General features: G+C 67.2%; 436 protein-coding genes, 8 tRNA genes and 1 pseudogene (2 of these 445 cut by a window edge). 216 read left to right on the forward strand and 229 right to left on the reverse strand.

The window, feature by feature from the left end; all coding sequences use genetic code 11:
- Positions 1-35 carry the 3' portion of a PadR family transcriptional regulator gene (locus NO360_RS11230; protein WP_256307899.1) on the forward strand. 325 nt of this gene lie to the left of the window's left edge, so only the last 35 of its 360 coding nucleotides appear in the window; its start codon lies beyond the left edge, outside the window; the stop codon is at positions 33-35.
- A 15-nt stretch (positions 36-50) separates the two neighbouring features.
- Here NO360_RS11230 and NO360_RS11235 read toward each other — a convergent pair whose 3' ends face one another.
- Together NO360_RS11235 and rnhA are read right to left on the reverse strand one after the other, a co-directional pair.
- Positions 51-719 (reverse strand): DUF7108 family protein, encoded by a 669-nt coding sequence (locus tag NO360_RS11235; protein WP_256307900.1) that lies wholly within the window; start codon positions 717-719, stop codon positions 51-53.
- The gene (gene rnhA, locus NO360_RS11240; RefSeq protein ID WP_256307901.1) at positions 712-1308 is read right to left on the reverse strand and encodes a ribonuclease HI; all 597 of its coding nucleotides are present in this window, start codon (positions 1306-1308) and stop codon (positions 712-714) included. The genes NO360_RS11235 and rnhA overlap by 8 nt, the downstream gene beginning before the upstream one ends.
- 409 nt (positions 1309-1717) lie before the next feature.
- Here rnhA and NO360_RS11245 point away from each other — a divergent pair, with 409 nt between their 5' ends.
- The gene (locus NO360_RS11245; RefSeq protein ID WP_103991584.1) at positions 1718-2701 is read left to right on the forward strand and encodes a transcription initiation factor IIB; all 984 of its coding nucleotides are present in this window, start codon (positions 1718-1720) and stop codon (positions 2699-2701) included.
- Positions 2702-2733: 32 nt separating this feature from the next.
- On the opposite strand, the gene NO360_RS11250 is transcribed toward NO360_RS11245, so the two are convergent.
- Complete coding sequence (locus tag NO360_RS11250) at positions 2734-4017, reverse strand: MFS transporter (RefSeq protein ID WP_256307902.1); 1284 nt, start codon at positions 4015-4017, stop codon at positions 2734-2736.
- Positions 4018-4474: 457 nt separating this feature from the next.
- On the opposite strand from NO360_RS11250, the gene NO360_RS11255 reads away from it, so the two are divergent.
- The 3 genes from NO360_RS11255 to NO360_RS11265 all read left to right on the forward strand — a co-directional run bounded on the left by NO360_RS11255 (position 4475) and on the right by NO360_RS11265 (position 7097).
- Positions 4475-5209 (forward strand): helix-turn-helix domain-containing protein, encoded by a 735-nt coding sequence (locus NO360_RS11255; protein ID WP_256307903.1) that lies wholly within the window; start codon positions 4475-4477, stop codon positions 5207-5209.
- Between the two features lie 97 nt (positions 5210-5306).
- The gene (gene nreA / locus NO360_RS11260; protein WP_256307904.1) at positions 5307-6575 is read left to right on the forward strand and encodes a DNA repair protein NreA; all 1269 of its coding nucleotides are present in this window, start codon (positions 5307-5309) and stop codon (positions 6573-6575) included.
- A 123-nt stretch (positions 6576-6698) separates the two neighbouring features.
- Positions 6699-7097 (forward strand): TRAM domain-containing protein, encoded by a 399-nt coding sequence (locus tag NO360_RS11265; protein ID WP_256307905.1) that lies wholly within the window; start codon positions 6699-6701, stop codon positions 7095-7097.
- Between the two features lie 15 nt (positions 7098-7112).
- Here the strand turns inward: NO360_RS11265 and NO360_RS11270 are convergent, their stop codons facing one another.
- Positions 7113-8846, reverse strand: coding sequence for a radical SAM protein (locus NO360_RS11270; protein WP_256307906.1), 1734 nt, complete (start codon positions 8844-8846; stop codon positions 7113-7115).
- A gap of 137 nt (positions 8847-8983) precedes the next feature.
- Here NO360_RS11270 and NO360_RS11275 point away from each other — a divergent pair, with 137 nt between their 5' ends.
- Together NO360_RS11275 and NO360_RS11280 are read left to right on the forward strand one after the other, a co-directional pair.
- Positions 8984-9610 (forward strand): GNAT family N-acetyltransferase, encoded by a 627-nt coding sequence (locus tag NO360_RS11275; protein WP_256307907.1) that lies wholly within the window; start codon positions 8984-8986, stop codon positions 9608-9610.
- A gap of 103 nt (positions 9611-9713) precedes the next feature.
- Positions 9714-10901, forward strand: a complete 1188-nt coding sequence (locus tag NO360_RS11280) for a 3-dehydroquinate synthase II (RefSeq protein ID WP_256307908.1) — start codon at positions 9714-9716, stop codon at positions 10899-10901.
- A 181-nt stretch (positions 10902-11082) separates the two neighbouring features.
- On the opposite strand, the gene NO360_RS11285 is transcribed toward NO360_RS11280, so the two are convergent.
- Both NO360_RS11285 and NO360_RS11290 read right to left on the reverse strand, forming a co-directional pair.
- Positions 11083-11511, reverse strand: a complete 429-nt coding sequence (locus tag NO360_RS11285) for a zinc ribbon domain-containing protein (RefSeq protein ID WP_256307909.1) — start codon at positions 11509-11511, stop codon at positions 11083-11085.
- A 92-nt stretch (positions 11512-11603) separates the two neighbouring features.
- Positions 11604-12653: a transcription initiation factor IIB gene (locus NO360_RS11290; protein WP_256307910.1), complete on the reverse strand. Its 1050-nt coding sequence runs from the start codon at positions 12651-12653 to the stop codon at positions 11604-11606.
- Positions 12654-12950: 297 nt separating this feature from the next.
- On the opposite strand from NO360_RS11290, the gene NO360_RS11295 reads away from it, so the two are divergent.
- Both NO360_RS11295 and NO360_RS11300 read left to right on the forward strand, forming a co-directional pair.
- A complete protein-coding gene (locus NO360_RS11295) occupies positions 12951-13778 on the forward strand; it encodes a helical backbone metal receptor (protein WP_256307911.1) in 828 nt (275 codons plus the stop codon).
- Positions 13779-14042: 264 nt separating this feature from the next.
- Entirely contained in the window at positions 14043-14570 is a 528-nt protein-coding gene (locus NO360_RS11300) for a DUF84 family protein (protein WP_256307912.1), read from the forward strand.
- A 41-nt stretch (positions 14571-14611) separates the two neighbouring features.
- Here the strand turns inward: NO360_RS11300 and NO360_RS11305 are convergent, their stop codons facing one another.
- The gene (locus NO360_RS11305; RefSeq protein WP_256307913.1) at positions 14612-16540 is read right to left on the reverse strand and encodes a flippase-like domain-containing protein; all 1929 of its coding nucleotides are present in this window, start codon (positions 16538-16540) and stop codon (positions 14612-14614) included.
- 203 nt (positions 16541-16743) lie between these two features.
- On the opposite strand from NO360_RS11305, the gene NO360_RS11310 reads away from it, so the two are divergent.
- A complete protein-coding gene (locus NO360_RS11310) occupies positions 16744-16989 on the forward strand; it encodes a DUF7123 family protein (protein WP_256307914.1) in 246 nt (81 codons plus the stop codon).
- Positions 16990-17063: 74 nt separating this feature from the next.
- Positions 17064-17579: a hypothetical protein gene (locus tag NO360_RS11315; RefSeq protein WP_256307915.1), complete on the forward strand. Its 516-nt coding sequence runs from the start codon at positions 17064-17066 to the stop codon at positions 17577-17579.
- A gap of 39 nt (positions 17580-17618) precedes the next feature.
- Here the strand turns inward: NO360_RS11315 and NO360_RS11320 are convergent, their stop codons facing one another.
- The 11 genes from NO360_RS11320 to ppsA form a co-directional block, all read right to left on the reverse strand.
- Positions 17619-18239: a winged helix-turn-helix transcriptional regulator gene (locus NO360_RS11320; protein ID WP_256307916.1), complete on the reverse strand. Its 621-nt coding sequence runs from the start codon at positions 18237-18239 to the stop codon at positions 17619-17621.
- A gap of 120 nt (positions 18240-18359) precedes the next feature.
- Entirely contained in the window at positions 18360-19619 is a 1260-nt protein-coding gene (locus NO360_RS11325; protein WP_256307917.1) for an SPFH domain-containing protein, read from the reverse strand.
- A gap of 71 nt (positions 19620-19690) precedes the next feature.
- Positions 19691-20863 (reverse strand): outer membrane protein assembly factor BamB family protein, encoded by a 1173-nt coding sequence (locus NO360_RS11330; RefSeq protein WP_256307918.1) that lies wholly within the window; start codon positions 20861-20863, stop codon positions 19691-19693.
- 75 nt (positions 20864-20938) lie between these two features.
- Positions 20939-21595 (reverse strand): NfeD family protein, encoded by a 657-nt coding sequence (locus NO360_RS11335; protein WP_256307919.1) that lies wholly within the window; start codon positions 21593-21595, stop codon positions 20939-20941.
- A 34-nt stretch (positions 21596-21629) separates the two neighbouring features.
- Positions 21630-23354: a histidine kinase N-terminal 7TM domain-containing protein gene (locus NO360_RS11340; protein WP_256307920.1), complete on the reverse strand. Its 1725-nt coding sequence runs from the start codon at positions 23352-23354 to the stop codon at positions 21630-21632.
- Positions 23355-23508: 154 nt separating this feature from the next.
- Positions 23509-24681 (reverse strand): restriction endonuclease, encoded by a 1173-nt coding sequence (locus NO360_RS11345; protein ID WP_256307921.1) that lies wholly within the window; start codon positions 24679-24681, stop codon positions 23509-23511.
- Positions 24682-24990: 309 nt separating this feature from the next.
- Positions 24991-25299 (reverse strand): DUF7312 domain-containing protein, encoded by a 309-nt coding sequence (locus tag NO360_RS11350; RefSeq protein WP_256307922.1) that lies wholly within the window; start codon positions 25297-25299, stop codon positions 24991-24993.
- 50 nt (positions 25300-25349) lie between these two features.
- Complete coding sequence (gene pyk, locus NO360_RS11355) at positions 25350-27116, reverse strand: pyruvate kinase (RefSeq protein ID WP_256307923.1); 1767 nt, start codon at positions 27114-27116, stop codon at positions 25350-25352.
- A 111-nt stretch (positions 27117-27227) separates the two neighbouring features.
- Positions 27228-29312 carry a methionine--tRNA ligase gene (metG, locus tag NO360_RS11360; protein ID WP_256307924.1) on the reverse strand — a complete coding sequence of 695 codons (2085 nt, stop codon included), beginning with the start codon at positions 29310-29312 and terminating at the stop codon, positions 27228-27230.
- A 120-nt stretch (positions 29313-29432) separates the two neighbouring features.
- On the reverse strand, positions 29433-30536 hold the full coding sequence (gene mfnA / locus NO360_RS11365) for a tyrosine decarboxylase MfnA (RefSeq protein ID WP_256307925.1): 1104 nt from the start codon (positions 30534-30536) through the stop codon (positions 29433-29435).
- 126 nt (positions 30537-30662) lie between these two features.
- On the reverse strand, positions 30663-32954 hold the full coding sequence (gene ppsA, locus NO360_RS11370) for a phosphoenolpyruvate synthase (protein WP_256307926.1): 2292 nt from the start codon (positions 32952-32954) through the stop codon (positions 30663-30665).
- A 139-nt stretch (positions 32955-33093) separates the two neighbouring features.
- Here ppsA and NO360_RS11375 point away from each other — a divergent pair, with 139 nt between their 5' ends.
- Both NO360_RS11375 and NO360_RS11380 read left to right on the forward strand, forming a co-directional pair.
- Positions 33094-33699: a J domain-containing protein gene (locus NO360_RS11375; RefSeq protein ID WP_256307927.1), complete on the forward strand. Its 606-nt coding sequence runs from the start codon at positions 33094-33096 to the stop codon at positions 33697-33699.
- Positions 33700-34016: 317 nt separating this feature from the next.
- Positions 34017-34712, forward strand: a complete 696-nt coding sequence (locus NO360_RS11380) for a metallophosphoesterase (protein WP_256307928.1) — start codon at positions 34017-34019, stop codon at positions 34710-34712.
- A gap of 19 nt (positions 34713-34731) precedes the next feature.
- Here NO360_RS11380 and NO360_RS11385 read toward each other — a convergent pair whose 3' ends face one another.
- Positions 34732-36009: an NAD(P)/FAD-dependent oxidoreductase gene (locus tag NO360_RS11385; protein ID WP_256307929.1), complete on the reverse strand. Its 1278-nt coding sequence runs from the start codon at positions 36007-36009 to the stop codon at positions 34732-34734.
- Between the two features lie 108 nt (positions 36010-36117).
- Here NO360_RS11385 and NO360_RS11390 point away from each other — a divergent pair, with 108 nt between their 5' ends.
- The 9 genes from NO360_RS11390 to NO360_RS11430 all read left to right on the forward strand — a co-directional run bounded on the left by NO360_RS11390 (position 36118) and on the right by NO360_RS11430 (position 43235).
- Positions 36118-37290, forward strand: a complete 1173-nt coding sequence (locus NO360_RS11390; RefSeq protein WP_256307930.1) for a threonine synthase — start codon at positions 36118-36120, stop codon at positions 37288-37290.
- A gap of 104 nt (positions 37291-37394) precedes the next feature.
- The gene (locus NO360_RS11395; RefSeq protein WP_256307931.1) at positions 37395-38099 is read left to right on the forward strand and encodes a metal-dependent transcriptional regulator; all 705 of its coding nucleotides are present in this window, start codon (positions 37395-37397) and stop codon (positions 38097-38099) included.
- Positions 38096-38806 carry a TMEM165/GDT1 family protein gene (locus tag NO360_RS11400; RefSeq protein WP_256307932.1) on the forward strand — a complete coding sequence of 237 codons (711 nt, stop codon included), beginning with the start codon at positions 38096-38098 and terminating at the stop codon, positions 38804-38806. The genes NO360_RS11395 and NO360_RS11400 overlap by 4 nt, the downstream gene beginning before the upstream one ends.
- 56 nt (positions 38807-38862) lie before the next feature.
- Complete coding sequence (locus NO360_RS11405; RefSeq protein ID WP_256307933.1) at positions 38863-39558, forward strand: LysE family translocator; 696 nt, start codon at positions 38863-38865, stop codon at positions 39556-39558.
- Positions 39559-39691: 133 nt separating this feature from the next.
- A complete protein-coding gene (locus NO360_RS11410; protein ID WP_256307934.1) occupies positions 39692-39913 on the forward strand; it encodes a hypothetical protein in 222 nt (73 codons plus the stop codon).
- On the forward strand, positions 39906-40283 hold the full coding sequence (locus NO360_RS11415) for a hypothetical protein (protein ID WP_256307935.1): 378 nt from the start codon (positions 39906-39908) through the stop codon (positions 40281-40283). The genes NO360_RS11410 and NO360_RS11415 overlap by 8 nt, the downstream gene beginning before the upstream one ends.
- A gap of 56 nt (positions 40284-40339) precedes the next feature.
- A complete protein-coding gene (locus NO360_RS11420; protein WP_256307936.1) occupies positions 40340-41386 on the forward strand; it encodes an NAD(P)-dependent glycerol-1-phosphate dehydrogenase in 1047 nt (348 codons plus the stop codon).
- Between the two features lie 103 nt (positions 41387-41489).
- On the forward strand, positions 41490-42110 hold the full coding sequence (locus NO360_RS11425; protein ID WP_256307937.1) for a DUF420 domain-containing protein: 621 nt from the start codon (positions 41490-41492) through the stop codon (positions 42108-42110).
- A 66-nt stretch (positions 42111-42176) separates the two neighbouring features.
- The gene (locus NO360_RS11430; RefSeq protein WP_256307938.1) at positions 42177-43235 is read left to right on the forward strand and encodes a glycosyltransferase; all 1059 of its coding nucleotides are present in this window, start codon (positions 42177-42179) and stop codon (positions 43233-43235) included.
- 47 nt (positions 43236-43282) lie between these two features.
- On the opposite strand, the gene NO360_RS11435 is transcribed toward NO360_RS11430, so the two are convergent.
- Both NO360_RS11435 and NO360_RS11440 read right to left on the reverse strand, forming a co-directional pair.
- Positions 43283-43834, reverse strand: coding sequence for a plastocyanin/azurin family copper-binding protein (locus tag NO360_RS11435; protein WP_256307939.1), 552 nt, complete (start codon positions 43832-43834; stop codon positions 43283-43285).
- Between the two features lie 86 nt (positions 43835-43920).
- A complete protein-coding gene (locus NO360_RS11440; protein ID WP_256307940.1) occupies positions 43921-44391 on the reverse strand; it encodes a pyridoxamine 5'-phosphate oxidase family protein in 471 nt (156 codons plus the stop codon).
- 119 nt (positions 44392-44510) lie between these two features.
- Between NO360_RS11440 and NO360_RS11445 the strand changes: the two genes are divergently transcribed.
- Together NO360_RS11445 and NO360_RS11450 are read left to right on the forward strand one after the other, a co-directional pair.
- Positions 44511-44768, forward strand: coding sequence for an MTH865 family protein (locus NO360_RS11445; RefSeq protein ID WP_256307941.1), 258 nt, complete (start codon positions 44511-44513; stop codon positions 44766-44768).
- Between the two features lie 131 nt (positions 44769-44899).
- Complete coding sequence (locus NO360_RS11450) at positions 44900-46741, forward strand: 2-oxo acid dehydrogenase subunit E2 (protein WP_345780194.1); 1842 nt, start codon at positions 44900-44902, stop codon at positions 46739-46741.
- A gap of 66 nt (positions 46742-46807) precedes the next feature.
- Here the strand turns inward: NO360_RS11450 and NO360_RS11460 are convergent, their stop codons facing one another.
- The 3 genes from NO360_RS11460 to NO360_RS11470 are packed head-to-tail and all read right to left on the reverse strand — an operon-like array spanning position 46808 to position 49851.
- Positions 46808-47803: an NAD(+)/NADH kinase gene (locus NO360_RS11460; protein WP_256307942.1), complete on the reverse strand. Its 996-nt coding sequence runs from the start codon at positions 47801-47803 to the stop codon at positions 46808-46810.
- Between the two features lie 3 nt (positions 47804-47806).
- The gene (locus NO360_RS11465; RefSeq protein ID WP_256307943.1) at positions 47807-48814 is read right to left on the reverse strand and encodes an alpha-ketoacid dehydrogenase subunit beta; all 1008 of its coding nucleotides are present in this window, start codon (positions 48812-48814) and stop codon (positions 47807-47809) included.
- 2 nt (positions 48815-48816) lie between these two features.
- On the reverse strand, positions 48817-49851 hold the full coding sequence (locus NO360_RS11470) for a thiamine pyrophosphate-dependent dehydrogenase E1 component subunit alpha (protein WP_256307944.1): 1035 nt from the start codon (positions 49849-49851) through the stop codon (positions 48817-48819).
- A 126-nt stretch (positions 49852-49977) separates the two neighbouring features.
- Between NO360_RS11470 and NO360_RS11475 the strand changes: the two genes are divergently transcribed.
- The 6 genes from NO360_RS11475 (at position 49978) to NO360_RS18970 (ending at position 57358) form a co-directional block, all read left to right on the forward strand.
- Complete coding sequence (locus tag NO360_RS11475) at positions 49978-51792, forward strand: S9 family peptidase (protein WP_256307945.1); 1815 nt, start codon at positions 49978-49980, stop codon at positions 51790-51792.
- 192 nt (positions 51793-51984) lie between these two features.
- Positions 51985-53511: a GAF domain-containing protein gene (locus tag NO360_RS11480; protein ID WP_256307946.1), complete on the forward strand. Its 1527-nt coding sequence runs from the start codon at positions 51985-51987 to the stop codon at positions 53509-53511.
- Positions 53512-53684: 173 nt separating this feature from the next.
- The gene (locus NO360_RS11485; protein WP_256307947.1) at positions 53685-54116 is read left to right on the forward strand and encodes a cobalamin B12-binding domain-containing protein; all 432 of its coding nucleotides are present in this window, start codon (positions 53685-53687) and stop codon (positions 54114-54116) included.
- Positions 54116-55471 carry a methylmalonyl Co-A mutase-associated GTPase MeaB gene (meaB, locus tag NO360_RS11490; RefSeq protein ID WP_256307948.1) on the forward strand — a complete coding sequence of 452 codons (1356 nt, stop codon included), beginning with the start codon at positions 54116-54118 and terminating at the stop codon, positions 55469-55471. Before NO360_RS11485 ends, meaB begins: the two co-directional genes overlap by 1 nt.
- A 47-nt stretch (positions 55472-55518) precedes the next feature.
- On the forward strand, positions 55519-56442 hold the full coding sequence (locus tag NO360_RS11495) for an alpha/beta fold hydrolase (protein WP_256307949.1): 924 nt from the start codon (positions 55519-55521) through the stop codon (positions 56440-56442).
- Between the two features lie 169 nt (positions 56443-56611).
- On the forward strand, positions 56612-57358 hold the full coding sequence (locus tag NO360_RS18970) for an NAD(+)/NADH kinase (RefSeq protein ID WP_256307950.1): 747 nt from the start codon (positions 56612-56614) through the stop codon (positions 57356-57358).
- A gap of 55 nt (positions 57359-57413) precedes the next feature.
- Here NO360_RS18970 and NO360_RS11505 read toward each other — a convergent pair whose 3' ends face one another.
- The 8 genes from NO360_RS11505 to NO360_RS11540 all read right to left on the reverse strand — a co-directional run bounded on the left by NO360_RS11505 (position 57414) and on the right by NO360_RS11540 (position 62527).
- Entirely contained in the window at positions 57414-57860 is a 447-nt protein-coding gene (locus NO360_RS11505) for a DUF7313 family protein (protein WP_256307951.1), read from the reverse strand.
- Positions 57861-57984: 124 nt separating this feature from the next.
- The gene (locus tag NO360_RS11510) at positions 57985-58260 is read right to left on the reverse strand and encodes a DUF7314 family protein (RefSeq protein WP_256307952.1); all 276 of its coding nucleotides are present in this window, start codon (positions 58258-58260) and stop codon (positions 57985-57987) included.
- A complete protein-coding gene (locus NO360_RS11515) occupies positions 58253-58618 on the reverse strand; it encodes a DUF7315 family membrane protein (RefSeq protein ID WP_256307953.1) in 366 nt (121 codons plus the stop codon). Before NO360_RS11515 ends, NO360_RS11510 begins: the two co-directional genes overlap by 8 nt.
- Positions 58619-58758: 140 nt before the next feature.
- Positions 58759-59523, reverse strand: coding sequence for a cytochrome b family protein (locus NO360_RS11520; protein ID WP_256307954.1), 765 nt, complete (start codon positions 59521-59523; stop codon positions 58759-58761).
- 4 nt (positions 59524-59527) lie between these two features.
- On the reverse strand, positions 59528-60334 hold the full coding sequence (locus NO360_RS11525; RefSeq protein WP_256307955.1) for a cytochrome b: 807 nt from the start codon (positions 60332-60334) through the stop codon (positions 59528-59530).
- Positions 60335-60336: 2 nt separating this feature from the next.
- On the reverse strand, positions 60337-60723 hold the full coding sequence (locus tag NO360_RS11530) for a DUF7318 family protein (protein ID WP_256307956.1): 387 nt from the start codon (positions 60721-60723) through the stop codon (positions 60337-60339).
- 2 nt (positions 60724-60725) lie between these two features.
- Entirely contained in the window at positions 60726-61397 is a 672-nt protein-coding gene (locus NO360_RS11535; RefSeq protein WP_256307957.1) for a plastocyanin/azurin family copper-binding protein, read from the reverse strand.
- Positions 61398-61456: 59 nt separating this feature from the next.
- On the reverse strand, positions 61457-62527 hold the full coding sequence (locus tag NO360_RS11540) for a DUF7319 domain-containing protein (RefSeq protein ID WP_256307958.1): 1071 nt from the start codon (positions 62525-62527) through the stop codon (positions 61457-61459).
- Positions 62528-62650: 123 nt separating this feature from the next.
- Here NO360_RS11540 and NO360_RS11545 point away from each other — a divergent pair, with 123 nt between their 5' ends.
- From NO360_RS11545 to NO360_RS11560, 4 genes are all read left to right on the forward strand, one after another.
- Positions 62651-63133 (forward strand): DUF7321 family protein, encoded by a 483-nt coding sequence (locus tag NO360_RS11545; protein WP_256307959.1) that lies wholly within the window; start codon positions 62651-62653, stop codon positions 63131-63133.
- A 108-nt stretch (positions 63134-63241) separates the two neighbouring features.
- On the forward strand, positions 63242-64819 hold the full coding sequence (locus NO360_RS11550) for a globin-coupled sensor protein (RefSeq protein ID WP_256307960.1): 1578 nt from the start codon (positions 63242-63244) through the stop codon (positions 64817-64819).
- 154 nt (positions 64820-64973) lie between these two features.
- The gene (locus NO360_RS11555) at positions 64974-67211 is read left to right on the forward strand and encodes a PAS domain S-box protein (protein WP_256307961.1); all 2238 of its coding nucleotides are present in this window, start codon (positions 64974-64976) and stop codon (positions 67209-67211) included.
- Positions 67208-67537 (forward strand): HalOD1 output domain-containing protein, encoded by a 330-nt coding sequence (locus NO360_RS11560; protein ID WP_256307962.1) that lies wholly within the window; start codon positions 67208-67210, stop codon positions 67535-67537. Before NO360_RS11555 ends, NO360_RS11560 begins: the two co-directional genes overlap by 4 nt.
- A 56-nt stretch (positions 67538-67593) precedes the next feature.
- Here NO360_RS11560 and nth read toward each other — a convergent pair whose 3' ends face one another.
- The 5 genes from nth to NO360_RS11585 form a co-directional block, all read right to left on the reverse strand.
- On the reverse strand, positions 67594-68280 hold the full coding sequence (gene nth, locus NO360_RS11565) for an endonuclease III (protein WP_256307963.1): 687 nt from the start codon (positions 68278-68280) through the stop codon (positions 67594-67596).
- A gap of 102 nt (positions 68281-68382) precedes the next feature.
- Positions 68383-71115, reverse strand: a complete 2733-nt coding sequence (rad50, locus tag NO360_RS11570; RefSeq protein ID WP_256307964.1) for a DNA double-strand break repair ATPase Rad50 — start codon at positions 71113-71115, stop codon at positions 68383-68385.
- Positions 71116-72525 carry a DNA double-strand break repair protein Mre11 gene (gene mre11, locus NO360_RS11575; RefSeq protein ID WP_256307965.1) on the reverse strand — a complete coding sequence of 470 codons (1410 nt, stop codon included), beginning with the start codon at positions 72523-72525 and terminating at the stop codon, positions 71116-71118. It abuts the gene before it with no gap.
- A gap of 25 nt (positions 72526-72550) precedes the next feature.
- The gene (locus NO360_RS11580; RefSeq protein WP_256307966.1) at positions 72551-73087 is read right to left on the reverse strand and encodes a DUF7966 family protein; all 537 of its coding nucleotides are present in this window, start codon (positions 73085-73087) and stop codon (positions 72551-72553) included.
- Between the two features lie 64 nt (positions 73088-73151).
- A complete protein-coding gene (locus NO360_RS11585) occupies positions 73152-73415 on the reverse strand; it encodes a helix-turn-helix domain-containing protein (protein WP_256307967.1) in 264 nt (87 codons plus the stop codon).
- A 180-nt stretch (positions 73416-73595) separates the two neighbouring features.
- Here NO360_RS11585 and pan1 point away from each other — a divergent pair, with 180 nt between their 5' ends.
- On the forward strand, positions 73596-74813 hold the full coding sequence (gene pan1, locus NO360_RS11590; protein WP_256307968.1) for a proteasome-activating nucleotidase Pan1: 1218 nt from the start codon (positions 73596-73598) through the stop codon (positions 74811-74813).
- Positions 74814-74859: 46 nt separating this feature from the next.
- Here the strand turns inward: pan1 and NO360_RS11595 are convergent, their stop codons facing one another.
- The 3 genes from NO360_RS11595 to NO360_RS11605 all read right to left on the reverse strand — a co-directional run bounded on the left by NO360_RS11595 (position 74860) and on the right by NO360_RS11605 (position 76094).
- Complete coding sequence (locus NO360_RS11595; protein WP_256307969.1) at positions 74860-75303, reverse strand: DUF7346 family protein; 444 nt, start codon at positions 75301-75303, stop codon at positions 74860-74862.
- An 89-nt stretch (positions 75304-75392) separates the two neighbouring features.
- Positions 75393-75770 carry a DUF7322 domain-containing protein gene (locus NO360_RS11600; protein WP_256307970.1) on the reverse strand — a complete coding sequence of 126 codons (378 nt, stop codon included), beginning with the start codon at positions 75768-75770 and terminating at the stop codon, positions 75393-75395.
- A gap of 135 nt (positions 75771-75905) precedes the next feature.
- Positions 75906-76094: a DUF7331 family protein gene (locus tag NO360_RS11605; RefSeq protein ID WP_256308546.1), complete on the reverse strand. Its 189-nt coding sequence runs from the start codon at positions 76092-76094 to the stop codon at positions 75906-75908.
- 147 nt (positions 76095-76241) lie between these two features.
- Between NO360_RS11605 and NO360_RS11610 the strand changes: the two genes are divergently transcribed.
- The 4 genes from NO360_RS11610 (at position 76242) to sufD (ending at position 85209) form a co-directional block, all read left to right on the forward strand.
- Positions 76242-81431 carry a DNA polymerase domain-containing protein gene (locus NO360_RS11610; protein WP_256307971.1) on the forward strand — a complete coding sequence of 1730 codons (5190 nt, stop codon included), beginning with the start codon at positions 76242-76244 and terminating at the stop codon, positions 81429-81431.
- 158 nt (positions 81432-81589) lie between these two features.
- Complete coding sequence (locus tag NO360_RS11615) at positions 81590-82504, forward strand: ABC transporter ATP-binding protein (protein WP_256307972.1); 915 nt, start codon at positions 81590-81592, stop codon at positions 82502-82504.
- 58 nt (positions 82505-82562) lie between these two features.
- Positions 82563-83993, forward strand: coding sequence for a Fe-S cluster assembly protein SufB (sufB, locus tag NO360_RS11620; RefSeq protein ID WP_256307973.1), 1431 nt, complete (start codon positions 82563-82565; stop codon positions 83991-83993).
- Between the two features lies 1 nt (position 83994).
- The gene (gene sufD / locus NO360_RS11625; RefSeq protein ID WP_256307974.1) at positions 83995-85209 is read left to right on the forward strand and encodes a Fe-S cluster assembly protein SufD; all 1215 of its coding nucleotides are present in this window, start codon (positions 83995-83997) and stop codon (positions 85207-85209) included.
- 55 nt (positions 85210-85264) lie between these two features.
- Here the strand turns inward: sufD and NO360_RS11630 are convergent, their stop codons facing one another.
- From NO360_RS11630 to NO360_RS11665, 8 genes are all read right to left on the reverse strand, one after another.
- Positions 85265-88327, reverse strand: coding sequence for a DUF7286 family protein (locus NO360_RS11630; protein WP_256307975.1), 3063 nt, complete (start codon positions 88325-88327; stop codon positions 85265-85267).
- Entirely contained in the window at positions 88327-89247 is a 921-nt protein-coding gene (locus NO360_RS11635; protein ID WP_256308526.1) for a DUF7284 family protein, read from the reverse strand. The genes NO360_RS11630 and NO360_RS11635 overlap by 1 nt, the downstream gene beginning before the upstream one ends.
- Positions 89244-89744, reverse strand: a complete 501-nt coding sequence (locus NO360_RS11640; RefSeq protein ID WP_256307976.1) for a DUF7285 family protein — start codon at positions 89742-89744, stop codon at positions 89244-89246. Before NO360_RS11640 ends, NO360_RS11635 begins: the two co-directional genes overlap by 4 nt.
- Positions 89722-90201 (reverse strand): DUF7283 family protein, encoded by a 480-nt coding sequence (locus NO360_RS11645; protein ID WP_256307977.1) that lies wholly within the window; start codon positions 90199-90201, stop codon positions 89722-89724. Before NO360_RS11645 ends, NO360_RS11640 begins: the two co-directional genes overlap by 23 nt.
- 70 nt (positions 90202-90271) lie before the next feature.
- Positions 90272-92029, reverse strand: coding sequence for a type II secretion system protein (locus tag NO360_RS11650; RefSeq protein ID WP_256307978.1), 1758 nt, complete (start codon positions 92027-92029; stop codon positions 90272-90274).
- Positions 92029-94170, reverse strand: coding sequence for a type II/IV secretion system ATPase subunit (locus tag NO360_RS11655; protein WP_256307979.1), 2142 nt, complete (start codon positions 94168-94170; stop codon positions 92029-92031). The genes NO360_RS11650 and NO360_RS11655 overlap by 1 nt, the downstream gene beginning before the upstream one ends.
- 92 nt (positions 94171-94262) lie before the next feature.
- Positions 94263-94724 (reverse strand): DUF7311 family protein, encoded by a 462-nt coding sequence (locus NO360_RS11660; RefSeq protein ID WP_256307980.1) that lies wholly within the window; start codon positions 94722-94724, stop codon positions 94263-94265.
- Positions 94721-95203: a DUF7310 family coiled-coil domain-containing protein gene (locus tag NO360_RS11665; protein WP_256307981.1), complete on the reverse strand. Its 483-nt coding sequence runs from the start codon at positions 95201-95203 to the stop codon at positions 94721-94723. Before NO360_RS11665 ends, NO360_RS11660 begins: the two co-directional genes overlap by 4 nt.
- A gap of 75 nt (positions 95204-95278) precedes the next feature.
- Between NO360_RS11665 and NO360_RS11670 the strand changes: the two genes are divergently transcribed.
- On the forward strand, positions 95279-96367 hold the full coding sequence (locus NO360_RS11670; RefSeq protein ID WP_256307982.1) for a tubulin/FtsZ family protein: 1089 nt from the start codon (positions 95279-95281) through the stop codon (positions 96365-96367).
- A gap of 64 nt (positions 96368-96431) precedes the next feature.
- Here NO360_RS11670 and NO360_RS11675 read toward each other — a convergent pair whose 3' ends face one another.
- Positions 96432-97778 (reverse strand): alkaline phosphatase family protein, encoded by a 1347-nt coding sequence (locus NO360_RS11675; protein WP_256307983.1) that lies wholly within the window; start codon positions 97776-97778, stop codon positions 96432-96434.
- Between the two features lie 144 nt (positions 97779-97922).
- Between NO360_RS11675 and NO360_RS11680 the strand changes: the two genes are divergently transcribed.
- Genes NO360_RS11680 through NO360_RS11690 form a run of 3 tightly spaced genes read left to right on the forward strand, consistent with a single transcriptional unit; the run spans position 97923 to position 100643 of the window.
- Positions 97923-98375, forward strand: coding sequence for a DUF5788 family protein (locus NO360_RS11680; protein WP_256307984.1), 453 nt, complete (start codon positions 97923-97925; stop codon positions 98373-98375).
- Positions 98372-100126, forward strand: a complete 1755-nt coding sequence (gene polX / locus NO360_RS11685; RefSeq protein WP_256307985.1) for a DNA polymerase/3'-5' exonuclease PolX — start codon at positions 98372-98374, stop codon at positions 100124-100126. The genes NO360_RS11680 and polX overlap by 4 nt, the downstream gene beginning before the upstream one ends.
- A gap of 31 nt (positions 100127-100157) precedes the next feature.
- Positions 100158-100643: a Mut7-C RNAse domain-containing protein gene (locus tag NO360_RS11690; RefSeq protein ID WP_256307986.1), complete on the forward strand. Its 486-nt coding sequence runs from the start codon at positions 100158-100160 to the stop codon at positions 100641-100643.
- A 23-nt stretch (positions 100644-100666) separates the two neighbouring features.
- Here NO360_RS11690 and NO360_RS11695 read toward each other — a convergent pair whose 3' ends face one another.
- Positions 100667-101617, reverse strand: coding sequence for a cell division protein CdpA domain-containing protein (locus NO360_RS11695; protein ID WP_256307987.1), 951 nt, complete (start codon positions 101615-101617; stop codon positions 100667-100669).
- A gap of 322 nt (positions 101618-101939) precedes the next feature.
- Between NO360_RS11695 and NO360_RS11700 the strand changes: the two genes are divergently transcribed.
- The 5 genes from NO360_RS11700 (at position 101940) to NO360_RS11720 (ending at position 105046) form a co-directional block, all read left to right on the forward strand.
- The gene (locus NO360_RS11700) at positions 101940-102221 is read left to right on the forward strand and encodes a DUF5789 family protein (protein ID WP_256307988.1); all 282 of its coding nucleotides are present in this window, start codon (positions 101940-101942) and stop codon (positions 102219-102221) included.
- A 15-nt stretch (positions 102222-102236) separates the two neighbouring features.
- Positions 102237-102926, forward strand: a complete 690-nt coding sequence (locus NO360_RS11705) for a CPBP family glutamic-type intramembrane protease (protein ID WP_256307989.1) — start codon at positions 102237-102239, stop codon at positions 102924-102926.
- Positions 102927-103023: 97 nt separating this feature from the next.
- Positions 103024-103473 carry a DUF302 domain-containing protein gene (locus NO360_RS11710; protein ID WP_256307990.1) on the forward strand — a complete coding sequence of 150 codons (450 nt, stop codon included), beginning with the start codon at positions 103024-103026 and terminating at the stop codon, positions 103471-103473.
- 436 nt (positions 103474-103909) lie between these two features.
- Positions 103910-104743 carry an MBL fold metallo-hydrolase gene (locus NO360_RS11715; protein ID WP_256307991.1) on the forward strand — a complete coding sequence of 278 codons (834 nt, stop codon included), beginning with the start codon at positions 103910-103912 and terminating at the stop codon, positions 104741-104743.
- A gap of 93 nt (positions 104744-104836) precedes the next feature.
- Positions 104837-105046, forward strand: a complete 210-nt coding sequence (locus NO360_RS11720; RefSeq protein WP_256307992.1) for a hypothetical protein — start codon at positions 104837-104839, stop codon at positions 105044-105046.
- A 359-nt stretch (positions 105047-105405) separates the two neighbouring features.
- On the opposite strand, the gene NO360_RS11725 is transcribed toward NO360_RS11720, so the two are convergent.
- Together NO360_RS11725 and tatA are read right to left on the reverse strand one after the other, a co-directional pair.
- Positions 105406-105479 (reverse strand) — tRNA-Arg (locus NO360_RS11725).
- 72 nt (positions 105480-105551) lie between these two features.
- The gene (tatA, locus tag NO360_RS11730; RefSeq protein WP_256307993.1) at positions 105552-105815 is read right to left on the reverse strand and encodes a twin-arginine translocase TatA/TatE family subunit; all 264 of its coding nucleotides are present in this window, start codon (positions 105813-105815) and stop codon (positions 105552-105554) included.
- 153 nt (positions 105816-105968) lie between these two features.
- Here tatA and NO360_RS11735 point away from each other — a divergent pair, with 153 nt between their 5' ends.
- Positions 105969-106445: a redoxin domain-containing protein gene (locus NO360_RS11735; protein WP_256307994.1), complete on the forward strand. Its 477-nt coding sequence runs from the start codon at positions 105969-105971 to the stop codon at positions 106443-106445.
- Positions 106446-106557: 112 nt separating this feature from the next.
- Entirely contained in the window at positions 106558-107370 is an 813-nt protein-coding gene (locus tag NO360_RS11740; RefSeq protein ID WP_256307995.1) for an HD domain-containing protein, read from the forward strand.
- A gap of 27 nt (positions 107371-107397) precedes the next feature.
- On the opposite strand, the gene NO360_RS11745 is transcribed toward NO360_RS11740, so the two are convergent.
- The 3 genes from NO360_RS11745 to NO360_RS11755 all read right to left on the reverse strand — a co-directional run bounded on the left by NO360_RS11745 (position 107398) and on the right by NO360_RS11755 (position 108918).
- Positions 107398-108312 (reverse strand): mechanosensitive ion channel family protein, encoded by a 915-nt coding sequence (locus NO360_RS11745; protein WP_256307996.1) that lies wholly within the window; start codon positions 108310-108312, stop codon positions 107398-107400.
- Positions 108309-108557 (reverse strand): YhbY family RNA-binding protein, encoded by a 249-nt coding sequence (locus NO360_RS11750; RefSeq protein ID WP_256307997.1) that lies wholly within the window; start codon positions 108555-108557, stop codon positions 108309-108311. Before NO360_RS11750 ends, NO360_RS11745 begins: the two co-directional genes overlap by 4 nt.
- A 76-nt stretch (positions 108558-108633) precedes the next feature.
- Positions 108634-108918, reverse strand: a complete 285-nt coding sequence (locus tag NO360_RS11755; protein WP_256307998.1) for a ribonuclease P protein component 4 — start codon at positions 108916-108918, stop codon at positions 108634-108636.
- Positions 108919-109041: 123 nt separating this feature from the next.
- Between NO360_RS11755 and NO360_RS11760 the strand changes: the two genes are divergently transcribed.
- The 3 genes from NO360_RS11760 to NO360_RS11770 all read left to right on the forward strand — a co-directional run bounded on the left by NO360_RS11760 (position 109042) and on the right by NO360_RS11770 (position 112281).
- Positions 109042-109887, forward strand: a complete 846-nt coding sequence (locus NO360_RS11760; RefSeq protein ID WP_256307999.1) for a universal stress protein — start codon at positions 109042-109044, stop codon at positions 109885-109887.
- A 134-nt stretch (positions 109888-110021) separates the two neighbouring features.
- Positions 110022-111113, forward strand: a complete 1092-nt coding sequence (locus NO360_RS11765; RefSeq protein ID WP_256308000.1) for a glycosyltransferase family 4 protein — start codon at positions 110022-110024, stop codon at positions 111111-111113.
- A gap of 49 nt (positions 111114-111162) precedes the next feature.
- On the forward strand, positions 111163-112281 hold the full coding sequence (locus NO360_RS11770; protein WP_256308001.1) for a glycosyltransferase: 1119 nt from the start codon (positions 111163-111165) through the stop codon (positions 112279-112281).
- A 62-nt stretch (positions 112282-112343) separates the two neighbouring features.
- Here the strand turns inward: NO360_RS11770 and NO360_RS11775 are convergent, their stop codons facing one another.
- The 7 genes from NO360_RS11775 to cyaB form a co-directional block, all read right to left on the reverse strand.
- Positions 112344-112802, reverse strand: a complete 459-nt coding sequence (locus NO360_RS11775) for a hypothetical protein (RefSeq protein ID WP_256308002.1) — start codon at positions 112800-112802, stop codon at positions 112344-112346.
- Positions 112803-112915: 113 nt separating this feature from the next.
- Positions 112916-113233, reverse strand: a complete 318-nt coding sequence (locus NO360_RS11780) for a PRC-barrel domain-containing protein (RefSeq protein ID WP_256308003.1) — start codon at positions 113231-113233, stop codon at positions 112916-112918.
- Positions 113234-113392: 159 nt separating this feature from the next.
- A complete protein-coding gene (locus tag NO360_RS11785) occupies positions 113393-113851 on the reverse strand; it encodes a DUF5804 family protein (protein ID WP_256308004.1) in 459 nt (152 codons plus the stop codon).
- A gap of 263 nt (positions 113852-114114) precedes the next feature.
- Positions 114115-114384 (reverse strand): hypothetical protein, encoded by a 270-nt coding sequence (locus NO360_RS11790; protein WP_256308005.1) that lies wholly within the window; start codon positions 114382-114384, stop codon positions 114115-114117.
- A gap of 210 nt (positions 114385-114594) precedes the next feature.
- Entirely contained in the window at positions 114595-115743 is a 1149-nt protein-coding gene (locus NO360_RS11795) for a tRNA sulfurtransferase (protein ID WP_256308527.1), read from the reverse strand.
- A 142-nt stretch (positions 115744-115885) separates the two neighbouring features.
- Positions 115886-117091, reverse strand: a complete 1206-nt coding sequence (locus NO360_RS11800) for a methionine adenosyltransferase (protein ID WP_256308006.1) — start codon at positions 117089-117091, stop codon at positions 115886-115888.
- 92 nt (positions 117092-117183) lie between these two features.
- Positions 117184-117783, reverse strand: coding sequence for a class IV adenylate cyclase (cyaB, locus tag NO360_RS11805; protein ID WP_256308007.1), 600 nt, complete (start codon positions 117781-117783; stop codon positions 117184-117186).
- A 95-nt stretch (positions 117784-117878) separates the two neighbouring features.
- Here cyaB and NO360_RS11810 point away from each other — a divergent pair, with 95 nt between their 5' ends.
- The 6 genes from NO360_RS11810 (at position 117879) to NO360_RS11835 (ending at position 122900) form a co-directional block, all read left to right on the forward strand.
- Positions 117879-118397: a DUF6789 family protein gene (locus tag NO360_RS11810; protein WP_256308008.1), complete on the forward strand. Its 519-nt coding sequence runs from the start codon at positions 117879-117881 to the stop codon at positions 118395-118397.
- A 65-nt stretch (positions 118398-118462) separates the two neighbouring features.
- Positions 118463-119161, forward strand: a complete 699-nt coding sequence (gene coxB, locus NO360_RS11815; protein WP_256308009.1) for a cytochrome c oxidase subunit II — start codon at positions 118463-118465, stop codon at positions 119159-119161.
- Positions 119158-121836, forward strand: coding sequence for a cbb3-type cytochrome c oxidase subunit I (locus NO360_RS11820; RefSeq protein ID WP_256308010.1), 2679 nt, complete (start codon positions 119158-119160; stop codon positions 121834-121836). The genes coxB and NO360_RS11820 overlap by 4 nt, the downstream gene beginning before the upstream one ends.
- 9 nt (positions 121837-121845) lie before the next feature.
- Positions 121846-122106: a cytochrome C oxidase subunit IV family protein gene (locus tag NO360_RS11825; RefSeq protein WP_256308011.1), complete on the forward strand. Its 261-nt coding sequence runs from the start codon at positions 121846-121848 to the stop codon at positions 122104-122106.
- 64 nt (positions 122107-122170) lie between these two features.
- On the forward strand, positions 122171-122641 hold the full coding sequence (locus NO360_RS11830) for a hypothetical protein (RefSeq protein WP_256308012.1): 471 nt from the start codon (positions 122171-122173) through the stop codon (positions 122639-122641).
- A 55-nt stretch (positions 122642-122696) separates the two neighbouring features.
- Positions 122697-122900, forward strand: a complete 204-nt coding sequence (locus NO360_RS11835) for a hypothetical protein (RefSeq protein WP_256308013.1) — start codon at positions 122697-122699, stop codon at positions 122898-122900.
- A 23-nt stretch (positions 122901-122923) separates the two neighbouring features.
- On the opposite strand, the gene NO360_RS11840 is transcribed toward NO360_RS11835, so the two are convergent.
- Genes NO360_RS11840 through NO360_RS11855 form a run of 4 tightly spaced genes read right to left on the reverse strand, consistent with a single transcriptional unit; the run spans position 122924 to position 125717 of the window.
- Positions 122924-123208 carry a DUF7410 domain-containing protein gene (locus tag NO360_RS11840; protein ID WP_256308014.1) on the reverse strand — a complete coding sequence of 95 codons (285 nt, stop codon included), beginning with the start codon at positions 123206-123208 and terminating at the stop codon, positions 122924-122926.
- A 1-nt stretch (position 123209) separates the two neighbouring features.
- On the reverse strand, positions 123210-124595 hold the full coding sequence (locus NO360_RS11845; RefSeq protein ID WP_256308015.1) for a hypothetical protein: 1386 nt from the start codon (positions 124593-124595) through the stop codon (positions 123210-123212).
- Between the two features lie 6 nt (positions 124596-124601).
- The gene (locus NO360_RS11850) at positions 124602-125273 is read right to left on the reverse strand and encodes a DUF7546 family protein (protein WP_256308016.1); all 672 of its coding nucleotides are present in this window, start codon (positions 125271-125273) and stop codon (positions 124602-124604) included.
- Positions 125274-125276: 3 nt separating this feature from the next.
- Positions 125277-125717 (reverse strand): hypothetical protein, encoded by a 441-nt coding sequence (locus NO360_RS11855; RefSeq protein ID WP_256308017.1) that lies wholly within the window; start codon positions 125715-125717, stop codon positions 125277-125279.
- A gap of 166 nt (positions 125718-125883) precedes the next feature.
- Here NO360_RS11855 and NO360_RS11860 point away from each other — a divergent pair, with 166 nt between their 5' ends.
- Positions 125884-126867, forward strand: coding sequence for an FKBP-type peptidyl-prolyl cis-trans isomerase (locus tag NO360_RS11860; protein ID WP_256308018.1), 984 nt, complete (start codon positions 125884-125886; stop codon positions 126865-126867).
- A 78-nt stretch (positions 126868-126945) separates the two neighbouring features.
- Here NO360_RS11860 and NO360_RS11865 read toward each other — a convergent pair whose 3' ends face one another.
- The 3 genes from NO360_RS11865 to NO360_RS11875 form a co-directional block, all read right to left on the reverse strand.
- A complete protein-coding gene (locus tag NO360_RS11865; RefSeq protein ID WP_256308019.1) occupies positions 126946-127572 on the reverse strand; it encodes a DUF7125 family protein in 627 nt (208 codons plus the stop codon).
- Between the two features lie 25 nt (positions 127573-127597).
- Positions 127598-128440 carry a MinD/ParA family ATP-binding protein gene (locus NO360_RS11870; protein WP_256308020.1) on the reverse strand — a complete coding sequence of 281 codons (843 nt, stop codon included), beginning with the start codon at positions 128438-128440 and terminating at the stop codon, positions 127598-127600.
- A gap of 94 nt (positions 128441-128534) precedes the next feature.
- On the reverse strand, positions 128535-128909 hold the full coding sequence (locus tag NO360_RS11875) for a YlbF/YmcA family competence regulator (RefSeq protein WP_256308021.1): 375 nt from the start codon (positions 128907-128909) through the stop codon (positions 128535-128537).
- A 154-nt stretch (positions 128910-129063) separates the two neighbouring features.
- Here NO360_RS11875 and dph2 point away from each other — a divergent pair, with 154 nt between their 5' ends.
- Positions 129064-130098, forward strand: coding sequence for a diphthamide biosynthesis enzyme Dph2 (gene dph2, locus NO360_RS11880; protein WP_256308022.1), 1035 nt, complete (start codon positions 129064-129066; stop codon positions 130096-130098).
- A gap of 26 nt (positions 130099-130124) precedes the next feature.
- Here dph2 and NO360_RS11885 read toward each other — a convergent pair whose 3' ends face one another.
- The 5 genes from NO360_RS11885 to NO360_RS11905 form a co-directional block, all read right to left on the reverse strand.
- The gene (locus tag NO360_RS11885; RefSeq protein WP_256308023.1) at positions 130125-130577 is read right to left on the reverse strand and encodes a TIGR00725 family protein; all 453 of its coding nucleotides are present in this window, start codon (positions 130575-130577) and stop codon (positions 130125-130127) included.
- A 69-nt stretch (positions 130578-130646) separates the two neighbouring features.
- The gene (locus tag NO360_RS11890; RefSeq protein WP_256308024.1) at positions 130647-131036 is read right to left on the reverse strand and encodes a hypothetical protein; all 390 of its coding nucleotides are present in this window, start codon (positions 131034-131036) and stop codon (positions 130647-130649) included.
- A 74-nt stretch (positions 131037-131110) separates the two neighbouring features.
- The gene (locus tag NO360_RS11895) at positions 131111-131932 is read right to left on the reverse strand and encodes a YkgJ family cysteine cluster protein (RefSeq protein ID WP_256308025.1); all 822 of its coding nucleotides are present in this window, start codon (positions 131930-131932) and stop codon (positions 131111-131113) included.
- 66 nt (positions 131933-131998) lie between these two features.
- Positions 131999-132793, reverse strand: a complete 795-nt coding sequence (locus NO360_RS11900; RefSeq protein ID WP_256308528.1) for an MBL fold metallo-hydrolase — start codon at positions 132791-132793, stop codon at positions 131999-132001.
- A gap of 164 nt (positions 132794-132957) precedes the next feature.
- Positions 132958-133230 carry a MarR family transcriptional regulator gene (locus NO360_RS11905; protein ID WP_256308026.1) on the reverse strand — a complete coding sequence of 91 codons (273 nt, stop codon included), beginning with the start codon at positions 133228-133230 and terminating at the stop codon, positions 132958-132960.
- A 200-nt stretch (positions 133231-133430) separates the two neighbouring features.
- Here NO360_RS11905 and NO360_RS11910 point away from each other — a divergent pair, with 200 nt between their 5' ends.
- The gene (locus NO360_RS11910; protein ID WP_256308027.1) at positions 133431-134150 is read left to right on the forward strand and encodes a class I SAM-dependent methyltransferase; all 720 of its coding nucleotides are present in this window, start codon (positions 133431-133433) and stop codon (positions 134148-134150) included.
- Between the two features lie 71 nt (positions 134151-134221).
- The gene (locus tag NO360_RS11915; protein ID WP_256308028.1) at positions 134222-135124 is read left to right on the forward strand and encodes a glycosyltransferase family 2 protein; all 903 of its coding nucleotides are present in this window, start codon (positions 134222-134224) and stop codon (positions 135122-135124) included.
- A 76-nt stretch (positions 135125-135200) separates the two neighbouring features.
- Here the strand turns inward: NO360_RS11915 and NO360_RS11920 are convergent, their stop codons facing one another.
- Positions 135201-136031: an amidohydrolase family protein gene (locus NO360_RS11920; protein ID WP_256308029.1), complete on the reverse strand. Its 831-nt coding sequence runs from the start codon at positions 136029-136031 to the stop codon at positions 135201-135203.
- A 264-nt stretch (positions 136032-136295) separates the two neighbouring features.
- On the opposite strand from NO360_RS11920, the gene thsA reads away from it, so the two are divergent.
- Positions 136296-137864 (forward strand): thermosome subunit alpha, encoded by a 1569-nt coding sequence (thsA, locus tag NO360_RS11925; protein ID WP_256308030.1) that lies wholly within the window; start codon positions 136296-136298, stop codon positions 137862-137864.
- Between the two features lie 41 nt (positions 137865-137905).
- On the opposite strand, the gene NO360_RS11930 is transcribed toward thsA, so the two are convergent.
- Positions 137906-138715 (reverse strand): SAM hydrolase/SAM-dependent halogenase family protein, encoded by an 810-nt coding sequence (locus NO360_RS11930; RefSeq protein ID WP_256308031.1) that lies wholly within the window; start codon positions 138713-138715, stop codon positions 137906-137908.
- Positions 138716-138724: 9 nt separating this feature from the next.
- Positions 138725-139258: a nicotinamide-nucleotide adenylyltransferase gene (locus NO360_RS11935; protein ID WP_256308032.1), complete on the reverse strand. Its 534-nt coding sequence runs from the start codon at positions 139256-139258 to the stop codon at positions 138725-138727.
- A 165-nt stretch (positions 139259-139423) separates the two neighbouring features.
- Here NO360_RS11935 and lonB point away from each other — a divergent pair, with 165 nt between their 5' ends.
- Positions 139424-141583, forward strand: coding sequence for an ATP-dependent protease LonB (lonB, locus tag NO360_RS11940; RefSeq protein ID WP_256308033.1), 2160 nt, complete (start codon positions 139424-139426; stop codon positions 141581-141583).
- A gap of 123 nt (positions 141584-141706) precedes the next feature.
- Here lonB and NO360_RS18975 read toward each other — a convergent pair whose 3' ends face one another.
- Positions 141707-141835 (reverse strand): hypothetical protein, encoded by a 129-nt coding sequence (locus NO360_RS18975; RefSeq protein WP_345780195.1) that lies wholly within the window; start codon positions 141833-141835, stop codon positions 141707-141709.
- 90 nt (positions 141836-141925) lie between these two features.
- Between NO360_RS18975 and NO360_RS11945 the strand changes: the two genes are divergently transcribed.
- Both NO360_RS11945 and NO360_RS11950 read left to right on the forward strand, forming a co-directional pair.
- On the forward strand, positions 141926-142471 hold the full coding sequence (locus NO360_RS11945; protein ID WP_345780196.1) for a CPBP family intramembrane glutamic endopeptidase: 546 nt from the start codon (positions 141926-141928) through the stop codon (positions 142469-142471).
- A gap of 50 nt (positions 142472-142521) precedes the next feature.
- Entirely contained in the window at positions 142522-142851 is a 330-nt protein-coding gene (locus tag NO360_RS11950) for a hypothetical protein (RefSeq protein WP_256308034.1), read from the forward strand.
- 45 nt (positions 142852-142896) lie between these two features.
- Here NO360_RS11950 and NO360_RS11955 read toward each other — a convergent pair whose 3' ends face one another.
- The 3 genes from NO360_RS11955 to NO360_RS11965 form a co-directional block, all read right to left on the reverse strand.
- Positions 142897-143349, reverse strand: a complete 453-nt coding sequence (locus NO360_RS11955; RefSeq protein ID WP_256308035.1) for an MGMT family protein — start codon at positions 143347-143349, stop codon at positions 142897-142899.
- A 143-nt stretch (positions 143350-143492) separates the two neighbouring features.
- Positions 143493-146354, reverse strand: coding sequence for a PAS domain S-box protein (locus NO360_RS11960; RefSeq protein WP_256308036.1), 2862 nt, complete (start codon positions 146352-146354; stop codon positions 143493-143495).
- A 201-nt stretch (positions 146355-146555) separates the two neighbouring features.
- On the reverse strand, positions 146556-147953 hold the full coding sequence (locus tag NO360_RS11965; RefSeq protein WP_256308037.1) for a response regulator: 1398 nt from the start codon (positions 147951-147953) through the stop codon (positions 146556-146558).
- A gap of 221 nt (positions 147954-148174) precedes the next feature.
- Between NO360_RS11965 and trpC the strand changes: the two genes are divergently transcribed.
- From trpC to NO360_RS11995, 6 genes are all read left to right on the forward strand, one after another.
- On the forward strand, positions 148175-149047 hold the full coding sequence (gene trpC, locus NO360_RS11970) for an indole-3-glycerol phosphate synthase (RefSeq protein ID WP_256308038.1): 873 nt from the start codon (positions 148175-148177) through the stop codon (positions 149045-149047).
- Positions 149044-150291: a tryptophan synthase subunit beta gene (gene trpB, locus NO360_RS11975; protein ID WP_256308039.1), complete on the forward strand. Its 1248-nt coding sequence runs from the start codon at positions 149044-149046 to the stop codon at positions 150289-150291. The genes trpC and trpB overlap by 4 nt, the downstream gene beginning before the upstream one ends.
- Position 150292: 1 nt before the next feature.
- Positions 150293-151150 carry a tryptophan synthase subunit alpha gene (gene trpA, locus NO360_RS11980; protein WP_256308040.1) on the forward strand — a complete coding sequence of 286 codons (858 nt, stop codon included), beginning with the start codon at positions 150293-150295 and terminating at the stop codon, positions 151148-151150.
- Between the two features lie 27 nt (positions 151151-151177).
- Positions 151178-151972 carry a 2-amino-3,7-dideoxy-D-threo-hept-6-ulosonate synthase gene (locus NO360_RS11985; RefSeq protein ID WP_256308041.1) on the forward strand — a complete coding sequence of 265 codons (795 nt, stop codon included), beginning with the start codon at positions 151178-151180 and terminating at the stop codon, positions 151970-151972.
- 100 nt (positions 151973-152072) lie between these two features.
- The gene (locus NO360_RS11990; RefSeq protein ID WP_256308042.1) at positions 152073-152231 is read left to right on the forward strand and encodes a DUF7559 family protein; all 159 of its coding nucleotides are present in this window, start codon (positions 152073-152075) and stop codon (positions 152229-152231) included.
- Positions 152228-152659 carry an Hsp20/alpha crystallin family protein gene (locus tag NO360_RS11995; RefSeq protein ID WP_256308043.1) on the forward strand — a complete coding sequence of 144 codons (432 nt, stop codon included), beginning with the start codon at positions 152228-152230 and terminating at the stop codon, positions 152657-152659. The genes NO360_RS11990 and NO360_RS11995 overlap by 4 nt, the downstream gene beginning before the upstream one ends.
- A gap of 89 nt (positions 152660-152748) precedes the next feature.
- On the opposite strand, the gene NO360_RS12000 is transcribed toward NO360_RS11995, so the two are convergent.
- The 4 genes from NO360_RS12000 to NO360_RS12015 form a co-directional block, all read right to left on the reverse strand.
- Entirely contained in the window at positions 152749-153348 is a 600-nt protein-coding gene (locus tag NO360_RS12000; protein WP_256308044.1) for an NUDIX hydrolase, read from the reverse strand.
- A gap of 84 nt (positions 153349-153432) precedes the next feature.
- A complete protein-coding gene (locus tag NO360_RS12005; RefSeq protein ID WP_256308045.1) occupies positions 153433-153909 on the reverse strand; it encodes a DUF7109 family protein in 477 nt (158 codons plus the stop codon).
- On the reverse strand, positions 153906-155051 hold the full coding sequence (locus NO360_RS12010) for a glycosyltransferase family protein (RefSeq protein WP_256308046.1): 1146 nt from the start codon (positions 155049-155051) through the stop codon (positions 153906-153908). Before NO360_RS12010 ends, NO360_RS12005 begins: the two co-directional genes overlap by 4 nt.
- 311 nt (positions 155052-155362) lie before the next feature.
- Positions 155363-156505 carry an MFS transporter gene (locus NO360_RS12015; RefSeq protein WP_256308530.1) on the reverse strand — a complete coding sequence of 381 codons (1143 nt, stop codon included), beginning with the start codon at positions 156503-156505 and terminating at the stop codon, positions 155363-155365.
- Positions 156506-156637: 132 nt separating this feature from the next.
- Between NO360_RS12015 and NO360_RS12020 the strand changes: the two genes are divergently transcribed.
- Positions 156638-156808 (forward strand): HVO_0758 family zinc finger protein, encoded by a 171-nt coding sequence (locus tag NO360_RS12020; protein WP_256308047.1) that lies wholly within the window; start codon positions 156638-156640, stop codon positions 156806-156808.
- 96 nt (positions 156809-156904) lie between these two features.
- Here NO360_RS12020 and NO360_RS12025 read toward each other — a convergent pair whose 3' ends face one another.
- From NO360_RS12025 to NO360_RS12040, 4 genes are all read right to left on the reverse strand, one after another.
- Positions 156905-157999 (reverse strand): aldo/keto reductase, encoded by a 1095-nt coding sequence (locus tag NO360_RS12025; protein WP_256308048.1) that lies wholly within the window; start codon positions 157997-157999, stop codon positions 156905-156907.
- A 75-nt stretch (positions 158000-158074) separates the two neighbouring features.
- The gene (locus NO360_RS12030; protein ID WP_256308531.1) at positions 158075-159196 is read right to left on the reverse strand and encodes a DHH family phosphoesterase; all 1122 of its coding nucleotides are present in this window, start codon (positions 159194-159196) and stop codon (positions 158075-158077) included.
- 354 nt (positions 159197-159550) lie between these two features.
- Positions 159551-160462: an NAD-dependent epimerase/dehydratase family protein gene (locus NO360_RS12035; RefSeq protein WP_256308049.1), complete on the reverse strand. Its 912-nt coding sequence runs from the start codon at positions 160460-160462 to the stop codon at positions 159551-159553.
- Positions 160462-160893 (reverse strand): DUF5791 family protein, encoded by a 432-nt coding sequence (locus NO360_RS12040; RefSeq protein WP_256308050.1) that lies wholly within the window; start codon positions 160891-160893, stop codon positions 160462-160464. Before NO360_RS12040 ends, NO360_RS12035 begins: the two co-directional genes overlap by 1 nt.
- A gap of 130 nt (positions 160894-161023) precedes the next feature.
- Here NO360_RS12040 and NO360_RS12045 point away from each other — a divergent pair, with 130 nt between their 5' ends.
- From NO360_RS12045 to NO360_RS12090, 10 genes are all read left to right on the forward strand, one after another.
- Entirely contained in the window at positions 161024-161518 is a 495-nt protein-coding gene (locus NO360_RS12045; RefSeq protein ID WP_256308051.1) for a ferritin-like domain-containing protein, read from the forward strand.
- 31 nt (positions 161519-161549) lie between these two features.
- Positions 161550-162002: a metal-dependent transcriptional regulator gene (locus NO360_RS12050; RefSeq protein ID WP_256308052.1), complete on the forward strand. Its 453-nt coding sequence runs from the start codon at positions 161550-161552 to the stop codon at positions 162000-162002.
- Positions 162003-162218: 216 nt separating this feature from the next.
- The gene (locus NO360_RS12055) at positions 162219-162455 is read left to right on the forward strand and encodes a hypothetical protein (protein ID WP_256308053.1); all 237 of its coding nucleotides are present in this window, start codon (positions 162219-162221) and stop codon (positions 162453-162455) included.
- A gap of 75 nt (positions 162456-162530) precedes the next feature.
- Positions 162531-162603: transfer RNA gene (locus NO360_RS12060), tRNA-Gln, on the forward strand.
- A gap of 441 nt (positions 162604-163044) precedes the next feature.
- The gene (locus NO360_RS12065) at positions 163045-163776 is read left to right on the forward strand and encodes an SDR family oxidoreductase (RefSeq protein WP_256308054.1); all 732 of its coding nucleotides are present in this window, start codon (positions 163045-163047) and stop codon (positions 163774-163776) included.
- Positions 163777-165131: 1355 nt separating this feature from the next.
- Positions 165132-167510, forward strand: coding sequence for a DUF7827 domain-containing protein (locus NO360_RS12070; RefSeq protein ID WP_256308055.1), 2379 nt, complete (start codon positions 165132-165134; stop codon positions 167508-167510).
- Positions 167511-167739: 229 nt separating this feature from the next.
- On the forward strand, positions 167740-168438 hold the full coding sequence (locus NO360_RS12075; RefSeq protein ID WP_256308056.1) for an HD domain-containing protein: 699 nt from the start codon (positions 167740-167742) through the stop codon (positions 168436-168438).
- 143 nt (positions 168439-168581) lie between these two features.
- Positions 168582-169016, forward strand: coding sequence for a Yip1 family protein (locus NO360_RS12080; protein WP_256308057.1), 435 nt, complete (start codon positions 168582-168584; stop codon positions 169014-169016).
- 39 nt (positions 169017-169055) lie between these two features.
- Positions 169056-169781: a diphthine--ammonia ligase gene (locus NO360_RS12085; protein ID WP_256308058.1), complete on the forward strand. Its 726-nt coding sequence runs from the start codon at positions 169056-169058 to the stop codon at positions 169779-169781.
- A 125-nt stretch (positions 169782-169906) separates the two neighbouring features.
- A complete protein-coding gene (locus NO360_RS12090; protein ID WP_256308059.1) occupies positions 169907-170302 on the forward strand; it encodes a cupin domain-containing protein in 396 nt (131 codons plus the stop codon).
- 53 nt (positions 170303-170355) lie between these two features.
- Here NO360_RS12090 and NO360_RS12095 read toward each other — a convergent pair whose 3' ends face one another.
- Positions 170356-171315 (reverse strand): nucleotidyltransferase family protein, encoded by a 960-nt coding sequence (locus tag NO360_RS12095; protein ID WP_256308060.1) that lies wholly within the window; start codon positions 171313-171315, stop codon positions 170356-170358.
- A 186-nt stretch (positions 171316-171501) separates the two neighbouring features.
- Here NO360_RS12095 and NO360_RS12100 point away from each other — a divergent pair, with 186 nt between their 5' ends.
- Entirely contained in the window at positions 171502-171804 is a 303-nt protein-coding gene (locus NO360_RS12100; protein ID WP_256308061.1) for a transcriptional regulator, read from the forward strand.
- Between the two features lie 136 nt (positions 171805-171940).
- On the opposite strand, the gene NO360_RS12105 is transcribed toward NO360_RS12100, so the two are convergent.
- The 5 genes from NO360_RS12105 to NO360_RS12125 all read right to left on the reverse strand — a co-directional run bounded on the left by NO360_RS12105 (position 171941) and on the right by NO360_RS12125 (position 177533).
- On the reverse strand, positions 171941-173251 hold the full coding sequence (locus NO360_RS12105; protein ID WP_256308062.1) for an ABC transporter permease: 1311 nt from the start codon (positions 173249-173251) through the stop codon (positions 171941-171943).
- Complete coding sequence (locus NO360_RS12110; protein WP_390281769.1) at positions 173248-174228, reverse strand: ABC transporter permease; 981 nt, start codon at positions 174226-174228, stop codon at positions 173248-173250. Before NO360_RS12110 ends, NO360_RS12105 begins: the two co-directional genes overlap by 4 nt.
- A gap of 45 nt (positions 174229-174273) precedes the next feature.
- The gene (locus NO360_RS12115; RefSeq protein ID WP_256308064.1) at positions 174274-176136 is read right to left on the reverse strand and encodes an ABC transporter substrate-binding protein; all 1863 of its coding nucleotides are present in this window, start codon (positions 176134-176136) and stop codon (positions 174274-174276) included.
- Between the two features lie 156 nt (positions 176137-176292).
- Entirely contained in the window at positions 176293-176859 is a 567-nt protein-coding gene (gene hpt, locus NO360_RS12120) for a hypoxanthine/guanine phosphoribosyltransferase (protein ID WP_256308065.1), read from the reverse strand.
- Between the two features lie 248 nt (positions 176860-177107).
- The gene (locus NO360_RS12125; RefSeq protein WP_256308066.1) at positions 177108-177533 is read right to left on the reverse strand and encodes a type IV pilin domain-containing protein; all 426 of its coding nucleotides are present in this window, start codon (positions 177531-177533) and stop codon (positions 177108-177110) included.
- A gap of 361 nt (positions 177534-177894) precedes the next feature.
- Between NO360_RS12125 and NO360_RS12130 the strand changes: the two genes are divergently transcribed.
- The 11 genes from NO360_RS12130 (at position 177895) to NO360_RS12180 (ending at position 189589) form a co-directional block, all read left to right on the forward strand.
- Positions 177895-179040 carry a monovalent cation/H+ antiporter subunit E gene (locus tag NO360_RS12130; protein WP_256308067.1) on the forward strand — a complete coding sequence of 382 codons (1146 nt, stop codon included), beginning with the start codon at positions 177895-177897 and terminating at the stop codon, positions 179038-179040.
- Entirely contained in the window at positions 179040-179324 is a 285-nt protein-coding gene (locus NO360_RS12135; protein WP_256308068.1) for a cation:proton antiporter, read from the forward strand. The genes NO360_RS12130 and NO360_RS12135 overlap by 1 nt, the downstream gene beginning before the upstream one ends.
- Positions 179325-179660: a monovalent cation/H(+) antiporter subunit G gene (gene mnhG, locus NO360_RS12140; protein ID WP_256308069.1), complete on the forward strand. Its 336-nt coding sequence runs from the start codon at positions 179325-179327 to the stop codon at positions 179658-179660. It begins immediately after the preceding gene.
- A 2-nt stretch (positions 179661-179662) separates the two neighbouring features.
- A complete protein-coding gene (locus tag NO360_RS12145; RefSeq protein ID WP_256308070.1) occupies positions 179663-180199 on the forward strand; it encodes a DUF4040 domain-containing protein in 537 nt (178 codons plus the stop codon).
- Entirely contained in the window at positions 180196-180720 is a 525-nt protein-coding gene (locus tag NO360_RS12150; RefSeq protein ID WP_256308071.1) for an MnhB domain-containing protein, read from the forward strand. Before NO360_RS12145 ends, NO360_RS12150 begins: the two co-directional genes overlap by 4 nt.
- The gene (locus NO360_RS12155; protein WP_256308072.1) at positions 180717-181076 is read left to right on the forward strand and encodes a cation:proton antiporter subunit C; all 360 of its coding nucleotides are present in this window, start codon (positions 180717-180719) and stop codon (positions 181074-181076) included. The genes NO360_RS12150 and NO360_RS12155 overlap by 4 nt, the downstream gene beginning before the upstream one ends.
- Complete coding sequence (locus NO360_RS12160; protein WP_256308074.1) at positions 181069-182598, forward strand: proton-conducting transporter transmembrane domain-containing protein; 1530 nt, start codon at positions 181069-181071, stop codon at positions 182596-182598. The genes NO360_RS12155 and NO360_RS12160 overlap by 8 nt, the downstream gene beginning before the upstream one ends.
- Positions 182595-184601 carry a cation:proton antiporter gene (locus tag NO360_RS12165; RefSeq protein WP_256308075.1) on the forward strand — a complete coding sequence of 669 codons (2007 nt, stop codon included), beginning with the start codon at positions 182595-182597 and terminating at the stop codon, positions 184599-184601. Before NO360_RS12160 ends, NO360_RS12165 begins: the two co-directional genes overlap by 4 nt.
- A gap of 131 nt (positions 184602-184732) precedes the next feature.
- Complete coding sequence (locus tag NO360_RS12170) at positions 184733-186415, forward strand: Na(+)/H(+) antiporter subunit D (RefSeq protein WP_390281766.1); 1683 nt, start codon at positions 184733-184735, stop codon at positions 186413-186415.
- 390 nt (positions 186416-186805) lie between these two features.
- Positions 186806-189019: an amino acid permease gene (locus NO360_RS12175; RefSeq protein WP_256308077.1), complete on the forward strand. Its 2214-nt coding sequence runs from the start codon at positions 186806-186808 to the stop codon at positions 189017-189019.
- Between the two features lie 72 nt (positions 189020-189091).
- Positions 189092-189589, forward strand: a complete 498-nt coding sequence (locus NO360_RS12180; RefSeq protein ID WP_256308078.1) for an Lrp/AsnC family transcriptional regulator — start codon at positions 189092-189094, stop codon at positions 189587-189589.
- A gap of 21 nt (positions 189590-189610) precedes the next feature.
- Here the strand turns inward: NO360_RS12180 and coaBC are convergent, their stop codons facing one another.
- Positions 189611-190810, reverse strand: coding sequence for a bifunctional phosphopantothenoylcysteine decarboxylase/phosphopantothenate--cysteine ligase CoaBC (gene coaBC, locus NO360_RS12185; RefSeq protein ID WP_256308079.1), 1200 nt, complete (start codon positions 190808-190810; stop codon positions 189611-189613).
- A gap of 297 nt (positions 190811-191107) precedes the next feature.
- Between coaBC and NO360_RS12190 the strand changes: the two genes are divergently transcribed.
- On the forward strand, positions 191108-191641 hold the full coding sequence (locus NO360_RS12190; RefSeq protein WP_256308080.1) for an Rrf2 family transcriptional regulator: 534 nt from the start codon (positions 191108-191110) through the stop codon (positions 191639-191641).
- Positions 191642-191704: 63 nt separating this feature from the next.
- Here the strand turns inward: NO360_RS12190 and NO360_RS12195 are convergent, their stop codons facing one another.
- Both NO360_RS12195 and NO360_RS12200 read right to left on the reverse strand, forming a co-directional pair.
- Positions 191705-192496 carry an NAD(P)/FAD-dependent oxidoreductase gene (locus NO360_RS12195; protein ID WP_256308081.1) on the reverse strand — a complete coding sequence of 264 codons (792 nt, stop codon included), beginning with the start codon at positions 192494-192496 and terminating at the stop codon, positions 191705-191707.
- A 79-nt stretch (positions 192497-192575) separates the two neighbouring features.
- Positions 192576-193460: a DUF7551 domain-containing protein gene (locus NO360_RS12200; RefSeq protein ID WP_256308082.1), complete on the reverse strand. Its 885-nt coding sequence runs from the start codon at positions 193458-193460 to the stop codon at positions 192576-192578.
- A gap of 147 nt (positions 193461-193607) precedes the next feature.
- Here NO360_RS12200 and NO360_RS12205 point away from each other — a divergent pair, with 147 nt between their 5' ends.
- The 3 genes from NO360_RS12205 to NO360_RS12215 all read left to right on the forward strand — a co-directional run bounded on the left by NO360_RS12205 (position 193608) and on the right by NO360_RS12215 (position 197190).
- Complete coding sequence (locus NO360_RS12205; protein ID WP_256308083.1) at positions 193608-194141, forward strand: SRPBCC family protein; 534 nt, start codon at positions 193608-193610, stop codon at positions 194139-194141.
- Between the two features lie 107 nt (positions 194142-194248).
- Complete coding sequence (gene trkA / locus NO360_RS12210; RefSeq protein ID WP_256308084.1) at positions 194249-195586, forward strand: Trk system potassium transporter TrkA; 1338 nt, start codon at positions 194249-194251, stop codon at positions 195584-195586.
- Between the two features lie 2 nt (positions 195587-195588).
- A complete protein-coding gene (locus NO360_RS12215) occupies positions 195589-197190 on the forward strand; it encodes a TrkH family potassium uptake protein (protein ID WP_256308085.1) in 1602 nt (533 codons plus the stop codon).
- Positions 197191-197290: 100 nt separating this feature from the next.
- On the opposite strand, the gene gatA is transcribed toward NO360_RS12215, so the two are convergent.
- Positions 197291-198604 (reverse strand): Asp-tRNA(Asn)/Glu-tRNA(Gln) amidotransferase subunit GatA, encoded by a 1314-nt coding sequence (gene gatA, locus NO360_RS12220; RefSeq protein WP_256308086.1) that lies wholly within the window; start codon positions 198602-198604, stop codon positions 197291-197293.
- Positions 198604-198882: an Asp-tRNA(Asn)/Glu-tRNA(Gln) amidotransferase subunit GatC gene (gene gatC / locus NO360_RS12225; RefSeq protein WP_256308087.1), complete on the reverse strand. Its 279-nt coding sequence runs from the start codon at positions 198880-198882 to the stop codon at positions 198604-198606. Before gatC ends, gatA begins: the two co-directional genes overlap by 1 nt.
- 367 nt (positions 198883-199249) lie before the next feature.
- Here gatC and NO360_RS12230 point away from each other — a divergent pair, with 367 nt between their 5' ends.
- Positions 199250-199753, forward strand: a complete 504-nt coding sequence (locus tag NO360_RS12230) for an NUDIX hydrolase (RefSeq protein ID WP_256308088.1) — start codon at positions 199250-199252, stop codon at positions 199751-199753.
- Here NO360_RS12230 and NO360_RS12235 read toward each other — a convergent pair.
- Complete coding sequence (locus tag NO360_RS12235; RefSeq protein WP_256308089.1) at positions 199750-200967, reverse strand: asparagine synthase C-terminal domain-containing protein; 1218 nt, start codon at positions 200965-200967, stop codon at positions 199750-199752. The genes NO360_RS12230 and NO360_RS12235 overlap by 4 nt on opposite strands.
- On the reverse strand, positions 200968-201651 hold the full coding sequence (locus NO360_RS12240; RefSeq protein ID WP_256308090.1) for a CehA/McbA family metallohydrolase: 684 nt from the start codon (positions 201649-201651) through the stop codon (positions 200968-200970).
- A 170-nt stretch (positions 201652-201821) separates the two neighbouring features.
- On the opposite strand from NO360_RS12240, the gene purL reads away from it, so the two are divergent.
- On the forward strand, positions 201822-203951 hold the full coding sequence (gene purL, locus NO360_RS12245) for a phosphoribosylformylglycinamidine synthase subunit PurL (RefSeq protein ID WP_256308091.1): 2130 nt from the start codon (positions 201822-201824) through the stop codon (positions 203949-203951).
- 36 nt (positions 203952-203987) lie between these two features.
- Here purL and NO360_RS12250 read toward each other — a convergent pair whose 3' ends face one another.
- Entirely contained in the window at positions 203988-204158 is a 171-nt protein-coding gene (locus tag NO360_RS12250; protein ID WP_256308092.1) for a DUF7550 family protein, read from the reverse strand.
- Between the two features lie 103 nt (positions 204159-204261).
- Here NO360_RS12250 and NO360_RS12255 point away from each other — a divergent pair, with 103 nt between their 5' ends.
- Complete coding sequence (locus NO360_RS12255) at positions 204262-206079, forward strand: glycoside hydrolase family 13 protein (RefSeq protein WP_256308093.1); 1818 nt, start codon at positions 204262-204264, stop codon at positions 206077-206079.
- A gap of 240 nt (positions 206080-206319) precedes the next feature.
- Positions 206320-207132: an imidazole glycerol phosphate synthase subunit HisF gene (gene hisF, locus NO360_RS12260; RefSeq protein WP_256308094.1), complete on the forward strand. Its 813-nt coding sequence runs from the start codon at positions 206320-206322 to the stop codon at positions 207130-207132.
- A gap of 97 nt (positions 207133-207229) precedes the next feature.
- Here the strand turns inward: hisF and NO360_RS12265 are convergent, their stop codons facing one another.
- Complete coding sequence (locus tag NO360_RS12265) at positions 207230-207514, reverse strand: DNA-directed RNA polymerase subunit L (protein WP_256308095.1); 285 nt, start codon at positions 207512-207514, stop codon at positions 207230-207232.
- A 27-nt stretch (positions 207515-207541) separates the two neighbouring features.
- The gene (locus tag NO360_RS12270) at positions 207542-208597 is read right to left on the reverse strand and encodes an MBL fold metallo-hydrolase (RefSeq protein WP_256308096.1); all 1056 of its coding nucleotides are present in this window, start codon (positions 208595-208597) and stop codon (positions 207542-207544) included.
- A gap of 140 nt (positions 208598-208737) precedes the next feature.
- Between NO360_RS12270 and NO360_RS12275 the strand changes: the two genes are divergently transcribed.
- On the forward strand, positions 208738-209883 hold the full coding sequence (locus NO360_RS12275) for a DnaJ domain-containing protein (RefSeq protein WP_256308097.1): 1146 nt from the start codon (positions 208738-208740) through the stop codon (positions 209881-209883).
- Between the two features lie 390 nt (positions 209884-210273).
- On the opposite strand, the gene NO360_RS12280 is transcribed toward NO360_RS12275, so the two are convergent.
- The gene (locus tag NO360_RS12280; RefSeq protein ID WP_256308098.1) at positions 210274-210903 is read right to left on the reverse strand and encodes a uracil-DNA glycosylase family protein; all 630 of its coding nucleotides are present in this window, start codon (positions 210901-210903) and stop codon (positions 210274-210276) included.
- A gap of 47 nt (positions 210904-210950) precedes the next feature.
- The gene (locus NO360_RS12285) at positions 210951-211427 is read right to left on the reverse strand and encodes a DUF5793 family protein (protein WP_256308099.1); all 477 of its coding nucleotides are present in this window, start codon (positions 211425-211427) and stop codon (positions 210951-210953) included.
- 250 nt (positions 211428-211677) lie between these two features.
- Between NO360_RS12285 and NO360_RS12290 the strand changes: the two genes are divergently transcribed.
- Positions 211678-211953 (forward strand): NAD(P)/FAD-dependent oxidoreductase, encoded by a 276-nt coding sequence (locus tag NO360_RS12290; RefSeq protein WP_256308100.1) that lies wholly within the window; start codon positions 211678-211680, stop codon positions 211951-211953.
- A 335-nt stretch (positions 211954-212288) separates the two neighbouring features.
- On the opposite strand, the gene NO360_RS12295 is transcribed toward NO360_RS12290, so the two are convergent.
- Positions 212289-213197 carry a serine/threonine-protein kinase RIO2 gene (locus NO360_RS12295; protein WP_256308101.1) on the reverse strand — a complete coding sequence of 303 codons (909 nt, stop codon included), beginning with the start codon at positions 213195-213197 and terminating at the stop codon, positions 212289-212291.
- A 133-nt stretch (positions 213198-213330) separates the two neighbouring features.
- Here NO360_RS12295 and NO360_RS12300 point away from each other — a divergent pair, with 133 nt between their 5' ends.
- From NO360_RS12300 to NO360_RS12315, 4 genes are all read left to right on the forward strand, one after another.
- Positions 213331-214158: a lipoate--protein ligase family protein gene (locus NO360_RS12300; RefSeq protein WP_256308102.1), complete on the forward strand. Its 828-nt coding sequence runs from the start codon at positions 213331-213333 to the stop codon at positions 214156-214158.
- Between the two features lie 68 nt (positions 214159-214226).
- Positions 214227-215057 carry a deoxyribonuclease IV gene (locus tag NO360_RS12305; RefSeq protein WP_256308103.1) on the forward strand — a complete coding sequence of 277 codons (831 nt, stop codon included), beginning with the start codon at positions 214227-214229 and terminating at the stop codon, positions 215055-215057.
- Between the two features lie 89 nt (positions 215058-215146).
- The gene (locus tag NO360_RS12310) at positions 215147-216553 is read left to right on the forward strand and encodes an endonuclease/exonuclease/phosphatase family protein (RefSeq protein ID WP_256308104.1); all 1407 of its coding nucleotides are present in this window, start codon (positions 215147-215149) and stop codon (positions 216551-216553) included.
- A 60-nt stretch (positions 216554-216613) separates the two neighbouring features.
- On the forward strand, positions 216614-217417 hold the full coding sequence (locus tag NO360_RS12315; protein WP_256308105.1) for a class I SAM-dependent methyltransferase: 804 nt from the start codon (positions 216614-216616) through the stop codon (positions 217415-217417).
- A 37-nt stretch (positions 217418-217454) separates the two neighbouring features.
- Here NO360_RS12315 and NO360_RS12320 read toward each other — a convergent pair whose 3' ends face one another.
- Positions 217455-218099 (reverse strand): DUF7095 family protein, encoded by a 645-nt coding sequence (locus NO360_RS12320; protein WP_256308106.1) that lies wholly within the window; start codon positions 218097-218099, stop codon positions 217455-217457.
- A gap of 380 nt (positions 218100-218479) precedes the next feature.
- On the opposite strand from NO360_RS12320, the gene ncsA reads away from it, so the two are divergent.
- A complete protein-coding gene (gene ncsA, locus NO360_RS12325; RefSeq protein ID WP_256308107.1) occupies positions 218480-219445 on the forward strand; it encodes a tRNA 2-thiolation protein NcsA in 966 nt (321 codons plus the stop codon).
- A 164-nt stretch (positions 219446-219609) separates the two neighbouring features.
- Here ncsA and ftsZ (NO360_RS12330) read toward each other — a convergent pair whose 3' ends face one another.
- From ftsZ (NO360_RS12330) to NO360_RS12340, 3 genes are all read right to left on the reverse strand, one after another.
- The gene (gene ftsZ, locus NO360_RS12330; protein ID WP_256308108.1) at positions 219610-220809 is read right to left on the reverse strand and encodes a cell division protein FtsZ; all 1200 of its coding nucleotides are present in this window, start codon (positions 220807-220809) and stop codon (positions 219610-219612) included.
- A 3-nt stretch (positions 220810-220812) separates the two neighbouring features.
- Positions 220813-220989, reverse strand: a complete 177-nt coding sequence (locus tag NO360_RS12335) for a ribbon-helix-helix domain-containing protein (RefSeq protein ID WP_256308109.1) — start codon at positions 220987-220989, stop codon at positions 220813-220815.
- Positions 220990-221198: 209 nt separating this feature from the next.
- Positions 221199-221813 (reverse strand): double zinc ribbon domain-containing protein, encoded by a 615-nt coding sequence (locus NO360_RS12340; RefSeq protein WP_256308110.1) that lies wholly within the window; start codon positions 221811-221813, stop codon positions 221199-221201.
- A gap of 148 nt (positions 221814-221961) precedes the next feature.
- On the opposite strand from NO360_RS12340, the gene NO360_RS12345 reads away from it, so the two are divergent.
- From NO360_RS12345 to NO360_RS12375, 7 genes are read left to right on the forward strand one after another with little or no spacing between them, the layout of a single operon-like run.
- Complete coding sequence (locus tag NO360_RS12345; RefSeq protein ID WP_256308111.1) at positions 221962-222612, forward strand: HAD family hydrolase; 651 nt, start codon at positions 221962-221964, stop codon at positions 222610-222612.
- A complete protein-coding gene (locus tag NO360_RS12350) occupies positions 222603-223706 on the forward strand; it encodes a CobD/CbiB family cobalamin biosynthesis protein (protein WP_256308112.1) in 1104 nt (367 codons plus the stop codon). Before NO360_RS12345 ends, NO360_RS12350 begins: the two co-directional genes overlap by 10 nt.
- Positions 223697-224461, forward strand: coding sequence for an adenosylcobinamide-GDP ribazoletransferase (gene cobS / locus NO360_RS12355; RefSeq protein ID WP_256308113.1), 765 nt, complete (start codon positions 223697-223699; stop codon positions 224459-224461). The genes NO360_RS12350 and cobS overlap by 10 nt, the downstream gene beginning before the upstream one ends.
- Complete coding sequence (locus tag NO360_RS12360; protein ID WP_256308114.1) at positions 224461-225081, forward strand: NTP transferase domain-containing protein; 621 nt, start codon at positions 224461-224463, stop codon at positions 225079-225081. The genes cobS and NO360_RS12360 overlap by 1 nt, the downstream gene beginning before the upstream one ends.
- A complete protein-coding gene (locus tag NO360_RS12365; RefSeq protein ID WP_256308115.1) occupies positions 225072-226115 on the forward strand; it encodes a nicotinate-nucleotide--dimethylbenzimidazole phosphoribosyltransferase in 1044 nt (347 codons plus the stop codon). Before NO360_RS12360 ends, NO360_RS12365 begins: the two co-directional genes overlap by 10 nt.
- Entirely contained in the window at positions 226105-227151 is a 1047-nt protein-coding gene (locus NO360_RS12370) for an aminotransferase class I/II-fold pyridoxal phosphate-dependent enzyme (protein ID WP_256308116.1), read from the forward strand. The genes NO360_RS12365 and NO360_RS12370 overlap by 11 nt, the downstream gene beginning before the upstream one ends.
- 38 nt (positions 227152-227189) lie before the next feature.
- Positions 227190-227948, forward strand: coding sequence for an adenosylcobinamide amidohydrolase (locus tag NO360_RS12375; protein WP_256308532.1), 759 nt, complete (start codon positions 227190-227192; stop codon positions 227946-227948).
- Positions 227949-228000: 52 nt separating this feature from the next.
- On the opposite strand, the gene NO360_RS12380 is transcribed toward NO360_RS12375, so the two are convergent.
- Positions 228001-228696 carry a PH domain-containing protein gene (locus NO360_RS12380; RefSeq protein ID WP_256308117.1) on the reverse strand — a complete coding sequence of 232 codons (696 nt, stop codon included), beginning with the start codon at positions 228694-228696 and terminating at the stop codon, positions 228001-228003.
- Positions 228693-229496 carry a hypothetical protein gene (locus NO360_RS12385; RefSeq protein WP_256308118.1) on the reverse strand — a complete coding sequence of 268 codons (804 nt, stop codon included), beginning with the start codon at positions 229494-229496 and terminating at the stop codon, positions 228693-228695. Before NO360_RS12385 ends, NO360_RS12380 begins: the two co-directional genes overlap by 4 nt.
- A gap of 201 nt (positions 229497-229697) precedes the next feature.
- Here NO360_RS12385 and NO360_RS12390 point away from each other — a divergent pair, with 201 nt between their 5' ends.
- The 6 genes from NO360_RS12390 to NO360_RS12415 all read left to right on the forward strand — a co-directional run bounded on the left by NO360_RS12390 (position 229698) and on the right by NO360_RS12415 (position 232616).
- Positions 229698-231029 (forward strand): cobyrinic acid a,c-diamide synthase CobB, encoded by a 1332-nt coding sequence (locus NO360_RS12390; protein ID WP_256308119.1) that lies wholly within the window; start codon positions 229698-229700, stop codon positions 231027-231029.
- 90 nt (positions 231030-231119) lie between these two features.
- Positions 231120-231392 carry an eL43 family ribosomal protein gene (locus NO360_RS12395; protein WP_103991381.1) on the forward strand — a complete coding sequence of 91 codons (273 nt, stop codon included), beginning with the start codon at positions 231120-231122 and terminating at the stop codon, positions 231390-231392.
- Between the two features lie 81 nt (positions 231393-231473).
- Positions 231474-231608 (forward strand): DNA-directed RNA polymerase subunit P, encoded by a 135-nt coding sequence (locus tag NO360_RS12400; protein ID WP_256308120.1) that lies wholly within the window; start codon positions 231474-231476, stop codon positions 231606-231608.
- A 13-nt stretch (positions 231609-231621) separates the two neighbouring features.
- A complete protein-coding gene (locus NO360_RS12405; RefSeq protein ID WP_256308121.1) occupies positions 231622-231912 on the forward strand; it encodes a KEOPS complex subunit Pcc1 in 291 nt (96 codons plus the stop codon).
- A gap of 56 nt (positions 231913-231968) precedes the next feature.
- Complete coding sequence (locus NO360_RS12410; RefSeq protein ID WP_256308122.1) at positions 231969-232361, forward strand: prefoldin subunit beta; 393 nt, start codon at positions 231969-231971, stop codon at positions 232359-232361.
- 6 nt (positions 232362-232367) lie between these two features.
- On the forward strand, positions 232368-232616 hold the full coding sequence (locus NO360_RS12415) for a DUF3194 domain-containing protein (protein ID WP_256308123.1): 249 nt from the start codon (positions 232368-232370) through the stop codon (positions 232614-232616).
- 193 nt (positions 232617-232809) lie between these two features.
- On the opposite strand, the gene NO360_RS12420 is transcribed toward NO360_RS12415, so the two are convergent.
- From NO360_RS12420 to NO360_RS12430, 3 genes are all read right to left on the reverse strand, one after another.
- Positions 232810-234918 (reverse strand): DUF2070 family protein, encoded by a 2109-nt coding sequence (locus tag NO360_RS12420; protein WP_256308124.1) that lies wholly within the window; start codon positions 234916-234918, stop codon positions 232810-232812.
- 45 nt (positions 234919-234963) lie between these two features.
- The gene (locus NO360_RS12425; protein ID WP_256308125.1) at positions 234964-235512 is read right to left on the reverse strand and encodes a GMP synthase subunit A; all 549 of its coding nucleotides are present in this window, start codon (positions 235510-235512) and stop codon (positions 234964-234966) included.
- Positions 235513-235632: 120 nt separating this feature from the next.
- The gene (locus NO360_RS12430; protein WP_256308126.1) at positions 235633-236241 is read right to left on the reverse strand and encodes a DUF7097 family protein; all 609 of its coding nucleotides are present in this window, start codon (positions 236239-236241) and stop codon (positions 235633-235635) included.
- Positions 236242-236385: 144 nt separating this feature from the next.
- Here NO360_RS12430 and NO360_RS12435 point away from each other — a divergent pair, with 144 nt between their 5' ends.
- Together NO360_RS12435 and NO360_RS12440 are read left to right on the forward strand one after the other, a co-directional pair.
- Positions 236386-236733 carry a DUF192 domain-containing protein gene (locus NO360_RS12435; RefSeq protein ID WP_256308127.1) on the forward strand — a complete coding sequence of 116 codons (348 nt, stop codon included), beginning with the start codon at positions 236386-236388 and terminating at the stop codon, positions 236731-236733.
- Positions 236734-236848: 115 nt separating this feature from the next.
- On the forward strand, positions 236849-238420 hold the full coding sequence (locus NO360_RS12440; RefSeq protein ID WP_256308128.1) for a (R)-citramalate synthase: 1572 nt from the start codon (positions 236849-236851) through the stop codon (positions 238418-238420).
- Between the two features lie 42 nt (positions 238421-238462).
- Here the strand turns inward: NO360_RS12440 and NO360_RS12445 are convergent, their stop codons facing one another.
- From NO360_RS12445 to NO360_RS12455, 3 genes are all read right to left on the reverse strand, one after another.
- The gene (locus tag NO360_RS12445) at positions 238463-238657 is read right to left on the reverse strand and encodes a hypothetical protein (protein WP_256308129.1); all 195 of its coding nucleotides are present in this window, start codon (positions 238655-238657) and stop codon (positions 238463-238465) included.
- A 282-nt stretch (positions 238658-238939) separates the two neighbouring features.
- A tRNA-Ser gene (locus tag NO360_RS12450) sits at positions 238940-239024 on the reverse strand.
- A 255-nt stretch (positions 239025-239279) separates the two neighbouring features.
- Complete coding sequence (locus NO360_RS12455; RefSeq protein ID WP_256308130.1) at positions 239280-240977, reverse strand: histidine kinase N-terminal 7TM domain-containing protein; 1698 nt, start codon at positions 240975-240977, stop codon at positions 239280-239282.
- A 210-nt stretch (positions 240978-241187) separates the two neighbouring features.
- On the opposite strand from NO360_RS12455, the gene NO360_RS12460 reads away from it, so the two are divergent.
- Entirely contained in the window at positions 241188-241883 is a 696-nt protein-coding gene (locus NO360_RS12460) for a DUF6989 domain-containing protein (RefSeq protein ID WP_256308131.1), read from the forward strand.
- A gap of 27 nt (positions 241884-241910) precedes the next feature.
- Here the strand turns inward: NO360_RS12460 and NO360_RS12465 are convergent, their stop codons facing one another.
- From NO360_RS12465 to NO360_RS12495, 7 genes are read right to left on the reverse strand one after another with little or no spacing between them, the layout of a single operon-like run.
- Positions 241911-242513, reverse strand: coding sequence for a DUF7261 family protein (locus NO360_RS12465; protein ID WP_256308132.1), 603 nt, complete (start codon positions 242511-242513; stop codon positions 241911-241913).
- Complete coding sequence (locus tag NO360_RS12470) at positions 242510-242980, reverse strand: DUF7262 family protein (protein WP_256308133.1); 471 nt, start codon at positions 242978-242980, stop codon at positions 242510-242512. Before NO360_RS12470 ends, NO360_RS12465 begins: the two co-directional genes overlap by 4 nt.
- Positions 242973-243686, reverse strand: coding sequence for a DUF7263 family protein (locus tag NO360_RS12475; RefSeq protein WP_256308134.1), 714 nt, complete (start codon positions 243684-243686; stop codon positions 242973-242975). The genes NO360_RS12470 and NO360_RS12475 overlap by 8 nt, the downstream gene beginning before the upstream one ends.
- Positions 243683-244165 carry a DUF7266 family protein gene (locus NO360_RS12480; protein ID WP_256308135.1) on the reverse strand — a complete coding sequence of 161 codons (483 nt, stop codon included), beginning with the start codon at positions 244163-244165 and terminating at the stop codon, positions 243683-243685. The genes NO360_RS12475 and NO360_RS12480 overlap by 4 nt, the downstream gene beginning before the upstream one ends.
- The gene (locus NO360_RS12485) at positions 244162-244926 is read right to left on the reverse strand and encodes a DUF7289 family protein (protein WP_256308137.1); all 765 of its coding nucleotides are present in this window, start codon (positions 244924-244926) and stop codon (positions 244162-244164) included. Before NO360_RS12485 ends, NO360_RS12480 begins: the two co-directional genes overlap by 4 nt.
- Entirely contained in the window at positions 244923-246929 is a 2007-nt protein-coding gene (locus NO360_RS12490) for a type II secretion system F family protein (protein WP_256308138.1), read from the reverse strand. The genes NO360_RS12485 and NO360_RS12490 overlap by 4 nt, the downstream gene beginning before the upstream one ends.
- Positions 246926-249316: a type II/IV secretion system ATPase subunit gene (locus tag NO360_RS12495; RefSeq protein ID WP_256308139.1), complete on the reverse strand. Its 2391-nt coding sequence runs from the start codon at positions 249314-249316 to the stop codon at positions 246926-246928. The genes NO360_RS12490 and NO360_RS12495 overlap by 4 nt, the downstream gene beginning before the upstream one ends.
- 188 nt (positions 249317-249504) lie before the next feature.
- Here NO360_RS12495 and NO360_RS12500 point away from each other — a divergent pair, with 188 nt between their 5' ends.
- Complete coding sequence (locus tag NO360_RS12500) at positions 249505-250539, forward strand: hypothetical protein (protein WP_256308140.1); 1035 nt, start codon at positions 249505-249507, stop codon at positions 250537-250539.
- A gap of 9 nt (positions 250540-250548) precedes the next feature.
- Here NO360_RS12500 and NO360_RS12505 read toward each other — a convergent pair whose 3' ends face one another.
- From NO360_RS12505 to NO360_RS12545, 9 genes are all read right to left on the reverse strand, one after another.
- Positions 250549-251286, reverse strand: coding sequence for a DUF8116 family protein (locus NO360_RS12505; protein WP_256308141.1), 738 nt, complete (start codon positions 251284-251286; stop codon positions 250549-250551).
- A gap of 68 nt (positions 251287-251354) precedes the next feature.
- Positions 251355-251909, reverse strand: coding sequence for a DUF8054 family protein (locus NO360_RS12510; protein WP_256308142.1), 555 nt, complete (start codon positions 251907-251909; stop codon positions 251355-251357).
- A gap of 2 nt (positions 251910-251911) precedes the next feature.
- Positions 251912-252685: a nucleotide-binding protein gene (locus NO360_RS12515; protein ID WP_256308143.1), complete on the reverse strand. Its 774-nt coding sequence runs from the start codon at positions 252683-252685 to the stop codon at positions 251912-251914.
- 106 nt (positions 252686-252791) lie between these two features.
- Positions 252792-254417 carry a cobyric acid synthase gene (locus NO360_RS12520; RefSeq protein WP_256308144.1) on the reverse strand — a complete coding sequence of 542 codons (1626 nt, stop codon included), beginning with the start codon at positions 254415-254417 and terminating at the stop codon, positions 252792-252794.
- A 36-nt stretch (positions 254418-254453) separates the two neighbouring features.
- On the reverse strand, positions 254454-255158 hold the full coding sequence (locus tag NO360_RS12525; protein WP_256308145.1) for a cob(I)yrinic acid a,c-diamide adenosyltransferase: 705 nt from the start codon (positions 255156-255158) through the stop codon (positions 254454-254456).
- 297 nt (positions 255159-255455) lie between these two features.
- Positions 255456-256451 carry a glutathione S-transferase family protein gene (locus tag NO360_RS12530; RefSeq protein WP_256308146.1) on the reverse strand — a complete coding sequence of 332 codons (996 nt, stop codon included), beginning with the start codon at positions 256449-256451 and terminating at the stop codon, positions 255456-255458.
- A 135-nt stretch (positions 256452-256586) separates the two neighbouring features.
- Positions 256587-257501 carry a thiamine-phosphate synthase family protein gene (locus tag NO360_RS12535; protein WP_256308147.1) on the reverse strand — a complete coding sequence of 305 codons (915 nt, stop codon included), beginning with the start codon at positions 257499-257501 and terminating at the stop codon, positions 256587-256589.
- A complete protein-coding gene (dcd, locus tag NO360_RS12540) occupies positions 257498-258115 on the reverse strand; it encodes a dCTP deaminase (protein ID WP_256308148.1) in 618 nt (205 codons plus the stop codon). The genes NO360_RS12535 and dcd overlap by 4 nt, the downstream gene beginning before the upstream one ends.
- A 141-nt stretch (positions 258116-258256) precedes the next feature.
- A complete protein-coding gene (locus NO360_RS12545) occupies positions 258257-258733 on the reverse strand; it encodes a DUF3592 domain-containing protein (RefSeq protein WP_256308149.1) in 477 nt (158 codons plus the stop codon).
- A 91-nt stretch (positions 258734-258824) separates the two neighbouring features.
- On the opposite strand from NO360_RS12545, the gene pth2 reads away from it, so the two are divergent.
- From pth2 to NO360_RS12565, 4 genes are all read left to right on the forward strand, one after another.
- A complete protein-coding gene (gene pth2 / locus NO360_RS12550) occupies positions 258825-259163 on the forward strand; it encodes a peptidyl-tRNA hydrolase Pth2 (protein ID WP_256308150.1) in 339 nt (112 codons plus the stop codon).
- A gap of 77 nt (positions 259164-259240) precedes the next feature.
- The gene (locus NO360_RS12555; RefSeq protein ID WP_256308151.1) at positions 259241-260302 is read left to right on the forward strand and encodes a sensor histidine kinase; all 1062 of its coding nucleotides are present in this window, start codon (positions 259241-259243) and stop codon (positions 260300-260302) included.
- 87 nt (positions 260303-260389) lie between these two features.
- Positions 260390-261784 carry a tRNA pseudouridine(13) synthase TruD gene (truD, locus tag NO360_RS12560; protein WP_256308152.1) on the forward strand — a complete coding sequence of 465 codons (1395 nt, stop codon included), beginning with the start codon at positions 260390-260392 and terminating at the stop codon, positions 261782-261784.
- 144 nt (positions 261785-261928) lie between these two features.
- Positions 261929-262654 (forward strand): DUF2103 domain-containing protein, encoded by a 726-nt coding sequence (locus NO360_RS12565; RefSeq protein ID WP_256308153.1) that lies wholly within the window; start codon positions 261929-261931, stop codon positions 262652-262654.
- Positions 262655-262728: 74 nt separating this feature from the next.
- Here the strand turns inward: NO360_RS12565 and NO360_RS12570 are convergent, their stop codons facing one another.
- A complete protein-coding gene (locus NO360_RS12570; protein WP_256308154.1) occupies positions 262729-263490 on the reverse strand; it encodes a 4-phosphopantoate--beta-alanine ligase in 762 nt (253 codons plus the stop codon).
- A gap of 82 nt (positions 263491-263572) precedes the next feature.
- The gene (locus tag NO360_RS12575) at positions 263573-264463 is read right to left on the reverse strand and encodes a pantoate kinase (RefSeq protein ID WP_256308155.1); all 891 of its coding nucleotides are present in this window, start codon (positions 264461-264463) and stop codon (positions 263573-263575) included.
- 113 nt (positions 264464-264576) lie between these two features.
- Here NO360_RS12575 and NO360_RS12580 point away from each other — a divergent pair, with 113 nt between their 5' ends.
- Together NO360_RS12580 and NO360_RS12585 are read left to right on the forward strand one after the other, a co-directional pair.
- The gene (locus NO360_RS12580; protein ID WP_256308156.1) at positions 264577-264879 is read left to right on the forward strand and encodes a UPF0175 family protein; all 303 of its coding nucleotides are present in this window, start codon (positions 264577-264579) and stop codon (positions 264877-264879) included.
- The gene (locus NO360_RS12585; RefSeq protein ID WP_256308157.1) at positions 264880-265407 is read left to right on the forward strand and encodes a PIN domain-containing protein; all 528 of its coding nucleotides are present in this window, start codon (positions 264880-264882) and stop codon (positions 265405-265407) included. It begins immediately after the preceding gene.
- A 184-nt stretch (positions 265408-265591) separates the two neighbouring features.
- Here NO360_RS12585 and aspS read toward each other — a convergent pair whose 3' ends face one another.
- On the reverse strand, positions 265592-266896 hold the full coding sequence (gene aspS, locus NO360_RS12590) for an aspartate--tRNA(Asn) ligase (protein WP_256308158.1): 1305 nt from the start codon (positions 266894-266896) through the stop codon (positions 265592-265594).
- 181 nt (positions 266897-267077) lie between these two features.
- Between aspS and NO360_RS12595 the strand changes: the two genes are divergently transcribed.
- The gene (locus NO360_RS12595; RefSeq protein ID WP_256308159.1) at positions 267078-267983 is read left to right on the forward strand and encodes a hypothetical protein; all 906 of its coding nucleotides are present in this window, start codon (positions 267078-267080) and stop codon (positions 267981-267983) included.
- 246 nt (positions 267984-268229) lie between these two features.
- Here the strand turns inward: NO360_RS12595 and NO360_RS12600 are convergent, their stop codons facing one another.
- The 5 genes from NO360_RS12600 to NO360_RS12620 form a co-directional block, all read right to left on the reverse strand.
- The gene (locus tag NO360_RS12600) at positions 268230-268952 is read right to left on the reverse strand and encodes a phosphoglycerol geranylgeranyltransferase (protein WP_256308160.1); all 723 of its coding nucleotides are present in this window, start codon (positions 268950-268952) and stop codon (positions 268230-268232) included.
- Between the two features lie 81 nt (positions 268953-269033).
- Complete coding sequence (locus tag NO360_RS12605) at positions 269034-269663, reverse strand: helix-turn-helix domain-containing protein (protein WP_256308161.1); 630 nt, start codon at positions 269661-269663, stop codon at positions 269034-269036.
- Positions 269664-269715: 52 nt separating this feature from the next.
- Positions 269716-270792 (reverse strand): glutamate--cysteine ligase, encoded by a 1077-nt coding sequence (locus tag NO360_RS12610; RefSeq protein WP_256308162.1) that lies wholly within the window; start codon positions 270790-270792, stop codon positions 269716-269718.
- A 98-nt stretch (positions 270793-270890) separates the two neighbouring features.
- Complete coding sequence (locus NO360_RS12615; RefSeq protein ID WP_256308163.1) at positions 270891-271550, reverse strand: fibrillarin-like rRNA/tRNA 2'-O-methyltransferase; 660 nt, start codon at positions 271548-271550, stop codon at positions 270891-270893.
- On the reverse strand, positions 271547-272431 hold the full coding sequence (locus tag NO360_RS12620; RefSeq protein WP_256308164.1) for an NOP5/NOP56 family protein: 885 nt from the start codon (positions 272429-272431) through the stop codon (positions 271547-271549). The genes NO360_RS12615 and NO360_RS12620 overlap by 4 nt, the downstream gene beginning before the upstream one ends.
- 455 nt (positions 272432-272886) lie before the next feature.
- Between NO360_RS12620 and NO360_RS12625 the strand changes: the two genes are divergently transcribed.
- Both NO360_RS12625 and NO360_RS12630 read left to right on the forward strand, forming a co-directional pair.
- Positions 272887-275268, forward strand: a complete 2382-nt coding sequence (locus NO360_RS12625) for a PKD domain-containing protein (protein ID WP_256308165.1) — start codon at positions 272887-272889, stop codon at positions 275266-275268.
- A gap of 134 nt (positions 275269-275402) precedes the next feature.
- Positions 275403-275678 (forward strand): hypothetical protein, encoded by a 276-nt coding sequence (locus NO360_RS12630; protein ID WP_256308166.1) that lies wholly within the window; start codon positions 275403-275405, stop codon positions 275676-275678.
- Between the two features lie 180 nt (positions 275679-275858).
- Here NO360_RS12630 and NO360_RS12635 read toward each other — a convergent pair whose 3' ends face one another.
- From NO360_RS12635 to NO360_RS12660, 6 genes are all read right to left on the reverse strand, one after another.
- Positions 275859-277244: an ABC transporter ATP-binding protein gene (locus NO360_RS12635; protein ID WP_256308167.1), complete on the reverse strand. Its 1386-nt coding sequence runs from the start codon at positions 277242-277244 to the stop codon at positions 275859-275861.
- Positions 277237-278313, reverse strand: a complete 1077-nt coding sequence (locus NO360_RS12640) for an ABC transporter ATP-binding protein (RefSeq protein WP_256308168.1) — start codon at positions 278311-278313, stop codon at positions 277237-277239. Before NO360_RS12640 ends, NO360_RS12635 begins: the two co-directional genes overlap by 8 nt.
- Positions 278310-279542, reverse strand: a complete 1233-nt coding sequence (locus NO360_RS12645; protein WP_256308169.1) for an ABC transporter permease — start codon at positions 279540-279542, stop codon at positions 278310-278312. The genes NO360_RS12640 and NO360_RS12645 overlap by 4 nt, the downstream gene beginning before the upstream one ends.
- On the reverse strand, positions 279539-280519 hold the full coding sequence (locus tag NO360_RS12650; RefSeq protein ID WP_256308170.1) for an ABC transporter permease: 981 nt from the start codon (positions 280517-280519) through the stop codon (positions 279539-279541). Before NO360_RS12650 ends, NO360_RS12645 begins: the two co-directional genes overlap by 4 nt.
- A 75-nt stretch (positions 280520-280594) precedes the next feature.
- Positions 280595-282478 (reverse strand): ABC transporter substrate-binding protein, encoded by a 1884-nt coding sequence (locus NO360_RS12655; protein WP_256308171.1) that lies wholly within the window; start codon positions 282476-282478, stop codon positions 280595-280597.
- A gap of 247 nt (positions 282479-282725) precedes the next feature.
- The gene (locus NO360_RS12660; RefSeq protein ID WP_256308172.1) at positions 282726-284684 is read right to left on the reverse strand and encodes a PAS domain-containing protein; all 1959 of its coding nucleotides are present in this window, start codon (positions 284682-284684) and stop codon (positions 282726-282728) included.
- Between the two features lie 211 nt (positions 284685-284895).
- On the opposite strand from NO360_RS12660, the gene NO360_RS12665 reads away from it, so the two are divergent.
- The 6 genes from NO360_RS12665 to NO360_RS12690 all read left to right on the forward strand — a co-directional run bounded on the left by NO360_RS12665 (position 284896) and on the right by NO360_RS12690 (position 288678).
- Positions 284896-285156 (forward strand): hypothetical protein, encoded by a 261-nt coding sequence (locus NO360_RS12665; protein WP_256308173.1) that lies wholly within the window; start codon positions 284896-284898, stop codon positions 285154-285156.
- A gap of 94 nt (positions 285157-285250) precedes the next feature.
- Positions 285251-285901: a DUF6517 family protein gene (locus NO360_RS12670; protein ID WP_256308533.1), complete on the forward strand. Its 651-nt coding sequence runs from the start codon at positions 285251-285253 to the stop codon at positions 285899-285901.
- A 64-nt stretch (positions 285902-285965) separates the two neighbouring features.
- Positions 285966-286130 (forward strand): hypothetical protein, encoded by a 165-nt coding sequence (locus NO360_RS12675; RefSeq protein WP_256308174.1) that lies wholly within the window; start codon positions 285966-285968, stop codon positions 286128-286130.
- 46 nt (positions 286131-286176) lie between these two features.
- Positions 286177-287175 (forward strand): magnesium/cobalt transporter CorA, encoded by a 999-nt coding sequence (corA, locus tag NO360_RS12680; RefSeq protein ID WP_256308175.1) that lies wholly within the window; start codon positions 286177-286179, stop codon positions 287173-287175.
- Positions 287176-287396: 221 nt separating this feature from the next.
- On the forward strand, positions 287397-288392 hold the full coding sequence (locus NO360_RS12685; protein ID WP_256308176.1) for a transcription initiation factor IIB: 996 nt from the start codon (positions 287397-287399) through the stop codon (positions 288390-288392).
- 106 nt (positions 288393-288498) lie between these two features.
- On the forward strand, positions 288499-288678 hold the full coding sequence (locus NO360_RS12690) for a DUF7836 family putative zinc-binding protein (protein ID WP_103991321.1): 180 nt from the start codon (positions 288499-288501) through the stop codon (positions 288676-288678).
- 15 nt (positions 288679-288693) lie between these two features.
- Here the strand turns inward: NO360_RS12690 and NO360_RS12695 are convergent, their stop codons facing one another.
- A complete protein-coding gene (locus tag NO360_RS12695; protein ID WP_256308177.1) occupies positions 288694-289101 on the reverse strand; it encodes a translation initiation factor IF-2 subunit beta in 408 nt (135 codons plus the stop codon).
- A gap of 288 nt (positions 289102-289389) precedes the next feature.
- Here NO360_RS12695 and NO360_RS12700 point away from each other — a divergent pair, with 288 nt between their 5' ends.
- On the forward strand, positions 289390-289626 hold the full coding sequence (locus tag NO360_RS12700) for a UPF0058 family protein (protein ID WP_256308178.1): 237 nt from the start codon (positions 289390-289392) through the stop codon (positions 289624-289626).
- Between the two features lie 117 nt (positions 289627-289743).
- Here NO360_RS12700 and NO360_RS12705 read toward each other — a convergent pair whose 3' ends face one another.
- From NO360_RS12705 to ilvA, 11 genes are all read right to left on the reverse strand, one after another.
- Entirely contained in the window at positions 289744-290127 is a 384-nt protein-coding gene (locus tag NO360_RS12705; protein ID WP_256308179.1) for a group I truncated hemoglobin, read from the reverse strand.
- Positions 290128-290213: 86 nt separating this feature from the next.
- The gene (locus tag NO360_RS12710; RefSeq protein WP_256308180.1) at positions 290214-290675 is read right to left on the reverse strand and encodes a DUF555 domain-containing protein; all 462 of its coding nucleotides are present in this window, start codon (positions 290673-290675) and stop codon (positions 290214-290216) included.
- A gap of 112 nt (positions 290676-290787) precedes the next feature.
- Entirely contained in the window at positions 290788-291759 is a 972-nt protein-coding gene (locus NO360_RS12715; protein WP_256308181.1) for a DNA-3-methyladenine glycosylase family protein, read from the reverse strand.
- Positions 291760-291824: 65 nt separating this feature from the next.
- Positions 291825-292781: a mechanosensitive ion channel family protein gene (locus tag NO360_RS12720; RefSeq protein ID WP_256308182.1), complete on the reverse strand. Its 957-nt coding sequence runs from the start codon at positions 292779-292781 to the stop codon at positions 291825-291827.
- An 87-nt stretch (positions 292782-292868) separates the two neighbouring features.
- A complete protein-coding gene (locus NO360_RS12725; protein ID WP_256308183.1) occupies positions 292869-293372 on the reverse strand; it encodes a DUF7549 family protein in 504 nt (167 codons plus the stop codon).
- Between the two features lie 151 nt (positions 293373-293523).
- A complete protein-coding gene (locus tag NO360_RS12730; protein ID WP_256308184.1) occupies positions 293524-294513 on the reverse strand; it encodes an ornithine cyclodeaminase family protein in 990 nt (329 codons plus the stop codon).
- A 266-nt stretch (positions 294514-294779) separates the two neighbouring features.
- Positions 294780-296432 carry a thermosome subunit beta gene (gene thsB / locus NO360_RS12735; RefSeq protein ID WP_256308534.1) on the reverse strand — a complete coding sequence of 551 codons (1653 nt, stop codon included), beginning with the start codon at positions 296430-296432 and terminating at the stop codon, positions 294780-294782.
- 369 nt (positions 296433-296801) lie between these two features.
- Positions 296802-296975, reverse strand: coding sequence for a hypothetical protein (locus tag NO360_RS12740; RefSeq protein ID WP_256308185.1), 174 nt, complete (start codon positions 296973-296975; stop codon positions 296802-296804).
- Between the two features lie 308 nt (positions 296976-297283).
- Positions 297284-297364 (reverse strand) — tRNA-Ser (locus tag NO360_RS12745).
- A gap of 27 nt (positions 297365-297391) precedes the next feature.
- Positions 297392-297595, reverse strand: a complete 204-nt coding sequence (locus NO360_RS12750; RefSeq protein ID WP_256308186.1) for a DUF7981 family protein — start codon at positions 297593-297595, stop codon at positions 297392-297394.
- 154 nt (positions 297596-297749) lie between these two features.
- On the reverse strand, positions 297750-298961 hold the full coding sequence (gene ilvA / locus NO360_RS12755; protein ID WP_256308187.1) for a threonine ammonia-lyase: 1212 nt from the start codon (positions 298959-298961) through the stop codon (positions 297750-297752).
- A gap of 404 nt (positions 298962-299365) precedes the next feature.
- Between ilvA and NO360_RS12760 the strand changes: the two genes are divergently transcribed.
- Complete coding sequence (locus NO360_RS12760) at positions 299366-300793, forward strand: MATE family efflux transporter (protein ID WP_256308188.1); 1428 nt, start codon at positions 299366-299368, stop codon at positions 300791-300793.
- Between the two features lie 100 nt (positions 300794-300893).
- Here NO360_RS12760 and citZ read toward each other — a convergent pair whose 3' ends face one another.
- The gene (gene citZ / locus NO360_RS12765) at positions 300894-302033 is read right to left on the reverse strand and encodes a citrate synthase (RefSeq protein ID WP_256308189.1); all 1140 of its coding nucleotides are present in this window, start codon (positions 302031-302033) and stop codon (positions 300894-300896) included.
- A gap of 120 nt (positions 302034-302153) precedes the next feature.
- Here citZ and NO360_RS12770 point away from each other — a divergent pair, with 120 nt between their 5' ends.
- A complete protein-coding gene (locus tag NO360_RS12770; RefSeq protein WP_256308190.1) occupies positions 302154-303380 on the forward strand; it encodes a potassium channel family protein in 1227 nt (408 codons plus the stop codon).
- Between the two features lie 72 nt (positions 303381-303452).
- Here the strand turns inward: NO360_RS12770 and NO360_RS12775 are convergent, their stop codons facing one another.
- Positions 303453-303743 (reverse strand): DUF7536 family protein, encoded by a 291-nt coding sequence (locus NO360_RS12775; protein WP_256308191.1) that lies wholly within the window; start codon positions 303741-303743, stop codon positions 303453-303455.
- A 142-nt stretch (positions 303744-303885) separates the two neighbouring features.
- Between NO360_RS12775 and NO360_RS12780 the strand changes: the two genes are divergently transcribed.
- From NO360_RS12780 to NO360_RS12790, 3 genes are all read left to right on the forward strand, one after another.
- Positions 303886-304842 (forward strand): succinylglutamate desuccinylase/aspartoacylase family protein, encoded by a 957-nt coding sequence (locus NO360_RS12780; protein WP_256308192.1) that lies wholly within the window; start codon positions 303886-303888, stop codon positions 304840-304842.
- A 24-nt stretch (positions 304843-304866) separates the two neighbouring features.
- Positions 304867-305973 (forward strand): pyridoxal-phosphate dependent enzyme, encoded by a 1107-nt coding sequence (locus NO360_RS12785; RefSeq protein WP_256308193.1) that lies wholly within the window; start codon positions 304867-304869, stop codon positions 305971-305973.
- Between the two features lie 201 nt (positions 305974-306174).
- On the forward strand, positions 306175-306990 hold the full coding sequence (locus NO360_RS12790) for a hypothetical protein (RefSeq protein WP_345780197.1): 816 nt from the start codon (positions 306175-306177) through the stop codon (positions 306988-306990).
- Between the two features lie 80 nt (positions 306991-307070).
- Here NO360_RS12790 and NO360_RS12795 read toward each other — a convergent pair whose 3' ends face one another.
- The 5 genes from NO360_RS12795 to NO360_RS12815 form a co-directional block, all read right to left on the reverse strand.
- Positions 307071-307871, reverse strand: coding sequence for a protein-L-isoaspartate O-methyltransferase family protein (locus NO360_RS12795; protein ID WP_256308195.1), 801 nt, complete (start codon positions 307869-307871; stop codon positions 307071-307073).
- Positions 307872-307967: 96 nt separating this feature from the next.
- Positions 307968-308606, reverse strand: coding sequence for a protein-L-isoaspartate(D-aspartate) O-methyltransferase (locus NO360_RS12800; RefSeq protein ID WP_256308196.1), 639 nt, complete (start codon positions 308604-308606; stop codon positions 307968-307970).
- 73 nt (positions 308607-308679) lie between these two features.
- A complete protein-coding gene (locus NO360_RS12805; protein WP_256308197.1) occupies positions 308680-308889 on the reverse strand; it encodes a hypothetical protein in 210 nt (69 codons plus the stop codon).
- A gap of 58 nt (positions 308890-308947) precedes the next feature.
- Complete coding sequence (locus NO360_RS12810; protein ID WP_256308198.1) at positions 308948-309607, reverse strand: HVO_0476 family zinc finger protein; 660 nt, start codon at positions 309605-309607, stop codon at positions 308948-308950.
- A gap of 106 nt (positions 309608-309713) precedes the next feature.
- On the reverse strand, positions 309714-310955 hold the full coding sequence (locus NO360_RS12815) for an outer membrane protein assembly factor BamB family protein (RefSeq protein WP_256308199.1): 1242 nt from the start codon (positions 310953-310955) through the stop codon (positions 309714-309716).
- 157 nt (positions 310956-311112) lie between these two features.
- On the opposite strand from NO360_RS12815, the gene NO360_RS12820 reads away from it, so the two are divergent.
- Positions 311113-312345, forward strand: coding sequence for an outer membrane protein assembly factor BamB family protein (locus NO360_RS12820; protein ID WP_256308200.1), 1233 nt, complete (start codon positions 311113-311115; stop codon positions 312343-312345).
- A 102-nt stretch (positions 312346-312447) separates the two neighbouring features.
- Here NO360_RS12820 and NO360_RS12825 read toward each other — a convergent pair whose 3' ends face one another.
- Positions 312448-313407 carry an aminopeptidase gene (locus tag NO360_RS12825; RefSeq protein WP_256308201.1) on the reverse strand — a complete coding sequence of 320 codons (960 nt, stop codon included), beginning with the start codon at positions 313405-313407 and terminating at the stop codon, positions 312448-312450.
- A gap of 203 nt (positions 313408-313610) precedes the next feature.
- On the opposite strand from NO360_RS12825, the gene NO360_RS12830 reads away from it, so the two are divergent.
- Together NO360_RS12830 and NO360_RS12835 are read left to right on the forward strand one after the other, a co-directional pair.
- Positions 313611-314684, forward strand: coding sequence for a type II glyceraldehyde-3-phosphate dehydrogenase (locus tag NO360_RS12830; RefSeq protein ID WP_256308202.1), 1074 nt, complete (start codon positions 313611-313613; stop codon positions 314682-314684).
- A gap of 209 nt (positions 314685-314893) precedes the next feature.
- Positions 314894-315448, forward strand: a complete 555-nt coding sequence (locus NO360_RS12835) for a DUF2391 domain-containing protein (protein WP_390281756.1) — start codon at positions 314894-314896, stop codon at positions 315446-315448.
- A gap of 78 nt (positions 315449-315526) precedes the next feature.
- On the opposite strand, the gene NO360_RS12840 is transcribed toward NO360_RS12835, so the two are convergent.
- From NO360_RS12840 to gap, 3 genes are all read right to left on the reverse strand, one after another.
- Positions 315527-316033: a metallophosphoesterase family protein gene (locus NO360_RS12840; RefSeq protein ID WP_256308204.1), complete on the reverse strand. Its 507-nt coding sequence runs from the start codon at positions 316031-316033 to the stop codon at positions 315527-315529.
- Between the two features lie 77 nt (positions 316034-316110).
- Positions 316111-317343 (reverse strand): phosphoglycerate kinase, encoded by a 1233-nt coding sequence (locus NO360_RS12845; protein WP_256308205.1) that lies wholly within the window; start codon positions 317341-317343, stop codon positions 316111-316113.
- Positions 317344-317496: 153 nt separating this feature from the next.
- Positions 317497-318549 (reverse strand): type I glyceraldehyde-3-phosphate dehydrogenase, encoded by a 1053-nt coding sequence (gene gap, locus NO360_RS12850; RefSeq protein WP_256308206.1) that lies wholly within the window; start codon positions 318547-318549, stop codon positions 317497-317499.
- Between the two features lie 373 nt (positions 318550-318922).
- Between gap and NO360_RS12855 the strand changes: the two genes are divergently transcribed.
- Positions 318923-319285, forward strand: coding sequence for an Hsp20/alpha crystallin family protein (locus NO360_RS12855; protein ID WP_256308207.1), 363 nt, complete (start codon positions 318923-318925; stop codon positions 319283-319285).
- A gap of 294 nt (positions 319286-319579) precedes the next feature.
- Here NO360_RS12855 and NO360_RS12860 read toward each other — a convergent pair whose 3' ends face one another.
- The gene (locus tag NO360_RS12860) at positions 319580-320110 is read right to left on the reverse strand and encodes a 50S ribosomal protein L16 (protein WP_256308208.1); all 531 of its coding nucleotides are present in this window, start codon (positions 320108-320110) and stop codon (positions 319580-319582) included.
- Between the two features lie 290 nt (positions 320111-320400).
- Between NO360_RS12860 and NO360_RS12865 the strand changes: the two genes are divergently transcribed.
- Positions 320401-321000 (forward strand): type 1 glutamine amidotransferase, encoded by a 600-nt coding sequence (locus tag NO360_RS12865; RefSeq protein ID WP_390281754.1) that lies wholly within the window; start codon positions 320401-320403, stop codon positions 320998-321000.
- Positions 321001-321033: 33 nt separating this feature from the next.
- On the opposite strand, the gene nucS is transcribed toward NO360_RS12865, so the two are convergent.
- From nucS to NO360_RS12890, 5 genes are all read right to left on the reverse strand, one after another.
- On the reverse strand, positions 321034-321765 hold the full coding sequence (nucS, locus tag NO360_RS12870) for an endonuclease NucS (RefSeq protein ID WP_256308210.1): 732 nt from the start codon (positions 321763-321765) through the stop codon (positions 321034-321036).
- Positions 321766-321854: 89 nt separating this feature from the next.
- On the reverse strand, positions 321855-322349 hold the full coding sequence (locus NO360_RS12875; RefSeq protein ID WP_256308211.1) for a hypothetical protein: 495 nt from the start codon (positions 322347-322349) through the stop codon (positions 321855-321857).
- Positions 322346-323191, reverse strand: a complete 846-nt coding sequence (locus tag NO360_RS12880) for an aldo/keto reductase (protein ID WP_256308212.1) — start codon at positions 323189-323191, stop codon at positions 322346-322348. The genes NO360_RS12875 and NO360_RS12880 overlap by 4 nt, the downstream gene beginning before the upstream one ends.
- A gap of 235 nt (positions 323192-323426) precedes the next feature.
- Positions 323427-323621, reverse strand: coding sequence for a cold-shock protein (locus NO360_RS12885; RefSeq protein WP_256308213.1), 195 nt, complete (start codon positions 323619-323621; stop codon positions 323427-323429).
- Between the two features lie 90 nt (positions 323622-323711).
- Positions 323712-325574, reverse strand: coding sequence for a formate/nitrite transporter family protein (locus NO360_RS12890; RefSeq protein ID WP_256308214.1), 1863 nt, complete (start codon positions 325572-325574; stop codon positions 323712-323714).
- Positions 325575-325610: 36 nt separating this feature from the next.
- On the opposite strand from NO360_RS12890, the gene NO360_RS12895 reads away from it, so the two are divergent.
- The 6 genes from NO360_RS12895 (at position 325611) to NO360_RS12920 (ending at position 330983) form a co-directional block, all read left to right on the forward strand.
- Positions 325611-325745 (forward strand): hypothetical protein, encoded by a 135-nt coding sequence (locus NO360_RS12895; protein WP_256308215.1) that lies wholly within the window; start codon positions 325611-325613, stop codon positions 325743-325745.
- Positions 325746-326052: 307 nt separating this feature from the next.
- Positions 326053-327279 carry an ABC transporter substrate-binding protein gene (locus NO360_RS12900; RefSeq protein ID WP_256308216.1) on the forward strand — a complete coding sequence of 409 codons (1227 nt, stop codon included), beginning with the start codon at positions 326053-326055 and terminating at the stop codon, positions 327277-327279.
- A 35-nt stretch (positions 327280-327314) separates the two neighbouring features.
- On the forward strand, positions 327315-328379 hold the full coding sequence (locus tag NO360_RS12905) for an ABC transporter ATP-binding protein (protein WP_256308217.1): 1065 nt from the start codon (positions 327315-327317) through the stop codon (positions 328377-328379).
- Between the two features lie 5 nt (positions 328380-328384).
- Positions 328385-329317: an ABC transporter permease gene (locus NO360_RS12910; protein ID WP_256308218.1), complete on the forward strand. Its 933-nt coding sequence runs from the start codon at positions 328385-328387 to the stop codon at positions 329315-329317.
- Between the two features lie 2 nt (positions 329318-329319).
- Positions 329320-330135, forward strand: a complete 816-nt coding sequence (locus NO360_RS12915) for an ABC transporter permease (RefSeq protein WP_256308219.1) — start codon at positions 329320-329322, stop codon at positions 330133-330135.
- An 89-nt stretch (positions 330136-330224) separates the two neighbouring features.
- Entirely contained in the window at positions 330225-330983 is a 759-nt protein-coding gene (locus NO360_RS12920; protein WP_256308220.1) for a helix-turn-helix domain-containing protein, read from the forward strand.
- Here the strand turns inward: NO360_RS12920 and NO360_RS12925 are convergent.
- A complete protein-coding gene (locus NO360_RS12925) occupies positions 330980-332311 on the reverse strand; it encodes a glutamine synthetase family protein (protein WP_256308221.1) in 1332 nt (443 codons plus the stop codon). The two genes, NO360_RS12920 and NO360_RS12925, sit on opposite strands and share 4 nt — an antisense overlap.
- A 210-nt stretch (positions 332312-332521) precedes the next feature.
- Between NO360_RS12925 and NO360_RS12930 the strand changes: the two genes are divergently transcribed.
- From NO360_RS12930 to NO360_RS12945, 4 genes are all read left to right on the forward strand, one after another.
- On the forward strand, positions 332522-333970 hold the full coding sequence (locus tag NO360_RS12930) for an aldehyde dehydrogenase family protein (protein WP_256308222.1): 1449 nt from the start codon (positions 332522-332524) through the stop codon (positions 333968-333970).
- Positions 333967-335439 carry a M81 family metallopeptidase gene (locus NO360_RS12935; protein ID WP_256308223.1) on the forward strand — a complete coding sequence of 491 codons (1473 nt, stop codon included), beginning with the start codon at positions 333967-333969 and terminating at the stop codon, positions 335437-335439. Before NO360_RS12930 ends, NO360_RS12935 begins: the two co-directional genes overlap by 4 nt.
- Positions 335440-335632: 193 nt before the next feature.
- Entirely contained in the window at positions 335633-336826 is a 1194-nt protein-coding gene (locus tag NO360_RS12940) for an iron-containing alcohol dehydrogenase family protein (protein ID WP_256308224.1), read from the forward strand.
- Between the two features lie 111 nt (positions 336827-336937).
- Complete coding sequence (locus NO360_RS12945; protein ID WP_256308225.1) at positions 336938-337639, forward strand: TVP38/TMEM64 family protein; 702 nt, start codon at positions 336938-336940, stop codon at positions 337637-337639.
- 78 nt (positions 337640-337717) lie between these two features.
- Here NO360_RS12945 and NO360_RS12950 read toward each other — a convergent pair whose 3' ends face one another.
- On the reverse strand, positions 337718-337942 hold the full coding sequence (locus NO360_RS12950) for a hypothetical protein (protein ID WP_256308226.1): 225 nt from the start codon (positions 337940-337942) through the stop codon (positions 337718-337720).
- A gap of 337 nt (positions 337943-338279) precedes the next feature.
- Positions 338280-338353 (reverse strand) — tRNA-Phe (locus tag NO360_RS12955).
- A gap of 417 nt (positions 338354-338770) precedes the next feature.
- On the opposite strand from NO360_RS12955, the gene NO360_RS12960 reads away from it, so the two are divergent.
- Positions 338771-339769 carry a tyrosine-type recombinase/integrase gene (locus NO360_RS12960; protein ID WP_256308227.1) on the forward strand — a complete coding sequence of 333 codons (999 nt, stop codon included), beginning with the start codon at positions 338771-338773 and terminating at the stop codon, positions 339767-339769.
- 123 nt (positions 339770-339892) lie between these two features.
- Here NO360_RS12960 and NO360_RS12965 read toward each other — a convergent pair whose 3' ends face one another.
- A complete protein-coding gene (locus tag NO360_RS12965; RefSeq protein ID WP_256308228.1) occupies positions 339893-340648 on the reverse strand; it encodes an IclR family transcriptional regulator in 756 nt (251 codons plus the stop codon).
- A 489-nt stretch (positions 340649-341137) separates the two neighbouring features.
- On the opposite strand from NO360_RS12965, the gene NO360_RS12970 reads away from it, so the two are divergent.
- Both NO360_RS12970 and NO360_RS12975 read left to right on the forward strand, forming a co-directional pair.
- Positions 341138-342763: a BCCT family transporter gene (locus tag NO360_RS12970; protein ID WP_256308229.1), complete on the forward strand. Its 1626-nt coding sequence runs from the start codon at positions 341138-341140 to the stop codon at positions 342761-342763.
- A 132-nt stretch (positions 342764-342895) separates the two neighbouring features.
- Positions 342896-344371 (forward strand): HAL/PAL/TAL family ammonia-lyase, encoded by a 1476-nt coding sequence (locus NO360_RS12975; RefSeq protein WP_256308230.1) that lies wholly within the window; start codon positions 342896-342898, stop codon positions 344369-344371.
- A gap of 203 nt (positions 344372-344574) precedes the next feature.
- Here the strand turns inward: NO360_RS12975 and NO360_RS12980 are convergent, their stop codons facing one another.
- On the reverse strand, positions 344575-345663 hold the full coding sequence (locus NO360_RS12980) for a tyrosine-type recombinase/integrase (RefSeq protein ID WP_256308231.1): 1089 nt from the start codon (positions 345661-345663) through the stop codon (positions 344575-344577).
- 418 nt (positions 345664-346081) lie between these two features.
- Here NO360_RS12980 and NO360_RS12985 point away from each other — a divergent pair, with 418 nt between their 5' ends.
- The 8 genes from NO360_RS12985 to NO360_RS13020 all read left to right on the forward strand — a co-directional run bounded on the left by NO360_RS12985 (position 346082) and on the right by NO360_RS13020 (position 358906).
- The gene (locus NO360_RS12985) at positions 346082-346378 is read left to right on the forward strand and encodes a hypothetical protein (protein ID WP_256308232.1); all 297 of its coding nucleotides are present in this window, start codon (positions 346082-346084) and stop codon (positions 346376-346378) included.
- Positions 346379-346529: 151 nt separating this feature from the next.
- On the forward strand, positions 346530-348929 hold the full coding sequence (locus tag NO360_RS12990; RefSeq protein ID WP_256308233.1) for an McrB family protein: 2400 nt from the start codon (positions 346530-346532) through the stop codon (positions 348927-348929).
- Positions 348926-350203, forward strand: a complete 1278-nt coding sequence (locus NO360_RS12995; protein WP_256308234.1) for an McrC family protein — start codon at positions 348926-348928, stop codon at positions 350201-350203. The genes NO360_RS12990 and NO360_RS12995 overlap by 4 nt, the downstream gene beginning before the upstream one ends.
- A 168-nt stretch (positions 350204-350371) precedes the next feature.
- Positions 350372-354286, forward strand: coding sequence for an Eco57I restriction-modification methylase domain-containing protein (locus tag NO360_RS13000; protein WP_256308235.1), 3915 nt, complete (start codon positions 350372-350374; stop codon positions 354284-354286).
- Positions 354287-354378: 92 nt separating this feature from the next.
- Positions 354379-355722, forward strand: a complete 1344-nt coding sequence (locus tag NO360_RS13005; RefSeq protein ID WP_256308236.1) for a hypothetical protein — start codon at positions 354379-354381, stop codon at positions 355720-355722.
- 91 nt (positions 355723-355813) lie between these two features.
- Positions 355814-356908 carry a hypothetical protein gene (locus tag NO360_RS13010; protein WP_256308237.1) on the forward strand — a complete coding sequence of 365 codons (1095 nt, stop codon included), beginning with the start codon at positions 355814-355816 and terminating at the stop codon, positions 356906-356908.
- Between the two features lies 1 nt (position 356909).
- Complete coding sequence (locus tag NO360_RS13015; protein WP_256308238.1) at positions 356910-357986, forward strand: hypothetical protein; 1077 nt, start codon at positions 356910-356912, stop codon at positions 357984-357986.
- A 260-nt stretch (positions 357987-358246) separates the two neighbouring features.
- On the forward strand, positions 358247-358906 hold the full coding sequence (locus NO360_RS13020) for a hypothetical protein (RefSeq protein ID WP_256308239.1): 660 nt from the start codon (positions 358247-358249) through the stop codon (positions 358904-358906).
- A 365-nt stretch (positions 358907-359271) separates the two neighbouring features.
- Here NO360_RS13020 and NO360_RS13025 read toward each other — a convergent pair.
- Positions 359272-359344, reverse strand: a tRNA-Val gene (locus tag NO360_RS13025).
- 87 nt (positions 359345-359431) lie between these two features.
- Here NO360_RS13025 and NO360_RS13030 point away from each other — a divergent pair.
- The 4 genes from NO360_RS13030 to NO360_RS13045 all read left to right on the forward strand — a co-directional run bounded on the left by NO360_RS13030 (position 359432) and on the right by NO360_RS13045 (position 363010).
- The gene (locus NO360_RS13030) at positions 359432-359956 is read left to right on the forward strand and encodes a DUF192 domain-containing protein (RefSeq protein ID WP_256308240.1); all 525 of its coding nucleotides are present in this window, start codon (positions 359432-359434) and stop codon (positions 359954-359956) included.
- A 102-nt stretch (positions 359957-360058) separates the two neighbouring features.
- Entirely contained in the window at positions 360059-360337 is a 279-nt protein-coding gene (locus NO360_RS13035) for a DUF7538 family protein (protein ID WP_256308241.1), read from the forward strand.
- Between the two features lie 94 nt (positions 360338-360431).
- A complete protein-coding gene (locus NO360_RS13040; RefSeq protein WP_256308242.1) occupies positions 360432-362375 on the forward strand; it encodes an ABC transporter ATP-binding protein in 1944 nt (647 codons plus the stop codon).
- Between the two features lie 143 nt (positions 362376-362518).
- Entirely contained in the window at positions 362519-363010 is a 492-nt protein-coding gene (locus tag NO360_RS13045) for a type IV pilin domain-containing protein (protein WP_256308243.1), read from the forward strand.
- A 39-nt stretch (positions 363011-363049) separates the two neighbouring features.
- On the opposite strand, the gene NO360_RS13050 is transcribed toward NO360_RS13045, so the two are convergent.
- Positions 363050-363856: a shikimate dehydrogenase gene (locus NO360_RS13050; RefSeq protein ID WP_256308244.1), complete on the reverse strand. Its 807-nt coding sequence runs from the start codon at positions 363854-363856 to the stop codon at positions 363050-363052.
- Positions 363857-363998: 142 nt separating this feature from the next.
- Between NO360_RS13050 and NO360_RS13055 the strand changes: the two genes are divergently transcribed.
- The 5 genes from NO360_RS13055 to NO360_RS13075 all read left to right on the forward strand — a co-directional run bounded on the left by NO360_RS13055 (position 363999) and on the right by NO360_RS13075 (position 368930).
- Positions 363999-365321 carry a sodium:calcium antiporter gene (locus tag NO360_RS13055; protein ID WP_256308245.1) on the forward strand — a complete coding sequence of 441 codons (1323 nt, stop codon included), beginning with the start codon at positions 363999-364001 and terminating at the stop codon, positions 365319-365321.
- Positions 365322-365478: 157 nt separating this feature from the next.
- The gene (locus tag NO360_RS13060) at positions 365479-366879 is read left to right on the forward strand and encodes a D-aminoacyl-tRNA deacylase (RefSeq protein WP_256308246.1); all 1401 of its coding nucleotides are present in this window, start codon (positions 365479-365481) and stop codon (positions 366877-366879) included.
- A gap of 117 nt (positions 366880-366996) precedes the next feature.
- Positions 366997-368163, forward strand: a complete 1167-nt coding sequence (gene ftsZ / locus NO360_RS13065) for a cell division protein FtsZ (RefSeq protein WP_256308247.1) — start codon at positions 366997-366999, stop codon at positions 368161-368163.
- A gap of 139 nt (positions 368164-368302) precedes the next feature.
- Complete coding sequence (locus NO360_RS13070; RefSeq protein WP_103992772.1) at positions 368303-368476, forward strand: protein translocase SEC61 complex subunit gamma; 174 nt, start codon at positions 368303-368305, stop codon at positions 368474-368476.
- Between the two features lies 1 nt (position 368477).
- Positions 368478-368930 carry a transcription elongation factor Spt5 gene (locus NO360_RS13075; protein WP_256308535.1) on the forward strand — a complete coding sequence of 151 codons (453 nt, stop codon included), beginning with the start codon at positions 368478-368480 and terminating at the stop codon, positions 368928-368930.
- 248 nt (positions 368931-369178) lie between these two features.
- Here the strand turns inward: NO360_RS13075 and NO360_RS13080 are convergent, their stop codons facing one another.
- Entirely contained in the window at positions 369179-369481 is a 303-nt protein-coding gene (locus NO360_RS13080; RefSeq protein WP_256308248.1) for a DUF7565 family protein, read from the reverse strand.
- A 173-nt stretch (positions 369482-369654) separates the two neighbouring features.
- Between NO360_RS13080 and NO360_RS13085 the strand changes: the two genes are divergently transcribed.
- Positions 369655-370413 (forward strand): PHP-associated domain-containing protein, encoded by a 759-nt coding sequence (locus NO360_RS13085; protein ID WP_256308536.1) that lies wholly within the window; start codon positions 369655-369657, stop codon positions 370411-370413.
- 62 nt (positions 370414-370475) lie between these two features.
- Here NO360_RS13085 and NO360_RS13090 read toward each other — a convergent pair whose 3' ends face one another.
- Both NO360_RS13090 and NO360_RS13095 read right to left on the reverse strand, forming a co-directional pair.
- Positions 370476-371042 carry a metal-dependent hydrolase gene (locus tag NO360_RS13090; protein WP_256308249.1) on the reverse strand — a complete coding sequence of 189 codons (567 nt, stop codon included), beginning with the start codon at positions 371040-371042 and terminating at the stop codon, positions 370476-370478.
- 87 nt (positions 371043-371129) lie between these two features.
- Positions 371130-371642: a CinA family protein gene (locus NO360_RS13095; protein WP_256308250.1), complete on the reverse strand. Its 513-nt coding sequence runs from the start codon at positions 371640-371642 to the stop codon at positions 371130-371132.
- A 168-nt stretch (positions 371643-371810) separates the two neighbouring features.
- On the opposite strand from NO360_RS13095, the gene NO360_RS13100 reads away from it, so the two are divergent.
- A complete protein-coding gene (locus tag NO360_RS13100) occupies positions 371811-372932 on the forward strand; it encodes a pyridoxal phosphate-dependent aminotransferase (RefSeq protein ID WP_256308251.1) in 1122 nt (373 codons plus the stop codon).
- A 68-nt stretch (positions 372933-373000) separates the two neighbouring features.
- Here the strand turns inward: NO360_RS13100 and NO360_RS13105 are convergent, their stop codons facing one another.
- Positions 373001-373558, reverse strand: a complete 558-nt coding sequence (locus NO360_RS13105; protein WP_256308252.1) for an HD domain-containing protein — start codon at positions 373556-373558, stop codon at positions 373001-373003.
- Positions 373559-373640: 82 nt separating this feature from the next.
- On the opposite strand from NO360_RS13105, the gene NO360_RS13110 reads away from it, so the two are divergent.
- Positions 373641-374891, forward strand: coding sequence for an ArsA family ATPase (locus NO360_RS13110; RefSeq protein ID WP_256308253.1), 1251 nt, complete (start codon positions 373641-373643; stop codon positions 374889-374891).
- A 122-nt stretch (positions 374892-375013) separates the two neighbouring features.
- Here the strand turns inward: NO360_RS13110 and NO360_RS13115 are convergent, their stop codons facing one another.
- On the reverse strand, positions 375014-375883 hold the full coding sequence (locus NO360_RS13115) for an SDR family oxidoreductase (RefSeq protein WP_256308254.1): 870 nt from the start codon (positions 375881-375883) through the stop codon (positions 375014-375016).
- A gap of 137 nt (positions 375884-376020) precedes the next feature.
- On the opposite strand from NO360_RS13115, the gene malQ reads away from it, so the two are divergent.
- From malQ to NO360_RS13170, 11 genes are all read left to right on the forward strand, one after another.
- Positions 376021-377592, forward strand: coding sequence for a 4-alpha-glucanotransferase (gene malQ / locus NO360_RS13120; protein WP_256308255.1), 1572 nt, complete (start codon positions 376021-376023; stop codon positions 377590-377592).
- 60 nt (positions 377593-377652) lie between these two features.
- Positions 377653-379659 (forward strand): type II/IV secretion system ATPase subunit, encoded by a 2007-nt coding sequence (locus tag NO360_RS13125; RefSeq protein WP_256308256.1) that lies wholly within the window; start codon positions 377653-377655, stop codon positions 379657-379659.
- Positions 379646-381853, forward strand: coding sequence for a type II secretion system F family protein (locus NO360_RS13130; RefSeq protein ID WP_256308257.1), 2208 nt, complete (start codon positions 379646-379648; stop codon positions 381851-381853). The genes NO360_RS13125 and NO360_RS13130 overlap by 14 nt, the downstream gene beginning before the upstream one ends.
- Before the next feature lie 91 nt (positions 381854-381944).
- Positions 381945-382724 (forward strand): class I SAM-dependent methyltransferase, encoded by a 780-nt coding sequence (locus NO360_RS13135; RefSeq protein WP_256308258.1) that lies wholly within the window; start codon positions 381945-381947, stop codon positions 382722-382724.
- Between the two features lie 98 nt (positions 382725-382822).
- Positions 382823-384187 carry a hypothetical protein gene (locus NO360_RS13140; RefSeq protein ID WP_256308259.1) on the forward strand — a complete coding sequence of 455 codons (1365 nt, stop codon included), beginning with the start codon at positions 382823-382825 and terminating at the stop codon, positions 384185-384187.
- Positions 384188-384281: 94 nt separating this feature from the next.
- Positions 384282-385346, forward strand: coding sequence for an NAD(P)/FAD-dependent oxidoreductase (locus tag NO360_RS13145; protein ID WP_256308260.1), 1065 nt, complete (start codon positions 384282-384284; stop codon positions 385344-385346).
- 173 nt (positions 385347-385519) lie between these two features.
- Positions 385520-385590, forward strand: a tRNA-Gly gene (locus tag NO360_RS13150).
- 482 nt (positions 385591-386072) lie between these two features.
- The gene (gene gltB, locus NO360_RS13155; protein ID WP_256308261.1) at positions 386073-390617 is read left to right on the forward strand and encodes a glutamate synthase large subunit; all 4545 of its coding nucleotides are present in this window, start codon (positions 386073-386075) and stop codon (positions 390615-390617) included.
- A gap of 85 nt (positions 390618-390702) precedes the next feature.
- Positions 390703-391635, forward strand: coding sequence for a metallophosphoesterase family protein (locus tag NO360_RS13160; protein ID WP_256308262.1), 933 nt, complete (start codon positions 390703-390705; stop codon positions 391633-391635).
- A 69-nt stretch (positions 391636-391704) separates the two neighbouring features.
- A complete protein-coding gene (locus tag NO360_RS13165; protein ID WP_256308263.1) occupies positions 391705-392499 on the forward strand; it encodes a DUF7289 family protein in 795 nt (264 codons plus the stop codon).
- A 95-nt stretch (positions 392500-392594) separates the two neighbouring features.
- On the forward strand, positions 392595-392972 hold the full coding sequence (locus NO360_RS13170) for an Ig-like domain-containing protein (protein WP_256308264.1): 378 nt from the start codon (positions 392595-392597) through the stop codon (positions 392970-392972).
- A 43-nt stretch (positions 392973-393015) separates the two neighbouring features.
- Here NO360_RS13170 and NO360_RS13175 read toward each other — a convergent pair whose 3' ends face one another.
- The 8 genes from NO360_RS13175 to NO360_RS13210 all read right to left on the reverse strand — a co-directional run bounded on the left by NO360_RS13175 (position 393016) and on the right by NO360_RS13210 (position 403459).
- Positions 393016-394512 (reverse strand): DUF7289 family protein, encoded by a 1497-nt coding sequence (locus NO360_RS13175; protein ID WP_256308265.1) that lies wholly within the window; start codon positions 394510-394512, stop codon positions 393016-393018.
- Complete coding sequence (locus NO360_RS13180; protein WP_256308266.1) at positions 394509-395102, reverse strand: DUF7266 family protein; 594 nt, start codon at positions 395100-395102, stop codon at positions 394509-394511. Before NO360_RS13180 ends, NO360_RS13175 begins: the two co-directional genes overlap by 4 nt.
- Positions 395099-396160, reverse strand: a complete 1062-nt coding sequence (locus tag NO360_RS13185; RefSeq protein WP_256308267.1) for a DUF7261 family protein — start codon at positions 396158-396160, stop codon at positions 395099-395101. The genes NO360_RS13180 and NO360_RS13185 overlap by 4 nt, the downstream gene beginning before the upstream one ends.
- The gene (locus tag NO360_RS13190; protein ID WP_256308268.1) at positions 396148-396732 is read right to left on the reverse strand and encodes a DUF7288 family protein; all 585 of its coding nucleotides are present in this window, start codon (positions 396730-396732) and stop codon (positions 396148-396150) included. Before NO360_RS13190 ends, NO360_RS13185 begins: the two co-directional genes overlap by 13 nt.
- Complete coding sequence (locus tag NO360_RS13195; protein ID WP_256308269.1) at positions 396732-397331, reverse strand: DUF7287 family protein; 600 nt, start codon at positions 397329-397331, stop codon at positions 396732-396734. Before NO360_RS13195 ends, NO360_RS13190 begins: the two co-directional genes overlap by 1 nt.
- Positions 397328-399379, reverse strand: a complete 2052-nt coding sequence (locus NO360_RS13200) for a type II secretion system F family protein (RefSeq protein ID WP_256308270.1) — start codon at positions 399377-399379, stop codon at positions 397328-397330. Before NO360_RS13200 ends, NO360_RS13195 begins: the two co-directional genes overlap by 4 nt.
- On the reverse strand, positions 399376-403185 hold the full coding sequence (locus NO360_RS13205; protein WP_256308271.1) for an ATPase, T2SS/T4P/T4SS family: 3810 nt from the start codon (positions 403183-403185) through the stop codon (positions 399376-399378). The genes NO360_RS13200 and NO360_RS13205 overlap by 4 nt, the downstream gene beginning before the upstream one ends.
- Before the next feature lie 112 nt (positions 403186-403297).
- A complete protein-coding gene (locus NO360_RS13210) occupies positions 403298-403459 on the reverse strand; it encodes a hypothetical protein (RefSeq protein ID WP_256308272.1) in 162 nt (53 codons plus the stop codon).
- 131 nt (positions 403460-403590) lie between these two features.
- Between NO360_RS13210 and NO360_RS13215 the strand changes: the two genes are divergently transcribed.
- Complete coding sequence (locus tag NO360_RS13215; RefSeq protein ID WP_256308273.1) at positions 403591-405504, forward strand: hypothetical protein; 1914 nt, start codon at positions 403591-403593, stop codon at positions 405502-405504.
- A 129-nt stretch (positions 405505-405633) separates the two neighbouring features.
- A complete protein-coding gene (locus tag NO360_RS13220; protein WP_256308274.1) occupies positions 405634-406584 on the forward strand; it encodes a phosphoribosyltransferase HisG-related protein in 951 nt (316 codons plus the stop codon).
- Between the two features lie 282 nt (positions 406585-406866).
- Here NO360_RS13220 and NO360_RS13225 read toward each other — a convergent pair whose 3' ends face one another.
- On the reverse strand, positions 406867-407487 hold the full coding sequence (locus tag NO360_RS13225; protein WP_256308275.1) for a hypothetical protein: 621 nt from the start codon (positions 407485-407487) through the stop codon (positions 406867-406869).
- Positions 407488-407948: 461 nt separating this feature from the next.
- Here NO360_RS13225 and NO360_RS13230 point away from each other — a divergent pair, with 461 nt between their 5' ends.
- Together NO360_RS13230 and NO360_RS13235 are read left to right on the forward strand one after the other, a co-directional pair.
- On the forward strand, positions 407949-408560 hold the full coding sequence (locus NO360_RS13230) for a DUF7344 domain-containing protein (RefSeq protein WP_256308276.1): 612 nt from the start codon (positions 407949-407951) through the stop codon (positions 408558-408560).
- Complete coding sequence (locus NO360_RS13235) at positions 408560-409129, forward strand: hypothetical protein (protein WP_256308277.1); 570 nt, start codon at positions 408560-408562, stop codon at positions 409127-409129. Before NO360_RS13230 ends, NO360_RS13235 begins: the two co-directional genes overlap by 1 nt.
- Before the next feature lie 51 nt (positions 409130-409180).
- On the opposite strand, the gene NO360_RS13240 is transcribed toward NO360_RS13235, so the two are convergent.
- Both NO360_RS13240 and NO360_RS13245 read right to left on the reverse strand, forming a co-directional pair.
- Positions 409181-410476: an MFS transporter gene (locus tag NO360_RS13240; protein WP_256308278.1), complete on the reverse strand. Its 1296-nt coding sequence runs from the start codon at positions 410474-410476 to the stop codon at positions 409181-409183.
- 124 nt (positions 410477-410600) lie between these two features.
- A complete protein-coding gene (locus NO360_RS13245) occupies positions 410601-413141 on the reverse strand; it encodes a DNA topoisomerase I (RefSeq protein ID WP_256308279.1) in 2541 nt (846 codons plus the stop codon).
- A 257-nt stretch (positions 413142-413398) separates the two neighbouring features.
- On the opposite strand from NO360_RS13245, the gene NO360_RS13250 reads away from it, so the two are divergent.
- Positions 413399-413551 (forward strand): hypothetical protein, encoded by a 153-nt coding sequence (locus NO360_RS13250; RefSeq protein WP_256308280.1) that lies wholly within the window; start codon positions 413399-413401, stop codon positions 413549-413551.
- A 49-nt stretch (positions 413552-413600) separates the two neighbouring features.
- Here the strand turns inward: NO360_RS13250 and NO360_RS13255 are convergent, their stop codons facing one another.
- The 4 genes from NO360_RS13255 to gatB all read right to left on the reverse strand — a co-directional run bounded on the left by NO360_RS13255 (position 413601) and on the right by gatB (position 417346).
- Positions 413601-414344 carry a helical membrane plugin domain-containing protein gene (locus tag NO360_RS13255; RefSeq protein ID WP_256308281.1) on the reverse strand — a complete coding sequence of 248 codons (744 nt, stop codon included), beginning with the start codon at positions 414342-414344 and terminating at the stop codon, positions 413601-413603.
- A gap of 2 nt (positions 414345-414346) precedes the next feature.
- On the reverse strand, positions 414347-415492 hold the full coding sequence (locus NO360_RS13260; RefSeq protein WP_256308282.1) for an NAD(P)/FAD-dependent oxidoreductase: 1146 nt from the start codon (positions 415490-415492) through the stop codon (positions 414347-414349).
- Positions 415489-415731 carry a sulfurtransferase TusA family protein gene (locus NO360_RS13265; RefSeq protein WP_256308283.1) on the reverse strand — a complete coding sequence of 81 codons (243 nt, stop codon included), beginning with the start codon at positions 415729-415731 and terminating at the stop codon, positions 415489-415491. The genes NO360_RS13260 and NO360_RS13265 overlap by 4 nt, the downstream gene beginning before the upstream one ends.
- 124 nt (positions 415732-415855) lie before the next feature.
- Positions 415856-417346, reverse strand: coding sequence for an Asp-tRNA(Asn)/Glu-tRNA(Gln) amidotransferase subunit GatB (gene gatB, locus NO360_RS13270; RefSeq protein ID WP_256308284.1), 1491 nt, complete (start codon positions 417344-417346; stop codon positions 415856-415858).
- Positions 417347-417490: 144 nt separating this feature from the next.
- Here gatB and NO360_RS13275 point away from each other — a divergent pair, with 144 nt between their 5' ends.
- From NO360_RS13275 to NO360_RS13295, 5 genes are all read left to right on the forward strand, one after another.
- Complete coding sequence (locus NO360_RS13275; RefSeq protein WP_256308285.1) at positions 417491-418777, forward strand: MFS transporter; 1287 nt, start codon at positions 417491-417493, stop codon at positions 418775-418777.
- 33 nt (positions 418778-418810) lie between these two features.
- Positions 418811-419734, forward strand: coding sequence for an alpha/beta hydrolase (locus NO360_RS13280; protein WP_256308286.1), 924 nt, complete (start codon positions 418811-418813; stop codon positions 419732-419734).
- Positions 419735-419875: 141 nt separating this feature from the next.
- On the forward strand, positions 419876-420349 hold the full coding sequence (locus NO360_RS13285) for a DUF7518 family protein (protein ID WP_256308287.1): 474 nt from the start codon (positions 419876-419878) through the stop codon (positions 420347-420349).
- A gap of 29 nt (positions 420350-420378) precedes the next feature.
- Entirely contained in the window at positions 420379-423981 is a 3603-nt protein-coding gene (gene smc / locus NO360_RS13290; protein ID WP_256308288.1) for a chromosome segregation protein SMC, read from the forward strand.
- Positions 423974-425038, forward strand: a complete 1065-nt coding sequence (locus NO360_RS13295) for a segregation/condensation protein A (RefSeq protein ID WP_256308289.1) — start codon at positions 423974-423976, stop codon at positions 425036-425038. The genes smc and NO360_RS13295 overlap by 8 nt, the downstream gene beginning before the upstream one ends.
- A gap of 117 nt (positions 425039-425155) precedes the next feature.
- On the opposite strand, the gene NO360_RS13300 is transcribed toward NO360_RS13295, so the two are convergent.
- The 4 genes from NO360_RS13300 to NO360_RS13315 form a co-directional block, all read right to left on the reverse strand.
- Positions 425156-425749, reverse strand: coding sequence for a hypothetical protein (locus tag NO360_RS13300; RefSeq protein WP_256308290.1), 594 nt, complete (start codon positions 425747-425749; stop codon positions 425156-425158).
- A 117-nt stretch (positions 425750-425866) separates the two neighbouring features.
- Entirely contained in the window at positions 425867-426727 is an 861-nt protein-coding gene (gene mtnP / locus NO360_RS13305; protein ID WP_256308291.1) for an S-methyl-5'-thioadenosine phosphorylase, read from the reverse strand.
- A gap of 293 nt (positions 426728-427020) precedes the next feature.
- Complete coding sequence (locus NO360_RS13310; protein WP_256308292.1) at positions 427021-427977, reverse strand: AEC family transporter; 957 nt, start codon at positions 427975-427977, stop codon at positions 427021-427023.
- A gap of 71 nt (positions 427978-428048) precedes the next feature.
- Positions 428049-428762: a phosphoribosyltransferase gene (locus NO360_RS13315; RefSeq protein WP_256308293.1), complete on the reverse strand. Its 714-nt coding sequence runs from the start codon at positions 428760-428762 to the stop codon at positions 428049-428051.
- Positions 428763-429180: 418 nt separating this feature from the next.
- Here NO360_RS13315 and NO360_RS13320 point away from each other — a divergent pair, with 418 nt between their 5' ends.
- Complete coding sequence (locus NO360_RS13320) at positions 429181-430917, forward strand: sensor histidine kinase (RefSeq protein WP_256308294.1); 1737 nt, start codon at positions 429181-429183, stop codon at positions 430915-430917.
- Between the two features lie 136 nt (positions 430918-431053).
- On the forward strand, positions 431054-431953 hold the full coding sequence (locus NO360_RS13325; RefSeq protein WP_256308295.1) for a PhzF family phenazine biosynthesis protein: 900 nt from the start codon (positions 431054-431056) through the stop codon (positions 431951-431953).
- 131 nt (positions 431954-432084) lie between these two features.
- On the opposite strand, the gene NO360_RS13330 is transcribed toward NO360_RS13325, so the two are convergent.
- The 5 genes from NO360_RS13330 to NO360_RS13350 are packed head-to-tail and all read right to left on the reverse strand — an operon-like array spanning position 432085 to position 434361.
- Positions 432085-432843 carry a proteasome assembly chaperone family protein gene (locus NO360_RS13330; protein WP_256308296.1) on the reverse strand — a complete coding sequence of 253 codons (759 nt, stop codon included), beginning with the start codon at positions 432841-432843 and terminating at the stop codon, positions 432085-432087.
- Positions 432844-432847: 4 nt separating this feature from the next.
- Positions 432848-433030 (reverse strand): RNA-protein complex protein Nop10, encoded by a 183-nt coding sequence (locus tag NO360_RS13335; protein ID WP_256308297.1) that lies wholly within the window; start codon positions 433028-433030, stop codon positions 432848-432850.
- Positions 433031-433063: 33 nt separating this feature from the next.
- Complete coding sequence (locus NO360_RS13340) at positions 433064-433867, reverse strand: translation initiation factor IF-2 subunit alpha (RefSeq protein ID WP_256308298.1); 804 nt, start codon at positions 433865-433867, stop codon at positions 433064-433066.
- Positions 433868-433891: 24 nt separating this feature from the next.
- Positions 433892-434077: a 30S ribosomal protein S27e gene (locus NO360_RS13345; protein WP_144902383.1), complete on the reverse strand. Its 186-nt coding sequence runs from the start codon at positions 434075-434077 to the stop codon at positions 433892-433894.
- A gap of 2 nt (positions 434078-434079) precedes the next feature.
- Positions 434080-434361 carry a 50S ribosomal protein L44e gene (locus NO360_RS13350; protein ID WP_103992813.1) on the reverse strand — a complete coding sequence of 94 codons (282 nt, stop codon included), beginning with the start codon at positions 434359-434361 and terminating at the stop codon, positions 434080-434082.
- A 155-nt stretch (positions 434362-434516) separates the two neighbouring features.
- Here NO360_RS13350 and NO360_RS13355 point away from each other — a divergent pair, with 155 nt between their 5' ends.
- Entirely contained in the window at positions 434517-434774 is a 258-nt protein-coding gene (locus tag NO360_RS13355; RefSeq protein ID WP_256308299.1) for an HAH_0734 family protein, read from the forward strand.
- Positions 434775-434829: 55 nt separating this feature from the next.
- Here NO360_RS13355 and NO360_RS13360 read toward each other — a convergent pair whose 3' ends face one another.
- Entirely contained in the window at positions 434830-437316 is a 2487-nt protein-coding gene (locus tag NO360_RS13360; protein WP_256308300.1) for a DUF2298 domain-containing protein, read from the reverse strand.
- Between the two features lie 154 nt (positions 437317-437470).
- Between NO360_RS13360 and NO360_RS13365 the strand changes: the two genes are divergently transcribed.
- The 3 genes from NO360_RS13365 (at position 437471) to NO360_RS13375 (ending at position 438899) form a co-directional block, all read left to right on the forward strand.
- The gene (locus NO360_RS13365; protein ID WP_256308301.1) at positions 437471-438283 is read left to right on the forward strand and encodes a glycosyltransferase; all 813 of its coding nucleotides are present in this window, start codon (positions 437471-437473) and stop codon (positions 438281-438283) included.
- A complete protein-coding gene (locus NO360_RS13370; protein WP_256308302.1) occupies positions 438284-438733 on the forward strand; it encodes a GtrA family protein in 450 nt (149 codons plus the stop codon). It begins immediately after the preceding gene.
- Between the two features lie 91 nt (positions 438734-438824).
- Positions 438825-438899 (forward strand) — tRNA-Met (locus NO360_RS13375).
- Between the two features lie 183 nt (positions 438900-439082).
- Here the strand turns inward: NO360_RS13375 and NO360_RS13380 are convergent.
- The 5 genes from NO360_RS13380 to NO360_RS13400 all read right to left on the reverse strand — a co-directional run bounded on the left by NO360_RS13380 (position 439083) and on the right by NO360_RS13400 (position 442412).
- Positions 439083-439493 (reverse strand): Rieske (2Fe-2S) protein, encoded by a 411-nt coding sequence (locus tag NO360_RS13380; protein WP_256308303.1) that lies wholly within the window; start codon positions 439491-439493, stop codon positions 439083-439085.
- A gap of 84 nt (positions 439494-439577) precedes the next feature.
- Entirely contained in the window at positions 439578-440510 is a 933-nt protein-coding gene (locus NO360_RS13385; protein ID WP_256308304.1) for an aminotransferase class IV, read from the reverse strand.
- Positions 440511-440543: 33 nt separating this feature from the next.
- Positions 440544-441350, reverse strand: coding sequence for a helix-hairpin-helix domain-containing protein (locus NO360_RS13390; RefSeq protein WP_256308305.1), 807 nt, complete (start codon positions 441348-441350; stop codon positions 440544-440546).
- Between the two features lie 168 nt (positions 441351-441518).
- Positions 441519-441983 (reverse strand): DUF5790 family protein, encoded by a 465-nt coding sequence (locus tag NO360_RS13395; RefSeq protein ID WP_256308306.1) that lies wholly within the window; start codon positions 441981-441983, stop codon positions 441519-441521.
- Between the two features lie 84 nt (positions 441984-442067).
- Positions 442068-442412, reverse strand: a complete 345-nt coding sequence (locus tag NO360_RS13400) for a dihydroneopterin aldolase family protein (RefSeq protein ID WP_256308307.1) — start codon at positions 442410-442412, stop codon at positions 442068-442070.
- 117 nt (positions 442413-442529) lie between these two features.
- Here NO360_RS13400 and azf point away from each other — a divergent pair, with 117 nt between their 5' ends.
- A complete protein-coding gene (gene azf, locus NO360_RS13405) occupies positions 442530-443318 on the forward strand; it encodes an NAD-dependent glucose-6-phosphate dehydrogenase Azf (protein ID WP_256308308.1) in 789 nt (262 codons plus the stop codon).
- Positions 443319-443650: 332 nt separating this feature from the next.
- Positions 443651-443773 (forward strand): annotated as a pseudogene (locus NO360_RS13410) (NAD(P)-dependent oxidoreductase); the annotation flags it as partial.
- An 85-nt stretch (positions 443774-443858) separates the two neighbouring features.
- On the opposite strand, the gene NO360_RS13415 reads toward NO360_RS13410, so the two are convergent.
- The 8 genes from NO360_RS13415 to NO360_RS13450 form a co-directional block, all read right to left on the reverse strand.
- Positions 443859-444146, reverse strand: a complete 288-nt coding sequence (locus NO360_RS13415) for a hypothetical protein (protein WP_256308309.1) — start codon at positions 444144-444146, stop codon at positions 443859-443861.
- Between the two features lie 154 nt (positions 444147-444300).
- The gene (locus NO360_RS13420; protein ID WP_256308310.1) at positions 444301-444504 is read right to left on the reverse strand and encodes a DUF8005 family protein; all 204 of its coding nucleotides are present in this window, start codon (positions 444502-444504) and stop codon (positions 444301-444303) included.
- Positions 444504-445691, reverse strand: a complete 1188-nt coding sequence (locus NO360_RS13425; protein WP_256308311.1) for an ABC transporter ATP-binding protein — start codon at positions 445689-445691, stop codon at positions 444504-444506. The genes NO360_RS13420 and NO360_RS13425 overlap by 1 nt, the downstream gene beginning before the upstream one ends.
- 2 nt (positions 445692-445693) lie before the next feature.
- A complete protein-coding gene (locus tag NO360_RS13430) occupies positions 445694-446647 on the reverse strand; it encodes a carbohydrate ABC transporter permease (protein ID WP_256308312.1) in 954 nt (317 codons plus the stop codon).
- Entirely contained in the window at positions 446644-447651 is a 1008-nt protein-coding gene (locus NO360_RS13435; RefSeq protein WP_345780199.1) for a carbohydrate ABC transporter permease, read from the reverse strand. Before NO360_RS13435 ends, NO360_RS13430 begins: the two co-directional genes overlap by 4 nt.
- Positions 447652-447710: 59 nt before the next feature.
- Positions 447711-449219: an extracellular solute-binding protein gene (locus NO360_RS13440; protein WP_256308313.1), complete on the reverse strand. Its 1509-nt coding sequence runs from the start codon at positions 449217-449219 to the stop codon at positions 447711-447713.
- A 284-nt stretch (positions 449220-449503) separates the two neighbouring features.
- Complete coding sequence (locus NO360_RS13445) at positions 449504-450550, reverse strand: TrmB family transcriptional regulator (protein ID WP_256308314.1); 1047 nt, start codon at positions 450548-450550, stop codon at positions 449504-449506.
- 148 nt (positions 450551-450698) lie between these two features.
- Positions 450699-451364, reverse strand: the 3' portion of a protein-coding gene (locus NO360_RS13450; protein WP_256308538.1) for an aldo/keto reductase. It continues 309 nt past the right edge of the window; only the last 666 of its 975 coding nucleotides appear in the window; its start codon lies off the right edge, out of view — the gene reads right to left on this strand; it ends in the stop codon at positions 450699-450701.

Raw genomic sequence — 451364 nt, forward strand, 5'->3', positions numbered from 1 at the left:
CCGAGCTTTCCGACCTCGTCGAAGCGCACCGATAAGTCACCGTCGGCGATTCAGGATCCGGGCACGTCGTCGCCGACGTCGTCCACGAGGTCGACGCTCTCGGCGACGATGGATTCCTGCGCTTCCGACGGCCAGGCGTTTCGCCGGTAGTACTCCGTGAGGAACTCCTCTCTCTCGGCCTCGGTGGCGTCGTCGACGCGCTTCAGGTAGTGGTTACTCATAAAGTCCGCGAAGGCACGGACGTTGGCCGCGTGGTCGGGACCGTGCGCGCTCTCGACGGCGTCGACGATGGCTTGGTTGGCTGCTTCGACGGTCTCCCACTCCGCGCCGTGGTCCGGTCCCGACAGCGACACCTCCACCGCGCGGTCGGTGTCCTCGATCCGCTCGAACTGGACGACGCCGTCCTCGACCCACTCGTCGGGGTGGAGCACCAGCGTGTCGTCCTCGTCGCGCACGCGCGCAATGAAGTCGTGATCGCTGACGAGACCGTCGCGTCGCTCGCGGTACGCCGCGGCGGCCTCCTCGACCGCCGCCTCTCTCGCCAGTCGGGTCAGTCGCTCGGCCTCCCCGACGACCCCTTCGGGTGGAGACGCGGTCGACCGCTCGCCGCCTGTCCCGCGGTCTCCGCCCGTCTCGGCCGGCGGATCGCCGTCTGATCTCTCTGTCTGCTCGGCAGTGCTCTCTCCGCGGTCGTCACGTGGAATCCGTTCGTCAGGCATCGTCGAGCGCCTCGTTCGCTAGTGAGTCGGCGCGGTCGTTTACCGCTCTCGGTACGTGTTCGAGCGACCACCGGTCGAAGGAGTCCAGCAGTTCCAAGGCCCGGACGCGACGCTCGCGCAGTTCCGGGTTGTTGGTGTCGTACTCGCCTTTCACCTGCCGGACGATCAGCTGCGAGTCGCCGCGGACGTCCACTTCGTCGAACCCGTAGTCGCGGGCGGCTTCGAGCGCCCGTTCGAGGGCTTCGTACTCCGCGCGGTTGTTGGTCGTCTCGTCGATTCGATCGCTCCCCTCGGCGACGACGCCGTCGCTCGTCACGAGCACCCACCCGATCGCTGCGGGGCCGGGATTGCCCCGGCTCGCGCCGTCGAAGTAGACGTGTGCGCGTCCGCCCTCTTCCGCCCGGAGCAGCGCTAAGAGGTCCGTCGGGCGGGACCCCTGCACGACCACTTTGTCGTCGTAGGCGACGGCGGTCGCCTCGCCCCGCTCGGCGCGCCATCGCTCGTAGTCGGTGTTCCCCGCCTCGACCGCGACGCCGGCGGCTTCGAGTCGGTCGCGCGCGACGTCGGGGTCGCAGTCGACACTCGGCATACCCGAACAACTGCGGGAGCGCGAAAGAAGGGTTCGATGTCGGAACGGTCCTGACCGGCGTGGACGGACGGCCCTCGTGGCCGAGTTGATGTCGCTGCCGAGCCGGCCTCGAACGTGAAATGGCGGACAGTCGGCACCCGCTCGCGACGAGGGTCTCGTCGGTGCCGCCGGTCCCCCAGCGACGGTCTCAGTTCGTCGTCGTTCCCCGCGTCGGCGGCAACTTTCTCGCCGGTCCCCGCGTCGACGTGCCGAGCAACCGCGATTCGACGCGGGGTCGTTTTCAGATCACACGACGAGTGGCCGCTCGTTCTTATATAAACGCTCGTTCCGCAACGGGAATCGTCTTCGGCCGTATCCCGCCATTCGGCGGAGGGTTTAAATCCGTCGAGACAGCGAATATAAAAATGCGATGACACGGCCCACCCGCCAGCGGGAACAGGACGTCGAGAGGACGCGATGGCAGGGAGAACGCGAGGACGAGGCGGACGAAGCGGAAGACGACATCGATTTCGAGGATATGGACGAGGAAGACCTCGTCCGCACGGGAGACGGCGAACTGATTCACGAACCGACGGGGATCGTCGTCGAGGAGGAGCAGATCGACCCCGGGCCAGAGTGGCGGGCGTTCAACCACTCCGAGCGCCAGGAGAAGTCCCGCGTGGGCGCGCCCACGACGCAGACGATGCACGACAAGGGGCTGACGACGACGATCGACTGGAAGGACAAAGACGCCTACGGGCGCTCGATATCCTCACGGAAGCGCTCGCAGATGCACCGGCTCCGGAAGTGGCAGGAGCGCATTCGAACGAAGGACGCCGGCGAGCGAAACCTTCAGTTCGCGCTCTCCGAAATCGATCGGATGGCGTCGGCGTTGGGCGTTCCTCGGTCCGTCCGAGAGGTCGCTTCCGTCATCTACCGGCGCGCGCTCAACGAGGACCTCATCCGCGGCCGCTCGATCGAGGGCGTCGCGACCTCCGCGCTCTACGCCGCCTGTCGGAAAGAGGGCATTCCCCGGTCGTTGGAGGAGATTTCGGACGTATCCCGGGTCGACCGAAAGGAGATCGGCCGGACGTACCGCTACATCTCGCAGGAACTGGGCCTGGAGATGAAGCCGGTCGACCCGAAGAAGTACGTGCCGCGCTTTTGCTCGGAACTGGAACTCTCGAAGGAGGTCCAATCGAAGGCCAACGAGATCATCGAGACGACCTCGGAGAAGGGGCTTCTCTCCGGGAAGTCCCCGACGGGCTTCGCGGCGGCGGCGATCTACGCGGCATCACTGCTCTGCAACGAGAAGAAGACCCAGCGCGAGGTGGCCGACGTCGCCCAGGTGACCGAAGTCACCATCCGGAATCGATACCAAGAACAGATCGAAGCGATGGGCATCCACAGTTAGGATCCCCGATCCGCGGTCGACGTGGCAGTGATTCAGTCTCCAGAGGCGGACGCCGAATCGACCGCCGGAGCGGGCGGTTCGTGCGTTCCGAACTCGGGATGCGTCTCCTCCATCCACAGCACGACGAGCGCACCCGAGAGGAACATCGAGGCCGCCGTCACGTAGAACGCGGCTTCCAGGCCCACGAACTCCATCGTGAGACCGATCAGAATCGCGCCGACCCCGTACCCCGAGTCACGCCACATCCGGTAGACGCCCATCCCCGCAGACCGCCACGTCGGATGCGCCGCGTCGCCGGGGACGGTCATCAGGTTCGGATACAGCAAGGCCATCCCCAGCCCCGCGACCGCAGCGAGGACGGCCCAAGAGAGGAACGAGTCGACGAACGCCATCGCGAGGACGCCCGCACCGGCGAGGAACATCCCGGCGATGACCGGTGGACGCCGGCCGATGCGGTCTGCGAGGCCGCCGGTTCCGATCTGGGAGAAGTACATCGCGCTGTGGACGCCGACCACGACGCCGACGGCTTCGATTCCGAGCCCCCGACTGGTGAGATACAGCGGAACGGCGATCCAGAAGAGCGTATCCACGAAGTTCTCGATGTGGCCGGCCTGCGCCGCCGCGAACAGGGTCCGGTCGCCGTAGGTCGCCCGCTTGAGCACCTCGTCGAAGGGCAGGTTGGCGTCGCGGTCCTCCTCGTCGCCCTCTGCCTGCGCATACTGCACGGTCTCCCTGATCAGGAACACGGCGATCAGGAGAGCGAGGACGACGACCGCACCGAGGAAGTAAAACGGCTCCGGGCGGAGCCCCGTCTGCCCGGCGACGACGCCCGTGATCCACGCGCCGACGGCAACGCCGCCGTACCCGAACGCCTCGTCGATGCCGACCGCTAAGCCGCGCTGGTCCGGTCCCGCGAGGTCGACTTTGGCGTTGATCGCCATACTCCAGGTCAGCGCCTGATTGACCCCTAAAAGGACGTTCCCAACGGTGATCCACGCCCAACTGGGCGCGAAGATCAGGATGACCGGCAGCGGAAGCGCGGTCACCCAACCGAGCACCAGGACGGGTTTCCGTCCGTACTCCTCGCCCCACTTGCCGGCGTAGAGGTTGAGAAGCGCCTTCACGAACCCGAAGGAGACGACGAACGAGCCGATGACGAACATCGATTCGACGCCCAGTACGTCGCGGCCGAGGACGGGAACGACGGCGCGTTCGGATCCGATGGTCAGTCCGGTCGCGAACACAAGGAGAACGTGCAGCGAGAACTGCCCGAGGTGCTCGCGAATCCCCTGTTTGATGCGCGCCGTGTCGCTCATAGCACACTCTGGCGTTCGCACGCGGTCGACCACGGTGGTCGGCTCCGAGAGCGGTGCCGGCGCGCGGACCTTGCACGGATCGCGCCGTTGGTCTTGCTCGCGGACGGGCCGGGCGATTCGACCGGTTTGGACTGGTTCGACGGCGGAATCAGCGGTTCGTCCGTGCGCCAGGAACGCCGTTCACGGTTCCCGTAGCGCGTCCCGGCGTCCGTTTCGACAACGGAGTCGTCGACCCCGACGTCGACGCGGCCGGCCCCGCCCTGACACTCCCGATCGACGTGCGCCGACTTGCGTCGGACCTCAAGGCCGTGTCCCGTGCGGTTCTCGGCCCGTAACCGAGTAGTGAGTTCCTCCGAGGCGATTTTATTCATCTGTGAAAGCATAGTGCACAGCCTGGCATATGAGTAGTGCCGGACATAGCCGGCAGTGATATGATTCTCGAAGCCGATGTGACGATATGAGCCTCTATCAGGCGTCGTTCCGGGTGAAACACGAGTGCCCGTACCGAGAACTCTCGGAGGCCCACCCCGATCTCACGATCCGGGAGTGGTACCTGAGCGACTGTCAGGTACTCGAGATCACCGCGGAGGGAACACCAACGGACGCTCTCGTCGAACGAATCGACCGGATCGGGACCGTCCTACACGAGTCGATCGGCGAAGACGGGCTCCACGTCGTCACCCAGTCGTGTCTCTGCTCGCTGGAGGACTCGATCCTCCAGCGTTTCGAGTCGTTCAACTGCCTCTACCAGCCGCCCACGGTCCACCGACACGGCTGGGAACACTACACGGTCCTCGCGTTCGACGACGACGACGTGCGGGGGCTCCTGCGGAACCTGGAGGCCGACCGCGACATCGACGTCCTCTCGAAGACCGCGATCGACGAACAGCCGCTGCCGCACAGTATGCTGGCCCCCGTCGACCGACTGTTCGAGGATCTCACGGACCGGCAGTTGGCGGCCCTCCGCCTCGCGCTCGACAGCGGGTACTACGAACAGCCGCGGGGGACGTCGCTCCGAGCGCTCGCGGCCCAGACATCGGTGGCGCGTTCGACGTACGAGGAGCACCTCCGGAAAGCGGAGAACAAACTGCTCACCAACGCCGGGCAGTTCCTGCGGCTGATCGCCGCGACCTCATCGACGGATCCGCTCGTTGGGGAGACGGGACGAACCGGGAAGCAGGGTGCCGACTGAGAGTAAGCGGCCGGTGGTGGTCCGGGGCCGCGGTCGGGGTATCGACGACGAAGCCGACGCCGAAGGTTCATATCCGTCGCCGACCCACTACCACGCGATGAAACTGGACGAGTACGTCGACCTCGAACGCAACGAGCGCGCGGAGCGTCGGCGACTCGCCGAGGAGAAGTCCTACGACATCCTCGATCACCTGGAGACGTTTCAGGACCGCTTCGAGGAGACGCTCCAGGGCGACTCGCTGTACGGCGGCGTCTCGCCGTCGATCTTCGTCGGCACCTCGAACTACCCGCGGGTCTCGACGGGGCTGCTCTCTCCGGTCGGCCACGACGACGACGCCGAGCGCTTTTCGACCTCCGGCGCGTGGTACGACGAGGGCGTCTCGATCGACGACGTCTTCTCGCGGCGGACGTCCCTTCTCAACTCCAACCGTTCGCAGAAGGTGACGAACGTCGCAGACTCCTGGAACGGGTTTCTGGGAACCCAGCGGGAGGTCGCGATCGCCGACCGGCCGGTGACGGTCGAAATCGGTCTCGACGAGCGGCCCGACGTCGACCTCGACGTCGGCGTCGAGGACGTCGCGACCCCGGTCGGCCCTCGCGCCCGCGCCCAGTCGGCGGACCTCGCCGAGAACCCCCACGTCCCGCGCCTCGTCGAGAAGACCCTCGAAGACGACGACTGGAACGCCGAGGGGGCGATCAACTACCTCTACCGGCGCGGCTTCGACGTCTACGACATCAACACGATCCTCTCTGCGGGCGCGCTCGGGCAGACCGAACAGCGCCGACTCGTCCCCACGCGGTGGTCGATCACCGCCGTCGACGACACCGTCGGGCAGTTCCTCAGGGGGAAGATCCGGACGAACCCGGGGATCGACGGCGTCGAGATCCACCGCAACGAGTTTTTGGGCAACGCCTTCTGGGTGATCCTGGCGCCGGGGAAGTGGGAGTACGAACTCGTCGAGATGAAGGCCCCGGGGAGCGTCTGGAACCCGGATCCCGAGGCCGGGATGTACCTCGCCGCCGACAGCGAGGGCCGAGAGGGCCGGACGGGCTACGTCGACGAGACGGCGGGCGCGTACCACGCCGCCCGTCTGGGCGTGCTCGAACACCTGGCGGAGCGCGGCCGGCAGGCGAAGGCGCTCGTCCTGCGTCACGTTTCCGACGACTACTGGGGCCCCGTCGGCGTCTGGCAGGTGCGCGAGACCGTCCGCGACGCCTTCGAGGACGAACGCGGGACCGCGGAGACGTTCGCGGGAGCGGTCCGCGGCGTCACGGAGCACCTCCCGGTGTCGCTTCCGACGCTCCGCCGCAAGTCGACGATGGCCGCCGGCCTCCAGACGACGTTCGGCGACTTCACGCGGCAGTGAGCGGGCCAACCGGATAGGCGAATCCCAAACCGAACGACGGTGGTGGGGGACATACACGCTGACGCCGGATCGGGCGGTACTACTTTAACAGTTCGCTGAGACCTACCACCGGAGGTCTACACGGTGGAAATCTCAGATAAGCTCTTGTGTCTGTTCAACGCGGATGTTCGTGAGGAAGAAGACCGTTACGTCGTCGAAGTGCCGAAGCGAGAGGTCGAGACCGGATCGATCGAACCCGGCGAGGCCTACCGCGTCGCGCTCATCTCTCGTGCGGTCGAGTCCCAGTCGGAATCGACCGAGACAGATCGTCCGTCCTCCGAGCCGCAGCCACCGGTCGAGCCCGGAGAACTTCGCTACGTGGAGATCGAGGACATCGGCAAGCAGGGCGACGGCATCGCCCGCGTCGAGCGGGGATACGTCATTATCGTACCCGGCACAGAGGTCGGCGACCGGGTGAAGATCGAGGTCAGCGAGGTCAAGTCGAACTTCGCGGTCGGCGAAGTGATCGAAGAAGAGGTCTGAGGTCCGGTTCCATCCTTAGTCTGCGCGCGGGTGCTCCTCCGTCGGATACTCGCCGGTAAACGTCGCGAAATCGATTTCTGGGCTCGGCACGGCCGCCGCGGAGTCGTACGGCCGATTGACGACGATGTCACCGGCGGTCCGGTCACCGATTCCCGGAATCGCGGTGAGTTCGTCCATCGACGCCGCGTTGGGATCGAGCGGGTACGGAACCCCGGTGACCGACCGGAACCCGTGGTCGACGACCGCGACGTCGACCGTCGTCCCCAACGGGCGCTCGCCCGGGATGCCCACGAGGAGCGGATACGTGCCGAGCTGTCGACCGAACGTCCGCCCGTCCTGGTGGTATTCGAGGTGGACGTCCGGCAGCACCGTCCCCACCGGCGCCAGCCGTCGGAGCATCGGCCGGTCGATCTCCTCGCGGACCTCGCGTTTGTACTGCTTGAAGCGCTTCTTGTGCGCCTTCGCGATGTTCGCGCCCTCGTCGGCCATCTCCGTCCCCTCGAAGGCCATCACCTGCCGGATGTTGATCCGTCGGACCATCAGCCCGGCGTCGTAGACGCGCTGGAGGAACTGCTTGTTGTGCTCGAACGTCTCCGCGCGCTCGCCCTTCAGCCCGTGTAAGAGGTTGATCCCCGGAAGGAGTTTGGGGAGCCGATTCGCGGCGTCGGGACCGTGCGTCGGCGCGTCGGCGGGATCGTCGCCGGGACGCCAGCCCGCCTCCTCGTTGACGATCTCGATCGCGCGGAAGCACTCGTCGGCGGTGACGTTCAGGTGGTTCTCCTCCTGCACCAGCGGGTCAGCGGATTCGAGACCGAACGCGGCAGTATCGCCCGGGGTGTTGTGCTCGGCGATGATGCGGATTCCCTCTCTGGCCTTCTCGGGCCAGTTCACCACCGTGATCGGGTTCATATTGTCGAGGTGCAGCGTCCTGAGGTCGGGCGCGACCTCCCGGATCCCGCCGTACAGTCGCCGCAGCGCCTCGGGGTTCGGTGCCTCCCCGTCGCCGCCGTACGCGAGGATGTCGGCCTGGCGACCGAGCCGGAGGTGTCGGACGCCGCGGTCGTACAGCGCCTCGACCTCGCCGACGACCGATTCGGGGGTTCGGAACGCCGGATCGCCGTACATCGGCTCCGTGCAGAACGAACAGCGGTAGGCGCAGCCCCGTGAGGTCTCCAGTTCGCAGATGAGGTAGTCGGGGTGGTTCGGGTGCTGTTCGACGACGAACGCCCCCTTCGCGGCCCAGCGGTCCAGTTCCTCGTTGTCGCGGTAGCGGTTCTCGAATCCCTCCAATCCGCTATCGACGAGGTCGTGGGCCGCGGCCTCGACGTCGGCCATCGCGAGGAAATCGTAGTCGAGGTCCTGCCGCTGCATCTCCTGTGCGCCGGCGTTCTCCTCGCCGACGCCGAAGCGGATCGGCCCGCCGATGACGGACACGCCCTCGGCGACCCACGCGAGTTCCCGCACCTCGTCGGGCTCGGCGGGCGTTCCGCCGACGTACTTTCCGGGGACGGTCATCCCGCCGAGGTAGACGAACAGATCGGCGTCGGCGACGTCTGCCCACTTGCTCCGCTCCTCGCGGAGTTCGTCGATCGTGTGATACGTCACGTTCGACTCCGGGACGCCGGCGTCGACGATCGCACCGGCCGTGAACCGCGGGTACGTCGAGATGTACGGCGGCACGCCGAAGTGCGCCGGCTCGTCGACGTAGCCGTCGACGAGCGTCACGGAGAGGTCGGCCGGATCGGTCATAGCCGAACGAAGACGGCCGAGCGGTAAAACGCTCACTCTCTCGGTTCCGGTCGGAGACGGCGCGCGGTTGCCGCAGGCCACCCATCGAACCGACCGAGACCGCAAGAGGCGTTATCGGGCGGGGCCTCCGTCGAAATATGACCGACGATGCCGACTCAGACGTGACACTGCGTCCGGCCCGGCCGGCGGACGCGACCGCCGTCCGCGACATCTACGCGCCGTTCGTCCGCGACACGCCGGCGACGTTCCGCACCGAGGTCCCCTCGGTCGAACACGTCGCCGAGGAGATCCGCGAGAAACGCGCTGACGACGAGTACCCGTGGTACGTCGCGGTCGGCGAGGGACGCGACAGCGACGCGGGTGTCGATAGCGACGATGCCGACGCCGAGGTCGTCGGCTACGCGTACGGCAGTCGACTCCGCGGACGCCGGGCGTATCGCTGGGTCGTCGAGACCTCGGTCTACGTCGACCCCGGCGCGCAGCGCGGCGGCATCGGGACGGCGCTCTACGACCGCCTGCTGGACACGCTCCGCCGACAGGGGTACTGTGGCGCCTACGCGGCCCTGGGAATGCCGAACCCCGAGAGCGAGGCGTTTCACGAGCGACACGGCTTCGAGCGCATCGGGGAGTTTCCGGCTGCGGGCTTCAAACTCGGGGACTGGCACGACGTCGTCTGGTATCACAGGCGACTCCGCGACCCCGACGGCGAGCCCGACGAACCGCGTCCGGTGTCCGACGTCGACGCCGCGTTCGACGGCGGTTGAGCCGCGGCGTCGCGCTCGCCCGTAGGAGGCCGCGCCGGCCGGCGCGGCAATCCTCCGCAGAGTCGCCACGTTCAAGCGCTCCGGCCGAGTTGCACCGACAACGATGACACGAAGCGTCTGGCTCAAGGCCGACGACAGCGTCGGCGACTGGGAGACACGGAAGCGACGGATCACGGCGGGCCTCGAAGCGGGCGTCGACTGGGTGCTCGTCGACGAGGCCGACGTCGCCCGCGTGCGATCGCTCGGCGACGTCTCCGTGGCCGCGTTCAAGACCGACGCCGACAGCAGCCTCATCGACGACGTCGAGGCCGGCGAGGACGACGACGGAGACGCCGGGCGCGCCGACGCCTACATCGTCGGCAAGAACGGCGAGGGCGACGGAACGGTCGACCTGCCCGAGGATCTCTCCGGGTCGGCCGACCTCACCACGCTCCGCCGCGAGGACGAGCGAGCGCAGGGGGCGTACGTCCGGATCCTCTCGAAGGACTACGAGGGGTTCGCCGAGGCGGCGGCCGAGGACGCCGACTACACCATCGTCGTCGGCGAGGACTGGACGATCATCCCACTGGAGAACCTCATCGCGCGGATCGGCGAGGAGACGGACCTGATCGCGGGCGTCACGACCGCCGAGGAAGCAAAGACGGCGTTCGAGACGCTCGAACTCGGGTCCGACGGGGTCCTCATCGACTCCGACGATCCCGACGAGATCAGGAAGACCGTCGAGATCCGCGACGAGGCCGAGCGCGAGACGTTGGACCTCCAGTGGGCGACCGTGACGGCGGTCGAGCGCACGGGGATGGCCGACCGGGTCTGCGTCGACACCGGGAACCTGATGGATCACGACGAGGGGATGCTCGTGGGGAGTATGGGCCGCGGCCTCTTCTTCGTCCACGCCGAGACCGCCGAGTCGCCGTACGTCGCCTCGCGGCCGTTCCGCGTCAACGCCGGCGCGGTCCACGCCTACGTCCGGACGCCCGACGGCGGCACGAAGTACCTCTCGGAACTCAAGAGCGGCGACGAGGTGCAGGTGGTCGATTCCGGCGGCAAGACCCGCGAGGCCGTCGTCGGCCGCGTGAAGATCGAGAAGCGCCCGATGTTCCGCGTCGAGGCCGAGATCGACGGCGATCGCGTCGAGACGCTCCTGCAGAACGCCGAGACGATCAAGGTCCCGACGCGCGAGGGTCGGAAGTCGGTCACGGATCTCGAAGCCGGCGACGAGGTGCTCCTGTACTACGAGGAGACCGCCCGGCACTTCGGCGAGGCCGTCGAGGAGAGCATCATCGAGAAGTAGTCCGGCGACGCCGCTGAAATCCTCGTTCCCGCCGATCCCGACATCAGCTTTCTCCGCACGCTCCACAATCGTATTTTTCGATGTCTCGCAGGTGCGTACCGACCGTCGAGGTCCGGCTGGTCGGGGGCTGCCTGCGAGGATTTCGACGCGTCGGTTCGTCGGCAGCGCTGGACGGCCGACGTTACTGCTCGTCGGCCGGCCGTTCCCACTCCAGTTCGATCGTACACCACGGGCAGAAGTCGATTTCGGGGTCGAGTTCCCCGCCGCAGTTCGGACACTGCGGTCCGTCGGTCGTCTGCGGACCCGCGGCGGCGAGACGGTAGGCGTCGACCGCGCTGATCAGCAGGAGGGCGAAGAGCGGCGCGGTGACGGCCGCCGGCAGGGTCGCGGGGTCGACCGCCGCGACGGCGGCCGGGTCCGCGAGATCGAGCGTCGACGGATCGACGAACGTCCAGAGGAGCACGAGCGCCGCGCCGACGACGAAGGAGAACCAGGCGGCGGCGCGTCGCCAGCGACGGAGGTAGAGGTGGCCCGCGCCGGCGACGCCCAGGCTTGCGCCCAGGACGGCGACGAGTGTCGCGATCAACGCACGGCGACGCGTTCCGGTCATACCAGACTCCGACGCCGCGATGAGTTATAAACGTCCGGGAATCGACCGAAGCACCGAGGCCGGGGGGCCGACCGCGGGATCGACCGATACGACTACGCGAGGCCGATGCTCTCTTCGGCTTCGAGCAGTTCGTGGTAGCGGTTCCGGATCGTGACCTCAGAGATGTCTGCGACGTCGCTGACGGCCGCCTGCGTCGTCTTCTCGTTGGTGAGAAGCGCCGCGGCGTAGACGGCGGCGGCGGCGAGGCCGACCGGGGACTTCCCGGAGTGGACGCCCTTCTCCTTGGCGTTCTTCAGTAGCTGACGCGCGCGGAGCTTCGCCTCGTCGGAGAGGCCGAGTTCGGAGGCGAACCGGGGGACGTACTGTTCGGGGTCCGCGGGCTTGACCTCCAAGGACAGTTCGCGCGCGATGTATCGGTAGGTGCGCGCGACCTCGCTCTTGGGAACGCGTGAGACCTCCGAGATCTCGTCGAGCGATCGGGGGACGCCGGCCATCCGGGCGGCGGCGTACACGCAGGAGGTGGCGACGCCCTCGATGGAGCGGCCGGGGAGCAGGTCCTCGTCGAGCGCGCGGCGGTAGATAACCGAGGCGGTTTCGCGCACGTTCTCGGGGAGGCCGAGCGCGGAGGCCATCCGATCGATCTCGCCGAGCGCCTGTTTGAGGTTGCGCTCCTTCGAGTCGCGCGTCCGGAAGCGCTCGTTCCATTTGCGGAGCCGCTGCATCTTCTGGCGCTGGTTCGACGACAGCGAGTTGCCGTAGGCGTCGCGGTCGCGCCAGTCGATGTTCGTCGACAGCCCCTTGTCGTGCATCGTGTTCGTCGTCGGCGCGCCGACGCGGGACTTCTGGTCTTTCTCCTTGGCGTCGAACGCGCGCCACTCGGGGCCGCGGTCGACGGAGTCTTCGGTGATGACCAGTCCACAGTCGTCACAGACGGTCTCGCCGTGCTCGTCGTCGACGACGACGTTGCCGCCGCACTCCGGGCACGACAGCTCTTCGTCGGCGGTCTCGGATTCGGTCTCCTCTTCCTCCTCTCCGGGTCGAACCCACCGCTGGCCGGCCGAGTCGCCGTCTCGGCCCTCGTTCGTTCGCGACTCGTCTCTCGTTCTCGCGTTCACGCGAGTGTAGGTACTCTTCTCGCTCATCGGTATAGCGACGAATGCTCCGTGCCACAGATACGGATGAGAGAGGCCCGGAGCGGTCCGTACCAACCCCACCGACGGAGAAGATAAAAAGGGTTCGGAATCGGTTGCTCGAATCGAACGCACAGCCCCGAACCGAGCGATCCATCGAAAACGACCGTGATGATTTATATACGAGTTGAACCCGGTGAACCGGTCGCGTACGTCGGGTGCCGAAGTCGGTCGCCGCGAATCGCGGCGTACGACTCCGACCGTCGCCGGGTCCACAATACACTTGGTCTCGACGGCGCGATAGCCGGTATGGACCCGCCGAGGAGGAGGACCACCGACGCCGCAGACCGGGCGAGCGCGGCCGGCTCCGAGGACACCACCGACCCCGTCGAGCGCGTCGTCTCGCTCGCCCCGAGCGCCACCGCGACGCTGTCTGCGATGGATGCCGCGGACGCCGTCTGCGGCGTCACCGCTCACTGCGCGCTCGACCGCCCGGTGGTGGGCGGGTGGCTGAACCCCGACTACGACCGACTGGCCGAAATCGGTCCGGACCTGGTCTGCACCGCCGACGCCCTCCAGGCGGATATCAGCGAGGAACTCCGCGAGCGCGGCTACGACGTCCGCCACGTCGAACCCGAGACCCTCGACGAGGTGATCGATTCCTTCGCGGCGCTCGGCCGCGCAGTGGGGCGACCCGAGGCAGGCGACCGACTCGCGGCCGACGCCCGGGAGCGGGTCGCCGCCGTCCGGGCGAGGCGGGAGGCGCGCGTGGCCGCGGGTGACGACCGCGACGCGCGCCCCGTCGTCTACTGCGAGGAGTGGGGCGATCCCCCGATGGCCGCCGGCAACTGGGTTCCCGAGGCGGTCGAAGTCGCCGGCGGTCGGTACCCGTTCTGCGAACCTGGCGGGCGTTCGCGCGAAGTCTCACGCGAGCGCGTCGAGGCCGCGGACCCCGAGCACGTCGTCGTCCACCACTGCGGGCACGGCGACAGCGTCGATCCCGACATTCTCGACGACCGCGGCTGGGACCTGGACGCGGCGGTCCACGTCCTCGACGACGACCTCCTGAATCAGCCGAGTCCGGCGCTCATCGACGGTATCGAGACGTTGGCGGAGTTGTTCGACGACGGCGCGTGAGCCGCCGCGGGCCCGAATGCGACGCCCCACCGGACCTCGCGTACGTTCATATGCGATGGGGAGACCAGAGCGGGCGTGAGCTGAGAAGAGCCCCGCGCCGGGCAGCGGTCGTTCGGTACGTCGGCGCGGGAGCGAGCGGCTGCGCCGGCGGGCTGTCGGTCCGGCGGCGCGTACCGACTGTTCGCCACGATAGACGACGAGCGCCGAGCCACTGCTCTCGCCGAAACCGACACACGTAACCCCCGGGTGCGTCCACCCGTGGGTATGCGAATCGCAGTCGGCAGCGGGAACCCGGTGAAACGCGACGCGACCGTCCGCGTCTTTCCCGACGACGACGTCTTCGCCGAACCGGTCGCCTCGGGCGTCGGAGAACAGCCGATGGGCCGCGAGGAGACCCGGCGCGGCGCGCGCAACAGAGCCGAAGCGGCGCTCGGGACCGACGCCTACGACCTCGGCGTCGGGATCGAGGGCGGCGTCGCCGACGTCGAACCGTCGGCGGCGAGCGGGGACGAAGGCGCAGAGCTGTATCTGGTGATGTGGGCCGCCGTCACCGACGGCGACCGCTGGGGCGTCGGTGCCGGACCGAGTCTCCCGTTGCCCACCTCCATCGCCCTCCGAGTCGGCAACGGGGAGGAACTGGGGCCGGTGATGGACGACGTCCTCGGCGAGTCGAACGTCGCCGAGAACCAGGGGGCCGCGGGCGCGTTCACCGGCGGGAAGCTGACCCGGACGGATGCGCTCGACGCCGCCGTTGCGGCCGCTGCCTCGCCTTTTCTGAGCGATCTGTACTGAGAAATCGCGGGGTCTGGACGCACCCGGAACCGGGCCTCGACTCAGTCGAGTTTCGGCGACTCCTCCGCGCCGCGGACTTCGCGGGTCTCCTCGACGGCGGTCGTCAGCGAGACGTTGAGCCCCAGCATCGACGCGTAGCCGCCGACGACGGTGACGACGTTCTTCACGGCGTGGTCGAGGACAGCCGCGCCCAGCGCGAGTTCCGGTCCCAGCGGCGTCAGCGCGACCACGAGAAGCGTGAACGCGCCCTCGTAGAGGCCGATCCCGCCGGGCGACAGCGGCAGCACCTTCGCGAGGTTACCGACGCTGACGGCGAAGAAGCTCACCGCGATCAGTTCCACCAGCGGGAGCGCCGGCGCGAACGCCGCGAGGACGAGCAGCGCCGTCACGACGTCGAGCGTCCAGATCAGGACGCTCGTCGCGCCGACGCGGGCGAAGCCGGTGCGCGTTCCCGCCACCGTCTGGAGGTCGCCGACGAACCGCCCGATCACGCCGGCGACGAAATCGGCGTACGAGTCCGTGCTCACGCGGTAGACGAGTTCGGTTACGTAGTCGCGATCGCTCCGCGCGGAGACGGCGATGGCGCCGACCGCGGCGATGGCGACGAGACTGACGCCGAACGCGACGGCGACGGCCACGCGACCCGCGCCCTCGGCACCGACGAACGCGCGGGCGAGTTCGGCCGTCTGTCCGGTGACCGTGTAGCCGATGAGGACGACGCCGGCCATCGACGCGATGGTGAGGAGGTCGAACACCCGCTCGGCCGCCAACGACGCGAACCCGGAGGGGTACGGAATGGCGCGTCGGGCCTTGACCACGTACGCGCGGATGAGGTCGCCCGCGCGGGCGGGGAACACCAGGTTGCCGGTCTGGCTGATGAACACCGCGCCCGTCAGGAAGTCGACCCGTTCTCGGTAGCCGAGTTCCGCGAGGATGTCGCGGTAGCGGAGGCCGCGGAGCGGCCACGACAGGAGGTAGACGAGCGTCGCCGCGACGACGAGGACCGGGTCGGCCGCCCGCATCTCCGAGAGCACGGTCCCGAAGTCGATGTACTGCGTCATCAACACAAGCGCGAGGAGGGCCAGACCCCCGCCGGCGACGAGGCCGACGCGCTTCGAGAGCCGCGGTCGAACGGACAACTGCCACCAGGTGCGGAGGATCTGACTGCCCATTCCGAGGACGTCGCGGACGAGGTCGACTTTCGTGTCGCCCTTCGGTTCCCAGTCGACGGGGAACTCGGCCACCTCGTAGCCGGCGCGCTGTGCGCGGACGAGCATCTCCGTGTCCCAGAACCAGTGAGCGTCCTCGACGTCCGTTCGGAGGTCCTCGAACGCTTCCCGGCTGAACGCCTTGAAACCGCACTGGTGATCGCGGAGGTCCGACCGGAGGAGCGTGCGGACGAGGCCGTTGTAGACGCGGCTCGGAACCCCGCGTTTCGCGGGCCGGTCGGCGACGTTCTCGGGCATCCAGCGCGATCCGGTAGCGACGTCGGCCGCTCCCGAGCGGACGCGCTCGACGAGTTCCTCGAGGTGCCGCATATCGGTCGCCAGATCCGTGTCGAAGTAGACGAGCGTGTCGCCGTGGGCGGCCTCGAACGCGCGTTCTAAGGCCCCGCCGCGCCCGAGACGCTCGTCGCTGTGGACGTGTCGGACGCGGTCGTCCTCCGCGGCCAACCGGTCCGCGATCGACGGCGTTCGATCCTCGCAGCCGTCCTCGGCGACGATCACCTCGAAGGTTCCCGGGTCGAGGAAGGCCGCGAGCGTCCCGAGCGTCGTCGCGACCGTCGCCTCGATCGTGTCGGCCTCGTTGTAGGCCGGGAGGACGACGCTCACGGTCACTCCCTCGGCCGTGGCCCCGCTGGTGACCGCGTTCGTCGGGGCGCCCCCGTCCGCGCGGTCCCCGCCGCTCTCGGCAGTCTCGGGGGACGGATCGGAACGTTCGCTCCCGTCGCCGCGGTGGGGACCAGCCATTACCCAATGCTGGCTCTCCGGCGCGTATGAACTTTCTGTCTCGATTCGGGTCCGGTTCCCGGTCGCGACGGAGTTAGGTGACCGTACCTTCAGTCGAACCCTGGGGGTCGAATACCGGCCTCGCAGGGAGAAAATCGAATCACTGCGCGGTGTTAGCCTCCCGTACCAAACCGAACATAGGGCGGTATCGCGTGGGTGTCTGTATGAGCGCGACTGCTTCGACGACGACTGCACCGAACCTCAGCGAGAAACAGCGCCGGATCCTGCGGTACCTCCGTGCGAACGCCGACGAGCGGACGTACTTCAAATCGCGGCTCATCGCCGAGGAACTCGATCTCTCGGCGAAGGAAGTCGGCGCGAATATGCGCGCGCTGCTGGACGGCGACGTCGACCTCACCGTCGAGAAGTGGGGCTACTCGTCCGGGACGACCTGGAAAGTGACGAACTAGCCTGGCCCTGGCGACCTGAAACGGGCGGTGAACAGCAGTCGTTTTACCGACAGCGTCTCGACTCGGAAACGGTAATGGCCGATCAGACTCCGACGAAGCGGCGACGGCTCCTGGAAGGCATAAGCGCCGGCGGCACGGCGCTGCTCGCCGGATGCACAGATCAGTTCGACCTCGGTGGCGACGCCGGCACCGACGAGCACGCGGGATCGCACGGGGAGGCGAGCACCGATGGCGTCGCCGCAATCGCGACCATCGACCAGGAGGCGCTCCGGGAGGAACAGACCCGACTCCGGTCTGAACTCCAGAGCGGCAATATCACCCAGGAAGAGGCCCAAGAGGAGTTGGCGACGCTTCGGCAGGAGTACCTGGACGAGGCGATGACCGCGCTCGGCGACACCGCCGCGGAGGCCGAGGGCGTCACCGTCGAAACGGAGTACCGGTCGCTCGGCGCGGTGATCGTGAGCGGCGACGCAGGGGGCGTTCTGGGACTGCTCAGCGCCGACGCTGTGAGTGCGCTCGTTCCGCGTGCGGACGTCGAAGAACAGGTGCAGACGCGGACGGCGCAGGGAACGGAAAACGCTCAGGGCTGACGCATCGGTCCGTGGGACCGCCGTTCTCGCTACCCCTTGCTACGGATCGTAGCGGAGGAGCGAGTCGGCTTCCGCGGCCAGCGCGGCCGCCTCGGGACCGAACGAGTCCGCGTACCTGATCACGAGCGTGAGCAGCGTCTCCGGTCGTTCGACCGCATAGCGGTCCTCGCGCGAGAGCAATCCGGCCTCGTCGAGTTCGCTCGCGTACCCGCTCACGGTCGCTCGCGAGACGTCGAGTCGGTCAGCGAGTTCGGAGCCGGTCGTCCCCGGGTTCCGGAGGAGTTCGACGAGCATCCCCCGCGGCGTCCGCCGGCGGAGATAGCCCAGCGCCGTCCGCTCGAACGCCGAGAACCGTCCCGCCGGGAAGAACCGCTTGTAGTCGCCGTCGCGCTGGAAGACGAGGGTGCCGTCGTCGACGAGGCGGCGGAGATGATGTTGTGTCTCGCCCGTCCCGAGACTGAGATCGTCACGGATCTTCGAGAAGTGCGCGCCCGGGGTCGAGGCGACGTAGCCGACGATGGCGTCGCGGGCGTCGCTCGTCGTCTCGGCGGCCTCGGCGCTCCCGCTGGCTCCGAGTCCCGCGAGCGGCGAGGCCGCCCCCAGGGCGGCGAAGCGCCGCAGCGTCGTCCGTTTCTCCTCGTCGATGTCGCGATCCGCCATTCGGTTCACCCGTAGTACGGTGCGACGCGGTCAAAAGCGCTTCGCTCGGGTCAATCGATCGAATAGAACGACCGAACCGCTCGAAAACCGTCGGGGCGGGTGTTGTAAGACGATCTACACTTACTCTCGTTCGGTCTCGACCGCAGGGTCGGCTTCGTCGGTCGTCTCGTCGTCACCGGCGTCCGAGTCGGGTTCGCTACCGGCGTCCGGGTCGGGTTCGCCACCGGCCGCCGCCTCCGTCTCCGCGTCGCCGACGACCTCGTCCGGTTCCGTGAACGAGGCCCCGTCGGCCTCGCTGATGACTTCGTCGGGGCTCTTGATGTCCGTGCCGCCGCCCTGCTTGATCGCTTCGGCCTCCTGTTCGAGTTCCTCGACGTCCATCTCGGTCGCCTGATCGATCTGTCCGAGGATCTCCTCGATGTCGTCGAGGCCGAGCAGCTCTCGGGTCTCCGAATCGAAGTCGAGGCTGTCGAGCCCCGCCTGCTCCTGCACGTCCGAATCGGTCAGCTGGCGGCCGTAGCGGCCGAGGAGACTCGTGAGTTCCTGCGGGAGCACGAACGTCGTCGACTCGCCCTGGCCGATGGTCTCTAAGCTCTCCATCCCCTTCTCGATGATCGCGCGTTCGCCCATCGACTCGGCGGACTTCGCGCGGAGGACCGTCGAGATGGCGTCACCCTGCGCTTCGAGGATCTGGCTCTGCTTTTCGCCCTGCGCGCGGATGATGTTCGACTGCTTCTCACCCTCGGCCTGCTCGACCGCGGAACGCCGTTCACCCTGCGCTTCGAGGATCATCGCGCGGCGGCGACGCTCGGCGGACGTCTGCTGCTCCATCGCCTGCTGGACGTCCTGGGAGGGGTTGACCTCACGGACTTCGACGCTCTCGACGCGGACGCCCCACTCGTCGGTGGGTTCGTCGAGTTCGCGGCGGATCCGACCGTTGATCTCCTGACGCTTGTTGAGCGTGTCGTCGAGTTCCATGTCGCCGATGACCGCCCGCAGCGTCGTCTGCGCGAGGTTCGAGACGGCGCGCTTGTAGTCGTCGACCTCCAGGAACGCCTTCTTCGCGTCCATCACCTTGATGTAGACCACGGCGTCGGCAGTGACCGGCGAGTTGTCGCGGGTGATCGCCTCCTGTCGGGGCACGTCGAGCGTCTGCGTCCGCATATCGAACGGGTACGTCCGCGAGACGAACGGCGGAATGAAGTTGATACCCGGCTCCAGGAGTTTCCGGTACTCGCCGAAGACCGTCAGCGCCTTCTTCTCGTAGGCGTCGACGATCTCGACCATCTGATAGACGGTGACGATCGCGAGGAGGAGCACGAGTATCCCGACGGTCGGGATACCGATGCCTGTCTGCAGCGAAACGGGACCAAGTACCATACTCGGGACTTGGTGTGTCGCTCTCATAAGCGTTGGCCCGAGGACCCAACGCCGCGGCGACGAGGCGACAGCTACGGGACGTCGTACGCGATCAGCGGTTCGAGCCCGACCAGGAGAGTCCGATCGATACTCGCGAGCGGTGCGAGCGGTAACCCCTCCGGCGGAAGCGTGGCTTCGTCGACCCGGTCGCCGGAGTCGAAGTCGAACATCCGCAGCTGGTGGTATTTGTCGAGGGCGAAGACGTAGTTGTCGACGACCGCGGGTCGGTCGGTGTAGGCGTCCATCTCGCCCCACCACCGCTGTTCGCCGTCGTACCCGACGTTGAAGATGCCCGCTTCGCCGTTGGCGAGAATCCCATCGGACGTGAAGCGCAGATCGCTGACCGACCCGCGGAGCGTGGTCCCCCAGATCAGTTCGTGTTCCGAACCGGTGAGTCGGTATCGGTAGACGTTGCTGGAGGTGGCGACGAAGAGGTCGCCGTCGCGAACGTAACCCGTCCCGTACAGGTGTTTGTCGTACGACGCGACTTCCGATCGCGAATCGAGCGCGTAGAGGTCGAGGAAGTTGAACGTCCCGACGTAGAAGTTACTCCCGACTCGTCCGATCGATTCGATGGGGGATCTGAGTCCCGTGTACTCGATGGTGTCGACCACCTCGCCGGACCCGCGGTCGAGGATATACACGACGTACTCGTCGTCGGTCTCGGGCGTATCACCCCGATTGGCGCAGATGACGTACTGGTCCGTGACGAGCGGCTTCGTAGTCCAAGAATCGTACCGTCCGCCGGTGAAGTTCCACAGCGGCGTCCCGCTCGACCGCTCGACCGCGGTGAGTTGGCCGCCGTATCCGCGTGCGAAAATCGTCGACTCGGTCACCGACAGCGAGTCGCGCTTGAACTTCCCGAGTTGGTCGGTCTCCCACTCGATCGTTCCGTCAGGTTTCACGGCGAGGAGCTGTTTCGAGACCCACGTCGAGAGGTAGAACGTCCCGTCGTACGTCACGATGTCGCTGCCGGATTTGTCCAGCGTCCAGCTCTCGCGAGCGCTGAACGACGACGCGGACGGCGTCTCGCTCTGCGCGGCCGTCCCCGCGTCGGGAGCGGTCCCGGTGCCGGGGTCGTCCGTCGATCGGGGTGTCGGAGTATCAGCCGTGGACTCAGTCAGCCGTAAACAGCCACTGACGCCGCCGATGGCGCCCAGCGAGGCACCCTGGAGGAATCTTCGGCGGCTGACGTGTTCGGGCATATGCGCAGAAGCCGATGGCGGCATAATAGATGTTGTGCAAGAAGGGTCGCGTTCGACGCCGGCGTCCGGCGGTTTTCAGGCGCGCTCCGTTTCGGATTCGGCGTCTCGCTCTCCGTCTCCGGTTCCGTCCTCGCGGTCGCCGGTCTCCTCCTCGCGAGCCTCGGTCTCACGGTCGTCCGCTCTTTCGGTCTCCTCGTCCCGCCCGCGTGCGAGCTCCCGGTCGATCTCGTCGTAGTTCGTCGATAGCGACTCCACGGTCACGACGTTGCCGCCGCCGGGGTCGATCACGACAACCTCTGTTCCCTCCGCGAGCTCGCCGTCGACCGAGCGGGCGGAGTAGAAGGGGTTGAACCCGCCGTCGTCGAGTTTGACCTCGCCCTCGGTCGGCGTGACGCGCTCCGTTACGCGGCCGGTCCGCCCGCGGAGGCTCGTCGAGTCGCTCGTCTGCCCGGTGCCCTTTCCACCGTAGATGTCGAGTTCGCGATAGCCGTAGAGCGACAGCGCACCGAAGACCAGCACGAGGACGCCGAGGACGATCGGGGACGCCAGCGGGCCGAGGATCAGGCCGACGAGCCCCGCGGCCAGTAGCGCCACGCCGAGCACGACGAAGTGCGCGCCCGGCGCGAACGCTTCGAGGACGCTGAGTCCGATCCCGGCGACGACGAGCAGGAGGGGCAGCGTCTCGGGGGGGATCGAGAGCTGCAGGGCGATCGAGAGCGCACCTTCGAGCATACCGTCCGTAGGTCTGGCGAACGATTAAGGGTTGTCACGCGTCGGGACGCTCTTGCCCCTCCGAGGCGGCCGCTTCGTCCGGGGTCGGCAGTTCGAGAGTTACGCTCGTCCCGCGCTCCGAGACCGCGAAATCGACGGTACCAGCGAGGGAGTCGACCCCCCACGTGACGATCCACAGCCCCAGTCCGCTCCCGTGTTCGAGGGCCGTCTCCCCGGTCTCGTCGAGGACGGCGAGTTCGTGCTCGGGGATTCCCGACCCCTCGTCCGCGACTTCAATCGCGAGAAACCCCTCGTCGGCGTCGCCCTCGGCCGGTCGGACGGTTGCGCTCGAACTGTCCGAGGGGTCGTGTACGAGGGCGTTCTCCAGCAGGTTCTCGAAGACGATTTCCAGCAGCGCTGGAGTCGCCCGGACCGTCGCGTCTCCGGGGACGTCGACGCGGATCTCACCGTTCGATCCCGGTTCGACGAGGTCGTCGGCGATCCCTTCGAGAAGCGGTCGAAGGGCGACAGCGGTGGGCTCCTCGCCGTCCGCGTCCAGCGCCCGCTCGACGTGCCGGGCCTTCTCGCCCAGTTCGACGACGCCGGCGGTGTTCTCCGCCGCGGTCCCGAGCATCCGCCGGACCTCCTCGTCTTCGACGCGCTCTCGGGCCATCTCCAGATACCCGGTGACGACGTTCAGGTCGTTCCGGAGGTTGTGCCGCAGGACCCTGTTGAGGACCGCGAGGCGCTGCTCTCGACGCCGCTGCTCGGTGATGTCTTGAAAGACGATCGTGTCGCCGACTGCCGTTCCCGAGGCGTCCGTGAGCGGCGAGGTCGTGACCGCGTACGTCCGCTTCCGGCCGTCTCTCCGCCGGGTGATAGGGGCGTTGTCGCCGCCGGGATCGACGTCGTCGAGGTGCGTTTCGAGACGGCTGCCGAGCGCCTCGTCCCGCGGTGCGTCGAGCAGCAGTGCCGCCTCCTCGTTGCATTCGATGATCCGCCGGCCGCTGTCGACGATGACGACCGCCGATCCCAGGTTGTCGATGGCGGCGCGGTCGGCGATCCGGCGGGCCGCGGGGACCATCTCGAACATATCCCTGGAGAAGAACGCGTACATATCGAAGGCCAGGTGGATCGGGAACAGCAGCGGCGTGAGGTTCAGCGGCGGCGTCGCGCCGACCTCCGCCAGCCAGAGGAGGAACGGAAGCCCGGGAAAGATCGGCGAGACGGCGATGGCCGCCGCCTGGGTCCGGTACAGGGGGCCGTAGCTGAACACCGTGTCCGCGAGGAGAAACGAGGCGACGGCGATCATCAGGATGAATCCGGCCGCGTTGACGAACAGCCACGGTTGGTGAGCGTAGACGACGGTCGCCAGACCGTAGGTCGGTTCGATGCGGTACCCGCTCCAGGCGATCTGGTGGAGCGGATTGGTGACGACGACGAGGGTGTGCAGTACCTGCAGGGAGACGACCCCGCCCATCACCTTCGAGCGGAGGACGTTCCCCCGTCCCGTGTACTCCAGCGCGAAGGCGAGGAAGAACACGCCGATGAAGTTGATCCCGATCCAGATCGGAATCTCGAACGCTTCCCGCAACGCCGGGTCGAACACGAACAGCGCGAGGCCGTACGACAGCGACCAGAGGGCTTCACACCCGATCGTGGCGACGAAGAACCGGCCGCCGAGCCGACCCCGATACGACCAGAGATACCGCATAAACCCCAGCGAGATGATCCCCGAAGCCAGCGACGCCACCGCCAGCCACGGGACCGAAGAGACCACGGGTATCACTCCCGAAGGCCGTCGCTCGTAAAAAAGTGCCCACGTGACGGCCGCGGGAGCGACTCGGAGCGGCGCCGCTTGCCACCCGGGCGAATCGGAGCGACGCCACCGGCCGCGGCTCGGGGCAGCGGACGAACAGGGGACGAACGAGAGATCACCCGCCCGCGGACGCGACGGTCGCCTCCGGGGTCAGCGTGGGGTCGTGAACGAAGCGCACGCCCGTCTGACCGTCCGCCAGCAGGGTCGCGCTCGTCCCGTCACTGGGGATGGCGAACACCGTCCAGACCTCCCGGCTCTCCCCCGGCTCGTACAGTCCAGCCGACGGGAACCCGGTCACGCCGTCGAGCGGCTGGTGGCCGTATCGGTCGCCAGCGACGTCGACCACGAGCGCCGACTGACCGAACTGCGTCGGTTCGGCGTCCCTGTTGGTGACGTTCATCCGCACGAGGAGGAACGTCTGATTCGCCGGCGCGTCGTAGGTGGTACCGTTGACCGTCAGCGACTCGGTCGTCTTCGCGTTCCACCGGACGTCGACTGACGCGTTCGCGCCGGCCGTCGACACCGCGGACACGTCCGTTCCGCCGTCGCCGCCCGACGCCAAGAGCCCTCCGAGGCCGACCGCCGGTCCCACCGTCGCGCCGAGGACGAACGCGACGACGAGGACGAGCGGCAGGACGACGGCTGGGACCGAGCGGGCCGAGAGCCCGCCGAGATGGGACGACAGCGCGCCGAGGCGACCCGCGTCGGCCGCTCCGGTTCCGTCGCCGGACGAGTCGTTCGAACCGCCGCCACCGGCGTCAGCCGTTCCGTCGTCTCCCTGCCCGCCTCCGAACCGGCCCCGAACCGAGTCAGCGACGGCTCCGACGCCCGCGAGGCGTTCCACGAGCGCGTCGGGCACGGGGACGCCGAGGGCTTCGAGCCTCTCGACGGCGGCCTCGAGGCCGCTGGTCTCGGTGTACGCCCCCAACACGTCCTCGAAGCCGCCCTCCTCGACCGTGTTCGCGAGCGCAGACCGGTCGAGCAGGTGGACGCTTCGCTGGCCGGCGATCCGCCGGGCGCCTTCCGCGAACGCGCCCTGCGTCGCGACGACGGCGACGTCGATCCCGCGTTTCCGGCAGAAACCGACGAACTGTTTCAAGTGCCGCTCGGTCACCGTCGCAGTGGTCGTCGGGAAGACGTAGATGACCCCGCGCTTGCCGTCGCCGCGCTTGCCGATCACGAAGTGCGTCTCGTCGGCGCGCTCGCGCACTGACGTCTCCCACCCGCGAGCGTCCCAGAGATCCGAGAGGAACGAGACGAACTCGTCGGGTTCCAGTTCCGGGATCACGGTCTCGCCTCCCGCCGTCCGATGAGCGCCGCGGCCCCACGCGCGCCGACGGACCGGGGCGTCGCCGCTGGTCGCTCGCCCTCACCGAGCGCCACACAGGATCCGGAGGGTGACGTTACACTCCCGAGTCGGAGGGGGAAGGCTGCTGCGAGAGTGACGGCGGTGGAGGCGTGGGACATCGGCGAGACGGTCGTCGTCCTCGGATTTCCGCCGACCGACATAAAGCACTGCGGTCAAACCATCAAAACTGATAACCGAACGGTCACCGGAGAGGCTCTGGTATCCCGCGAACGCGGGCGCGGGCCGGGATCAGAGCACGCCGGGAACGGCGCTCGCCAGCAGCCCGACAGTCCCGACCACGCCGAGAAACACGAACAGCGCGTTCTCCGCCGACGGGGCCTCGGGTTCGATCGGTTCGCGGACCAGCGGATTCAGCTCCTCGACCGGCGACGCGGCGTCGGCGTCCTCCGTGGGAGTCGCGTCCGTAGCGGCGTCGGGACCCACAGCGTCGGGCTCGACACCGTCGCCAGGGGGGCGATCGGTGTCACCGTCGGCTCCGACGGTGCCGACGTCTCCCTCCGACGTCACGCCGACGCGGCTCTCGTCCGAATCACTCATTGGTCACGATACGTCTCGCGGAGAAAAAGGCCTGCCGCCTCGAACCGGCGCTACTGGTTCGCGCCGAGTCGGTCGCCGTGTCTGATGAGGTCGCCCTCGAAGACGACGCCCCGCTCGGCGTGCAGCGTCAGGGTCGTCCCGTCGGAGAGCGACCGCGGGAGGGGCGCACCGGAGATCATCGGGATCCCGAGTTCGCGCGCCACGAGCGCCGGGTAGCCGGTCATTCCCGGGCGGGCGTCGACGATGCCGGCGATCTTCGAGGTATCGCCCCGGAACTCGCCCTCGAAGCGCGCCGGCAGGGCGAGGATCGCCCCCTCCGGAACCGCCGAGAGGTCTCCGTCGTCGACGACGGCCAGCGGGCCGGCGACGCGCCCGCCGACGACCTTCCGTCCGTTGGCGACGGTCTCGGCGGCGACGTGGAGTTTGAGCATATTCGTCGTGTTCGTGCCCTCCAGTTCGGTCATCATCCCCGAGAGGACGACGACCGTGTCGCCGGAGCTTGCGACCTCCGCGTCGAGCGCGGCGTCGACGGCGTCCTCCATCATCTCGTCGATGCCGTCGCGGTACGACGAGTACTTCGGCACGACGCCCCACGAGAGCGCGAGCTGTCTGCGGACGCGGTCGTTCGGGGTCGTCGCGACGACCGGAACGCCGGGGCGGAACTTCGCGGTCTTCCGCGCGGTGTAGCCGGACTCGGAGGCGGCGACGATGGCGCTCGCGCCGACGTCGCGTGCGAGGTACCGCGCCGAGCGCGCGAGCGCCTCCGTTCGGGAGTCGCCGTCGGCCGTCGGAATGCGCTGTTCGCGCCCCTCGGCGTACTCATCGCTCGATTCGACCTGCCGGACGATGCGGGCCATCGTGTCGACGACGCGGACCGGATCGTCGCCGATCGCGGTCTCCCCCGAGAGCATCACCGCGTCGGTCCCGTCTAAGACCGCGTTGGCGACGTCGGAGGCTTCCGCGCGGGTCGGCCGCCGCGCGTGGATCATCGAATCGAGCATCTCCGTCGCGGTTATGACCGGCGTGCCCGTGGCGTGGCACTTGCGGATGATCCGCTTCTGAATGATCGGCACGTCTTCTAACGGCATCTCCACGCCCAGGTCGCCGCGGGCGACCATCACGCCGTAGGCGGCGTCGATGATCTCGTCGAGGTTCTCCACCGCGCCCGCGCGCTCGATCTTCGCGACGACCGGAATGTCGACACCGAGTTCGTCGAGGGCGTCGCTGATGGTGTAGACGTCCTCGGCGTCGCGGACGAAGGAGGCGGCGACGAAGTCGGCCTCGGTCTCGGCGGCGACGTCCAGTTCCTTCCGGTCGCTTTCGGTGATGAGATCGATGTCGAGGTCGACGCCCGGGAGGTTGACCCCCTTTCGCCCGCCGAGTTTCCCGCCGGAGTCGATCCGGGCGACGACCGCTTCGTCGTCGATCCGGAGCACCGTGGCTTCGATCCGCCCGTCGTCGAGGAGGACGGTGTCGTCGGCCTCGGCGGCGGTGATCGAGTGCGAGAGCCCGATCCGCTCGGGGGTCGCCTCGCTGCCCTCGACGAATCGGACCTCGCTGCCGGTCTCCAAGCGGATCGGCTCCTCCAGCGGCGCGGTCCTGACTTCCGGTCCCTGGAGGTCGACCATCGCGGCCAGCGGTTCCTCGGTCACCTCGTCGACCGCGCGGATGCGATCGATCACCTCCCGGCGGTGGTCCGGCGTCCCGTGGCTCGCGTTGAGTCGGGCGACGCTCATCCCGGCGTCGACGAGGGCCCGAATCGTAGACTCGTCGTCGGACGCCGGGCCGAGCGTACAGACGATCTTCGCTCTTCTCATAGCAAGGCCTACTCGGGACCGAGTTAAAAAGACCGACGATGGGTGCGGCGCGGGAGCGACGCGCGGCGCTCCGGGTCGGCAGCGGAGAGGCTCAGAGACGGGCCCCGCGAGCTACCGGATCTTCGTGCCCGGTTCGGCGTCGCCGTGCGTCGTGAGCAGGTCGGCCTGCTCGCCCGCCGCGAGCAGCATTCCGTTCGATTCGACGCCGAACAGTTCCGCCTTCTCCAGGTTGGCGACGACGACGATCTTCTCCCCCACGAGGGCGTCGAGGTCGTGAAGCTGTTTGATGCCGGCGACGATCTGTCGCTCCTCGACGCCGATGTCGACCGTGAGCCTGGCCAGTTTGTCCGCGCCCTCGACGCCCTCGGCGGCCAGGATCTCGCCCACCCGGATGTCGAGTGCCTGGAAGTCCTCGAAGCCGATGCGCTCGTCGGCGATCGGTTCGAGGTCGGCGGCCGGTTCCTCGCCCGCCTCGTCGGCGTCGCCGCCGTCGGCTTCGTCGTCCGCGTCGCTCTCCTGGCTCTCGCTCGCGGCCGCGACCCGCGATTCGAGCTTCTCGTTCAGCTCCTCGACGCGCTCTTCGGGGATCTTCTCGAACAGTTCGGTCGGCTCTCCGAACTCCCCAGCGGGGGCGTCGAGCGCGGCGTCGACGCCCACGGTGTGGACGTCGCCCGCCTCGCCGAGGTCGTCCCAGAGGTTCTCGGCGGCCTCGGGCGTGACCGGCTCGAAGAGGACGGCGACGGCCTTCGCGATCTGGACGCAGTCGCGGATGACCTGCGCCTTCTCGGGGTCGTCGTCGTCGAGCTTCCAGGGCTCGTTGCGCTGGATGTACTCGTTGCCGAACTGCGCGAGGCGGACCGCGCTCTCGCCGACCTCGCGGACGGAGTAGTCGTTGACGCCGGCCTCGAACTCCTCGATCGCCGTCTCGATCCGTTCGCGGACGTCGTCGGAGAGGTCGACGTCGGGCGACCCCCCGAACTCGCGGGCGGCGAAGAGCAGCGAGCGGTAGACGAAGTTGCCGACGGTCCCGACGAGCTCGTTGTTCACGCGCTCGCGGAAGCGTCCCCAAGAGAAGTCGACGTCCTGCTGGAAGCCGCCGTTGGTCGCGAGGTAGTAGCGGAGCAGGTCCGGACGGAAGCCCTCTTCCAAGTACTCGTCGGCCCAGACGGCCCGGTCTCGGGACGTCGAGAAGCCCTTGCCTTCGAGCGTGATGAATCCCGAGGCCATCACCGCGCGGGGTTCGACGTAGCCCGCGCCGCGGAGCATCGCCGGCCAGAAGACGGTGTGGTGCTGGATGATGTCGCGGCCGATGATGTGGACGATCTCGCCGTCGTCACGCCACGCTTCCTCCCAGTCGAAGACGTCGGGACCGACGCGGTCGGTGTACTGCTTCGTCGATGAGATGTACTCGATCGGCGCGTCCACCCAGACGTAGAGGACGAGGTCCTCCTCGCCCGGGTAGTCGACGCCCCAGTCCATATCGCGGGTGATACACCAGTCCTGGAGTTCGCCCTCGATCCACTCGCGGGGCTGGTTCCGCGCGTTCGCGGTGCCTTCGAGGCGGTCGATGAACTCGCCGAGGTACTCCTGGAGGTCGGAGACGGCGAAGAACTTGTGCTCTCGGTTCCGATACTCGGCGGGGTTGCCCGTGATCGCCGAGACGGGCTCTTCGATCTCGCCCGGTTCCAGGTGGCGGCCGCAGCCCTCGTCGCACTCGTCGCCGCGGGCGTGCTCGCCGCAGTAGGGGCAGGTCCCCTCGACGAACCGGTCGGGGAGCCACTGGTCGGCGTCGGGGTCGTAGGCGACGGGGATCTCCTTCTCGTAGACGTACCCCTCCTCCTCCAGCGTGCGGACGATCTCCTGCGTCGTCTCGACGTTGGTCTCGTCGTGCGTCTGCCCGTAGTTGTCGAACTCGACGTCGAACTTCGGGAACGTCGCCTCGTACTGCTCGTGGTGACGGAGCGCGAACTCCTCGGGGGTGACGCCCTCCTCGGCCGCGTTGACCGCGACCGGCGTCCCGTGCATGTCCGACCCGGAGACGAACGCGGTCTGCTGGCCGAGTCGCTTCAGCGCGCGACTGTAGATGTCGCCGCCGACGTACGTCCGGAGGTGGCCGATGTGCAGGTCGCCGTTGGCGTACGGCAGCCCGCAGGTCACCACCGCCGGGTTCTCGGTGGGGAAGTCCTCGTGGCTCATAGGGGCCACTTTCTGCGTCGACACCAAAACCCCGCTGGTTCGGAGCGACCGTCCCGACGGGGGGGTCGGCAGCCGAGTCCGGTTCCGACCCCGGTTCCGATTCCGACGCGCGGAAAGCCGCTATCTGATCTCGTCGAGAGCGGCCAGGAACCGCCGGAGCATCCCGCGGGTCACGTGCGGCATCACGACCACGCGAACGAGGCCGGAGCCGGTGCGTGAGAGTCGCCAGTTCCGGTCGCGCAGCGCGTCGAACGTCGGGGATTCCAGATCGACCACGACGATCGGGAGTTCGACGTCTGCGACGTCGTAGCCGCGTTTCCGGAGTTCGTCGGCGAACCAGCCCGCGAGGTCGTCGGCGCGTTCGTACTCGCGGCGGTAGCCGTCGGGCCAGAGCGCGTCCATCGCGGCCGCCGCGCCGGCGACGCCAGCGCCGCTTCGAGTCCCCGTCAGCGACGCCTGGGACGTGGATTCGAGATACGGCGTGTCGACCGCCAGCGCGTCCATCCCGGCCCGCTCGCGGAACAGCAGGCCGCCGGCGGGGATGACCGCCCGCCCGCACTTGTGGGGGTCGATCGTCATCGAGTCGATCGGCGCGTGTCCGAAGTGCCACTCGTGGTCGGTGAACGGAAGTAAAAAGCCGCCCCACGCGGCGTCGACGTGGCAGTACGCGCCGGCGTCGTGGGCGAGGTCGGCGAGTTCGGGGATCGGGTCCACACGGCCGTACTCCGTGCTGCCGGCGACGCCGACGACCAGGACGGTCTCCGAATCTATCGCGGCCCCGACGGCGTCGACGTCCGCGCGGTGGTCGTCGTCGGTCGGGATCGTCCGCAACTCGACGCCGAGGACCTCGGCGGCCTTCGTGAACGAGAAGTGGACGCTCTCGGGGGCGACGACGTTCGGGTCGTCGGCGTCGGCGCGGTTCCGCGCCGAGCGCACCGCCTGGATGTTCGCCTCGGTTCCGCCGCTCGTGACGTAGCCGTACGGCGGCGCGTCGCGGGCGGCGACGGATGTCTCAGTCTCATTCGGAGGCGCCGATCCGAGGCCGGCCAGTTCCCCCAGCGTCGCCACCGCTCGCGTTTCGAGATCGCCGATCTCGGCGTACGTCGCGGGGTCGCCCGGATTCGTCGCCAGAAACCGCTCTGCGGCCTCGCGCGCCGCGGGATGCGGCTCCGTGCACATCGAGGAGAGAACCCGGTCGAACGTCTGCGGGGCCGCCCGCTGCATAGCGTTCGGTACTTCCCGGTCGCGTTTAGGCATTCTGTTCTGTCGGTGTCGGTACGCGGCCGGTGAGGCCGGCGGAATCGACGGTCCGGCCGTGGCTGGAGCGGGCGGACCGTCGGACGCTCTCGATCAGCGCACCGAATCGAGGATGAGCCGCTGTTCGATCCGCTTGGCCTCGTGCTGAACGTCGCGGACGGCGTCGATGTTCGCCGAGACCGACGAGATGCCCTTCTCGACGAGGAACTGGACCATCCGCGGCTTCGAGGCCGCCTGGCCGCAGATGCTCGTCTTGACGCCCAGTTCGCGGCACGTCTCGATGGTGTCGCCCATCAGTTTCAGCACCGACGGATGGAGTTCGTCGAAGCGGTCGGCGACGCGCTCGTTGTTCCGGTCCACCGCGAGGGTGTACTGCGTGAGGTCGTTCGTCCCGAAGGAGACGAAGTCGATACCGGCCTCGGCCATCGACTCGACGCCGAGCGCGGCCGCCGGCGTCTCGACCATCACGCCCCACTCGCGCTTCTCGGGGTCGACGCCGGCCCGCTCCATCAGTTCGCGGGCGCGGAAGACGTCCTCGGCGTCGTTGACGAGCGGGAACATTATCTCGACGTTGTCGTAGCCCATCTCGAAGATGCGCCGGAACGCCTCGAGTTCGTGCTCGAACAGGCCCGGGTTGTCCAGCGACCGGCGGATCCCGCGGTAGCCCAGCATCGGGTTGTGTTCGCGGGGTTCGTCGCCGCCGCCCTCCAGCTGCCGGAACTCGTCGGTCGGGGCGTCGAGCGTCCGGACGCGGACCGGTCGGGGGTAGAACTCCTCGGCGGCCGTGCGGATCCCGTCGACGAGTTCGTCGACGTACGCGCGCTCGCCGTTGTCCGCGATGTACTTCGTGGGCGTCTTCCCGAGCGAGAGGACCATGTGCTCGGTCCGGAGGAGGCCGACGCCGTCCGCGCCGGTCGCCGCCGCCCGCTCTGCGGCTTCGGGGATCGAGACGTTGACCTTGACCTCCGTCGCCGTCATCGGCTTGACGGGCGTCTTCGGACGGGCCTCCTCGATCGGTTCGTGCTGCTCCTCCTTCTCTTTGGCACCCGCGCGGACGGTGCCCTTGTCGCCGTCGATGGTGATCGGCTGGCCGTCTTCGAGCTGGCGCGTCGCCGACCCCGTGCCGACGACCGCCGGGACGCCGAGTTCGCGGGAGACGATCGCGGCGTGGGAGGTCATTCCGCCCTCGTCGGTGACGATTCCCGAGGCGCGCTTCATCGCCGGGACCATATCGGGCATCGTCATCTCGGTCACGATGATGTCGCCGTCGCCGACCTGATCGAGGTGGTCGAGTTTCGTGACGATCCGGGCCTCCCCGGAGGCGATCCCGGGGCTGGATCCGAGGCCGCGGAAGAGGATGTCGTCGTCGCCCTCGCTCCCGTTCGAGTCGCCGTTCGCGCCGCCGTTCCCGGCGACGGACGCCTCGGCCGCGCTCTCCTCGTCGTCGATAGTCGTGATCGGCCGCGACTGGAGCATGTACACCTCGCCGCCGTGGATCGCCCACTCGACGTCCTGCGGGGTGCCGTAGTGATCCTCGACGCGCTCGCCGAGTTCGACCAGTTCCGCGATCTCACCGTCGGAGAGCACCCGCTTGCTCCGCTTCTCGTCCGGTACCTCCCGCTCGACGGTCTCGCCGGTCTCCTCGTCTTTGACCATCATCATCTTCTTGTCGGCGACGGTGACCGTCTCCACGTCTGCCGTCTCCCGATCGATGACGTAGTTGTCGGGAGAGACCGACCCGGAGACGACCGCCTCGCCCAGTCCCCAGGCGGCCTCGATGATGATCTGCGGTTCGCCCGTCGAGGGGTGAGAGGTGAACAGCACGCCCGACTTCTCGGCGTCGACCATCTCCTGGACGACGACCGCGATGTCGACCTCGCGGTGGGGGAACCCCTGGCGGTTCCGGTAGTAGATCGCGCGCTGGGAGAACAGCGACGCCCAGCACTCCTTGACCCGTTCGACCAGGTCCGCCTCCTGGACGTTCAGGAACGTCTCCTGTTGACCGGCGAAGGAGGCGTCCGGCAGGTCCTCCGCGGTCGCCGAGGAGCGGACGGCGACGAAGCGCTCGCCGTCGCCGAGGTCCCGATACGCCGAGACGATCCCGTCTCTGACGTCGTCGGGGACCGGCGTCTCCATAATGAGCTCGTGGGCGCGCTCGTGAGCCTCGCGGAGCGCCTCGGTGTCCTCGTGGTCGACGTCGACGGCCGCGAACAGTTCCTCGTCGATACCCGCGTCCTCGATGAACTCGCGGTACGTCGCGGCGGTCACGACGAATCCCGACGGCACCGGCAGCCCTGCCGCGGTGAGTTCGCCCAGCGAAGCCGCCTTCCCGCCGACGTGATCGACGTCGGCGGACCGCACGTCGTCCAGCCAAGCTACAGCCATTAGCGTGTGCAATTCCACAGATATCCCTAAAGTACTTTCCGAAGGGTGCAACGGTGAATGAAACGTACTCGAAACCGAGTATACAATCGAGATCGGACGCGGCGAGAAGTTCTTTAGTCCCGATGCCCTTTCGTCGACTGTGCTTCCGGAGTTGGTCTCGTCGCTGCCGCCGTGGCTGGTCTTCGGCCTTCTCGGCGGTGGCCTCGCCTCCGTCGTCGTCGCCGGGGTGTTCCTCGTCGGGGGGCGGCTGTTCCCCGACGAGCCGTCGCCGACGGGCCACCGCGTCGACGGGTCGGCGCGCCGCCGAATGGAGATCAGATCGTATCTCCGGGCCATCTCTGAGCCCTTCACCGAGGATCACACGATCCACGGGGAGACTATCGAGTTCTATCTCCCAGAGCGCGAGGTCGCGCTCACGTTCGACGCGCAGGCGTATTTCCGGCTCGAACGCGCCGGGACGTACACCGTCCTCTGCGAGCACGAGATGCCGGTGCACGCGCTCGGACGGCGGCTTCCCTTCGACGTTCCGAAGTTCGACTTCGGGTCGCGGCGAACCCCGAGTGACGATCCCGTCGGCGAGGCGTTCGACCACCTCGGTCTCGCCCGGACCGCGAGTCAGGAGGACGTCAGAGACGCCTACCGCGACCGCGTGAAGTCGGTCCACCCCGACCACGGCGGCTCGCAGGCGGAGTTCAAACGCCTCCAGGAGGCGTACGCGACCGCCCGAGAGCACGCCGCGGAGTGAACCGGACCGGCCGGCGGAGCGAGTCTCGCGTCGCCGCGGACCGCGCCGCGGTACCGTCGCTCGGTCCACAGAGTCCCCGACGTTCGCGTCGACGCCACCTCGCGAGCCTTTTTATCCGATTCCGGCACCAGACCGGCCGTGATCTGAATCGCGTCACGGCGCGTCTCGCGGCTGTGTGGCACACCGCGCCGTGACTCCGCGGGCTCGGCCGCCCGCGCACCCGTGTCACCTGTCCGCCAATTCGAGGTCTGGCGAGCCCCGATGTCGCCATCGCCGGCCGCCGTCACCCATTTGGGCTCGCCGACCCAACTCCGGGCGTGGACGCCGTCGACTACCTCCCGCGGGCGGCCTCCCTCTCGGCAGCGGACGCGCTCGTCGTCGCGGACCTCCACGTGGGGCGAAGCGAGGCGTCGGAGGTCGAGTTTCCGCTCGGCGAGCGACGCGACCTCCTCGAACGACTTCGGGCACTCCTCGCCGCTGCTGACCCCGAAACGGTCGTCTTCGCCGGCGACGTCCTCCACCGGTTCGGGACGGTCTCAGAGCGCAGTCGCGAGACGGTCGAGCAACTCGCCGAAGCCTGCCGCGACGCCGGGTGCCGCCCGGTCTTCGTCCGCGGGAATCACGACACCGCACTGGACGCCGTCCGAGGCGACGTCCGAGACGCCTACGTCGCCGGCGAGGATCCCCGGATCGTCGTCTGTCACGGCCACGAGGAGCCGTCCGTCGACGCCGACGCATACGTGATCGGCCACGACCACCCCGCGATCGAGATTGAAGGACAGCGACGCCCCTGCTTCCTCCACGTACCCGCTGCGTACCGTGACGCGGACGTCCTGATGGTTCCGGCGTTCTCGCGGCTCGCGGCCGGCGTGGCGATCAACGATGCGCGGGCGGGCGACCTCCTGTCACCGCTTCTCGACGACCTCGACGACGTCCGGCCGGTCGTCTACGACGAGGAGCGCGAGGAAGCGCTCACGTTCCCGCCCCTCGGGTCGTTTCGCCGGCTGCTCTGAGCGGGCACGCAGCCCGCGTTCAGCGGTCGCGTTCGACCGCGCGAGCAGCCTCGCGGCCGCTCCGCATCGCTCCCTGGATCGAGGACCACGCGGTGTAGTCGCCGGCGAGGTAGGTCCGCCCGCCCGGCGCGCGGGCGTCCGGCAGCGACTCGTGGATCCCCGGCGGCTGATCGAACTGCGCGAACTCGATCCGGTGCGTTCGGATCGGTTCGAGCGCCGCGAAGTCGCGTTCGGGATACCACGACTCCAGCGTCAGCCGCGTCTCGTCGGCGAGCGCCGACGCGTCGCGGTCGAGCGCAGCGTCGCCCAGGAACGTCGCGTTGAACAGCGCCGCCCCGTCGGGCGCGTATTCGGGCGCGACTTCCGACATCGGGACGACCGTGTTCGGCGACGGGTCGGCGGCGTTGAGCAGGATCTTCCGCCCCGTCCGGGGGGCCGATCCCGCCGGCAAACGGTAGTACTGCGTCACGCAGCCGCGGGCGTCTCGCGGGATCGATTCGACCTCCGTGAGCCGATGCGCCTCCTTCGGGTCGGTGGCGACGACGACGGCGTCGGCGTCCATCGCCTCCGCGTCCGTTTCGACGGTGACGGTGCCGCCGCCGGCGTCTTCGATCGAGCGGACTCGTTCGGAGCGGCTGATCTGTGCGCCAGCGGTCCGTGCGCGTTCGGCGAGTTGCTCGGGGATCGAAGCCATTCCCGCCGCAGGGACCGCGATCGAGCCCGCCGAGAGCGCCTTGAACGTGTACTCGAAGACGCGTTTGGAGGTCGAGAGCGATCGATCGAGCGTGATGCCTCCGTAAAAGGGCGCGACGAAGTGATCGACGTAGTCTTCGGAAAAGCCCCACTCGCGGAGGGACGAGCGGATCGACCGATCCGTCGAGCGGAAGATCTCCGACTCCGTCCGCGTGCCGACGTGTTGGCGGAGCAGCAGCGTCCGGAGTTTGTCGCTCAGCGTCACCTCTGGGTTGCGGATCGACGCCGACGCCGCGCGGATGTCCCGAAGCGGGTCCGAGAGCACCGACCGCGACCCGGGGCGGGCGATGACCGCGCCGGGGCGGAAGTGCCGGAGATCCAGCGCCTCCAGATCCAGTTCCCGACCGACGGCCGGATACGCGGTGAAGAGCACCTGAAAACCGCGGTCGAGGGTGAACCCGTCTCGCGTCTCGGTTCGCACCCGTCCGCCCACGGTCGAACGTCGCTCTACGACGGTCACGTCCGCGCCCGACGCGGCGAGTCGTCGGGCGGCGACGAGTCCGGCCAGCCCGGCTCCGACGACTACCACGGAGTCTCCGTCCATAGTCGACGTTCGCCCGGCGGGCACAAAGGGACTGCGAGTGGCGACGCGATCGGCCGACGAGCCGGACCGAGTGGATAGGGATTTGGTCGTCGGAACGAAACTCCGGGTATGCAAACGACCGAGGCGTTCCGCGGACTCGTCTGCACCGAGACCGGCGAGCGCTACGACGCGACGGCGACGGGTCGAAGCGACGCCGACGCGCGGCTCGAAGCGACGTACGACTACGACGCCGTCGACTGGACGGCTGAAGCGATCACCGACAGACCGGCGTCGATGTGGCGCTACCGCGATCTGCTTCCGTTCGAGGACCCGATCACGGCCGAGGAAGGGGGAACGCCGCTCGTGTCCGCTCCGTCGCTCGCCGAGGAGGCGGGACTCCGAGCGCTCTCGATCAAAGACGAGAGCAGAAACCCCACGGGAACGATTCTGGACCGGGGACTCGCGGCAGCGGTGACTGCCGCCGGCGAGGCCGGTGCAGAACTCGTCGCGCTCGCGACACCCGGCAACGCCGGGCAGTCCGCGGCCTCCTACGCGGGGATGGCCGACCTCCGCTCGTACGCGTTCGTCCCCTCACGGTCCCCGTTCTCGAACAAGGCGATGATCAACGTTCACGGGGGCGAGATGCGCGTCGTCGGCGGACGCTATCCGGACGCCGAGGCGGCTCTCCACGAGCAGTTACAGTCGGCGTGGTACACCCTGCAGGAGTTCGACAACCCCTACCGTCACGACGGGATCAAGACGGTCGCGTTCGAGATCGCCGAGTCGCTGGAGTGGGCTCGGCCGGACGCCGTGATCGTCCCGGCGGGCACCGGCGAGGTCGTCGCCGGGGTCGCGAAGGGGTTCCGCGAACTCCGGGAGACCGGTGCCATCGAGTCGGTCCCGGCGATCTACGCCGCACAGCCGTCGGGGTGTGCGCCGCTCGTCGCCGCCCACGAACGAGGAGACGGGTCGGTCGAACCCTGGGAGTCGCCGGACACCATCGTCGGCGAGTTGGAGATCACCGAGCCGAAGGGCGGGGCCGCCGCGCTCGAAGCGATCGAGGAGACGGACGGCGGCACCGTCGCCGTCGACGACGAGGAGAGTTTAGAGAGCGCCGTGCTGGCCGCACAGCAGGTCGGGGTCGAGGTTGGTACGGCCGGCGGTGTCGCGCTGGCGGCCGTCGACCAGCTCGCAGACGACGGTCGCCTCGGCTCCGACGACCACGTCGCCGTCGTCAACACGGAATCGGGGACGAAGACGGCCGACGTGCTCCGAAGCCATCTGATGGGGAAGGGAGTATAGTTCGGCGAGCGACGAAGAGTCCTGCACGGCGTGCAGAGTTCGAATAGGGCCGAATCCGTATTTACACCGCCAGATTATTGTTTTTGACTCGTCTAAACCGTCGTATGTTGAGCGACGTGATGGAGGACTATCTGAAGGTGATCTACGAGATCCAGGCCCGATCGGGGCCGCCGGTCTCCACCTCCGCGGTCGCCGAGGCGCTCGACAAGACGCCGGCGACGGTGACGAGTATGCTCGGGACCCTCGAAGAGCGCGGACTCGTGACGCGAGAGAAGTACAAGGGGGCCGAACTCACCCAGGAGGGGGAGACCGTCGCGCTCGAAGTGCTCCGTCATCACCGGCTGCTCGAGGCGTACCTCGCCGAGCAACTCGATTACGCCTGGAGCGAGGTACACGACGAGGCCGACGCGCTCGAACACCACATCAGCGAGGAGTTTGAGCGCCGCGTCGCGGCCACACTCGACGATCCCGCGGTCGACCCGCACGGCGATCCGATCCCCTCCGCGGATCTCACGCCGTTGGAAGAGGACGAAACCACGCCGCTCTCGACGCACGACGTCGGGGACCGCGTCGTCGTCTCCCGAGTCAGTGACCGGGACCGCGAGGAACTCGAATACCTGGCCGCGGCGGGCATCACGCCGGAGACGACGCTCGAAGTCGTCGACGTCGCTCCCTTCGGAATGGTCACCGTCCGAACCGACGACGGCGCCGAGCAGAGCCTCCCCGATTCGGTCGCCGACGCGATACGCGTCCGGCCGGCGACCCAGGCGGCCGACTCCGAGGATCGGACCGAGGTGACGGACGCGTGAGTTCCTACCTCGAGATCCTCGTCGTCGCGTTCGTCGCACAGTTGGCCGTCCTCCCCGGCGAGAAGGTGCAGTTCATCATCGCCGGCCTCTCGACGCGCTACGACCCGAAGGTCGTCGTCGCCGCCGCGGGCTCGGCGTTCGCCGGGTGGACCGCGGTCGAGATCCTCTTCGGACGGGCGCTGCAGGCGGCGCTGCCGCCGGTCGTGCTCGACGCGGTGACGGCGGCGCTCTTCCTCGCCTTCGCCGTGCTGCTGTACCGGTCGGCACCGTCGTCGGAGTCGGCGACAGCGGTGTCCGCCGCGACCGAGACCGATGGGGGCTTCGCGGATGGGACGGCGCCGGCCCTCCCGGGCCCGCTGGAGCGGTACTCGGGCTCTTTCGGCGGCTTCCTCCCCATCTTCGTGATGATGGTCACCGGCGAGTTCGGCGACAAGACGCAACTGGTCACGATCGGACTGGCCGTCCAGTACGGCGCGACCTCGGCGATCTGGGTCGGCGAGATGCTCGCGATCATCCCGATCAGCCTCGCGAACGCGTACTTCTTCCACACGTTCGCCCACCGGGTAAATATGCGGAAGGCCCACCTCGCGGCGGCGGCCCTCTTCGCGTTCTTCGGAGCGGACACGGTCCTCTCGATCCTGACCGGGTTCTCGGTGTGGGAGACGTTCATCGGCGCGGTCAGCGCCGCCGCGGCCGGACTCCTCTGAAGCGGGTCGCCGCGGTTTCGGACCTTTTTTCTCGATTCTCGCCCTTCGTTCGTCCGATGACGAGTCTCGTCGCGACGCTGGCCGCCGGCGTCGTCTTCGGCGTCGCGCTCGCGGCACCGCCCGGTCCGATGAACGCGATCATCGCCGAGGAGAGCGTTCTCAGAGGGTGGCTCGCGGGGTTCAAGGCCGGCCTCGGCGCGATGACGGCCGACGGAATCTTCCTCGTGCTCGCGCTGCTCGGCGTCGTCGCATTCGTCGAGCGATTCCCGCTCGTTCGCGGGGTGATGATCGGCATCGGCGGCGTGTTGATGCTGTACTTCGCCTACGGGGCGGCGACCGACGTTCGGTCGTCGTTCCGCGCGGGTGAGGGGGCCACGGACGCCGCGGATCCGCGCGTCGGGACCGGGTTCAGAAAGGCGTTCGTGCTGGCGCTCACGAACCCCTATCAGATCCTCTTTTGGCTCACGATCGGGGTCGGACTGCTCCAGCCCGGGACGCTCGACGTCCTGGCGCAGACCCCGTACGTCGGCGAGTCGCTGGCGGGGATCGTGGTCGTCGACACCGGGTCACCCGCGCTCATCGGGGGCTTTTTCGGCGGGATCGTCCTCTGGATCACCGGCTTCCCCGCCGCGCTCGTCGGCGCCGAGCGGCGCGTCGACGCCTTCGCCCCGGTCGTCGCCGGCGTCAGCGCCGTCGTTCTCGCCGGGTTCGGCGTGCTCTTCGTGACGCAGAGCATCGCCGCTCTGTCGTAACCGTGGCGTGAGCAGGAGTCCAGTTTGCAGCATTCAACGCGCCCTCGCTCAGGGCACGCGGACCTGCCGGCCAGCCGTCGATCCGTCCGGATCGGCCGTAAAGTATGTAAGCTCAGAAACAAATGTATCTATGATGTCAGACTCACAGCCGCCAGACGATCGTATCGACGAGACGACGACGTGGCCCGAACTCGCGATCGGCCTCTACGATCGCCTGACCGGACGGGGCGCCGAGATCACATACGAGTTCGATGAGATGTCCGTCGAGGTGCCGAGCGGAACGGGACCGGACGCAGAGCACGCCACGTGGCACGTCGACGGCACCGTCCGAATCACGACCAGAGAGCGTGAGTGACCCTCGCGAGGACGAGCGGTTCGCGCCGATTTCGGTGGACGCGGATCTGACCGTCGAGGTCGCCGGGACGCAGGCCGACGTGCGGTCGATCGGCGAACGGGTGTTCGTGATGTTCCCCTCACTACTCGGCGCCGTTCGGGCGTTCCGGGCACTGCCCGACGGGTCCGAGAGACGTCTCGACGACCTGCTGTCCCGGACCGATCTCACCGTCGAGTTCCGCGTTCGCGACCGGACCGTCGCAGTCGCCGGCGTCGGAGCGCGGCCCGGGATACTCTCCGACCGTCTCGGCGTCGAAACGGTCGAAGTCCGAGTCGGTGGCGTCATCGGAGCCGCCAGACGCGGCGCCGCGGCCGTGATCCGAGCGATCTGACGGCCCCCCGCTCTCCGAACCAGTATATTCTAACGGCCCCGTCGGGTACGATGCGTATGTTCGAGAAGACGACGTGGATCAAGCTCCCGCGGAACGTCCTCGTCGGCCACGGCGTTCTCGACGACCTGTCCGCGGCGGTCGAGGACCTCTATCTCTCCGGCCGCCCGCTCGTGGTGACGAGCCCGACGCCGGACGGCCTCGTAGGCGACCGAGTGCGGGCCCAGTTCGACGTGGCCGGAACGACCGCGATCGAGACGGCGAGCTTCGACGCCGTCGAACGCGTCGTCGACGACGCCGAAGCGGCTGACGCGGGCTACCTGATCGGGCTCGGGGGCGGCAAGCCGATCGACACCGCGAAGATGGCCTCGGACCGACTGGGCTGTGGCTTCGTCTCCGTGCCGACCGCCGCGAGTCACGACGGCATCGTCTCGGGGCGCTCGTCGATCCCCGAGGGCGACACCAGACACTCGGTCGCCGCGGACCCGCCGCTGGCGGTCGTCGCCGACACGGAGATCCTGGCGGAGGCGCCCTGGGAACTCACGACCGCCGGCTGTGCGGACATCATCTCGAACTACACCGCCGTCAAGGACTGGCAGCTCGCCCACCGGCTGAAGAACGTCGAGTACAGCGAGTACGCTGGCGCGCTCTCGCAGATGACCGCGGAGATGCTCGTCGAGTCATCCGAGGCGATCAAGCCCGGCTTCGAGGAGTCGGCGTGGCTGGTCGCGAAGGCGCTCGTCTCCTCCGGCGTCGCGATGTCGATCGCCGGGTCGTCGCGGCCGGCCTCGGGCGCGGAGCACCTCATCTCACACCAGCTCGATCGCCTGGTCCCCGGGGCCGCGCTCCACGGCCACCAGGTCGGCGTCGCGGCCATCGTCACGGAGTACCTCCACTCAGGCGAGCGCGGCGAGTGGGCCGACATCCGCGACGCCCTGGAGGAGATGGGCGCGCCGACGACCGCCGCCGAACTCGGCATCGACGACGACACGTTCCTGGAGGCGCTGACGACAGCGCACTCGATCCGCGACCGGTACACGATCCTCGGCGACGGCGTGAGCGAGGCCGCGGCGCTCGAAGCGGCGACGTTCACGGGCGTGATCTAAGCGGGCGAGCGGGCGTCGCGGCGGAACCGATCGCCGGCCGATCCGGGTGACGAGGACGAAACGGGATCCGAAGACGGATTAGGACCGATTGCTAACGCTCGGTATGGCAACTTCGAGCACCGACAACGCGGTCAAACGCCACCCGCTGGCGATCACCGCCCTGCTCTCGGTCGTCGGGTACGCCGCCGTCGTCGGGACGTTCCTCGGCGTGGTTCCGAGAAGCGTGTTCCCGGATCTGTCGCTGTGGGCCGTGAACCGCCTCGCCGACGCCATCGCCGTCGTCAACGCCGTCAACGTCCTCGTGATCGCCGCCGGCTGGCGGTGGATCCGCCGCGACGAGGTCGAGAAGCACGCGGCTGCGATGGTGACCTCCTTTCTCCTCATCCTCGTGTTTCTGGTCCTCTATCTCACGAAGATCGGCGGCGGCGGCACGAAGGAGTTCGTCGGCCCGGCGCTGGTGTACTACCCCTATCTGGCGATGCTCGCGGTCCACATCGTCCTCTCTATCGTGTCGGTGCCGGTGGTGCTGTACGCGCTCGTGCTCGGGGTCACCCACTCGCCGGCGGAGTTGCGGACCGAGACGCCGCACCGTCGCGTCGGCCGGATCGCCGCCTCGGCGTGGCTGCTGTCGCTCGCGCTCGGCGTCGTCACGTACCTCCTCCTGAACCACGCGTTCAGCTGGGAGTACGTCGAATCCGCCACCGCGGCGTTGGTTCTGCTCTGACCGCGACTCCCCCGGACCGAACGCGGAATGTCGAGGATTTTTACCGCCGCGACGAAATCCACGGGTATGCGCGTCGCGTTCGTCTCGCTGTACCCCGATCAGCTCCGTTCGGACGGTGCCACGAGGCGAACCCGACGGGTCGCCGAGCGTCTCGCCGCGCGCGGTCACGAGGTCGTCTTCTGCTGTGCGCAGTGGTGGGGCGGACCGCTCGACGAGTTCGAGCACAACGGCGTCGAGTACGTCGCCGTCGTGGAGGAACCGTCGGTCCGATCCTTCGCCTCGAAGCTCCCCTTCGCGCTCCGGCGCGCGTCGCCCGACGTGATCCACGTCGCGAACAGTCCGCCCGCGCAGGTCGTCGCCGCGAAGACCGCCGCGCGCGTGCTTCGGACGCCGGTCGTCGTCGATTGGTGGACCCGACGGGACGACGACTCCGAGCGGATGCTGCGCCGCGCCGCGAAATCGGCGGACCGCGTCCTGGCCCCCTCGCGGCTGGTGAAGACGGACGTCCGCGAGTACGGCGCGGCCGCCGCCGACGTCACGCTCGTCCCCGAATCGATCGACTTCGACCTCGTGCGCGAGGCCGACGTCGACAACCGAGCGGACCTGGTGTACGCGCGGGAGTTAGACGAGCACGCAAACGTTGAGTCGTTCCTGCTCGCGCTCGCGGAGCTCCGGGGTCGGGACTGGCGGGCGGCGGTGATCGGTGACGGCCCCGAGCGCGACGCCGCCGAAGAGACCGCCGCCGAACTCCGAATCGACGACCGCGTCGAGTTCCTCGGCGACCTCGACCCCGAGGCGTTCGTCCCGATCCTGAAGGGCGCGCACGTGTTCGCCCAGACCGCGACCGTCGAACCGTTCGCCCGCGGGCTGCTCTGGGGGCTCGCGTGCGGCTGCATCGGTATCGTCGAGTACCAGGCGCGGTCGAGCGCCCACGAACTCGTCGAGAACCTCGACCGCGGCGCGCGCGTCACGAGTCCGCAGGAACTGGCCGACGAGGTCGTCGCCGCCGCCGGCCACGACCCCGCGACGACCAACGAGGCGTTCGTCGGGTACGATCACGACTCGGTTCTCACCACCTACGAAAACGTCTACGAGGCCGAACGCGACGCGTACGGCTTCTTCTGACCGCCGTTACGAAAAGCGATCGTCGCGACGTCGGGTCGACCGGGTGACTACTCCTCGTCTTCGAGTTCGTAGTCGCCGCCGTACTTCAGGAAGAAGAAGGCGAGCCCGAGCGTGGCGACCATCGCGAACGTCGTCGCGACGCCCAGCGTCTTCGCGGAGTCGGGGACGGACGGGACGTTGGAGGGCTCCGGCGTCTCGATCTCCTCGACGACCTCGATCGTGGCCTCCATCCCGGCCGTGAGGTGGGGTTCGCAGTAGTACTCGTAGGTGCCGAGCGTCTCGAAGGTGTGGGAGTAGGTGAACCCCGTGTTCTCGATCGGCTCGTGACCGCCCCAGTCCGCGCCCTCGGGCTGGCTATCGACGACGATGTTGTGGTTGTCCGAGTCCCAGACGAACTCGACCGTCGTTCCCGGCGTTACCTGTAGCGGTTCGCTCGTCCCGGGTTCGAAGACCAGGTCGCCTCCCGGCCCGACCGTGACCGTCGCCGTTCCACCGCTCTCCTGTCCCGCAGCGGTCCCGGCGGCCCCGGCGACCGCGGCGGTCCCGGCGGCCGTCGTGAGGAAGGCGCGACGGGACATCTCCGCGTTGCCGTCAGTCATACTCGGGGGTTGGGAGTCGCCTGTAGTGAATACTTTGGTTTGTCTCGTCGATCGGCCCTGATCGGAGCCGGTTCGTCGCGAGCGAGTCACTCCGCGGGATCCGAGTCGCTCGTCGGCGAGTGACGACCGTTCAGTTCGTCGATGGTCAGTTCGTACCACTCGGGGTTGAGTTCGTTCGACGGCCGGTCGAAGACGCTGAGGCCCGCGACCGACGCGTACTCGGCGAACACCTCCGAGGCGTCGAGCGCCGCCGGCGCGGTGTCTTCGATGGGGGCGAGCGTCCCAGTGATGACGACGCTTCGCCAATCGCCCGGACCGTTCCATTCGTAGCTGACGAGCGAGACGTACGGCGAGTCGTCGAGGCGCGCCTGTTTTTCGCTCCCCTCGTGGAACACCAACTGGAAGATGCACCGGTTCTCCAGGACGTCGTAACCGAACGAGACCGGCAGCCCGTACGGCACCTCGCCGCCGAACGAGAGGACGCCGTGCCCCTGCCGGGTGAGGAACTCGGCGACGTCCGCGTCACTCATTTCGATACCGTAGGTTCCACTCGCCATTATCCGAATTCTCCGGGCGACGGACAAGAATGTACGGTCTCGCCGCCGAGCGCGACAACTCCCAACCGATTTGTAGTGGTTCCGGAACGCTTTTGCGCGTCGTCTTTCACGTGACGGCTATGGCAGACGTAGAGGCGGAACTCCGCCAGCAGTTCACAGACGCGTTCAGTGGTGCAGACTTCCCGATCGACAGCCAGATGGACCTGGTGCCGACGCTCCCGGACGGCCCGGGGACGAAGTTCGAGGCGGGCGACGTGACGCTCACCGCGATGGAGATGGCCGCGAAACTCGGGTCGCACCAGGACTTCCCCTACGACGACGTCGAATCGCTCGTCGACGACGTCATCGAGGGGCTCAAAGCCGAAGGAATGATCTGAGCGTCGCGTGTCGGCCCGCCACGATCGATTTGGTCTTGCCCCCTGAGGATCAGTGTCGGGAGTCGTATCCACCGACGGACGGGTCGTAACTGTCCTCAACGATTATGTGGAATGCTGCCGAGTGTTCGGGTATGGGATACGTCGTTCGGATGCCGAAACTCGGTCTGGAGATGGAGAGCGGGACGCTCCTCGAGTGGTTCGTCGAGGAAGGCGAGTCGGTCGAAGACGGCGCAGTGCTCGCAGAGATCGAATCCGAAAAGACGACCGCCGAGGTCGACGCCAGAGAGAGCGGCGTGCTCCGTCGCGTCCTCCTCGATGCGGGTGAGACCGTGTCCCCTGGGACCCCGATCGGGATTCTCGCTGAGGACGAGGCGGATATCGCGGACCTGATCGCAGACGCCGAGGCGGATCTCGGGGACGCCGCAGAATCGACAGCGGCGACCGCGCCGGACGAACCGGAGGCGACGGCGTCAGCGGAGACGGGGGGATCCCCCGACGCTACCGCGACGGAGCCCTCGGCGGCGTCCGGGGCCCCCGCGAAGGCCAGTCCGCGTGCGCGGAAGCGAGCCGACGAGTTGGGCGTCGACCTCGCCGAGGTCGACGGCACCGGTCCGCAAGGGGCAGTCACCGAAGACGACGTGGAGGCGAGCGCGGGCGCGGCGAGCGGGGCCGACGCGGCCGGCGGCGAGGTACGGGCGTCGCCGCGCGCGACGAAGCGCGCCGAGGACCTCGGCGTCGACCTCGCGGCCGTGACCGGGTCGGGGCCGCAGGGGGCGATCACCGAAGACGACGTGGAGGCGCACGCGGAATCCGCGGGCGAAGCGACGCAGGCCGAGCAGGGGCCGGGAGCGACGCGGACGGTCGTCGAGGAGCGCGCCTTCGACGGGATGCGCCGGACGATCGCAAAGCGCCTCAGCGAGAGTTACCGCGAGGCGGTCCACGTCACCGAGCACCGCGAAGTCGACGCCGGGGAACTGCTCGCCGCCGCCGACGCCGCCGAGGCGGCCCTCGACGCCGAGGTTTCGATGACCGACGTGCTGTTTTTCGCGCTCTCGGACGCCCTCGACGAGCACCCCGCGTTCAACGCGACGTTCGAGGACGACACCCACCGACTCTACGCGGAGCACAACGTCTGTCTGGCCGTCGACGTCGAACAGGGCCTCGTCACGCCGGTCATCCCCGACGTCGGCGGGAAGTCGCTGTCGGCGCTCGCCGCCGAGCGCCGCGAGGTCGTCGAGCGGACGCTGGACGGCGACTACACGATGGGCGACCTCCAGGGCGGGACGTTCACCGTCACCAACCTCGGCGTCCTCGGCGTGGAGTCGTTCGATCCGATCATCAACCCGCCGCAGATCGCTATTCTGGGCGTGAACACGCTGCTCGACCGCGTCGTGATGGGCGAGGACGGGACGCCGGAGACGCGCCGGGTGCTCCCGCTTGACCTCTCCTTCGACCACCGTGTCGTCGACGGCGCGGACGCCGCGCGCTTCCTGGGGACGCTCGCTGACAATATCGAGGACCCTTGGCCGCTCCTTCCCGAGGCGGTCGCGGCCGAGCGAGAGGCGGGCGCTGCCGGGACGGCGGGCGCGTCGGCCCCGCGTACTGCCACCGCCCACTCTGCGGCGGGGATGTCCGGGAGCGTCCGGACCCGGGGCACCGAACAGCGCTACGGCGACGGCCCCGAACCCTCGCCCGTCGACCTCTTCCTCGGGTCGCTCGCGGCGTGTCTGTCGCTGTCGATCCGCTACCAGGTGGAGATGCGCGACGTCTCCGTCGGCGACATCGACGTCGAAACCGACGCGGATCCGGAATCGGGGTCGGTGGAGTCAGTCGACATCACGGTGCGACTGGACGCCCCCGAGGCCGACGACGAAACCCTCGACCGCGTCGTCGAGTACGGCGAGCGGAGCTGCCACGTCGCCGAACTCCTCCGCGAGGATCTCCCCGTCGAGTTGACGTGGGAGCGACGGTAGGCCGAGGGCCATCTCCGATCGGGAACCGCCACCGAACGGGGGCCGCCGCCAACGGTCAGGGGCCGACTACCGACGTTCGGCAGCGCGTGCGTCCGCCGCGAGCGGCGCGGCCTCGAAGACCGCCTCGAAGTCGACCAGGCGCGGTCCGTCGCGGACGGGCCGGACGTCGATCGCCGCGTGCTGCACTTCGAGTTCGCGCTCGCCGTCGACGCTGACGACCGCCTCCTCGACCTCGAATCCGTGTTCTTCTCCGGGATCGAGGTGTGACCACTCGCGGACGCCGACGCGTTCGACGACGCCGGGGACGGTGATCGCGGGAACGGATCGATCGGCGTCGGCGTCGAGTTCCAGCGCGACGCCGCGACCGTCGGCCGGGTCGACGCGGGTGAGCGCGCCGGCGACGCCGGAGAGGCCGACCTCGCCGCGGCCGGCCCGGGAGACGCCGCCGCCGAGGAAGTCGTCGGGATCGAGCACCGCCCGCGTGCCCACGAACGACTGGTCGACGATGCCGACGGTCGCGAGCCCCCTGATCGAGCGCCCGTCGTCGACGCTGGCCTCGACCATCGTGTGGCGATACGTGACGGCCTCGGAATCGACGGCGTCGGTGGCGAGGAAGGCCGCCGCCGCGCCCGCGACGGTCCCGTCGACGGGGGTGGGAACGACGTTGTTCGTCCCGGTGGAGACCGCGAGCACGGGCACGTCGCCGATTTCGACCGCCAGGTCGCGGGTCGTGCCGTCGCCGCCGAAGACGACGACCGCGTCGACGACCTCCCGGAATCTCTCGGCCGCGCGCCGCGTGTCCGCACTCGTGCCCCCGACGGGCATTTCGAGGAGCCTGACGTTCGCTCCGTCGGCCTCCTCGACGGTCCGTTGGCCGATCTCGCCGCCGTCGGGAGCGACGACGATGTCGACGGGATCGTCGGCGAGGTCGACGCCTGCGAGGACGCATTCGGCGGCCCGACGCTTGCCGTAGGTGTCGCTGACGGTCGCGCCGCCCGTCAGGCGGCGGACGTCCCGCCCGGCCGCGGGATTGACGAGGAGCCCGATTGTCGGTGCGGCCACTCCTCAGGCCACCTGACTGATCGCCTCGCGGACGTCGTCGCCGTCCGGGACTACCTCGTCTTCCAGCGGCGTGCTGAACGGGATGTGTGTGTCCGGCACGCCGACGCGCTGCAGCGGCGCGTCGAGGCTGAAGAACTCGTGTTCGACCATCCGGGTGATGACCTCCGCGTGGACGCCGTAGGAGAGCGGGCTCTCGTCGGCGACGACCATCCGGCCGGTCTTCCGGACGCTCTCGGCGAGCGTGTCGGTGTCGAGCGGGTAGAGCGAGCGGAGGTCGATGACCTCGACGCTCGTCTCGCCCGCGAGGTCGTCGGCGACGTCGAGCGACTCGCCGACGAGCCGCTGGGTCGCGACGACGGTGACGTCTTCACCTTCCCGCTCGACGCTCGCCTCGCCGATCGGGAGCGTGTAGCCGGGATCCGTCGGGACCTCCCCGGACTGCTCGTACATCATCTTGTTCTCGAAGAAGAACACCGGGTCGTTCGAGCGGATCGCGGACTTGAGCAGCCCCTTCGCGGCCGCCGGCGTCCCCGGAGTCACGGCCTTCAGCCCGGGGAAGTGCGCGAACCAGGTGTGCGGCGTGCCGGAGTGCTGGCTCGCCGCGCCCATCCCGCCGCCCTCCGTCGTCCGGACGGTGACAGGCATCTCGATCTTGCCGCCGAACATGTAGCGCATCTTCGCCATCTGATTCATAATCTGTTCGCCGGAGACGCCGAGGAAGTCGGAGAACATCACCTCGACGACGGGGCGTGAGCCGGTGGCGGCCGCGCCGACGCCCGCGCCGACGAACCCGGCCTCGCTGATGGGCGTGTCGCGGACGCGATCGCCGCCGAACTGCTCGATGAGACCGTCAGTCACGTCGAGGACGCCGCCGAACGTTCCGACGTCCTCGCCCATCACGAAGACGTCCTCGTCCTGTTCCATCTCCTCGCGGAGCGCCGCGCGGATCGCCTCGCGGACGGTCAGCGTCTCGGTTCGATCGGTGGATGCGGTTTCGGGTTTGGTGCTCATCGTCATTCACCTCCTGCTCCGTCGGCCCGGAGCCGGCTCGCGAACTGTTCGATCTCGGGTACCGGTTCACCGAACATATCCTCGTACGCCTCCGACGGATCGGGCAGGTCTGCGTCGCGGGCGTACTCGACGGCGGCCTCGATTTCGGCCTGCACCTCCGAGCGCATCTCCGCCAGTTCCTCGTCGGTCAGGTCGCCGCGGTCGATGAGGCGCTCGGCGAACGTGTCGATCGGGTCGCGCTCGCGCCACTGCTCGACGTCGTCCTCGTCGCGGTAGGGTTCGGGGTCGCCCTCGAAGTGGCCGCGGTAGCGATAGGTGTCGGCCTCGATGAGTGTCGGTCCGTCGCCGTTCCGTGCGCGCTCGCGGGCCTCCGCGACCGCTTCGTTGACGGCCGTGACGTCCATCCCGTCGACAGTGAAGCCCGGGATGTTGTACGACTCGGCGGTCTCGCTCAGGTTCTCGATGTTGTGCTGTTCGTCGGCGGGCGTCCCCTCGCCGAAGTGGTTGTTCTCGACGAGGAAGACGGCCGGGAGGTCCCAGGTCGCCGCGAGGTTGATCGCCTCGTGAACCTGTCCCTGCGCGACGGCACCGTCCCCAAGGAACGCGAGCGCAACCCGGTCTTCGCCTTTGAACTGACTTGTCAGCGCGGCCCCGGTCGCGAGCGGCGGGCCGGCCCCGACGATGCCGTTCGCGCCGAGCATATTCGCCTCGACGTCGGCGATGTGCATCGAGCCGCCCTTGCCGTTGCAGTAGCCGTCGCGCCGGCCGAACAACTCGGCCATCATCCGGTTCGGATCGAGGCCCTTCGCGATGCAGTGGCCGTGGCCGCGGTGGGTGCTCGTGATGTAATCCTCCTCCTCCAGCGCGGCGCAGGCGCCGACCGCGACCGCCTCCTCGCCGATGTAGAGGTGGACGAACCCTGGGATCTCTCCGTCGGCGAAGAGGTCGCCGGCCGTGCTGTCGAACTCCCGAATCGTCAACATCCGACGGAGGATCTCTCTCCTCCCGTCAGTGTCTTCAATGGAAATTGATGACATACAGTGGGCTAGTCGACGGCTCGGGCAATGAAATTTTCTGTCGGTCGCAGAACGGTACGACTGAGTGGCATCGGTCCGAGGCGATGCACCCGAACGCTTTCGTCCGCATCCGGCGAAGGGAACGGTATGGTCCACGACATCGAGCGGTATCTCAACATTCGGAGCGCCTACGGTGCCTCGCTCTCTCCCGACGACGACCGCCTCGCGTTTCTGATGGACACCACGGGCGTCCCGCAGGTCTGGACGGTCGCCGAGCCGGGCGGCTGGCCCGAGCAACGCACGTTCTTCGACGAGCGCGTGACGTTCGCGTCGTGGTCGCCCGAGCGCGAGGAGTTCGCCTTCGGGATGGACGAGGGCGGCAACGAGCGCCAGCAGCTGTTCCGGTACGACCTGCCCACCGGCGAGATCACGAATCTCACCGCGTCGATCGACGCGAAGCACCGCTGGGGCGGGTGGAGTCACGACGGCGAGCGTGTCGCGTTCGCCGCCAACCGCCGCGACGAGTCGGTCTTCGACGTCTACGTGCAGGCCCGCGACGCGACCGGCGACGACGCCGAACTCGTCGCCGAGGGCGACGGTTGGCTGACGCTCGGCGGGTGGTCGCCCGACGACACCCGATTGCTCGTGACGGAGGCGTACTCGAACTTCGACCAGGACGTCGCCGTTCTCGACGTCGAAACCGGCGAGATGAGCGAACTGACGCCCCACGAGGGCACCGTCCGCTTCCAGAGCGCCGAGTGGGGACCGGACGGCGATCACGTCTACCTCGTCTCCGACCGCGAGAGCGACACGCTCGATCTGTGGTGCGTCGACGTCGAGACCGGCGATTTCTCGCTCGTCGCCGAAGATTCCGACTGGGAGATCGACGGCGTCGCGGTCGACGACGAGACCGGCCGGATCGTCTACTCGACGAACGTCGACGGCTACACCGAACTGACCGTCGGCGACCTCGTCGCCGCCGGCGAGATCGACGCGCGGCCGACGCCGGACCTCCCCGACGGCGTCGCGGGCGGCGTCGCCTTCGACACCGCCGGCGAGCGGTTCGCCGTCACGGTGACGCGGCGGGGCGATCCGGCGAACGTCTACGTCGGTGAGTCCGAGACCGGCGCGGCCGAGCGATGGACGCGGGCGGCGACCGCCGGGATTCCCCGAGACTCCTTCGTCGAACCCGAACTCGTCCACTATCCGACGTTCGACGGCCGCGAGATCCCGGCGTTCTTCTCGCTGCCGGAGACCGACACTGGCCACGGCGAGACGCCGGTGATCGTGGACATCCACGGCGGTCCCGAGTCCCAGCGCCGCCCCTCGTTCAGCGCGGTCACGCAGTACTTCCTCGCGAACGGCTACGCCGTCTTCGAGCCGAACGTCCGCGGGTCGGCGGGCTACGGCAAGGCCTACGGGCACCTCGACGACGTCGAAAACCGGATGGACTCAGTCGCGGACGTCCAGGCCGCCGTCGAGTGGCTCCACGATCACCCAGCAGTCGATCCGGACGGCATCGTCGCGATGGGCGGTTCCTACGGCGGATTTATGGTACTCGCCGCGATGACCGAGTACCCGGAGCTGTGGGCCGCCGGCATCGACATCGTCGGCATCGCGAACTTCGTGACGTTTCTGGAGAACACCGGCGAGTGGCGGCGGGAACTCCGGGAGGCGGAGTACGGATCCCTGGCGGAGGACCGGGAGTTCCTGGAGTCGATCTCGCCGCTCAACACCATCGAGGAGATCCGCGCGCCGCTGTTCGTCCTGCACGGCGAGAACGACCCCCGCGTTCCCGTCTCGGAGGCCCACCAACTCGTCGAGGCGGCGAGCGACCACGTCCCGGTCCGCGAACTCGTCTTCGAGGACGAGGGACACGGACTCACGAAACTGGAGAACCGGATCACCGCCTACGAGGCGATCGTCGAGTTCCTCGCCGAGCACGTCGACGGCGATAACTGACACATAATATATAATTAGGGTGGTGATACCGGATCTGATAGGGCCCATCGACACGTGGCAAGTCGAGTACGACAGAGTACCACTGCCGTGAGACGTGCTTTCACGGGAGGGTCACGCAGTATCCGTAATCAGGTTGGAGAAATACTCAGGGGACCAAACGTATTAATGGCCTGACGTTCGAGATGTATGCGTATGACGAGAGAGCCTGCTGGGGGACGAGTGCTGGTCGTCGTGCCGACGACTGTCGACGGTCCCGAGACAGCAGGCTCTCGTGGCGGAGCAGACATCGCGGACGATGCGGGCGCGCGGGAGTTCCCGGACGGCGATGACGGCACTGACGGCGACGCGGTTGATCGCGACGAGCCGTTTCTTCGCGGTGGCAGTTCGAGTTCCAGGACCGAGGAGGTGACCGAGGATGACGGCGGCGGGACAGCGGCGAACCCCGAGGCCGAACACGGTGACGAGGCCGACCCGACGGGGGCGGATTCCGCGTCCCGAAGCGACGAGGCCGATCCGGCGGAACCAGATCCGTCGATCGACACAGATCCGACCGCGGCGGACGTCGACCCGGCGGGTCGAGACTGCGACCCTGAGACGGTCCTGGCTTTGCTGGACGAGGAACTCGACGCCGAGGTGGTGGTCCGCTGTGGCGAGACGGCGACCGAGTACGTCTCGGAACTCGGGCCGACTCTCGATTGCGTCGTCGTCCTCGGCGACAACAGGCCCCTGATTCACGACCTCATCGAAGACGGGGCGGTTCCCACCATCGTCTGCGAACCGCCGGTAATCGGACGCATCGACAAGGCCGTCGCCGGGGAGAACTCCATCGAGGAGCTGGTCGAACGCATCCGAGTCGAACTGGAACACGATCACACGCGGAACGACCTCCGCGAATCGAACGCCCGGTTGACCGCGTTAAGTCACTACGCCGAGGACATCACCGCCTGCGAGACGGTCGACGCCGTCGCCGAACGAACCGTCGAGGCGATGACTGACGCCCTGGCGTACCATTACTGCGTCGTCCGCCTCGTCGAGGGAGAACTGCTCGTTCCGCGTGCGTCGACGCTTCCGAAACCGAAAGCGCGCGTTTTCAATCGCACCGACGGGGTCGCAGGCCGAACGCTCCGCAGGAGTGAGTCGGAAATCGTCGCGGACATCCAGGCGGACCCCGACGCGATTCCCGAACACGAGGACCTCCGCGCGGGCCTGAGCGTGCCGATCGGCGACCGCGGCGTGATCCAGGTCGCCTCGACCGACCGCGACGCGTTCGACGAGCAGGACAGGGAGTTCGTCGAGATCCTCGCCGGCTACACGCGGGAGGCGCTCGAACGGATCGAGCGCGAGGTGACGCTCCGCAAGGAGCGCGACCGTTTGCACGCGTTCTTCGGAGAGCTGCCCGTCCCAGCGGTCCACATCGAGCGACTGGACGGCGTCGCGAGCGTCAAAGAGACCAACCGCGCCTACGCCGACCAGTTCGGCGAGGTCGAACCGGGAGATCACCTCTCTGAGATCGTTTCGACCGACGTGGAGCGCGAACAGTTCGAGGCGGCGCTCGAAACGGGACGCGTTTCGGCCGACATCGTCGAGCGACCGAGCGACGACGGCGAGGTCCGGGAGTTCGCTCTCAGCGTCGTTCCGGTACCGACGCCGGGGATCGAATCGTGCGCGTACGGGATCTACGTCGACCGGGCGACGGAACTCCTCGGCGCTCTGGAGTAGTCTCCGCTTGTCGACGTCCTGGTGCTGTCGGCTCGTCGCTGTTCTGGAGTCGTCGCCGCTTGTCGCCACTCTGGTGGAACCGCCGGCCGGCGACGCGGAACCTTCGGCGACCGGATCGGCTCTGATCGATCGCCGGCGGTAGAACCAAACGGTCGGCCGTCCAAGAGCCGGGTATGAGTGCCGACGCCGAGGAGGGACACAGACAGCGACCGATTCGGTGTCTCATCGCGAAGGTGGGACTCGACGGCCACGACCGGGGGGCCCACGTCATCGCCCGCGCCTTCCGTGACGCCGGCTTCGAGGTGGTCTACTCCGGGCTCCACCGTGCACCCGGGGAAGTCGTACAGGCGGCCGTCCAGGAGGACGTCGACGTGCTCGGCCTGTCGATCCTGTCGGGCGCACACAACACGCTCGTCCCGAAAGTCGTCGAGGGGCTGAAAGAGTACGGTGCCTTCGAGGACACGCTGTTGATCGTCGGCGGGATCGTCCCCGAGGAGGACCGCGAAGAGCTCTACTCGATGGGTGTCGCGGCCGTCTTCGGGCCCGGCACCCCGATGGCGGAGACGATCGAGTTCGTCCGGGAAAACGCCCCGCGACGAGGCTGATGGACGGAGACGACGCCGCCGGCACGAAGACTTCCCTAAACCCCGAAACGGCCGCCCGCAACGAGGAACTCGTCGGGTCGCTCTTGGCCGGCGAACACCGCGCGCTCGCCAGAGTCATCACGCGGATCGAGAACCGCGAGCCGGGACACCGCGACCTCGTCTCTCGGCTCTACGGGCACACCGGGTCGGCGACCGTGATCGGCGTCACGGGCAGCCCCGGCGCGGGGAAGTCGACGCTCGTGGACAAACTGGCGAACGCGTACCGCGAGCGCGGCGACACCGTCGGGATCGTCGCCGTCGACCCCTCCTCGCCGTACTCGGGCGGCTCCGTCCTCGGCGACCGGATCCGGATGGGCTCGACGGGCGGCGATATGGACGTGTTCGTCCGTTCGATGAGCACGCGAGGGCGGCTCGGCGGCCTGTCGACCGCGACGACGGACGCGATCACGGCGCTCGACGCGTTCGGGAAGGACGTGATCGTCGTCGAGACCGTCGGTACCGGCCAGAGCGAAGTCGACGTCGTCCGCGCCGCCGACACGGTCGCGGTGCTCGTCCAGCCGGGCAGCGGCGACGACGTCCAGATGCTGAAGGCCGGAATCCTCGAGATCGGCGACGTCTTCGTCGTCAACAAGGCCGATATGGACGGCGTCGAACGGACGGTCGCCGAACTGGAGGAGATGATTCACCGTCGGGACGCGGGTCGAAACGCCTCGGGGGGCCGACCGAATGCAGGTTCGGTCCTCGGCCACCACGGTGGCGAGGGCTACTCGGGCGACGCACCAGAAGCCCAGACGCCATCCGGGTCCCGTGCGGCCGCCGATGGGTCGGCGGACGCGGCGGCCGACGTGGCGCCCCGCGAGTCCTGGCAACCGCCGGTCGTCGAGACCGTCGCGACCTCCGGGTCGGGCGTCGACGACCTCGTCGAGGCGCTGGACGCCCACGCCGCGTACCTTCGGGAGTCCGGGGACGGCGAACGGCGGGCGCTCGACCGGCTCGGCGAGGAGATCAGGCGACTGGTTCGGAGCGACGGGAACGAACTGCTGGCTGACGAGATTCGTCGGGAGGGCGGGATAGAGACGCTGGCGCAGCGGGTTCTCGACGGTGAGACCGATCCGTACACGATATCCGAGTCGATCGTCGGGCCGCTTCGGACGTGCGTCGAGGCGAACGCTGACCGCGAGGCGGACGGCGGTAGCGAGACCGACGACGCCGCCGACGGGACCGACGGCAGTAGCGAGACCGACACCGACGCTGACGGGACCGCCGATACCGACGACGCGGACGCAGTCGGGTCCGACCGCACGACCGTCGATGACGCCGACCGCACGACCGCCAGCGACGCCGACCGCGAGTGACCCACCGATGCCAGCAGGCTGAAGCGCCCCCCGTTCTTACCTCGGGTATGCGCCGCCGCGCTCTCGCCGCCGGACTCGCGATCGGAACCGGTGCCGTCGCCCTCGCGAACGCCGCGCTCAGACGAGGAACGCCCGAGTTGGAACCGCCGCTTTCGGGAGCCCACCGGACGTTCGAGTGGAACGGAATCGACGTTCGATACACCGAGTCCGGCGACCCCGACGACCCGGACCTCGTGCTCCTGCACGGGATCAACGCCGCCGGCTCCAGCGGCGAGTTCCGCGCGATCTTCGACGACCTCGCCGAGGAGTACCACGTGATCGCCCCCGACCTCCCGGGGTTCGGGACCTCCGACCGGCCGCCGCTTCGGTACTCGGCGACGCTGTACGAGGAGTTCGTCCGCGACTTCGTCGCCGCGTTCGATCGGCCGGCCGTCGTCGCCTCCTCGCTGACCGGTGCGTACCTCACGGCCGTCGCGGACGATGTGGCTCTCTCGGCGGTGGTCCTCATCTGTCCGACCGAACGCGGCGGCCCCGACCGCAACCTCGTCGCTCGCGAGTTGCTCCGATCGCCGCTCGTCGGCGAGGCGCTGTTCAACCTGCTCGCGTCGAAACCGTCGATCCGCTACTTCAACGCCGACCACGGCTACTACGATATGGATCGCGTGAGCGAGTCGTGGATGGCGTACGAGTGGCGGACGGCCCACCAGCCGAACGCCCGCTACGCGCCCGCATCGTTCGTCAGCGGCTTCCTCAACGCGGACTTCGATCTCGAAGCGACCCTCGCCGACGTCGACGCGCCGGTGACGCTGCTGTGGGGTCGAGAGGCCGACATCACGCCGCTGAAACGCGGGCGCGAACTGGCCGAGGCGGCCGACTGCCGACTCGTCGTGATCGACGACGCGAAGCTCCTGCCGCACGTGGAGTTCCCCGAACGAGCCCTCGAAGTCGTCCGCGACGCCATCGGGCGTTGAATCGGTCGCCCGGATGCCACCGACCGTCGAACGGAACTGTCGGTAACGCGCGCCCCGTCGTCCCGGTCGTGCGACGAACCGCTGGGTCTTTTTCCCTCTCCGATGTACTGACCGCTATGCTCGAAGTCGAGCCGAATCGGCGGAGAAGGGGTCAGACGGTGGGGCGCCCGTGAGCGGGCGTTCCGTCGTCGTTCGCGGCCGTGGATCGACGAGCGACGCCGTCGTCGACGCGCTGGCCGACCGAGACGACGTCTCGGTCACCCGAGTCGACGCGGGCGAAAGCGGCCGCGGTGCCGACGTCGGTGACGCCGATCTCGTCTTCGCCGCGGGTGAGGCCGCGCTCCTTGGGTTGGCGTCGTCTCCGACTGACCGGCCGGTCGTCCCCGTCGAGACCGGTGCGGGGCGGTACGACCTCTCGGCCGCCGACGTGACGGCGGTCGTCGACGCGGTCGAAGCCGGTGCGTTCGAGACAGTCAGGCACCCGATCCTCGGCGTGTCGGTCGCCGGCGAGCGGGCCGGCACCGCCGTCACCGACGTGACGCTTATGACGTCGGCGCCGGCGCGCATCTCGGAGTACGGAATCGAATCGCCCGACGGGTGGGCCGAACGCGTTCGGTCCGACGGCGTCGTCGTCGCGTCGCCGCTGGGGAGTGCGGGCTACGCTCGCGCCGTGGGAGGGCCGCTGCTCGCACCCGGGACGGGCCTCGTGACGGCCCCGGTGTCGCCATACGCGATGCACGCCGACACGTGGGTCGTGCGCCCACCGGTCACGCTCGCCGTCGAGCGCGACGAAGCGGAAGTGACGCTGCGACTGGACGACGCTGTTGTCGAGTCAGTACCGTCGAACGCGCCGGTGGAAGTGAGAATCGCTCGCGACCTTTCGCTCGTCCGTCCGCAGACGGTCGGTGACCGGTGACGGCGGGACGGGCACGTTTCGAGTCGCCGAGGAGTCCGTCGAATCTCCGCTGGGATCAGATGATCGAGTTCCAGAGCGGCTCGATGAGGTAGAAGAAGCCCTGGTAGCCGGCGTACAGGAGCGCGAACACGGAGGCGCCGATGGCCGCGGTCGGCCGTTCGAGGCTCTTGCTCTTCGAGCGCGCCTCGACCCGGCGGGACTCGAACTCGAAGAAGTCCGAGACGAACACCGAGAGCGCGAGCACCGACATCACCATTCCGCCGTGTGGCTCGACGATCATGAAGAGGAACGACGCGAACACCATCCCGAGCGTCGTCAGCGTGTGCGGCAGCCACCGCTGGACCGCTCCGTCGTCGTCTTCGTCGGCCTGTGCGGCGTGTTTACGGTGCTGCAACAGCCGCGTCAGAATGTTGAGGACCACGAGGCCGAAGACGACGAGGGGAAGCACGGGTGCGAGCGCCTCCACCGCGTCGAGCGGGACGAGGAACTGTAGCGGTTGCATACACGACGATGGGGAGAGGACTCATTAGAGTTTTTCCAATCCGCCGCGGTGCCGGGAGCGTCGTGTGCCGAACCGCGAACTGCTCGACCGACGCGTCGCGACCGGCGGACTCGGGGAAAAAGCGTTACTGCGCGCGTTCTTCGAGCGCCTCGCGGGCCTGCCGGATGACGGGGATCCCGACCCAGAACGTCAGCGCGCCGATGATCGTGAACCAGAAGAACACGTCCATCAGCAGGACGCCGAGGGTGTCGAACATCGTCGCGGAGTCGCCCAGCGACACCGGGGAGACGAGTTGTTGCTCGCTCTCGAAGCTCGGCGTTCGGTACCACCCTGCGAGGACCATCCACGCCAGGCCCGAACCCGTGAAGATGCCCAGTCCTTTAACGAACTCGTCAGCCATCGTTACTTGGATCTTCTCCGGAATCCTCTTGAGACTTTCCCATTCCGCGGGCGCGAAAGCGCGTCCCGATCACGTACACGCCGGCGCCGAAGGCGATGATCGAGAGTCCCACCGCGGCGAAGATGGTGCTCAGGACGCCGTCGGCGACGCCGAACCCGACGGCGGCGAACGCGCCGCGGACGATGTTCCCGAGAAAACTCACGTTCAGCGTCGCGGCGTCGAGGAGCATAAACCCGAAGACGACGCTGACCACGGCGATGAGCGTCGAGAACACCGTCACAGTCTTGTAGAGCCGCATCGGCACGACGACGTCGCGGCCGCGTCGCCCGGGTCGGTCGCCGCCCTCACTATCAGTCATTGCCCGTCGTAGGGACCGACACAACATGGACCTTTCCGTGTGGCGGCGGTACGTCACCGGCTCGGACGTGCGTCGTCACTGCTCGAAACTCGTTGCGGAAGAACGATCGCGAAAACGGAACGCCGGAACCGAGAAGCCGACTATTTCGGCGGGCGCAACCGGTAGTATCTGCGGTTGAGGTCGTACATATACCCCTCCCGCATCGTCTTCAGCACCGCCCAAGTGACGAACCCGGCCACGATCGGCAGCAGGAACGTCAGGTCGAACGCGAGGTGGACGTTCATCGGCAGGAGGTTCTTCGCAGAGTAGATGCTGATGGTGAACGCGAAGATGACGCCGCCGACGCCGACGGCCGCCCAGAAGGGCTGTTCGACCGGCCGGCGGGCGCTCCCCTTGTTGAGGAACGGCACGATTGCCACGAATCCGACGACGACGAGGTTCGCGAGCACGCCGTAGGTCCGGTCGGCCATCAGCTTCTGTCCGCCCAGGATCGACAGCTCGGGGTTGAGGGGACCGAGCTTGAGCAGGCCGAACGACCAGTAGAGATACCAGTCCGGCAGGATGATCGCGGGCGTGCTGGAAGGGTTCGCCGGGTCGCCGATGTGCGGCGGGAGCGTCGCCGAGAGGAACAGCAGCATCCCCACGAAGAAGCTCGCGATGGCGAGGTTACGGATGATCTCGTGGGGCCAGGTCGGGAACGCGAGCACGTCGCGCTCGACGTAGTCCGATTCCTGTCTGAGATCCTGATCTTCGCGACGGGCGCGCTCGAAGTACTCGTACGTGAGCTGTGAGAGCCCCTGCGTACGCTCTTTGCGCTCGCGCCACGTCGGCGTTTCGTCGTCCGGCGCGACGATGCCGCTGCCGTCGGCGCGGACGTCGTCGGTGGTAGTGTCTTCGTCGGTCATTGGTTTAGTGGGGTTCCGCGATGCCCTGCACCCAGACGATGCCGATGTGGATGGCGATCAGCGCCGTCACTACGAACGGGAGCAGGAACACGTGGAGGATGTACATCCGTTGCAGCGTCGCCTGACTCAGCGAGAAGCCGCCGAACAGGAGCTGGGCGATCCACTCGCCGATGAGCGGGATCGACAGCGACATCTCGACGCCGATCTGCCCCGCCCAGAAGGCGAGCTGATCCCACGGCAGCAGGTAGCCGGTGTATCCGAACACCATCGTCAGGCTGATCAGCACGATGCCGATGAGCCAGTTCAACTCGCGGGGCTCCTTGTACGCGCCGGTGAAGTACACACGGAGCATGTGGAGGAACACCGCCGCGACCATCACCTGCGCCGCCCAGCGGTGGATCGATCGGAGCATGAATCCGAACTGGAGGTCGCGCATGATGAACGCGATGCTCTCGTAGGCGACGGTTCCCGCCGCTTCCGTGCCCGCGGCCGCCGAGGGGCTGTAATAAAAGCCCAACAACGCCCCGCTTATCGCGGCGACGACATATGCTAACGTGGAGAACAGCCCTAAGGTGTACAGGGGGTACCAGTACCAGAACTTGTTGTCGAGGTTGTACTGTTCGGTGTGACTCTTCGGCATCTGGAGGTTGACCCGGTAGTAGAGGGTCTCCATCAGCTCCAGGTAGTCGACGATGCGGAGTCGCTTGTCGAGCCAGATGAGGGTCGTGAGGAAGGCCGACTCTACGGCGGTCAGGTCCTTCTCTTTCATCCAGCCCTTGTGGTCGTAGTCGTCTTTCTTTTCGAGACTCATTGTTATCGCTTGTAGTACGGGTAGATCGCGCGCTTGACGTGGTCCCACGCGCCGTCAGCGAACGGCGTGCCGTCGACCTCTTCCTCGCGGATGTAGAGGTCCTCCCACTTGCGACGCCGTTTCTTGACGATCACGACGTCCGGCAGGAACTCCTTGCGGTACAGCGCGAGGATGAACGCCAGGTCGATGAAGATCACGGCCAGCACGGCGCCGAGATACATATTACCCGTGTCGCTCAGCCCCCACCCGGAGATGAGGCCGTACGTGAACAGGAACACGAAGACGACCTCGATGATCGTGAGCAGGACGATCGCGATCGCCGCGGCGGTGCTCTCGCGGGCCGGTTCGTAGCGGTGGATGTCGCCGTAAGTGCTACCACTGGATGACATTGTCAGTTCCTCCCGGTGCCGGTGTGCGGTGATTCACCGTATTTCAGGACGTAGAACGTGAAGATGACCGTCACGAGGATCCCGAGGATCGTCGCCGCGCCGACCCAGTGCGCGTGGATCGGCACGCCGAGGTCGTGCAGTTCCTTCTCGCCGCCCCCGCCGCCGCCGGCGGGTTCCGGGTTCTCGACGACCTCGATCGTCGCCTCCATCCCGGCGCTCCGGTGGGGGTCGCAGTAGTACTCGTAGGTTCCCAGCGTCTGGAACGTGTGAGAGTAGGTGAACCCCGTGTTCTCGATCGGCTCGTGACCGCCCCAGTTCGCGCCTTCGGGCTGGCTCTCGACGACGATGTTGTGGTTGTCCGAGTCCCAGACGAATTCGACGGTCGTCCCCGGAGCGATCTGTAGCGGTTCCTCAGTCCCCGGTTCGTACACGAGCGAGCCGCCCGGTCCGACGGTCACCGTGACGGTCTCGCCGCTCCCGCCGCCCGAGTCGGCCGCCGTCCCGGTTCCGGTACCGGTTCCAGTCCCAGTTCCAGTTCCAGTTCCGGTTGCCGTGCCGGTGGCTGTCCCGCCAGACGTCTCCGTCTCTTGGGCGGCGCCGAGTCCGGCGGTGGCAGAGGCCGTCGTGGCAGCAGCAGGGACGCTTGCTGCTCGCAGAAAGTCCCGCCTCTTCATACACGCTGGTGTCAGGATGGAACGCGCTTAAACCCACCGACTCCCCCCTGCAGCGGACGCTACGTGTCGGTCTCCTCGCTCGCGTGATCGCTCGCGACGACCCGGCGGTCGCCGTCGTTAGGCGCGGGGGGCACGTCGTCGCCGTTCGCCGTCGAAGCGCCGCCGTCGTCCCCCTCGCCGACACCGACCGCGGGCGATTCGCGGTCCGGGAGTCCGTCCGGGCGGGGCGCGTCGACCGCGTCGAGTGCCCGGAGCCGGTTGCGGAACTCCTCGGTCCGAAACCGATCGGAGAGCCGGGCGTTCGCCACGACCAGAAAGAGGAAGAAGCCGATGACGAGAAAGCCGATCGCGGCGATCGGAGCGACGACCGTCGAGAGCGACGGGAGCGCGATCCAGGCGACGAGCAGGCCGAGGCCGACCACGATCTGCGCCGCCGCGACGACCTGCAACATCAGGTTCCCGAACTCGCCGCTGCCCTCGACGACGTCGTCGGGTTCCGGCAGCGACACGTCCTCGGGGGCGTCCATCAGGTCGTAGCTCTCCATCGAACAGAGCGCGACGGTCGGTTTGACGTCGCGGAGGACGGTCCCCTCGCCCTCGACGCTGCCGTCCGCGTACACGACCGCGTACCCCTCGTCGGAGTAGGCGACGACGCAGTCCTCGTCGTCCCGCACGCGCTCTACCACGGCGAAGATCTCGCGGATCGCGACGCGTGCGTTGAGTTCGTGTTCGACCCGATCGAGCAGTTCCTCGCCGACGATCCACGTCTCGGGATCGAAGGCCGCCTCCCACTCTTCGAGGCTCATCTCGGCCATATCCTCGGGGCCGAAGTCGTCGAAGTCGTAGGTCTCCTCGACCTCCGCCCGGAGCGCCTCCAGGTCGTCCGACCCGGCCCCCGACGCCTCCCCCGAGGGCGTCGGCTCCGCGGGGTCGGCAGCGCCCGCCGCGTCGCCAGACTCGTCGGGATCGGCCGCGTCTTCGGCGTCGTCAGGATCGGCCGCGTCGGCCCCGCGAGACGCGTCGGCCGTCTCTCCCACGTCGGAGGCGTCGGCCGTGTCAGCCCCGTCGTCGGCGACGGCCGAGTCCGCGCGGCGATCCGCCGCGTCCGGCTCCTCGGAGGACTCTGTCATACCCCGATCCTTGGAGTGGCACACTCCTTAGGGTAACGGTTTTCGCGACGCCGCCGGCGGGTTCGAGCGTCGTCACCGCGGAAAGTCGGGCCCTTTACCCGCCGGGAGTCCGAACCTCGGCCGATGGTATCCGACACGACCATCGCGACGGGTGCCGCGCTGATGGTCACGGCGAGTCTGCCGTTCTACCTCTACGGCGCGTGGATTATGATCGACGCCGAGACCGTCAGTTGGGACGTCCTCGTGCACCATCTCAAATTCATCGTCCCCGGTCTCGTGCTCAACACGATCCCGGTCGTCGCGTGGATGGTCCCGCGACTGCTCGATCAACTCGGCGGGGTGACCGTCCTCCACGCGATCCTGGGGTTGCAGGCGTACGCACTCTTGATACTCGCGCTGACCGGTATCGTCCGGATCCTACAGGTGAAGCGCGACGCCGACCTCTACGCGGATCCGACCCAGGACGTCGACCTCGACGAACTTCATCCGGATATGAGCGCCTGGCGGGGGCGACTCCGCGTCGGCGTCTTCGGATACGTGATCTTCTGGTTCCTCGCGTGGCTCCTCGGCCTCTATCAGTACCTCGGTCGATACGTGCTCGGGTAGGCGAGGGGCGGAGGGCGCGTTCAAAGAGCAACACCCCAGGGGAGGGGATCGTGGAAATGTTGGCCCCTGCGTTGAATAGGTGTCGTTGGTATCACCTGACCATCTCGTATGTCAGAGAATGTCAATATCAAAATCTCGGACGAGGACCGTCGCCAGGTCGACGGTCGCCAGTTGACCGGGTCGATCGGCATCGACTCGGGAGAGATAAACTGGCGGAAGGACTTCACGCAGTTCGACGAAGCCGACAGAGAGCGGCTCGACGCGATGTCCGGAACGTTCGACAGGATCGCCGAGGGGCTCGTCGACGAGTTCTACGACCACCTCCAGTCGTACTCGACGACCGTCGGCATCCTCAACTCCTCGACGAAGCCCGTCGCTGCGCTCAGAAAGAGCCAGACGGAATACCTCAAAGACCTCGGGAGCGGCACGTACGGGACGGACTACTTCGACCGACGGGCACGCATCGGGAAGATTCACGATATGCTCGATCTGGGACCGAAGATCTATCTCGGCGCGTACTCGGTCTACTACCGGGGCATTCTGGACGCGATCGCAGACGACGTGAAAGACGAACTCATCTCCGAAGGGGAGGGTGCGTCCCGCCCCGAAAGTGGCGGCAGTCGACCGGCCGCCGAAGCGGACGGGGCCGCGTCCACCGCGAAAGGGGAGACGGTCGACGTGGCGACGGCGAACGAGGCCGTCGACGCGGTGGTCGAACGGTCGCTCTCGGTGCTCAAGCTCTTGCTCCTCGATCAGCAGGTCGCGATGGACACCTACATTCACTCCTACAGCCAACAGATCGAAGCCGAGCTGGACCGTCGCGAGGAAGTCGCCCGCGAGGTGGAGGCGGCGACTGTCGAACTGCGAGAGACGTCGGAGGACGTCGCCCGAAGCTCCCAGCAGATCAGCGACATCGCCGAGGAGCAGACGGACAGTATGCAGGAGGTGGCCGGCGAAGTGTCCAGTCTGAGCGCGACGGTCGAGGAGATCGCGTCGACCACCGACCAGGTGCGGTCGACGAGCCGGACGGCCAGGGACTTGGCCGAAAACGGCCAGGAGTCGGCGACCGAGGCGATCGACGCGATGGAGACGGTCGAGACAGCGGCCGAGGACGTGACCGGCGACGTCGGGCAGCTACAGGATCGGGTCGAGGAGATCGACGACGTCGTCGACGTCATCAACAACATCGCGAAGGAGACGAACCTCCTGGCGCTCAACGCGTCGATCGAGGCCGCACGGGCGGGCGAGGCCGGCGACGGCTTCGGCGTCGTCGCCGACGAGATCAAGGGGCTCGCCCAGGAGTCCCAGCAGCAGGCCGACCGGATCGAAGCGATGATCGAGCGGATCCAGACGGACACCGAAGAGACCGTCGCCAATCTCCAACAGACGAACGCGGCGATCGACGAAGGGATCGAGCGCGTCGAAGGGGCGATGGAGAACCTCACCGAGATCGTCGAGGCGGTGACGGCCGCCGCGGAGGGAATCGAGGAGGTGGCCGAAGCGACCGACGACCAGGCCGCGAGCACCGAGGAGGTGGCGAGTATGACGGATCAGGCGGCCGAGAAAGCACAACGAGTCCGCGACGAGGTCGAAGAGATCGCCGCCGCGAACGAGGAACAGACGGCGAAGGTCAACGAGATCAGCCAGTCCGTACAGCAACTCACGGACGCGGTCGAAACGGAGTAGAGCAGGCATATGAGTCGCGTACGCGAGACCGTTACTTCGGCGACGGGACAGCACTCCAGCGCACGTGAGAGACCAAGAGAGGTTTTCGGATCGGCGATGCCGACGAAACGCAGCTCGGAGCCGTCACCGCTCGGCCCGCGTTGGAGAGGGACGGATGTCTGAAACGGGCGACGGGGGTTGTGAGCGGCGGCGGGAAACCCGTGCACCCGGTGACCGCCCGATTTCAGTGCTCTTCGTGAACCACCGAGCGTCCGGAAGCGACCCCGTCGCGCCGGGGCTCGAAGCGGTGTCCGGAATCCGTATTCGCACCGCGTCGTCGGTGTCATCGGCCGTTTCGCGGCTGGACCGAGACGGAGATTCGGTCGACTGCGTCGTCGTCGCGGGGACGGAGAGCGGGGCGGTCGAACTCGAAGCGATACGGGAGGGTCGGCTCAGGAGAGCCGGCGTTCCGGTCGTCGTCTACGCCGCCCCGGGTTGCGGCGCGGACCTCTGTGCGGAGTACATTCAGGCGGGCGCCGACGATGTCGTGACGCGAGCCCCGGGGACGGACCGAACCCCGCTTCTGGCACACCGGATCGAAACGTGCGTTACCCGAGAGCGAGCGCGGACGGCTTCAGCCGGTCCGGAAGCGGACATCGACGGGGCGAGGGCGGGGGGCGGCGTCATGATCGTCGACGCCGACGGTCGGATCGAGTGCGCCGACCGGAGCTTCGAGTCGCTCGCGTTCCGCGAGGGGTCCGGCGAAGCGTCTCCCGAGTTGCGAGCGGTCGTTCGCGACGACTCCGTCTATCGGGACCTCTGGCAGACCGTTACAGCCGGCGACACCTGGACTGGGGAACTGCCAGTCGACGGCGGCGACGCGGGGGCGGACTCGATCGGAGTAAGGGCCGCGCCGCTACGGGACGAGCGTGGCGAGATTCGACGCGTCGTCGTCGCCCGCGCGAAGGCATCGGACCGCGACCGCTACCAGCGACGCCTCGAAACCGCCCAGCGGAAATACGAGGCGTTGATCGACGCCGCGCCGGACGCGATTTTCGTCGCCGACGCCGACTCCCGCGAGATAATCGAGGCGAACGAGGCCGCGGCGGACCTGCTGGATCGACCGCGCCAGGAGATCATCGGAATCTCACAGACGGAGCTTCATCCGACGGACCACCGCGGGCGCTACCGCGGGCTCTTCGAGCACCACTCCGAGACCGGCGAGGGGACGTTCGACCGGTTCGAGAGCGGCGAGCCGATTCAGATCGTGACGGGCGAAGGCGAGCGGACGCCGGTCGAGATAAGCGCCACGGTGGTCGAACTCGACGGGCGGAAACTGGTCCAGGGTCACTTTCGGGACGTAACGGAGCGAAAACGCCGGGAACGCGACCTCCGGAGTTACCGCGAGGCCGTCGAGCAGGCCGGTCACGCGATTATGATCACGGACGTCGACGGGCGGATCGAATACGTCAATCCGACGTTCGAGGACGTGACCGGCTACTCGAAGACGGAAGCCCTCGGTGAGCGGCCCAGTCTGCTCAAATCGGGCGAACACGACGAGGAGTTCTACCGGAACCTCTGGGAGACGATCGACTCCGGTTCGGTCTGGGAGGGCGAAATCGTCAACGAGCGGAAAGACGGAACGCGCTATTACATCGACCAGACCATCGCCCCGATAACGGACGACGAGGGGACGATAGAGCGGTTCGTCGCCGTCAACACCGACATCACGGATCGGAAACGCTACGAAGCCCAACTCGAACGAGAGCGCGATCGGCTCGGGGAGTTCGCCGGAACGGTCGCACACGACCTCAGAAATCCGCTGATGATCGCGCACGGGAACGTCGAACTCGCGCGGGACCGGTATCCGAAGGAGGAGCTAGCAGAGAGTCTCGAAACGGCGATAGCGGCGTTAGAACGAATGGAAAGCGTGATCGACGAAGTGCTGACGCTCTCGGAACGGGGCGCGACGATACGGGAACCGGAGCCCGTCGAACTCTCCCAGGTCGTCGAGAAAGCCTGGGACCTCACCGAGAGCCCCGCTGCGACGCTCTCGATGGACGAGGGGTTCTCCGAGGAGTTCGTCCCCGCGGACGAATCGCGGCTGTGTCAGCTCTTCGAGAACCTCTTCCAGAACGCGGTCGAGTACGCCGGACCGGCGGTCACGGTGACAGTCGGCTCGCTCGCGGAGCGAGACGGGTTCTTCGTCGAAGACGACGGACCCGGACTGCCCCCGAAAAACAACGACCGCGTGTTCGAGAGCGGGTTCACCACGAGCGACGACGGGACCGGATTCGGCCTGGCGATCGCCAGGCAGATCGTCGAAGCACACGGCTGGGAGATTTTGGCGACCGACGGGGCGACCGACGGCAGCGGTGCCAGATTCGAGATCCGAGGGATCAAAAACGGATGAAACGAGACCGATCGACGCACGACGGTGGAGGCAGAGACGGTGAACACCACGACGAGTACAGGATCCGCCCGTCCGAATCCCCGAGTCTTCGGACCGTGTTTTCCGTCGTCGACGCGACGGGGCGCGATCAGGACGAGTTGCGCCCGCTGTACGAGGTGATAGATCCGGACGCGTTGGATACACTCGTGCGTGATTCCGCCGCCGACGTCCGTTTGACGTTCCGGTACGAGGGATGCGAAGTCCGCATCGACGACGAGCGCGTTCGGGTGCAAGTCGCGGCCGCCGAAACCATCGACAGCGACCCCGACCCGCCAGAACCCGAGTGAGGGAGCCGGCGCTGCGGCACGACCGTTCCGAAGCCCGAGACCTTCGAGACGGGGCCTCAGGTCCAGGCCTCACCCGACGCGAGGTCGACGTCGCCGTCGAGTTTCGACGACGGACAGAGGTCTTCGAGCACGCAGGACTCGCAGTCGGGGTTGCGCGCGGTGCACACCGCTCGGCCGTGACTGATGAACAGGTGCGTGCACTGCTGCCAGTCCGGTTCGGGGACGAGGTCCATCAGTTCGCGTTCGATCTTCGGCGGCGACTCCGCCTCGGCGATACCCAGCCGTCGCGAGATCCGCTGGACGTGGGTGTCGACGACGATTCCCTCGACGACGTCGTGGCCGTGCTGGAGGACGACGTTCGCGGTCTTCCGCCCGACGCCCGAGAGGGCCGTGAGTTCGGCCATCGTGTCCGGCACCTCGCCGTCGTGTTCGTCGCGGAGCGTCTCCCCGATCGACTTCAGGTAGCCGGCCTTGTTGTTGTGGAACGTGATCCCGTAGATGTCCTCGGCGAGTTGCTCCTCGTCGGCCTCGGCGTAGTCCTCGGCGCTGCGGTACTTCGCGAACAGGTCCTCGGTCACCTCGTTGACCCGCTCGTCGGTGCACTGCGCGGAGAGGACGACCGCGACGAGCAGTTCCAGCCGGTTCGAGAAGTTCAGCGAGATGGTCGAGTCGGGATACTCCTCGTAGAGGCGATCGAGAACCTCCGCAACCTGTGCTTCGCGGTCGGAACGCGGCGTGCCCATACGCGGAGGTCGGCGGCGTCGGTGTTGATACTGTCGACCGCGGCGACGGTGTCGAACTGCCGACTCCGAGCACACGCGGCGGCGGACTCGGATCCGGCGATGTCAGTCGTCGGCGCTCGACTCGATAGCCGAGAGCGACGCGTCGGCGACGCGGTCGACCGACGAGCGGTTGCTCGTCGGGTCCTTCTCGACGGTCACGAGGTCGTCCGCGGCGGCGACGAGGTCGTCGTCGTGGCTCACGGTGAGGATCTGCGCGACGCCGAGGCGGCGCATCTCCTCGACGAGGTCGACCAGCCGGGAGACGTGCCCCGAGTCGAGGAACACCGTCGGCTCGTCGAGGATGAGCGGCGGCATCGGCGCGGCCCCCTCGATGCCCTCCGCGAGCAGGCGGTAGATCGCACACCGCAGCGAGAGGTTGAACAGCGCGCGCTCGCCGCCGGAGAGCTGTTCGGGGTCGAGCGCGGTACCGTCCTTCTGGAAGACCGTCAATTCGTACTCGTCGTCGAGACGGATGCGCGAGTAGGCGTCGTTGCCGTAGACGAGGTCGAACGTCTCGTTGAGCATCCGTTCGAGCGTCTCGACGTTCCGGCGGCGGAGATCAGCGCGCAGGGAACCGTACGTCGATTCGAGGGTCGAAATCTCCTCGTGCAGCGAGTCGAGGGCGTCGACCCGCTCGGCGAGACGCGCCCTGTCGTCTCGAAGCGATTCGAGTTCGGCGAGTTCGCCCTTGACGCCGCCGATGTCGTTCTGGAGCGCGTCGCGTTTCTCGCGGAGTTCTGCGAGCTTCTCCGCGACCTTCTCCAGGTACTCCTCGGCTTCGGCGCTGTTCGCCTTCGCCGTCTCGATCCGCTCCTCGTCGACCGCGTCGGCGAGCTCTTCGCGGCGCTCGCGCTTCTCCTGGAGGAACTCCCGTCGCTCGTCGTTTCGCTCCTCGATCGACCGTCTGCGCTCTCGGAGCCGGTCGATCTCCGCCTCGGCCTCGTCGATCTGCGTCCTGAGCGTCTCGACCCGACCGAGGCGCTCGCGCGCCGATTCGAGGGCGCCGAGGTCGTCTTCGAGCGAGTCGACCCGCGTCGCGGCCTCGGCGGCCGCCTCCGACTGCGACTCCGCGGCCTCGCGCTTCGCTTCGGCCTGTTCGTCGAAGTCGGCGGCGTCTTCCCGGAGCGATTCGGCCTCCGCGCGGCGTTCGCTGGCGGTCTCGCGTGCGTCCTCGATACTGCTCTCGATCAGCGAGCGCTTCTCCCGGAGGTTCCCCAGGCGCGTCTCCGCCTCGACCAGCGACTCGGCCGTTTCGAGATCCGCTTCGAGGTCGCGCTCACGCTCCCGCAACTCTTCGAGGTCGGCTTCGAGCGTCTCGATCTCCGCCTCGTACTCGCCGATAGCGTCGACGTGCGGCGACTCTTCGACGGGCTGGCCGCACTCCGGACACTTGCCCGCCTCGCGGAGTTCCCGCGCCTCCTCGAGTCGGTCGCGAACCGACGCCAACTCCGCCTGCGCGGTCGCGATCCGCTCGCGAGTCTCCCGCAGCGACTCCTGCACCGAATCGCGGTGCCCGGTCGCCTCCCCGGCCGCGACGGGCGCGTCGTCGAACCGCTCGCCGATCGATCCGATCTCGTCTTCGACGGCGTCTAACTCCTCGCTTCGCTCCTCGACTCGGGCCTCAGCGTCCGCGGCGGTCGACTCGGCCTCCTCGGCTCGCTCCCGCGCCTCCGACGCGCGCGACTCGAACTCCTCGGCCCGCTCCGCCAACTTCTCGGCCTGGTTCGACAGCATCGTCTCGCGCTGACGGGCCTCCTGCAACTGCTCGCGGATCGCCTCCTCCTCCTCGTCGAGCGCCTCGCGACGGCTCTCGATGACCTCTGCATCGATTACGCCGGCGTCGATCGTCGCGCCAGACTCGGGGGCGTCGCCCGCGACCTCGCCGAGGTCGGTCTCCGCGACCGCCGCGTCGAGGTCGGCTTCGAGCCCGTCGATCCGGTCGCGTGTCTCGACGACTTCGTCCCGGATGTCCTCCCGCTTCGACTCGTCCGCCCGGATCGTCTCGCGCAGGTCGGCGATGTCGTCCTCGAGGTCGTCGAGTTTCTCCCGCGTCTCCTCGTACGCCGAGATCACCTCCTCGGCGTCGGCGAGCGTCTCCTCGGCGTTCGCCTCGTTCTCCTCGAAACGCTCGATCTCGGCGTCGACGTCGGCGAGTTCCGTCTCCAGGTCGTTCAGCCGCGCGTGGAGGTTCGCGTCCTCCTTGGCTTCGATCTGCGACTCCAGTTTCGAGAGCGCGCCCCGCTTCTCCGAGCGGACGTCCTCGACGCCGAGGCGGGCCTCACTGGCCCGCTCGCGGTACTCTTCGAGCTTCCCCAACTGGAGGAGGTCGTCGATGGTGTCCTGCCGCTGGGCCGGCGTCGCGTTGATGAGTTTGTTCACCTCGCCCTGGCGGACGTACGCGCAGTTGACGAACGCCTCCGCGTCCATTCGGAGGAGATCGGTGACGAACGAGCGGACGTCCGTCGCGCCGTCGACCGCCACGTCGGGACCTTCGAGCGTGCAGGTCGTCGTGCTCATCCGCTCTCCCGAGCGCCGCAGTTCTCGCTGGATGCGGTACGTCTCGCCCGCGTGGGCGAACTGCAGCGACACCTCGGCCTCGTCCTCGCCGGTCGTCACGACGTCGTCGAGCGTCTCGTCGAGCGCGCGAGCGCCGTACAGCGCGAAGAAACAGGCTTCGAGCAGTGAGGACTTGCCGCTGCCGTTCAGCCCGTGGATGACGGTGACGCCGTCGCGGAGGTCGAGTTCCGCGTCCGCGTACGGCTTGAAGTTCCGCAGCCGGATTCGCTCGAAGCGCATCTAGAAGTCCCCCATCGTGACTTGCCCGTCAGTAGTCCCTGGGTCTCCCGTTGAATCGTCGTCGGGATCAGCGCTCTCTGTCTCGGTGTCGTCGGCGGCGCTTTCGGTGTCGTCGACGTTTTTCGCGTCATCGCTGTCCTCGTCGTCTGCGCTTTCGGTGTCGTCGTCGTTCTCGCCATCAGTATCATCGCCATCACCGCCGCCGGCTAGGTCGCTGGTTTCGTCCTCGGCGTCGCCGACGTCCGAAGCGTCGGGTGCCGGTGAGAACGCGTCGCGATCGGCTTCCAGGAGGTCAGACACCCGCTCTTCGACGACGTCGCGGACGTTCGAGTCGGCGGTCTTGCTCGCACGGATCGTCTCGTCGACGTCCAGCGCGGCCGACGAGAGGCCCAGTTCGCGGACGCGCTCCTCGACGGCGTCGTCGGGGTCGGCGAAGGAGACCTCGAACGACGCGTCCGCCTCCTGCTCGCGACGGTCGGTGACGCGGGCGACGAGCGCGCCGCGCTCGGTGAGCGACTCCTCGATCGACGCCGGGGTCACGGGATCGCCCTCGCCGGTGACTTCGACGACGACGACCGCGTCCTGGACCTCGTGCTGGCGGAGTTGCTCGTGGACCCGTTCCGCGCCCTCGCCCTCGGCTAACTCCACCGAGACGAAGACGAACGGGCGCGTGTCGAGCGTCCGCCGTCGGATGTCGACGGCGGCGGCGTCGCCGTCGGGTCGCTCCGCGTCGCCGTCCTCGTCGTCGTCGCCGAACGTCACGAGGTTGTACCCGCGCGCCTCCTCCTCGGCGGCGCTGGCGCGCTCGGTCGACCCGCAGTAGGTCACCCACGCCCCGTCGACGGTCTCGACGCCCGGGGCGTGGTTGTCGCCGAGGAGCATCGCGTCGAAGTCGACGTTCGCGCGCTCCAAGACGGTCTCGGTCTCCCAGTCGGCGTGGGCGAACGGGGTGAAGAGCCCGTGGCTCACGAGCGCGGCGCGATCGACGTCGTGCGGTTCGAAGTCGTAGTCGAGGTCGTCCCGGCGCGACTTTGGGACGTGGTCCAGGCCGTAGAACGCCGTGTCGCCGACGATTCGGGGTTCCGCGCCGAGTCGCTCGCCCAGCCCCAGGTCCTCGAAGAGGTCGAGCCACTGGCCGCCGCGCGTCGACTCGTGGTTGCCGACGACCGCCAGAAACGGGATGTCGGCCTCGCTGAGTCGGCGGAGCACGCGGATCGTCCCGAGGAGGTCCCGGAGTTCCGGCCGCCGGTCGTGGAACAGATCGCCCGCGTGAACGACGGCGTCGACGTCGGCGTCGACCGCGTCGTCGATCACCTGCGCGAAGGCGTCGAGGAAGTCCTCGCGGCGCGCCGGCGAGTGATACTGCTGGTACCCGAGGTGGGTGTCGCCGGTGTGGATCACCCGTGTCATCTGCCAGGACCTTGAGCGCAGCGTCCTAAAACCGTTCCGCGAGCGGGGCGGAAGTGGTCGCGTCGCCGGTGGGAGACGGCGTCGAGTCGTCGCCGCGGGGCTCTCGAAGGTCGTTCGCCCCGGTCAAGGCGGCATCGAGGTCGCGGAGGACCGCCCGCGCTCGACGCCCCCGCTGCGCGAGTCGCGGGGAGCCGCGGCGCGCGGCCGTTGCGACCGCGTCGTCGAGCGCGGCGCGTCCACCGCCGAGCAGAAAATCTCCGGCGGTCCGTGCACAGGAGACGGCGCGTTCGGCGTCGTCGACGGTTCGCTCGGCGTCCGCGACGAGGCCCTCGCCGTCTCCGAGGTCCGATTCCAGGCGGTCGGCGTCGCGGCCGGCGTTCCCGGTGCCGCTGGAAGTGTGAGGCGACGCAGCTCCGTCCGCCGATGTAGACTCGTCTGCGGGTGGAGATCCGTCTGCGGGCGTGGTCTCCGCTGCGGACGTCGACCCGTTCGCGAGCGCACGGAGCGACCGGCGGACTGACTCCGGGGACGGTTCGGGGGCGGCGGGCTGAGACTCGGTCACGGCGGGAGTGGCGTCGCCTCCGTACTTGAACCTCAGGCCGCCGAACGCGACCCGGGTGAGTCGCTCACAGATCGAGCGTGTACAGCCGCTTTCGGGCGTCGGTGAACGAGAATCGGGAGTCGACGACGCCGGCGTCTTCGAGCCGGGAGAGCGCGTACCGGACGGTTCGCGGCGGCAGGAGCGTCTCCTCGGCGAGTTGCGTCTGCGTCAGCGTCTGGTTGTAATCGAGTACCTTCGCGACGAGTTTCGCACTCGGCGGCATCTCGCGGACCGGGTCCCAGCGGTCGGTCGACTCCTCTTCGGGCGCGAGTGCCTCGGTAGTGCTCATTTGTGATTCTCACTCTGGGATGTAGCTTGATAATATTTTCTGTATCAATTTATTACTTTTGGGCATCAAAATCGCATCAGCCGTCCGGTGTCGAGCGCCTCGAACCGGGCCGCGAGCTCGGTCACCGCTAGCGTTTCTCCCACCCGAAGTCTCTTATGAAGCCGTGACCTACGGAGGGTGATGACTGACACTGTGGACGACGTCGAGCTCCCCTACGACGAGGAGGCGGCGTCGCAGCAGGAGAAGATCCAGGCACTCAGAGAGCGTCTGGATATTCTCGAGTCCCAAAACGAGGAGATGCGGGACAAACTTCTGGACGCGAACGCCGAGAACAACAAGTACCAGCAGAAGCTGGAACGGCTGACCCACGAGAACAAGAAGCTCAAGCAGTCCCCGCTGTTCGTCGCGACCGTACAGGAACTCACCGACGACGGCGTCGTGATCAAACAGCACGGGAACAACCAGGAGGCGCTCACCGAAGTGACAGACGAGATGCGCGAGGACCTCGAGCCCGACGCGCGCGTCGCCGTCAACAACTCGCTGTCGGTGGTCAAACGCCTCGACAACGAGACCGACGTCCGCGCCCGGGTGATGCAGGTCGACCACAGCCCCGACGTCACCTACGGGGACATCGGCGGTCTCGAAGAGCAGATGCAGGAAGTGCGCGAGACCGTCGAGATGCCGCTCGAATCTCCCGAGATGTTCGAGAAAGTCGGCATTCAGCCCCCGTCGGGCGTGCTGCTCTACGGGCCGCCGGGGACGGGCAAGACGATGCTCGCGAAGGCCGTCGCCAACGAGACCGACGCCACCTTCATCAAGATGGCCGGCTCCGAACTGGTTCACAAGTTCATCGGCGAGGGCGCGAAACTCGTTCGCGACCTCTTCGAGGTGGCCCGCGAGAACGAGCCCGCGGTCCTGTTCATCGACGAGATCGACGCCATCGCCTCCAAGCGGACGGACTCGAAGACCTCCGGGGACGCCGAGGTCCAGCGGACGATGATGCAACTCCTCTCGGAGATGGACGGCTTCGACGAGCGAGGTGACGTCCGCATCATCGCCGCGACGAACCGCTTCGACATGCTCGACGAGGCGATCCTCCGCCCCGGCCGCTTCGACCGCCTCATCGAGGTTCCCAAGCCCGGCCACGAGGGTCGCGCGATCATCTTCCGGATCCACACCCGCGATATGAACGTCGCCGACGACGTCGACTTCGAACGGCTGGCGGAACTGACCGACGACGCCTCGGGCGCCGACATCAAGGCGATCTGCACCGAGGCGGGGATGTTCGCCATCCGCGACGACCGCACCGAGATTTCGATGGCCGACTTCGTCGAGGCCTGGGAGAAGATCCAAGCCGAAGCCGTCGACGAGGGAACCGCGAGCCGCGCGTTCGCCTGATCGGTTCGCTGCCGCTTCCGCTGCCTCTCCGATTTTTTCCTTTTCGCTACGCGGACTCGCTTTCGTCGCCGACGCGCAGCGCCGCGACCGCGCGCTCGGTCACTGGCGTCGCGTCGTACCCGCGCTCGCCGTGAACGGTCGCCTCGTCGATCAGCCCGGCCGCGCGGAACTCCGCGAGGAGGCCGTGTAAGTCCGATTCACAGAGGTCGTAGGCGTCGAGTAGTTCCACGACCGAGAGCGGCCCCCGGTCCGCGAGCTCGACGAGCAGCCCCAGCGAGCGGTCGTCGTGCGCCGCGGAGACGACCCGACGGACCGGCCCGGGAATGCCGGCGGCCGCAGTCGAGAGCGGCGGTTCCGCCGCCTCGAACCGCAACTCCTCGTTCGGGCGGTACCCCTCCGCACCGGTCTCGGGGTCGCGAACGAGGCTGGAGTCCGTCGAGCGCTTCACGAGGAGGAATCTGTCGCCGTCGGCGTCGCGGACGGTCTGCATAGCCGGGAGGTGGACTGACGAGCGTTTAGGCGTTGCGCTGATCCGCGTTCACGTCGACGGGGCAGGCGAACCGCGATTCAACCGGGGGTCTACGACTCCCCATCGGGAGCGTCCTCGCCCGCGTCGGCGAACTCCGTCTGGTACGTCCGATAGAGGTCGTACGTCCGGTACAAGGCGAACAGACCCACGCCGACCGCGCCGCCGCCCCACCCCCACTGCCCCCGGAACGCCACGAGAAGGAGTCCGATACTGATCCCGGCGAGCGCGACGTTCGCATAGACGACGGTGACCCAGAACAACTTCGCGAGGTCGCCGTCGATTTCGAGGCCTGCGCCCTCCTCGTCGGCGTCTTCGCCGGGAATGTCGACGGCGGGCACCGAGACGAGGTCCTCCTCGGGCGCGCCCCAGCGCGCCTCGGGGTCCGGTTCGTCGGGTTCGTCGGGCCACTCGTCGAAGTCGCTCGGCACGCTCGGAGGGAGGAGAGGAGACCGCAAAAACGGTTCGTTCCGCCCGGCGCGGGTGCTGTCCGTCTGCGAACGTCGAAAACACGACCGCGGCCCGTCGAACCTCCGTCCGACGGTAGTAGCTGTGCGCCGCGAGTATCAGCAGTGCTCCGTGAGGGTCACCGTCCGCGCGGCTTCGACCCACGCGAGCGGGTTCTCCGGGTCGTAGAACACGACCCCGCCGTCGACGTCGTAAGACTCGACCTCGGCGAGTCCGCTCGCTTCGCCCATCCGCGCCGGTGCGGGTGGCGACCGATCCGTCCGCTCGGAGTCTGCAGGGTCGACCATCGTGAATCGTGGTAGGAAGTACCATAGTATAGGTCTTGTGCTCGGGTCAATACGCCCCGAACGCCGGTCACCCCCGGGCAGGTATGCCGAACGGAGCGGTCGGGTGCAATGCCGAACCTTTTACTCGGCTATGCCGAAAGCGACGCTATGAAACAGGCAGGGCTCACGGACAACTGGAGCGGCGGCGGGGACGACGCCGCCGAGGGTTCCCGGCCCGACGAGGAGGCAGTCGCCGTCGCCGGCAACGGCAGCCAGCACGTCTCCGAGGTCGTCGACGCCGAGGACATCCGCTTTCCCGACGCCGACGGCACGGTCGAACTGATGGTGACGCAGGTGAACTACTCCATCGAAGGGAGCGGCAACAGCGAGTACCCCGTGCTCCACGTCTTCGGCCGGACCCGCGACAACGAGGTCGAACACGTCCGTGTACTCGGGTTCGAGCCCTACTTTTACGCGCCGACGGAGGCGCTCGACGACGACAAACTCGACAAAGACGTCATCACGCGCACCGAGGACGGGTTCGAGAGCATCCGCGGCGACGACCTCACGAAGATCTGCACCCGGACGCCGCGGGACGTCGGGCAGATCCGCGACGAGTTCGAGCACTACGAGGCGGACATCCTCTTTCCGAACCGGCTGCTGATCGACAAGGACATCAAGAGCGGGATCCGCGTCCCCGAGCGTCGGCTCGGAGGCGACGACGAGAGCGGTAAAAAAAGCGAAAACGGAACGATCCAGATCCCCCACGACGAGATCGAACCCGTCGCAGTCGACGCCGACCTCCGCGTGAACACCTTCGACATCGAGGTCGACGACCGCTCGGGCTTCCCGGAGGAGGGCGAGGAGCCGATCGTCTGTCTCACGAGTCACGACTCCTACCGCGACGAGTACGTGGCGTGGCTCTACGACGCCCCCGAAGCCGGCGAGGGCGTCGCTTCCCCGGAAAACCTCGCCGACTACGAGCCGCTCCGAGAGGACACCGAGATCGACGTCCGAACGTTCGAGCGCGAGGACGAGATGCTCGACGCGTTCGTCTCCTATATCGAGGACACAGATGCAGACGTGCTGACGGGGTGGAACTTCGAGGACTTCGATATGCCGTACCTGCTGGACCGGATGGAGGTCATCGATCCGACCTCCGAGTACGACCTCAACCCCGACCGCTTCTCCCGGATCGACGAGGTCTGGCGCAGCGGGTGGGGCGGTCCGAACGTGAAGGGCCGCGTCGTCTTCGACCTGTTGTACGCATACAAGCGTACGCAGTTCTCCGAACTGGAGTCGTACCGCCTCGACGCCGTCGGCGAACTCGAACTCGACGTCGGCAAGGAGCGATACGCCGGCGACATCGGCGACCTCTGGGAGCAGGAGCCAGAGCGGCTGCTCGAGTACAACGTCCGCGACGTTGAACTCTGCGTCGAGATCGATCGCAAACAGGACGTGATCGCCTTCTGGGACGAGGTCCGCACGTTCGTCGGCTGCAAACTGGAGGACGCGACGACGCCCGGCGACACCGTCGACGTGTACATCCTCCACGAGGCGCACGGCCGCTTCGCCCTCCCGTCGAAGGGACAGGCCGACGCCGAGGACTACGAGGGCGGTGCCGTCTTCGATCCGATCACCGGGGTCAAAGAGAACGTGACGGTGCTCGACCTGAAGTGTTTCAGCGGCGATACCGACGTGCTAACCCCGGACGGTGCGAAAAATATCAAGGAGCTGGCGATTGGCGATCCTGTCTATACGCTGAACCCAGAAACACACGAGTGCGAGGTGAAGCCTGTGGTCGAGACGCACGCCTACGAGAACTCCTTCGGGGAACTGCATCATCTCTCGGGGAACACGCACGATCTCAAGGTTACGGAGAACCATCGGTTCCTGGCATCGAAGACGCGCGGTTGGGATGACCTCGGGCCGGAGGATTTCGACTTTTCAGAGTATCGCGATCTCACGGATACCGAACGGTATGCGTTCCCCTCACACGAACCGATGGACGGGAGGACACCCGAAACCTTCGACCTCGCTGGAGCAGTCGACGACGGACACGTCGTCGTCTACTCGGACGACGACCTGCGCTCGTTCCGAGCCGCAATGCCCACAGCAGTACAGGAGAAATTGGATTTGGCACACGGGTCGTCCGGGGCGATGGGCGTCCAGAAGAAGATCGGAAAGTACCTCCTTCCGATCGAGTGCTACCGCGAACACAGGAATCTAATCGACGAACACGCCGATGACGTGTTTCTGAAATTCGACCGGGGTCACCGCGAGACGCCGGTCACCTTCGAGATGGCAGACTGGTTGGAATTCCTCGGCTGGTTCGTCACCGAGGGAAGTATCGACCGAAGTGCGGGTCGGGTTACCCTTCATCAGAGCGACAATGAGGGACGTGACGCGATTCGGTCGCTGCTGACGCGGATGGGAATCAATTACAACGCCGACGATCGGGGCTATAACGTCTCGAATCGGTTCCTCCTCGAATGGCTGAGCGAACACTGTGGGGAAGGATACGCTACCAAGCAACTTCCCGAGTGGGTGTTCGAGTTGGACGGCGAACTCCTGCGTACACTCCTCGATACGCTCGTTGCGGGCGACGGAAGCGTCACCGAATCCGGACTGCAACAGTTCTGGACGAAGAGTGAACGCCTCAGGGACGCGATCACCGATATTGCGGTACGTTGCGGGGAAAAGCCGACCGTGTCGAAGCAGTCGGACGGTACGTGGTACGTCTCGATCGGCAAGCGTGGATCCTTCCAAAAGTCGATGAACGGGTCCGTCGAACCCCACGACGGCGAGGTCTACTGCGTGACGGCCGAGGACAACCACGTCGTTCTAGCCGGGCGAAACGGACACTACCAGTGGGTCGGACAGTCTCTCTATCCGATGTGTATGGTGACGATCAACGCGTCGCCGGAGACGAAGGTCGATCCCGACGAGTACAACGGCGAAACCTTTCAGGCCCCGAACGGGACGCACTTCCGGCGCGAACCCGACGGCGTCATCCGCGAGATGATCGACGACCTCCTCGCAGAGCGCGAGGAGAAGAAGTCGCTGCGGAACGAGAACGATCCCAACACAGCGACCTACGAGCAGTACGATCGACAGCAGGCAGCTGTCAAGGTCATAATGAACTGCTTCACGCCGGATACGGACGTACTCACGCCCGACGGCGTCCGCAACATCCGCGATCTCGACGTCGGCGACGAGGTCTACTCGCTCGATCCGGAGACGATGCGGATGGAAGTGAAGCCGGTCGAGGAGACCCACGAGTATCCAGAGTACCGAGGAGAACTCGTCGACATCCAGACCAGTAAGACCGACTTCCGCGTGACACCGAACCACCGGATGCTGGTCAGAAAGAACTCGAAGAACGGCGCGACGTGGGACGATTTCCGATTCGTCGAGGCGGGCGACCTCGATTCGTCTTCGCACTACGAACTCCCGCACGAGTGGACAGTCGAACACGGGGACCGAATCGACGAGGTCGACCTCACCGAACTACTCGGCGAGGACGAAGAGTACGAAGTGTGGGTCCGCCCGTCCGTCCACGGCCACACGTTCACCGCGGAGTTGGGATGGACACCTCGACGCGTTCCGAAGGCGGACGTCGGACAGACCGGCTACGTGCTCACCGCCGAGGAGTTCGAGGAACACCGAGAGTACATCGAGTCCGTCTGCGAGAACAGTTTCATCCACCGTGAATCGGGAAGGAAGTGGATCCCGCGGACGTACGACGGCGACGACTTCCTCGAACTGCTGGCGTGGTACGTCACCGAGGGTAACGTGTACACGTCCGAGGAAAAGCAATTCGGCGAGAATCGCCGAGGGTCGTCGACGACCGTCAAGATCGCACAGAACGCAGTTGCGGACGGCGGAGAGACGGCGCGAGACGATCACGCGCGGATCGGTGAACTGCTCGACCGGATGGGCTTCGACTGCTACGTCGACGACCGAGCGTATCAGTTCACCTCGAAGCTTCTCGGGGATCTGTTCGAACGTCTCTGCGGTGCGGACAGTTTCGAGAAACGGATTCCCGATCTCGTCTTCGACACCGCCGAGGAGCAGAAGCGCCGCTTCCTCGACACGCTCGTCGCGGGCGACGGCGACCGGCAGGTGAGCTCGTGGCGATACACGACGTCGAGCGAACGACTCCGCGACGACGTGCTCCGACTCTGCGCCCACCTCGGGGAGACGGCGAGTTACAACCGCGACAGCGGGTCGTGGCGGATCTACTGCACCGAGGACGCGAAGAACTCGTTCCGGATGCACCGCAGCGGCGGACGAAGCACTGCGGACGACGGCGTCTACTGCGTGACAGTAGCGGACAACCACACGCTGCTGGCGGGACGAAGTGGGAAGTTCCAATTTGTCGGCCAGTCGTTATATGGCGTTCTTGGGTGGGATCGATTCCGGCTGTACGACAAGGAGATGGGTGCTGCCGTCACTGCAACGGGTCGTGACGTGATCGAGCACACCGCCGAGTCCGCGGGCGAACTTGGCAAGGAAGTGATATACGGGGACACTGACAGCGTTATGTTGGAACTCGGCGGCGACGTCTCCAAGGAGGAGGCCATCGAGCAGTCCTTCGAGTTGGAGGAGCACATCAACGACTCCTACGACGAATTCGCCCTTCGGGAGCTCGACGCCGCCCACCACCGCTTCCAGATCGAGTTCGAGAAGCTCTATCGCAGGTTCTTCCAAGCGGGCAAGAAGAAGCGCTACGCCGGTCACATCGTCTGGAAAGAGGGGAAAGACGTCGACGACATCGACATCACGGGCTTCGAGTACAAGCGCTCGGACATCGCGCCGATCACGAAGGAAGTGCAGAAGCGCGTCATCGAGATGATCGTCTACGGGGAGGACAACGACACCATCGCCGACTATCTGAACGGGATCATCGAGGACTTCGAGACCGGCGAGGTCCCCGTCGAAGACATCGGCATCCCGGGCGGGATCGGCAAGCGACTGGACGCCTACGACACCGCGACGGCGCAGGTCCGCGGCGCGAAGTACGCCAACGAGTTCCTGGGAACGAACTTCGGCCGCGGGTCGAAGCCGAAACGGCTCTACCTCCGGAAGGTCCACCCTTCGTGGTTCCGGAAGATGGAGGACGAGAAGGGCTTCGACCCGCAGCGAGACGCCCTGTACGGCGAGTTCAAGCGCGATCCCGACGTCATCTGCATCGAGTACGACGATCAGCTCCCCGAGGAGTTCGAGGTCGACTGGGACAAGATGCTGGAAAAGACGCTCAAGGGACCGATCGCACGCATTATCGAGGCGCTCGGAATGTCGTGGGACGAAGTGAAATCGGGGCAGGAACAGACCGGACTCGGCAGTTTCGTGTAACCCCCCAGAGTCCCACCGTCCGCCGATCGAGCGACGTAGCCGAAACTGGTTTCGTGAAACGCAAATAATTTTTGTCGACAGTAAAGCGACGAGTGGGGAATGCGTAACCATTATGGGCGCAAGAGCCCACTTTAGCGATACGAGGCAACGAAACAACGATGGCTACACTGGAAATCAAGAACCTCCACGCGAGCGTGGCGGAGGAAGACGGCGAACAGATTCTTCGTGGTGTCGACCTGGAGGTCAACTCCGGGGAGATCCACGCCCTGATGGGACCGAACGGATCCGGGAAGTCGACGACGGCGAAGATCATCGCCGGTCACCCCGCCTACGAGGTAACCGACGGGGAAGTACTTCTCCACCTCGAAGACGACGAGTTCGGTGACGTCGATATCCCCGCGGACAAACGCACATGGAACCTTCTGGAACTGGAGCCGAACGAGCGCGCGGCGCTCGGCATCTTCCTCGGCTTTCAGTATCCCGCGGAGATCGAAGGCGTCACGATGACCAACTTCCTGCGAACGGCGCTCAACGCCAAACTCGAAGAGCGCGAAGAACTCTTCGAGGACGAAGACGAGGAGGAAGCCGAGGCCGACGAGGACGAAGAGGGCTATGAGACCTCGCCGATGGAGGGCCCCGCCGACGAGGGCGAGATCGGCGTCGCCGAGTTCCAAAAGCTCCTCAAGGAGAAGATGGAGCTCCTGGATATGGACGAGAAGTTTATGCAGCGCTACCTCAACGCCGGGTTCTCCGGCGGCGAGAAGAAACAGAACGAGGTGCTGCAGGCGGCCATCCTCGAACCGTCGATCGCCGTCCTCGACGAGATCGACTCCGGGCTGGACATCGATCGCCTGCAGGACGTCTCCGAGGGGATCAACGCCCTCCGCGACGAGCAGGGCACGGGCATCCTCCAGATCACCCACTACCAGCGGATTCTCGAGTACGTCGAACCCGATCACGTCCACGTGATGCTCGACGGCAAGATCGCCAAGAGCGGCGACGCGTCGCTTGCCGAGGCCCTCGAAGACGAGGGGTACGACTGGGTCCGCGAAGAAGTCTACGAGACGGCGTAACTATGTTCAGTTACGCATACTCTGATAAGCAACGAACCGTAACTACACACCACACACAATGAGCTCTGAACAAGACCACCTCAAAGAGACTGACACCGAGGCCCGCTTCGACTTCAAGAAAGAGGAGTCCTCGGCGTTCCAGACCGAGAAGGGCCTGACCGAAGAGACGGTCCGCGTCATCTCCGAGGACAAAGACGAACCCGAGTGGATGCTGAACCGCCGGCTCCGCGCGTTGAAACAGTTCCAAGAGATGCCGATGCCGACCGACTGGCCCGGCCAGCCGGACCTCTCGGAGGTCGACATCGCCGAGATCGTCCCGTACATCCGCCCGGACGTCGACGTCCGCGCGGGCGTGGACGACTGGACCGAACTCCCCGACGAGATCAAAGACACCTTCGACAAACTGGGTATCCCCGAAGCCGAGAAGAACGCCCTCTCCGGCGTCGGCGCGCAGTACGAGTCTGAGGTCGTCTACCAGAACATGCAGGAGCGCTGGGAGGAGAAGGGCGTCATCTTCATGAATATGGACGAGGCGGTGCAGAAGCACCCCGACATCGTCCGCGAGCACTTCATGACGAAGTGCGTCCCCCCGAGCGACAACAAGTTCGCCGCGCTGCACGGCGCGGTCTGGTCCGGCGGCTCGTTCGTCTACGTCCCCGAGGACGTCACCGTCGAGATGCCGGTCCAGGCGTACTTCCGGATGAATTCGGAAGGGATGGGCCAGTTCGAGCACACGCTCATCGTCGCCGAGGACGGCGCGGAGGTCCACTACATCGAGGGCTGCAGTGCGCCCAAGTACTCCGCGTTCAATCTGCACTCCGGCGGCGTCGAGGTCTTCGTCGGCGAGGACGCGCACGTCCAGTACTCGACCGTCCAGAACTGGTCGAAGAACACCTACAACCTCAACACCAAGCGCGCCCTGGTCGAGGCCGGCGGTCGGATGGAGTGGATCTCCGGCTCGATGGGCTCGAAGGCGACGATGCTGTACCCCTCGACCGTGCTGAAGGGTCCGGGCGCCTCCGACAACCACATCACCATCGCCTTCGCGGGCGAGGGCCAGAACATCGACACCGGCGCGAAGGTCTACCACAACGCGCCGAACACGAAGTCGACAATTGAGTCGAAGTCGATCTCGAAGGACGGCGGTCGTACCAATTATCGAGGACTGGTCCACATCGCCGACGGCGCCGAGGACTCCTCGACGTCGGTCGAGTGCGACGCGCTGATGTTCGACAACGAGTCGACGTCGGACACGATGCCGTACATGGAGATCAACGAGTCGAAGGTCGACGTCGCCCACGAGGCGACGGTCGGAAAGATCGGCGACGAGGACGTCTTCTACCTCCAGTCGCGCGGTCTCGACGACGACGACGCCAAGCAGATGATCGTCTCGGGCTTCATCGAACCGATCACCGAAGAGCTCCCGATCGAGTACGCGGTCGAACTCAACCGCCTCGTCGAGCTCGAAATGGAGGGGAGCCTCGGGTAATATGAGCGGCGCACAACTCCCCGCAAACCTCTCGGCGCAGACGGTTCGAGAGATCGCCGAGAAGCGCGACGAACCCGAGTGGCTGCTCGACGCGCGACTCGACGCGCTGGACGCGCTCGAATCGCTGGACCTTCCCGACGTCATCCAGACGCCGGGCCGGCGCTGGACGAACCTCGAGGCGCTCGACTTCGAGTCGCTGGTCGATCCGCTCGATCAGGCCGACGAGACGGAGCGCACGTCCGACGAGGGCGTCGAGGTGCTCACGTTCACCGAGGCGCTCGAGGAGCACCCCGAACTCGTCGAGTCCGCGTTCGGATCGACGATCGATCCCCAGGAGAACTACCTCACGGCGCTGTCGGCGGCGCTGTTCACGACCGGCACCGTCGTCTACGTCCCCGAGGGCGTCGACGCCGAGGACGTGACGATCCGCGCGGAGATGAACTCCCGCTCGCTGTTCAGTCACACGCTCGTGCTCACCGAGCAGTCCTCGTCGGTAACAATCTTAGAGAGCATCGAGTCCGGTGCCGAGAGCGACGCCGACGCCCGGTACTTCTCGAACCTCGTCGAGATCGACGCGGGCGAGAACTCCTACGTGCAGTACGGCTCGCTGCAGGACCTCGACGAGGACACCTACAGCTACTCCCTCAAGCGCGCCGACGTCGGCACCTACGCGACGGTCAACTGGATCGAGGGCAACCTCGGGTCCCGGCTGACCCGCTCGGACGTCGAGTCCGAACTCAACGGCGACTCCGCGGAGACGAAGATCGTCGGCGCGTTCTTCGGCCACGGCGGCCAGCACTTCGACGTCAACGCCCGCGTCTGGCACAACGCCGAGAACACGACGGCGGATCTGGTCACCCGCGGCGTCCTCGACGACGAGGCGCGCTCGGTGTACGAGGGCGTCCAGGACGTCGGTCGCGACGCGTGGAACACCTCCTCGTACCAGCGGGAGAACACGCTGATGCTCTCCGACGAGAGCGAGGCCGACGCGTCGCCGAAGCTGATCATCCACAACCACGACACCGAGGCGTCGCACTCGGCGACGGTCGGACAGGTCGACCAGGAGGATCTGTTCTATATGATCTCGCGATCGATCCCGGACCACCAGGCACGGAATATGCTCGTCGAGGGCTTCTTCGTGCCCGTGCTCGAAGAGATCGAAGTCGAGGAGTTCCGCGACGACCTCGAAGAGCTGATCGCCGCACGACTCCGGTAACGGCGATCCCCCGCTGATTTCGGTTTCGTTCACGCTGTTTCCGTTCCCGCAACAGCTATTCCCGCGGACACTGGCCGGTCGGCGTGACACAGCGCGGCCCCGGCGACGGGTCGCTCCACGCCACGGAGCGCTCGTCGGTGTTGCCGTCGGTGTCGCCGACGCCGAGTTTGCCCGGCGGCACGACGGCGACGGCGACCGTCCGCACGCGGAAGTCGACGCGTTCGCTCCGCCCCAGCGACTCCGCGACGCCGTCGGCGTCGACATCGAGTGCGACTGCAGAGCCGTCGCGGACGTACGTCGACTCGCCTCCCTGGATGCCGACGGCGAACCGGCCGTACGCGCCGCGGGATTCGACGATCCAGAGGTTCGCCGTGGCGACCCACGGGCTGAGCGTCGGCGAGATCGGGAGGCCGGCCGGGATCCCGCCGACGGTGCCGTTCGTCGCGCGGGAGATTCCCCTTTCGGTGGCGCGCTCGGCGGCGCTCGTCGCTTCCCGCTCCACGAACTCCCGCGTCGATGAGACGGCGTCGTCGACGGCCGACTCGGGGACGCGAACGCGATCGGACGTCGCGACGCGGCGGAGGTCGACCCGCAGCGCCACCCGGATTCGGTCCTCGGCGACGGCCGCGGACCCGCTCCGCGCTCTCGGACGCGCCTCGACCGCGACGGACGCCGTCTCGCGGGCCAGCGACCCGTCCGTGGCCGCGACCGCGCGCTCGCCGGGACCGTCGAACCGGGCGAACGCGCGGCGCACGACGCGCCTGCGTTCGTCTCGTGCGAGCGAGGTCTCACGGGCGAGCGTCCGTATCGCCACGGCGCGGACGTCGGACATCGAGGCCTCGACCTTCGTTTCCAGGACGTTTCGACGGTCGCGGAGCGTCGGGTCCGGGTGCGTTTCGAGCATCCGGTCGGCGGCGACGAGCGACTGTCCGGCCGTGTGTAGCGAGACGCGACCGGGGTCGCCGAAGAGCGTCCGCGTGACGAGGTCGGCGGCGTCGCCGTACGGGACGCTGAAGACGTTCACGTTCCTGACCGCGAGGCCGACGTATCGCTCGTCGTCCGCGACGCCGTCGACGAGCGTCCCCTCGACGGGGGCCGGCGCGAGGTACGCGGGGTCGCCGTCGGGAATCAGCGTCGTCTCGCCGCGAGCGCCCTCGGGTCCGCCGAGGTCAGTCCGCGGCGACGGCGCTTCGGGGGTGAGTTTCGCGAGGTCGTTCACCCGCGAGGCGACGAGTCCCTTCGCAGCCAGCGCGCGGTCGATGCCGGCGTTCTGGGCGCGTGTCTGTCCGGCGCGGGCGTCGAGGCCGGCGAGTACCCGGTCGAGGTACGCGGCGCGAGCGGCCACGCGGGTCCGGTCGGCGACCCCGTCGTACCGGCGCGGGGCGTCGAGGAGTCCCCGACGTCGGTCGCGAACCAGCGCGGCGAGGCGCGCCGCGCCGTTCGCGTGGCCGGTCGCGGCGTCGCTGGCCGCCACCTCGACTGAGAGGTCACGCACGCGGTCCCGGAGGTCGGCGACGTCGGCGTAGATCCACGCGTCGAGGTCGGCGGGGCGGTCCCCAGTTATGCGCTGCGAGGCGCTCGTTCGACCGCCGGTCACGGCCCTTCGAGCGACGGCGTCGGGACCGCCGAGATCCGAGACGAGGGCCCGACTCGTCGCCCCGGCCTCTCGCAGATTCGGCCCGTCGATCGCGCCGCCGGAGTCGAACAGCGGTCGGACGGAACGCGTCGGTGCCCGGCTCCCGTCGAGTCGGCCGGTTCCGGTGATCCGAACGCGGTGGACGTCTCGCCACGATGCGCTCGTCGTCCGCGGCGTCTCGTTGACCTTCTCCCACGTCCGCTCGACGTGCCACCGCTCGGTGACCCGCCGGGTAGCCGCGTAGAGCCTCCGCGATTCCGTCCCGGTCCGCGAGATCCGTCGCGTACTCCAGCCGCCGCTCACCGAGACCTCCTTCGAGGTGTCCGAAGACGCGAGCGTCCAGCCCGACCCGGGCGAACGCGGCGACGGCCGGCGCTGGTTCCTGATCGTCCGGGTGCTGGCTCGAACCGAGACCGTGGCCTCGTAGCCCTCGCGCCGGACGGATTCGAGACTCTCGGCGCCGTTCGTTCCTCGAAGCAGTTCCAGAAACGCCTCGTCCGCGGTCCCATTGACGCCCACGGAGACGGTTTTCGTTGCCGGAAGCGAGCCGGTCGTGGAGTCGGAATCAGCCCGCTCTGCCGAATTCGGATCCGGGAGTTGCCCCGTGACCGCGGAGACGACTCGCGGGTCCGTACGCGGATCGAGGACGTCGGTGACGCCCGTCTGGAGAGTCGCCGCGCGGACACCCGCGGCCGCGTCGGGGTCGCTCCGACCGAAGGCGGCCCGCTGCGCGTCGAGCAGTCCGGCGTTCGTCGACAGCGCGACGTGGCGGTTGGCGACGACGTTCGAGATGGGGAGTCCCCCGTACTGACCGAGCCCGCGGGCCTGCGCCATCGCCGTGACGCCGACTGTCGTCCGGCGAGCCAGTCCCGGGGCCTCGATCGGACCGGCGTCGAGTCGCCCCTGGAACGCCTCCGTCCGATCGTGGAGCGCCAGGACGGGAACGCTCACGGTAACGCTCCGATCGACCCGGCGGGAGTCGAGCGTGCGTCCATCTCGGTCGACCTCCAGTTGGAGACCGCGGATCGTCGCCCGGAGCTCGGTGCCGTCGTCGACGCCGGCGATCGAGACGCGATCGATCGCCGCCGGGACGCTCTCGACCGACTGTCCGAACGACGCACGGGCGACACTCGCTCCGCGGCGATGTTCGACGGGCCCGATCGCCTCGCGGGCGGCGAGGAAGATCCGCAACCGGAGGTAGCGGCGGAAGGTGTCGGGGCCGTCGAGTGCCGATCCGGCGTCGGTGTCGGCCGCGAGCGTGACCGGATCCCGCGCGGCAGCCGTTGCGGCGTCCCGGACGGCGACTCTGAACGCGGCGGTCGCCTCGGCGTCGACACGGTCGGCAGCGACGTCTGCGCTTCGGTCCACTGGCGAGGGCCCGGGCGTCGCGAGCGACACCGCAAAGGTCGAACTGCCCACGAGCAGCAGGACGCCGACGAGCGCGAACGGGATCCGGCCGCGGTCGTCGTCGGCGAGTCGCATCAGCGCACCCCCGAAGACGGCGACCAAGTTCTGACGACGACCCGAACGGACGCGACCGAGACGGCGTCTGCGGCGGCCCCGGGAGTGTCGTATCGAGCGCGGAGATCGTCGGTGACGCGCGGGGCGAGCACCGCCGCGAGCCGTTCGTTCGCCGCCTCCGTGTCCTCGGTCGCGAGCGGCTCCGCGAGCGACGCGTTCGTCTCGGCTTCGAGCCGGGCGTAACGGTGCCGAACCAAAGCGGCGGCCGGATCGTCGCCGCGGAGGGTGATTCGCGCCGGACCGGGCGGGAGGAGCACCGCGACGGTCCGCTCGGCGACGGCGGCACCGAGCGACTCGAAGGTGGTTCTCGCCGACCCCGGGACCGAGTCGACGCCGGTCGGGACCACGAGCGTCGCGGCGTGCACGCCGTCCGCCGGCGGTGCCGGTCCGACGCCGACGGACCCGCCGACGGGTGCGCCGGGGTACGGCCGCCAGGTCGCGTCGACGCGCACGGTCGCGCCGGTCCGAGCTCGAACCGCGTCGCGGACGCCACTGCGGAACGATGCGCGAGTCCGCGTGAGCGGTGGGATGTCGGCGGAGGACGCTCCCGTGTTCGGACCGACGCTCGACGCCAGGTCGACGCCGCTCGTCGCCGTGGTCGCGCGGGCGAGCAGGCCGGCGAGGCTGCCGTGTGCCGTCCGGTCGAGTTCGGGCGAGTCGAGCGCGATGGCGGGGCGATCGGAGGCCGCCCCGCTCGCGGCCATCCCGCGCACGCCGGGCGCGAGCGAGTAGTCGACCTGCGCCGTCGTCGTCGCGAGCGCGTCCGCGACGGCGTCGGCGTTACCGGACGTCGCCGGCGGCGACTGCTCGACGGTGATCAGGCCGACGACGGCCGCCGAGACGAGAAGGAGGAACACGACCGCGTCGATGGCGGCGTTCATCGCCACACCCAGACGTCGAGCGTTCCCCAGACGACGTCGCCGTCGCCCATCGAGACGCTCACCGGGCGGTCGGCGTGATCGATCGCGACGCCCGCGGACTCGGGGGGCCGGCGGCCGTTGGTCCACCGTCCCTTCGGCGTCGTTACCGCGACGGCGACGCGGTAGCCGTCCGGCGTGGCCGGTCCCGCGCTCGGCAGTCCCACCGGCGAGAGGACGCCGCCCTCGCTCGCGTCGTCGTACACTCGTTCGAGCGTCGGTTCGGCGAGCGCGTTCTCCGTTTCGCCCGGCGTCACCGCCCCCAGCGTTGTCGCGTACAGCGAGAGACCGGTGCAGACCGCGAAGAGCGCGATCAGGGCCACGACGGGCGTGGTCTGCGCCCGCGACGTGCCGCGCCCAGTGCCGCGGGCCGCTTCGGTATCGATTGCGTCGCGTGTGGCGGCGACGAGCGCGGCAAACGCAGCACGCGACAGCGGCTCACGCGTCGACGAGGACGACATTTACTCCCTCCCAGGAGAGGCGGCGGACGATCAGGGTTCGGTCCACGGTGCGCCACGGAGCGTCGGTCGCGTTCGCCCGAGCATCGACGACAGCCTGTCTGAACGCATTCGGCGAGTCGAACACGCGCTCGGGCGGCGTCCCGTAGAGGACGTCACGCAGCGGTGAATCGTCGACCGGAACCGGCGTGACCGCTCCGAACGACAGCGTGGTGTGTGCCGTTCCCGACGCCGAGCGGAGTCCGATCCGACGCGTCCCGAGTCTGACTTCGTCGGCGTCGAGCGGATGTTCGGCGGTGGCGGCGTACTCCGCGGCGGCGACACGGTCGATCGTCGCGCCGGCGGCCCCGGCGTCCGGCGGCGGTGCCGTCGGAAGGCCGGCCGCCGCGCCGACGAGCGCGACGCCCGCGAGCGACAGCCCGATCCAGCCGTACCACGCGTCCACCGTGAGTTCGAACATAGCCCCCCTGGTCCCGTGTCCGTATATAAACGTTCGCGGGGCGGTCCGCGTTCGTGCTCCCGACAGTCGGTCAGAACAGCATCGAAGCGCCCAGAAACGCCACGAGATACGTCGCCGTCGCGGCGAGCAGCGCGAGACCGACCCGATAGCCGACCAGCGTCCGATCGAGGCCGCGATCCAGCCCCGTCGCCACGGTCGTGAGGATGGCCGCGAGCGCGAGGACGTAGAGGCCGACGGCCGTTCCGAGCGTCGGCGGGGAGAGGGTCGCCGCGCCCGGCGCGGCCGACCCTGCCAGCGAGGCGCTTTCGGCGTTCGTCGCGCCCGACGCGGCCATCTGAGTGGCCATCGCGACAGTCGCGCCGCCGACGAGCGGGCCGAACAGCGCGGCCGTGTGACTCAGCGTCCCCGTGATCGCCGCGAGTTCGCGTCGCGCCTCGCTCTCCACGCGTCGGAGTTCGGTCAGGTGGTCCGCCAGTCGGGTGAGAGTGTCGCCGGCGGGGCTGCCCTCCTCGGCGGCGACAGCGAGGAGCGAGGCCGTGGCGCGTGCGCGTCGACTCGGCAGGTGTCTGAGCGCGCCGTGCTCGCCGAGGAACGCGCGATAAACGTCGACCCGGAGGCGACGCTGGATCCCCGACGCCGACTCGAAGAGCTCGCTGGTCCGCCCGGTCGTCGCCGCCGCGGCCGAACCGATCGCCGATTCGACCGACTCGCCGGCACCGACGCGCCGCCCCACGACCGCCGTCGCATCCGCGAGACCGGCTTCCGTCTCGGTGACCGACCCCTGGACGGCGGCCATCGGTCGGTAGTGCACCGCGAGCGCCGCGCCGACGCCCGCGCCGAGAGCACCGATGGGGGCCGCCCACGAGGCGACGGCGGTTCCGAGGAGAAAGCCGGAAGCGGCCCCCGCCGCGGCGGCCGCCAGCGCTCGCGTCGGCCCCGACGGGACGTCCGGGTGAGCGGCCGTCACGCGGGGCGGCGCGAGCGCGATGGGTCGCCGAAGGAGCAGCCACGCGCCGGCGCCGATCAGCCCGGCAGGGAGCGCCACGTCGTAGAGGACGACGAAGACGGACGCGGGGACGGTGACCCCGCCCGCGCGTGCAGCCGGCAGCACGCCGACGAGCGCCAGCGGGAGGAGAACCCCGAACGCGTAGATCCCGCTCGCCGGACCGCGGACCGCGCCCGCGAACTCGGCCATCTCGGTCCGCGCCCCGTCGAGAACCGTCTCGAGCGCGCGGTCGAGCGCGGCGTCGCGCTCCTCCGCGGGCGCCTCGACGGCGGCCGACAGGAGCGCGACCGAGCGTTCGAGCGCGGGGAACCAGGGTCGCCACTCGGCGGTGAAGGCGTCGAACCCTGCGGTGGGTCCCGAGCGGGTCCGGTCGGCGTGCGCGCCGAGGCTCCGAGCGAGCGGCCCCCTCCCCGTCCGCGCGGCGAAGACTGCGGCGCGTTCGGGCGTCGCTTCCAGACGGAGGCGAAGCGCCGCGCGGGCGACGAGCCCCGGCGCGTCTCCCAAGGCACGCGTCCGGCGGAGCGTCGCGGCGGCGACCGGGAACCGGTGGATCACGTGCGTCGCCCCGAGGCCGACCCCCGCGGCCGCCGGGACCGACGCCGCCGCGGGAAGCGCTGGAAGCCCGACGAGGAACGCACAGAGCGCGAGGAGGGCCGTGGGAACGGCGGCGACGTACCCCGCCCGGACGACGGTGTCGGCCCGGAGGTCGCTGTCGAGAAACGCCAGCGAACGGTGTAGTTCGTCCGTCGGATCCACCTCGTTCGGATACCGACGGGCGAGCGCGCGCACGATCCGGTGAAGCCGGGAGACGGTCGCCGTCATCACAGCTCACCGCGGCGACTCCGGGCACAGTCTTCGGGCGTCGTCAGTGCGGCCGCCGCCAGGCGGTCGAAGCGAGCGGCGCGCCGTTCCAGTCGCGAGAGGAGGGCTCCGTAGGGCTCGCGCGCTCGACAGCACCGTTCGAACACCGCGCTGTCGCCGCGATCGATCGCCCCCGTCGATCGGAGCGCGCCGTCCCGGCGTTCGAACAGCGGGACGAACGTGGCGTCTTCGCCCGCCGTTCGCACCTCTTCGATCGCGGCCACGTGTCGGGAATCGCCCTCCCGCGCGCAGGTCACGACGAGGTCGGTGGCGCCGAACGAGGAGGCGGGGACGCCGAGGTCGGAGACGACCCGCTCGCGGACGGCGGCCGCGGAGTCGCCGTGGATCGTCCCCAGGACGGCGTGACCGTGCGCGCCGACCCGCATCGCCTCGTACAGCGATCCGGCCTCCTCGCCGCGGACCTCGCCGACGACCAGCGCGCCGTCGCCCAGTCGGAGTGCAGCGCGGAGCGCGTCGGTCGGAGTGAACCCACCGCGGCCGCCGCCCGATCCGCTTCCTCGGCCGCCCGATCCACCGCCTCCGCTCTCCGACCCGACTCCGCCGTCGGTGTGCAACGCCTGCACGTCGCGGCCGTGGTCCCGAAGCGCGTCGACCGGGAGTTCAGGGGTGTCCTCGATACTGACGAGTCGCGTCGTACTCGGGAGCTCCCAGAGCAGCGCCCCGAGGAGCGTGGTCTTGCCGGCCCCTCGCGTACCGGCCACGATTGTCGCCGCGCCGCGCTCGGCCGCGATCGAGAGAAACGCCGCGGCCGTGGCTGGAAGCGATCCGACGGAGATCAGCCGAGGCAGCGTCCAGGCGTCGCCGTCGCGAGCGCGGAACGCGAACCCGACGCCCTCACTCGCGGGCGCGGTCACGCCGGCGACGCGGATCCGCCGGCCCGTCTCGGCGACGACCGACGCGTCGAGCGTGGGCGAACTCCGGGAGAAGGCGCGACCGCTCTCGCGCCGGAACCGCGAGGCGAGCGACGCCGCCCCGTCGGGCGTCAACTGCACGTTCGTCGGCAGTCGCTCGCCGCCGACGACGACCCGCACCGGCGTCTCCGTCACCGGGGCCGAGACGACGACGTCGGAGATCCGCTCGTCGGCGAAGAGGTGCTCGAAGACCCCGAGGCCGTGCGTGTATCGATCCAGGACCGCGGCGAGCGTCTCCGTGGGGTCGTCGGGATCGGCGACGCGTCGCACCGCCCGTCCGGCGGCCCGCTCGCCGCCGGCGACCGAGCCGGTCGCGAGTACCTCGTAGGCGGCCGAGAGCGTTGCCGTCGCGTCGGGCTCCAATCCGTGTGCGACCGGTGAGAGATGGTAGATCGACCGCTCGGCCGCGTCGTATATCTCCGCCGTCGCGCCGGTCGGGAGCGAGGTCGTCTCGCGGCGGGTGGAACCCGGAGGCGGGAGACGGGAGACCCGGGCCCGAGCGACCGCGGGGCCGACGACGGCCCGAAGCGCCGTCTGGTAGGGATCCGAGTCGCAGTCGTCGGGAGGCGCGTCCTCGGTTGAAGCGCTGTCCCAGACGCGATCCGCCCCGGCCGCGAGACCGGACTCGGCCGCGATCCGCGCGAGTGCCCCCGCGCGCCCGGTCGCCTGACGCGCAGCAGCGAGCGGGTCCGAGCGGGCGCGCTCTGCGAGCGCTTCGTCGTGGAAGCGCGCTCGTTCGGCGAATCGCCCGGCCGCCAGCAGCAGCCCGACCGCCGCGTCGGTGTAGGCCCGTTCGTAGCCGTCGGACCGCGTTCGGACCGCGTCAACGTCGCGCGCTTCGAGCGACGAGATCACGGTCGCTCGACAGGCCGGATCCGACGCCAGATCGCCGTCCCCGGGACACTCCGAGGCGTCGACGACGAGTTCGCGCCGCTCCGAGAGGCCCGTGCCGGTCGGTTCCTCGACAGTCGGTCGACAGCGACACGCCTCGGCTCCGCCGCTGTCGACCGACTCTCGCGAGCCCCGGTCGCGGGTGTCCGCGGTTGCCGTGAGGCCCAGGGCGGCGGCGATTCCGGCCGCCGAGGTGGAGAGGTCGACGAGCCGGGGAACGAGAGTCGTGAGCGGTTCCTCGGTGCTCTCGTCGGGAGCGCGGTCGGCGTCTCGGGTCATAGCGCCGGTGGTCCCGTCTCCGTATATAAACCGTCGGGCGGTCCGCAGAGCGCAGGCGGGGGCCGCTTCGCGTCCTGCGGGTAGTACTCGATTCACCCGCGCGTGACGACGAGCGTCGGACGCCCGGCGTCGTCGACGAGGGCGACGTCGACGGCGTGCCGTCCCGACGCCGTGAAGACGACGGGGCCGTCGGGAGTGGCGAGCGGCACCGGAAGCGACAGTCCGCGGAGCCGCGTCGGAGAACCGCCGGACGCGTAGGCGACCACGGATCGGTTCCCCGGCCCGTCCGGTCGACCGCCGACCGCGACGAACGCCGGACGCGCGGCCGTCAGCGACGCCTCCGGAAGCCGGATCGCCACGCGGCGGCCGGCCGCGCGCGCCCGCCTCGGCACGGCGTCCTCGCTGGCGGCGAGGTGCTGGCCGGCCCGTTCGATCCGATCGATCGCCCCCTCGAGTTCGGCGTCGGTCCGCCCGGCCCGCGCGTCGTCGACCGCCGGGAGCGCGGCCGAAAGCGTCGCCAGCGTCAGGACCGCGGCGACGACGAGCCGGATCACCGGAACGCGTCGCGGAGCCGCGCGGCGAGCGAGCCGTCGCTCGTGGTTTTCTTCCGGCTCTCGTCGGGGTCGCCCGTGAGGCAGCCCGAAACGGCAACGCGGTCAGTGCCGTCGCCGACGCTCGGATCGCTGACGGGATCACCGTCGGCGGGTGCGGAAGCTCCGGAATCGTCAGTTCGCTCCGGCGAGTTTGCCCGCTCCGTCTCGGGAATTCGGTCTCGGATCAGCCCGCGCTCGCCGTCCTGAAGCGTCCGTTCGAGCGTCTCGACCTTGGCGAGCGCCACGGACGCGCGCCGCTCGACGGCTTCGTCGACGGCGTCGACCCCGTCGAGGAGGCCGCGGACCGCGTCGAGTTCGGCTTCGACGGCCGTCAGCCGGCGGTCGACCGCGTCGAGTCGGTCCTCTCGGGCGGTCGGACGTTCATCGGTCCGAGGTGCCGCGTCCGTCGGGACCCCTGCGGAATCGTGATCGTTCGCCATACCCCCCGTGGTCCCGGGATCACATATAAACGCTCGGCACCAACGTTCAAGGGCCGTTGCTGTGAGACACGAGGTATGAAGTCCGTCCTGATTGGCGTCGGCCAGGCCGGCGGGAAACTCGCCCGCGAACTGGTCGAATACGACGAGCGGATGGGATTCGGCGCCGTCCGCGGCGCGGTGGGTATCAACACCGCGAAGGCAGACCTCCGCGACCTCCCCTTCGAGACCGTCCTGGTCGGCCAGGACCGCGTGAAGGGCCAAGGGGTCGGCGGCGACAACGAACTGGGTGCGGAAGTGATGCAGGCCGACATCCAGGAGGTCCTCGCTTCGCTCGACGGCCGCGTGACGGCCGGAACGGAGTCGATATTCGTCGTCGCCGGCCTCGGCGGCGGCACCGGCAGCGGCGGCGCGCCGGTCGTCGCGAAGGAGCTGAAACGCATCTACGACGTTCCGGTCTACGGCCTCGGGATCCTCCCCGGACGCGACGAGGGCGCGATGTACCAAGTCAACGCCGGCCGGTCGCTGAAGACCTTCGCTCGGGAGGCCGACTCGCTGCTGCTCGTCGACAACGACGCCTTCCGCTCGGCCGGCGAGAGCGTGACCGAGGGCTTCGATTCGATCAACCGGGAGATCGCCAAGCGCGTCGGCCTCCTGCTCGCCTCCGGCGAGTCCGTCGAGGGGGTCGCCGAGAGCGTCGTCGACTCCTCGGAGATCATCAACACCCTCCGAAACGGCGGGATCGCCGCGCTCGGCTACGCGTCCGCGGAGGCCGCTCCCGACGCCGAGGGCAACATCAACGCCGTGATGAGCACGACGCGTCGCGCGCTGCTGACGGGGTCGAGCCTCCCCGACGCCACCGACGCCGACGCCGCCCTCCTCGTCGTCGCCGGTGAGCAGGACGCCATCCCGCGGAAAGGCGTCGAGCGCGCCCGCCGCTGGGTCGAAGAGGAGACCGGAAGTCTGCAGGTCCGCGGCGGCGACTTCCCGCTGTCGAGCGGGCGCCTCGCGACGCTGATCCTGCTCGGCGGCGTCGAGCGCTCCGACCGACTGGAGGCGTTTATGGAGCGCGCGAAAGACGCCGAAGCGGCGGAGGCCGCGAACCGCGAAGAGCGGGCGGATCCCGGGGTGCAGTGGGGGAGCGACGAACTCGACGACCTGCTGTAGGGCGCGGGCGGTCCGTTCGAATCCGTACGTGACCGAAGAACGAAGAACCCCGGCGGGATGCCGGCTACAGCCGGAGGCTCGCGCCGTCGAACTCGGCGCGGGCGTAGTCGACGTCCATCAGATCGAGGATCGTCGGCGCGATGTCGTAGAGGTCCGCCTCGGTGATTTCCACGTCGGGGTCGTCGACGAACAGCGACGCGTTGTCGAAGCTGTGCATTCCGTTTCGGGGGCCCTTCCCGAAGACCTCCTCGTGGCCCTTGAAACCGGACTTGAGGTCGAACCCGTGGGCGGGGACGACGACGAGGTCCGGCGCGATGTCGTCGTGGTCGCCGCGGAAGGCGTCCTCCTTCTCGACGACGCGGTCCGCCACCTTCCGGCCGTCGGGGCCTTCGAGCGCTTCCAGTTCGGCTTTGAGTTCCGCTCGGACCGCCTCGTACTCGTCCTCGGGGACGCTGCCCCGCGGTTCGCGGCCTTCGAGGTTGATGTAGAACCGCCCCGGGATGAGCGAGTACGCGCGCGTGTCGTCGGCGATGTCGCCGAGTTCCTCGTGGTCGTCGTCCTCGTAGGAGAGCCAGCCCTGCTCTTCGAGCCAGGCGTTGCAGTGGACCTCGTGGTCCAGCGACGTGAAGCCGTGATCGGAGGCGACGACGAGCGTGACGTCGTCGGGCAGGGACTCCCGAATCTTCCCGACGTACTCGTCGACCGCCTCGTAGAACTCGAGGAAGGCGTCTTTGTTCTCGCCGTCGCGCTCGTAGTCCTCGAAGAGGAAGTGATTCACCCGGTCGGTCGTCATAAACACGCCGAAGAAGAGGTCCCAGTCGTCTCGATCGATGACCGAAGAGAACGCCTCGTACCGTCGGTCGAGCGTCTCGTGAGCGTTCTCGACGAAGTCGGATTTGTCGTCGTCGTGGCCGAGTTTGGCGTTGACGTCGATTCGGTAGTCCATCGCGTCGAGTTCGTCGCGGAACTCCTCGGGGTGGGCGGCCTTCTTGACGCCCGGCGAGAGGAAGCCCGAGACCATCCGCTGGACGTTCCGCTGGGGCGGGAACGTCACGGGGACGTTCATCACGCTGGCCTGTCGGCCGTCGTCGGTCACGCGGTCCCACAGGCGCGTCGCCTGCACGTCCCGGCCCATCGGGACGTAGGTGTCGTACGATCCGTTCTCGCGGTCTTGGAAGCCGTAGACGCCGGTTTCGCCGGGATTCACGCCGGTCGTCAGCGACGGCCAGCACGCCGAGGACTCCGGCGGCACGATGCTCTCGATGGGGCCGGCGCTGCCCTCCTCGGCGAGCGCGGCGAAGTGCGGAAACCTGTCGGGGTTATCGGCGAGGAGACTGAAGGGTACGCCGTCGATACCGATGAAGGCGACGCGCGGATGGTCGTCTCCGCGAAGCCGGTCGAACAATCCCATACGGGTCGTATGCCGCCGTGAGTCATAAGAAGTTTCGTCTCCGCGCGAACTGCCGCCGTCTCGGACGAGGACCGTGACAGTCGTGCGACACTGGGCGGCGGCGAAGGAGCGAAGTAGACGCCGCCGTAAGACACGGCAAGAGCCGTGAAGGAGTTCGAGCGAAAGCAACTGCTGGAGCGCGTCAACCGAGAGGGCGCGACGGTGGGCGCGGAGATCCCCGACGAGATCGACGTACAGGGCGAGGAGATCGCACTCCGGGAGTTCGTCTTCGAGATCAAACGCCGCGACACGGTCCCGAAAGGCGACCGCGACCGGGTCGAGGAGGCGAAGAAGAACCTCCGACGGGAGCGCTTACAACGCCTCCAGCGGATCGAGGACGGCGACATCTCCTACGAGGAGGGCGAGCGACTCGCCGAGAGCATCGTCGGGATCGACCGCGCGCTGAACGCGCTCGAACAGTTGCGCCCGGTCGACCTCGAACAGGAGGCCGAGGTGCAGCAGACCGCCGACCGAAAGCGCTGGATGCGCTTCCTGAAGCAGGCCCTGGGCCGCGGGGACTCCGGCGGCACGGGCGGCCGGAGCGGGGGGCGACCGTGACGCGAAACGCCGAGGTCGCGCGCCGCCTCGAGGAGTTCGCGGACCTGCTCGAAGCCGACGGGGTCGAGTACAAGCCGAACGTCTACCGGCGCGCCGCCGAGAACGTCCGCGAGCACACCGAACCGGTCGAGGAACTGGCTGCCGAGGGCGAATCGGCGGTCGAGGAGATCGACGGCGTCGGCGACGCCATCTCCTCGAAGGTCGTCGAGTACATAGAGACGGGCGAGATCGGGGAGTTAGCGGAGCTACGCGAGAAACTGCCAGTCGACATCGAGGCGCTCACGCGCGTGGAGGGCGTCGGCCCGAAGACCGTCGGCGCGCTCTACGAGGCGCTCGGGATCACGACGCTCGACGAGCTCGCCGAAGCGGCCGAAGCGGGCGAGATCCGGGAGGTGAAGGGGTTCGGCGCGAAGACGGAGGAGAACATCCGCGAGAACATCGCGTTCGCCAGGCACGCGACGGAGCGCGAGCGCCTCGGCGACGCGCGCCCGCTCGCCGACGACGTCCTCGACCACCTCCGAGAGCAGGAGGCCGTCGCGCAGGCCGAGGTGGCGGGGTCGATCCGGCGGTGGCGAGACACCATCGGCGACGTCGACGTCCTCGTGGCCGCGGAGTCGGGCGAGCGCGTCGTCGACGCGTTCGTCGAGTGGCCGGCGGCGGCCGACGTCATCGAGGCGGGCGAGCACAAGGCGAGCGTCCGCGTCGACGGAATCCGCGTCGACCTCCGCGTGGTCGTCCCGGGGGAGTTCGGCGCGGCGCTGCAGTACTTCACCGGCAGCAAGGACCACAACGTCGAACTCAGAAACATCGCGATCGACCGCGGCCTGAAGATGAACGAGTACGGCGTCTTCGACGTCAGCGGGGTCGACGACCCCGACGCCGACCAGCGCGTCGGCGAACGCGTCGCCGGCGAGACCGAGGCGTCGATGTACGCGGCGCTGGAGCTCCCGCTCGTCGCCCCGGAGATCAGGGAGGGAACCGGCGAGGTCGACGCCGCGCGCGAGGGGACGCTACCCGACCTCCTCGAGGCGGACGACGTCCGCGGCGACCTCCACACGCACACCGACTGGTCCGACGGCCGCGCGACGCTCGCCGAGATGGTCGCGGCCGCCGCCGAGCGCGGCTACGACTACTACGCGGTGACGGACCACGCGACCGGGCCGGGGATGGTCGGCGGCATCGGCCTCTCGGCGGCGGAACTCCGGGAACAGGCCGAGGCTGTCGACGAGGCTCGGGAGGAGTTCGGCGACGACCTGACGCTGCTGCACGGCGTCGAGACGAACGTCGACGCCGACGGCGGCCTCTCGACCGACGACGGCCTGCTCGCCGACCTCGATCTCGTGGTCGCCTCGCCGCACGCCGCGCTCGGGCAGGACCGCGAGACGGCGACGGATCGGCTCGTTCGCGCCGTCGAACATCCGAGCGTCGACATCTTGGGCCATCCGACGGGACGGCTCATCAACGAGCGGGAGGGACTCGACCTCGACGTCGGCCGGATCGCCGAGGCGGCCGCCGCGGCCGGGACGGCGCTGGAGATCAACGCCGACCCCGCGAGGCTGGATCTCCGCGGCGAGCTCGCCCGCGTCGCCGTCGACGCCGGCGCGACCATCGCCGTCGGTACCGACGCGCACGCGCCCGGAGCGCTCGACGCCATCAGGTACGGCGTGCACACGGCCCGCCGGGGGTGGTGTGAGCGCGCGGACGTGCTGAACGCCCGCGACGTCGACGAACTGCGCGCGTTCCTTCACTGAATGATGCCGGATCGATTCCGCACCTGAGACGATGTCCGAACGACTCCTCCTGGACGCGATGCTCGGCAAACTGGCGACGTACCTTCGGATGTGCGGTTACGACGCCGCGTACGTGCTCGACCGGGACGTCGCCGACGAGCAGTCGGGAACGGACGGGGACCCCTCCGACGACGACATCGCGGCCTGGGCGGAACGCTCGACGCGAACGCTGCTCACGCGCGACGTCGACCTCGCGGCGCGCGTCGACGACGCTGTGCTCCTGTCCTCGCGTGACGTCCGCGAACAGCTACGGAGCCTCTACGACGCGGGGTACGAACTCTCGCTCGAGGATCCGCCCCGCCGCTGCAGCGCGTGCAACGGCGTCCTCCGCGCCGTCGACGCCGACGAGTCGCTGCCGGCGTACGCGCCGGATCCCGCCGAAACGTACTGCTGGCGCTGCCGGGAGTGCGGGCAGGCGTTCTGGAAGGGAAGCCACTGGGACGACGTCGCCGCGACGCTGGCGGACGTCAGGAAGTAGGGACGGCCGACGAGGGGACCGGATCAGCGTCGGCGCTTCGGCGACCACTCTTCACAGGGGTCCATATCGTCCATCAGTTCCTCGTGGGCGCCGCAGTAGGGTTGGATTCCCGAGTCGGTGCGGACGTACTCGAAGTGCGCGCAGTTGCCGCAGTAGGTGTCGGCGGCGTCGTAGTTCGCCGCCCGCCCGTCCGCTGGACTCGACGGCGACGAGCGCGACCGAGCGCCGGACTGCCCGTTCGTCGGTTCTGGGGCGCTCGGGCCCGCAGGTCCCGAGCGGGGGGTCGCGTCGGCCGAGTCGTCCAGCGGCGAGGTGATCGACTCCGACTCCGTCCCGCCGTCGGAGGCGGTGCCGCCGGTTCCGCCTCCGCCGCCGGTCTGCGTTTCGACGTCGCCGTCGGGGGTACCGCCGAAGAAGCCGATGCCGCCGAGGCCGCCGCGGGAGCGTTCGACGGGCACGTACTTCGTCTCCTGCTTTCGCGTCACGTTCACCATCGCGGTACCGCCGGGATCGTTCCGCGTCTTGAAGTTCGCCACGCCGGCGAACAGACACCAGAAGGTGAGGATCGCGCCGAGGAAGTAGACGCCGACGGTCAGGAGCGTCAGATCCGGTTTCCCCGCGCCGCAGAGCGACCCCGACCACTGGCAGGGGTACGCGTGGGTGAAGAGCGCCACGCCGACCACGGCGATGCCGGCGCCGACCACGGCCGCGGCCTTCGTGAGCCGTCCCGACGGCAACACGGCGAAGATGCCGAGGAACACCGCGGGAACGCCGATACCGGCGAGGACGCCCCCGAGTTGTCGCTTGGCCGTCAGCGCCGCCAGGTCCGTGCCGTAGAGGAGATCGGTCGTGGCGACGACGATCCCCGAGACGACCAGGAGGGCCCCGGCGAGAAACAGCCCCAACCCGAAGAGCAGTCGGCGGAGGCTCGCCCCTGTTTGCTTTCCCCTGTAGACCTCCGAGAGACTGGGCATACCGGTACTTCGGGAGCACCACACAAAACGATGCGTCAGACGGACGCACGACAGGTCGGCAATCGCAGTTACGTGAGGTCGTCGATCGCATCGACCACGGACGAACGCACCCCGGCGGGCGGGCGAACGCACCTACGACGGGCGGACGAACGTATCTACGACGGGCGGACGAACGTATCTACGACAGGTCGCCGAAGCACCTGTGACGGGCGGCCGGATCTCCCTCCACCGAAAGGGACGAACTCGCAGGTCGCGGCGGGTACGCAAGCGGGTGTCAGGGCGTGTCGAAGGGATTAATGTCGGCGGTGGCAAATCCAGGCGTATGGCAGACGAGGAGGAATCCGAGGGCCCCGTCGTCGAACTGGGCGAGGAGACGCCCGTCGAGGGACAGCCGCTGGCGCGCGTCGCCGCGCGGCTCACCTGGCCCCACGAGACGAGCCGGATCGTCGAACAGGAAGGCGACAGCGTCATTCGGACGCCGTCGGGGCCGCAGACGCTCGAAGACGTGCTCGAAGACGTCGACGAGACCTACTTCGACTCCCGGCAGACCTTCGTATCGCTGGTCCGGGACGTCGTCGGCGACGGTCCCGTCGAGACCGAGTAACACCGACCCGCGACGGTGTCCGTCCACGCCCGCATTCGCGCCGTTGCCGGCGGATCGAGTTGGCTCCAGCGAGCGCTAGTCGTCGGCCTCGCCCTCTCGGTCCTGTGGAGTTCGTGGGCGGTCCCGCCGACCGATCTCGGTGCGCGCGTCGTCCGCGACGTGCTCTTGTTTCTCGCCATCCCGGCCAGTCTCGCCGCCGCACACGGGCGTGACCTCGGCTATCACGTCGATCGGGTGGCCCTCCGGGACACCCTGATCCTCGCGGCGTTCGTGCTCCCCTTCTACCTCGTGGGGTCGTCGCTGCCGAGCATCCGCGCGTACTATCCGATGTGGGAGACCTCGACCGCCCTCGGCGAGTTCCTGCCGCACACCGTCCAGCAGTTGCTCGTCATCGTCGCCGCGGAGACGTACTACCGGGGGCTCCTCTGCGTCGGCGTCAGCGAGGAGTTCGGCTTCAAGAGCGTCTTCATCAGCCCCGTCGTGTACGCGCTGCATCACGTCGGCAAGCCGCCGATCGAACTGCTGTTGTCCGGGCCGACAGACGTGCTCTTCGGGGCGGTCGATTACCACAGCCAGTCGCTGCTGCCCTCCATCGTCGCGCACGGACTCGGACTGACGCTCCTGGATTGGCTCGCATTACACGACCCCCTGTTCCCGCCGGCGGACGTCCTCGCGGCCCTCCGCTGGCTGCCGGTTCCGTTGTGACACCCCCGACGCGAGGGACGGCACGCTCGGGAGTCCAGTAGTGCGCAGTAGACACAATCCCATACGTTTTCATCGGTGGCCGTCGTACGTTCGGGCGATGACGTTACCCATCGATCCGGAAGCGATTACCGCAGGCGACATCGGCGAGGAGCGAGCCACTCTTCGGATGGAACACGAGGAAGCGATCGAACACGTGCGCGAGGCGTTCACCGACGCCGGATTCGGTGTCGCGACCGAGTTCTCGGCCTCGGACATGCTGAACGAGAAGATCGACGCCGGACGCGACCCGTACTACGTCCTCGGCGCGTGTAATCCCACGATGGCGAACCGGGCGCTCGACGCGAGCGAGAAGCGGATGGGCGGGCTGTTCCCGTGCAACGTCGTGATCTGGCAGGAGGAACCCGGCGTCCAGACGGTCTATCACGTGAGCATTATGCGGATCGCGCGCCTCGTCGGGATGGCTCCGGACGACGACGAGATGGCGGACATCATCGCGGACACGGGCGAACTCGTCGACGAGGCTTTCGGGAACCTCAACGCCGAGTAGTCGGCGTCGCGCATCGTTCGGCCGTGATTTGAGGACGAATAGCAGTCCGTTCGGCGGTTGTGACGGAGATTCACCGCACTCCAGTCAGGAGTTGTCGCCACCCGAGCGCGGGCTCCGCGAACCGAGTTCCCGCATCGTCGCGTCCATCTGCGAGAAGTTCGCCGTCTCTCTGCTATGTGATTCCATACCACGAAATTCGGCAGTGAATTATAAATATCTTCTGACGGTACCGTTTGCAGTTCTTCATATTGTTCCGACTCATTATATTCGTATAACGGTGTTTTCTCTCTTATACCGGAATCATCTGTTAATGTGACCCGAAAGATTCGACGTTTGAAAGCTGCTGGTGGGTTCGTCAACCGGACCGAGGCCGTCACCGCCGCCCGTCTCGGCCGTCTCCGGAACACTTAGCCTACCGCCGGCCACACCGACATCTATGACTCGAAGCGACTGGGGAGACTGGCTTCCGCGCGCCGTCGAGAACGCGGCCCCCGACACCGTCGCCGTCTGGTATCTCGGTTGTAACGGCTTCATCCTGAAGGGCAGCGAGGGGACGACGATCGCGATCGACCCCTACCTCGGCACCGGCGACCCGCCGCGAACGGTCCGGATGATCCCGGTGCCGTTCGATCCCGAGGACGTCGCGGAGATGGACGCCGTCTTCGCCACCCACGAACACACCGACCACACCCACGGCCCGAGTCAGGCCCCGATCCTCGAGCACACCGGCGCGTCCTTCTACGCCCCGGACGACTCGCTGTCGGTGGCCTTCGACGACGAGGCGTGGCTCGACGACTACGACCTCGACGAGGCTCAGTTCACCGAGGTCGTCGAGGGCGACACCCTCGAGGTCGGCGAGTTCACCGTCCACGTCGAGTTCTCGCACGATCCGGACTCGACGCACCCGGTCTCGTACGTCTTCGAGCACGAGTCGGGGACGTTCTTCCACGGCGGCGACACGAAGCCCCACGACGACTTCGACGACCTCGGCGACCGCTACGACATCGACCTCGGCGTGTTGGCGTTCGGCGCGATCGGCAACATCGACGACAAACAGACGGGAGAACCGGTCCGCACGCGGTGGTACTCCACCGAGAACGAGGCCGTCGAGGCCGCCTCGGACCTCCGGTTCGATCGGTTCCTCCCGAGCCACTGGGATATGTGGAAGGGAATGACCGCCGATCCGAAGGTGCTGCACCACCACGCGCGGAGTTACGAGTACCCGCGATCGCTGGAGGTCGTCGAGATCGGCGATCGCGTGGACCTCTGAACGGGGGGAGTGTCGGCAGGCCGGCGCGCCCGGTCGAAACCTCGCGACGCGATCGTCCAAAGAGACTTACTGTCCCGAGGCATCCGTGCTCGTATGGTGCTGGAACCGGGGATGTCCGGCAGAGCGAGGCTCTTTTTCGCGGTCTACGGGCTCGTCGTCATCGGAGTCGTCGTCGGCCTGCGCGAACTGCTCGGAATGAGCGGCGCGCCGCTCGCCGCCGCGGCGGTAGTGGTGGCCGTCGTACTGTTCTGGGGCGGGTTGCGGCCGGTGTATCGCCGCGTCGGTTCCGTGGAGAGTGAGTGACGGCGACGAGCAAATCGGCCGGGCGCGGCGGGACCTCGGTGGACCGGACGGGACCCGAAGTCCCGCTGAACGCCGGACAGAGTGAACAGAGGTACACTACCAGAAGCCGCGGCCGAACGGACGCGGCGGGACTCCCGCGAGCGCAGCGAGCGGGAGGTCGCCGCGGGAGTGAGCGAAGCGAACGGACGCGGCGGGATTCGAACCACGGTCGGACGTGCTCGCTCCGCTGCGCTCGACCTCCCTGATTCGAATCCCACAGGTCGATTTCACGCCTCGCTGTCGCTCGACCGAAAACGAACGTGGCAGGACTCCCGCGAACAAAGTGAGCGGGAGGTCGCCGCGGGAGTGAGCGAAGCGAACGGACGCGGCGGGATTCGAACCCGCGATCTAGGGGTTAGGAACCCCTCGCCCTGGTCCACTAGGCCACACGTCCCACCGACGAGTCACACAGCCACCGCTTAAACGAATTGGATTCCGTCAAAAAGACCGGGTGGGGGACAGCGCGTCAGTTCGTCTCGGTCGACGTCTCTTTCGACGTCTCCGTCGACGTCGTCGTCTCTTCTTCCTCTTCGTCGTCGCCTTCCATCTGACTGAGCTCTTCCTCGATTTCCTCGCGGCCGCGTCTGAACTCGCCCATCGCCTGCCCCGTCGATCGGGCGAGTTTCGGGATCTTGTTGGCGCCGAACAGAAGCACCAGTATGAGCAGGACGACGAGCACTTCCGGCCCACCCGGCAGCCCCGGGAACAGTGGGGTGATAGTTCCGTACATCGCTACCAGAACCTAACCCAGTGGTAATTATAGGCTTTTTGCTCGGCTCCCCCGAGCGACTGTGCCGGCAAACGGACGTCCGGACGCGGCTGCAGACGGTGACGGCCCGCCGGAGAAAGCAACATTCAACCGGGACGGTCCGCGAAACCGCCTATGGTCTCAGTCGGCGACGACGCCCCGGATTTCACCGCACCGCTCGCAGACGGCGACATCGAGTCGTTCACGCTCTCGGAGAACCTCGATGCGGCCCCCGTCGTGCTCGCGTTCTTCCCCGCAGCCTTCACGGGGACCTGCACGACGGAGATGTGCACCTTCCGCGATCAGATGGCCAACTTCGAAGACGTCGGCGCGACGGTCTACGGCGTCAGCATCGACACGCCGTTCACGCTGAACGAGTTCCGCGCGCAGAACGACCTCAACTTCGGTCTCGTCAGCGACACCAACCGCGAGATCATCGACGCCTACGACGTCTCGATGGACTTCGCGGGTCTCGGCGTCCGCAACCTCGCCAAGCGCGCGGTCTTCGTCGTCGACGACGACGGGGAGATCACCTACGCGTGGGTGAGCGACGACCCCGGCGTCGAGCCCGATTACGAAGAAGTCGCCGCCGCGGCCGAAGACGCGCGGTGAACGGCCGGGGGGTCGCGTCGCTGTCACCGTAAGCGACAGTTGCGAACCCGCCACGGTCAGGGTTCTACATAACTCCCGCAGATACTTTGCCGCCGCCGGAGTAGCCGATTCTATGGCGGAATCCAGCGGAAACGGCGGGCGCGAGTACGATCCCGAGGCCGAGCACAACTTCCCCGACGAGCGGGTCAACGCGGTGCTCGAAGAGATCCGCACGGACCCGGAGATCACGACCTATCTTGAAGCGCAGAACGTCAACGCCGTCCAGCGGAAGGGGTACAACGATCACGGGACGAAGCACATCGAGATCGTTCGGAACCGCGCGCTCTGTCTCTACGACCTGCTGAAGGGCGGCGACGTCGCCTGCAACGGGGCCGCAGACCAGGGACTCGACGAGGCCGACGAGCCGGTGATCCTCGCGCTGGCGGCCACGCTCCACGACATCGGTCACGTCGTCCACCGCGACGACCACGTCTACTACTCGATCCCGCTGGCGGCGGACCTCCTCGACCGCCTGCTCCCGCAGTTGGGGTTCTACGACACGGAGGAGTCGGTTCGGTTGAAGGCCGAGGTGCTCCACGCGATCCTCTGTCACCACACCGCGGAGGACCCGCTGACGACCGAGGCGGGGATCATCCGCGTCGCCGACGCGTTGGATATGGAACGCGGTCGCTCACGCATTCCCTACGAGAAGGGCGGACGCGGTATCAACACCCTGTCCAGTCAGGCCATCGAGAACGTCTCGCTGCGGCCGGGTGACGGGAAGGCCGTCCTCGTCGAGATCGAGATGATCAACGCGGCCGGGGTCTACCAGGTCGACAACCTGCTCAAGGCGAAACTCGACGGATCGGGGCTGGACGATCACGTCCGGATCGTCGCGGTCAACACGAAGTCGGGCGACCAACTCGTCGAACGAATCGAACTGTAGCGACCCGCTCGTCGAACGTCCGGGGCGTCAGTCGTCGGCGGGCGAGACTTCCTGAAGGCCGGCGACGGTGAGTTCGCCGCCGAGCGTGCGGTTCGGGTACGGGATGTTGATTCCCTCCTCGTCGAAGCGCTGTTTGACCGCTTGGACGTACTCCGCCCGGGTCTTTACGAAGTCAGCGCGGCTCGGGTCCTCGATCCAGATGCGCGAGGTGAGCGTCACCGAGGAGTCGCCGAGTTCGGTCAATCGCACCGACGGCGCGGGGTCTTCGAGGATGTCCGCGTGCGCTTCGGCCTCCTCGACGATGATCTCGGTCGCCCGCTCCGTGTCGTCGTCGTAGCCGATGCCGAAGGGGACCTGGAGGCGGAGTTTGTCCTTCGCGACGGGGTTCTTGATGACGCCGTCTGTCAGCGCCGAGTTCGGGACCGTCAGCAGTTCGTTGTCGAACGTGCGAACGCGGGAGACGCGGAAGCTGATGTCCTCGACGACGCCCGAGTTCCCGTCCCACTGGATCCAATCGCCGATCTTGAACGGTTTGTCCGTGTAAATGAAGATACCCGCGACGAAGTTCTTCAGGACGTCCTGCATCGCGAAGCCGATCGCCAGCGTGGCCGCAGCGGCGATCGTCGCCAGCGACTGCAGGAAGTTCGGGTAGCCCGCCGCGCCGAACGCGGCCGTGACGGCGGCAAAGCCGACGACGACGACGAGGAGTCGGCGGAGCGGCTTCTGGGCGTGCGTTTCGAGCCCGCGGGAGTCCATCATCCGGGTCGCGACCGGCAGGAGCACACTGCGACCGACCACGAACACGACCGCGAACACGACGAGGAACGCCAGCGCCTGTCCGAGGAGCCCGGCGGCCGCGTCGGGGAGGCCGACGCCCGCCAGGAACCGCGCGATCGAGTCGCTCAGGCCGATCCCGGCCTGCAGCGGCGCCCCGACGCTCATCGATGCAGGACCCCCGTGTTACCCCGTGTCTCGATGACCTCCGAGTCGGTTCGCTCGGCGAGTTCGGCCGCGAGCTCCTCGACGGTCGTGCCGCCGCGGGCCGCGCGGAGGAACTTCACCTTCACGAGTTCGCGGTCGTGCAACTGATCGGCCGCCTCCTCGACGACCGGATCGATCCCCCCTTTTCCCACCCAGACGGTAACGTCCAGATCGTGGGCCGCCTTGCGCAGCTCCTGTTCGTCCATACGACTCCGATACGTCGGCGTGCGGTTTGAAACTTAAGACTCCCGACGGATTTGAGCGGTCCCGCGTTCGGGGGCGTTACTGATCGTCGTAGGGGTAGCGCTTCGTCGCGCCGCAGGAGAGACACCTGAGGACGACGTGGCCCGACTGGAGTCGAACCCGAGCCGTCGCGCCGGGGCGGAGGTACGCGTCGCAGTCGTCACAGGCGAAGCGTCTGAACCGACGCGGGAGCCGAACCCGGTTCCGTTCGGCGATCCGGCGAGCGAGGCGGACGTACTCCCGGCCGAGGTCGACGTCGCCGCCGGCCGTCGCTTCCCGGGCGAGGTCGTGCAGTCGCTCGATTCGCTCGGCCGGGATGCCCATACTGGCGCACGAACTCGGGCGACCAAAGGCGTTCCGAGTCGGTCTCGGACCCGCCGCGGGCTCCGAATCCCATTTTATTGTACGCATCGTACAATATTAATCCGTGGAGTGCGAAGCGGGAGTATGCGCATCGTATTCGCCACGGACCTCTCGGACGCGAACGAGGCAGCGATCCGGTCCCGCACGTGCCTGGACTGTCTCGACAACATCGGCGTCACGGAGGTGCACCTCGTGACGGTCGTGCCGGACAACGTCTCCAGCGGCCTCCCCGGGATGGACGCCGCGACGGACACCCGAAAGTCGTTGCAGCCCCAGCGCGAGGTCTTCGAATCTGCGGGGTTCACCGTCGAGACCCACGTTGCCCGCGGGACGCCACACCGACGGATCAACGGCTTCGCCGACCGACTCGACGCGGATATGATCGTGGTCGGGTCGCGCGGACAGAGTCCGCTCGCGAACCGGCTCGTCGGGAGCACCACCCGGAACGTCGCGCGGACGGCCACGCGTCCGCTGCTCGTCGAGCGGATCGCGCCCCCGGACTCAGAAAAGGCCGTCGTGAAAGCGCACCTCTTCCAGCACGTCCTGTTCGCGACCGACTTCTCGGAGAACGCCCGGCAGGCGTTCGAGTTCCTCCCGATGCTCGAGGGAGCCACCCAGGCGGTCGACCTCCTGCACGTGCAGAAGGAGAACGCGGAGCCGGCGGTCGAGGACCCGCGATTACGACTGCAGGAGCTCGCGGCCGAGGTCGAACGCGAGATGGGAATCGAGGCCGGAATCAACGTCCGCGAAGGGAGTCCCGTCGACGAAATCCTCGAGGAGGAGACCCGAGTCGGCGCGACGACGACGCTGCTCGGCACGCGCGGGCGGAGCCGGCTCCGCCGACTGCTCCTCGGAAGCGTCTCGGAATCGATCGTCGCCCGGGGCAACAACAACGTCCTGCTCGTTCCCCCGGCAGGAGACCGACGCTGAGAGGGGCGGTCGCCCGTATTCGCGGGAAGGGCGCTCCCGGGGGCCGACGTGATCGAGCGACTCCCGGCGACGGCTCCGACGCCGGCACCGAGAGTCGTACGTATAAATAGGGCCGCGGGCAACGCCCCGACACCGTGGCTCTCCGCGCGCTCAATTACCTCGAACTCGAATCGCGGCTGGACCGGAGCGGCATCGGGACCGCAGCCGACCAGCAGCGGGCCGCCCTCGAACGGACGGACGTCGAGGTGGCGACCTCGCCGTGGCGCGGCGGAGACCTATCGACGGGCCTGCGCTCGGCCCTGTCCGGGCACGGCCTCTTCGCCGAGTACGACGTCGCCCACTGCAACATCGTCGGTCCTGGGTCACTGGCGGTCGCGCGCCACGCGAAGCGCCACGACGTCCCGCTGATTCTCCACACGCACGTCACGCGTGAGGACTTCGCGGAGTCGTTCCGGGGGTCGACGACGGTCGCCCCGGCGCTGGGGCGGTACCTGAAGTGGTTCTACTCGCAGGCGGACCTGGTGCTCTGTCCCTCCGAGTACACGAAGCGCGTCCTCGAATCGTACCCCGTCGACGCGCCGATCCGACCGATGACGAACGGCGTCGACGTCGAGGCCTTAGCGGGGTTCGATGACCTCCGAGGAGAGTACCGCGAGCGCTACGACCTCGATGGGACGGTCGTCTTCCTCGTCGGCAACGTCTTCGAGCGGAAGGGCCTCTCGACGTTCTGTCGGGTCGCGGAGGCGACGCCCTACGACTTCGCGTGGTTCGGTCCCTACGACACCGGCCCGCACGCTTCGAAGGCGGTCCGACGATGGACGTCGAACCCGCCCGAGAACGTCACCTTCACCGGGTGGATCGACGACATCCGGGGGGCGTACGGCGCGGGCGACGTCTACCTCTTCCCGACGAAGAACGAGAACCAGGGCATCGCCGTCCTCGAGGCGATGGCCTGCGGAAAGGCGGTCGTCCTCCGGGACATCCCGGTGTTCGAGGAGTTCTACACCGACGGCCACGACTGCCTCAAGTGCGAGACCGAGGCGGAGTTCGTCGACGCGGTCGAATGCCTCGCCGCTGACGACGACCTCCGAAATCGGCTCGGCGAGAACGCCCGCGAGACCGCGATGGAACACAGTCTGGACCGCGTCGGCGAGCGACTCGCCGAGACGTACCGCGAGGTCCGAGAGGCCAAGCGAACGGGCCGACCACTCGACATCGGGGAGTGAGCCCCGACGATTCGCAACTGATTAACCCCACGTCCGTGAATCGCCGCCGATGGCTCCCGCCACCGTCGCCGCCTTCACCGACACTTACCTGCCGACAGTCAACGGCGTCTCCTACACGATCCAGACGTGGCGCGACCGCTGGCAGGAGCGCGGCGGGACGATGCGGATCGTCTACCCCGGGAGCACCGACTACGACCCCGACCCCGAGGAATACCCGGTTCGGAGCCTCCCCTTTCCGATGTACGAGGGATTCCGGATCGGGACCCCGCGCGTCCCCGAGGCCGTCGAGGACGCCGACGTCGTCCACGCGCACACCCCGTTCGCGGTCGGCATCGGGGGAGCGCGACTCGCCCGCCGCGAGGACCTGCCGCTCGTGACCTCCTACCACACGCCGACCGCGGAGTACGCCGACTATCTCACGTCGCGACCGCGCGTCGAGCACGGCATCGAACGGCTGGCCGAGCGGTACGAGCGGTGGTTCCTCTCCCGCTCGGACGCGATCATCTGCCCCAGTGAGGACGCCAGGAAGCGGGCGCGAGACACCGCTGCGCCCGATACCCGGACCGTCGTGCTCTCGAACGGCGTCGACGTCGACTTCTTTGCGCCGACCGACGCCGAGGAGTTCCGGGAGCGCCACGGACTCCCGGACGGCCCGCTCGTCGGATACACCGGCCGACACGGCTACGAGAAGAACCTCTCGGAGTTCCTCCGCGCGGCCGGCAGCATCGATGCGACGGTCGTACTCGGCGGCGACGGCCCCGCGCGCGAGGATCTGGAGTCGCTGGCGGCCGGCCTCGACGTCGACGCGCGGTTCCTGGGCTTTCTCCCCCGCGAGGAGCTGCCGGCGTTCTACTCCGCGCTGGACGCGTTCGTCTTCCCCAGCCCGGTCGAGACCCAGGGCCTCGTCGCGCTCGAAGCCAACGCCTGCGGCACGCCCGTCGTCGCCGTCGACGCCGGCGCGCTCTCGAACACGGTCCAGGACGGCGTCACGGGCTATCACTACGAACACGGGGACATCGCGGACTGCCGCGACGCGATCGGTCGCGTCCTCGACGAGCGCGAGTCGCTCTCGGCCTCCTGTCTATCGCGCCGCGAGGCGTTGAGCGTCGACCGCGTGGTCGATCAGCTCGCGGACCTCTACGAAGGGGTTATCGAGGAAAATCGGTAGTCGCGGTTCGGGACGTTCGGGTCCGAGATCGTTCGAGTTCGGACGGCTGACGGGGACGCGTCTCAGTCGTCGAGGTCTTCGACGGCCTGCGCGATCCGCTGGAGCTGGCGCGTCGCGTCGCGGACCTCGTCGCGGAGCTGTCGGACCTCGCGAACGAGTTCCTCGTTGCCCGCGGACTCGCTCTCTTCCGGCCCGCCTCGGCCGCCGGGGCCGCCGGGGCCGCCGCCCATTCCGGGCGGACCGCCGCCCATCCCGCCGGGACCGCCGCCGCCCATCATCCCGCTCATCATCTGCGCGAAGGGGTTGCCGCCGGCACCGCCGGGGCCGCCGCCCATCATCTCCTCGGGGTCGGGGCGGTCGCCCTCCTCTCGCTCCTCGGCACGTCGTTCGCGAATCTCCTCGACGCGCTCGCGGAAGGACTTCTCTTCGGCGTCGTCGGCCGACTCCTCGGCGTCGTCCTCGGGCGGGAGCGATTTTTCGGTGTCGTTCTCGGCGGCAGGATCGTCTGGTTCGTCCGACATACCTCCGGATACAGTCTCACCCCGCAAATGACTGACGGTCGGCGCCGAATGCGGTGCCTGCCCGGCGGAACCCAATCACGGTGAGACGACCGCCGTCGTCCCCGGTCTCGACGCTACGCGACCGCAGAATCCTCTTTGTCCTCGCCGTTGGGCTGTGTCATCTGCTCGATGACGTCGTGGAGGGTGACGTCGTTGACGAGGATGACGTCGCCGACGGCGCGAACCCAGCGGTACGGGAGGATGACGCCCTTCTTCCTGCCGACGATGTCCGAAAAGAGTTCGTCGTTGAGTTGCGTGAGCGCGAGTCCGGTCACGGCCTGCCGCTCGGTGAGATCGAGTCGGACGTCGGCGACTTCGCCGACGAAGACGCCTTCGTTCGAGTACACCTCGCGGCCGACGAGCGTCGTGATCTTCTGGGGGGTCTCGTCCATACCCCGATGATCGGGAGGGTCCGTCTTAATTGTTGGTAGGAGCGGGCGCGCTTCCGGCGAAGGCCTCTGAGAGTCGGACTCCCAGAATCTCGTCGTGCCGCGGTGCCGACGGTTTCCGACCCGTGTATCGCGATCGACCGAACGAGGACGCGCTGGGCGTCACCCGGCGTCGAACTCCTCGCCCGTCACGCGGACGGTCACCGTCTCCTCGACCGGTCGGAGGTCGTAGGACGGGGCCGTCCCGTCCGGCCGCCGAGTGACGTACATCGGCTCGACCAACTCTCCCTCCTCGACGCCGTAGATCGCGAGGCGCTCGCCGGTTTCTTCGGGTCGCACGTCGCCGTCGCGAACGGCCGTCGCCAGCGAGCGGCTCAGCCACTCGTCGGCCGAGATGCTCGGCTCACGGACGAGCGCGACGTCGACGAACCGAACGAGATACCAGTTGAGATCGTTGCACAGCGAGACGGCCGCCCCGAGGCTCACGGTGTCGACCGCCAGCGAGTTCTCGAAGGGCGCGTATCGGTCGTACGTCGAGAGCGCCTCGCGCGCGGTCTCGCGCGAGAGCAGTTCGTACTGCACGTCGACGTCTCTCGAACCGACGAAGCAGACGCGCGTCACGGGTGGGGGTCCGACTGGGGTCGAGCGACTCGCTTCCGAGGCGGTGCGTAGACTGGGTGCGGCGAGGCGTGAATCATAGATACGGCGTCGAGAGCGTCGAAAGGCGTTGAAACGGTTGTGAAGGGGATCATAAATCGATTGCGGTCGGGGCGGTTTCGGACCGATACACTGGAGGCCGGAGAGCGGAGAACCGACGAGAGTGGAGCAGCGGACGACCGGGACGTCGGCGACGAAGTGGAGGGGCCGAACGGGGCGCGTCGCGGTCAGCGGTACCCGTTCTCGTCGAGCCACGAGACCGCACACGATTCGTCGCAGAAGGACAGGAGCCGACGCTCGCGGGTGAGCTTCGCTCCCGGCCCGGACGTCCGCTCGCGGTCGAGTTCGACCTGGTAGTGCGGGCCCGCGAGATCGACGCGCTCGCCGCACGCCGGACACCTCTCGCTGGCGGCGTCCCAGTCGCTGCGCGGGACCACTTGCCTCACGGTCCACTCCCCGTCTGAGATCGACGGGGCGGGGCGGCACGTCTTTGACATTGACAGAACGTACGGCCTCTAGCTATGTAAATCCATTTTTGCCCAATCTATCACGTGATAAGTAACAATGATTAACGTCTTTACGGTTTTTGGTGAATATATACACAGGATATGTGAGTCGAGTTGCCACGGGGCGCACCGGCTCCACCACGGGGCGCACCGACGCCACTAAGCGGCCATCGCGACGCATCGTACCGCGGGACTCCCATCCTACGGGGAGTGAATCTCGGCGCTTCGCCCCGCCTCCCGCGCCGCCGCGAGGAGTCCGTCGGGTTCCGCGGCCAGCACCTCCTCGACCGTCGCGTTCGTCTCGGGGTGCGACGGCGCGATCCGGTCACAGCCGACGGGGAGCGTCGCGTCGGTGTAGGTTCCGAGGTCCCGCGCCGCCGCCACGATGTCGAGTTTGTCCGCGGTGAGCAGCGGGCGGTGGACCGGCAACGAGACCGCAGCGTCCGTGGTCGCCAGGTTCCATCCGGTCTGGCTCGACTTCTGCCCCAGCGCCTCGCCCGTCGCGACGCTGTGTGCGTCGACCGCCTCGGCGACGCCCTCGGCCGCGGCGAGCATCGCGCGCCGGAGCGACAGCATCCGCGTGTGTTCCGTGCCCTCGACGATCCGCTCGACGAGTTCGCCGCCGTCGACGACGCGCGGGCGGAGGTCCGCCCGGGGCGCGCGTTCGGCGACCGTGCGGACCACTTCGAGCGCTCGGGCGCGGTGGTCCGCGCCGCCGTACTCGCCGAGGTCGACGTAGACGGGGACCGTCACACACCCGCGTCGGAGGAGCCGCCACATCGCCACCGGAGAGTCGAGGCCGCCGCTGACGAGGACGGCGACCCGTCCCTGCGTCCCGACGGGGAGCCCGCGGGGACCCGCGAACCGAATCGAAGAGACGAACGCCTCGCGCTCTCTGGCCTCGATCCGGTAGGTCCGATCCGGGTCGTCGAGATCGACCGACGCGCCGGTGACCTCGCCGACGATCCGCCCCGCCTCGACGTCCAGGTCCCGGCTGGAGAAGTCGTGTGCGTCCGCGGAACCGATCCGGTCGCTGTCGACCGCGTACGTCTCCGAGGCGTCGTGCGGGCCGGCCTCGGCGAGCCGACGGACGGCCGTCCGGATCGCGTCTAGTTCCGGGTCGACCGCGACGGCGGGCCGAGCGAAGGCGACCCCGGGGAGCGTCGCGGCGACGCGGGCGGCGTCGCGCGGACGGTCCGTCCGGACGACGACGCGCGACCACGGTCGCTCGACGGAGGCCTCGATCCCGGCGGCCTCCAGGGCGGCCTCGACGTCGCGGGCGACGCGCTCGGCCATCTTCGCGCGGACGCCGCTGCTCTTGGTGCCGAAGTCGCCGTGGCCGATCAGCACCGCGTTCGTCGGACCTGCCGGATCGGCCGGCCCGCCGGCCTCGTCGGCGGCCGCGCTCTCGCCGGGCAGGCGGGCGGCGTTCGTATCCTCGTCGTCCGAACCGTTCGTTCCGCTCACACCCGTCGTTTCGCGGCGAGGGGCTTCAGAACGTCGAAAGCTCCCCGTCGATGACGCGCCGGGTGACGTCCGTGACGTTCGCCAGTCGGTCGTCGATCCGCGCGCGCACCTCCGGTTCGATGTCCGCGAGATCGACGCCCGCCTCGGTGACGATCTTCGCGTCGGCGACGTGCGGTTGGTCGATCGGGCGACCGATCTGCGAGAGGAGTCGGATCTGGAGGTCGCGGATGCCGTCGACGTCGGCGACGACCGTCTCCGCGATGTCGGTCGAGAGGAGGTTGTAGATCTTCCCGATGTGGTTGACGGGGTTCTTCCCGGAGGTCGCCTCCATACTCATCGGGCGGTTCGGCGTGATGAGCCCGTTGGCGCGGTTGCCGCGGCCGACCGAGCCGTCGTCGCCCATCTCCGCGCTGGTGCCCGTGACCGTCAGGTAGATCGATCCGGCCTCGTAGTCGTCGGCCGTGTTGACCTCGACGCGGACCTCGCGGTCGGTGAGCCCGCGGGCGACGTCGCCCACGTAGGCGCGGACGCGCTCGACCGCCTCGTCGTAGTCGTCGAGGTCCTCGATGTAGGCATCGACCATCGCGGCGGCGACGGTGATGTCTATCAGGTCGCCCTCGCGCTTGCCCATCACTTTGATGTCCGGGCCCAGTTCGGGGTGATCAGCGGCGTAGGGGCCGTTGAGTTCCTCCTCGACGGTCAGGACGATCTCCTCGGTCTCGGTGAGCGGCGCGTGCCCGACGCCGTAGGAGGTGTCGTTCGACATCGGGACCTCGGCACCGTCCTCGCCGAAGACGTCCTGGAGGTCGCCAGAGCCCTCGCCGATCCGCGTGTCGACCACGATGTCGGTGCCGACGTCGAGTTCCGGGATGTGTTCGTTGAGGTAGTCGCGGGCGGCCGAGAGGGCGGTCGCGTCGACGGGCAGTCGCTCGCCGTCGTACTCCCGCGTCGCGCGACCGACGATGAGGACGTAGATCGGTTCGACGATCTCACCGCCGCCGTACGTCGGCGCGGACTCGCCAGCGACCAGTTGGGTCTCGTCGGTGTTGTAGTGGAGAACGCGTCCAACGCGGTCGAGATAGAGCTGTGAGAGCGCCCGGGAGACGGCCTCGGCGATGCCGTCACAGATCGAGTCGGGGTGGCCGATCCCCTTCCGCTCGACGATCTCGACCCCCTGATCCTCGACGGCAGTCCGGTCTGCGGCCTCGATGGCGATGTTCCGTTCGGTCATTGCCGGACGCTACTGCCCGGTTCGTTCTATAACTTGCGGAAAAGTTCTTCTCCGGGATTATTACCGTCGAGTATCCGCCCTGCACGCCACGCTCACCCCGTTTCGTCGAGAAGCAATCCGAGATAGGAGGTGCGGATCTGCTCGTCGGGATCGAGCCCCAACCGTCGGAGGACGGCGAACGCCCCGTCGCGGACCGAATCCACGTCCGCGTCCTCGTCGACTTCCGCCTCGACTTCGACGAACTCGCCGAGACCGTCGACACGATCCAGGGTGACGGTGTAGCCGTCGAGCGAGAAGAACTCACGCTCCTTCTCGACGACGGCGGCCGACTCGAACCCGAGGCCCTCGACGATGGCCGCCGCGGCGTCGCCGTCGGCTACGGCTGTCTCGTGTTCCTCGCGCGTCTTCGACGCCGCGTCGATTAACGGCCCCTTGTAGGTCAGTTTGGTCGTTTCGCCGGCGGTCGCATCGGGGTCCGCACCGCCGTCGGTCGAGTCACGGTCGTCGGCGCCGGGGTCGCGCGTCTCCCGTCGGAGACGGAGTGCCTCGTCGGTCTCGGCGAAGTCGCGATGGGGCGCGTCGTAGTACGTATCGATCTGCGTGACCCCTTCGACGCGACCGGCGTCGGCGTCCCGGAGCCGCTTCCTGACCGCGTCGCGCGACGCGCGCACCTTGACCTCGACTTCGTACATACGCGACTGGTCGGTCGGGCCGGCAAAAGTCGATGCGATCGATCGCGGCGAGGCTAGCAATTTATTATTAATAATAGTGTATTTTTACGAAGACAATGAGCAGCGAAACATCCGAAGCACCGGGAACGGCGGTAGACGAGGAACTGATCGAATCCGTCCAGGTACCGATTACCGGTCGCGTGGTCCTCGCTGCGATGGGTGGAGGGATGCTCGGGACGGTGGCGATGTTACCCGTCCTGGTCGGTTTCCCCGGCCTCCTGGGGCTGTTCCGAACCGAACCGGTGACGCGATTCGCCGGATTCGCGGAGTTCTTCGGCCTGGAACCGACGGTGACGCTCGGCATCGCGCTGTTCGGGTTCGGCGGCACGGTCGCGTTGCCGCTGACCTTCCTCGTCGTGGGCGCGTTCCTCCCGCCGGAGAAGCCGCGGTACCTCCGCGGCGCGACGTTCGCGACGGCGTTCTGGTTCGGGTTCCTCCCTGGGTTTTGGCCGACCGCCGGGCTCCTCACGACCGCGGCGTACGTCCTGTTCTCTCTCGCGAGCCACTGGGTCTACGGGCTGACGCTGGGCTACGTCCTGACGAAGACCGCCGGGTTGCCCCAGCACGAGGTGTGAACTGTTACCAACTTGCGTATAATTTATAACTATCGTTCTTCATATTTGATGTGGGCGTGGTAGTGATGAACGTACACGCCGTGGGACCGGTCATCCCGCTCCCACCACAGGCAGGGTTGATCCCGCGAGGGACTCGGACGGTCGTCTTCGAGCGCATCTTCGAGGTGTTTCTGGGGCTCGGAACGCTCGTCGGCGTCGTCGTCGTCGCGTATATGCTTTACAACGCGTACACGTACCGCGACGGGTCGCATCGCGACGGCGACTTCGAGCCGCCGGCGCTCGGCGAACTGCCCACGGGCGGGGGCGGGGGCCGGAAGCTGTTCACCTCGTTCGCGCTCAGCACGGTCATCGTCATCTCGCTCATCGCGTGGACTTACGGGACGCTCCTGTACGTGGAGGACCCACCGGAACCCGAGATGGAAGTCGGCGTCGAGGGCTACCGGTTCGGCTGGGAGTTCACGTATCCGAACGGGTACTCCGAGGACGGCACCCTCCGCGTCCCCGCCGACGAGGTGATTCGACTCCGGGTCACCTCCAGCGACGTGTTCCACAACTTCGGCGTGCCCGAATTACGCGTCAAGACGGACGCGGTCCCCGGCCAGACCACGACGACGTGGTTCGAGGCCGAGGAGGCGGGGAACTACACCGCACAGTGCTACGAACTCTGCGGGCGCGGCCACTCGTACATGACGGCGACCGTCGTGGTGATGGAACCCGACGAGTACCGCGAGTGGTACGCAAACACGACGGTAAACAGCTCATGACCGACGAAGGATCTACCGAGCCGAACGAGTCCGTCGGCGAGACGACCGGGAGCGGCGTCGCCGACGGGGAGGAGACCGACGGCGACGTCGGCGGCGGGGAGGCAACTGACGGCGACAGAGGCGGTGGGAAAGGGATCGACAGCGACACGAGCGGCGGGGAAGCCACCGACGGCGGGACCGTCACCGGCGAGGAGATTCCGGTCGAGGGCGCCGTGTCCGACGCGCTGACGGCGGCGACGCATCCCTCCCGGTCAACCGTCCGCCACTGGCTGACGACGACGAACCACAAGGACGTCGGGATCCTCTACATCGTCACGTCGCTGTTCTTCCTGCTCCTCGGCGGCCTGCTCGCGTGGCTGATGCGGATCCAGCTGTGGGAACCCCGCGCCGTCGGCGAGGGGATTCTGGGGCCGATGGCCTACAACCAGGCCGTCTCCGCGCACGGGCTGGTGATGGTGTTCTGGTTCCTCTCGCCGTTCGCGTTCGGCTTCGCGAACTACGTCGTCCCGCTGCAGATGGGCGCCGACGACCTCGCATTCCCCAGGCTCAACGCCCTCAGTTTCTGGCTGTACCTCTCTTCGGGACTGCTGTTCGTCGTCTCGTTCTTCCAGGGCGGCACCTTCGCGGGCGGGTGGACGATGTACGCGCCGCTGAACCTGCCCACGTTCACGCCGGACGTCGGGGCGAACACCGCGATTCTCGCGCTCGTCCTCTTCGTCGTCTCTGTCACAGTCTCCTCGGTAAACTTCCTGACGACGATGCACCGGATGCGCGCGGAGGGGCTCACGCTGCGGCGACTCCCCATCTTCTCGTGGTCGATCCTGCTCACCGTCTGGATGATGCTCTTCGCGTTCGCCGCGCTGCTGGCGGCGCTCCTCATCCTCTCGTCGGATCGCATCCTCGGGACGGCCTACTTCGTCCAGGAGACCGCGGGCGGGTCGCTGCTGTGGACCCACCTGTTCTGGTTCTTCGGCCACCCGGAGGTGTACATCGTCTTCTTCCCCGCGCTCGGGGTGATGGCCGAGGTGTTCCAGACGTTCACCGGGCGACGCATCGTCGGCCGGAAGTGGTTCATCGCCGCGATGGTGCTCGTCGCGCTCCAGAGCTTCGTCGTCTGGATGCACCATATGTTCCTGACGGGCATCAACCTCGAAATCAAGACGCTGTTCATGGTGACGACCATCGGCATCTCCCTGCCGTTCGATCTGATGGTGTTCGCGCTGATCTACACGCTCGTGAAGGGGCGCGTCCGGTTCACGACGCCGTTCCTCTTCGCCTTCGGCGGGCTGATACTGTTCATCCTCGGCGGCATCACCGGGGTCTTTCTCGGGGCCATCGTCCTCGATTACGAGTTCCGCGGCACCTACTGGGTCGTCGCGCACTTCCACTACGTGATGGTCGGCGGGGTGACCGCGCTCGTCGGCGGCCTCTACTACTGGTTCCCGAAGATCACCGGGCGGATGTACGACGAGTTTCTGGGGAAGGCGCACTTCGCTGCGTACTTTATCGGGTTCAACCTGCTGTACTTCCCGATGTTCGTCGCCTGGGAGACCCCCCGGCGCGTCTTCCAGTACAGCGACTGGATGGCGCCCTGGCACCAACTCGCCACCGTCGGCGCGTTCGTCCTGGGGCTCTCGTTCGTCATTATGTTCTACAACCTGACGAAGAGCGCGTTCGACGGCGAGCGCGTCGGCAACACGCCCTGGGAGTTCTCCCGGACCGCCGAGTGGGCCGTCCCGTCGCCGCCGCCGACGGAGAACTTCCCCGGCATTCCCTCCTACAGCGACGGCCGACTCTCGTTCCGGTCGCGGGGGGCCACCGACGGCGGCGATGCGGCAGCGACGGGGTCGACGGAGACCGACGGGGGCGTCGCCGCCGACGCCCACGCGGGGGCCCACGACCACGCTGACCACGCCAGCGTCTGGCCGCTCGCGGTCGGTGTCGGGGCATTCCTGCTGTTCCTCGGACTCTCGGGGGTTCGCGAGGGATCGCTCGTGGAGGGGCTGGCCGGTTCGGCCTACCTCTTCGCCGCGGTCGCCGGCGGCGTCGTCGTCCTCGGCTCGCTCGTCGCGTGGGCGATCGAACCGTTCGAGGCCCCGGAGGGCGGGTTCGGCGAGGCGTGGCCCTTCGGCGGCGTCGAGAACGGGAAGGTCGGGATGTGGATCTTCCTCGCCTCGGACGTGGTGCTGTTCGGCGGCTTCATCGGCGCGTACGTCTTCACGCGCGTCGCGGCGGGGTGGGTCGGCTGGCAGCCCGTCCCCGAAGATCCGATTCCGGGGCTCGTGAACACCTACATCCTGCTCGCGAGCAGTTTCACCGTCGTCCTCGCGCTGGTCGCGGCGCAGAAGGAGCACCGGTGGGGCGTCGTCGCCAGCCTGACGGCGACGATCGCGCTCGGGATCGGCTTCCTCGGCAACAAGGCCCTGGAGTGGCAGCACCTGTTCCACACGGGCGTCGAGCCGACCGCGAACATCGGGACCTCGACGTTCTTCCTGACGACCGGACTCCACGCCGCACACGTCGTCGCCGGGCTGATCGGCGCGCTGTACCTCCTCGGACGCTCGCTCGGGGGGGCGTACCTGACTGACCAGCGCCCGGTCGAGTACTTCGGGCTCTACTGGCACTTCGTGGACATCGTCTGGCTGTTCCTCTTCCCGCTGTTCTACATCCTGTGAGGTGAACATATGACACACACGAAACTGTACACGGCGATATTCGCGGTCCTGTTCGTCTCGGCGACAGTGCAGGTGCTCGTCGAGTTCGCGGGACTGGCGTACTGGACGGCGTTCGGCATCATCGTCGCGCTCTCGGCGTTCAAGGCCGTGCTCGTCGCGGCGTACTTCCAGCACCTCCGGTTCGAACCGCGCTCGCTGACGTACGTCGTCGTCATCGGCCTCGCGGCGGCGCTGGCGCTGACGCTCGCGGCGTCGTACTCGATCCTATGAATCGCGCGAGCGCACGAGATCGATCCGGCACCCGCACCAAACGTCCGGAATCAACCTCGCACCCGTGATCCACTCGATAACCGACTTCGAGAGCTCTCCCGACGCGGCCGGTAGCGACGCGTACACCAGTACCGGCGACGAACCCGACGCGCATAATGCCGCCAGCGACGACCTCGACACGTACCCTGCTGCCAGCGACGACCTCGACACGCACACCGCCGCTAGCGACGAACCCGATGCGCACACCGCCGCTAGCGAAGATCCGAGACGGCCGGGAGACGGCGACCGGCGCGAGACCGACCAGGGCGGCGAGCGACCGGCCGAAACCGGCGAGGCGAGTGAGGCCCGTCGCGTCGCCCTCGGCTACGCGCTGCTGTTCTCACTCCCCGTCGGCGTCGGCGTCGCGGTGATGCTGCTCCGGGTGACGGGAGGGCGTCCGACCGACGCGATCGTCGTCGGTCCGAGTCTCGCGCTCGCCACCGCAGTGTTCCTCCTCGTGGTCGGTGTCAGCGCGGGCGGGTCGACGAACCCGTGACCGACTCCCGATTTCGAGTCAACGTTTACCACGGTTGCGACCGAAACGGACGGTGATGGACGAAACCCAACTCGGCCTGGCGACCGCGCTCGCACTGGTCGTCGTCGGCCTCGTCGCGCTCCTCTCGGCGGAGGCGGCGGGACTGTCGACGGCGATCGTCGCCGCCTGCGGACTCGTCGCGCTGTCCGGCGTCGGCGTGCTCACCGCCGCCGTCGCTCGGCTCCCGGAGCCGGCGGGAAGCGACGATCACGGGGTGTGACCGGGCCGGCGACAGTGCACCGTTCACCCGGGCAGACTGAACGCGACGACGCCGGCGACGACGGAGGCCGCGTAGAGCAGGCCGACGGCGAAGACGACCTTCAGGTGCAGGCGGAACAGCTCGTCGCTCTCGGCCTCGCGGGCCTCCTCGTAGGCGCGCTCCTCCGCCGGCGTCGCGTCGTGTCGTTCCCCGACGTGGAGCGCGCGCTGCCGCTCGGTGACGAACGGGCGACCGCAGTGCGGACAGACCGGTGTCTCGCGGTCTGCGTCGGGTACCGTCGTGTCGGGAGCGGGCGGAAGGCCGGACATCTCAAGCGATCCCCGCGGCGATCGGTTGGGCCACGATCCAGAGGCTGACGGTCGTGTACAGGACGGCGACGGCCGCGAAGGGGTACTGGCTCCTGATCGGCTGTACCCGGCCCGCGAACAGCTCGAACGCCCGGGCGTGGGCGACCCAGACGGCGAGGACGTGCCCGGCGACGATCGCGAACAGCTGCACCGCGCCGAACCACCCCGGCGGCGACAGGACGACCAGCGACCCCGGCGGGGCGAGCGGCGCGGCGGCGACGGCGGCGACCGTGGGCGCGAATCCCACGAGGTACCCGACGAAGTGCGCGAAGTGGTAGCCGGCGGCGATCGGAATCAGCGCCGGTGCGAACCAGCCCGCGAGGTACCGCGCCGAGACGTACGTCGGGGCGGTCCGCCTGACGCCGCGGGCCGCGAGCCAGTAGCAGCCGAGGAAGCAGCCGAGCCCGCCGAGAAGCCCCGCGAGCGTGACCGGCCAGGCGGGGACGCCCAGCGTCGTCACCGCGGCCGTGGCGCTCCCCCACGCGGCCGTCGAGACGAGGCCGTCGAAGGTCGTCACCCAGACGAGCGCGACGACGAAGGCCACGTCGTCGAGGTCGGAGACGGTCGGCTCGCGCGCGAGACCCGCACCCGGAAGGCCGACGTCCAGTCCCGATTCCGTCCGGCGGATCGGGGCGAAGCGGCCGTAGAGCGCGAACGTCCGCGCGACCGGATCGACGCGGTCGAACCAGGCGTCGCCGAAGGCGGCCGCGCCGGCGACGGTGACGCCGGAGTAGCCGACCACCGCGGCTGCGAGCAGTCGCGGGTCGGCGGCCACCGGGCTGAGGACTTCGAGGCCGACGAGCGCGAGGAGGCCGGCGACGCTCGGCCAGGTACCTACCCGGGCGGGGAGCGAGCGCGGTTCGACGGGGAGGAGGGACGCGACGGTGCGCCAGGGGTTCAGCGCGGGCCAGGTGTCGCCGACGGCGTACGTCGTCGTCGTGTACCCGGCCCACCACACGACCCAGACGCCGAGCGTGAGGAGGTTCGCCGCCGGCGCGTCGGGGCCGATGAGCCCCACGGCAACGACGAGCGGCACCGCTGCGACCGCCGCCCAGCGGGCGACTCCGACGAGAAAGGGGCCGACGGGTGGCAGCGAGCGACCGCGGTGCGGGACCCCCTCGACGACCCGCCGATCCGTCAGGAGGCTCGTGAAGAGGAAGGACGCGCCGACGGCGCCCGCGCCCGAGGCGATCACCAGCCACGAGGGGACCGGCGCGCTGCGGGTGACCGCGCCGAGCGACCCGGCGTGTGCCACTGCGGGCTCGACGAACACCGTCGTCGCCAAGAGCGTCACGAGAAGCGTCGCCAGGAGCGTCGCGAGCGCCGGGAACGGGCGAGGTCGGGGCATCGGGACTCACTCCCGACGGCCGGCCACGGAAAGCAGTCCCACGGCGAGCACGAAGCCGAGCGTCGAGAGATCGACGCTGAACGGTTCGACCGTCGCGAGCGCGGTTGTGCCGCCGACGACGCCCACGGCGACGGACTCGACGAGCGGCAGGCTGCAACCGACGCAGGAGGCGATGCCGACCAGTCCGGAGAGCGCCCGACGGCCGGCGTCGAGCAGGGCGGCGTACACGAGCACGGCGAGCGAGAGGTAGCCGACCACCCTGTAGGGAACGACGTTCAGCGTGAGGAACGAGCCGCCGTAGGCGACGCGCGGCCCCCAGCCGGGCGCGGCCAGCGTGACCTGCAGTCCGGTGACGTGGGCGTGAGAGTGACCGAATTCGAGCCCGACGAGCCCCGAGAGGGACGCGAGCGCGAGGAAATACGCCGCCGCGAGGACCGCCGCAGCGATCCTGACCCGTCGACCCGCGGGCGGAAAGCGGACCCGGGCCGTCGCCGCGAGGCCGACGTTCATCCAGACAAACGGGTACAGCAGGTATCGAACGGATCGGATTTCCGGGTCCGCGACCGCGAGATACGTCCCGACCGCGGCGGCTTCCACGAGCAGGACGACGGCGATCAGGCGGACGCCACGGGCCGAGGCTCGTCTCGACCGGTCGACGACGGTCGGTGCCTCGGTCATCGTTCAGACGAGTCCGAGGAGGCTCACTGCGACCGCGACGAGCAGTACCAGTCCGACGGCCCACGATCCGAAGGCGGCAGCCTGCGCGGTGTGGAGCCCGCGGGACCGCGCGGCCACGAACGTCCCGTAGAAGACGTACCCTACGAGGACGGCGATTCCGACCGCCGCCAGCAGCGCGGTGGCTCCGCCGGAGACGCCGGACGCGACGTCGAACCCGCCGACCGCGAGGACCGTCGCTCCCCCCGCCAGGAGCGTTAGCACGAGGAAGCCGACCGTCCACGCCACGGGGGTCCGCGCCACCGCGGCAAGGCGAGACGAGAGGTCCTCGCCGTCGTCGCCGTACGTCGGCGTGTAGCGGAAGCGACTGCGTGAGAGCAGCAGGACCGCACCGCCCACGATGAGCACCCCGAGCAGGAAGCTCGCGACGAGCGTCGTCTGTGCCATTGGAACAGTTGTATATCACTTTCGTCCGTGATAAATCCTCGCCGCGGCGTGGCGTCGAAACCGCGGCAATTCCGCGGCCTGCTCGGCTGTGCTCCGGTCGAACCCCGCAGATCCGTCTGCGAGTCGAAACGTGATTCTTAAGGGTCGCACGGGAGATTGTCCGCGTATGAGTGACGAACAGCAGGCGGACGCCGCCGAATCGCAGGCAGACGCCGACGCTGAAGACGTCGAAGAAGACGTCTCCGGCATCCAGGACGGCGACTTCGTCCGTCTGGCCTACACGCTCCGGACCGCAGACGACGACACCGTCGTCGACACCACCGACGAGGAGACGGCCGAAGCGGCCGACATCGACACCGACGAGTACGACTTCGAGCCGCGGGTCATCGTCGTCGGTGCCGGTCACGTCTTCGAGAGCGTCGACGAGGCGCTCGTCGGCTCCGAGGTCGGGGACTCCGGGACGGTCGAGATCGCCGCCGAGGAGGCCTTCGGCGAGTACGACGACGAACAGGTCCGGACGGTCAGCGCCAACAAGATCGACGAGGACGAGCGCTACCCCGGAGCGCAGGTCCAGATCGACGGCGATCAGGGTCGGATCGTGACGATCGTCGCGGGACGCGCACGCGTCGACTTCAACCACCCGCTCGCCGGCGAGGACCTCGAATACGAGTACGAGGTCCTCGAACTCGTCGACGACCGCGAGAAACAGGCCGCGAGTATGCTGGAGATGTACCTCCAGCAGGCTCCCGAGGTCTGGATCCAGACGGACACGGTCGAGGAAGAGCAGCTTGTCGAGGAGGAGAGTGACGCCGACGACGAGGGCGAGGACGAAGAGGACGAACCCGAGTTCGAGACCGTCGAAGTCGAGAAGGAGACGCTGTACATCGAGGCCACTCCGCAGATGACGATGAACCAGCAGTGGATGTTCTCGAAGCAGCAGATCGCCCAGGACGTGATGGACCGACTCGACCTCGATCGGGTCATCGTCCAGGAGACCATCGACGGGATGGGCGGGATGATGGGCGGTATGGGCGGAATGATGGGCGGCGCCGGCGGAATGGGCGCCGAGGATATCGAAGAGGCCATCGAGGACGTCGACGTCGACGCCGACGAACTCGCCGAGGAACTCGACGCCGACCTCGAAGAGTAACGCTCCCGCGGAGATCGGACGCGGCTCTTCTCGCTTGCGTCGTTCGAGACGGTGACTGCCGAGAGCGGGTAGGAAGTGCTAGGCGATGTCGCGGCTCGTGTCGACGGTCACCCGCTCGCCCAGCCGGAGCTTGATCGTCTCCTCGGGCGGCTGGACGCCGCGGAACTTCGGCACCGCCAGCCGGTTTTCGATCTCCGATCCCTTGATCTTCGTGTGGAGATCGAAGACGACGTCGGCCATATGTTTCGTGTACCTTCGGTTTCGCGGCTCCCCGTCGCTTTTCATTCCGTGGAGGACGGCCAGCCCGCCGGTGTTGACCATATGCGTCTGGAGTTCGTTGAGGAACTGGCGATAGCGGGCGGGGTCGGTCTCCTCTAAGACGTCGACGACGTCGACGATCATATTCGCGCCCTCCGGGAGGTCGCGGATGAACCGATGGGCGGTGTCGAGCGGGGCGTTGCCGCCGACGTCTCTGACCGTCGGGTCGCCGACGTGCCCCGGTGCCCGGTCGACGGCGTCCTTGACGGCCTGGTCCGAGCGGATCGTGGTGAGGTACAGCGACGCGCGGACCGCGGTCAGTTCGTAGAGAAATAGCTCCGACTGGCTGGCGGGGTCGGCCGCGAGGAGCACGATGCTCCCTGGCGGAATCCCGCCGTCGAGTTGGCGGTCGAGGACGCTGACGCCGGTCGAGAGCCTACCTGCCACGGCGTGCGCTACGGAGGCTAGCGGCTTAGGTGTTCGGTCGCTCGGAGAGGGAGTCGGCGAGTTCGTCGTACGCGCGTCGGACGGCCGGGTCGCAGAGCGGGTCGGCGGCCGTCGAGGGGGCGGCCGGCGGCACCGCCCCGAGGATCCGACACCCGAGGAGGTCCTCGACGCCCGGCGGTGCGAGTCGCGCTCGGGTGAGCGCGCCGCCGACGACCGGCGTCCCGACCGCGCGCGCCATCGCGGCCGTCTTCGCCGCGTCGCGGAGCGCGGCGACGCAGGGCGTCGCGACGATGAGGACGCCGTCGGCGACCCGCAGCGGGACCGTCGCGTCCGGTCCGGCACCGGCGGGGCAGTCGACGAGGACGGTCACGGGGACGTCCCTGTCGGTGGATCGAGCGTCGAATCCGCCGCCGCTTCGACTGTCGCGCTCGCTGACGAAGCCACGGCCTCCGGCGTCCCGCTCGCCGGCGACGCCGCCGCTTCGGCCGCCGGGCCCGCTAACGACGCCCCCGCTCCGGTCGTCGCAGTCGCTCCCGACGCCGTCGCGACCCCGACCGTCGACCGCGTCGTCGCCGACAACCACGGGAGACGCCCCCGCCTCGCGCTCCCGAAGCCGACGCAACCGACCGCCGATTCCGTCTGGCGCGTCCCCCGACGCGGGAACGATCCGCGTGTCGTCGGTCGACGCCGGATCCGCGTGTCCGCGACCGCCCGGGGCGGCCGCCCGCGGGACGCCGGCCATCGCGTGGAGGTTCGGGAGGTCGCAGTCGGCGTCGACGGCGAGCGTCGGGCCGTCGATCGCGCGGGCCAACCCGAGCGTCGTCGTCGTCTTGCCGCTGCCTCCCTTGCCGCCGGCGATCGCGAGCATACCGCCCGTGGTCCCGGCCTCGTATTTGAACGCTCGGAGCGCTCTCGGCAGTCGCGGGCGCGGGACGCGAGAAACCAGTGCCGCCCGCGAGCGACTAGTCGTGACAGCAGCCGCCGGCCTCGCCGCCGAAGTCGACCGCCAGGGGTTCCGAGATCGACTCGTTGACCGCTTCGAGGCGGTCCTGAAGCCGCTCCTGGGCGTCGAGATACGAGGCCATCTTCGGCATCGAGTGCAGTTCCTCCTGGGCCTCCTGGACCTTCCGAAGGTTCTCTTCGGTCGCGTTGCCCATCTGGCGGGCGTGCATGTAGTGATCCCGGCGCTCCTGGAATTCAGAGATCTGCTCCTGGACGTCGTCGTCGGCCTCGACGGCCGCCTTCGTCTCCTCGAACGCCTGGTACTCCGAGGTCTCGGCGATCGCGTCGCCGAGTTCGCGACCGAGTTCTTCGAGCCGGTCTTGCTGGACGCTCATCGATCCGTCTTCGGACGCGAGGCGTTTCAAGGTGCCGGAGCGGGTGATGGCTGGATTGCCGACCGTCTGTCCGCCACGAAACACTCTCTCACGGTTGTTTTCGGCCGTCTCGGAACCGCCGGCGTTATGGGCGTCGGCCGGCTATGCCGTTGCAATGAGCCACGACGCCGCCACGGAGGGGGACCTCCGAAACACCGGGATGTCGCTGAAGCACGACCGCGAGTGGGACTACGAACTGGACCGGATCGTCGAGGAGATCGAAGACCGCGACGCGACGCGGGTCGGCCTGCAGTTCCCCGAGGGGCTGAAGCGCCGCGGCCCGGCCGTCGCCGACGACCTCCGCGAACTGTGCGACGACGACGTGACGTTTATGCTCTCGGGCCAGCCCTGCTACGGCGCCTGCGACCTCGATACCTACCTGATGCGCCGGACCGACGTGTTCGTCCACTTCGGCCACTCGCCGATGAAGGAGTCCGAGAAGATCATCTACGTGCCGCTCTTCTCGAACGTCGATCCGTTCCCGATCCTCGAGGAGGCCGTCGACGAACTGCCCGAGGAGGAGGTCGGCCTCGTCACGACCGCCCAGCACATGAACCGCTTCGGCGAGATGGTCGAGTGGCTCGAAGAGCGCGGCTACGACGTCCACACCCGTCGCGGCGACGACCGCCTCACCTACGAGGGACAGGTGCTCGGCTGCAACTACGCCTCCGCCGACATCGACGCCGACCAGGTGCTGTACGTCGGCGGCGGGAAGTTCCACCCGCTCGGCCTCGCGATGGAACACCCCGAGAAGACGGTGCTCATCGCCGACCCCGTCAACAACGTCGTGACCGTCGCCGACACGGAGAAGTTCATGAAGCAGCGCTACGGCGCGGTCCACCGCGCGATGGACGCCGAGAAGTGGGGCGTCATCTTCTGCACGAAGATCGGTCAGGGCCGGATGGAGATCGCCGAAGAGATCATCGCGGACAACGACGACGCCTACCTCATCACGATGGACGAGGTGACGCCCGATCGGCTCCGAAACTTCGCAATGGACGCCTTCGTCAACACCGGCTGCCCCCGGATCACGACCGACGACGGCCCGCAGTTCCACAAGCCGATGCTCACGCCGGGCGAGTACCGGATCGCGGTCGGCGACAAGCCGCTCGACTCCCTCTCGTTCGACACGTTCCACGGCACCTGGTAGCCCGGGCCGCCGGGCGCGACGGTCCGCTACCGTTCTCCCGCGACCGCCGATTCGACGTACTCGACCGCGTCAGCCACCGTTTCGACGGCCTCGACGTGCGCGGCGTCGTGGGTTCCGAGCCCCGCTGTCGGCCGGTCGTAGACCGACGCGTACCCCAGTTCCGAGAGCGTCCCGCCGCCGCCGTCGACCGCGATCACGGCGTCCCCGTTCATCACGACCAGCGCGTTGCGAGCGTGGCCCAGTCCGGTGGCGATCGCCTCGTCGACGTACTCGTTGGCGTCCGCGGGGCGGTCGCTCGGGAGAATCCCGATCGCGTGTCCGCCCGCCTCCGACGCGCCGCGACAGACGGCCGTCATCACCCCGCCGAGACCGCCGCAGACGACCGTGTGTCCGCGCTGGCCCAGCAGCCGTCCCAGGGCCGTCGCCGTCTCCGCCTCGTCGTCGTCGATCACGCTGCCGCCGATCACGCTGACTCGCATAGCGGACGCTCGACGGCGGAGGCAGTAGTGGTTTCGACTCGCTAGGGGGAACCGCGAGGCGATCCGGTGCTAGCTCCGGACCTCGATCGCTTCGATCTCTCCGAGGACCGGAAGCGTCCCGATGTCGTCGGCCGGACCGCATCCAGAGCGGGGGCGCCCCCGGAGCGGACAGACCGTCTCCTCGCCGACGACCGGGCTGCGGGTTTCGAGCACGTACGCCTCGTGGCGGTCGTCGCCCGAGACGGGCGCGAGATGGAGGATCCGGCGGTCGACGATCCCGTCGATGTCGACGTCCTTCTGTCTCGCGTCGACCGTCTCCTCGCTGACTGCGGCCACGCGCGTCACAATCGGCGATTCGAGTTCGACGCCGCCGACCGAGATGGAATCAACATCGAGCGCGATCTCGATCTCGTCGCCCTCGGTCGCGCTCGCGATCCGCTCGAAGCGATCAGCCGTCATTGGCGCTCGGTTAGGAGGGGACCGTCAAGAAGGCTCGCACCCGACGGGATCGCGATCCGGTTCGGGGGACTGCCTCACTCCCCGTCTCTTCTCTCGGGGCTGACCGCCGTCCCGTCGGGCCGTTTCGGTCCCTCGGAGTCGTAGACGACCACACCGTCGGCCTCGACCGGTTCGTAGCTGTCGCGGACGCCGATCGCCTCCTCTAACTCGCGGACAGCCCGCCGCTTGAGCGCGGCCGCCAGCTCCTCGGCCTGCTCGCGGGAGATGTCGCGACCGAGCCCCTCGCACTCGTGGGCGCGGACCATTCCCGCCTCGTCGACGGCCTCGCCCATCGGCTGACTGGTCCCCCCGAGCGCGACGCTGAACGGGTACGTTTCGCAGATCAGCGGCCGGTCCGCGTGGACGCTGCAGCCCCCCTTCGGCGTCCCGTCCGCCCGCTCGCCGACCTCCTCGTAGAATGCGCAGTCGCCGCAGGCGTCCGTCTGGAGCGCCCACTCGAACGTCTCGCCCTCGGGGCCGTCCTCGCCGTCGACGACTCCGTACGGCATCGGCCGGGCGACGTCGCGCCAGTCGTAGGACTCGTCCGTTTCGCCCTCCCCGTCGCCCGCAGGGTCGGCACTTCTCTCACCGTCGCCCGCAGGATCGGCTCCTCCCTCACCGTCGCCGTCCTGTCCTCTCTCCCCGCTCGCCGCCGACTGCAACCGCCGCACCTCGTCCGGGAAGACCGTCGCCGTGTGGGGTTCCGTACCTGTCCCGTCCGCGCGCTCGTGGCCCTTGCAGCACGCGCCGCAGCGCGTGCACTCGAAGCCGATGGACTCGATGGCGTCGGCCAACTCCGACACCGCGAGGTCGCGGGCGCGTTCGAGTTCGGCTTCGAGGGAGGGAGCGTCGCTCACGTGTCGGCGTCGGGCGGGCGCGGACAAAGGCCTCTCGGTCGCCCCCGCCGACGGAGACGAGCGCGCTCAGTACGGGTCGACCGTCTCCGCCTCGCGGTCGAGTCGCACGCGACGCTCGGCGTCGAGTTTCTCCAGGTGCGCGACGACCGTCGCCCGCGCGAACCCGCGGATGCCGGTGAGGTCCCTGTCGTAGACGGCGTCGAGGACGGCGTCCACGTCGCGAGCGCCGGCCTCGACGGCTGCCAGCACGTCGCGCTCGCGGTCGAGTCGCCGCCGGAGCAGCCGTTCGCAGGTCGCCCGCGACTCCTCGATGACCGGGCCGTGCCCCGGAAGGAGGCGCGGCGGGTTCCGGGCGTAGAGTCGGCGGAGCGCCACGAGGTACGCGCGGACGTCGCCCTCCGGCGCGGCGACGGCGACGCTCCCCTCTGCGACCGCGACGTCGCCGCAGAGCGTCCCGGCGTCGGTCTCGAAGGCGACGTGGTCCGGCGCGTGCCCGGGCGTGTCGACGACGCCGACGCCGTCGCCCACGGGGAGTTCGGAGCCCTCGACGAACGTCCGATCGGGGTCGATCCCGGTCGCCTCGGCGAAGCGGGTCTCTCGGCCGCGGCGACACCAGACGGTCGCGCCCGTCTCTGCCGCGTACGTCTCGACGGCACCCACGTGGTCCGGGTGGGCGTGGGTCACGGCGACGTGTTCGACCGAAGCGGCGGCGACGGCATCGTCCAGGTCGTCGGTTCTGGCCGGTGGATCGACGAGCAGTGCGGGGTCGTCGCCGACGAGATAGGCGTTGGTCGACCCCGTCGGAACGGGGCCGTCGACCGGGACCGGAACGCGACGGATCGGCGTCGCGTTCGGTGGAATTTCAGTCACGGGTGGGTCCTGTCGCGAAAGAGCAAACCGCTGGCGTCGGTGGTGTCGGTTGCGTTGGTGGCCACGGGGCGGTATCGGGCGTCTGAGAGTGTCGCCGGCGTCGAGAGCGGTCCGCTACGTAGCGAAATAGGCAGCCGAAGGTCGCGCTCCGGTATCTACGTATTCAGGTAGTAGACCTGCTTGCGGGCGTCCTTGAAACTGTAGCGCGACCCGACGAGTTCGGCGTCTTCGAGCCGATTGAGCGCGTAGCGGACGGTCCGGTCCGGCAGCAGCGATTCCTCGGCGAGTTGGCCCTGCGAGAGCGGGGCGTCGCCTTCGAGTACTTTCGCGACGAGTTTCGCGCTCGGGGGGAGTTCGCGGAGGCGGTCCCGGTACTCCGACTGCGAGAGGAGGTCGTCACCGTCGAGTTCTGCGGTACTGGTGCTCATACGGTACGCAAATTTCGCACTCTTGGTAAAGGTTGCCTACAAGTGTGACAATACAATCCGTAGACCTTATACACATACAAGGGAGGACGTGCGTCGTCTGACGCCCCCGTTCGGGAGCCACGGTCGAGCGCCGAACCGGTCCATCGGTTCGGCGCGGTTCCAGTACGGTTTTAGTCCACGAGCGAGGACTGGGAGGTAGCGTGAAAGGAAAGGAGTGGTACCAGGCCGACGACGTCGCCGAGGAGTACGACTCGAAGCGGTTCTCGCGGGGCGGGAGACTCATCGACGACCGCGAAAAGCGGGCCGTCGTCGAGGCCATCGGGCCGGTCGAGGGGAAGGACGTCCTCGAAATCGCCTGCGGAACGGGCCGGTTCACGGCGATGTTGGCCGAACGCGGCGCGAACATCGTCGGTCTCGACATCTCCAACGCGATGTTGGCCCAGGGTCGGGCGAAGGCACGGCGAGCGGGCGTCGCAGATCACATCGAGTTCCTCCGCGGCGACGCCGCGCGGCTTCCCTTCCCCGACGACCACTTCGACGCGGTCTTCGCGATGCGGTTTTTCCACCTCGCCGAGACGCCGGCGAAGTTCATGGCGGAGATGGCACGGGTCTCGAAGCACCTCGTCTTCTTCGATACGTTCAACCGACGCAGCACCCGCGTCGTCTACAACTGGCTGCTCCCGATGGGCTCGCACCTGTACTCCGCATCGCAGGTCGAGCGACTCCTCGACGACGCGGGCCTCCGACTGGTGAACGGCGAGCACGACTTCCTGCTCCCGTACGGCTTCTACCGGAAGATTCCCAACGGGATCGCCCGGGAGTTCCGCGACATCGACACCTCGCTCGGGGAGACCGCGATCGGGGACGCCCTCGCGTCGGTCTCCTACTGGACGGCGACCGTCGGCGACGGCAAGACGTGACGGGGTCTCGACGCGGCGAGGCCGCCCGTCCGAGGTGCGGCATTTAAGTTCTCGTGTAGCAACCTATGGGTATGGAGCTCTCGGTAGTGATCCCGACACTGAACGGTCGGGATCACCTCGCGGCCACGCTCGACGTGCTCGCCGCGAACGCGCCGGACGCCGAGGTCGTCGTCGTCAACGGCCCCTCGGCGGACGGGACCACCGGAATGGTCCGGGACCGAGACGACGTCGACGTGCTCGTAGAGGTGTCGGACCGGACGTTGAACGTCTCCCGAAACGCGGGGATCCGGGCCGCCTCGGGCGACGTCGTCGCGTTTTTGCGGCACGACCTCGCGGTCGAGGAGACCTGGACGGACGCCATCGAGGCGGGCGTCGAGCGCGCACCGGTCGTGACCGGGCCCGTCCACGAGACGTTGCCGGCGGGAATGACGACCACGGAACCGGAGCGACGGCGGATCAGAAACCGAGAGGTGACGTACTTCAACGGCGGCAACGTCGCCTTCCGCTCAGAGATTCTCGACGAACTCGACGGCTTCGACGAGTACCTCGAAACCGGCGGCGCGCGCGACGCCGCCCACCGGCTCGCGGGCCTCGACCGCGAGGTCGCCTGGGAGTCTGAACTCTGCGTCCGCACCGAGTACGAGGCCGACGGCGGGGTCGACGAGCGGGACCACGAGTGGAAATACCGCGCGCTGTCGTATCGGCTCGTGAAGAACTACGGCGTCCGTCCGACGGTGGTCCGCCGCGTCGCCTCCCACGCCGGGTCCGACGCCGTCGCCGCCGCCCGGGACGTCGTCACCGGCAGCGCGACGCCGACGGGCTGGGTCGGGAACGGGCGGGACGTCGTCGTCGGCATCGCGACGGGATGGTCGGACGGCCTCGTCGCGCGGGCGCGGGATCGAACGGCCGCTCGCAACCCGCACGGCTGCTCGAAACGGGCGGATCGGGCGGTCGCGAAGTACGATCGGCGGTAGGGGGCAGGCAGATCGGGCGGTCGCGAACGAAAATAAGGGAACTCAGCGGGGTCAGGAACGGAACGGCGGATCGTCGCTACGTCTCGCCGGGCGAGAGACCGGGGACGATCCGGGAGGCGTTCGACGAGAACGCCCGGCGCATCGCGTCCTCGGAGACGTCGAGGGTCAGGATCTCCATCACGCCGACGTTGGGGTGGGTCTCCGGCGCGCCGCTCCCGAACAGGACCCGGTCCGGGTGCTCCAAGAGCGCCCGTTCGAGGACGCTCCGAAAACGGACGTAGCGGGTGTCGAGATACAGGAGGTCGTAGTCGTCGAGGAGATCGATGGCGGTCGACATCAGCTCCCGGTCGAGCGGGTAGCCGCCGAACCCGGCGAGCACCACGGGAAAGCCGCGATCGAGGAGTGTCTCTTCGACCGCCGAGGGGGGAAACGCTCTGCCGGCACGCACGACGAGCGGCAGTTCGACGTCGCCCAGTTCGTCCAGCGTCTCCTCGTCAGGGAGGCCGTCCCGGTCGGGCGCGAGCGTGAACCCGTGGAACCGGTCGTCGTAGGCGTACTGCTCGACGTCTTCGGGGCTGACGTGGTGGTCCTTCCGGGACGCGGTGAGGTTTCGAAGCCGCGCGGACGCCCGGGAACTCGGATCGCGCGGGCCGTCGATGCGCGCGAACGCGAGGAACGGCCGGTCGACGCTCAATCGGGCGACGGCGTTGTTGGCGCGGAGGTAGCCCTGACCCTCGGGCCGCCCGCCCGGAGAGACGACCGCCCTGACGACCCCCGCCTGGTGGAGTTCGCGTTCGAGGGCTTCGGGGGTCGTCTCGCGACCCCGACTGGCGACCTCCGCCTCGTCGCTCGGATCCAAGCGCGCGTGGAGGTCGACGACCCTGAACCCGTGGTTCAACTCGAGCATCGTCGAACAGTGTCGCGGCGACGCAAATATACCTTGGCGATGTCGACGGCGGCGACCCGGAGCGAGACGGCTCGCTGGAACGCGCCGGTTCTCAACGGAGCAGAAACCATACGAATTCCGAACGAATCGAACGCGAGACTGTATCTTGCCATTCCGTCGAAGACTCGAAAGAGACTTAGAGAAAAGTAGAGGCCGTTTGAACCGCTACAAACGCTATCTATATATAGAACTGCAATCGTACTCACCCGCCGAGGATTCATAGATATGTCGACACGTATGCAACCACTGTACGTTCTTTCGAGTGACAGCCAGCGGACCAGCGGCGGCGACGCCCAGAGTTCGAACATCCGAGCGGGCAAAGCCGTCGCGAGCGCGGTCCGAACGACGCTCGGCCCGCGCGGGATGGACAAGATGCTGGTGGACTCGCAGGGCAACGTCGTGGTCACCAACGACGGCGCGACCATCTTGGCGGAGATGGACATCGAGCACCCCGCCGCGCAGATGATCGTCGAGGTCGCCCAGACCCAGGAGGAGAGCGTCGGCGACGGCACCACGACGGCGTCTGTACTGACCGGCGAACTGCTCACCTACGCGGAGGACCTGCTCGACGACGACCTGCACCCGACGGTGATCGTCGAGGGCTACCACGAGGCCGCGCGGCTGGCTCAAGAGGCGATCGACGAGCAGGTGCTCGACGCCGCACTCGACGACGACCTCCTGCGGTCGGTCGCGGAGTCGTCGATGACGGGGAAGGGGACCGGCGACGTCACCGCCGACGTCCTCGCGGGACACGTCGTCGACGCCGTTCGCGCGGTCCACGACGGAAGCGGGCGGTTCGATCACGACGACGTCCGCGTACTCACGCGGACCGGCGCGTCGTCCTCGGCGACAGAGCTGGTCGAGGGCGTCGTCGTCGACGAGGAGCGCGTCCGCGAGGGGATGCCCCGGACAGTCGAGGACGCGACGGTCGCGGTCTTCACGACGAAACTCGACATCCGCGAGGGGGAGTCCGACGCCGAGTACACCATCTCCTCGGTGGACCAGCTCGAAGCGGCCATCGAGGCCGAGGAGGCCGAACTCGCTGGGTACGCTGACGCGCTCGCCGACGCGGGGGTCGACGTCCTGTTCTGTACGAAGTCGATCGCCGACCGCGTCGCGGACCGCCTCGCGCGACACGGGATCCTCGCGTTCGACAGCGTGAAATCCTCCGACGCGAAGGCTGTCGCCCGCGCGACGGGCGCGAAGCAACTCGGCGACGTGAAGGACCTCGACGCCGCGGACTTCGGTCGCGCCGAACGGATCTCGATCCGGCGCTTCGGCGAGGACGAACTCACCTTCGTCGAGGGCGGCGACGCGGCGAAGACCGTCACGCTCCTGCTCCGCGGCGGCACCGAACACGTCGTCGACGAACTCGAACGCGCGATCACCGACGCCGTGGACGTGACCGTCGCCGCGATCGATTCCGGCGGCGTCGTCCCCGGCGCGGGCGCGACCGAGGTCGCTATCGCCGAGTACGTCCGCTCGCACGCGGGCGGGGTCCGGGGCCGAAAGCAACTCGCCGTCGAAGCGTTCGCCGACGCCGTCGAGGCGCTCCCGCGCACGCTCGCGACGAACACCGGGATGGACCCCATCGACGCCGTCGTCGAACTCCGCTCGACGTTCGACCGCGAGGGCGTCGCCGGCATCATCTCGGAGGGTCGCACCGGCGCGATCGGTGACCCGGTCGAGGCGGGCGTGCTCGACCCCGCGGCCGTGAAGCGCGAGGCGATCACCGCCGCGACGGAGGCGGCGACGATGATCGTCCGCATCGACGACGTCATCGCGGCGAACTGAGGGCGACGCCGAGCGACCGCGGCATCCGGATGTTCCGATCCTCACCCGACGAGGACGACCTCGTCGCCGGGGGCGAGGTCGAACGCCTCGTCGCCGCGCCCGCGGTTGACGTCGCACTCGACGAAGCCGTGGCTGCCGACGGTCACGAGGCGTTCGCCCGTGTCGACGGCCGCGAAGGCGGTCGCGACCGCCGCGGAGACCCCGTTCACGTCGACGGTGTCGCCGTCCCGTCCGTCCAGAAACGATCCCGGAACGTTCGTGATGGCGTTCCCGAAGTCGTCGACGACGAGCACCTCGCCGCGGGCCGTCGCGGCGTCGGGATCAACCGTCGGCTCGGGGAAGCGGCAGTCGACGACCGAGTCGGGTGACCCGTCGGGCGGGACGGACTCGATCGGCGAGACGGCGTCGAGCGATTCGAGCGCGCCGACGCCGACCTCGTGCACGTCGGCGGCGGCGGGGGCGAAGACGTCACGGCCGTGGAACGTCGACGAGGCCGGGTCGTCGTAGTCGTATCTGAAGCACTCGACGTCGGGGACGGCCTCGCACACTTCGGCGGCGATCCTGCGGGCGGCCGGCAGCGCAACGCCGTTGTCGGGGGCGACGAGCGCGTGGTCGCCGACGCGGACGACGAGCGCGTCGCGCTCGGTCCCGACGCCCGGGTCGACGACGACGAGGTGCACGGCGGGGGGAAAGTACGGGAGCGTCTCGCGGCACCAGAAGGCCGCCGCGCGGACGTCCTGTCGGGGGAGGTCGTGGGCGACGTCGACGAGGCGTGCGTCGGACCGCCGGAGGACGACGCCCTTCATCGCGGCCGGATACGGCGAGCCGAAGTCGGAGGCGAGGGTTATCATTCCGCGTCCTCACTCGGGGTCGTCGGTATCGTCGCCGTTTGTATCGGTGTCGCTGACGCGCTGGATGCGCTCGATGCCGCCGATCTCCTCGACGACGTCCACGACGGGGTCGGGGACCAGGTGCCGCCACTGCGCGTCGCGGATCATCCGCGCGCGGAGTTCCGCGCCCTCGAGGACGTCGCGGTTGAACATCGGCGACTGTCGGACTTCGACGCCCGCCTCCGAGAACAGTTGGATGACGAGCGGGTTGTTCGAGTAGGCGACGTCGAACGCCGGGGACATGCTCTGGACGTGGCTCACCCACACCGAGTTCCGGTCGAGGTCCTCGATGGGAACGACGTACGTGGTGACGTCGAGGTCGGCGACCGACTTGGTGACCATCATCACGCGCTCGCCCGCCGTGAACGGGTTCCGCGGGCTGTGGGAGTCGCCCGCGGATCCGATGCCGAGAACGAGTTCGTCGACCTCGGTCGCGATCTCCTCGACCATCCGGTGGTGCCCGTCGTGGTAGGGCTGAAACCGGCCGATGTAGAACCCCCGCATACCGTCTCCGTCGGTCGCGTCGTTTATAAATACCGCGAGATCCGTTAGCACCCACATATACGCGCGATACGGACTGAGACGACCGATTCGCGGATGTAGGGTGCACACACGCGAGGAGAAAGTATATCAGTCGCCCGACCTACCGTAGAAGTAGCGAAGAATTCTATGAGTAACGACACGGAAGCCGACGAGAACGCCCCCGAAGAGGGGGGCGGCGTCACCGACGAGGTGCCAGAGTCGCCGCCGTCAGACGGCGGTGACGGGGTCACCGACGGCGTCGCCGACGAACCGTCCGACGGTCCCGTCGGGCCCGACGAGCGCGGCGACGTACCCGGGAGCCAGAACGGCCACTCGGATGGGGCCGTCGAGGGAACCATCGACGACCTCGGGAGCGACGTGGAAGTCGACGCCGAGGTCGCAGAGGACGTCGACGAGGACGACCTCCTCGGCGGACTCAAGATCGACTCCACCAGCGAGATCGACGTCCCGGATCGACTCGTCGATCAGGTCATCGGCCAGGAGCACGCCCGCGACGTAGTGATGAAGGCCGCCAAGCAGCGGCGGCACGTGATGATGATCGGCTCGCCCGGGACGGGCAAGTCGATGCTGGCGAAGGCGATGTCCGAACTCCTGCCCCCGGAGGAACTCCAGGACGTCCTCGTCTATCACAACCCCGACGACGGGAACAACCCCAAGGTGCGGACCGTTCCCGCCGGGAAGGGCGAACAGATCGTCGAGGCCCACAAGGAGGAGGCGAGAAAGCGCAACCAGATGCGCTCGTTCCTCATGTGGATCATCATCGCCATCGTCATCGGCTACTCGTTCATCATCGCCGGGCAGATCCTGCTCGGCATCCTCGCAGCCGGTGTCATCTACCTCGCCTTCCGCTACGGCTCTCGCGGCGGCGACGCGATGGTGCCGAACCTCATCGTCAACAACGCCGAGACGACGACGGCCCCGTTCGAGGACGCGACCGGCGCACACGCCGGCGCGCTGCTCGGCGACGTCCGTCACGACCCGTTCCAGTCCGGCGGGATGGAGACGCCGAGCCACGACCGCGTCGAGCCCGGCGCGATCCACAAGGCGAACAAGGGCGTGCTGTTCATCGACGAGATCAACACGCTCGACATCCGCAGCCAGCAGCACCTGATGACGGCGATCCAGGAGGGCGAGTTCCACATCACGGGCCAGTCCGAGCGCTCCTCGGGCGCGATGGTCCAGACCGAGCCCGTCCCGACTGACTTCATCATGATCGCCGCGGGGAACCTCGACGCGATGGAGAACATGCACCCCGCCCTGCGCTCGCGGATCAAGGGCTACGGGTACGAGGTGTACATGGACGACACCATCGAGGACACCCCCGAGATGCGCCGGAAGTACGCCCGCTTCGTGGCCCAGGAGGTCGCGAAGGACGGTCGGCTGCCGGAGTACTCCGCGGAGGCCATCGAGGAGGTCATCCTCGAGGCGCGGCGTCGCGCCGGTCGCAAGGGCCACCTGACGCTCAAGCTCCGGAACCTGGGCGGTCTGGTCCGCGTCGCGGGCGACATCGCCCGCTCGGACGACGCCGACTTCGTCACGCGCGATCACGTGCTGCAGGCGAAGGGCCGCAGCCGCTCGATCGAGCAGCAGCTCGCCGACGACTACATCGAGCGCCGGAAGGACTACGAGCTCCAGGTCTCGGAGGGCTACGAGGTCGGCCGCGTCAACGGCCTCGCCGTGATGGGCGAGGACTCGGGGATCATGCTCCCCGTGATGGCCGAGGTCACCCCCTCGCAGGGGCCCGGTGAGGTCATCGCCACCGGACAGTTGAAGGAGATGGCCCAGGAGTCGGTCTCGAACGTCTCGGCGATCATCAAGAAGTTCTCCGACGAGAACATCTCGGAGATGGACATCCACATCCAGTTCGTCCAGGCGGGCCAACAGGGCGTCGACGGCGACTCCGCCTCGATCACGGTCGCGACCGCGGTGATCTCCGCGCTCGAGAACATGGGCGTGGACCAGTCGCTGGCGATGACCGGCTCGCTGTCGGTCCGCGGCGACGTGCTCCCGGTCGGCGGGGTCACCCACAAGATCGAGGCCGCCGCCAAGTCCGGCTGCGACCGGGTCATCATCCCCGCGGCGAACCTCCAGGACGTGATGATCGAAGAGGAGTACGAGGAGATGGTCGAGATCATTCCAGTCTCACACATCAGCGAGGTCCTCGACATCGCCCTCGAGGGCGAACCCGAGAAGGACTCGCTCGTCGACCGCCTCAAGAGCATCACCGGGTCGGCGCTGTCACAGGGCGAGGGCGTCTCCGGACCGTCCAGTCCGAGCCCGCAGTAACGCACGATACCCCAGTGGGCGGCGTTCGCCGGCTTCGCGATCGTCGTCACCGCGGGCTTACTCCTGCTTTCTCACGCCTCTAGCGGCGTCCTCAGGGACGCGCGAGACGACGCCGCGGACGCGTCACCGAGCGCCGACGACCTCGGGGAACCGACCAGCGGCGCGTTCGGTCGCGACGAGGGCGACGACGCCGACGACGGGACCGTCACGCTCCCGAAGTCCGGAGTCGAGTTCCGGCCCGCTCCGGGCCACCCCGACAGCGGTCCGAGTGAGCCGCGACCGACCGAGCTCTCGACGGCGTCGCTGCTGGCGAACGTCGCCCTCTCGCAGGGCCTGTTCGGCGTGCTGTTGCTCGCCGGGGCGTGGTACGCCGAAATTCCGGCGTGGGCGTTCGGCGTCGCCGCCGAGACGGTCACGCTCGGGGGCGTCGCGCTCGGCGCGGGCCTCGGGCTCGCGCTCTACGCCGCCAACGAGGCCGGTGCGGCCGCGGGAGCGCGGTTCGGCCTCGGCGAGGGCGACCGACTGCGGAGCGCGCTCGCCCCCGACTCCGCGGTCGGGTGGGCCGCGCTGCTGTTCGTCGTCCTACCCGTGATCGCCGGGTTCGAGGAGTTGCTGTTCCGCGGCGCGCTCGTCGGCGTTCTCGCGGCCGGCTACGACGTCTCGCCGTGGGTCTTGGCGCTCCTGTCTTCGGTCGCGTTCGGCGTCGGCCACGGCGCGCAGGGGCGGATCGGAATCCTCGTCACCGGCGCGCTCGGGTTCGTTCTCGCGGCGGCGTTCGTCGCGACTGGGAGCCTGCTCGTCGTCTTCGTCGCCCACTACCTCGTGAACGCGCTGGAGTTCGTCGTCCACGAGGGCCTGGACGTCGAGTGGCCGCGCGAGACGGCGTGAGCCGGCCATCCGCCCCGACCGTTTTTGTTCCTTGGGCGCGCTCTCCCGGTATGGAACGTCGCACGCAGACGATACTCCAGTCGGTGCTCATCGGCTATCTCGTGTTGCTGCTGGCGTCGCTCGTCGTCGACAACCCGGTCGTGACGACGGCCGCCGACCTCGGGTTCGCCGTCGTCGCCGGCTACTTCGGGTATGTAGTCTACGCGAACCGCTCGCCGTCGGACGACGTGCGCGTCGTCTACGTCACGGCCGCGGCGCTCGTGCTTGCCGGCCTCGCGCAGCTGCTCGCGCTGCTGCCCGGATTCGGCATCGCCGCGCTGGCCTCGACCGTCTTCTTCGTCGTGGGGTTCGTGGGGTACTTTCTGCTGCGGTGGCGGTGAGTTCCGAGGTCGTCTCGTCCGCGGACCCCCGTCGCACGCCCGCCATCACTCGGATTCGATCTCCCGCAGGCGCTCCGCCACCGACGCCGGTGCACCGCCCGGCGCGTCGCGGACGCGGTGGTCCGGAACCACGAGCGGCACCGGGTTCTCCGCGAGCGCGGTGCGGGCGGTTTCGACGTCCGCGGACTCGTCGGGGTCGAGACCGGCCATTCGGATCACGCGGTCGAGCGACACCGTCTCGCCGTGGGGAACGTTCCGCGCGGCCTCCAGCACACGGCGGTGCTCCGTGGGCACCGTGAGTCCGATCTCGACGTCGGCGAGGTGGTCGGCCTCGCCGTCGAGGTAGGCGAAGACGCGGTCGAGAACCGGATGCTCCGCACCTGCATCGGCCGGGACGGTCTCGGGGAACGACACGCCGACGACGCGGCCGCTCGCGATGCCGATCTCGACCGCTCGACCCAGTCGCTCCGACTCGCGGGCGAAGATCCCGACGTCCATACCCGCCCGTTGTGGATCCCCGGTCTTGAACCTTGACAGGTGACGCGCGCGGGCCACGGTGTCCGGCCCACGCGACGGTGGCCACGGTATCCGGCTCACACGACGGTGGCCGATGGGCGACCGACGGCCCGGGTCGGACGCGGCTACGTCTCGTCGGCGTGCTCGAACGTGGCGTCCAGCAGTTTCCGCTCGGCCCTCCGGACGTGCGCGTGGAACGCCGAACTCGAGATGTCGAGAACGTCCGACAGGTCGCTCCCCGTCGATCCCTTCGGCGAGTCGAAGTACCCGCTGTGGTACGCGAGTTCGAGCACCTCCTGCTGTCGCGGCGTGAGCCGGTCGAGGACGTCGCGGCTGAACGTCCGTGAGGTCCCGTCCGAGGTCCGATCGCGCTTGGCGCGCAGCGTGGAGTCGGCGTAGCGAGTGGTGACGGCGTCGACCGCACGCCGGACGTCGTAGGAGGTCGGAATGGTAGCCGTGACGCGACACCCCCCGCCGTCGGCGGTGATGTCCCGGAGCGTGATGCCGTGCTCCGCGAGGTACGAGCCGATGAACTGGCTGGTGAACCGGATCTGGATGACCGAGCCCTCGTTGCTCTCGATCAACCGAGCGTTCCGAACCTCCGGGGCCTGCTCGGCACGGTCCAGGAGCGTCTCCGGGTCGGCGTCGTGGACCCGGGCGAAGACCAGCGTCGAATCGTCGGACTGGGTGATCGTTCCCTCGAGTTCGATCCGGCAGCCGACGTCCCGCGGGAACCGCAGGAAGAAACACGAGCGGTCGGTGATATCGAACTCCAGTTCGATCAGCTGAGTCGAGAGCAACGCCTGCTTGCGGTCGATCGACACGAGCGCGTGCGCGACGAGGTCTCCGAGTTCGGACAGGACCTCCCGAAGCGTCTCGTCGAACGCGGCGGACGCCGTGGCGTAGACGGTGAATACGCCCTGAAGCGAGCCTCGGTAGAGGAGCGGAACGCTCATCGCCGACTGGAATCCGCTCTCGAGGGCTGACCGCCGCCACGGCGCGTTCGTCACCTCCCGGGCCGTGTTCGAGACGATCACCCGCTCGTGGTTCTGGACCGCTCGAACGGCCGGTTCGGCCGTCTCAGCGTCCGTGAGCGACCCGTCGAACTGTTCGAGGTACCGCTCGTTCGACCCCGCCCAGGCCCGCGGTTCGACCGCCTCGTCGACGGGGTCGACGCCGCCGATCCACGCGAACGCGATCGGGTCGGCCTCGACCAGGTGCGAACAGACCGCCTCGTCGATCTCGCTGCGCGTCTCCGAATCGACGATCGCGCGGGCGACGCTCCGGATCTGCGTGTTGATGGCTTCGGCGCGCTCCAGTTGGCGGGTCCGCAACTCAAGTTTGTGCTCGCGTCGCTGGAGTTCCTGCTCCCGCTCGGTCCGTTCGAGCGCCGACTCGGCGGTCGCCATCAGAATCTCCACCAGATCGACGGTTCGCCCGTCGAACCGGTCGGATCGAACGTCGCCGACGGCCACGACGCCGTGGTTCTCGATCGGGACGACCAACTGACTCCGGATCGGCGTCTCGCCGTCGAGGAGGCTTCCGTCCGCGCCGACGTCGTTTTCGACGCCCGTTTCGCCGGTGACGAACGCGTCCCAGAGCGGTCCGCCGTCGGGACCGACGTCGCCGAGGTCACTCGGGAGTCCGTCGATCCCACCGGGAGCGTGACACTCGGTCGGGCGGAGGACGCCGTCGACGTCGTCGAAGCGGTACGCGACGACGAGCGGGATGTCGAGGACTTCGGTGACGGTCTCGACGATCCGTTCGTCGATCGCCTGGGTCGTCCGCGCCTCGAACAGCTCCTGGGCCGCGCGGTTGAGGCCGGCCAGGGACCGTTCGTACGCGAGTTGCGCCGTGATATCGCGGAATATCCCGTAGATGACCGTGGTATCGTCGAGTTCGACGGTGGAGACGTCGATTTCGACCGGGACACGCTCACCGTCCGCAGGGTCCAGATAGAGCTGCGACCCGTCGGGGAGCTGTCGCATCGTGCCGCCGTGCTCGACGTGGCGCTCGAACACGTCGCGGTACGCGGCGGCGTCGTCGTCGGGGTGGAGGTCGGACTGGTGGAGACCGACGATCTCCGCTCGGGGCCGGCCGTAGAGGTCCGCGGCGGCCTCGTTCGCCTCGACGATCTCGCCCGTCTCCGCGTCGGCGACGAAGATCGGATTCGGTGCCGCCGCCAGTAACGTCCGGTAGCGCCGCTTCGTGGCCTCGAGTTCGCGTTCGGTCTCACGCTGCTCGGTGACGTCCTGCGACATCGTCATTCCGGCGACGACCTCGCCGCCGTCGTAAACCGGGACGACGCGGATTCGGAAGACCCGCCCGTCGAGCGTCTGCTCGGTCACGCTCGGTTCGCCCGCCAGCGCCCGGCGGTAGCGCGGTTCCAGGTCGCTGACGTGCTCGGGACCGAACGCGTTTTGGAGGCGTTCGCCCTCGAGGTCCGACGGCGAGCGTTCGACCCGGTCGAAGCCGTCGCCGCCGACGATTCGGTAGCGGAGGTCCTCGTCGAAGAGCGTGACCAGCCCGTTCGGGAACTGTTCGACGAGCGTCCGATAGCGACGCCGGTTCCGCGACAGCGCGCGCGTCTGCGTCTTCCGGCGCGTGACGTCCCGACCCGAACTCAGCGTGCCGGCGATCTCGCCGTCGTCGTCCCGGAGGGGCGTGTTTCGCCACTCGACGACGCGTTCGTCGCCGTCTTTCGTCAGCACCGGATTCTCGTACGTCTCGGCCGGGTCGGGCTCGACCGCGCCCGACATCACTCGATCGAACGTCGCACGGACCTCGTCGCTGACGGACGCGGGAATGCAGGCCTCGAACCAGTCCCGCCCGACCAGTTCGTCCTCCTCGTAGCCGAGCACCGAGCACGTCTCGCGGTTCACGAATTCGATGCGGCCGTCGGCGTCGAGAGCCACCACCAGTACCTGTGCGAAATCCAAGAATTCACGGGCGTCGTCGACGGCGGACGGAAACTCGAATGAGGTCATAGAAGTGGGGTCCGACCAAACATATGGACACGACCGAAGTACTCCGAGTTAACAGTTGCCATACAGTTGTCGATGACGGTCGGCGTATCGAGAACGGGTACGCAGACGGCCGGACGGAACCGGCTGGCGATACTCAGCGTCCCGGGGTGCGGCGGGGTCACCGACGTGCCTCCGGCGGCGTCAGCGTGACGCCCGTGAGCGTCAGCGGAACGTAACGCCCGTGACCTCGAAGCGCACGCCGCCGGCGACCGAGTCCGACATCTCGACCTCCCAGTCGTGCTCGTGGGCGATCTGCTGGACGATCGCCAGTCCGTACCCCGTTCCCTCCGCGGCCGTCGTGACCCCGGACTCGAAGAGGTCCTCGTCGGTGGCTGGGATCCCGCTGCCGTCGTCAGCCACGTAGAACCCCCCGTCGAGGCGGCCGACCCAGACGGTGGCGGCGTCGCCGTGTCCGTGCGCGTTCTCGAAGAGGTTCTCGAAGAGCCGCTGGAACTGGCCGGCGTCGGCCAACACGAGCGTGCCCGCCTCGATATCGGCCTCCAGTTCCATCTCCCCGGTGTCCGAGTACGACCACGCTTCGTCGACGACCTCTCGGAAGTCCACCTCGGTCGCGTCGATGTCCTCCGCGCGCGCCAGTCGGAGCAGCTCGTTGATGAGGTTCTGCATCTGGTTGTGCGCGCGGGCCACGTCTTCCAGATGGGATAGCTCGCCGGTCTCTTCGACCAGTTCCAGCCGTCCCTCGGCGACGTTCATCGGGTTCTGGAGGTCGTGTGAGAGGGTCCGAGCGACCGATTCGAGGCGTTGGTTCCGGCGTTCCAACTCGCGGATCCGCTCGCGCTTCTGCGTGATGTCCCGGAGCTGAATGAACAACCCGACGGAGACCGGGTAGGCGTGGAGTTCGATCCAGGCGTCCTCGGCATCCAGGAACAGCTCCCGCTCGACGGTCTCGCCGGACGAGCGGACGTGTTCGAGCACCGCCTGGACGTCGGTATCGGCGATCTCGGGATAGGCCTCCCAGAGCGGTTCGCCGACGGTGTCGACGGGGTCGTAGCCGGTGCGCCGAGCCAACCACTCGTTCCAGTACGTCACGGTCCAGTCGTCGTCGACCGCCAGGAAGCCGTTGATGTGTTCGAAAATGTCGTGGAGCTGGTCGCGCGCGAGCCGCGCCCGGTGCTCCGCACGGGTGTGCGACACCGCGTTGCGGACGCGGGCGTGCAGCAGTTCGTAGCTCTCGGATCCGTCCTTCCGGAGGTAGTCGGTGACGTCGGCCTTGATCGCCCGCGAGGCGACCTCCTCGCTCCCGTGCCCGGTGAAGAGGAGGAACGGCAGGTTCGGGTAGCGTTCGCGGACCGCCTCCAGGAATTCGAGGCCGTCCTTCCCGGGCATATCGTAGTCGCTGACCACGCAGTCGATCGGTTCCGCCGAGAGGCGTTCCAAACCCACGTCGGCGCTCTGGGCGGAGATGACCCTCATTTCGTCGTCGAGGGCCTCGAGGTAGTCCGCGACGACCGAAGTCAGGGAGGGCTCGTCGTCGACGTGCAGGACCAGCGTCGCATCAGACCGCTGGAACGTGTCAATTTCCCCAACGGTCCGTCTCATACGTGCGACTGTGCGACAGTCGCTTCCTGAGTATGCATATAAAGAGAACGTCGCCCGTTCAAATATAAACATCAGGGTTCACATATCCAAATATATGTCGTTTGACGGTTCGTCGCTCCGGTGGCTTACGAGTCGGGTGGCCGCGCGCGGCTCATTCAGGGGATCCGCGGGACGACTGACTCGCAAACCTTATGTGCAAAAGAGTCCGTTAATGAACATAGATGAACGCTAGTGAGGACAAACTTGCTCCGGCGGTGCGGTCGATACTCGCGACGGCGCGGGAGCGTTCCGGCGGTGAGCGACGACTCGACGTCGACGCCCGGTCCTTCCCCGATGCGGTCGCAGCGACGGCGGCAGCTGGACGCGTCCCCGTCGTGGCCGAGGTCAAGCCGACGAGCCCGACGACCGAGGGCGAACGGACCGACGACCCCGTAGAACTCGCCACGGAGATGGTCGACGGCGGCGCGACGGCGCTGTCTGTGCTGACCGAACCCGAGCACTTCGGGGGCTCGGCGGAGAACCTGCGTCGCGTCCGCGACGCCGTCGACGTCCCGGTACTCCGGAAGGACTTCGTCGTGCGCGAGGCGCAACTCGACGCCATCGAGTCGGACCTTCTCCTGCTGATCGCGCGCTTCCTCGACGAGGAGGGGACGGACTCGCTCGCGACGCTGTACGAGGCGGCCCGCGAGCGCGGCTTTCAGCCGCTCGTCGAAGTACACACACGCGCGGAGCTGGAGCGCGCCCTCGACGTCGGCGCGGAGATTATCGGCGTGAACAACCGCGATCTGGGGAAGTTGGAGGTCGACCTCGGTACCTTCGAGCGGCTCGCACCGCACGTTCCCGAGGAGGTGACGCTCCTCGCCGAGAGCGGGATCACGAGCGTCGGAGACGTCCGCCGGATGCGCGCGGCGGGCGCGGACGCGCTCCTGATCGGGACGGCCATTATGGACGGCGACGTCGAGGCCAACACCGAGCGGCTGACGACGGTCGACGCAGCACGGGCGAGCAGGGCGGGCGGAGACGCGAGCGAGGCGACGCGGACGAGCACCGAGCCGACAGATACGACACCGAGGAACACGGAGTCTACCCAATGACACAACAGTACGCGGACGGGAAGTTCGGCGAGTACGGCGGACAGTACGTGCCGGAGGCGTTGATGCCGGCGATCGAGGAGCTGACGGACGCCTACGAGCGGTACGTCTTAGAGAACGAGGACGGCTTTATGGACGAGTTCCGGAGCCGACTTCGGGATTTCGGCGGGCGACCGACGCCGACCCAGCACGCCGAGCGGCTCTCCGAGCGGTACGACCGCGACATCTACCTCAAGCGCGAGGACCTCCTGCACGGCGGCGCGCACAAACTCAACAACGCGCTCGGACAGGTCCTCCTGGCGAAGTACATGGGCAAGGAGCGCATCGTCGCCGAGACCGGCGCGGGCCAGCACGGCACCGCGACGGCGATGGCGGCCGCGCACCTGGATATGCCGTGTGAGATCTACATGGGCGAACGCGACATCAACCGCCAGCGACCCAACGTCTTCCGGATGCGGCTCAACGGCTCGGCGGTGAACCCCGTCACCACCGGCCGCGGCACGCTGAAGGAGGCCATCTCGGAGACGATGCGCGACTGGGCAACGAACGTCGAGGACACCCACTACGTCATCGGCTCGGTCGTCGGCCCCCACCCCTTCCCCGCGATGGTCAGGGACTTCCAGGCCGTGATCTCCGAGGAGGCCCGACGACAGCTACGGGAGAAGACCGGCGGGCTGCCCGACTCGGTGCTCGCCTGCGCCGGTGGCGGGTCGAACACGATGGGCACGTTCGCGAACTTCGTCGACGACGAGTCGGTGGGGCTGTACGCCGTCGAGGCCGGGGGCTCGACCCTCGAAGTCGACGAGGAAGCGGGCGTCGCGCCCAACTCGGCGTCGCTGTCGACGGGCGAGGAGGGCGTCCTCCACGGCGCACGGACGAAGATCCTCCAGGACTCTGACGGGCAGATTATGGAGAGCCACAGCGTCTCCGCCGGCCTCGACTACGCGGGCGTCGGTCCCGAACTCGCCCGCCTCGTCGACGACCGAAGGGTGGATGCGGTCAACGTCGACGACGACGCGGCGCTGGAAGCGTTCCACCGGCTCTCGCAGTTGGAGGGGATCATCCCCGCGCTCGAAACGGCGCACGCGTTCGGCTACCTCGAAGAGCACTACGAGGAACTCGGCGACGTCGTGGTGGTGAACGTCTCCGGTCGCGGCGACAAGGACCTCGAAACCGTCATCGAGGAGACCGAGAAGCGCGACATCGAAGCCGCGCCGTCGCTCGCAGAGTTCTCGGGGGGGATCTGAGATGGCGTCTGATCCCGTTCGCGACTCCGACCTCGACGCCGCCTTCGCCGACGGCCCAGCGTTCGTCCCCTACCTCGCCGCCGGCGACCCCGACTACGAGTCCTCCCTCGAGTACGTCGAGGCGCTCGAACGCGGCGGCGCGGACGTCATCGAACTCGGCCTGCCCTTCTCGGAACCGATCGCTGAGGGCCCGACGATCCAGAGCGCCGTCGTGCGCTCGCTGGAGGGCGGGATGACGCCTGACCGGTTCTTCGAGTTCGTTGAGGACCTCTCGGTCGACGTGCCGTTAGTGTGTATGACGTACTACAATCTGATCTATCAATACGGAGCCGAACACGGGCCCCGACCGTTCGTCGAGCGCGCGGCCGAGGTCGGCCTGTCGGGCTTCGTCGTCCCCGACCTCCCCGCCGAGGAGGCCGACCCGCTCCGGGAGGCCTGCGACGAGTTCGGCCTCGACCTCGTGTTCATCGTCGCGCCGACGACTCGCGGCGACCGACTGGAGCGGATCATGTCGCAGGTGTCCGGCTACGTCTACGTGCAGGCCCGCCTGGGCGTCACCGGCGCGCAGGAGGACGTCTCCGGGCAGACCGAGGAGAGCCTCGAACGCCTCGCCGGCTACGACGTGCCGAAGGCCGTCGGCTTCGGGATCAAGACCGGCGAGCACGCCGAGCGGATCGTCGGGGCGGGCGCGGACGGCATCATCGTCGGGAGCGCGCTCGTGGACATCGTCGCCGAGGGCGCGGAGGCGGGCGACCCGGTCGAGGAGGTCGCTGCGCGCCTCGAATCGAAGGCCCGTGAGCTGAAGCAGGGTGCCCTCCGCGGGTACGAACAACGTGTGCCCCAAGCGGAAGGCAAATAACCGACGGTTGCCACAGTCTCTCACACGATGAACGCAGGACTCTCGGCGCGGCTCGACCGCGTCTCGACAGGGGGGCGATACCTCGTCGTCCCGATGGACCACGGCATCACACTGGGGGCCGTAAAGGGCCTCGTCGACCTCGAATCGACGGTCGACTCGATCACGCGCGGCGGCGCGGACGCCGTCCTCACGCAGAAGGGCGTCGCCCCGCGCGTCCACCCGAACAAGAACGGGAAGGGCTACATCGTCCACCTCAACGGCTCGACCGTCATCGGCCCCGACGAGGAGGACAAGCGGCGGACCGGCTCGGTCGAGGCGGCGCTCCGCGCCGGCGCGGACGCGGTGTCGTTCCACATCAACGTCGGTAGCGACCACGAACCGGATCAGCTGACCGAACTCGGCGAGTTGACCGAGACGGCGCACCGACTCGGCGTCCCGGTGCTCGCGATGAGCTACGCGCGCGGGCCGGGCGTCGACGAACACGACGCCGGGAGCCTCTCGCACGCCGTCCGAATCGCCGAGGAGTTGGGCGCGGACGTCGTGAAGACCGCCTACTCCGGCGACGCCGGCTCCTTCGAGCGCGTCTGCGAGGCGACCCGCCTGCCGGTCGTCATCGCGGGCGGCAGCCGCGGAACCGACCTGGAGACCGCGAAGATGGTCCGCGGCGCGATGGACGCCGGTGCGGCCGGCGTGTCGATGGGGCGGTCGATCTTCCAGCACGACGACCCGGAGGCGATCACGCGCGCCGTCAGCGCGATCATCCACGACGACGCCGACGTCGACGACGCCATCGAGACCGCGGGCCTGGGACTCGAAGCGTAGATCACGCGGCGACGGCTCGAAACGTAGCTTACGGCGGGTGACAGCCACCGGGCGCTTCCGAGCCCGCGCGCTTATCACCGTGGCGGGCCAACCCGGAGATATGCCAACGACGCTCGAAGTTCGATGCGCAAACGACGAGTGCGAACTCGATATGTTCGAGCTTCACTACACGTACGATATGCCCGACAGCGTCGGCGTCGCAGACTTCGTCTGCCCGTACTGCCGTGAGGGCGACTCTCTGGAGGCGATCGAACTATGAGCGGCTTCGAACGACTCGACGGCGGCGACGCCCCCGAACGGCTGAAAGAACTCGGCGAGTCGATCGCCGAGAACGCGCTCGAACGCGTCGGACGCGGCGTCGCCCGGGTGCAGGAACGGACGCCGCTGCCGTACGACCTCCTGGAGAGCGACGACGCGTACCTCGTCGTCTTCGACGCGCCCGGCATCCGTCGCAAGGACGTGCAGGTCCGCTTCGTCGACCGCGAGGTCCGCGTCACGATCGACCGGTTCCGAACCTTCCACGAGGGCTTCGAGATGCGCTTCCCCGGCCGCGGACTGTCTCTGGACGGCGCAGCGCCGCTTCCCGAGGGCGTCGCCGTCGACCCCGAAAGTGCCACCGCGACGGTCACCGAGGCCGGGACGCTACAGGTGGAGATCCCCAAACGCGGCGGCGACGTCGAGGCGTGAGGGACCCGGCCGCTGTCAGGCTTGGTTCTGTCGACGTCTTGGACGCGTAATCACTCTCGTCCGTATACGCTCTCAGCCCCGCAACCCACTCAGACCGGCAGCTCCGCGTCAGGGTCGACGACGCGGTCCGGCTCCTCGGGCGCCGTCCACCCGGTCGTCAGTTCGAGCAACTGCAGCAGCATCACGCCGGTCGCGCCCCAGACGGTGTAGCCGTCGACGTGGAAGAAGTGGATGCGGCGCGGGCCGTACGTGGGATGTTCGCGGCGCTCGGACTCGTAGTTGTCGAGGTCTGTCAGCTCCGCGACCGAGAGCGCGACGACCTCGGCGACCTCGCGCTCGTCGGGGTCGTACGAGCGGTCCGGTACCTCGGCGACGAACGGCCGCACCGAGTAGTCGGTGACCGTCCGGATGTCGTCGAGTCGACCGACGACGCTCGTCTCGGTGGCGCGGAGTCCGATCTCTTCGTCGGCTTCCCTGAGCGCCGTGGCGCGCAGATCCGCGTCCGCCGGCTCCCGCGACCCGCCGGGGAAGCTCATCTGGCCGGGGTGTTCGCCCAGGTGGTCCGCGCGCCGCGTGAACAGGACGTACTCCTCGCCGTCCCGATAGAGGATCGGCGCGAGGACCGCCGCCTGCTGACCCGCGTCGTCGACCGCGTCCGCCGCGTGTCCCGACACCCCCGAGAGATCCATACTCGGAGAGACGTAGGACCCCGGGAGGCTTATACTGTCTGCTGAGGATTCGTGAAGGATTCGGGCCCTCCGGGTCGACCGCAGTTACGCGTCCAGTTCGTCGTCGAGTCGCGCCCGGAGGTCGTCGACGTCGACCGCGTCCGACCAGACGGCGATGTCGTACGTCACGTCCAGGAGCCGTCGCATCGCGGACTCGTCCCCCTCGGCGACCGCGCGTGCGGCCTCGGTTCTGAGCCGCTCGGCGACCGCTCGTGCGGCGGCCTCGCGGTCGACGTCCCGCTCCCGGATTTCGAGGATGTGCGGCAGGTCTTCGGCGTTCTCCGGGAGAGTCGGGAACGCCGCTGGGCCGGGCACCAAGAGCGTGGTTCCCTCCCGGTCGTACCGAACCAGCGCGTAGGACGCCACCGCGTCCTCGATAGCGGTCGCGAGCCCCGATTCGTCGACTTCCGAGCCCTGCTTGAACGCCAACTCTTCCAGCGCGCGTTCGAGTTCCGCCGGGGTGAGCGCGCCGAAGAGATCGACGACGCCGGCCAGTTGGTCCGACTGGAGTGCGGTCGTCACTCTCCGAACCCCGTCGCATCGGCGGCTGCGACGCCGGTGCGGCCCGCGTCGGCCGCCTCGTCGGCGTCCGCTTCGGCCGCCGCGACCACCGCGTCCGCGGAGAGCGGCGCGTCCTCCCAGGCGGGGAGTCGGTCGTCGGCCCCGGACGGTTCCGCGACAGCGGCGGCGTACTGCGACACTTGAGACAGTTCGTGATCGCGATCGAACCGGAAGTCGTTGAACGCGGCGTCGAGTGCGTACTGATCCACCAGCGTGTTCGCCGTCTCCCGGTAGCGCCTCGGGAGCGTCGCGAAATCCGGCTCGATCCCGTGCTCGCCGACGGTCCGCAGGAGCGTCTCGCCGACCGATCGGCTCATATCCGAGAGCCCGGCCGAGCCCTCGACGGTTCGGTGGTCGTGTTCGTAGCGGCCGAGGTCGACCTGGGCCGTCCCCTCGAACCCGGCGACGTCGAACGCGTCGCCGAGCGTCCCGACCTCGAGCCCCCACTTTCGGGGCGTCTGGATCCGGCGCGCCATCTCGGCGGTCGCGGCGAACTCGCCGGCGAGCGCGTACCGGAACGCGTCGAGGTACGCGAGGTACGGTTCCGGGTGTTCGTCGACCAGAGCCCTGACGAGCGGAACGTAGAAGAGACGGAAGAGCCGCCCGTAGAGGGAGTCGTCCTCGACGCGAGCGTAGTACCCCTTCGAGAAGTCGTAGCCTCGCGTGAGCGGGAACAGCAGCCGGCGGACGAACGACTCGTCGTACGTCGTCGTGTCGGCGTCGTGGACGACGACGAACTCCTCCTCGGTGGCCCGCCCGAGTCCCAGCCACACGTCGCGTCCCTTGCCGCGGCCGCCGTCGAGACCGGCCTCCGAGAGGAGCGACGCGACTCGCGGCCCGTCACACCACAGCAGGTCCAGGGCGAGGTCGTACCCCGAGAGCCACTCACGAACGGGACCGACTCGATCCGGCGCGGCGCGGAGCGGCACGACGACGCGCGCCGGCTCGAGGCCCTCGAGGACGCGTAGCACGCGGTTCGCGGCGTCGGTCTCGTACTCGCGCTCCGTCATCGGGACGACGACCGCCGTGCGGTCCGTCGGCGCGGCCGGCAGCGGGTCCGAGAGGTCGTGGAGCGTCGCTACACGCGTTTGCACGTACTCCATCGAAGTCCCCTCAGGGCGGGACGAGCAAAAGCGCGGGGGTTCCGGCGGTCGAGACCACGCGCCGCTCGGCGCCGATACCGAGCGGAGGTCATCGCCGCCGGTACGTGAGTTTATATACGAACCCGCGGCCAGCGACCCTGTGATCTGAGAGCCACCCCGCGTCGGGCCGCGGTTGCTCGGCACGTCGACGCGGGGAGCGACGGCGGCGACGCGGTCGGCGGTGCGGAAGCCGACGGCGTCGCTGGGGGACCCCCGTCGCGAGCGGCGTGCCGACTGTTCGCCACGCGTGATCGCCGACGCGACTGGCTCCGTCACTCGCGGGTCGCCGACTGTGGCAACCGACCGCTGCGCTGGAGGACGAGGAGGCCGACGACGACGACGGCGAGTCCAAGCGCCAGCCGCGAGAAGATGCGGTCGTACGCCAGCCCCGTTTCGCGGAGCGCGCCGACGGCCGAGGAGCCGGTGGCCTGGACGACCATCATCCCGCCGGAGTACCACGCGTACGCGCTCGCTCGCGTCCCGTCGGGGAGCGTATCGAGCAGGTACGTGTCGATCGCCGGGAACAGGCTGTGGAGCACGTACCCGATCAGCGCCGTCAGGACGATCAGCGGCACGAGACCGGACGTGACCGTCAAGACGAGGACGCAGACGGTGAAGGAGCCGACGATCGAGAGGATGTACGGAACCCGGGGCAGCGTGTCTGCCAGCCGGCCCGACACGAAGAACGCCGGCACTCCGGCGGCGAAGATCACCGTGAGAAGGTTCCTCGCGGTCGTGTCGGAGAGCCCCTTCGTGCTCATATACAGCTCGTAGAAGTTGAACAGCCCCTGCCAGACGAATCCGGTCGTGCCCACGACGGCGACGCTGAGTCCCACGACCCGCCATTCGGCACGGATCGCGCCGATCAGGTCTCTGTCGTCGGCGCCGGCGTCGGGGAGGTCGGTCGACCGGGCCGCGGAGAACAGCGCGAGCGTGACGGCGGCGGCGGCGACGGCGACGGCGACGAACACGAGCCGCCAGTCGACGAACACGGTGAGGACGAGCGTCACCAGCGGCGCGGCCGCGACGGCCGCCACCTGGCTCGACATCCCGTGGACGCCCAGCGCCCAGCCGACGCGCTCCGGGTAGAGTTCGCTGACGAGCGGGTTCGCCGCGACGAAGTAGATGCCGGAGGCCAGACCCATCAACAGCGCGCCGACGGCGACCATCGCGACCGACGTCGCGCCGGCGGTGAACGTCGCCGCGCCGGCGAGGAGCCCACCCGTCACCAGAATGACTCGGTGGCGGGGGACCCGCGTGAGGATCCACCCGGTCGGGACGCGCAACAGCGCGCTGCCCAGCCACGCCGCCGTCGCGATCAGGCCGGCAGTCCCCTCGCCGATCTGAAACACCACGATGAACTCCTGGAGCAGCGGCGCGAAGACGACCCTCGCGAGGTTGACCAGGAAGATCATCGAACAGAGCGTACCGAAGAGTCGGCCCCGAGACACGGATGGACTTGACCGTCGGAGCGTTCAATTGTTGCGGTCTGAAACGGGTCTACATACCGGTCTTTTTACCCTGCGGGCCCAAGGGACGAGGTGGTTATGAAGACGACCCGGAAGGGCCTACGGGACGGGGAATTAGAGAAAGACACGTACGGGCGGCTAAACTGCGCCGAGTGCGGGGAGACGCTGAACACCGAGAACGATCCCGACGAAGTGTACACGGTTCGGCGGTGCGCAAACTGCGAGCGCGAGTGGAAAGAGCTCCGGTAGTCCGGAGAATCAGCTCGGCCGGAGAGTCCGTTAATCGAGGCGAAACCACGATCGGGGGCGGCCGACAGCGATCAGGCGACACCGCACGCGACGCAGTTATTCGAAGACGGCGTCGAACGCCCGCGCACCCAATGGCTCGAACGTCCCGGCGGCGACGTTCTCTGGGACGTGTGCCGGGGAACTCGTTCCGACGAGCGCGGTCGTGACGCCCGGCGCGCTCCGCGCGAAGTTGATCGCCCGCTGCGCCGGCGTCTCCCCCCGTAACTCCGCGTCGACCGCCGCCGGAATCGACGCTGCGAGGTCGCCCTGGGCGAGCGTCGCGCTCGCGACGACGTCGAGGCCGGCAGACTGGGCGTACTCGAGCGCGCTGACGTCTCTGTCCTCCTCGGGGTGTCGGTGCGCTGCCACGGTGAACGCGTCGGCCATCGCGACGTTGAACGGTAACTGAACGGCGATGAGGCCGCAGTCGTCGACGCCGACCGTCTCGGCGGCAGACTCGGCGCGGGAAACGACCTCGGGGAGCGAGAGGTAGGCGTCGTGCGACCGGGGCACGCGAAACGCCTCCCAGGTCGCGACGCCGTAGCCGCCGACGTCGCCGGCGGCCCGTCTGCGTTCCAGGCGCTCGAAGGCCGCCTCCAGCGCGTCGTAGACCGCCTCTCGGCTTCGGGCCTGCAGTTGCGTCTCGGGGTTGTGGACGTAGTAGCAGTCGACCGCGTCGACTGCGAGGTTCGACAGGGACCGATCGAGCATCGCCTCGATGAAGTCGGGCGCGATCGCGTGGCTCCCGCGCGCGAGGTCGTCCGGAGCGACGAGGCCGGAATCGACGAACTCCGACCGGACGTACGCGGCCGGGTCGTCGGGTCGAGCGCCGTCGAACGGGACGAACCCGCCTTTCGTGGCGACGACGACTTCCTCGCGATCGACGTCTGCGGCGTCGAGCGCTTCGCCGACGAGGCGCTCGCTCCGCTGGTGCCGGTAGTTGATCGCCGTGTCGACGACGTTGACGCCCGCCGAGAGCGCTTCGACGATCGATTCGCGGTAGCCCTCGTCGACCGCGTCGGTCGGCGTTCCGAGGTACGTCCCGAGACCGATGCTGGACACGACGCCCGGTCCGAACCGACGGAAGTAGGTGCGCGCGAAGGCGTCGCCGAAGCGTTCGCGGTAGCCCCAGGTCCCCTGACTCGTCGCCATACCCGAAGTAGGCCCTACGGAGATAAACGGGCGTCGGATCGGTGCGGACAGAGCGTGGACTCGACCGGCACCGGGTCACACCTCGCCGGACATCGACTCGAAGAGTCGTTCGGCGAGGTCCTCCCGGGAGAGCGTCCCGCCGAACTCGGTCCGGATCGCGCCGTCGTTCAGGGGGAGTTGGCCGCCGCCCATCCGCGCGTGTCCGCCCGCAGATCCGTCCTGGACGTCCGACATCGCCGAATCGAGCGTCCGCCCCATATGCACCCGGTCGTCGCGAGACCGACCGGAGAGGTGGACGACGCCGTTGCACTCGCCGAGGACCACGACCGCGGTGACGCCCTCCAGTTGGACGAGTTCGTCCGCCGCCTGCGGGATGGCGTCGACGTTCGAGACGCGGCCGACGTCGCTGACGGCGAACGGGCCGCGGACGTCGCGGCCGGCGATCGCCCGCGCCTTCAATTCGAGCACTTCTCTGGACACCGCCGGGTTCGCGATCCGATCCAGTCGTTCCTCGTCGACGCCGGGGTACAGGAACCCGGCGGCCTGGAAGTCGGCGGCCGAGCACCCCGAAGTCAGCCGCTTCGTGTCGGTCAAGATCCCGTACAGGAGTCCGGTCGCGACGGTCGATGGGACGGTGTAGGGCGCGTCCACCTCGCTGGCGTGTTTCGCCGAGGGAACGGGCTTTGCCCCCACGTTCTCGAAGTACTCGGCGACGATGCTGGCGGTCGCCCCGTAATCGGTTCGGACGTCGGTGAACACCTCGCCGGTGCCGTCGCCGGGGTGGTGATCGACGACCGCGAAAGGGAGCACACTGTCGGACCCGGCGAACCCCCGCGGACGGTTGTGATCGACGAGGACGACGTGTTCGGCGGCGACGTCGCTGACGTGATCGATCTGTTCGATGTCGAGTTCCAGCACCGTCTCGAAGGCGCGGTTCTCCTGGTGACGGACTTGCCCGGCGAACTGGACCGTCGGGTCAGTCCCGACCTGCTCTGCGAGGCTTGCGACGGCGATGCCCGTCGCCATCGCGTCCGGATCCGGGTTCGGATGGAGCAGCACCGCGACTTCGTCGATGTCCTTCAGTTTCTCCAGAAAACGCGTCCCCATCGGCCGTTCGAACCGGCGAAGGGCGTACAGGCCGACGACAGTCGCGAGGACCGCGACGACGATAGTGGCCGCGACGGCCGGATAGGCCATCACGAGCGATCGGACGCGGTCGAGTAGCTCCGGGGGGAGGCTCTGTGCCGCTCCGGAGCGCGCGCTGCCCATACCTTTCGCCTCAAGATGCACACCCAAGAAGATTCCCTCGTCTATTCCGACTGTTGACACGATCGGCGGGGTGTAGTGCAGGCAACCGCGGACGAGAGACGGATAGCGATGAGTCGTACTCACTTCGCGGACGGTGACGGCTCGGCCGCGTCGGTGCGAGCGACTGTGACGGCTCAGCCGCGTCGGTGCGAGCGGGGATCAGACCCCGCCGCTGGGAGCGGCCGCTCGGTCAGTTTTCCGGAAGCAGACGGACCGCGAGCCGTCGGCGACGGCGGGTGCCACTCAGATCGACGCCGCGTCCGCACCCGAGCGATAGGCCTCGATCGCCGCCCGGTAGCCGTCGCGATAGGTCGGATAGGCGAACTCGTAGCCGAGCGACCGCAGACGGTCGTTCGAACAGCGCTTGCTGGTCTGGAGGCGGCGGCGCGCCGCCGCCGAGAGGTCCGGATCGGACAGGCGCTCGTCGATCGTCCGCTTCGGCGGGGACGGCACGTCGCACTCCGCGGCCAGCCAGTCGGCGAACGTCCACTTGTCGACCGGCTCGTCGTCGACGACGAGGACGACGTCGTCGCGGGCGAGATCCGATTCGAGGAGGAACGCGACCGCGCCGGCGGCGTCGTCGCGGTGGACCATATTCAGATAGCCCTCGGTGACCGGTCCCTCGAGATAGCGGTCGAGCCGATAGCGGTTCGGGCCGTACAGCCCCGCGAAGCGTGTCACCGTGCCGTCGATGCCGGCGGCGGCCGCCTCTTCGCGGGCGACACGCTCGGCTTCGGCGAGCACGCGAGTCTTCTCCGTCGTGGGGTCGACCGGCGTCTCCTCGTCGACGAAGTCGCCGTCGTGGTCGCCGTAGACGCCGGTCGAGGAGGTGTAGACGAGGCGGTCCGGCGGCGACGAGCGGCCGCCGTACGCCTCGATTACGTTCCGGAGCCCCTCGACGTAGACCCGGCGGGCGGCGTCGGCGCCGCGACCGCCGGAACTGGCGGCGAAGACGACCCAGTCGGCGTCCGGAAGCGCGGACAGCGTGTCGGGGTCGGCGGCGTCGGCGCGCTGTGCGTCGAGGCCGGCGGCGGCGACGGCGTCGAGTCCCTCGTCAGAGCGGCGGACGCCGGTCACGTCGTGGTCGGCCTCGCGGAGCCGTCGGCCGAGTTCGAGGCCGACGTAGCCGCAGCCGACGATGACGACTCGGGACATCAGCGGTCGTTGCGTTCGGCGAGGTACTGCTGGATCGCCGCGAGCTGGGCGAGCGTCATCGCCGTCCGGCCCTCCAGCGCCTGCTGGATCTCCTGTCCGGAGAGGTCCAGATCGACGTTCGAGGCGATCGTATCGACGTCGACGACGCCGGTCGTCATCGCCATCAGGAGGTGATCGCGGAGTTCCAAGACGATCGCCTCCGCGTCGGGCCGACTCTCGTCGAGCGCGAGCACCGCCGCGGCGTCCTCGACGCGAAACTGCGGCACGGATCCGTCGGCGAGCGATTCGAGGAGGTCGGCGTCGACGTCAGTGTCGGCCGCGACGGCTGCGACGCCGCGGTCGGCCACGACGGCTCTGAGTTGTGCTTCGTACGCCTCGCGGAGTTCCGTCGGCGTCAGGCGTGCGGGGTCGTCGGCCGCGTCGTACAGCATACCACAATTCGCCGCCGAGGCGGCAAAACGGTTTCCGAACCGGCTCGCGCGCGAGGGAACCGCTTAAGTCCGTCACTACCCACCGCTACAGTATGAACCGCGTGTCGCCCGCGAACCGGGAGGGACGACCGTGAGCGTGGGTCACCAGGTGACCTCCGATCACCAGCTCGCGCGCCTCCTCCAGATCGGAATCGTGCTGGAGGAAGTGGTGGAGGCCCGTTCGTACCACCACTACCAGTCCCTCGACGACGCCCCGAAACTCGACTCGGAGATCGAGACGCTCTTAGAGCACGCCGCGTCCGAGTCGGCCGAACACCGCGAGCGGCTCGAAGCGCTCGTCGACGAACTCGACGCCGAGAGCATTCCGTTCGACGAGATCGAGGCGCTCGTCCAGGCCCAGTACGGAGGAACCGAACCGGAGGACTTCGACGACATCCTCTACGATCAGCTCTGTAACGAGGAGACGGCGTACAAGTTCTACGACGATCTCATCGGTGCGCTCCGGGCGTCGGAGGCCACGTTCGGGATCGATCGCGACCGACTCATCGACACCCTCGTCGAGATCCGCGAGGAAGAAGCCGAGGGCGTCGAGGAAGTGACGAAAGTTATGAACGACCGCCAATGAGACGACACACGACGAACCACGGAGGACGGAGATGAACACGGCCGACCAGTACGTGAAGGCGATCTACCTCCTCCAGCAGATGGAGAACGGTCCCGCCTCGACCGGGGCGCTCGCGGACCGTCTGGGCGTGAGTCCCGCGAGCGCGAACGAGATGATCGGGAAACTCGAATCGCGGGGGCTCGCAGAGCACGAGAAGTACAAGGGCGTCGCCCTCACCGACGAGGGGATCGTCCGCGCCCGCGACGCCCTCCAGACGTACTGCATCATCGAACGCTTCCTCTCGAACGTGCTCTCGGTCGAGGAGTTCCGCGCGGAAGCCCGCGAACTCGAACCGGTCATCGACGACCTGGTCGCCGAGCGACTCGACACGATCATCGACCGGAGTTCGGAGTGCCCGGACTGTTTCGATCCGGAGACCGACGCGTGCTGTCACCTCGACGTCCCGACCGAGACCGTCGACACCGAGGAGCAGCACGCGGACTGATACTGACTGCCGTACCTCGAGCCACGGTTGCAGCTGCGTACACAGCCGATCGCACGCCGGCGTGCGATCGCGTGCGCGAAGACGGGCTACCGCTGCGCCGAGTATCGGCGACAGATCGCTTGCTGACCGACCGTCGCGAGGGGCGACGACATCCCGTCTCGCTCCGTGCAGAACCAAAGCCCACATCTTCAAGTCGCTTCCATCGTACGGAACCGTATGGATGGGACAGCGGCGATCGACCGCCTTCTCGCGCTCGCGGGATTGGGACCCCAAGAGCGGACGAAGGCGACGGAGCGACGGCGTCCGTACGTCTGTCTGGGCTGCGAGTCGACGTACGACGTACAGTATCACGTCTGTCCAAACTGTGGCGGATTCTCGGTCGAATCGAGGGGATCGACGGGGCCGCACGGGGATCGGCGTCCGACAGTTAGCGACGGGTCGGCCGCCGAATAGCGGACCGATACCGATCACGTGCGGGCCATCGTAACCCGATGGGTTTTCAAAGACTCCGCTGCGAGTAGCACGTGCAGTCCCGTGGTGTAGTGGCCAATCATATGGGCCTTTGGAGCCCATGACGGCGGTTCGAATCCGCCCGGGACTATTTCCTCGGATATGCGATTCTTGAGGTGTGCTCCCAGATCGGCTCGGCCCCTCTAACTCATTCAGAGAACTAGGCCGACTGCTTAGACCACTTCCGAGGCTACGGAACTCGGAATAACACGTCTGGATCCGATATAGAGGAGAGACGGGTTGCCAGCAACGAGGGACTACTCCACGCGAAGTCGATATAGCGCTTTGGGCTATCGAAGAGTCGTTTCGATGGCCTGCTCAGCAACGATTCGAACTTCCAAAGTGTACTGCCGGCCGGTGAGACTCAAAATTCATACAGACTCCCTAGCCTGGCGTAGTGTTCAGATAAGCAGTTGTTGGCCGATAATTGACATCCGGTAGGGCTGAGGCCCGCCGCTCCGCTTCTGCCTCGTCTGCACTGTACTAGCCGATCAAGCGAGGACTCAAGTCACTCGACGAAGAGGTCGTAGACGTGACCATAGAGGACAACGTCGCCCTCGTCACGGGGGCTAGCGCTGGAATCGGTGAAGCGACGGTGCGCGCTCTCGCACGCGAGGGAGCGAATGTCGCCCTCGCAGCGCGGCGGCGAGAACGACTCGAAGAGATCGCCGACGAGCTCGAATCGTCGTTTGACGCCGAGACGCTCGTCGTCCCGACAGACGTTCGCGACGAGACGGCGGTTAAGTCGATGGTCGAGACGACGGTCGAGACGTTCGGCCGACTCGACATCCTCGTGAATAACGCGGGGCTCGGCGTCGGCGGCGACGTTGAAGAGACGACGAGCGAGGAGTACCGCCTGATGATGGAGACGAACGTCGACGGCGTCTTCTTCGCGACGCAGGCGGCGGTACCGCATTTACGAAAGACGAGTGGGAACCTCGTGTTCGTCGGGAGTTTCGCGGGGCAGTACCCCCGACCCACGAATCCGATGTACGCGGCGACGAAGTGGTGGGTCCGCGGCTTCGCACACAGCGTCGAGGGGCAGATCGGTCCGGACGGCATCGGCGTCAGCGTCGTCAACCCCACCGAGGTCCGGACCGAGTTCGGCAGCGAAGAGGGCGATTCGCTCGAAGAACGGTTCGAACCCGAAGAGGTTACCGAACCCGAAGAGATCGCGAACGCCATAGTCTTCGCCGCGTCCCAAGATCGATCGACGGTCCACGAGATCGATCTGTACCGGCGCGATAAGTTCGAAGGGTGGTGAGCGAACTGGCTCTCGGTCGCCGGAGAGGCCAGAGTAAACCTCACTGAGTGCCGATCGGTCGGTTTCAGAAGGCAGCTATCGCGTGTCTGACGAAAGCGTCGGTGCCGCCGTAGTCGCTACCAAGATCCGAACGTCGGACGCCGCCTGGGACACCTCGCGACGTGGGTCGGACACCAGTCGGTACTCGACCGGTGCTTCGACGGCATCGAACGCTCAAGGGTTCTCGACACGCTCTATTTTCATAGCAACAGATTTAAAATTATTACAGCCAGACAATTAAAATATCACTACTGAGAATTAAAAACGAGGCTACTTATACGGAATTTTATTCGGTCTAGATAGGTTGAAAATCGACAGACAAGAGCGGACTCTCAGCCGCGCACGTGTGCTGCTGGGCAACTGGGCGGCGCTCAGGTGCTATCAGCGATGGTCACGCCAGCCGTTGTATTCGAGCGCCGGTGACCGACGGGAGTCGAGCGACCCGGCGATGGAATGTGCAGAGCAGTTTCGCCGACTGTGGATTTTTTGCCGATCAATGTATGACAGGAGATTCGAACCGCGTTCGTGCAGCAGTTCTCGTGACGATTCTGACTCTCGGCCTTCTCGGTGGGACAGGCGTGTTTTCCGCGTCCGTCGCCGCCGAACAGGGGAGCATTAGCTTCGGCGCGACGACGTACGCAGGCGGGGACACCGTCACTGTCGTCGTCGACGATGCGGATCTGTCGACGGCAGAGGATTATGTCGTCAACATCGAATCAGATACCGAATTGCAGGAAAGCATTCTTAGTGAGGATATCGCAGATGGAACTAGACAGGTTACTACAAATCATTCGGTGGCCGATGTCAACGGAGACAATAAGATAACAAATTCAGATTTTGTATACAGTAATAATTTGGATGGCTCCGGAGGTATTTCAAGTATATCAAGAAATAGTGATGGAACTGTCAATTTAGAACTAGCTTTTGACTCTGATGAAGATGATTCGATCGGATATACACGTGGAGAGACTGTTAATGTTTCATATAGCGTGGACAGTCGTTTTGAAGGTAGCTTTAAAATAAATGAATCAGACAGTAATGGAGTTCTACATATTACGAATGGAGATACAATTACTGGAACGTACTCTGATGAAAGTGAGAACGAAGATCGAACAACAACTGCATCTATTGGTGATGAGACCACCGACGAAGACCCAGGGCCGCTCACGCTGGGTTCGGTAACGCAGTTCACCACCGCCAACCTCGCGGGAACGGCGCTGACCCACTCCGAGAGCGTCGTCGAAATTCCCTTCAGTGAAGACGTCTCGAAGGCGAGCGGCGAATCGGGGGCGCTGACGCTCGCGGACAACCTCACCGTGACGGTCGACGGAGCCGACGTGACCGACCGATACACGCTCGACGCGAACGGGTCGACCGACGGGCAGGTCCTATTGAGTTCGGGGACACCGGTGGATCCGCGATCGAAGATGACCGTCGAGATCGACGCCGTGAACGACTCGATCGACACCGAGACGATCGAACCGGGATCGGTGGACGTGACCGTCGCGGGCGCGGCCGTCGGCGAGGACGACGGGGAGGCGAGCGCCTACGCGGGAACGACACTGGCGTTGGTCACGGACGACGGCTCCGTCGATACGAATCAGACGTTCGCGGTCGAAGACGGGAGCGGGACGGTCGTCTTCTCCGGGCAGACCGGAGCAGGCAGCCAAGTGTTCGCGTTCGACACGGCGGCGCGCGACTGGAGCGGGAACTACACGATCGAGACCGCGCTGGAAGACGGATCGGTCGACCGGAGACTCGACGTGGCGCTCCCCGAACTGGACCTGACTGCCGACGTCGCGGACCGAACCGTCACGACTGCCGACCCCATCGAGGGAACGGTCGACGCGGACGCCGCCGGTCGCGTCCTCGAAGTCGTCCTCCGTTCGGACGACGACGGCTCCGATGTCGTCGAGCGAACGGACGTGACGCTCGGCGACGACGGGACCGCGCGGTTCGAGTTCGCGGCCACGACGGTCGCGGATGCGGGACCCGGAAGCTACACGGTCGAGGTGGTCGACGCCGGATCCGGCGCGACGGTCGAGTCCGCTCGTATCCGCGTGGACGATGCGGAGGAGACGTCGTTGTCTCCGTCGCCGCCGGTAGTCGAGGACCCCGCCGAGGAGCTGAACGCGTCGTTCCGGTCTCCCGTCGTGGAGGAGCACGCCGGCGACGTCGCCGCCTTCGCCGTCGAATTGGACAACACCGAGACCGCGGCCGTGACCGTCGGCAGCGACGCGAACGGGTTCCGTGCGAACGCGACGGTCGTCGACGGCAACGGGGACGGCACCGTCGGAGTGCGGTTCAACACCGCCGCGGCGGCGGGGGCGGAGACGATCCCGACCGACGGCGGTGCGGTCTTCGGAGCGATCCGGGAGAACGCGTCCGGCGACGAAGGCACCGACGCGATCCGCGGGGCCGAGTTCGCAGACGGTCACAACCTGGCGGAGTCGATCGAACCGGGGAACTACAGCCTCGCGGTCCGACCGGGAACGGACTCGAACGCGACCGTCACCGACACCGGGACGCTGGTCGTCCTCCCGGCCGCGCCGACGAACCTCACTACCTGGGTCGCGCCGGCCGGGTCGGCGTTTTCGACCCGCGACGTCGTTGCGGAGGCGATCGACCGGCACCGACTCACGAGGACCGCCGAGGTCGCGGTCGGCGACGTCGTCGTCCATCGGGTGGTCGTCCCCGGCCTCGCCGGCGAGTTCGCTCGCCGGCCCGGAACGCCGACCGAAGCGTTCTTCGCGCTCTCGGGAGCGGGCGACGACTCGCTGTACGCGTTCGACGTCGCTCGCGTCGAGACGAGCGAGGGCAACCTCACCGGGCGAACGGCATCGTCGAGTGACGACGGGGGCCGGTACGTGCCGGACGAGGGCAACGCGAGCGTGGTCGCCGATCCGGCAAACGACACCTACGTCATCGCCTACGAGAGCACCGAGGCGGTCGGTCTCCGGGCCGGCGAGTCGCGCGCCGCCGCGTTCACGGTGGCCGCCGGCTGGCCCTACAACGGACAGAGTGTCGAGAACCGGACGCTCACCGGGGAGTACGAACTCCTCGACGCCGGGGTGTCGACCGTCGACGACCCGATCGTCGTCGAGAACGCGACGAACCAGTCCATCGGGGGAACGACGAACGTCGCCCCCGGGACCGAGTTCGAACTCCGGATTCGCTCGGCGAACGGGACCGACCGGCAGTTGCTGAAGACCAAGCGGGCCGTCGTGGGCCCGAGCGGAGCGTGGAACGTGAGCGTCGACTTCGACACGCAGCGACGGGGCGATCGGTTCACCTTGACCTCCGCGGTCGACGTGATCGCACCCGGAGACGAACTCCTCGTCGACGGCGTGGTCGGGGCCGTCGTGCCGAACGCGTCCGTGGTCACCTCGACGAACCGAATGGTAGGTGGCGGCGGTGGCCAGGGCGGAGGCAACGGCGGGAGCGGAGGCGGTGCGGCGGCCGCAGCGGACAGCGCGAGCGCGACGCCGACGGCGCAACCCGCGACGCCGAGCGGAGAGGCCGATTCCGGGGGGTCCGTACTCGATTCGACGCGGCGGTTCCTCGGTGGCGTGCTTGGAACCTTCGTCGACGACGCGGGCGAGGAGACGCTGCGAAGTCGGCTGTTTGGCTTCGACGTCCTCGTCTCGGCGGGCGCGTTGACGACGGTGGCGCTGTTCGTCTCCCGTCGACAGTGACGAGGTCGAGCGGGGTGGAACTGTCGGCGTTCGGGGAGCAATTCGTACGCGGTGCCACGCGAAACGATCACCCCCCGCAGATCGGTCTGTGAGGCCCGATTCGGGGACGGCGGCGCGCTCCCCTCGTCGTAACGCCTAAGAACCGAAGAGCCATTCTATCGGGTAATGAACTCGAACGCGAATGCGGACGTCGTGGGACCCCCCACCAACGGGGAACGGAGGTGGTCCCGTGGGCGTTGAAATCAAGGAGTCGACGGTCGACGGCGAGGAATTCGAGGAGATGAAGCGGTTCGTCCGCGACTACCTCGCCGCGAGCGTCGAGAGCGAAGACCACGGCGGTCGGATGCGGTGGTACCCCTGGCACAGCGCCGAGTACCGCTTCAATCACATCCTGAACGTCGTCGACATCGCGACCCGGATCGCCGAGCGCGAGGGCGCGGACGTCGACGTCGTCCGCGTCGCCGCGCTCTTTCACGACATCTCGAAGCTCGAAGCCGACCAGGAGGTCCACGCCGAGGAGGGCGCACGCGTCGCGCGCGAGTACCTGGAGGCCCACGGCGACTTCCCGCAGTCGTTCGTCGAGCAGGTGTGTCAGGTCGTCGCCGACCACTCCTACCAGGGGCCGCTCGCGGACGTCTCTCTCGAGACCCAGAGCCTCATCGAGGCCGACATCCTCGACAAGGTCGGCGCGAACGGCACGGCGCTGATGCTGCTCCGGATGGGCTACGAGGCCCGGACGCACATGGACGCCGCCGAGATGGTCGAGCGCGTGCTCGAACGCGGCCACGACGCCACGGAGCGGGTCAACTCCGACGCCGCAGAGAGCATCGCCCACAAGCGGCTCACGCGCGTCAAGTGGTTCCGCGAGTGGCTCGAAGCCGAAGTGCCGGAGATGGACCACGGGGTCGACGACGACCCCCAAACCTGACGGAACGGACGCCCGACGGTGACGACGAACGGGGACGCGCCGGTCGGTCCGGATCCGCCGGGCCGCGGGCGACGCCGGAGTGACGGCGGCCACAGCCGCGGGCACGGAAAACCTACTTATCGCTGTGGCCGAAATCGCGCGCTATGCCCTCCGAGTTTCCACCACCGCTGTCCGACCGCGTCAAACTCGCCGCCGCCGTCGTCCTCCTCGTCACGTTCGTGTACAGTTTCGTCATCGCGGCACAGATCCTCCTGTGGTTCGTCCTCGTCGGGATCGCCGCCGGTATCTACATCGCCTGGCTGCTCGTCCTCGCGGTGTTCCGCCTGGTCGAGGCGGTCGAGCGCCTCGCCGCCGCGAAGGAGGACGAGGTCCGCGACCGACGGGAGATGGCCGGCATCGAGGCCGAGCGCGCGAGCCGGGAGCACGTCGCGGGTGCGGAACCCGATCCGGACGCGTCCGTCGGGGCGGCCAGTGGAGGGATCGGCCGCGACAGAGCCGGGGATGGAACCGAAGAGGAGCCTGAAAACGACGGCCCCGACGAAGAGCCTGACCGGGACGGCCCCGACGAGGAGCGCTGAACCGGTGTCCGTTTGTACGCCGGCGACGAAGCGGGAGCAATGACCGACTCCGGATCCTGGGTGAGCCTCTTCTCCGGCGGCAAGGACTCCTCGTGGGCGCTCTATCGCGCGCTTGCGGAGGGACTGAACGTCTCGCACCTCCTGACGGTTCATCCCGGCGAGGACTCGTATATGTACCACGTCCCCGAGACGCGGCTGGCCGGCCTCGCGGCCGAGAGCATCGGCATCGACCTCGTGGAGGTCGATCCGGGCGATCTCGACGCCGCCGACGTCGACGACGCGGGCGCGCAGGGCGATAGAGAGTTGGAACCGCTCGAAGCCGCGCTCGTCGAACTCGACGCTGGCCTCGACGGCGACCTGGCAGGCGTCACGGCCGGCGCCGTCGAGAGCGAGTTCCAGACCTCGCGGATTCGCGGGATGTGCGACCGCCTGGGCATCGATCTCTTCGCGCCGCTGTGGCAGCGCGATCCACGGGAATTGGCCGACGAGATGCTCGACGCCGGCTTCGAGATCCGGATCGTCCAGGTGGCCGCGCGCGGCCTCGACGAGTCGTGGCTGGGTCGGACGCTCGACGCCGACGCGCTCGCGGAACTGACAGCGCTCAACGAAGAGTACGGCGTGCACGTCCTCGGCGAGGGCGGCGAGTTCGAGACGCTCGTCACCGACGGGCCGCACATGGACCGCCCGATCGAACTGGAGTACGAGACGGTGTGGGAGGGGACGCGCGGACATATCCGCGTGACGGACGCACGGCTCGGGGAGTGACGCTCGTCGGCGAGAGCGACGGCAGCGAGCTCAGGAGCTCGGGAATTCGGGAGTTCGGAAACCCCGAATGAAGGCGTTTCAAACTCCACCCGGCCGACTATACCGATCTGTATCGAAGTAGCGGTATGGACGCCGATTACAGCGTCGTCGACCCCGAAACGATCGAGGCCGAACGGTTCCCCGAATCCGGGAATCTCCACCGGAAGCTCACCGACGCGCTGGGCTGCACCGAGATGCGCGTGAACACGGTCACGCTCGAACCGGGGGAGGAGACGACTCCGCACGCCCACGAACGGCAGGAAGAGGTGTACGTGGCCCTCGACGGCGGATCGGTCGAAGTCGACGGGGAGAGCTACGACGTCGCGCCGGGCGGCGTCGTCCGCATCGGTCCGGAGCCGACCCGGAGCGTCCGCAACGAGAGCGACGACGCCGCGCAGACGTGGGTGATGTTCGGTGCGCCGCCGCTGGGCACGGTCGACGATTTCGGCGAGTACACGGTGCCCGACGACGGACGGGAGTAACGGGTCCGGATCGCCGGAAGAGAAACTTCGGTCGAGTGGCGACGCGCGGCGCGCTATTCGAGATGCGAGTGCGCGCCGATCAGCGCGTTCGAGAGGTCGAGGTTCTCGATGTGGGTGTCCTTATCGACGATGGTGTTCCGGATGTCGGCGTCGCGGATGACGGCGTCCGAGAAGACGACCGACCGTTCGAGGCGGGAGTCCGTCACCGACGCGCCGGCCATCACGTGGACGTTGGCCCCGAGTTCGGAGTTCTCGACGGTGGCGTCGTCGTGGACGTACGTCTCGCCGCCGAGGTGCCACGACACCGCCTCGAGGTAGCTCTCCGGCGTCCCGATGTCGAACCACGCGCCGTCGAACGTGAACGCCTTGACCGTCCCGTGCTCCTGGAGCCACTTCAGGAACCACCCGGGCTCGTCGGGGTTGTTGCCGTCCGCGAGGTAGGTCTCGAAGTCCGGGAGGGTCTCGGCGGGGAACGCGTAGCAGGCGATGGAGACGAGCGTGCTCTGGGGGTCGTCGGGCTTCTCCTGGAAGTCGATCACGCGGTCGCCATCCAACTGGACGAGCCCGTAGGACTTCGCCCGCTCCTTCGAGCCAACGTCGTAGGCGGCGAGACACGGAGTCCCGCTCGACTCGAAGAAGTCGACGAACTCCGAGACGTCGAAGGAGAGGAGATTGTCGCCGGCGATGACCACGAGGTCGTCCTCGACGCCCTCGCGCTCGATGAGCTGGGCGAGCGCGCCGACGACGCCGAACTTCTCGTCCTCCGCGACGGTCTCCTCGACCGACACCGTCGGTTTCTCGTAGGGGGCGTCCGCGAGGAACGCCTCGAAATCGTCGGCGAAGCGCTCGTTGGTGCTCACGAACACCTCGTCGATTCGGTCGTCGGTCTCGAGGTCGTCGAAGATGATGTCGATGACGGTGCCGTCGCCGACCGGGAGAAACATCTTCGGCCGGTCTTTGGTGATCGGCCACATACGCGTCGCGTACCCGCCTGCGAGGACGACAGCCTTCATATCTGAACTCTCTGTCCGGAGTGTCAAGTGTGTTTCCCAAGGCACCGAGACGGGGTCCAGCGACGTCGAGGCGGTTCCGTTTCGGCGGTCGAGTGCCGGGGACCGTATTCGGTTGGCCGCGTCGAACGCGACCGAGAGTCGCGGTCGAGGCCCACAGTATATATCCGTCGCACCCCTTCGACGAGTATGGTCGAACCGGGCGAGGAGGCGACGACACGGCAACTGATCGCGGACACGCTTCGGACGGGGCCGCACGATGCGCCCGAACTCTCGACTGCGGTGGGGATTCCGAAATCCGCCGTCTACCGGCACGTCGAACACGTCGCGCAGACGATCGGAAGCGCCGACTCCGACGAGCAGTTCCTGGTCGCGCCGCCAGAGTGCCGCGCGTGCGGCTTCGACGGCTTCGACGACGCGCTGAACGACCCCTCGCGGTGTCCGGAGTGCCGCTCGGAGCGGGTCGCCGAACCGCAGTTCCTGATCGAGTGACCGGCGGGCGGACCCGCGCCGGCCGCCTGCGGGTCACCGTCGAGGCGGCCGTTCGGCGCGTCCGCCTCGGAACCGGAGCGCCGCTCTCGTAGTGAGTCCGCGGCGCTTGCAGAGCCCGGTGTCTCGGCGGTTCCCCTCACACCTCCTGCCGCGGGTCGAGCGCGTCTCTGAGGGCGTCGCCGAGGAAGTTGAACGCCAGGATCGTCGCGAACAGGAACAGCCCGGGGACCGTCGAGATCCACCACGCGGTCCCGAGGTCGCCGCGGCCCGCGGCGATCGTCTGCCCCCACGAGGGGAGCGTCACGTCGCCGAGACCGATGAACGACAGCGCCGCCTCCGAGAGGACGAGGAACGGAATGTTCAGCGTCGCCGCGGTGACGATCGAGTTCGAGACGTTCGGGACGACGTGCCGACGGATCACCGACAGCGACGAGGCACCCGAGATCCGCGCCGCGTCGACGTAACCCTCTTCCCGGCGCTGGAGCGCCTCGCTGCGGACGATTCGGGCGATTCCTCCCCAGCCGGTCACGCCGAAGATCAGGATCAACACGAACAGGCTCCCGCCGAAGAGGTACGCGAGAAACAGGAACAGGAAGAACGTCGGGAAGGTCTGCTGAACGTCGACGTAGCGCATCAGGGCCTCGTCGACCCATCCGCCGGTGTAGGCGGCCGTCGTCCCCACGGCCGTCGCGATCGTGATCGAGATCAGCGTCGCGATCAGTCCGACCTGCATACTGACGCGCATTCCGTAGATCGCGAGCGTCAGGAGTCCCCTCCCGTTTCCCGTCGTTCCGAGCGGATACGTCCAGGTGCCGCGACACCGACCCTCGACGACGGGACCGACGCATTCGGTGGGGACCGAGGCGTCGACGCTCAGGAAGACGGGCGGCTGGTACGCGGCCGCGACGTCGAGCGACGGCTGGTCGATGACGACCGTCCCGACGGTTCCGAGCGCGAAGATCGCGAGGAGATACCAGAGGCTGAGCACCGCGGGCGTGTGCCGCCGGAACCGCCGCCAGTAGTGCGCGGTCAGTCGCCGGTTCCGCGCCAGCGGCGCGAGCGAGAAGCCGGCGACCAGCAGCGTCGCGACGAACAGCCAGTCGACGGCGGTCACGTCCCAGACGAGGCTCGCGCCGGCCGCGCGCCACGGAACGCCCGCGTCGAAGGCGACCGTCGGGTCCGCGCCGGCGACGACCAGGTCGTAGGCGAGTGCGAGCGCGTAGAGGCCGACAGCGACGCCCGCAGCGAGTCGAGTCCGCGTGACGCCGCCGGTGTCCTCGCCGATCGCGTCCCAGTCGACGTCTTCGAAGCGTTCGCGACGTGGGTCGTCGGGGTCCGCGGAGCGTTCGCGTCCCGAGTCGTCTGACTCCGAGGAGCGTTCGCGACCTGAGTCGTCGGTGCCCCGCGAGTCGTCTCCGTCGAAGCGGTCGACGCCGTCGTCACTCATCGGCGATCACCGTACTCGATGCGCGGGTCGAGGACCGCGTACGCGAGGTCCTGCAGGAGGTTGCCGATCACCGCGACGAACACCGGAACGAGGGTCGTGCCGAGCACGAGGGCGGTGTCCTGCCGCCGGATGGCTTCGAGGCTGAGTCGGCCGAGACCGGGGATGCCGAAGACGACCTCCACGAGGTACGACGCCGAGAGCACCACGCCGAGGAGGTCGCCGACGAGGATCGTCGAGAGCGGCACGAGCGTCGGCCTGAGGACGTGGCGCGTGAGAACCCGCCACTCGTGTGCCCCCTTCGCTCGCGCGGTCTTGACGAACGCCGCGCGGACGTACTCCAGCGCCTCGGCGCGGGCGTAGCGCATCGTGCTCGCGATCGCGCTCGTCGCGAGGACGAAGACCGGGAGCGCCAGTTGTCGGGCGTTCGCCAGCGAGAACGTCCGCGTGCGGGCCAGTTCCGCGTCGAACAGGACGGGAACCCAGCCGAGGTAGACCGCGAAGAGCAGGAGCAACACGATCCCGAACCAGAAGTTGGGGATGCTGACGCCGAAGAACGCGACGAACGTGGCCGCGTAGTCGGCTTTCGTGTACTGATTGAACGCCGAGTACAGGCCGATCGCGATGCCGAGCGTCGTCGAGACGAGGACCGCGGGAACGGTGTACATCAGCGAGTAGGGGAGCGCCGTCAGGATCGCCTCGGCGACCGGCTGTGATCGGGTGTCCGACCAGCCCCAGTCACCGCTCGCGAGGTTCGCGAGGTATTCGAGGTAGCGCTCCCACAGCGGTCCGTCGAGGCCTCGCCGCCGGGCGTACGCGTCCGCGGCGGCCTCGGCGCTCTCACCGCTCGCGGCCGCCCGGAACTGCACTCGGGCCAACTGCGAGTCGGGGGCGAGTTCGAGGAGGACGAACGTGATCGTCAGGATCAGGAGGGCGACGACGCCCGCCCACGCGATCCGACGCGCGGTGTACCGTTTCAGTCCCATCTGTGATTCGCTCTCGGTCCGGTGTCTGCTGCGCTCAGTTCACTGTCGGTTGAGTCGCCAGGTGTTCCGGTCCCACGTGTAGCCGAACTCCTCTTCGGGCCCCGCCACGGCGCTGTCGTAGCCGACGATCTCGACGCCCATATTGAGGAAGTTGAACGGCTGCTCCGCCGAGAGCGCGCCGAATATCTCCTCGAACGTCTCCCGGCGCGCGTCCTCGTCGACGGTGCTCGTAGCCGCCTCGAACAGGGGACCGAAGTCCGTCTCGGGGACGTACCCGTAGAAGTTGATGCCGCCGCGCTCGACCGTGAAGCCGCGGATCGCGGAGGGCGTCCGCGGGTAGGTGTTGAACGTGATGCCGAGTACGAGGTCCCACGGCTCCTGGCTCACCGACCCGTCTCGGGGGCCGCCGTTGTACGGCCCCGCGCCCCAGGGCGGGTCCCCGTCACTCTGCCAGCTGTTGTAGAGGTGTTGTTCGACGATCGCCCCGTACTGCTTGCCGGACAGTTCGACGTCGAGACCGATCGCGTCGTACTCCTGGGCGACCACCTGCGCGGTCGTCTCGACCGCCTGGGAACCCTGGGCGAAGACCAGGTCCAGCGTGACCTGTTCGCCCGCCTCGTCGACGACGCGGTCGCCGTCGTATCGGTACGGCGTCGACCCGAGGTTCGCGGCGAGGCCCTCCCGCGCCCGCTCGTGGCTGTAGGTGTCGCCGACGCCGTACTCCGTCACCTCGTCGTCGGCGTACCACGTCGAGAACGTCGGCTGGAACGTGTGCGCGACCGTCGCGTACCCCCGGAGGACGTCGTCGACGATCGATCGCTTGTCGACGGCGTACGCCAGCGCTCGGCGGACGGCCGGCTTCCGAAGCGCCTCGTAGAAGGCCCCGTTGGCGCGCTGATTGTAGATGAGGGCGGTCATATACGCCTGGGGAAACACCCTGACGTCGACGTCGTCGAGCCCTTCGAGTTGCTCGACCCTCGTCTCCGGGACGTCGGTGGCGGTGAGTTCCCCCGAGCGGAGCGCGGAGATCCGGCTGCTCTCCTCGGGCACGACCTCGTACGTGTAGGAGTCGAAGTACGGGGCCTCCCGCCACTCCTCGGGGACGTCCTCGACCTCGCGGAGGTAGTAGTCGTCGTTTCTGACGGCGACGAACGCGGACCCGCGGTCCCAGCGCTCGAAGCTGTACGGTCCGAGGTTCCCGGCGTACGCCAGCGTCTGCACGTCTTCGTCCTGTTGGAGCCCCTCCTGGTCTCGGTCCGGGCGGTATCGCTCGATGAGCCCCTTCGGCATACAGAACGCGCCCCACATAACCGGCCGGAGCGGGAACGCGGGATCGACCGACGGGAGCCGGATCTCGAAGGATCGCGTGCCGGTCTTCTCGACCGGGATCGGGTCGCCGCCCCGACGCCAGTCGCCGGGGTTGGGAAAGCCCGCCCAGTTGGGGTCGGCCTGGAACACCTCGGTGATCATATACACCCAGTCCTCGGCGGTCATCCGGCCGTAGCCCGCACCCCACTCGAGGTTCTCGCGGAGTTCGACCGTGTAGACGCGCCCCTCGTCGGTCGAGATGTCCGCCCACAGCGGGAAGACGTCCTGTTCCGGCGTGATCGCGTACGCGCCGTCGAGGGCCAGTTCGATCCGGTTCGCGGAGGGCGTGTCGTCGACGGAGAGGAAGTTCAGGGTCTGCGCTCCCGTCGCCGTGCCCTCCACGTAGTCGGGACGCTCGGGTGCGCTGCCGTCGCCCGTGGCTGGGCCGTCGGTCGCGCTGGAGCCACCCGCCGGGGCGTTACACCCCGCGAGAGACGTCGAACCGCCGAGACCGAGAAGCGTCAGAAAGGATCGGCGGGACCGGCGCGCGAGTCCGCTCGGTCCCGCAGCCGCTGGATCGCTACCGGATGGCATAGCGTCTACGTGCGACTATCCGTTCAAATACTCTTCGATCACTCCGGCAAAATCGCGGGGTTTGTCGCTCGTATTACCCGAATCGGTATCCCGGTCGGAGCGTCTTCGGTCCGCCAGCGCCCGATGCGCACCGGCGGCTCGTCCGGATCGTCCGGCTCAGTCGTCGCCGTGTTCGTCGACGATGATGACCTCGCCGTCCTCGACGCGGACGTTGATCAGCGTCTTGACGTGGTGGCCGCTGTCGTCGAGTTCGTTGGGACCGGCCTTCTTGATGACGGCGACGGTGTCGACGATGTCCGCGCCGATGTGATCGAGCGCGTCGAGCACCGCGCGCATCGTTCCCCCGGTCGAGAGCACGTCGTCGAGGACGAGCACGCGATCGCCGGCCTCGACGTCGTTGATGTACATCTCGTTCTCGGAGTAGCCGGTCTGCTGGCTCAGCGGCTGTTCGCCGTCGAGGCCGTACTGCCGCTTGCGGATCACGACCAGCGGGATGTCGGTCATCAGCGAGACGGCAGTCGAGATGTGGATCCCCATCGCCGCCGGCGTGACGATCTTGTCGACGTCGTCGATCTCGGCCTTCCGGATGATCCTGATGACGATCTCTCTGAGCAGTTCCGGCCGAAGCATCGGGACGCCGTCGCTGATCGGGTGGACGAAGTACTCGTACTCGCCTTTCTCGATGATCGGGGCTTCGAGGAGCGACTGCCGAAGTTGGTCCATGTCGACGGTACTCCGGGTCCAAAATAAAAACTGGCGGTTCGGTACCGCCGGTACACGGCGGGACACGGTTCGTGTCGCCGGATGACACGAACGGCAGGCGTCAGGCCGGACGAACGGTCGAACGGGGACCGCTCGGCCGTACGGAGCTAACCGGCGTCGGGTCGCTCATACTGATTACTCTCGTCTCTTCCCGCCGAGCGCCGTCAGCGGGGGTGGCGCTCGGCGGTCCAAAGTGAGAGTAATCAGTATCAGTCGATCGTCGGCGCGGTGGATCGGCTCAGCGTGGCCGAGGAGGATCCGTCTGCAGATTCCCAGACGACGCGGACGGTCTCGCCGGACCACTGGCCCGTGTCGAGGTCGTACGTCGCGGTGTCGCCAGCGCCGACGGAGTCGGCGAACGGCTCCGAGTTCGCGTAGTCGATCGAGGCCGACGAGGTCACGTTCAGTCGATCGGCGTCGATCGTGTCACCGCTCTCGTGGGTCACGTCGACGGAATCGTCGGCGTAGTCGAAACTGAAACTCGCCTGCGGGGCGCGCTGGTCGAGTCCCTGGCCGAGATTCAGCACGAAGGCACCGATGACGGCCGCGAGGATGACCGTGATCGCGACCATCAGGATGACGCCGATGACGGGGGAGACCGCGTTGTCTTCTCGCAAAAATCCACTGATGTTCATATCATCCGATACGTTCGTCGAGGAGATAAATCCGTATCGAGCAAGGCTAACACGGTACATTTCCCGCGCTTCTAACACGGCCCATTTCACGCAGTCCTAACTCGGTACAGTTCCCGCGTGCAGGTATCCGCGTCGACTGGGGGTTCGCGACCGGAGACGAGCGCTCAACGACGCCTCCGCTCGCGAATATCATACAAAATCGGACGGATTCGCACATTATTTTAAAAATACCTTGTCGATTCGATAACGTAGTGGACGGAGAGCGGAAGACGTATTTGACACCCTTAGTAACGGGACAGTAACGTATGAGCCGAGAGTCCGACGGGCAACGGTCGGCATCGATCGAGGTAGGTGGTGGCTGATGGGCACCGGCAGTTCTCGAATTCTCGTTCCGGTCGGCGAGTCCTCGACCGTCCGAAACACCGTCGCGTACGCGCTCCGAGAGGCCCGATCCGGCGCGGAGGCGGGCGAGGACGCGAGCGTCCACTTCGTGTACCCCGCCCGCTGGCGCACCGTCGACGGCGACGCTCGCGACGATTCGGTGGCCGCGAGAGACCTGCTCGAACGGGTGACAGTCTGGGCCGAGGAAGACCTCGACTCCGACGAGGACGAGGAGTTCCCGGTCGAAATCGAGACCGCGATCGTCGGGGCCGACCGCTACCTGTTCAGCCCCGGCGACTTCGCGAGCGTGCTCGTCGAATACGCCCGGGAGTTCGATCTCGCCCGCGTCGTCGTCGATCCGGAGTATCAACCGGGCGGCAACGCCCCGATGCTCCGACCGTTCGAGGTGGAACTCACGCGTTCGGACCTCACCGTCGAGGAGGCACCGGTCGAACGCCAGACCACCCGGACACGCCTCGTCTCCCGAACGACGCTTTCCAAGGGGATCGCGACGTTCGGCGTCACCTACGCGTTCTATCTGTTCGTGGCGGGGACGCTGACGCCGTTCAACCTCGCGACGGGCGGCTTGACGGCGTTCCTAGCCGCGACCGTGTTCTCGAACGTCACGTTCGTCACCTCTCCGTCCCTCCGGCGAAGCACGATGCGCGTGCTTCGACTGGGGCTTTTCGTCCCGTATCTCGTCTGGGAGATCGTGAAGGCGAACCTCTCGATCGCCTACATCATTCTGCACCCTGACCTCCCCATCGAGCCCGAGATGCGACGGTTCCGGGCCGCCATCTGGGGCGGTCTGCCGGTGACGACGCTCGCGAACAGCATCACGCTCACGCCGGGGACCCTGACCGTCGACGTCGACCGCGACGGCCTGAAGATCCACACCCTGACCGGGAGCGCCCGCGACGACCTCGCCGCCGGCGGCCTCGAACGCGCGGTCCGGTTCGTGTACTACGGCCGCGGCGGCGCACGGATCCCGACGCCGACGGAGCGCGGCAGCATCTCGGCCGTCGAGAGCGAGGCCGACGCCGAGGAACGGGCGGAGTCCGAGCGGGAGGCACCGCCGGCCGAGACGGGGCCGTCGGAGGCGGAACCGGACGGAGGTGCGGAGTGATGGCCGCGTCCGGACTCGTCGACACGGTGCTCCTCGTCGCGGCGGGCGCGTTCGTCCTGTTCGCGATCGTGTTGGTCTACCGGATCGTCGCCGGGCCGACGATGCAGGACCGCGTCATCGCGGTGAACGCCATCGGGACGAACGCCGTGGTCGTGCTCGCGCTGCTGGCCGCGGCGCTCGATCAGCCGGGCTTTCTCGACGTGGCGCTCGTCTACGGGATGTTGAACTTCCTGATGAGCATCGCCATCTCGAAGTTCACGGTCGAGCGCGGGGGCGTGATCTAGATGACGATCACCGAACTGCTCGTCATCCTGCTCGTCGCGGCGGGGACGTTCTTCGGGTTCGTTGCCGTCGTCGGCATCATCCGCCTCCCGGACCTCTACACGCGAGCGCACGCGACCTCGAAGAGCGACACCCTCGGGATCATCCTGACGCTCGGCGGCGTCGCTCTGGTGTTCGGGGCGGATCTCGCGGTCGCGAAGACCGCGATCCTGGGGGTGTTCCTGTTCGTGACGAACCCGACCGCGGCCCACGCGATCACGCGGGCGGCGTACGATCAGGAGATCACGCCGTGGACGACCGACGACGCCACACTGCAAGCAACGGAGGGTGAGGAGTGACGATGGAGTCGATCGCGCTCTACGCCGCGCTCACGTTCTCGGTGTTCGCCGCGCTGGCGGCGACGTTCCTCCGGGACGTCCTCAACGCGATCATCGCGTTCGCGGCGTTCAGTTTCGGCATCGCCGTCGCGTGGATTCTCCTGGCCGCGCCCGACGTCGCGTTGACCGAGGCGGCCGTCGGTGCCGGCATCACGACGGTCTTCTTCCTCGTGACCATCGCGAAGACCGTCCGGCCCGGGGGGGAGCGACTCATCGAACGGGTCGAGTGGCGGTCGGTCGCGGTCGTCGCCGTCCTCGTGGGGACGCTGCTCGCGACGGTCCGGTCGCTCCCCGCCGTCGGCTCGGCCGACTCGGCCGTCGCGACGTCGCGGATCACGGAGTACTACCTGCAGAACGCCTACCCCGAGACCGGCGTCGAGAACGCCGTGACGGCCGTGCTGGCCGCCTACCGCGGGTTCGACACGCTCGGCGAGGCGACGGTGGTCATCGCCGCCGGGGTCGCGGTCCTTCTCGTCCTTCGACAGGAGGCCTACGTATGAGTGGATCCGAACAAAACGGAACCTACGTCGAGAGCACGATCATTATGACGACCGTCCGTATCGTCGTCCCGTTCGTCTTCACCTTCGGACTGTTCGTGATGTTTCACGGGGCGGATTCGGCGGGTGGCGGCTTCCAGGGCGGCGTCATCGTCGCCGCCGCGGTGTTGCTTCTGGCCTTCGCGTTCGGCATCGAACCGACCCGAGCGTGGCTCGAAGGCCCGCTTATGCGCATCACGATCGCGGTCGGCGGCGCGACGTTCGCGTTCATCGGCCTCGGTGCGCTGGCCGCGGGCGGGGCGTTCCTCGAGTACCCCGCGTACGGGTTCGGGACCGACGGCGTGAAGTACAGCATCGAACTCGTCGAACTCGGCATCGGCGCGGTCGTCTCGGGCGTGCTGATCAGCCTCTTCTTCAGCCTCGCGCGCGGCGACTTCCAGGTCGTCGCGGAGAACAACGGCGGCGAGGCGGCGTCGAACGGTGCCGCCGACGCCGACGCGGCGACGGGAGGTGAGCGCGCGTGATCGACCTCCTCGCGACGCACTACAACTACCTCGTGTTCGTCGCGCTCGTCGGGATCGGCCTGTACGCCGTCACGGCGAGTTCGAACCTCGTGAAGAAGGTCATCGGCCTGAACGTCTTCCAGGTCGGAATCTTCCTCTTCTTCGTCACCAGCGGCTACGTCGACGGCGCGGCCCCGCCGCTCGTCGGCCACGGCTCCGGACCCTACGCGAGCCCGCTGCCACACGTGCTCATCCTGACGGCCATCGTCGTCGGGGTCAGCCTGACGGCGGTGGCGCTGGCGCTCGTCGTCCGCGTCTACGACGCCTACGGGACCTTGGACGAGGAGGCGATCCGGGAGGTGCAGCTGAATGACTGACGCCATCGCGCTGCTCGTGGTCGTCCCGATCGTGCTCTCGCTGGGGCCGATCGCCGTCGGGACCGCGTGGAACCGGAGCGGCTGGGTCGCGGCCGCGCTAGGTGCGCTCGTTCACCTGGGCCTGTCGCTGACGGTCGCGGCTCGGGTGTTCGCCACCGGCTCGTTCTCCTACGCCGTCGGCGGCTACGCGCCGCCGTTCGGCATCGAACTCGTCGCCGACGGCGTCTCGGCGACGCTCGTCCTCCTCGTCTCCGCCGTGACGCTCGCGGTCGTCGTCTACGCGCGGACGGCCGGGCCGCACACCAGCGGGTTCTACAGCGGCCTGCTGCTGCTCACGGCGGGGGTTTCGGGCGTCTTCGTCACCGGCGACCTGTTCAATCTGTACGTGTTCATCGAGATCACGGGTCTCGCGACGTACGCCCTGGTCGCGACCGGACGCTCGCCCGCCGCGGCGATGGCGAGCCTGAAGTACCTGCTCGTCGGGACGATCGGCGCGTCGCTGTACCTGCTCGGCGTCGGCTACCTCTACATCTCGACGGGGACGCTGAACATGGCCGACCTCGCGGCGACGATCCCTTCGGTCGGCTACGACTCGCCGCTGGTGCTGACCGGCTTCGGCCTCCTCGTCGTCGGCCTCGCGGTGAAGGCCGCGCTCTTCCCGCTGCACACGTGGCAGCCCGGTGCCTACGCGGAGTCGCCCGACAGCGTCACCGCCTACATCTCCGCGCTCGTCTCGACGGCGGCCGCGTACGCGCTGTTCCGCGTGATATACGCGGTGTTCACGCCCGCCTTCGACGCCGCGGTCCCCTTCGCGCTCGACGCGCTCGTGATCCTCGCCGCCGTGAGCGTCGTCGTCGGCTCGGTGCTCGCCGTGCTCCAGTCGGACCTCAAGCGGATGCTGGCGTACTCCTCCGTCGCGCAGTTCGGCCTGGTGATCGCCGGCTTCGCCATCGCGAACACGACGGCCGTGACCGGCGGGCTGATTCACCTGGTCGGCCACGCGGTTATGAAGGCCGGCCTCTTCGTCGGCGTCGGCGCGCTCGCGGGCGTCGCGGGCGGTCGCACCGTCGACGACTTCGCCGGCCTCGCCGACCGCGCGCCGGTCGTGAGCGCCGCGTTCGCGGTCCTGGCCTTCGCCCTGGTCGGCGTCCCGCCCGCGGTCGGCTTCGCCGGCAAGTGGCACATCGTCCTCGGCGCGGTCGAGGGCGGCCGCTGGGGCGTCGCGAGCGTCGCCGTCGTGAGCACGCTGCTCACGCTGGCGTACTTCGCCCGCGTCGTCGAGCGGATGTACTTCCGGGACGCGCCCGAGGCTGTCGACGCCGACGCGTCCGCTGACGCCGCGGGCGACGGCGTGCTGGCCTCCGACGGCGGTTCGGAGGCGACCCCGTCGGCGGGCTCGGGGATATCGACCGAGGCCCGCCTCGTCGTCGTCGCCGCCGCGGTCGGCGCGGTGGTCCTCGGGCTGTTCGCGTCCGATCTCGTTTCCGTCTTCGAACCGGTTCTGGAGGTGTACTTCGAATGAGCGAAATCGACTCTCTCAGGCCGCTTGCGGCGGTGTTGCTCCCCGCTTTCGGCATTCTCACGATCGTCGCATCGCACCGGAGACCCAACGTCCGAGAGGGCTTCACGATCCTCACCGCGCTCGCGACGTTCGGCATCGTCGCCAGCCTCGTGCCCGCGGCGCTGTCGGGGACGGTGCACGTCTCGCGGCTGGGGACGTTCGTCCCCGGCGTCGACCTCACGCTGAGCGCGGACCCGCTCGGGATGATCTTCGCGCTCTTGGCGAGCGCGCTCTGGCTGATCACGAGCTTCTACAGCATCGGCTATATGCGCGGCCTCGACGAGCACTCCCAGACGCGGTACTTCGCGGCGTTCGCCGGCAGCGTCGGGGCGGCGCTCGGCGTCGCGTTCGCGTCGAACCTCGTCGCGCTGTACGTCTTCTACGAGCTGCTGACCGTCGCGACGTACCCGCTCGTCGCCCACGACGAGAGCGACACCGCGCGCGCCGCGGGGCGGAAGTACCTCACCTACACCTTCGGCGGCGGCGTCGCGGTGCTGGCGGGGACGGTGCTGGTCTTCTGGACGACCGGCACGGTCGCGTTCACGCCGGGCGGCATCGCCGACCTGGCGGCCGCCGATCCCCTCCTCGCCCGCGCGGCGTTCGCGCTGCTGGCGGGCGGGTTCGGCGTGAAGGCCGCGCTCATCCCCGTCCACTCGTGGCTCCCGGACGCGATGGTCGCGCCGACGCCCGTCTCGGGGCTGCTGCACGCGGTCGCGGTCGTCAAGAGCGGCGTCTTCGGAATCGCTCGCGTGGTCCTCGACGTGTTCGGTCCGGAAACCGTCGCCCAACTCGGCGTCGGCCTCCCGCTCGCGGCGCTCGCGGCGGTGACCATCGTCGTGTCGAGCGTCATCGCGCTCAGACAGGACAACCTGAAGCGCCGGCTGGCGTACTCGACGATCAGTCAGCTCTCCTACATCGTCCTGGGGTTGGGACTGCTCTCGCCCGCCGCCCTGATCGGCGGCCTGCTGCACATCCCGGCGCACGCGTTTATGAAGCTCACCCTGTTCTTCTGTGCGGGCGCGATCCACGTCGAGACCCACACCGACGACATCAGCGATATGGCCGGAATCGGAAAGCGAATGCCGCTGACGATGGCCGCCTTCGGCGTCGCCAGCCTCGGGATGGCCGGCCTCCCGCTGCTCGCCGGGTTCGTGAGCAAGTGGTATCTCCTGATCGGGAGCATCGACAGCGGAACCGCGATCTTCGCGCTGGTCTTGCTCACCTCGGGGCTCCTGAACATCGGCTACTTCTGGCCGATCGTCTACCAGGCGTTCTTCCAGACGCCCGAGGACTCGGACGCCAAGCCGCTCGTCGAGTTCCCGATCGGCGGGGCGCGGCTTCGCGCCGACGGCGGGGAGCGGCCGAGCGACGATTCGGACGGCGTCGACGACGCCAGCGACGAACGGAACGACAGCAGCACCACCGACGAACGGACCGACCGCGACGCCACCGGTGGCCCGACCGCCGCCGACGAAGTCGACGGGCGGACCGCCGACGGCACCCTCGACGATCAGGAGATCGACCCCGAGGCGTTCGTCGACACGCCAGAGGAGTCCGGGTCGGGGGTCCCGGTCGACGCCGCCGGACGGGTCGAGCCGGACGTCGAACCGTCCGAGGAGGAGAGCCAGGTCGAGATCGAGGCCCGAATCGAGGGCGACTACGCGGTCGACCGGAATCCGAGCGATCACCTCGACGCGGATTCCGACGACGACGCGGCCCGGGAAGCTGAGGCGGACCACGACGTCGACGATCACGACGATCACGACGACCACGACCACCACGGCGGTCCGCCGGCCTCGGGCTGGGAGCGCCGCGTACTCGGCGCGGAGAGCACCTGGTTCATGCTCGGCCCGATCACCGCGGCCGTCGCCGGGGCCGTCGCGCTCGGCGTCGCCCCCCGCGGGATGGTGTTCCTCGCGCTGGTCGAGCGCGTCGTCTTCGAGGTCACGGGGGTGGTCTTCTGATGACCGCCGCGCTGTCGTCGGCGCTGGCCACGACGACGATCCTCGCCAGCGAGCCGTCGGTGTCGATTCCGACCGCCGACGTGCCCACGGCGATCCCACCTGCGTTCGTCATCCTCGCTGTCGCGCTCGTGATGCCGGTGCTCTCGCGAAAGCTCGGGCACGCGCTGGGCGTCCTCGCGACCGGCGGCGTCGCCGTCTGGGCGCTCCTAGCACCCGCGGGGACCTACCTCCCCGTCACCTTCCTCGGCTTCGACGCCGTGCTGTTCAACGTCGACGCCTTCTCGAAGCTGATGGGCGTCATCTTCGGACTCATCGGCGCGGCCGCCGTGCTGTACTCGTACTCCTCGGACGCCGAGAACCGACAGACCGCCTTCGCGCTCGGCTACGTCGGGACCAGCGTCGGGGCCGTCTTCGCCGGCGACTGGCTGACGATGGTGTTCTTCTGGGAACTGATGGCCGTTACCAGCACGCTCCTGGTGTGGGACTACGGCGGCGAGGCCGTCCGCGCGGGCTTCCGCTACGCCATCTACCACGGCCTCGGCGGCAGCCTGCTGATGGCCGCGGTCGTCTGGCACTACACCAGCGTCGGCTCCTTCCTCTTCAGCGCCAGCGACGGCATCGTCGCCGGCATTCCGGCCGTCCTGGCGGCGATCGGCATCGGCGTCAACGTCGGCTTCGTCGGCCTGCACACCTGGCTCCCCGACACCTACCCGCGGCCGCACGTCGCCGCCAGCGTCTTTCTCTCGGTGTACACCACGAAAACGGGCGTCTACGGGCTCGCGCGAGCCTTCCCCGAGGGCAACCTCGCGATCGCGTATATGGGCGCGGCGATGGCGCTCGTCGGCGTCGTCTACGCACTCTTACAGAACGATATGCGACGGCTGCTCTCGTATCACATCCAGTCGCAGGTCGGTTACATGGTCGCGGGCGTCGGCGTCGGGACGGCGCTCGCGACCGCCGGCGCGTTCGCGCACGTGTTCAACCACATCCTCTACAAGGCGCTGCTCTTTATGACCGCGGGCGTCGTGATCGCGCGGACGGACGAGCAGAGCCTGAAGTACCTCGGCGGCCTCGGGCGGGCGCTGCCGGTGACCGCGCTGGCTTTCACCGTCGCGGCGCTGTCGATCAGCGGCTTCCCCGGCTTCAACGGCTTCGTGAGCAAGGGGATGATCACCGCGGCGGCGCACAAGGAACACCTCGACGGCATCTTCTACATCCTGCTCGCGGCGGGCGTGGGGACGTTTATGTCGTTCATCAAGTTCGGCTACTACGCGTTCCTCAAGGAGAGCACGGGCACCTGGAACCTCAAGCAGTCGATCACCGGCCAGCGGGTCGCGATGCTGGGCGTCGCCGCCCTCTGCGTGGTGCTCGGGCTCTACCCTGACGCGCTGTTCGCGCTCCTCCCGGGAAGTACCGCCGACGCCCACCCGTTCACGCTGGGACACCTCGGAGAAGGGTTCGCGTTGGCGGCCCTCGGCGTCGTCGGCTTCGCGGTCCTCAAGAAGCCGCTGTCGAAGGTCGGTCCCGGGATCGACGTCGACGCCGTGATCGAGCCGGCGACGTTCTACGGGATGCGCGGTCTCGTGCGAGGCGTCACCGACCTCTTCGCCGCCGTCGATCGGCTGGCCGTCGAGACCGCCGAGCGGACGCTGGCCGCGGCCGGTGACCCGTACGGTTCGATCCGCGGGCCGTTGGTCGCGCTCGTCGGCAGCGACGGGGACGCGCTCCGTCCGGGGAGCCTCCGGGCGAGCATCGCCACGAGCGTCCTCCTCGTGCTCGTCGTGCTCGCGGCGACGCTCGTCGGACTGCTCTGAACCGGCCCGCCTGACTCACGGTTCTCCGTCTCGTCGACCTCCGGGTGGCTAGTGCCGGTCGTCTCTGCTGGGTGTCGAGGATAGCGACCGCTGTAGAATTATATCGGATCGATAAATTATGTAGAATCTGAGGACAGATCGACAATCACACGCAATATTTAACCGGTTCTGTCCGCTACCGTCGAGTACGTGACTGCCACGAGTGCCGTCCCGTGTGACACGACACGATGAGAGGACACACACCTGCCGACGACGGCCGCACCGACGTCGAGTCGGCCGCGGCACCGACACCTGTGGTACAGTGGACCGGTCGACGGCGTCCCTGCGGAACGCTTGGCCGCGGGCGACCGGCGATGCCAGGCGGACGCACTCCGACGGCGGTGAGGTGACGTGACGAAGGAACTCGAACGCGACCTCGGGCTCTACGCGGTTCTGGCGATCAGCATCGGCGCGATGGTCGGCAGCGGCATCTTCATCCTTCCCGCTCTGGCGGTCGACATCGCCGGCCCGGCCGTCGTCCTCGCGTACGTCGTCGCCGGCGTGCTCGTGCTCCCGGCGGCGCTCTCGAAGTCGGAGATGGCGACCGCGATGCCGGAGGCCGGCGGGACCTACCTGTTCATCGAGCGGGGGATGGGCCCGCTCCTCGGCACCGTCGCGGGCATCGGCACGTGGTTCGCGCTGTCGTTCAAGGGCGCGCTTGCGCTCGTCGGCGGCGTCCCGTACCTGCTGCTCCTCTTCGACGTCCCGCCGAGCGTCACCACGCCGGTCGCGCTCGCGCTGGCGGCGCTCCTCGTCGTCGTCAACGTCCTCGGCGCGAAACAGACTGGTCGGCTACAGGTCGGCATCGTCGTCGTGATGCTCGCCGCGCTCGTCTGGTTCGTGCTCGGCGGCGTTCCCTCCCTGCAGGGATCGAACTACACGCCGTTCCTCCGCGGCGGCGTCGGCGGCCTGCTGGAGGCGACCGGCCTCGTGTTCGTCTCCTACGCCGGCGTCACGAAGGTCGCCAGCGTCGCCGAGGAGGTCGCAGACCCCGACCGGAACATCCCGATCGGCATCCTTGGGTCGCTGGCGTTCACGACGGTCCTCTACGCGCTCATCGTGACGGTGATGCTCGGCGTCACCGATCCGGCGGGGATCGCCGACAGCGCCACCCCGGTCGCGGTCGCCGCGGAGGCGACGCTCGGAACCGCCGGCGTCGCTGCCGTGGTCCTGGCGGCGATCCTCGCGCTCGTGAGCACCGCGAACGCCGGGATCCTCTCCTCGTCCCGCTACCCGTTCGCGATGGCCCGCGACGACCTCGTTCCGGAGCTGATGGCGTCGATCAGCGACCGCTTCGGGACGCCGTCGAACTCGATCACGCTCACCGGCGTCGTGCTGCTGCTCCTCATCGCGTTCGTCCCCCTGCTGGAGATCGCGAAACTCGCGAGCGCGTTCCAGATCCTCGTCTTCGTCCTCATCAACCTCGCCGTCGTGGCGTTCCGCGAGGGGAGCGCGGCGTACGAACCGTCGTTCACCGCCCCGCTGTACCCCTGGATACAGATCTTCGGCGTCGTCAGTGGACTCGTGTTGCTGACGCAGATGGGGACCGTCCCGCTCGTCGGCGCGATCGTGATGACCGCGGCCGGAATCGGCTGGTTCGGCGTCTACGGTCGGGGACGCGTCGACCGTGAGGGCGCGGCGGTCGACGCCGTCCGCCGTCAGGTCGGCCGCAGCGCCGTCGATCGGACGCGAGAGACGATCGACGGACCCAGCAGCGACTACCGCGTGCTGGTCGCGCTGGATCACGAGGTCACGAAAGACGAGGAGCGCTCGTTCGTCCGCGTCGCGGCCGAGATCGCCGACGCGAACGACGGCGAGGTCGTCGTCGCCCGGTTCGAACAGGTCCCAGATCAGGTGTCGCTGACGTACGCCTCCGAGACGGAGTCGCCCGCGGACGTGCAGTTCGAGGCGCAGACGAGCGAACTCGGGTCCGAGTTCGACGTTCCGGTGAACAGCGGGACAATCGTCTGTCACGACGTGCGACACGCGGTCGTGAATTACGCCGACCACGAGGGAGCGGATATGCTCCTGATGGAGGATGCCTCGCCCGCGTCGGGGCTCCGGGGCCTCCTGTTCGGTTCGGACGTGGAGTGGGTGCTCCGCCACGCCCCCTGCGACGTGGCGCTTCTGAACGCGGGACCGGCCGGCCTGGACGGGTTCGAGGTCGTCGGCGTCCTCTCGGACGAGGGGCCCTACGACCCGACGAAAATCGCCGCCGCGGACGCGCTCGCCGCCTCCGCGGGCGGATCTGTCACGCTGGCGTACGCGGGGCGAGCGGACGCTTCTGAGATCGCCGGAAAGACGCTTGAGGACTATCACGCGGCGGTCGCCGCGCTCTGTTCGGTGCCGGTGCGGAGTTGCGTCCCGTTCGGAGCCTCGTCGGGTTCGGATCCAGGGCCGGACCTCGGCGAGGCGGACCTCACCGTCGTCAGCGCGTCGGAGCGGGCCAACGACGCAATCGCCGCGTATCTCACCGGAACGGACCGCCCTGTGCTCCTCGTCCACCAGCAGGAGTCCGAACTGCGCGGTCGGATCGCTCGGACGGTCGAGCGACGGCTCTTCTGAGCCGGGTGTAGGACCCGAACTTCGCCGGAGAGGAGCACAACACCTATTTAGGGTTCGATTTCCACACAGTGTATGGCCGCCGTCGACCTCGACGACCTCGATCGATACATCGTCTACGCGCTTCAGAAAGACGCCAGACACACGTCCAGCAGCGACATCGCGGAGGCGAAGGGCGTCTCGGCGAGCACCGTCAGGAACCGCATCTCGAAGCTCGAATCGGAGGGGATCATCCGCGGGACCCACGTCGACGTCGACTACGAGCGGATGGGCTATCAACTCTACACGATCATCTTCTGCACCGCCCCGATCCCCGAACGCGAACGGCTGGCAGAGCGCGCGCTCGACGTCGAGGGCGTGATCTCCGTCCGAGAGATTATGACTGGCGAGGAGAACGTCCACATCACCGCCGTCGGCCGCGACAGCGACGACCTGAGCCGCATCGGCCGTGAACTCAACTCGCTCGGGTTCGAGATCGTCGAAGAGGAGATCATCAGAAACGAGTACACGAACCCCTACAGCGCGTTCGATTCCTGCGGTTCCGAGGACGACGGCGACGACCCCGGCGAGTGAGGGCGGAGGTCCCGCACGACCTCAAGCCGGGAGTTCGCCGGCGAGGCGCGCCGCGATCTCGACGCCGAGTTCCGCCTTCGTCCCCGCGAACTCGACGGCCTCCTCCGCGTCGACGAACAGCGTCCGCGTCCCGTCCTCGCCCATCACGGCGGCGTCGTTGGCGACCACGAAGGCGAGATCTGACCGCGTCAGGATTCCGCGCGCGGCCTCGATCATCTCCTCGTCGTCGCCCGACGTCTCGGCCTTGAAGCCGACGATCGGGAGGTCGGGGTACGCCTCCCGCACGCCGTCGATGAGCTTCGGCGTCGGTTCGAGATCGAGCGTCCGCGACTCCCCCGAGCGGAGTTTCTCGTCGGCGCGCTCGACGGTGTAATCGGAGATCGCCGCCGCCGAGACGAGCGCGTCGGCGGACGGGGCGCCTGCGGCGTCTCCACCGCGGTCCCCGACGTCGTCACCGACAGCGTCGAGGACGGCCTCGCGCATCTCGGCCGCGGACTCGACGGTCACGGTATCGGCGTAGTGGACGTCGCCGCCGTCGTGGACGAGCGTGACGTCGGCCCCGCGGACGTGGCACGCGCGGGCGACCGCGCGGCCGGTCTTTCCCGAGGCGCGGTTGGTGATGATCCGCACGGGGTCGATCGACTCGGCCGTCGCCCCCGACGTGACGACGACGTGTCGCCCCGCGAGGGACTGCTCGGTGGTCGCGCGGGCGACGGCGGTCACGATCGCCGCCTCGGTCGCGACCTTCGCCTTCCCCTCCTCGATCCGCGGGTCGACGAAGTCGACGCCCCAGGACTCGACGCGCTCGATGGCGTCCAGCACGCCGGGGTGGTCGTACATCGGTTCGTGCATCGCGGGCGCGACGACGACGGGCAGGTCCGCGCCGAGCGCGGTCGTAGCGCAGGTCGTCACGGGTGTGTCGTCGACGGCGCTCGCGATCTTGCCGACGGTGTTGGCCGTCGCGGGCGCGAGCAGCAGGACGTCGGCCCATCCCTCGCGACCGCAGAGTTCGACGTGCTCGACGCTCCCGGTCAGTTCGGTGACCACGTCGTTCCCGGTGGCGAACTCGACGGCCCAGGGATGAACGATTCCCCGCGCGCTCTCGGTCATCACGCCGCGAACCGCCGCGCCCTGCCGTCGCAACTCGTGGGCGAGTTCGACCACTTTCACGGCCGCAATGCTGCCCGAGACCCCGAGCGCGACGTTGACCCCGTCTAACATCGGTCAACCCTTCGGCGGCACGCGTGTAAAACTCCCCGTTCCGTCGGGGGAGCGAGTCGGGACCCGCTCGGACGGAACGAGAGCCGATCCCGAGCCCCCGCGCCGCCGGCGGAGGGAACGCTGATTTTATTAGTTAGGTACATAACCGCCGCTCCGATCGAACAGAAAGAAAAGAACGAATTCATTATCCCGCTTTTATTCCATTTTACTAAAGAAATTTGGATAGTAAGTATTGTACAAAGAATATAATGGCTTTATAACCAAACATTTATCAAAAATAGTGTTCTACCTGTGGGTATGTCGACGCCACAGCTGAGTTCGAGTCAAAAGCGCATCCTCACCTCGCTCGTCAATCTGGCCGACGGAGAAGCCCGTGCGGTACGGGGGAAAGAGATCGCCGAGGAGATCGACCGGAACCCCGGGACGATTCGCAACCAGATGCAGAGCCTACGCGCACTGCAGTTAGTCGAGGGCATCCCCGGTCCGAAGGGAGGGTACAAACCCACCGCGACGGCCTACAAGACGCTCGATATAGAGGAGATGGACGAACCCGCGCAGGTCCCAGTCGAAAACAACGGCGGACGCGTCGACGGGGTCAACGTAGAGGAGATCGATCTCGCCACCGTTCACAACCCGGACCGCTGCCGGGCGGAAGTCACGCTTCGCGGGTCGGTGCGGCACTTCTCGGAGAGCGACCGCGTGACGGTCGGCCCGACGCCCTCCACCGGGCTCCGTCTGTCGGGCACCGTCGACGCGGTAGACGCAGACGAGAACACGCTGATCCTCCGGATCGGAACGATGAATACGGCACCGGAGCGGTCCGCGGGCTGAGTGCCGGTAGCGCAGTCTCGGGACTGTTTTTCACGACCAGCCTGGACCCGAACGCCCGGTGGTTCACTCGTCGAGTCGGCCCAGTTCGTCGTCGACGAGGCTCGGGTGGGTCCGCTGCGGTTCCGGATGCGGCCCCGCGAACGCCTCGCGTATCCGCTCGCGGGCGTCGGCGTCGCGGCGTTCGCGCTCGGCGGCGTCGATCTCCTCGCACCCGGGCGGGACCTCGCGCCCGCGGTCGGTGAAGTACCCCTCCGGGGTCACCCAGTCGTGGTAGTACGGGATCTCCGAGTCGTGGACGACCGTCAGCCCGACCTCCGCGCCGTGGCCCGCGGCGACGACGGCCTGGTGGTACTTCTCGGTGAGGCGACCCGCCGCGTAGACGCCGTCGACGTCCGTTCGTCCGAGGTCGTCGACGACGACGTACGTCTTCGACCCGGCGTCGCGGGTCTCCACGCCGAGTCCGTCCAGGTAGGAGGCGTCCGACCACGACGCCGCGACGACGGCGTCGGCTCGGTACGTCCGCGTCTCGTCGTCGTTCCCGACGGCGCTGATATCGAAGGCCTCGGTGTCGCTGCCGGATCGCTCGACGCCGGTGACGCGACCAGTCTCCCGCCGAACGTCGTTCTCCTCGGCCTGTTCCGCGAGGAGGTCCAGAAACCGGCGGGCGTTGATCCCACCGGGGAACCCGGGAACGTTCTCCAGGTGAGCGTTCCTCGCGAGGATGCTCTCGTCGGCGTCGACGACGAGGGTGTCGAGTCCGGCGCGGGCGGTGAACGTCGCGGCCGTCAGCCCGGCGACGCCGCCGCCGACGATCAGGACGTCCGCGGGTTCGGAGCCGGTCGCTGGTGCAGACATACTCGTGAGAAGGTGAGCAGTCCTCCTGAGCCTCACGGTTCGCACCGTACCGGAGAACCGCGCCGTCGAGACCCTCCCGTCAGTACTCGGAGTCGGTGTCGTACAGCCGCTCGTCGTCGGTGGCGTCGACCGAGACGAGACCGTCCGGCTCGCCGCCGACGTCGACGCGGAGTCGCCAGCGGCGGTCCCCGAGCGGCGTCGCCGCCGCGAACCGGAACGCCGTGTCCGGAAGCCGTCTCGCCAGGGCGACCGAGATCGGGAGCGTCGGGAGCCGGCCCGTCCGCTCCGCGAGCGCGTAGTCGCCGAACGTCAGGATCCAGGTGCCGTCGTCGATTCCCGCGGCGACGGTCGCCCGGTCGACGAAGCCGACGCGTTCGAGTTCCGCCATCGTCGCGCGGATCCCCTCGTCGGGCCGCACCGCCGTCCCGGCGTTCGGACAGCGGAGCGACCGGGCGGCGTCGTCGACGACCGTCGCCTGCTGTCGCCGCGAGGCGCGGTAGGCGAGTTCGCTCATTATGCTCCACAGCAGCGTGAGACAGAAGTCGTCGCGGTCGTCGACGACCTCCGCGAGCGTCAGGTGCGTCTCCATCGCCGCGGTTTCGACCTCGCGAAGCCCCCGGTCGGAGAGGGCCTCGAACGTCGCGCCCGCGACGTCGTGACAGAAGGAGAGATAGCGCAGGCGGGCGTCGGCCTCGGCCGCGGAGGCGACGCCCCCGGGACCGTCCTCGATGTCGTGGACCAGCGGTTCGTAGAACGGCACCTGCGGATCGTACTGCCTGAGCGTCGCGCGGTACTCCGCGGTGGCCTCCGCCGCCTCCGCCGCGGTGTCGCGGTCGTCGAACCGGCGTCCGGAGACGGGGTGGGGTTCACAGCCGGTCCGACCGCAGACGACAGCGTAGGGACCGCCCGGTGCCGCGAGGCAGTCGACGTGCCTGCTGATATCACGGAGGGTAGCCCCGACCATCGTCCCGAATATGATCGCTCTTCAACAAGTACGTTCCGGTCGCACACCTCCCGTGTGGTCCGGTCTCAGTGACCGTGAACCCCGAACGCACGGGAACGGAACGCCACCGCCCGCAACGCTTTCCTCACCGGCGTCCTACCGGTCGCCGTGGACGAACTCGTCGTCAGCACGGTGGTCTACCTCCCGGCCGACGAGGCCTACGAATTCCTCGTCGATTTCCCCCGGTACGCTGCGTACTCGAAGCACCTCAAGAACGTAGTCAGACGCAGCGGCGACGGCGGAGCGGGAACGCGCTACGCGATGCGGTTCGCCTGGTGGAAACTCACCTACACGGTCGAGTCGGAGGTGACTGCGGTCGATCCGCCCGAGCGGGTCGAGTGGGAGGTCGTGAAGAACCTCGACGCGAGCGGGCGCTGGCTGATCGAGGAACTGGACGAACTCCCCGAGGACGCCCCGGACGGCGTCGAGGCCGCCTCGCGGGTCTCCTTCGAGGTGTCGTACGATCCGCGGTCGGCGAACGAGCGCGGGATCGACCTCCCGCGGTTCGTCTCCCTGGGCTGGGTCATCGAGAAGATCAAGCCCGCGATCACGAGCGAGGCCGAGCGCATCGTCGAGCGCGTCGTCGCCGATCTGGAGGGCGAACCCCGTTCGGTCGATCTCACGGTCGAACGGCGGTCCTGAGCGGTATCCTGCCTGGCTGCGGCAGGGATAGGAGTCGAGACCGATGCCGAAAGAGAAATACCTCCGCGCCAGGCACACTCTGAAAGGATGAATCCGGGTGGTCCCTCGTGCGCGTAGTCATCGTCGGTGCAGGGCAGGTCGGATCGAGCATCGCGGCCGACCTCGCGGACACGCACGAGGTGATCGTCGTCGACTGCGACGGCGAACGGGTCGAGGAACTGAACTACTCCTACGACGTCCTCGGCGTGACCGGTGACGGCACGTCAGTCTCGACTCTCGAAGAGGCCGGGATCGAGGAGACGGATATGGTGATCGCCTCGACCGACAACGACGAGACGAACATCGTCGTCTGCTCGACGGTCAAGGCGATCTCCGACGCGTTCACCATCGCCCGGGTGAAAAACACCGAGTATCTCAGGACGTGGGAGCGCTCCGAGCGCGCCTTCGGCGTCGACTTCATGGTCTGTACGAACCTGCTGGCCGCGAAGTCGATCGTCCGGATGATCGGCCTCCCCGCCGCGCGCGACGTCGACCCCTTCGCCGGCGGGAAAGTCCAGATGGCCGAGTTCGAGGTCGACGCCGACAGCCCGGTCGCGAACCAGACCGTCGCGGAGGCCGACCGGTTCGACTCGCTGACGTTCGTCGCGATCCTGCGGAACGGCTGCGTGGAGATCGCCCGCGGGGAGACGGTCATCAAACCGGGCGACAGGGCCGTGGTCATCGGCTCGCCCACGAGCGTCCAGGAGTTCGCGCGCTCGGTCGCGCCCGAGGAGTCGCCGGGGACCGCAGAAGAGGTCGTCGTCGTCGGCGGGTCGGAGATCGGCTATCACGTCGCGCGCCTGCTCGAAGAGCGCGGCTTCCGGCCGCGACTCGTGGAGCGCGACAGGGAGCGCGCCCGCGACCTCGCGGAGCGCCTGCCGAAGACGGTCGTGATGGAATCGGACGCGACCGACATCGAGTTCCTCGAACGCGAGCACATCGGCGACGCGGACGTGGCGGTCTCGACGCTGGACTCCGACGAGAAGAACCTCCTCGTCTCGCTTCTCGCCTCCCGGATGGGCGTCGAGCGGACCATCGCGATCATCGACACGGCCGACTACGTCGACCTCTTCGAGACCGTCGGCGTCGACGTGGGGGTGAGCCCCCGCAGCGTCGTCGCCGAGGAGATCTCGCGGTTCACCCGCGACGGCGAGGCCGAGAACATCGCGCTGATCGAGTCCGACAAGGCCGAGGTGCTGGAGATCGAGGTCGACTCCGACAGCATCCTCGCCGGGCGGCCGATCCGCGAATCGATGCAGGACCTCCCGGACGGCGTCGTGATCGGCGCGATCACCCGCGACCGGGAGTTCATCACCCCCCGCGGCGACACGGTCGTTGAGATCGGAGACCACGTGGTCGTCTTCGGCGACATCGAAATCGTCGACGACGTCGCCCCCCGGCTGTGACGATGGCGGTCCGTGTCGACACGAGGGCCAGCCTCAGCCTCGTCGGATCGGTGCTGAAGTACCTCGCCGTGCCGCTCTGTTTCCCGCTGCTCGTCGCGCTCTACTACGGCGAATCCGTCGCGCCGTTCCTGGCGACGATCGCCCTCACGGTCACCGTCGGCGTGGGGCTCCAGCGCCTCGACCCCGACCCCGACCTGCGGACGCGGGAAGGGCTCCTGATGGTGTCTCTCACCTGGGCCGTCGTCGCCGTCGTCGGCGCGGTTCCGTACCTGATCGAGGCCCACGGGCTGCCGATGGTCGTCGCCCCGCCACATCCCGAATCGACGCTCGGCAACCCGGTGAACGCGCTCTTCGAGTCCACGAGCGGCTTCACGACGACCGGCGCGACCGTCCTCGGTTCGATCGATCTGGAGACGCACACGCGGTCGATTATGCTGTGGCGACAGCTCACCCAGTGGCTCGGCGGGATGGGAATCGTCGTCCTCGCGGTCGCGATCCTGCCGGAGCTGTCGGTCGGGGGCGCACAGCTGATGGACGCCGAAGCGCCGGGGCCCGGAATCGAGAAGCTCACTCCCAGAATCGCCGAGACCGCCCGGGCGCTGTGGGGCGCGTACCTCGGCCTGACCGTCCTGGAGGCGGTGCTGCTGTACTCGCTTTCGATTACGGGCGTCGATCCCGGGATGACGCTGTACAACGCCGTGGCGCACGCGCTCACGACGATGCCGACCGGCGGATTCTCGCCGGAGGCCCGGAGCATCGAGGCGTTCAGCGCCGCCGCGCAGTGGATCATCATCCCGTTCATGATCGCGGCGGGGACGAACTTCGCGCTGTTCTGGCACGTCCTCACGGGAGACCGGACGCGGCTGTTCCGCGACTCCGAGTTCAAGTTCTACCTCGGGGTGCTAGCCGTTATTACGGCCGTTCTCGCGTCGATTCTGTTCACCGGCGGCTTCGCCACGGGCGCGCCCGCCGGCGGCACGTACGACGCGGCGTACCTCGAAACCGTTCGCGGCGACATCGTCGGCCACGTCGAACCCGCGCTCCGCCACGCGCTGTTCCAGGCGGCCGCGCTCGTGACGACGACGGGATACGCGAGTATGGACTTCAACGCGTGGGGGCCCGCCGCCAAGGGCGTCCTGTTCTTCGCGATGTTCATCGGCGGGTCCGCGGGGTCGACCGGCGGTGCGGTGAAGATCGTCCGCTGGTACGTGATCCTCAAGTCCGTCCGGCGGGAGCTGTTCACGACGGCGCACCCCGAGGCGGTGCGCCCGGTCAGACTCGGCGGGAACCCGATCGACGAGCGGGCGCTCCGCGGGATCTACGGCTTCACGTTCCTCTATCTCGCCATCTTCGTCGCCTCCGCGATTCTGCTCTTTCTGGACGCACAGCGAGTCGGGCTCGACGTCAGCGTCCTGGAGATGCTCTCGACGGCCGCGACGGCGATCGGTAACGTCGGCCCCGCGTTCGGGCAGTTCGGACCGATGGGCGGGTACCTCTCGCTCTCGGAGCCGAGCAAGCTCTACGTCGTCTTCCTGATGTGGATCGGCCGCCTGGAGATCTTCCCCGTGCTCGTGCTGTTGACGCCGGAGTACTGGCGGCGCTAGGCGGCAGTTTCGGAGCAGGGAAAGCGAGAAGTGAAAGCTGAAACGAGGGGCGCGGCGACGATGGTTACGCGACGGGACGACTACCTGACGGCGACGACGATTACGCTTCGACAGCGGAGGCCGCCCGCACGATCGCTTCCTCGCCGAACTTCGGGCCGATCAGTTGCAGGCCGACCGGCAGGCCGTCGACCTCGCCGGCGGGCACCGAGATGGCGGGCAGGTTCGCGAGGTTCACCGGCACCGTGTTGGCGTCCATCAGGTACAGCTGCAGCGGGTCGTCGAGGCTCTCGCCCAGTCGGGGCGGCAGGACGGGCATCGTCGGCGTCGCGAGCACGTCCGCCGCCTCGAGGGCGTCGTCGAAGTCGCGCTTCACCCACGCACGGGCGTCCTGGGCCTTTTTGTAATACTTGTCGTGATAGCCGGCCGAGAGCGCGTAGGTCCCGAGCAGGATCCGGCGCTTGACCTCCTCGCCGAAGCCCTCCTCGCGGGCGCGGGCGAAGGCGTCGTTCCAGTTGCCCTCGTAGCCGCCGGACGTTCCATATCGAACGCCGTCGAACCGCGCGAGGTTCGATGAGGCCTCCGACATCGCGATGACGTAGTACGCCTGCACGGCGTGTTCGACGGAGTCGAGCGACACTTCGACGGTCTCCGCGCCCCGCGCGCGGAGGTCGTCGAGGGCGGCCTCGAACGTCTCGACGACGCGGTCGTCCGCGCCGTCGAGCAGGTCCGTGACGACGCCGATCGTCGTGCCGTCGACGTCGCCGTCGGCCGCGGCGGCGTAGTTCGAGTCCGTCGCGGGGTGGGTCGGTTGGCCTTCCGCGTCCCCTTCACCGCCGACGTCGAACCGCGTTGTCGAATCCTTCGGATCCGGCCCCGAGATGACGTCCAGGAGCGCCGCGGCGTCCTCGACGGTGTTCGCGATCGGCCCGATCTGTTCGAGGGAGTTCGCGTAGGCGACGAGGCCGTATCGGGAGACGAGCCCGTAGGTCGGCTTGATTCCGACGACGCCGCAGAACGCCGCCGGGTTGCGGACGGAGCCGCCCGTGTCGGAACCGAGCGCGAGGTCCGCCTCGCCCGCCGCGACGGCGGCCGCGGAGCCGCCGGAGGAGCCGCCCGGGACGCGCGCCTCGTCGACGGGGTTCTTCACCGCGCCGTAGGCGGACGTCTCGGTGGTGCCTCCCATCCCGAACTCGTCCATATTCGCCTTGCCGACGATGGTCGCCCCGGCGTCCTTCAGGCGGTCGACCACGGTCGCGTCGTAGGGCGGCACGTAGGTTTCGAGCATCGCTGAGCCGCAGGTCGTCCGGACGCCCTCGGTGCTGATGTTGTCCTTGACGGCGACGCTCTTCCCCGAGAGCGGCCCCTCGGCGTCGCTCTCGATCGTCTCCTCGGTGATGAACGCGTTCAGGCTCATCACGACACCCGCGGGCCTTTGAAGAAGCCGTCCTCGGTCTCTGCGGCGTTCGCGAGCGCTTCGTCCTGGTCGAGGCTCGCCTCGACCTCGTCGGGGCGCATCACGTTCACCAGGTCGGCGTCGCTTTCGATTTCGGGCACCTCGTCGAGGGCCTCGAAATACTCGAGGATCTCGGCGAACTGCGCCGAAAACGCGTCGACCTCGTCGTCAGCGAGATCGACGCGCGCCAGCTCCGCGACGCGTTCGACCTCCTCGGCGTCGACAGCCGTCTCGCTCATATCCGAGTGGAACCGTGGCCCGGGAGTAAGGGTTTCGGTGCACACCCACCTTTTGCTGCGGGCGGCTTCGCCGCCCTGGCAAAAGCTGGACCAAAAGCACTGCGTCACCCTCTCAGCGCGGCGGCGCCGCGCTGAGAGGGTTCCTTGGCCCGCTCGCTCACTGCGTTCGCTCGCGGTAGGTATAGTAGCGTTTGCAACTGATTGCTCATCCGATCGCACGCAGTCGTGCGATCGAGTGAGTAGGGACTTGCAAACGCTACTATAGGTCACCTGTTCGATCAGTCCACCGTGGCCCGTGCTCGCGACGCTTCTGCCGCTGTCGAGTTCGAACAGTAAGAGCCACCTGTACGCCGCCGCATCGGCGGGTATGGAGACGACGCGTCACTTCACGGCGACGGTCTACATCGTCGAGAGCGGGGCGGTCGCCCTGCACCGCCACGAGCGACTCGGAATCCGCATCCCGCCCGGCGGCCACGTCGACCGCGACGAACTCCCGCACGAGGCCGGACTGCGCGAGGTCCGCGAGGAGACCGGTCTCGACGCCGAACTGGTGGACGGGACCGGGGAAATCGACGCGCCCGCCGGACGCGCCCTCCCGCGACCGCGACACCAGATGCTCTACGACATCAACGTCGACGGCGACGGGGCCGTGGGCCACCAGCACATCGACCACGTCTACTACGCCCGCGTCGGCTCCCGCGAGATCGACCCCGACGGCGACGACGAGGCCGACGCCGACGTCTGGGCGTGGTACGACGAGTCGGACCTGCGGGCGAGCGACGTCGACCCCGACACGGTGCAGTTCTCGCTGGAGGCGATCGAGGCCGCGGCGGGCGAAGCGCTCCCCGAGCACGCCGCCGGGGACGGTTAGTCGCCGGAGCCAGATCCGCCCGCCTCGTCGCCGGGCGGCCGGACGGGGCCGTCGCCGACGAGTTCGCGGACGTAGCGCTCGACGTGATTTTCCATCCGGCGTTTGAACCCCGCGCGACGGGCCAACCGATCCAGCTCCCGGGAGACATAGGTCCCGTACTGGACCGCTTTCTTGTCGGCCGTCCGAACCGACTCCGGAACCACGTCGCGAGCGGCCGCCCGCAGCGCGACTTTCCGCTGCCCGTCGTCGACCAGCAGGTGGCCCGGGAGCTCCAGCGCCGCCGACACGACGTCGTCGTGGAGCAGCGGCGTGACCGGGTCGACGCCGGCGGCGCGGAGCGCGACCACGTCGCGGTCGATCTGGTTGGGGATCGTCGTCAGGACCTCCCGGCGCGCACCGCGGACCGTGTCGGCGTCGACGCGCGGGTCCGCCGGGGCCTTCTCGACCTTGGCGTATCCGCCGAACAGTTCGTCCGCGCCCTGCCCGAGCGCGAGGCGGTCGAAGCCGTCGGCCGCGGCGCGCTCGCCGACGAGGTAGAGCGGCAGGGCGATCGAGAGGTCCATCGGGTTCGTTCGGCCGATCGCCGCGACGAGGTCCGGGATCGTCTCACGGAGGTCGTCGTGCGTGAGTTCGACGACGCGGAGGTCCCGGTCCATCGCCGCGGCCGCCTCACGCGCGGCCGCGACGTCGTGACAGCCCTCGAAGCCGGCGACGTAACACGGCGCGTCCGGGACGCCGGCGGCGACGACCGCGGAGTCGACGCCCCCGGAGAAGGCCACGGCCACGTCGGCCGGATCCCCCGCAGTGTCCGATCGGACACCGACGGCCCGCGTCCGATCCAGCACCGCCTCCCGGACCGCGCGGAGCGCGCCGCCGTCGTCGCCGTTCGGTTCGGGGTCGGGAAGCGTCCAGAAGCGAGCGTCGCCGTCCGGCGTGTCGGCCGGGAAAGCCCCGAGCGGAGTGACTGTCCCCGCCGGGACGGGGACAGGATCCGAGCGCGTCCCCGGGTCGAACGCCCACGACGAGCGGTCGTCGCGCTCGACGTACAGCGGCCGCCGGCCGAGCGCGTCGCGGACGAGTCGGCCGTCGACGACGCCCGCGAACCCCCCAGTGCCGGGCAGCGGCTCACCCGTTTCGATGGCGGTTCGAACCGTGTCCGGATCGGCCCCGTCGAGCGCCGGGCGGTGGGCCGGCGGTCCGCGGTCGCCCGACATCTACACGAGGTCCGAGACGGTGCGCTTGATCCGGCGCTTGACCCCGCCGCCGAACTGGCGGAAGGAGATCCGCCAGGGCGTCCGGCTTCCGACGACGCTCGTCTTCCCCGCGACGATAGCGTCGAGGATCCCCTCGGCGGAGCGGTCGTCGGTCGCGACCTCGGTGACGGCCTGTCCGACCATCTCGCCGATGTGGGCGTCGCTGCCGGCGGTCATCGGCAGTTCGCGGGCGGTCGCGAAGCGCTTGGCCTTCCGGTTGGCCCAGCCCGTGAACAGCCGGGAGTTGTACACTTCGATGGCGTCGGCGGCGGCGAGTTGGTCGCGGCTGATGTGGGCGGCGACGCCGTGTCGAGAGGACTGAAACGGATGCGGGACGACGGCGATGCCGCCCTGTCCGTGGATGCGGTCGAGCGTCTCGTCGTACGAGAGACCGGCGGGGACGAGTTCCTCGATACCGAACGCGAGAACGTGTCCCGCGGCGGACGTCACTTCCATCGCCGGAATCCCGACGAGCCCGTACTCCGGGGCCAGTTCCGCGGCTTCGAGGCTCGCGTCGATCTCGTCGTGGTCCGTGACCGCCAGCGCGTCGAGCCCGACCGCCTGCGCCTGCGCTAAGAGCAGTTCGACGGGGTCGCGGCCGTCGTACGACAGCGACGAGTGCGCGTGCAGCTCGACCGATAGCACAGCCGAGGATAGTCGTCGAGATTAAAAAAGCGACCCGATCCGCTCGTCGGCGTCGCGCGCCCGGGTCCCCGCCGGACAGCGGCGTCGCTGGCGAGCCGTCAATCGCGAGTAGAATACACGTCCGTGCACACAGAAAAGCATTAATCTGCCCTTCTTGAACAGGGAAGTGAATGAGCCTGCCGGACTCTGATCGCGAACTCGTCACGGCCGAACTCGGGCGTGACCCCACCTCGACGGAAGCCGCGCTGTTCGAGAACCTCTGGAGCGAACACTGCGCGTACCGCTCGTCGCGACCCCTCCTCTCCGCGTTCTCCTCGGAGGGCGACCAGGTCGTCGTCGGCCCGGGCGACGACGCCGCCGTCGTCCGCCTCCCGGACAACGACGGCGAATCCGATTCGGAGACGTACGTCACGATGGGGATCGAGAGCCACAACCACCCCTCGTACGTCGACCCCTACGACGGCGCGGCGACGGGCGTCGGCGGCATCGTCCGCGACACGCTCTCGATGGGCGCGTATCCGATCGCCCTGACGGACAGTCTCTACTTCGGCGGCTTCGACCGCGAACACACCCGCTACCTCCTCGACGGCGTCGTCGAGGGGATCGCCGACTACGGCAACGCCATCGGCGTTCCCACCGTGGGCGGCAGCGTCGAGTTCCACGACGATTACGAGGGCAACCCGCTGGTCAACGTCGCCTGCGTCGGTCTGGTCGACGAGGAGCGACTCGTGACCGCCGAGGCGCAGGCGGCGGGCAACAAACTCGTGCTCGTCGGGAACGCGACCGGCCGCGACGGCCTCGGCGGAGCCTCGTTCGCCAGCGAGGACCTTGCAGAGGACGCCGAGACGGAGGATCGGCCGGCCGTCCAGGTCGGCGACCCCTACTCGGAGAAACTGCTGATCGAAGCCAACGAGGACCTGATCGACGCCGGCCTGATCCAGTCGGCACGCGACCTGGGCGCGGCCGGTCTCGGCGGCGCGTCCTCCGAACTCGTCGCGAAGGGCGGCTTCGGCGCGCGGATCGACCTCGACCGGGTCCACCAGCGCGAGCCGAATATGAATCCGCTGGAAATCGTCCTCGCGGAGTCCCAAGAGCGGATGTGTTACGAGGTCCGACCGGAAGACGTCGACGCCGTCGCGGACATCGCCGAGCGCTACGACCTCGGCTGCTCGGTCATCGGCGAGGTCTCCGAGGGGAACTACGTATGTCGCTTCAACAGTGAGACGGTCGTCGACGTGCCGCCGGAGTTCCTCGCGGACGGCGCGCCGATGAACGACCTCGACTCCGTCGAACCGACCCAGCCCGAACCCGACCGCCCCGATGTCGACGTCGAATCCGCGTTCGAGGCGGTCGTGAGCGCGCCCAACACGGCCTCGAAGCGCTGGGTCTACCGCCAGTACGACCACGAGGTCGGCGCGCGGACGGCGCTGCTCCCCGGCGACGACGCCGCGGTGCTCGCGATCCGGGAGGCGGGGACGGGCCTCACAATTTCAGCGGGAGCGGTTCCCGCGTGGACCGACTGCGCGCCCTACGACGGTGCCCGCGCCGTCGCCTTGGAGAACGCGACGAACCTCGCCGCCAAGGGCGCGACGCCGTTGGCGGCGGTCGACTGTCTGAACGGCGGCAACCCCGAGAAACCGGACGTCTACGGCGGTTTCAAGGGAATCGTCGACGGGCTCGCGGATATGTGCCGCGACCTCTCGGTCCCGGTGGTCGGTGGGAACGTCTCGCTGTACAACGATTCCGTCGCCGGCCCGATCCCGCCGACCCCGACGCTCGCGATGGTCGGCGCGAAGGAGGGCTACGACGCCCCGCCGGCCGCCTTCGACGGTGAGGGGACGGTCCTCCTGGTCGGCGACGAGAGCGACGCGCTCGGCGGCTCGGAACTGCTCGCACAGGTGGGTGGATCGGATCGGTTCCCGACGCTGCCGGAGAACGCCAGCGACGTCGTCACGACGCTCGCGTCGGTCGCCGACGCCGACCCGACGCTCGCCGTTCACGACGTGAGCAACGGCGGCCTCGCGGTCGCGCTCGCGGAGATGGTCACGGCCGAGAGCGGGGCGGACGTCGCCGTCGAGGACCCTGTGGCGCTCTTCGAGGAGACACCCGGACGGGCGATCGTCGAGACCACAGACCCCGACGCGGTCGAAGAGGCTTTCGACGGCGTCGCGCCGGTAACGACGCTGGGCGAAGCGACGGAGGACGGAACGCTGTCGCTCTCGGTTGACGGGACGAAGCTCGCGGTCGACGCCGAGACGATCGCGTCACTGCGCGACGTGCTCGCGACGGAACTGGACTGACTCGGACGAAAACGGGGATCGCTCGTTCGCGCCGGTTCAGCCGAGGAGGAACGGAACGCCGAAGACGACTGCCAGACCCACGACGAGGACGAGAAGCCCCGTCGTGACCTGGCTCATCCCGAACTGCTGCATCGGCGAGGTGACGCGTACGTCCACCAGTTCGCTCCCGTGGGTATCGTCGTGTCCGTGATCGTCGTGATCGGCCATACCCGACGTGTAGACCACCGCCTACTAAAGTGCTCCCGAATCGGCGTCGAGCGTGCGGCGTCGAACCAGCCACACCTAATTATCGCCGGCGTGTTGCGGGCGTATGACCGACAGAGACCGCGACGACGGAGTCGGGGAATCCGGCGGGAACGCAGACGAGGCCGAGACACTTCCGAACGGCGAAACCCGGCGGTGGTGGAAGGAGGCGGTCGTCTATCAGATCTATCCCAGATCCTTCAACGACAGCGACGGCGACGGCGTCGGCGACATCCCGGGCATCCTTCGAAGGGTGGACTACCTCGACGACCTCGGCGTCGACGTCGTCTGGCTCAACCCCGTCTACGAATCGCCGAACGCCGACAACGGCTACGACATCGCGGACTACCGTTCGATCGCGTCTGAGTTCGGGGAGATGGCCGACTGGGAGGCCCTCCTCGCTGAACTCCACGATCGGGACATCCGGCTCGTGATGGACCTCGTCGTGAATCACACGTCCGACGAGCACGCGTGGTTTCGACAGTCGAGAGAGTCGCGGGAGAGCGAGTACCGGGACTGGTACTTCTGGCGCGAGGGAAGGGATGCCGAGGCCGTTCCGTGGTCGGCAGAAGCGGGTCCCGACGGGGAGGCACCGCCGAACGACTGGGAGTCGTTCTTCGGCGGCCCCGCCTGGACCTACGACGAGGCGACGGGAGAGTGGTACCTCCACCTGTTCGACGAGAAGCAACCGGACCTCGACTGGACGAACGAACGAGTCCGCGAGGAGGTGTTCGACACGATGGCGTGGTGGCTCGAGAAGGGCATCGACGGGTTCCGAATGGACGTCATCAATCTCATCTCGAAGCCGCCGGGGCTCCCGTCGACCGACCCCGACCGGGGGATCGAAACGATCGATCGGGTTACGAACGGTCCCCGCGTCCACGAGTACCTCCGGGAGATGCGCGAGGCCGTGCTCTCTCCGGACCTCCTCACCGTCGGCGAGATGGTCGGCGAGGAACTCCCGATGAAAGACGCCCGGCAATACGTGGGACAGGGACCGGACCGCGACGGCCTCTCGATGCTGTTTCACTTCGAGCATATGCTCCTCGACCGGGGCGAAGAGCTGTGGGAGACGAGCGAGTGGGATCTCACCGATCTGAAGGCCGTCTTCGACCGATGGCAGGACGGGCTCGCCGACGAGGGATGGAATTCGCTGTACTTCGCCAACCACGACCAGCCGCGCGCGGTGTCGCGCTTCGGCGACGACGGGGAGTACCGTCGGGAGTCGGCGAAGCTCCTGGCGACGCTGCTCCACACGCTCCGGGGAACGCCCTACGTCTACCAGGGCGAGGAACTCGGGATGACGAACGTCCCCTTCGAGTCGCTCTCGGAGTTCCGCGACGTCGACACGCTGAATCCGGTCCGACGGGCGATCGAGCGCGGCGAGATCGACTCCTTCGAGAGCGTGGCCGAAGGCGTCCGCGCGAACAGCCGCGACAACGCTCGAACCCCGATGCAGTGGTCTGACGGGGCTGACGCCGGCTTCACCGACGGGGAGCCGTGGATCAAGGTGAACCCGAACCACGCGGAGATCAACGTCGCCGACGAGCGCGACGATCCGGACTCGGTGTGGCACTACTACCGGCGGCTGATCGAGTTGCGGGCGGAACACGACGTGATGGTCTACGGCGACTACGACCCCTACCTGCGGGAGCACGAATCGGTCTGGGCGTACACCCGAACGCTCGGCGAGGAGCGCTGGCTGGTGACCCTCAACTTCTCCGGGACGGCGACCGAGTTCGAACTCCCGGCAGACATCGTCGCCGACGCGGACCCGAGCGTCGTGATCGCGAACTACGACTTGGACGGGACGGACCGCGTTCGGAGCGCGGCGACCGGATCCTTCGATCTTCGACCGTGGGAGGCGCGCGTCTACGACCTCTAACGCCGACTATCGGACCGACAGAGCGTCCGCTCCGTTTGGGCGAACAGGCGACACGGGACCGTCGCGGCGCGGTGTGTCGCGCACCCGCTACTCGCGCCGCGGCCGAGGTCAACTCACGGGGGCTCTGGCTCCGCTCGGATATATAAACTTTCGCACGCGGGGGGACGGGATCGGACGTTTCCGAAGCGGTGTCGTAGTCGAAACCATCAAGCGGTCCATCCGCGAAGGATCAGGCAACAAATGCTCACGAAGCGGATCATCCCCTGCATCGACGTCGACCTCGACGACGACGGGAACCCCGCCGTCTACACCGGCGTCAACTTCGAGGACCTGGAGTACACCGGCGACCCCGTCGAGATGGCGAAGCGGTACAACGAGGCCGGCGCGGACGAGTTCGTCTTCCTCGACATCACCGCCTCTGCAGCGGGCCGGGAGACGATGCTCGATACGGTCTCGCGCGTCGCCGACGAGGTGTTCATTCCGCTGACGGTCGGCGGCGGGATCAGGACGAAAGAAGACATCAAGGAGACGCTCCGGGCCGGTGCGGACAAGGTCTCGATCAACACCGCGGCGCTGGAGAATCCGGACCTGATCGACGAGGGCGCCCGCGCATTCGGGTCCCAGTGCATCGTCATCTCCGTCGACGCGCGTCGGCGTTTCGACGAGGCGGGCGAGTACTACGCCGAGGTCGACGGCGAGTCCTGCTGGTTCGAGTGCACGGTCAAGGGCGGCCGCGAGGGCACCGGCGTCGACGTCGTCGAGTGGGCGCGCGAGGCGGAGTCCCGCGGCGCGGGCGAACTGTTCGTCAACTCTATCGACGCCGACGGGACCAAAGACGGCTACGACATCCCGCTGACGAAGGCCGTCTGCGATACGGTCTCGACGCCCGTGATCGCCTCCTCGGGCTGTGGCGGTCCGGAGGATATGTACGAGGTGTTCACCGAGGCGGGCGCGGACGCCGGCCTCGCGGCGTCGATCTTCCACTTCGGCGACTACAGCATCCAGGAGACGAAGGAGTACCTCGACGAGCGCGGCGTCCCCGTCCGGCTGTAAGGCTCGCGGTCGGCGTCATACCGGATCGCCTGACCGCAGAGAGCCACGGAACGGCTACTACTGCTACTACGTCGCTTCCGCGGCTACCAAGACGCGGCTACGCTGCGGCTTCGAACGCCGCGGAGAAGTCTTCGACCATCGTCTGGACGTTGCGGGAGGCGTCTTCGAGCGCGTCGAGGGGGTCGACGCCGGCCTCCGTCTTGATCGAGAGGATCGGTTCGGTCTGTCCGCCCGACTGTTCGGGGTTCACGTCGTAGGTCGCCGCGGCGACGCCTTCGGTCTCCAGAAGCGCGCCCTTCATCACGTTCATAAACGTGTGGTCCTCGCCCGCGACCTCGATGCGGAGTTCCTCCTCGGTCTTGTCGATGACCCGCAGTTCCATACTCGTCACCTTACCGACGACGGCGTTTCAGTATTTCGTATTCGAGAACAGCGCCGAAACGTCGGGGTCGCGGTCGACCAACCGATAGACGGAGCCCTCGCGGTCGACCACGCCGGCGTGTTCCAGGTGGTCCAAGTGCGCGAACGCCTCGCCCGGGCCGTGAAGGATGTGAATGTCTTCGAGTTCGCCGAAGAGGTGCGCGCTGACCGTCCACGCGTCTGCCGGACCGTGTTCGCGGAGGGCGTCGACGACTCTTCGAGTGCGCTCGACGTGGTGCGCGCGGATCACTCGCGCCCGCTCGGACGGCGCTGCGATCGGATCGCGGTGCCCCGGCCACGCGTAGTCGAGGTCGAGGCCGATGAGTCGATCGAGGCTGTCCAGATACTGTGCGAGCGGTCGGTCGAGCCGGAGGTCCGCCCCGCCGACGTTGGGCGTGTACTCGGGGAGGATGACGTCGCCGACGAAGGCCTCGAGCCGCGGTTCGTCGGCCGATTCGTCGCCGCGGGGCTTCGAGGCGTCACCGTGTGCCGAGGCGTCGTCGCGGACCGACGTCGTCTCGAACGCGAACGCGACGTGCCCGGCCGCGTGTCCCGGGAGGTGATACACCTCGAACTCGCCGTCACCGGCGGGTATCCGGTCGCCGTCGGCGAGCGACTCGACGTCGGAGGGGCTGCCGGCCACCGAGTCGAACCCCGACTGAACCGCCTGCAGTTCCGCGCGTTTCTCGTCCGGGACGCCCCACTCCTCGAAGCGCCGCGTCCGCAGCGCTCGCAGGTCGGCAGTCGCGTCCTCGTCGCCGGCGATCAGCGGGACGTCGGCCTCGTGGGCGCGCACCGCGGCCCCCGAGCGCTCCTGCAGTTCACCTGCCAGGCCGCTGTGGTCGGGGTGCCAGTGCGTCAGGAGGATCTGATCGAGATCAGGGGGAGCGATGTCGGCCGCGGCGAGCCCGTCGAGGAGGTCATCGCGAACGTCGGGCATCGCGATGCCGACGTCGACGAGCGTCGTCACGGCCCCGTCGACCAGGTACGCGTTGTTCTCCCCCTCGAAGACCGTGTTTCCGAGCGGAATGCGGGTGACGTCCATACGGCGAGAACCGGACGAACGACTATGAGAGTTACCATAGCGGCGGTCCGCCGACGGGGCGATGAGACGCGGGCGGGGAAACGGGCGGTACCCTCGTCGGTACATTCAATTCGCTCGATGTCGAACGGCGAATTCAGGGGATGGAGGACTTCTACGACCTGCTGGAGGTGCCCGAGGACGCCTCGACCGAGGAGATCGACCGCGCGTGGCGACGGAAGGTCCGTACGTACCACCCGGACATCAACGACGACGCCCGGGCGAACGCGCAGTTCAAAACGCTGAAGAAAGCCCACGAGGTCCTCGCCGACGAGACCGAACGTGCGGCCTACGACCGACTGGGCCACGAATCGTACGTGAATCAGCGACTCGACGGACTTCCGACGAGAGGATGGCCGCGGACGGACGCGACGACGGGTGCGGACGCGGGGAGCGAGCGCTCAGATACGACGAAGGCGGGCGAGGACGCGACCGCGAGCGACCGCGACGCGAGTGAGGCGGGGGCGAGCGCGGGAACCGGGACGCGCTCCGAAAACCGTCGGACAGCGGGGGAACGAACGTCCGCCGGACGGACGCGGACGCAGACCGCCGGAGAGGGGAGGCGGACTTCGGAAGGGGCGAGACGGACCGCCGGAGGGACCGAACGCAACTCCGAAGAGACGAGACGGAGCGGGCGCGGATCGTCCGGGAGCGCCCGTACCGGCGCGTCGCAGACCGATCGAGGAACGCGGGCGTCGACCGGTACCAGCGGACGGGGAACGGCGGGGAACGGGGCGGCGAGCGGATCGAACGCGGGGACGGCGGGGACGACGTCGTCGACGACGCGTTCGGGAATCCGGTCCACCCCTCTTCTGTACGGGTGGCTCGGGGTGCTGCTCGCGGGCCTCGTCTACGTCGCCGGTCTCTGGCAGTACCTCCGAACGAACGCGGGGGCGGTGTCGACCGTTCGTCGAACGGCGATCACGGACCCGATGACGGCGTTGACAGCGACCCACGAACTTCTCGCCCCGGGGCGGTTCGTCCTCGAATCGGTGACGGTCGACGCGCCGCTGACGCTCCTGTTTCCGGTCGGGACGGTCGCGCTCGCGGTGGCGCTCGTGGCAGTGGTGCAGTCGTTCGGCCGCGGCGTGGCGTATCTGTACGCGCTCGGCGGCCTCGTACCGCTGTTCGCACTCGCGGCCGGACCAGTCGTGACGCTTCCGGACGGCGTCGTCCTGCTACTCCTCTTGGTGTGTCCGCTCCTCGCGACGGCGGGCTTTCTCGTCGACGTCGGCCGCGTCGTTTTGTGACACTGTCGGGAAAAGCGGCTGCCCACTACTTGGCCGCCGAAAGGAAACGGGGCCGCATCGGGCGGACCCCTGACTGACCAAGCCACTGCGAAGAGCACCAGTCTCGCAGTTCCTTACCTGACGCGCCCGGTTGATTCGACCACGCGCGTCGGATTTCTATTTATGATTTTTCGTCAAAAGTGCTGTGATAGAGCCAATATCCGCCCAGGTATCAGCGTAAAATATTATAATACGTGCTTTCTAATCGGGTTTGAATCAGAGAAAGACAAGATATAGTGAGTAATTGTCCGTGTCGGCTCATATCTCCGAACTACGGTGATCGAACGTCGTCATTTCCGAGCGAGGAACATTCCGGTGCCGGGAGTGTCGCGTCGCTCTGACAGGCAGTCCTCAGCGGACCATATAGGGGTCGTTCCCGGCACCGAACCGGCCGAGATCGGCCTCACGCCGGTAGTCCGTCGAGCGGAGCGTCTCGATCCCGTCGACGAGACGGTCGTGGTGTGTCTCGTTCCACTCGCCCGGCTCTCGGATCGGCACGACCAGGAACCCGCTGCCGCGCAGTTCCGTCGCGTGCAGCGCCTCCATATCGATCTCCGTCTTCCACGCCTGGGCGGTGTACGTTTCGAGCACGTGTGCGGTCGCTCGGGCACCGACCGGCAAGAGCACGTGGGCGGCGATCGCTCGGAGTTCGGCGTCGAAAAACCGCTCCAAGTCGTCGTAGGACGACTGGGAGGGCTCGCGGTCCTCGGGAGCACACATATGCAGATACGAGAGGAAGGTCTCGGCCGGCACCGGACTGTCGCCCGTCGTCCGCAGGAGTCCGGCGTCCGCGAGCGCCGCTTGCAACCGACGGCCCGATTCGTTGGTGAACGGAACCCCAGTGTCGAGGCCGCCGTGGACGCCGGGGTGGTCGCCGACGACGTGGAAGTCCGCGTTGGCGTCGCCGTATCCCGGGACGAAGCGCTCACACGACGGGCGCATATCGAACGGGTTTCGAACCCGGTCTGTGACGTTCTCCACGGGGACGACGTAATTGGGGCGCGAGTAAAACGAGATCGGTTCGGCGCTCAGAGCTCGACGCCCGACGGGATCAGGCTGTGTGACCGGAGGAGGTTGCCGTCGGCGTCGTACACGAGGAACGTCTGCTTCTCGTAGGTGACGAGGTCTTCGCCGTCGATGCTCACCTCGACGCGATAGCGGCCGCCGTCCGCGTCCGCCGCGTCGTGGCCGTACTCGCGCGCGGCGCGGATGAACGTGAGCACGTCGTCTGCGGACTCGTTGAGTTCGAGGACGAAATCGCCGGTGATCCGGTTCGTGACGCTCACGACGCCCGCGGCGTCCGGTTCGTCCAGGGAGTCCTGCAGTCGGAAGGCGACGTCGGTCTCGCTTGCGTCCAGATAGCCGCCTGTCGGGTCCGAGAGTCGATGCTCCAGCACCTCCTTCGGACCATGGAAGTCAATCCGTACCCGTGGCTTCTTGGGGTCGTTTTCCTCGTCGACCCACGAGACGTTCTCGACGTCTAACTCGAAGTAATCCCGCCTCATTCCGTACAACGAGGTAGAACGTCATTGCGTATGAACGTAACGCCCGCGTCAGACACGGCCGCGTCGAAATCAGGTCGGTACTCGTCCGCTACGGGCTCGCCGAACCACGCCTCGAAGCGAGGGCCACGGCCGTCCCACGCCGCCGCAGAGCCCCGTGCGGCCGTCGGACGGCCATACGATAAAGGAAATTGCGTGCAAGCTACCATCGTACTGTCTGGTCGGGCGATCGATCGCAGTCATCGGCGGCAGCGTGGCGGGGCTCGCCGCGGCCGACCGGCGCGCGGAGCGCGCCGAGGTGGCGCTCCTCGAACGGCAGTCCTACGAGGAGAAACGCGTCAACTGCGGCGAGGGAATAAACGACGCGACGCTGATCCCGCTCGAAAAGACGCGGGCGAACGGGTTCCTGAACGACGTCGAGGGGTTCGAGTTGCGGATATTTTCCGACCGGACCCACGCCCCGGGCGGAACCGACCGGCTCCGCGACCCTCGCGTGCGCCCCGGGTACGTAACCGACCGCGACGTCTAAAGCGCCGCTGGCCTGAGAAGTCAGCCCGCGAGTCGATGTTCGAGACGACGACGCAGTCGGACCGGATCCGTTCCGGAACTGTGTCGGGCGTTCGACTACGTGACCGACGCGGTCACGCGCTCGCCGGGGCGCGTCGAAGCAACGTTCATACAGCATCCCGAAATCGCGTTTCGGCTGTTCCCGATCCGGGAATGCGGGACCGTCTCCGAGAGGCGTTCACGGAGACCTGAGAGCACGAAGCGACCGACAGCTGAAGACACCGATTCGATATCGTACTATACGATTTATTAGCCGAGACGGCATCCGCTCCGCAATCGAGAGTAATCAAAAAAACGTTACGCGATGTGCGCTCGAACCGTCTCGAAGTCGTTCGACGCGATGCTGTCGCCGATCGAGTCGGGATCGAGGTCGGGGACCGAACCGGGGTACTTCCGCTCGAAGTACGAGAGTAGGTTCGCGACGTCGCGGTCGACCAACTCCCGGGCGTTCTCGTGATCCGTCGAGACGGCCTGGGGCCAGTCGAAGACCGTCACGCCCGACTCGCTGACCGCGACGTTGTACTCGCTCATATCCGCGTGGACGTAGCCCGCGTCGTAGGCGGCGGTGATCTCTCTGAGGATCAGATCGAGCACGCCGACGACCTGGTCTTCAGGGAGTTTCGCCCGGTGGAGCTCGACGCCGTCGAGTTTCGCCATCACGATGGCGTGGCGGTTGTGATCAATCGGACGAGGCACCGAGACGTCGGGATACAGTGATTCCAGCGCGTCATACTCGCGCTCGGCGGCCTTTCGAGCCGTGTAGAGCCAGGAGACGTGCCGGTTGTCGGCGGTGTAATCGCGTTCCCGCATCACCTCGCGGAAGTTCGTGTACCCCTCGCGATGGAATTTTAGCGCCAGTGGTCGGTACGATTGGACTTCGAGGACGTCGCTCTCTTTGCCGACGCCGAGCGGTGCGCCCACGCCTTCGATGGTGTCGCGTTCGGAGAAGGTCCGGAGAGCGAGCGCGTCGTAGCCCTCGGCAGTGAGGGTGTAGCCCTCGTACTGGATCGTCTTCCGCTCGATCAGTTCGCGGGTCGCACACCGGTCCAGCCGGTACTCGACCTCCTCGGGCGAGAGGTTCGACAGCTCCGGGAGTTTCCCGCGGTTGACCCACTCCGAAAAGCGCATTCCCTGCTCGACGCCGGAGAGGAGATAGAAATCCTCGGGTTCGAGCTCGGCCATCACGCCGGCGACGTTCCGCACCATACCGGTACTCTGCGGGCGACGCCTAAAAGGCCCGCGAGTCAGCCGTCTCCACACATAAATCAAATATCGGTATATTAAACCGTCGCTGTCCGGCGACGAAACCGCTTTCCCCGGTCGACCGTAGTCTCCGAATATGACCGACGATCCGGCGGGTCCACTCGCAGACCGGGAGTGGCGGCTCATCCGCGAGGAGGCCCGCGACGGACCGATGCAGATGGCGCTGGACGAAATCGCCGCGGAAACGGCTGCGGACGGGGGTCCTCGGACGGTTCGCGCCTACCGCTGGCGGCCAAGCACGCTCTCGCTCGGCTACGGACAGGACCCTGACACCGTCGACTGGGAGTACTGTGCGGCGGCGGGGGTCTCGGTGACCCGGAGACAGACCGGCGGCGGCGGCATCTACCACGACGTCGACGGCGACGTCTCCTACTCCATCGTGGCCCCGAAGTCAGAACTCCCGGGAGACCTGATGGACGCGTACCACTTGCTGTGTGAACCGATCCTGGACGCGTTCGGGCGGCTCGGAATCGACGCCGACTACGTCCCCGAATCCGTCCCCGAGATCTGGAAGCCCGCGTGCTACCTCCGGGAGTTGCACCCGGCCCACGACATCGTCGCGTCGGGGCGGAAGATCAGCGGGAACGCGCAGTATCGCCGCCGCGAATCCGTCGTGCAGCACGGCTCGCTCACCTACGCCGTTCGCGCCGCCGAACACCTCGACGTCTTCGCCGGGCACGACGTCGATCCGGCGCGGTTCCGGGAGCGCGTCGTCGGGGTCGAAGAACTCGCCGACGTGTCGCGGGCGGAGATGGTCGCTACCGTCGAGGAAGCGCTCGGTGAGTGGGCCGACGCGGAAGAAGGGTCGTGGACCGACGACGAACTCGACCGTGCGCGAGAGCGCGCCGAGGAGAAGTACGAGAGCGACGGGTGGGTCCGACGCCGACCTGACGACCGGTCCTGAGGCGTGTCTGATAGCGTCGACGCAGTGGACTCCGAAGTCGCTTTACTTTCGCAGCGAGAGGGTCGGGTATGCGCGTAGGAGCACACGAGTCGATCGCCGGCGGCGTCGCGAACGCCGTCGATCGGCAGCTCGACGACGGCGGCAACTGCGGACAGATCTTCACCCACTCCCCGCAGGTGTGGCAGAACCCCGACATCGACGAGGAGGACGCCGCGGCGTTCCGCGAGCGCTCCCGCGAACACGACGTCGGTCCCTGGGTGATTCACTCTTCGTATCTCGTGAACCTCTGCACGCCGAAAGACGGCCTGCGCGAGAAGTCGATCGACTCGATGCAGCGCGAAGTCGACGCCGCTGCCCTGCTCGACGTCCCGTACGTGAACGTCCACCTGGGCGCCCACACGGGGGCGGGCGAGTCCCAGGGCCTCGACAACGCAGTCTCGGCGCTCGACGAACTCGACGTCCCAGACGGCGTCACCGTCCTCGTCGAGTCCGACGCCGGGTCGGGCACGAAGATGGGCGACGACTTCGCACACCTGGGGTACGTGCTCGACGAGAGCGCCCAAGACCTCGAAGTCTGTCTCGACACCGCCCACGCCTTCGCCGCCGGGTACGACCTCTCGACGTCCGAGGGCGTCGAGGAGACGGTCGAGGAACTGGACGCCGAGGTCGGTCTCGACAACCTGGCGTGCGTTCACCTGAACGACTCGAAACACGAGTGCGGGACCAACAAAGACGAGCACGCCCACATCGGCGAGGGGCTGATCGGCGAGGACGGGATGCACGCGTTCGTCAACCATCCGGGACTGCGCGACGTGCCGCTCGTCCTGGAGACGCCGAACGAGGACGGAAAGGGCTTCGCCTGGAACATCGAGCGCGTCCGCGAACTCCGCGAGGAGTGAGCCCATCGGGGTCTCGTCGAGGTCGCGAGAAGTGCTCGGCGACAATCGCCGAACGTTCATCAGGTGCGCCCCACAACTGACTGCTAACTGTGGACGAGATCCCGCGCTCCCGACGGCAACTGCTCCGAACGGGCGGCCGCGCCCTCGCCGGCGCGTCGCTTCTCAGTGCCGGCGCTGTGAGCGCCGCGGCGAGCGGCGAACCCGGCGGTGCGGCAAGCGGCGGCGAGGAGGCCACCGACGCCGAATCGTTCGAGATCGCCGCCGACGGACTGACCGTCGCGACGCAGAACCTCGGCCTGGGCGCGGACTTCCTCTCTATCGCGCGGGCGGACACCGACGCGCCGATTCCCGAGCGCGTCGGTTCGCTGTACGCCGACGTCCGAAACGGGAGACCGCGGGCGCGGATGGCGGCCGTCGCCGACGCGCTCGCGGCGGCGCGGCCGACGGTCGTCGGCGTGCAGGAGGCCGCGCTCGTCCGCCGCGGCCCACGATCGGGCGGCGACCCCGCGGACCCCGACGCCGATGAGGTCGTCGTCGACTTCCTCGCGGCGCTTCTGGACGCTCTCGACGCCCGGGACGCGCCGTACGCACCCGCAGCCGTCGCGACGAACGCCGATCTGGAGTTCCCGGGTCGCGTCGACGGCGACGCGCTCGACGTCCGTCTCACGGACCGGGACGCGATCCTCGTCCGCGAGGACGGCGAGGTGGCGGTCGCCGAAACGCGGAGCGCGACCTACGACGCGTCGCTGACGCTTCCGATCGGGGCCGAGCGAACTGTCGAGATCGAACGGGGATACGCGCTCGCGACGCTGCAGGCGGGAAGGGTATCGATCACCGTCGCGAACACGCACCTCGAAGCGGGACTCGAATCGGTCAGGGCGGCGCAGGCGAAAGAACTCGCAGACGCGCTCTCGGATGTCTCCGGATCGGTCGTCCTGCTCGGCGATCTCAACGACGGACCGAGCGGGACGGAACCCGATGGCGGGACGGTCGAGGGATCCGGTGACGGGACCGCCGAGAGATCCGATGGCGTCTACGGGATGCTGACGGAGCTGCTCTCGGACGCCACGGACGGTGAGATCGGCGGGACGTGCTGCCGCCCGAGTTCGTTCCGCCCGCCCGACGAGGACGGGCTAACGCGCCGGATCGACCACGTTCTCGCGCGGTATCTGACGGGTGCGGACTCGCGCCGTCTGGGCGTCGAGACGTTCGCGACCGACGACGGCACCCAACTGTGGCCCTCGGATCACGCCGGGGTACTCGTCGAGTTGTCGACGACGTCCGACGAGTCGACGACGGAGGCGTCACCGACGTCGGACTCGAACCGGACGGCCTCGGGCCGGTCGGACGAGCAGACGGGCGGAAGCGACGCCGCCGGCTCCGAACGACCCACGACGGCGACCGGAACGCCCGGGTTCGGCGTGGGGACCGCTGCAGCGGCACTCGTCGGCGTGGCGGGCGGGGCGAGGCTCCGACGGTGGCTGCGACGGCGCTAGTGGCGCTGGCCACGAGAGGTAACCGACCCGCTTTTCACTGCGCCAGCGGTACGCGGCGACGTGCGGAAGTTCTCGCCAGAGTATCTGCGTCGGACGCGCGAGGGGATGTGGGCGGGGTCCCGGGAGGCCCTGGAACCGCTCTCGCTGTCGGACCGCAAACGGGTCCTCGACGCGGGCGCTGGCACCGGCGAACTCGCTCGCGTCCTCGACGCGGAGTCGCCGGCCGCGGTCGTCTGTCTCGACGCCGACCCGGAACTCCTCGGCGTCGCGCGCGCGGAGACCGGACTCGACGCCGTCGGCGGCGACGCGACCCGCCCGCCGTTCGCGGACGGCTCGTTCGACCTCGTCGTCTGTCAGGCGCTCTTGGTCAACCTCCCGGATCCCGCCGCCGCGCTCCGGGCGTTCGCGGACCTCTCGACCGACCTCGTCGCGGCGATCGAACCAGACAACGCCGACGTCGGCGTCGATTCGACCGTCGAGGAGGAGGTGGAACTGGAGCGCCGCGTCCGCGCGGCGTACATCGAGGGCGTCGAGACGGACGTCGCGATGGGTGACCGCCTGGTGTCGCTGTTCCGAGAGGCAGGGCTGACAGAGGTGCGGACCCGGCGATACTACCACCGGAAGGTGACCGAACCGCCGTACGACGACGCGGCGCTGTCGGCGGCGGCGCGGAAGGCCAGCGGCGGTGCCCTCTCGGAGCACGAGGCGGAGCTCCGCCGGACGCTCTCGGCCGAGGAGTTCGACGCGCTCCGGGGCGAGTGGCGCGAGATGGGACGAGACGTGATCGACGCGATGCGAGCGGGGACCTACCGCCGCGCGGAGGTCGTCCCGTTCGACGTCGTCGTCGGCCGCGGTGGCGGCTAGCGCGGGATCGACGGACGAAAGCGGCCGTCCGACGACGTCAGACGACGTCCCCGCGGACGCTGCGTCCCGACTGTGACGCTCGGTACTCTTCGACGGCCGCGGCGGCGGCCGCCGCGGTGTCCTCGTCCAGGCCGAGCATCGACAGTGCGTCCGGGAGCGTCGGGAAGGCGAGTTCGCCGCCGCGGAGCTTTTCGAGCGCGGACGCCGAGCGCTGGCCCTCGGCGTATAGACAGACCCCCCGCGGATCGAGGATCTCCTCGTAAGTGTCGCGGGCGAGCGCGCCCTTCAGCCGCTGTCGGACGTTGTCCTCGAAAGAGGCGTTACACACCTCCAGGTGGACCGGCTCGTCGTCCGGCAGCAGGTGCGCGGCGAGGCACTTCTCGGGGGCGGCGTACCCGCTGGCGTTCGTCCGGACTAACTCGGGGTTCGCCTCGGCCCACGCCGCGGAGACGGTCCCGCCGACGCCTTTGACGCCGTGGGTCGACTCGAAGTCGGTGTCCGTCTCGGACTCGCTCCGGAGCAGCAGGTCCTTGGTGACGTAGACGTCGAGTCGGTCGACCGGGTCCAGACCGAGGGCGACGTCGCCGTACACCCAGACTTCCCGAACCGGAACGGGCAACCGCTCGTCCTCGACGGCGGCGAGGACGGATTCGACCCGGTCGAGTGCGCTCGAACGTTCCATACCTCGAGTGGGTTCGGGACGGTGGAATGTGTTTCGACAGAGTCGCCACCACCACCGCAGACGGCGGCCGTGCGGTCCCGATTCGCCGGCAAGCGGTGCCAGCGGCCGCTGCGAGGCCGACGCGTCCCGGCACTGCGGTTTCGGAGGTATTTTGAGTGCGGTGTGCATACTCACGGTCGGCACCTCGGGGGTGTCGATCGACCGGTCGCCCTGCGGCGACCACTCGGGGCAACGCAACCTCCGGGTGCCTTCCCCCCCATCCCCCTCTCCCTCGATCACGCGTTCCCCGGTTTTTCACCGCTGGCACGGGACGAGCCCCGCGTCTCGATCGCTCGCCCGAGACGAAACCCGTATCCACGAGCGTCGCCAACGCCGGATCGATGGAGTGCGACAAGTGCGGCAGCGACGCCGTGATGCACGCCGGCTACTCCGGCGCCCACCTGTGCGAGGAGCACTTCCGCGCCTCGGTCGAGAAGCGGGTCCGACGGCGGATTCGCCGCGACAGCCTCGTCCCGAGGGACGCGTCGCCGGACGATCCGGAGCGGTGGGTGCTCGGCCTCTCCGGCGGCAAGGACAGCGTCGTGCTCGCACAGATCCTCGACGAGACGTTCGGCCGAGACCCGCGGATCGAGATCCTCGCGCTCACGATTCACGAGGGCATCGAGGGCTACCGCGACGAGAGCGTCGAGGCCTGCGTCGAACTCGCGGAGACTCTCGACCTGCGCCACGAGCTCGTGTCCTACGAGGACGAGTTCGACGTCCGGATGGACGACGTCGTCGAGGACGACCCCGAGGGAATGGCTCCCTGTGCGTACTGCGGCGTCTTCCGGCGTGACCTACTCGAAACGTACGCCGAGGAGTTCGACGCCGATATCCTCCTGACCGGGCACAACCTCGACGACGAGGCCCAGACCGCCCTGATGAACGTCTTCGAGGGCGACGTCGAGCAGATGGCCAAGCACTTCGACGCGAGCCTCGGCCCCTTCGACGAGCGTACCGAGTCGCCGCACTTCGTGCCGCGGGCGAAGCCCCTCCGAGACATCCCCGAGAAGGAAGTGGCGCTGTACGCGCACCTGCGCGACCTCCCGGCGCACATCACCGAGTGCCCCCACGCTTCGGAGGCGTTCCGCGGGGAGATCCAGGAGTTGCTGTTGAAACTCGAAGAGGACCACCCCGGAACGCGACACTCGATCATCTCGGGGTACGAGGAGATCGCGTCGATGGCGGCCGACCGGTACCGCGGAGAGTCGACCGCCGAGATGCGCGAGTGCGAGCGCTGCGGCTCGAAGACGACCCGCGAGGTCTGTCGGAAGTGCCGGCTGCTGGAGTCGTTGGAAGCGGTCTGACTGTCAGCTGCGCGGCCTCGCTGTCGGGTCGCGGCGGAAGCGACTCCCGGAAACTGGGATCGAAAGAAGAGCGAAACGGACGAAACGGATGGACTGGAGACGCCGACTGCGCCGGCGGTCAGGTCGGCGCGGGTCGATCGGTCGGTCGATCCTCTCGGTCGACGCTATCGGATGACGTCGAGGCCGTTCTGCTTCTCGCGCTGTTCGCGGCCGCCGTCGGACTGCCAGGAGCCGCCCGTCGCGGTCGACCCCGAAGAGCCCTGCGACAACTGAGCGTTCTCGCTGGCATCGAACTCCGTCGTCTCGATGCTCTCTCTGGATCGGTCGGCCTGCTTCTGGGTCGACGGGCCGAGCACCTGTGCGGACTGGACGCCGGTCATAATCGCCATCACGCGGACTTTCCCCTTGTACTCGTCGCGGATGCGCGCGCCCCAGATGACGTTCGCGCGCGCCTCCAGCCGTTCGGTGATGTTGTTCGCGATGCCCTCTGCCTCCTTCAGCGTGAGGTCGGGGCCGCCCGTGATGTGGACCAATCCGCCAGAAGCCCCCCGGTAGTCCACGTCCAAGAGCGGGTGGTTCATCGCGTCGTTGACGACTTCCTGGGTCTTGTTCTTGTCCTGGGTCTGGCCGACGAGCATCACCGCGACGCCGCCCTGATCCATAATCGTGGACATGTCGGCGTAGTCCAGGTTGATCAGCGACGGTTGCGTGATGGTCTCCGAGATTCCTTTCACGGTCTCGGCGATGATCTGGTCCATCACCGAGAACGCCTTGCCGATCGGGAGGTTGGGGACGTAATCAAGCAGGCGGTTGTTGTCGAGGACGATGATCGAGTCGGCCTCGTTGCGGAGCTTTTCGAGCCCCTCTTCGGCCTTTACCGTCCGCGCTCGCTCGACGTTGAACGGGGTCGAGACCATCCCGACGACGATCGCGCCCTGCTCTTTGGCGATCTTCGAGACGACCGGGGCCGCGCCGGTCCCGGTGCCGCCGCCCATCCCGGCCGTGACGAAGACGAGGTCGGCCTCGCCGAGGACTTCCTTGATCGTCCCCTGGGCCATCTCCGTCGCCCGCTCGCCCATCGAGGGGTCGCCGCCGGCACCGAGACCCTGCGTCAGCGACTTGCCGACGAGGATCTTCGTGTCGGCCTCGATCATCTTGAGGTGCTGCTTGTCGGTGTTGATCGCCACCGTGTCAGCGCCGTCGACGCCGATGTTGTAGAGCCGGTTGACGGTGTTGTTGCCGGCACCCCCTGCACCGACGATGACGATCCGGGGACTCCCGAACTCGTCTCCCTCCGGGGCTTCGGTGTTCGCGTCCCGCTCCTCCTCGTCGCGCTGCATCGCCTCTCTGACTATATCTTGCATTGGTTACACCTTGGCCCAGTGTTTGGTCGGCGAGTCGCGTCCGTCGGCCTGCTGTTCGTTGAGCATCTCTCGAACAGCCGAGCGGATCGCCTCTGACCGGTTCGGGAACTCCCCGGTCTCGACCATCTGTTCGACCTCCTCAATCTGCTGCTTCGGAATTCGTAGTGTCACACGCTCCATAGTTGCATTCCCCCGGTAAGACGGCGCGCACATCCGTGCGAATGTCTTACACCCCCGAAAACGGAGTGTAGCGGATCTCTCCCCTGCCCCGCCGGGTTCTGTAAGACGACCGTCTTACGCGAGAGTTACCACAGAGCGATACCTTATAAATGTAACGCCGTTGTAAGACAAACTCCGTATTATCGCGTATACGGTAGCCTTGGCCCCGTTTACGTGCGTTCCAGCACGTCTGCTGCCGACGTCCGACGGCCGCAGCTGGGACAGAAGGCCCAGTCCGATCTGAGCTCGTCGCCGCACTCGCAGAACACCCGATGGGAGGCCTTCTCTCCACAGTTCGGGCAGTACACGTGATCGCCGTCGACGCGTGCACCGCACTTGTCGCACGTCTTCGCACCGGCGTCCGCGTCGACGCCATCGCCCCGTGTCTTACGTTCCGTTTCGGACGTCGTCGCTGCCGACGACTCGTCGGTAGCGACCGTCTCCTCGGCACTGACGCCGTCGAGGGTGATGTTGACGTTGAGGTCCTGCGCTCGGCCGGCGGGGGCGGTCCTGCCGAACCGGTCGTCGAGCCGATCCGCGACGAGTTCGTCGACGCGTTCCCGAACGAGGTCGTCGATGGAGTCGCTGGATCGCTCCGACGGTGACGACTCCCCGTCGAGATCGATCGGCTGCTCGGATCCGCCCGCGTCGGACGGGCCGTCGTCACGATCCGCGCCGTCGAGGTACGTGCGCAGCGCCTCGCGCATCGCCTCGGACTTGGAGGTGTCGAGCGCCTCCAACCGCTCGACGAGGTCGTCGTCGGCGCGGAACGTGATCTTGCTCATCGGTCGTATATATGCAACCGACTATTTGAATCTTCCTTCGTGTCTGACGGATGTCAGTCGAGGGGTCTCCCGATCAGGGGCGTTCGGTCGCTTCCGACCGCCGTCTCGCTCCGGCAAATTCAAGTCGACTTTCACCGTTTCAACCGTAGTGGCAGTAACGTTCGATCTCTTCGGGACGCTCGTCGCGGTCGACCGGCCGGACGACCCCGCCGCCGCGGTCGCGGCGGAACTCCGCGATCGCGACGTCCCAGTGCCGACCGACTGGTCGGCCGCCTACGCCGAGCGACACGTCGACGCCCCGGAAGGCGCGGAAGTGCCGCTTCCGGCACACGTCGCCGCCGCGCTCCGCGCCCGCGGCGTCGACGTCCCCAACAACGCCGCCCGGCGCGCCGTCGTCGCCGCCTTCGATCCCGACGTGCGGACCCGTCCGGGCGCGTCCGACGCCGTCGCGGCCGCCGCGGAGCGCGGCCCGGTCGGTCTCCTCTCGAACTGTTCGGTCCCCGAACTCGTCTCGCGGACGCTGATCCGGTCGACGCTCGATCGCGCCGCGTTCGACGCCACGGTGACGAGCGTCGGCTGCGGGTGGCGCAAGCCGCATCCGAAGTCGTTCGAGACGGCCGCGGGCGAACTCGGCGTCGCCCCGGCGTCGCTCGTCCACGTCGGCGACGACGACGCCACGGACGGCGGGATCACATCGCTCGGCGGGACGTTCGTCGACGTCACCGAGTCCGACCTGGACGCCGTCGCGGGTCGACTGCGCCGGGGCGAGTCGCTCGGAGGTGCCGCCCCGTGCCGGTGACGGCGACCGCCGCCGTCGTCCTCGCGGCGGGCTTGGACGCCGTCGTCGGCGAACCCCCGGCGCGCGTGCACCCGGTCGCGCTGCTCGGTCGCCTCGTGGCGCGGATCGACCGGCGCGACCGGGGCGGCGCGGATTCTCGCGGCCCCGTCGGCCAGTGGTCGCACCCGCGGCTCGTCGGCGTTCTCACGGCGGGGGTCGTTCCGCTGGGATTCGCCGCGGTGGCCGCGGCAGCCGTCGCTGCCGCATCGGTCGTCTCCGTGGGGGTCGGGACACCCTGGCTCGGGGCCGCGGTGGCCGCGGGCGTCCTCTTCTCGACGACTAGTCTGCGGCTGTTGCTGGACAGCGCGCGCGCCGTCATCGACGAGAGCGACGCCGACATCGACGCTGCCCGGGGCGACCTCCGCGCGCTGGCGGGCCGCGACGCCGACGGTCTCGGTCCGGGCCACGTCCGTTCCGCGGCCGTCGAGAGCCTCGCGGAGAACCTCGCAGACGGCCTCGTCGCGCCGCTGCTCGCGTTCGCCGTCGCCGTCGCGGCGACCGGCGCGTTCGCGACGCCGGCTTCGCCGCCAGCGCAGCCGGCAGTCTCGCTCCCACTCGTCGCGGGCGCGGGGGCGGCCGCCTGGGTGAAAGGCGTCAACACGCTGGACTCGATGCTGGGCTACCGCTCGAATCCGATCGGGTGGGCCCCGGCCCGCCTCGACGACGCCGTGATGTGGCTCCCGGCCCGGCTGTCGGCGCTGCTTCTCGCCGTCGCTGCGGGGTCGCCCGCGACCCCGTTCCGGCCGTCCGTTCGAGCGCTCGCCGGGCGGCCGTCCTCGCCGAACTCGGGATGGCCGATGGCGACGATGGCGACGCTGCTGCCCGCGCGGTTGCACAAGCCGGGCACCTACGACCTCGATCCGGCCGCCGCGGGTCGGTCGCGGGCCGCCCCGGCGGCACCGGCGTCGGACGCGCCCGGACGGGTCCGCACGTCGGGATCGAAGGTGGCGACGACGCCGCTTCCGGACGCGGCGACCGCGGGGCGCGCGGTCGGCATCACGCGGCGCGCCGGCGCGCTCGCGTTCGTCGTCGCGGGGGTGATCGCGTGGTTCTGACCGCGCTCCGCGGGGCGCTCGGCTTTCTCACGCGTCTCCCGCTCGGCGGCGACGCGGACGCCTGGGAGGCGTTCAGGCGGACCCCGGTCTCGATTCCCCTCGCCGGCTACGTAGTCGGCGCGCTCGCCGCTTTCCCCCTGCTTCTCCCGCTCCCGGTCCCGAGCGCCGCCGCGCTGTACCTCGTGACGCTCGTCCTCCTCGGCGGCGTCACCCACGCCGACGGGCTGGCAGACGTGGGCGACGCGGCGGCGGTCCACGGCGGAACCGACGCCGCGCGCCGGCGGGAAGTGCTCAAGGACTCCCAGACAGGCGTCGGCGGCGCGCTGGCCGTCGCGCTCGCGTTCGTGACGCTCGGACTCGGCGCGCTGGGTCTGGCCGGGACGCTTCCCCGCGTCGCGTTCGCGCTCGCCCTCGCCGCGGAAGTCGGGGCGAAGGCGGGAATGGCGCTGCTCGTCTGTACGCGGGAGGCGATACACGACGGCCTCGGGGCCGCGCTGACGGACCCGGTGACGCCGACGGCGCTCCTCCCCGTCACACTGGCCCTCCTGCCGATGCTCGCCCTCGCCTCGAGCTTGGGAGTCGGATACGCGGGCGCGCTCGCCGCGCTGCTCGCGCCGCTCGGCGTCGCCTGGCTCGTCGGGGTCTGGGCGCGCGGGGCGCTCGGCGGCGTCAACGGCGACGTGCTCGGCGCAGCGAACGAACTCGGGCGCGTCGCGGGCGTGCACGCGGGGGTGATCGCGTGGACGCTCTGGTGATGTGCGGCGGGCGTGGCACGCGGCTTCGGGACGGCGCAGAGACCGAACAGGTCTGCGACGTCGAGAAGCCGCTCGTCGAAGTCGGCGACCAGCCGATGCTCGACCGGATCGTCGACGCGCTCCGCGCGAGTCGGATCGGAGGGCCCGAAGCGTCCGACGCGGGAACGATCCACGCGGTCGTCTCGCCGCACGCACCGGAGACCGCCGAGCGGGCGCGAGCGCTGTCGCTCTCGGTCGTCGAGACGCCCGGTCAGGGCTACGTCTCGGATCTGGCCACCGCCCTCGACGAGGTCGGCCGACCGGCGCTCACGGTCCCGGCGGACCTGCCGCTGCTGGCCTCCGAGCACGTCGACGACGCGATCGAACGGGCGCGTTCGGGAGGCCGATCGAGCGAGTTGGGGGCGACGTCGCTCACCGTCTGCGTCCCCGCCGCGCTGAAACGCCGCCTCGGCGCGTCCGTCGATACGTCGTTCGAGCGCGACGGACGGGCGGTCGCACCGACGGGGCTGAACGTCGTCGCCGGCGACGACGACACCGTGGCGTTGACGTACGACGCCCGCCTCGCGGTCAACGTGAACCGACCGGCCGACAGAGAACTGGCGGAGGCGCTGTGCGGGTGATCCTCGTCGCGGGGACGACCCGCACGGCCGAGATCGACGGCATCAGCGCCGCGGGCGCGAGCCGCGACCTCCTCGTGCACACGCCGAGCGCCGACGCGGAGATCCTCGCCTACGGCGATACGGTCCGCGCGCCCGTGACCCCGGTGAGTCCGACGGGCTGTCCGACGCCCGCGGTCGTAACGCGCGCCGTCCGGGAGTTGCTCGGTTTCGACCTCACCGTCGTCGACGGCGGCCTCGCGCGGCCGACCGGCGCGCCGACCGTCTCGGTGGGCGCGCGCCCCGGCGGCGACATCCGTGAGCCGGACCCCGTCCAGACCGCGCCCGGAGCCTTCGTGGCCGCGCGGCGGTTCGGCCGCGCGCTGCCGGACGACCGGGTCGTCGTCGGCGAGACAGTTCCCGGCGGAACCACCACCGCGATGGCGGTGCTCCGCGCGCTCGGCGAGGACGCCCTCGGCTCGACGTCGTCGTCGCTGCCGGAGAACCCGCTCGACCTGAAAGAGCGGGTCGTCGAGGCGGCGTTCGAGTCCTCGGACGTCGCTCCCGGGCGGGCCGCGCACGCCCCGGAGACCGCCCTGCGAGCCGTCGGCGATCCAGTGCTGGCCGTCGCCGCGGGGCTCGCCGCGGGCGCGCTCGAATCTGGGACCGAGGTGGTTCTCGGCGGCGGGACGCAGCTGCTCGCCGCCGCCGCGCTCGTCCGCCACGCCGGCGTCCCCGACCGCGCGACGCTCGCGACGACCTCGTACCTGGCCGCCGACGTGTCCGAACTCGAGGAGGCGGCCGCGGCGCTGGAGTTGGACCTCGCCGTCACCGACCCCGACTTCGACGCCGACGGCGCGGGGCCGCTGACGGCGTACGCCGACGGCGTCGCCAAGGAGGGTGCCGGGATGGGCGGCGCGCTCCGACTCGCCGACGAGGCCGGACGGCTCGGCGCGGTGACCGAGGCGACGCGCGCGGTGCTGGATCGGGTGACCGGCGACGACGCGGACGATGCCGCCCGCGACAAATCCCGGGGAGACACCGGCGATGGACGCTGACAGCCTCTCGGACGTCGAGCGCGTTCCCCACGGCGGCAGCGACGACCGGGAACTCGTCGACTTCAGCGCGAACACGAACCCAGTTCGGCCCGCGGGCGTCGGAGACGTCTACGAGGCGGCACTCGCGGACGCGACGCGCTACGCCGACGACTTCGCCGACTTCCGCGCGGCGGCGGCCGCGTACGTGGGACGCGACTCCGACGCCGCGGACTGCGCCGCGGACGACGTGGTCCCGACGGCCGGCGGCCTCGCGGCGCTCCGCCTGGCCTTCGGGGTCACCGTCTCCCCGGGCGACCGCGTGCTCGTTCCCGAACCGAGTTTCGGCGAGTACGCGCGAGAGATCCGTCTACAGGGCGGCGCTCCCGTCGGCGTCGCACACGACGAACTCCTCGATCGCGACCCGGCGGACTACGCCGCGGCCGTCGTGTGTACGCCGAACAACCCGACCGGCGAACTCGCCGATCCGAGCGCCCTCCGAGCGTTTCTGGACGCCTGTCGGTCGTCCGGAACGCGGCTCGTCGTCGACGAGGCGTTCCTCGACTTCACCGACGCGCCGAGCCTCGCCGGCGAACCGGGCGCGATCGTCGCCCGTTCGCTCACCAAGATGTTCGGCCTGCCTGGGATCCGCGCGGGCTTCGCGGTCGCGGTCGGCGACCTCGGCGAGCGATTGCGGACCGCCCGGCCGACGTGGGGGCTGTCGACCCCCGCAGCGGCCGTGGGGACGCACTGCCTTCGGGAGACCGAGTTTGTCGAGCGAACGCGCGAGCGGGTCGCGAGCGAACGCGCCCGGCTGCGCGAGGCGCTCTCCGAGCGGTACGCGGTCGCGCCCGCCGACGCCCCCTTCCTGCTCGTCGACGTCGGCGGCGAGCGGGCGGACCCCGACGCGGCGGTCGAACGGGTGCTCGCCCGCGCTCGCGACGGCGGCGTGGTGGTCCGCGACGCCCGGACGTTCCCGCGATTGGATTCGCACGTGCGCGTGGCCGTGCGCCGCCCGCGAGAGAACGATCTGTTGCTCGACGCGCTCCTGGACCGATGACCGGCGGAACCGAGCCCGACCACGCAGACGTCGGTTCGGTGTTCGAGTCGACGGTCCGCGAGGAGGTCTGCCAGCTTTCCAGACCGGGAACGCGATGGCTCTCGACGGGCTATGAAGGCGGGAGAGCCGACGCCGACGCCGCCTATCTCCTCTCGGTCCCGGAGGGCTGGAACGACGTCGACGTCGCCGGCTACGTCCGTCGTCGACGCCGGGAGGTCGGCTTCGACGAAGCGCCGCCGGAGACGGGTGCCTCCCGTTCCGCACCGGCGCTTCTCACCGGCGTCTCGATGCGGCACGCCCGCCGCGCGCGACTCGGCCCCGTCGAGGCCGTCGTCACCGCTGGCGTGAGTAACCCGGCGGCGCTGCCGATGCCGGACGAAAGCGCCGGCGCGGGGAGACGGCGCGTCGACCGCGGCACCGACGGCGATCGTCGGCACGACGGAACCGTCAACGTCGTCGTGGGCACGAGGCGGTCGCTCGCGCCCGGCGCGCTCGCGAACCTCGTCGCCGTCGCCGCGGAGGCGAAGGCGGCGACGCTGCTCGCGCAGTGCGGGTTCGCGGGGACGACCTCCGACGCGGTCCTCGTCGGCTGCGACCCCGAGGGCGAGGCCGCGACCTTCTCGGGGAGCGCCACCGAGGTCGGGTCGGCGGCGCGCGCCTGCGTCCGCGACGCCCTGCTCGCGGCGCTGGAATCACGTTATCGCGACGCGGTGCCGCCGGCGTCGGTCGACGATGCCGAGCACGGCGTCGTGACCGACCGACGGGCGCGAGTCGACGCCGTCGGAAGCGAGAGGTAGTCGAGTCGAAAAAGAACCGTCGGGAGCGAACCGATCCCGAACGAAGCGGCGGCTACGACTCTTTGTCGGGGAGTTGATCCCGGACCTGCCGTCGGATCCGGTCCGGGTGCGGCACGTTCTCGAATTCGAGGTGGGTCGGGCTCTGAGAGACGCTTCCCGTGAGGAACCCGACGCTCCCGATGCCGAGAATCGTCTCGATCCGGCTCCGTCGGAGTTCGTGACTCCGCACCTTCGACAGCGGGAGTTCGCGCGAGAACGTCTTGTACAGCAGCGAGTACTCGCGTCGGACCGCGTCGGGGGTGACGACGTACCGCGTCCGGGTCAGGACGTACAGTCGGAGCAGGAACCGTCCGGCACCGACGACCGTCAGGAGGACGACCAGGTTCGCGGCGATCTCCGTCCGCTCGGTCGTCCCGAGGAGGGTCGGGTCCGCGAACAGGTACGCGACGATAGCGATGCCGACGACGAGGACGGTCGCGAGACTGAGGATCGTCGGCTTCAGCGTCGGTTGCGTCTCCAGGACGATTTCGGGGTCGTCCGCCGGGCCGTCGGATCCGACCGTCGTAGCGGTCGAGTCAGCCGCCGGTTCGGCCGTCCTTTTCGCCGAGTCGGTCCGTCGGTTCGCTGAACCGGTCGTACCGTCCGTCGACGCCGCCGTCCCCGGACCGGGGTCGGTCGCGGTCGAGTCGGATGCGGCCGTGTTCGCGTCCGGTTCGCTCTGTGTGCTTGGATTGGATTCCTGAGTCATAGCGTGATGCCTCCGGTGGAGTAGACGAGGAGGATCGCGACGTAGATCGCGGGCGAGAGTCCGACCGCGAGCAGGGAGAGTACCGCGCTCGTGACGCCGGCCCCGTGATTCAGCCGTGCGCCGAGGTACATCGAGTAGACGAAGTACAGAACGAGTGCGACCAACAGCGCCAGCACGGCCGTCTCCCCGGAACTCAACTGCACCATCGGGACCGTCTCGCCGACCGAGAACACCCGCCGCGATTCGGGGATGCCGAACAGGTCGTAGAACACCGAGATGAACCGCACCTGAAGGTCGATGACGAGGGCGCGGGCCGTCTCGTAGGCGGCCGCCTGCGAGAGGAACACCAGGACGGTGAAGATGCCGGCCAGGTACGCGCTGACGCTGTAGACGACGGTGTGGACCGTCAGGAGGAACCCCTTGGAACTCCGGGTCACGACGAGTGCCGCGTGGTACGTCAAGAGCGTGACCGCCGAGAGGGCGATCAGGAACACCGAGTTCTGGGCGATGCCCGCGAACAGCCACCACGCCGTGTCGGGGTTGCCGAGCGTCCGCTGCGCGATCGGAACGAACCACGACGGGGCCTGCGTCTCGACGGCCACGCCGTACCCCGAGAGCGTCAGGGGCGTCGCGTAGAGCACCACGTTCGTGAGAAACACGACGAGCAACGATTGGAGTCGCGAGAGGCCCCTCCGGAGCGACGTTCGACTCGCCGCGTTCGACGCCATCACGAACCGCGACGGTCGAAACACGGCGTCGAACAACCCGACCACCGTCCGTCCCACCCTTCCAGTCGCCATCTGCGCGTTGCTTTCAGCACCAGATATAAATAAAAATTGATATGGCTCGGCGCTGACAGGGCGGCGAGTTCGACAGCCAGCGAACGGACGTCCCGACGTCGATCGGAAGCGAACCGCCGTGACGAGAGAGCCGATGTCGGAACGCGGCCACCGCGCGGTCGCGCGGAACCGTTAACCGGGAGGGTCGACGAGACTACCCCGATGACTACCGACGCGGTCCCCTCGGACCTCCCGGGCGTCGTCCTCGCCGGGACGGCGTCGAGCGTTGGCAAGACCGTCGCGACGCTCGCGGTCTGTCGCGCCTTGGAACGCGCCGGCCGGACGCCCGTCGCGGCCAAGGCCGGCCCGGACTTCATCGATCCGAGCCACCACGCCGCGGTCCTCGACCGACCCTCCCGAACGCTCGACCCCTGGCTGGCGGGAGAGACGGGGATCCGGCGCGCCTACGCGCGGGGAGCCGACGACGGCGACGTCTGCGTCGTCGAGGGGATGATGGGGCTGTACGACGGCGACGTCAGCACCGCCGCCGTCGCCGCGGCGCTGGATCTGCCCGTCGTCCTCGTCGTCGACGCCTCCGCGGGGATGGAGAGCGTCGCGGCGACGGCGCTGGGCTTCCAGCAGTACGCCGACCGGGCGGGTTACGACGTCGACGTGGTCGGCCTGCTCGCCGCCCGCGCCCACGGCGGGCGGCACGAGCGCGGCATCCGCGACGCCGTCGAGGGACTCCGGTACGTCGGCCGAACCCCGAAACTCGACGGGCTGGAGATACCGGACCGGCATCTCGGGCTGCACTTCGGCGACGAGTCGCCCGTCTCCGCGGAGGCGCTGGACTCGGCGGCGCGGCAGATCCGGACCGGTGCCCTCCTGGATCTCACCCGCCGACCCCGGCTCGACACCCCGCCCTCGCTCCGCGCGGCCGACGAGACGGGCGTCCGGGTCGCGGTCGCCGCCGACGACGCGTTCCGGTTTGTCTACCCGAGCACGCGCGACCGACTCGCCGCCCGCGGCTCGGTCGAGACTTTCTCGCCCGTCGCCGGCGACTCGGTGCCCGATTGCGACGCGGTCTACCTCCCGGGCGGGTACCCGGAGCGACACGCGGCGGCGCTCTCGGAGTCGGCGACGCTGGAGGAACTCGCGGCGCTCGCGGCCGACGGTCGCCCGATTTTCGGCGAGTGCGGCGGGCTGATGGCCCTCGGCGAGTCGCTGACGACGAGCGAGGGCGCCGAACACGCGATGGCGGGCGTCCTCCCGGTGGAGACGCGAATGCGGGACGGGCCGGTCGCGCTGGACCACGTCGGCGTCCGCGCCCGGACGGACTGCCTCATCGCGCCCGCCGGCGAGACGCGCCGCGGTCACGAGTTCCACTACTCCTCGGGCACGGCCGCCCCCGACGCGCGGTACGCCTTCGAGATGGTTCGGGGAGCCGGCATCGACGGGGCCAACGAGGGTCTCGTGGAGTACCGGACGCTCGGGACCTACGCGCACTTTCACGTGGGATCGGGCGCGTTCGACTACCTGCTCGAATCGGTCTGATCCGGGCGGTCGCGCCGGAGAACGCCGGCCGAGGCGTCACGGACCAATCTCGCAGGGTTTATGCCGCCGCCGGGGGTATCACGCGATACTATGGCCGAACAGAAGGCGCGACAGACCGGCAGCGCCGGTCGCTTTGGTGCGCGATACGGGCGGGTCGCCCGTCGACGCGTAAAGGAGATCGAAGAGGCAACGCGGAACGCGACGGTCGATGAGGACAGCGTCACCCGTCTCGAACCCGGCATCTGGCAGAACGACGAGACCGGCGAGGTCTTCACCGGCGGCACCTACCGCCCGCAGACCCCCGGTGGCAAGCAGGTCCGTCGCTCGATCCGCGCCGCGCTCTCCGGCGAGAGCGACGAGTAAGCGAGCGGTCGCGTGACCCGGTAGTTACCCAGACGCCCGCACACGAAAGAGCCAACACCCCCACTCCCCACGTATTTATCAATGAGCTACAAGTGTTCCCGGTGCAAGCGAGACGTCGAACTGGACGAGTACGGCGGCGTCCGCTGTCCGTACTGCGGCCACCGCATCCTGCTGAAGGAGCGCGCGCCGGACATCAAAGAAGTCCCGGTCGAATAGCATTCTCCCGCCGATGGCGAGCCGAGAAGCGTCCGCCGTCGGGGCCGCACACGCGGCCGAAATCGAATTCGAGTATCGCGACGAGCGGCGCGCTCGGATCGTCGCCGAGAGCGTCCGCGTCGAGGTCGACGAGATCGCGGACGACCGCTCCGGAGCGACGGTTGCTCGCGAGGGACGCCTCGTGCGCGTGACCGTCGAGGCGGCCGACCTGATCGCGCTTCGCGCGGGGACGAACACCTGGATCCGCCTGCTCGACGTCGCAGAGAGCGTCACAGCGCGGGGCGAACGCCCCGTGGGCGGGTAACAGCCGCTGATCGGAGAATACGGGCCTTTTTCAGTCAGCATCCCGTCGCCTCGGATATGCAGGGCAATCTGCCGCCGGAAGCACAAGAGAAACTCGAGGAACTGCAGGATCTTCAGGAGACGGCACAGAAGGTGGCCGCCCAGAAGGAGCAGGCCGAGTCGACGCTGACCGAGTCGAAGACGGCGCTCGACGCCCTCGACGACATCGACGAGGACACGACGATGTACCGCGAGATCGGCGAACTGCTCGTCGAGGCCGACTACGACGAGGCACACGAGGAACTCTCCGAGAAGGTCGACAGCCTCGAGGTCCGCGTCGAACAGCTCGGGAAGCAGGAAGAGCGCGTCCAGGAGCAGTTCGAGAGCCTCCAGGAAGAGCTCCAGCAGATGCTCCAGGGCGGCGGCGCGGGCGGACCGCCGATGGGTCCCGGCGGCGCCGGCGGCGCGTAATCGCCGATGCCGACCGACGAGGAGGTCGTCCAGACGGCCGCTGAGGCCGCCGAGGGCGTGATCTTCGCCCACTACAAGCAGTCGGAACTGACCGACTTCGACGTGACCGTGACGTTCGAAGAAGGCGTCCTCGACGTCGACGTCTACGTCAACGCGCCCGACGACGCCGAGACTGACGCCGACGAAGTCGCCGACGAGGCCGCGCGGGCGGCCGGCGAGGCCGTCGACGAACTGTTCGCGGCCGAAGACGAGTAAGCGGTCGAATCCGCGCCGACGGCGGGGCGGCCGTCGCGCCGTCCGCAGGGCGCTTCTTCTTTCACTCGACGCGAACAGCCGCGCTCGGCGGGGACGCTCACGTGACTCGGAACGCCTCGTTCGACGCGTAGCGGTCCCTCTCTCGCAAAGTGGTCTACCTGCGCGAGGCGGCACCTCTCGCGAGGAACTCTCCCTACGCGAAGAGGAAGATAAGGACGCTGACGGCGACGGCCGCGAGAATGATCGAGACGGCGAACGCGCCGCCCATCGCGACGACCGCGTTCGCGTGGCTGGCCAGCGTCTCCGTGCGGTCGTTGCCGAAGACTGTGACCTCCGCGCGCTCGACGGCGACCCCGGCCTCGACGGGTTCGAGGTCCGCGCGAGCCTCGTCGAGCAGGTCGCAGACGAGTGCCCGGAGTTCGTCCCAGTCGATGGCCGCGCCGACCTGGTTGTCGGCCTCGACGCTGTTGACGATGTGCGTGTCGGTCGTCATCACCTCCGCCTCGTCGACTGGGCCGTCGTCATCGGACGTAGTCCGATTGCCCGAGGCGCTCGGCGCCTCGCTGTCGCCGGACTCCGTCCGGCTGCTCGCGGGACCTCGTCCCGCCCCGTCGCCGGCTCCGCCGGCTACTCGGGACTCCTCCGGAGTCCCGCCCTCCACGAGCGCCTCGACGAGTTCGCCCCGGAGCCCGGGTTCCATATTGTTGCCGTCGATCAGCACGTACGCCGTCTCCTGGTCGTCGACGGCGGTGACGGCGACGCGGACCCCGAGGGGACCGATCCCCTCGGCGGGCGTCCACGGCGTCTCGTCCCACGCGACTCCGAGTTCGAGACCGTGGCGGTCGGCAGTCGAGAGCCGCTGTCCCGAGACGCCGGCCGCGCCGATCATATCGAACGCGCGCTTGGATCCGGGCGTGACGTGGCCCAGGTCCGGGCCGTTCAGCCCGTCGTTGGAGTTGTGCGCGTCGACGAGGACGACGTCGTCGAGGTCGCTCGTTCGGGCCTCCGCCGTCGCCGAGAGGCCGACGCCGTACTCGACGTCGTCGGCGAAGCCGGGCGCGTACGTCGAGACCAGCAGGGCGTCGTCGCCGAACGCCTGCCCGAGCATCGACGCCTCGCCGGACTGCACGCGGACGCTCCGAGTCGCGAGGTCGTCGTATACGATGCGATCCGCCGCCGTTCGGGCCGCGTCGAGGATCGTGTCCACCTCGCTCTCGGTGACGAGGTTGAAGTCGTGACCGGCGGTCGCGTGCGGCGGGAACGCGAGCCCGGGGCAGTCGGTGGCGACCCGTTCGGGGAAGTTTCCGCCCCCGATCTCGCCCATCGGACCGGGGTGGATCATCGGGAGGACGAAGCGTGCCTTCTCCCGCCCGAGATCGGCCGCCGACTCCGTCCCGGCACCGCCGTCGGCCGCGACGTCCGCGCCGTCGCTGTCACCGTCGACCCGGCGGAACGAGAGCACCGAGACCGGCACGAGCGCCTCCTCGCCGAGTTGCTGGAAGAACTCCTCGAGCTCCCGCGAACCCTCGGCCACGTGGCCGACGAACCCGCGCAGGAAATCCAGGAGCGAGACGCCGAGGCTGCGCTTCCACGGCCGATCGACGGCGACGATGAAGGCGTACACCCCCAGCGCGTAGACGCCACAGGTGACCGCGAGCAGCGCGAAGTGCTCGGCGGTGATCGCGGAGAGCTCCGCGGGCGCGTCGGCTGATCGGGCGAGATACGGCGTCAGGTACGCGTCGATGAGGGGGCCGCCGACCTCCAGGAAGCGGAGTGTGCCGCTGTAGACGAACAGCAGGATCGCGGCGGCGAGCGTCTGGAGACTCGCCGGGATCGACGCGACGAGCACCGACGACTCCGAGACCGCCATCACGACGAGGAGCCGGAAGGCGAACACCGACGCGAGGGCGACGACGAGGGCGTCGAAGACGAACCGCTGGCCGAGTCCCGTGAACACCGAGACGATGGCGGCTCCGGTGACGATGGCGACGACGATGATCTCCGAGACCAGCGCGAGCAGCGACGACCGGTTGTTGGTGAGTTTGCCGCCGACGAACCGGTCGACGCCGGCCGTCCCGAACGCGGCGACGACGGTCGGGATTCCGATGAAGAAGATCCCCTCCCAGGCGTCGCGGCCCAGGATGAAGAGCCCCTGCCAGGAGCGGTCGTACGAGCCGGAGTCGAACGCGGCGATCCCCGCGAGCGCCGCGAGCAGGAGCGCGAAGGCGAGGCTGGTGTACCAACTGGGAGCCCGGAAGATGAACCGGGAGAGACTCGCCAGGTCGCTTTGTGTCGAGGTCATAGCGGAGCGGGTGCTGAGATTGGGCGGTGCCGAGGGGCGAACGCGCTACTCGCAGATCGAGACGAAATTGCGGAACACTTCCTCGCCGCGCTCGGTGTGGGCGACCTCCGGGTGCCACTGCACGCCGTAGAGGTCCCGGTCGGTGTCGCTCATCGCCTCGACGTCACAGACGTCCGAGGTCGCCGTTCGCGTGAAGCCCTCGGGGACCTCCTTCACCTCGTCGGCGTGGCTGGCCCACACGCGCGTTTCGGGGGCGAGCGAGCCGACGAGGGGGTCCTCGTCGTCGAGGATCTCGACGTCGACGTCGGCGTAGCCGCCGTAGTCGCCGGAGCCGACCGCGCCGCCGAGTTCCGCGGCGAGGATCTGCATCCCCAGGCAGATGCCGAAGACGGGGACGTCGAGGTCGAGGTAGTCCGGGGAGTTGCCGATGCGGTCCATATCCGGGCCGCCGGAGAGGACGATCCCGTCGGCGTCGACGTCCCCGGGCGGGGTGTCGTTGTCGAGGATCTCGACGTCGACGTCGAGGTCGCGGAGCGCGCGCCGTTCGAGGTGCGTGAACTGGCCATGGTTGTCGATAACGACGATGCGGGTCATCAGTTGGGGAGTCTTACAGCGAAGAGAGGCAAAAAGCGCCCGGTCTGGGCGCGCGTCGGCTCGCTGATGCTTCGAGGCCTCGATGCGGGGACGTCGCCGTGCTGGGGGTCGAGCGCACCGTCACGAGCCGTCGGACTCGCGGCGCTCGCTCGCCGTCGAGAACCCGAACTCCGATTGCTCCTTCGAGCGACGTTCCTCGCGGGCGGCGAACGCCTCGGGGTCGGGTTCGACGTCGTCGTCGACGCGGGCGAACGAGCGGTGGATCTTCGCGTGACACCACCGACAGAGGGCGACGGTGATCTCGTGGCTGGGTTCGTCGGCGCCCGACGCCGGGTCGTAGGTACCGGCAGCGTCGGACGCACCGCCCCGAGCGAGAGCGTCTCCGGAACCGCCGCCGTCGTCACCGCTCCCCCCGTACGACAGGTGGTGCTCTTCGAGCAGGGGCCGCGAGTCGTCGTGGGCGATCCGCACCGCTTCGAGGCCGCAGCGGACGCACTCGCGGCCGTCGGTGGTCGAGCGGTAGTGCGGGCAGTCGCGGAACTCCCGGTCCTCGTCGGCCGCGACGCAGTCGTAGTCCGCCGCGCGCCGGGCGGCCGAAAACTCGGGATCGTCGCCCGCGCGGGTGAGCGCGAACCGACAGCGGCCGTCGTCGGTGAGGTGGTCGCAGACGCCGGCGTGATCGTACGGGTCGTCGACGCCGACCGGCGTGCCCGTTGGCGTCTCCTCCATAGGCGGAACTCGGCGGGCGCGGAGTTGAATCCGGCGGTGAGGTCGGACTGAGTAGGACCGACGTGCGACGGTGAGTCTGCAGAGGTCGAGGCCGCCGGAGCCAGCCGTCGGTCGTTTTATCCGATCGGCCGGAGACCGGCACCTGTGCGAGTCGAACACGACGACAGGGAGGGGACAGAAACGCTCGCGAGCGACGTCGACGTCGCCGACACGTTCCTCTCCCGTGCGCGGGGGCTGATGTTCAGGCGGTCGATTCCGGACGACTACGCGATGGTGTTCACCTTCGACGACGCCGACGAGCGCGACCTGCATATGGTCTGCGTCCCGTTCGACCTCGACGCGCTGTGGCTCGTCGACGGCGAGGTGCGGGAGAAAACGCGTCTCCGAGCGTGGCGCGGACTCGGTGCCGCGGTCGCCGACACGGTCGTCGAACTGCCGGCCGGGGCCGCGGACGACGTCGAAGTCGGCGACAGCGTCCGGATCGTCGAGTGACCGACCGCTAGGTGGGTATCGAGTGACCGCTGCCGGGCGACCGCCGCCCGACCGACCGCCGGAAAAGTGTAATTTAAATACCTGCACGACCACAACCCGTGTGAGCACATGACTCGTGGTCGATTTATTCGGGGGTAACCCCAACAACCCCTTAGCATCCACCGTGGATTCTGACGACTCCGTACAGCTTCTAGATACGACACTGCGCGACGGCGAGCAAGCCCCGGGTGTGTCGCTGACGCCCGACGAGAAAGCCGACATCGCGCGCTCGCTGGATCGAGCGAACATCGAGTTCATCGAGGCCGGCAGCGCCTGCACCGGCGAGGGAGAGCGCGCGACCATCCGACAGGTGACCGCGCTCGATCTCGACGCGACGGTGACGAGCTTCGCCCGCGGCGTCCAGAACGACATCGACCTCGCGCTCGACTGCGACGTCGACGGCGTGACGATCGTCGTCCCCGCCAGCGACAAGCACATCGAGCGGAAAGTGGGAACGACCCACGACGAGGTAGTCGAGAACACCGCCGACCTGGTCGCGTACGCGAAGGACCACGGCCTCTGGGTGGAAGTCATCGGCGAGGACGGCTCCCGCGCCGACCTCGACTTCCTCGAACGCCTGATGCGCGAGGCGCTCGACGCCGGCGCGGACCGGTCCTGCTTCGCCGATACCGTCGGGCACGCCACCCCGGAGACGGCCTACGAGTACGTCTCCAGATTGGCGGAACTCGGGCCGGTGTCGACGCACACCCACGACGACCTCGGACTGGGAATGACGAACGTCTGGGCCAGCCTCGCGGCCGGCGCGGACCTCGTTCACGGCACGATCAACGGGATCGGCGAGCGCGCCGGCAACGTCGCGCTCGAGGAGGTCGCCATCGCGCTGGCGCACGGCTACGACGTGGAGACGGCCAAACTGGAGGACCTCTACGACCTCGCACAGCAGGTCTCCCACGCGACGGGCGTCCCGCTGCCGCCGAACAAGGCGGTCGTCGGCGAGAACGCCTTCACGCACGAGAGCGGCATCCACACCGACGGGACGCTCAAAGACGACACGATGTACGAGCCCTACCCGCCCGAGCTGGTGGGTCGCGAGCGGCGGCTCGTCCTCGGGAAGCACGCCGGCCGCGCCGGCGTCCGCGCCGCGCTCGAAGAGCACGACGTCGACGTGAGCGAGGAGGAACTCGCCGCGATCGTCGAGCGCGTGAAGCGTCTCGGCGACCGCGACAAGCGCGTCACCGACGCCGACCTGCTGGCCATCGCCGAGGACGTCCAGGGACGCGAGCGCGAGCGGTACGTCGAACTGCTCGATCTCACCGCCGCGTCGGGCGGCGGCACGCCGACGGCTTCGGTCCGGCTCCGCGTCGGCGAACAGGAGCGCGTGGCCTCCGGCACCGGCAGCGGCCCGGTCGACGCCGCGGTCAAGGCCGTCCGCGCCGCGCTCGGCTCCGAGGCCGACGCCACACTGGAATCGTACCACGTCGACGCGATCACCGGCGGCACCGACGCCGTCGTCACCGTCGAGGTGGAGATGTCGAAGGGCGACCGGACGGTCACCGTGGCCACTTCCGATTCCGACATCACGCGCTGCAGCGTCGACGCGATGGTCGAGGCGCTCGATCGACTCCTCGGCAGCGCCGCCGTCGGACCCGATTCCGAGTCCGAGGGCGCGACGCTCGCCGACGACTGAGCCGGTCGCCGTCGCGCGACGGTGGGCGGTCGCGGAATTCTTTCAGCGGTCTTCGACGAGATACGTCCAGCCGCCGCGCCGCTCGAAGCGAACGTCGGCCTCGCCCTCGGCGGATCGACGCGCGGCGTACTCGGCGACCTGCGCGGTCGCGACGTCGGTGACGTCGATTCGCCGGGTCGCTCGGTTGCGGTCCGCCTTCGGCTTCGCGTTCGACGTTTCGACTGCCGTTGCGTGCATACCTCCGGGTTCGGACGGAACCGGTATGTAAGCCAGCCTAGTAGAGTGAAAGTGAAAATCGAGGTACTGCGTCGGGGTGATCTGTTCGGCGGGGTAGTACAGGGATCGGCGGCGAGACGCGCTGCTTTGGGGTTGAGTCGGAAGGAGCGCCGAGGGTGAGATGTTGAACCACGGTCGCAGCGAAGCTGCTCCCTGATTCAAATCTCACGTTACCGCTACAGCACGATCAACGCGTGCCGCAGCGCGACGAGACGCGCTGCTTTGGGGTCGATCTAGGAGAAGCGCCGAGGGTGAGATTTGAACTCACGTGTCCGAATGGACAGCAGATTTCGAATCTGCCGCCTTGGCCAGGCTAGGCTACCTCGGCTACATCGATAGATGAACGGCGACGCGTTTAATCGGTTTCGATTTTGGCGGACTGCGGGCGAGGCTGCAATCGACACGTCCGGCGACGGCTCAAGCCGCGCCGGTGGCTGCGTCGGGTGAGGACAGCGACGACGCGACTCGTCGGGCGGTCCCTCCGTCGCAATGCTACCGCGGACGATGGCGTCGAAAAGGCACCTGCCCAGTCGAGACCCTGACTCGCCCCCGCAACCTGCCCTCGGTCACGGTCGCAGACCGGTCACTCCTCCCGCGCGGGGAACGTGAGCCTCACCGTCGCAGTCTCCGATTTGGAATTCGGCGCGCCTACCTCCTCGCTTCCGTCCGCTTCGTCGCCGAACGCGAGTTCGCCGCCGTTCTCGATCACGCACCAGTACGCGAGCCACAGCCCCAGTCCTTCGGCGTGTCGCAATGGTGTCTCCGAGCCCGCAGAGAGCGCTTCGCGCTCGACGGCCGGGATCGGGGGTCCGTCGGATTCGATCCGTATCACGACGTCGTCTCGACGCTCGACGGCGATCTGTATCGTGACACCGCCGTTTTCGCCGTCGACCTGGCCGACGAGCAGTTCGGTCAGTTCCTCGATGGCCGTCGCGAGCGACCCGGCGTCGGTGAGTTCGGCCTCGACGTGCGGCGTGCCGACGAACGTGAACGTCGACTCCGGAAACTTTCGTCTCGACTGGTGAACGATCCCGGCGACGATGGCAGTGACGTCGTGGGTCGTCGTCGGCTGCGTGTGCGAGTCGTCGAGTTCGGAGACTTTCCGGGCCTTGTCGCTGACGGTGAGGAGGTCGTCGGTCCGGTCGAGAATCGAGCGGGCGGCCCGTTTCGTCTCCGCGTCGGAGCCGGTGGCGACGATGTCGGCGTAGCCACGGACCACGTTCATATCGTTCCGGAGGTTGTGCCGGAGCACTCGGTTGGCCACTTCCAGGCGCTGTTCGTACCGATGTCGACCGGTGACGTCCCGGAGCGCCAGCGCGTACCCGATCTCGTCGCCCCGCTCGTCGGTGAGGTCCGAGACGCGGATGTCGTACGCTAGGTTGTTCGCGTCCGTCACGGTGGTCCCGTGGAGCTGTTCGAACTGCGTCTCGGGGAACACGTCGTCGATCCGGGACCCGACGTCCGGTGGCGGGTCGAGGATCCGACGGGCGATGTCGTCGACTTGGATGACGACCCGATCGGAATTCAACACCACGAGACCGTCGCCCATCGCCTGGAACGCCTGGCGGCGCGCGATCGGAACCCGTTCGAGCAGGTCGAAGCGGTAGAGTCCGAGAACCAACAGCAGACCGGTGAACGTGAACATAAACGGTGTCAGATCGAGCGAGGGGACCGGACTGATTCCCAGCACAAACGCGATGTTCGAGAGGAACGGGGGTAGGGGCGCGACGAGCAGGACGAGCACCTGCTTCCAGTAGACGAGCGACCAGCGGATCCCGACGAGGAAGATCATCCACATTCCGATCGTGACGGTGACGTAAGCGACGAGCAGGTGGCCGTAGTACAGCGGGCCGAACGCGAGTTCGACGGCCGCTCCGGGCGTGGCCACAGCCTCCGAGGAGACCGTCCAGACGAGTCCGTGGGCCGAATTCGTCGCGATCGCGCCAATCATCACGAGCGGTTCGAGCGCGAACGCCGCGGCCCGTCGCCGCGTCATCCACTGCGAGCGACTGACGTACTGGACGACGAATCCCAGCCAGAGGAACGGCGCGAGCGTCGAGATAGCGAACGTGAGTCCCCACCAGAACGACTGCGGCGCGACGGCGTCGTAACCGAGCTGGATCGAATAGGTGAGCGCCGAGAGACCGACGACGGCCATCAGCAGGGTGACCTCGGGACCGCACCGGGACGTCCGGTTCCGCCAGCCGACGAGCGCCAACGCTGCGTAAACCGCGAGGGTTGTGAAGCCGGCGGCGGACGCCGCAGTGAGTTCCCACGGCATACGTAAGCAGGTCGTGTTGCTCCGAGGAGTCCCTGATACATCAAACCACCAGTCGGGCGACGGATCGGACAATCGGCTGACGAAGGGAGAAACGGCACCGAATACAGCCAGCACGTGATTCTTCTATTACACTAGTGGCTCGCCGCTCCCCGCCCGGTTCAACAGGCGAACTTTTACGCTTGCAGCGGACGACCGCCGCGTACGACCCGTATGAGTAAGACACACGGCGCACCGGCTTCGGCAGGTATCGTCGGCCGATGGAACGGGCTCAGACCGGCGGATCGATGGGTGATCGGCTGGATCGGCGTGAACCTGCTCGTCTTCGGCCACGTCGTCCTCTTCGAGACGCCGCTGTGGCTGACGTACGCCTACAACGGCCTGCTCTACGCCATCGGAATCTGGGTCGCGGTCCGCTTTGCGGCCGTGCGAGACGTGTTCGTCCTCGGCAGCGTCGCGGGCGTGCTGGAAGTCGGCGTCGACGCGTTCCTCGTCTCCACCGGTTCGCTGGTCTACCCCGACTCGCTGCCGATGCTCCTCGGCTCGCCGCTCTATATGCCGCTGTCGTGGGCGCTGATTATCACGTACTTCGGGTATCTCGGTCGCCGTCTCGACGACGCGGGCGGTCCGCTCGCGGCGACGGTCGGCCCGTCGGTCGCCGCGATGGTGCTCGTCGGCTTCTTCGAGTACGGCGCGCACTTCGCCGGGATCTGGCGGTACGAAATCGCGCCGCTCGCGATGCTCGGGACCGTTCCGGCCTTCATCGTCGCCGCTGAGGGCGTGATGTTCGCGGCGCTCTACTGGGTGGTCCGACTCCGCCGACCGCTACTCGGCGGCGTGGTTTTCGCGACCGTCATCAGCGTCAGCTACGTCGGGGCTTACGCGCTGTTCGCCGCGGTCGGCGGGTGAAAGCGCCGGCGGGCGAGCGGAGCGCCGTTACGAGATCACGCGAACGACGACCGCAGCGGTGGTCGACTCGGCGGGCGAGACGATCCGAATCCGGAACGCGGCGGCCACGACCGTCACCTCGCCCGCGCGCTCCTGGACGACCACGCCACCGACCGATCCGCACGGGCCGAACTCCCGGCCGGAGCCGCCGGGGCAGTTCGTCTCGGCCCACGAGGTCGCAGTCGCGTCGTCGAACGTCACCGCGAGGGACCGACTCTCCTCTGCGTGAGCTGCTTCGAGTCGGTCTGCGTCCTCGGCGACGACGGCGCGGATCCGCTCGGCGACGGCGCGCTCCCGTCGGGCGGTACCGTCCGGGCCGACGCCGTCGCCCGCGTCCCTCGCCCGGTCGCGGACGGCGGCGCGGAACGACGCCGCGAGGTCCCGTTCGATCTGTTCGACCGAGGCGACCTCGACCGCGCCCGCCCCAGCGCTCGTTCGGTCGGCGTCGTACCCCAGTTGGGCGTAGGCGATCGTCATCGACAGGAACGCGACCGCGACGACCGCGGCGGCGACGAGGACGATCTGTGCGCGGTCCTCGTCGGAGTCGCCGTCGGCTCCGCTCCGCCGTAGCCGACGCCTTCGTCGACTCACACGTACCACACCCGGATGGTGACCGCGCAACGTCCCGTCGAGAGCGTCGCCCGTCCGCTCGGAACGCCGTTCGGCCGCGGCGCGCCGACGACGCCGTGCGGCGTCTCGATGCGGCCGAACACCGAGGTCGGAAGCACCGAATCGAGGCGTTCGTCGAGCGCGTCGCGCTCGATGTCGAAGGCACGCTGTGATCGGCAGCCGGCCGAGAGTCGGCTCCGTCCGTCGCCGACCGGCGTCTCGGCGTCGAGAATCGCAAGCGCGTCGGCGGCGGTCCGGTCGAGCGTCGGGTCGGCCTCCGTGGCCCCCTCCTCGACGGGAACCCAGAGGAACCCCGCGACGACCGAGAGAACCAGGAGCGCCCCGACGGCCGCCTCGACCAGAGAGGTCGCGAGTTGGGCGCGGTCCCCGGGCGGTCGACGTCCGTCGCCCCCGTCCGTCGGCCGGCGTCTCACACTGTCCTCACGCACCGACCGTCACCACCAGTCGTTCGACGGTTCCGGTTCGGGCAGTCCAGCCGACGGTTCCGGTACCGCCTCCGTACCCGACGGACTCGAAGGCGACGGGCAGCGGCCGCGTGTGGGGGACCGAGACGTCGTATCGGCCGTCGAGCCCCGACGGGTCGTGGAGGACGACGCGGTCGCCGGCGCGGACGGTCCGCACGGTCCGTGACGGACTCGTCTCGACGCGGATCGTCACCCGGCCGTCGTGGTCGTCGACGAGGACCTGTGCGCGGTCGTCCAAGGCGACCCGATCGGTTTCGGGCGTCCAGCGCTCGACGCGCACCCGGCGGTCGACGACGACAGGTCGGCCGTCGTCGGGGACGTCCTCTCCCTCGCGGTCGACGAGGACCGCCTCGCCCAGCGAGACGCGTACCGAGCGACCGCGGATCGCCGGCACCGCGTCGTCGAGGTCGGCCGCGGTGAGATTCGAGACGGCGCTCGCCCGGAGCGCGTTCCGACGGCGCGTGTGCGTCGCGTCGGCGTCGACGAGGTGCGCCGCGAGCGCCTCGGCCGCGCGCGTCGCCCCGGGCTGGCGGTCCGCGTCGGCCAGCGCGTCGTTCGCGAGCGTGGCCCCGGCGACCGTCACGGTCGTCACGACGACGAGCGCGACGGCGAACCCGATCAGGTTCGCCTGCGCGCGGTCGATCCTAACCACCTCAGCGCAGTCGCTCATCGAGCCTCCTCCGCTGTCGCGTCGCCGTCGCCGAGCGTGACGCGGATCCCGTTCTCCCCGTCGACTCGGATCCACGACGGCGACGTGCTCGTCGCGGCGCCGCCGACCGCGACGTCGCCCGGGACCCCGAGACGGAGTCGGCCGCCCACCCGGTCGTCGGGGTGGACGAGCGTCAGCGTCGACACGTCACCGCGCCGTCCGGCGACGATCCGATAGGGATCGCCGTGGATCGTCTCGGGGAGCCGAACCGCGACGCGGCGGTCGATGTCGAGGACGTCGCTCGGCGGGACTGCGGCTTCCGTCCGCTCGGCGGCCGCGACGAGCGTCCGGTCGCCGAGTTCGGTTCCGACCGCTGCCCGGTAGTCGGGCGCGATTCCGCCGAAGAACGTCGCCGTCAGCAGGGCGACGAAGAGGACGCCGACGCCGAGTTCGAGCGTCTTCCCCACGACTGGGGAGAGACCGCGGTCGGACGCTCTCATCGACCCACCGCCAACTCGAGTCGGACGTCGTGAACGACGAGGTGGACCGCCCGCTCGCCCTCGAAGGACGCCACGACGCTCGGAACCCCGTCGCCGTCGAAGTCGCGACGGGTGGTCGTCGCGCCGCGGTCCCGCAGGTGTCGCTCCCACGCCGCCGGCGTCGACGTTTCGATGCCGAGTCGGTAGTCGGCGATCGGCAGACGCTGCCGGGCGGCGTCGCCGTCGGTTTCGAGCGTCACGGCGAGGCGGTGGTTCCCGGTCGAGACGCCGTCCGCGCCGCTGGCGTTCAGGACGGGCACGCCGACGTATAGTCGGTCCTCGGCGGGCGCGATCCGACTCGGCGCGGACAGCCGACTGCGACGCGGATCGCTCCGGACGACCGCGCCGGCGAAGCCCGTCACCCGCGTGTCGCCGTCGGCGTAGACGATAGCGCCGGCGTGGGCCGCCCAGACGACGCCGTCGTCGTCGAGGAGCCACACCGTCCGGTTCACGACCTCGATCGTCCCGCTCGCCAGTTCGACGGTCGTCTCTCGATCGCCGGCGCCCGGGCCGAGCGCGGTTTCGAGGTCGTCCGCGACGCGGGTCGACGCCGCCGAGGCGGCGCCGTCCTCGACGATCGACCCCGCCGTCGCCGTCAGCCCGCCCACGGCGAGGACGGTGAGTCCGAGGAGGATGGCGACGCCGACGACGGCGGCCTGGGCGCGGTCCGGGGCGCGGGGCGGGGCCGGGACGGTGGAATCGGGGGCTCGACGCCGACTCATACCAACCCCGTCCCCGTGAAGACGACGTGGCAGACGGCGACGAGACATCCCGAGTGAAGCAGCGCCTCGTACTGCCCGCGGCTGGCGACGCCGGCGAACCAGCCGGCGGCCAGCATCGTCGCCTGCGTCGTCACGTACACCCGGTACTGATCGCGCGCGAGGTCGACCGCGCCGGGATCGACCGCGACGCCGGACAGTTCCGACATCGTCGAGAGCCGATCGAAGCCCGCGAAGACGTTGGCGCTCGTCGCGACGCTGATTCCGATGACGAGCAGCGCCGTCGTCCACCCGACCGCGACGTAAACCAGCATTCCCGAGCGGAGCGCCCGTTTCTCGTGGTACAGCCGTCCCACCTCGCCCTGAAGCGTCTCGAAGACGACGCCGGTGTCGCTGCCGGCGTCGAGCGCGCCGATCACGAGGCCGACGGTCTGCTCGGCCATCGGGGTCCCGACGCGGTCGACGAAGCGGTCGAGGGCGGCGGTTCGAAGGTCCGTCTCGCCGCTCTCGACCGGCGTCGTGAGATGGAGGTTCATCGAGAGGTCCGCGACGTCGCGGTTCAGCGGTCCCAGGTCCACGTCCCGCGCGACGTGGTCGACCGCCGACGAGAACGGTCGGCCGAGGTTGACGTGCCCGGAGACGGCGTGAACGAAGTCCTTCAACTCGTGGTCCTTCGCGTCGTCGAGTCGCGCCCGGCGGACGGCGATGAGACCGACCGGGATCGAAAAACCGACGTAGCCGACGAGCAGCGAGACCACGGTGTCGACGCCCAGGCTGACCGACGCGACGAACCCGGCGATCCCGACCGGCGCGAACGCGACGGCGGCGCTCGCGGGGTTCGTCGTCGCCGTCCGGAGGATCGCGAGCGTGCTCGCCGGTCGACGGTAGACGACGTGCTGGTCTGGCGGCCGGAGTCGCGAGACGAGCGCGGCGGTCGCGACGCCGACCAGGAGGATGAAGCCGGCGCTCCCGTAGACGACGAGCGCGCGCAGCGTGATCGGTCCGATCGGGGTCCGCACGGGCGCGGAGAGCCCCGGCGCGACGATGCTCATCACGGTGAGCACGATCACGAGCAGGGCCGGCAGGACGAGCAGCACGACGAACAGTTCCGCAAGCAGTTCGAGGAAACCCTCCGCGCGCCGGCGGTCCCTGTCCTGCTGGTGTCGCAGCATCCGGCTCTCCATCGAGAGGTACTCCCTGAGGGCGTCCGACCCCTGCTCGGCGTGCTCGCGGAACTTGAGGAGAAACGGCGCGAGGCTGTCCTGCGCCGGCGTGTCCCTGGCGACCCGACGGAGTCCCTCGTCGACGTTCCCCGTCATCGCGGCGGTGTTGAGCGCCTTTCGGAGCGCCACCGCCGTCTCGCCGTAGGCGTCGGTGTCGGCGACGCGGCGGAGCATCGCCCGTCGACCGTCGCTCCCCGAGGCGAGGACGTTCAGATAGCGCACCGCGCTCGGCAGCGTCCGCCCGATGTTCGCCCGCCGCGCGGCGGTGAGCCAGCGGAGGTAGCGGCCGCCGGCGTAGACCACGCCGAGGTGGACGCCGACGGCGACGAGCGCCCCGACGCCGCCGACGACCGCGGTCCGCTGCCAGGGGGCGAGGACGATCCGCTCGGGGAGCGAGCCGCCGAACCCGTCGCCGCTGACGCGACCGAACCGTTCGAGGACGGCCGCCGCGGCCGATTCGACGACCCCTGCGGGGAGGAGCAGTCCGACCGCGGCGACGCCGCCGGCGACGAGGGCGGCGAGCGCCCACGAGAGCGCGTAGGTGCGGGCCAGATACAGGTCGAACGCGACCGTGACGTTGGTGCCGCGGTAGGCGCGGCGGTCGCGTTCGTGTCGCCGCGCGTCAGCACGGCTGGCGAAGAGCGCGTACGCCGCGCGGTCGAGGGGGCCGAGCGATCGGTCGGCGTACGCGCGCCGGGGTCCGTCGGCCGTCGAATCCTCCGCCGCCTTCGAGCGGCCGACCGCGTCCGACGTGTTCGACTGCGCCGTATCCGAACCGCTCACCGGCGGTCGCTCCGGTGCGTCGCGTTCGTGTGGCTATCGGCGCGGGGGCTGCCGCCGTCGCGGTTGGCCTCGCCGCCGCGGCGACCGCGCTCATCGCGTCCGTCCCGCCCGCCGCCGTCCGCTCGGGTCCGGTGCGCCCGCTGCCGCCGGACGCGCTCGACCGTCGCGGCCTCGTCGGTCCGGAGGTCCGAGAGGAACCCGAACAGCCGGTCGACGTCGCGTTCGCCCTCCCGGAGGAGGTACTCGACGTAGCCGCGCTTGCGCCGGAACTCGCGTTCGATGTCCGCGACGTCGCGGTCGGTCGCGGCAGCGATTCGGTGGAAGACGCGGAGCGCGCTGTGGTGCGTCTCGCCCGCGGTCGCGGCGTTCTCGCCGCCGAGTTGCGGGTGGTCGTACGCCATCGCGAACGACCCGTCGGTTTCGCGCCACAGCAGCGTGTTGTAGTACAGCGTCGTGCCGTCCTTCTCGACGACGCCGGTGCGCGCGGAGGCCGGGAGCTCCTCGTACTCGGACTCGGTGAGGAGTTCGACCGCGGAGCCGACGTAGCGCTCGCCGTCGACTCTCCGGGGGAAGACCACCAGATCGAGTTCGCGCAGGAGGTAGACGGGCAGCCCCTGCTCGACGACCCGGTTGACGAGCGTCTCGATGTCCTCGGCGTGCGTCGTGCCCACGACCCCATGCCCAGTATTGAGCACCTCAGCGAAGGTCTCGAACGACTCGGGCGTGTTGACCTCGGCGATGACCTCGACATCGGGGTTGAGATAATTTGCCTCGGTCATCAGGTCCGCCATCGAGACGCGCTTGTAGGCGTTCTCGTGGTCGCGCGTCGTCAACGAGACGCCCGTCTCGTGGGGGAGGTACACCTCGCGGGAGCCCTCGTCGATGCTGATCGGGCGGTGGTCGTAGGGGATGAACGGCATATGGGCGTTCATCAGCGTCGTCTTGCCCGCGCCGGTCGGCCCCGAGAACAGCACCACGCGGTGGTGTTCGTACAGCAGCCACAGGAGCGTCACCAGTTCGGTCGGGATCGAGCCGAACTCGACGAGGTCGATCGGCGTCAGCGGCGACGACGCCTGCTTGCGGATGGAGACGTGCGGGCCGTCCTCGGAGATGACCGGCAGCGCGACGGCGCACCGGATGGTCTCGCCGTGGCCGGAGGCGTCGGGAGCGACGCCCTCGGGTCGGAGATTCACCTTCGCCGACGGCTGACTCGCGCTGAGTTCGACGCCGTCGGCGGCGGCGAGTTGGGTCACGACGTTGACGAAGCTCGTCTCGTCCGCGAAGGTGAGGTTGGTCGGAACGCGCTCGCCGGCGCGGACGACGTCGGCGCGGGGGACGACCTTGATCCGCTCGCCGACCCGGTTCGCCTCGACGTCTTCGAGGTGGGGGTCGCGGATCGGCACCGTGAGAACGCCCTCGCCGACGTAGTCGCGGAGGACGTAGTAGACCAGGTCGTCGAGCCGGTCCTGCGCGTAGCGGCGGTCCACGGGCGGGACGCCGATCCCGTACGCCGAGAGCGCGCTGCGGACGCGGTACCGCGTCGCCTCGAACCACGCGCGGGTGTTGCGGGCGGTGAGCCGGCGGGAGAGGAAGGCCCGCGCCCGCTCGCGGATGAACGCCGTCCGGTCCTCGACCACCTCGTCGACGTTGGCCTCCCAGATCCGCTCTTTGCACTCGGCGACAAGGTCCTCGTCGCCGGGGAGCAGGTCTGGTTCGAGGACCGCGTACTTGGCGTCGAAGCGGTCGTCGCCGAGGAGCCGGTCCCGATGGACGACGACGTCGACGTCGAAGCCGGCGAACGAGACCGTGTAATCCCGCAGTCGCTCGCCGGCGACCCGCGTCGCGAAGGCGGCGTCTGCGCGGAACGCCGTCACGGCCGGGGCGTAGTTCTCGGTGTGGACGACGAGCGCGCCGTCGGTCTCGCCCTCGATGTCGACGACGTCGACGCGGTCGTCGAGCGCGATGGGCGTGACGGCCCCGAGCAGGCGCAACTCACAGAGCGCGTAGTACTCGATTCGACGGCGCGAGGCGGGAGAGACGTCGAGGAGTCGATCCAGGACGCGGCGGTACTTTGCGGGCAGTCCCGCGGCCGCACGCTCGGCCGTCCCTTGTCGGGTGAGCGGCCGCCGGACCTCGACGCCCGAGAAGTGGGACGTCACCGACGCCAGCGCCCGTTCCGCGGCCGCCCCGAGCGCCGGTTCTCGAAGGTGATACGAGAAGCCGACGCCGTCGGCGGCGTCGCGAATCGTCGCGACGACGCCGGGTGTCACCTCGTACTGTGCCCGGACGGTCCCGGCGTACCACGCGTCGGCGCTGTCGGGTGGTTCGGGCGCAGGAACGGCCGGTGTGTCGGCTCTGCTCGGCGTCCGTCTCGCCCCCGAAGTCATCCCCGTACTCCGGGGGTGCCTCGATCGGTCATACCGTCGCTTCTTTCGTATTCGTATATAAACACTCACGCCGGTTATCGAACGGGAGAATCAGGCCGGGCAGAGCCGTGTCGGTCTCGCCGCGAGGGTCGACACCGAGTGGCTGCCAGTACCATACCGCTTAGGTACGTCTGGCGTGACGCTCGAACGTGACGTGCAGCAATCCCGCTCAGACGGTCGCCCGGTCCGTCGACGGCCAGCGCGCGGCGGAGTTACTCCAGTCGGTGCGCGACCACGACCTCCCTCCGTGCCTCCGATCGCTCGTCGCCGAGTACCAGACGTTCGAGGGCGCGCGACCGCTGTTCATCTGGCAGTGGGTCCATCGGCTCGCGCCGAAGAACGCGATGCCCGTCGTCGGCGACGACCACCGCGAGACGGTCGCGACGAACAAGACGATCCTCGTCCTCTTCGTCACGATCCTCGACGACCTAGTCGAGAAGCGGCAGGACTACGCGACGTTCGACGCGATCTCACGGCTCGTTCGCCTCCGGGCGGACGACGCCGACCCGATGCCGACCGAGACGTTCCGATCCGACGTCGACGGGGAGTACGTGGCGTTCGCGAGAACGGTGTGGACGACGCTCCTCGACCGTCTGGAAGACGCGCCGCGGTACGACAGATACGCCTCGCTCTTTCGCTTCGACGTCAGACAGATTCTCACCGCGATCGAGTACACCACAGTCGTCATCGACAGCCCCGAACTGGCGACGAGGGCCGACCTGGACCGATACGAGACGCACAATATGGGAATGTACAGTTACCTCGACATCGACCTGATGTACGCCGACGGCGACCACGCCGGGTCGCTCTCGCTCTTGCGCGACGCCGTCGACGCCGGACAGCGGATGGCGCGGATCGGCAACTGGCTCAGCACGTGGGAGCGGGAACTCAGGGAGGGCGACGTCAGTTCCGGCATCGTCGTCACCGCCCTCGAACGCGGTCTCGTCGACCCCGAGGAACTGCCGGATCCCGACGGGAGCGCGGACGTGTCGGTCGCGGCCGACCGATTGATCGATCGAATCGTCGAACACGACCTCGAATCGGAACTGCTCGACGAGTGGAACGGAGAGTATCGACGGCTCTGCACGCTGAGCGAGCGGAGCGACGCGGTCGATCTCGAGCCGTTCGTCGAGGGGACGAAAGACGTCCTCCGGTATCACCTGGCCAGTCGCGGGTTCAAGTGAGAAGCACGGTCAGGCGCCGCCGAAGCGTTCGCGCTCGCGGCGACACACCCGCTCCCAGACCGACAGGAGCGAACTCCCGAGTCCGTAGCGCTCGTCGACCGCCCGTACCCACTCGTCGTCGGTGAAGAGCAGGTACTGAAGGCGGCGAACGGTCGGATCGAGGTCCTCGACCGCGAGGTCGCCGACGTAGTAGCCGACCGTCTGCGAGCGCGTCTCCGCGATCAGTTCGGGCGGGACGCCGATGCCGCACTCGGTGGCGACGTAATCGAACCACTCCAGGTGGAGAATCGCGTCCGCGAACGCGAACCGGTCGGCGAACCCCGAAACTGATTCGAGGGCCGGCGCGCCGCGGGAGACGACGTCTCCGGGACGACTGAACCGCGGGAGCGAGACGTGATCGATCGTCGCCGCGTACTGGTCGGCGACCCGTCTGAGCCGCCACTCCGCGTACGCCACGGGCGGCGTCAGCGGGAGTTCGTACCAGACCGGCGTCCACTCCAGGAACGGGAGGCCGAACGCGGCGTCGGCATACAGGTCGGCGGCGATCAGCCGGTTCACCGCGGGCGCGACGTCCGCGCCCGTCCGGCCCGCCCGCATCGCCGTCTCGGCCTCGTCGATGAATCCCGGGAGATCCCCCGTGTGGAACCCCATCCCGTCGGCGACGCGGAGCAGGTACTCTCCGCCGGGACGGAACCAGTCGGCGAAGTCCGACGCCGTTCGGGCGCGCAGCAGCGAGAAGACGCTCACGACCGGAGGTAGGCCGCCGATCGTATATATCGTCTCGTTTTCGCCCGGGGTTCGAGCGGGATCGGCAGTCACGTCCCGTCGTCGATCTGGTCCGACAGCCCCCACTCGGCGGCGCGCGACGCCGCCTCCGCGCGGGCCTCCTCGCGGATCGACTCGATGGACTCGGTGTCGGCGAGGAACGCCTCGACGGCGCTCGTTCCCCCGTCCTCGGAGAGCCGGCCCTCGGGCGCGGCCTCGCGCGTTCGCTCCACGAGCGCCGCGTCGTCGGCCAGTCGCCGCGCCGGTGCGAGCGCGCCGACGCGGAGGTCCTCGACCCGGTGGGCCGCCCGTAACTCGTCGGGCGGGAGTTCGTAGACGGCGGTGTGGAACAGCCGCCCCGACAGCGCGTCGAGCGCGTCGTCGCCGCCGGCGTCGCTTCCGGGATGATACGCCAGGACTGGGACGCCGTCCTCGAACGTGACGACCGCGCGCTCGTCGTCGCCGAGGAGGATCGATCCCCCCGACTCGAAGACGACGTACCCGGTGAGTTCGCGGTCGAGCACCCCGGAGAGCGTGTCGCCCACGTCGGCGTCGGTTCGAGAGCGGCACAGTTCGCCCTCGGGGATGTGGCCGTCGACGACCATCGTCAGGGTCGGTCCGGAACGACCGCGCTCCGGAAGCGGTCCGCGACGCCCGCGGCGTCGCCGGCCCGGACGTCCAGGTTCGCCGCGGCCTCGTGAAAGGCGTCGGCCGCAGGATCTCTCGGCGCGTGCGCGAGCAGCGGTTCGCCGGCGCGGCGGGCCGCCCGCACCGCGTCGCTCTCGGGGACGCTCGCCAGCGTCGTCCCGCCGAAGTAGCGCGCGGCCTGGTCGGCGATCGACTCGACGTCCTCGTCGGGGCGGACCCGGTTGAACAGCACGCCCGCGGTCTCGGTGCCGTACGAGCGGGCGTACTCCTGGACCTTCAGGCCGTCCGAGAGCGAGGGGACCGTCGGCTGAAGCACGACGACGACGCGGTCGGCGAGCACGACGGGGAGGACCGCGCTCTTCGATCCGAGCGCCGCCGGCGAGTCGAGCAGGAGAACGTCGGTGTCGGCGGCGAGTTCGGCGACGACGTCCCGAAGCCGCTCCGGATCCGCCTCCTCGAAGGCCGTGAGGCTCGTCCCGCAGGGGACCACCGACATCCCGAAGCGGTCGTAGACGGCCGCCTCGACCGGGACGTCGCGCTCGGCGACGAGCAGGTCGTGCAGCGTCACGTCCGCGTCGTCCAGTCCGGCGTGAAACAGGAGGTTCGCCATCCCGGTGTCGGCGTCGATGACCGTCACGTCGTACCGATCGGCGAGCGCCATCCCGAGCGCCAGCGTGCTCGTCGTCTTTCCGGTGCCGCCCTTGCCGCTCGCGACGGCGAACGCCTCGACCATACCCGGGAGTCGCGACGGGCCGATAAAACTCTTCGACTCCGATTCTCATCGCTGATCGACGGCGAGCGGACCGCCGCGACCCGTCGAAACCGCCGGTCGGCCACCGCTACCCGATGTCTGCGGCGGGAACCGTCGGAATGAGCTCCCCAAGCGCGATTTCTTCGACGAGCGCCGCGGCGCGGGTGTAGGGGTCGCCGTCGCGTCCGGAATCGGCCGCCGCGGGCCGGCGCTTCCCCGCGTTCGCGAAGACGTTCTCGACGAACGCCTCGCGTGCCGCGTCGTTCGCGAAGAGGCCGTGAAGATAGGTCCCGAGGACGCGTCCCCGCGCCGCCCCGAGCGTCACCGGGTCGCGGCCGTCGCTCGCGAACGGGAACCGGACGGGCGGCGACGAGTTCGGCTGGGGTTCTCTCGGCCCGACCGCCCGCGTCTCGCCGGCGTGGATCTCGTAGCCCTCGACCGCGCCGGACGCGCCGGCGAGCGGGCCGTCCCCGTCGAGCGTCCACTCGACGGGGGCGACGCGCTTGCGACGCGAGAACGCGGTTTCGACGGGAAGCAGACCGATCCCAGAGACCGTCGTTCCGGCGTCGGCCACCGCGGTGTCGCCCGCGGCCTCGACGTCGGCAGCGATGAGGCGCTCCCCGAGGAGTTGGTAGCCGCCGCAGAGGCCGACGACGGGACCGTCGAATCTCCGAAGCCGCTCGTGGAGGCCTGCCTCTCGGATCGCGTGGAGATCGTCGGCGGTGTTCTTCGTCCCGGTCAGGACGACGGCGTCGGCGTCCGACAGCGGCGCGTCGAGCGGAACGAACGCGACGCGGACGCCCGGAACGCCGACAAGCGGGTCCACGTCCGCGGTGTTCGACGCCCGCGGGAGGCGCGGGACGGCGACCGTGACCGATCGGTCGTCGGCGACGCCGTCGTCGGTCCCCCGGACCTCGCGCTCTCCCGCCGCCGGGAGCGAGACGCTGTCCTCGTCGGGGAGCCCGGGATCGTCGTGGGGCAGCACCGCGAGCACCGGGACGCCGGTCCGGGATTCGATCTCGTCGATCCCCGGTTCCAGGAGGGACCGATCGCCGCGGAACTTCGTGATCGCGACGCCGACGACCCGCTCGCGGACGTCGTCTGGGAGCAGTTCCAGCGTGCCCAGGATCGAGGCGAAGACCCCGCCGCGCTCGATGTCGGCGACCAGCAGGATCCGGGCGTCGGCGAAGCGCGCGGTCTCGACGTTGGCGAGGTCGCGGTCGTGGAAGTTGATCTCCGCGATCGACCCCGCGCCCTCGGCGACCACGACGTCGTTTTCGGCCGCGAGGCGCGCGTAGGCCGCCTCGGCGGCGTCTCTGGCGTCGTCCCAGTGCTCGGCGTAGTAGTCGCCCGCGGCGTAGTGGCCGACGGCGACGCCGTCGACGACGAGTTGGGATTCGCCCTCGCCGCGAGGCTTCAGGAGCACGGGATTGTGATCGGTCGTCGGTCGGACGCCCGCGGCGCGCGCCTGGACGTACTGTGAGACGCCGATCTCGCCGAAGGCCGGGCCGTCGGAGTCCGACGCTGCGCTCGCGTCGTCGCCACGGACCGCCTCCGGCCGGACGACCGCCTGCGCCTCGTTACTCATATTCTGCGCTTTGAACGGCGCGACGTCGACGCCGGCGTCCGCGAGGCGGCGACAGAGCCCCGCGGCGACGGTGCTCTTGCCGACGTGGCTGGCCGTACCCGCGACGAGGATCGTCTCAGCGGGCATTCCTGGCGGATATCGACGGCGAGAGCCGACGACGCATCAGTACTCCGTCCCCTTCCGCGCGCGAACGCCCTCGTCGAAGGGGTGTTTCACCTTCCGGACCTCGGTCACGAGGTCGGCCGCGTCGAGCAGGTACGTCGGCTCCGAGTGACTCCCTGTCAACACGAGTTCGAGGTTCGCGGGCTTCGAGTCGACCAGGTCGAGCACGGCGGACTCGTCGATCAACCCCTGATCGACGGCGTAGAGAATCTCGTCGAGGACGAGCAGGTGAACGCCGGCCTCGGGGTCGCCGTCGAGGGGCAGCGGCGCGGTCAGGTCCGTCTCGCCGGCGGCCGCGACTACGTCCTCCGCGCGGGCGAGCGCGCCGCGGGCCTTCGCCAGGTGCTCGTCCTCGTCGGAGCCGTCCAAGAGCCCGTGCCAGCCGTAGTGGCCGGTGTTCTCGTAGGAGATCCCCGGGACCGCCGCGATGGCGTTGTACTCGCCGCGGACGCTCTCGACGGAGTCCGCGCCGCCCTTCAGGAACTGGAGGACGTGCACGCGGTAGCCGTGCCCGGCCGCGCGGAACGCCATCCCGAGCGCCGCCGTGGTCTTGCCCTTTCCGCCGCCCCACCACGCCTGCACGAGGCCGAACTCCTCTGGCGCGGCCGGTTCGATGTCGTCTGCCGTCGGGCGGACGCCGCCGCCGGGCGTCGCGCGTCGCGTCTCCGACGGAGTTCGGTCCGTCGCGTCGTCGCTGTCAGTCATAACCGGGAGGTAGACGCGGGCGGATAAGAAGCCGGCGGGAACGGGGCGGAAATTCGGATCGGCAGCGACGATGGTGGAAATTCGGATCGGCAGCGACGATGGTGGAAATTCGGGTCGGCAGCGACGATGGTGGAAATTCGGATCGGCAGCGACGATGGTGGAAATTCGGGTCGGCGGCGACGATGGCGGAATGTCACACCGGCCGCGACGTAGGCGGACCCCGAGAACTGAGTCGTCTGCGGGGGCAACGCTCGGTCGTTTGCGGAGGCGACGCTCAGTCGTCTGCGAGGGCAACGCTCAGTCGTCCGCGGGCGCGGCGTCGGCCTGGAGCGCCGGCGGGAGGTCGGCCGACAGCCGGTCGCGGTTGTGCGGCGCGGAGAAGTCGATGTCGGGGCCGGTCGGGACGAGCCGCTTCGGGTTGATGTCGTCGTGGCTCATGTAGTAGTGTCGCGTGATGTGGTCGAGGTTGACCGTCTCGGCGATATCACCCAACTGATACACCTCCTTCGTGTAGTTCCAGAGGTTCGGGTACTCGTGGATCGCTCGGCGGTTACACTTGAAGTGGGTGTGGTAGACGTGGTCGAAGCGGACGAGCGTCGCGAACATCGCCACGTCGGCCTCGGTGAAGACCTCGCCGGCGAGGAACCGCTGGCTCTCGAGGACGTCCTCCCAGCGGTCCAGCGCGCCGAAGAGGTCCTCGATCGCGGCTTCGTAGGCGTCCTGAGTGTCGGCGAAGCCGGCGCGGTAGACGCCGTTGTTTATCGACTCGTAGATGTCGTCGATGAGGTCGTCGACCTCCTCGACGCGCCCGTCTGGCAGGAGGTCGACGCCGTTCGCCCCCGCGAACTCGGTGTCGAGCATCCGCATAATCTCGCGGGACTCGTTGTTGACGATGGTCTCCTGCTCTTTGTCCCAGAGCACCGGAACCGTCACCCGGCCGGTGAACTCGGAGTCCGCACGGGTGTAGATCTCCCGGAGGTAGTCCGCGCCGTAGAGCGGATCTGGGTAGTCCTCGGAGAACTCCCAGCCGTCGTCGTGGCGGACGGGTTCGACGATCGAGAGCGAGACATCGTCTTCGAGGCCCTTCAGGCGCCGCGTCATCGCCACGCGGTGCGCCCACGGGCAGGCCCGCGAGATGTAGACGTGGTACCGGCCGGACTCGGCCGGGAACCCGGCGTCGGGCTCGTCCTGAATCCAGTCGCGGAAGGACGTCTCCTGTCGGTCGAACTCGCCCTCCTCGTTCGTCGTCTGATAGGCGTCGCTCCGCCACTCCCCGTCGACGAGCATATTCATCGGTACGACTCGTTGTCGCCGGGGAGGCCTAAGTGATTCGCCACGTGTCGCCGCCCGCGCACGACCGATTACCGAGCGGACGTACCCCGGTTCCCGAACTCGATACGCGGCATCCGCCGCCGGAACCGACGTGACTCAGCGTTCGAGCAGCGTCTTGACCGCCGTGACGACCGCGTCGGCGTCGGGGCCGAGCACGTAGGTGATCGGTTCGATTCCGTAGCCGCCCGTCTGGTAGCAGACGAACGTCGCAGAGAGCGATTCGGGACCGCGCTCGGCGATCGACTCGCGGATCGGGTCGGTCGGCGCGTCTGGGTCGAACTCGACGGCGTCGTAGCCGGCGGCTTCGAGGTCGGCCACGATCCCCGAGTCGTAGCGGACGTTGAGCGCGGCGCGGGCGTCGCTGCCGGCCTCGCGCGCCGACAGGAGCACGCCCGCGACGTGCTCGCTGACGCCGAACTCGGGATCGGCGGGGACCGTCGCGCGACCCTTCACGTCGAAGATCCGTCCGGGAACGCCCGCGACGTCGTCGACGCCGGCCGCCTCGGGGAGACACTCCACGAGGTTCGAGCCGACGTTCGGGATGAGCCCGGCGAACCCGCTGGCGTTCGTGAGTCGTCGGAGCGCCCGCCTGAGCGACGAGCGCACCTGTTCGCTCGTCCGGAGCCCGCTCTCGGGGTCGTGGATCCGGACGTAGCCGTCGTAGTCGGCGAGTTCGGGCATCGCTTCCTCGTGGAGCCGCGCGAGCAGGTCGCCCTCCTCTAACCGCCGGACGAGCACTTCGGCCTCGACGAGCGCCTGCACGCGACTCATATCGCCCGTCGCGAGGCCGTCGGCGACGCGCTCGACGAGGTCTCCGACGCGCTCGTCGTCGAGGACCTCCTCCCTCCGACTCACGTCGCCGTGGGCGTACTTCGAGACGGCGCTCTGGCTGATCCCCAACGCCTCGGCCACCTCGTGCTGCGTCAGTCCCCGCTCGCGAAGCGCCTCCGCCAGCATCGAGCGGAAGGTCGGGAGGAACTCCTCGACGACGACTTCCTCGACGAACTTCATTCGTCTGCGTGCCCGGCGTCGGGTTCAGGCGACTCCGACGCGAACTCGGGGTCGGCACCGATGCGCGACGCCTGCGGCCCCTCCTGATCCTGGTACTTCGAGCCGCGCTCGACGCCGTAGGGTCGCCCGGCGGCCTGGGTGAGTTCGGTGAATACCAGCTGGGAGACGCGCATTCCCGGCGTGAGCGCGACGGGTGCGGTGCCGAGATTCGACAGTTCGAGCGTGATCTGGCCGTGGTACCCCGGATCGACGATACCCGCGGTCGCGTGGATCACGACCGCGAGGCGGCCGAGCGAGGAGCGCCCCTCGACGGTCGCCAGCAGGTCGGGCGGGATCTCGACGCGCTCTTTGGTCGTCCCGAGGACGAAGTCGCCGGGGTGGAGGATGAACTCCTCGCCCTCCGGCACCGTCGTCTCGGTCACGTACTCGGAGACCTCCGACTCGCGGTTCGGGTGGATACAGGAGATGTTCGTCCGCTGGAACTCCAAGAACTCCTCGCCGAGTCGGAGGTCGATGCTCGCCGGCTGGATCTGCATATCGAGGTCGTCGATGGGATCGACGACGAGGTCGCCGGCCTCCAGTCGAGCGAGGATGTCGTCGTCAGAGAGTATCATCGTCCGAGAGAGTGTGAGCGAACGACGTAAAGTCACCCGCTTCCGACCGGGGCGGTCCGGGGGGTCGAAGGAACCGACGCGTCGCGGCCGGACCGTTCCGGCGATCAGCCTCCCGCGGAATCGTCCGACTGGGAGACCATCCTAGCTGTTCAGCGACGATCGGACGCGAGACCCGAGCGTGACGAGTACGATCAGGGCCCCGATCCCCGCGAGCTTCAACGAATACGTCGACCGTCGCTTCTCGAGGAACGCGTCGCCGGGCGCCGCCGGATCGACGTACGCGGTGACCGTTTCCCCGGATTCGTACTCCTGGGCGATCGACTGCGCCTTCGAGTGCGTCTCGTACTTCGGGCTCACGTCCGACGGGAAGATCCGGTCGCCGGTGTACGCCGTGCCGTCGTACCGGTACTCGAAGGACACGGTCGGCTTGTGGGACTGGTCTCCCTTGCTGGTGACCGTCTCGACGTCGGTCTCGACGATCGTCGCGTCCACGGCCACCGCGTCTTCGATCGCATCCGACTGCTGGGTGTAATCGTACGCGCCGTACCCGGCGAGGCCGGTTCCGACGAGGAGCAATACTGCCGCGAAGAACGAACTGGGACCGATTGTGGAGGGCACAGATTTCGGTGAGTGAGACTCCTTATAATTATGACGCTTCCACCCCGCGGCAAAGCGAGGACATATACGACATCGCGCGCCAGAGTCGCGTATGAAGCAGGCCATCGTCGCCCGGACGGACCTCGGGATGGGACGCGGAAAGCTCGCCGCGCAGGTCGCACACGCGTCGCTGTCGGCGTACGAGGACACCGACGAGCGAACCAGAAAGGAGTGGAAAGGTGGCGGACAGAAGAAGGTCGTGCTGAAGGCCGACGGCGAGGAGACGCTGTTTCGACTGGCCGACGAGGCCGAGCGGCTCGGGTTGCCGAGCGCGATCATCCGAGACGCGGGACACACGCAACTCGATCCCGGCACGGTGACCTGTCTCGCGGTCGGCCCCGGCCGCGAGGAGGACGTCGACCGGGTGACCGGCGACCTCACGCTGTACTGATCCGGACTCGAAGCCACGGAAACCGGACGGGTGAGCGGCCAAACGACTTACCACGGGTCCGAACGGAGAGAGAGGAAATGAGGAACTTCGCGGGAGAGGGAGTCGGCGGCGCGCTCGCGCAGGTCGTCGACGGGATGGACGACGCCGTCATCGTCCGCGAGACCGCGAGCGGCGAGGTCGTCGCAGCCAACGCGGCGGCGGCGGAGACGTTCGGCGACGAGTCCGGAACCCGTCGCGAACTCGATGCCGAGGCGTGTGCGGCCAACCCGGAGCGAGCGGCCGAGGCCCGCAGGGAGGCGGAGCGAGCGGCGCGACAGGGCGGCGCGGGGAGATTCCGCTGGGAGGCCCGGCGGCGCGACGGCACGACGTTCTGGGCCGAATCGAGCGTGTCGGCGACGACCGTCGGCGACCGGGAGTACCTCGTGAGCGTCGTGCGGGACGTGACAGAGCGGACCGAGCGCGAGCGGGACCTCGAGCGGTTCGCCGAGATCCTGACGCACGACCTCACGAGCCCGTTGAACGCCGCACAGGCGCAGGTGAACATCCTGCGCGAGGAGGTCAGCGGCGGCGAGGAGTTCCTGGACCGCCTGGAGCGGGTGCACGATCGGATGGAAGCCATCGTCGGCGACGTGCGGGCGCTCGTCGGCGACAAGCGGCACGAGCCGGACCTCGGACCCGTCGATCTGAACCGCGTCGTCGTCGGCGCGTGGGAGGCCGTCGGCGGGTGCGGTGACGACGACGAACCGGTGTGTGCCGAGGACGCCGGGGGGAGCCTGATCGTCGACGGCGACCTGGGAACGGTCACCGCTGACGAGGGACGGCTGTGTCGGCTGTTCGAGAACCTCTTTCAGAACGCGATCCGGCACGCCGGCGAGGCGGGCGACTGCGTCACCGTGACGGTGTCGTCGATCCCGGGCGGGGTCGCCGTCGACGACGACGGGTCCGGCGTCCCCGAGGCGGACCGCGAGCGCGTCTTCGAGTACGGGTACACCACCGCCGACGCCGGGACGGGATTCGGGCTCAACATCGTCGCCGCGACGGCCGAGGCCCACGGCTGGGACGTCGCCGTCGGCGACTCCGAGGCGGGCGGGGCCCGATTCGAGATCACCGGAATGCGAGGGTCGAGCGACGGAGGCTGAGCCGGCGGGCGGATCGATCCCGTCGCGTCGACCGGGGCGCGAACCGGAGCGGCCTTACTCCCGGAGAGGGAAGGCGAAACCGACCAGATGCGCGAGGCACACCCCCTGGAACGGCGCGTCGGCATCGAGCACTACTACAGCGACGCCGAGGGGACCGGCGGTCGACTGCGGACGGCCCCCGACGACTTCCGGGTCCGGGAACTGGAGGCGATGGAGCCCGAACCGCTCGACGTCGACGCCGGCGACTACCCGCACCTGCTCGTCCGGGCGACGCTCCGGGGGTGGGACACCAACGACTTCGCGCGACGGCTCTCGAACGCGCTGGGGATCAGCCGCGAGCGGGTCTCCTGGGCCGGCACGAAGGACAAGTACGCGGTCACGACGCAGTTGTTCTCGCTGCGCGGCGTCGACACCGAAGAATTGCCAGATATCGACGACGCCGACGTCGAGGTGCTCGGGAGAATCGGCCGACGGCTTCACTTCGGCGACCTGGCCGGCAACGCCTTCGAGATCCGCGTCCGCGACGCCGACGTCGCCCCGGTCGAGGAGATCACGGCCGAGTTGCACGCGCGAGTCAGTGAAGCGGCGGACGGGCCGGCGCGCACAGGCGATGGAGACGACGAACCCGGCGTCGACGTCGCCGTTCCGAACTACTTCGGCCACCAGCGCTTCGGCAGCCGCCGGCCGGTCACGCACGAGGTCGGCCTGTGCGTCGCCCGCGGCGAGTGGCGCGAAGCGGTCCTGACGTACGTCGGCAACCCCTTCGACGCCGAACCCGAGGCGACCCAGGAGGCGCGGCGGTTCGTCGACGAGCAGGCCGAGACGGACGATCCCGACTGGGGGGCGGCGCTGGATCGGATGCCCGGCGCGCTCCGCTTCGAGCGGTCGATGCTGCACCGCCTGCACGAGGACGGCGACCGGAGTGCGGAAGACTGGCGGCACGCCCTGGAGGCCGTCCCGGAGAACCTCCAGCGGCTGTTCGTCAACGCCGCGCAGTCGTACGCGTTCAACCGGATCGTCAGCGAGCGGCTCTCCCGCGGGGTCCCGCTCGCGCACCCGGTCGAGGGCGACGTCGTCTGCTTCGCCGACGCCGACGCACCCGAGGGGCTCTCCCGACCGGACACCGACCGGACGCAGGTCGCGACCGACCGCCGGATCGACGTGATGCGCCGCCACTGCGAGCGCGGCCGGGCGTTCGTGACCGCCCCGCTCGTCGGCGTCGAGACCGAACTGGCAGACGGCGAGCCCGGCGAGATCGAACGCGCCGTCCTCGACGATCTCGGACTCGGCCCGGGCGACTTCAACCGTCCCGGCCAGTTCCACTCGACCGGGACGCGGCGCGCGGTTCTGCTCCGGACGCGCGTCGACACCGGCGTCGACGCCGCCGAGCGCGCGTACGACCTCTCGTTCTCGCTTCCCTCGGGGTCGTACGCGACGGTCCTGCTCCGGGAGTACCTGAAGACGAGTCCGGAGGCGCTGTGAGCAGTTGCTGTCCGCCGCCGGCGGTGACGCGCCGCTATGGACTGCCGTCGGTCCCGTCGCGAGCGGGCGGACGGCCACAGGCGGACAGCCGCGGTCGCACCGACCGATAGCCGCGCTTTTATTTTCCCGTCGCCTTCGCTCGCTATGGACTGTCGGCGGTGCGGAACGCCGCTCGAACGACCGGGCGATTACTGCCTGGTCTGCGACACCGCCAACTGCGACGCGGTCGTGGTCGAATTCGAGCGCGACCGCGCGGAGTTGACGATGCTCGACGGCGACGAGGTCGTGGGACGCACGACGCTGACGACGGTACCCGAGGACGACCCCGAGTCGGAGACCGTCGAACTCAGGAACTTCGCGGGGCGCGTCGCCGACGACGTTCGCCGCAAGCGACCCGAGACGGTGTTCGCGGCGGGGAACCGCGAGGTGCTTCGGGAGACGAGAGCGCAACTCCACCACGAGTTCTATCGCGTCGCGGCCGACGATCCCGTCGGGCGCGTGCTGGAGCGCCGCGGCGAGCGCTCGTTGGAAGTCGTCGAGACGCCGCCGCGAGAGAAACTCGGCGGGTCGCACTCGACCCTGATCGGCGGGCGGAACGGTCGGCAGGCCATCGGCGTCGTCGCCGACCACCCGCACGTCAAGAAGATCGTTCCCGGCCCGATCGACGCCGGCGGGATGGGCTCGCGAACGGGGCTCAGAGCGAAGGTGACCCGCGCCGACGACAACGGCAACGTCCGGCTGTTGCTCCGAGACGGCTCCAGCGTCCAGGAGAACCGGATCGTGACGACCGCGATGGACAGAGAGACCGGCGAGTTCGTCCGCGACGACCTCAACCAGGCGCTCACCGAGGCCGAACTGCGGGACGAGTGAGCGCGTCGGGGTCGGCCGACCGAGGGCCAGAGCCGGGCGAGCGGCCGGGTGTCGGGCGGCCGAACGAGAGGACGCTACTCGAGGTCGCCCGAGCGGATCGCGTCCTCGGCTGCGGACAGCGCGGCCTCGCGGTCGAAGTCGGCGACGATCCCCTCCAGTTCCTCGCGGGACGCCTCGCGCAGCGCCTCGGCGTGCTCGGTGACGTTGGGGACCGCTCGGATGATGTTGTCGACGATCGGAATCGCCGCGACCTGCGCGGACCGCGACAGCGGGTTCAGGTCGATCACGATCTCGGATTTGCCCATCGCCGCGAGCGCCTCGGCTCGGTCGCCGTCTTCGAGGGGAACGAGCACGACGTCGGCCGCGCCGATACCGTCGGCGTCGACTTTCGAGCGCTCGTGTTCCAGTCCGGGGATGCGCGCGTCGGCGGTCAACCCCTTGATCTCGACGCCCGCTTCCGCCGCGCCGTGCTCGCGGAGGTGCCCGGCGATCGCCGCCATCCGCTCGTCGGTTCGGTTGAAGAGGTTCACCTCCACGTCGGCGTCGACCGCCGCGGCGAGTTCGACGATCTCCCCGGGGACGAGCGCCGCGACGTTGCCGTTGACCGAGAGGACGGGACGGTCCGCGAGGAGCAGGAGGGCGGCCGCCGCGCGCTCGGCGGCGTCGGCCGAGTCGGTGGTCCGCTCGCCGAGGAGGTAGTCGAACGCCTCGCCGCGACCCTCGGCGATGAGCCCCTGTTTGCTCGTGATCCCCTTTTCGACCCCCGCTTCGATGCGGTGTCGCGTCAGGAGCGACTGATAACGGGGGTGGCTCTCCGGCACGTCGATCTCGCTCATACCGCGAAATCGACCGGCCGGAGGAAAAGCGGGCCGGTTCGGCCGCGTCGTCCCCGCCCTTTCGGGCGCTTCTCCGACCGCCTCAGCGCTCGAAGCGGCTGACATCGGGCGGTCGGAGCGTCGCTCCCGTCGGGTGAACCGAGCAGACCTCGGGATCGTAGCCGGCCGCCGAGAGGTCGTCGCCGAACGCGAAGACGGTGTCGCCGAGCATCGCCATCGCGGCGTCGCCGCCCTCGGCGCGGACCGTCTCGACGGCGTCGGCGACGCGGTCGGTGAGGAGGTCCGCCTCGCGGGCGAACCGCCGAGAGAGTTCGACGAGCCGATCGGTCGTGGGCTCCGCTCGGAGGTCGGACAGCGCGCGCTCGCCCGCGGCGGTCAGCGCGCGGGTGTCCCCCGAGAGCACCTCCTCGGTCGAGACCGAGCCGAAGGAGACGTACTCGACGCGGGGGCTGGCCGGGATGCCGTCGAGACGGCCGTGCCCCGGCGCGCCGGGTTCGAGGCGGATCGGAAGCCCGCCCCGGGCCTGTGCCACCACGTCGCCGAGCCCGGTTCCCGCCTCGACCTCGGCGGCGTGGGCGAGTTCGACGAGTTCGTTCTCGCTCCGGTGACGGTCGTAGGCGGCGTTGGCGGCGTAAGCGGCCCCGAGCGCCATCGCGCCCGAGACGCCGAATCCGGCGCCCAGCGGCAACGGCGTCTCGGCGACGACGCGAGCGTCCGCGGCGTCGAGGTCGTCGAGAACGGCGGCGACGGGCGCGACGTCTATCGGCTCACCGTTCAGCGTCACGTCGGGGCCGCCGGTGTCCGTGTCGGTGTCGTTCCGGACGTCGTCGCCGCGGCCGACTCGCACGTTGACGCCGTGCGAGAGCGCGATTCCGGCTCCGCGGGAGCCCGCCACCGACGGGTCCTCGTCGGGGTGAGCGCTGAAGAATCCGGTGACGTGTCCGGGCACGAACGCCGCCGCCTCGTCGCTCATTGCCGTCGATTGCGCGGCCGCCGTTAAATCGGGCGCGGTTTCGGTGGCAGGGGACCATCGAATCCTGACCGCCCACAGGTTCAAATACGATTACGTTATAATACAATGTATACGTGCCGTCGATAAGCGCCCGCATTCCCGACGACGAACGGGACGAACTGGAGGAGGTCGCCGCACTGCTGGGAGAAGACAAGAGCACGACGATCCGGAAGGCCCTGGACGAGGGACTCAAAGAACTGCGAATTCGCGTCGCCGTCGAACGGTACCAGACCGGCGAAATCTCTGTAACGGAGGCAGCGCGGGTCGCCGGCGTTCCGCTCGCGGAGTGGCTGGAGATCTGTCGGGAGCGGAATCTGACGACGCAACTTTCGACGGCCGATCTCGAAGACGATGCCGAAGCCGCGCTGGATCTGTAGATGGAGATCTACGTGGACGCGACGACGCTCATCGCCCTGGAGAGCGTCGGCGAACTGGAACTACTGACGAACTTCGAGGGCGACCTCGTGATCCCGCAGGCGGTCGCCGACGAAATACGCGAGGAGCGCGCGGAACGGAACGTGCAGCGGCTTCTTCGAAGTGATTCGGCATCGATGAAGACCGAGGCGAACGCGGCCGGCGAGCACCAACAGAGCGCGATTGACGTGCTCGGCGATGCGGAGTGGAACGGCGACGTCGCGATCGTTGCGGCCGTCCTTCGAGCACGCGAACGGGACGAGCCGATCGCCGTCGTCTCCGACGACCGACGCGTCAGGACCGTCGCCGAAGGATTCGACGCCACCGTCACCGGTACGATCGGCGTCGTCGTCCGCGCTGTCGACGAAGGAAGAGCGCCCGGCGAGGCGAAGTCGCTCGTGCGACGTCTCGATTCGAACGGACTGCATCTGACCGGCGAGCTCCGCGAGACGGCCGATCGATTGATAGACGAAGCCACCGAGGAGAACTGAACTCGGAGTGGTATGCCGTCGCCTACGACCTCAGACGCCGGCGGTCTGACGAGACTCGCTTCGCTCGCCTCGCTGGTTCCCAGAGACCTCGCCTATGGGCTCAGTCTCTGGCGATCCGGCGGGAACACCGTCGGACTCACCTCGTTCGTCCGACGAGCTCCCGCTCGACAGATACGCCTTCGCCCTACGGACTCAGGCGTTGCCTGTCTCGCGGGAACAGAACGGCCTCGCGGATGTTGTCGAGGCCGAGCATCGTCATCACGAGCCGCTCGCCGCCGAGCCCCCAGCCGGCGTGCGGCGGCATCCCGTATTTGAACATCTTCGTGTAGTAGTCGAACTGCGCGGGATCGAGCCCCTGCTGTTCGAAGCCCTCGACGAGGTGATCGTAGCGGTGTTCACGCTGCCCGCCCGAGACCAGTTCCATCCGCGGGTGCATCATATCGAACCCGGTCGAGAGCTGCGCGTCGTCGTCGTGGTCCTTGATGTAGAACGGCTTGATCTCCGACGGCCAGTCGGTGATGAAGTAGTGCTGCCCGACGTCGTCGCCGAGGGCGCGCTCGCCCTCGGTCGGGAGGTCGTCGCCCCAGACGAGCTGCTCGTCGAGTTCGCCCGTCGCGTTGATCCGCTCGATGGCCTCCTCGTAGGTGAGTCGCGGGAAGTCGCCTTCCGGGACCTCGAACTCCTCGTCGAGGCCGAGGAGTTCGAGCTGGCGCTCGCAGTTCTCGGCGACGCCCTCGTAGGCGCTCTTGACGACGTGTTCGCAGGCGTCCATCGCTTCGGTGTGGTCGACGAACGCCGACTCGAAGTCGATCGACGTCGCCTCGTTGAGGTGCCGGGGCGTGTTGTGCTCCTCGGCGCGGAAGATCGGCCCGATCTCGAAGACCCGCTCGAGGCCGGAGCCGACCATCAGCTGCTTGAACAGCTGCGGCGATTGGTTCATGAAGGCCTCTTCCCCGAAGTACGTGATCGGGAAGAGCTCCGTGCCGCCCTCGGTCCCGGTGGCGACGATCTTCGGCGTGTTGATCTCCGTACAGCCCAGGTCGCGGAAGGCGTCGCGGGCGGATCGAAGGACCTCCGAGCGGATCTCGAAGATGGCCTTGACCTCCTCCTTCCGGAGGTCGAGCGTCCGGTTGTCGAGCCGGGTCGAGAGTTCGGCGTCGACCTTCCCGGAGGGATCGAGCGGCAGCTCGGTGTCGGACGCCGCGAGCACCTCGATCGACTCGGGGACGATTTCGACGTCCGTCGGCGCGCGCGGCTCCTCCTTCACGTCGCCGGAGACGGTGATGACGCTCTCTCGGGAGACGTTGAGGCCGGTCTCGACGAGCTCCTCGTCCATCGAGTCCTCCTCGAGTTTGATCTGGATCTTCCCCGACTTGTCTCGGAGGATCAGGAAGGCGATCCCGCCGAGGTCCCGTACCTCGTGGACCCAGCCGGCGACGGTGACCTCGTCGCCCGGCTCGGCGTCTGCCGTGTAGGTTCTGCCCTGCATACCCCGTCTTTCCGCCCGCCCGGTCTTAAAAACGGTCGGTTCGAGCCCGGAATGTGTCGTTCCCGCACGCCGGGCACACGGTCACCCGGCTGCTGACGCCCGATCGACTGCCACCCACACGGGAGTCTGCGGCCGACGCACACAAGAGATATATCTGACACTGTTTCATTCCCGATTCGTGATGCCGCCCTCGCGACGATCGTTCGTCTCCGCCCTCGCGTTCCCCGCTGTCGCCGGATTGGCCGGGTGTCTCTCTGACACCGACGCGCGGGCGACCGACGCCGCGGATTCCACGGGTTCCAGTACCACCCCGGGATCGACCGCGTCCGCGACGGCAGACAGTGCGTTCACGCTCAGACTGGCCGCCCTCGAATCGATCCCGACCGACGCCCCGGTCCGCGTGCATCCGCGGGCGCTGGCGCGGTTCCTCGCACGCGGCGTCGACGCCGAGGAGGCGGTCCGGACGCACGACGGGATCCTGTTGGAGGGGAGTCGGCCGATCCTCCCGCGGATCGACGCCGCCCGCCTGTCCGGCGAGCGCGTCGACGACGGGCCGTACACGCTCGATCTGACCGGCGGACTGCGCTATCGGTGGTTGTTCGGCGCGACGCCGGTCGAATCGACGCCGGAGAACGCGACGGTGATCGACGTCGACGAGCTCCCGACGGCGCGGCGCGACCTCGCGCTCGCGGCGATCGGCGACGGTCGCCCGCAGGCGTACCCCGAAACGCCGCTGGGGACGTGGGCGCGGAGAACCTTCGTCGGCGGCTGCCTCCGGCACGAAGGCACGGTGTATCGGGGTCGAGAGGTGCAACAAACCGACGCCGCGTTCTTCGCCGACGAGGTGTGGTACGTCGGGCGGGCGACGCCGAGAACCGACGCGCCCGCGGACGCGCCGCATCTCCTGCTCGATCCTCTGCCCGACGGCGCGCGACGCGCCGTCGACGGCCTCCTCTCGACGTGGGCCGACAGCCGCGACCCGGTCGAGACGGACGTCTCCGACCTCGATCAGTCGGCGCGGACGGCGTTGCGGGACGCGGAGGCGCTCCTCACGCACGTCGCCGCCTTCGAGGTCATCGTCGAGTGAGGGCCGCTCGAGTGCGGGCGTGCGGGTCAGGCCGCTGAAGAATCGGATCGCTGCAGGGTCGAGGCGGCGCGGGGCCGGACGACAGAAGCGCCGGACCGCGGTAGGGCCGGGCGACAGAAGCACCGGGCCAAAGAAGCTGTGGAAACGGACCGAGCGGACGGTTCAGACCTCCGGACGGCGCAGACGGGCGGACAGTTCAAGCGGGGGGAGACTCGGACGGACAGACAACGCGAAACGGGCGATCGCTCACTCGACGACCGCTTCGGCGTGGGCGTCCTTGACGCCCTCGACGGTCTCGCGGACGGCGTCGACGCCCTCGTCGTGGAGGAGGTCGCCGACGACGATCGTGTCGGCGTGCTTGCCCATCTCGTAGGCGGCGTCGTAGTCGCCGATGCCGCCGCCGTAGAACAGCGTCGACTCCTCGAGGGCGTCGCGGGCGGCCGCGACCTTCTCGGTGTCACCGAAGGTCCCCGAGTACTCGACGTAGACGATCTCCTGGCCGAACATCTTCTCGGCGACCGCGGCGAAGGAGGCGACGTCCTCGGCGGTCTGGTCGGTGTTGGCCTCGGTCAGTTCCGCGACCGAGGCGTCGGGGTTCATCACGATGTACGCCTCCGTGTACGTTCGATCCCAGTCGAGTGGGCCGTCGATCCGGACCCACTCCTTGTGCGCCCCGGTGACCCAGAACGACGATTCGGCGTTGAACACCGTCGGGATGAGGTAGCCGTCGAGGTCGTCCGATTCGATCACGACGCCGGGGTTCGAGGGCTCCTGGTACAGCGGCACGTCGTAGCGGGAGCAGGCGTCGACGACCCGTTCCATCTTCTCGGTGGTGATGTCGAGCGTCCCGCCGATCTCGATCGCGTCGGTCCCCGTCCGGCAGACGTCTTCGAACGTCTCGCCGTCGACGAGGTCTTTGTCCGGGTCCACTTTCAGCACGTGGTCCCACTCGGTCCAAGGCCCGGTCATTGCAGGTACGTCTCCCGGGGAACGTTAAAAATGGCGCGGAAGCGCGAACAGACCGCCGGTACGTACGGGACGAGCGGCGTGTTACCCCGACGTCTCGTCGTCGGCGTCCGCTTCGGTGCTCCCGTCGGTCCCACTGTCGCTCTCGGGGGCGCCGTCCTCGTCGCCCCCGGCGTCGTCCCCGGCCTCGTCGACGGTGATGCTCACGGGCCCGGTGTCGCCGCCTTCCTCGGCGTCCTCGGAGCCGCCCAGTCGACTGTCGAGGTTGAACACCGTGTTCAGTTCCGCCTGCACCTGTTCGGCGACGCCCCGCACGAGGTCGCTCGGGGCGATCGCGGTGTACTCGTAGGGGTTGTTGCCCGCGCCGGCGCTCTCGCGCTTACGGCGCTCGACGGTCTCCTCCTCGTGGAGTTCGGCCAGCGCCTCCCGGACGGTGCTCGGGTACAACCCCGTCCCGTCGGCGACCTCCTCGCTCGTCGAGTGCGGGTTCTTTCGCAGATACACGTAGATCCGCGCCCGGGTCTCCGTGTCGAGGAGCCACGCGAGAAGGTCGACGATGCCCTCGTCGAACTCCGAGACGGCGCGGTCGGCCTCGGCTTCCAGTCGGGCGCGCGGTCCGCCCTCGGCGTCGGCGTCCTCGTCGACCCCCTCGATGGCGTCCTCGAAGTCTATGCGGCTCCCGTCGCTCTCGTCGGTGTGGTCGTCAGGAGACATCGTGTTCTACCCGAAAGGTCAAAACTCGGCGGGCAAAAGCCTTTCTCAGACCTCACGCCAGACAGAGGGACTCACAGAGCGCGTCGAACCCGGATTCGCGGTGGAGTCGCCGCTGCCGCGCCGTCCCGCCCTCGGCGTCGAGCAGTCGCCGCAGTGCGTCGGTGGCGAGCCGGTCGGTCTCGGCGGCGACGAACTCCTCGAGCGTGATCGTGTCCTCGGCCTCGGGCGTGATGAACGACGCGTCGCGGCCGTATCGCACCGCGTGCCACTTGTTCGCGTCGAGGAGCTCCCGCCGGACGTCCGTCCCCGACTCACCGTCCTCGTAGCGCGCCGCGAGGTCCGCGACCAGAGCGTGCACGTACTCCACGAAGGCGGCGGTGGCGGCCGGATCGGTCTGGGCGTCGGGCGTCCGAATCTCTACCGTGCCGTGACCCGTGTGCGGTCGGACGTCGTACCAGAGCTCGCCGCGGTCCTCGATCGAGCCGAGTTCGACCATCCGGCGCTCGAACCGCCGGTACGCCTCGAAGTCCGCGAAGTGCGTCGGCATCCCGGTGTTGGGCAGCGCCTCGAAAATCTTCGCGCGAGCGGACGACAGGCCGGTGTCGAACCCGCACCAGAACGGAGAGTTCGCGGACAGCGAGAGCAGAGGCGGGAGGTACCATCGGAGCTCGTTCGCGATCCAGGTCGCCTTGTCGGCGTCGTCGACGCCCACGTGGACGTGGAGGCCGGACGTCGTGTTCCGGTGCTGTGGGTACTGAATCCGGTCCAGTTGCGATGTGTACCGCGGCTTCGTCGCGTGATCGAGTTCGTACCACTCCGCCGTCGGGTGGAGACCGGACGCCGCGATCCGGTAGCCGTGCTCGGCGGCGTGGTCGACGAGGGCCGCGCGAACGTCACGGATCACCTCTTCGACGCCGCCGACGTCCTCGATCAGCGGCGTCTGCGTCTCGATCGTGAACTGGAACAGTTCGTGATCGATTCGGTCTTCGAGTATCCCCGTCGGTGGGGAGTCGTAGACGAGATCAGAGATGCCCGACGTCGGGCGGCCCCGCTCGTCGACGATGTAGAACTCCTCTTCGACGCCGAGCGTACCCATTCGGTCGAAGGCGTCCGCCGACCCTAGCTCCATCGCCCCGTGGTTTGCGGCGGCCGATTAAATATGTCGCGGGCCGCGGCGAACGCTTCGCCCAGCCGCGGTCGCGACGGTCGGCTCACTGGCAACGCGACTCAGACTCCATCGTCGCCGTCGTCGCGCGGTTCGGCGACGACCGCGAGGTGATCGTCGTGGAAGCGGTCCAGCCGTCGGGTCTCGAGGATCTCGTAGCCCGAACGGAGTTCCGCGAGCACGTTCTCGAACACCGTCTCGGGGTCGTCGAGGACGTCTTCGCTCCGCGCTTTGATCGCCGCGAGCAGCCGACCGTCTGGCGCGAGAAACCGCCGGTTGCGGAGCGCGACGGTGGCCTGCCCCCGGGTCGCGACGTCCTGGACGATGCAGTCGAGGTCGGATTCGACGACGTGGGCGTACGTCGCGGGATCCCGAGCGTCCTTCAGGAGCGGGAAGAGGTTCGGGCGCGACTCCGCGACTGAGAGGAGGTCGCGCGTCGGTCGTGGCGCGAACTCGACGGCGTACGTCGGTCCGGCGAAGTCCGCGACGTGCGAGACGGTCGTCCCCGAGGCCGCGCCCAGATAGAGCACTCCGCCTCCCCCGTCGAGACCCACGTCGACTCCGAGCTCCAGCATCGCGCCGAGTTTCGAACGCCCGGCGTCCCACGCCCGCCACCCGCCGGCGTCCTGCGGCTCGCCGTACACCGGCTCGCCGCGGGTGGCGAGTCGCTCCCGACCGTCGAAGCGACGGCGTTCGACGCCTCGGGGGAGCGTGGGGCTCATTCGCCCACCTCCCGCTCGCGGATCGTCGTCATTCGCTCGTCGAGGTCGTCGTGAACGGACTGCTTGTACTCGCCCGAGTAGTGGTCGATTCGGGCCGCGATCGCGAGCTTCCCCGCCAGCGCCCGCGCGGCCGATCCGCGGTTCTCGGGGTGGGTGCCGCGGACGTACTCGTGCGTGAAGATGACGCCGTGCTTCGGCGAGGACCCCCGACCCCGCAGGTGTGCGAAGAGCGCGTCCTCGGCGCCCAGCACCTGCACCGTCCCGGCGGGCTTCTTGGCCAGCGACTCCAGCCCGCCCGCCAACGAGAGCAAGCGAGCGGCGAGGACCGGACCGGCCATCGCGGCGAGGTTCGGAGCCACTTCCGGCGCGTGTGATTCGACGAACGAACGGAGTTCCGCGCGCTCGTCGTCGAGGTCGACGATCCGCTCCGCGAGCGAGACGACCCGCTCTTCGGCGGGCGACTGCGGCGTCCACTCGGCCACCGCGCGAGCGCCGTCGACGCCGCCGAGGTTCTCGGTGGACCGATCGACGCCGTCTCGCCCGGAGTCCTCTGCGAGCGAACCGGCCCACTCGGCGAGTCGCTCGGCGAGTTCGTTCGCGGTTCGTTCGGCGTCGTCCATCGCCCGAATACTGTGTCGAAGCTGCGTGTCCGACGAGGTTTCGCGGGCCGTCACAGCCTCGCGCGTCGCGTGGACTGTCGCCTCGTGTAAGGCGTCGTAGTAGTCGTCCTCGTCGGTTGCGAAGCCCGACCGGATGGCTTGTTCTGGCCAATTCTGGGGCCGGTCGGCTTCCCCCTCGGAGATGGCAGTCGCTGCCGCGTCGAGGTCGCCCGGATCGAGGTCTGTGAACCATCCCGTGTGTTCGGGATTCGAGCCGCTCATAGGCTACGTTGCATACGGGGGCGTATATGCATTCGCGAAATGGTCCTGTTGGGCTCGATGCACAACCGCTGCTCAGTACAGCCGATGCGATGACCGGATCGTGACCGTCAAGTGCGGGACGAGAGGCAGTTCACCGGATCTGTTCCGGGGATTTTGTCGCGGTCACCGGAGTACCGGGCCCACGAACGGTTCGCCAAATCCATCGAAGTATAACGCCCACTGGACGACACCCCGCCGGGCGAAATCACGGGAATTCCTGCCGAACGACCTGAAACGCTTGTCAGACGAATCGAAGTGGTCGTAACTGTGAGATTTTTCGTTTTCGATCACACACCTAGAAATCACGGCAGGTTTTCAGAATCCTGAGAGAGACCCAAAGAGGACATTGCTGTGCGTTATATCCCATAGAATTATATGCCAGATGATTAAACTGATGATAATATCTGGAAAGTAATATGAAAGGTCGATCTCACACCACGCTAACGCTCCTGTTCGTCGGTATGGTCGTTTTCGCTGCCGGACCAGCGATGGGGGCGACCACACCGGCCCCCGTCCCCGATGATCGACGGGAGTCACCGGAGTTGCGGTCGTCGGAGAGCACGGGCGGCGAAGTGTCGCCGCCGGCGCGAGTCGAATTCAAGACGGCAGGCTCGGGGGCGGTACAGGAACTGGTCGTTGTCGAGCGAATCGACCGTGATGGCGACGGCTACGCCTCGGGCGTCCAGCTCAAGGTGGTCAGCGACACGCGCCCGAAGGACCCGAAAGAGAACGGTCAAGCAGGGCGCTCGACGGCCAAACTGTTCTCGGTCCTCATCGGCGGTCCGTTCAAGAAACTGCACAGGTTCTTTACCAAAGACGCCTCCGACGAGTTCTTCACTCCCGGGCAGGTGGTGAGCGCGACGACCGCGGACGGTACCCGTGACGTCGTGACGTACCGGCCAATCGGGCCGAAGAGGTATCTCGGCCCCGGCGAGGAAGCCGACGAGACACCGCTGTACATCGGGACCGCACGCGAGGACAAGGTGTGGGCTCACGACAGTCACGCCGTCGAGATGTCGCAGTTCCTCGGGCCGGACGAGGAGCGAACGACCATCGAATCACTCAAGCTTGGAGCATGCTGGGATCCCGAATCGAGAGGGTCGCTGACGGGCAAGGACTTCGACGCCTGTCTCCAGCCGACGGACATCCCCGACCAGGGCTTCGCTGCGGTCTTCGACTCGCTGTACGGCACGCCGCCGTTCGTTTTCGCGCCCGACGAGCCGTTAAAAATCGAATCCCCCGAGCAGGATCGGACGGAGACGATGACGGTCACGTCGAACGTCGACGGAGCGGTCGTCACTATCGACAGAGAGCGGGTTGGGACGACGCCGTGGACCGGAGAGGTCCCAACCGACGTGGGCAGAGACGGCTCGGTTCGCGTTACCGTGGCCGATCGGGGATATCTTCCGGAAACGCGCCGCATAGCCGAGCCACGCGACATCGACACGCGGTTGACGAAGATCGAGCAGCCGATAACGGTCCGCACGGCGGAACCGGGGGCGACCGTCTTCGTCGACGGTGAGGTCGTCGGAGTGACGCCGTGGAGTGGAGAACGGTGGGTTGAGGGCACCTACGACGTGTTCGTCAGCGCCGATGGAAAAGCTCCGAGCCAGTTCACCGACGTCCGGGCGGGCGATACGATCGCAACCGAACTCGCGAACGACAGCCTGATCACCAGCGTCACGGAGCCGTCACTCGACGGCACGTCGCTCGGCGGGTCGGCTGATTCGTCGACAACTGAGACGTCGGGCGACGACGGGTCCGAGCCGGAACTGCTTCTCACGAACACGGACCTGACAGAAGCGCAACTCGAAACGGATCTGCGCCAGATCCAAGACGTCAAGCTCGTCGCTTCCCGGTTCGAGGCGAGCGAGACGACCGTCGGAGTCGGCGAACCGGTCACGCTGACGGCGGGACAGTCGTACAGTCTCGTTGGGGCCATCACGGCCTACGAGTGGTCGTTCGGCGACGGCAGCACGACGGGTCGGCTCTCGACCGCGAGCCGGACGCACACCTACGCCAGTCCGGGGACGTACACAGTCGAACTAACAGTCCGGGACGGGAGTGGGAACACCGATACAGCGACGCGGAAGATCACCGTGAGAGACGCGTCACCGAAAGCCGCGTTCGCCCCGAGCACGTTCGATTCGCAGACGGGCGAGCCCGTGTCGTTCGACGCCAGCGGGTCGACCGACGCCGAAGGGCCCATCAGTTCGTATCGCTGGACGTTCGGCGACGGGTCGAGTGCGAACGGGCCGACACAGACACACACCTACGCGAGTAGCGGGAGCTATACTGTTCGGTTGACTGTCACGGACGGCGGCGGGAACACCGCCGTTCGAGAAAAGACAGTCAACGTCACCGCTCCGAACGCGCGGCCGTCCGCCGCGTTCACCTCGTCGGCCGACCGCCAGGCCGGTACCGTGACCCTCGATGCGAGTGCGTCCGCCGACGACGACGGGAGTATCACCCAGTACGTCTGGTTCTTCGAAAACCGGACGGTGATGACGGGCGAGCGAGTCACCTACGACGCCACAGGGACGGGCCCACACGACGTCGAACTTCTGGTCGTGGATGACGCGGGTGGTTCTGCGACGGTCACCGAGACCGTCGACATTGCCGACGAACCACGTACCAAGACGACGTCGACAACGAACACGGCCGCTCCCTCGCTCACTGACGATGCCCCTGCCGAACAGACGAGCACGGCGACTGCACCTCCGATCGAAGAATCGGACGAGGGGATACTCGATGCGCTCGGGAATCTGCTCCGAGAGCTCGTCGATGCACTCGGGTAGTGAGACGACTCTGAGAGGAACGGCAAGCGGCGGTTCATACGTCTATCGGTCAACGGCTCGATAAGTAGCGCCGACCTCGTTGGGTTCGCCTCCGGCGACAATACGAAGACGCTGGGAGTCGTACGTAGGTTGTCGTGCTGTCCCCAGAGCTGGACCTCGCGGCGACGCTCGCGATGTCGCTGGTGCCGACCTTGTTGTTTCTCGGACTGTGGCGCGGGCTGATGTGGCTCCGCGACGACGCCCTGGTCGAGGAAGCGCGCCGGATGCGGGCCCAGCAGGCGCGGTTCAGTCCCGCCCGCTCGATGGACGTCGACACGGCCGCGGATATCTCGGTCTGTGCGGCCTGTGGATCGCGCAACCCAGTCGGGATGACACACTGTTGGAACTGCCTCGGAGAGCTCGACGGGTGAGTGTCGCGGGCGACCGTGCGGCGTTGGCACGCTCAGCGACCGATGGCGGTCCGTGTTCGGTGGACATCGTTCGGTTTGTAACCGGCCAGTAACGAAGACGCTGGGTAGTTCGCGAGTGGACATCGGCGATCCGAGAGCCGGGATTCGACGCGTCCCGAGGCGGCGCTGCGTCCTCCGGGCCTACCCGTCGCCGAACCCCTCGTACTCGGCGCGGTGTCGGATGCAGGCGGCGCGGTGCAATGGTCCGTGAGTGCTGAGTTCCGGGTGAATCTCCGCACAGGGCGTCGTGAACGCTCCGTCGAGGATGCCGGCCGCTCGGTCGTCCTCGCCTGCGAGCAGCGCGTCGATTGCCGCCCGGAGCGTCCGGTCGGCCTCCGGGTCCGAGAGCGTCTCCGGCAGGTCGTACGTCTCTCTGACCCGAGTGGCATCGTCGACGCGCTCCTCCGGCGCCCCGCGGTCACTCGAACCCGTCTCCGACCAACCGCCGGGCTGGTCGCCCGCGACGGCTCCCGCCTGCAGCCGCTCTCTGAGTGCCGCGGGGTCGATTTCCCCGGTGACGACCCGATCGCGGAAATCCAACAGCCGGCGCCAGACCGCCTGGTCGACGTCGACGTGATCGGGTTGAACCACACGGTGACACCGGGTGTGGAACCGACACCCCGAGGGCGGGTCCGAGGGGCTGGGCACGCTCCCGGTCAGTTCGATGTGGTCCCCCTTCGACCGCGGATCCGGCGTCGGAACCGCGGATCGGAGCGCCTCCGTGTAGGGGTGGCCGGGCGACTCGAACACCGACTCGGTCGGGCCGACCTCGACGATCTCGCCGAGGTACATCACCGCGGTCCGGTCGCAGAGCTCTCGGACGACGGAGATGTCGTGACTGATGAAGAGCACGGAGAGCCCGAACTCCGATCGGAGGTCGTCGATCAGCGCGAGGATGTCGGCCTGAACCGACACGTCGAGCGCCGAGACCGGCTCGTCGGCCACCAGTAGATCCGGATTGAGCACCAGCGCGCGGGCGAGCGCCAGCCGCTGTTTCTCCCCGCCCGAGAACTCGTGGGGGTAGCGATCGTAGTCCGCCGCGGAGAGCCCGACCCGTTCCAAGAGGTCCTCGACGATCGCCCGCCGGCGCTCGCGGTCGGTCATTCCGTGGACCAGCGGGAGTTCCGCGATCGACCCCCCCACCGACATCCGCGGGTCGAAACTGGAGGTGGGGTCCTGGAAGATCAACTGCGCGTCCCGCCGGAACGCTTTGAGTTCCGCTCGATCGAACTGCGTGACGTCGTTGGGATGGGTGCCGTCGTCGTTGCGGACCGCTCCCCCGCGACCGCCGCCGTTGAAGATCACCTCTCCCGCTGTCGGCTCGGTCAGTCGGAGTATCGACGACGCCGTCGTGGACTTCCCGCAGCCCGACTCCCCGACCAACCCGAGCGCCTCTCCCCGTCCGATGTCGAAACTGACGCCGTCGACGGCCCGGACCCGGCTCGTCTCGCGCGAGAGGAACCCGCCGCGCGAGACGGTGTAGTGCTTCTTCAGCCCGCGGACGGACAGCAGGGGTTCCTCAGTCATCCTCGGTCACACCCCGCTGAGGCGAACCGTCGACGCCGTCGGACGGGGGCGTCCCGTCGGTGAGGACGGAGGGGTCGTCCCCCGCGTCGTAGTGAATACACGAGACCAGGTGGTCGCCCCCGAGGTCGACTTCCGGCGGCTGGTCGCCGGTCGTACACGCCGGCTCCGCGTAGGCACACCGCGGCGCGAACCGGCAGCCGTCGGGTGGATCGTTCGGATCCGGAAGCGAGCCGGCGATCCCGCCGCGCTCGGCCCCCTCGACCGGGTCGACACCGCCCGACCACCCCGGCAGGCACGCAAGCAACCGTCGCGTGTAGGGGTGGGCGGGGTGCTCGAAGAGCTCCAGTACGCCACCGCGCTCCATGACCTTGCCGGCGTACAGCACCACCACCCGGTCGGCGATCTCGCTCACGGTCGCGAGGTCGTGGGTGACGAACAGGACTCCCATCCCGTACGTCGCTTTCAGTTCCTCGAGGAGTTGGAGGATGTCCGCCTGAATCGTCACGTCAAGCGCGGTGGTGGGCTCGTCGGCCACGAGTAGGTCGGGTTCGGTGACGAGCGCCATCGCGATCATCACCCGCTGTTTCTCGCCGCCGGAGAACTGATGCGGGTACTCGGTGATGCGGCTGGCGGGGTCGGGAATGCCGACGGTGTCGAGGAGGTCGATCGCGCGGGCCCGCGCCGCCGACGTCGACACGTCCTCGTGGACCCGGATCGCCTCGATCAACTGCCACCCGATCGTGTAACAGTGGTTGAGCGCGTCCTGGGGGTTCTGGAAGACGTACGCGATCGACGCGCCGCGGTAGGGCCGAAGCTCCTCGTCGGAGAGGTCGGTGAGTTCCTCCCCGCGGAATCGGACGCTTCCCTCGATCCGGCCGGGCGGCTGGTCGATCAGCCGCGCGATCGACTCGACGGCGACGGTCTTTCCCGACCCGGACTCGCCGACGAGACAGACGGTCTCGCCCCGGCGGACCTCGAAGTCGATCCCGTCGACCGCGACGAGTTCGCCCGTCTCCGTCTCGAAGGTGGTCCGGAGCCCCTCGACCGCCAGCAGCGGTTCGTCGGTCATCGCTCCGCCTCCGTCGTCGCCGCGGGGTCGATCGCGTCGAGCAACGCGTCACCCAGGAAGTTGAACGCGAGGATGGTGAGAAAGAGGACGATCCCCGGCGTGAGGACGATCCACGGTGCGAAGGCGAGGTCGCTCCGGCCGGCGGCGATCAGTTGCCCCCACGAGGAGATCCCGGCGTCGCCGAGCCCAAGGAACGCCAGTTGCGCCTCCGCCAGCAGGAAGCCCGGAATGAGCAGCGTGAGTTGGGTGATGATACTGCTCGCGGTGTTGGGGACGACGTGATGGCGCACGATCCAGCGGGTGCTCGCGCCGCTCATCTTCCCTGCTTTGACGAATTCCTCCTCGGAGACGGAGAGCGCCTTGCTCCGGACGTACCGCGCCGTCCCGCCCCATCCGAACAGGGAGAACACGACGATGAACATCCCCAACCCCGCGCCGTAGACGTAGAGGATGAGGAGGAAAAAGAGGAGCGTCGGGAACGACAGCACGACGTCGACGCCGCGCATCGCGATCTCGTCGACCCAGCCGCCCGCGTACGCGCTGACTGTCCCGACGACGACGCCGACGCCTGCGACGATCGTAGTCGTGATGAACGCGATCTTGAGGCTCACGGTCATCCCGTAGACGACGCTCTTGAACACGCCGAGCCCGCCCCGAGTCGTCCCCAGCGGGTACTGCCACGTGCCCTGACACCGCTCGTTCACGACCGGACCGACACACTGGGGGACGGTAGTCTCGGCGATCGAGAGCCCCACTGGCGGCTGGTGGCCGGCGAGGACGTTCTGTTCCGGCGCGCTCAGAAGTAGCGGCCCGACCAGCCCGCCGACGAAGACCACCACCAGCCACCCGAGACTCACGATCGCGGGGCGGTTCCGCTTGAACCGCCGCCAGTAGTACCCCGTGATCCGCGGCTGCTGATACAGCGGGAGCACCAGATACCAGAGGAAGAGCAGGAGCGTGATCGCGAAGACGTAATCGACCATCGTGACCCCGAAGTCGAGCCCGAGCGCCTCGAAGAGTCCGTCGAGGTTCGCGTCCCGCCCGAGTGCTCCGAGAGCGGTCTCCCGTTGGTCGACGACGAGCCAGTCGTAGCCCGCCAGTGCGAGCACCGGAGCGACCGTGAGGGCGAACAGCGCGGTGTTGAGCGAGCAGCGTGGCGTCCGCCGGCCGGCGTACGCCTCCCAGTCGACCCGGTCGAACCGCGGAGCGTCCTCGGTGTCGGTGCTCATAGTTGTCTATCGTCGTAACTGATCCGCGGGTCGAGGGCGGTGAACGCGAGGTCTTCGAGCAGGTTCCCGATCACCGCGAGGAAGGTGAAAAACAGCGTCGCCCCCAACACGAGGTTCGTATCCTGTGCGACCAGCGCGTTGAACGTCAGGCGGCCGAGTCCGGGGATGCCGAAGACGACCTCCACGAGCAGCGACGAGCCCAGGAAGATGGCGAGCAGCTGTCCGACGAGCGTCGTCGACAGCGGTACCAGGGTCGGGCGCATCACGTGGTAAGCGTACGCCCGGAGCGGCGAGACGCCCTTGGCCTTTGCGGTCTTCATAAAGGTCGCGTTCTGGAAATCCGCCGACTCGTTGCGTGAGACACGCATAATCGCGCCGATCGAGCCCGTCACCAGAACGAACACGGGAACGACGAGCTGCCTGACGTTCGCGAGGCTGAACGTCGGCACCTCGGTCCGGTAGACGACCGGGATCCACTCCAGCCACACCCCGAAGATCAAGAGCAGGATGATCCCGAAGAAGAAGTTCGGAATGGCGTACCCGAAGAACGCGAAGCCCGTCGCGACGTGGTCGCGCCAGGTGTACATATTGGCCGCGGAGTACACGCCGACGAGGGGCCCCAAGAGCACCGTCAGGACGGTCCAGGGAACGGAGTACTGCGCGGTGTAGAACACCGCGTTCAGGAGCGCCGTCGTCACCGGCTGACTCCGGTAGTCCGACCACCCCCACTGGAGCGTGTAGATGCTCGTGACGAAGTCCAGATACCTGACGTGGAGAGGTTCGTCGAGCCCCCGGAGTTGGCGCTGCCGTTCGACCGCCTCCTGCGGGTCGCCGCCCTGCAACGCCGCCTGTGTGGCCGCCTGCTGGATCGACGGGTTGGGAGCGGCCGCGAACAGCCCGAAGGTCACGGTGACGATGATGAACGACACCACCGCGGCCCAGCCGACGCGGAGCGCGACGTAGCTGGCTAGTCCCATCGTCGGCGGTGCCGGGAGCAGGGGTGCGTAGTCGGTGCGGCGGGAGTCCACGGACTCGCGTGCGGCTGTTCGGTCTCACGCATCGAAATACCACGCCGGGAAGTCCCAGCCGTTGAAGAAGTTCTCGGTCGGCCCAACGAGGTCGGGGTTGTACCCGATCAGGTCGTCGCCGAACACCAGCATAACGTACGGTTGCTCGGCGGCGAGGTTCCGGAACAGTTCGGTGAACGGCTCCTGGAGGGCGTCCTCGGAGTCGGCTTCTCTGGCGCGCTCGAACACCCCTCGGGCGTCGAAGTCGGGGTAGTAGCCGACGGGGTTGTACTGTGCGGTCGGGCCGTCGAAGAAGACCTCGTTGGTGAGCGGGTTCAGCGGGTAGGTGTTCAGCCCGTAGACGATCGACATATCCCACGACTCCGCGGCCGTGACGCTCCGCGGCCCCGGATTCGTCAGCGTCGGTTGGTCCCACGTGACCTCCTCACCCGCGATGGTGGCGGTGCCGCCCTGCGGCTCCGCCGTCCAGTAGTTCGATTGGAATCGCGTGCCGGCGATCGCCTCCACCGTGACCTCGATTCCGAGAGCGTCGTCGAGTTCGCTGGCGATGAACTCCGCGATGAGCTGAAAGGTCTCGCCGCCGGCCAAGTGATGCAGGTCTAGCGTGACCGTCTCGCCCTCGGGAGTGACGAGCGCGCCCCCGTCGAACCGGTAGTCGAACGCCGACTCGGAGATGGCCTCCTCGACGAGTCCTCGAGCGACGTCTCCGCCGTACTGGTCGCCGGCCCCGAACTGCTCGATGGCGTCGTCGCCGGGATACCAGTCGGACCACGACGGTTGCCAGGTGTAGTGTGGCTGTGCCAGCCCGCGGAAGATGCCCCTGATCATCCCCTGCTTGTCGATCGCGGCGGCGAGGCCCTGTCGGAACGCGGTGAACCGGAACAGGTTCCCGGGCCCGGCGTTCCATCCGTTGTCTCGCATATTCACCGACAGGATCCGGTTGAACGGCTGCGGAATCCGGAAGGTCTCGACCTGCGGCTTCTCCTGGAACTCCGAGAACCGCTCGGGGGGGATCCCGGCCGAGTCGGCCTCGCCGGTCTCCAGCGCCCCGAGCCGCGAGGCCCGCTCCTCGACGACGCTGATCGACGCCCCCTCGAAGTAGGGGGCGTCCGAGAACAGGTCCGGGCCCGCCTCGATGTTCTGGACGTAGTAGTCGCCGTTCCGGGAGTAGGTCGTTCCCGACCCCCGCTCCCACTTGTCGAGGGTGTATCCGCCCAGGTTCCCCGTGAACGAGAGGTTCAACAGCTCCTCGTCCTGCTGGAGTCCCTCGGCGTCCTCCTCGTCGACGTACGGTTGCACGAGGTCCGTGGGAATCGGGTACAGGAGCGGATCGTACGACTCCGGCCACAGCAACTGTGCCTCCGGGATTTCGGCCTGGAACTGGTACTCGCCGGTCTCTTCGACGTTGATCCCCCTCCAGCTGCTCGACGCCGCCGTCGCCGCCCAGTCGCTCTGGTGCAGTTCCCGGATCTGGTAGACGAACGTCGAGGCGGTGACCCCGCCGTACGGATCGCCGAACGACAGCCCCTCCCGGACGTCGAACACCCACACGGAGCCGTCGTCCGTCGTCGACAGGTCGTACAGCAAGGGGAAGTACGCTCCCTGGTCGTCGAAGGTGTACCCCTGATCCAGCGCGTAGCCGATCGCCGTCCCGGCACCCGAACTGGTGTTGTACAGCGGGTTCAGCGTCGAGAACGCCGATGCGGTGACAGTGTCGTACGTCCCCGACACCGACGGCGTGCCGTCGCTACCGCCGCCGCTGGTCGCCGTACCGGTGCCCTCGGAGTCGTCGTCGCCGGAACATCCCGCGAGCGCGGCCGCTGACCCTACCCCGAGCGCCGACAGCCACTGTCGGCGAGTGATCGACGGCCCTCCCGTCTGTCGAACCGTCTGCCTCCCTCGTGGCATCCGTTCGTACGAACGGATTCGTCGGATTAAACTATTGTGATAACACACCTCACACCCGATCGACCGGATCCGCGTCTGGCGTGACAAAGTCGTTCCACAGTCCGAAGGGGCCGATGAAACCGCGTCGGAAGACCCGGGGAGGACCGCGTCGGAAGACCCTGGTGAAACCGCGTCGGAACGCTCCAGTGGGACTGCGTCGGGAGACCGGGGGTCGCGCGCACACCCCGCCGGCGGCCGTGGTCGCGGTTCACGCCGTCGGGAGTTCGACGGCGAACACGGCGCCCTCGCCGTCGTCGGTGGCTGTCGAAGCATCGGCGGGCGGTCGCTCCTCGATCCAGACGTCGCCGCCGTAGGCTTCGACGAGCGTGCGGACGAGATACAGTCCGACGCCGGTCCCCTGGCTGTCGAGGCCCTTCTCGCCTTTTCCGAAGATCGTCGGTCGGAGGTCCTCCGGAACCCCCGGCCCGTTGTCCGCGACTCGGACCGTGACGGTGTCCGTCTCGACCGTGGCGGAGACGCGCACTTCGGGGGTGGCCTTGTCGTTGTGCTGGACGGCGTTTTTCAGCAGGTTCCGGAACACCGAGGACAGCATCTCGTCGGCCAGCACCGCCGTCGTCGGGAGAGAGCCATCGACGGCGACGTCGACGCCGTCGAACGTCTCGCGGATCTCGGTGATCTGCGTCCGGATGACGTCGTCGAGGGAGATCCGGACGGGGTCGCGATCGGGATTGACCATCACCTCGGCGAGGTCGGCCGCCGTGTGGGTGAGTTCGACCGCCGACTCCGCGTTCTTCAAGATCGTCCGCAGGTGGCCTCTCCCGTCGACATCGACGTGTTCGGTCAGTAACTCGCCGTAGCCGAGAACGACCTGGAGGTTGTTCCGGATGTCGTGGCGCACGACCTTGTTCAGCAGGTCGAGTCCGTCCCGTTGCTCCTGCAGACGCTGTTCGTACGCCTTGCGATCGGTGATCTCCCGACTCACGCCGACGAGTCCGATGACCTCGCCGGACCCGTCGCGGTAGGGGAACTTGTTGTCGATGAAGACGTGTTTGCGACCGTCGACGTAGCGGACGCGCTCCCACGTCTCCGCGGTCTCGGTCTCGATCACGTGCCGGTCGTCGTCGGCGATTCCCTCGACGCTCTCGGCGTCGAAATGTTCGTCGTCGAACGTCCCGACGACCGCCTCGGGCGTGGATCCGAACACCTCGGCGCCGACCTCGTTGATAAACAGGTACTCGCCGTCGCGACTCTTGATGTATATCGACTCCGAGGTGTTGTGGACGATCGCGTCGAGGCGGCGCTCGGCGCGCGTGAGTTCCGCCTCGCGCCGCTTTCGCTCCGTGATTTCCCGCGAGAAGACCGAGAGCCCGTCGTCGTCGGGGTGGACGTCGATCTCGACCCAGTAGTCGAACGGGTCCTCGACGTACATCTCGAACGACTGTGGTTGATTGGTCTCCATCGCCGTTCGGTACTGCTCTTCGGCCTCCGATCCCAGTATCGCCGGGAACGCCGTCCACAGCGTCTCCCCCACGACCTCCGCCGCCGGCCTGCCGGTTCGAGCGGCCATCTGGTCGTTCCAGTAGGTGATCGTCCACTCGTCGTCGACCGCGTAGTACGCGTCGGAGATCCGCTCTGTGAGGCGTTTGTACCGTCGCTTCTGGGATTCGAGTTCCTGCCGCGCCCGGAGTCCGCTCATCGCGGTCCCGATCGTCGCCCCGAGTTCAGCGAGGAGGGACCGTTCGGTCTCCGCGAACGCGTCGACGCGCTCGGAGTACAGGTTCAGGACGCCGTCGGTCCGCTCGTCCGCGACGAGCGGAATCGCCGCACTCGACTCGAACCCGTACGAGAGCGCCTGTTCGCGCCAGGGGCCGTAGTCCGGGTCGTCGCGAATGCGCTGCATAATCTGGGCCGTCCCGGTTCGGAGAGCCGACGCCGTCGGACCACTCGCCTCCGCGGGGTCGTCGAGGCTGATCGTGATCTCGTCGAGGTAGGCCGCGCCTCGCCCCGCGGTGGCGCTCGGAACGACGCGGTCGGTTTCGGGGTCGTGCGCACCGATCCAGGCGAAAACGTAGGGTTCGGACTCGGCGAAGGCTCGACAGACGGCCGCTTCGAGTTCGTCGCAGGTCTCAGCCGCGATCAACGCCTCGTGGACGCGTCGGATGACGTCGTTGATTCGGGATTGCGTCCGGTCCACAGAACCACCCATCGAGTAGTCGTTATCGCTATGTTGGTGAATAGGTTGTGATGGACGCAACATCCCCGAGATCGAGGAGGTCGGACGTCGGCGGTCGGACCCGTTCTACGGGACGAACGGAGCGTCGCGGTAGGGGCGGCAGACGTCAGAGCGACGACGACAGACGAGATGCCAACGGATATAATCGTTCGAGTATAGTGCATTACTATGGAGACTATAGCAGATGAGTGAGGAACCGGCGGCAACGAGCGAGGGGCTCTCCGGTCGCCGTAGCGTCGGAGTCGTCTCCGGCGTGTTTAGCGTGATCGTGGTGCTCGCAGCCGTCTCGTACGCGGCGATGGTCAGCGTCGTTAACTGGGTGACCGTCGGCGTTCTCGCGTACCCCGTCGGGGGCGTCGCTCCGTTCGTCGTCATCACTGGCGCAATACTGACCATTCCCGTCGTCGTTCCGACCGTTCTCGTGTCGGTACGGATGGCGACGTGAGCCACGCGGCGGCGACGAGTCAGCCTCGGCAGGCGAGACGGCCGCGACTCGACCCAGGAATTTAACTTCGGTCGTCAGCCTACGCTCAGTCGTGATCTCGAACCGTCGGGCGCTGGCCGCTGTTTCCGTCGCGCTCCTCTTAGTGACGAGCGGGTGTATCGGCTTTCTCACGGGTGAGGAAGCACTCACGTTCTCCGCCGATCCCGCAGCCGTCGACGAGGCGGCGGCGCAGGAGGCGGGGTACGAACTGAACGACACGCGGACCCTCGAAGTGAACCGGACGTTCGAGGTCGCCGGGGAGGAGCGTCGCGTCGTCGCCTCCAACGAACTCGCGTCCTACGAGAAGACGATGGATCTCGGGCCGCTGGGCGAGATGCCGCTCGGCGTGTTCACCGTGGTCTCGACGCCCGCCGTCGAAATCGCCGGCCAGACGCTCAACCCGATCGGGAGCTACTCGAACGCGCGGCTGGTCGAGTTCGTCCAACAGCGGTACTCCGGGCTGAGCGACATCGAGACGGTGAGCAGCCGAAACATCACCGTCCAGGGGACGGAGACGCGCGTGACCAAGTTCGCCGGCACGGCGACGATCCAGGGGCAAGAAGTCGACGTCTTCGTCCACGTGACGAAGTACCGCGACGGCGACGACTTCATCCTCGCACTCGGCGTCTATCCCCAGCAGATCAGCGGCGAGGAGGAGAACGTGCTCTCGATGATGCGCGCCATCGAGCATCCGGTTTCGGACTGAGACGGCCCGCTCCCGTCGACGCACCCGAACAACGCTTTTGGTCTCACTCCGAGGAGTGACTGGTATGCGACGCACGCGGGAAGTCGGCATCCTGTGCACTCTCCTCGGCGTGGCGGGTTACGCGATCGGCGTCGCCGCGCCGTATCCGGGGCGTTCGGCGAGCCTCGTCGGCATAATGGTCGGGGTGACGCTCTACGCGATCGGGTACGAGGGGGGTGAAGCGGCGTGACCGACGAACGGCCGCCGCGACGGGCGGAGACGGAGCGTGAGACCGTGTGATATCCGCGATCGTCTACGACGCGGGGGGCGTCGAGCACTACGCGATCGACGACGAGGCCGACCTCGAAGCGGCGCGTCGCGCGCCGGGGACGACTTGGGTCCGCGTGAGCACGCCCACGGACGAGGAGGAGCGGGCCCTCACGAAGGCGTTCTCGCTCCATCCGCTCGAACTGGAGGACGTTCGGGGGGGCGTCAGGCCGAAGACCGAGGCGTTCGACGATCACGCGTTCGTGCTGATCAAAACCGTCGCGCTCGAACGCGGCGAGACGACGTTCGACGAGGAGATCCGCACCCAGCCCATCGGGCTGTTTATCGGCGACGATTGGCTGGTGACGGTGACCGCAGCGGACGACTACGTCCCCGTCGTCTCCGACGTCTGGCAGTCCGTCGAGAACCAGGAGGGCCGGACGCTGAAACAGGGGCCCGACTTCGCGGCGTACCGCGTGATCGACCACGCGGTCGAGGACTATTTCGACCTGCTCGACACCGTCGGCGACACGATCGAGGAGATCGAGGAGGCGATCCTCGCGACGCCGGACGAGACGCTCATCGAGAGTTTGAACGACGTCAGACGCGATCTGCTGTCGTTTCGGAAAGTGGTCTGGCCGATGCGAGAAGCCGTCGGAACGCTCGCACGCGGCGGCATCGACGAGATCGGCGACTCGACCGAGAAGTTCTACCGCGACGTCTACGACCACCTCGTCGAGATCGTCGACCTGACCGAGACGTATCGCGACCTCACTCGCGGCACGCGGGACATCTACCTCAACGTCGTCTCGCAGTCGACGAACGAGGTGATGAAACGGCTCACGGTCGTGGCGACGATCTTCATCCCGCTGACCTTCGTCGTCGGCGTCTACGGAATGAACTTCGGCGAGCACGCGACGAACCTTCCGGAGCTGACGTGGCCCTACGCGTATCCGGCCGTCGTCGTCGGGATGGGGCTCGTGACGGCGATCCTCCTGGTTCACTTCCGTCGCGAGGGCTGGATCTGACGGTTGTCGCTTCTGACAACGAAACGTATATATATCCGTGAAATACGTCTCGCTCCGTCGTCAATATCGCCGATAATGCTTCGTACGGCCGTATATAGCCATATCAAAGGTGATAGATTAGGAGAAACATTTAAATACCTTCAGTACTTACCGATAGTAAGGTCAACCCCGGCCGGCCCGTCTCTCTCCTTTCTGCCGGTTCGGACGCCTCCCACCCAACTATGAGTGACACACGAACCCGAGAACGCGACGAGGAACGGAGCACGCGAACAGCGGAGCGAACGGCGGACGAGCGGACGGACGAACAGGAAGCAGAGCACGTCTGCCCCGAGTGCGGCGGCACGCTCGTCACGGACGCGTCACACGGCGAAACCGTCTGTACGGACTGCGGCCTCGTGGTCGACGAAGACTCGATCGACCGCGGACCGGAGTGGCGCGCCTTCGACAGCGCCGAGCGGGACCGCAAGTCGCGGGTCGGCGCGCCGACGACGAACCTGATGCACGACAAGGGGCTGTCGACGAACATCGGCTGGCAGAACAAAGACGCCTACGGCAACTCCCTGTCGTCGCGACAGCGCGAGCAGATGCAGCGGCTGCGCACCTGGAACGAGCGCTTCCGGACGCGCGACTCCAAGGAGCGCAACCTCAAGCAGGCGCTCGGCGAGATCGACCGGATGGCCTCCGCGCTCGGCCTCCCCGAGAACGTCCGCGAGACCGCCTCGGTCATCTATCGCCGGGCGCTCAACGAGGACCTCCTCCCCGGGCGTTCCATCGAGGGCGTCGCGACCGCGGCGCTGTACGCCGCGGCGCGACAGGCCGGGACGCCGCGCTCGCTCGACGAGATCGAGCGCGTCTCGCGGGTCGACAAGATGGAGCTCACGCGGACGTACCGCTACGTGGTTCGGGAACTCAAACTGGAGGTCGAACCCGCGGATCCCGAGCAGTACGTCCCCCGGTTCGCCTCTGATCTGGACCTCTCCGACGAGGCCGAGCGGCAGGCGCGCCAACTCCTCCGGAACGCGAAGCACGCTGCGATCCACTCGGGGAAGTCGCCCGTCGGCCTCGCCGCCGCCGCGGTCTACGCCGCGGCGCTTCTCACCAACGAGAAGGTGACCCAGAGCCAGGTCAGCGAGGTCGCGAACGTCTCGGAAGTCACGATCCGCAACCGGTACAAGGAGCTCCTCGAAGCCGAGGACGCCGGCGGCGTCCTCGCGTAACGGCCCTCGACGCGCGTGTCGGGCTAACGGCCCGCAACGGATCGTGTAACGCGTCCTGACGGTTCCCGTACCAACCTTTATTGACGTACCGGGAGTCCGGTACGCTATGGTCGAAGCGTTTGTCCGACTGCTGTGTCCCGAATGTAAGAAAGACTGGCAGGCGGAGCCGACGTCGTTGCCGGATCACCGCCAGAACTTCACGTGTTCCTCCTGCGGCGCGACGCGCCGGCTGGCGGAATTTATGCGGACGGAACGCGACCTGAGTACGGTAAAACAGTTCGAGTAACGTCGGGAACGCGACCTACAGGTCCGGAACCGACGACAGCGCCCCGCAGGCGTCGCACTTCAGTACCGTCGTTCCCTGTTCCTCGACGAGTCGGGTGTCCGGCGATCCGCACTCGCTGCACGTGACAAAGTCGTCGACGTACGTCTCCAGCGCGTCCGCGACGCGCCGCTGTTTGAAATCACCGGTGAACCGGGCGCGACCGCGGTCGTCGATCTGTGCGCTCGTGCCGAGTTCGGACTGCATAAACCGGACCAGATGGTCCGGATCGCGCGCCAACCGATCGTGGACCGCCTCGAAATTCTCCCAGACCGTGACGTGCCCTTCCGGTCGGACGTCGGGTTCCGGAACCTCGAACCGTCCGCCGCTGTCGCTGATGTCAGGCGACTGTTCGAGTGCTCGGTCGAGTTGATCCTCGTAGTCCATACGCGGACCTACGTTGTGCGTCGTGTAAAGCATTCATATGTGAGAGCGGTTGCACGTCGTCGCGCAACCCCTCCCACCACCGCGTTCGATCAGGCGAGCGGGCACGTGAAATCTCGGTCACACGTTCGTCCGGACGACCCGCCGGCGGCGCACGCCGTGGACCAATCCTTCATAATTGAAGACAGGAATTCGGCCGAATCGGGACGTTTCGCCCGGATATTCGGGAGGCCCGTGTTAACGAGACTCAGGATAGTAATATATCCTTCCAGTCTCAACTGAGCATTGCTCATGAAGAAGCAGGAGCTCATCCATCTTCACGGCCTGCTTGCAGAGGTACACACCCAGGTCGAAGCGTGGGAAGACGACGACGTATCACTCGAAGCGTACAACGAACTCGGCGTTCGACCGACATCGATTCACAAATCGAAGACCGATCACAAGGCCGCCGTTTTTAAACTCGTCAAGGGAATCACCGCCTCGTTCGAGGAAGCCGAACAGGACCGCGTCGCTGCCACTGCCGACTGAATTCGACGACTCGCCGCCTCCTCCCCGAACGCTACGACCGCATAGCGACGCCCCCGGCGATCCTGAGACGCCGCGCTGGTCGCAAGACCGGCCGAACCTCTGGGCGCCGTTCTCCGACTACTCCGCCCGCTCGTCGTCCGGCCGCGCCACCAACTCCTCGCGGTAGGCCGCGACGGCCGCGACGACCTTTTTCGCGTCTTCCGCTGGCACGTCGAACGCCTCGAGGCTGTCCCGGAGGTGATCGACCGCGCGCTCGATGTGGGCGTCCGTGAATGGGACGTGCAGGTGTGCCTCACGGACCGGTTCGGCGTCGTAGGTCTCGGGGCCGCCGGCGGCCTCACACAGGAAGTCTGTCTGCGTCCGCCGAAGGCGCTCGACGTCCGCGTTCTCGAAGAACGGTTCCAACTCCTCGTCGTCGAGTAGCCGATCGTAGAAATCGTCGACCACCGCCCGGATCGCGTCGTGACCCCCAAGCCGATTGTAGAGGTTCTCTCGTGCCATACTGTGACGACAACGGCTCGAAGTACACGAGGGTAACGACTGCACGCCGCGAGGAACCAGGAGATGATACCGGAGTGGCGAGACGGTCAGTCGCCGTCGACGAGGTCGTCGAACTCGGGGATGAGGTCGTCGTCGTCGTCCGCGTCCGAGTCGTCCGTCCCGTCGTCGGCCGCCGTGTCGGCGTCCTCGCTCTGCTCGTCGTTCTCCGTTTCGGTCACGATGGGGTCGACGGAGAGAACCTTCAGCGGGACGTTTTCGAGCCGTTGTCCGATCTCCTTGCGGGCGATCCGCGAGGCGTGTTCCTCCTGCTCGACGTTGAACACGGTCATCTCCAGTTCGAGCGCCACGAGCGCCTCGTCGGCGGCGATGAACGCGGGCGGGAGTTCCTCCCCGTCGGGGGAGGTCCGTGACCCCATCGAGATCTCGACGTAACTCAGGTCCGGGTTCAGCATCTCGCCCGTCTTCGAGATGGCGATGCGGATCGCCTCGTCGGGCGTCGTCACGTCGTACACCGGAATGGCGGCCTCGACGACGACTCTGCAGTCCATACTGTATTGTAAGAGCGCCGGCGGCATCAAAGGTTCGCCCGTCGAGAAGCGGTGAGAGATCCGTTCCGGTCGCGGCCGCTCGGCCGACGAAACCGCCGGGTGGACACCCGCCTCACTCGTCGCCGCGCGCCCGGAGGTAGTAGAAGAGATACGTCTGCGCGTAGCCGGCGTACTCGCCGCCGAGGCGTTCGCGAAGCGCGCGCGACGTCTCCGCGTAGTCGCCGCGGTCGCACTCGGGGAAGTGCTCGGCGATCGCGCTCCGGATCCACGTGTCGAGCGGAACGGCCTGGAGGTAGCCCAGCGAGAACAGCAGGACGCAGTCGGCGACCTTGTCGCCGACGCCGACGAACCGCGTCAGGTACTCGCGCGCGTCCTCGTAGTCTCGGCCGACCGCCTCGCGGGGGTGGGCCTCGCCCGCGGCGACCATCGCGGCCGTCTTTCGGACGTAGGGGGCGCGGTACCCGAGTTTCCGGTCGCGCAGTTCCGACTCCTCGCGGGCGGCCAGTTGCGCGGGCGTCGGGAAGGCGGCGACGGTCTCGCCGTCGAACACGTGGCGGTCGCCGAACGCCTCCGCGAGCGACATCTGCATCCCGTGGATTCGCGAAACGCGCATCTGCGCCGAACAGATGAACGAGACGAGACAGGGAAACGGCGGGTCGCGAACGAGGCGCATCCCGCGATAGGCGTCGTAGGCGCGCCGGATGAGGTCGTCGTCGGGCGTTGCCTCGTAAATCGCGTCGAGGTCGTCGTCGAGGCGGAGGAGGTGTCGCAGGACCGGAACCGGATCGGCCGTCGCCGCCCACTCCAGTTCGTCGCCGCGCTGGCGGACCCGCACGACGACGTCCTCGTCTGAGACGCCGTCGATCGGCGGAACGACCGTCCGGTACCACGCGTCGCCGCCGTGGACGTCCATCGACTCGTACATCCGTCCGTCCGGGCGGTCCCACAGGTAGGACTGGCCGCTCTCCAGGGTCGCCTGCAGATCGAACGGGCCGGCGACCTCCGTGAGCGGAATCGCGCCCGTTTCGAGTTCGGAAGCCGCGTCGGCGTCGACGTCGCCACCCGCGCCGGGTTCGGCTGTCATCGACAGTCGGGAGGAGCGCGGCGCGTATGCCGGTTTCGATCAGCGGTTTCGGGCAGGGAGTACGATCAGCGGTGCCGGCCCACCGGGAACTTCACGCGCTCGGGGTTCTCCTCGAACCGCGCGAGGATTCGCTCGTACAGCGCGTTTCTGTGCCGCGTCACCCGGCGGGCGGGCGAGAGGAAGCGGAGTCGGAGTTCGATCCAGGACTCCCGCTGGACGACGTTCACCGTCGGCCCCTCGCGGACGTCGAGGTCGACCGCCGTTCGCTCCAGGCGACTCCGGTACGTCTGCACCCCGCGACGCATCTCCTCGCCCAGGTGGGCGGTCGCCTCCTCGATCATCGCCTCGCGGGCGAACGCGAGGTCCGTCTCGTAGGCCACCTGGATCGACACCTCGCTCCAGACGTACTCGAAGAGCGTCGTGTCGTTGACGACCTGTGCGGACAGGACTTCCGCGTTCGGAACGGTCACCACTCGGCCGGAGGGCTGCCCGGAGGTGACGAGCCGACCGCCGACCTCCCACAGGGTCGTGGTGAGAAAACCCACCTCGATGACGTCGCCGCGGGTGTCGCCGATCTCGACCCGGTCGCCGACGCCGTAGGGCCGCTTCGAGACGACGTACAGCCAGCCGACGAGCGAGAGCAGCGGCTGTTGTAACGCGAACGTGATCGCGAAGCCGACGATCCCCAGCGAGAACAGGAGACCGACCCACTGCGCCGTGAGGACGCCCGCGACGCCCGCGGCCGCGACGACGCCGAAGGCGAGACGGAGGACGTTCCGGACGTCCTGCGTCCGTCGCTTGTCCGAGACGCGTCCGGCGATCACCGACTCGACGATGAAGTACGCGCCGGTGACGGCGGCCAGGACGGCCGCGGCGAGGAGTCCCCGGGAGAGCACCGGCCGGAGCCGCCAGTTTCCGATGGCGACGTCAGCGAAGACGCCTGCCGAGCGGACGACGCCGACAGCGACGAGCAGTGCAGCGGCGACCGCCAGCGCGAGGTATCCAATTGAGCGGCGAACCACGTTCGGGACTGGTCGGCGCGGGTGAAAAAACGGGCGGGCAAGCGGGCGAGGAAGGTTTCCCGCGGCCACCGCCGGTCGCGACGCCGATCACTCCCGTTCGACCGTCAGCAACACGCCGCCGAAAACGAGGAGCAGCACGACGCCGAGCGGTATCGGAACGCCCGGGAAGCCGCGCGTGAGGAGCAGATACGTCGCGGCCGCGAGCACGACGCCCACGAGCGTCAGCAGTCCGCCGAGGAGCCGCACCGGATCGATCGGGCCGGCCTCGACGGCGTCCTCGTAGCGGTAGTAGACCGCGGCGAAGACGACCGCGACCGCGAGGACGGCAGCGCCGACCGTCCAGACCTGATACGCCGCCTGAATCGTCTGCCCCGCCTGGAACGCGGTCGCAGAGAGCGGGTCGGAGAGACTGACGCGACGGGCGGCCGGGACGCCGAAGGCGTACCGCACCTGGAAGAACGGGAACCGAACGAACAGCACCGAACCGCCGGAGACGCCCGTCGAGTAGGTGACGTTCCAGGGGACGAGCGCGGCGATCCACGTCGAGACCACCGCCAACGCGCCCGCGTACTCCGCGCGAACCCAGACCATACCAGGTCAGCGTCGTCGGTTCTGTAAAAGCTACCGGAGCGCGGACGGCGGGGAAGGACGAGGACAGCAGACGGCAGTTAGTGCGAGAACACCGGACGGTGGAGAGTATGAGAACAGCGGACGACGAGGCAGTGCGAGAAACGGGAGCGGCCTACTGGAGACCGAGCAGGTCGAACCCGTAGCCGTTGTCGTTCTCCACCGCGTGCTCGTAGACCACGTGGGCGGCCGCGACGTCCTGGATCGCCAGTCCCGTCGAATCGAAGACTGACACGCCGTCCTCTTCGGTCCGGCCCGGCTTCTTCCCGGTGACGATCTCGCCGACGGAGCCGTAGATGTCGTCGTCGTCGAGGACGCCCTCGCTCCAGGGGACGTTGATCTCGCCGGAGTGGGTCGTCTGCTCGTAGTCGTCGATCACGAGTTTCGCGTCCAGCAGGATCTCGTCGGCGATTTCGTGCTTGCCGGCGGCGTCGGCGCCCATCGCGTTGATATGGGTGTGCTCGCCGACCGAGTCCGGAGAGACGATCGGCGACTCGACGGGCGTGACCGTCGAGAGCACGTCGCAGGCGGCGGCCTCCGCGACCGTGCCGCCGCGGACGTCGTATTCGTCCTCGAACGTCGCGACGAATTCGGCGACGCGCTCCTCGTCGAGGTCGGAGATCACGACCGTCTCGATGTCTCTGACCTGCGATATCGCGCGGAGTTGCGTGTACGACTGGACCCCGGCGCCGACGATGCCGAGCGAGTCGGCATCGGGAATCGCGAGGTGATCGGTCGCGACGGCCGCCGCCGCGCCGGTCCGGAGCATCGTCAGTTCACGGCCGTCCATAATCGAGAGCGGCACGGCCGTCTCGGGATCGGAGTAGATCATCGTCCCCAACACCGACGGGAGGTCGAACTTCTCGGGGTTGTCCGGGTGGACGTTCACCCATTTCACGCCCGCGGCGTCCCACTCGCCAGCGTCCAGGTACGCGGGCATCGACCGGAAGTCACCGTTGTACTGCGGGAGGTCCACGTACGACTTCGCGGGCATCTGCGCGTCTCCGCGCTCGAAGGCGACGAAGGCGTCCTCGATCGCGGGCACGAGTTCCGACATCGACGCGTTCTGACGGACGTCCGTCCCGTTCAGTAGCAGCGTTTCCATACGCTCGCGTTCGTCGGTTTCGTACTTAATTCATCCTATTTCTGTATCCAATTTCACTTGAGCTCAAAAATAGAAATATTAGTCTAAATTATCCTCGTATAATCGAAGTGTAGAGAGGCCAGACAGAGATCCGTATCGGACCAGTGTACCAACGCGAGACGAGGCGCTGTCGGCGAAGTGCGTCGAAAGAACGGAAGAATACGATCGGTCGGGCCGACGAGACGATGCTGAGCGTCGAGAGGGCGAGTGGCCGGTTCAGACGGGCTTCACATCGCGCCGCCCATACCGCCCATACCGCCCATTCCACCCATGCCGCCGGCGCCGCCGGGCGCGCCGCCCTCGTCGCCGCCGTCGCCGCCGGTGCTCAGTTCGTCGGCGGCGATGATGTCGTCGATCTTGAGCACGAGGTTCGCGGCCTCGGTCGCCGAGGAGAGCGCCTGCTCCTTGGCGTGTGCGGGTTCGACGACGCCGGACTCGAAGGTGTCCTCGACGTCGCCGCTGAAGACGTTCAGGCCGGCGCGGGTATCGCCGTTCTCGTGGGCCTCACGGATTTTGACGAGCGTGTCGATGGAGTCGAGCCCGGCGTTCCCGGCGAGCACGCGGGGGACGAGTTCGACCGCGTCGGCGAAGGCCTCGACGGCGAGCTGCTCGCGGCCGCCGACGGAGCCGGCGTAGCTGCGGAGCCGGCGGGCGAGTTCGACCTCGATCGCACCGCCGCCGGCGAGGACGCGACCGTCGGAGACGGTCGTCGAGACGACGTCGAGGGCGTCCTCGACGCCGCGCTCGATCTCGTCGACGACGTGGTCGGTCGAGCCGCGCAGCAGCAGCGTGACGCCGTGCGACTCGTCGCCGAGCCCCTCGACGTAGAACAGCTCGTCGTCGCCGTCGCGGCGGACCGAGCCGTGGCCCAGGTCGGCCTGGGTGAGGCTGTCGAGGTCCGAAACGACGTTGCCGCCGACGACGTCGCGGAGGAACGCGATGTCGGACTTCTTCGTCCGGCGGACCGCGAGGATGCCCTCCTTCGCGAGGTAGTGCTGGGCCATATCGTCGATGCCCTTCTGGCAGAAGACGACGTCGGCGCCGGAGTCGACGATCTGATCGACCTTCTGTCGGAGCTGTTTCTCCTCCTGATCCAGGAACTGCTGGAGCTGGTCGGGGGACTCGATGTTGACCTGGGTGTCGACGTCGGTCTCCTCGATCTCGATCGGCTCGTCGAGCAGCAGGACGTCCGCCTCGTCGAACGCCGTCGGCATGTCGTCCTGAACGGGGTCCTTGTCGATGACGGCCCCGTTGAGGAGTTCCGACTCGCTGGTCGCGCGGCCGGTCTGCGTCTCGACGTTGACGTTCGCGAGGTCGACCACGTAGGAGCCGTCGTCGGCCTCGACCGTGACGGCCTCGACGGTTTTGACGACGAGCTCGGCGAGGAGTTCCTTGTTGAGTTCGGAGCTCTTGCCGGTCATCGAGGTCTCGGCGACCTTCTGGAGGAGTTCCGTGTCGCCGGGCTCGACGGACTCGGCGATGTCGTCGACCTGGTTGCGGGCCTCCTCGCTCGCGAGGTGGAAGCCCTTGATGATCGCCGTCGGGTGGATGTCCTGTTCGAGGAGGTCCTGCGCGTTCTTCAGGAGCTCACCCGCGATGGCGACGGCCGTCGTCGTCCCGTCGCCGGCCTCGTCCTCCTGGGTCTCGGCGACTTCAACGATCATCTCGGCCGTCGGGTTGTCGATGTCCATCTCCTGGAGGATGGTGACGCCGTCGTTCGTGATGGTCACGTCTCCCATCGAGTCGACGAGCATCTTGTCCATCCCTTTCGGACCGAGTGTCGAGCGTACGGCCTCGGAGACCGCTCGGGCGGCCTGAATGTTGTACTCCTGAGCGTCCTTGTCCTTGACGCGCTGGGCGTCCTCGCCCATAATGATCATCGGCTGACCTTGCTGCATTCGCTGACTCATAGACATCGACTGATTGTTTGTGATTCTATATAAAAACTTCGGAATCGGGGTGTATTCCCAACGGCAGAGAGACCCGTCCGAAACCACCGAAAGCCGCAGAAAACGGCCGCTGTGAGCCAGTACAGTATGACAACGAGTATCACTATAGATCGGTTCCGGTCCGACTCGGATGGAGATTTATATACGATGACTCGACCGGGTGGCGTACGTCCGAGTCATCCGACCACAGGGGTGTTTTCGGGGGACAGTCCGCAATGGATCGAACGAGGAATCTGGCAGGTGAAGATGTGACTGTGTGGCGTGCTCACTGTCGAAGAACGGATCGACGACCGCGCGCCGCTACGTCTCGTCCGGGAGTTCGTCGGCAACGAACGGCCGTTCCGAGGACGGCTCGAAGGGCGGAAGTTCCTCGTCGGCATCGAGCGCTTCGATCTCCTCCTCGTAGAGTTCTTCCTGGAGCTGGCTGCGCTTGTTCCGTCCCTTCCGCTCCCGGCCGTTTTTCGTGTCAGGCATTGTCATCCGTGTTGAGGTGTGCCACACGCATTAACTTTGTGTTGGCCACATTCACAACGGGATCCACTATTTCATACTATGTGACAGGTCCGCAGGTGACGGCAGCACGTGATCGACTCGCGTCCGCTCGACGACACGTCTCGCGGGGGAGTCGATTCGAGAAAGCGCCAGGACAGGGATTTGAACCCGATGGCGAGACTCGCTTCGCTCGTCTCGCGTGGTTCAAATCCTCTCGATGACGGCAGCACGTGATCGACTCGCGTTCGCTCGACGACGACACGTCTCGCGAGGGAGTCGATTCGGGAAAGCGCCAGGACAGGGATTTGAACCCTGGATCCCAGAGGGAACACGCTTTCCAGGCGTGCGCCTTACCACTCGGCCATCCTGGCTCAATCGAGGGTAGCCTACTGAGTAGTTTAAGTCCTTCCCTTCGTCGCCAATCGCGGTTCGGCGACGTAGGAAGCCACGGACACCACGCCCCCGAGGACGAGTGCGATGCCGAGCGCGCTCAGGACGTCGACACCGAGCGAACCGGCGAACAGTCGGTACCCCTGCACGAGAACGAGAAAAGCGAGTGCACCGACGAGCCCCCACAGGAGCGCCGATTTTGTTCGGTTCACGCCCGGACGGAGGCCCCGGATCGTCTAAAATCTCCCGAACGACCGGGCGACGAGCAGGACTGCTCATACGTCGGTACCGCCGGAGACGCGAGTGGCGAACGACCGTTCTCCCCGAGCGGCGACGTCCGGCAGAGCGGACCGCCGTCGACGGCCGTTACGCCAGCACGTCGACCGCGTAGCCGGCGGTTCTGAGCGCGTCCAGCACCTCGTCGATGTGGTCGTGACCGCGCGTCTCGATGTCGATCTCGACGTCTGCCTCGTTCATCGCGACGTCCCGGGAGGTCCGATCGTGCTGGATCGCGTAGATGTTCGCCCGCTGGTCGGCGATGATCTCCACGAGGTCCTGGAGCGCGCCCGGTCGGTCGCGGAGGACCGTCCGGATCTTCAGGTACCGGCCGGTCTCGACGAGACCGCGGACCAACACCGTCGTCAACTGGTTCGTGTCGATGTTGCCGCCGCACAGCGCCGGGACGATCGTCTCGCCCTCCTCGTAGTCGAAGTGCTCGAAGAGCAGCGCCGCGAGCGGGACCGCCCCGGCCCCTTCGACGAGCGTTTTCGCGCGCTCCAACAGGTACGTCAGCGCGACGGCGGTCTCCTCGTCGGAGACGGTCACCACCTCGTCGACGCGCTCGCGGATCACCTCGAAGGGGCGCTCGCCGACCTTCCGTGTGGCGATGCCGTCGGCGATGGTGTTCACGGCGTCGAGTTCCGCGATCGACCCGGTCCGCAGCGACTCCGGCAGCGACGCCGCGCCCTCGGCCTGGACGCCGATCACGCGCGTGTCCGGCTTCCGCGCCTTCACCGCCGTCGCGATTCCGGAGATGAGTCCGCCTCCGCCCACCGGGACGACGACGGTGTCGACGTCGGGGCAGTCGTCGACGATCTCGAGGCCGATCGTTCCCTGACCGGCCATCACTTCGTCGTCGTCGAACGCGTGAACGTAGGTCCGACCCTCCTCGCGTTCGATTTCGTGCGCTTTCGCCTGTGCCTCGTCGTAGTCCGCGCCGTAGAGGACCGTCTCGCCGCCGTAGCGCTCCGTCGCCTCCACCTTCGAGATCGGTGCGTGCTCGGGCATCACGATCTTCGAGTCGACGTCGGCCCGCGTCGCCGCGAGCGCGACGCCCTGGGCGTGGTTGCCCGCGCTCGCCGTGACGACGCCCGCGTCGCGCTCGGCCGGCGACAGGGTCGCGATCCGGTTCGTCGCCCCACGGAGTTTGAACGCACCGGTCCGCTGGAACGTCTCGAGTTTTAGGTGAACGTCCGCCCCGGTCATCTCCGAAAACGTGTAGGAGTACTCCAGCGGCGTCCACCGGACGACGCCGTCGATCCGCTCGCGGGCGGCCTCGACGTCGGCGAGAGAGAGCATTTCAGTCCCCCGTTCCACGTGGCTGGGCCTAAATGTTCTTCTTACACACTCGGCGACACCCGAGCGATCGCCGATCGTCGCCGGGACGGCGAATCGAGTCGGCGTCGCTCGCGAGTGTCAAAGGGGGAAAGGGGGGGAATGCACGCGTGTGACGTGCACTTGGGTATGGACCCGCGAGGTACATAAATATCCCCCACGCAGAGTGAAAGTGAAATCGGGTGACAGCGACGGCCTCCCTGCCGCTGTCTGACGGTTGTCGGCCGTCCGTCTGCCGCTGGGACGGGGGGTCGACCGCCGAGCGGCCGGCCGGTTTCCGCGCCGAAGTCCCCGCAGTTCGTCGATTGGGTCCCGACTCGCCGGAGAACCAGCAGCCTGAAGCGGAATCGACCCCTCGGCGGAGAAGAATGGACGTCGACCGACTGCGGTCCGTGTGGAGACGGATCTTCGCGCTCGCGTGGCCGGTGATGGCCGAACAGACCACGCGGACGCTGATGCGGACGGTCGACATCCTCGTCACGGCAGCGCTGTCGCCGGCGGCCGTGGTCGCGATCGGGCTCGCGGACCTGTTCGCGCGGTTTCCCCTCCGGATCGGGCTCGGGCTCGGCGGCGGTGCGATCGCGCTGTCGAGTCAGGACACGGGGAGCGGCGCGGACGCGAACCGGGACGAATCGGTCAGTCAGTCGCTAGTGCTGGGGTTTCTGATCGGCCTCCCGTTCGTCGCGCTCGGTGTCTTCGCCGGTCCCGCGCTCGTCGGACTCTTTCCGGCGAGCGACGACGCCGTCCGCCTCGGCGGCGCGTACCTCGCGATCGTCTTCGCCACCGCCCCGGCCCGTCTCCTCGCGATCATCGGCGCGCGCGCCCTCCAGGGCATCGGCGACACCGCGACGCCGATGTACGTCAACGTCTTCGTCAACGTCGTCAACGTCGCGCTCTCCGTCGGCCTCGGGTTCGGACTCCTCTTTCTCCCCGCGCTCGGCGTCCGCGGCGTCGCGTTCGGAACCGCGACCGCGAACGTCCTCTCGGCCGGCCTGCTGCTCGCGGCGATCTATCGCCCCGCCTCGCCGCTCTCCGCGACTCGGCCGACCGACCCGACGGTCGCCCTCCAGCTCGTTCGGGTCGGCCTTCCGCGGACGGCGGAGGGCGTGATCTCGGAACTCGCGGAGTTCCCGTTCAACGCCCTACTGCTCTCGCTCGGCCCCACCGCCGGCGCCGCCGCGTCCGCGGGCGGGGCCGCGCCGGGCGACGTCGTCAACGCCGGCTTTCAGGTCGGCCGCCGCGTGTACCAGCAGGTGACGGGACCGCTCTCCCGCGGATACAACATCGCCGCGAGCGTCCTCGTCGGGCAAGCCCTCGGTCGATCCGATCCGGCGACGGCCCGCTACGAGGGGTGGGCGACGGCGGCGCTGGCGCTGCTCTCGGTCGGGGGAATCGGCGGCCTGCTGGTCGCCTTCGCCGATTCCGTCGTAGCGGTCATCGGCTTCGGCAGTTCGCCCGACGCGCTCGCGTACGCCGCCGCCTTCGCGGTCGTCTACGGGCTCTCCGCCCCGGGACTCGCGCTGTTCAGCACGCTCTCGGGCGCGCTGCAGGGGGCCGGCGAGACGCGGCTCCCGTTCTACGCGCGGACGACCGGGATGTTCGGGTTCTTCGTGGGGTTCTCGTACGTCGCCGTCGAGTTCACCGCGTTCGGGCTTACGGGCGTCTACGCGGGCGTCGTCCTCGCGCACGTCTGGATGGGGGCGGTAATGGTGCTGGCGTTCCGCGACGCCGACTGGGCGGGGACGGCGGCCGGACTTCTGCGGGAGCGGGGGAGCGTCGCCGCCGACGAGGAATGAGTCGATTCCGCCGCGGTCCGAACGGGCGAAGGAGGGCCTAGCGGGACAATCGATGCTCAGTACAGAACGAGAAACCGCCCGAAATCGGCGGGGAGTCCACCTACCGGTCGTCGAGCTCGGGGAAGGTCAGGTCCTCGGGGCCGACGTAGCGCGCCCGCGGGCGGATCAGGCGGTTGTCCTCGTACTGTTCGAGGATGTGGGCGATCCAGCCGGCGACCCGGGACATCGCGAAGATCGGCGTATAGATGTCGATCGGAATGCCCATCTGGTAGTACGTCGACGCCGAGTAGAAGTCGACGTTGGGCGCGAGGCCTTTCTCCTCGGTGATGTACTCCTCGATGGCGACGGAGTAGTCGTACCACTTGGTGTCGCCGGCGGCCTCCGCCAGCGACTTCGACTTCTCGCCGAGGATCTTCGCGCGGGGGTCCTTGACGTTGTAGACCCGGTGACCGAACCCGGGGACGCGGCGGCCCTCCGCGAGCGCGTTCTCGACCCACTCGGTGGGACCGACGTCGCTTTCGTCGACCTCCTTCAGCATCCGCATCACGTTGGCGTTCGCGCCGCCGTGGAGCGATCCGGCGAGCGTGCCGACGGCCGAGGTGACCGCGCTGTGGAGGTCAGAAAGCGTCGAGGCGGTCACCATCGCCGAGAACGTCGAGGCGTTCAGGCCGTGGTCGGCGTGGAGGACGAGCGCCATATCGAAGGTCTCAGCGAGGACGTCGTCGGGTACCTCGTCGTTGAGCATGTAGAGGAAGTTCTCCGCGTGGTCGAGATCCGCCCGGGGTTCGACGGGATCGTCGCCCTGACGGATGCGCTGAAACGCGGCGAGGGCGGTCGGGACCTTCGCGGTGATCCGGCACGCCTTCCGGAGGTTCGCGTCGAGGTCGGTCACGTCCTGATGGTCGGCGTCGGCGTCGTACGCCGACAGCGTCGAGACGATAGTCCGGAGCGCGGCCATCGGGACCTCGTCGGCCTCCGCGAGCTTCCGGACCACGGAGTGCACCTCGTCGGCGAGCGTCCGGCGCTCGGCCATCCACGACTCGAAATCCGCAAGTTCCGCCGCGTCCGGGAGTTCGTCGTGCCAGAGGAGATAGACGACTTCCTCGTAAGAGGCCTCGCGGGCCAGCGCCTCGATCGGATACCCGCGGTAGACCAGTTTTCCGGCGTCGCCGTCGATGTAGCTCAGCTCCGACTCGGCGACGAGGACGCCTTCCAGCCCGCGCTTCAGGTCGTCTGACATACCTATTCAGTTCCCTTGCGTGTGAAAAAAGCGTTACCGTTTCCTGGTGTCGGAAGTCATTCCCCCGGACCGACGCCGCGAGCACCAAGCGTTTTTGCGCCCCACCGCGAACGGCGAGGTATGGATCCACAGGACGTCGAGTACGAACCGGTCAGCGTCAAGGAGGTGCTCGCGGAGATGAAAGACACCGCCGAGCTCCTCATCGACCTCTCGTACTCGGCCGTCCTCAACGGGAGCGACGAGATCGCCCGGGAGGTGCTGGAACTCGAAGGGCGGATGGACATCCTCCAGCTCCAGGGCCGGATGAGTCTCCTGATGGCCGCCCGGAGCCCCGAAGACGCCGAGCAGCTCGCCCCCGTCCTCGGCGTGATGGGAGCCGCCGAGAAGATCTCGAACGCCGCCGGCGACATCGCGAAGATCGTCCTCGAGGACATCGGGATGCCCGACGCGATCCGCACCGCCCTCCCCGAGGCCGTCGAGGTGCTGGTCCGCGCGAGCGTCGCCGAGGACTCACCCTACGCCGGCCGAACGCTCCGCGACGTCAATATGGAGACGGAGACGGGCGTGCGCGTCATCGCGATCCGACGCGAGTCCGTCACCGGGAAGCGGCGGTGGCTGATGAACCCCGGTCCCGACAGTCAGCTCCGGCCCAACGACTCGCTCCTGCTTCGGGGCCCTCGCGACGGGATCTCGACGGTCTACGAGTCGGCGTCGGGGGCTCGCTACGAGCCGCCGGCGGCGGTCGAACCGCCGATCGAGGACCTCGAACGCGCGATCGACTCGATCACGCTGATGAAGGACATGAGCGAACTCGCCGTCGACCTGGCCTACGGCGCGGTGCTGTTCGACAGCGAGGGCGTCGCCGAGGAGGTCAAGGAGTTGGAGGCAGAGGTCGACGCCCTGCAGTCGCGCTTCGAGGCGTGGACCCTCCGCGCGGCGGGCCGCGTCGAGGACCCGGTCAGCCTCCGCGGCCTCGTCCACCTGGCGTCGGCGACGGAGGTCATCTCCGACGCCGCCCTCGAGATCAGCGAGGGCATCTACCGCGGGATCGACGCTCACCCGGTCGTCGCCGCCGCCGTCGAGGAGTCCGACGAGGTGATCGTGCGGCTCTCGGTCGCGTCCGACGCGCAACTCGCGGGCACCACGCTCGGCGAACGGATGGTGAAGACCGAGACGGGGATGCGCGTCATCGCCGTCCGCCGCGGCGAGGACGCCGAGGAGTGGGTCGTCCAGCCAGGGCCGGAGACCGAACTCCGCGGCGGCGACGTCATCATCGCGAAGGGGACGCGAGCGGGTGCCGAACGGCTGAGCGAACTCGTCGGCGACGCCGAAGAGTTCGACGGGTAGCAGTTCGACGGTAGCAGTTCGACGGGCAGCGGCCTTCGATCGTGGGGGCGGCGGCACGGCCCGCCGGGGACGTCACAAGTCTCGTGCCAGCCGAACGGCCTCGACGACGGTCAGCACCGAGGCGACGAGCAGCGCCGTCGAGGTCGCGAGGACGAACGCGAGCACGAGAAACCAGCCCTCCGGACCCAGGACGGGGTACTCGCGCGTCCCCGCGAACGGCCCGAAGATCTCGAACACGCGGGCGAGGTAGGCGGCGACCGCCAGCGCGACGCCGGCGGCGACGCCGATGGTCGCGTTTCGCGGGACGGACAGCGCGCGGACCAACCCCGATTGCGGCGGCCGGTCGGGAACCTCTTCGCTCACGGTCGTCCCTTGCAGCGGGGTCGGCAAAGCGTCGTCGGTCGGCGGCGACCGCCGTCGGTCCCGGGCCGTGAGAACGGAACGTAGACCACGGGCAGCGGCGGAGACCGAACCCCTAAAGGTCGACCCCTCCGAGTGTCGGACAATGACGACACTCGGCACGGCGAGTGCGGCCCCCGGCGAGACCGACACGGGCCGTCTGGAAGTGGGCGAATCCCGCGACGGGTCGGCGGTTGGGCTTCCCTGTGCGGTCGTGAACGGCACTACCGACGGGCAGACGCTCTATCTGCAAGCGGCCTCGGACGGCGACGAACTGAACGGCGTCGGCGTCATCAGTCGCGTCGTTCCGCAACTCGATCCCACGGAGCTTTCGGGGACGATCCTCGTCGTGGGCATCGTCAACTACCACGCGTTCCAGGTGGCCGAGCACCGGAACCCGATCGACGACACGAAGATGAACCGCGCGTACCCCGGCGACGAGAAGGGGACCTCCTCCGAGCGCATCGCCGCGGCCACGTTCGACGCCGCGACGCGCGCGGATCTGGTCCTGGACCTCCACCAGGGTTCAACCTCGCGGATGATCGACGAGGTCCGCGTCCGCTGCGGCCGCCGACACCGCCTCCACGACGAGTGCCTCGAGCTCGCGAAGACGTTCGGCTGCGGGTACGTCCTCGACCAGAAGGGCCCCGAGGGGCAACTGGCCCGTGCGGCCCCCGACGAGGGCATCCCGACGGTGGATCCCGAACTCGGCGGCTGCGTCGGCTGGGACGAGGAGAGCATCCGGAAGGGCGTCGAGGGCGTGTTCAACGTTCTCCGGGAGTACGGCTTCCTCGGCGGCGACACGAACACGTCGCGACAGACCCGCGCGAAGGGGTTCGATCAGTACGGCTCGCCGAGCGGGGGGCTCGTCCGGTTCGAGGTCGACCTCGGCGACCGAGTGTCCGCCGGCGACCTGCTCTTCGAGGTGACCGACGCCTTCGGCGAACTGAAGGCCCGCGTGACCGCCAACAGCGACGGGGTGTTCTGGCGGACGCGCCGGCTCCCCCAGGTCGCGACCGGCGAGTACGTCTGCTCGGTCGGGACCAACGTCGACACGTACTGAGCGATCACCGAGGCTCACCGAACGATGTCACTCCCGCCCGCGCTCGAACTCGCCTGCTCGGCCTGCGACGAGACATACGACGAGTGGACGTGGCAGTGTGACTGCGGCGCGCCGCTTGACTTCGCGTCGCCGTCGTGCGCGCACGGCGGGCGGTCGGGAGAGCCGCCGGCATCGTGGGCGGACACCCGCGCCGGGCTGTGGTCCTTTCGGGACTTCCTCCCGGTCGATCCGCGCGTCACGCTCGGCGAGGGCCTGACGCCGCTCGTCGACGCTCCCGAGTGGGACGCGGCGTTCAAACTGGAGTACGTGTTCCCGACGGGCTCGTTCAAGGACCGCGGCGCGACGGTGACGCTCTCGGTCGCCGCCGAACTGGGCGTCGACCGCGTGGTCGAGGACTCCTCGGGCAACGCGGGCGCGGCCATCGCGACCTACGCGGCCCGTGCCGGCATCGACGCCGAGATATACGTTCCCGACGCCGTCAAGCCCGCCAAGCGCCGCGCGATCGAACGGACCGGCGCGACCGTCGTCCCGATCGCGGGGACTCGCGAGGACGTCACCGACGCTTGCGTCCGGGCCGTCGAGTCCGACGACGCGTGGTACGCCTCCCACGCCTGGAACCCGGCCTTCTTCGCGGGCACGGCGACGTTCGCCCACGAGGTCTGCGCCCAGCGGGACTGGACCGCCCCGGACGCCGTCGTGACGCCGCTCGGCCACGGGACGCTCTTTCTCGGCGCCTACCGCGGCTTCCGCGACCTCTACGACGCCGGGTGGATCGAGTCGATGCCGCGGCTCCTCGGCGCGCAGGCCGCCGGTGCCGCCCCGATCGCCGCGGAACGACACGGCGAGGCGGCGGCCGCCGGGGCCAACGACGTCGCCGACGGGATCCAGATCCGCGAACCGGTCCGGAAGTCGCAGATCCTGGCCGCGATCGACGACACCGACGGCGACGCCGTCGCGCTCGCGTCCGAGGCGGTCGAACGCGAACTCGACGCGCTCCACCGGCGGGGGTTCTACGTCGAACCCACCTGCGCCGTCGCGCCCGCGGCGCTTGAGGTCTACCGCGAGCGCGGCGTCGTCGCTCCCGACGACGACGTCGTGGTCGCGCTCACCGGGAGCGGGCTGAAAACGTAGTCGAGCCGACGAGGGTGTCGTATAGAAATCTCGTCACGCCGGTGCCGTCACGGCCTCGTGGCCGCACCAGCCGGGAGGTGGACCACACCCGAGAATCGAAGGGACTGCTTCGACTTCCTCGAAGATCGATCCACCTCTCCTCCCTCCGAGGTTTGATGATGATTCGAATGGTTAATCGTCCAGGCCACCAGTCGTAGTATCGTGACTGATTGGAGCGATCGTGTAGAATCCGGTTCGGAAATTCTGCGCCAACGGGCGGTTCGAATTCCGCTCCCGGATGTGGACGCAGAGCGGTCCTTCCATCAGAATATGATGCGAATTGCGGCCGCTGGCGACCGAAAGAGCAAGTTACTCGACGACCCGGACGTGCCGTTGACGGAAGTCTACGAGGACGAACTGGACGAGATGAGACAGAGTTTCGAACACCGCTTGCAACAGGTCGCTGGCGAGAACTACTACGATGTTGCAACCGCGTATCTCGACGGCGAGCGTGACGACTGGATCGGGGCACTCGCAGCGTACTACCTGGAGTGTTATTACCGCCTACAGGAACGCTACACGGTCGACGAGCAGATCTTCTTTTTACTAATCCTGCGGTACCCGGAGTCGTTCACTGTGAACCTCAGCTTTCTCACCGGCGATTTCGGCTCCGAGGGGGTCAGATACGAGTCCTCGACGCACGTCGGGGGCGATCTCAACGAGCACGATCGAGAACAGGTTCACGCCGACTGCCAGTACTCACAGCACAAAGCCGCAGAGTACCTTCGAGAGCACGTCGATTGCATTCGAGAAGCCGTCCCGGATCCGGACACGACCCCGTTCGAACAGCGCCGATACGGGGGGTTCGTGCATATCACGGGGAGGCAAGGACCGACGTTCGAGGAGATACTGGAGTCTCTCTCCCCGGACCCGGACCGGTTCGACGACGAACCGTCGACACCCGGCCTCGTTGCGGAGGGACCAGAGGCCAAACGAGCGAAGCGGGAGTTGCTCACCGACGCCGAGGTCGTGATCTGATCAGCGACCCCGCTGTACTGAACGATTCCCATCCGGGGGTGGCAAGCCTCAGATGACACCGACAGCGGGAGAAAAGCGACTTACCGGCGACCCGTCTGCTCGTCCCAATCGATCCACTCCTGTTCCCAGCCGGTCTTCGCGAAATATCCCGGCTCGCTCGCCCGCTGGGCCTCCTCCCGCTCGGTCCGATTGCGGGCGGGCGCGCTGCTCTGTTCACCGTCGACCAGCAGGGGTTTGAACGCCACCGGCCCGCACCGCTCGACGACCTCGCCGGCGTCGTCGACGACGGCGAGCGACTGCTCGGGGCCGCCCAGCGGGAGGACGAGTTTTCCCCCGGGTGCGAGTTGCTCGACCAGTCGCTGCGGGGGGTCGATCGCGGCCGCCTCGACCAGGATTCGGTCGAACGGCGCGTACTCAGAGAGCCCGCGCGCACCGTCGCGAGCGTCCACGAGGACGCCGCCGTAGCCGGCGGATTCGAGGTTCGATCGCGCGGCGTAGACGAGTCTGCGGTCGATGTCGACCGCGTGCACGCGCGTCTCGCCCACCATCTCGGCGAGGATGGCCGCCGTGTAGCCGACGCCCGCGCCGACGATCAGGACGTCGCCGGTCGAGCTATCGGTCGCCGATTCGGGGGCGTCCGCGACCGATCCGCCGGAGCGACCGGCGTTCCGCGCGTCGACGTCGAGCGCCGTCAGCAGGCGGGCGACCATCTCGGGAGCCAGAATCGTAGTGCCCTGCGCTTCGCCCCGGCCGTCGTAGGGCGCGTCGTCGACGAACGGCCGGCGGGGGACCGTCCGCATCGCGAGCGCGACGGCCTCGTCGACCGACAGCCGCTCCTCGAGGCCGTCGACCATCTCGGCTCGGAGGTCCCCGGGTTCCATACGTGCCGCTCGGGCGCGCGGCCTAATCAACTGCACGCTCCGGCCGTCGGACCGGTGGCAGCGGCACCGGACACTGCTCGTTCCTCGCTCGACGGTTCACCCCTGAATCCGAACGAAGCGGACGCCCCCGTGGTCGCTCCGCTCGAACGTGCCGTCCGCGCGCTTTTCGAGGAGGACCAGTTCCTGGTGAGCGTCGCCGACGGGCGCGACGATCCGGCCGCCGGCTCGGAGCTGATCCCGGATCGCGTCGGGAACGGACGGGACCGCGCACGTGACGTACGCGCCGTCGAACGGGGCGTGGTCGGGCCACCCTTCCCGGCCGTCGCCGACCCGCACCGAGACCCGGTCGTCGTAGCCGAGTCGGGCGAGCGTCTCGCGGGCCGCCGCGGCGAGGTCGGCGTCGTACTCGACGGAGTAGACGTGTCCCGCGGGGAGGAGTTCGGCCGTCACCGCCGCGTGGTAGCCGCAGCCGGTCCCGACCTCCAGCACGTCGTCCGCGGGATCGGGATCGAGCAGTTCGCTCATCAGCGCGACCATGTGCGGGGCGCTCACGGTCTGGTCGTTCCCGATCGAGAGCGGGCGGTCGCTGTAGGCGCGGTCGCGGCTCCTCTCGGGAACGAACTCGTGGCGCGGCACCCCGCGGAGCGCGTCGGCGACGCGGTCGCTCTCGACGTAGCCGCGACGGCGCAGTCGCTCGACGAGCGCTCGCCGCGCCTTCGCGTGTTCCCCGTTCACACGCGACGGTTGGCGCTCCAGCGAGTCGAAGCTTTCCCCGTAGCGGGACGGGACCGTCGGTTCGTCCGCGCGATCACGGGCCGAGTGCCCGTTCGACGGCGCTCGTGAGGTCGACGACGCAGAGCACCATTCCCGCGGCGACGACGAGCGCGACAGCGGCGACGAAGCCGACGAACCCCACGGCGTGGAACGTCCACGCGGGGAAGGCGAGTCCGGCCACGGCGACCGGGGCGGCGAGCGCGCCCGCGGCTACGAGGAGGGCGTAGGCGGCAGTTCGTGTCACTTCGGAGCTATTTTCTCGCGGTCTAGACGTAAGTGTACCGCCGAAACGTAGAATCCGGCTACCAGGCGGACCAGGCCGAGGTCGTCTGGTCGGTCCCGTAGAGTCGCTTGACGTCCTTCGCGTACACCATATCGCCCTCGTGGTCGAACTTCCCGTGGCGGTACTCCGGGGCGTCCTCGCGCACCTGAATCGCCTTGACGCGGAGTTCCTCGTCGCCGAAGGACTCGATCTCGCCGACGACGAACTCGTGGTCGCCGGGAAGCTGCAGGTCGAAACTCCGCGTGTCCTCGCGGTCGCCCGTTCCCTCCTTCGGATTGACGGTCACCTTCACCGTCACGTTGTCGACGGCGCGCGTCCAGAGCGTGTCGACGTCCTCGATCCTGGCCTCCTCGGTCCGCTCCTCGGGGCCGACTTCGATGCCCGTGATCCGGACGAGCATAATCGCCTCCTCGCTGTCGACGATGAACTCGTCCCCGACGGCGACGGTCTCGGCCGGCGGCGCGTCGACGGTCGTCGAGAACGACTCGTCGTCCTGGGAGACGACAACGTCGCGTTCGACCTCCGTCTCCGAGTCGACCTTGACCTTGTGGACGTGGCCGCACTCCGTGCACCGGACGGTGTGGCGGCCTCCACCCTCCTTCAGTACCTCGTGGACCGTCGGTTCGGCGGGCGAACAGGATGGACACTCGACCGCGATGCGGTCCTGTGGCGTGCTCATACGGCCTCGTACCCCGTCTGGCCGTAAAAGTCCGCCCTTCCACGGGTCGGCGTGGCAGGCGCTGGCGTGCGCCGATGCGCGGCGCGAGTCGCGGCGGATGCTGTGCTCAGCCTCGGCGGATCTCGTAGGCGGTGTCGCGCTCGTCGTCGTTCAGGATCCCGTCCTGCACCGTGAACTCGAACCCCGAGGCGATCTCCTCCTCGTAGACCAGTTCGCCGGCCTCCGCCGTGAAGGCCGAGAGGTCGCCGCGCTCGCTCGCAATCCAGACGAGGCCGTCCTCGACGATCGGCGGGTGCTCGACGACGCCGGCGACGCGGTTCTCCCACAGTTCGTCGCCCGTCTCCCGGTCGTAACCGAGGACGTACCCGCTCTCGGTGCCGACGAACACGCCGGTCTCGCCGACGCCGACGCCCGTGTTCACCGACCGACCCGTCTGGGCGGACCAATTCTCGTCGCCGTCGGGCAGCGTCAACGCGCGGACCGTCTCGCCGGGAACGAAGAGCGTCCCGTCGGCGGCGGCGAACTGGCTGAAACCCGCCGTCAATCGTCGTTCTTCGAGCAGTTCCCGCGTCGAGAGCCGGTATATCGACAGCCCGAACGTCTGCTGGACGAACAGTCGGTCACCGCGGGCGACGATCGCGTGGATGAACCCCTCCGAGAACTGGATCCGCCACCGCTCCTCGCCGCTCTCGGCGTCGAGGCCGACGACCAGCGGTTCCTGTTCGTCGCCGCTGCCGCTGCCCTGACTCGCGAAGACGACGGTCCCGTCGGTCACCGTCACCGCGCTGATCTCGTCGTGCAGTCCGTCCCCCGACTCCTCGTGCATCCACCGTTCCTCGCCGCTCTCGGGGTCGAGTGCGTACACTCTCCCGCCGGTATCGACCTCGTCTCGGGCCCTCGCACCGACGTACACGCCGGTGCCGTCGGCGTACAGGCCGTTCCGGAAGGTCGGACTGATCGAGAGGAGGTACCCGTCGGCAATCTCGGCCTCGAAGACGGTCGTCCCGTCGGGGCGGACTCGCCTGAGGCGGGTGAACCGCGGCCGGAAGAAGAAGTCGCCGTCAGCGGTCGTCACCGCACTGCTCGATCCCGACCAGGCCGGGACGAGTTCGATCTCGGAGGCCGGACCCGACGCCGTGGACTGTTCGCCGTCGTCCGTCGGTGTCGACCCTACCGATTCGGTCGTTCCCGATCCTCCCTGTTGGTTCGTCCCCGAGCCACCCTGTTCGTTCGTCTCCGTCTGCCCCGAGCTATCGGTGAGTCGGAGACACCCCGCCGTCGCGACGCTTCCGATGCCCGCGCAGCCCGACAGCAGGCGGCGGCGGGACCACGTTCGATCTGTCGCCATCTGTCCCTACCTTGGGGCGTCCTGACTTAAATACGAGGAACCGTCGAGTGCGGCACGGCAGTGTTCCGGACCTGCGCGGCCCGGCTGGTCGGCGAGCGAACGGGGCTCGTCGGAGTGGAGTGGGAGTCTTTATTGTAACCGCCTGACGGGATGTCGTATGGACCGCCGTCAGGTGTTGGCGACGTTCGGGGTGGGGATCGGTGGATTGAGCGGCTGTCTGCGACTCACGGGCGCGGACGACGGCTCGACGTCGACCGGCGAAGCAGACGCGTCCACGGACGGACAGTCGACAGGCGGGGACGGGGGAGCCTCCGAAGGAGAGCCGGCGGGCGACGTGACGCTGACGGAGAACTGGAGTGCGGACCCGGGCATCGACTTCGCCTGGGTAGAGAACGGGCGGATCTACTTCAACGATTACAACGGGGCGGCGTCTGCGAGCCACGGCGGCGGCATCAACTGGGAGGCCGAGGTGACCTACGAGGGATTCGAGGACAACTTCGGTGCCGACGCGTTCGCGATCGGCGACGACCACGTCACCTTCGGCTACAGACCCGACACGGAGGTCGACGAGACGCTCGGCAGTCACTTTCACACCTTCGATACGGGAACGGGTGAGGAAGTGTGGAGCTTCGCCGCGCCCGACGACGGCAAACACAACTTCTCGACCGGTGCGACGAGGGTTTCCGACACCGTCGTCGTCACCGCGGGCAGTTTCGGTGCGCCGCGCGAACAGGAGCCGCTCGTCATCGGCCTCGACGCCGAGAGCGGCGAGGAGCGGTGGCGGACCGACAAGTCGACGCTGCCGACCACGTTCGTCAATTTCGTCGGTTCCTACGCGGGCGAGGTGTACGTGGGAATGCAGTCCGACGGGGTACAGGTGCTCGATCCCGAGACCGGATCGCTGACCGAGGTCCACGAGTCGTGGTCCGTCGCGAGAGGCTGGGGAAGAACCTGGGGACAGATACACGGTGACACGCTCTTTGCGGCCGACCGCGGGACCTCGGAGAACGAGACTGTCCTCCACGCGTACCCGCTGGGTTCCAACGGTCGCGAGTGGTCGGGGAGCTTCGAGGGCAACGTCACGGTCGGCCCCGTCGTCGACAACTCGCTCGTCATCGTCGGTACGGAGGCCGGAACCGTGTACGTGTTCGACCGCTCGACCGGAGAGACCCTGTGGGAGGTGGGAATCGAGGGGAGCGTCGGTGCAGTCGATGCGTCGGCTGCTCACGTGTGGGTCGGCGATATGGAGACGGGGATCACCGCGTACGACCGAGCCGACGGGACGCGCGTACACCGCTCGACGAAGCCCCTAGGCGGGGACGACATCGCCGTCTCCGACGACGTGTTACTCCTCGGCGGAAGCGACGTCCACGCCTACTGGATCGAGTGAGGGGCCTTCTCGTCTCGCGGTTTCACCGCTCGACACTCGGGAGGTCTACGACCTCCCCGCTCGCTCACCGAGGAAGCTCTACTTCCTCGCCGTCTCGCGGTTTCACCGCTCGACATTCGGGAGGTCTACGACCTCCCCGTCCGCCCACACGGTCGGCTCCCGAATGATCCCGTCGAGGTGCAGCGGCGCGTCGGTGTCGCCGCCGATCCCCGCGTCGTCGCCGATGGCGACGTGGACCGTCCCCGCCGCCTTCTCGTCTAGGAGAACCGACCCGACGAGGTCGGTCACGCCGACGTTGGTCCCGATCCCTAACTCCGCGAGGTTGTAGGCGTCGCGGCCGACCGCCTCGGCGGCCGCCTCGACCTGCCCGCGGATCTCGTCGTCAGATATCTCGGTCACGTAGCCGTCCTCGACTTCGAACCGGAGTTCCTCGCCCTCGTCGAGCAGGCCGTGCGGCCGCATCGTCCCGTCGACGACGTAGGTCCCGTTCGCGTTCGTCGGCGAGACGAACACCTCGCCCGCGGGTAGGTTCGAGAAGTCCCCGGCGTCGTGGACGATGCCTGTGTCGGTGTTCCACTCCCGGTCGCCGGGCTCGAACGTGATGTCCGTCCCCGCAGGTGCGGTCACGCGGATCTCGTCGGCGTCTGAAACCTGCGCGAGCACGTCCCGGCAGTGCTGGGCGATGGCGTCGTAGTCGGCGTCGAGCCCCGTGAGAAACACGTCCTCGGTGATTCCGGGCAGCGTCGCCCCGCGAGCGCCCGCGTCGCAGGCGTTCCCGCGGGCGCGGGTGTGACTGATGCTCTTCGTCGTCGGCGCGAGGAACACGTCCGCCTCGGCCATCGCGGCCGCCACCGGCCCCGGCGGCTCCTCGCCGTGCTGGTCGCCCGGGGGGTACTGAAGGATCGTCGTCTCGTCTGCGACCGCCGAGGCGGCCTCGTAGAGGGCTTCGCCGATGGGTCGCCGCTCGTCGTCGGTGACGATCACGCACGATTCGGCGGCGTCGAGCGCCATACACTGCTCGACTGCCGTGGTCGCGGCGGTCGCGAGTCCGTCGTTCGACATACCGTCGTCTGGGTACCCCGTGGAGTTAGACGTTCGGATCGGTGTCGGGCCGAACGGCCGAGCGATCGCTCTCGCGGGACGCCGACGGGTTCTTCACCCGGTACTCGGATCCGGGGAAATCGACCGCGTTACTCGACGAGGAGTTAATTTCTCCCCGTTAGGCTCCGAAATAACTATGCGTGTGCTCGTCGGATATTCCCCTAATGATACGAGTGGGTGTCAACGGCTACGGAACGATCGGGAAACGCGTCGCCGACGCCGTCGCGGCCCAGCCAGATATGGAAGTCGCGGGCGTCGCCAAGACGCAACCCAACTTCGAGGCCCACACCGCCGTCGAGCGCGGCTATTCGATGTACGCGGCGATTCCGGAACGAGCGCCGCTCTTCGGCGACGCCGGCATCGAGACCGCGGGCGTCGTCGACGAACTGGTCGCCGACGCCGACGTGATCGTCGACGCCACGCCCTCCGGAATCGGCGCGGAGAACCGATCGCTGTACGCCTCCTACGACACGCCCGCGATCTTCCAGGGCGGCGAGGACGCGAGCGTCGCCCAGGTGAGTTTCAACGCCCGGGCGAACTACGACGCCGCCTGGGGAGCGGACTCCGTTCGCGTGGTCTCCTGTAACACGACGGGACTCTCGCGGCTCGTCGCACCGCTCGACGAGGAGTACGGCGTCGAGAAGGTCCGCGCGACGCTCGTCCGACGCGGCGGCGACCCGAGCCAGCACTCCCGCGGACCGATCAACGACATCCTCCCGAACCCGATCGAGATCCCCTCCCACCACGGCCCCGACGTCCAGACCATCTTCCCCGACCTGTCGATCGACACGATGGGGCTGAAGGTGCCGGCGACGCTGATGCACGTCCACGCGGTCAACGTCACGCTCGAATCCGACGTGACGGCCGCGCACGTCCGCCAGCTCCTCGAGTCCCAGTCGCGGATCTACGTCATCCCGGAGGGCCTCGGCCTCGACGGTGCCGGGAAGCTGAAGGACTTCGCGCTCGACGCCGGCCGGCCGCGCGGCGACCTCTGGGAGAACTGCCTGTGGGGCGAGTCGATCGCGACCGAGGGCCGAGACCTCTATCTCTTCCAGGCGGTCCACCAGGAGTCCGACGTCGTCCCCGAGAACGTCGACGCGATCCGCGCGGTGACAGAGAGCGCCGACGCCGAGGAGAGCATCGAGCGGACGAACCGGACGATCGGAGTCGGCCTCGCGGGCGACCCGTCGGGCTTCAACGACTCCGACCGAGTCGGCGCCGAGGCCGCGGACGACTGACCAGTCCGGCTCGACTACGCGGTCTCGATCCACCGACCGACCACGACTCTCTGATTCTCCAGGTACTGACCGGATTTATTAGTCCCTGCATCGTGGGCGGATTCGTGACCGACGACGACCAGTCCGCCGATCCCGGGTCGGCCCGGTCCGACCGCGACAGTCGGGCGACGCGCGGATTCGAGGACGACCTCGGGGACGGCGAGCACGAGATCGATTCGTCGGACGAGGAGCTGCAGCGCCTCCTCGAGGAGTTCGACGCGCTCGCAGAGACGGTCGACTCCCCGGAGGAGCGAGCGCGGGTCCGGACCGCCCGGCGCGCCGCTGTCGCCGCCGCAGCGGAGGCCCCCGTGTTCGGTCGGGTCATCCGCGGCTTCGACCGGAGCGACCTCGCGGAGGCGTTCCTGGGATCGTTTCTGTTCGGGGTTCCGATGTTCGTCGAGGGGGGTACGAACGAGGTTGGAGCGTTCCTCGCAGGCCGGCCGCTCTTGCTCGCCGGGACGCTCCTCGGCGGGATCGCGCTCGTCGTCTCGATCCTCTACGTCGCGGAGATACAGGACGTGCGCGTTCAGGATCCGTTCTTCGGCGTGATTCCCCGGCGGCTGGTCGGCGTTCTCGGCGTCTCGTTTCTCACCGCCGTCGTCGCGATGACCGCGTGGGGACGCGTCGCGTGGTCGGAACCGGCCCTGGCGTTCGCGACGGTAGTGGTCGCGTTCGTCCCGATGAGCGTCGGGGCGGCGCTGGGCGACATCCTCCCGGGGACGTGAGGGTTTTCTCGCGGGTGGTAGCGCCCGATCGGCGCTTCCCCCTCCCCTGAACGAAATCCCGGGGCGACGCCGTTCGGACTACGGCGTGACCTCGGCGAACGTCACGTCGCCGGCGTCGGTCTCGAAAAGGGCGACGTGGTAGGCGTCGTCGGCACCGGGGAACGGCAGGCCGCCCGGGTTAACGTGGACCGTCCCGTCGCGCTCTTGGTGGGTCCGCTGGTGGGTGTGCCCGCGGACGACGTAGTCGTACGTGCCGCAGTCGAGGAGCGCGTCCACGAGGCGCTCGCTCGTCCCGTGGTAGACCGCGACGTCGACCTCGCCGTCCGGCGCGTCGAAGGTCAGGTGGGCGCTCTCGCCGTGGTACGTCCCGAACTCGTCGATCGTGTCGGCCAGGGCCCACTCGCCGTCGTTGTTCCCGCGAACGGCGTGGAAATCGAAACCGGCGTCGAAGACCGCCGCCGTGAAGGGCGCGACGACGTCCCCGCAGTGGACGACGGCGTCGACGCCCTCGGCTTCGAACGTTTCGACCGCGCTCCGCGCCAAATCGAGGTTGTCGTGGGTGTCCGAACAGAGTCCGACGAGCATACTCCGGGTTCGAGTGTCTCCCGCTTCAGCGCTTCGGCGGTAGAGCTAGAATGCGGCTCGGGAGAGTCGCCCCCGGATCAGTCCCGCTTCAGCGCCTCGACGCCAGCCAGCGGTTGCCCGGTCAGCGCCCGGATGTACGCGCCGCCGGCGATCGAGACGTGTCCGAAGTTGGCCTCGTCCATCCCGTACATCCCGATGGCGCGGGAGGTGTCGCCGCCGCCGACGACCGAGAAGCAGTCCGTCTCGGCGATGGCTTCCAGCACCGTCACGGTCCCGACCGAGAAGCGCTCGTCCTCGAAGACGCCGAGCGCGCCCTTCACGAAGACCGCCTCGGAGTCGCGGACCACGTCGGCGTACCCCTCGGCGGTGTCGGTGCCGACGTCCAGGAAGGAGACGTCCTTCTCCTCGATCGCGTCGACGTCGATCTCGGCGCGCTCGCCGTCCTCGTCCTCGTAGGCGAGGTCCGTCGCGAGCGTGATCTGGTCGCCGCACTCGTCGAGCATCGCCTCGACGACCGCGTGGTTCGCCTCCCACTGGGAGTCGTAGAGGTCGGCGTCGGGGTCGAGGTCGAACCCGACCGGGTGGCCGGCCGCCCGGAGGAACAGTTCGCCCGCGATGCCGCCCAGCAGGAAGTCGTCGACTGTGGTCCCTAAATTGTTCATCACGTCGATCACGTCGGTGGCCTTCGTGCCGCCGACGACCATCGTGACCCGACCGTCGAACTCCTTCGCGGCGATGGCGGTGTTGGCCTCGTACTCGGTCTCCATCACGCGGCCGGCGTACGCCGGGAGGACGAGCGGGAAGCCGACGAGCGACGCGTGCGAGCGGTGCGCTGCGGAATAGGCGTCGTTGACGTAGGCGTCGAAGTGCGGCGCGAGCGCCCGCACGAACTCCGTCTCGGCCTTGGTTTCTGGGTCCTCCTCGGGCAGTTCGTCGTCGCACATCCGCGTGTTCTCGAGGAGGAGGATCTCTCCCCCGCCGAGTCCCTCGATGGCGTCGATCGCTGTTGTTCCATACGTGTCTGCGACGAACCCGACGTCGCGGCCGAGGTGTGAGGCGAGGATCTCGGCGTGGCCCGACAGGGAGACGAAGTCGTCGCGGCCGGGGCGGCCCTGGTGCGCCAGGAGCACGACGCGGTGGCCCGCCTCGGCGAGTTCGCGCACGGTCTTCGCGTGGCGCTCGAAGCGGCGGTTGTCCTGTGGCTCGCCGTCGACGATCGGGGAGTTCAGATCGAGACGGACGAGCACGCGCTGTTCGGGTGGGAGGTCGTCGAGCGTATCGAACGTGGATGTGGCGGTGGATTCGGACATACGTCTCTGTCTGGGAGTGTCGTGAGGTGATTACTTAGTCGTGGTCGAAGTCGGGTCGGTTCGGGGGCGATCGCCGGCGGAGCAGGGCCGGGGCGAGCGCGGGATCCGTGGTGACCAGCAGCGCCTGGCCGGGGCGAGCGCGGGACCGCCGCGTCAGCCGTAGATGACGTAGTGCGCGACGTCGAGCATCCGGTTGGAGAAGCCGTACTCGTTGTCGTACCACGTCAGGATCTTGTAGAGGCCGCCGTCGTTGACGGCGTTCGTCGAGTTCAGGTCGACCGTCGAGGAGAAGGGCAGCCCGAGGATGTCGGTGGAGACGACCTCGTCGTCGGTGTAACCGAGCACGCCCGCGAGCGGGCCCGCGTCGGCGGCGTCGCGGAAGGCGTCGTTGATCTCCTCGGTCGAGGGCGTCGAATCGAGGGAGACGACCAGTTCGGTGATCGAGCCGTTCGGGACGGGGACGCGAATCGCCATCCCGTCGAGTTTCCCTTCGAGTTGTGGGAGGATCTCGGTCGTCGCCGCTGCGGCCCCCGTCGAGGTAGGGACGATGTTCTCGGCGGCCGCCCGGCCGCGGCGCGTCTTCGACATCGGGCCGTCGACGAGGTTCTGGCTGCCGGTGTAGGCGTGGACCGTCGTCAGCAGGCCGCTCTCGATGCCGAACTCGTCGTCGAGCACCTTCGCGACGGGGCTGATGGAGTTCGTCGTACAGGAGGCGTTCGAGATCACGTCCTCGCCGTCGTACTCGTCGTGGTTGACGCCGTAGACGAGCTGTTTGACGGGCTCTTCACCCTTCGGGGGCGCGGAGATGATGACCTTGTCCGCGCCGGCTTCGAGGTGCGCGGAGGCGTCCGCCTTCGTGCGGAAGATGCCGGTACACTCCAGGGCGACGTCGACGTCGAGGTCGTCCCACGGGAGGTTCGTGGGATCCTGGACGTTGTACAGCGGAACCGTCGTGTCGCCGGCGACGAGGCTGTCGCCCTCGCGTGCGACGTCGTCTGCGCGGCCCATCACGGTGTCGTACTTCGCGAGGTACGCCATATCGTCGAAGTCCATCACATCGTTGATGCCGACGAGTTCGACGTTCGGGTGGTCCCGTACCGCCCGGAAGACGTTGCGGCCGATTCGACCGAAACCGTTCAGGCCGACGCGGACGGTCTCCGAGTCGGCGGCGGCTTGCCCGGTGCTCACATTCGATCGTTCACTCATATCTGAGTACACTTCACCCTCCTACTTGAATCCCTGTGTCATTGAATTCGAGCGGGAAAGAGAGAAATTCGACGGGTACGGCACCTCAGTCATCAGTATTGTCTCCCCGAGTCCGGTTTTCCTCTCGGGGAGCGTAGACGGCCCCAATCACGAGAGCGCAGAATCAATCAGGGCAGAGCAGATATCGGATACGACTCGGACAGAATCAGTCACGCCTGGTCGGTGTCAGACCGCGCTTCGTCGGAAACAGCCGCGCGAATCGAAAGGCCGCGAAGGAAGAGCGGGCCGTCGAACGACCGGCGCCGATCGAGAATGCTACTAGATCCCGCCGGGGGGAGAAGGCTTTTCATCGGAACCGACCTAAGGGCTGACGATGAGAGACGACCGCGACGACCCGTTCGACGACTTCTTCGACGGAATCGAACGGATGATGGACGAAATGACCGGCAGCGACGCCACCGGATTCGCCTCCGAGACGCACGTCGACGTCTACGACGAGGGCGAAGAACTCCGGCTCGTCGCCGACCTCCCGGGCGTCACGAAGGACGCCATCGAACTCAAGTGCGACGGCGAGGTCCTCACGATTTCCGCCGCCGGCGACCGTCGCGAGTACGACGAGCGCATCCGACTCCCGGCCCGCGTCGACGAGCACAGCGCGAGCGCGTCGTTCAACAACGGGATCCTCCAGGTGACGCTCGAAAAGGTCGACGACTCGGCGTCGATCGACCTCGACTAACCCCGTCGCGCTCAACGGGCCCGCTGGCAGCCGCTCACGGCGGCGTGAACGGTCTCGGCGCAGACTGGTGGGTTCTGGTTCGATCGACGAGTGACGCGCGTCTGCTACCGAGTACTCTCGGCTCGGCCATCCTCCGACGGAGAAGAGACCGATTTCGAGCCCGTCGCCCCCGGAACGCGACTGTGAGCCGGGATCCTCGTCACTGCGGATCGGAGCATCGGCTGCGAGAGCGTTCCGGTCGAAAAAGCGGTGATCGGTGTCGCGACCGAAGTCGCGAGCGGCGTGGTCGACGGCTTACGAGACCAGCAGCTTCTCGCCCTTCTCGACGTCGATGCGGCACGGCGGCGACATCTTGTTGTACGCGCGGCGGAGCGCGTCCTTCGCGATGTCGGCGTCCTCGGGCTGGCAGTAGACGGTGAAGACCCGCTCGCCGTTCTGGACGCGCGCGGCGGTGCCGACGGGTTTGCCGAACGCCTGGCGCATCCCGTCGGAGACGCGGTCCGCGCCCGCGCCGGTCGCCTGCTTGTTCTCGCGGAGGATCTGGTGGGGGAACTTCCGGAGGACCATCTTGTAGTTCTCTTGGCCGACCTGCTTGAGCATCACGCGGTTCGCCGACAGGCGCGCGGATTCGAGCGAGCCGTGACGGACCTGACACTCCTCCTCGAGGCGGAGGCTGATCTGGACCGGGTAGTCCTGCGGCCCGGTCTGGAGGTTGCCCATATTGTGCTGTGCGATCTTCGAGCCGGGGATCCCTGTGACGTAGTCGCGTCGCGTGTACGACGGCTTCGACAGTTCCCGGTACATTGAGGCGGGTTTGTCGGACATAGTTACTTGTGCGGAACAACGCCTATTCGACCTAAAAGCGCTTCGAACTGTTCGCCGCGGAAACGCGGTGCGTTCACCGGCCGGGAACCGAGGTGTTCCCACCGGCCGGCGCGGGCGGTCGAAGGGACACTAGCGTTTGCAAGTCTTCACTCGCTCGCGCGACTGCGCGCGGTCGGCTGAGTAATCAGTTGCAAACGCTACGATATATTTGTCTCCGCGACGTCTACAGACCCGTGATACTGGTCCTCGAAAACGAGGTCGATCCCGACACCCGGTACTTCGTCCCCGAGATCAGTCGGCACCTCGAAGCCGCGGGCGCCGACGTCGAGGTGTACCCGTACGCCGACGCAGGTGGTCGTCCCGACGCTCTCGCCGACGCCGAGGGCATCGTTCTCTCCGGGAGCACCGCGGGCGTCTACGAGACTGCGGCCTATCCGTGGATGGACGAGTTGCGCTCGCTGGTCCGGGAGCTCGTCGCCGCCGAAGTCCCGACGCTCGGCGTCTGTTTCGGCCACCAGCTCGTCAACGACGCGCTGGGCGGCCGCGTCGAGCACCGCGGCCTGCGGAAGGGAATCGAGACGATCCGATTCGCCGACGATCCGCTCTTCGACTCGGTCGGGGCCCGCGTCCCGATGGTTCACGGCGACTTCGTGACGGAACTCGGCGACGGGATGGAGCGTATCGCCGCCGCGGACTACTACGAGAACCTGGGCAGCCGACACCGCGACGCGCCGCTGTGGACCGTCCAGTACCACCCGGAGTTCACCGCTGCGCTCCTGCCGCAGATCGAGACCGACTTCGGCTGGCCCGCGAACAGTTCTGATCGCGATTTCGACGGCGTCTCCGTCGAGCGCACGCTCGCCAACTTCGTTCGGCTGTCGACGGAGTGAACGGACGACGCCCCGGGCGTCACCCCGCTCGATTCACTCGGGAGCGGCCGACTCGGGCGGTTCGGCCGGGACGAACTCCAGATCGAGTTCGTCGAGCAACGCCGCCGCCCGATCGGTGACCGAGGGCGCGACGAGCAGTCCGCGAACGCCCTCGTCGGGGAACTCTTCCTCGACGGCCTCGACGTAGCGCCGGAGTTGACTCGCCGCCGAGGGACCGACGCGCCGACGCTTCAGTTCCACGACGACCGGCCGTCCCGCGTCGTCCTCGCCGAACACGTCGACCGGCCCGGCGGTCGTTTCGCGCTCGGTCGCCGTCGGGACGAACCCCGGTTCGACGAGTTCGGGATCGTCAAGGATCCGTCCCCGGAGGTCCTCCTCGCTCCCGGTCAACCGCAGGTCGCTCCGGTCGGTCACCTCGTAGGCGGTCGCCTGTTCGATGCGCTCGAAGCCGACGTCGAGGCGCTCGTTCGGCGAGGAGCGCTCGCTGCGGATCCGGAGCCGGCCGTCCCGGACACTGGCGCGGTGGACGCACCCCGGCGGCTGCCAGTTCACCGGTTTGCGGTTCTCGTCGGTGTGGACGAGGACCGTCCCGTCGGGCTTGCAGACGACGAGCCTGTCGCCCGGGCCGAGACTCGACGACGCCCGCCCGTCGTACTCGACGCGACACCGCCCGAAGACGGTCACCATTCGGCCGTCGCCGAACGCGGATTCGAGCAGGCCCAGCGCGTCCCGGTGGGTCGGGCGGTGGAGCGTCGTCACGGACATCGGTTCGTCGGTCGGTTGGCGCTCGGCGGGTAAAAGTCGCGCGTCGCCGACAGCCGACCAAGCGGGCCCAGCGCCCGGACGAGTCGCGGTCACCGACGCGCTCGCTGCAGGAGCGTGCGAGCGCCGACGGCCACACCGGCACCAGCGGCGTTCAGAAGGGCATCTGCGGAGCTGGCGGTTCGCGCCGCCAGCGGAGCCTGAACGAGTTCGACACCGAGGCCGACCGCAGCGGCGACTGCGACGGCGGCGAGGGCGGTCCGGAGACCGGCGGCTGTCCCGGATCGAGCGGTGGTTTCGACGTCGCCGTTCCGTTCCGATCCGGGTCCGCGTGCGATACCGACGGCGACGAGCCACCCGAGAACTCCGTAGGCGACGACGTGAGAGAGCGCGAAGACGTCGACGTCGAACGAGCCGGTTGGGCCTGCGTCCGTCGGTGTCGTCGTCGGGGCGTCGACCGGACCGAACAAACTCGGATCGACGACCGACGCGAGGACGACGAGGCCGATCCAGCCGACTGCGACCCGGCGCGCCCGACGCCCCGACCACCGCACCCCGGGCGCGTCACCGCGCGTCCGACCCGTCACCGAAGTTCGCTCACCATCCCGTCGAGCATCGCCGCGCCGGACTTGAGCAGCGACGGTTTCGTGAGCGTGTCGACCTCCTCGCGCGTGAGTTTGAAATCGAACAGCGCGAGGTTCTCCCGCAGGTGGTCCTCGGTGGTCGACTTCGGAATGACGACGACGCCGCGGTGCTGGGTCGCCCAGCGGAGTACGATCTGGGCGGGCGTCCTGTCGTACGTCTCGGCGAGTCGCTGGACGTCGTCGTCGCCGAGCGCCTTGCCGCGGGCCAGCGGGCTGTAGGCGGTGAGGAACATCCCCTCCGATTGGCAGTAGCCGAGCATCCCCCGCTGGGGCTTGTAGGGGTGGAACTGCACCTGGTTCGTCACGAGCGGCGTCTCGGCGGCCGCCCGTGCGCGGTCCAGGAACACCTGCGGGAAGTTGCTGACGCCGACGTTGTACACCAGCCCCATCTCGACCAGGCGGTCCATCGCCGCCATCGTCTCCGAGACCGACACGAGCGGGTTCGGCCAGTGGAGCAGCAGGAGGTCCACGTAGGACGTGTCGAGGCGATCGAGGCTCTCCTTCGTGGATTCGATCACGTCGTCGTACCCCGCGTTACCCGGCGTGACTTTCGTCGTCAGAAACACCTCGTCGCGGTCGACATCGGCGTCGGCGATGGCGCGGCCGACTTCCGCCTCGTTCTCGTACAACTGCGCGGTGTCGACGTGTCTGTACCCGAGTTCGAGCGCCGTCGAAACCGTCTCGTAACACGTTTCGCCCGTGAGCTGCCACGTCCCGAGTCCCACTTTCGGGACGCGCGCCCCGTACGCCTCGGCGTACTCCATCTCGACGTCGACCTCGTCCATACCCCAGTTGTGTGCTCCGTCGATGAGAACGTGTCGGCGGATGCAACTATAGTGGCATCGGCGAGCGCTCGCTCATCGACTCGCAGTTCGCTACCGCGCCGGCCCGCGACGGCGTCGCGACTCGGCGCGCGTCGAAATAAGAATAGTTCAGAGAACTGCCGCAACCGAACCGGACCCGTCTGCCCGCTCGCCCGCCAGCCTCCGACCGCTACCGTGAGTCGCGTTGACTTCCTGCTTACAGGCGCTCGAGGTTCGTCGCACGCGGACCCTTGTCCGCCTGCTCGATGTCGAACTCGACTTCCTGCCCCTCTTCGAGGTCCGGACCGCCGACGTCTTCCATGTGGAAGAAGACGTCCTCGTCCGCGTCGTCAGTGGAAATGAAGCCGTAGCCGCCCGTGTCGTTGAAGAAGTCAACCTTACCGTTTGCCATTGCGACCGTACCGAGAGCCCGGGGAGGGATAACTGTTGTGCGGTGCGTGATACCACGGACTGTGGTCGGTGGCGGGCGAGGACCGCGCGGTCACCGGCCGAACAGCCGCTCCCAGAGCGACCGCTCGGACGGACGCTCCGCCAGCAGCACCGAACAGTCGACGTCGTTGACGACTTCGTAGTGTAGCGAGTCTGTCAGCAGTCGAGACAGCAGTCCGCGCTCGGTCGCACCGAGGATCAGCAGACTGTGCTTCCCAGCCTCTCGCTCGATGACCGTCTCGACGTCGCCTGCCTCGACGAGCAGCTCGGCGTCGGTGAGTTCGTGCTCCAGCGCCCACGTTTCGAGGAACCGCTGGCCCGCCTCGACGTCCGCGTCGGACTCGACGACGTGGAGCAGCGACACCGCCGATCCGACGGCCGACTGGAGCATCCCGACGACCTCGGCGCTCAGATCCGAGTCCGGACCGCCGTAGGTGGGAAGCAGGACGTCCGAGGGATCGAAGCCGCGGTCTTTGACGATCAGGAAGTCACACGGCAACTGGTTCGTCAGCTCTTCGAGCGGCCGCTCCGCCCGCGCGTCGCTCCACAGTCGGTTCTCGTCCCAGCCCAGCAGGACGAGGTCGGACTCCGTCCGGCGGGCGGCGTCGAACATCTCCTCGAACGAGCGGTTGGTGACGACCATCGACGTCTCGAAGTGCACGTCGTATCCCGACGCCGTCTCGCGGATCGGCTCCATCAGTCGCGCCGACTCGCCCGCGATCCGCTGTCGCTGCCGATGGCTCGGGTCCGCCGGCCGACGTCCCGGCGTCTGGATCACGTGGACCGCGTGGACGGTCGCCGCCTCCTTCGCGCTCGCGAGCGTGCAGGCCAGGTCGACGAGGCCCGACTCGGTCCGCGGGTTCGCGATCGGGACCATAATCCGGTAGTCGCCGTCCCGCGAGAGCGACCGCTCGGAGGGGTCCAGCATCGGCACGTACGAGCGCCCGGCGAGGCGGCCGAACAGCCACTCGCGGGGCGTCAGACGGCGCTCGATCCCCTCGAACCGGGCGGATTCGAGGCGGTCCTCGCTCGTCTGGAAGTAGTTGACGAGCGTGACAAGCGCCACGCCGCCGATCGTGTTGCCGAGGAGAACGGGGAGCACGAAGTCGGTCAGGCCGGCGAGAAACGCCAGTTCCCCGTGCAGTACGAGGTACCACGCCTCGGAGAACGCGACGACCGAGTGGAACAGGCCGCCGACCGGGATCGAGAGGAACGCCAGGTAAGTCACCACGATGCGGGAGATCGTATCGCGGGAACTGAACCCGACCCAGACCACGCCGGCGACGATGAGCCCCGCGAAGACCGCCTTCGAGAACAGCGCCCACCAGCCGACCTCGAACGCGCCTTGGCGGGCGAGGTAGAGCGCCTCCTCGGCGGCCGCGGGATCGAAGACGCCGCCCCACGCGAGCACGACCGTGCCGATCGCACCGCCGGCGAAGTTGCCGAACAGGACGATCGTCCAGTGACGCAGCAGCGCGGGGAGGCTCGCGATCCGCTCTAAGGTCAGCGCGACCGGCGGCAGCGTGTTCTCCGTGTACAGCTGATAGCCGCCGATGATGATGTAGATGAACCCCAGCGGGTACAGGAGCGCGCCGACGATCTTGTTGTCCGTCGTCGCCGACACCGAGGCGTAGAGCAGGAACGTGATACTGATCGCGAACCCGGCGGCGATGCCGCTGAAGAACAGTTCGCGCCCGGTCGAGGTGACCTCCTCGTCGGCGGCGGCGACGATCCGCTGGAACACCTCGTCCGCCGAGAACCGGTCGCGAACGGCCTCGCCGACGGCCGGCGCGCCCATCCGCGAGCGTTCGACGGCCTCCCGGACCGATTCGTCCAGGTCCGTTTGGTCCGGGAACTCGTCCACATCCGTCCGTTCCGGGGGCGGCTCCCCGACGTCTGAATCCGAATCGTCCATCGTGTTACGCGAGCGAACCCGCGTGACTTTATAGTAGTGTTTGCCCGTGACCCCGCCGGCGTCGTGCTCGAGTGGCCGACCGCCAGTAACCCGCAGAAGCCCGGAACGTGCGACGTGACACTCGTCCGCAACGATCAGCGGGAGGCGGTCGTCCCCGTCGCGATCGAATAGGTCGGCCGGTGAAACCGGGAAGCCAACCACGACTGAGAGATCTGTTTGATAAATCAATATAGATACGGACTTTGGCCATATTCGGACACTAATTCGAGAATATATAGAATGCTTGTTTATTTTTTGCCCATCAGAGTAGCTACCTGAGTACCTTATCCGACGTCCTTCCGAAGGGACGTATAAACAACCGCAGTTTGACGGCATAATGATGATACGCTATTCCCTGAGACTCAGTGACGTACCCTAGAGCCGGCGACACGGGGCGACGTCGACGTCGTCCATCGGTCGACCTATGGGGGACGAACCTATGTCACGAGAAAATCCGTTCACGCGGCGAGAGTATATGCAGGCTGCCACGGCAACGGCCGGGTTGGCCGCGATCACTGGTTGCCTCGGCGGTGGCGGGGGCGGCGGCGAGTCGTCCTGGCGCAGCCAGGAGCTCGCGGCGGTGCCCGCCGAGGAGTACGACGCGCTGTACGAGCCGAGCGACGAGGACGAGACCGGAGAGACGATCAACCACCTGACGTGGACAGGCTACGACGCCTCGAACGTCCAGGACCCGTTCCGTGAGCAGTTCGACTGCGACACCCAGCTCGACCTCTTCACGTCGAACCCACAGGCGTTCAACCGACTCCAGTCGGGCGAGTGGGAGCAGTTCCACCAGGCCACGTTCGATATGGCGTGGCTGCCCGACCTCGCGGAGGCGGAACTGATCCGCCCGCTCGACTACGAGGAGTGGGAACCCTACACGTTCGACAAGTACATCGATATGTTCACCAAGGACGAGGGGTACGCCTACGCCTTCCTCAACGAGGACGACTACTCCTTCGACCTGGACGGGACGATGTACGGCGTGCCGCAGCGCTTCGGCTGGGCGTCGTTCGTCGTGAACAAAGACGCCGTCAATCAGGCCGACTACAGCAGTTACGACGCCGCCTGGATGGAGGACTACGAGGTCGGCGTCTACGACCTGATGTTCTGGGCGATCCAGATCATTATGCTCCGGGAGGGAATCGATCCGTACAAGGAACACACCGACGAGGAGGTCGAACAGGTCCGCCAGGCGACGTTCGATCTCTTCGACAACGCGAAGACGCTGCTGCCGGACTTCGCGTCGATGAACCAGGCGATGAAGTCCGGCGAGATCGACATCGGCTTCATCTCCGGGAGCTGGATCAACGGGACGCTCCGCCGCGGCGGCGACCTCCAGTTCGAGGCGCACGTCCCCGAGGAGGGCGGCGTCATCTGGGTCGAGACGACCTGTATGATGAAGGGCGATCAGCCGACTGCCTCGGACAACTACCTCGCCTATATGCAGCAGGGCGAGACCGCGAAGAACCTGATGTGGCCCACCTCCGGCGGGACGAACGCCGTGCCGCACCAGACGGCGATCGACGAGCTCAACGACGAACAGCGGGAGGTGCTCCGGATCGACGAGATTCCGGACATCGTCGACAATTCGGTGTTCTACACCGGCGTTCCGGATCTGGAGAAGTTCGAACCCATCTGGCGAGAAGCGAAGTCGCGGATATAACCGTCCCTCTCGACGTACGTACCTATTTCATCACTATGCTACAAGCAACAAACCTCAGAGCGGAATACGGTTCCCTAGTCGCCGTCGACGACGTGAACCTCCAGATCGAGACCGGGGAGTTCGCGACGATCGTGGGGCCGAGCGGCTGTGGCAAGACGACGCTGCTCAGGATGCTCGCGGGCCACCAGGAGCCGACCTCGGGGACCGTCGAACTGAACGGGGAGGACGTCACCTACACCGAGCCGCAGAACCGTCCGACGAGTCTGGTGTTCCAGTCGTGGGCGCTATTTCCCCATATGACCGTTCGGGAGAACATCGAGTTCCCGATGCGGAACAACGGGATCGAGATCGGAAACCGGGTCGAAGAACTCCTCGAACAGGTGCGGCTGGACCCGGACGTCCACGCGGACAAGCAGGCGACTGAACTCTCCGGTGGGCAGAAACAGCGCGTCGCGCTCGCGCGTTCGCTGGCCTACAACCCGGACATTCTTCTCCTGGACGAACCGCTCGCGTCGCTGGATTACGTGCTCAGGAAGCGCCTCCAGCGCGAACTGGCCGACCTCAACGAGGAGTTGGACATGACGTTCATCTACGTCACCCACTCGCTGGAGTCGGCGCTCCTGATGAGTGACAAACTGTTCGTCCTCGACGACGGGGACATCATCCAGACGGGGTCGCCCGAGGACATCTACCGTCAGCCAAACACGAAGTTCATTGCGGAGTTTATGGGCGACGCGAACGTCTTCGAACTCGACGCCGCATCCCAGATGGACGGCGGCTACGAGGTACAGTCGTCGGTGTTCGAACAGACGACCACCGTGCCCTACCACCACGACCACGGCGAACCGAAGTACCTGGTCGTGCGGTACGACGATACTGCCGTCGGGACCGATCTCACCGCGGAAATCGGCCTCGAAGTGGACGTCGAGAACGTGCTCGTGCGCGGGAACACCGTCCTGATCGAGTGCGGCTCGCCGGAGACCGACGATGAGTACGTCGCCGAGATGCCCGTCGACGCGTTCAGGGACACGAACATCGAGAAGGGCGACACGGTGTGCCTCCAGTGGGACTCCGCGAAGTCCATCCTGGTGCCGGAGTGATTCCGATGTCGACGATAGAGACACTCCGAGCCGAGATCGACGCGCTGGAAGGGGACGAAAATCCGGTACGTCGGCTCCTCTCGCCGCCCGGGATTCTGATCGCGCCGATGGCCCTGTTGCTTCTGTGTATGTTCATCGGGCCGATGCTCGCGATCGTCGTCTTCTCGTTCCAGACGGGCAACAGCATCGCGCTGAGCCCCCTCGAGTGGTCGATCGCGACCTACCAGGAGGTGATCGGCGGGATGGCCTCGGGCGAGGGAGTCTACGGCGACGTCCTCGCCAACACCGTCGCGGTGAGTATCACGACGACGGCGCTCACGCTGATCGTTTCGTACCCGGCGGCGTACGCGCTCGCGCACAAGATCTCTCGGTACAAACTGGTCTTCCTGATGATCCTCATCATCCCGCTTTTCACCAGCGTGAACATCCGGGTGTTCGGGTGGGCGCTCTTCCTCGTGCAGAACGGCGTTTTCGACAGCATCGTCGGGCTGTTCGGAATCGAGGAGTACGCCTCGCTGATGTACCGCCGTTCGACGATCATCCTGGGAACGACCTACATCTACCTACCGTTCATGTTGTTCCCGATCTACCTCTCGATGCTCAGTATCGAGGACACGACGCTGGAGGCGGCGAAGGACTTGGGAGCGAGTCGGTTCACGCTCTTCCGGAAGATCCTGCTGCCACTGAGCAAACCGGGCATCATCATCGGCTCGTTGTTCGTGTTCGTCCTGAGCCTGGGGGCCAACGTCGAGGCGGAGATCCTCGGCGGCGGGTCGATCTTCACGATGGCGAGCAACATCCAGTACTCCTTCGGCTACTCGCAGAACTGGCCGCTCGGATCGACGCAGGCGGTCGGCCTGTTGCTCATCACCGTCGTCGCTGGCGTCGTCATCCTGCGAACGATCGACCTGCGGGAAATCGCGGCACGAGGTGACTGAGTATGAGCACCAAACACTCCTCGGGACTCGGTGCACGGCTCGGCGACAGCGTCTGGTACGTCTACGTCGCGCTCGTCGCGCTCTTCCTGATGACGCCGCTCGTGAGCCTCGTCATCGCGTCGTTCTACGACGGCCGGTTCTTCTCGATCGTCGACTACGAGTTCACGCTCGGCTGGTACGAGGCGGCGCTCACCTCCGGCAGCGTCCGCGGGGCGTTCACCAACACGGTGTACATCTCCGTCCCGGTCACGATTCTGAGCACGGTCATCGGGACGGCCGCGGCCATCGCGTACACGCGCTATGAGTTCCCGTTCCGCGAGCAGTTCAAACTGTTCGCGCTGCTGCCGATCTTCTTCCCGCTCATCCTGCTCGGTCTGGGAATGTCGATGTGGGCGAGTCAGATCAACCTCGGCTACGGCATCGTGCCGTCGATCATCGGCGAACTGGTCTGGATCTCGCCCATCGTGATGTTCGTCGTCTCGATCACCGCACTGGGGATCGACCCGAACATCGAGGAGGCCGCGAAGGACCTGGGAGCCGACACCGTGACCCTGTATCGACAGGTGCTGCTGCCGCTGATCGCCGACGGCGTCGTCTCCGGCGCGATCTTCGCGTTCGTGCTCTCGTGGAACAACTACTACATCGTCTCCTACCTGTCGGGCCCGCAGAGCACGATCACGACGTGGATCCACGGGCGGATGACGCAGGGCTTCACGCCGGTCGTGCCGGCCGTGGCGTCGCTCATCTTCTACGTCTCGATACTGCTCGTCATCGGCGCGGCGGTGCTCGAGTACCGCTCGGTCGACGAGAGCAGCTGAGCCGTTCTATTGTTTTTTGCGTCAGATAAGCGGACAGTCACAGACTGATCCGGAGCATTTGCCAGTATCCGATAACCGTATATAGCCGTATGCGCAACGGGAGTCTGTCACACGGCAAGACGCCGATTATGCTCGAATACACGTTCAGTATCAAACACAGGGGCTGCTGGACCGCCTCCCTGAACGACGCGTTTCCGGCGGTCAGAGCGACGATCATCTACTCCTACCGGCTCACCGGGACGAGCATCACGATGGTCGAATTGACGCGGATCGAGGAGGGCGAACTCGACGAACTGGTCGCGTGGCTCGAAGACCACCCCGTGATGAACACGAGCCAACTCGTCAGTTACGACGACAGACGCCAGAAGGCGTTCGTCAGCCTGGCCGGGGATTACGACACCGACACCGAACCGGTCCTGAACGTCCTCCTCCGGAACAACTGCTTCCCGACGATTCCGGCGACAGTGGCCCGGGGACGAGAGCACTGGAGCGTCCTCGCCTCGAATCACGAGCAGGTCAGCACCGCCCACGACGAACTCAGGCAGATCGGCTCCGTCGACGTCGACTCGCTCCGCTCGCCCGACCTCGACGGGCTTCTCACCGGACTCACGGAAGTAAAAGAGGCCGTCCAAGACCTCTCGCCCCGGCAGCTCGAAGTCCTCTCGCGGGCGATCGAGGAGGGGTACTACGACTCGCCGCGGTCGTGTAACATCGAGGAACTGGCCGAACTGGACTCCGCGAACACCTCGACCGTCGGCGAGCACCTGCGTCGGTCCGAGGCGAAGATCCTGAAGGCTGTCGCGCCGATGCTCGACCGTCCCAAGGAGCTCGGTGCCCGGACGAACTAGAACTCGTCGAGGTACTCCTCGCGCTCCCACGACGAGATGTGATCCATCGAGCGGTTGAACTCGTCGCGCTTGAGTTTCACGAACGACTCGACCAGCGACGGTCCGAGCATCTCCGCGAGCACGTCGTCGGCTTCGAGGTGGTCGAGAGCCGACCAGAGCGTCCGCGGCAGACGCTCGTAGTCCTCTTCGTACGCGTTCTTCAGCGTCGGCTCGCCCGGATCGATCTCGTTGCGGATGCCGTCCAGCCCCGCCGCGAGCGACGCCGCCATCCCGAGGTACGGGTTGCACGAGGAGTCGGGGACGCGGTGTTCGATGCGCGTCGCCGGCCCGAGTTCCGGCGGGAGCCGGAGGACGGTTGATCGGTTGTCCGGTCCCCAGGCGACGTTGACCGGAGCCCAGATGCCCGGCAGCAGCCGCTTGTAGGAGTTCACCGTCGGCGCGCAGATTGCCGTCAGCGCCTTCATATGTTCGAGGAGGCCGCCGATGAAGTGTCTCCCGACGTCGGAAATCCCCGACTCGCCCGCGGGGTGTTTGCCGGCGGGGAACTGGATGTCGCCAGTCTCGCTCGCGAACTGGTTCTCGGACTCCTCGAGGTCCCACAGCGAGAGGTGGAAGTGGAGGCCGTTGGCGTCCTCACCCGAGTGAGGCCGCGGCATCATCGATGCCTTGTGGCCGTGGTTCCGCGTGACCGACTTGGCCATATGGCGGAAGAACATAATCCCGTCCGCCGTCGTCAGCGCGTCGTCGTACTCGATGTTGACCTCGTACTGTCCCGGTTGGGACTCCTGGTGGACGCCGAGGACGTCGTAGCCGGCGGTCTCCATCGCCGAGCGCCACTCGGAGATGAGCTCCGAACTCATATCGACGGCGTCGAGGTCGTACGAACAGCGGTCGTTGTACGGCACCCATCCGCCGTCGCCGTCGGGGCTGAGCAACGAGAACTCGGTCTCGACGCCGGCGAGCGCGCGGTACCCGTCCGATTCGAGTTCGGCGAGGACGTTCCGGAGGGCGCTCCGGGCGCAGAGGTCGAACTGCGACCCGTCGACATCGGTGAGGTCGGTGAAGACGGCGGCCGTGTCGTCGGCCCACTCGACGGGAGTGACCGAGGAGCGATCCGGGACCGCCAACATATCACCGCCCTCGGCCCCGTAGTGCGGATCGTCGAGCAGTCCGGGTTCGAGCGTCAGTTCCGCGACGCCGTTCGCGAATCCGATCCCCTCTTCGAAGGCGTGTTCGGCCTCGTCGCCCGGGACGGTGATTCCGCGGGCGACGCCGTTGAGATCCGTCCACACGAGCCGGACGTCGTCGTACTCTGATAGCGTGGTCATCGGGATATCGTACGCAGGTCGCTATCGGAGTATATGAGTTCACCCGCAGGCTTGCGGCTCCTTTTATGTGAGGCAGTGGCACGGCCGCCTCGACCGGCTCGATGGGTCGTTCCGAAGCCGGTCGTCGTGACTGCGCGACGCGCGTCGGTACTTAAAAAATCGCACATCCACCGGGCAACGCTTAGGCGGGCTTGTGGGTCAGTGCAGGGTATGGAATCATACGAACTGTTGATCGACGGCGACCGGCGGTCGTCGTCGGAGGCGATCCACGTTGCGAACCCAGCGACGGGGGAGACGGTCGGGCGCGTCGCGAAGGGCGACGCCGCCGACGCGCGGGCGGCGATCGAGGCCGCCGACGCGGTGACACGAGCGTGGGAAGACCGGTCGCCGGCCGAGTACGAGCGACCGCTCCGCGCCGTCGCCGACAGAGTCGAAGCCGACGCCGACGACATCGCGGAACTGCTCTCGAAGGAGACGGGCAAGTGCCTCGCGACGGCCGAGGGCGAGGTCGCCGAGACCGCCGCCCAGTTTCGGTTCTACGCCGGCGTCACCGACAAGGTCCGCGGCGACACCGTCCCGACGGCTCCGAACCGACTGAACTACACCCGGCGCGTCCCCTACGGCGTCACCGCCCACGTCGTCCCGTGGAACTACCCGCTGCTCCTGGGAACGCGCGGCATCGCCAGCGCGCTGGCGACGGGCAACACCGTCGTCGTCAAGCCGCCGACGCAAGCGCCGCTGACGACGATGTGGATCGGCGAGCTGCTGCTGGAGGAGTTCCCCGACGGCGTCGTCAACGTCGTGCCGGGACCGGGAAGTGAGGTCGGGGCCGAACTGTCCGCGAACGCCGGCGTCGACGCCATCACGTTCACCGGATCGACCGGCGTCGGTAAGGGCGTCCTCAAATCCGCGGCGGAGCACATCACGCCCGTCGACCTCGAACTCGGGGGGAAAGCGCCGTCGATCGTCCTCCCCGACGCCGACCTCGAAAACGCCGCCCGAGGCGTCGTCGCGGGCATCTTCTCGAACGCCGGCCAGAACTGCGTCGCGACCTCGCGCTGTCTCGTCCACGAGGCCGTCCACGACGATCTCGTCGAGAAGATCGTCGAGAAGACCGAGCGCATCACCCTCGGCCCCGGCACCGACCCCGAGACGGATATGGGGCCGGTCATCTCCGAACGCGCCCGCGAGGACGTCCTCTCGTACGTCGAGTCGGCGAAAGAGGAGGGCGCGACGCTCCTGACCGGCGGCGGCGTCCCCGACGACCCCGCGCTCGCCGAGGGGACGTTCGTCGAACCGACCGTCTTCGACGACGTGGACCCGTCGATGACGGTCGCCTGCGAGGAGATCTTCGGCCCCGTGCTGTCGGTCGTCCCCGTCGAATCGACCGAGGACGCCATCGCCGTCGCCAACGACTCGCCGTACGCTCTCGCCGCGGCGATCTGGTCCGAGCGCCTGGACGCGACCCGGATGGCCGACCGCCTCGATCACGGCCTCGTGGCGATCAACACCTTCCCCGTGTCGATGCCGCAGAGCCCGTGGGGCGGCAACAAGGAGAGCGGAATCGGCCGCGAGGGCGGTCTGGAAGGCGTCGAGGCGTTCACGACGGTCGACAGCGTCGTCGTCGAGTTCGACGGGATGGAGGATCCCTACCGATGACGGACACCGTCCTCGTCGCGCGGATCAAACACGAGACGAACACGTTCTCGTCGCTCTCGACCGGCCGCGAGGCGTTCGAGTCGACCTCGCTGTTCTTCGACGAGGAGATCGTGCCCGAGTTCCGCGGGACGAACACGGACCTCGGCGGGTTCCTCCGCGTCGCGGCCGAGGAGGAGTGGGACGTCGTCCCGACGGTCGCGGCGAACGCGACCCCCGGCGGCGTCGTCACCGCGGACGCGCTGGACGCGTTCGTCGAGCGGTTGTGCTCCGGGATCGAGGAACACGATCCGGACGCCGTCCTGTTGGGGCTCCACGGCGCGATGGTCAGCGAGCGCGACCGCGACGGCGACGGGTACATCCTCGAACGCGTGCGCGAGAGCGCGGGTGAGGACGTTCCGGTGATGGCGACGCTCGACCTCCACGCGAACGTCTCCGAGCGGATGGTCGCCCGCGCGGACGGGCTCTTCGGCTACGACACCTACCCGCACGTCGACATCGGCGACACCGGCGAGACGGCCGCCCGCGCGATGGCCGCGACGCTGAACGGCGAACTGGACCCGACGATCGTCGTCGAGCGAGCGCCGCTCTTGCCGCCGCTGCCGGTGCTTCAGACAGCCGACGAACCGATGGCGTCGCTGCTGGACGCCGCGGGCGACGCCGAGTCCGACCTGACTCCCGACGTGTCCGTCTTCGGCGGCTTCGCCTACGCGGACGTTCCAGAGGCCGGATTCAGCGTCCTCGGCGTCACCGACGCCTCCGTCGCTGACGAGACGCGCGCGGCTTGCGCCGCCATCGCGGCCGACGCCGACGATCGACGCCGCGAGTTCGATCGGACGTACACGGGCGTCGCGGACGCCGTCGAAGAGGCAGGGGAGTGGGGCGGGGGAGACGGCCCGCTGCTGCTCGCCGACATCGCCGACAACCCCGGCGGGGGGAGCGCCGAGGACGGCACCGTCCTCCTGAACGCGCTGCTGGAGGCGGGCGTCGAAGGCGTCGCCGTCGCCGCCATCTACGACCCGGCCGCCGTCGACGCGGCGATCGAGGCCGGCGTCGGCGAGTCGGTGGCCGTCGAACTGGGCGGCCACATCGAGGACAACGGCGATCCGATCCCCGTCGACGCCTACGTACGATCGATCTCCGACGGCACCTACCGAAACCAGGGACCGATGTCGACGGGGTTGCAGGTCTCCTTCGAGCGGACGGCGGTGCTCGAAGTCGACGGGATCGACGTGATCGTCGGCTCGCACCGCCAGCAGCCGTACGATCCGGAGGTGTTCCGGAGCCAGGGAATCACCCCCGAACGGCAGCGTGTCCTGGTCCTGAAGAGCACCGTCCACTACCGCGCGGCCTTCGAACCGATCGCGGGCGCGGTTCGCGAGGTGTCGGCGCCCGGGCTGTGTAGCCCCGACCTCTCGTCGTTCAGCTACGAGCACGTTCAGCGGCCGAAGTACCCGCTCGACGGGGAGTGAGTGGGCGGGAGGCCCGAATCGGACCGCTCGAACCGACCGGCGCAAGGGACCGCGCCGTAACCACACTTAACGCACCACATATATGAGACAGAATAGTGATGCGCCGAAGCGGACACGCTCCGGATACAGCGGGGACGAGTGACGCGGATTCCGCCGCCGTCCCCACTCGCGACCGAACTCACGACACACTACTATGACAGACTCACTGGAACTGTGGAACGCCCCCAACAGGATGCTCTTCGGCTGGGGTGCGGCATCGGAGATCGGAACGTACGTAGAGAAGTTCGACGCCGAGCGACCCTTCGTCGTCACCGACGAGGGCGTCGTACAGGCGGGCGTGCTCGATCCGATCCGCGACGCGATCGAGGAAGCGGGCGCGGACTGCGAGGTCTGGACCGGCGTCCAGCCGGACCCGACGGATCGGATCGTCCACGACGCGGCCGACGCGTACGACGCGGCCGACGCGGACCTGATCGTCGGGGTGGGCGGCGGGTCGTCGATCGACACGGCGAAAGCGGCCAGCATCCTGGCGGCGAACGACGGCCACATCCTGGAGTACACGGGCAGCGGAAACGTCCCCAACCAGCCGCCGCCGAGCGTCTACGTCCCGACGACGGCCGGAACCGGCAGCGAGGTCGGCCACTGGACCATCGTCAAGGACACCGAGACCGATATCAAAGAGGAGATCGGCGACGTGAAACTGCTGGCGGATCTGGCGCTCGTCGATCCCGAACTGACCGCCAGCGCGCCCGCGCCGATCAAGGCCGCGACCGGGATGGACGTGCTCACCCACGCCGTCGAGGCCTACGTGTCGATCAAGGCGCAGAGTCAGACCTCGGCGCTCGCGATCGATTCGATCGAGAAGGTCGGCGCGCATCTCCCGCGGGCGGTGGAGTACCGCGGCGGCGACCGAGAGGCGCTCTCGGAGATGGCCCGAGCCAGTATGCAGGCCGGGATGGCGTTCAACGGGGCCGGACTCGGTGCGGTCCACGCCATCTCTCACCAGGTCGGCGGGATGTTCGGCGTCCCGCACGGGCTCGCCAACGCGATCGTCCTCCCGTACGTGATGGAGTACAACCTCCCGCAGACGCCGGAGCTGATGGTCGACGTCGCCGAGGCGCTCGGCGAGGACGTCGACCGCACGAGGCCCGCGGCGGTCGAGGGGTACAAGGCCGTCCGGGCAGTCTGCCGGTTAGCCGAGTCCGTCCGCATCCCCGAGACGCTCGCTGAGACGGCCGCCGAGCGGGACGCCGTCCCGCAACTGGCCGAGCAGGCGCTCGAAGACGGCAGCCTGACGGGGAACCCGAGAGCGACCGACGTCGAGGACCTCGAAGGGATCCTCCGGAACGCCTTCGATGGGGACCTGGCGTACGAGGCGCGGCTCTGATCACCGACTCGGTCGGGGCAGGAAAGAAGAGACGCAAAGCGAGAGTCCGCGATCCGCGCGTACCGGTGAACAAGCAAGATTGAAGTCAGTTTGCGACCTCCCAGGAAAGGAATGAGACTGTTCTCGTCGAGGGCGGACCGCTGGCGCGGAATCCTCATTCTCCTCCTCGTTTCGGTCGCGTTTTTCGGACTCTACGTCGCGACGCGCCGGTACGCGTCGTTCATCTTCGACGCCGCGGAACTCCGCGCGTGGATCGCACAGTTCGGCATCTTCGCGCCGCTCGTCTTCGTCTTCCTCCAAGCGCTGCAGGTCGTCGTCGCGCCGATTCCCGGACAGGTCGTCGCGCTCGTCGCGGGGTATCTCTTCGGCCCCTTCTGGGGGACGGTCTACAGCCTCACCGGCGTCCTGATCGGCAGCGCGGTGGCGTTCACCCTCGCGAAGCGGTACGGCCGCTCGTTCGTCGAGGACATCCTCCACGAGGACGTCGTCAACCGGTTCGACGAGTTCGTCGAGCGGGTGGGTGCGCCCGGGCTGTTCGCGTTCGTCATCATCCCCGGCCTTCCCGACGACGCCATCTGCTTTCTGTCCGGGCTCACGCCCCTGCGGCTCCGGACGTTCATCGCGGTGATCAGCATCGGTCGCCTCCCGGCGTACGTGATCACCGTCTACGCCGGCGGCGAACTGGCCAGCGGGCGGTTCATCGAAGGGATCGCGCTCGTCGCCGTCGTGATCGCGCTCTCGGCGATCGGCTACTTCAAACAGGAGGCCGTGCGGGACCTGGTTCACCGGCTGGAACTGCGGTTCCAGCTCTGAGCGGCGGTGAGTCGATTCGGACCGGCCGCGACCCGCTGAGTCCGCCGACGGTTGACCAGCCGGACCGAGACCGTCGACTTACTGGTAGGGCTCCTCGTCGCGGTGCGCGTCGGGGTTCTCCTGTTCTTTCGCCTCCTCCTCGCGGACTTCCGACTCCTGTTCGATGCTCCGCTCCTTCTCGGCCTTCTCGATCTCGCTGTTGGCTTCGTTCGACACCTCTTCGGGCTCGTCTTCCTGCTCGTCGTCGGCAGTGTCCAGTTCGGTATCCTCTTGGATGTCGATTCCGTGTTCGTCCTCAGTCATTGCGCCAGCGTTTGGAACTGAAGACGGAAGAGTCCGGTGCGGAGGCCGCCTGTAGTCGAAGTCGAAAACAGGTCGAGCGAGAGTCGCGGAGTCCGGGTGTTTCATTCGGATGAGCGACGCCGAAACGGTCCCGCGAGTAGAGCGAGGGGGACCGGGGACGGCTCAATCTTCGGTCGAGTGCGTAACACGCTGGAATTAAGTCGCGTAGAATCGGAATGCCGCCTCCCGGATCGTGAACCTCGTCGAGACGGTCGCCTCGCTTCGCTCGGCGCTGCGACTCGCCTGGTTCAAATCCGCTCAGGTGTCGTTTTCACTGCTCACGTCGTTCGCAGGAAAATGCCGCCTCCCGGATTTGAACCGGGGACAGCTCGATCTTCAGTCGAGTGCTCTCCCAGTCTGAGCTAAGGCGGCGCGCATTCGGATCGATGCCGAGTATATAAAAAAGGGTTTCGGATCGCCGCGCCGTCAGCGGAGTTCGATGATAGCGTGCTACAGATTACGCGGTGCTGGAGTTGTCGGTCGGATTCGACGTTCAATTCGCCACGAGCAACCGCAGGGAGCGACGCAGTACATTTGGTCCAGCTGTTACCGGGGTGGCAGAGCCAGCCCGCAGAGCGAAGGGGGAGTGGGCTCGGGCGGATTCGAACCAGGGCAAGACTCGCTCCGCTCGTCTTGCAGGGTTCGGAATCCACCACTCGGAGAATACTCGGCCCTCGCTGTCGCTCGGGCACTCGTATGGGCTCGGGCGGAACTACCACGCATCGCGTGCGTTTCCTTCCCTGCCGGTTTCGACGGGCTCCGGTATCCTAACGGGGTTCTGTGAGATCAATGAAAACAGAACACGACGAACTCGACCCGTTAGAGCCGGGGCGCGCGCAGGAGTTGTACCTGAAGCAGAAGGAGATGGACGCGTCGAAGAAGACGGTGCAGTCGCACAAATATCGACTGAACGCCTTCATCCGATGGTGTGACGAGAACAACATAGATAACCTGAATGACTTGACCGGCCGCAATCTGCAGGAATATCGGCTTTGGCGTCAGGATGACGCTGATCTGAAGAAAATTACCTTGACCCAGCAGATGAGTACCATCCGGGTTTTCATCAAATGGTGTGGCTCGATGGAAGCCGTCCCTGCGGATCTCTACGAGAAGGTTATGATTCCACGAGTGACTCCGGAGGAAGAGAGGTCCGAAGAGATGCTTGAGGCTGAAACCGCGGAGGCTATTCGAGAGCATCTAATGAGGTACCATTACGCATCGTTCGAGCAGACGGTATTCGTGCTCCTATGGGAGACAGGTATGCGGTTAGGTGGCGCTCACTCGTTGGATATCGGAGATATAGATATCAAAAACAGACGGCTTGAACTCGTTCATCGTCCGGAACAGGGCACGGAATTAAAGAACGGTGGGGCCGGTGAGCGGCCAATTGCGATTACGGAGGGTCTCGCTGAGATATTACAGGACTTCATCGAAAACACACGGAAGAAAATCACCGACGAATACGGTCGCACTCCACTGTTTACATCTTCTCGCGGGAGAAGGTCTCGGAGTAGTCTGAGGCGAGCCGTGTATCGAGTCACTGCACCTTGTTTCAGGAATGAGCCTTGTCCCGGCTGTACAGGTACAGACGACAAGAAGTGTCCAGAAGCGGTCAGTCCGCATCCGATTCGTCGCGGTAGCATTACTCACTTTCTCACCAAGGATATTCCGACCGAGGTCGTTAGCGACCGGATGAACGTGAGCCGTGACGTTCTCGATAAACACTACGATCGGCGTTCTGAAGAAGTCAAACTAGAGCAACGAAGAGGGTACCTCGATAATATCTAATCTACTTTCAACTACTATCAATTGGACGAAAGAGAGACTAGAACATCTCTTCTGGGTTTGATTGTCCCAGATTTGCTCAGTATAGGGCAAAAACTTACCGACCGGTTCGTTCCCCAAACGGGCTCAACTAGACTGTGCCCTCCAGAGCGTTTCTTCAAGTTGATCACGCAATTGAATTACCATTTGAGGGAGACTATTATAGAGGCGAGCATCCCTGAGTTGGAATGATGGCCCCCCTACTCCGAGCGCGCCAAATACCCGACCATCTGGATTATGAACAGCGGCACCAACTGCCTTAGTTCCCTTGTCAAATTCGCTATCTACTATCGCATACCCTCTCTCTTTAATTTCTGCTAGTTCCGTGTGTAATTTCTCTGGGTCGGTGATTGTTTGCTCAGTCTCTGCCGGAAGCCCCCAGCGGTCAATTACCGCTTCAATTCGGTGTTCTGAGAACTCAGCTAATGCTGCTTTTCCAGCAGCGGTGTTATGCATATAGTACCGGTTACCAATGTCGAAATCGTTCCCAGCATATATCGTATACAGTCGCCCATTTTCGATGGACAGAAAATGGACATCTTCATCTATTCTCTTTGATAAGTCCTTCATTTCATCGATTACAACCCGTGAGTGAGGATGCGACCGCCAAACGCTGCTACCAAAATGGAGCAACTCCATTCCGAGCCGATATTCGCCATTATGTTCAATAACCAGTCCTTCATTTTCTAACGTTTTGAGCTGGGAAAATACGGAGCTTTTTGGTTTATCGATGCTTTGAGCGACCGCTGTTAGTGTATTGGCCTCGTTGCGTTTGATTAATCGGAGTATTTGTAACGAGGTCTGGGTTGTCTTCAGCAATCTCGGGCTGCTATCTGATGGCATAGCCCCTACCAAGTCCCTGTGGCAGATAATATTTCGCATTATGTGAATACCCATATAGACTGGCTAAGATCATTATAAATTGTGTGACGTTACCACTGGCCTTGGTAGTCCCCATTATGCGAATATGGGTAGAGTCGAGGCTCTTCGATTTACTAAGGCACCTAGCAGAAATCGACCGACACAGCGGAGATAATGCAGTCTCTGTAGAGCTGAAATACAAGGAACCAATAGCGCTTTCACATAATGAGAACTACTTACTATATTTTCCTTTATTTGGTCTTATATTCCGCATTATTTTGGACAATTAGGTAATTATAAGTGGGTAGGTATTGAGGGATAGACTGATCTGTATGATAGCAGGTCACACGATGGAGGATCCCGATGAGGAATTCAGATAAAGCAAACAATCAGGATCAGTTGTCGAGACGAATAGTCAGGAAGGCGGCGGAAGCAACACACCGTCTAGGACACATTCAGAGGTAATCACAAATGAGTGCAGACGATAGAAACTATGTAGAAAAGTTCCGTTCTGAAACCAATCCCATAGTTTTTGCAGGGGGCGTATTACTGACAGTCGCGATAATCGCAGCACTGGGCGCAAAGCCGGCTGTCACCGGAGAATTCCTTTCATCGGCCAATTCTTGGGTTGTCTCGAACCTAGGTTGGTTCTATCTCTGGGTGATTTTCCTAGCCTTCGTGTTCGCAATATTCCTCCTCTTAGGCCCGTGGGGACAAATCAAGCTGGGGTCTCCAGATGAAGAACCGGAGTTCTCTTACTGGAAGTATTTCGTAATGATGTTTACAGCCGGAATGGCTGGCGGCCTCGCCTTCTGGGGACCAGGGGAAGGTCTCGTCCATTATAGTACAGCACCACCATTACTGGAGGCAGGTGCTGGGACACAGGAGATTATGCCCGGTGCGTTACAGTATGCGATCTTCCACACCGGCCTCTCTCCGTGGTCTGTATACGTGGTTTTTGGAGTAGTAATAGCGTTCTTCGCGTACCGCCGAGGAGCCTCACTCAGACCTGCAGTCCTCTTAGCACCATTCATCGGTGCTGATAATTTAGATGGCTTCCTCGGAAAATCCGTTGACATCCTAATCACGGTGATTTCTGTCGCTGGTATCACCGTATCATTCGGAGCGGGCATCACACAACTCCTGTCAGGACTCGGTTACAACTGGGGAATTGAGGTAGGAGACATCGGCACGGTCGTGATCACATTGTTAGCTACGATCGTTGTCACAACTTCGGCGTCGCTCGGCATCAGACGTGGCATCCGGCGATTAGCCACCTTCAACATCTACCTCTTCATCGGATTGATGCTCTCGGTGCTAATATTTGGTCCACTGACGTTCCTTCTAAACCTTGGGACACTAACAGTTTCAAGCTACTTTACCAACTTCATCGAAATGAGCCTATTTATCGGCTCCAGTCCAGAAGCGGTTCAATGGCTTAGCAGTTGGACGCTGTTCTTCTGGCCCTGGTGGCTCTCATTTGGGCCGATGATCGGGATATTCATCGCCCGCATCTCGCGTGGCAGAAAGATCCGGGAAGTCGTGTTCGCTGCGTTGGTCGTAGCGTTCGCTATAACTGTCCCGTGGTTCGTCACGATGAGTGGAACCTCTATATGGCTTCAATCAACCGGTCAGGCTGATTTAATGGCGGTTTTCGGCGAGTATGGTGTAGAAGCGATAGGATTCAGTCTGTTCGAGGCGTTGATGCCGTTCCCTCAAGTCTTCTCAGCGCTATTTCTTCTACTGGTGTTCAGCTTTTTAGCGACGACTATTGACTCGTCAACACTTAGCGTAGCGATGCTTACTGTTGACGGAAATGAAGATCCATCGACCATCAATCGAGTTATATGGGGTGTCTTGATTGGTCTGCTCACATCGATCTTGATGGTAGTTGGCGGGTTCGGAGCGCTTCAAGCCTTCATCATCCTTGTTGGCCTCCCGTCTGCTATTCTCTGTGCTGTTGCATTAATCGGAATGACAATCGAATTCGAACGAGAATTCCCGGTCATTCTATCGAGTAAAACATGGGAAATGCAAAGTGAAGAAGTGAGTACAGAGGCAAGAGAACAGAAATTAGCTGGTGACGCTGATGATTGAAGAGCTATATGTCTTGGAAAACCGAAAGGAGGCAGACCAAGCTAACTTATTTTCTATCTAAATTCCTGAACCACCACTTCACCCTCTCCACGAACAGCCCTATAAAACAATCAACCAGAGAATTAAATTACAATGATTACCGTAAACGGCAGTCTGACAATCCAAGACGTAGTTGCAGTAGCGCGTAATGAGGAACGGGTCAGATTAGCCTCCGAAGCAGTGGATCGGATGGCTAATTCTCGTAAGGCGGTTGACGATATCGTCAACTCGGATGACCGACGAGTGTACGGAGTAAATACGGGATACGGTGAGCTGAACGATAAAGAGATCTCACCGGAAATGATGGCTCAGCATGAAGAAAACGTCATCAGATCCAACATCACAATCGGAGATCCGCTAGAAACTGACGTAGTTCGGGCAACAATGCTTGTCCGGGCAAACGCGTTTGCAGTGGGTCGATCTGGTGTCCGTCCAGTCATTGCGGAACGGTTATTGGAATTATTGAACGCCGGAATCCATCCCATAGTTAGATCTCAAGGGAATACCGAAGATTACGGGTATTCATCGGCGGTTGGTCGGGCTCTGATCGGTGAAGGTGAAGTGACGTACAAAGACGAGACAATGTCTGCAGGTGAGGCTCTATCCAAGGAGGGAATTGACTCCTTGTCTCTCCAGCCTAGAGAGGGACTTGCTTTGATGAGCGGGACTTCCTATACTCCCGGCCGGCTCGCACTACTGGTCAAGGATGTCAGAAGACTAGTAGAAGCTGCTGATGTTGCAGGTGCACTTTCGTTTTCGCTCGTCGGAAAAGAACCGGGAGCATTCTCTAGTCGAATTGGTGAGGTTCGTCCTTACGAGGGGTTCAAAGAAAGTGCTAGCATCATTAGAGAAGTAACTGGTATTGATGCGACTAATCGCCGGCAGACCTCACAAGACCCTCTCTCACTCCGCTGTATGCCACAGGTCCACGGGTCTCTCCGCGAATTCTTGGCGACTGCCGAGTCATTGATTAGAACTGAACTTCAGAGTGCAACTGATAACCCCCTTATTTTCCCAGATGGTGCGGTTTTCTCTTGCGGGAATTTCAACGCCCAACACCTATCGACGGCCGCTGACTCGTTAGCGCAATCTGTCACGAAAGTCGGTCGAATCAGCGAACGGAGGGCTGGATTGCTTGTCGAAGGTAACGGAGATCTGCCGTCGGCACTAACCGACAACGTTGGTATTGGTCAGGGAATGGTACGAGCTCATTACTCTGCTGCATCACTGGCGGCAGAGGCATCGACAGTAGATACGGCGAGCACTCAAATCGCTGACGTACCAATGGGGAAGGAAGACATTCAGGGTTTAGGTGCATTAGCAGTCAATAACTTGGCTTCTGTCGTCGAGACTGTAACGTACATAATAGCAATTGAACTATTGTTTATTATCCGTGCTCATAAACTGTTGCAGAAACAAAGAGATACAGACTCGACAATTCCAAGGGACTTCTTAGCAGAACTCGATAGAGACACAGTCGAACCCGACAATGAGTGTATTCACGCTATTGCAGAAAGAATCTTAGACGGAACACTACACCGAGTGAGAGATAATTCAAACAAAGTCTAATCACTGAATAATATAATATATTCTCATTCACATATTAGTGTCGGCTGTTAAATAAACGAAGAGGTGATTGAGCCCTTCGCACACTCTTTCTAATGAATGATTCACTAGCGGGTTCGTGAAAACGACACCAAATATTCCATTCCAAAACAAGGCCAACAATATGACGGCAAGAGGACTATAATCCCTCTTCCTGAACCAACAAACTATTTTTTGGTATCTTCATTCACAGGGGACCCACCGTCCGTCATAGCATACTGGGTGAGGTTAGCTTCGAGAGCTTCCCGTCGACGGCGTGACTTCCGTTCCTCAGTTCGCTGGTCGTAGTGCTTGTCAAGCACGGGAACCGAGACGTCGACTCGGTCACTCAGCAGTTCTTTCGGTACACCCTCGTCCAACTGGTGCATAATCGACCACTTGCGCATCGGATGAGTGCTAAAACTCGATGGACACTTTGCTGCGCTCGAATTTTGCGTTGCATCACAGTCAGACAGCTCTCTATCGTGCGGACAGTCGTTCGAGTAACCACACGGTCTGGTCATTTTGTAGAAATCCCGTCGTATAGTTGTCGTCGAAGGGCGACCAGAAGATGTCGTAAAGAGCGGCTCACGGCCGTATCTATCGACGACTTCGTGTCGTGTGTACTCGACGTAATCGTCGATAAAGGTCCGCAGTCCGTCGGAGATATTGATAATCCGTTCACCATCGGAACCGTTCTTGAGCGGCGTTCCGTACTCCTCACGGCCTTCCGAACGGTGACGGAGGTGAATCACTCGGTTTTCCGGATCGAAATCGTCGAGATCGATAGCGCGCACGGCACCCATACGAAGTCCGATCTCGGCAATCAGCTCGAATTCGACGTGGGCCCTCGAAGCATACTCGAACCGGCGGAAATAGGATTGAATACCCTCTACCTCTTCGGAGTCAGGGACGAACTCGTTGACTTCTTCATCTGGTGGTACGTTCGGCAACGGTACGCGCTCCGAAAGATCAGCGTGAACTGCATCGATATCTTCGCAGAACTGGAGGAAAACACGCAGGATAGCGAGATTGCCGTTGAGACTGAGCGTATTCAACTCGGTGTTGTTCTTTCGCCATGTCTTGAATTCCATCAGCGTTCGACCGCTGACGTCGTTCATATTGTCGATACTGGCCTCGTCCGTCCAATCGACGAATGTCCCGAGAGCTGAGGAGTGCTTTCGTCGAGTCGCGGTCCGCAGGTCGTCCAGTCGATGTTCGAGATACCAATCGAGGGCGTCTTGCGGTGCGAGTGGTTCGAGTTCTCGCCTTACCATCAGCCCACTCGATTCACCCGCAGTACATATATTGTCCAATTAATTGGGATTGGTGAATAAGCAGAATTGGTAGTCACATTCAGATAATTGGTGATCAGAGTCGAATTCTCGCCGTGTTTTCTCGCTTGGAGTCCAATTCAACTCATCCCGTAGCCTCACGCGCACCCCAAACGACTAATAATCGGATTATCCGAGGCTGAGCGGTTTTCAGCAATTTCCATTATTAGCCCACCAACAGTGCGGGAATCACCAATTCACATTACTCGACATACTATGATTGGTAATCCCGAAACTCAACCAATTGCGAATCCCGACTTACCTGAATTGGCAAACACCGTGTTTGCCGATGTTAGCAATCCCGGGATTGCCAACATTGGCAATCAGCGGTTATTTGGCCACACAACAAGAGAACGAGACTATGGACCGAAGTCTGGAACTGCGGGTCAAAGGTCATCTCTACGAAATTCGCGAGATCAACGATGAAGTACTGGATTCGCAGCAGGGCTTCCCGATGGCAGAAGAAGGGTATAAAGAGACGCTCCAGAGCGTAGCTGACTGCTCTAACTCCGAGTTAGTAGATCGGGTAGCGAACAGTATCAAGGAGGACATTCGTTCTAACGAGGAGCGTCCCAGCAATCGATCTGTTCGTCGAGACGCTCGAATGCTTCTCGCCGAAGAGGGATTCGTCGCGGACAACTATCTAAACACGGCTTGATTTCTAAGATAAACCGTCCCCAAACTGCTATTTTCTGCCGTATTGAATATCGGCTTGGAGAGAGAACCTGTATTTGTGGGACTGCGCCACTAGTGATTATTATATCGGTGACAGACCGTGGTTTGATTACATTACCGAGAATGTAGCCGGTATGAACATTGATGAGTCCTCCTCTCCCCGCGTCTGGATTGAGAAAACCCAGCAGGAGGGCAGGCGCTACAAGCAAGAAGGAGAATTAGCACTCGGAAAAGCACTGATTTCACCGAGCGAAGATAATGGAGGCTACCGGCGGTATGAAACCCTGCGCGAAGCTGATATTGGGGATATCGTTCTCCACCTAGTGCAAGAACAATATCAGATCGTCGCAATTTCTGTTATCGACTCAGAACTACAGGAGGATTTCGAGGGCCCTCCAGATAATCGCTGGAGTGAGGAACAAGCCGGGGGTGGCTATCGTCGTGATCTTCGGTCAAAGGAGGGTATCGAACCGCATATTCACATCTATGATGACATCCTCCGCAATGAGGAATACACCGAGGACCTGCAACGGATTTGTGAGACAACCGATCAGAAAATCTTCTACACAAAGAACCTACAGCTAAATCAAGGGCATTATTTTACCGAGTGCCCCCCGGAGCTCGTTGAGATATTCGCTGCCGAATCATCGAACCTGAGAACGCTACTCGAAAAACACGGCTATACTGTCATCGGAGGCACCGAGCCGTACAGTAGTATTTCCGAGGCGACGGATGCAATCCGAGAGCAGCTCACTGATGAATCCTCTGACAACTGGATTGGCAGCGCGCTTGCGACTGACGTCATTAAAGAGTGGACGACTGTTCTTCGACGCAATTCCACCGTCGAAAACGATATCGATCCAAGCGATGTCCACGTTTATGAGCAGTTGTTTGATCTGTACAATAGGCATATCGAGCAACTCCAAACCCAAGCTGGTCGACTTGGTGTTCAACAGATCACCGACTCCTCGCTGACACCTGCGCAAGTTCTCTTCGTCGTGCTAATTCGAGATCTACAATTACAGGCGGATCTCACTCCAAATTTCAACCACGTGAAGATGGATCAACTACTCGACGAGCGGTTCCGCCGGCCACCGCTGGAAGAGCCGACGACGCTACCGCGAGGACGGGATACGATTGCTCGCCAACTTTCTCGGGTAAATCAACTTATCTTCCATGGCCCGCCGGGGACGGGTAAAACGTACACTGCCCGCGAGTTCGCTCGGTGGTGGATTGCAAGACAGTCGGAGGCGCCGACGGAAGCCCAACTCGAAGTCGTCACTTTCCATCCATCGTTTACGTATGAAGATTTCATCGAGGGCTTGACTGCTCGCCAACACAATGGTGGCGTCGAATATGCGGTTGAGGCCGGTGTGTTCAAGCGGCTCTGTGACCGAGCACGTCATACCTACGAGTCACACCGCGAGGGTGAATCCGAAGGATCGCCACCGCCATACGTCCTTATCATCGACGAAATCAACCGGGGGAATCTCGCTCAGATCTTCGGTGAGATCATCACCCTCCTGGAACCGGATAAACGACAATATGCTACCAGCGAAACCGCCACAACGCTCCCCCACTCGAACGAACGGTTCACCGTCCCACCAAACCTGTATGTAATTGGGACGATGAATACGGCCGACCGATCGATTGCCCTGGTGGACGCGGCGCTGAGACGCCGGTTCCGCTTCATCCATTTCCCGCCGGAGATGACGCCGCTGGAAGAGAGATATGGATTCGACGGTGAGGTTGAATTAGAGGCGCTCGCTACTGAGGGGGATGCGGCCGATTCGCTGCTTGCCCTCTCAATTCTCGCGTGGAAACAGCTGAATGCGCGGATCCGTGATGCATCTCAACTTGGGCGTGGTAAACAGCTCGGCCACTCGTATCTACTCGGGATCGATCAGGACGATGAGGCGACCGAACAGGTCGCCCAGCTCGTTGATGCTTGGCAGTTCGAGATCCTTCCACTTTTGGAGGAATACTACTTTGGGCAGTTCGTCCAGATAGAACAACAGCTGTTCGATGGTGATGCTGGAGAGCTGCTTGATACGGATCGCCAGGAGATTCGCGCATTTACAGCAGGTGAGCTCGCCACCGTACTCGCTGAATTAGTCGGCATCAACGTTGTTTGGGAAACTCCGACGCCATCCGATGACTCTTTCTCGAACTCGCTCGGCTATTTAGCAGAGAATGACGTGTTGAAGATTGGGGATGAGCTCCACTTCGATATTAACAGTATGCACGAGAATCCGGAGCCACAGTTTGAGCCGGACAGCGACTATTGGGTGTGTACGGTTGCAGATCTCGGGGCACAAAAGGGCGTCCGGTGGGCGTATGACGGCGAGCTCCATTCTCTGACTGACCTCGCCCGTCGGATCGATCACGATCATCGCGATACCAAGCGAACCAGTTACGCGGGCCACGACTACTGGTACATCCCTGGGTATGACGAATACTCTCTCCTCGAGCTGGCACGTGCGATTCGAGATGGTGAGCCTATCCCCGAGCAGCTCCAGTCAGCCGAGTTATGAGCGGTCAGCAGTCCGCTTCCCTCTCCCCCAGTGAGCCTGACTACACGCTTCGAGAATATGAGGCAACCCCATACCTCGATACAGACGAACTTCCCTCGAAGGCTCGAGAGACGGTCGAACGGGAAATTAATGGGGGGAGTGGGTCAGATAAAGCGACCCGCCTTCTGCTGGAATATCGGGCAGACGGTCGTGCCCGACTCCGAGCTACTCAGCATATCGGGATCGTCGCATTGCCAAAGGGCCCAACGGTTGAGATTCGTCCAAAAATAGCCAACACAGACCTTCTTGGACTTCTCAAATACGCACAAAATATTGATGCGCGGACGTTCGAGCAAGAGACTCAACTTGCCGGTGGAGCCCGGTTTATTGATGCGCTTGCGATGCTGTTCCAAAACGAGCTCGATCACGTGTTGACACAGGGGCTTCACGGATCATACAGCCGCGTATCACGGACTACTGACCACCTCCGAGGCCGAATCAAGGTACAGCAGCAACTTCAACGACAGGGGCCAACGCCGACAGCCTTCGAGTGTACGTACGACGAATTGACGGTCGATACCACGGTTAACCGTGCAATTCTCTATGCAACAACGATTCTGCAGCGGCTCGTCAGTGATCCCGATCTTAACAGGGCACTACGCCGGCACCAGCAACAGTTACGCCGCCGAGTCGAGTTGACGCCAGTGCGGCCAATCGAGTTGGAATCAGTCGAGATAACACGGTTGATGGGGTACTACGAGGATCTCGTTCGATTGACCAAGCTCGTGTTACAGAACGTGCATCTCGATTCACTCCGCGTTGCGGACCGAGACTCGTATGCTCTCTTAGTGAATATGAATACGATCTTTGAGGAAGTGGTTGAGCGGGTGGTTTCTGAGCTGGCAACTGAACGCGGCTGGGTCACCACGGCACAGGCTACTTCAACACGGCTTGTCTCAGGCGGTCATCGCCGAATACAGATCCGCCCTGACGTGTTGGTTTCAGATGGTGAGCGTGCTCGGCTTGTCGGTGATGCAAAATGGAAGCGTGACAATCCAGCGGCGAACAGTCGCGAACCATCGCCTAATGATATCTATCAACTTGTCGCATATCAAGTAGCACACGACGTCCCTGGTGTACTATTTTATCCAGAACAAGAGCAGGCCCTGCGATCCACATATGAGGTACGTGATCTTGACTCGCTCACGCTGGTGGAAGTCCCCGTCAAAGCTGTTGATGGACGGTCCCTTCTTACAACGATTCAGCGGGGTGTTGCCGCCCAACTTCCGTGGTGAGGCTATTATCGTATGCCCAGAAATGTCTCACAGCAGTGTCTTGAGACATTTGTAGAGGATCGGGCATACTGACGAAGTGAGCGTTGAAAGCCCTCTTTACGCGCTATGAACCTTTATTTACCCAGGCTCGGTGGACCTACCTATCCACAACTCTCGTCTCTTCCATTTATGAGCACAAATATCGATTCACCCGACAATCCGCTGCATTCCATCGCCACCGAGTTCGTCACTGAAGAGTTCAATACCGAAATCCAAGCCGATGCTATCGAAGATGTCGCTACAACTATAGCGGACATCGTCTCGACTCTCCGCGAGTTAATCAACAGCGACGATCAGCTCGAAGCTCTACTCCGCAGTGAACCCGGCGGTAAAGTGCTGATGGAACGGTACTCGGTCCATCACAGTGACCCTGAGCCCCTGACACGGGAAGAGATTATAGAACCGCTTTTCAGTGCTTTAGATTACCCCTATCTTGCCCCAGAAGCCGGCGATTTCTCCGACAAACGGGGCAAACAGGCTGATTACTCTGTTTCACTCGCCGACTGTGAATTCATTGATTCCAACCGAATGTTGATCGAAGCTGAACCGCTCAACAAGAAACTAGAACAGCAAAAGCACGGAACCGGCCAAGTAAAGGACTGGCTCGGTAAGCGTCATTTCGAAGCGGACTTCGGGATTGCTACTGATGGTATGAGATGGATCCTGATTCGATATGATCCTGACACATACAGCTCAGATAAGCTAGCTGAGGTCAGTCTCCAGCCGATTTTCTTAGCAGCATTTGAGAACCAAACTGGCCGTCAAGAGAGCGTGATTGAGTGGATAGATGATCCGCTTGAACAGGTTCTAGCTGAGTTTCTGCGGGTGTTCAACTATGAAAATTTCCTCTCGATTGCGGATGAGGCCCACACCGTTATTAAGGAGAAAAAGCAGGACATTACCGATGAATTCTACAAAGATTATGTTCGACTGGTCTTCGGGATCACGGAGGGAGGTGATGCCCGAACGGCACGGAGCCTCATAGGGGATGGTGTAGTTGCACCAGAGAGTGCTACTGGTGACGATATTCGATTATTCTCAGTCGAACTAATGAATCGGCTGATTTTTATCAAATTTCTAGAGGACAAAGGACTCGTCAGTGACTCACTGCTACAGGATTTGAAGAACGCACATAAATCCGGAATCAACCCAGACACCTTCTACAAGACCTATCTCGAGCCGTTATTCTTTGGTGTTCTCGATGAACGGCCAAGTCATCGCACCGAACGAATCCGCCAGATATCCCTTTATAGCGAGGTTCCCTATTTGAACGGTGGGCTGTTCCGTCCCACTGTTGAAAATAGCGGCGAGTTCACCGAGACTGATTTCGATGTAACGGACAGTGTCCTCACCGCGATCATTGATTTACTCGAGAGATACAGTTTCTCTGCAGACGGTGGTCCAACCGATTTAGATCCCAGTATTTTAGGTAACGTCTTCGAGAAAACGATAAACTACATTACAACTGACGAAGCGGACCAACAGAAGGAACTTGGCGCCTATTACACGCCCGATGAAATTACTCGATTCTGCGCAGAGAAGACAGTGCAGCCTGCACTTTACGAACGTTTTAGCAACCGAATGGTGCAGGAATGGGGCTGGACAGAGGAGATGACCGCTGAATACGACACGGTCTATGAGCTGATTGACGCACTTCCAGAAACCAACACCGATGTCGCTACAGACCTCCTTGACGTCATTGATCATTTCAGAGCACTTGATCCAGCATGTGGCAGTGGTCATTTCCTTACTTCAGTACAAAGCGAGCTCGTCGGGATTCGAAAAGCACTGTACGACAAACACGACGATGATCCTGCAGATTGGGAGCTACACAAGGAGACAGTAATCAAAAATATCTACGGCGTCGATATTGTCGATCCTGCTGTCGAAATCGCGAAACTCCGACTCTGGCTCTCTATTATTGCCGAGGTCGATTCAAGCAAAGTAGAAAACTACGATGAAGAAGAGCTAGCGCTACCGAATGTCGTATTCAATATCCGTCAGGGGAACAGCCTCATCGGATTCACGGATATGTTAGAGACAAGTAATGATGGGGATCAAGCCCAGCTGAGTACGTGGGGACCAGATAGTGTCCGAGCCAAATATGGTGATATTATCGCTCAAGTCGAACGCCATAAACGAACCAACGATACAACTGAAGCAAGAAAACATCTGGAAAAAGCTGAAAAGCTGTTAGACGAGTATCGTGGTGATCTCGATGAGAAGATTCTTGATGAGTTCCAAGAAGCTGGTGTCGAGGATATCACAATTGGTCAGGTGAGGGACTACCAGCCTTTCCACTGGGTATTAGAATATGCCGAAGTATATGCTGATGGTGGCTTTGACGTTGTTATCGGAAACCCTCCCTGGGATGTAATCAGCGCTAGCCGTGACGACTTCTTTACCCGGTATGATCCACGTTTCCGTACGTACTCACAAGAAAAGAAGGACGAAATACAGGAAGAACTGCTCTCGGATTCGCGTATCAGTGAAGAGTGGGAACAGTATAATCACAGCGTGCAGACTCAGTCCGACTATTTCAAAGATAGTAGTCGATATGAGTTGCAGACCCCCACAGTGGCCGGAAAGCAAGTTCCATACAAGAACGATCTTTCTAAGCTCTTTTTAGAGCGAGTATTTGAACTAGCGAGGGACGACGGTTTTGTCTCTCAAGTTGTTCCGGGTATGATTTTCACTGGCCAATCGAGCAAAGACCTCCGGATGCGCTTGCTCAACGAAAGCCAAATTAATGCTCTTGTTGACTTTGAAAACAAAGGGATATTCAGTGGAGTTGACCGACGAAAGCGATTCAGTGTCGTTGTTTTCAGAAATGAGGGCCGGACAGAAACCTTACGCGGCATATTCAGGCAATCAAACGTAGATATTTTGGAGAGTTTAGAACAGAATGCTGTTGATATTCCCCGAAAGGTCCTCACCGAATATTCGCCACAAGCACGAATCTTCCCGAGTATCCGGAACCAGCAAGAGGCAGATGCCCTAAATAAAATCCTTGATCATCCCCATCTCTCAGACGATATTGACGAGGCATGGAGCATTAAGCCTCTGCCAGAAGAATTGAATGAAACACGAGACGAGGAGCGATTCAGCCCCCCTGAATCAGGCGGAGACTATCCTGTATATGGTGGCTCGAACATCCACCAATTTGAGCACAAGAACGGAATCTTTGGCGATCTTGATGAGCCACTAGGATGGAGCGTCGAAGAGGACAGAGATCCAGAGAGCAGTGCGAAAAATCGAATTCGAGAAAAGCGATTCAATAGCCACGAACCAAAGCGATCGATCTACGATGCGTTTGGTGGAGAAGAAACGAGTAAATCACAGAAAAAATTCGTTGATGATCTCCTTGAGGAACATCGGGGAACGCCACTCAGTGAGGAAGATGTACTCCTTGATTGCACCGAATATCGGATTGCATACCGGGATGTGACCAAGGAAGTCAATGAGAGAACGATGATCGCAGCGGTCATTCCGAAAGATGTCGTCTGCGTCCATACACTTCAGACCCTCCGCCCATATCGTATCAATCCAGAAATCGATGACCTCAACAAAGAACCGCTACACAGTGTATATGATCGCCGCTTTACTGATAAAGAACTGTTTGTCGCCGTTGGTCTACTCAATAGCCTCCCGTTTGATTTCCTTATGACGACGAAAATCGACGAGCATATCTACAAGTACAAACTCGAGGAATCGCAAGTCCCACGACTTACGGCTGGTGAGGATTGGTTTGAGTATATTTGGACACGAGCAGCCCAACTCAGTTGCTATGGTGAGGAATTTGCAGAGATGCGTGACCGACTTGATGATATTGATCCGGTCACTGAGAAAGAGGAACGGCGTGAGATCCAAGCGGAGATCGACGCCGCAGCGTTCCACGCATATGGACTCAACCATAAAGAGACCGAGTATGTTCTTGAAGAATATCACCGGGTCCAAAATCCCCGGATGATGACCGATAACTACTTCAACCTCGTCCTGCAGAAATACGAGTCTCTTGATGAGCAACTAGTAGAAGCGGAATAGATCATTAACTTATAACCGGCCTTCATCAACCGTGGCAGAGGAGAAGCAAGAACGGTAGAATCATTACTATGATTCGATAGATGTCATCCCAGATGGAAATCAATTCGGTTAGGGTAGTCCGCTATGATTTCTACCGACGCGGACACCAAGACCAAGTTGACGCTTCTCTTCAAGAGGTCTTTGAAAATAAGACTGAGCTTCATCCGCAAACTCTTGAGTTTGGTGAGACAGACATTGAGACGAATTCGACTCTGTATACCGACGCCACCGACCAAATCCAGTCTGACTTATTCGAATCTATTCAAACGTTCTTAATCACTGATCCAATTCCCCGTTACTTTTGCCACACTCTTACGATTGCAACCCTCACTGCTGAGGAACAGGATCAGATGGATGTAGGAGACCCGATGGGGAATCGTACTCGTCGTGAAGACTGGGCAACAGAAATTGAATCAATTGCTTCTGCGTATGGCTCAAGCCTAATTCAGCCAGAAGGCCCTGCGCCGGTTATCATACTGGTTGAACCAACATTAGATTCGCTACCTAGTGGGGAGCAGACCTCCTTTGATCCTATTCACTCGCGCACAGTAAGTGAAATGTTCGACCAATATGCCGGTACTTTAGACACATTTGGGTTCTACCCAACAGAGCACATCAACACTATTGACAATTCTTACACATTGACATTTAATCGAGATCAAGTGATTGATTTTCCACTCTCTATTCTTGTGACTCGCGAACAGGTTCAGCTTGATGGAGAAAATCCTGTTGATTATTGGCGATCTTGGATTGGATTTGGATATACTCGTATCAAGTCAGTAACGTCAATCTTGATGATGCAACACTGGCTGATCTGGCGACGCCAAGAAATCAAAGAGATTGATCAAGAACTGTATGGGTATGATCTGCGTGATACTCGATTAGAGGATCTTACTGCTGAACTTCGGAATGAGGAACAGCAACTTGAACAATTACGGCGGAAATGGGTTGAGTCACACTCCGCAGCTGTGGATGAATTCCACGATATCCAAGAGTTAGTGGAGTGCTATCAGAGGGGGGATGAAGATACCGTGTTTGATGTTGCGATGGAGAAAGGAGATCAGTCTTATTTATATGAATGCTTGAGCTGTCTTGATTCTGAATTTCAGATCTTCTCAGCAACTCTTGAACGAGTCGAGACTAAGCTTGAAATGTTCATCTCTGTTGTACAGGACCGAATCCAATCGAGTGCGACTGAGTCGAATTTAGAACTCCAAAGTACGGTTACGAATCTCACGATTCTTTTAGCTGTAATCGCAGTAATTGAATTGGGTCTGAATCATCTCTCTAAAGACATCTTTCTCACTGTAACACAATTTGTGGCTCAGAGCGGTATTCTATTAGCAGGGATGGTCCTTCTTGCAGTAGGATTCATTCTCGGATATACTCACACCTGATAGCAAAGTTACGCAAAGACGTGTTCATCTGTATCTCTCGTAATACTTTTCAAGACCCCCTACGGAGTTATCGGAAGGACGACAGCGACATATGCATGGGTTTGTTGATGGGTCGGCGTTTGATTATGGGAGCAAGAGTTGGACGGAGCTAGAGGAGCTCATCTCCCAACAAATTAACAAAAACGCGCGAGATAAGGCACGGTACAAAACTGTACTTTCCTCAAATCATCCGATCCAGGTTCTTGAGAATGTAGTTGGCCATATTCTTGAAGCAGAAATCAATGTATCTGAAGAGGAAGGTTTCTACAGCGTAGAGCTACGCCGGACAATCAAACGAAGCGAACGCGAAGTGGAGGGTTCGTTCGCATTGTTCCAGCACGGTGATTCACCAATATGGACGGCAGTTACTGGATACTCTCCTGATTTCTTTGAACGTGGGCTCTGTTGGGTATTCAACCGGGCAGAACCAGATATCTCTGATTTCTTTGCTAACTCGAACGAGCTAAGACAAATACTACAACAGGTTGAAGAAGAACTCTCAGCTGAAATACTCGTCAGCAAAGCCGTGGTGTACTCACGAAGCGAAGAGGGAACGATCTCATTCCGTACACGTCCTTACAAGGCAGTGTTCTCCGATGAACAATTAGAGGATGGATACGTCGACAAGCTAAACTTCAGTGTACGCCGTCAAGACGATGAATTTTTCAGCGGCTTCATCAGCCGAGAAGGAGTAACCAAGATAGAGAGTGGCGATCCAACGATGTTCCTTCGATATTTGCTAGGGGCTTTCGTTGAGACGGTAGCAGATAAGATAGATGTGCTATCTCATCGGGACCGTAGTGCATCAGACGAGATCTCTGAAATTGAGCTTGAATTTCAGTCAGAAGTGCTCTCATCTCCCTCGGACAATAAAGAATTGATCGAGGCATTGAGCAACTTGAAAAAGAGCACTATGACTGTCTACCACGACAATCCATATGCGCACGTCTCTCTGGTAGACTTCGTTGACGGATCAAACTGTGATATATACGTTACTGGATCGAATTCAGTGTCGATCGTTCCTGGATACAAAGGATCTGTAAATTTTCTAATGCGAATTGCTGACCAAATGTCGAAAGAATTCCAGGAGGGAGTTCTGACGGTACGCGACGCACCGGACTACAGTTTAACTGACTTCGTAGCATAAAATGAGTAGCTCAGATACAACTTGCGTTGATCGACGTCATCACTCCTTCAGAACATACAATGACACTGTTGACGTAATCAGCGGATGGGAAACCGTATTTGGAGTATTTGAATCGTATTTTGATCAATATTACTTCGACCGTTTTCCCGTTTCAACAGTTGAACCGGTTGAATACACTCCCGACTTCTCGGTATACTTCAATGACAACTATGGAATTATTGCGAAGGTGCTTCCGAAGACCCTGCATCTTGATCCACCACAGATAGCAGAGCACCTCATTGAGATGCTTTCGGAATGTGATTCTGGGTATCCTCTCTCACGTTCAGACGGAACAGAAACAAACCCAGAAGATACCGACGTAGTCGTCTTTGTCCCAGATAGCTACTCATCCCAATTTGGGAATATTTTGGATACCCGATTCAGTAGCAGTGATATAGACTTGGATAGCAATGTAGTGCTAATCCGATACGGAATGGACGATGAGCGTGCGCACTACATCTTCCAACGGGAAACTGCACTTGAAGAGGAATTCCGAGAGGACGAACTTCCTGATGAGGAATCATTAAACGAAACAATCGGCCCTGACGGTGACTACCAATCTTATAAACTGGGAACCCGTGAATTTCTGCGCCCGAAGACAAAGAAACCAATCTACAACGTTAAGCCCCCAGAATCATACCTAGCGACATTCCTCTGGATGAAAGAGTTCCCAACCGAGCTAGCACGAGATGATTTCATCGACTGGAAAAAAGGCCAGATAAACAAGCAGCAGCAAATTTCCATTGATTGTCAACATCTGACTGATAAGCTCAATATGCAGCGAATCGTGGATGGGGAATTACGAACTGAATGGATTACTGAGACTCTGGAGTTCTTGTGTACTACTCGGTACGCGGAGTGTGTCAATAATTCATACCGCGTGATGTATACGGGATTAGTCCGTGACATCGACATCTCTGGTGATCGGTCCAGAGAATATCGGCGGGCCACAGAGCTGGCAATTAAGTTAATTAAACGATACTGCCGATACGGGGAAGACGGTGAGGAACAGGGTCAGTCCTCACTGGAAGACTTTTGAAAGGATCCGTGGATGTCCTCTGGAGCCGGGGTGTCCATAGACCGGCTGAAAGTAGAATGACGACCCATTTGACAGTCCTGACATATTACCCCAGCGCATTATGGCCTTTTAGATCGTCCAGTTCTGAGAATCCGCCTAGTATTTTAATCGGGCAGGTATGATCTCTGTCTCGAAATACTCGTGTTTTGATCCAACTTTCTGTCGTCATAGGTACGTACTATGTACTAACTCTTTTATATGTGATCTTGGCATACTCGCGTATGGAAGAGTCACTATTTTCTTCACTTTCGGCTCCTGCTGCCGTCTTTACAATCGTTGTTGGGTGGCTTACCCTCGTCCGCTGGACACGTGACTCTCGGGACTTCTACAAGAACGAGCTCCGCCAACAGTTCTGGATCGATCATTCTGTCGACCTCCAGTATGCAATTGGTGAGACGGCCTCTCCAGACATAACAGATAAACTGCTTATCATTAGAGGGTTAGAAATTGGAGAGTATGGGTGGTGGTTCAGAATTGGAAAATCCGGAGATCCGTATATCCTGGCTGAACCGGACGAGGCTTACCGAATGTTTAGAAACCGAATGTCCTTTCTCGCAAAGAAAGTTCGGTACCACATTTACCGAAATCTCGTACCATTTGCATCTCTTCGGATGGAGTGTATGTTGCTAATCGAAGCCCAGAATTGTCGAATCTCGATGATGAAAAACACAGAGTATGATGAATCTGGACGGCTCGAATTCTCATCTGGACCAATGATCACGGATGAGATAGATTATCTCACTGGTTGTTCTCCGCTCTGGGATGGCCTCTACAAACTTACGCTCGACACCTATGATTACAACGAAGCTGATGAAGCATTACAACAGCTCAGAGTTTCAACATTTGTTGATGATATAGTAGTTGACCGAGACTCAGATTGAACAGTTGTGTGTGCTAACAGTACTCTATGAAGAGATTCAACTGTTTCTAAGAAAGGCACGGAGAGCGTGTCTCCACCCCCTAACTAACGTTAGGCGGACTTCAGCACTCATAGACAATCCCACGCTATAGAAATCAAGCGTTCGCCGTCCAATCCAACCAGCTAATCTAAGCACTGTCCCGATACCTTGATACTCCAGCGCGCGTTCGGATAACGCAGAACCCCGGACGGAGGCGAGGGCCAGTCGACAACCGATTGGGTTCGGGAAAATCGAACCCCGTCGCTACGCCGACGAAATTGGGAAAATTGGGCTATATCGCTTCTACGCGATGAAATCGGTGCCTTAGAAACCGTACGTAATCCGAGTGGGCTCGGGCGGATTCGAACCACCGATCTCTTCCTTGTAAGGGAAGCGTCATAACCACTAGACCACGAGCCCGCACGTCGAACGAATCCGCACGCGGATAAAACGGTTTCCAATCCCGAAGGGGGTAATCCTTACCCCGACGCGCCCGAACGGCGGCGTATGGCCGACCGGTCGCGACTCGCTACAGTCATCCTCGGCGTCGCTATCCTCCTCGCGGTCGCTCTCGTCGCGGTCGCGATAAATCCGGGGCTCCTCCCGACCGGCGAGTACGAGCGAACGACGGTCGACATCCTGGACGCCGAGACCGACGAGACGCTCGCCTCGGTGACCGTGCGCGTCGCCGACACCCGGTCGAAACGGTACACGGGACTCAGCGACACCGACTCCCTCGGCGCGAACGAGGGGATGCTGTTCGTCCACGCCGAGGAGGGCGAGTACGCCTACGTGATGCGCGAGATGGCGTTTCCGCTCGACATCGTCTTCGTCGACAGCGAGGGAACGATCACCGCGATTCACCACGCGCAACTCCCGTCGGAGGGAACGTCCGGAGGTGACCTCACCCGCTATCGCGGCCGCGGACAGTACGTGCTCGAAGTGCCGTACAACTACACGGTCGAGCGGGGTATCGAAGTCGGCGATCGGCTTCGGATCGACGGCGAGTGGAGATCCGGCGGCGACGGGTGACGGTCGGCGGTCGGCGGGGCGAACGCCACTGCGACCGTCAGCAGGGCCGGCGGCCGTCCCGCGATCGAAAGTCGGAGGGGCCACCGGCACTTTTCGCGACCTATGAGCGACCAGACCGACGCGGTCGACGCCCTCCACGCCCTCGACGGCTGGCACGCCGAGGGGTACGCCGCGCGGGTCCACTACCGCGGCGCGGGCGACCGCTACAGCGTCGAGTTCTACGGCCCCTCCGAGTGCGTCCTCTACTGGAAGGTCAAGGGCGACGGCGAGACGGCCGTTCCCGTCGGCCGCGACACCGTCCCCGACCCGCTCAGGACGCGCATCCGGGAGGACCTCGATGCCGCCGGGATCGACCCCGCGATAGAGGAGCGGTCGCTGTAGTCGCGGTCGAGGGATCGGGCCGCATCGATCGGCGCCAGTCGGACGGCTTGCCCCGGTGGAACCCTTTAGTAGCGCCGAGGCCTGAGAGGCGGTGATGGCCAGTCCCCTCAAGGAGGACGACCCCTTCGAGCGACAGCGCGAACGCGCGGAGAATCCGATGCGCCGGCTCTTCGACGAGTACGGTCGCGAGAACGCGTTCGCCTTCGTCGTCGGGCTGACGTCCAGCGTCGTCGCGCGCCTCCTCGACCTCCTGCCGCCGGTCCTCCTGACGGTCGCCGTCGACTCGATCTTCTTCGACGAGCGGCCCTTCTCGCTGTGGCTCGTTCCCGACGCGTGGCTCCCGGCGACGCGGACCGAACAGCTCTACCTCTCGGTGGGGGTGATCGTGATCGCCTTCTTCGGCGGCGCGGCGTTCCACTGGACCCGAAACTGGGGGTGGAACTCCTTCGCCCAGCACATTCAGCACGCGGTCCGGACGGACACCTACGACAAGATGCAGCGGCTGAATATGGACTTCTTCGCCGACAAGCAGACCGGCGAGATGATGTCGATCCTCTCGAACGACGTGAACAGGCTGGAGCGCTTCCTCAACGACGGAATGAACTCGGCGTTCCGACTGGGCGTGATGGTGCTCGGCATCGCGGCGATCCTCCTCTTCTGGAACTGGCAACTCGCAGTCGTCACGCTCACGGTCGTGCCGCTGATCGGGTACTTCACGTACCGCTTCGTGCGGACGATCCAGCCGAAGTACGCCGACGTCCGCTCGTCGGTCGGGCAGTTGAACTCTCGGCTCGAAAACAACCTCGGCGGCATCCAGGTGATCAAGTCCTCGAACACCGAGGACTTCGAGTCCGACCGCGTCGACGACGTCTCCCAGGAGTATTTCGACGCCAACTGGGACGCCATCGGCACCCGGATCAAGTTCTTTCCCGGGCTCCGACTGCTCTCGGGGATCGGGTTCATCCTCACGTTCTTCCTCGGTGGGATCTGGGTCCTGACCTACCAGCAGACCGGCAGCGCGCCGCTGTTTTTCACCGGGCGGCTCACGCCCGGCGAGTTCGTCGGCTTCATCCTCCTCACCCAGCGGTTCATCTGGCCCATGGCGCAGTTCGGGCAGATCATCAATATGTACCAGCGCGCGTACGCCTCCGCCGCCCGGATCTTCGGGCTGATGGACGAACCCGCCCAGATCGCCGAGGATCCGGACGCCGAAGAGCTCGTCGTCGACGCGGGGCGAGTCGTCTACGACGACGTGTCCTTCGGGTACGACGAGGACGAGACCATAATCGGGGACGTGTCTTTCACGGTCGAAGGCGGCGAGACGCTCGCGCTCGTCGGTCCGACGGGTGCGGGCAAATCGACGGTGCTCAAACTCCTCCTCCGGATGTACGACGTCGACGAGGGCTCGATCTCGATCGACGGCACCGACGTCCGCGACGTGACGGTGCCGAGCCTCCGGCGGTCGATCGGGTACGTCAGCCAGGACACGTTTATGTTCTACGGGACGGTGGAGGAGAACATCCGCTACGGGACGTTCGGCGCGACCCACGAGGAGGTCGTCGAGGCCGCGAAGGCCGCCGAGGCCCACGGGTTCATCCAGAACCTCCCGAACGGCTACGACACCGAGATCGGCGAGCGCGGGGTGAAGCTCTCCGGCGGTCAGCGCCAGCGGCTCTCGATCGCCCGCGCCGTCCTCCGCGATCCGGACATTCTCGTCCTCGACGAGGCGACGAGCGACGTCGACACCGAGACTGAAATGCTCATTCAGCGCTCGCTGGACCGCCTGACCGAGGACCGCACGACGTTCAGCATCGCGCATCGCCTCTCGACGATCAAGGACGCCGACGTGATCGTCGTCTTAGAGGACGGCGAGATCGTCGAGCGCGGCACGCACGAGCGTCTGATCTCGAACGACGGGCTCTACGCGCACCTCTGGGGCGTGCAGGCGGGGGAGATCGACGAGCTGCCGGACGAGTTCGTCGAGCGCGCCAGCCGCCGCGCCTCGCGGACGGAGATCGAGTCCGACGCCGACGACTGAGCACTTCGACGCCGACCGACAGTTCGACGCCGACCGACAATCCGACGCCAACGACTGATCGACCGCGGGCGGACCGACCCCGCGGGAGCGGCGGCGCTCGCCCGGAGAAACACTTACTCACCTCCGTCACGCAAACGCTCCCAATGGTCCCTCGCCTCCGCTCGTCGCGACGGGGCATCTCGCCCGTCGTCGGCGTGGCGCTGATGCTCGCGATCGTCGTCGCACTTGTCGCCGTCTTCGGCGGCCTGCTGCTCGGGATCGAACTGCCCGGCGAGCCGTCGCCGCAGTATCGCTACCAGACGGAGCACGTCGCCGACGGAGCCGGCAACACCGATTCGCGCCCGTACGTGAACATCACGCTCACCGGCGGGCAGATCGAGCCCGGCGAGGACTTCTACGTCGTCGACAGCGACGGGAACTCGGTCCGGTGGGACACGGTCTGGACGACGTCCGGCCCCCTGACGGCCGGCGACTACGCCCACATCGACGGGTTCGGCAGCGACTCGGCGCTCAATCCGGCCTGCGAGGGGGAGATCTACCGGATGGTCCACCGAGCGGAGGACGGGGGGAGCTCGATCCTGATCGAGGTCGAGATCGATCAGCCGGCCGTCGGCGCGGCGGCTGACAAGTGTTGATCGATCCGCGAGGGTCACTGCCGACAGTCGCCCCCGACGTCAGCCGAGTTGCGCTCGCAGCGCCTCGTTCATCGCCTCGACGGGCGCGTCGCGGCCGGTCCACAGTTCGAACGCCTCGACGCCCTGGAACAGCAGCATCCACGCGCCATCGACGGTGGTCGCGCCGGCGGCCGCGGCCTCCTGCAGGAGCCGCGTCTCGATCGGCGCGTAGACGGCGTCGAGGACCGCGAGGTCCGCGTGCAGGTGTTCGGCCGGCACGGGCGTCTCGTCTATATCGGGTTCCATCCCGACGCTCGTCGCGTTGATCAGGAGGTCGGCGTCGGCGACCCGATCGAGCGTGTCGAGGCCGCCGGCTGTCGCGCCGGGGACGTCGGCGGCGAGCGACGACGCGCGCTCGGCCGTCCGGTTCGCGATGTGGACCGAGGCGCCCGCGTCGGCGAGGGCGAACGCGACCGCGCGGCCCGCGCCGCCGGCGCCGACGAGCACGGCGTCGCGGCCGTCGATTCCGACATCGTGATAGGCGAACGCCCGCTCGACGCCGGCGACGTCGGTGTTGTAGCCGCGCGGCGTCGCGCCCGAGAAGTCGACCGTGTTCACGGCCCCGACGCGCCGGGCGACGTCGTCGAGGTCGACCGCGTCGAGGACGTCCCGCTTGAACGGGATCGTGACGTTCAGCCCCGCGATGCCGAGCGTGTCGGCGGCGGCGACCGCCTCGGCTGCGGCGTCGCGATCGGGCTCGAAGGTGACGTAGCGCGCGTCGATATCGAGCGCCTCGTAGGCGGCCTCGTGCATCGGCGGCGACAGCGAGTGTTCGACCGGGTTGCCGAGGAGTCCGTAGACCTGCATACGCAGGCGTCGCCCCGCGAGCGAATTAAATGGTGGTTCGGCGGCCAGTCTCGCCCGACGGTCGCGGGGCCTGACCGCTCGCTCCGCCCCCGCCTCGTACCGAACCGCAAGAGATAGGCCGGTCAACGAGCCACATCGGACAATGACTTCTCGCTTGCGTCACCCGCTCACCGCCGCGGGGGGAGCGCTCCTCCTGACGCTCCCGTGGGTCGCCTCCTGGGCCACGGGGCTGGCCGACGGGTTCGGGCCGCTGACAGTCGTGAGCGTCGCCGGACTCGCCGTTCTCGGCGCGTCCTTTCTCCTCGCGTGGGGGGCGGAGACGGCCGAAAAAGACGTCCCGCGGGCGTTCGCCATCGCCGTGCTCGCCGTGCTGGCGGTCGCACCCGAGTACGCCGTCGACGCGCTCTACGCGTGGCAGGCGGCGACGGACCCCTCGAAGGCGAACCTCGCGGTCGCGAACATGACCGGCGCGAACCGGATCCTCATCGGCCTCGGTTGGTCCGGGATCGCGCTGTTTTCGATCTACAAGGCCACGTCGAGCACGGGACACGATCGGAGCGTCGTGAACCGCGAGGGACGGTTCCGCGACGCGGTGAAACTCGATCCGAGCATCTCGACGGAGATCCTGTTTCTCTTCCTGGCGACGGTGTTCGCCTTCTTCGTCCCGTTCAACGGCGGCATCGACGCCATCGACACGCTCGTGCTCGTGGGACTGTACATCACCTACATCGCGATCATCATCCGCGGCGACGTCGGGGACCACGACGAGCAGATCGGCGTCCCCGCGTACTTCCAGGCGAAGCACCGCTTCGTCCGGATCCCGATCGTCCTCGCGCTGTTCGCCTATTCGGGGTTCCTGATCTTCACCGCGGTCGAGCCGTTCGCCCACGGGCTGGAGTCCCTCGGGCTTCGGTTCGGCATCCCCGAGTTCTTCATGATCCAGTGGATCGCGCCGCTGGCCTCCGAGAGCCCCGAGCTCATCGTGACCGCCTACCTCGTGAACAAGGCGCGGTCGACCGCCGCGTTCAACGCGCTCATCTCCTCGAAGCTGAACCAGTGGACGCTCCTCATCGGGACGCTCTCGGTGGTCTACAGCATCTCGCTCGGCTCCTACGGCGTCCTCCCGTTCGACTTCAAGCAGGCGGCCGAGATCTGGCTCACCGCCGCCCAGAGCTTCTTCGCGCTCGCCATCCTCGTGAACTTCCGGATCAGCGTCCGGGAGGCCGCAACCCTGCTCGTCCTCTTCGTCTCGCAGGTCGGCATCGAGTTCGTCCTCATCCGGACGTTCCCGGAGGCGCTCGCCGAGCAGTACTCGATCTACCTCCTGCTCGCCTACTCCGCCGTCTACATCGCCCTCGGAGCGGGACTCCTCTTCAGCCGTCGCCACGACCTCCGCCTGCTCGCGAAGCACACCGTCGCCAACGTCCGCGGGACGCCGCTGCCGGAACCCGAGCGGGCCGACTGAGACGAGTCCGTCCGCTCGAATTCGTCACTTCGGGGGGTCGCTGCCGAGTCCGACGGGGCACTCGGATGGCGTCCCGGACGAATAACGGTCGAGCAGCGTCGCCGACGAACGACTGCGCTCCGAGACTCTTTATACCGAGAAGGGCCCACTCCCGGTCGTGATCGGACTGGTGGTCAGCCGCGCGGACTCGGCATCGGTCGCCATCGGCGAGGCCCTGCGCTCGCTGGTGGAGTGGGAGCGCCGAGAGGACCCAACGCGGAGCGACGCCGATGGCGGCGGGACGTACTACTGCCACGACGACTTCGAGCTCCGCGAGTTCGACGGGTGGCACCTCGAACTCGACGGCGTCGCCGACGCGTTTTCGGAACGCCCCGAGTTCGTCGCCTTCCTCTCCCGGCACGCGGGCGAGACCGGCCCGCTCCTGACGGCGCACTTCACGGGCAACTTCGGGCCGGCGGAGTACGGGGGCGAGCCGGGCGAACTCTCGCGCACCTGCCCGAACGTCCAGCGCGCGGTCGTCAAGGCGTTCGACCGCCACGCTCCCGACGGCTACGAGGTCGGCATCGAGTGCACGCATCACGGCCCGAGCGACGTGGGCGCGCCCTCGCTGTTCGTCGAACTCGGCAGCAGCGAGTCCGAGTGGGAGGACTCCGACGGGGCGCGGGCGGTCGCCCGCGCCGTGCTGGAACTCTCGGGCGTCGCCGCCGACGCACCCGCGGCGGGATCATCCGAGCAGCGACGACAGATCGTCGGGTTCGGTGGCGGCCACTACGCGCCGCAGTTCGAGCGGATCGTTCGGGAGACCGACTGGGCCGTCGGCCACATCGGGGCCGACTGGGTCCTGAATTCGATGGGGGGCCCGTCGGCGAACGCCGACGTCGTCGAGAAAGCGTTCGAGCGGTCGGCGGCCGAGCGGGCGCTCGTCGTCGGCGACCGTCCGGAACTGGAGGCCGCCGTCGAGGACCTCGGCCACCGCGTCGTCGGGGAGACGTACCTCCGAGAGACGTCGGGCGTCGACCTCGACCTCGTCGCGTCGCTCGAACGCGACCTCTCGCCGATCGACGAGGGACTCCGGTTCGGGGCGGACGCCGTCGGCTCGGCTGGCAACCGGAACGCCGTCGGGACCGCCGCCGACTCGGAGCGCTTCGAGGCGACGTACGAGGTCGTCTCCCTCCCCGACGACCTCCTCGCGGAGGCGTCGGGGATCGACCGCGACGCGACGTACGAGGCCGTCGAGTCGCACGCAATCGCGTTCGAGACGGTCGAGGGCGGCACGAAGCCGCGGGGGCGGGCCGCCGTCGTCGACGGCGACGCCCGCGACGCGCTCGTCGACGCCCTCGCCGCGGTACTCGAAGCGAAGTACGACGACGTCGCGCGGGAAGGCAACGAGGTGGTCGCGACGCGCGAGACGTTCGATCCCGCGGCCGCCGCCGCCGCGGGCGTCCCCGAGGGGCCGGCGTTCGGTCGGCTGTCGGCCGGGGAGGCGGTCGAAGTCGATAATCGAACCGTGACGCCCGAGGAGGTCACCGCCGAGGAGACGGTTCGATTTCCGGCGTGAGTCCGGTCACGACTCCGAAAACCCGAATCCGCCGTTGCAGCCGCGCTCAGCGTCAGACGCGCGTCAGACGAAAGGGGGAACAATAATGAGGCTGTATTCGGTACGAACGGTCATACTATGGACTCCATCGTCGACGATGCGATTGACGAGGCCGAGGAGACGGGGGATGGGAACGCCGTCGACGGAACCGCAGGCGGGGAGATGCCCCGCACCGGAACGATGACCGACGAGGAACTCGAGGAAGTTCTGGTCGACCTGCAGACCGACATCACCGTCGTCGGATGCGGCGGTGCGGGCGGCAACACCGTCAACCGGATGCACGAAGAGGGAATCGAGGGCGCGACGCTCGTCGCCGCGAACACCGACGTCCAGCACCTCGTCGAGATCGAGGCCGACACGAAGATCCTGATGGGCGAACAGAAGACGCAGGGCCGCGGCGCGGGGTCGCTCCCGCAGGTCGGCGAGGAGGCGGCGCTGGAGTCCCAAGAGGAGATCTACGACTCGATCGACGGGTCCGATATGGTCTTCGTCACCGCCGGTCTGGGCGGCGGCACCGGAACGGGCTCGGCCCCGGTCGTCGCGAAGGCCGCCCGCGAGGCTGGCGCGCTGACGATCGCCATCGTCACGACGCCGTTCACCGCGGAGGGCGAGGTCCGCCGGACCAACGCCGAGGCCGGACTCGAACGCCTCCGCGACGTAGCCGACACCGTGATCGTCGTTCCGAACGACCGGCTGCTCGACGCGGTCGGGAAGCTCCCGGTCCGGCAGGCGTTCAAGGTGTCCGACGAGGTCCTGATGCGCTCGGTGAAGGGCATCACCGAACTCATCACCAAGCCCGGTCTGGTCAACCTCGACTTCGCCGACGTGAAGACCGTGATGGAGCGCGGCGGCGTCGCGATGATCGGGCTCGGCGAGTCGGATTCGGAGTCGAAGGCGCAGGATTCGGTCAAGAGTGCCCTCCGCTCGCCACTGCTCGACGTGGACATCTCCGGGGCCAACTCCGCGCTGGTGAACGTCACCGGCGGGTCGGATATGAGCATCGAGGAGGCTGAGGGCGTCGTCGAGGAGATCTACGACCGGATCGACCCCGACGCGCGGATCATCTGGGGGACCTCCGTCGACGAGGAGATCGACGGCACGATGCGGACGATGATCGTCGTCACGGGCGTCGAGTCGCCGCAGATCTACGGCCGCTCGGAGGACGACGAGGCCCAGCCGCAGCCCCAGCCGGAACCGCAAGCGCCGCCGCAGGGACAGGGGACCGAGATCGACTACGTCGAATAGGGGCCCGAATCGGGCTTCAACGACGCTCCGACACGGTGACTGGGACGTAGCGCGCTCGCTTTGGCCGCCGCCGACTCCCTCGAACGTCGGGGTCGGTATCAATAGATAGAAAAAGCCGGACGAACTATCCACGCACAAGATGGACGTCAAGTACGACCTGACCAGCTACGTGCGGGTGCTGAAGCTGGCCAGCACCCCCTCGTGGGAGGAGTTCTCACAGATCGGTCTCATAGCCGGTGCCGGCATCGTTCTCGTCGGGTTCCTCGGCTTTCTCATTTACGCGGTGATGAGCTTCCTCCCGGGAGGTGTCTGAGGTGCCGATATTCTCGGTGAAGACGACCGCCAGCCAGGAGCGAACGGTCGCCGACATGATCGCCAACCGCGAGGAGTCCGAGATCCACGCGGTGCTGGCCCCGGACTCCCTCACGAGTTACGTGATGGTGGAAGCGGACAACGACGCCGTGATCACCCGCGTTCTCGAAGAGATCCCGCACGCGCGCGGACTCGTCAAGAGCGGCGGCGAGGCCGGCCGCTCGTCGATGGCGGAGGTCGAGCACTTCCTCTCGCCGACGCCCGACGTCGAGGGCATCGCCGAGGGGGACATCGTCGAACTGATCGCCGGGCCGTTCAAGGGCGAGAAGGCCCGCGTCCAGCGGATCGACGAGACGAAAGACCAGGTCACCGTCGAGCTGTACGAGGCGACCGTGCCGATTCCGGTCACCGTCCGCGGCGACCAGATCCGCGTCCTCGACAGCGACGAGCGGTAGCGGGACCGCCTCCCCGCCGGGAGAGACTGTTTCCTGACCGTTCTCGGGAGCGACAGCGGCGGCGCTGGGTTTCGGCGTCGGCCGCGTCGCGAGCGCGGAGGAGAGACGGCACGGCGGCAACGAATGCGAAAAAACGGTATCGACGGCGGCCGAGACGGCGACAGCGACGTACGAGGCGCCGACGGCGGAGGGCAAGACGCCGACAGCGGAGGGCGAGCCGCCGAATGCGACGGCCGCGACGCCGACGGCTACAGCGCGTCCCGGCGCTTGAGTTCCTCGACGACGGCCCGGAGGTCGGCCTCGTCCTCGATGGCGGCCTTGATGTCCTCCCGGACGCGGACGGCCGTCGAGTCGGCGTCGTAGGCGCGGACGTACTCCGCGCGGGAGTGTTCCTCGAAGGCGTGTCGGATCGCGAAGTAGCCGTCGGGGACGATGCTGCCGCAGACCGTGCACTCGTGGCGGTCGTGGTCGACCGTCTGGTGGATGATCGCGGACTCGACGTCCTCGAAGCGCTCCGCACAGCCGTCGATGCCGCACTTCCACAGGGACATACCGCAAGCCACGGCCACCGGCGACAAAACCGTTCCGCAGCCGATGGGAAATAGAAATCACTAACAGAACGCCGGTCAAACCGGCGGACGTGACCGACACGGCCGCGTCCGGACCGGGGTCCGCAACCGACGCCGAATCGTCCGCAGGGCGCTCGACGCCCGCGGACGACACCGTGCCGAACGGGGGTCACGTCGATCTCCACGTGAAAGTCCTGACCGACCGCGTCGTCGACCGCGCGAAGGCCCGCGGCCTCGACGCCCTGGTGTACGCCCCGCACTTCACTCGGCTCCCGGAGATCCGCGCCCGCGCCGAGCAGTTCTCCGACGAAGACCTGCTCGTCGTCCCCGGGCGTGAGGTGTTCACGGGCACGTGGCGGAACCGGCGGCACGTCCTCGCCGTCGGCCTCTCGGAACCGGTCCCCGACTTCATCTCGCTCTCGGGGGCGCTGGACGCCTTCGAACGGCAGGGCGCGGCCGTGCTCGTCCCCCACCCCGGATTCCTCAACGTCAGTCTCGGTACCGAGGACCTCCGGGCGCACGCGGATCGGATCCACGCGGTCGAGACGCACAACCTGAAGCTCTTTCCGCACCAGAACCGACGGGCGCGCCGTCTCGCACGCGAGGCCGACCGCCCGGGATTCGGCTCCTCCTACGCGCACCTCGCCGGCAGCGTCGGCGAGGTGTGGACGGCGTTCGATCGACGGATCGACTCCGAGGCGGACCTCGTCGCGGCCCTGCGCGAGGGGGCCCCGCGCCGGATCCTGCGACGGAACGGACCGCAGCACACGGCCCGACGGCTCGCCGAGTTCGCGCACCTCGGGTACGAGAACTCCTGGAGCAAGATCGATCGGCTGTTTCTCTCGGGGATGGAGCCGACGCATCCGGACCACGTCGCCTACCGGGGCCGGTTCGACGACGTGCGAACGTACTGAATCGATCGTTCGCGACGGAGGAAACCGCCGGGCGGTCCGCGCAACATCGGCGAGAGTCCCAGCTAGATCCCGACGAGCGCGCCGAGCAGGGTCGTCGCCTCCGACAGCGGCGTGTCGAGCGCGACGAGGTAGTTGTGGACGAGGAACAGGACGAACAGTTCCAGTGCCGTCACGACGACGGTCACCCGCGTCGCCCAGTCGCTCGACGTCGTGACGCCGGTCGGGAACCCGTACTCGCTCGACGAGAGCGGATACCAGAGCGCGATCCCGCGCTTCGAGCCGACGATGTCGAGGACGTAGTGGGTCGCGACGCCGATCCAGACGAACTGGAGGTTCCCGAAGAAGTAGGGAAACACGAGGAAGATCCCCAGTACGGGGAGGTTGTGGAGCGTCTTTCGGTGTCGGCCGAACGCGGTGTCGACGTCGGGGAAGAGCGCGCCCAGGATGACCGGAAGCGACAGCGCCGCGATGGATCCGGCGACGTCGCTTCCGAGCGTCAGGACGGCGTCGGCCGTGATCTCGCCGCTCTGCCCGCCGACTATCAGCCCGGAGGTCGGGTCGACAGAGAGGATGAGCCCCAGTCCGACCGCCAGGAGCGCCCCGTTCAGCACGTGCCCGTCTTTGTTCATCGAGTGGGACTGTGCGGGTCAGCCCTACAAACGTTGTGTCTGCGCGACGGCGCCGCCGTGGGGAGGTCTCCGCCGACGTGGGATCTGTCACTCGTCGACCGCGTCGAGCAGCGTCGAGAGCGCCCGCCGCGCGATTCGCTCTTTGATCTGTGTCCGGTCGCCGTCGAACTCGTGGCGCTCGACGCGGGTGTACGACTCGCCGGTGCCCCACTCGCCGCGATAGGCGAGGCCGATGTAGACGGTCCCGACCGGCTTCTCCGGCGTACCGCCCTCGGGGCCGGCAATTCCGGTCGTCGAGACGCCCCAGTCGGCCCCGGCCACGTCGCGGACGCCGGCGGCCATCTCGCGGGCGACCGGTTCCGACACCGCGCCGTGCTCGTCGAGCGACTCGCGGGCGACGCCCAGCGCGGTCAGTTTCGCGTCGTAAGAGTAGGTGACGAGCGAGCGGTCGAAGTAGTCGGACGAACCGGGCACGTCGGTCAGGAGCGATCCGATCAGGCCGCCGGTGCAGGACTCCGCGACCGCGACGGTGGCGCCGGCCTCGCGGAGCGCGTCGCCGACGCGGACCTCGACCGGCGGGTCGGAAGCGAATTCGCGCATAGTCCTCGTGACGGCGTCCGGCGACAAAAGCGTCCGCGCTGTCGGGCCGCCTTCCCGGCGAAGGTCTGTCGGGCCGCCCTCCCCGACGAAAGTGCGTCGGTTCCGGTGGGTCCCGGAGCGTCGTCGCGTCGAAAGACACACTTCCCCGGCGGCCGACGCTGCGGACGAATGACAGACGCGGACGACGCGTACGACGAACCGCTCTTTCAGCGCGTCATCCGGTACGCCGCCGACGCGGACGGAGACGTCGTCGATATGGTGTCCGGACACCCCGACTGGGAACCGCCGGCGGCCCTGCGAGAGGGGCTCCGCACCTACGCCGACGGCGACCCGGCCGATTTCCAGTATCCCCCGAGCGAGGGGCTCCGGGAACTCCGCGAGGAGATCGCGGCGCGCCGGAACGTCGAGCAGTCGCGGATCGTCGTCACCAACGGCGCGGGCGAGGCGAACTACCTCGCGATGGCGGGGGCGATGGAGCGCGACGCCGGGTCGGAGTTCCTGCTGACCGATCCCGTCTACCCGTACTACCCCGGAAAGGCGGAACTGCTCGGCGGCGACGTGACGCGCGTGCCGGTCCGCGAGGACGGACACGTCGACGTCGACGCGATGCGTGAGGCCGCGACGCCCGAGACCGCGGCCGTCGTGCTCAACACCCCGAACAACCCGACGGGCGCGGTCTACGACCGCGAGTCGGTCGCGGCGCTGGCCGACGTCGCCAGCGACGTCGACGCCCTGCTCGTCGTCGACGAGGTGTACGGTCACTTCGACTTTTCGGGTCGCTTCGAGAGCGCCCTGACCCTCGACCGCGAGAACGTCGTCGTCACCACGGCGTTCTCGAAGTCGATGGGGATCACGGGCTTCCGCGTCGGCTACGCCGTCTCCCCCGAACACCTGGTCGAGGAGGCCCTAACCCGGCATATGCTCGTGAACGTCGCCACCAGCCGGCCCGCCCAGGCCGCGGTCGCGAACGCGCTGGCGGAGACGCCGCCGTCGTACTACGAGTCCGTCCGCGACACCCTCCGCGAGCGCATCGGCTCGTTCACCGACGCCCTCGACGCCGCCGGCGCGACGTACACCACCCCGGAGGGCGCGTTCTACGTCCTCGCCCGCTTCGCAGACTTCCCGGGAACGATGGCGAACGTCGAGCGCCTGATCGACGAGGCCGGCGTCGCGGGGATGCCCGGCGAGGCCTTCGGCGACGCCTACGACGACTGGATCCGCTTTTCGCTCTGTACCGACCGCGCCGACGAGGCGGCCGATCGGCTCGCGGCGTACTTCGAGGATCGGTGAGGAGGGGTGAGGAGCGGGTCGGCCGCTCCAGCCCGGCGCTCGGACGGGACCGGCCGACGCGCGGGCGATCAGACCGTCCGGAGGTCGTCGGTCGCCCGCCACCGGATCGCGGACGAGGCGACCTCGTCGGCGCGCCTGATCACTTCGGCCTCGATCGTCGCGGGTTCGACCGCCGTCCGGTCGGTGTGAGAGAGAACCACGTGTGCGAGTTCGATCGGGAGACCGACCCGGGCGACGACGTGAACGCCGTAGTACGGGTGTCCGAGCAGGTCGTAGACCGACGTCTCAGTCATCCCGGCGAACTCCGCGAGCTTGCTCACGTCGTGGACGAGCGCCCCCGCGACGACGGTGTCGAGGTCCAGTGAGAGCGCGTCGGATCGCCGCTCGTGCAGCGGCTCCGTAAGCGCGAGGGCGCAGGCCGTCACGTCGCGGACGTGATCGACCAGTCGCTCGTCGTCCAGCCCCAGTTCGCGCTGCGTCGGCGGCAGCCACGGCACGTCGGTGAGGTCCTCGATTCCGTTCTCGGCGGCGGCGGTCGCCCACGCGTCGACGACGCCCGCTCGCAGGTCGTCGTCCTCGATGGCGTCGACCTCCGGGAACGTCGCTCGAATGTCCTCGGCGTCCATACCGGTGCGGAGGAAACGGCGGGGGTACTGCGTTCCGGTTCCGACCGAGAAGTACACAAGTCCCCGTCTCGTCGTCCCGCGTATGTCGAGCACCGACGTCGACGCCGCAGCGGGCGACGAGGAGCGCGGGGGAGAGACCGACGCCGCCGAGGACGACCACGCGGTCGACGTCGAACCGGTCGAGAGCGTCGACTCCGGCGGCGCACCGATCGGGGACGTCGAAACCGCCGGACTCCCCGAGTCCGTCGACGCGCCCGACTACGTCCTCTACGGAGGAAAGGGCGGCGTCGGCAAGACGACGATGGCGGCCGCGACGGCGCTGGCGTCGGCGGCGGCGGGCACCGCGACGCTCGTCGTCTCCACCGATCCGGCGCACTCGCTGTCGGACACCCTCGGCGTCGACGTGCCGGCGGAGCCGACGCGAATCAGGGAGGACTGGCCGCTGTACGCCGCCGAGATCGATCCCGACGCGGCCGTCGGCCCGTTCGCCGGCGATCCGGAAGGTGAATCGACGGTCACGGAGGACGGCGCAGGCGGCTTCGACCCCGACACCGACGTGGAGGGGAATCCCTTCGCGGAGGGCGACGGGGCGGGCTCCGCCCCCGGCGGCGACGGGGGTACCTCGCCGTTCGGCGACCTCGGCGGAATGGAGGACCTCCTCGGCGGCGCGATGGGGCCGGGATCGATGCCGGGGGCCGACGAGGCGGCGGCGATGCAGCAGTTGCTCGAATACCTCGACGACCCGCGGTTCGACCGCGTCGTCGTCGACACGGCACCCACGGGACACACGCTCAGACTGCTCGAACTCCCGGAGATGATGGACTCGATGCTCGGGCGGATCGCGAAGATGCGCCAGCAGTTCTCGGGGATGATGGAGGGCGTCAAGGGGATGTTCGGGATGGGGAGCGACGGCGCGGCGACGCCCGACCTCGACGAGCTTCGCGAGCGGATCGAGCGGCTGCGGACGGTCCTGCGCGACCCGGCGAAGACCGACTTCCGAGTCGTGATGATCCCCGAGGAGATGAGCGTCGTCGAGACCGAGCGGCTCGTCGAGCGCCTCGACGGCTACGGCATCCCCGTCCAGACGCTCGTCGTCAACCGGGTGATGGAGGACCTCGCGGACGTGACGAGCACCGAGGTCGACGATCGGTGGGTCGTCTCGCCGGACCTGGACCACTGCGAGTTCTGCCAGCGCCGCTGGGGCGTCCAGCAGGACGCGATCGGACGCGCGACGGAACTGTTCAGAGGCCGGGAGGTCAAGCGCGTGCCGCTCTTGGCCGAGGAGGTCCGCGGCGAGGAGGCGCTGCGGGTCGTCGCCGCGTGTCTGGAGTGAGCGGCCGCTCGGTCCGCGGCCGTACGAAGTAGGCGCTCCGGTCGTCCTCCTGGCTGGAGTAGCGCTCGGCGTCGTCCCCGCCGATCTGGAATAGGTAGTCGCCGCGGTCGACGGCGACGTGTCTACAGTTTTCGGAGGTACCGGTACGCCGTGTCCAGCCACCGCGAGGGCAGGTGCCGCGCCAGCACGGTGACGCGCGCGGCGGTCCCGGGCTGGTATCGCGCCCGCGGCTTCGTCGAGGAGGCGGCGTCGACGACGTCCTCGGCGACGCGCTCGGGTGGGATCGCGCCGAGTCCGCCGCCGCCGATCAGCTGCGTGTCCGAGAAGAGTTCGTAGAACGATTCGTACGCGCCCGAGCGTTCCAGTCCGGGGATCGGTTCGCCGTCCCGGTCGCCTTCGCCGCCGTCCTCGGTCCCGTTGACCTCGCGCTCGACGCGATCGGAGAAGTTGGTCTCGACCGGCCCCGGTTCGACCACGACGACGTCGATGCCGTACTCGTCGACCTCGTTCCTGAGCGCGTCGCTCATCGCCTCCAGGGCGAACTTCGACCCGGCGTAGACGCCGCCGCCGGGGAACGACACCCGCCCGGCGGCGCTGGAGAGGTTCACGATGGTGCCCGCCTCCTGGGCGCGCATATGCGGCAGGACGGCGCGGATCAGCCGGTGCGGCCCGTAGACGTTCACGTCGAACTGCCGGTGGACCTGCGTCGTGGGCACGTCTTCGAGCGGCCCCATCTGTCCGAACCCGGCGTTGTTGACGAGACAGGAGATGTGGCCCTCCTCCTCGATGATCCGGTCGACGACCCGGTCGACGTCGTCCCCGTCGGTGACGTCGAGCGTCGCGATGCGGCAGCCCTTCTCGCCGAGCGTCTCGATGTCCGCGGGGTTTCTGGCCGTCGCGTAGACGCTCCAGTCCTCCTCGAGGAAGGCGAGCGCCGTGGCGCGGCCGATGCCGGACGAGCAGCCGGTGATGAGGACCGTCTTCGGATGCACAGCTACGGGAACGACCCGCGCGGTGTTAACTGTGGGCGATTCGTCACCGCGAGGGGGCCACGAGGCCGGGGCGGGACGCGTCGTGTCGTCCGTCGCGCGGACCACACGCTTAACTTCCGTCCCCGGGTGCATCGTGTATGCGATTCGACCGACGATCAGGCGTCTTCCTCCATCTCACGTCGCTCCCCGGACCGCACGGAATCGGGGACCTCGGCCGCGGCGCGCGGGCGTTCGTCGACTGGCTGGACGCGGCCGAGCAGTCCTACTGGCAGTTCTGTCCGCTCGGTCCGACGGCCCCGGTCCACGGCGACTCGCCGTATCAGGCCTACTCCGCGTTCGCCGGCAACCCGCTCCTCGTGAGCCTCGACCGACTCGTCGAGGCGGGGTACCTCGGCGAGGGGGACCTCGAACCGGTTCCGGACTTCTCACCGCACGAGGTCAACTACGACCGGGTTCGCGAGTACAAGACCGATCGGCTCCGGACGGCGGCGGAGCGGTTCCGGTCAGCGGGCGACGGCAGCGACGCGGGGAGCGCCGGAGACGACGCGGCAGGAGACGGCGACGGCGGGGCGGTCGATTCCGATCGCGGGGTCTCCGACGCGGACCGCGAGGCCTTCGAGGCCTTCCGCGAGCGCGAGTCGGCGTGGCTCGACGACTACGCGCTGTTTATGGCGTTGCGGACGCGGTACGACGGGGCGTGGACGTCGTGGCCGGAGTCGGTTCGGGCGCGCGACCCGGAGACGCTCGCGGCCCACCGCGAGGAGTTGGCCTCGGAGGTGCACTACCGCGAGTTCGCCCAGTTCGTCTTCGACCGCCAGTGGCGCGACCTCCGGGAGTACGCGCGCGACCGCGGGATCGACCTCGTCGGCGACCTCCCGATCTACGTCGCCCTCGACAGCACCGACGTCTGGGCGAGCCCCGAGGCGTTCGATCTCACGTCCGACCGCGATCCCGCCGCCGTCGCCGGCGTTCCGCCGAACCCGCAGGACGACGGCCAGCGCTGGGGGAACCCCGTCTACGACTGGGAAACGCTGGCCGAGGACGACTACGGCTGGTGGCTCGATCGCCTCGACCGCCTGTTCGACCTCGTCGACGTCACCCGGATCGACCACTTCAAGGGGTTCGACGAGTTCTGGGCGATCCCGGCAGACTCCGACTCGCCGGCCGACGGCGAGTGGCGGGACGCGCCGGGCGCGGACTTCTTCGAGACCGTCGAAGCGCGACTCGGGGAACTCCCGTTCGTCGTCGAGGACCTGGGGTTCGTCGATCAGTCGCTCGTCGACCTCCGCGAGCGCTTCGGCTTCCCCGCGATGCGGGTGCCGCACTACGCGGACTGGTGCCGGGAGGGCGATATGTACCAGCCGATGCACTACCCCGAGAACAGCGTCGCGTACTCGTCGACGCACGACACGAACACGCTCGTCGGGTACTACGAGGACCTCCCGGCCGAACAGCGGAGCTGCCTGGAGTACAACATCGGGGCGGACGGCTCGGAGATCAACTGGTCGATGATCGAAGCGATCTGGCGCTCCGGCTCCGTCCTCGCGTTCACGACGATGCAGGACGTCCTCGGCCTCGACGAGCACGCCCGGTTCAACCGTCCCGGGACGAAGTTGGGGAACTGGTCGTGGCGGTGTACGACCGAGGCGTTCTCCGAAGGGTTGGCCGATCGGCTCGCTCGGCTGACCGACGAGCACATCAGGAACTGACGGCCGACAGTATAAGTCACTCCGAGCAGAAAGGCCGGTAACACGTCTGACCACGTAGCTATGGGGGAGCCGAATGCCGAGTCGGAAAGGGGGGGTCCGTCCGAAGGGGAAGCAGCGGCCGCGCCGGACGGCGGGAGCCGGAAACCGTCCGGTGCTGCAGGCGCGGACGAGCGGCCGTCGAAAGCTGGTACCACGTCGGCCACAGACGGCGGGACGGTCGCGGCCGACGGCGACGCGACCACGACCCAGGGCGGCGCGATCGACCGGCTCAAACGGCAGATCCGTCGCACGATCGAGGTCCTCAAGGGGTCCTCGATCGACGTCCGACCGTACCGCCCCGGCGACGGCGTCTTCGCCGAGTTCGAGGTGCCGGACGGGCAGGAACTCGTCGACCGCTACTGGGTGAACGCGCCGTACGCCTACGTCGTGATCACCTACGACGACGAGGAGAGCGAACACTACTACTACGCGGTCGAGCCCGAACTCGACGAGTTCGAGGCCGAACTCCTCGCCAGGGCCAGAGTCGACATCCGCGATCCGCTGTTGTACCAGACCGACGCGGAGCCGACGGCAGAGGAGACGCTCCGGAGGGAGTTCCGGAGCCTGCTCGAACAGTACGGCGTCGACGTCTCGATGCGGACGTTCCACGCGCTCCTGTACTACCTCGCTCGCGACTTCCGCGGGTTCGACCGCATCGACCCGCTGATGCACGACCCGCACATCGAGGACATCTCCTGCGACGGCTACGACCTCCCGATCTTCGTCTACCACGACGAGTACACCGACATCGAGACGAACGTCTCCTACGCCGCCGACGACCTCGACGACTTCGTGATCCGGTTGGCTCAGGAGTCCGGTCGCCACGTGAGCGTCGGCGACCCGGTGGTCGGAACGACGCTCCCGGACGGGTCGCGCGTCGAACTCGCGCTCGGCGAGGAAGTGACCCCGCGGGGGTCGGCGTTCACCATCCGGAAGTACGCCGAAGAGCCGTTCACGCCGGTCGACCTCATCGAGAACGGGACGTTCTCCGTCGCGGAGATGGCGTACCTGTGGCTCTGCATCGAGAACAACCGGAGCCTCATCTTCGCCGGCGGGACGGCGTCGGGCAAGACGACGTCGATGAACGCCGTCTCGATGTTCATCCCGCCGCGCGCGAAGGTCCTGACCATCGAGGACACCCGGGAGCTGTCGCTGTATCACGACAACTGGCTCTCGTCGGTCACGCGGGAGCGCCTCCACGAGGGGAGCGACATCGACATGTACGACCTGCTCAGGTCCTCGCTGCGGCACCGCCCGGAGTTCATCATCGTCGGCGAGGTTCGCGGGAACGAGGCCGTCACGCTGTTTCAGGCGATGAACACCGGCCACACGACGTTCTCGACGATGCACGCCGACAGCATCGAGACCGTGATCAATCGCTTGGAGAACGAGCCGATCAACGTGCCGCGGGCGATGGTCCAGTCGCTGGACCTCCTGTGCGTGCAGACGCTGACGCGCGTCGAGGGCGAGCGCGTCCGTCGCTCCAAGGCGATCGGCGAGATCGGCGAGATCGACCAGCGGACCGGCGAGCTCGACTACTCGCGGGCGTTCAGGTGGGACGCCGGCACGGATTCCTTCGAGCGGAGCGATTCGAGCCTCATCGAGGAGATCCAGCGCGACCGTGGCTGGAGCCGAACGGAGCGGAAGCGCGAGATGAACCGGAGAGAGCGGTTTCTGGAACTGCTCGCGGAACTGGGGACGACCGACTACCGACGGTTCACCGCGCTCGTCAACGAGTACTACGCGGCCCCCGAACGCGTGATGGATCGGCTCGAAGCCGCACGCGAGGAGGCGTCCGGCGACGGGAGTGCGGACGGCGGGGCGTCCGCGAATTCGCCGGAAGTCGGCGGGAGCGACATCGACGGCGGCGGGGACGTGGGGACTGACGACGGGGAACCGAGCACGGGAAGCGACGACCGCGGGGACGTGGGGACTGACGACGGGAAGCCAAGCACGAAAGCCGACAACGGGGACTCGCGAGCGAACGTCGACGACAGCGAGGGGGGCGACACCGATGGCCCTCGTTGAGTTGCTCGGATACGTCCCGCTGCTGCTCGTGACGGTCCTGGCGCTGCCGGTCGCGCTCGTGCCCGTCAGCCCGCGCGCGAGATTACTCGTCTCTCGCCTCTCACTCCCGATTTTCGGGCGGTACGTCGCCGAATCAAGTCCGACGCGTCGCGAGCAACGCGAGCGAATGCGCGCGGCCTTCGTCGGCGAGAGCCACCGGGTGTTCGCCTCGCAGACGCTCTTCATCGCGGGCGTCGCGGGCGTCGCGGGCAGCGTCTACGGGGTCTACGCCGGGGCGGCGATCCTTCGCTCGCTCGCCGTCGACGTGGAGCAGATCCGCGCGGTTCTCCCGACGCCGCTGGAGTTCCTCGCGGCGATCGTCCACGTGCCCGACCTCTCCCTCTGGCAACTGTTCGGCCTGCTTCTCACCGCCAGCGCGACGGTCGGAACGGCGCTCGCCCTCGGAACCTACTGGGCCCGGTGGACGTTCCTCGACCAGCGGGCGCGGACGCGCGGCATCGAGATCGACGCGACGCTGCCGCGGACAGTGGCGTTCGTCTACGCGCTCTCGCGCTCCGGCGTCCCCTTTCAGGCCGTGTTGCGAACGCTCTCTCGCAATCAGGACGTGTACGGCGAGGCGGCGCGGGACCTCAGCGTCGCCGTCCGCGATATGGACGCGTTCGGCACCGATATCCTGACCGCGTTACAGGAGACCGCCGCGCGCACGCCGAGCGAGAACCTCGAGGAGTTCACCGAGAACCTCGCGAGCGTCCTCTCCTCGGGACAGAACGTCTCGGCGTTCCTGCGCGATCAGTACGAGCGGTTCCAGGAGGAGGCCCAGGCGCAACAGCGGCAGTATCTGGACCTGCTCTCGACGTTCGCGGAGGTCTACGTCACCGTCCTCGTCGCCGGGCCGCTGTTTTTCATCACCGTCCTCGTCGTGGTGGGGCTCGTGATTCAGAACACGCTCACGCTGGTCCGGATCGTGAGCTACGTCGCGATTCCGCTGGCGACGTTCGGGTTCGTCGTCTACGTCGACAGTATGACCGAGAGTCTGAGCCTGCCGAAGCGGAGCGACGACGGCGACGACCGGCCGTGGTCGACGCCGGACCGCGGCGACGAGCGGGACGCGAGCGGCACGGAACCGGCCGCCCGCGCCGGCGATCCAGCGGGGATGACGGACGGCGGGACGGTGTACGACGGGCGTCGCGCGCCGGACGGACACGCGGAGAACCGGGCCCGGCTCGCGGTGTACGATCGGGTCGGTTCGCTCCGAGAAACCCTTTCACACCCCGTCGAGACGGTCCTCCAGGCGCCCGCGTACTCGCTCGTCCTCACGGGGCCGGTCGGGCTCCTCCTCGTCTGGCTGTCGATCGACGGGGCCGCCAGAAACGCGATCGGAAGGATCACTGGGGGATCGGCCGAAACGACGGCGGCGGTCGGCGAGCTGGCCGCGATCGTCGACGGACCGATCGTGCTCGCGACGATACTCGCGCTCGCCGGAGTCGCCGCCGCACACGAGGTACAGAAGAAGCGGATCCGCGCCATCGAGGCCGATATGCCGGACTTCCTCAGCCGAATGGCGAGCATCAACGAGGCGGGCGTCACCGTCGTCGGGTCGCTGAGCCGCCTCTCCGACGCCGAACTCGGGCGGCTCGGCGACGAGATCGCCCGCGTGTGGCGGGATATCCGGTGGGGCGCGAGCGTCGGCGACGCGCTCACGAGGCTGGAGCGCCGGACGAACGCGCCGACGGTGTCGCGGGCGGTGACGCTCATCCGGAACGCGATGGCCGCCAGCGGCGACATCAGTCCGGTGCTCCACATCGCGGCCGACGAGGCCCAGGAGACCCGACGGCTCCGCCGCGAGCGACGTCAGGAGATGCTCACCTACCTCGTCGTCATCTACGTCTCCTTCTTCGTCTTCCTCGGGATCATCGTCGCGCTGACGGTGTCGTTCATCCCCGCGATCGAGGCGGCGGGCCAGTCGACCGGCGGCGCGATCGGAGACGTGGGCGGCGTCGACGCCGGCGTGCTCGGCGGCCTGCAGTCGGTGAACACCGCCGCCTACGAACTGCTCTTCTTCCACACCGCGGCGATCCAGGGCGTCTGTTCGGGGATCGTCGCCGGCCAGTTGGGAGAGGGGAGCGTCGCCGACGGGCTGAAGCACGCGACGGTCCTGCTGGTCGCCGCTTACGTGGTGTTCGCGCTGCTGTAAGGCGCAGGGGAGAGATCCACCGGCCGCGGGGGCCGTGCGTCCGCCCGCCGCGGACCACCGGGGCTTTGTGTCGCGGGCGCCAGTCAGGCGTATGGACGACGAGCGGGCGACGCCGGTCAGGGAGACGTACGACCGGATCGCAGAGCACTTCGCGGCGACGCGGGAGTACCCCTGGCCCGAAGTGACGGCGTTTCTGGGCAGCGATGCAGCGAGCGATGCGGGGGCAGAGGACGGCGCGGCGGAGGGCGACGGCGCGGCGGCCGACGTTCCCGCGGCGCTGGTAGAGGGGGCTCGACCGGCGCTCGACGGCAGGCGTGGAGACTCAGACGAGAGCGGACGAGTCGGGCTCGACCTCGGGTGCGGAAACGGCCGGCACGCGGAGTCGCTTTCGGCGGTCGTCGAGCGCGTGGTCGGCGTCGACGCGAGCGGCGGACTGCTTCGAACGGCGGGGGAGCGGTCGAACGAGCGGGGCTTCGCCGACTCGCTCGAACTCGTTCGGGGAGACGCGGCGTCGCTGCCGCTTCGGGCCGACAGCGTCGACGTCGCCGTCTACGTCGCGACCCTGCATCACCTCCGCTCCCGAGAGCGGCGGGTCGCCAGCCTCTCTGAACTGGCCCGCGTGCTCGCTCCCGGCGGCCGGGCGCTCGTGAGCGCCTGGTCGACCGCCCACGACCGATTCGAGGAGACGGCGGGGTTCGACACGACGGTCGCGTGGACGCTCCCCGGCGGCGAGCGCGTCCCGCGGTTCTACCACATCTACGACCCCGAGGAGTTCGAGGCGGACCTCGCGGCGAGCGACCTCGACGTGGTTGCACACACCGTCTCGAGCGGCAACTGCTACGCCGTGGTCGGAGCGAGCGAAGGTCAGTGATCCGCGGCTGACGTCGCTGGCGTCGTCTCGGGGTTCTGTGACCTCGATGGCACGAGGCCGGGGACAACAGTAATGATCGTTCCTGCGGATAGTCGGATATGCGCCGAGGAGTCTCCCGACGGCGATTTCTGGCCACTGTCGCCGCCGCGGCCGGACTCTCCAGCGCCTCCGGCCTCGGGAGCGCACAGCGTGCGGCCGGATTCACGCCCGCGGAAAACGCCTACGGGTTTCGGAACTGGTCCTCCGAAGACCAGTACTTCGAGTCGCCGCCGAGTCCCACGCAGTCGGATATTCGAGAGCACATCGTGACGACCTGGGACGAGCGGGCCGAGAGCGCAGTCGGACTCGGTGTCGCGGGGCTCCCGCGAGCGACACTGGATGCGATAGCCGCGCAACTCCGGTTGGCGGTCGTGCAGCAAGCGGGGACGAACGGACACTGTTACGGGATGGCCCTGACCGCGCAGCGGTACTTCGAGGATCCAGAGGCGATTCCGGTGGACCGCCGTCTCGCGAGCGAAATCGAGGTCCCGACGGTGCCGGTCGAGCGGCCCGAAGCACCCGTGTACGAGGAAATCGTCCAGCGGCAGGCCGACCAGTTCCTCCGGCTTCGCGCCTTCCTCGGGCGCCGGGTGTTCCTCTACCGGGACTGGCTCGACACGGCGGCGGTCCTGCGTGACGTCCGGGAGGTCGTCGAAACATTCGGCAGCGCGGCGCTCGTGCTCTTCAACGACACGCAGTTCTCGCACCAGGTACTCGCGTACGACTTCGAGGCGAAGGGGAGCGAGGTCGTGATTCCGATTTACGACCCCAACCGCCCCGCTCCCGCGTACCAACGGGACCGGCTCGAGCTGCGCTTCGATCGGAACGGAGGCACCCTCTCGATGCGGCCGTACGGCATCTACACCGGGGTGTTGTTCAGCCGATACGACCGGATCGAGGCGGCCACCGACCGGACGAGACCGGGGCCGCTCGATCACGTCACCGTCGGCCGAGAACGGTTCGAGGAGTCACTGTTCCCGCTCGCGTTGATCACGGCCTCCACCGAGGACGTCGAGCTCGCCGTCGTGGGACCCGAAGACAGGCAGATGCGCCGTCTTCAGGGCGAGTTCGCGGACGAGACGCGTGGTGAGCACTCGCGGGTGTGCAGTCGGTACGGCGTCGAGCCGGGAGCGTACCGAATCAGCGTGTACGGGGTCCGAGCCACCGACTACGAACTGACGGTGCGGGTCGCGGACGCCGACGGAGCCGTCGTCGACGAGACGAGAGTCGCGTCCATCCGTCCGGGCGAGGTACACGGGTACGACCTGGAGATTCCCGAGGGCAGCGAAGGGACTCTCAGACGCGTACAGTCAGGCTCTCGGCCGATCCGTCTGCTCGCCGCGGGGGCCGTGGGAGTCGCCGCCGGAGCAGTGGGCTACGGCGCCGTGAACCGACTGCGGGAATCTGAGGGGCCGGATTCGTGAGGATCGGCACGTCGGTGTGAATCGTCCGCGGGTGGTCGTTGACGACGCACGCGAACTCTGCGTTTAAGTCGCCGCGACCGGTATAACGAGACGAATGAGTGAAACAGCGGACGGAGACGACTACGAAGTGGTCGTCGTGGGCGGCGGTCCGGCAGGGCTTCAGACCGCGCTGTACACGACGCGACTGGGGCACGACACCGCCGTCGTCGACCGCGGCGGCGGTCGCGCGGCGATGATGCTGGAGACGCACAACGTCATCGGCGTGCCGGAGGACACCTCGGGGAACGAGTTCCTGCAGACGGCACAGGAACAGGTCGAAGCGTACGGTGCGGACGTGATCCGCGATTTCGTCGTCGAGGCCGAGCGGACCGAGGACGGCCGATTCAAACTCGTCGGCAACGACGGCGAGTTCCGCGCCGACCGGGTCGTCCTCGGCGTCGGCTTCAACGACGAACGACCCGATCCGCCCGTCCCGCGGACGGGGCGGGGACTACACTACTGTCTGCACTGCGACGCCTACATGTTCGTCGACCGGCCGGTGTACGTGATGGGAACCGGCGAGGCCGCCGCCCACGTGGCGATGATTATGCTCAACTTCACCGACGAGGTTGATGTGCTGCTTCGCGGCGAGACGCCGGAATGGAGCGACGAGACCGACGAACAGCTCCGCGGACATCCGATCGACGTCGTGGAGGCGGAAATCACCGGGATGCAGAAGGGCGAGGACGGGTGGTTGGAAGCCTTCGAGTTCGACGACGGGACCGTCCGGCAGTACCGCGGTGGGTTCCCGATGTACGGCTCGAACTACAACACCGCGCTCGCGGAGCAACTCGGCTGTGAACTGAACGATGACGACACGGTCGTCGTCGACGAGAGTATGGAGACGACCGTCGACGGCGTCTACGCCGTCGGCGACATCACGCCGGGACACAACCAGATCCCGGTCGCGATGGGCAAGGGCGCGCAGGCCGGCCTCGACATCCACTACGATCTCCGGGAGTTCCCGCGCGACCTCGACGCCATCCGGTCGGACGGACCGGTCTCCCGCGACGAACTACCGGGGATGGGAGCGCGCGTCCGCGCCGCCGCCGCGGAGTTCGAGGAGGCGCGCGCGCCGCCGCTGGACTCTCCGCAGGTCGAAACAGCGGACGACGACTGAGACTGAGCCCCGTTCGCACGTCCTGAACACGTGTCGCGGCACCGCCGGCGGTTCTCGAAGGCGGACGACTCCAGAGCGGTTTCGAGTCGAAAGGGTAACACCCTTATTCGGTGACCGGGAACAGGCGAGTGAGGTTGGTGCCGTGCGAGTGCGGCAGCGACCGAGGTGACCGAGCGCCGGTGGTCTAGTGGTAGGACCTGAGCCTTCCAAGCTCATGGCCCGGGTTCAAATCCCGGCCGGCGCATTCTGCGAGGAACGTACGTGACGAGCGAATGCGTCACGGCGGGGTTTGAATCAGGGAGCGGCGCGAGCGTAGCGAGCAGAGCGACCGTGGTTCAAATCCCGGCCGGCGCACTCCTTACTGTCGTGCGCCGCCGACGTCCCACTCGCTTCGCTCGCGGGACTCCCGGCCGGCGCAATTCTTCTGCGATCGAGGGCCCCCGACAGAACCACACAGATGCAGGGGGAATCCCCCGACGTCACTCGGTAACTGACTCCGGGGGCCCGTCGAACCGAGCGAGGAGCCGGCCGAAACAGATCGGCCCGCCCATCGGTATCGACGCTCGGCGATCTCCGGCGTCCGTCTATCATTTTCGTTCCTGCCGTTCGTCGGACGTCGAATTATAATTCACTCGGATTTGTATAATACATATTACCTTATATGTGGTTAGTGAACCCTTATGCTTTCAGGAGAAAGTCCTTTAGGGGGTAGACCTAGGGGGGAGTATGACCAAGCCACACGAACACACGACTGGCGAGTCCGTCGGACTCGCGGACCCGACGGACGAGCGGTCGAACTGCGGTGTCGGTGCCGTCATCGATCTCGACGGCGGCCGATCCCACGAGACGGTCGCCGACGGGATCGAACTGCTGGAGAACCTCGAACACCGCGGGACGACCGGTGCCGAGGAGAACACCGGCGACGGCGCGGGGATTATGGTACAGCGGCCGGACGAGTTCTTCGAGGCCGTCGTCGACGCCGACCTCCCCGAGGAGTACGCGGTCGGTTCGATCTTTATGCCGCAGGACGACGCCGCGCGCGAGGGACTCGTCGCCATCTTCGAGCGCGTCCTCGCCGAATACGATCTCGAGGTCGTCCACTGGCGCGACGTGCCGACCGACAACGCCGACCTCGGTGCGACCGCGCTCGAATCCGAACCGGACGTCTGGCAGGCGTTCGTCGTTCCCGAGGGCGACCTCGCCGACGACGCGTTCGACCGGGCGCTGTACGTCGGCCGCCGCGCGGTCGAGAACGAGATCGAGCAACTCGACTCCGAGGGCGCCGCGCGCTTCTACATCTGCTCGCTCTCGCGGAAGACGCTCGTCTACAAGGGGCTCCTGAAGGGCGAACAGCTCGCCGATTACTACCTCGACCTCGACGACGAGCGACTGAAGACGACGCTGACGCTGGTCCACGCCCGCTTCTCGACGAACACTCTCGGCGCGTGGCATCTCGCACACCCGTACCGCCACATCATCCACAACGGGGAGATCAACACGATCCAGGGCAACATCAACTGGATGCGGAGCCGCGAGACGGACCTCGAACACCCCGAGTTCGGCGACGACCTCGAGACGCTGAAGCCCGTGATCAACGATCCCGACCAGTCCGACACGGCGTCCGTCGACAACGCGGTCGAACTCCTCCTGCAGGGCGGGCGCGACCTCCCGCACGTCCTCCGGATGCTGATCCCGGAGGCGTACCGCGGCGACGACCGGATGGACGAGGACCGCCGCGAGTGGTACGACTACCACGCGTCGCTGATCGAACCCTGGGACGGCCCCGCGCTCGTCGCGGCGACCGACGGCGACCGCGTCGCCGCCGTCCTTGACCGAAACGGGCTGCGACCCTGTCGCTACGACGTCACCACGGACGACACGCTCGTGATGGCCAGCGAGGTCGGTGCACTCGACACCGACCCCAGCGAGATCAAAGAGCGCGGTCGGCTCCAGCCCGGACAGCTGTTCGTGGCCGACCCCGAGGAGGGCCGCGTGATCCCCGACGAAGAGGTCTTCGAGTCGCTCACCGACGAGAAGTACGGCGACTGGGTCGACGAAGAACAACGGGATCTCGACGCGCTCGCCGATCCCGGTGACTACGAACCGCGAGACGAGGTCGACCACCTCCGCGCCTCGCAGGCGGCGTTCGGCTACACCCACGACCAGCTCAGTCACCTCATCGAGCCGATGGCCAAAGACGGGAAAGATCCCGTCGGGTCGATGGGTGACGACACGCCGCTGTCGGTGCTGTCGGACTTCAACCGACCGCTGTTCACCTACTTCAAACAGCTGTTCGCGCAGGTCACGAACCCGCCGCTGGACTACATCCGGGAGGAACTTGTCACCTCGCTGGAGTCCCGACTGGGCGCGCAGCGAAACCTGCTCGACGAGACGCCCGAACACGCCCGACAACTCGTCCTCGACTCGCCCGTCCTGACGGATGCCCAGACGGCGGGCATCAAGTCGCTCGGCGACGACGCAGGCGACGCGATGAACTCGACGATCGTCGACATCACGTACGAGCGCGAGCGCTCGCTCTCCGACGCCGTCGAACGCGTCCGCGAGGACGCCGCGTCGGCCATCGACGACGGCGCTGACGTCGTCGTCCTCTCGGACCGAAACCTGAATCCCGACCGGGTCGCGATTCCGAGCCTGCTCGTCACCGGCGCGGTCCACCACAGCCTCGTCCGGAACGGCCTCCGGAACCACGCGGGACTCGTCGTCGAGTCCGGCGACCCGCGCGAGGTTCATCACCTCGCCACGCTGGTCGGCTACGGCGCGGACGCGGTCAACCCCTACCTCGCCTACCAGACGATCTCCGACGTCGTCGCCGGACCCGACGGGGCCGACGAGGGCGAGGCGATCGCGGCCTACAAGAAGGCGCTCGAAGACGGACTGCTGAAGACGATGGCCAAGATGGGCATCTCGACGGTCGAGTCCTACCAGGGCGCGCAGATCTTCGAGGCCGTCGGCCTCGACTCCGGCTTCGTCGCCGAGTACTTCGAAGGGACCGAGATCCGAACGGAAGGGATCGGAATCGACGTGATCGAGGAGGACGTCCGGACGCGACACACAGTCGCGTTCGGCGACGATCCCGACCTCGACCGCCAGGGCGAGTACGAGCACCGCTCCGACGGCATCCACCACCAGTGGAACCCCCAGACGGTGGGCACGCTCCAGCAGGCGGTCCGCTCGGGGAACTACGAGAAGTACCAGGAGTTCGCCGACCTCATCAACGACCAGTCCGAGGAGCTGCAGACGCTCCGCGGCCTGCTGGAGTTCGAGTCCGACCGGGAACCGGTGTCGATCGAGGAGGTCGAACCCGTCGAAGAGATCGTCACGCGGTTCTCGACGGCGGCGATGTCGCTCGGCAGCCTCTCGCCGGAGGCCCACGAGAACAACTCGATCGCGATGAACCGCCTCGGGGCGAAATCCAACACCGGCGAGGGCGGGGAACCGCCGGAGCGCTTCGGGACCGAGAAGGAGTGCAACGTCAAGCAGGTCGCCTCGGGTCGGTTCGGCGTCACCTCCGAGTACCTCACGAACGCCGAGGAGATCCAGATCAAGATGGCGCAGGGCTCGAAGCCCGGCGAGGGCGGGCACCTCCCCGGCAAGAAGGTCAACGAGATGATCGCGCACGTCCGCTTCGCGACGCCGGGCGTCGGCCTCATCTCGCCGCCGCCGCTGCACGACATCTACTCCATCGAGGACCTGAAGCAGCTCATTCACGACCTGAAGGCGGCCAATCCGGAGGCGGACATCAACGTGAAGTTGGTCTCCGAGGCCGGCATCGGGACCATCGCCGCGGGCGTCGCGAAGGCCAACTCCGACGTCGTCCACATCTCCGGGCACGACGGCGGGACCGGCGCGTCGCCGAAGACGTCGATCAAGAACGCGGGCCTCCCGTGGGAACTCGGTCTCGCGGAGGCGAACCAGATGCTCCGGGCGACGAACCTGCGCTCGCGGATCCGCGTCACCGTCGACGGCGGGATGAAGACCGGCCGCGACGTCGCCGTCGCGGCGCTCTTGGGCGGCGAAGAGTACGTCTTCGGCACGGCGTCGCTCGTCACCTCCGGCTGCGTGATGGCGCGGCAGTGCCACGAGAACACCTGTCCGGTCGGGGTCGCCACCCAGCGCGAGAAGCTCCGGAACCGCTTCCCCGGCCAGCCGGATCACGTCATCAACTACATGACGTTCATCGCCCAGGAACTCCGCGAGATAATGGCCGACCTCGGCTTCACCTCGCTGGACGAGATGATCGGGCACCCGTCGCTGCTCACCCAGCGGGAGACCGACCACGAGAAGGCCAAGCACCTGGACCTCTCGGACGTCATCGCCGAGCCTGCGGGCGGCGCGCGACGCAAGACCGAAGAACAGACCCACGCGGGCGTAGAAGCGCAGCTCGACCACCGCCTGATCGAGCGCGCCGAGCCGGCGCTGGAGGAGGGCGAACCGGTCGCCATCGACTCGCCCATCTCGAACGTCGACCGCGCGGTCGGGGCGATGCTGTCGAACCGCATCTCCTCTACGTACGGCGGCGACGGCCTCCCGGACGACACGATCCGGTGTGACTTCGACGGCGTCGCCGGCCAGTCCTTCGGCGCGTTCCTCGCCAACGGCGTGACGATGGATCTCACCGGCGCGGCGAACGACTACGTCGGCAAAGGGCTCTCCGGGGGGAAAGTGATCGTCGAAACGCCCGACAACGCCGCGTACGAACCCGACGAGAACGTCCTCATCGGCAACGTCGCGCTCTACGGCGCGACCCAGGGCGAACTGTACGTCAACGGCGTCGCGGGAGAGCGCTTCGCCGTCCGCAACTCCGGCGTGAAGGCCGTCGTCGAGGGCGTCGGCGACCACGGCTGCGAGTATATGACCGGCGGCGTCGTCGCGGTGCTCGGCGACACCGGCCGCAACTTCGCCGCGGGGATGTCCGGCGGCGTCGCGTACGTCTACGACCCCGACGGCGAGTTCGCGGCGAAGACCAACAAGGGGATGGTGTCGCTGGAGGCGACGCTCGACGACTCGGATCTGCAGATGCTCCGCCGCCTGGTCGAGAACCACGCGGCCTACACCGACAGCGACCGCGCGGCGTGGATGCTCGACGACTGGGGCGAGGTCGTCTCCGACTTCGTGAAGGTGATGCCCGACGCGTACGCCGAGGTCATCGAAGAACGCGCCCGCGACGACGTCCGGAAGGAACTGCCGCCGGCCGCGACGGCGACGGCCGCCGTCGACGGCGACGCGGTCGCCCAGACCAGCGACGACTGATCCGAGACCGGCGCGGGGGTTCGCCTCGATGACTCGACTCCGAGCGCAGCGTTCTTGACTACCGCCTGCAACGCTACGAACCGAGATGGTCCGACTGCTGCTGCTGGGCGACCTGCACCTGAGCACCACCGGACCACCGATCCCGCCGGCCGTCCCCGACCTGGAAACACTCGACGTCGACGCGGTGGTTTCGATCGGCGACGTTATCGACGACAACGCCGATCACGCCGACGGTCCGGAGGCCGGAGCGAGGTACGAGCGCCGCGGGCGGGCGTTCTTCGAGCGGTTGAACGGGCTCGGCGTTCCCGTCCTGGCCGTTCCGGGGAACCACGACCCGATCGCGTGTACGCGCCGGCTCGCCGACGGGCTAGCGAACGTCGACGTGCTCCATCGCGCGGACCAGGACGACGCGTGGGCGGGAACAGCGACGGTCGAAGGAGTGCGTTTCGTCGGCTGGGGGTGCGAACAGTTCGATCTGACGCCCGCGTTCGCCTACGATGAGTATCCCGGGATCGTCGCCGACCTGGAGACGGCGGCGAGCCCACGGCGGGCCGCGACCCGGACCGCGACCGCGGTCGAATCGGTCGTCAGCCGGTTCCTCGACGGCCGGCTGGACGCCGAAGCAGCCGCCGCCGAACTCGGTGTCGAACCGGGCCGTCGATCGACGTGTGCCGACGAACTCGAGGCGCTCGCCGATGAGTTTGAAGAACTCAGAGAGCAGCTCGACGGCGGCTCGGCACCGACCGTGCTGCTCGCCCACGAATCGCCGTTCCACGTCGCGTTCGATTACCACCACGCCGCGGACGACACAGCGGGACAGCTCCACCGGGGGTCCATTCCGATCAAGATGGCCATCGCCGCCGCCGCGCCCGACGTCGTCTGCTGCGGACATATGCACCGCCGTGGACGGGACGTCGTCGAAACGACTGGGGGTCACGCCGACGTATACAACCCCGGTAGCCCCGGCGCGTCGATCGTCGAAATCGATGAGACGGGTGCGCTTCGCGTCGTCGACTGACCGAGACAGGCGTCGGCTGGACGTCGGAGTCGACAGCAGTTTTAATTGTGTCACCGCGAATCCCCAGGTATGCGACGCGATGCCGACCGTTTCCGCCGCGGATCACGCAACGGGACCGACCGTGGGGTGAGCGAGACGATCAGTTTCGTGCTCGTTTTCTCGCTGGTCATCGCGTCGGTCGGGACCGTCTACGCGGTCGGCGTCTCGGAACTCGAGGCGACCCGCGACGCGGAGCGCGTCGAGAACGCCCAGCGTGCCTTCGACGTCCTCGCGGACAACGTCCGCGACGTGATCGAGGGCGCGCCGAGCCGCGGGACCGAGGTGAAACTCGCCGACGCGACGGTGCGCTCGGTGGACGACGCCAGGATGAACGTGACGGTCGATCCGGCCGGGGAGGCGCCGCGGTTCTGGGAGTTCTCGTCGTCGCCGCTCGTCTACGACGCCGCCACCGGCGGGGAGATCAGACTCAGCCACGGTGCCGTGGTCCGCGACAGCGACCGGGGCGGCGCGTCGGTCGTTCGCGGGCCGCCGCTGATCGTCGACGACGACCGGGTGCACCTCACGCTGCTCAGGCAGGAACACGTCGGCTCCGCCGCGATCGGCGGGTCACAGACCGTCCGCATCCGGACCGCCGGCAGCAGAGCGCGCCGCTTCTACGACGCGGACGGCGTCGCGCACGACGTTCGGGTGAACGTCACGACTCCCTACACCGACGCGTGGGCGAGACAGTACGAATCGAGCGGGTTCGACTGCACGGAAGCCAGCGAACCGAGCGCGAACGCCTCCGGGCGGATCTCCTGTTCCGTCTCCGACGTCGACCGGGTGACCGTCGTCTGGATTCGGGTGACGACGTCGTTCGAGTGAACGGGCCGAACCTCGTTCGGTGCCGCTCAGACGACACTCAAACGGCGATTTGAGCCTTGCGCGGATATATGTCGGCAGAGAACAAATTCTCGGATATGACCCCCAACCGAGCAGCCGGGACGCGCCCGCCGAGTCCGACCGGCCCCGAAGCCCCGGACGAACGAAACGGAGCGGTCCGAAGCGAAGACCTGCACGTCCGAAGCTACGCCCACGACGTCGGTTACGACCTGGAGATCGAAGTCGTCGACGACGACGGGTCGGTGGCGTTCCGCGACCGGTACTACCTCCAGCCGGGCGCGGCGAAGAGCGAGGTGAACGTCGTTCCGGACGGCGAGTACGAGGTGCGGGCGGTGCTGGACGGCGATAGCGAGACCGCCCGTCGCTGTCGGATCGGCTCCGACCTCGCGGAGACGGCAGTCGTCGAGGTGGGGAACGGAATCCTCAGTCTCACCGAAGGACTTCAGTTCCGGTAGGTCCGAACGAAGCGACGGTCCGAGTCCCACCTCGTAATCAGTATCAGTCCAACGCCACCGTCACGTTGTTCTCCGTGACGTGGAGGTAGGTGATGTAGGAGCCGTCCTCGATCGTATCGTAGCGGAGCACGCCGCCGGAGTCGGCCACGTCGATCCGAGCGGTCCCGCTGTTGCCCGGCCCGTGGTGGACGCGGAGTTTGAAATCCGGCCCGAACATCGCGAGGTAGTGCCGCGTGAGGATCCGGAGGTTCTGGTCGTCGCCGTAGTCGTAGGTGGTGTTCTCGCCGTCGTCGCCGTCGTGCGCGAACGTCGTCGGGTTCGGATCCGGGCCGTCGTCGAGGGCGTCCCAGTCGATCGCGGTGTCCTCGTCGACGCTGCTCGACCCGTAGGTGAGATCCTGCGCAGTGCTCGTGAAGTCGATCTGAATCACCGGATTACCGTCCTCGCAGGCGAGTTGGACCGGTCCGGAGATCGAAGAGATGTCGTCGTCCGTCCACCGGTGAACCCCCTCCGACGTCGACTCGTCGTGGTAGTAGACGTCCATCCGCAGGTCCACGTCGTCGGGGCCGTTCTTGCAGTAGTTTCCGATCCCGGTCGGGAGCGCGACGGCCGCCTCGTAGGCTCTGTCACCCTCCTCGACGTAGAACGAGACGTAGAGGTTGTTAGCCGTGCCGCCGCCGTTTCCGTTGCCGTTCCCGTTCCCGATCTTGATCGAGGTTTCGAAGTCGGTCACCGAATGGTCCCCAGCGACGCCGCGGACCTGAACGCTCCCGTCCTTCTCGGGGAGCGGGAACGCGCCGACGATGCTCGTGGTTTCGAGGACGACCGTCGCGGTCCGTTCGTCGTCGTCGACGGAGACGTTGCCGGTCGTCCGGGTTCGGAAGTAGTCGGCCCAGCCCTCGTAGTACCGGCTGTGGACCGTGACGGAGGCGGTCCCGTTTCTGACGGGGTTTTCGTACGGTTCGGCCGTCGCGTCGTAGGTGTCGGACTCGTTGGGGAACACCCGGGTTAACTCGTCGGAGCGGCGGATCGTCGCCGTCGTGTCGCCGCTCGCGGCGTCCGTCGAACGGATGCGGAGCACGGGCAGCGTCAGCGTCGTCCCGCGGTAGTGGAACTCCGGCGGCGACACCATCGACGTCCCGCCGTTCCCCTGTCGCCAGACGCCGCCGCCCTGATACGCGACCGTCGTTCCGCTGCGTCGGTACGAGACGGAACCGAGCGAGGCGTTGTAGATCTCCTCGGTCTCGCCGTCGGTGTAGTTCGCGTGCTCGATCCGGAGCCACCCGCTCTCGGATTCGACGGCGTAGTCACCGTCGCCGCGGCCGAGGCGGACGGTCTGGACGGAGCCCTCTCCGAGTCCGACGACCGCGGTCCGGGCGTCGAGCATCGTCATCGCGTGCTCGGCTCGGTCGATCGACGTCTGCTCCTGGACGTCGGCCAGCGCCGACGACCCGAGCCCGACGACCACGCCCGCACCGGTGATCGTCAGCGCCAAGAGTAAGACCAGTCCGATGTTCGACGACTGCGCGCGATTCGTCATACTCGTATCCCCCCAGTCGACCGCGACAGCGACAGCCGCCCCGACGGGTCGCCGTCGGCCACGACGAGCGTGTCCGTCCCCCCGACTGTGTCGAGTTCGACGACGACCCAGCCGCCGTTCACGGACGTTTCGGTCATCGGTTCGAGCGTCGAGACGGTAAGTGTGACGCTCACGCCGGAGCCCGCAGACCGGAGGGTGAGTTCGTATCGCCCCGGCTGTGAGCCGGGGGCCGAGAGTTCGGTGACCTCGACGCGGTAGGACTCGCCGGCGACCCGTCGCGGGAGGTCGACGCCGACGCGGACGCCGGGGTCGGCGGCCGTCCGAGCGAGTCGGTCGGCGTCGTCGATGCCGGCGGCGAGTTGCTCGGCGACGACCGCCAGTTCCTCGCGGACGACCTGGTCGCGCTGGTTCTCGACGTACGTGCCGGCCCCGATGAGGAGCCCCGAGATCAGGACGGCGGTGATGCTCAACGCGATGACGTAGTTGACAGTGATCGAGACCGCGCGGTCGGATCCGGGGGCGTCCGCGGCGCGTCCGCGCGTCCGACCGCCGCCGCGTCCGCGGCCCGTCGCCCCCTCGCGCCGGCTCATTCCGGTCGCACCTCGATTCCGGCCTCGTAGTCGAGATCCGACGTGCGGTAGGTGACCTCGAACGTCGCGGCGTAGATCGCCGGCGTGGCGTACGGCTCCCCCGAGCCCGGCGTCGAGAGCGCCGCGCCGTTCGCGGCGTCCTCGTCGAGGACCATCGTGTACGTGCCGCCGGCCATATCGCCGTTGACGTACTCGATTTCGGTGTCGTCGTCGACGTCGATCACGGTCTCCAGTTCGGCGTAGGGCGTCCCGTCGACCGATCCGTTGGAGACGTCGATCGCGACCGTGCCGTCGGCACCCGGGTCGAACGAGCGGGACGACAGCTCCGTGCCGTCGTCGACGACCCGGATCTCCGCGTCACCGCCGTTCTCGTACACGTAGAGGCTCCGCGTCGCCCCGTCGGAAGTGACGTTCACGTGGAAGGCGTCGGACGGGCCGGCCGCGAGCGCCGACTCCTCGACAGAAAATCGCATCGAGCGGACGCCCGAGAGTTCGGCGTCGGCGGCGACGGTCCAGTTCGCGTCGCCGCCGGCGCTGGTGAACTCCCGTGAGGCGTCGTCCTGCCCGATTCGCGTCCCGTTCGTGACGTTCGCCACCTCGACCGCCGCGAGGTCGCCGGCGACGGCTCTGTGGTGGCTCGCCAGGCCGTCCCACCGCGCGACCGTCGCGCGGAACGCCGCGTTCAGTTCGGCGTGGTCGGTGTTGTTCCGGTAGTTCACCGATCGAATGGCCTCCACGCCGGCCGCGCGGGAGTCGGAGACGTACTCGACAGCCGGGGCCGCGTCGACGCCGGCGTCTCGTGTCGCCAGGTTCCCGGTGTAGATGGCGGTGTTCAGCAGGAGCGCGAGCGCGACGAAGAGCACCGCGAGCGCGAGCGCGCCGACGAGGAGGAGTTGGCCGCGGTCGCGGTCGGCGGCGGGTCGCACGCGTGAGCGTTGGCCGCGGTCGCGGTCGACGGCACGTCGCACGCGTGAGCGCCGCTCGAATCGGGGGGCGGTCGCACCCGCGTTTTCGTCGCCGACCGAATCCGAGTCGGCGTGCGATCTCACATCCGCCATACGACGAGCTCCACCTCCACGACCGAGTACAGCGCCTGGTCGGCGTCCTGGTCGTCGACGACGTACGAGGCGTTTTCGAGCGTCGTCGCCGACGGCGACTCGTCCGGTTCCCGCAGCCGGTCGTCGTCCGAGAGCGTCACGAGCCGGCGCGCCGTCGAGGCGTGATCGCTCGGGTCGCCGAGGTCGACGACGGGAACCCGCTGTCGATCGCCGTCGTCGTCGACGTAGTACAGCGTGAGGTCGAAGGCGATCCCCTGTTGGAGGAATGCCCGTTCGAGAACGCCCCCGAACGTCGTCGGCGGCGGGCCGCGGACGTAGCCGTCGCTCGTGGCCCCGTGCCAGTTACCCGCTGACTCGTTCCAGTACAGGAGCGTCGGCACGAGCGTCCCGTTCTCCTCGGCCGTCGCGAGGACGCCCTCGGCGACGGCCCCCTGCTGGTTCTCGATGTGCTGACTGGACGTGCTGCCGGTCAGCGGCGTCACGGCCGTCACCTGCAGGGCGAAGACGAGACTGGAGACGAGGATCATCGCGGCGGTGATCGCCTCCAGCGTGTGGGCCTGGCCGCGGTCCATCACCACACCCTCACGAGCAGCCGGTACGGGTCGCCGTCGATCGAGACGACGCGCCGCGCCGAGGTGACGGATCGCGTCTCGGGGAGCGGCGGGCCGGCCGTGAGCCGCGTCCCGTCGAGCTGTTCGACACCGCCGCCCGCACCGAGGGTCCTGATCGAAACGTTGGCGTTTCGCGTCCCATCGAGCGCGAACATCCCCCTCGTCGTCGTCGCGCTCGTGTCGAACCGACACGTCGAGAGCGCGGGTCCGTCGCCCTGCAACTGCGCGAAGAACCCCTCCGTGCACGTGCTGTTCAACACGTACGGGTCCGCGGGGTCGCCGAGGCGGTCAGCCGCGAGCGACGTCCCGATCCGGTCGGCCGTCTGCGGCCCCTCCGCGCTCTCGAACGGCGCGAACACCGTGGGGACGAACGCGACGACGAACGCGACGACGAGGAGGAACAGCCCGACGCCGATCGCGAAGTCGATCGTCGTCTGGGCGCGGTCGTCGCCGCCGTCGCGACCGCGATCGAACGGCGTTCGGGGGATTGAACCATCCGAGATGGCTCCCGTCTCGGCCGTCGCCGACGGCGACGCGTCCGCCGCGCTCGGCCGGGTCATCCCACCACCATCCAGACGAACAGCGCGACCGTCTGCAGGACGACGACGAACTTCACCCCCGAGACGATGTCGGCGTCGCGGATGTAGCCGCTGATGAACCCCGACAGCGCCGCCTGCAGCGTCACGGCGTGGAAGAACAGCACCGACAGCACGTCGGTGTCGACGCCGCCGCCGAAGCTCAGTCCCTGCCCGGAGAGTTCGCTGCCGCCCGACGATCCGGCCTGTGCGGACAGCCCGGACATCACGTCGAGGAACTGCGTCTTCAGGATCGCCATCACGCCGAGCAGCGTCAGGTACGTCATCAGGATGATCGCCACCTGCATCCGGGTGCGGGACTTGCGCTCGCGCTCGATGTCGTCCTGGTTCTCGGAGGCCTGCGCCGCGGTCGTCAGGACTTCGGTGATCTGGCTGGAGGCCTCCTGGGCCTTCGAGATGAGCTTGACAGTCCGCGCGAGCCGCGGGATGTGGTACTTGTTGTTGAACTCCACGAGCGCGCTGCGGAGGCTCATCCCGTAGTTCACCTTCGCGTGCATCACCTCGAACTCCTCGGCGAGTTTGCCCGAAGAGGTCGACGCCACCGTCTCGACCGATTCCAGCAGCGTCTGTCCCGTGTCGTTCGCACTGGAGAGCTTCCGGAGGTTGTCGGAGAGCTTCCCGACGACCGCGTTCCGCGAGCGGACGTTCCAGGTGTGAAACGCCGCGAGCGGGATACCGACGATGTACACCGGCACGTACCACCAGACGAACGTCCCCCAGACGGGATTGTCGAGCATCCCCTGCCAGGCCAACGGCGCGGCACCGTTGGCGACCGCGACGGCGAGGAGTGCACCCGCGGCCGGGACCGTCAGCAGCAGGGAAAACAGCGGGTGATCGCGGAAGAACAGGTGCGGCTGTCGAAGCAGTTGGCCAGTCTTGTATGTCCCCTCCCGCGAGCGGATCCGCTCGAAGATCCGGAACTCGCCGACGAAGCTCTCGATCAGCCCCATGTGGATCAGGCCCTCGCGGTTGACCTGTTGGAGTCGGTCGGAACTGTTCGAGGGCTGGAGGTACCCGTCGCCGGGTTCGTCCTGCTTGACCGTCGAGACGAGCACGAGGAAGGCCACGCCGGTCAGCGGCACCAGCCCGTAGACCGTGGCGTACAGCAGTTGCTCTTGGGCCTGCCCGAGCATACTCATAATGACGAGGATGATGATGAGAAGCAGCGGGAACAAAGACAGCGTCATATACATCTCGCCGAACAGTTCCAGGGTTTCGAGGACCGTCTCCTGCTCCTGTTTCGCCGTCCGGAGGTGCTTTTCCTTCTTGTCGTCGAGGAACTGCTCCATATCGCCGCCGGAGTTGACGATCGAGAGCATATCCGTCAGGAACTGCGAGAGTTCCTCGGAGGGCGTGGTCATCGCCTGATCGCGAATGGCGTTCCGGTAGTCGGTCCCGAAGTACTCCGTCTCGCGGACGATGCTCTGGAACTCCTTGGCCACCTCGCCGTAGGTGTCGTCGGCCCGCCCCATCGCCTCTAAGATCTCCAGTTGGTTCAACCCGCCCACCGAGAGCGCGTACATAAACGAGATAGCGTCGGGCAGCAGCATATTGATCTCGCGCTTCCGGCCGGAGGCCGTCGAGTACGGGACCGCGACGAGACTCCCGAAGCCGAGGCCGAACCCGATCGCGCCGAAGACGACGCCGGAGACGAGCGTGACCGCCGGGATGGTGAGCGCATTCAGCGCCTCGGCCGTCGCGGCGTCCGGGGTCGGCAGCCCGATGCTGATCGCGTCGGGCGAGACGAGACCGAGTTCGAAGATGCCCCAGGCGAGGAGCGTCCCGAGGAGCCAGAGGACGCCGCCGGCGATGACGCCGATCGCGATCGCCCGTGAGAGGTACAGTTCCACCGTCGCCGACATCCGCGCCTGTTCGAGTTTCGTCCCGACGTCGGCGACGAAGTCGCCGTCCTCGTCGAAGAGGAACTGAAAGACCGGGTAGAACGCGTCGCCGAGGGCGTCGGTGCTCCGGTCGAGTCCGTCCCCGTCGGCCTCCCCGACGTCCAGGCTCATCGGTCCGTCCCCGTCGGTTCGTCGTCGGGGTCTTCGTCCTCGTCGTCGACCCCCTCGACGTCCCCGAAGTCCCAGGCCTCGTCGGGGTCTGTGTCGTCTGCGGTCTCTCCCTCCGTCGAGGTGTCTGTGTCGTCCCTGATCTCGGGATCTTCGGATGTGTCAGTCGCGTCTGCGGTCGCGGCGTCCGCCGAGAAGTCGGTCTCGTCTGTGACCTCGGCGTGCTCGGTCGGTTCGGCCTCTCCAACGGGGTCGCCCTCGGCCGCGTCGTCACTCTCGAACGGCCCATCATCATCGGACGCGTCGTCGCCCTCGAACGCCTCGTCACTCTCGAACGCGTCCCCTCCGTTCCCCGCCTGCTCCGAATCGTCGGCGGGGTCCTGGCCGCCCCCGGTCGCGATGGCGTCAGTTGCGGGGTCCCCGCCCTCGCCCGCCGTCGGGTCGTCGTCTTCCGCCGGTTCAGCGCTGCTCGCCGGGTCGTCGTCCGCGGGTTCCAACAGGTCCTCGATTCCGAGTTCCCCGCCGGAGCCGCCGGCGACCTCCGACTCGTCGCCCCCGTCGCCGCTCCCGGTGTCGGCCTCGAAGGGCGCGTCCCGCCGTTCCGAGCCGTCGCCCAGCGCGGGGGTGTTAGTGTCGTCGCCGAACGCCGGCGTGTCCGCGTCATCGTCGAGTTCGGGCGTGTCGGTGTCGTCGTCGAGCGCCGGCGTCTCCGACGCGTCGTCGAGTTCCGGGGCCCCCGTCCGCTCGTCGAGGGCGTCGAGTTCCGGGGCCCCCGTCCGCTCGTCGAGGGCGTCGAGTTCCGGATGTTCCCCGCCGGCGGCGGTGACGTCCGGCGCGGACTCGACGTCGAGGAGGGCGTCCGCGACGTCGACGTCTTCGAGGTCGCGATAGTCCGGCCACAGCTCCTCCTCGGCGCGGGCGAGGATTTCCGCACAGAGGTCGCGGATCTCCTCGCCGGGGCTGGGTCGCGGGACCATCTCCTCCTTCTCGGGGTCGACGTTGATCTGCACGGACTCCATCTCCCGGAGGTCTTCGAGGCTGCGTTCGAGGTCGTCCCGGGCCATCAGCGCGAGGATCGTCTCCTGATCGTTGATGAACGCCTGGAGGGTCGCGGCGACCTGCGAGTAGGTGTTGAGACCGCGATCGATCAGATACGCCAGTACGACGCGGCGCTTGAACAGTTCCTCGTCGAGTCGCTCCCTGGACCACCCGCGGTCGAACCGGACGTCTTCGAGGGTGTTCGACGAGCCCATCTTGAGGAACTCGTCGCCCTCGGCCTGCCACTGGTAGACGTCCTGGACGTTGATCTCGTCGTTCTCGGCGTCGTAGTGGTTGATTTCTGTCAACGACTTGTTCCGCCGGACCTTGTCACCCTGCACGCGGGTCGAGGTCTGCACCGAGACGAGATCCAGCGCCGTGAACATCGTCTTTGAGACGTTAATCGGGTCGGTGGTGAAGCGCTTGAGCACCTCGCCGACGCTGTCGGCGTGGAACGTCGTGTACGTGGTGTGGCCGGTCGACATCACCTGGAAGAGCGTCCGCCCCTCCTCGCCGCGAATCTCGCCCATCACGATGTAGTCGGGGCGCTGCCGCAGCGCGGCTTCCAGCAGGTCGAACTCGTCGACGTCGCCGCGGTCGTCGTCGCTGAACGACGGGCGGGTGACGGAGGCGACCCAGTTGCGCTGTGGCAGTTCGACCTCGCGGGTGTCCTCGATCGAGACGATCTTCGAGTTCGAGGGGATGAAGAGCGAGACGGCGTTCAGCGAGGTCGTCTTGCCCGATGCCGTCCCGCCCGCGAAGATGAGGCTCTTGTCGTTCTCGATGCAGAGCCAGAGAAACGCCATCTCCTCTAAGGAGAAGGTCTTCCAGTTCACGAGGTCGATCGGGGTGAACGGAACGTCCTTGAACTGCCGGATCGTGTAGTTCGTCCCGTGGTCGGAGACCTCCCGACCGAGAGTCAACTGCGCCCGCGACCCGTCCGGCAGGGTGGCGTCGACCTGCGGTCGGCGCTTCGAGATGCCCTTGCCCGAGCGCTGGGCGAGTTTGACGACGAAGTCGTCGAGCTCCTCCTCGCCGTGGTAGACGTTCGAGATGATCTGCTCGTAGTCGGAGTGGTAGACGAACACCGGCGAGTTGTAGCCGTCGCAGGAGATGTCCTCGACGTTGACGTCGTGTTTGATCCCGTCGATCCGCTCGTAGCCGATGAAGTCCCGGCGGAGGACGTACAGGAGTTTCTCGACCTGGTAGTCGTTCAGTTCGGTCGGATCTTCCTCCAGTACCGCCGACTCGGGTCGCGCGGCGATGCCGTCGAGCGAGGGGTCTTCGGCCGCCCGGTCCGAGGAGGCGAACAGCCCGTCGAGCCGGCCGCCGAGCGATCCCTCGGTCAGGCCCAGCGAGCGCGCCACCGACGCCAGCGAGCGCTTCGATGAGGAGTCAGTCGGTGCGTCGCCGTCGCTCCCGCCGCCGAAGTCGAGATCCAGATCGAACTGCGAGAGGAGCCCACCCGATTCGGCGGCGTCGCCGTTCCGGGCGGCGAGCGTCGAGAGCCCCGCCTCCCGCGGGAGATCCGGGACCGCGTAGAGGTTGTAGCGTTCGAGCAGTTCCAGCGACTGCTGCTCGATGACCCGCCGGCGCGTGTCGGGGGCGTCGCCGACGACGCTCTCGTCGTCGTACTTGATCGCCGTCCGGAGCTTTCCGGTCAGGAACTCCGCGAGGTCCGCCTCGATCCGGTTCTGGTGCGGTTCGATCACGTAGTACTTCTTCTCGTTCTCCTTCGTCGAGTGGAAGATGATGACGAACGAGTGCGGTTCGTTGACCCAGTAGCGCTCGACCTCCCGGAAGTGGGTCTTCTTCTCCATCGGGACCGCCTTCTCGAGGTCGTAGCGGTTGACGACCGTCGTCGCCCCGCGCGCGTCGCTGAAGAAGGCGTCCTCGTCGAACTCGGGGTCCACGTCGACCGTCCGCTCGTCGACGATGGCAGCGAGTTCGTCGGCGCGCTGCCCGCCGCGGGCGAGCGCGTTCTCGACGACGTCGGGATCGAACCCCAACGCTTCCGCGGGGTCGAACCGCTCGATCTCGCCCTCTGCGTCGCGCGGCCGCGACCCGTCCTCCTCGTAGTAGTACTCGCGCTTGTAGTGCTCCCAGAGCCACACGTCCTTGACGACGGGCGTCGTCTCGGGATCGCAGAACGCCTCGAACTCCGCGGAGATCCGGACGGCTTCGGCGGCCGCGTCCGTCACTTCCCCGCCGACGTCGACCGGATGGAACCCGAGGTACGCCTCGGGGTCGATGCTCACGTCGTCCCAGTCTTCGCGGGTGGGCGTCGGAATCTCGACGCCGTCGTCCCAGCGTTCGTTCTCCGCGTCGGAGCCGTCTTCGTACTCTCTGGGGTCGAGGCCGCCGTAGAGCGTCTCGACGTCGCCCTCGACGCCGTACTCGTCGAGAAAGTCGGCCCAGGTGTACTCGTCGACGGCGACGCGCGGGCCGTCGATGCTCGGTGCTGCGCCCGCGTCGGGATCCGCCGAATCAGCGCCGTCGGGACCGCCCGAGGCCGCCCCGTGGCGCTGCTCCGAAGCGTCGGTTCCGTCCCCCGTTGCAGGCTGTGCGTCCGATCCCGCCGCCGGTCGATCCGCGTCGTCGGCCGGTCGGAGCCCCCCAGCCCCGTCCGCCGACGCCTCGCTCGAATCCCCGGCAGCCCGATCGACGGAGTCCCCCTCGAGGGTCGACGGGGAGTTCTCCCCGTCGCCCTCCAACGCGTCGTCGCCGTCCCGGTCGGGGTCGGCGGCCGACGCGTCGTCGTCGGTTGCCATCGTTCACGCGTCGTCGGCGCCACGGAAAAAGACTTCTCCCCGATTATCAGAGAAATTATTTCGAGACGCGGCTGAAAAAATGTGGGCTGGTTGTGATTTCCGGTCGTCGTGGCTAGAACAGAAACATCGCGAGGAAGCCGTAGAGGGCCCCGAAGAGGAACATCGCGGCGAAGAGGACGGCGAACCACGTTCGACCGTTCGCTGGGAGGTCCGGAACCTCGGAGGGATAATACGGCGAGAGGGGATTTGACGGCTTCTCGTCACTTCGTGACATCACGTCCGAATTTCTCCCGGCAGTGAAATCAAATTTCCGCCGCCTCGGACCCGACCCGACGCGTCGATATCGCTATCACGAGCGGTATTTTGCCCGGATGTTTTATGTGAACAGTTTCGGTAAGGTGGCCTATGAGCCACGAATCCGACGCCGATCGAACGACGTCAGTATCGGACGACGAGGTGACCGTCGAGAAGTCGTTCGCCGAGGACGAGTTTCCCGTCCCCGCGATCAAGTTCCGACTCTCCTCGGCGAGCGACGACCCGACGCACGTCCGCCTCGTCGATCAGATCCCCGAGGACTTCCCGATGGAGGGCGTCGGATTCCACCCCGACTACGAGAGCGACAACTGGACCGCGTACAAGGACCACCGCGTGGAGTACGAGCGGACGCTCGACCCCGGCGAGGAGACGACGACGGTGTACGGAATCCGACTGGAACAGGCCTCGGACGTCGACGGGTTCCTCGGGGAACCGATCCTCGAACGGCCGCCCGCGCCCGAGGAGGGAGAGAGCGAGGAGTCCCCCCGCGACGTCGAGGACATCCTGGGCACGGACCGGAGCCAACTCGTCCGCGACGCGCTCCAGGGGAACGGCCGCCTCGCGGTCGACGCCGACGTCGAATCGGAGCCGGAAGACCCGCTGGCGGACGACGAACCGAGAGTCGCGGAGAGCGAGCCACCGGTCGCCGAATCGGAACCGGTCGAAGGCGAGCACTCGGTCGGCGACGCGATACCGGAGGACGAGCCGGCATCCGTCACCGACGAGCCAGCAGCAGTCGCCGACGAGCCGAGTGCAACGGACGAGGAACCGGCGGTCGCGCCGGGAGCAGATCCGGAGGTAGCGGGTGAAGCGGGGACGCCGGAAGAACCCGCCACCGACGACGCGCCCTCGCCGCGGGAACTCGGTGCGGACCTGGCGTCCGCGTCGCGGCGTCGAGAGGACGACAGGATCGCCGCCGTGACTCCGAACGAGCGCGAGGGTCAGGCCGACGACGTCGACGCCGAAACCGAGCGGGAAGCGGCCGGTGCGGGAGAGACCCAGTCGGAAGCGGTTCAGGGCCAAGCGGTCGAAGCGCCCGCGGACGAAACCGAGCCGGAATCGAGCGACGAGGAAGCGGTCGAAGAACACGTCGATGCACCGGGGGCGGCCACCGAGCAGGGGGCCGGCGCGGAATCGACGCCGGGGCGGGCGGTCGACGACGCCGCGGGCGGACTCGCGGCGACGCTCGCCTCGGAGATTCGCGCCGGCGAGGTCTCCGAGTCCGACCTCGAAACCCTCCGCGGGGAGCTCGACGCGGGGCTCCCCCGAAGCGCGGACGTCCGGATCCGGCGCGTGCAGGCGCAGATGGAGGACCTCAACGCGTACGCCGACGCCATCGCGGAGTTCATCGACGAGGAGGGGACGGGCGCGGAACTCGTCGAGCGGCTGGACGCCGAACTGACGGAGATCAACGAGGAACTCGGCGACCTCCGGGCGTCGGTCGACGCCGCCGACGACGAGCGCGCGGAGCTCCGCGAATCGGTCGAAGCGGTCGACAGCGACGTCGACGCCGTCGACGAGCGTCTCGGCGAGGTCGCCGGGCAACTGGTCGACGTCGCCGAGGACGCCGAGGACGCCGCGGCGGGCGTCGACGAACTCCACGACCGGGCCGACGGGATCGAAGAACGGCTCGACCGGACGACCGACCGCGTCGACGAGGTCGACTCCGCAGTCCGGGACGTCTCCGCCGACGTGGACGACGTCGCGGCCGACGTCGACGACGTGGCCGGCGAGGTCGAGAACGTCGCCTCCGACATAGACGAGACGGGCGCGCACGTCTCCCGACTCGACGAGGAGATGGGCGACGTCCGCGAGGACATCGCGGCGATCGACGGCGACGTGGTCGACACCCGCGAATCGCTCGAAGCCGAACTCGACGACCTCCGCGCGGAGGTGTCGGCGCTGTCGGCCGAACTCGATCGGGTCGGCGAGATCGAGCGGGAGATCGAGGAACTCCAGCAGTTCCGCGACCGCCTCAACAGCGCGTTCGGGCCCGGCGAGTAGCGGGCACGCCGCCACAGGCCCGCGGTGCGGGGCGGTCTCCCGGAGGACGTCGACCGCGTGCGCTTCGCCCCGGCCGAGCGAGATGGCGGAAGCGCAACCGGTTTAGCCCGCCGCCGCGTGACTTCGACAATGACTGAGACGGAGGCGATTCGCGTCGCCGTCCCGCGCAAGGGCCGACCCCTGGAAGCCGTTCTCGAACGCGTCGCCGACGTCGCCGCGCACGCCGCGGGAGGTCGGACGCCGTCCGACGACGCCGATGCCGTCGCAGCCGTGGCCGACGAGATCATCTCGACGCTCCGCCACGAGAAGGCGATTACGAAGGGCCGGACCGACCCCGCGGCGGACGTCTACCAGCGGCTCGCGACCTATTCGGATCTCGACGACGACTACGAACCGGAGTACACCCTGCTGCGCGACGACCGCCAGGGGATGCCCCGCCGGATCGTCTTCGACAGCCTCACGGTCGACATCGACGGCGTGCCCGTCCAGTTCGTCGGCCGCGAGGAGCCCTTCCGCGCGCTCCGCACCCACGAGTTCGCCCTCGGCTTCGACAGCGCGGACCTCGTCCTGGAGGAGGTCGTCGAACTCGAACCCGAGGGCGTCGGATCCCTCGCAGACGTCAACGCGCGGATCGATCCGATGAACACCGACGTCCGTGTCGTCTCGGGGCTCGGCGACACGGTGTATCACACGCTGATGGCGCGACCCGAGATCCTGCCGCCCGGCGCGGACCTCGACCGGGAGTTCGTCGCCGACTACGAGGGCGACCTCTGCATCTCGCCGCGGTACGAGCGCCTCGTCGAGGCCGTCCTCGGCACGCGGCCGCTGGAGGGCGTCTCCTTCGCCTATCCCGACGACGACCGCGAGGAGGAGGCCGCCATCGCCGACGTCGGCCTCGGCGTCTACCTGACGATGACCGGATCGACCGCGCGGGAGCACGGCCTGATCCTCGGCGACCACCTCTTCCCCTCGGAGACGGTGCTGATGGAGAACATCGCGGAGTCGGCGGAGTTGTCAGGTGCGGAGCGGGTTCGGGAGGCGCTGTCGGATGGGGTGCAGGAAACCGAGATTGCGGTGTAGTGTGGCGAGTGATGTTCTCTATCCACGGTTTTCAGGAAAAATAACGTTTTATTTTTAAACTGGCATATAAAATTGTTTCTCGTCGCACACAGATGGTATTTATACGAGTAGATCCCCCGTAATCGGGGGAGAAGACGTTTGAATCCCTGCGTCCTCTACTCAATGTGCTCGGTGCGATCCCTCGTCGTTCGCTACGCTCACTTATGCGGTGATCTCCGTGGGAAGTCCGCTGACGGGGCCGAACCGCCGTGATCCCCAAGCATTGGGTCGGGACTGGTCGTTTCAGTACTGGGACTCTGCCACAGCCTGAATCGGAAGTTCGACCGGGAAGTCATTCGGATCGAGATCCCCGACGCTACCTGTGTTGAACGAGAAGCCGATCTCGTCCATCGTTTCGCCGACCGGAACGAGAATTCGCTCCGGAATCGGATGATCTGGCGCACCGGTCTTACTTTGACTACCTTCGCCTAGACCGACCGTCGGCTCGGAGGGGCCTGGGCTTGGAGTTCCCGCCCCGGATTCGGCATTGGCGGGATAGTCGGAGAAAATACCCATCCCGTCCGGAATATCCTCATTCTCAATAAATACGTAGACATCCTGAGTACCCTGGTTGGTAATGTTGAAGATGTCACGGATTATCGTCCGTGCGTCGTCGTTTAGGCCCTCGCCGTTCACTCCTGCAGTATCGTCAATATTGAACTCGATCGTACCGTTGCTTTCATCCGCATATGCGTTATTCGCTCCATCACTCGGTTGGATTTGGAGGAACGCATCCGAGTCGTCCGCGACACTAACGTTGACTGTCCGCTCCGCGCTCACACTCGTAAACGCACCAGTACCCATTGCAGCCGCCCCGCCGGCGACGAGCGATCCCATTCCGACCAAGAACTTGCGTCGTTGCATTGGTTTGCTACCTCGTTGTCACGCACCCGTTCACGGACGTCGACGACTTCCGACGCCGATCCGTCGTCGCCGTCCGCGGGGCGTATTCCAGTACATAGTCGGAACCCCCTTTGGAATACACCGCCAGCGAAACCCGGAGAGAGCGCTTGTGAAACCCGAATAGGCTCTATTGAGAACCCGCAAGAGCCCTTTGTCGAACCGACTGGGTCACTTTACCTCGGCTTAATTCTCGCGCGCCGAATTATCGCGGTAGTGACGAGTGATAGACAGTTTTTACTAGACAATTAAATCGAGAATCGAGCCGTTTTACGAAGATAATCACGAAAGCTCCTGAGAGACTAGTCAAATCAATTATACACATAGAAGCGGTCGTAGAGAGCCTTTGCCGGGTTTTCTAGTCTCCATACTAAAGTGATACTCAGTTGACTCAACAGACGGAATGTGCGTGGGAGGGACGGCAGATGGCTGAAGCACAGACGGAGATGAGTAACGCGGTCGACGGCGACGCCGAGGTGTCTTCGAGGGAGGAAACGGACTTCAGCAGAGACGACGTCTTCGAGGTTCTCAGCAACCAGCGTCGCCGGTATTCGATTCACTATCTCAAGCGACGGAACGGGGACCCCGTCGCGGTCTCGGAACTCACCGACTGGGTCGCGAGCTGGGAGAACGGCAAGGACATCGACGCGCTCACCCACCGGGAGCGAAAGCGCGTGCGGAACGCCCTCCGGCAGTTCCACCTGCCGAAGATGGACGAGTACGGGTTCGTCGAGTACGACTCCCAGCGCGGCATCATCGAACTCACGGAGGCGGCCTCGGACGCCAACTTCTACGTCGATTCGCTCACCGGCCGGGACATCCCGTGGGGCGTCTACTACCTCGGACTCTCCGCGCTGAGCGTCGTCTGCCTGCTCGGGATCTGGGCCGGGGTGTACCCCTTTTCGCTGGTGTCGCCGCTGCACTACTGCGTCTTCGTCGTGACGGCGCTGTCGGTGTCGGCCGCGGGGCACGTCTACGACAACTACTGCCGGATGCGACTCGGCGCGAGAAACCGGCCGCCGGAGGTCGAGGACTGATGTTTCCGCGGCGACACGTGTTCCTGGTCGTCGCGCTCCTCACCGCGACCGCGCTCGCGACGAGCGGCGGCGCGTTCAGTACGACGGCGGCCGATCGAAGCGTCGATATCGAAATCGCCGACGACCGCAACGCGTACGTCGGCTTCGAGAAGACGCAGCGCATCGATCGAACCGGCATCGCGAACGCGAGCGCGAATCAATCGAGCGACGGAAATCAGACGACCAACGGGAGCGTAACCCAGTCCGGCAGTGCAAACCGCACGACTAACGGGAGCGTAACGCGGGGCAGCGACGGCAACCGGACCGCGAACGTGAGCGTGACGCAACGCGACAGCGGGACCGATACGCGGGACGTAACGGTCGCGGTGACCAATCAGTTCCCCGCGGGGACCGAACTCGCGAGTGTCGAGCTCACCGCCGACGGATCCTCGGTCGATCTGGGGCCGCTCGCGTCCGGCGAGCGCGGGACGCACACCTTCCCGTCCGTGCCCTGCGGCGAGTCGATCCGAGTCGAGGCATCGGGGGGCGGCGTGACCGTGGATTTCGAGCGGTCGGTCACCTGTCGCTGAGCGCAGTCCCAAACGGGAGACACATCGCTCGGCCGCCCGCCGCGACTCCGATCAGTCCTCGGCGACCGGCGTCGCAGGGTCGCCGGCGTCCTCCGACAGCGACTCTTGGACCTGCGTGTACACGAGGACGAGCGCCAGGACGGCCGCGGCCGCCCCGACGGTGAACGGCGTCTCGAAGCGCCCGAAGTTGTAGAGGAACCCGGCGGCGAGCGGGCCGACCGCGACGCCCAGCCCGAACGCCATCGTGAGCACCGAGAGCGTGCTCCCCGACTGCCCCTCTCGGGCCAGATCGCCCGCGAGCGCCAGCGACGGCGCGAACACGAGCGCGACTGCGACGCCCTGGAGCAATCGCGCGCCGAGCATCGTCAGCGGGGCGGCGACGACGCCCTGGGCGAACACCGACGGGATCAGGATGACGAACCCGGCGAGCAGGAACGGGCGACGGCCGTAGGTGTCGCTGGCGTTCCCGACGGGGATCTGCAGCAGGACGTTCGCGATGACGACGGCCGCGAACTGCACGCTGAACAGGAACGTGCCCTCGTTCAGGCGGGCGCGGATCGGCGCTTCCAGGGGCGCGAACAGTGCGATCGTCATCGCCATAAAGAACGTGCCGACGCCGAGGATGAACACCGAATCGAACGTCCCCGGCCCGTCGCGTTCGAGGATGCGGATCGAGAGGTCGTCGCTCGCTTCGGCCTCGACCGCGGGTGGATCGTTCACCAGTGCGTAGACGAGCGCGAAACTCGCCGCCGCGCCCGCGACGGCGACGCCGAAGGCGGCGTCGAAGCCCGAGAGCGTGCCGAGCGGCGTGGGATAGGGACCGAACCGGATGACGAGCCCGGCGACGATCGGCCCGAAGCCGAAGCCGATCAGCCGGAAGGTGTTGAAGACGCCGAAGTTGCCGCCGCGTTCCCTGTCCGACCGCGCGTAGTCGTTGACGAGCGCGACCGTCGCCGGAACGGTGAACGCGGCCCCGACGCCCTGGAACCCCCGGGCGACGAGGATCGACCAGTAGTCACGCAGGAAGGGGTAGGCGACGCTCCCGACGGCAAAGAGCACCAGCCCGAAGAGGACGAACGCCTTGCGCCGTCCCGTCCGGTCGGAGAGGCGGCCGGTGAACGGCTGGCCGAAGCTGTTGAGAAAGCCGAACAGCGACAGCACGAGGCCGATGAGGAACTCCTCGCCGACGACGAACCCGAAGAGATCGCCCCCGACGAGATCCCCCAGCGACACCTGGCCGCTGGCGATGTAGAGCGGCAGGACGATGATGAGAAACGAGTTACCGAGCGCGTCCGCCATCCGGGCGAGGCCGAGCGCGATCACGCGGGGGTCGGTGTCGCGGATCATCGGAGCGGCTCACACCCGCCGAGTCGCCGTCGAGCGACGGCCCGTGATACCGACTGCGTCCACATACGACCGAAAAGCGGTTCCGGACGGAAGTCGCTTTCAGTGTTCGGCGGCGGGATCGACGTCAGTCGGCCTTCGCCTGCCACTCCCGGACGGTATCGGGACCGACGCCGTCGACCCGATCGGCGATGGCGTCGGGTTCGGCTTCCTTCAGCGACTGGACGTTCTCGACGCCGGCGTCCTTCAGTTTCTCCGCAGTCTTCTCGCCGATGCCGCTGACGCTTTCGAGGTCAGACCCGCTGTCGCTCTGTTCGGCCTGGTACTCGCGGTAGTTGCAGATCGGACAGCCGAGGTCCCACGGCTCGCGGTCCTCGTCGTCGTAGACGATCCGCAGTTTCGGGAGGTCGTGCTCCTCGCAGGTCTCCTCGGTCACCTCGACGTCGCCCCGGCGCGGCAGCGGGAGCGAGTAGTCGCAGTCGGGATAGCGCGTGCAGCCGACGAGCCGCGAGCCGGAGCGGAGGCGCTTGATCGCGAGTTCGCCGCCGTGTTCCTCGTGACAGTCGGGACACGGCCCGATCACGAGGTCCTCCTGTTCGTCGGCCTCCTCGGCCTTGCACAGCGGGCAGCCGTGGACGAACGTCTTCCGCCCCGCGAGCATCTTGACGTGCGCGAGACCGTGCTCCTCGCAGGTCTCCTCCAGCAGGAGCGGCTTGCCGGTCGACGGCAGCGGCAGCGTGTACGTGCAGTCCGGATAGGAGTCACAACCGATGAAGTACGAGCCCCGGCGGCTCTTCCTGATCACGAGGTCGCCGCCGCATTCGGGGCACTCGCCCACCGTCTTGTCGGCCTTCAGCGACTTCTGGAGGTGTTCGCCGACCTCCTGCCCGGACTCCATCAGGCCCTCGAAGACCTCCTCGAGGATCTCTCGGGACTCGCCCGTCACCTCCGCTAAGGTGGCGTCCCCGCGGGTGATCGCCTGCATGTCCTGCTCTAACTGCGCCGTCATCTCCTCGCTCACGATTCGGTCGGCGAACTCCTCGGAGGCCTCGACGACCGCGCGGGCGAGCCGCGTCGGTCGCGGCGGATCGCTCTCGATGTAGCCGCGGTCGTAGAGCTTCTGGATGACGTCGTGGCGGGTCGCCTTCGTCCCGATGCCCATCGACTCCATCGTCTCGATGAGCCGCGACTGACCGTAGCGCCGCGGCGGCTGGGTCTGCTTCGCCTCGTAGCTGGTGTCGGTGACGGCCAGTTCCTCGCCCTCGGAGACGTCGGGAACGAACGATTCGCTGGCGTTGGAGTAGGGGTAGACCGCGTGGTATCCCGGTTCGACGAGCCGTTTGCCGTTCGCCTTCAGCGAGAGGTCCTCGCCGTCGCCGGCGACGCTCGCGACCACGCGCAGGTGCTCCCAGGTGGCCGACTCGGCGACGGTCGCGAAGAACCGCCGCACGACGAGTTCGTACACCTCCCACTCGTCCTCCGAGAGGTCCGAGCGGCTCGGCAGTTCGCCGGTCGGGTGGATCGGCGGGTGATCGGTCGTCTCCTCGTCGCCCGCGGTGGGTTCGATCTCCTCCTGTTCGAGCAGCGAGGAGGCGTCGTCGCCGAAGGTCCGCGTGGCCGAGAAGGAGTCCAGCAGGTCCCGCGGCTCCAGGTCGTCGGGATAGACCGTGTTGTCCGTCCGCGGATACGTGACGTACCCGGCGGTGTAGAGGTCCTCGGCGATGCTCATCGCGCGCTGGGCGGAGTAGCCGAGCGCCCCCGCCGCGCGGATGAACTGCGTCGTGTTGAACGGCGCGGGCGGGTCGTCCGTTCGCGTCCGGCGGCGGACCGACTCGACGGCCGCCATCGACGCCGCTTCGAGCGTCTCGTAGGCGCGCTCGGCGTCCTCCTCGTTCCAGACGCGCTCGGCCTCGTTGCCGTCCTCGTCGAGGTAGAAGTACTGCGCCTCGAAGGAGGCGGCGTCCTCGTCGCCGGCGGCGGCCTTTTCGAGGTCCGCGAACAGCTCCCAGTAGTCCTCGGGGTCGAACGCCTCGATCTCGCGCTCGCGGTCGACGATCAGCTTCAGCGTCGGCCCCTGAACCCGGCCGACGGAGATGAAGTCGTCACCGAGTTGGCGGGCCGAAAGCGAGAGATAGCGAGTGAGGGCCGCGCCCCACACGAGGTCGACGATCTGTCGGGCTTCCCCGGCCGCCGCGAGGTTGAAGTCGAGTTCGTCCGGGTTCGCGAAGGCCTCGGTCACCTCGTTTTCGGTGATCGAGGAGAACCGGACGCGGTCGACCGGGACGTCCTCGTTGACCTCGCGGACGAGTTCGTACGCCTCCTTGCCGATGAGTTCGCCCTCGCGGTCGTAGTCGGTCGCGATGACGACGCGGCCGGCACGGCGGGCGAGCAGTCGGAGCGCCGAGACGATGTTCTCCTGCGTCGGGTGCTTGTCGATCGGCGCGTCGATGAGTTCGACCGGTTCCACGTCGCGCCAGTCGTTGTACTCCGGGGGGAAGTCGACGCCGACGACGTGGCCCGAGAGGCCGATACAGCGCTTGCCGCCCCACTTGTAGACGTTGACGCCGTTCTGCCGGTCGGCCTCGGCGGACCCGCCGCTCAGGATGTCGGCGATCCGCCGAGCGGCGTTGTCCTTCTCGGTGATGATGAGTTCGGGGCCCTGGCTCATTGCGCGGCGATACGCCGGGGGCGGGCCTAAACCTTTCGCGCTGGATCCCGACAAATCGATGGACAGCGCGCCCGTGCGCGCGAAACTCGTGTGTCACGAGGCGACGCGGACGATCGTGACCGAGCCGATGCAGGCGAGGAACGGGCGACGGTGCGGGCGACGAGCGAGCCGCAGGGGGCGATTGATCAGTCCGCCCAGTCGGATGAAGTGTCGAGCGGTAACCACTATTAGAAGGCCGGCGGTCGTGGTGGCCTGCTATGGTGGTCCCAGAACTCGACGCGTGTCCGAACTGCGGGAACACGGACGTGTACTGCTACTCGAACGACGTAGACCTGATAGAGCGCGACATCGAGAAGTACTGCACCGAGTGCGAGACGACGTTCGACCTCGAAGCGGCGGTATACGGGTGACTCCATCGGCTCCGCCAGGTGGCGAAGAACGGGCCGCCACCGCTGGCGATCAGGACCGCTCGTCGGCCGATCGGGACCGGCCGATCGCCCCCGCCAGCGCGAGGAGGTAGCCGAGCCCGTACTGCACGTCGGGATCCCGCGACTGCCTGAGCAGTCCGACGGCGCCGACGCGCTCCGGCTCCTCGCTCGCCGCCTCGCCGACGCCCGAGAGCAGCGTTTCGAGGCCGTCGCGGACGTCGTCGTCGCCGGCGGTCTGGGCGACCTCGCCGAGGGCCGAGCCCGTGCCCGCCAGCGAGCGGACCATCTCGTCGTCCAGCGCGCTCGTGAGCAGCGAGAGCACCTCGGCGACCTCGACGAGTTCTTCGAGCGTCCCGGTCCGCTGGAGGACGAGCAGGGATTCGAGCGCCCCCTGAAGTTCCTCGCCGTTGTCGCCGACAGTCGCGGCCAGTTCGGCGGTCTCCTCGGTCGCGAGTCCGTCGGCCGACTCCACGAGCACCGACCCCGTGCCCGCCAGCGAGCGGACCATCTCGTCGTCCAGCGCGCTCTCGCCGAGCGCGAGGACGTCCAGCAGCTCGTTGACCGCGTCGAGGCGGCGGACGAACGACGCGACGGCCTCGGGGTTCTCGGCGATCGCGGTTTCGAGGTCGTCACCGGCGAGTTCGGACAGCGCGTCCTCGGGCGCCTCGGCCGCCTCGTCGCCGTCGGTCGCGTCGGCCGCATCCGGGGCGTCGGCCGCATCCTCAGTCGGTGCGTCGGCCGCGGCGACGTCCGCGGCCTGCTCTTCCTCGGACATCGTCAGAGTAACCCCCGTGCGGTGAGCCAGTAGGACTCGTTGTACGCCAGTTTCGACCAGTGGAGCTTCTGGGAGGGCGGCGCGGGCGACGGCGGGTTCTCGTAGTCGAACTCGACGAACGACGCCGCGTCCATCCCGGTCTCGATGAAGCAGAGCGTCTTCCCGTCGTAGGTCGCCGTCGCGGGCCGGCCGCGGATCTCGCTGGCGAGTCGCTGTCCGACGACGCCGGCCTGGTAGTGAGCGACGCTGCCGGCGTTCGGGACGCCCGTGGCGGCCGTATCGCCGAGGGCGTAGACGTCGTCCGCGGCCTCGGCCTCCAGCGTGTGCTTGTCGACGTCGACCCAGCCATCGTCGCCGAGACCGGCCTCCGCGATCAGGTCGATACCGCGGTGCGGCGGGATCGAGACGAGGAGGTCGTAGTCAAGCTCCGAGCCCTCCATCGACGTGATCGTTTGCGACGTGGGATCGACCGATTCGGCGTTGAAGAACGTCTCGACGTTGATGTCGCGCTCGTCCATAATCGGCCGGGCCCACTCGGCGATGTGGGGGTTCCCGTGGACGCGCTGGATCGGGTAGGTGTACGTGATGTCGACGTCGTCGCGAAGGCCGCGCTCCCGGAACCAGTCGTCGGCCATAAACACGAATTCGAGCGGGGCCGCCGGGCACATGTGCGGCGTGCCGACGACGCTCAACACGAGTTCGCCCTCGGTGAACGAGAGCAGTTCTTCGCGGAGCGCCTCCGACCCCGCCTCGCTGTAGTAGTCGTGTCCGGCCTCCGCAAGTCCCGGGACCTCCTCGGGCGCGAGCGTCGACCCCGTCGCGAGCACGAGGTGGTCGTAGTCGACCGGTTCGTCGCCCTCGTGATACCGGAGTTGCTTGGCGTCGGTGTCGATGTCGGTGACGCGGTCGATCCGCACGTCGACGGCGTCGTCGACGAGGCTCCGGAGCCGGCGCCGGCCGTCGTCGGGCTCGCGCTGCCCGAACGGGACGTACAGCCACACCGGTTTGTAGACGTGATCCGGGTCGTCGTTGACGAGCGTGACCTGGATCTCACCGGCCTCGAGCTCCGGTTCGAGTCGGTCCGCGAGGTCGTTCGCGAGTACCGTGCCGCCGGTCCCGCCGCCGACGATGACGATTTCTTCGGTCATGATTTCTCCACGTAGAAGCCGTAGTAGTCGTCGTGCTCTTCGACCGCGAGCAGTTCGTTGCCGGCCTCCTCGGCCCACTCGGGGACGTCGGTGCGCGACTGCTCGTTGTCGCTCAAGAGAAGCACCACGGTACCGGCGTCGACGCCGCGGATCTTGCCGATCAGGTCCATCAGCGGTCCGGGACAGGCCGCGCCGCGGGCGTCCACCGTCTCGTCGGCCTCGATCTGTGATTCACTCATAGCTGTGTCTGAATATCCGATCCCCTCCCTATTAGTATTGTGCAGCAATTCCAAAGTTATGATAACCGACAGAAGGGGAGGGTAGAACCGCCGATGGCGCCGGAGCGCCGCTCGCCATCGCCGCCTATTCGTCGAGGCGCTCTCGCAGCAGCCCGTTCACGTCGCCGGGGTCGGCGCTGCCGCCGGTCTTCTGCATCACCTGTCCGACCAGGAAGTTGATCGCGCCGCCCTCGCCGGCGTGGTAGTCGTCGACGGCGTCGGGGTTCTCCTCGATCGCCTCCTTGACGGCGACGGCGACCTCGTCGTCGTCGGCCGTCCCGAGGCCCTCTGCCTCGATGATCGCGTCGGGACCGTCGCCCTCGTCGAGCATCTTTCGCAGGACGATCTCCTCGGCGTTCTTCGTGGTGATTTCGTCTTCCGCGACGAGTTCGACGAGGCGGGTGAACTCGTCGAGGCGGTCGTCGACGTCGGTGATCGCCATATCGCGGTAGTTCAGTTCGCCGAGTAAGTTGTCCGCGACCCACGTCGCCGCCAGGTCGGGGTCGAACTCCTCGGCGACGTCCTCGAAGAAGTCCGCGACCTCCTTCGTCGAGGTGAGCTTCGACGCCGACTCGGCGTCGAGGCCGTACTCCTCGCGGAAGCGTTCGCGGCGGGCGTCGGGGAGTTCCGGGATGGGGATCCGCTCCTTCCAGTCGGCGACTTCGAGCGGCGGCAGGTCGGCCTCCCGGAAGTAGCGGTAGTCCTTCTCCTCCTCCTTCGAGCGCATCGAGACGGTGATCCCCCGCGACTCGTCCCAGTGGCGCGTCTCCTGTTCGACCGCGCGGCCGCGCTGGACGGCGTTCTTCTGCCGCGTCACCTCGTAGGCCAGCGCCTGCTCTGCGCCCTTGTGACTGGAGATGTTCTTCACCTCCGTCCGGTTCGCCTGTTCGAGCGCGTCGGTTCCGATCGACCCGTCCTCGCCGACCTCCTCGGCCGGGACGAGCGAGATGTTGGCGTCGACGCGGAGCGACCCGTCCCGCGTCGAGTCGAAGACGCCGAGGTACTCCAACACCTCTTCGAGTTTCGCGAGGAAGGCGCGGGTCTCCTGCGGGCTGCGGAAGTCGGGTTCCGTGACGATCTCCATCAGCGGCGTGCCGGCGCGGTTGTAGTCGACGAGCGTGTAGTCGGCCGTGTCGATGCCGCCGCCGGCGTGCTGGAGGCTCCCGGGGTCCTCTTCGAGGTGGGCGCGCTCGATGTCGATCGCGCGGCGCTCGCCCTCGACGGAGAGTTCGAGGGTGCCGTCGGCGCAGATCGGCGCGTCGTACTGCGTGATCTGGAAGTTCTTGGGGAGGTCGGGGTAGTAGTAGTTCTTCCGGTGAAACCGAGTGTGCTCGGCGACGTCGGCGTCGAGCGCCTTGCCCACTTTCACGGCGGCCTCGACGGCCCCCTCGTTCAGGACGGGGAGTGCACCCGGCAGGCCGAGACAGACCGGACAGGTCCGGCTGTTGGGTTCCTCGTCGTCGGCCGGTTCGGTCGAACACCCACAGAAGATCTTCGTGTCCGTCTCGAGTTGGACGTGGACCTCCAGCCCGATGACGGTGGCGAGATCGCGCTGGGAGAGCGCTTGCGCGGTCATTACCGCGTGGTTCGACGTAGCGGGGCTAAAGGCTAACGGGACGACGACCCGGGCGGCGCTATCGCCGTTCCCGAGCGGTCGGTCCCGGCCGATGCGCGGACCGGGAATTTTTTACGCAGTTGCGTTTTCGCTCGCGTAGGAACTGTGGACTCGAAATCACGACTCCACCCGACGCGACTTGAGCGATTTCTCGACGTCCGGCGGCGGTTGGTCGGAATGGGCCCCTACTACGGGTGGTTCGTCGTCGCCTCGTGTTTTCTGGGCGGACTGCTGATCTACGGGCTCCTCTACACCTTCAGCGTCTTCTTCGGCCATCTGGTCGACGCGTTCGGGATGTCCCACGCCAACACCTCGCTGATTTTCTCCCTCCAGTCGGTGACGATGTACGTCGGCGCAGCGGTGTTCGGGTTCACGCTCGACCGATACGACGTCCGCCGCCTGTTCGCGTTGGCGTCCGCGCTGATCGTCGGCGGCCTGTTCGGAACGAGCGTCTTCTCCAGTTACCTGGGCGTGCTCGTGTGCTACGGGCTCGCCGTTGGGGCCGGATTCGGTATCGTGCTGGTCATTTCGTACGTGACGCCCGTGCTCTGGTTCGAGCGCCGGCGCGGTCTCGCGACGGGCATCGCGACCGCCGGTTCTGGCATCGGGATGATGGCGATGCCGCCGTTCGCCCGCGTCTTGATCGCGTCGCTGGGCTGGCAGCGCGCGTACATCGCGCTCGCGGCACTGGTGGGCGTCGCACTCCTCGCCGCGACGGTCGTGATCGCGGGACGGCCCGAGCGAGTAGACGTCGACAGGTCTGTGGAGTTCCGAACGTCCGAGGCGAACGACACGTCACTCTCGGCCCGAGAGCAGTTGCGCGGGATCCGATCGACGGTCGCTTCCTGGGCCTTCGTCGCGTTCTTCGTGGCGATGCTCGGCGTGTATCTCGTCCCCCTGTCGCTGACGGTCAACTTCGTCGAGTTCGCCCGGTCGGTGGGGATCAGCCCCCAGGTCGGCGTGTTCGCCATCAGCGTTATCGGCGCGACGAACACGCTCGGGAAGTTCGTCACCGGCTATCTCGCCGACAGGCTGCAGACGACACTCGTTCTGGCCGGCAACGCGGTCGCCATCGGGGTGCTGACGCTGCCGATCGCGCTGATCCACGACCCGGGAGTCGTGCTCGCCGCGTCCGCCCTGTTCGGGTTCGGCTATGCGGGGCTCGGGGCACTGACGACGCCGATGATGGCGGAGCTCTTCGGTGCGCGGAATCTGAACGGGCTGTTCGGCGTCGTGTCGATTTCGAGTGCCTTCGCGGGCGCTCTCGGGCCGTACGTCGCGAATCTCTGGTTCGACGCCTTCGGGACATACGTCCCCGTCTTCCTCGGGATGGCGCTGGTCAGCGTGCTCTCGGCTGGGCTGTTCGTCCTCGCTCCGCGGGCGGCATCGTAACCTATTCCACCGCCCTCGTCGACTCACCGTCCGATGAGCCACGCGCTCGCCGACGCCGCCGGGATCGACGTCCGCCGGGGGGTGCAGTTCGCGACGCCCGCGGAGGGTTCCCTCCGCCTCGATCTCTATCGGCCCGCCTCGAGCGTCGACAGGGACGCCGAATCGGGACCGCGACGGGCCGCCGCCGTCCTCGTGCCCGGTAACGGATGGCGAGGAGTCGAACGGGGCTCGATGGCCCGCTATGCCCTCGACCTCGCCGAGCGCGGCTACGTCTGCGTCGTCCCGGAGTACCGCGGCAGCGACGCGGCCGCGTTCCCGGCGGCGCTGCGCGACCTGAAGGCCGCGGTCCGGTGGGTTCGCGCGGCGAGCCAGCAGATCGGCGTCGACCCCGCGCGGATCGGCGCGTTCGGCCACGACGCCGGCGCACACCTGGCCGTGTTGGCGGCGCTGACGGCCGGCGTAGAGCAGTTCGCTCCTCATCCCGACAGCGTCGACGCGGACGTCGCCAGCGCGAGCGACGCGCTCTCGGCGGTCGTCGCCGTCGCGGGGACGTACGTCCTCGAACACCAACCCGAGACCGGCGACCTGGTCGCGTTCCTCGGCGGGGACCGGGAGTCGAACCCGGACGCCTGGACGCGGGCGTCGCCGTCGACGTACCTCGGCGCGGACGGAGTGACACGGGAGCGTTCAGTGGACGAAGGGGGACGTCGAGGTTCGACGGGCGGAGTGACACGAGGGAGTTCGAGCGATACCGCGCCGCCGATCCTGCTTCTTCACGGCGAGGACGACCCCGTCGTGCCGGCGATGGCCTCGGAGCTGTTCCACGACCTACTGGAGGAACACGACGTCCCCGCCGACTGCGTCGTCGCCGCCGACGCCGGCCACGACGTCCACGAGAGCCAGCGCGCGTTCACGCTGGGTTGGACCGAGGGGTTCCTCGATCGGCACCTGCGATGAGCGTCGTCCGCGGAGTGTTCGCGGGAGTGACTCGTCCGTGAGGGGGACAGAACCGCAGCGTCGTCGACGTTTCTCTCAACTATCACTTTACGGGTAGGTGTCTGACGTACGTTTATGTGAACGGAGGCGCCCTATCACCCTATGAGCAACCGCGTGGAGGAACTCGAGTCGAAGGTCGCGGAGCTACAGGCCGCGGTCAACGGCCTGACAGAAGAGCTGGTCGAGACGAAAGAGCGAGTCAGGCTCCTCGAAGAGGAGGTCGAGGTCGACCTCGCCGCGGGCAGCCGCCCGGTCGGCTACGGTAGTTCGGACCCGGCATCGGCGTCGGAGAGCGGTTCGGAGGCGAACGAGGAGCCCGAAACGGCGGACGGATCCGAGGCGAGCGACGCGGAGCCCGAGGCCGACGCCACCGGCCCCCTCAGCGAATCGCCGGCGCAGGCGGAGTCGCGTCGCGAGACGTCCGCGCAGGCCACCGACGACGCGGACTTCATCGACGCCGACGCGGACGAGCAGATCCCGAGCGAGGTCGACTCGCAGGACGACGAGACTAAGGCGGACGAGAGTGAGGGAGACGACGAGGCGGCGACCGAAGACGACGACATCATCGTCGCGTAATCGGGCGCTCCGCCCGCCACGAGCAACCTATGCATATCAAAGAGCTCGTCCTCGACGGTTTCAAAAGCTTCGGGCGGACGACGCGCATCCCGTTCTACGAGGACTTCACGGTCGTCACGGGGCCGAACGGCTCCGGGAAGTCGAACATCATCGACGGCGTGCTGTTCGCGCTCGGCCTGGCCCGGACGCGCGGCATCCGCGCCGAGAAACTCACCGATCTGATCTACAACCCCGGTCACGCCGACGGGAGCGACGACGGCGAGGGCGGAACGGGCGGTCCCAAGGAGGCGACGGTCACGGTCGTCCTCGACAACGGCGACGGGACGCTCGACCGCGCGCAGGTCGTCAACGCCGCCGGCAGCGACAACGTCGGCGACGTCTCGGAGATCAGCGTCAAGCGCCGGGTCAAGGAGACCGAGGACAACTACTACTCGTATTACTACCTCAACGGCCGCGCCTGCAACCTCTCGGACATCCAGGACCTCCTCGCGCAGGCGGGCATCACCCCCGAGGGGTACAACGTCGTGATGCAGGGCGACGTCACCGAGATCATCAACATGACCGCCTACCAGCGGCGGGGGATCATCGACGAGATCGCCGGCGTCGCCGAGTTCGACGCGAAGAAGGAGGACGCCTTCGAGGAACTCGACGCCGTCGAGGGGCGGATCGAGGAGGCCGATCTCCGGATCGAGGAGAAAGAGGATCGGCTGGAAAAACTCGAAGACGAACGCGAGACTGCCCTCGAGTACCAGTCGCTCCGCGAGGAGCGCGAGGAGTACGAGGGCTACCAGAAGGCGGCGGAGCTCGAAGACAAGCGCGCTGACCTCGAAGCGACCGAGAGGCGGGTCGAGAAGAAGGAGTCGACCCTCGCCGAACACCGGGAGGAACTGGACCGCCGCGAGGGGCGGGTCACCCGGCTCGAAGACGAACTCGACGACCTGACAAAGGAGATCGAGCGGAAGGGCGAGGACGAGCAACTTCGGATCAAATCCGAGATCGAGGAGGTCAAAGGCGAGATCGACCGGCTGGAGAACGCGATCGAGGCCGCCGAGGAGCGGATCGAGGACGCCGAGAGCGAGCGGCGGAACGCGTTCGTCCAGTTGGACCGAAAGCAGGAGGAGATCGACGACCTCGACGAGGAGATCCGCTCTGTCAAGGTCGAGAAGGCCTCCGTGAAGTCCGACATCGGCTCGCTGGAGACCGACCTCGCGGAGGTGCAGGCCGAGATCGACGACGTCGACACCGAGTACGACGAACTGAAGGCCGAACTGGGTGAAAAGAAGGAGCGCCTCGAGGAGCTGAAAACCGAGAAGAACGAGCGCCAGCGCGAGAAGGACCGGCTGCTCGACGAGACGCGCCGGCGGGCCACCGAGATCTCCGAGGCCGAAGACGAGATCGAGGAACTGCGGCAGACGCTCCCCGACCTGCAGGCCGAGGTCTCGGACCTCCACTCGGAACTCGACAAGGCCGAGAAGAACGAATCGAAGATCGAGGGGATCGTCGAGGACCTGCGCGCGGAGAAGGCCGACCTGAAGGCTGACCTCGACGAGGTCGTCGAGGAGATCCAGTCGAAACAGTCCGAATACGCCACGCTGGAGGCCCGCGCGGGCGACGACGGCGACAACTCCTGGCCGCGGGCGGTCACGACGATCCGGAACGCCGGGCTCTCCGGCGTCCACGGCACCGTCGGCGAACTGGGCGCGGTCGACGGCGAGTACGCCAGCGCCTGCGAGACCGCCGCCGGCGGCCGACTCGCCCACGTCGTGGTCGACGACGACGGCGTCGGCTCCGACTGCATCGACTACCTGAAGTCCCGGAACGCCGGCCGGGCGACGTTCCTCCCGATCACGAAGATGGAGGACCGCGGGCTCCCCCGCCTGCCCGACCACCCCGGCGTCGTCGACTTCGCGCGTAACCTGGTCGACTACGACGCCGAGTACGAGTCCGTCTTCTCGTACGTGCTGGGCTCGACGCTGGTGGTCGAGGATATGGAGACCGCTCGCGACCTGATGGGCGACTACCGGATGGTGACGCTCGACGGCGACCTAGTCGAGCGCTCCGGCGCGATGACCGGCGGCTCCGGCGGCGGCTCCCGGTACTCCTTCTCGAAGTCCGGCGGCGGCCGACTCGAACGGCTCGCCGAGGAGATCGAGGAACTAGAGGACCGACGCCGGAGTCTCCAGGCGGAGATCAGAGAGAAAGACGAGGACATCGAGGACGCCCGGAGCCGCGCCGCCGACGCCCGCGACCGGGTCCGCTCGCTCGAATCCGACGTCGAGGACGCCGAGGCCGCCGTCGAAGACGCCGAGCGCGAGATCGAAGACCTGGAATCCGAGATCGAACGGCTCCGCGAGGAACGGGCCGACGTCGACGAGGAGATGCGGGAGATCGACGCCGAGATCGACGCGGTCGACGAGGAGATCGACGCCGTCCAGGCGGAGATCGACGAACTGGAGGGCGAACTCGCCGACTCGAAGATCCCGGAACTGACCGCCGAGGTCGAAGAGATCGAGGCCGAGATCGACGAGAAGGAAGAGCGGATGGACGACCTCGACGGTCGGCTCAACGAACTCCAACTCCAGCGGCAGTACGCCGAGGAGACGATCGAGGACCTCGAAGAGACGGTCGAGAGCGCCCAGGAGAAGAAGGCCGACGCCCGCGACGTCATCAGGGAGAAGCAAGCCGAAATCGAGGACCGGGAGGAGACGCTCGAAGCCAAACGCGAGGCCGTCGAAGCGCTCGAAGAAGAGCTGAAAGAGCTGAAATCCGAGCGCTCGGACCTGCAGGCGACGCTGCGGGAGGCCAAGAGCGAGCGCGACGAGAAGCGCGACGAGGTCGACAAGATCGAGTCGAAACTGGAGTCGCTGCGGGACAGCGTCGAACGCCTCTCCTGGGAGATCGACGAGCTCGAGTCGACGGTCGGCGAGTACGATCCCGAGGAGATCCCCGACCACGACGAGGTCGAGGCCGAGATCGAACGGCTCACCGAGGAGATGGAGGCGCTCGAACCGGTGAATATGCTCGCGATCGACGAGTACGACGAGGTGAACGCGGAACTGGAGGATCTCCAGGAGCGCCGCGACGTCCTCGTCGAGGAGCGCGACGCCATCGAGGAGCGGATCGACCGCTTCGAGGCCCAGAAGAAGGCGACGTTCATGGACGCCTTCGACGCGATCAACGAGAACTTCACCGACATCTTCGAGCGACTCTCCGACGGCACGGGCGAACTCCACCTCGAGAACCCCGAGGACCCGTTCGAGGAGGGACTGACGATGAAGGCCCAGCCCGGCGACAAGCCGATCCAGCGGCTGAACGCGATGTCGGGCGGGGAGAAGTCCCTGACCGCGTTGGCGTTCATCTTCGCGATCCAGCGGCACAACCCCGCCCCGTTCTACGCGCTCGACGAGATCGACGCGTTCCTCGACGCCGCCAACGCCGAGCGCGTCGGCGAGATGGTCGACGACCTCTCGGGGGACGCGCAGTTCGTCGTCGTCTCGCATCGTTCCGCCCTCCTGGAGCGCTCCGAGCGCGCCATCGGCGTGACGATGCAGGGCGACAACGTCAGCGCCGTCACCGGGATCCAGTTGGGCGACGACGAGGGCGAGGAGGCGGAGGTGCCCGCGGATGACTGACTCCGCCGGGTCGCCGCCGCGGAGCGAGGTGTTCCCCGACGGCGTCGCGGTCGGCGGAGACGACGAACCCGACGGACGAGACGAACCCGACGACGCCGGCGGCCCGCCGCCGACGAATGGCTCCGGAAGCGACACGGAGGAGGTCGAGCCGGTCGAACTCCTCGTGCAGTTGGCCGAGGAGGGCGAGATCGATCCCTGGGACGTCGACCTCGTCGAGGCCACTGACGCCTTCCTCGACGCGCTCGACGAGACGGATCTCCGCACGTCGGGGCGGGCACTGTTCTACGCGGCCGTCCTCCTCCGGATGAAGAGCGACGCGCTGTTGGAGCCCGACGAGGAGGAGTCCGAGGACGAACTGGAGCCGTGGGAGGCCGCCCTCGAAGGAGGCGGCCCGATCGCCGAGGGCGGCGCCGACGGCGGGGGGGCCGGGCCGGGCTTCGATCCGATCGACACGCTCGAAGCCGAGATGGACCGCCGCCTCGAACGCAAGGACGCCCGCGGATCGCCGGAGACGCTCGACGAACTCGTCCGGGAACTCCGGGAGGCCGAGCGGCAGTCGTGGTGGAAGCGCCGCCGCGAGTACGACACTTCCGACTCGCCGCGCGGGCACCGCCGCGGGACGCAGACGCTCGATTACCGCTCGGCCGACGAGTTCAGGGAGGACGACGAACCGACCGCGGCGGACGTGACCGGCACCGCACACACGGAGGACATCGAGACGTCGATTTCGGCCGTCCGCGACGCGGTCGCCGTCCACTACGACAACGGTCGCGACGAGGTCCTGTTCGCCGAGGTCGCCGAGGCGGCGGCGACGCCGGTGACGACGTATCTCGCGCTCCTGTTCCTCTCACACCGGAGCGAGGTGCGCCTCCGACAGGACGACCTCTTCGGCGATCTCTGGATCCGCGACCCCGACGCGACGTTCGAGGACGACGAAGGGGGGACAGAAGCGGAAGTGGTGGGAACGGAAGCAGAGACAGAAGTAGAAGCGGAGACGGAGGCTGTCGACGAGACGGCGACGGAAGAGGCCGCCGTCCCGGCCGCTGACGACGACTGACTCGTCGAGCAGTGAAGCAGGAGGGCGGATAGGAGGGCTCGTGGTCCCGAACGCGGGTGAACGGCTCGGAGGGCTCGTGTGCTCCCTCTTTTGCACCAGAAATGTCGATCTGCAGCGTCACTCGTGGCCGACGTGCCGCTCCCAGAGGACGCCGTAGACGACGGCGAAGGCGGTGATCGAAACGAGGAGACCCACGGTCTCTTCGACCTCGACGCCGACGGCCGCTCCCGCGGCGGCGATACCGTCACCGAGGACGAACACCGCGGTTCGGAGCAGTTCGGCGACGGTGTGGTGAATCAGATGGTACGTCACCCCCGAGCCGATTCCGGCGGGATCGGGGAGCATCCCGAGGCTGGCGACGACCGCCGTCGCGGTGACGACCGACGCGCCGAGCCAGTAGCTCGCGACGATCCGCGGCGAGGGGTGTTCGACGATCGCCACCACGAGCGCGACCAGTAGGGGATAGCAGACCACGAGGCCCGCCGCGGCGTTCGGGACGGCGATGCCGGTGAGGGCGACGACGAGCGAACCGACGATATCGAACAGCGAAAACGGGAGTTCGACGAGGAGCAGTTCCAGTGGGGCTTTCAGAAACTGGTGCGTGACGACGTCGTGAGCGAAGAACAGCCCCTTCTTCAGCAGGAGTTTGATCGTGAGCGCGACCGAGACGAATCCGAAGGCACCGTACTGTCCGCCGTGACGCCGCAACATAGTAGCTATGACCGAGGCGACACGAGCAGACTACTTAGAACTTGGACACTTCGAGAGATGCGGACCCGTTCGGAGAGGCCGACTGGTCTCGAAACGCATACTGGCGAAAAACGCCGACTACTCCACGTACTCGCCGATCAGCGGCTCCAGGTCCGCCTTCGTCGAGTCCGGGATCGCTTCGTCGGGCGTGTTGATCGTCCCCTCCAAGGAGGTGTGACAGTCGCACCCGTGATCCTCGGGGAGCGCGCGGATCGCCGCCTCGACGGTCTCTTTGATCGCCGTCTCGTTCTTCGCGGCGTTTTCGAGCACCTCCTCCAGCGTGACCTCGCTGTCTTCCTTCCAGACGTCGTAGTCGGTGACGCCGGTGACCGTCGCGTAGGCCATCTCGGCTTCGCGGGCGAGTTTGGCCTCCGGAATCGTCGTCATCCCGATGACGTCCCAACCCTGGTCGCGGTAGAACTCGCTCTCGGCGCGGGTGGAGTACTGCGGCCCCTCGATGCAGACGTAGGTGCCGCCGCGGACGACGTCGGCGTCGGTGGCCGATTCCGCCGCGTCGGCGAGGACCTCGTTGAGTTCCGAGCAGTACGGGTCGGCGAAGGGCTGGTGAACGACGACGTCCTCGTCGAAGAACGTCAGGTCGCGGTGCTTCGTCCGGTCGTAGATCTGATCCGGAATCACGAGCGTCTGCGGCGGCAAGTCCTCGCGGAGACTACCCACGGCGTTCGAGGCCAGGACGTGCGTGACGCCCATCTGCTTCAGCGCGAAGACGTTCGCGCGGTAGGGGAGCGTCGTCGGCGATCGCTGGTGGTCGGGACCGTGCCGCGGGACGAAGACGACCTCCCGCCCGGTGTCACCGAACTCGCCGACCGTGAGCGGCGCGGAGGGCTTCCCGAACGGCGTGTCCACGTCGACTTCGCGCGTGTCCTCCAGCGGCAGGGCGTCGTAGATTCCGCTCCCGCCGATGAATCCGATGGTCATAACCGAGGGTTCGGGCGCGGGCGCTAAAACCCGTGGGTCTCGTGTCGAGGGGTCAGAAGCAACGTTATATACGAAGCCGGGCCCAGACGGGCCGTGATCTGAATCGAGCCCCGCGTCGGGCAGCGGGTGTCCGGCACGTCGACGCGGGACGACGGAGCGGCCGCCAGTCGGGGCGGGACTGGCGGCCGAGCCGAACGGGTGCCGGCTGTTCGCCATCACCGAAGCTCGCGAGATCAGCGAGCGGAGCGGCAGGCTCTCACGTCGGACGTGACGTCTGAGTGCGCCCGTCGGCCTCACACCACGACGCCGCTCTGAAGCACCGCGATCAGCACGGTCAGGGTGAGGACCGAGACCATCGTCGTCGCGAAGATCGCCGTCGAGACGAACTCGGTGACGGGGACGCCGGCGACCTCGCCGTCGGCGAACTCGCCGACGAGGATGAGCGGCGTCACCGCCGACGGCATCGCGCCTTCGAGGACGAACGTCCGCGCGACCGCGGGATCGGAAAACCCGACGACGAGGGCGACGCCGATCCCGACGAAGGGCACGAGGATCATCTTCAACCCGACGACGCCCGCGACCGCCGACAGGGTCGAGCCGACGTTCGTCCGAGCCAGTTGGATCCCGAGGAGCAGGAGCATCACCGGGATCGCGGAGTCGCCGACGAGCTGGAGCGTCGACATCACCGTCGAATCCACCGGCGGGACGAGATCGAGCGCCCGGACGACGAGCGCGACGGCGACGGCGTAGATTAGGGGGACGCTGAACACCCGACGGACGCCGTCGAGGCGGTTCTCAGCGGTTCCGCGGGAGGCGATGTACACGCCGACAGTCCAGATGAGCACCGCCTGGACCGAGAGGTAGACCACGGCGGTCGCCCGTCCGGTCGCGCCGAACGCGAAGTTCGAGACGGGGACGCCGTAGTTGCCCGTGTTGGGGAAGGCCGCGACGAGGACGATAGCCGCGAGCGCCGTCTCCGAGACGCCGAAGAGCCGACCGGCCGCCTCGGCGACGAGGACCGTGAGGACGTGAAAGAGAAGAATCGCGACCGTGATCCGAGCGAGCGTGGACTGCGCGAGGGTCGTCGTGGTGAGGCTGTGAAACACCAGCGCCGGCGCGAGCACGTAGACGACGATCGTGTTGAGCGCGTCCGTCTCGACGTCGCGGACCCGCCCGAGCAGGTAGCCGACGCCGCCGACGGCGACGATCGGGAGGATCGCGGTCGCGAAGACGGAGACCAGAGAGACCACGTCGAGGGAGAGTCGCAGTCGCTACTCAAACGCTTCGGTCGCCGGACGAGCGACAGCGAAGCCGGCTCGTGCTACGCGCCGATGCCGTCGTTTTCGAGCAGTCGCCACGCTTCGCCGTCGGCCGACTCGACGTAGCCGCGCCGCTCCATCTCGCTCATCACCTCGCCCATCCGATCGGGCTGGGCGATCTCCATCTCGATCCGATCGACCGAGTGGAACTCCGAGAGGTAGTGGCGCACGTCCTCGACCTCGAACGTCTCCTCGTCGGCCTTCTCCATCACGCCGGAGACGAGGTCGATCATGTCCTCGATGAAGTTCCACGGGTAGACGATCCACGTCCACTCCTCCAGCCGCTCGCCGACGAAGTCCGGTTCGAACTCGCTGGTCTGTAACAGTTGCAGCGTCGCCGTGCACACCTCGCCCGCCTCGCGGTCGGTCACGTACTCGTAGGCCCGCTCGATCGAGCCGCCGGTATCGGCGATGTCGTCGATGATGAGGACGTCTTTCCCCTCGACGCTCCCCTCGGGCATCGGGTAGCGGACCTCCGGCTCGCCGGCCTTCTGCGCGGTCCCGACGTAGTGTTCCATCTTCAGACTCGTCAGGTCGTCGAGCCCGAGGAAGTCGCAGATGCACCGGCCGGCGAACCACCCACCGCGGGCGAGCGCCACGACGACGTCCGGTTCGAACTCGGCGGCCTTCACCTGATCGCTGACGTCGCGACAGAGCCCGTAGATGTACTCCCAGTTAGTGATCGTGCAGTTGAACTGATCGGGCAGGTCGCCCATAGATTTCGGTCACCGTTCGATAGACGGTGTGGCTGGCTCCTTAATCTATCCGTCTCGGTCGTCGACGACTGCACTGGAGAACGGCCGACAGTGTATTTATCGCACCCTGCAATCGACGGACACAGAGAGCCAGGGCTCCGGTCACGATCGGAAATCGTTAGCTCTTTCGAGGGACAGACCAGCAGAGGAGGCGTCCGATCGACGGAAGACCGCGCAGGCGGAAACCACTACACTCGAACAATCAAGTGAGACGAGATACGAACCGGGACGACACGGACGAGCGGGAACTCGATCGAAGGGCCGCCTCGAACGGGCGCTCTCCGGGCGACAGCGGACCCACCCGACCGGCTGGGAGACAGTCGTTCGCCGACCGTCTAACCGGCGATCGAATCCGTCTGCCCGGGGAGAGCGATCGACGATGACGGAGCTGTTCGGGTCGGTTTCGTGGGTCGCCGTCGGATCGCTCACCGCCGGAGCGGCCCTGTGCGTGCTCATCTCGTTCCTCTGGCGGTACCGTGAGAAACCCGGTGCGAGGTGGTTCATTTTCGCGCTGACCGCGCAATCGCTGTGGTGTCTCACGTACGGCGTCGCGCTGTTCACCGTCGACCCGCAGGTGCGCTTCGCACTCGAAGTGGCGAGCGTCCTCGCGTTCGTCTGGATCGGGTACTCGTTCCTCGGGTTCGCGCTGGAGTACACCGGTCACGGCGCCGTCAGAAGGTCGCGGTTCTTCGCCGCGCTCGGAAGCGTACCCGTAGCCGGTACGGCGCTCTTGCTCACGAGCCCCTGGCACACGTTCTTCTGGGAGAACGTCCGGCTCACCCGCGCGTACGGGTCTGTCGTGCTCGAATACTCCTTCGGGTTCGGCGGATATGCGGTGTCGCTGGTCGGTCTCCTTTACGCCGGCGTCGGCGTCTTTCTCTTGGCCGAAACGATCCTCAGTTACGGTCCGCTGTACCGGACCGAGGCGGCCGCCGTCGCCGTCAGCACGTTCCCACCGGTCGCCGGAATCGTCGTCTGGCTGGCCGGTCTCGGAGACGCGTCGGTGATCCAGTGGGGCACGGTACTGTCGCTGCCGCACGCCGTCCTGGACGCCTACGCGTTCGTGGGCAAGCGGATGTTCGAGACCAGTCCGTCGACCCGGCGCGTCGCAGACGAGCAAGCGCTCGATGCGTTACCACACCCCGTCGTCGTCCTCGACGGGTCCGGCCGGCTCATCGATTTCAACACGGAGGCTGAAACCGTCTTCGAGGACGTTGCCGAGACCGCGGTCGGGGGACACGTCAGCGACGTGTTCTCGTTCGACACCGACGAACAGTTCGGTGACGAAGCGAGCTATCTGAGCGTCAACGCCGACGAGACACAGCGCGAGTTCGCCGTGCAGGTGTCTCCCCTCAGGGACAGCCGCGACGTCACTGTCGGGTACACTGTCCTGTTTCTGGACGTCACCGACGAGCGCGAGCGCGAGCAGCGGCTTGAGGTCCTCACGCGCGTTATGCGGCACAACCTCCGGAACAAACTGACCGCGGTGATGGGGTACGCCACGACCATCGAGGCTGAGACGGACGACGAGCGGATCGAGGGGTTCGCCGAACGGATCGTACACAGCGGCACGGAACTCACGGAAATCGGCGAGAAAGCCCGGGCGTTCGACCAACTGCAACAGTCGGAGCCGAATTACTCTCTCGTCAGTGTCGAAGACGTGCTGGAGGCCGTCACCGCGGATATCGCCGAGCAGTTCCCCGGCGCGACGATCGAAGCCGAGATCGATCGCGGGTTCGACGTCCACACCGACGCGGACCACTTGACCCTCGCGCTGGAGAACGTGATCGAGAACGCCATCGAACACGCCCGGACGCCGAATCCGACAGTCCGGATCGAGGTTGATCTGGACGACCGAGAGACGCTTCTGATCGACGTCCACGACGAGGGGCCGGGAATTCCCGAGGCGGAGGTCGACGTGCTCGCGTCGGGATCGGAGACTCGGCTCGATCACGGCAGCGGCATCGGCCTCTGGATCGTCGAGTGGAGCCTGCGGCGGATCGGCGGCTCGGTGTCGTTCGACCGCTCCGGTGATGGAACGACGGTCCGTCTCTCGGTGCCCGACCGACCCCCGTCGAACGGACCGGTCGACGTCGAGACGCCGCAGTCGGCGTGAGTCCCGAGCGCCCGAGCCGGGGGTCACCCTCCCGCCCGACAGCGCCACCGGCGTCTCCCGCCCGGCGGCTCCGCCGGCGCGGCTCCGAACCGTTCGGGAGGGGAGACTTTTCACGGGCGACCCCGTGCGCCTGCATATGGACACCCGACGCGCGCTGCTCGTCGACGCCTTCGCGGCCGAACCGCTCGCCGGCAACGTCGCCGGCGTCGTGCCCGACGCGTCCGACCTCTCCGGGGAACAGATGCAGGCGGTCGCACGCGAACTCGGCGCCAGCGAGACGGCGTTCGTGCGGTCCTCCGACTCCGCGGACCGACGGCTCAGATTCTTCTCACCCGAGCAGGAGATCGACCTCTGCGGGCACGCCACCGTCGCCGCGCACGCGCACCTCCACGAGTCCGACGCCATCGGCGCGGGCGAACACACCGTCGAGACGAACGTCGGCGACCTCGCGATCGAGATCGAGGCCGACGGAACCGTCTGGATGACGCAGGACCACCCGCGGATAGAGCGCGTCGACGTCGACTACGACCGCCTTGGGAGCGCGCTCGGAATCGACCCCGCCGCCCTCCGGGACGTCGGGGCCGACGCGCCGACCGCGGTCGCCTCGACGGGGCTCCCGTTTCTGATCGTCCCCGTGAACTTCCTGCAGAACCTGGGCGCGGCCGACCCGGACCTCGGCGCGGTCGAGGCGCTCGCCGACGAGCACGACGCGGCGGGCGTCTACGCGTTCACCTTCGACGCGCTCGACGCCGAGTCGACGCTGCACGCCCGGTCGTTCGCGCCGCCGGTCGGGATCGCGGAGGACCCGGCGACGGGGACGGCGGCCGGCGCGTGCGGTGCGTACCTCCGCGAGATCGGCGCGTTCGACGACTTTCCCGACGAGATGCGCTTCGAGCAGGGGCACTTCCTCGACCGCCCCGGCGAGGTCCGCGTCCGCGTCGCCGGCGACATTCGCGTCGGCGGGCGCGCGGTGACGTCGCTCGACGGTCGGTTGGCCGTCCCGGCCGAGGAGGAAGACGGAATTCTCGAAGCGTAGCGATTCTCGAAGCGTAGCGATTCTCGAAGCGTAGCGATCCTCGAAGCGTAGCGATCCTCGAAACGTAGCGATCCTCGAAACGTAGCGATCCTCGAAGCGCAGAGCGGTCTGTGAGGCCGCGGCGACCCGCCTCAGCCGATGTAGCGCAGGTCGTCGTCGGTCGGCATTCCCTGCTGTTGACTCTGCATCTCCTGGATCTTCTCTGCGACCTCTTTCATCTCCTCGGCGCGCTCCTCGAGGGAGTCGTAGCCGACTTCGAAGCCGACGACTTCCTCCAAGACTTCGAGGACGGCCTGGGCGCTCGACGGATCGACGAGGTACCCGCTCGTCTCGCCCATCAGGCAGGCGGCCGGGAGACCGCGGCGGCCGCCGAGTCCAAGGAGCAGGCCGCTGACGCCGACGATGCCGCCGGCGGGTTCACCCTCGCGGAACTCGACGCCGGCGTCTTCGAGCGCCTCGATATCCTCGGCGTCGGCGACCGCGCCGAGCACGTCCGGTTCCTCGACGAGTTCGCCCGTCGGAACGCCGCCGAGCGCGTACACCTCGCCGGCGTCGTACGACTCGGCGACGTCGAGGAAGGTATCGGTGATGTGGTAGTGCCCCGAGTGCGACTGCGCCTGGTGGTCGCCGGTCAGGACGAGGAGGTCGCGGTCGCCGGCGTCGATGGCGTGGAACTCAGCGCACGCCAGCGAGGCGACGCCCTCGTCGTCGATGCCGACCTGCGGCGGGAACTCGTCGGCGTACACGCGAGCGACGAGTTCGGAGTCGAACTCTTCGAGGAGGTGTTCGGCGGCCAACTTGCCGACGTGACCGACGCCGGGGAGGCCCTCCACGAGCGCCGGATCGCGGAGCGTCGGCTCTGCGACCGTCTCGATCTCGATGTCTTCCATACCCTCACTCGCGGACCCGGCGTTTAAGAGCGCGTCGGTACTCGCCGTAGGCGTCCTCGGGATCGAAGGGCGCGGGCGCGGAGTTCTCGGTCGCCGCGCCGCACGCCGGGCAGGTCGACGACAGCGAGTACACCGGGCGGTCGTGGACGTCGCGCCAGGCCGAACAGACTCGGATGTCGGATTTCACGGTCGATTTGGGGTCGTCGCTGGCGGTCCGCCGTTACTCGTCGTCTTCGTGCCGTTCGCGGTGGTACTCGCCGGTGCCGCCGTCGGCGACGATGGAGTCGCTGGCGCGGCCGGCGGCCGTTTCGAGCGCGTCCTCGGCGGTCTTGTAGTCGGGCGCGCGGACCTGAATCCGGTACTCGGGAGCTCCGACGTAGGTGACTTCGAGTTCGATCTCCTCGGGCACCGAGTCGTCGTCGCCCTCGGCGGCCTGAAGGGCCTCCTTGATCCGGTCGACGCCGTCGCCGGTCGGGCACCGGAGGTCGACGTAGCCCGTGACGTTCACGTACGGGACGGAGACGTTCTCTCTGGCCGTCTGGACGATGGCCTCGATCGCGTCGTCGTCGAGGTCGACGTCTTCGAGCGCGTCGGTACCGTGGATGGCCGCCGCCTCGAAGCCGTCGTAGAGCGACTCGAACTCGGCGAGCAGCGCGTTCGCGACCTCCCGGTAACGCTCGTCCGTGAGGTCCTCGCCGAAGGCGACCTCCATCCAGTTGTCGGCCTTCTGCTGGTTCTTCCACTCCTGGATCTTGTCCTTGCGCTGGTGTTCGTTGACGTCCTTGATCGAGAGATCGATCTGCTGGGAGCTCTCGTCGACGTCGAGCACCTTCGCCACGACGGTCTGTCCCACGTTGACGTGGTCGCGGACGTTCTTGATCCAGCCGCTCGCGACCTCGCTGATGTGGCAGAGGCCGCGTTTGTTCTCGTACTCGTCGAGGTCGACGAAGACCCCGAAGTCCGTGATCTCGTCGACTTCGCCCACGACGAGCTCACCTGTCTCGGGCCAACCGCTGTACTTCATATATTGGAACCTCCGAAGGGAGCGTTACGCCTCGGCCGAGCGTCGTTCGACCGTTTCGACGACCTCGCCGTGAATCTCGGCGTCGCCGCCGGTCGGGGTCGCGAGCGTCGTCCCGCAGACGGCGCAGTTGACGGTCGTCGAGGCCTTGCCGAAGACGACCTGTTCGTTGTCGCAGTCCGGACACTGCACGCGGTAGAAGTTTCCTGCCATCGTTACTCCTGGAACGTGAGGCGGCCGGCGCGCCATCCTTCTCGCATGTGGGCTTTGCCGCAGTCCGAGCAGATGTACTTCAGGTGCGTCTTCTTCGTGGGCTTGTCGCCACCGGGCACCTTCGAGAACTTGCCGGCGTTCCCGATGACCGCCTTGCCGCGGCGCGTCTGTCGCGCGTTCCACTTCATTCCCGTGGAGCGCCCCGTTCGGACCTTCTCGACCTCGTGCTCGTGATGCCCGTCACAGTTCGGGCAGTACGTGTTGAACCGGCGTGGCATTTCCATAGATATCGACCTTGCGCCCAATTCGATAGGGTCGGTTAAAACCCGTTTGGTTCGGATCGACGCCGAAGAAGCGGTCCCGCAGACGGGGTTCCGAACGCCGCCCCCGGCGAACCGTCTCCGAAGCGATTAAGCCCCGACTGAGCCAACGACGACGTATGAAGAAGGTCATCATCCGCGGGGACCCCGGCATCGGTCGCGGCGCGACCATCGAAGTCGACGGCGAGGAGGTCGTCTGCTTCTCGATCGACCGACAGAGCGACTACCATGGTGCCGACCGTCCGCAACTGTGGTGCACCGTCGGCACCGAGGACGAGCGCGAGGCGTTCGAGAAGCGGCAGTTCGTCCCGCACTTCCTGGACGTCGTCGCCGTCGACGCCGAGGCCATAACAGTCATTCAAGCGCGCGCAGCGTAGACGTTCCCGGTTCTTCTCGCGGTGACCGGTCGACCGAGACAGCGTTCGCTCGCGGTCACTCGTCCGACGCCGGCGCGTCGAGCGCCGCGCGGTCGACCGCGTAGATCGTCACGTCGCCGGAGCGATGGGCGACGTCGATCGCGTCGCTCCCGAACGAGAGCGACCCGTAGCGGGCGCGTTCGCCCGGTCCGACCCAGATGTACTCGACCTCGTACTGGCGGAGCAACCGCGCGCGCTCGGATGCGTTGCCAGTGTACATCGCGTCGACGTCGCGGACGCGTTCGGCGTAGGCCGCCTGTCCCCGGTAGCCGACCTCGTGTTGCCAGCCCGCGACCGTCGGGACCCCTGTAAGACTCGACGCGGGATTGGCGTACCAGCTGTACATCACATTCGGACGACCGTCGTTCCCGCCGTCGTACCGCGACGTGCCGGGCGCTTCGAGCAGCGTGGGCTGTCCTTCGCGCTCGTCGACCCACTCGATCGCCGCCGCGTACTCGGGGTGGTCGGTTTCGACGAACCGCGTGGCGTCGAGCGTCGGCCCGCCGGCGGCGGCACGGTCGAAGTGACTCCCGACCGCGAGGACTCCGTAGACGCCCGTCGACGCCACCAGCGCGATCACGAGCGCGACGGTCGCGACGCGACGCCACGGGACGCCGCGGGCCGCCGTCCCGTCGGCGGCGGACGAATCCGACGCCGACAGCGAAGCGGAACCCGAGGCCGCGACCCCAGAGAGGAGGTCTGCGAGCGCGACGCCCATCGCCGTCCCCCAGAACACCCACACCTGCGAGTACGTCTTGAACACCGTGTTCATCCGCCCGGGGCCGGCCTGTTCGTTCACGTACACCAGTTCCACGATGGTGGCGAGGCCCGCGCCGGCGACGACCAGCACGGCCCCGTAGCCGATCGAGTCCGCGGTTCGGAGCCCCACCCAGGCGAGGAGGAGCAGCGGCACCGACACCGCGAGCGCCGCGAAGCCGATCTGCGTTCCGACGACGGCGACCGCGGCGAGCGCGCCGAGGAGGAACCACGGCCGCTCGATCCGGATCTGGGCGCAGAGCCACGCGCCGAGGCCGACGACGAACGCGCCGTGGACCAGGAGCAGCGCGCCGAGGCCGCTCCGCATCTCCGGGCCGAGGAGTTCGATCGAGCGCTCGCCGCCGCCCGCCGCTGCCCCGAGAAGGAACGGCGAGGCGAGGAGCCCCGCGAGGACGGTCGCGATGGCAGCGACGAGCAGGGCCGCCGCGACGCGCCCCAGTTCGCGAGTCGCGGCCGACGTCGGCGACGACTCGCTCGGGTCGTCGCGGTCACCGGAACCGCTCGCCGCCGCTCGGAGCCGCCGGATCGGCCTGGTCCGACGGAGCCGTTCCTGCGCGGGCAGCAGCGTCCGCGGGTCGGCGGGCGCGAACAGCGCCGCCAGCCACCCGAGCGCGAGCACGCTGGGGAAGCTCCACGTGCTCTGGACGGCCTGCCACGCGGCGAGGACCGGGAGAACGGCGAAGAGCAGCCCGCGTCGCCGCTGAAGGTCTGACTCGGGAGTCCGGTAGTACGCGTACCCGACCGCCGCGGCGAGCAGCAGCGCCGGCGTACCCATCATGTGCGCGTGGAGGTCGCCGTTGAGCCACGCGAAGAGCGGGAACTCGTTTATCGTGCCCGGGATGACCCGCGAGGCGCTCCAGTAGCTGAACGAGCCCGCGCCCGCGAGGATCCGCTCGACGGTGTACCCGGTCCGCGCGGCGACGAGTTCGGCGGTCCCGCGTCGGAGCGGTTCCGGGAGCGCGAGCAGCGCGAACCGACCGGCGGTGACGAGGTTGCTCGCGAAACCGACGAAGAAGACGGCGGCCGCGCCGGCGATCCGTCGCCGGGACCGCGGGTCCGAGAGGCGACCCTCGGCGATGGCTCCCGACCTGACGCGGTCGGCGCTCACCGCGCCGGCCAACTCGAAGGCGGCGGCGACGAGCGCGGCGAAGAAGCCCGCGAGCGCGAGGTTGTACGCGAACTCGGGGGGCGTGGCCGTCAGCCACGCAAGCAGCGTCGCGGTCAGGTGGCCGCCGTAGTAGTACTTCACCGGCTCGTTCGCGAACCAGAAGTCCTCCGGCGGGAGGACGGTCGACCGTTCGAGCGTCTGCAGGAGCCCGAAGTCGAGGAACTTCTCGCCGCCGATGGGATAGACGGCCGGATCGAACGCGCGCACGGCGACGACGAACGCGAATCCGAGGAGGAACACGGCCGCGGCGTCGCCGGCGGCGTCGCGGTCGATGTCGACCGCGAGGCGGACCCGTCCGCGGCGGAGCGCGGCGAGGTCGAGGCCGGCGAGCGCGCTGGCTGAAAGCAGCGTCAGGGCGCCCGCGGCGAGCGCGAGCGGCCCCCAGGTAACCTGTCCGACCCAGTAGGCGGGGACGCTGAGTACCACGAGCGCCGCGGGGACGGCGAGCCCCGCGCCGCGGCCCGTGCTCCGGGGGAGGAGTCGGGCCACGAGCGGGAGGCCGAGCGCGAAGAGGGCGAGATAGAGGACCAGCCAGCGGGCGACGAGGGCGTACTCCATTCTCCGTATCGCAGGGACCGAGACGGCGGAACATACGCTTTGTGATGCGGCGGCCGCCAGGGTGAGAGATGCGCGTCCGCGCTCTATCACCGGCACCGCCCGCGTCCGACCCGTAGCGGTTCGTTTTTCACCCAGAAGCGGGTATCACCGCGTGATGACTCGTTCCGTCGGGATCGTCGTCCCCGCCTACCGGCCCGACCCCGAGCGTCTCGGCGGCTACCTCCACGCCCTCGACGAGCGCCTCGACCCCACCGTCCTCCGCGTCGAAGTCGACGCGCCCCGATCGGGTCTCCGTGAGCGACTGGGAGCCCTCCCCGACTGTGTGGACCTGGCGACGGTCGACGCCCGACGCGGAAAGGGCGCGGCGATCACCGCCGGTTTCGAGGCGCTCGTCGACGACGTCGACGTGCTGGCCTTCGCCGACGCCGACGGCAGCACCCCGGCCGACTCCTTCGCCGCCGTCGTCGACGCGGTCGCGTCGGGCGAGGTCGACCTCGCGACCGGGTCGCGCCGCCACCCCGAGGCCGACGTCGCCTCGCACCAGACGTTCGCCCGCCGTCGACTCGGCGACGGGTTCGCCTGGCTCGCGCGGCGGTTTCTCGACGTCCAGCTCTACGATTACCAGTGCGGCGCGAAGGCGCTCACCGCCGAGGCCTGGCGAGAGATCCGCGCGCACCTCTACGAGCCGGGGTTCGCCTGGGACATCGAACTGCTCTCGGTCGCCGGGGCGCTCGACTGTCGGATCGGCGAAGTCCCCGTCCGCTGGGAGGACCGCCCCGGGTCGACCGTTTCGACCGTCGGGACGACCCTGCGACTCGCCCGCGCGCTGGTGACGTCGCGGCACCGCGCACGCCTGCTCCGCGACGACCGCGTCCACGAACTGCTCGATGCCCGGAAACCGAACGAACCGTCGCTCGTCGACCGTCTCGCCGCGGCGGAGGCGGCCGAGCCCGCCGAGGCGGACTGAATGGTCCGGGAGACGGTCGACGCGCTCGTCTCGGGCGTCCGATTCGGGAAGTTCGTCTCCGTCGGCGCGATCGGCGCCGTCTTCGACGTCACCACGACCACGGCGCTCATCGTCGGCCTCGGCGTTCTCGGCGAGTACGCGAAACTCGTGGGCGCGGAGGTCGCCATCGTCGTGATGTTCGCGATCAACGAGCGCTGGACGTTCTCCGAACTCGGCGCGCCGGGCACCCTTCCGACGCTGAAGCGCTTCCTGCGCTCGAACCTGGTTCGCAGCGGCGGCCTCGCCGTCCAGTTCCTGGTCGTGCGCGCGCTCAGGCAACTCGACCTCTCCGTGGTCGTGCTCGGCTTCGACCTCTGGCAGTTGATCCCGATTCCGATCGCGATCGGCGCGTCGATGTTCCTGAACTACGTCGCCGAGAGCCTCATCACGTGGCGCGTGACGGGGTCGTGAGGGCCGGACGAACCCTATGCGACTGCGGGTGAAATTGCCACACTGCGGGCGAAACACAACCCTTAACCGTAACCCACGGCTTCGTTTCAGTAGCGGGATGGGATAGCCAGGAGATTCCGCCGGGCTCATAACCCGGAGATCGGTAGTTCAAATCTACCTCCCGCTACTTCTCCTGAACTTCAACCACCAAATGCTGAGTCCCGTCTGAGCGTTCCCATCGAGTTCGGCATCACAGCGGCAGTGAATTTGAACCGAGGAGCGAAGCGACTGTGGTTCAAATCTACCTCCCGCTACTTCTCCTGAACTTCGACATCGAGAACGGTCGCTCCACCGGCACCGTCTGGCTCACTCAGAAGTCGATCCGTCCGCCCGAGGAGAGGTCGCGCTCCTCTGAGAGTCCCGGTTCGGCGGCGTCGAACTCGTCGTCGGTGAGGTACACCGCGCCGTCGTCGACGGTCACCTCGAAGGTGTCGAGGACGGCGCCCTCGCAGGGCCCGAAGTCGCACTGGCCGCTCGACTTCTCGAACGTCGCGCCGTGTTTTTGACAGACGATCTCGCCGTTCCTGACGAGGGCGCTCGAACCCTTGTCGAGGCGGACGTCCCGCCAGTGCGGGCAGTAGTTCGTGAACGCGACGACGGTGTCGTCGTCGAGCCGAGTGAGGAGCCCTTCAGTCTTCTCGAAGCCGTCTTTCGCGGTGAATACAACCGTCTCCTGGGCGGTGACCTTCTCGGCCGCGACGATGCGGCGGTCCTCGTCCATAGCGCGGGTTTGCGGTCGGATAATTCAAGCGTGACGGTTTCCCCCGACGACGAATTTCGGGACGGTCCGGCCGCCATCGCCGGCCTACGCGCCGTCGAGCTCGCCGTCGGACCCGTCGTCCGCGCCCCCGGCGGGCGAAGCGTCGCCGCCGTAGTGCGCCGCCTCGACGCGCTCGTCGTAGAGTCGCTGAAAGAGGGTCGTCACCGGGCCGCCGCCGACGTCGATGCCGTCGACCGTCGCCACTGGTCTGACCTCCCAGGTCGTGTTCGTCACGAACGCCTCCCGGGCCCCCCGGAGGTCGTCGAGCGTGAACGCGCCCTCTCGGACCGGGATTCCCTCGTCGCGGGCGATGTCGAGCACCGCCGCGCGGGTGATTCCCGGGAGCACCGGGCCGTCGAGGCTCGGCGTGCAGAGGGCCTCCTCGTCGACGAAGAAGAGGTTGCTCGTCGCGCCTTCCGCGAGGTGGCCGTCGCCGTCGAGCATCACCGCCTCGTCGGCGTCGGAGACACGGAGTTCGAGTCGGGCAAGGATCCCGTTGAGGTAGTTGTGCGTCTTCGCCCGCGAGGGCAGCGCCGCGTCGGGGATCCGCCGCGTCTTCACGGTCTGGAGCGTCGCCGGGCCGTCCCAGATGGGACCGCTCCCGACGCCGCCGCGCGGCAGCGGCTTCACCTGGACGACGACCGTCGGGTCGACGTCGGGACTGGGCGTCAGCTTCCCCGGCTGAACGCCGCGGGTGACCGAGAGCTTCACGTAGGCGTCGTCGAGGTCGTTCGCGGCCAGCGTCTCGTCGACGCGTCGCTTCAGGTCGTCGTCCGAGAGCCCGTGATCGAGCGAGATCGCCGCCGCGGAGCCGGCGAGGCGCTCGGCGTGAGCGTCCCAGCGAAACACGTCGCCGCCGTAGGCCCGCAGCGTCTCGAACACCGCGTCGCCGTACATAAATCCCCGATCGCGGACGCTCACGGTCGCCGCGTCGGCGGGGACGAGATCGCCGTCGACGTGGTACTGGAGATCGCTCACCGGTACGGGCCCTCCCGGTTCGAGACCGCGCGGTTACGACTCGTCCCGTGCACGATCGACCCAGCCGGAGACGCGCTTCTCGGAGACGTCGATCCCGTCGGCGACTTCCTCGGGGTCGGCCGCTGCGAGGTCCGCGACCGATTCGATGCCGATCGAACCGAGGCGTTCGGCGTACGCGGGGCCGATCCCCTTGAGCGTCTCGACCGGTTCGCTCGGTTCCTCGGCGGATTCGGACCCGGCGTCGGCCTCGGTGTCGGAATCGTCCGCAGTGCGGTCCGTCGCGGCTTCGTCGTCCGCTCTCTCGTCGTCTTCGGGGGCCTCTGTCGGCGCGACGGCTTCGGCCGGTTCCTGCCCCGCCGCCTCGTCGACGAGCGTCTCCGTCGACGCCGCGGCGTCGGTCTCGGCCGCGGCCGCCTCCTCGGCCGTCTCGACGTCGTCGTCGGGTGCGGGGGAAACCGCCTCGTCGCCCTCGCCGGCCGTTTCGACCACTTCGGCCGGCTCTTTGCCCTCCGCCTCGTCGACGAGCGTCTCCGTCGACGCCGCGGCGTCGGTCTCGGCCGCGACGCCCTCCGCCGACGACGCGTCCGCTTCGTCTTCGTCCGCCTCGCCGTCGTCCCCGGTGTCGGTCGATTCCGTCTCGGCCTCGTCGGTTCCCTTGATCACAGACTCGGTCGACGCGTCGGTCGCATCCCGGTCGGACTCGCGCTCGACGGACACCGTCCCCTCCGAGCGGCCCGACTCTCCGGGCGTCGTCTCACCCGGCGACGGTTCGGATTCCTCGGCGCGTTCCCCGCCGACGAGCGAGCGCAGCGACGACAGGATCGTATCGAAGATACTCATCGCATCGATGGTATGTCCGTCGAGTATTTAAAAACCGGTCCGCGCGGGGTCGTGATTCGCGAGGACGTATGGGGGCGTCGTCGGCCCGACCCGTCGGTTTCGACATAATCGGGGCGGGGACGTCGTCGGGGCGAGGACGCGGTGGCGCCCGCGTCGGTGCCTGCACGTCTACGCTTCGGCCTCGTCCGCGTCAGCCTCGTCCGCGCTTTCGGACTCGGCGTCGCCCGCGGCCGACCCGGCTTCGACGGCCTCCTGGAGTTGGCTCCGCAGTTGCGGCATCGTCCCGGTGAGGTCGCCGACGAGTTCCTCGGCGTCCGCGATGGCGGTCAACAGCTCCTCGACGGACTCGATCTCCGCCTCCAGAGAGTCTGGGTCGTCGAAGGCGTCCGCGCGCTGCCCGACGATGAAGGTCTTCTTCGCCTGCCGGAAGTGCTCCTGGGCGTCGTCGGCGTCGAGCGCCGATCGGAGGGCGTTCAGCACCCCGAGGACGTTGTCGGCCTCGGTCTCCCACACGGCGTCGGGGTCGGGCAACTCGCCCCGCGCGTCCGCGAGGTGGCTCTCGACCTCCTCGCGCATCTCCGCTGCGGCCTCTCCGAACAGGTCGTCGTCCGCGAGTGTGCTCTGGCTACTCATACTACTTCGTTCGTCGGCGGAGGGGTTAAAAACGAGCCCGAAAGTGAAAGTGAAATCCGGCGGTTCGATCGGACTCGTCCGGGATCACTCCTCGACGGCGACGAGTTTCATACGGGGGTAGTCGCCCTCCATCTCCATCCGCGTGCGGACGCCGACGTCCGCGTACTCGATCCGCATCTCGACGTCGAGGAATCGGCCCGTCAGTTCGGTGTAATCCGCGGACTGCTCGGCCAGTTCCGCCGCGATCCGATCGGTTCGCATCTCGACGTCGACGTCGACGCAGTGAGGTTGGTTCTCGATCGACTCCTCCATCGCTCGGCCGAGGCTCTCGGCGCTCGTCAGACTGACGGGCGTCCCCGCGAACTGGTGGTAGAGCGACCCGAACTTGATTCCGGCCTCGAAGCACGCCTGTTCCGCGTCCGTGGGCATACCCGATCCACGGCGTCCCGGGCGAAAGGAGTGTCGTCAGCGGCGCCGAGATGTCACTCCGGAATCACCGGTGCAAATCGGACGTTTCTTGGCCTCCCTTCACCGATAGCCGGGTGAATGGACGAGCCGGTTCTCTTGACAGGGGCGGGCGGACGGGTCGGACAGGCCATTCTGCGCCACCTCGGTGAGCGTTTCGAGTGGCGACTGCTGGACAGGGAACCGCTCTCGAACGCGAAACTCCCCGCCGGCGTCGACGCCGACGACGTGTTCATTTCGGACATCACCGACGACGCCACGGTCCGGCACGTCGTCGACGGCTGCCGCGCCGTGATCCACCTCGCGGGCGACCCGCGCCCGGAAGCGCCGTGGGACAGCGTCCTCCAGAACAACATCGACGGCACGCAGACGATGCTCGAGGCCGCCGTCGACACCGGCGTCGAAAAGTTCGTCTTCGCCTCCTCGAACCACGCCGTCGGCGCGTACGAGACCGACGCGCGCACGCCGGATATGTACCGCACCGACGACGAGTTCCGCCTCGACGGGACCGAACTGCCGCGACCGAGTAACCTCTACGGCGTGAGCAAAGCGACCGGCGAGGTGCTGGGCCGCTACTACCACGACCACCACGACCTCTCGGTCGTCAACGTCCGGATCGGCAACCTCACCGAGGGCCATCCGCCGATCGACTACGAGCGCGGGCAGGCGATGTGGCTCTCCTACCGCGACTGCGCGCATCTCTTCGAGCGCTGTGTGCTGGCCGACTACGACTACGAAATCGTCTACGGAATCTCCGGTAACGACCGGAGGTACTACTCGATCGAGCGCGCCCGCGAGGTCCTAGGGTACGACCCGCAGGACAACTCCGCGGAGTGGAGCGGCGACGAGCACGTCGACGGCGACCGCTGAAAACTCGTCTTTTTGTGCGTTTGAGCGGTTCCGACGAACTCGCGGAGAAACGCCCGGTCTCTTTGCTACTTCTTGAGAAACCACTCCGAGAACGGCCGACGGTGTTATCGTGCAGTTCGAGGGACCGCTCTGCTAACTCGTCCTGTCGGGATGTGAGAGACAGCCGCTTTGCTTCGCTCGGTTCGAGTCGCCTCGGTCGGTCTCCGTCTGTCGGGGCGTAGGTTTTCGACTCATAGAATCTCCGAAGGGACGGGCGATACCGACGACTCCCGAGAGATCGTCTACGGGAGTCCCGCGAGCCTGCGAGCGGGACCTCGCGAGACTCGTCTCGCGGTGTCTCCGGTAACGACCGGAGGTACTACTCGATCGAGCGTGCCCGCGAGGTCTTGGGATACGACCCGCAGGACAACTCCGCGGAGTGGAGCGGCGACGAGCACGTCGACGGCGACCGCTGAGACGGCGATCTCCGGCCGAAAGCGGGGGCGGTAGCCACGCCCGCAGAATCATCTCCGCCGTCCGTTCGTGTCGTCGCTGGGCCGGTCACTCCCCGTCCCAGGCCTCGTGCTCGCGGATCTCTTCGCGGGCCGCCTCGCAGTCGTCTTCGGACCGCAGTTCGAGCGCGTCGACCACCCGCGAGCGCGTCTGTCGGTCGGCGACGCTCGTGCCGTCGGCCGTCTCGAACCGGAAGTTCGGGGTCGAGGAGCCGAGGAGGTCCGATCCGCCCGATCCCTCCACGACGGTCGGCAGCACGCCGTTCGCCGCGAGCGCGCCGACGAGTTCGTCTCTCCCACCGTCGAGGGCGTCCTTGAGGTCGTCTTGGATCACCATATCCGTTCGAGCGTACGCGTCGGAAGTCGTTCAGTTTTTTGACCGGAGCGGGATGTGACAGCGGGGGCTCGTCGGGCGTGATACTGAGTAGTCTCACTTGTTACAGCCGAGACGGAGAGACGCGCGAAACGCCGGACGATACCGGGGCGCGGAGTCAGTACAGTTCCCGCTCGCGTTCCTCGCGCTCGCGGCGCTTGCGCTCTTCCTCCTGCTGCTCGCGCCGGCCGCGGAGATACCGTCGGACTCCGGGGATGATCTTGTTCTTCAGATCCAGCGCGAACGAGACGAACCCGTACGCCCAGAAGAAGAACAGGAACGTCACCGCCCCGACGTACGCGACGACGCCCACCTCGACCATCAGTCGTCTCCCTCTGCCTCCGCTTCCCCGACGGCGCCCGCGCCGGGAGTCTCGACGAGTCCGTGAACGACGGCGTCGCCCTGGTCGTCGAAGAGGTGGAGCTTCGAGCGATCCAGCACGACCTCGACGTCCTGTTCCTCCCGGATGTCGCTGTCGGGGCCGACGCTCATCAGGATCTCGCCGGGGTCAGAGCCCTCTTCCATACTGCCGCCGAGGTCGACGTCTTCGGTCACCAGGTAGACGAAGATCTCGTCGCCCATCGGTTCGAGGACGTCGGAGCGCGTCGGGACGGGCTGGGTCGGGTGTGCGACCTCGTCGCGCTTGTCGGCGACGTACACGTCTTCGGGCCTGACGCCGAGCGTTACCTCCTGTCCCGGGGTGACGCCGATCGCCCGGGGGTCGAACTCGACGTCGATGTCGCCGTGGTCGGAACTGAATCCGGAGTCGGTGACGACCCCGGGGATCGTGTTCATCGAGGGGGAGCCGATGAACGTCGCCACGAACAGGTTCGCCGGCTCGTTGTAGCACACGAGCGGGGGGTCGATCTGCTGGAGTTCGCCGGTGTCGAGCACCGCGATCCGGTCGGACATCGTCATCGCCTCCGCCTGGTTGTGCGTGACGTAGATGATCGTCGTGTCGAGCTCCCGGTGGAGCCGCTGGAGTTGCGTCCGCATGTGGACGCGGAGCTTCGCGTCGAGGTTCGCCAGCGGCTCGTCCATCAGGAACACGTCCGGGTCGCGAACGATCGCCCGTGCGATCGCCACCCGCTGTCGCTGCCCGCCGGACATCTCGTCGGGCATCCGTTCGAGCATCCCGCCGAGTTCGACGACCTCGGCGGCCTCGTCGACGCGGCGGTCGATCTCCTCCTTCTCGTAGTCGCGGAGCCGAAGCCCGAAGGAGATGTTCTCGTACACGTCCATGTGCGGGAACAGCGCGATGTTCTGGAACACCATCGAGATCCCGCGGTCCTTCGGCGGGAGGTTCGTCACGTCCCGCTCTCCGATGCGGACGGTTCCCTCGGAGGGCTTCGTCAGCCCCGCGACCATCTCCATCGTGGTCGATTTCCCGCATCCGGACGGTCCGACGAGACAGACGAACTCGCCGTGCCGGATGTCGAGGTTCATATCGTTGACCGCCGTTACGTCGTCGTAGTTCTTGGTAACGTCTTCGAGTTGTACTCGTGCCATAGTTACTCCTTGAGCGCTCCGGAGGTGAGTCCGCTAACGATTTTCTCCTGTGCGACCACGACGAGGATGGCGACGGGGATCACCGCGATGATGCTCCCGGCCGCCATCACGCCGTAGGTGACCTCGAACTGTCCGGCCCGCTGGAGGCTGAGCAGGCCGCCGACGATCGGCGCCCAGTTCTCCGGCTGACCGTTGTTCATCAGCTGACTGAAGAAGAACTCGTTGTAGACCGCGATGAACGTGAGAACGCCCGCGGTGGCGACGCCCGGTGCCGACAGCGGCACGATCACTCTGAACAGCGCGCCCAGGCGGGTCGTGCCCTCGACGCGGGCGGCGTCCTCCAGCCCGTCGGGGATCTGGCCGTAGAAGGTCGTGAGAATGAAGATCGACAGCGGCATAAACAGCGAGCTGAACGGGAGGATCATCGCCCCCGGCGTGTTGTAGAGGCTCAGCCCGTTCACCACGTTCCCCGTGAACAGCTGGTACAGCGGGACGAAGAACGCCGCCGGCGGGAAGTAACTGATCGCCAGGATGAGGAGCATCAGCGGTTGGCGGCCGGGGAACGTCAGCCGGCCGAACACGTACCCGGCCAGGCTGGCCAGGAACAGGACGACGGCCGTGGTCGACAGCGCCAGCACGATGCTGTTGAGCATGTACCGGAAGAAGTTGATCCGGTCGAACACGTCGAGGAACACGCCGAAGTCGAGCACGTTGAACTGCGGGAGGACCGCCAGACTGCCGGTGTCGGGAGTCACCGCGAGCACCAAGAGGAAGTAGAAGGGAAAGAGCGTCGTCAGGAGGAAGAAGATCGTCGCGACGTAGAACATCGCGCGGTAGGCGCGCTGCGGGTCCTTGATCGCCTTGCCGACCCAGCGCTGGAACGGTCCGCGAGTAAGCTCCGGCTCGTGGCGCTCGGACTGGACGCCGCCGTCGGATCGGGTTCCGTCGTCGCTCATTGTCCACCTCGCACGTAGCCCACGATGTACACGGAGACGGCCACCGCGATGATCGCCGCGGTGATGAAGGCGATCGTCGCCGAGGAGCCGAGCATCCGGTTGTTGAACGTCGTGACCACCAGACAGGACAGCGACGGGACGGTCGTACACCCGGCGACCGTCTCGATGAGGCCGTACACCCGCATCGCCTGAATCGTGCGGAACAGCATCGCCACCATCACCGTCGGCAGGATGATCGGGAAGGTGACGTACTTGAACCGCTGCCAGGCCGACGCGCCGGCGACTTTCGCCACGTCGTAGAGGCCGCGGTCGATCGACTGCATCCCCGCGAGAATCAGGAGCGCCATGAACGCCGTCGTCTTCCAGATGTCGGCCACGATGGCGATCATCGTCGCGTCCTGGGCGTTCGCGAGGGGCGTCGTCGACAGCAGGCCCAACTGATTCAGGAGGGCGGGGTTATCGGAGGTGCCGACCAGGAAGCCGACGTTCGGCTGGAACATCAGGTAGAAGATCATCCCCTGGACGACGATCGGAATCGCCCACGGCAGGATGATCGCCACGCGGACCCACCGCCGACCGCGGAACTCCTGGTCGAGCACGAGCGCCTGCACGAATCCGATGATCGTCTCGAAGAACACGCTGATGACGGTGAAAAGCACCGTCACCGCGAGCGCGCTGTTGAACATCGCCGTCATCGTGAGACTTTCCGGAAGGAACGGCGACGGCAACAGCGCCGTGCGTTCTCCGGTGATGATAGCCACGTAGTTCCCGATCCCCACGAAGTTCCCGACGCTGGCCTGTCCGAAGCTGTCGGCGAACATCGAGATTCTGAACGTCGACAGCAGCGGCCAGAACGCGATGACGCCCAGAAGCAGGAACGCGGGGGTCAAGAGGAGATACGCGTACTGGGTCTCCGAGAGGTTTTCCATCCACCCGACTGCGGAGGCGTACGGCCCGGACTTACCGCTCGTGGGAGCGTCTCCTGTTCGTTGTTCCGTACTCATAGTATCGACATTGTACGAAGGTCGATCATTAATAATAAATTATGGGTGTCGGTGCCCCGTTACGCCTGGCTCTCGATCGATTCGAGCGAGGCCTGGAGGTCGGCCATCGCCTCCGAGGACGACTTCTCCTGGCGGAGGGCAGCGTTGACCTCCGTCGCGATCTGCGTCGACTGCTGCGGCCACACCGGCGTGACCGGGCGCGGCAGTGCGGCCTGGCCGGCGACCTGCAGCGTGTCGACGTACCGCCCGATGAGTTCGAGCTGTCGCGTCCGCTCGGTGTTGATGAGGTCCGCGATGGGCGGCGTCCACCCGCCGATCTCGAACATCCGAAGGCGAACCTCGTCGGTCTGCAGCGCGCGGAACAGCTGGACGGCCGCCTGCTTGCGCGCGTCGTTGGCGTTCGGGTTGAGCGTGAGGTGCCACCCGCCGAGCGCCGAGGTGCTGCCGCCGATGGACTCGTACGGGGAGTCCTCCTGCGAGACCGCGTACGGGATCGGCATCACGCCGAGGTCCTCGCCGAAGGCGTCCTCCGCCCCGTTGATGTTGATCGAGTACGGCCAGTTACGGTGGGCGACGGCGTTGCCGTTGGTGAAGGGTTCCCGCGAGGGCTCCTCGGTGTACTGGACGACCGCGTCCGGCGAGATGTCCGCGTACCCCTCGAGCGCCTCGTCGTCGTCCTGGCCGTAGATGAACGTCCGCATCATCCGGACGGCGTTGATGACGTTCTCCTGGTCGACGGTGACCGGGCGGTCGCCGATCGGGCCGAAGTAGTTCTCGAACTCGCCGAAGTACGACCCGCCGTGCGAGCCCATGAACTCGATGAAGTCACAGCAGGAGAGGCCCTCGTAGGCGGAGCCCTGCCAGGTGAATCCCATCTGCGTGTCGGTCGCTTCCATCGTCTCTCTGACGACCTGCGAGAACTCCTGCCACGTCATCGGTTCGGTGGCCCAGGTGTCGAAGTCGGAGTCGGAGTACCCCGCCTCGCGCATCAGGTCCTTCCGGTACTGGATCGTCGGGAAGTCCGCGAACAGCGGGATGCCGAAGAGGTCCCCGTCGGGACCCTGCGCCGTCGCGACCATATTCTCCAGGTAGTCGTTCATAACCGTGTCCGTGATCGAACTCGGCAGCACCTGGCTGAGGTTCGCGATCTGCCCCCGCGCGATGAACGGGATCGTCCACCCGTTGTCCATCATCATCACGGTCGGGCGCCCCTGCCCGGCCGAGAGGATCTGCTGGTACTGCGATCGCCGGTCGCCCGTCGTGAACGAGCCGGCGAGGAACTCGATGGAGATGTTGTCCGGCAGTCCACCGTCCTCGTGGAGCGTCTGGGAGATCTCGTCGGCGGCGTTCGCGAAGTTCGAGTCCGCCGCGATCTGGATAGTGACCTCCTCGTCGGAGGTCGCCGTGCTGATCGGGGTCTCGGTCGACCCGCCGTCGCCCCCGCTGTCACCGCTACCGTCACCGTTGTCGCCGCCCGCACAGCCCGCGAGCCCGACCGCGCCGAGCGCGCCCGTAGCCGCGAGGTACTGTCGTCGGGAGACGCCGTTCGAAGTGCTGTCTTTAGGCATCGTCTAGGTATAAGTAACAATGATTAATATACTCATGGGATTTTACAACGGCAGTTGTTAATAATATGCACCGGCGATCGGCAGGCGGTACAGCGTTTCTCCCCGCGAGGGTCGTGGTTCTCGGCTCGAACTTTGACTGTCCGCCAGCACCGACGGTCGAAGACGAGACACGGAGCCGTCGAAAAGAGAACTTCGGCCGTCCAGATAGCGGCCCGATTACTCGTGTTGTCGCGTGGCACCGGGTCAGTACCGATCCCCCGGGTGCGGCGGGCGTCGGACCCGACTCAAACCACGGTGAGCCGGGTTCCCTCGACGTCCTCGATGATCGCGCCCCAGCCGCCGACGCTCACGTGTTCGCCGTCGACGTCGAGGTCGACGGTGACCTGGCCGGCGAGTTCGAACCCGCTTGCGGCCTCGGCGTCGAACGGGACGCGAACGTCGGTGATCGTCCCCTCGAGCAGACACTCCTCGCCGGTGTTCGTGTCGTAGCCCTCGACGCGGAGGCGGACCGGATCCGCCTCCCAGTCGACGTCCCGGAGGTCTCGGACGAGGTGTCGCACGTCGAAGTACTCGATCGGGTATCCCTCGTCGGCCGCCCGATAGACCCGCTCCCAGGGTTCCCACAGACAGGTGAGGAAGTACCAGTAGAACACGTACGTGTGCGTCCGGTCGTTGACGAGCACGCCGTAGCGGTCGTAGGAGTCCGGATGGTGCGCGAAACACGCCCGCCGGCGGTCGGCGAGGGCGACGAACGGGGCGGGGAGGGGTCGGTGGTGGACTTCCGTACAGAGCCCTTCGAAGCGGGCCGCGTCCAAGGAGATCTCGTCGCTGGTGTGGACCGAGACGCGGACGGAGACCCCGCGGTCCATCGCGTCTTTCAGCGCGGGACGCAACTGCTCGAAGTTCTCGATCGTCGTCGAGAGCAGGACCTGGTGGCTGGCGCTCGCGATGAACGACTTCGCCCGGGAGATCACGGTCTGGAAGCGCGTCACGATGCTCGCGTCGCCGGCCTCCAGTTCCGGCTGCTCCCACCGCTTTTCGACCTCCACGGCGGCGCGTTCCAGCCTGTCCGCCCGCTCGGTGAGATCCTCCAACACCGTCGAGGGGCTGTGCGCTCGCGCACGCAGCGAGGCCTGCTCGAACGTCTCGATGTACCCGCGGTCCTCCAGCGAACGGAGCACGTCGTAGATCCGCGGTGCCGGGACGTCGCTGGCGTCGGCGACGTCGGTCGCCGAGGCGGTCCCCAGGTCCAGAAGCGTCACGTACGCGTCCGCCTGGTACGGCGAGAGCCCCGCCGTTTTCAGGGTCTCGACGAGCGATTCGGTGTCCATACGGATGTGGGCGTGCGGCGGCGACTAAACGGTGTCGCGTGCGGCGGTGATTAGACAGCATCGCGTGCGGCGGCAACTGGCCGGTGTCGCGTCCGACCGCGTTACCACCCCATCGCGCCCCCGACGATCGGCGGCCGATGCGACCGCGTCAGTCCTTGCCTGGCGCGGGCCAGCGCGGCGTCTTCGGCGCTTCGATCCGCTCGATCTCCGCGTCGGTTAGCGAAACGTCGAGCGCGCCGACGTTCTCTTCGAGGTGATCGAGTCGCTTCGGGCCGATGATCGGCGCGGTGACGACGTCCTTGTGCAGCAGCCACGCGATGCTGACCTGCGCGGGCGTCGCGTCCTTCGTCTCGGCGATGTCCCGGATCGCCTCCAGGACGGCCCAGTTCTCTTCGGTGAACCGCTTCGCGGTGTACTCGTCGGTGGCGGCGCGGCCGGACTCGGGCGCTTCGCCCCGCTCGTACTTGCCGGTCAGGAAGCCGCCCGCCAGCGGCGACCACGGCAGGACCCCGACGCCCTCGGCGGCGCAGGCGGGCAGCACGTTCGCCTCCTCGTGGCGGTCGACCGCGTTGTACTCCGGTTGCATCGAGACGAAGCGCTCGTAGTTCTCGACGTCGGCGGCGTACAGTGCCCGGGTGAACTTCCAGGCCGGCATCGTGCTCGCGCCGACGTAGCGAACCACGCCCTCGTCGACGAGGTGATCGAGCGCCGACAGCGTCTCGTGGACGGGCGTGTCGTCGTCCCAGCGGTGGATCTGATAGAGGTCGATGTAGTCGGTCCCCAGGCGATCCAGCGAAGCCTGCGCCTGGTCGAG

This window comes from Halobellus litoreus, assembly GCF_024464595.1.
Taxonomy (GTDB): Archaea; Halobacteriota; Halobacteria; order Halobacteriales; family Haloferacaceae; genus Haloquadratum; species Haloquadratum litoreum.

Excerpts from the sequence above, each read along its gene's own strand:
- NO360_RS11435 (WP_256307939.1), bottom strand. The coding sequence starts at position 43,834 with ATGACTGACGGCAACGCGGAGATGTCCCGTCGCGCCTTCCTCACGACG.
- NO360_RS11505 (WP_256307951.1), bottom strand. The coding sequence starts at position 57,860 with ATGCAACCGCTACAGTTCCTCGTCCCGCTCGACGCGGTGGAGGCGCTC.
- NO360_RS12845 (WP_256308205.1), bottom strand. The coding sequence starts at position 317,343 with ATGTCCGAATCCACCGCCACATCCACGTTCGATACGCTCGACGACCTC.
- NO360_RS11285 (WP_256307909.1), bottom strand. The coding sequence starts at position 11,511 with ATGACCGGAACGCGTCGCCGTGCGTTGATCGCGACACTCGTCGCCGTC.
- NO360_RS12795 (WP_256308195.1), bottom strand. The coding sequence starts at position 307,871 with ATGGAACCCGGGGACCTCCGAGCCGAGATGGTCGACGGCCTCGAGGAG.
- NO360_RS11665 (WP_256307981.1), bottom strand. The coding sequence starts at position 95,203 with ATGGCGAACGATCACGATTCCGCAGGGGTCCCGACGGACGCGGCACCT.
- NO360_RS11275 (WP_256307907.1), top strand. The coding sequence starts at position 8,984 with ATGACCGACGATGCCGACTCAGACGTGACACTGCGTCCGGCCCGGCCG.
- NO360_RS13325 (WP_256308295.1), top strand. The coding sequence starts at position 431,054 with ATGGACACCCGACGCGCGCTGCTCGTCGACGCCTTCGCGGCCGAACCG.
- NO360_RS13235 (WP_256308277.1), top strand. The coding sequence starts at position 408,560 with ATGTTTCCGCGGCGACACGTGTTCCTGGTCGTCGCGCTCCTCACCGCG.
- NO360_RS12705 (WP_256308179.1), bottom strand. The coding sequence starts at position 290,127 with ATGGCACGAGAGAACCTCTACAATCGGCTTGGGGGTCACGACGCGATC.
- NO360_RS12340 (WP_256308110.1), bottom strand. The coding sequence starts at position 221,813 with ATGAGCAAGATCACGTTCCGCGCCGACGACGACCTCGTCGAGCGGTTG.
- NO360_RS11510 (WP_256307952.1), bottom strand. The coding sequence starts at position 58,260 with ATGGCTGACGAGTTCGTTAAAGGACTGGGCATCTTCACGGGTTCGGGC.
- NO360_RS12150 (WP_256308071.1), top strand. The coding sequence starts at position 180,196 with ATGAGTGGATCCGAACAAAACGGAACCTACGTCGAGAGCACGATCATT.
- NO360_RS12530 (WP_256308146.1), bottom strand. The coding sequence starts at position 256,451 with ATGAATATGCTCGTCGACGGGGAGTGGCGGAGCGACGCCTATCAGACG.
- NO360_RS12285 (WP_256308099.1), bottom strand. The coding sequence starts at position 211,427 with ATGAGGCGGGATTACTTCGAGTTAGACGTCGAGAACGTCTCGTGGGTC.
- NO360_RS12095 (WP_256308060.1), bottom strand. The coding sequence starts at position 171,315 with ATGAAGGCTGTCGTCCTCGCAGGCGGGTACGCGACGCGTATGTGGCCG.
- NO360_RS13145 (WP_256308260.1), top strand. The coding sequence starts at position 384,282 with ATGAGTGAAACAGCGGACGGAGACGACTACGAAGTGGTCGTCGTGGGC.
- NO360_RS11965 (WP_256308037.1), bottom strand. The coding sequence starts at position 147,953 with ATGAGACGGACCGTTGGGGAAATTGACACGTTCCAGCGGTCTGATGCG.
- NO360_RS11595 (WP_256307969.1), bottom strand. The coding sequence starts at position 75,303 with ATGCAGACCGTCCGCGACGCCGACGGCGACAGATTCCTCCTCGTGAAG.
- NO360_RS11695 (WP_256307987.1), bottom strand. The coding sequence starts at position 101,617 with ATGCCCAGTCTCTCGGAGGTCTACAGGGGAAAGCAAACAGGGGCGAGC.
- NO360_RS12965 (WP_256308228.1), bottom strand. The coding sequence starts at position 340,648 with ATGCCATCAGATAGCAGCCCGAGATTGCTGAAGACAACCCAGACCTCG.
- NO360_RS11310 (WP_256307914.1), top strand. The coding sequence starts at position 16,744 with ATGAGCGCGACTGCTTCGACGACGACTGCACCGAACCTCAGCGAGAAA.
- mnhG (WP_256308069.1), top strand. The coding sequence starts at position 179,325 with ATGACGATCACCGAACTGCTCGTCATCCTGCTCGTCGCGGCGGGGACG.
- mfnA (WP_256307925.1), bottom strand. The coding sequence starts at position 30,536 with ATGCAGCGGGCGGCCCCGCAGACGTTCGACCGGGTTCTCTCCTCGATG.
- NO360_RS13315 (WP_256308293.1), bottom strand. The coding sequence starts at position 428,762 with ATGGGCGACCTGCCCGATCAGTTCAACTGCACGATCACTAACTGGGAG.
- NO360_RS12900 (WP_256308216.1), top strand. The coding sequence starts at position 326,053 with ATGTCACGAGAAAATCCGTTCACGCGGCGAGAGTATATGCAGGCTGCC.
- NO360_RS11835 (WP_256308013.1), top strand. The coding sequence starts at position 122,697 with ATGGACGAAACCCAACTCGGCCTGGCGACCGCGCTCGCACTGGTCGTC.
- pth2 (WP_256308150.1), top strand. The coding sequence starts at position 258,825 with ATGAAGCAGGCCATCGTCGCCCGGACGGACCTCGGGATGGGACGCGGA.
- pan1 (WP_256307968.1), top strand. The coding sequence starts at position 73,596 with ATGACTGACACTGTGGACGACGTCGAGCTCCCCTACGACGAGGAGGCG.
- NO360_RS12055 (WP_256308053.1), top strand. The coding sequence starts at position 162,219 with ATGGATGGGACAGCGGCGATCGACCGCCTTCTCGCGCTCGCGGGATTG.
- NO360_RS11955 (WP_256308035.1), bottom strand. The coding sequence starts at position 143,349 with ATGGACGTCGGGATCTTCGCCCGCGAGTCGGAGCGACTGGGTCGAGCG.
- NO360_RS11270 (WP_256307906.1), bottom strand. The coding sequence starts at position 8,846 with ATGACCGATCCGGCCGACCTCTCCGTGACGCTCGTCGACGGCTACGTC.
- NO360_RS11450 (WP_345780194.1), top strand. The coding sequence starts at position 44,900 with ATGGGATACGTCGTTCGGATGCCGAAACTCGGTCTGGAGATGGAGAGC.
- NO360_RS13360 (WP_256308300.1), bottom strand. The coding sequence starts at position 437,316 with ATGGAGTACGCCCTCGTCGCCCGCTGGCTGGTCCTCTATCTCGCCCTC.
- NO360_RS11995 (WP_256308043.1), top strand. The coding sequence starts at position 152,228 with ATGAGCGGCTTCGAACGACTCGACGGCGGCGACGCCCCCGAACGGCTG.
- truD (WP_256308152.1), top strand. The coding sequence starts at position 260,390 with ATGCGCGAGGCACACCCCCTGGAACGGCGCGTCGGCATCGAGCACTAC.
- NO360_RS12690 (WP_103991321.1), top strand. The coding sequence starts at position 288,499 with ATGGTCGAAGCGTTTGTCCGACTGCTGTGTCCCGAATGTAAGAAAGAC.
- dph2 (WP_256308022.1), top strand. The coding sequence starts at position 129,064 with ATGAGCCACGACGCCGCCACGGAGGGGGACCTCCGAAACACCGGGATG.
- NO360_RS11640 (WP_256307976.1), bottom strand. The coding sequence starts at position 89,744 with ATGTCGTCCTCGTCGACGCGTGAGCCGCTGTCGCGTGCTGCGTTTGCC.
- NO360_RS12700 (WP_256308178.1), top strand. The coding sequence starts at position 289,390 with ATGAAGAAGCAGGAGCTCATCCATCTTCACGGCCTGCTTGCAGAGGTA.
- NO360_RS11325 (WP_256307917.1), bottom strand. The coding sequence starts at position 19,619 with ATGGTACTTGGTCCCGTTTCGCTGCAGACAGGCATCGGTATCCCGACC.
- NO360_RS11775 (WP_256308002.1), bottom strand. The coding sequence starts at position 112,802 with ATGTCGGACGAACCAGACGATCCTGCCGCCGAGAACGACACCGAAAAA.
- NO360_RS11990 (WP_256308042.1), top strand. The coding sequence starts at position 152,073 with ATGCCAACGACGCTCGAAGTTCGATGCGCAAACGACGAGTGCGAACTC.
- NO360_RS13380 (WP_256308303.1), bottom strand. The coding sequence starts at position 439,493 with ATGGACGAGGACCGCCGCATCGTCGCGGCCGAGAAGGTCACCGCCCAG.
- NO360_RS11495 (WP_256307949.1), top strand. The coding sequence starts at position 55,519 with ATGCGCCGCCGCGCTCTCGCCGCCGGACTCGCGATCGGAACCGGTGCC.
- NO360_RS12335 (WP_256308109.1), bottom strand. The coding sequence starts at position 220,989 with ATGGAGCGTGTGACACTACGAATTCCGAAGCAGCAGATTGAGGAGGTC.
- NO360_RS13190 (WP_256308268.1), bottom strand. The coding sequence starts at position 396,732 with ATGGACCGCGGCCAGGCCCACACGCTGGAGGCGATCACCGCCGCGATG.
- NO360_RS11405 (WP_256307933.1), top strand. The coding sequence starts at position 38,863 with ATGACGAGTCTCGTCGCGACGCTGGCCGCCGGCGTCGTCTTCGGCGTC.
- ftsZ (WP_256308108.1), bottom strand. The coding sequence starts at position 220,809 with ATGCAAGATATAGTCAGAGAGGCGATGCAGCGCGACGAGGAGGAGCGG.
- NO360_RS12570 (WP_256308154.1), bottom strand. The coding sequence starts at position 263,490 with ATGAGCGAGATCGACGTGCCGGAGAGCCACCCCCGTTATCAGTCGCTC.
- NO360_RS11475 (WP_256307945.1), top strand. The coding sequence starts at position 49,978 with ATGGTCCACGACATCGAGCGGTATCTCAACATTCGGAGCGCCTACGGT.
- NO360_RS12825 (WP_256308201.1), bottom strand. The coding sequence starts at position 313,407 with ATGTCGAACGACGGACTCGCGACCGCCGCGACCACGGCAGTCGAGCAG.
- NO360_RS13245 (WP_256308279.1), bottom strand. The coding sequence starts at position 413,141 with ATGAGCCAGGGCCCCGAACTCATCATCACCGAGAAGGACAACGCCGCT.
- NO360_RS12195 (WP_256308081.1), bottom strand. The coding sequence starts at position 192,496 with ATGTCTGCACCAGCGACCGGCTCCGAACCCGCGGACGTCCTGATCGTC.
- NO360_RS13390 (WP_256308305.1), bottom strand. The coding sequence starts at position 441,350 with ATGAGTATCTTCGATACGATCCTGTCGTCGCTGCGCTCGCTCGTCGGC.
- NO360_RS13440 (WP_256308313.1), bottom strand. The coding sequence starts at position 449,219 with ATGCCTAAAGACAGCACTTCGAACGGCGTCTCCCGACGACAGTACCTC.
- NO360_RS13010 (WP_256308237.1), top strand. The coding sequence starts at position 355,814 with ATGCATGGGTTTGTTGATGGGTCGGCGTTTGATTATGGGAGCAAGAGT.
- NO360_RS12115 (WP_256308064.1), bottom strand. The coding sequence starts at position 176,136 with ATGCCATCCGGTAGCGATCCAGCGGCTGCGGGACCGAGCGGACTCGCG.
- NO360_RS12710 (WP_256308180.1), bottom strand. The coding sequence starts at position 290,675 with ATGGACTGCAGAGTCGTCGTCGAGGCCGCCATTCCGGTGTACGACGTG.
- NO360_RS11290 (WP_256307910.1), bottom strand. The coding sequence starts at position 12,653 with ATGAGCGAGAAGAGTACCTACACTCGCGTGAACGCGAGAACGAGAGAC.
- NO360_RS12515 (WP_256308143.1), bottom strand. The coding sequence starts at position 252,685 with ATGGTCGAGGCGTTCGCCGTCGCGAGCGGCAAGGGCGGCACCGGAAAG.
- coaBC (WP_256308079.1), bottom strand. The coding sequence starts at position 190,810 with ATGTTAGACGGGGTCAACGTCGCGCTCGGGGTCTCGGGCAGCATTGCG.
- trpA (WP_256308040.1), top strand. The coding sequence starts at position 150,293 with ATGGCGTCTGATCCCGTTCGCGACTCCGACCTCGACGCCGCCTTCGCC.
- NO360_RS12030 (WP_256308531.1), bottom strand. The coding sequence starts at position 159,196 with ATGGCCTATCCGGCCGTCGCGGCCACTATCGTCGTCGCGGTCCTCGCG.
- NO360_RS12425 (WP_256308125.1), bottom strand. The coding sequence starts at position 235,512 with ATGACCCGCATCGTCGTTATCGACAACCATGGCCAGTTCACGCACCTC.
- NO360_RS12495 (WP_256308139.1), bottom strand. The coding sequence starts at position 249,316 with ATGACTTCGGGGGCGAGACGGACGCCGAGCAGAGCCGACACACCGGCC.
- NO360_RS12595 (WP_256308159.1), top strand. The coding sequence starts at position 267,078 with ATGCCGCCCTCGCGACGATCGTTCGTCTCCGCCCTCGCGTTCCCCGCT.
- NO360_RS13030 (WP_256308240.1), top strand. The coding sequence starts at position 359,432 with ATGGCCGACCGGTCGCGACTCGCTACAGTCATCCTCGGCGTCGCTATC.
- NO360_RS12600 (WP_256308160.1), bottom strand. The coding sequence starts at position 268,952 with ATGACCGGGCCTTGGACCGAGTGGGACCACGTGCTGAAAGTGGACCCG.
- gatC (WP_256308087.1), bottom strand. The coding sequence starts at position 198,882 with ATGAGCGAGACGGCTGTCGACGCCGAGGAGGTCGAACGCGTCGCGGAG.
- NO360_RS13300 (WP_256308290.1), bottom strand. The coding sequence starts at position 425,749 with ATGTTGCGGCGTCACGGCGGACAGTACGGTGCCTTCGGATTCGTCTCG.
- NO360_RS12725 (WP_256308183.1), bottom strand. The coding sequence starts at position 293,372 with ATGGTCTGGGTTCGCGCGGAGTACGCGGGCGCGTTGGCGGTGGTCTCG.
- NO360_RS12015 (WP_256308530.1), bottom strand. The coding sequence starts at position 156,505 with ATGATCTTCCTGGTCAACCTCGCGAGGGTCGTCTTCGCGCCGCTGCTC.
- NO360_RS11840 (WP_256308014.1), bottom strand. The coding sequence starts at position 123,208 with ATGTCCGGCCTTCCGCCCGCTCCCGACACGACGGTACCCGACGCAGAC.
- NO360_RS12180 (WP_256308078.1), top strand. The coding sequence starts at position 189,092 with ATGGCCGCCGTCGACCTCGACGACCTCGATCGATACATCGTCTACGCG.
- NO360_RS13175 (WP_256308265.1), bottom strand. The coding sequence starts at position 394,512 with ATGACGAATCGCGCGCAGTCGTCGAACATCGGACTGGTCTTACTCTTG.
- NO360_RS11645 (WP_256307977.1), bottom strand. The coding sequence starts at position 90,201 with ATGTTCGAACTCACGGTGGACGCGTGGTACGGCTGGATCGGGCTGTCG.
- NO360_RS13230 (WP_256308276.1), top strand. The coding sequence starts at position 407,949 with ATGGCTGAAGCACAGACGGAGATGAGTAACGCGGTCGACGGCGACGCC.
- trpC (WP_256308038.1), top strand. The coding sequence starts at position 148,175 with ATGAACGCTAGTGAGGACAAACTTGCTCCGGCGGTGCGGTCGATACTC.
- NO360_RS12880 (WP_256308212.1), bottom strand. The coding sequence starts at position 323,191 with ATGGACGAGGTCGACGTCGAGATGGAGTACGCCGAGGCGTACGGGGCG.
- NO360_RS12855 (WP_256308207.1), top strand. The coding sequence starts at position 318,923 with ATGAGAGACGACCGCGACGACCCGTTCGACGACTTCTTCGACGGAATC.
- NO360_RS12810 (WP_256308198.1), bottom strand. The coding sequence starts at position 309,607 with ATGAGCACGCCACAGGACCGCATCGCGGTCGAGTGTCCATCCTGTTCG.
- ncsA (WP_256308107.1), top strand. The coding sequence starts at position 218,480 with ATGGAGTGCGACAAGTGCGGCAGCGACGCCGTGATGCACGCCGGCTAC.
- NO360_RS13255 (WP_256308281.1), bottom strand. The coding sequence starts at position 414,344 with ATGTCCGAGGAAGAGCAGGCCGCGGACGTCGCCGCGGCCGACGCACCG.
- gatB (WP_256308284.1), bottom strand. The coding sequence starts at position 417,346 with ATGACCGCGCAAGCGCTCTCCCAGCGCGATCTCGCCACCGTCATCGGG.
- nth (WP_256307963.1), bottom strand. The coding sequence starts at position 68,280 with ATGGGCACGCCGCGTTCCGACCGCGAAGCACAGGTTGCGGAGGTTCTC.
- NO360_RS11715 (WP_256307991.1), top strand. The coding sequence starts at position 103,910 with ATGACTCGAAGCGACTGGGGAGACTGGCTTCCGCGCGCCGTCGAGAAC.
- NO360_RS12165 (WP_256308075.1), top strand. The coding sequence starts at position 182,595 with ATGAGCGAAATCGACTCTCTCAGGCCGCTTGCGGCGGTGTTGCTCCCC.
- purL (WP_256308091.1), top strand. The coding sequence starts at position 201,822 with ATGAGCCTGCCGGACTCTGATCGCGAACTCGTCACGGCCGAACTCGGG.
- NO360_RS12190 (WP_256308080.1), top strand. The coding sequence starts at position 191,108 with ATGTCGACGCCACAGCTGAGTTCGAGTCAAAAGCGCATCCTCACCTCG.
- NO360_RS12695 (WP_256308177.1), bottom strand. The coding sequence starts at position 289,101 with ATGGACTACGAGGATCAACTCGACCGAGCACTCGAACAGTCGCCTGAC.
- NO360_RS12940 (WP_256308224.1), top strand. The coding sequence starts at position 335,633 with ATGACAGACTCACTGGAACTGTGGAACGCCCCCAACAGGATGCTCTTC.
- NO360_RS11465 (WP_256307943.1), bottom strand. The coding sequence starts at position 48,814 with ATGAGCACCAAACCCGAAACCGCATCCACCGATCGAACCGAGACGCTG.
- NO360_RS13280 (WP_256308286.1), top strand. The coding sequence starts at position 418,811 with ATGAGCCACGCGCTCGCCGACGCCGCCGGGATCGACGTCCGCCGGGGG.
- NO360_RS12125 (WP_256308066.1), bottom strand. The coding sequence starts at position 177,533 with ATGAACATCAGTGGATTTTTGCGAGAAGACAACGCGGTCTCCCCCGTC.
- NO360_RS12820 (WP_256308200.1), top strand. The coding sequence starts at position 311,113 with ATGGACCGCCGTCAGGTGTTGGCGACGTTCGGGGTGGGGATCGGTGGA.
- NO360_RS11630 (WP_256307975.1), bottom strand. The coding sequence starts at position 88,327 with ATGCGACTCGCCGACGACGACCGCGGCCGGATCCCGTTCGCGCTCGTC.
- smc (WP_256308288.1), top strand. The coding sequence starts at position 420,379 with ATGCATATCAAAGAGCTCGTCCTCGACGGTTTCAAAAGCTTCGGGCGG.
- NO360_RS12020 (WP_256308047.1), top strand. The coding sequence starts at position 156,638 with ATGAAGACGACCCGGAAGGGCCTACGGGACGGGGAATTAGAGAAAGAC.
- NO360_RS13130 (WP_256308257.1), top strand. The coding sequence starts at position 379,646 with ATGGCCCTCGTTGAGTTGCTCGGATACGTCCCGCTGCTGCTCGTGACG.
- NO360_RS12395 (WP_103991381.1), top strand. The coding sequence starts at position 231,120 with ATGGCCGAACAGAAGGCGCGACAGACCGGCAGCGCCGGTCGCTTTGGT.
- NO360_RS12270 (WP_256308096.1), bottom strand. The coding sequence starts at position 208,597 with ATGGACGTCACCCGCATTCCGCTCGGAAACACGGTCTTCGAGGGGGAG.
- NO360_RS13020 (WP_256308239.1), top strand. The coding sequence starts at position 358,247 with ATGGAAGAGTCACTATTTTCTTCACTTTCGGCTCCTGCTGCCGTCTTT.
- NO360_RS11655 (WP_256307979.1), bottom strand. The coding sequence starts at position 94,170 with ATGACCCGAGACGCCGACCGCGCTCCCGACGAGAGCACCGAGGAACCG.
- NO360_RS13435 (WP_345780199.1), bottom strand. The coding sequence starts at position 447,651 with ATGAGTACGGAACAACGAACAGGAGACGCTCCCACGAGCGGTAAGTCC.
- nucS (WP_256308210.1), bottom strand. The coding sequence starts at position 321,765 with ATGTCCGTGACGACGCTCCACCGCCCGACCCACCGGGACGCGCTGGGC.
- NO360_RS13000 (WP_256308235.1), top strand. The coding sequence starts at position 350,372 with ATGAGCACAAATATCGATTCACCCGACAATCCGCTGCATTCCATCGCC.
- NO360_RS12400 (WP_256308120.1), top strand. The coding sequence starts at position 231,474 with ATGAGCTACAAGTGTTCCCGGTGCAAGCGAGACGTCGAACTGGACGAG.
- NO360_RS11445 (WP_256307941.1), top strand. The coding sequence starts at position 44,511 with ATGGCAGACGTAGAGGCGGAACTCCGCCAGCAGTTCACAGACGCGTTC.
- NO360_RS12635 (WP_256308167.1), bottom strand. The coding sequence starts at position 277,244 with ATGACTGAGGAACCCCTGCTGTCCGTCCGCGGGCTGAAGAAGCACTAC.
- rad50 (WP_256307964.1), bottom strand. The coding sequence starts at position 71,115 with ATGCGCTTCGAGCGAATCCGGCTGCGGAACTTCAAGCCGTACGCGGAC.
- NO360_RS13110 (WP_256308253.1), top strand. The coding sequence starts at position 373,641 with ATGTCGAGCACCGACGTCGACGCCGCAGCGGGCGACGAGGAGCGCGGG.
- NO360_RS12200 (WP_256308082.1), bottom strand. The coding sequence starts at position 193,460 with ATGGTCGGGGCTACCCTCCGTGATATCAGCAGGCACGTCGACTGCCTC.
- NO360_RS11720 (WP_256307992.1), top strand. The coding sequence starts at position 104,837 with ATGGTGCTGGAACCGGGGATGTCCGGCAGAGCGAGGCTCTTTTTCGCG.
- NO360_RS11255 (WP_256307903.1), top strand. The coding sequence starts at position 4,475 with ATGAGCCTCTATCAGGCGTCGTTCCGGGTGAAACACGAGTGCCCGTAC.
- NO360_RS12305 (WP_256308103.1), top strand. The coding sequence starts at position 214,227 with ATGCGCGTAGGAGCACACGAGTCGATCGCCGGCGGCGTCGCGAACGCC.
- NO360_RS12360 (WP_256308114.1), top strand. The coding sequence starts at position 224,461 with ATGTGCGGCGGGCGTGGCACGCGGCTTCGGGACGGCGCAGAGACCGAA.
- aspS (WP_256308158.1), bottom strand. The coding sequence starts at position 266,896 with ATGCAGGGCAGAACCTACACGGCAGACGCCGAGCCGGGCGACGAGGTC.
- NO360_RS11850 (WP_256308016.1), bottom strand. The coding sequence starts at position 125,273 with ATGACCGAGGCACCGACCGTCGTCGACCGGTCGAGACGAGCCTCGGCC.
- NO360_RS12295 (WP_256308101.1), bottom strand. The coding sequence starts at position 213,197 with ATGGTGCGGAACGTCGCCGGCGTGATGGCCGAGCTCGAACCCGAGGAT.
- NO360_RS12370 (WP_256308116.1), top strand. The coding sequence starts at position 226,105 with ATGGACGCTGACAGCCTCTCGGACGTCGAGCGCGTTCCCCACGGCGGC.
- NO360_RS11915 (WP_256308028.1), top strand. The coding sequence starts at position 134,222 with ATGGAGCTCTCGGTAGTGATCCCGACACTGAACGGTCGGGATCACCTC.
- NO360_RS11330 (WP_256307918.1), bottom strand. The coding sequence starts at position 20,863 with ATGCCCGAACACGTCAGCCGCCGAAGATTCCTCCAGGGTGCCTCGCTG.
- pyk (WP_256307923.1), bottom strand. The coding sequence starts at position 27,116 with ATGAGAAGAGCGAAGATCGTCTGTACGCTCGGCCCGGCGTCCGACGAC.
- NO360_RS12235 (WP_256308089.1), bottom strand. The coding sequence starts at position 200,967 with ATGTCGGGCGACCGCGGACCGCCGGCCCACCGCCCGGCGCTCGACGGG.
- NO360_RS13430 (WP_256308312.1), bottom strand. The coding sequence starts at position 446,647 with ATGAGCGACGACGGAACCCGATCCGACGGCGGCGTCCAGTCCGAGCGC.
- ftsZ (WP_256308247.1), top strand. The coding sequence starts at position 366,997 with ATGGACTCCATCGTCGACGATGCGATTGACGAGGCCGAGGAGACGGGG.
- NO360_RS11875 (WP_256308021.1), bottom strand. The coding sequence starts at position 128,909 with ATGAGCGTCCAGCAAGACCGGCTCGAAGAACTCGGTCGCGAACTCGGC.
- NO360_RS12640 (WP_256308168.1), bottom strand. The coding sequence starts at position 278,313 with ATGACCGACGAACCGCTGCTGGCGGTCGAGGGGCTCCGGACCACCTTC.
- NO360_RS11710 (WP_256307990.1), top strand. The coding sequence starts at position 103,024 with ATGACGTTACCCATCGATCCGGAAGCGATTACCGCAGGCGACATCGGC.
- NO360_RS11430 (WP_256307938.1), top strand. The coding sequence starts at position 42,177 with ATGCGCGTCGCGTTCGTCTCGCTGTACCCCGATCAGCTCCGTTCGGAC.
- NO360_RS12920 (WP_256308220.1), top strand. The coding sequence starts at position 330,225 with ATGCGCAACGGGAGTCTGTCACACGGCAAGACGCCGATTATGCTCGAA.
- NO360_RS13400 (WP_256308307.1), bottom strand. The coding sequence starts at position 442,412 with ATGCCCACGGACGCGGAACAGGCGTGCTTCGAGGCCGGAATCAAGTTC.
- NO360_RS11670 (WP_256307982.1), top strand. The coding sequence starts at position 95,279 with ATGAAGTCCGTCCTGATTGGCGTCGGCCAGGCCGGCGGGAAACTCGCC.
- NO360_RS13370 (WP_256308302.1), top strand. The coding sequence starts at position 438,284 with ATGGTCCGGGAGACGGTCGACGCGCTCGTCTCGGGCGTCCGATTCGGG.
- NO360_RS13015 (WP_256308238.1), top strand. The coding sequence starts at position 356,910 with ATGAGTAGCTCAGATACAACTTGCGTTGATCGACGTCATCACTCCTTC.
- NO360_RS11300 (WP_256307912.1), top strand. The coding sequence starts at position 14,043 with ATGCGAATCGCAGTCGGCAGCGGGAACCCGGTGAAACGCGACGCGACC.
- NO360_RS11825 (WP_256308011.1), top strand. The coding sequence starts at position 121,846 with ATGACACACACGAAACTGTACACGGCGATATTCGCGGTCCTGTTCGTC.
- NO360_RS12380 (WP_256308117.1), bottom strand. The coding sequence starts at position 228,696 with ATGACTCAGGAATCCAATCCAAGCACACAGAGCGAACCGGACGCGAAC.
- NO360_RS12985 (WP_256308232.1), top strand. The coding sequence starts at position 346,082 with ATGGACCGAAGTCTGGAACTGCGGGTCAAAGGTCATCTCTACGAAATT.
- NO360_RS12890 (WP_256308214.1), bottom strand. The coding sequence starts at position 325,574 with ATGGACGATTCGGATTCAGACGTCGGGGAGCCGCCCCCGGAACGGACG.
- malQ (WP_256308255.1), top strand. The coding sequence starts at position 376,021 with ATGCGATTCGACCGACGATCAGGCGTCTTCCTCCATCTCACGTCGCTC.
- NO360_RS11610 (WP_256307971.1), top strand. The coding sequence starts at position 76,242 with ATGAAACAGGCAGGGCTCACGGACAACTGGAGCGGCGGCGGGGACGAC.
- NO360_RS11540 (WP_256307958.1), bottom strand. The coding sequence starts at position 62,527 with ATGACAGAGTCCTCCGAGGAGCCGGACGCGGCGGATCGCCGCGCGGAC.
- NO360_RS12415 (WP_256308123.1), top strand. The coding sequence starts at position 232,368 with ATGCCGACCGACGAGGAGGTCGTCCAGACGGCCGCTGAGGCCGCCGAG.
- NO360_RS11985 (WP_256308041.1), top strand. The coding sequence starts at position 151,178 with ATGAACGCAGGACTCTCGGCGCGGCTCGACCGCGTCTCGACAGGGGGG.
- NO360_RS11920 (WP_256308029.1), bottom strand. The coding sequence starts at position 136,031 with ATGCTCGAGTTGAACCACGGGTTCAGGGTCGTCGACCTCCACGCGCGC.
- hisF (WP_256308094.1), top strand. The coding sequence starts at position 206,320 with ATGCTCACGAAGCGGATCATCCCCTGCATCGACGTCGACCTCGACGAC.
- NO360_RS11525 (WP_256307955.1), bottom strand. The coding sequence starts at position 60,334 with ATGAGTCTCGAAAAGAAAGACGACTACGACCACAAGGGCTGGATGAAA.
- NO360_RS12405 (WP_256308121.1), top strand. The coding sequence starts at position 231,622 with ATGGCGAGCCGAGAAGCGTCCGCCGTCGGGGCCGCACACGCGGCCGAA.
- NO360_RS11760 (WP_256307999.1), top strand. The coding sequence starts at position 109,042 with ATGCGCATCGTATTCGCCACGGACCTCTCGGACGCGAACGAGGCAGCG.
- NO360_RS12040 (WP_256308050.1), bottom strand. The coding sequence starts at position 160,893 with ATGCTGTACGACGCGGCCGACGACCCCGCACGCCTGACGCCGACGGAA.
- NO360_RS12555 (WP_256308151.1), top strand. The coding sequence starts at position 259,241 with ATGAGGAACTTCGCGGGAGAGGGAGTCGGCGGCGCGCTCGCGCAGGTC.
- NO360_RS13320 (WP_256308294.1), top strand. The coding sequence starts at position 429,181 with ATGACGGAGCTGTTCGGGTCGGTTTCGTGGGTCGCCGTCGGATCGCTC.
- NO360_RS12650 (WP_256308170.1), bottom strand. The coding sequence starts at position 280,519 with ATGGGACTAGCCAGCTACGTCGCGCTCCGCGTCGGCTGGGCCGCGGTG.
- ilvA (WP_256308187.1), bottom strand. The coding sequence starts at position 298,961 with ATGCTCTCTCTCGCCGACGTCGAGGCCGCCCGCGAGCGGATCGACGGC.
- NO360_RS12145 (WP_256308070.1), top strand. The coding sequence starts at position 179,663 with ATGGAGTCGATCGCGCTCTACGCCGCGCTCACGTTCTCGGTGTTCGCC.
- NO360_RS12320 (WP_256308106.1), bottom strand. The coding sequence starts at position 218,099 with ATGGAACGTTCGAGCGCACTCGACCGGGTCGAATCCGTCCTCGCCGCC.
- NO360_RS13055 (WP_256308245.1), top strand. The coding sequence starts at position 363,999 with ATGACTTCTCGCTTGCGTCACCCGCTCACCGCCGCGGGGGGAGCGCTC.
- NO360_RS12830 (WP_256308202.1), top strand. The coding sequence starts at position 313,611 with ATGATACGAGTGGGTGTCAACGGCTACGGAACGATCGGGAAACGCGTC.
- NO360_RS11335 (WP_256307919.1), bottom strand. The coding sequence starts at position 21,595 with ATGCTCGAAGGTGCGCTCTCGATCGCCCTGCAGCTCTCGATCCCCCCC.
- NO360_RS11545 (WP_256307959.1), top strand. The coding sequence starts at position 62,651 with ATGGTATCCGACACGACCATCGCGACGGGTGCCGCGCTGATGGTCACG.
- mre11 (WP_256307965.1), bottom strand. The coding sequence starts at position 72,525 with ATGACACGGGTGATCCACACCGGCGACACCCACCTCGGGTACCAGCAG.
- thsB (WP_256308534.1), bottom strand. The coding sequence starts at position 296,432 with ATGATCATTATGGGCGAGGACGCCCAGCGCGTCAAGGACAAGGACGCT.
- NO360_RS12300 (WP_256308102.1), top strand. The coding sequence starts at position 213,331 with ATGACCGACGATCCGGCGGGTCCACTCGCAGACCGGGAGTGGCGGCTC.
- NO360_RS12025 (WP_256308048.1), bottom strand. The coding sequence starts at position 157,999 with ATGGCGACGAGTCAGGGGACCTGGGGCTACCGCGAACGCTTCGGCGAC.
- NO360_RS11735 (WP_256307994.1), top strand. The coding sequence starts at position 105,969 with ATGGTCTCAGTCGGCGACGACGCCCCGGATTTCACCGCACCGCTCGCA.
- NO360_RS12455 (WP_256308130.1), bottom strand. The coding sequence starts at position 240,977 with ATGCCGTGGGAACTCACTGCGGCGTCCGCCGCCGGCTTCACAACCCTC.
- NO360_RS13105 (WP_256308252.1), bottom strand. The coding sequence starts at position 373,558 with ATGGACGCCGAGGACATTCGAGCGACGTTCCCGGAGGTCGACGCCATC.
- NO360_RS13250 (WP_256308280.1), top strand. The coding sequence starts at position 413,399 with ATGGTGGTCCCAGAACTCGACGCGTGTCCGAACTGCGGGAACACGGAC.
- NO360_RS13415 (WP_256308309.1), bottom strand. The coding sequence starts at position 444,146 with ATGGTGATCCAAGACGACCTCAAGGACGCCCTCGACGGTGGGAGAGAC.
- gatA (WP_256308086.1), bottom strand. The coding sequence starts at position 198,604 with ATGAGCCTGAACGCGTTCATCACCGAGGAGACGATCGAGAGCGACGCC.
- NO360_RS12525 (WP_256308145.1), bottom strand. The coding sequence starts at position 255,158 with ATGACTGACAGCGACGACGCGACGGACCGAACTCCGTCGGAGACGCGA.
- NO360_RS11755 (WP_256307998.1), bottom strand. The coding sequence starts at position 108,918 with ATGGGCATCCCGGCCGAGCGAATCGAGCGACTGCACGACCTCGCCCGG.
- NO360_RS12010 (WP_256308046.1), bottom strand. The coding sequence starts at position 155,051 with ATGGAGTACGTGCAAACGCGTGTAGCGACGCTCCACGACCTCTCGGAC.
- NO360_RS13345 (WP_144902383.1), bottom strand. The coding sequence starts at position 434,077 with ATGGCAGGAAACTTCTACCGCGTGCAGTGTCCGGACTGCGACAACGAA.
- NO360_RS11420 (WP_256307936.1), top strand. The coding sequence starts at position 40,340 with ATGTTCGAGAAGACGACGTGGATCAAGCTCCCGCGGAACGTCCTCGTC.
- NO360_RS12770 (WP_256308190.1), top strand. The coding sequence starts at position 302,154 with ATGGATCCACAGGACGTCGAGTACGAACCGGTCAGCGTCAAGGAGGTG.
- NO360_RS13080 (WP_256308248.1), bottom strand. The coding sequence starts at position 369,481 with ATGTCCCTGTGGAAGTGCGGCATCGACGGCTGTGCGGAGCGCTTCGAG.
- NO360_RS12665 (WP_256308173.1), top strand. The coding sequence starts at position 284,896 with ATGAGTGAGGAACCGGCGGCAACGAGCGAGGGGCTCTCCGGTCGCCGT.
- NO360_RS13185 (WP_256308267.1), bottom strand. The coding sequence starts at position 396,160 with ATGGCGGATGTGAGATCGCACGCCGACTCGGATTCGGTCGGCGACGAA.
- NO360_RS11280 (WP_256307908.1), top strand. The coding sequence starts at position 9,714 with ATGACACGAAGCGTCTGGCTCAAGGCCGACGACAGCGTCGGCGACTGG.
- NO360_RS12080 (WP_256308057.1), top strand. The coding sequence starts at position 168,582 with ATGCCCTCCGAGTTTCCACCACCGCTGTCCGACCGCGTCAAACTCGCC.
- NO360_RS12960 (WP_256308227.1), top strand. The coding sequence starts at position 338,771 with ATGAAAACAGAACACGACGAACTCGACCCGTTAGAGCCGGGGCGCGCG.
- NO360_RS12430 (WP_256308126.1), bottom strand. The coding sequence starts at position 236,241 with ATGGAGGAGACGCCAACGGGCACGCCGGTCGGCGTCGACGACCCGTAC.
- NO360_RS12655 (WP_256308171.1), bottom strand. The coding sequence starts at position 282,478 with ATGCCACGAGGGAGGCAGACGGTTCGACAGACGGGAGGGCCGTCGATC.
- NO360_RS12535 (WP_256308147.1), bottom strand. The coding sequence starts at position 257,501 with ATGAAGTTCGTCGAGGAAGTCGTCGTCGAGGAGTTCCTCCCGACCTTC.
- NO360_RS12645 (WP_256308169.1), bottom strand. The coding sequence starts at position 279,542 with ATGAGCACCGACACCGAGGACGCTCCGCGGTTCGACCGGGTCGACTGG.
- NO360_RS11675 (WP_256307983.1), bottom strand. The coding sequence starts at position 97,778 with ATGGGATTGTTCGACCGGCTTCGCGGAGACGACCATCCGCGCGTCGCC.
- NO360_RS12050 (WP_256308052.1), top strand. The coding sequence starts at position 161,550 with ATGAACACGGCCGACCAGTACGTGAAGGCGATCTACCTCCTCCAGCAG.
- meaB (WP_256307948.1), top strand. The coding sequence starts at position 54,116 with ATGGACGGAGACGACGCCGCCGGCACGAAGACTTCCCTAAACCCCGAA.
- NO360_RS13005 (WP_256308236.1), top strand. The coding sequence starts at position 354,379 with ATGGAAATCAATTCGGTTAGGGTAGTCCGCTATGATTTCTACCGACGC.
- NO360_RS12170 (WP_390281766.1), top strand. The coding sequence starts at position 184,733 with ATGCCGGTGCTCTCGCGAAAGCTCGGGCACGCGCTGGGCGTCCTCGCG.
- NO360_RS13365 (WP_256308301.1), top strand. The coding sequence starts at position 437,471 with ATGACTCGTTCCGTCGGGATCGTCGTCCCCGCCTACCGGCCCGACCCC.
- NO360_RS13340 (WP_256308298.1), bottom strand. The coding sequence starts at position 433,867 with ATGAAGTACAGCGGTTGGCCCGAGACAGGTGAGCTCGTCGTGGGCGAA.
- NO360_RS13035 (WP_256308241.1), top strand. The coding sequence starts at position 360,059 with ATGAGCGACCAGACCGACGCGGTCGACGCCCTCCACGCCCTCGACGGC.
- NO360_RS11950 (WP_256308034.1), top strand. The coding sequence starts at position 142,522 with ATGGAACGTCGCACGCAGACGATACTCCAGTCGGTGCTCATCGGCTAT.
- NO360_RS11790 (WP_256308005.1), bottom strand. The coding sequence starts at position 114,384 with ATGTCAAAGACGTGCCGCCCCGCCCCGTCGATCTCAGACGGGGAGTGG.
- NO360_RS12575 (WP_256308155.1), bottom strand. The coding sequence starts at position 264,463 with ATGAGCGACGAGGCGGCGGCGTTCGTGCCCGGACACGTCACCGGATTC.
- NO360_RS12460 (WP_256308131.1), top strand. The coding sequence starts at position 241,188 with ATGAGTAAGACACACGGCGCACCGGCTTCGGCAGGTATCGTCGGCCGA.
- NO360_RS13295 (WP_256308289.1), top strand. The coding sequence starts at position 423,974 with ATGACTGACTCCGCCGGGTCGCCGCCGCGGAGCGAGGTGTTCCCCGAC.
- NO360_RS13330 (WP_256308296.1), bottom strand. The coding sequence starts at position 432,843 with ATGGAAGACATCGAGATCGAGACGGTCGCAGAGCCGACGCTCCGCGAT.
- hpt (WP_256308065.1), bottom strand. The coding sequence starts at position 176,859 with ATGGACCAACTTCGGCAGTCGCTCCTCGAAGCCCCGATCATCGAGAAA.
- NO360_RS13215 (WP_256308273.1), top strand. The coding sequence starts at position 403,591 with ATGAGCCACGAATCCGACGCCGATCGAACGACGTCAGTATCGGACGAC.
- NO360_RS11560 (WP_256307962.1), top strand. The coding sequence starts at position 67,208 with ATGAAACGAGACCGATCGACGCACGACGGTGGAGGCAGAGACGGTGAA.
- NO360_RS11740 (WP_256307995.1), top strand. The coding sequence starts at position 106,558 with ATGGCGGAATCCAGCGGAAACGGCGGGCGCGAGTACGATCCCGAGGCC.
- NO360_RS11245 (WP_103991584.1), top strand. The coding sequence starts at position 1,718 with ATGACACGGCCCACCCGCCAGCGGGAACAGGACGTCGAGAGGACGCGA.
- NO360_RS12730 (WP_256308184.1), bottom strand. The coding sequence starts at position 294,513 with ATGGAAACGCTGCTACTGAACGGGACGGACGTCCGTCAGAACGCGTCG.
- NO360_RS12160 (WP_256308074.1), top strand. The coding sequence starts at position 181,069 with ATGACTGACGCCATCGCGCTGCTCGTGGTCGTCCCGATCGTGCTCTCG.
- NO360_RS13135 (WP_256308258.1), top strand. The coding sequence starts at position 381,945 with ATGGACGACGAGCGGGCGACGCCGGTCAGGGAGACGTACGACCGGATC.
- NO360_RS12715 (WP_256308181.1), bottom strand. The coding sequence starts at position 291,759 with ATGACAGCCGAACCCGGCGCGGGTGGCGACGTCGACGCCGACGCGGCT.
- NO360_RS13100 (WP_256308251.1), top strand. The coding sequence starts at position 371,811 with ATGACAGACGCGGACGACGCGTACGACGAACCGCTCTTTCAGCGCGTC.
- citZ (WP_256308189.1), bottom strand. The coding sequence starts at position 302,033 with ATGTCAGACGACCTGAAGCGCGGGCTGGAAGGCGTCCTCGTCGCCGAG.
- NO360_RS12100 (WP_256308061.1), top strand. The coding sequence starts at position 171,502 with ATGGTCGAACCGGGCGAGGAGGCGACGACACGGCAACTGATCGCGGAC.
- NO360_RS13200 (WP_256308270.1), bottom strand. The coding sequence starts at position 399,379 with ATGAGCCTGGACGTCGGGGAGGCCGACGGGGACGGACTCGACCGGAGC.
- NO360_RS12510 (WP_256308142.1), bottom strand. The coding sequence starts at position 251,909 with ATGGTCGTCGACGGCCACATCCCCGAGGGCGAACTGTGCCGCTCTCGA.
- NO360_RS13350 (WP_103992813.1), bottom strand. The coding sequence starts at position 434,361 with ATGGAAATGCCACGCCGGTTCAACACGTACTGCCCGAACTGTGACGGG.
- NO360_RS13050 (WP_256308244.1), bottom strand. The coding sequence starts at position 363,856 with ATGCAGGTCTACGGACTCCTCGGCAACCCGGTCGAACACTCGCTGTCG.
- NO360_RS11320 (WP_256307916.1), bottom strand. The coding sequence starts at position 18,239 with ATGGCGGATCGCGACATCGACGAGGAGAAACGGACGACGCTGCGGCGC.
- trpB (WP_256308039.1), top strand. The coding sequence starts at position 149,044 with ATGACACAACAGTACGCGGACGGGAAGTTCGGCGAGTACGGCGGACAG.
- NO360_RS11890 (WP_256308024.1), bottom strand. The coding sequence starts at position 131,036 with ATGACGGCTGATCGCTTCGAGCGGATCGCGAGCGCGACCGAGGGCGAC.
- NO360_RS12780 (WP_256308192.1), top strand. The coding sequence starts at position 303,886 with ATGACGACACTCGGCACGGCGAGTGCGGCCCCCGGCGAGACCGACACG.
- metG (WP_256307924.1), bottom strand. The coding sequence starts at position 29,312 with ATGAGCCACGAGGACTTCCCCACCGAGAACCCGGCGGTGGTGACCTGC.
- NO360_RS11350 (WP_256307922.1), bottom strand. The coding sequence starts at position 25,299 with ATGAGTGATTCGGACGAGAGCCGCGTCGGCGTGACGTCGGAGGGAGAC.
- NO360_RS13395 (WP_256308306.1), bottom strand. The coding sequence starts at position 441,983 with ATGAGTAGCCAGAGCACACTCGCGGACGACGACCTGTTCGGAGAGGCC.
- NO360_RS12215 (WP_256308085.1), top strand. The coding sequence starts at position 195,589 with ATGGCGGTCCGTGTCGACACGAGGGCCAGCCTCAGCCTCGTCGGATCG.
- tatA (WP_256307993.1), bottom strand. The coding sequence starts at position 105,815 with ATGTACGGAACTATCACCCCACTGTTCCCGGGGCTGCCGGGTGGGCCG.
- NO360_RS13220 (WP_256308274.1), top strand. The coding sequence starts at position 405,634 with ATGACTGAGACGGAGGCGATTCGCGTCGCCGTCCCGCGCAAGGGCCGA.
- NO360_RS11845 (WP_256308015.1), bottom strand. The coding sequence starts at position 124,595 with ATGCCCCGACCTCGCCCGTTCCCGGCGCTCGCGACGCTCCTGGCGACG.
- NO360_RS11800 (WP_256308006.1), bottom strand. The coding sequence starts at position 117,091 with ATGACCGAACGGAACATCGCCATCGAGGCCGCAGACCGGACTGCCGTC.
- NO360_RS12925 (WP_256308221.1), bottom strand. The coding sequence starts at position 332,311 with ATGACCACGCTATCAGAGTACGACGACGTCCGGCTCGTGTGGACGGAT.
- thsA (WP_256308030.1), top strand. The coding sequence starts at position 136,296 with ATGTCGACACGTATGCAACCACTGTACGTTCTTTCGAGTGACAGCCAG.
- NO360_RS13140 (WP_256308259.1), top strand. The coding sequence starts at position 382,823 with ATGCGCCGAGGAGTCTCCCGACGGCGATTTCTGGCCACTGTCGCCGCC.
- NO360_RS13445 (WP_256308314.1), bottom strand. The coding sequence starts at position 450,550 with ATGGACACCGAATCGCTCGTCGAGACCCTGAAAACGGCGGGGCTCTCG.
- NO360_RS12090 (WP_256308059.1), top strand. The coding sequence starts at position 169,907 with ATGGACGCCGATTACAGCGTCGTCGACCCCGAAACGATCGAGGCCGAA.
- NO360_RS13045 (WP_256308243.1), top strand. The coding sequence starts at position 362,519 with ATGGTCCCTCGCCTCCGCTCGTCGCGACGGGGCATCTCGCCCGTCGTC.
- NO360_RS11440 (WP_256307940.1), bottom strand. The coding sequence starts at position 44,391 with ATGGCGAGTGGAACCTACGGTATCGAAATGAGTGACGCGGACGTCGCC.
- NO360_RS13260 (WP_256308282.1), bottom strand. The coding sequence starts at position 415,492 with ATGACCGAAGAAATCGTCATCGTCGGCGGCGGGACCGGCGGCACGGTA.
- gltB (WP_256308261.1), top strand. The coding sequence starts at position 386,073 with ATGACCAAGCCACACGAACACACGACTGGCGAGTCCGTCGGACTCGCG.
- NO360_RS11780 (WP_256308003.1), bottom strand. The coding sequence starts at position 113,233 with ATGGACGAGACCCCCCAGAAGATCACGACGCTCGTCGGCCGCGAGGTG.
- NO360_RS11395 (WP_256307931.1), top strand. The coding sequence starts at position 37,395 with ATGTTGAGCGACGTGATGGAGGACTATCTGAAGGTGATCTACGAGATC.
- NO360_RS11810 (WP_256308008.1), top strand. The coding sequence starts at position 117,879 with ATGAGCAGCGAAACATCCGAAGCACCGGGAACGGCGGTAGACGAGGAA.
- NO360_RS12255 (WP_256308093.1), top strand. The coding sequence starts at position 204,262 with ATGACCGACAGAGACCGCGACGACGGAGTCGGGGAATCCGGCGGGAAC.
- NO360_RS13265 (WP_256308283.1), bottom strand. The coding sequence starts at position 415,731 with ATGAGTGAATCACAGATCGAGGCCGACGAGACGGTGGACGCCCGCGGC.
- NO360_RS11770 (WP_256308001.1), top strand. The coding sequence starts at position 111,163 with ATGGCTCCCGCCACCGTCGCCGCCTTCACCGACACTTACCTGCCGACA.
- NO360_RS11305 (WP_256307913.1), bottom strand. The coding sequence starts at position 16,540 with ATGGCTGGTCCCCACCGCGGCGACGGGAGCGAACGTTCCGATCCGTCC.
- NO360_RS12760 (WP_256308188.1), top strand. The coding sequence starts at position 299,366 with ATGGACGTCGACCGACTGCGGTCCGTGTGGAGACGGATCTTCGCGCTC.
- NO360_RS12935 (WP_256308223.1), top strand. The coding sequence starts at position 333,967 with ATGACGGACACCGTCCTCGTCGCGCGGATCAAACACGAGACGAACACG.
- NO360_RS12410 (WP_256308122.1), top strand. The coding sequence starts at position 231,969 with ATGCAGGGCAATCTGCCGCCGGAAGCACAAGAGAAACTCGAGGAACTG.
- sufB (WP_256307973.1), top strand. The coding sequence starts at position 82,563 with ATGAGCTCTGAACAAGACCACCTCAAAGAGACTGACACCGAGGCCCGC.
- NO360_RS11860 (WP_256308018.1), top strand. The coding sequence starts at position 125,884 with ATGAGTGACGAACAGCAGGCGGACGCCGCCGAATCGCAGGCAGACGCC.
- NO360_RS11650 (WP_256307978.1), bottom strand. The coding sequence starts at position 92,029 with ATGACGGCGACCGTCTCCCGGCTTCACCGGATCGTGCGCGCGCTCGCC.
- NO360_RS12970 (WP_256308229.1), top strand. The coding sequence starts at position 341,138 with ATGAGTGCAGACGATAGAAACTATGTAGAAAAGTTCCGTTCTGAAACC.
- NO360_RS12035 (WP_256308049.1), bottom strand. The coding sequence starts at position 160,462 with ATGTCCCGAGTCGTCATCGTCGGCTGCGGCTACGTCGGCCTCGAACTC.
- NO360_RS12085 (WP_256308058.1), top strand. The coding sequence starts at position 169,056 with ATGACCGACTCCGGATCCTGGGTGAGCCTCTTCTCCGGCGGCAAGGAC.
- NO360_RS11885 (WP_256308023.1), bottom strand. The coding sequence starts at position 130,577 with ATGCGAGTCAGCGTGATCGGCGGCAGCGTGATCGACGACGACGAGGCG.
- NO360_RS12275 (WP_256308097.1), top strand. The coding sequence starts at position 208,738 with ATGGAGGACTTCTACGACCTGCTGGAGGTGCCCGAGGACGCCTCGACC.
- NO360_RS12445 (WP_256308129.1), bottom strand. The coding sequence starts at position 238,657 with ATGCACGCAACGGCAGTCGAAACGTCGAACGCGAAGCCGAAGGCGGAC.
- NO360_RS12685 (WP_256308176.1), top strand. The coding sequence starts at position 287,397 with ATGAGTGACACACGAACCCGAGAACGCGACGAGGAACGGAGCACGCGA.
- NO360_RS11535 (WP_256307957.1), bottom strand. The coding sequence starts at position 61,397 with ATGAAGAGGCGGGACTTTCTGCGAGCAGCAAGCGTCCCTGCTGCTGCC.
- NO360_RS13195 (WP_256308269.1), bottom strand. The coding sequence starts at position 397,331 with ATGACCCGGCCGAGCGCGGCGGACGCGTCGCCGTCGGCGACGGCCGAG.
- NO360_RS12250 (WP_256308092.1), bottom strand. The coding sequence starts at position 204,158 with ATGGCCGATCACGACGATCACGGACACGACGATACCCACGGGAGCGAA.
- NO360_RS12390 (WP_256308119.1), top strand. The coding sequence starts at position 229,698 with ATGACTACCGACGCGGTCCCCTCGGACCTCCCGGGCGTCGTCCTCGCC.
- NO360_RS11930 (WP_256308031.1), bottom strand. The coding sequence starts at position 138,715 with ATGATAACCCTCGCCTCCGACTTCGGCTCGCCGTATCCGGCCGCGATG.
- NO360_RS12605 (WP_256308161.1), bottom strand. The coding sequence starts at position 269,663 with ATGTCTCCTGACGACCACACCGACGAGAGCGACGGGAGCCGCATAGAC.
- rnhA (WP_256307901.1), bottom strand. The coding sequence starts at position 1,308 with ATGCCGAGTGTCGACTGCGACCCCGACGTCGCGCGCGACCGACTCGAA.
- NO360_RS12480 (WP_256308135.1), bottom strand. The coding sequence starts at position 244,165 with ATGAGAGCGTCCGACCGCGGTCTCTCCCCAGTCGTGGGGAAGACGCTC.
- NO360_RS13420 (WP_256308310.1), bottom strand. The coding sequence starts at position 444,504 with ATGGTCGAGGTGGGCGTCGTCGCGTACGTCGGGGCGGTGACGTTCCTG.
- NO360_RS12230 (WP_256308088.1), top strand. The coding sequence starts at position 199,250 with ATGGAGACGACGCGTCACTTCACGGCGACGGTCTACATCGTCGAGAGC.
- NO360_RS12130 (WP_256308067.1), top strand. The coding sequence starts at position 177,895 with ATGGGCACCGGCAGTTCTCGAATTCTCGTTCCGGTCGGCGAGTCCTCG.
- NO360_RS12675 (WP_256308174.1), top strand. The coding sequence starts at position 285,966 with ATGCGACGCACGCGGGAAGTCGGCATCCTGTGCACTCTCCTCGGCGTG.
- NO360_RS13095 (WP_256308250.1), bottom strand. The coding sequence starts at position 371,642 with ATGCGCGAATTCGCTTCCGACCCGCCGGTCGAGGTCCGCGTCGGCGAC.
- NO360_RS13205 (WP_256308271.1), bottom strand. The coding sequence starts at position 403,185 with ATGGCAACCGACGACGACGCGTCGGCCGCCGACCCCGACCGGGACGGC.
- NO360_RS11425 (WP_256307937.1), top strand. The coding sequence starts at position 41,490 with ATGGCAACTTCGAGCACCGACAACGCGGTCAAACGCCACCCGCTGGCG.
- NO360_RS12815 (WP_256308199.1), bottom strand. The coding sequence starts at position 310,955 with ATGGCGACAGATCGAACGTGGTCCCGCCGCCGCCTGCTGTCGGGCTGC.
- NO360_RS11530 (WP_256307956.1), bottom strand. The coding sequence starts at position 60,723 with ATGTCATCCAGTGGTAGCACTTACGGCGACATCCACCGCTACGAACCG.
- NO360_RS11855 (WP_256308017.1), bottom strand. The coding sequence starts at position 125,717 with ATGGCACAGACGACGCTCGTCGCGAGCTTCCTGCTCGGGGTGCTCATC.
- coxB (WP_256308009.1), top strand. The coding sequence starts at position 118,463 with ATGAACGTACACGCCGTGGGACCGGTCATCCCGCTCCCACCACAGGCA.
- NO360_RS12860 (WP_256308208.1), bottom strand. The coding sequence starts at position 320,110 with ATGTCCGACAAACCCGCCTCAATGTACCGGGAACTGTCGAAGCCGTCG.
- NO360_RS13160 (WP_256308262.1), top strand. The coding sequence starts at position 390,703 with ATGGTCCGACTGCTGCTGCTGGGCGACCTGCACCTGAGCACCACCGGA.
- NO360_RS12615 (WP_256308163.1), bottom strand. The coding sequence starts at position 271,550 with ATGAGCCCCACGCTCCCCCGAGGCGTCGAACGCCGTCGCTTCGACGGT.
- NO360_RS11750 (WP_256307997.1), bottom strand. The coding sequence starts at position 108,557 with ATGGACGAACAGGAGCTGCGCAAGGCGGCCCACGATCTGGACGTTACC.
- NO360_RS13240 (WP_256308278.1), bottom strand. The coding sequence starts at position 410,476 with ATGATCCGCGACACCGACCCCCGCGTGATCGCGCTCGGCCTCGCCCGG.
- NO360_RS12475 (WP_256308134.1), bottom strand. The coding sequence starts at position 243,686 with ATGAGCGACTGCGCTGAGGTGGTTAGGATCGACCGCGCGCAGGCGAAC.
- lonB (WP_256308033.1), top strand. The coding sequence starts at position 139,424 with ATGAGTAACGACACGGAAGCCGACGAGAACGCCCCCGAAGAGGGGGGC.
- sufD (WP_256307974.1), top strand. The coding sequence starts at position 83,995 with ATGAGCGGCGCACAACTCCCCGCAAACCTCTCGGCGCAGACGGTTCGA.
- NO360_RS13070 (WP_103992772.1), top strand. The coding sequence starts at position 368,303 with ATGGACGTCAAGTACGACCTGACCAGCTACGTGCGGGTGCTGAAGCTG.
- NO360_RS12265 (WP_256308095.1), bottom strand. The coding sequence starts at position 207,514 with ATGGAACTGCGGGTCATCGACAAGACCGAGGAGGAACTCCGCATCGAG.
- NO360_RS13125 (WP_256308256.1), top strand. The coding sequence starts at position 377,653 with ATGGGGGAGCCGAATGCCGAGTCGGAAAGGGGGGGTCCGTCCGAAGGG.
- NO360_RS12995 (WP_256308234.1), top strand. The coding sequence starts at position 348,926 with ATGAGCGGTCAGCAGTCCGCTTCCCTCTCCCCCAGTGAGCCTGACTAC.
- NO360_RS13180 (WP_256308266.1), bottom strand. The coding sequence starts at position 395,102 with ATGAGCCGGCGCGAGGGGGCGACGGGCCGCGGACGCGGCGGCGGTCGG.
- NO360_RS13425 (WP_256308311.1), bottom strand. The coding sequence starts at position 445,691 with ATGGCACGAGTACAACTCGAAGACGTTACCAAGAACTACGACGACGTA.
- NO360_RS12485 (WP_256308137.1), bottom strand. The coding sequence starts at position 244,926 with ATGAGTCGGCGTCGAGCCCCCGATTCCACCGTCCCGGCCCCGCCCCGC.
- NO360_RS11905 (WP_256308026.1), bottom strand. The coding sequence starts at position 133,230 with ATGAGCACCAGTACCGCAGAACTCGACGGTGACGACCTCCTCTCGCAG.
- NO360_RS11250 (WP_256307902.1), bottom strand. The coding sequence starts at position 4,017 with ATGAGCGACACGGCGCGCATCAAACAGGGGATTCGCGAGCACCTCGGG.
- NO360_RS11615 (WP_256307972.1), top strand. The coding sequence starts at position 81,590 with ATGGCTACACTGGAAATCAAGAACCTCCACGCGAGCGTGGCGGAGGAA.
- NO360_RS13040 (WP_256308242.1), top strand. The coding sequence starts at position 360,432 with ATGGCCAGTCCCCTCAAGGAGGACGACCCCTTCGAGCGACAGCGCGAA.
- NO360_RS13355 (WP_256308299.1), top strand. The coding sequence starts at position 434,517 with ATGAAGAAGGTCATCATCCGCGGGGACCCCGGCATCGGTCGCGGCGCG.
- NO360_RS12520 (WP_256308144.1), bottom strand. The coding sequence starts at position 254,417 with ATGCCCGCTGAGACGATCCTCGTCGCGGGTACGGCCAGCCACGTCGGC.
- NO360_RS11315 (WP_256307915.1), top strand. The coding sequence starts at position 17,064 with ATGGCCGATCAGACTCCGACGAAGCGGCGACGGCTCCTGGAAGGCATA.
- NO360_RS11520 (WP_256307954.1), bottom strand. The coding sequence starts at position 59,523 with ATGACCGACGAAGACACTACCACCGACGACGTCCGCGCCGACGGCAGC.
- gap (WP_256308206.1), bottom strand. The coding sequence starts at position 318,549 with ATGAGTGAACGATCGAATGTGAGCACCGGGCAAGCCGCCGCCGACTCG.
- NO360_RS11690 (WP_256307986.1), top strand. The coding sequence starts at position 100,158 with ATGTCCGAACGACTCCTCCTGGACGCGATGCTCGGCAAACTGGCGACG.
- nreA (WP_256307904.1), top strand. The coding sequence starts at position 5,307 with ATGAAACTGGACGAGTACGTCGACCTCGAACGCAACGAGCGCGCGGAG.
- NO360_RS12840 (WP_256308204.1), bottom strand. The coding sequence starts at position 316,033 with ATGCTCGTCGGACTCTGTTCGGACACCCACGACAACCTCGATTTGGCG.
- NO360_RS11935 (WP_256308032.1), bottom strand. The coding sequence starts at position 139,258 with ATGCGGGGGTTCTACATCGGCCGGTTTCAGCCCTACCACGACGGGCAC.
- NO360_RS13225 (WP_256308275.1), bottom strand. The coding sequence starts at position 407,487 with ATGCAACGACGCAAGTTCTTGGTCGGAATGGGATCGCTCGTCGCCGGC.
- mtnP (WP_256308291.1), bottom strand. The coding sequence starts at position 426,727 with ATGACCATCGGATTCATCGGCGGGAGCGGAATCTACGACGCCCTGCCG.
- NO360_RS11470 (WP_256307944.1), bottom strand. The coding sequence starts at position 49,851 with ATGTCATCAATTTCCATTGAAGACACTGACGGGAGGAGAGAGATCCTC.
- NO360_RS12905 (WP_256308217.1), top strand. The coding sequence starts at position 327,315 with ATGCTACAAGCAACAAACCTCAGAGCGGAATACGGTTCCCTAGTCGCC.
- NO360_RS13285 (WP_256308287.1), top strand. The coding sequence starts at position 419,876 with ATGAGCAACCGCGTGGAGGAACTCGAGTCGAAGGTCGCGGAGCTACAG.
- NO360_RS11295 (WP_256307911.1), top strand. The coding sequence starts at position 12,951 with ATGGACCCGCCGAGGAGGAGGACCACCGACGCCGCAGACCGGGCGAGC.
- ppsA (WP_256307926.1), bottom strand. The coding sequence starts at position 32,954 with ATGGCTGTAGCTTGGCTGGACGACGTGCGGTCCGCCGACGTCGATCAC.
- NO360_RS12950 (WP_256308226.1), bottom strand. The coding sequence starts at position 337,942 with ATGACTGAGGACGAACACGGAATCGACATCCAAGAGGATACCGAACTG.
- cyaB (WP_256308007.1), bottom strand. The coding sequence starts at position 117,783 with ATGTACGAAGTCGAGGTCAAGGTGCGCGCGTCGCGCGACGCGGTCAGG.
- dcd (WP_256308148.1), bottom strand. The coding sequence starts at position 258,115 with ATGATACTCTCTGACGACGACATCCTCGCTCGACTGGAGGCCGGCGAC.
- NO360_RS12785 (WP_256308193.1), top strand. The coding sequence starts at position 304,867 with ATGTCACTCCCGCCCGCGCTCGAACTCGCCTGCTCGGCCTGCGACGAG.
- NO360_RS12885 (WP_256308213.1), bottom strand. The coding sequence starts at position 323,621 with ATGGCAAACGGTAAGGTTGACTTCTTCAACGACACGGGCGGCTACGGC.
- NO360_RS12565 (WP_256308153.1), top strand. The coding sequence starts at position 261,929 with ATGGACTGTCGGCGGTGCGGAACGCCGCTCGAACGACCGGGCGATTAC.
- NO360_RS12910 (WP_256308218.1), top strand. The coding sequence starts at position 328,385 with ATGTCGACGATAGAGACACTCCGAGCCGAGATCGACGCGCTGGAAGGG.
- NO360_RS12000 (WP_256308044.1), bottom strand. The coding sequence starts at position 153,348 with ATGGATCTCTCGGGGGTGTCGGGACACGCGGCGGACGCGGTCGACGAC.
- azf (WP_256308308.1), top strand. The coding sequence starts at position 442,530 with ATGGACGAGCCGGTTCTCTTGACAGGGGCGGGCGGACGGGTCGGACAG.
- NO360_RS11480 (WP_256307946.1), top strand. The coding sequence starts at position 51,985 with ATGACGAGAGAGCCTGCTGGGGGACGAGTGCTGGTCGTCGTGCCGACG.
- NO360_RS11515 (WP_256307953.1), bottom strand. The coding sequence starts at position 58,618 with ATGACTGATAGTGAGGGCGGCGACCGACCCGGGCGACGCGGCCGCGAC.
- NO360_RS12625 (WP_256308165.1), top strand. The coding sequence starts at position 272,887 with ATGAAAGGTCGATCTCACACCACGCTAACGCTCCTGTTCGTCGGTATG.
- NO360_RS11235 (WP_256307900.1), bottom strand. The coding sequence starts at position 719 with ATGCCTGACGAACGGATTCCACGTGACGACCGCGGAGAGAGCACTGCC.
- NO360_RS11385 (WP_256307929.1), bottom strand. The coding sequence starts at position 36,009 with ATGGACGGAGACTCCGTGGTAGTCGTCGGAGCCGGGCTGGCCGGACTC.
- NO360_RS11410 (WP_256307934.1), top strand. The coding sequence starts at position 39,692 with ATGTCAGACTCACAGCCGCCAGACGATCGTATCGACGAGACGACGACG.
- NO360_RS11550 (WP_256307960.1), top strand. The coding sequence starts at position 63,242 with ATGTCAGAGAATGTCAATATCAAAATCTCGGACGAGGACCGTCGCCAG.
- NO360_RS12915 (WP_256308219.1), top strand. The coding sequence starts at position 329,320 with ATGAGCACCAAACACTCCTCGGGACTCGGTGCACGGCTCGGCGACAGC.
- NO360_RS12975 (WP_256308230.1), top strand. The coding sequence starts at position 342,896 with ATGATTACCGTAAACGGCAGTCTGACAATCCAAGACGTAGTTGCAGTA.
- NO360_RS13210 (WP_256308272.1), bottom strand. The coding sequence starts at position 403,459 with ATGTCACGAAGTGACGAGAAGCCGTCAAATCCCCTCTCGCCGTATTAT.
- NO360_RS12740 (WP_256308185.1), bottom strand. The coding sequence starts at position 296,975 with ATGCCTGACACGAAAAACGGCCGGGAGCGGAAGGGACGGAACAAGCGC.
- NO360_RS12385 (WP_256308118.1), bottom strand. The coding sequence starts at position 229,496 with ATGGCGACTGGAAGGGTGGGACGGACGGTGGTCGGGTTGTTCGACGCC.
- NO360_RS13170 (WP_256308264.1), top strand. The coding sequence starts at position 392,595 with ATGACCCCCAACCGAGCAGCCGGGACGCGCCCGCCGAGTCCGACCGGC.
- NO360_RS11555 (WP_256307961.1), top strand. The coding sequence starts at position 64,974 with ATGTCTGAAACGGGCGACGGGGGTTGTGAGCGGCGGCGGGAAACCCGT.
- NO360_RS12610 (WP_256308162.1), bottom strand. The coding sequence starts at position 270,792 with ATGGAGCTAGGGTCGGCGGACGCCTTCGACCGAATGGGTACGCTCGGC.
- NO360_RS11585 (WP_256307967.1), bottom strand. The coding sequence starts at position 73,415 with ATGAGCACTACCGAGGCACTCGCGCCCGAAGAGGAGTCGACCGACCGC.
- NO360_RS12620 (WP_256308164.1), bottom strand. The coding sequence starts at position 272,431 with ATGAGCGGCTCGAATCCCGAACACACGGGATGGTTCACAGACCTCGAT.
- NO360_RS11605 (WP_256308546.1), bottom strand. The coding sequence starts at position 76,094 with ATGGTCGACCCTGCAGACTCCGAGCGGACGGATCGGTCGCCACCCGCA.
- NO360_RS12105 (WP_256308062.1), bottom strand. The coding sequence starts at position 173,251 with ATGAGTGACGACGGCGTCGACCGCTTCGACGGAGACGACTCGCGGGGC.
- NO360_RS11635 (WP_256308526.1), bottom strand. The coding sequence starts at position 89,247 with ATGAACGCCGCCATCGACGCGGTCGTGTTCCTCCTTCTCGTCTCGGCG.
- NO360_RS12990 (WP_256308233.1), top strand. The coding sequence starts at position 346,530 with ATGAACATTGATGAGTCCTCCTCTCCCCGCGTCTGGATTGAGAAAACC.
- NO360_RS11390 (WP_256307930.1), top strand. The coding sequence starts at position 36,118 with ATGCAAACGACCGAGGCGTTCCGCGGACTCGTCTGCACCGAGACCGGC.
- NO360_RS12945 (WP_256308225.1), top strand. The coding sequence starts at position 336,938 with ATGAGACTGTTCTCGTCGAGGGCGGACCGCTGGCGCGGAATCCTCATT.
- NO360_RS11700 (WP_256307988.1), top strand. The coding sequence starts at position 101,940 with ATGGCAGACGAGGAGGAATCCGAGGGCCCCGTCGTCGAACTGGGCGAG.
- NO360_RS11960 (WP_256308036.1), bottom strand. The coding sequence starts at position 146,354 with ATGACCTCATTCGAGTTTCCGTCCGCCGTCGACGACGCCCGTGAATTC.
- NO360_RS12930 (WP_256308222.1), top strand. The coding sequence starts at position 332,522 with ATGGAATCATACGAACTGTTGATCGACGGCGACCGGCGGTCGTCGTCG.
- NO360_RS11485 (WP_256307947.1), top strand. The coding sequence starts at position 53,685 with ATGAGTGCCGACGCCGAGGAGGGACACAGACAGCGACCGATTCGGTGT.
- NO360_RS13090 (WP_256308249.1), bottom strand. The coding sequence starts at position 371,042 with ATGAACAAAGACGGGCACGTGCTGAACGGGGCGCTCCTGGCGGTCGGA.
- NO360_RS13165 (WP_256308263.1), top strand. The coding sequence starts at position 391,705 with ATGCGACGCGATGCCGACCGTTTCCGCCGCGGATCACGCAACGGGACC.
- NO360_RS11820 (WP_256308010.1), top strand. The coding sequence starts at position 119,158 with ATGACCGACGAAGGATCTACCGAGCCGAACGAGTCCGTCGGCGAGACG.
- NO360_RS12585 (WP_256308157.1), top strand. The coding sequence starts at position 264,880 with ATGGAGATCTACGTGGACGCGACGACGCTCATCGCCCTGGAGAGCGTC.
- NO360_RS12135 (WP_256308068.1), top strand. The coding sequence starts at position 179,040 with ATGGCCGCGTCCGGACTCGTCGACACGGTGCTCCTCGTCGCGGCGGGC.
- NO360_RS11745 (WP_256307996.1), bottom strand. The coding sequence starts at position 108,312 with ATGAGCGTCGGGGCGCCGCTGCAGGCCGGGATCGGCCTGAGCGACTCG.
- NO360_RS11870 (WP_256308020.1), bottom strand. The coding sequence starts at position 128,440 with ATGCTCGCGATCGCCGGCGGCAAGGGAGGCAGCGGCAAGACGACGACG.
- NO360_RS12660 (WP_256308172.1), bottom strand. The coding sequence starts at position 284,684 with ATGGGTGGTTCTGTGGACCGGACGCAATCCCGAATCAACGACGTCATC.
- NO360_RS12980 (WP_256308231.1), bottom strand. The coding sequence starts at position 345,663 with ATGGTAAGGCGAGAACTCGAACCACTCGCACCGCAAGACGCCCTCGAT.
- NO360_RS12420 (WP_256308124.1), bottom strand. The coding sequence starts at position 234,918 with ATGACCTCGACACAAAGCGACCTGGCGAGTCTCTCCCGGTTCATCTTC.